The organism is Paucibacter soli (assembly GCF_037482845.1).
Taxonomy (GTDB): domain Bacteria; phylum Pseudomonadota; class Gammaproteobacteria; order Burkholderiales; family Burkholderiaceae_C; genus Paucibacter_B; species Paucibacter_B soli.
The window spans coordinates 54,450-509,610 of record NZ_JBBHJW010000001.1 but is presented as its reverse complement, the minus strand read 5'-3'; the positions used below and the strand labels follow the sequence as shown (position 1 = coordinate 509,610).

Genomic DNA, 455,161 nt, shown 5'->3' with positions numbered 1-455,161 from the left:
CTGCGGTGGCGGCAGCAGCCAGATCGAGCCCTTTCATCCCACACGCATCATGGCCATGGGGGACGAGGCCAGCTACCTGAGCCCCGAGGGCAAAAAGTACGCGGTGAATGCCGTGGACGACACCACCCTGGCAATCAAGTGCCAGAACAACCCGATCTGGGTGCAGGCCCTGGCCACCCAGTTCGGCCTGCTGTTCCCGCAGTGCAACCCCGACAAGGTGGCCGCGCCCGCGGGCCTGATGTACGCGCGGCCGGGCGCCAAGGTCGACGGCGTGAAGGCGCAGATCGATCAGCAGTTCTCGGCCGGCGGCTTCACCAGCAAGGATCTGGTGGCCATGCTGGTGGGCAGCAACGATCTGCTCGATCTGTATCGCCAGTTCCCGGCCCAGAACCGCGACACCCTGCTGGCCAGCGCCGGCGAGCGTGGCCGCGCGCTGGCCGAGCAGGTCAACCGTGTTGCCAATGCCGGCGGGCGCGTGCTGGTCGTGACGCTGCCGGACCTGGGCCTGACGCCCTATGCCGCCAAGGAAAAGGCCACCAAGACCGACACCGATCGAGCCGCGCTGCTGAGCGAGTTGACCCAGGCCTTCAACTCGCAGATGCGGCTCAACATCATTAACGACGGTCGCATGATCGGCCTGGTGCTGGGCGATGAGATGTCGCAGGCGATCGCCAAATTCCCCGAGGGCTTTGGCTACGCCAACATCACCGTCGGTGCCTGCAAGGTGGCGCTGCCCGACTGCACGACCAAGACCCTGCTCGACACCGCCTCGGCCGACACCTGGCTCTGGGCCGACGATTACTGGATGGCCAACGGCGGCCAGAACCGCCTGGGCCTGCTGGCGCAGACAAGGGCACGCAACAATCCGTTCTAGTCCCCAAGCTCTAAACAGCCCTTAAACCCCGACATTGCCGCGCAATGTCGGGGTTTTTACTTGGGGCCGACCTATTTGTCGAGAAATATAGTCATCGCTCCAAAATAGAACGATCGTTCTTTTTTGGCCGGAGACAACACTCGCAACGAGGTAGGAATGAGCAGCATCAAGACACTGAGCCTGGCGGCCATCGCGGCCGCCGCACTGAGCGCCTGCGGCGGCGGCACCGGCGACAGCAGCCGTGACGACCCGCCACCGGCACGCGGCAACATCGCAACCGCCGTGCTGGCCGGCAAGGCCAGCATCGCCGACATCGACGCCGGCACCGCAGCCAAGGGCCTGCAGCCCCTGTCCGGCAAGGCCAAATGCGATGTCGACATCCGCTACATCGTCTACTTCACGCGCGACCCGCTGGGCCAGCCGGCCACCGCCACCGAGGGCGTGCTGGTGCCCAGCGGCAGCGACCCCGCCTGCAGCGGCGAGCGCCCGGTGCTGCTGTATGCGCATGGCACCAGCACCGCCCACGCCACCAATATGGCCGACGTGAAGAACAACAGCGAGGCCTCGCTGACCATGGCCATGTATGCGGCCCAGGGCTTCATCGTGGTGGCGCCCAACTACCTGGGCTACGACAAGTCCAGCCTGAACTGGCATCCCTACCTGAACGCCGAGGCCTCGGGCGTCGACATGGTCGATGGCCTGCGCGCCGCCAAGGCCCACCTGGCCGCCGAAAGCGCCGTCAAGCCCTCGGCCAAGCTGCTGGTGAGCGGCTACTCGCAAGGCGGCCATGTGGCGATGGCGGTGCACAAAATCATCGAGCGCGACTACGCCAGCGAATTCACCGTCACGGCCTCGGCGCCGATGTCCGGCCCCTACAACATCGTCGGCTTCGGCGATGCGGTGGTGAATGTGCAGCCGAATGCCGGCGCGACCATTTTTGCGCCCATGCAGCTGACGAGTTATCAGAAGTCCTACGGCAACATCTACGGCACGCCCTCGGACGCCTACCAGGCGCCGTTCGACGCCAGTGCCGAGACCCTGTTCCCGAGCGACAAGTCGGTCAGCGAGTTGATCGCCGCCGGCAAGCTGCCGGCGGATCCGAGCTTCACCAAGCTGTTCGGCGCCGGCGGCCTGCTCAAGGACAGCTTCCGCGCCGGCTATGCAACGAGCGGCTTCCGCAAGGCGCTGCAGACCAACACCCTGCTGGGCTGGACGCCCAAGCGCCCGATCGCCCTGTGCGGCGGCAAGCAGGATCCGACGGTGTTCTTCGATGTCAACACCAGCGTCTCCGCGGCCGACCTGAAGTCGCGCGGCGCGCCGCTGATGGGCGCCTACGACCTCGAGAACCTCGCCAGCCTGCCTGCGGGCGTGGCCGGCCAGACCGTCTACTTCGGCTTCCAGCAGGCCAAGGCAGCGGCCGGCCCGGCCGCCCAGGCCCAGTACCACGGTGGCCTGGTGCCGCCGTTCTGCAGCGCCCTGGCGCGCGGCTTCTTCCAACAAGTGCTGGCCAGCGGCCTGTGAGTTGCAGCAGCACGGAGACACTGACATGAAACACAAGCTTTCCTGCGGCCTGCTGGGCGCCTTCCTGACCTGCCTGGCCGGCGCCAGCGCGGCCCAGACCCACAGCATCTATCTGGGCGGCGCCCATATCGATGTGCGCGCCATCTCGACGCCGCTGACCCATTCATCGCTGCCCGACGCGCGCCTGAGCGTGGGCGATGTGGACACCCTGGGCTTCGGCTACACCTACCGCTTTGCGCCCAGTTGGAGCGCCGAGCTGGCGCTGGGCCTGCCGCCCACCCACAAGGTCTATGGCGAGGGCTCGCTGAAGCCCTTCGGCCAGATCTCGGCGGTGCAGCAGATGCCGCCCTCGGCGTTTCTGAACTACCACTTCGGCGAACTGCTGCCCAAGCTGCATCCCTTCGTGGGCCTGGGCATCAACTACACGCGCTTTCCCAAGACGCGCAGCACCGCCTCGGGCGACCTGGCCTCGGGCGGCGCCACCGACATCAAGCTCAAGGACTCCTGGGGTGCGGCTGGCCATGTCGGCCTGACGGTGCAGTTCGACAAGAACTGGTCGCTGGTCAGCACGGTGGCAATGGCCAAGGTGAAGAGCGAGGTGACGGCGGTGAGCCAGACGCGCGAGGGCGTGGTGACGCGCAACAGCACCATCGACTTCCGCCCCATCGTCACCACCCTGTCGCTGGGCTACAGCTTCTAGGCTGCGCTACGGCGCGGCGCCCGGCATGTCCTGCGCGGTCCAGCGCAGCAGGGCGTCCAGGGCCGGCCGCGCCGCCAGCGCGCGGCCATGGTTGACGATGGCCACGAAGGCGTAGCGCTGGCCCGAGACCGAGAGCACATAGCCGGCCAGCGCGCTCACGTCGCGCAGCGAGCCGGTCTTCAGGTGCGCGCGGCCCTGCGCGGCGCCAAAGCGCTTGCTATCGCCGCGCGCCAGCGTGCCGTCCTGGCCCGCCAGCGGCAGCGAGGCCAGCATCTCCGGCATGCTGGGGCTGGACCAGATCTGCAGCAGCAGGCCGCCCAGCTGTGCCGCGCTGAGGCGCGAATCGCGCGACAGGCCCGAGCCATTGCTGAGCAGGAAATCGCCATCGCCCAGGCGCTGGGCCAGCCAGTCGCGCAATTGCTGGCGTGCCAGCTCCAGCGTCACCGGCGCGCCGTCCACCGGCCGGGCCAGGCTCAGCAGCAGTTGCTCGGCCATCAGATTGGCGCTGAACTTGTTGATGTCGCGCACCACCTCGGCCAGCGGCGGCGAGGCGAACTCGAAGCTGAGGGGCGTGGCCGGCGCCTTGCCCTCCAGCACCTCGCCGCCGAGCTTGCCGCCAAGCTCGCGCCACAGCGCCGCCAGCAGCCGGGCGTTGAATGTGCGCGGATCGGGGTCGGCCACCGGCCAGCGCTGCTCGCCACAGGCGGCCGGGTAGCTGCCGCCAAAGCGCGGCCGCCTGCCGTCGCTCCACTGCGCCTTCAGGCCGGCGCGCCAGTCCTCGCAAGGGCCGCCGCTGAGCGGCAGCCGGTTCAGCGCCGCGCCGCCGTCAAGCGGCGGCACATCGCTGCTGACCCAGGCAACGCGGCGCTCCGGATCGGGCCGGAAGGTGTAGGTCAGCGCCTTGTAGTTGAGCAGCAGGGCATCCGGCTGGACATTGCCGGGCCGCCAGGGCTCGCCGTCGAAATCCGCCGGGCTGCCCGCATAGGGCGCGAAGGCGCTGCGGTCCAGCACGATGTCGCCGCGGATCTCGCGCACGCCCAGCGCCTGCACCTGGCGCAGCAGCAGCCAGAGGCGTTCGAGCACCAGCTTGGGATCGCCCGTGCCCTTGATCACCAGATCGCCGTCCAGCACGCCGCTGTCCGGCTGCAGCCTGCCGTTCAGCCAGACCGGCGTGCGCCAGGTCCAGGCCGGCCCGAGCTGCTCCAGTGCGGCCCAGGTGGTGGCCAGCTTGGCCAGTGAGGCCGGGTTCATGGCCTGCCTGGCCTGCCACTCGAACTGCGCGCCCGCGGGCTGCATCGCATGGATCCAGATGCCCAGACTCTCGGGCGGCAGCTGCGCCTGCTTGAGGGCCTGCTGCACCGCTGCCAGCTCGGCCGGCCAGGGGGCGGCAGCGAGTGCGGTGGCGCCGGCCAGCAGCCATGCGGCGAGACCCGCGCGGAGGTGATGATGCAAGCTTGTCAAGCGCATGGCGACGATGATCGCACGGCTACACTTGCCCCCATGACCGTGCTGCTGGCCCTCGATAGTTCCACCGAAAGCATGGCGCTGGCCCTGATCACCCCGGCCGAGCGCCTGCTGCATGAGGGCGAGGGCGGTGCCAAGGCCTCGGCCCAGATGGTGCCCGCCGCGCTGGCGCTGCTGGCGCGTGCCGGCCTGCAACTGGCCGATGTCGACGCGATCGCCTATGGCCAGGGCCCCGGCGCCTTCACCGGCCTGCGCACCGCCTGCGCGGTGGCCCAGGGCCTGGCCCTGGGGGCCGGCAAACCGGTGCTGGCGATCGACAGCCTGATGCAGGTGGCCGAGGATGCGCGCCAGCAGGCCGCGTGCGCCGGCACCGTGCTGGGCGATGCGGTGTGGGTGGCGATGGACGCGCGCATGAACGAGATCTATGCCGCCGCCTACCGCTGGCAGGACGGGCGCTGGCTGCCCCTGGTAGCACCCGCGCTCTACGGCGCCGACAGCCTGAACGCCTGCTGGGCCGACACGAACTCCCTGCCGCCGACGGCGGTGGCCGGCTCGGCGCTGGCGGTGTTCGCCGACGCGCTGCAGACGGGCAACGCCAGCCGCTGGCCCGAGACACGCTCGCGCGCCGCGGCGCTGGCCGAGCTGAGCCAGCAGGCCTGGGACGCCGGTGCGCTGCGCGACGCCGCCGAGGCCATGCCGGTCTATGTGCGCGACAAGGTGGCCTTCACCACCGCCGAGCGCCTGGCCGCACGCGCCTCATCATCATCATGAGCGCCCAGCTGTCCGCCGCCTGGGCGCCCGGCCCGCTGGCCCAGTTCGGGCTGCGCGCGATGACGGTGCAGGACCTCGACGCGGTGCTGGCGATCGAGCTGCGTGCCTACCCGTTCCCGTGGACGCGCGGCAATTTCATCGATTCGCTGGCCGCCGGCTATGGCGCCTTCGTCTGGCACGACAGCCAGGGCCAGCTGCAGGGCTATTTCCTCGCCATGAAGGGCGTGGACGAGTTGCACCTGCTCAACATCACGGTGCGCCCCGAGTACCAGGGGCGCGGCCTGGCGCGCCTGCTGCTGGACGGCCTCAGCCATTGGGCACGCGACCAGGCGGCGCAGCAGATCTGGCTGGAGGTGCGCCACAGCAATGCGCGCGCGCGCCAGGTCTATGCCCGCTACGGCTACACCGAAGTGGGCCTGCGGCGTGCCTATTACCCGGCCGAGGGCGGGCAGCGCGAAGACGCCATTGTGATGAACCTGGCGGTGGCCCAATGAGCTATTCGGAACGCCAGCAGGCCATGCTCGAGGCGATGGGCATCAAGGTCTGGACGGCCCCTACCGTCACACCTCGCACCACGCCTCCCACCACGCCTCCCACCACGCCCCCTGCTGCCGCAGTTGCGGCCCCGCCATCAGCTGTTGCCGAGGCAGCGGCGCCCCTCGCAGCCGTATTGCCGCCCGTGCCCGTCATGCCACCGGCGCCGTCGCTTCCCGCCGGTGCGCGCGAGCAGGCGATTGCCGCGCTGGACTGGACGGCGCTGCGCGAGAGCGTGGCCGGCTGCCGGGCCTGCGGCCTGTGCGAGGCGCGCAAGCAGACCGTGTTCGGCGTTGGCAATGAGCAGGCGCATTGGATGGTGGTGGGCGAGGCGCCCGGCGAGCAGGAGGACCTGCAGGGCGAGCCCTTCGTAGGCCAGGCCGGCAAGCTGCTCGACAATATGCTGCGTGCGCTGGGTCTGAGCCGTGCCGAGGGCCCACCGTCCTCCCAGGTCTTCATCGCCAATACCCTGAAGTGCCGGCCGCCGCGCAACCGCAATCCCGAGCCCGCCGAGCTGGCCCAGTGCGAGCCCTATCTGAACCGCCAGATCGCCCTGGTGCAGCCCCGCATCATCCTGGCGATGGGGCGTTTTGCGGTGCAGTCGCTGCTGCGCAGCAACGAGCCGATCGGCAAGCTGCGCGGGCGGGTACACGAATACCAGGGCGTGCCCCTGATCGTGACCTACCATCCGGCCTATCTGCTGCGCAATCTGGTGGACAAGGCGCGCGCCTGGGAGGACTTGTGCCTGGCCATGGACACGCTGCAGCGGCAAGGCGACAAGACCTGACAGCTAGCTGAGGAGGCGAGGGCACATGAAGGGCTGGGAACTGCTGCCAAGTGCCGCGACCCGCGTCGATGCGAGCGGCACCATCCTCGAACGCAATGCACAGTTCGTCCTGCTCAGCCAGGGCCAGACCGATTGGGGCTGGCTGCGCCCCGAGGCCGAGGCGCAGCTGTGCGCGCAATGGGCGCTGCCGCAGGACTTCGAACTCGAACTGCAGACCCGCGCCAGCGCCCCGACCTGGCTGAGCTGCCGCTCGCGCTGGGACGCCGAGGGCGCCAGCCATGTCTGCCTCTGGACCGATATCTCGGCCAGCAAGCGCGCCCAGCTGCGCGCGCAGGAGCAAGCCGCGCAACTGCGCCTGCTGGCCGACAACGTGCCGGTGCTGATCGCGCTCTACGACGCCAAGACCGAGCAATGCCTGTTCGCCAACCGCGGCTACGCGCGCATGTTCGGCCTGGACGAGCAAAGCATCGTCGGCCGCACCTTTGCCGAGGTGATAGGCGAGGCGGCCGCCAGGGAGATCCAGCCGCATGTGGACCGCGTGCTGCAGGAACAGGTGGCGGTGGTGTACGAGCGCAAGCTCGAAAGCCCGAACGCCGCACCGCGCTGGATCGAGGTGAACCTGATCCCGCATCTGGACGCCAAGGGCGAGTCGCGCGCCAGCTTCGTGCTGATCGCCGACATCACGCGCCATCGCGTCGCCGAGATCGCGGTGCGCGAGTCCGAGGAGCGCATGGCGAAGTTCATGCACGCCTCGGTGGAGGGCATCGTGTTCCACCGCGACGGCGTCATCACCGATGCCAACGCACCGCTGTGTCAGCTGGTGGGCTACAGCCTGGCCGAGCTGCTGGGCCGCTCGGCCCTGGCTCTGGTGGCGCCCGACCAGCTGCACAGGGTCAGCCAGGTGATGGGCCGCAGCGAGGAAACGCGCTACGAGACGGCGGTGCTGCACAAGGACGGCAGCCGCATCGACGTTGAATTCATCGTGCGCACGCTCTGGCGCGGCGGCGAGAAGCTGCGCATGACCATCGTGCGCGACATCCGCGAGCGCCTGGCGGCGCAGCAGCGCATGCACCACCTGGCGCATCACGATGCGCTCACCGGCCTGCTGAATCGCGGCGCCTTTCTCGAGCGGCTGCGCGAGCGCCTGCTGGCGGCGCGCCGCGACGCGCGGCAGCTCGCCCTGCTGTTCATCGACCTCGACAATTTCAAGCGCGTCAACGATTCGCTCGGCCATCTGGAGGGCGACCAGGTGCTGCGCACCGTGGCCGAGCGCATCGGCGCCTGCCTGCGCGCCACCGACACGGTGGGCCGCTTTGGCGGCGACGAGTTCGTGGTGCTGCTCGACGAGGTGAGCGGCCGCGACGATGTGCATGTGGTGCTGATGGCGCTGCTGAGCGTGGTGGAGGTGCCGGTGCGCGCCGATGGCCGCGACCTCTCGGTCACGCCCTCGATCGGCGTGGCGATGTTTCCCGAACATGGCGACAGCCCCGAGGAGCTGCTGCAGCATGCCGACACCGCCATGTACCTGGCCAAGTCCAGCGGCCGCGCCACCTACGAATTCTTCGAGCCCTCGATGGCGGCCAACGCCTATGCCGACCTGGTGCTGGAGAGCGAGCTGGCGCATGCGATCGCGCGCGACGAGTTCGCGCTCTACTACCAGCCCCAGGTGGACGCGCGCACCGGCGCGCTCAGCGGCGCCGAGGCCTTGCTGCGCTGGCAGCATCCGCAGCGCGGCCTCTTGAGCCCCGAGGCCTTCATCATGGTGGCCGAGAAGCATCGCCTGATGCTGCCGCTGGGCGAATGGGTGATGCGCGAGGCGGCGCGCCAGGCGCGCATCTGGCACGAGAGCGGCGTGGCCGAGGTGCCGATCGCGGTGAACCTCTCCAGCATGCAGTTCCGCCTCGCCAGCTTTGCGCGCTCGGTGGCCCAGGTGCTGGAGCAGGCCGGCGTGCCGGGCGCCTGGCTGGAGCTGGAGCTCACCGAGCGCATGCTGACCGAAGACCTGAGCGGCGTGCCCGAGACGCTCGCCAGCCTGCGCGCCCTGGGCCTGCATATCTCGGTGGACGACTTCGGCACCGGCTACACCTCGCTCTCGCACCTGACCCTGCTGCCGCTGGACAAGCTCAAGATCGACCAGAGCTTTGTTGCCGGCCTGCCCGACGACGAGGGCGCGGTGGCGATCACGCGCGCCATGCTGCAGATGGCCAAGGGCCTGGGTCTGCGCGTCAGCGCCGAGGGCGTGCGCAGCAGCGCGCAATGGGAAGCGCTGGCGCTATGGGGTTGCGACGAGGTGCAGGGCGAGGCGATCGGCGCGCCGATGTCGGCCGCGGCCTTCGAGGCCTGGCTGCGCGGCCGCGTTTCTACAATCGGGGCATGAGCCATGCCCAGACCGCGCCCGAACTAGCCGCCCTGATCCAGCGCGAGATCGAACAAGCTGGGGGGTGGCTGCCCTTCGATCGCTTCATGGCGCTGGCGCTCTATGCGCCCGGCCTGGGCTACTACGCCAACCAGCGCCAGAAGTTCGGGCTGATGCCGGGCAGCGGCTCGGACTTCGTCACCGCGCCCGAGCTCTCGCCCCTGTTCGGCCGCGCCCTGGCGGCGCAGGTGGCGCAGGCGCTGGAGGCCAGCGGCAGCGACGAGGTCTGGGAGTTCGGCGCCGGCACCGGCGCGCTGGCGGCGCAATTGCTGGAGGCGCTGGGCGAGCGCGTGCGGCGCTACCGCATCGTCGACCTCTCGGGCACGCTGCGCGCGCGCCAGGCCGAGCGCCTGCGGCCCTGGGCGCACAAGCTCGAATGGCTGGACCGCCTGCCCGACACCATGCAGGGCGTGGTGCTTGGCAATGAGGTGCTGGACGCGATGCCGGTGCAGCTGCTGAGTTTTGATGGCTGCGTCTGGTGCGAGCGCGGTGTGGTTACCGATGTGACGGCCGAAGGGTCAGGTCTTGCTTTTGCCGACCGGCCCAGCGCGCTGCGTCCGCCGCTGCACGAGCAGATGCTGCCCGGCAGCGTTACCGAGATCCACCCGCAGGCCGAGGCCTTTGTGCGCACGCTCGCGCAGCGGCTTACCAGCGGCGCGATCTTCCTGCTCGACTACGGCTTCCCCGAGCGCGAGTACTACCACCCGCAGCGCCTGGGCGGCACCCTGATGTGCCACCACGAGCACCGCGCCGACGCCGACCCGCTGGCCCTGGTGGGGCTCAAGGACATCACCGCTCATGTCAACTTCAGCGGCATCGCGCTGGCCGGCCAGGAGGCCGGCCTGACCGTGCTGGGCTACACATCGCAGGCGCATTTCCTCATCAACTGCGGCCTGGTCGAGCTGATGGCCGCGGCCGAGCTGCCGCAGCGCGTGATGGCGCACAAGCTGATCGCCGAGCACGAGATGGGCGAGCTCTTCAAGGTGATCGGCTTTGTGGCCGGCGAACCCTTCGAGGCCATCGGCTTTGCGCGTGGGGATCGCTGCCACACCCTTTAGGGGGAGGCTCGGCCCGGGCCGCCGGCCCTAAACTGCGCCCGCTCGTACATACCCGGCGCAGGCGGCCTGCCATCAAGGCTGCACCCACGCCCAAGCAGAGGGAGTCACTCATATGCATCAACATCTTCAGCGCCACAAGCTGGCGATTCTTGCGGCCACCGGCACGCTCTTCCTGGCGGCCTGCGGTGGCGGCGGCGGTGGCGATGGCGGCAACGGGCCCGGCCCGGCGCCGGCGCCCACGGCCCTGGCCATTACCAGCGGCAATTACCAGAGCGTGGCGCAGCAATCGCTGTCCAGCAGCCAGTACCTGCTCGGCTCCGCCGGACTGGTGACCGGTGCCGACGCCGCCGCGGCGCCCTCGCTGCTGGCGCTCGCGGCCCGGCAGGTGCAGGCGCTGCCGGCCTGGTTCCGCAACAAGGCGGGCCTGCCCCTGGTGCAGGGCGCAACCACCAACCAGTCCACCCCCTGCGCCGGCGGCGGGCGTATCGACGCGGTGCTGACCGATGCCAATGGCAACGGCAAGATCGATGCGGGCGATGGCATGGCCATGACCGCCGTGGCCTGCAAGGAAGACGGCGTGAGCATGGACGGCAAGATGGAAATCACCGTCACCAGCGCCAGCGGCGAGTTTGGTTCCAACAGCTTCAGTGCCGGCCTGGATCTCAAACTCAGCGGCTTCACCGCCACCACCGGCATCAGCAAGGTCAGCGGCGACGGCCTGATCCGCGTCTCGCTGACCGCGTCGGGCGCGAACCGGATGAGCCTGAGCATGGACGTGGCCAGCTTCAGCTCCTCGGGGCGCGTGGGCGGCACGGACTTCTCGCAGAAGCTGGAGAACTTCGCGCTGACGCTTCAGACCGCGCCGCAAGGCCTGGGCTTCCAGACCAGCAGCACCGCGCGCGGCGCGCTCACCAGCTCCAGCCTGGAATCCAAGCGCATCAATCTGGAAACCGCCGTGCCCCTGCTGCAGCTCTCGGGCCGCAGCGATCCCAGCGCGGGCCAACTGCTGGTGCGCGGCGCCGCCGACAGCCTGCTGCGCATGACGGTGCAAAGCGATGGCCGCGTCTTGCTGGAGCTGGACGCCGACGGCAACGGCCAGTTCGAGCTGAGCAGCTTCAAGAGCTGGAGCGAGCTGCATTGAGCCTGTTGGCGCGCGCCCAGCTGTCGCTGCTGATATTGCTGGCGCCGGCGGCAGCGTACGCCTCCTGCGGCCTGCAGCAGCTGGGCCTGGCGCTGCAGCAGGCCGAAAGCCGCTGGGCCGAGTTCGATGATGCCCAGGGTCGGCGGCTCTTGAGCGAGCGGGGGCGTCTGCCCGGCGCAGCGCTGGAGCTGCGCGCCGCCTGCACGGAGGGCTGGCCTGCGCTGGAATTGCGCGCGCAGCGGGGCAAGGGCGAGCGCGCCTACCAGGGCCAGAGCAACCAGGGCCAGGCCCTCGCCACCACGGCCGAGCTGCGCGATACCCGCCTGCAGGCACAGCTGTGGCAGCGCGTCGCGCCGGCGCTGGAGCTCGGGCTGCTGAGCGAGTGGCAGCAGATTCATAGAGAGCTGGCGGATGCCGGCGCGGTGCGCGGCTACCCCGAGCGGCATCGCCGCTATCGGCTGGGCCTGGGGCTGCGCCTGCACGGCGAACTCAGCCCGGCTTGGCAGTACATGCTGCAGGGCGAATGGGCTGTTGGCCCCGCGGGCCGGCTGCACCTCGAACTGCCGATCGCCGACCCCGTGGACCTGCCCAGCGGCCGGCTGCAGCGCCAGCTGGGCCTGCAGCTGCAACTGCAATGGAGCATTCCCGATGCACCCGCCTGGCAGCTGGGCGCCGGCCTGGGTTGGCGGCAGGAGCAGCTGAGCGAAGGTGAATTGGCGACGCTGTGGCGCGCAGGAAATGCGGTAGGCGGTGTGCGGCAGCCAAGCACCCGAACGCAGGAATGGGTGCCGGAGCTGGCGCTGCTCTATGTGTTCTAGGTGGATCCCAGCGCCGCCAGCGCCGCCAGCCGCGCCTTCGCAATCGCCGCGCCGATCTGCGGCCCCTTGAGGCCTTGCGCCAGCGCCGCGGCGCTGAGTTCGGCCTGGTTCAGCCCTTGCAGGCAGCGCAGATCGGCCAAGCGCTCGGGGCGCTGCGGATAGGGCCGCTGTTCCAGCCCGAGGCGGCCGCGCGCATCGCATTCGCAGGCCAATAGCAGCTCGGCAAAGCGCTCGGGGCGGCGCAGCGCGTCGCAGCGCTCCAGCAGGTTCAGGCGCGCCTGCGGCGTGAAATCCAGGCTCTGGTGCACATGGGTGTGCTCGCGCGTCATCAGCTCGGCGAGCTCGCGGCAGTCGCTCGGCACGCGCCAGCGTTCGCTAACTTGCCTGGTGAGTGGCAGGCCGCGGCTCTCGTGGGCGATGTGGCGCGGCAGCGCCTCTGGCGGCGTGAGGCCCTTGCCGAGGTCGTGGCACAGGCAGGCATAGCGCACCGTCAGCGGCGCGGCCAGCGCGGCGCAGGCGTCCAGCACCATCAACATATGCACGCCGGTGTCGATCTCGGGGTGGTGCTGGGCCGGCTGCGGCATGCCGAACAGGCGCTCCAGCTCGGGCAGCAGGCGCGCCAGCGCGCCACACTCGCGCAGCACGGCCAGCATGCGCGAGGGCTGCGCCTCCATCAGGCCGCGCGCGAATTCCTGCCAGACGCGCTCGGCCACCAGCGCGTCGACCTCGCCGGCTACCACCATCTCGCGCATCAGCGTGAGGGTCTCGGGCGCTACCGTGAAGCTGGGCAAGCGCGCCGCAAAGCGCGCCAGCCGCAGGATGCGCACCGGGTCCTCGGCAAAGGCCGGCGAGACATGGCGCAAGACCTTGTCGGCCAGATCGCGCTGGCCGCCATAGGGGTCGATGAGGCGGCCGGACTCATCCTCGGCCATCGCGTTGATCGTCAGATCGCGGCGCGCCAGGTCCTGCTCCAGCGTGACCTCGGGGGCGGCATGGAAGGCAAAGCCGTGGTAGCCCGGCGCGGTCTTGCGCTCGGTGCGCGCGAGCGCGTATTCCTGCTTGCTTTTGGGGTGTAGAAACACCGGGAAGTCGCGGCCCACCGGCTGGTAGCCCAGGGCCAGCAGCTGCTCGGGCCGGGCCCCGACGACGACCCAGTCAATGTCGGCCACCGGGCGGCCCAGCAGGGCGTCGCGCACCGCGCCGCCGACCTTGTAGATCTGCATCAGCGCAACTGGCCCTTGGGCCCGCCGCTGACGCGGTAGGGCTCGTCGTCGGCGATGAAGTCCTGCTCGGCCAGCGCGTCGGCCACCCAGGCGGCCACCGCGGGGTGGGCCTGCATGGCGGCCAGATAACGCTGGCAGGGCTCGGACATGGGCAGGCCGTAACGCGTGACGCGCATCACCACCGGCGCGAAGTAAGCGTCTGCGGCGCTGAAGGCGCCGAACAGGAAGGGCCCGCCGCTGGCCGCCAGCGCCTCTTCCCAGGCTGCCTGCATGCGCGCCAGGTCGGCACGCAGCTTGGGTTCGCTGGCCAGCAGGCGCTCACCCACCGCGCTCAGATCGGCCTCGACATTCATCGGGCAGAGGCTGCGCAGGCCGCCAAAGCCGGCATGCATCTCGGCGCACAGGCTGCGTGCGCGCGCACGCTGGCGTGCATCGCGCGGCCAGATCGCCAGCTCGGGGTGGCGATCAGCAATCGTCTCGGCGATGGCCAGGCTGTCCCAGACGGCGAAGCCGTCGTCTTCCCCGTCCAGCAGCAGCACCGGCACCTTGGCCGCCGGTGTGAGCTCGGCCATGGCCCGGTAGAAGCTGGAGCCGGGCGTGAAGTCGAAGCGCAGCTTGCGCTCGCTGAAGGGGATGTCGAAGGCCTTCAGCAGCACCCAGGGGCGCATCGACCAGGACGAGTAGTTCTTGTTGCCGATCACGAGTTGCATGGGGGATCTTGCTCCGGGTTGTGAGAGGGTATTTCGTTCAGCGGTGCGCGCCGCGGCGCAGCAGGTCCATGCTGCTGGCGCCGCTGCGCAGGTAGTCCGCCGCGATGGCTTCCAGCGCATGGGCCTGGATGCCCAGCTCGGCCAGGCCGGGCAGGCTGCCGCTGGCGATATTCGGGACCTGCATCGAGGCCAGGTTGTCGCGCGACATCATGGGCTCGCCCGGCAGGCATTCCATCAGCAGGGCCTGCGCCTGGGCCAGCAGGGCGGGCAGCGGCAGCACAGGGCGCTCGTGGCCGCTCAGGCGGCCGGCCAGCTGCACCAGCTCGCGCAGGCGCAGCCGCTGCGGGCCGGCCAACTCGTAGGTCTTGCCGATGCTGCTGCGGTCCTGCATGCAGCGCAGGATGGCGGCCGCCACGTCCTCCACCCAGACCGGCTGGAACTGCGCGTCCGCGCCCGCCAGTGGCATCAGGGGGAGCCAGGCCTGCAGGGCCGCGAACAGGTTCAGGAAGCGGTCGTCGGCGCCAAACATCACTGAGGGCCGCAGCAGGGTCAGGTCCAGACCGGCGGCCTGCAGCTCGGCCTCGCCGCGCGCCTTGGAGCGCAGATAGCGCGAAGGGGCGTTCGGCCCGACGCCCAGCGCGCTGACATGGATGAGGCGGCGCACGTCCGCGCTGTGGCAGGCCGCCGCCAGGCTGCGCGGCAGCTGCACATGGGCGCGCTCGAAGGCGGCCTCGTCGCCGTGCAGGATGGCCACCAGATTGACCACCAGATCCTGGCCCCGCAGCAGCCGCGTGAGCTGGGCCGGGTCGTGCACATCGGCCTCGGCCAGCGTCAGCCCGGGCAGGATGCGCAGGCTGCGGTGCGCCGCGGGGCGTCGGCTGGGCACCGTGATGGCCGCCGCGCCGCCATGCTGACGCAGCAATTGCTCGCACAGGGCCCGGCCGACGAATCCCGTGCCGCCGAGTATCAGGATTTTGGTGCGCTCGTTCATGGCAGTTCCTGGTTGCTGCTCGGTGCGCTGGCCTCGCGTGGGCCGATCAGCTTGCCCAGGCGCTCGCGCAAGGCGCTGGGCTCGGCACCGAGCAGGCGCGCGTAGACGGTGGCGTTGGACAGCACCTTCTTCACATAGTCGCGCGTCTCGTTGAAGGGGATGCTCTCGGCCCACAGGGCGGCGTCGATCACCGGCCCCTCGCGCCAGCGGCGCGGCCGGCCGGGGCCGGCGTTGTAGGCGGCCGCGGCCATCGCCATCGAGCCGCCGAAATCGTCCAGCACCAGCTTCAGGTAGTTGGTGCCTATGCGCAGATTGAAGTCGCGGTCGGTGAGGTATTCGGGCTTGTAGTCGAGGCCGGCCTTCTTGGCGGTCCAGCGCGCGGTGGCGGGCATCACCTGCATCAGGCCGGAGGCGCCCACATGCGAGCGCGCGTCCATGATGAAGCGCGACTCCTGGCGTATCAGGCCGTAGACATAGGCGGGGTCGAGGCCGATCTCGCGCGCCTTGGCCAGCACCTCGTTGCGGAAGGGCAGGGGATAGCGCTGGCTCAGGTCGACCTCGGCCTTGGTGCGTTCGCTGGTGTTGATGCAGCGATCCCAGATCTCGCGCTCGCAGGCCAGGGCGGCGGCGGCCAGCAGTTCGCGGTCGCTCATGCCGCGCAGCGAATAGTTCCACTCGCGCACGCCCTCGTTGCGCAGGCCGGCGGCGATCAGCAGCAGGCTGCGGTTCAGGCCGGGGTGCACCGAGGCCAGGCCTTTCTCCATCGGCGTGAGCGCGGCCGGCGCGGGCGGCAGCGGCAGGCGCTGTTCCAGCTCGTCGGCGGCCAGCTTGCCGTAGAAGCTCAGCGGCGAGGCCAGGCCCTGCAGCAGCTGGCGCGCCTGAGCGCGCTGCGGCTCGCCCTTGGGGCCATCGGCCGCGGCGGCCTGCAGGGCGCGGGCGCGCCAGTATTGCCAGGCCGTTTCCTGCTGCTCCTTCGCGCTCATCAGGCCCAGGGCCTGCAGCGCCAGCGCCGGGCGGCCGGCGCCCATGTCGGCGCGCAGCGCGGCGCGCACCGCCCAGCCCAGGGTGTCGTCGCTCCACTCTGCGGCGCCCTGGTGTTTGCTGTCGAGCAGGCGGAAGGCGCGCGCGTAGTAGTCGGCGGCTTCCGGCAGCAGCTTGAAGCCGGCCTGCCGGCCCAGCTGCGCCCAGGCCCAGGCGGCCAGGTCCTGCGGCAGCCTGGCCTCCCACTGGCCCAGCAGTTCGGCGGCCTGGCCGGTGTCGCTGGCGCCGAGGCGCAGCAGCGCCAGGGTGCTGAGTTCGGCATGGCTGCGGCCCAGCACCGAGGCCTTGCGCGCCAGGTAGCGCGCGGTGTGGTCCTGCAGCTCGCCCACCTGCAGGGCCAGGCCCTTGGGCAGGAGGGCGCTGGCCTGCTTGATGGCGCGCGGCCGGTTCAGCTCGAAGCTCAGGCGCAGCTTGAGCCAGACGTCCTCGGGCTTGAGCAGCTTGGCCTCCAGCATTGTGCTGGCGAGCAGCTGGCAGCCGTCGTCGCCATCCTTTTGCGCCAGCCAGGCCGCGCGCGCCGCGGCCCGCACATCGCGGCCGGCCAGGTGCTCGGTGAGCAGGCCGTAGCAGGCCACCTCGCGGTCGTCGGCCATCTTGAAACGCGGCAGCTCGCGCGCGAAATTGCCCCAGTCGCGCCGCCGGCCCAGCTCCAGCAGCCAGTCGTTGCGCAAGCGGTCTTCCACGTAGCTGCCGGGCCAGCGCGCATAAAAGCCCTCCAGATCCGCCTGGCTCAGCTCGGTCAGGCGCAGGCCCAGGTCCCAGTAGTCGATCCAGGCCGCGAGCGGGTATTGCTGCGCTTGCGCAAGGGTGTTCACGCCCGCCAGGCGCTTCTTGTCCTTCAGGCGCAGGGCCTCGCGCGCCTCGCCGATCAGCTCGGGCTTGGGGCTTGGCGCAGCCTCCTGCGCCGCGGCGCCGGAAATACCCAGCGCGCAGGCCAGCGCGAGCGCCAGGCGCTGCAGATTCAGTGCTCCATATACTGCCGACAAAATCTCTTCTCTCTCTCTTCCTGGATCAACCGCCGATGCAGCCAGACCACGCCACCCTGCCGCACGAGCGCGCCGCGCTGCGCCGTCATTTGCTGGCCGCGCGCGCGCAATGGTGGGCGAGCGCGGAGGCACAAAAGGCGCAGGCCGCGCAGGCCGCGGCGCTGCGTGAACTGCTGGCTCAATTAGAGCCCGAATGCCTGGGTCTCTACTGGCCCTTCGAAGGGGAATTTAACGCAGCAGAGTTCGCGCAGTCGCACGGCATGCTCAAACCATGCGGCCTGGCCCTGCCATTCGCCCGCAAGGAGGGCAGGCAGATGGAGTACCGGCGCTGGCAGGGCGAGCCGCCCGCGCTGCAGGACGGGTGCGGCATCCCCAGCAGCGCCGGCGCGGTGCTTGTGCCCGACGTGCTGCTGGTGCCCTGCCTGGGCTTCACCCGCGAGGGCTATCGGCTGGGCTATGGCGGCGGCTATTTCGACCGCTGGCTGGCCAAGCATCCGGGCGTCACCAGCATAGGCCTGGGCTGGAGCGGCGGTGAGGTGGCCTTCGCGATCGAGCCGCATGACCAGCCGCTGACGCTGATCCTGACCGAGCGCGAGCTGGTGGCGCCGTAGCAGGCCAGGGCTGCACTCAAGCCAGGCTTGCCAATTCCCTGACGGCCCGCCAGGCCATGTCGATGGCGGCCTGGGTGTAGGCGCTGCCCGCGGCGTCGGCATTGGCGATGGCGATGCGCCCATGGCGCCGGCGCGCCAGGTGGTGCGCCGGCACGCCGCCCAGCAGCGCCTCGCCGTAGACAAAGCCATGCGGCCAGCGGTGCACCGTGATGGCGGCGATATCGCGCTTGGCGTCGAAGCCATTGGGCCCGTACATGGCGCTCAGCTGGGCGCGGATCTGCAGCTCGAAGTCATCGAACGATTGCCCCAGCAGCTCGGCGCGCCCCTGGCGGAACAGCTCGGAGGGGCTGCCCTCGCCCAGCATGGGGCAGGGGCTGCGTATCATCAGCAGCACCATGGGCGCATCCGGCTCGCGGCGCGGCTGCCAATGCCCCAGCGCAACGGGAAAGTCCATCTGCACGAACTGGAAGAAGGAGCCCGGGCAATAGGCCGCCGCCACGCCGCTCTTCTTCAGCGGCGCCCATTGCCGCAGCGCCACCTGGGCGTAGACCATGGGAATCTTGATATTGGCCCGCATGGCCTCGCGCTGGCGCGCCGGCAGTTCTGGCATTAGGTGGGCGGCCATCATGTGCCAGCCCGCCATCACGGTGTGCCGGGCGCGCACCTCGTACAGGCCCGCGCCGCGCCGATAGCGCACCCTTGTGCCCTGCGCGGTGTTCTGCGCCAGCACTGCCAGGCTGTTCAGGCGCAGGCGCACTGGCTGGCCGGGCCGGTCCAGCGCGCCATAGTCCAGGCGCGCCGCCAGGCATTCCTCCACGCTGCGGCAGCTTGCCGCGCCGGGGATCAGCCGGGCCACCAGCAGGCGCGCGATGCTCGCATTGCCGTCGGGGAAATGGTAGACATAGGCGCTCTCGTCATCGGCCAGCTCGGCGGGCAGCTCCTCCGGCTCGGGCCCGTCCCACCAGTCGCGCACCGCGGCCACGCCCGGCAGGCCCAGCAGGCCGCCCTCGAAGGCATCGGCCAGCCGCACCGCATGCCCGCCCAGCGCCATGTCCTCCACCAGCGGCATGCTCAGCAGCGCGATCAGCGCGGGGTCGGCAATGCCATAGACCGACTTGAGGAAGTCCGCATAGCGGCCTTTCTCGAAACGCGCCCGCCCGCGCGGGCCGGCGAAGTAGGCGCTGGCGGCGGCGGGTGCGCCGGCCAGCACCGCGCGCAGCGCCGCGGCCTGCGCGGCCGTGAGCGGGGCCGCCGCCAGCGTGGCCGCAAACGCGGGCGCGGCGGCCAGCCCGGGCAGGTAATGGTGGCTGTAGTAGCGCGTGCTGCGGCGGGTCGGCAGGCCGCCCTGCAGCAGCGCCGCACGGCCCCAGCTTGGCTGGTCGTAGAAGGTGCCCAGGGTGAGGCCGTGGCGCTTGAAGAAGCCGAGATCGTAGGCCTCGCGCAGCTGCTCCAGGTCTATGCCCAGGGTGCGCAGCAGGGCGCTGGCCTGCGGGCTCCAGCGCTCGGGTGAATCGATCGACTGGGTGCCGCCATAGCTGAGGTAGGTCTGCCCGTCCACGTCCAACTCGCAGCGCCGCGCATGGCCACCGAAGTCGTCGTGGTTGTCGAGTATCAGCACGCGCGCGTCGCGCTTGACGGTCTCGCGGTAGTAATGCGCCGCCGCCAGGCCGCTGATGCCCGCGCCGATCACGATCAGGTCCACCGTCTCGGCCGCCGCGGCCAGCGGGCCGGCGCTGGACTGGCCCGTCCAGGCCAGCGCATGCGCGGCCTCGAAGGAGCCGGCATGGCTGCCGCGCAGGCCGCCCAGCGCGGGCGGGTAGCTGGCGGCCGGTGGCTGCGCCAGCGCCGGGCCACTGGCGCCGGCCAGCAGCATGCCGTTGAGGAAGTCTCGTCTGGACACAGGCCGCATATCCGCTCCAAGCGCCGCGCCGGCGTGCAAGGACTATAGGGGACCCACCCCTATATGGACCAGCTCAGAAGCTCACCACCACCGAGCCGCCCAGCACCTGGTTGCCGCGGTGCCAGCTCATGTCGCGGGTATCGACGAAGCTGGCCACGTCTGCATGGTCGAGGCGGTACTCGAAGCGCAGGCTGGTGTTGAGGTCGAGCTGGTAGCTGGCGCCCAGACTCAGCGCACTGCGGTTCGCGCCGCGGCTGCAGGCAGGCAGCGTGGCGTCGACGAGGCAGCCGGCGCGGCCGTCCACGCCGATGCCGTTGCGGCCGTCGCCAAGCCTGCCATTGGCCGGGTCCCAGTAGCCGGTGAAGCCGAACAGGCCGCCGCCGTTGCTGGCGTTGCGCAGATGGTCGGCGCGTGCCACCAGCTCCAGGCGCGGACTGAGCTTGTAGGCCAGCAGCACCGAGATCCCGGCCCAGCGCGCATCGCGCAGCGCTCCGCTCAGCGGGTCGGGCGCAATCGCGGCGCCGCGCTGTCGCCCCCAGCTGAGCTGGCCCTGCAGCGTCAGGTCACCGCGGATGAAATAGGCATCGGCCTCGAGCAGATCGAAGCGCGTGGGCCGCCCGCTCGGATCGGCCAGATTGCCGTACTTGCCATGGCTGCCGGTGAAGCCGAAGCCCTCGAACTCGCCCTTGGCATAGTCCACCCGGTACGAGAGCGTCGGCGTCTTCTGGCCCGGCGCCTTGCGTGTGGCGTTCACATTGCCCAGCACCGACTTGATGATCCACTTGCCGCGCGTGAGTTCCAGGCCGGCACCGGTATAGGCGGTGGGGATGGTGAAGTCGAACAGCAGGTTGTGCGTGATCAGCTTGTTGACCTGGGGCTGCACATACTCGTAGCCGGTCCAGTCGGGAATCTGGCCTGCAATCAAACGCGTCTGCAGATCGGTGAGCGGCATCGACAAGGATGCCTCATGCACCGGCGAGCGCGCGTCCAGCACCGCGCCCGCACTGCGATTCGGTACCAGGGTGAAGCGCCAGCGGGTGCCGCTCTCGGTCTCCTTCTGGAAGTCGATGGCGGCGCTGCCGAAGTAGGAGTTGTCGTAGTTGTAGCCGTCGTCGCCCACCGGGTTGAGGAACTGCGCGCCCGCGCGGTTCTGGCGCCGGTTGAGCATCAGCACCGGGTCGGCATAGCCGCTGATGCGCAGCTGGCGCAGGCCGCTGGCATCGCGTGCGTCCTCCAGGGCCTCGGCCTTCAGGCTCAGGCGGCTGAACTCGCGCGCCTGCTCGGGCGTCATGCCCCACTGCCCAGGCTGCGGCGTGGCGGCGTGCAGGCGCGCCTCCACCTCGGCCAGGCGCTCGCGCAGGGCCTGCACTTCCTTGACCAGATCGGTCTGTGCCCTGGCCGGCACTGCGGCCATCGCAGCCAGCGCCAGCAGCGACATGCATATGGGTTTCATCATCATCATGCTGCTGGCCTCAGATGCCGGTCTTGAAGGAGGTGAAGCTGCGCGCCATCAGGCGGCGCAGATCGTTGTTGAGCGGCTCGGGCGCGACCATCTTGGCCAGGTCGGCGGGCCCCAGGAACACCGTCGTGTCCTGCGCCACCTCGGGCCTGACAAACTTGCGCGAGGCCAGGTTGGCGTTGGCGTAGTACAGCTTGTTGCTCAGGCCGGCGTGGATCTCGGGGCGCAGGATGAAGTTGATGAATTTGTGCGCGTTGCTGGGGTGCGGTGCGTCGGCCGGTATCACCATGCCGTCGAAGAACAGCAGGCTGCCGCTCTTGGGGATCAGGGTCTGGATGTTGTAGTTGAGGCCGGCCTGCTTGGAGCGCTGGCGGGCATTGCCGAAGTCGCCCGACCAGCCTATCGATGCGCACAGCGCCCCCTTGGCCAGGTCGTTCAGATAACCGCCCGATGAGCTGAACAGCGCGATATGCGGGCGCACCGCCTTGAGCATTTGGGTGGCCTGGGTGTAGTCGGCCGGATTGCGGCTGTCGGGCGGCTTGCCCAGGTATTGCAGCGCCACCGGCATGATCTCGGAGGGCGAGTCCAGGAAGGAGACACCGCAGCTCTTGAGCTTGCTCATGTACTCGGGCTTGAACACCAGGTCCCAGGCGTTCTCGGGCATGGGCAGGCTGCCCAGGGCGGCCTTGACCTTCTCGACATTGATGCCCACGGCGGTATAGCCCCACAGCCAGCTCACCATATGCTGGTTGCCGGGGTCGGCCTTGGCCAGCTCGGCCTGCAACGCCGGATCGAGGTGCTTGAGATTGGGCAGCTGGCTCTTGTCCAGCTTGCGCAGCAGGCCGCCGTCGATCTGCAGCTTGGCCCAGGTCGAGGAGGGAATCACGATGTCGTAACCGCTGCGCCCGGCCACCAGCTTGGCATGCAGGATCTCGTTGCTGTCGAAGGTGTCCAGGCGCACCTTGATGCCGGTCTCCTTCTCGAACAGCGCGATGGTGTCGTCGCCGATGTACTCCGACCAGTTGTAGACGTTCAGCACCGCCTCCTCGGCATCGGCGCGCGCCGCCAGCGGCAGCGCCAGGCAGCAGGCCGCCAGGGTCAGGACAGCAATCTTCTCGGTTTTCATGCAACAGATCTCCATGCAACAAAAAGTGGGGAATGGAATAAAGACGTTATGCAGGCGCTCATGACAGGGCGTCGCGCAGCTGGTACCAGGCCATGCCCAGCAGCAGGGCGGGCCCGCGCAGCCAGCGCCCACCCGGGATGGGCCGGTGCTGGAGGCGGGCGAACACGTCGAAGCGCTTGGCGTCGCCGCCCATGGCTTCGGCCACCATCTGCCCGGCCAGCCCGCTCAGGGCCAGGCCATGGCCGGAAAAGCCCTGCAGGTAATACACATTGCGGTGCAAGCCCAGGCGGCCGAAGTCGGGCGCGCGGTTGAGCGTCACATCCACCAGGCCACCCCAGGCATGCTCGATCGGCAGGCCCGCAAGCGCCGGGAAGCTGCGCCGCATGCGGGCGCTTAGGCAAGCCACCAGCTGGGCCGTCGAGGCCCTGCCGTAGCGCACCCGGCCGCCATACAACATGCGCTGGGATGCGCCATCGGCGGCGAAGCGGAAATAGTCCAGCAGCGCATTGGTGTCGCAGACCGCCGCACCACAGGGGATGAGGCGCAGGGCCAGTGCCGGGCTGAGCGGTGCGCTGGCGATGATGTAGGAGCCCAGCGGCAGCAGGCGCGCCGCCAGCGCGGGCTGCAGGCCGTTGAGCTGGGCGTTGCCCGCCAGCAGCACCTGGCGGCAGCGCAGCAGGCCTTGCGCGGTGCGCAGCTGCGGCTGCACGCCATGCGTCAGCGCCAGCACCTCGCTGCCCTCGTGCAAGTGCACGCCCAGCGAGGCGGCCGCGCGCGCCAGGCCTTGTGCGTACTTCAGGGGATGCAGATGGCCCGAGCGGGCGTCGTAGGCGCCGGCCTTGAAGCGCGCGCTGTCAATCCAGCCTGGCAGCTCACTCTGGGCGATAGGCCGCAGGGCATGGCCATAGCGCGCCTGCAGGCGTTCGGCGTCCTGCAGCAGGGCGCGCGCCTTGCCCGCGCTGGTGGCCACGGCCAGCCAGCCCTCGCACCAGTCGCAGTCGATGGCAAAGCGTGCGCAGCGCGCATGGATCAGCGCGATCGCGTCCAGCGTCATCTGAAACACCTGGCGTGCCGCCGCATCGCCGAGCTGCCGCTCCAGCTCGGCCGTCTCGCAGGCCAGGCCATGGATCACCTGCCCGCCATTGCGCCCGCTCGCGCCGGCCCCGAGGCGCTGCGCCTCCAGCAGGCGCACCGAAAAGCCCTGGCCGGCCAGCTCGATGGCGGCCGACAGGCCCGCCAGCCCGCCGCCGACGATGCCGATATCGCAGCTGGCCTCGCCCTGCAGCGGCGCATGGGCGGGCGCCTCCGGCAGCGAGGCGGCATAGAAGCTGCGGGCCGCCAGCGGCGCGTCGACGCGCGCCTTGGGCATCACGAGCGCACCTCGGCCGGGGCGCTGAAGGCCTCGTCATCCGGGTAGGGGAACCACTCGGGGTCGGGCAGGGCCTGCGGCGCCAGCATCACCATCTTGGCGCGCCGGAACTGCTCCAGGCCCTCGCCGCCCAACTCGCGCCCGCTGCCGGTGAGCTTGCGCCCGCCAAAGGGCACGGCGTCGTTGTCGTTCAGCGGGGTGTTGACCCAGACGATGCCCGACTCGATCTCGTGCACCGCGCGCATCGCCTCGGCCAGGTCCTGGGTGTAGATATGGGCGCCCAGGCCGAACTCGGAATCGTTGGCCAGGGCGATGGCCTCGTCCAGGCTGGCCACCTTGCACACCGGCGCCAGCGGCCCGAAGCTTTCGCCATGCATGATGTCCATGGCATGGCTCACCTCCAGCACGGTGGGTTCGTAGAACCAGCCCCTGGACAGCTGCTCGGGGCGCCGCCCGCCGCAGCGCAGGCGCGCGCCCTGCGCCAGCGCGCGCGCCACGATGGCCTCCACCTGAGCGCGGCCGCGCTCGCTGGCCAGCGGCCCAATGTCCACCGCGCTCAGGCCATGGCCCAGGCGCAGCGCGCGCGCCTCTTGCGTCAGCGCGGCGACAAAGGCCTCGTAGACATCGGCATGCACATAAAAGCGCTCGGCCGAGGTGCAGACCTGGCCGCAGTTGAGAAAGGCCGCAAAGGCCGCCGCGCGCGCCACCACCGCCAGCGGCGCCGAGGGCATGACGATGAAGGGATCGTTGCCCGAGGCCTCGATCAGCGTGGGCTTGAAGCGCCGCGCGGCGCCCTGCGCCACCGCCTGGGCCGCCGCCAGGCTGCCGGTGAAGGCCACCGCGTGGGTGCGCTCCGATTCCACCAGCGCACGCCCCAGCGCCGCGCCGCCGGTGAGCAGCTGCACCAGGCCGGCGGGCAGGTGAGCGAAGGCCGGCATCATCAGCAGCAGCGTCAGCGGCGTGAGTTCCGAGGGCTTGGCTATGAGGGCATTGCCGGCCGCCAGCGCCGCCGCCGCCTGCCAGCCGAACAGCAGGGCGGGGAAGTTGAAGGGCACGATGGCCACCACCGTGCCCAGCGGCTCCTTGAGCGTCATCTGCAGCTGGCCGGCCACGGCATTGCCGGCCACGCGGCCCTGCTCATGCCGGGCCAGCTCGGCGTAGTAGCGAAAGGCCGAGGCCGCGGCACCCGCCTCCCAGCGTGCCTCGCGGTAGGGCTTGCCCATCTCGCGCGTCAGGCATTCGCCCACGCCATCGGCCAGCGCCTCGATGGCATTGGCCACCTGGTGCAGGGCCTCGGCACGCTCCAGCGCGCTGTGCGCCCACCAGGCACGCTGCGCGCCCTGCGCGGCCTGCAGCGCTTGTTCGATCTCGGCCGGGCTGGCCTCGGCATAGTCGCCCACGGGCGACTCCAGCGCCGGGTCCAGCACCGCATGGCGCGGCCCCGTGCCAGCCTGGTAGCGGCCCTCGATGAAGTGATGGCCTGAGCGTTCGCGCATCAGCGCTTGGGTATTCGTCGGCATGCTGGAGGCTGTGGGGAGGGTGTGAAACGCTGCGAAGGCTACGGAGCAAGCCCCCGGGCCACAACATGCAATTCGTGCCGCTGGCTGGTACAAAAACTAATAGCTGAGCGGCAAAACGCTAAGATCGCGCCCCGTGAATGCCAGCACCGCCAACAAGACCCGTCTGCCACCGCTGAACGCGGTGCGCGCCTTTGAAGCCGCCGGGCGGCTGGGCAGCTTTGTGGCCGCCGCCGAGGAGCTGCATGTGACGCAGCCGGCCATAGGCCGCCACATCAAGGCCCTGGAAGACCGGCTGCGGCTGCGGCTGTTCGAGCGCACGCCGCGCGGCGTGGTGCTGACCGACGAGGGCCGCCGCTACCACGAGCAGATCCATGCCGCCCTGGCCAGCATTGCCGAGGCCACGCAGGAGATCACCGCGCGCGGCCAACAGCGCTGGCTGCGCCTGCTGGTGGTGCCAGGTCTTGCCTCGCGCTGGCTGCGCCAACGCCTGCCGGCCTTTTGCGCGGCCCATCCGGGCATACGCGTGGTGATCGAATCCAACCCCAGCTTCGTTGACGTGCCGCCGGAGTCCGCCGACCTCGGCATCGCCTTTGGCGAGCCCGAGGAGTTCCAGGCCAGCGCCGAGATGCTGCTGCGCCCCGCCATCTTTCCGGTCTGCTCGCCCGAGCTGCTGGCGCGTTTTGGCCCGCCGGCCAGCGCGCGCGCGCTGCTGGACTGGCCTCTGCTGCATGAAAACGACGGCGGCTGGTGGGCGCATTGGCTGCACAAATGCTTTGGCCTGCGTGTGCGCCCGAGCGCCGAGCTGGCCTATACCAGCGCCGGCGATGTGCTGGACCTGGCCCTGGCCGGCAAGGGGGTGGCGCTCAGCAACCACCTCTTGGTGGCCGCCGATCTGGCGGCGGGGCGGCTAGTGCGCCCGCTGCCGCAGTCCTGCCAGCTGGAGGGTTATGTGCTGCTCAAGCCGAGCCGGCCGCTGAGCCCGGAAGCGCGCCTGTTCAGGGCCTGGTTTCTGGGTGAACTGGCCGCCGACCCGGCCAGCCAGGCCAGCTGAGATGCCCTAATCAATCCTGCTCGCCCAGGCCGCCCTCGTCGTCGCCATGCTGGGTCTCGCCGATGTCGCGGCGCGTGAGCACGGCCTGGGCCCCGACCCAATGCGCGAACTGCATCACCTCGGGCCGGCTGCGGCCCTGGCCTGACAGCAGCAACCAATAGGCCGAGGGGCTGCTCATGCGCCCGGCCGGGCCGAAGGGCTCGACCAGCTCGCCGCGCTGCAGCGATTCGGACACCAGCGCCAGCCGCGCCAGCGCCACCGCCTGGCCCGAGAGCGCGGCCTGGATCTGCTGGTAGGTGAAGTTCAGATACATCCAGCGCCGCGGCTGCAGCTCGGGCGCGCCATGCTCGGCCAGCCAGCGCCGCCAGCTCAGGTATTGGGCGGTGGGGCGCTGGTCGTCTTCCTCGGCCAGGCTGTGCTGGGCCAGGTCGCCGGGCTGGCGCAGCGGCGGTGCCAGGCCACGGGCCGCCTGCTCGACCAGCCAGGGGCTGGCCACCGGCACCAGGGTCTCGCCAAACAGCCGCAGCGCACCGGGCGGCACCTGGCCGGGCGTGCAATAGCGCAGCGCGAGGTCGATCTCGCTGTCGTCGATGTCGACGATCTGGTCCAGCGCCGAGACGCGGATGTCGATGTCGGCATGCTCGCGTTGGAAGGCCTCCAGGCGCGGCAGCAGCCATAGCGAGGCGAAGGAGGCAAAGGTGGTGACATTGACGACGCGGCGCCCGCGCGCCTGGCGGATCTGGCGCACCGTGGCGTCCAGGCGCTCGATCATGCCCAGCACCTGGGTGCGCAGCAGCGCGCCGTCGCTGCTCAGCTCGACATGGCGGGTGCCGCGCAGGAACAGGGTGCAGCCGATCTCGTCCTCCAGGCTCTTGATCTGGCGGCTGATGGCCGGCTGCGTGAGGTGCAACTCCTCGGCCGCCGCACGGAAGCTGAGCAGCCTGGCCACCGCCTCGAAGGCGCGCAGCGGGCCGATGGCGAGGGGGCGATGGCGTGCGGCATTGCTATTCATGCGCAGATGGTATCAATCCGGGGCGTGCAACTCATTGGACCGAATTCCGGGTAGTTCCTAGTATTGCCCCATGCCTGCCGAGCGCGGCGGGCGGATCAGGAGGACTCCATGTCTTTGGCTCAATATTCATCAATCGACGCATTCCACCCCGCCCATGCCGGCACCGCCTGGGAGCTGGGCCAGGGCCAGGCCCTGAGCCTGCCGATCGGGCCGGGCGCGCGCGAGTTGCGCGTGCTGGAGGGGCGCGTCTGGCTGACCCGCAGCGGCCGTGCCGACCGGCCGGCCCAGGATGTCTGGCTCGCCGCCGGCGAGGCCATCTTGCTCGGCTCGGGCGAGCAGGTGGTGCTGGAATCCTGGCCCAGCGCGCGCTTCCAGCTGCTGGTGCCGCCGCTGGCCTGCCCGGAGGCGTGGCGCCAGCTGAGCAAGGCCAGGCGGGTGGCGCGGCCGGACGGCTCGGCCCTGGCGGCGGCCTGAGAGGCTGTGAAGCAATGGCCAATCCGCTGTTGAAGGCGGCAGAGATTGCCGCCATGGTCGCTCAGTCCAAGACCCATCTGCTGAACGCCAATGCGGTGCGCCTTGCCAAGTCGCTGGGCGGCGCCACCGGCATGACGACGCTGGGCTTTCATCTGATGACGCTGGCGCCCGGCCGCGAGGCCACCGAGTACCACCGCCATCTCTACGAGGAGCAGTGCTTCTACATCCTGTCGGGGCGCGGCACGGCCGTCATCGACGAGCAGGCGCATGCCGTCGAGGCGGGCGACTTTCTTGGCTTCGCCAAGCGTGGCGCGGCCCATACCCTGCTGAACACGGGCGCGGAGCCGCTGGTCTTCATCGCGGCGCGGACCCAGCTGGAGCAGGACGTTTGCGATTACCCGCGCCAGCGCAAGCGGCTCTACATGAATGGGGCCGAAGAGGCGCTGGTGGACTTCGATCAGCTGCGCGTCGAGCGGCCCGCCTGAGGCTTGCGCTTTGGCGCAGCGGGCGGTTTGGCCGCACGGGCGCGCAGCGCCGCCGCCAAGGCCAGGCGTGCCCAGGGCTGCATCAGCGCGGGCGACTCCATCGCCTCCTCGGGCGCGGTGTAATAGGCCATGGTCATGAGCTGGCCCTGCTTGTCATAGCGAAAGGGCGCGCAACCGGCCTGCAAGAACGCCGGGATGGTCTGGGCATCGGCCTTTAGCCAGAGCTGCTCGAAGGCAATGATGGCGATGAAGATCTCGTCCACATAAATGCCCCAGCCGCCGAACATGCGGCGGCTGCGCAGCGCACCCAGGGGTGCCAGCAATTCGAGGCTGTGGTCGAGCAGTTCTCTTGACATGCCGGCACTATAGGCAGGACGGGCAGACCCGCAAGTGGCAAGACCTGGCACGCAGGCACGGTCGCCGCGGTAGCAAGGGTGCGGCGGTTCCTCAGTTCAGATTGATCGCGTACAACTCGGCTTTGAGGTCACCGGCCGCGGCAACGCTGATGTAGAGCACGCCATTGGGCGAGAGCGCCAATCGCCCCGGCTTCGGGAAGCTCCAGACGGTCTGATGGCTGCTCAGGCTCAGCGCGTAGACCTTGCTGGCGGTGCTGACGAACAGCAGGTTGTCGGTGACGACGAGATTGCGCGCTGCCGAGCCGTAATCGGCACGGAAGGGGTCTACCGAGGCCTCATCCGGCGCCCAGGCCCAGAGGCGGCTGCCGTCCGCATCGCTGCGGGCTTCCACCTGTGCGCCGTTGACCGCATAGATCACACCCTTGGCAAAGGCCGGAGCCTGCGTGAACGAGCCGGGGATGGACCATTTCACGCTGCGGGCGGCGATGTCGAAGTTCACCAGGCGGTTGATCGAGCCGCTGCCGCCCGACCCATTGACCACCACGACATTGCCTGGCCCGATCAGCATCGGCGCGCCGTTGACGCTATAGGCCTGCAGGCTGTTGTTCGGGTCCGCAATCACAAAGGCCGAGCTACCGCCGGCGACCTTGATCACGTTCAGGCCATTGGGCATGAAGGCGTAGGCATAGTTGGCGTCAACCGCGGGCGTCCATTGGTCGTACTGGCTGAGGTTGGCGAACCATTCCAGTGTGCCGTCGCCTGCCTTGAAGCTCAGCAGGCCGCCGTAGGAACCGCCATTGGTATAGACCGATCCGTTGGCAATCGCGGGTGCCAGGTAGTGCTCCCACTGCGAACCGAAAGCGGTGCGGAAGTTGATGGCGCCGGTGCTGCCGTCGAAGCTCCACATAAAGGTGTCCTGATGGCCGCTGGAGGCGAGGTACACCTGGCCGCCATCGGTCGAGGGCGGATTGACCGCGAAGACGGTGCCGAATTCCTTCTTCCAGCGCACGGAGCGGTCGTGCTCCGATAGCGCATACAGCGTGGCACTCTGGAAGTAGCCCGAGGTCTGCGCGTAGACGGTGCCATTGGATGTCACTACCGGCTGGATGGCACCCGCGCCGCCGGACGAGCCGGTGGACTCCGATGGCGGTACCGTCCAGCGCCAGCGTCGATTGAACTTGCTGGCGTCCAGAGTGAGCGGCAGGTAGCCGGTATGCGCGGCATTCGCCTGATGCTGCGCCCATTCACCGACACCGGCGGCGCGCGCCAAGGGACTCAGATTGATCGCCGCCTTCAGCGTGATCGAGTAGGGCACGAGCACGGGTGAGCCGGACACCTCCTGGGTACAAGGCAGATCCTTGCAGACATGCAGCTCCAGATTGCCCGCGTAGCTGCCCGGCGCCAGCGTTGAGTTCAGGAACAACGTGGCGCTGAGTGAGGTGCCACTGATGTTCTTGGGCGGATTGGGTTGAAACACGCCGGTCTTGTCGACAATCTGCGGGTAAGTCTGACCACTGGGCAGGTTTGCAGCGATCGTCAGGGCCGGCACCTCATCCTGGTAGGCATCCAGCGCAAGGCGCGCTGGGCTGACCACGGCGGCAGGCGGCGCCGTGACCGTGAATTTGTAGGGCAGGGCGTAGGGCGATCCTGGCAGGGGCGAGTTGCAGCTGGTGGGGCTGTCGAAACACAGCTTGACCTGCAAGGAGCCGCTGTATTCGCCCACGGCCAGCGCGGCCTTTGGCGTCACGGTGGCTTGGTAGCTGTTGCCCGCGCCCGGCGCCAACTGCAGGTTCGGTTCGATCACGCCTGCGCTGTCAATGATGACGGCATTGATGGTCTGGCTGACCGGCCGATCGAGGGTCGCTGTCACGGTCAGCGGCGATGGGGCGCCCTGCAGAAAACTTTCCGTCAAGGTGGCCGGCGAGAAGCTGAGTTGGTAGCGCTGGCTCTGTTCACTGCCGCCGCCACCACCGCCGCAGGCCGTCATGGCGAGGGCCAATGTCGCCACGCACCAGATATGTTGCCGCTTGAGCATGAATCCTCCCTGGATCTAACCGACTGACTATTTTTTCGAAGCCGGAGTCTACGTGCTCCGTGACGCAATGGCGACGCCGGGCAGGCAAACCCGCAAGTCACAAGACCTGACCCTCGCGCACAATCAGGGCAGCCAGCCTTGGGAGACTCTCGCGTGGATGTAGCCAGCAATGACCGTGCCGCCCTGCGCCACAAACTGATTGCCGACCGCCTGGCCCTGCCGGGGCGGCTGGAGTTGGCCGAGGAGTTGCAGCGCGTGCTGCGCGTCTGGCTGGTGCGGCGGCGCGAGCTCACCATAGGCGCCTACTGGCCGATCAAGGGCGAGTTCGACCCGCTGCCGGCGCTGTACCGCTGGGCCGAGGCCAACCCCTTGCGGCGCATCGGCCTGCCGGTGGTGGACAAGGAACATGGCACCTTGCGCTTTCAGGTCTGGTACCCGGGCTGCCCGATGGAGGACGATGCCTACGGCATTCCCAAGCCCAAGGACACCGAGGTCTTCGAGCCGCAGCTGCTGGTGGTGCCCTGCGTGGGTTACGGGCCCTGCGGCCTGCGCCTGGGCTATGGCGGCGGCTTCATGGACCGCACCCTGGCCAGCCTGCAGCCGCGCCCCGCCACCGCCGGCGTGGGCTATGCGCACGGTTTTCTGCCCCTGCTGAAGGCCGAGCCGCACGATGTGCCGCTGGACGCCATGCTTACCGAGGAGGGGGTGGTGTGGGATGTGAATGGTTAACAATGCGGCGATGACGATGCACGCTGCCTATACCCAACACCTTGCCACCCTGCAGCAGCGCGCCGAAGACGCGCTGGCGCGCTGCGGTTTCGATGCCCTGCTGATCGCCTCAGGCATCGAGAAATACGCCTTCCTGGACGACCGGCCCTATCTGTTTGCGCCCAATCCGCATTTCAAGCATTGGCTGCCGCTCACCCAGCACCCCAACAGCTGGCTGCTGATACGCCCGGGCCGCCGGCCCTTGCTGGTCTATTACCAGCCCGACGACTACTGGCATGTGCCGCCCGCGGCGCCCAGCGGCTTCTGGGTCGAGCATTTCGAGATCCAGGTCATCAGCGCGCCCGAGCAGGCGCGCCAGCATCTGCCCTCGACCGGGCGCCTGGCCATCATCGGCGAGGCCGACGCCGCGCTGGAGGGCTTTTTCACGCCCAACAACCCGCACGAGTTGCTGAACCTGCTGCACTACGCGCGCGGCTGCAAGACCGAGTACGAGCTGATGCAGATGCGCGCCGCCTCGGCGCTGGCGGTGCGCGCCCATGTGGCGGCGCGCGGCGCCTTCCTGGCCGGCGCCTCCGAGGCGCAGATCCACGCCGCCTACCTGGCCGCCTGCGGCCACAGTGATCGCGATCTGCCCTACGGCAATATCGTCGCGCTCAACGAGCATGGCGCGGTGCTGCACTACCAGTATCAAGACCTGACCCCGCCGGCTCAGTCGTCACGCTCGCTGCTGATCGACGCCGGCGCCCAGGTGGCCGGTTATGCGGCCGACATCACGCGCAGCTGGAGTGCCGGCGATGATGCGGATTTCGATGCCTTGCTGGCCGCCATGGAAGCCGCCCAGCTGGCTCTGGTGGACGAGGTGCGCGCCGGCGTGGACTACCGCAACATCCACCTCAGCACCCATGCGCGCATCGCCACCATCCTGAAGAGCCTGGGCATCGTGAAAGCGACGATGAGCGAGGAGGCCATGCTGGCCGAGCGCATCACCTCCATCTTCATGCCGCATGGCATCGGCCATCTCCTGGGCTTGCAGGTGCACGATGTGGGCGGCTTCATGGCCGACGAGACGGGCGCCGTGGCCGCCAAGCCCGAGGGCCATCCGTTTCTGCGCCTGACGCGCCAGCTGCAGCCCGGCATGGCGGTGACCATAGAGCCCGGGCTCTACTTCATCCCCACCCTGCTCAAGCAATTGCGCGCCGGTCCGCACGCGGGCGCGGTGAACTGGGGCCTGGTTGAGCACCTGAGCCGTTTTGGCGGCGTGCGCATCGAGGACGATGTGGTGTGCCGCGCCGCGGGGGCTGCGCCGGAGAATCTGACAAGGGATGCGTTCGCGGCGCTGGGCTGAGGCAACTGGACAAGGTCGTCGCCGATTTCCGTGAGCGACCGACTGGGGCCGGCACTGAGCAGCCGTTGGTGTGTTGGGCGGTGATCAGGCCGACCGGGGGCTCTACTCCGTTCATGTCCCCCGCCCCGGGCTGCACCCAGGGCCGGGGGACAGGAGCGAAGTCCCTCACCCGTTGGCCTTGGCACGCAGACCAGACCCAATGGCTGCTCCGTGCCGCCTGCTGTCATCCCTTTACAACTCAGCCGAGACCCAGGCGTTTGCACAACTCCAGCGTGAGCGCCGACTGGTTGAGCGTGTAGAAGTGGATGCCCGGCACGCCGCCTTCGATCAGGCGTTCGCAGACGCGCGTCATCACGTCCAGGCCGAAGGCGCGGATCGAGGCGGCATCGTCCATATAGCCCTCCATCTTCAGCGCCACCCAGCGCGGGATCTCGATGCCGTCGCGCGCCGCGAACTGGGCGATGCGTGCGTAGTTGTGGAAGGGCATGATGCCCGGCACGATGGGGGCATCGACGCCCAGCCTGCGCACCTCGTCCACGAAGTTGAAGTAGGCATCGGGATTGAAGAAGAACTGGGTGATGGCCTCATCGGCGCCGGCGCGCATCTTGTCGGCGAAATGCTGCAGATCCTTGGCGGCATAACGCTGCTGCGGGTGGTACTCGGGATAGGCCGCCACCTCGATCTTCCAGTCCGGCCCCTGGGTTTCGCGGATGAAGCGCACCAGTTCGGCCGCATAGCGGAACTCGCCCGCGGTGGCGGTGCCGCTGGGCAGGTCGCCGCGCAGGGCCACCACGCGGCGGATGTTCTGCGCGCGGTAGGTGGCCAAGATTTCGGCGATGCTCGCGCGCGTCGAGCCCACGCAGGAGAGATGCGGCGCGGCCTCATGGCCCATCGCCGCGATCTCGCTCACGGTGGCAAGAGTCTTGTCGCGCGTGGAGCCGCCGGCGCCGTAGGTGACGCTGAAGTACTGCGGCTTGAGCACGCTCAGCTCCTGCACCACGGTCTTGAGCTTCTCCGCCCCCACGGGGGTGTTGGGCGGGAAGAATTCGAAACTCACCGCTGTCATCTGTGTGTTCCTATGTCTTCGTGACTGCCTGCGGAGCTTGGGCCCACAGGAAGAATTCCTTGTTGCCATCACCACCGGTGATGGGGCTTTCAAAGTAGTCGCATACCCGCCAGTCCAGGGCGGCGGCGGCCTCGCGGGCGCGCGCCTCCAGCAGCGGGTACTGCTTGGCGTCCTTCACCAGGCCGCCGCGCGCCAGGGCCTTGGGGCCCAGCTCGAACTGCGGCTTGATCAGCAGCAAGACCTGACCCTCTGGCCTCAACCACGCGGCCAGCTGGGGCAGGGCGCCCAGCATGGAGATAAAACTCAGGTCGCCGACGATGAGCGCAAAGCCCTCGGCCGGGGCCTGCTCGCGCAGGGCCGAGCCCGCCAGCTCGCGCACATGCAGGCCTTCCAGCGCGCAGATGCGCGGGTCGGCCGCCAGCGCGGCATGCAGCTGGCCATGGCCCACGTCCACACCCACCACGCGCGTGGCGCCGGCCTTGAGCAGGCAGTCGCTGAAGCCGCCGGTGCTCTGACCCATGTCCAGCACCGTCAGCCCGGCAACGCTCAGGCCGGTGTGCGCCAGTGCGCCCTCCAGCTTGAGCCCGCCGCGCGAGACATAGCGCAGCTCAGCGTCATCGCTGATGCGCAGCTCGGCGAACTCCGACAACTCCTCGCCCGCCTTGCGAATCGCCGACCAGCCCTTGGCCGAGTGCCACTCGGCCGCGGCCGCGCTGATCAGCCGCTGTGCGGCAGAGCGCGTGGGTGCCAGGCCCTTGGCGACGAGTAGCTGATCGGCACGCATGGCCGCTTAGTAGCGATAGGTATCGGGCTTGTACGGGCCTTGCTTGGGCACACCGATGTACGCGGCCTGCTCTTCCGTCAGCTCACTCAGCTGGGCGTTCAGCGTGGTCAGCTGCAGGCGCGCGACCTTCTCGTCCAGGTGCTTGGGCAGCACATAGACCTTGCCGATGTCGTAGGCGTCCTTGTGCGCGAACAGCTCGATCTGCGCGATCGTCTGGTTGGCGAAGGAGGACGACATCACATAGCTCGGGTGGCCGGTACCGCAGCCCAGGTTCACCAGGCGGCCCTTGGCCAAGAGGATGATGCGCTTGCCGTCCGGGAAAATGACGTGATCCACCTGCGGCTTGATCTCTTCCCACTCGTACTTCTCGATCGAAGCAATGTCGATCTCGTTGTCGAAGTGGCCGATATTGCAGACGATGGCGTTGTGCTTCATCGCCGCCATATGCTCGTGGCGGATCACGCCCTTGTTGCCGGTGGTGGTGACGAAGATGTCGGCCTTGTCTGCGGCGTATTCCATGGTCACGACGCGGAAGCCTTCCATCGCGGCCTGCAGGGCGCAGATCGGGTCGATCTCGGTGACCCAGACTTGCGCCGAGAGTGCGCGCATCGCCTGCGCCGAGCCCTTGCCCACGTCGCCATAGCCGGCGATCACCGCGATCTTGCCGGCGATCATCACATCGGTGGCGCGCTTGATGCCGTCCACCAGCGATTCGCGGCAGCCGTAGAGGTTGTCGAACTTGCTCTTGGTGACCGAGTCGTTGACGTTGATGGCGCGGAACAGCAGCGTGCCCTTGGCCGACATTTCCTTCAGGCGATGCACGCCAGTGGTGGTCTCCTCGGTCACGCCGATGATCTCGGCGCTCTTGCGCGTGTACCAGCTCGGGTCCTGGGCGATCTTGGCCTTGATGGCGGCGAACAGGATGCGCTCTTCCTCGCTGCCCGGGTTGGCCAGCACGGCGAGGTCCTTCTCAGCCTTCTGGCCCAGGTGCATCAGCAGCGTCGCGTCGCCGCCGTCGTCCAGGATCATGTTCGGACCTTCGCCCGGTGTGCCGGCCGCGCCGAAGTCAAAGATGCGGTGCGTGTAGTCCCAGTAGTCTTCCAGGGTCTCGCCCTTGTAGGCGAACACCGGCGTGCCGCGCGCCACCAGGGCGGCGGCGGCATGGTCTTGCGTGGAGAAGATATTGCACGAGGCCCAGCGCACTTCGGCGCCCAGGGCCTGCAGGGTCTCGACCAGCACGCCGGTCTGTATCGTCATGTGCAGCGAGCCTGTGATGCGCGCGCCCTTGAGCGGTTGCGTGGCGGCGTACTCGCGGCGGATCGCCATCAGCGCGGGCATCTCGCTCTCGGCGATGTTCAATTCCTTGCGACCCCAGTCGGCCAGCGACAGGTCGGCAATCTTGTATTCGGTGTTGGTGGCAGCAGTCATCAGCGGGCTCCTTCAAGGTGAGGTTGAAGCCGCTGGCGCCGCGAGGGAAGGTCTTCTGAAAAGACAACGATCACCCACGCAGGACGTCAGCGGGTGAGCGCGGTTGCAGTTGAGTCTCCGAGCCTGGCCTCTAAGCGAGAAAGAGGTTGCAACGCTCCTCGGAAGCCCTGGATTCTAAACGCATCGCGCCCGCTGTTCACGCGAATAGACCGGTGGAATGGGCACAATCGGCGCCCATGCTGCCTCTATCCGCCTGCCCGCCCGCGGCCCTGCGCCGCCTGCGCGGCCTGCTCACCGACATCGACGACACCCTCACCGCCGAGGGCGCCATCGCGCCGGCGGCCTTGCAGGCCTTGCACGATCTGGCCGCCGCCGGGCTGCCGGTGATCGCCATCACCGGCCGGCCGGCGGGCTGGAGCGAGCTCTTTGCGATGGCCTGGCCGGTGCGCGCCATCGTGGCCGAGAACGGTGCGGTGATGTTGCGCAATGAGGGCGGGCAGCTGCGCCGCGATTTTTTCTGCCAGGACGAGGCCACGCGCGCCGCCAACTTCGCGCGCCTGCAGCACTGTGCCGCCGAGCTGCCGGCGCGCGTGCCCGGCGCCACGCTGGCCCGCGACAGTGCCGGCCGCCTGACCGACATCGCGGTGGACCACAGCGAGTTCGCGCATCTGGACGCGACGCAGATCGAGGCGGTGTGCGCCGTGATGCGTGCACATGGCCTGCATGCCACCGTCAGCTCGATCCACATCAACGGCTGGCTAGGCGCGCACAGCAAGCGCACGGCGGCCGACTGGGCCGTGCAGGCACTGCTGGGCCAGCCCTTCGTGCCGGCCGACTGGCTTTATGTGGGCGACTCCAGCAACGACGAGCAGATGTTCGCGTCCATCCCGCTCAGCGTGGGGGTGGCGAATATCGCGCGCTTTGTGCCGCAGCTGCGCAGCCTGCCGGCCTATGTCACGGCCGCCGAGCGTGGCGCGGGCTTTGCCGAGCTGGCGCAGGCCATGCTGGCGGCGCGTTAGCCTTCGGTCAGGCCGAGGAAGGCACCAACGCGCTGCAGCTCCTCCTCCAGCGCCAGCTTGAAGGCCGCGCCCTTGGGCCTGGCGCCGTTCACGAAGCCCAGCTCATGCTGGAGCCGGCCGTCCTTTTCCACGCGCAGATTGGCCCAGCCCAGCATCGCGTCGCCCCACAGCAGGGGCAGGGCGTAATGGCCCATCTTGCGCTTGGGCGCGGGCGTGTAAGCCTCGAACTTGTATTCCCAGCCCCATAGCAGCTGGAAGCGGCGGCGGTCCCACACCACCGGGTCGAAGGGCGCCAGCATGCGCAGCTGGCCGTCGAGCCGATGGCGCCTGGAGCGCGGGTTCTCGTCGGCGGGCCAGTACCAGCTGCGGCCGTCGATCTGGGCATGGGCATAGCGCGCCTTGGCGCGCTTGAACGCTTCGCGGCATTCGGCGCGCAGCTGCGGCGCGCCATAGCCCAGCAGCGAGCTCAGATAGCCAAGGCTGGGCGCGGGCAGTGGCGCATACAGTGCCACCACCAGGTCCAGCAGGGCCTCGGCGCGGGCCTGACGCGCGGCCGGGCTTTGCTCCTGTTCGGCGTGCTGCACAGCCTCGTAGACGCGCGTGCCGGCGTCGCGCCGCTTGACGCGCAGCTGGCCTCGGTAATGCAGGCCATCGAGCAACTGGGTGCTGACGTTGAGCTCGCCGCCCCAGTAGCCGGGCATTCGGCCGTGGTGGCTGAATTCCTCCAGCAGCTGCTTGGGGTGCGTGGGGCCGCGCTCGCGCACCACCGCCAGCAGTTGCTCGGCCTGGGCGCGGGTCTTGGCGTCCCAGTCGCGCCTGGGCTCGCGCGGATGCAGCAGGGCCAGGTGTTGCCTGGGCAGGAAGCCGTAGTTGACGAAACAGTCTTCCTCGACCGCCAGCCGGGTGTAGCGGCGTTCCAGATCGCCGGCGCGGTAGTCCCTGACGCGATGGCGCAGGATCAGGTCCTGGGCCCGCGCGGGTGCGCGCATCGGGTCGGCCTGCACGAAGCCGAGCTTGCTGATCGCGGCGGGCAGGGTGGTCGGCCTGAAGAGGCTGCGTGCGATCGCATAGCGGCGCAGTTCCTCAAGGCTGGGGGCGGGTGTGCTCATCGGCCGCGAGCATCGCAAACAACTGTTTATTTGTCCAGCCTCAAGTGAATCGTGAAACTGACGATATGGCCTTAGATAAGGCGGCTTGCCGTTCGCCTGTTGGGAAAACCGGTCATGACAGAAACCACACACCTTGAGGCCAAGGTACTGCTGCTCGAGCACGACCCGGCGCAATACCAGCTGCTGTCGGACTTCTGCGCCGAGGTGGGGCTGCTGGCGCTACCGCGCAGCGCCCGCGATGCATTGAGCACCCTGGCCCAGCATAAGGATCTGGCCGGCGTGCTGCTGGCCGAGGACCTGCCCGGGCTCGAGCCCGACGCCTTGGGGCTGGCCCAGGCCATCCACAAGCTGCGACCCGAGCTGCCCACCTTTCTGCGTCGCAGCAGCGCGCGCGAGCTGCTGCCCGAGGAACGGGCGGCGCTGCGCCATGACTGGCAGCCCGGCGGCATCGAAGATCTGCGCGCCGCGGTGCAGCGCGCCATTTTCAGCCTGCGCTACCCCAGGAAGCTGGTGGACGGCATCGTCGAGCTGACCAGCGCCTCGCTGAGTTCGATGTTTCCCTATGCCAAGGTGCAGGCCGAGTCGCCCTATGTGGTGCACGACCGCATCATCTTCGGCGAGGTCTCGACCCTGATTCCGATCGAGAGCACCTGGTGCCGCGGCTATATGATGCTGCAGACCGAGGAGGGCGCTTTGCGCCAGGGTCTGATCCAGGGTTTCAGCTACGAGGGCCTGGGCGGCGACTTCAACTTCCGCGAGCTCAACAACCTGCTGGGCGAGACCACCAACCTGATCTGGGGCGCGTTCAAGAACCGCTACATTCCGCCGCAGGCCTTCACGACCCAACAGATCCAGGTGCCGCTGGTGATCAACCACGAGCACAAATACATGTCATTCGGCTCGCAGGACGCGCAGCTGTGCATACGCTACCAGCTCAGCGATCCGCGCCGCCCGGGCCTGCCACCCTTGATGATCGTGCAGCGTTTCATCTTCAATCTCTACTGGTCGCCCGAGGGCTTTGCCGAGTTCGCGGCCGCACCGCCGCCCGCCGCCACCGGTGAGCTGGATCTCTTCTAAAGGACGCAGCGCATGGCGCAGATACTGGTGGTCGACGATTCCAGCACCATGCGGGGCATCGTGACGGGTTTCCTGAGCAACAACGGCTTCGAGGTGGTGGCGGCGGTGGATGGGCTCGATGGCCTGCATCAGCTGCGCCAGGATCCCGATATCAAGCTGGTGCTCAGCGATGTGAACATGCCCAATATGGACGGCCTCACCATGGCCGAGAAGATCCGCGGCGAGCTTGGCAACCAGGCGGTGCGCATCGTCATGCTGACCACCGAGGACAACCCGACCCTGCGCGCGCGCGGCAAGGCGATCGGCGTGACCGGCTGGATCGTCAAGCCCTTCCGCGGCGAGGCGGTGCTGGGGCCGTTCAGGAAGATGTGCGGCATGGAGTGAGGCGCTGCCGCCTCACCCCATGCCGACCCGGTCTCGTCAGGCTTTCAGGCCGGCCAGATCGCGCAGCACCGCGACCTTGTCGCGCGCTTCCCAGCTGAACTCGGGCTCTTCGCGGCCGAAGTGGCCGTAGGCCGCGGTCTTGCCGTAGATCGGGCGCAGCAGGTCCAGCATCTGGATGATGCCCTTGGGACGCAGGTCGAACACCTCGTTGACGATGGCGGCGATCTTGTCGTCCGAGATCACGCCGGTGCCCTCGGTGTAGACGGTCACGTTCATTGGCCTGGCCACGCCGATCGCATAGGCCACCTGGATCTGGCACTGGCGCGCCAGGCCGGCGGCCACGATGTTCTTGGCCACATAACGCGCGGCATAGGCGGCCGAGCGGTCCACCTTGGTCGGATCCTTGCCCGAGAAGGCGCCACCACCGTGCGGGCAGGCGCCGCCATAGGTGTCGACGATGATCTTGCGGCCGGTCAGGCCGCAGTCGCCCTGGGGCCCGCCGATGACGAAGCGGCCGGTCGGGTTGACCAGGTACTTGGTCTCCTTGAGCCATTCCTTGGGCAGCACCGGCTTGATGATCTCCTCGATCACGGCCTCGTAGAACTCGGGCTTCATCTTGTCGCCCAGGCTCATCTCGGGGGCATGCTGGCTGGACAGCACCACGGTGTCGATCGAGTGTGGCTTGCCGTCCACATAGCGCATCGTCACCTGGCTCTTCGCGTCGGGGCGCAGAAAGGGCAGGCGGCCGTCCTTGCGCAGCTGCGCCTGGCGCTCCACCAGGCGATGCGCGTAATAGATCGGCGCGGGCATCAGCTCGGGCGTCTCGTCGCAGGCATAGCCGAACATCAGGCCCTGGTCGCCGGCGCCGGTGTTGAGGTGGTCGTCGCTGGCGTGGTCCACGCCCTGGGCGATGTCGTTGCTCTGCTTGTCATAGGCCACCAGCACCGCGCAGCCCTTGTAGTCGATGCCGTACTCGGTGTTGTCGTAGCCGATGCGCTTGATGGTGTCGCGCGCCACCTGGATGTAGTCCACATGGGCGTTGGTCGTGATTTCGCCGGCCAGCACCACCAGTCCGGTGTTGGTGAGGGTTTCCGCGGCCACGCGCGAACGCGGGTCCTGGGTGAAGATTGCATCCAGAATCGCGTCCGAGATCTGATCGGCCACCTTGTCGGGGTGACCCTCGGAAACGGATTCAGAAGTAAACAGAAAGTCGTTCGCCACTTTTACACTCCTTGTTGTCAGTCCATCGGCGTTGCCGTGCTGCGGGAGTCGCGGCGAACGCTTTAGCGGCATTTGTTGTCGAGCATCGCAGCCCGGCAAGGTTTCAATCCGCGGATCAAACCCTGCATCGCCCCGCAAGTTGTTCAGTAACTCGGCGATGCGCTCATTATAGAAATATGTGGTTTCTGCGTCTGCTTTCTCGCTCTCCCCTGTGGTTTCAGCAAGGATTGGGCGCCCTCATGGGCCGCCTGACCTGGTGGCTGGCGCCCGTCTATCGCCAGCGTTTCAAGGCCAATGTGGCCCAGGCAGGCCTCAGCATGGCCGAAGCTGCGCCGGCCATAGCCCATATCGGCCGCATGATGGGCGAGCTGCCCTGGATGTGGTTGCGCCCCTTCAGCGAGCCGCTGGGCGCGCGCGTGCAATGGGATGGCGCCGAGCTGATCGCGGCAGCGCTGGACCAGGGCCGCGGCATGATTCTGCTGACGCCGCACCTGGGCTGCTTCGAGGTCACCGCGCAGGCCTATGTGGAACACTTCAGCGCCAGGTACGGCCCGCTCACGGTGCTGTTCCGCCCCGCGCGCAAGGCCTGGATGCGTGAATTGGTGGATGCCTCGCGCGAGCGCCCGGGCCTGCTGCCGGCACCCGCCAGCCTGGCCGGCGTGCGCCAGATGCTGCGCGCACTGCGCCAGGGTCAGGCGGTGGGTCTGCTGCCCGACCAGGTGCCGCCCGATGGCCTGGGCGTGTGGGCGCCCTTCTTCGGCAAGCCGGCCTACACCATGACCCTGGCCGGCCGCCTTGCCCAGCAGACCGGCGCCGTGCCGCTGCTGATCTGGGGCGAGCGCCTGCCCTGGGGGCGTGGATTTGTGGTGCGGGTGCGACCCGGCCCGCTGATTGCGCGCGAAGACACGCCAGAATGCGCGGCCACCGCCGTCAACCAAGCCATGGAATCCATCATCCGCCAGCTGCCCGGGCAGTACCTCTGGAGCTACAACCGCTACAAGGCGCCGCGCCGCGTGGACGTGGCCGCGCTGGGGGACGGCTCGTGATAGCGCGGGCCGGCGCCCATCTGCTGATCGGCCTGGTGTGGTTGCTGCACTGGCTGCCTTTCGGGGCGCTGGTGGCGCTGGGGCGCGGCCTGGGCGGCCTGCTGCATGGGCTGGCGCGCGCGCGGCGGCGCATCGCGCTGCGCAATGTCGAGCTGTGCTTTCCCGACCTGAGCGAGGCCGAGCGCCGCGCCCTGGTGCGCGAACATTTCGCGCTGATCGGCCGCAGCATCCTGGAACGCGGCCTCTTGTGGTTTGCCCCGCCCGAGCGGCTGATGCGCCTGATGCGCGTGCAGGGCGACATCCATTTGGCCGAGCGCGGCGAACGCCCGGTGATGTGGCTGCTGCCGCATTTCGTGGGCCTGGAATGGAGCGCGCCGGCCATGATGCTGAACCAGCGCTGCCCGGGCGTGGACGTCTACCAGCGCCAGAGCAATGCGGTGTTCGATGCGCGCATGCTGGCAGGGCGCGCGCGCTTCGGCACTACCGCCTTCGTGGACCGGCACGAGGGCATACGCCCGGTGCTGCGCCTGATCAAGCAGGGCTATGCCTTCATGAACGCGCCCGATATGGACTTCGGCGCCAAGGACTCGGCCTTCATCCCCTTCTTCGGCGTGCCCGCCTGCACCCTGCTGGCGCCCTCGCGCATTGCCCGCAGCATGGGCATGGCGGTGCAGCCCATCGTGGTGCGCATGCTGCCCGGCAGCCAGGGCTACGAGATCGAGGCCTGCGCGCCGTTGCCCGGCTATCCGAGCGACGACCCCGAGGCCGATGCCCGCCTCCTGCACGCCTGGCTGGAGGCGCGCATCCGCGAGCAGCCGGCGCAATACCTGTGGGTGCACAAGCGCTTCAAGACGCGGCCGCCCGGCGAGCCCAGCCTCTATGGCTGATGCGCGCGCGGATAATCGCGGCATGAATGTGCACTTCACCAAGATGCAGGGGGCCGGCAACGACTTCGCCGTCATCGATGCCACCCGTGCCCCGCTGGCCCTCAACCGCGCCCAGCTGCAGCGCCTGGGCGACCGGCGCTTCGGCGTCGGCTGCGACCAGATCCTGGTGATCGAGGCCAGCCCGGCCGCGGGCATCGACTTCCGCTACCGCATCTTCAACGGCAGCAGCGGCGAAGAGGTGGAACACTGCGGCAATGGCGCGCGCTGCTTCGTGCGCTATGTGGTCGACAAGGGCCTCAGCACCAAGCGCAGCATCCGCGTGCAGACCGTCAACAAGCTGATCGAGCTGCATCTGCGGGACGACGGCCGCGTCACCGTGGACATGGGCGCGCCCGTCTTCACGCTGGGCGATGTGCCCTTCGCGGCCGCGGGCCTGCAACCGCGCCTGCAGCAGGGCTTCGAGCTGTGGCCGCTGGCGCTGCCCTCGGGCCCCTGCGAGGTGGCGGTGCTGTCGATGGGCAACCCGCATGCGGTGCAGTTCGTGGCCGATGTCGATGCAGCGCCGGTGCTGCGCGTCGGGCCCGAGGTCGAGCATGACGCGCATTTCCCGCGCCAGGTGAATGCCGGTTTCGTGCAGATCATCAGCCGCAGCGAGATCAAGCTGCGCGTGTTCGAGCGCAGCGCCGGCGAGACCCTGGCCTGTGGCACCGGCGCCTGCGCCGCGGTGGTGGCGGGCATACGCCTGGGCCTGCTGGACGAGGCCGTCGAGGTACATGCGCGCGGCGGCGATTTGAAGATCGAATGGGCCGGCCGCACGGCGGGCCTGGACGCACCGGTGCTGATGACGGGCCCGGCGCAAACCGTGTTTGAAGGAGAGATCGAGCTGTGACGACGAGCGAACAACAACAGGGTGTGACTGGCATCACCGAGCAGGACATTGCCAACTACCTGGCCAACAACCCGGGCTTCTTCGAGCGCCATGCCGAGCTGCTGGCCGCGGTGCAGCTGAGTCATCCGCATGGCCAGCGCGCGGTGTCGCTGCAGGAGCGTCAGGCCGAGATGCTGCGCGAGAAGATCAAGGGCCTGGAGCACAAGATCGTCGAGATGATCCGCAACGGCCAGGAGAACGTCGCCATCGCCGATCGCCTGCACCGCTGGACCACCGCGCTGATGCTGACCGCCGATGCCGCCGACATCCCCGAGGTGCTGCTGCGCGAGCTGCGCCATCACTTCCTGATCCCGCTGGCCGGCCTGCGCCTGTGGGTGGTGGACGAGGCCCATGCACAGGCGCCGTTTGCCGCTGCCGTCGGCGCTGATGTGAAGAGCTTTGCGGCCAGCCTGACCCAGCCCTATTGCGGCGTGAACTCTGGCTTCGAGGCGGCACGCTGGCTGGGCGAGGACGCCGCGGTGAGCTCGCTGGCGCTGATCCCGCTCAGCTACGGCAGCCCGGCCAAGGCCTTCGGCATGCTGGTGCTGGCATCGCCCGACCCGACCCGCTACACGGCCGAGATGGGCACCGAATTCCTGGCGCGCATCGGCGAGATCGCCAGTGCCGCCTTGGTGCGCCTGCTGCCCGATGCCCAACGCAGCCACGCCTGAGTTTGTCGAGAACTATCTGGAGCATCTGCGGGTGCAACGGCGCCTGGCGCCGCGCACCCTGACGCTCTACCAGGACGCGCTGGGCCGGCTCGCCGCGCTGGCGCAGCGCGATGGCGTGGCGCTGCTGAAGCTGCAGCCCCAACAGGCGCGCCGCTGGCTGGCGCAGCTGCACGGTCAGCAAGACCTGGCCCCACGCAGCCTGGCCCTGCTGCTCTCGGCCTGGCGCGGCTATTACCGCTGGCTGGGGCGCGAGCAACTGGTGAGCCTCAATCCGATCGACGGCCTGCGCCCGCCCAAGGCCGCCAAGCCCCTGCCCAAGGCTCTGGCCGTCGATGACGCGGTGCAGCTGGCGGACTTTCAGGGTGGGCATGCCGATCGGCGGCTGGAGGCGCGCGATGCCTGCATCGTCGAGCTGCTCTACGGCTGCGGCCTGCGTGTGGCCGAGTTGGTGGGGTTGGACCTGCACGCCCATCGCGATGCCCAGGCCTGGGTGGACCTGGATGCGGCCGAGGCCCAGGTGCTGGGCAAGGGCAGCAAACGCCGCTCGGTGCCGCTGGGCCAGGCGGCCCTGCGCGCCCTGCGCGCCTGGCTAAGCTTGCGCGGTGAGCTGGCCGGGCCGCAGGAGCTGGCGCTGTTCGTCGGCCTGCGCGGCGCCCGGCTCGGCGCGGCCCAGGTGCGCGTGCTGCTGAAGGCGCGCGCGCTGCGCGCCGGCCTGCCCACCCATGTGCATCCGCATATGCTGCGCCACTCCTTTGCCTCGCACCTGCTGCAGTCCAGCGGCGATCTGCGTGGCGTGCAGGAGCTGCTGGGGCATGCCAATATCAGCACCACCCAGGTGTATACCAAGCTCGACTTCCAACACCTGGCCAAGGTCTACGACGCGGCCCATCCGCGTGCCAAGAAGCGCTGAGCCCACGCCGATGCTGGTATCGTGCGCGCCCATGTCGTCTCACCACCGTCTCGCCCGCTTGTTGCCGCTCTGCCTGGCTGTGTCCGCTGCGTATGCGGCGGATGCGCCGGCTTCTTTCGTGACCTCGGCCGAAACCCGCCCCGCCGCCTTCGAGATGAGCTGGACGCCGCTGCGCCTGCCCAATGGCGACCGCAGCGCGCTGTTCGGTGGCAGCTATCTGGTGGCGGTGAACGAGGATTGGGGCTTCGGCCCCAGCGTCTACGGCGCGGCGCGCGGCAATTACGGCGGCGTGTTTGCCGCCGGCCTGACCGCGCAGCGCCGCTGGCGCCTGAGCGGCGACAGCCATCTGGCGCTGGGCCTGTACGCGGGCGCGGGCGGCGGCCTGAGTTCCGAGCAGATCCGCTATGGCGGCGGCCTGATGCTGCGCCCCGAGCTCTCGCTGCGCACCCAGGTGGGCAATTGGTATAGCGGCCTGGCCCTGAGCCATGTGCGCTTTCCCAGCGGCAATGTGAAGAGCAGCTCGGTCGCCCTGGTGCTGGGCCGCTCCGACAGCTTTGCCAGTTTCTCCCCCGGCGATGCCGGTCGCCTGGGCCGGTCGTCCACGCGCAGCGGCATGGGCTTTGACGAGATCGCCCTGAGTGCCGGTGTCTACCAGCAGCGCAAGGGCGCCAAGAATCGTTCGGGCCAGGCCAGCGCCGGGCGCATGTACAGCGCCGGTGCCGACCTCAGGCAATACCTGGCCCCGGGATCCTGGTGGGGGCTGGAGGCCTCGGGCGCGGCCAAGGGCGGCGCCGACGGCTATATGGAAATCCTCGGCACCGCCGGGCAGGATTGGGCGCTGGGCACGCCGAACCTGCGTGCCGGCCTGCATCTGGCGGCCGGCCTGGGCGGCGGCGGCAATGTGGCCACCGGCAATGGCTGGCTGATGCGCGCCGGCCCCAGCCTGCGCTGGCTGGCGCCCTGGGGCGGCAGCGTTCGCTTTGAGGGCGGCTGGCTGCGCAGCGCCTCGGGCGGTTTCAGCGCACCCTATGGCCGGCTCTCGCTGGCCCTGCCGCTGGAACGGCGCTCGCGCGCCGATTCCTTCTGGCAGCTGGAGGAGGGCGTGGTGCGCACCCAGAGCTTTTACGCCGCCGTGCAGCAGCTGCCGAGCATGAGCTACAAGAACGGCAGCAGCGCTTCGATCGGCCAGATCGGCCTCCTGATGACGCGCGAGCTCAATCCCTGGTTGTATGGCGCCGCCCAGGCGGGCAGTGCGGCCTTCGGCAAGGCGGGCGCCTATTCCTATGGCCTGTTCGGCCTAGGGCTGCAGTCGCCCAAGCTGGCCGGGCAATGGCGCGTCGGCAGTGAGCTGCTGGTTGGCGCCGCGGGCGGCGGTGGCGTCGCCGTGGGCGGTGGCGCGGTCATGCAGGGCGAGCTCTGGGGCCAGTGGGAGGGCCGCGGCGATTGGGACCGCCTGCGCTTGCGCGCGGGCCTGGGCCAGTGGCGCACCATGAAGGCGGGCACGCAGTCCTCGCCGGTCTACAGCCTGGCTGTGGGCTATGCCTTCGGTACCATGGCACCATGAAATCGATACGCATACGTGCCGGCAAGGAGCGCTCGCTGCAGCGCCGTCATCCCTGGGTGTTCCAGGGATCGGTGGAGAAGGGCAAGGCCGACGCCGGCGAAACCGTGCGCGTGGAATCCGCCGAGGGCCAGTTCCTCTGCTGGGCCGCCTACAGCCCCGATTCGCAGATCCGCCTGCGCGCCTGGAGTTTCGACGAGGCCGAGCGCATCGACGCCGCCTTCTTCCAGCGCCGCATCGCCGCCGCCATCGCGGTGCGCCAGCGCCTGCCGATCGCCTCGGACGCGGTGCGCCTCTTGCATGGCGAGGCCGATGGCCTGCCCGGCCTGGTGGTGGACCGCTATGGCGACACCCTGGTGGCCCAGTTCGGCACCGCCGGCACCGAGCGCTGGAAGCAGCAGATCGCCGATCAGCTGCTGGCCGCCACCGGCCTCACGCGCCTGTACGAACGCTCCGACGCCAGCGTGCGCCAGCTCGAGGGCCTGGAGGCGCAAACCGGTTGGTTGCGCGGCTCGGGCGAGACCGAGCTGGTGATACGCGAACATGCCTGGCAGCTCAGCCTGGACGTGGCCGAGGGCCACAAGACCGGCTACTACCTGGACCAGCGCGACAACCGCAAGCGCTTTGCCGACACGGTGCGCCAGTACGGCTGCCGCGAGGTGCTGAACTGCTTCAGCTACACGGGAGGCTTCTCGGTGGCGGCGCTGGCCGGCGGCGCTGCGAGCGTGATCAGCGTGGACTCCTCGGGCCCGGCGCTGGCGCGTGCCGAGCGGCATGTGGCGCTGAACGGCTTTGACGCCGCGCGCCACCAGGCCTTGGACGCGGACGTGAACCACACCCTGCGCGCCTATCTGGCCGAGGGCCGGCAGTTCGACGCCATCGTGCTGGATCCGCCCAAGTTCGCGCCTACCGCGGCCCATGCCGAGCGCGCCGCGCGCGCCTACAAGGACATCAACCGCCTCGGGCTCAAGCTGCTCAGGCCGGGCGGCATCCTGTTCACCTTCTCCTGCTCGGGCGGCATCCCGCCCGATCTGTTCCACAAGATCGTCGCGGGTGCGGGCCTGGATGCGCAATGCGATGGCTACATCCTCGAGCGCGTGGGCGCGGCGCCCGACCATCCGCAGACCATCTACTTCCCCGAGGGCGAGTACCTCAAGGGCCTGCTGATCCTGAAGCGCTGAGCGCGGCGCCGTTTGTTCAAGCGCGCGGCAGGGCAATCTGCGGCGCGAACTTGGCGCGGTGCACGCTGAAAAAGCTCTTCACATTGCGCACATTGGCGTCCTGGGTGAAGAGGCGCTGCACCAGCGCGTGATAGGCCGCCATATCGGCCACCTGCAGCACCAGCACGAAGTCCGGCCCGGGCGAGACGCGCCAGCATTGCTGCACCTCGGGCGCGGCCACGGCGCGTTGCTCGAAGGCCGCCAGATGCTCGGCGCCCTGGCGATCCAGCGTGATCTCGACGATGGCCGACAGGCCCGCGCCCAGCTTCTCGGGCGAGAGCAGGGCCACGCGCTTTTCGATCACCCCCAGTTCCACCAGACGTTTCACGCGCCGCAAACAGGTGGCAGGCGAGACATGGGCGCGCTGCGCCAGCTCCTGGTTGGACACCGCCGCGTCCTGCTGCAGCAGATCCAGCAGGCGGTAGTCGGTGCTGTCGAGTGCCAGAGGTTCGGTGGAATCTGTCATTTCATGATCGTTCGTGAAATATTGAAGCGTCATTTCCTGTGCTTGATGGATTGTTGCAAGTTCGTTCGAATTTTGAAAGCATCGATCTTCGTCATCTGCCTACCATGCGCGACATTCCAGTTCATTCCTTCACGGAGACACCCCTATGTGCGGCATCGTCGGCGCGGTCAGTCAGCGCAACATCGTTCCCATCCTGATCGAGGGCCTGAAGCGCCTGGAGTACCGCGGCTACGACTCCTGCGGCGTGGCGGTGCACCAGGGCGGCGAGCTCAGGCGTGCGCGCAGCACCTCGCGCGTGGCCGAACTGCACAGCCAGACCGCCGAGGACGGCATCGCCTCGGGCACCGGCATCGCCCACACGCGCTGGGCCACCCATGGCGTGCCGGCGGTGCACAACGCGCATCCGCATTTCTCGCAGGGCCCGAACGCCGCGCCCGAGAGCGTGGGCCGGATTGCTTTGGTGCACAACGGCATCATCGAGAACCACGACGAGCTGCGCCATGAACTCAAGGCCAAGGGCTACCAGTTCAGCAGCCAGACCGACACCGAGGTGATCGCCCACCTGGTGGATCATCTCTACCATGGCGACCTGCTGGAGGCGGTGCAGGCCGCGCTGCCGCGCCTCAAGGGCGCCTATGCGATCGCGGTGTTCTGCCGCGACGAGCCGCACCGCGTGATCGCCGCCCGCGAGGGCTCGCCCCTGGTGCTGGGCGTGGGCGAGGGTGAGGGCGAGAACTTCGTCGCCTCCGACGCGATGGCGCTGGCCGGCGTGACCGACCAGATCGTCTACCTGGAAGAGGGCGATGTGGTGGACCTGCAGCTGGGGCGTTACTGGATCAGCTGCCTCAACAAGGACAGCGGCCGCTACGAGGCCGCGCAGCGCGAGGTGCGCACCGTGCATGCACACAGCGGCGCGGCCGAGCTGGGCCCCTACCGCCATTACATGCAGAAGGAAATCTTCGAGCAGCCGGTGGCGATTGCCAACACCCTGGACGCCGTGGCCGGCATCACCCCCGAGCTGTTTGGCGACGGCGCCTACCGCATCTTCAAGGAGATCGACTCGGTGCTGATCCTGGCCTGCGGCACCAGCTACTACTCGGGCTCCACCGCCAAGTACTGGCTGGAGAGCATTGCCAAGATCCCCACCAGCGTCGAGATCGCGAGCGAATACCGTTACCGCGACAGTGTGCCGAATCCGCGCACCCTGGTCGTTACCATCAGCCAGAGCGGCGAAACCGCCGACACCCTGGCCGCCCTCAAGCATGCGCGCGCGCTGGGCATGAAGCACACGCTGACGGTCTGCAATGTGGCCACCAGCGCGATGGTGCGCGAATGCGAGCTGGCCTATATCACGCGTGCCGGCGCCGAGATCGGCGTGGCCTCCACCAAGGCCTTCACCACCCAGCTGGTGGGCTTGTTCATGCTGACCCTGGCGTTGGCGCAGACGCGCGGCCACCTCAGCGAGGAACAGGAAGCCGAGCACCTCAAGGCCCTGCGCCACCTGCCGGTGGCGGTGCAGGCCGTGCTGGCCCTGGAGCCGCAGGTGATCGCCTGGAGCGAGGAATTCGCGCTCAAGGAAAACGCGCTCTTCCTGGGCCGCGGCCTGCATTACCCGATCGCGCTGGAAGGCGCGCTCAAGCTCAAGGAGATTTCCTACATCCATGCCGAGGCCTACCCGGCTGGTGAGCTCAAGCATGGCCCGCTCGCCCTGGTGACCGCCGAGATGCCGGTGGTGACGGTGGCGCCCAATGACGCGCTGCTGGAAAAGCTCAAGAGCAATATGCAGGAGGTGCGCGCACGCGGCGGCCAGCTCTATGTGTTCGCCGACGGCGACACCCAGATCGAAAGCGAGCAAGGCCTGCACGTGATCCGCATGCCCGAGCATTACGGGAGCTTAAGCCCCATCCTGCATGTGATCCCGCTGCAGCTGCTGGCCTACCACACCGCCTGCGCGAGGGGGACGGATGTGGACAAGCCGCGCAATCTGGCCAAGAGCGTGACGGTGGAGTAACGAATTGGGTGAGCGACCTATTTCGCCTGTCGACCAATGGCGTCAATGCCTGGACGGGCCTGCGGCGGGTTTGCCAGACAGGACTCGCCGACTGCCTCGCCGGTCAAGACCTTGACCTCACCGCTGGTCTGAAGTGGGCGCCTGGGCTCAGCCGCGCTCGTCCTCGTGCAACAAGCTCAGCACCTTGGTGGTGATGATGTCCACCGCAGGACCGTTGGCGCCGTGCGGCAGGATCACGTCGGCGTTGCGCTTGGTCGGCTCAATGAACTGCTTGTGCATGGGGCGCACGGTTTCCAGGTACTGGTTCACCACCGACTCGGTGCTGCGGCCACGCTCCGAGATATCGCGCTGCAGCCGACGGATGAAGCGCACGTCCGAGGCCGTGTCCACATAGATCTTCAGCGACATCATGCTGCGCAGCTTGGTGTCGTACAAGGCGAACAAGCCCTCGACCACGATCACCGGCGCGGGCTTCACGGTAATGGTTTGGCTGGAGCGGTTGTCGGCCGAGAAGTCATACACCGGCATCTCGATCGCCTCACCCTTGCGCAGCGCAGCCAGGTGCTGCGCCATCAGCGGCCAGTCAAAGGCATCGGGATGGTCGTAGTTCTGCTTGCGCCGTTCCTCCGGAGGCATGTGGGACTGGTCCCGGTAGTAGTCATCCTGCATCACCACCGCCACCTTCTCCGGCCCGATGGCGGCCAAGACCTGGCGCGTCACCGTCGATTTGCCGCTGCCGCTGCCCCCAGCGACACCGATGACAAAAGGCTTCTGAGGGGATTTGGACATAAGGCGGTGTTGCAAGCTTGGGCGATGCCTGGGAATGTACAAGCTGGTGAGCAGTTTTGAGCGGCCTCGAGGTCCGCTTCAGGCTGAGAGCCGCTGTTCGGTTCCCTCTTCAAGAATGCCTTCTGCAACTGCATGAAGATGCAGGCGGCAGAAAACCCCAAGTCCAGAGCAAACTTATATGTCCGTCGGCTTGGGTTCCTGGGATTGATCCGCAACGCGCCATTCGAAGAGTAGCGGGTGACCAGCTACGCTGCTTGCCGGCGATCGACCTGAATTCGCTGAGCTACCGAGCGTCAACCATTGGCGGTCATTGAAGAGCCGTGGAACGAACCGTCGACTGTCGTGTCACAGCCCGGTGTGGGATAGACATGGCGGCCGGACAACGTCGGCAGCTTGTTCAGGACTCGAATTGCCGAGAACCCCCGCCCTGGCACCCGGCCAGCATCTGCCGCTTGAGTTCTCGCACCAGCTCGGCCGAGGTGCTGCGGCAGCTTGGCCCCGAGAAACCGAACGCCACCAGCTCGGGTGGCGCCGCCACGGCGGGCGCGCGGCAGGAGGCATGCAGCTCGCGCACGCCCGTGGCCGCGAGCAAGGTGGCGACATTGCCTGCCGTGATGCCGCTGCCGGCCAGCATCTGAATGCGCCCACGGCATTGCTGTACCAGCGCCGCGAGCTGTGCCGCGCCGGCATGCGCCGTCACAGCGCCGCCCGAGCTGAGGATGCGCTGAAAGCCCAGGGCCACGGCTTGCTCCAGTGCGGCGGCCGGGTCGCGCACCAGATCGAAGGCGCGGTGCAGCGTCAGCGCGAGGCCGCCGGCCTGCCTCGCCAGGCGCCGCAACATCGGCAGGTCAAGCCTATCGTCGGGAGTGAGCGCACCAAGCGCCAGCCCGGCCAGCCCCTGCTCGGCCGCCAGCGCGATGTCGCGCAGCATCACCCGCTCCTCGGCCGCCGAATAGACGAAACCGCCATCGCGTGGGCGTATCAGCGCGACCACCGGGACGCCCAAGCTGCCGGCCTCGCGCATCAGGCCGGCCGAGGGCGTGAGGCCGCCCTGCGCCAGGCTGCTGCACAGCTCGATGCGGTCGGCGCCGCCCTGCACGGCGGCGTGCAGGCCCGCAGCGTCATCGACGCAGACTTCCAGCAGCATGCTGCTGCTCATGCCTGCCAGGCTCCCTGGAAGGCGTAGGCGGCGCCGATCAGGCCGGCCTGGTCGTCCAGCGTGCTGGGGCGCAGCAGGGCCTGGTCCGCGTTGCTGTCGCTATAGCTGCTGCTCCTGCGCAGGATCTGACTGCGCACCGCGCGGTCCAGCGCGCCGATGAGCGCGCTGCAGCGGCTCAGCCCTCCGCACACCGGCACCACGCTGGCGCCGGTGAGGTTGACGGCCAGCGCCAGCGGGCCGGAGATGAGCTCGATGTAGGCACGCACCGTGGCCCCGGCCGCAGCCTCACCGGCCATCCAGGCCTCCAGAATCTGCTGGCTGCTCTGTTCGCGTTGAGGCGACAGGAAGGCATGCAGGCGCTCGAGGCCACGCGCGCCACCCACGGTGTCGGCGCAGCCGCTCAGGCCGCAGCCGCAGCGAAATCGCGGCAGGCGTAGCCAGCGGCCGTCGCCGGTTTCGAGCAGGGCCTCGTTCACGATAGGCCCATGCCCCCACTCGCCGCTGAGGCCGCCCGCGCCACGCACCAGCTGTCCGTTGGCCACCAGCCCACCACCCACGCCGGTGCCCAGCACGGCGCAAAACACCACGGCGTGGCCAACGCCCGCGCCCACTCGCGCTTCGGCCAGTGCCGCGCAATCCGCATCGTTGCTGACGACGACGGGCATGCCCAGCAAGGCCTGCAGTTCAACAGCCAGCGGCCGCCCGCTGAGGCAGGGCAGGTTGGCCGCCGCCACCTGGCCGCTCTCGGGCGAGACCACGCCGGCGATGGAGATGGACAGCGCGGCGCCTGGCTTGTTGGCAAAGGGGTGCAGCGCTTCACCGAGGGTGGCGCAAAACTGTGCCCAGTCCTGGCTGGGCGTCGGCAGCCTGGCGAGCGGCTCGCAGCTGGCGCCGCCGCGATGCCGGGCCAGGCGGATGTGCGAGCCGCCGATGTCGGCCAGCAGCAGCTCTTGTGGTCCGGCAGGGGAGGCGTGGGTGGGCTCGGCTGTGCTCATCGGGCTTGAACTCCGCGTGGCTCGCGGCTTGCGAGGCGCGCAGTTTAGGGCCTGCTGCCGGGCGCCGGCGCACTGTCGTAATGCCGCCTCAGGCGGTTTAGTAAACAAAACTAAACTGCGCCGCTATTTTGAAAGTTTGTTGAAGCGCCGTGGCTTCCTTTGTATAAATTTTCCTGGGCGAAATGCGATGCCCAGCGCCATGCAGGCGGCGGTTTTAGTCGTTTAGTAAAGCGTCAGGGTTCTCCCCCAAATCACGCCTTGGGTGCCCCGACAAGCTGAAACGACGCCGGCCTGTGGAACCGCCAAGGGTTCGGCCGCTGGGCCACTCGCATGGAGATGCTTCACCGACATGCAAAGCCCCACCGTGGGCAAGACCAGGAGACAAAGCACATGACGTTCACGACCGCTACTTCTTCCCTTCATGCGCCGCGCCAGCGCCGCTGGGCCGCCACGCCCATCGCCGTGGCCGCCGCGCTGCTGGCGCTGGGTACCGCCCATGCGCAGACCGCGCCGGCGCAAAAGCCAAGCGATGGCAAGCCCGATGCGAGCCAGCTGGATCTGGTGATCGTGACCGGCTACCGCTCCTCGATCGAGAAGAGCCTCGACCAGAAGCGCAATGCCAACGCCATCATCGACGTGGTCTCCGCCGAAGACGTGGGCAAGTTCCCCGACAAGAACGTCGCCGACGCGCTGCAGCGCGTGCCGGGCGTGATCGTCGATCGCAGCGGTGGCGAGGGCAAGAACGTCAGCGTGCGCGGCCTGTCTTCGGAGCTGACCCTGACTCAGCTGAACGGCAACTACATCGCCACGGCCGAGTCCAATGGCGACCCCACGCGTTCCTTCAACTACATGCTGATGCCCTCGAACATGCTCTCGCGTGCCGAGCTGTTCAAGACGCCCGAGGCGCGCATCGACGAAGGCGGCGTGGGCGGCACCGTGATCCTGCACACGCGCCGGCCCCTGGACATGAAGGCCCATAGCGGCTTCGTCAATGCCGAGGGCACCTGGGCCGATACCAGCGGCAAGGCCGACGGCCAGTTCTCCGGCCAGTACGCCTGGCACGACGAGGCCAAGCGTTTCGGCGTGCTGCTGGGCTACACCCAGCAAAAACGTACCACCCGCACGATGGGCGCGAGCACCGAGAACTGGCAGTGGTATGCCGACGACTACAAGGCGCATCCGGCCACCGATGTGAACGGCACCCCCTCGGGCATGACCTCACGCTGGTGGGGCCAGTCGGGCTTCTACGACCAGAGCGGCAAGTACTACAGCAACTTCATGATGCCGACCTCGGTCAACCTCAACGTCAAGAGCGAGGACCGCGAGCGCAAGGGTGGCCAGCTGACCATGCAGTTCAAGCCGACCGAGAACCTGACGCTGACCGGCAACTACTTCCGCTTCGACCTCTCGCAGAACTCGCAGACCAACACGCTGAAGGTGCCGGAATGGAATCTGGCCCGCTACGACGGCGACGGCAACTGGCCCACCGGCCGCCTGCTTGATCAGCTGACGTTTGACAAGAGCGGCACCATCGTCACCGGCGCCAAGTACAGCGCCCATCCCGGCAAGGCCTATTACTGCAGCGAAGAGCAGGCCAAGGCCGGCGGCAAGCAGCCGGGCGGCTGGGGCCCCGACGATTGCACCGTGCCAACGCCGCAGATCACCGGCAGTTTCAACCGCGAAAAAGCCTTGTCGCAGACCGCCGACTTCGAGGCCGAATGGAAGGGCGATGCGCTGGAGGCCAGCTTCAAGGCCGGCCGCACCTGGGCCAAGGGCGGCCCTGAGATGCAGTTCACCATGCCGATCAAGCCGCGCATGCAGGATGCCAGCGGCAAATGGCTGCTGGGCAATACCGCCAGCGCCTGGAGCCTGGAGGGCACGCCCACCATGACCTTCGCGCCCGAGCTGATGGCCAATCTGCAAAAGGGCATCGGCGAGATCGACCTGGGTTCGACCGGCTCCTCCTGGACCAAGAACAGCACCTACCAGAACTATGCCCAGGCCGATTTCAGCTGGAACGCCGACCGCGGCTGGCTCGAGACGCTGCAGTTCGGCTTGAAGCTGCGTGACGGCGGCATCCACCGCAACACCGGCAACAACTACTGGGTCTGCAAGGGCGCCGACCCCAGCAACTACGACAAGCGCTACCAGGCCGGTTGCGACTCGGCGGCCAACAAATTCCAGCCGCAGTTCCTGTATGGCGATTCGCTGGGCAGGCTGGCGGGCGGCATCAGCGCCAGCGCCTTCCCGGCGATCAACTACCCGGCCTATATCGCGCACCTGAACCAGACCTATGGTGCGATGCAGACGCGCGACGAAGACAACTTCGTCTACAACGTCGACGAAAAGATCTACGCCAGCTATCTGCAGGCCAATCTGAAGGCCGATCGGCTGCGCGGCAATGTGGGCCTGCGCCTGGTGCGCACCAAGCAGCATGCCGATTCGACCGACCAGGTCAGCAACTATAAGGACTACTTCTACAACGGCGCCGACGGTAAGCCCGCGCCCTGCGTGCCGAGCCCCACGGGTCCCGTGCCCGCTGCCGGTGCGCCCGCCGGTTCGGGTTGCGTCAGCGGCTTCACCAAGCTGCCCGACAGCCTCTCGCGCAGCGAGTCCTTCCTGGTCAGCTCGCTCGATCGGACCTACAACGATGTGCTGCCCAGCCTGAACCTGGCCTATGAGCTGAGCAAGGACCTGGTGCTGCGTGCGGCCGCATCCAAGGTGATCTCGCGCCCCAGCTATGGCGATATCGCGGCCCCGGGCGGGCTGGAGCTCTACAGCCAGGAGTACGTGAACGACCGTCGCCTCATCGGTGGCGGCGACCAGCAGGGCTGGTTTGGCGGTGGCAGCAACAAGGAGTTGGAGCCCTACAAGGCCAATCAGTTCGACCTGGGCCTGGAGTGGTACCTGCGCCGCGGCTCGGTGCTGGGCGCGAATCTGTTCCGCAAGAACGTCAGCAACTTCTCGGTGCCGGTGGTGCAGAACGTGGACCTCAATGTGGGCGGCCAGGCGGTGACGGTGCAGAACTACCAGACCAGCGCCGGCGGCCGCAACGGCGTCTCGCAGGGCGTGGAGCTGTTCGCCCAGCACACGCTGGACTTCGGCCTGGGCTTCCAGTTCAACTACACCTACAACAAGACCAACCAGGCCGCCATCACGCTGCAGAACGGCAAGACCATAGGCACATCGCCGCTGGTGGGCAGCGCCAAGAACCAGGCCAACTTCACGGTGTTCTACGAGACCGACAGCTATCTGGCGCGCGCCTCCTACAACCGCCGCGGCGAGGTGGTGGGCGGCCTGGTCAACGGCCTGAACGTCTACGCCGAGCCCTACAGCCAGATCGACCTGAACGCGGCCTACAACGTCAACAAGCAGCTGAGCCTGAGCGCCTCGGTGCTGAACCTGACCAAGCAGGAGGCGCGTTCGCACCTGGGCAATGACACCAAGGACCGCTTCTACAGCAATGGCTATGCGGGCCGCATCGCCTACTTGGGGCTGACCTACAAGTACTGATTGATCGCTGCGCCATCCTCGCCCCTTTGCCGCAACCAGTGCACAGGGGTCTTCACGTCGGCTTTGCTCCAGGTGGGCAAAGCCGACCTTTTTACATAGAACCTGGACGTTATCCATGAGCGAATCAGACAGCAAGCGGCTGCGGCGCGTGGTGGTCGTCGGCGGCGGCAGCGCCGGCTGGATGGCGGCGGCGGCCTTGGCCACCTATCTGGGGCGTCAGGCCTCGGTGCGGCTGATCGAGTCCGAGGAGATCGGCATCGTCGGTGTGGGCGAGGCCAGCGTGCCGCATATCCGCCAGTTCAACTCCCAAATGCTGGGCATAGACGAGGCCGAATTCGTCAAACGCACCCAGGGCACCGTCAAGCTGGGCATCCAGTTCAATGACTGGGGCCGCATCGGCGACAGCTATATCCATGGCTTCGGCGTGATCGGTCGCTCGCTCGGGCCGCTGCCCTTTCACCAGTTCTGGTTGAAGCTGCAGCAGCGCGGCCACGCGGCGCCGCTGGGCGAGTATTCGCTGCAGACCCTGATGGCGCCGCAAGGCCGCTTCATCCCCGGCGAGCGCGATGCCGCGCCGGACTCGCCGCTGGCCGACATCGCCTACGCCTACCACTTCGACGCCGCGCTCTACGCGCGCTTCTTGCGCGAACTCTCGGAGCGCCGCGGCGTGCAGCGCATCGAGGGCAGGATAGTCGGCGTGCAGCAGCGTGCCGAAGACGGCTTTGTCGAAGCGCTGACGCTGGCCAGTGGCGAGCGCGTCGAGGGCGAACTCTTCATCGATTGCTCGGGCTTTCGCGGCCTGCTGATCGAGGAGACGCTCAAGACCGGTTACATCGACTGGACCCATTGGCTGCCCTGCGACCGCGCGGTGGCCGTGCCCTGCGAGAGTGTCCTGCCGATCACGCCCTACACCCGCTCCAGCGCGCGCAAGGCGGGCTGGCAGTGGCGCATCCCGCTGCAGCACCGCACCGGCAACGGCTACGTGTATGCCAGCCAATACCTCGGCGATGACGAGGCCGCCGCCACCCTGCTGGCGAATCTGGATGGCAAGCCGCTGGCCGAGCCGCGCCTCTTGCGCTTCACCACGGGCATGCGCAAGCAGGGCTGGAACAAGAACGTGGTGGCCCTGGGCCTGGCCAGCGGCTTCCTGGAGCCGCTGGAGTCCACCAGCATCTACCTGGTGCAGTCGGGCATCAGCCGGCTGCTGAGCCTTTTTCCAGGATCTCTGCCGGGCAGCGATTCCTTCAACCCGCTGCTGGCCGAGCGCTTCAACCGCGAAACCGCGTTTGAGTACGAGCGCGTGCGCGACTTCCTGATCCTGCACTACCACGCCACCGAACGCGACGACTCGCCGTTCTGGAACTACTGCCGCAGCATGTCCATCCCGGACAGTCTGCGCGAAGCCATGGACCTGTTCCGCGCCGATGGTCGCTACTTCCGCCATGGCGAGGACTTCTTCGCCCTGCCCAGCTGGGTGCAGGTGATGCTGGGGCAGCGCATCATGCCCAAGGGCTACCACCCCATCGTGGACGAGATGCCAGAGGACCGGTTGATCGAGTTCGTCGAGGGCACGCGCAAGACGCTGGCACAGGCGGTCAGCGCCATGCCTGCGCACCAGCAGTGGCTGGAGCGGCACTGGAAGGCGGCGGCAGCATGATGATGAGCTGGAGGAGCTTGCTCGTCGGCTGCCTGCTGGCCGGCTTTTTTGCCGCGTCAGCCATGGCGGCCGCCCCGCTGGACATCGTGATCGACAAGGGCTGGCAGTTCCGCCTGCTGCCGCGCAGCACGCAAGCCGGCGCGCATCAGCAGGCCAGCAGCTGGCGCGCGGCCAGCGTGCCCGGCACGGTGCATACCGATTTGCTCGCGGCCAAGCTCATTCCCGACCCATTCGTCGGCGCGCCGGAAGCGCAGCTGCAATGGATAGGCCTGGCGGATTGGGAGTACCGCACGCGCTTCGATGTGCCGCCCCAAATGCTGGACCAGGCGCTGGCGCAGGCGCGCAGCGAGCTGGTGTTCGAGGGCCTGGACACCTTTGCCGAAGTGAGCCTCAACGGCGCGCCGCTGCTGGCCGCCGACAACGCCTTTCGCACTTGGCGCGCGCCGGTGCAGGGCAGGCTGCGCGCCGTCGGCAACGAACTAAGCATCGTGTTCCGTTCCCCGATCGCCAGGCTGCTGCCCCAGGTGCAGGCCATGCCGCTGAAGCTGGCCGGCAACTACCCCTCGCCCTATGGCGACGAGCCGCCGGACGCGATGACCGGCAACTTCGCGCGCAAGCCCGGCTACCACTACGGCTGGGATTGGGGCCCGCGCTATGTGACGGCCGGCATCAGCAAGCCGGTGCGGCTGCAGAGCTGGCACACGCTGCGCATGACCGAGCTGCAGCTGCGCCAGGACCGCGTGGACGCCGCGCGCGCCGAGCTCACGGCCATCGCCTCGGCCGAGGCGCTGCGCGATGGCAACTTCGAGCTGCGCCTGTGGCAGACCGCGCCGGACGGCAGGCGCACGCTGGCGGCGCAGCGCAGCGCCGCCTTGCATGCCGGCGCGAACCGCGTCGAGCTGCCGGTGCAGGTGGATGGCCCCGCACGTTGGTTTCCCAACGGCCATGGTGCGCAGCCGCTGTATCGCTACGAGCTTGAAGTGCTGGATGGCAAGACCAGCCTGGCCAGGCTGAGCAAACGCACCGGCCTGCGCAGCATCGAGCTCAAGCGTGAGCCCGACGAGCAGGGCCGCAGTTTCTACTTCGTGGTCAACGGCATCCCGGTGTTCGCCAAGGGCGCCAACACCATCCCCTTCGACATGTTTCAGCCGCGCGTCACGAAGGCGCAGCTGCGGCGCGTGCTGCAATCGGCGCGCGACGCCCATATGAATATGCTGCGCAGCTGGGGCGGCGGCTATTACGAGAGCGAGGACTTCTACGATCTGGCTGACGAGCTGGGCCTCCTGGTCTGGCAGGACTTCATGTTCGGCGGCGGCATGCAGCCCGCCTACGATCCCGCCTTCCGCGCCAATGTGATGGCCGAGGCGCGCGAGCAAGTGCGCCGCCTGCGCCACCACCCCAGCCTCGCGCTCTGGTGCGGCAACAACGAGCAGGAGGTGGCCTGGAAATACTGGGGCCAGGGCAAGGCGCTGAAGGAGGCCGACCCCGCCTTTGCCGACAAGGTCTGGCAGGGCTATCAGCAACTCTTTGGCAGCGACTTGCGCCAGCTGGTGGCCGAGGAGGGCGGCGGCATCGCCTACTGGGCCAGCTCGCCCGGCGACGACCTGGCCGAGCCGGCCAACACGCCGGCCAGCGGCGATATGCATTACTGGGAGGTCTGGGGCAACCCGGCGCACCCGGTGAGTCACTACCTGAGCATCACACCGCGCTTCATGTCGGAGTACGGCCTGCAGGCCTGGCCGGTGCAGCGCACCGTCGATGCATTCGCGAAGCGCAGCGAGCAGCAGGGCTTGGCCGCGCCGGTGATCCAGGCGCACCAGAAGTTCATGGCCGGCAAGGGCAATGAGCGGCTGCTGAAGTACGTCGATGAGGAGTTCGGCCCGCCGCGCGACTTTGCCGACTTCATCTACCTCAGCCAGCAGATGCAGGCCGAGGGCATCCAGCTGGCCGCGCTGCACCACCGCGCCAGCCGGCCCTTCACCATGGGCTCGCTGTACTGGCAGCTCAACGATGTGTGGCCGGGCGCCTCCTGGTCCAGCATCGACTGGTTCGGGCGCTGGAAGGCGCTGCATTTCCATGCGCGGCGCTTTTACGCGCCGGTGGCGGTGGCGGCGCTGCGCGACGGCCAGGGCAGGACCAGGGTCACCCTGTTGAACGACCGCAGCCACGCCCTGCGCGCCGAGCTGCGCCTGCGGGTGATGGCGCTGGACGGAAAGCTCCTACGTGAAGAGCGCCAGCTGCTGACGCTTGCGCCGTTGTCGGCCAGCAAGCTGGCCGACCATGCGGACGCTGATCTGATCGGCCAGGCCGATCCGGCCTCCACCGTCGCGGTGTTGGAGCTGCGCGCCGAGGGCGAGCCGGCCTCGCGCGCTGTTGTCTACTTCAAGGCCGCCAAGGAGATGGCCTGGCCGGACGCTGGCCTGCAGGCACACCTGAAGCGCGATGGCACCGGCACCGTGCTTGAGCTGCGCTCGGCGAAAGCGCTTGCGCGCGGCGTGTGGATTGATTTTGGCGATCGTCTTGATGCCGAGTTGTCGGACAACGCGCTGACCCTGCTGCCGGGTGAAGCGCTGAGCCTGCGGGTGTCGTCCAAAGCCAGCCTGGCGGCGCTGCGCAAGGCGCTGCGTCTGCGCGCTGTCACCGGCCCCATGCGATGAACTTCTTCAAGTCACTATCCCTTTGCGCATCGCTCTGCGTGGGCCTCCTGCTCAGCCTGCCCGCCAGGGCCGCGCTGCGCAGCGTCGGCGCCGTCGTGCAAGCCACCAAATCCGATGATGGCGTCGACCTGCGCCTGAGCAGCGGCGCGCGCGCCCGTATCGGCTTCATCACGCCCGAGGTGGTGCGCGTGCGCATCATCAGCGCGAAGGGCAGCTTCGAGCCCGACACCGCGTCCTATGCCCTGACCGATGCGCCGCCGCGCGCCAAGGCGATGACGAGCATCAACGCCGCCAGCGTGGAACTGCGCTCCAGCAGCGGCACGCTGGTGCGCATCCAGAGGTCCCCCGAGCTGGCCATCGCCATCTTCGACACCGCGGGCCGCCTGATCAGCGCCGACGACCCCGCCCGCCCCACCTCCTTCGACGCCCGGGAGGGCTCGTTCGAGACCGCCAAGCGGCGCGATGACTACGAGCTCTATTACGGCTTTGGTGAAAAGGCCTTGCCACTCTCGCGCCACCAGCAGCAGCTGGTGATGTGGAACGCCGATGTGCCCGACTACGCGCCGGGCCACGACCCGTCCTACCAGGCCATCCCCTTCTTCATCGCCCTGCATGAAGGGCGCAGCCATGGCCTGTTCTTCAACAACAGCTGGCGCAGCTGGTTCGACATGGGCAAGACCGACCCCAAGCGCTACCGCTTTGGTTCCGCGGGCGGCGAGCTGGACTATTTCGTCTTCACCGGCGGGGCCGAGCGCAGCCCGGCGCGGGTGCTGCAGGACTACACCGCGCTCACCGGCCGCGGCGCCCTGCCGCCGCGCTGGGCGCTGGGCTACCAGCAGTCGCGCTGGTCCTACCAGACGCAGGACGAGGTCTTGCGCATCGCCCGCGAATTCCGCCAACGCCGCATCCCGGCCGATGTGCTCTATCTGGACATCGACCATATGGACGGCTTCCGCGTCTTCAGCTGGAATCCCACGACCTTCCCGCAGCCGCGCGAGATGTTGAACGAGCTGCATGGCCAGGGCTTTCGCGCCGTCACCATCGTGGACCCCGGCATCAAGCGCGACAAGGGATACGCCATCTACCGCGGCGGCCACGCGGCGGGCGTGTTCATGAAGAACGCCGATGGCAGCGAACTGCAGGCCAAGGTCTGGCCCGGCGTCTGTGCCTTCCCGGACTTCACCGCGCCGGCCGCGCGCGACTGGTTCGGCCGCCTCTATCAAGAACCGCTGGACCTCGGTGTGGACGGCTTCTGGAACGATATGAACGAGCCCGGCGTGTTCGCGCCCGACGGCTTTGACAAGCCCGAGATTTCGCTGGGCCCGCAGAAGACCTTCGCGCTCGACGCCCGCCATGCCGGCGACGGCCGCCCCGGCAGCCATGCGCGCTATCACAACGTCTATGGCATGCAGATGGCGCGCGCCAGCTTCGAGGGCCTGCGCCGGCTGCGCCCCGAGCAGCGCCCCATGGTGCTCACGCGCGCGGGCTTTGCCGGCGTGCAACGCTATGCGGCGGTGTGGACCGGCGACAACTCGCCCACGTGGACCCATCTGGCGCTGACCATCCCGATGCTGAGCAATCTGTCGGTCTCGGGCGTGCCCTTTGTCGGCGCCGATGTGGGCGGCTTCATGGGCAGCCCCAGCGCCGAGCTCTACACGCGCTGGCTGCAGGCCGCCGCGCTGACGCCCTTCTTGCGCACCCATTCCAACGATGTCTCGGCGTCGCGCGAGCCCTGGGCCTTCGGGCCCGAGCATGAACGCATCAACCGCGCGGCCATCGAGTTGCGCTACCAGTTGCTGCCCTATCTCTACAGCCTGTTCGAGACCAGCGAACGCACGGGCCTGCCGCCGATGCGCCCGCTCTGGTTCGCCTATCCGGCCGACACCCAGGCCAGCCTGGTGGACGATCAGTTCCTGCTGGGCGGCGATCTCCTGGTGGCGCCGGTGCTGCGCGAGGCCGAGCGCCAGCGCAGCGTCTACTTCCCCAAGGGCGATGCCTGGCTGGACTGGTGGAGCGGCCAGCGCCATGAGGGTGGCACCTACGCCACCATCGCTGCGCCGCTGGAGCGCCTGCCGCTGTTCATCCGCGTGGGCGCGACCGTACCCACGCAGGCGCCGGTGCAGCATACGGGCGAGATGCTGACGCAGGCGGCCGCAGCGCTGACGCTGGTGGCGGCCTGGGGCGGCGCCGGCGATAGCGAGCTGTTTCAGGATGCGGGCGAGGGCTATGGCTACCGGCAGGGCGCTGCGCGCAGGCTGCGGCTGAGCCAGGACGCGCAGGGGCTGCTGCGTTTGGACATTCCGCCTAGCTCGTCGCCTGGGGCTGGCTTTCAGCGCGTCGCGGCGGTCGAATTCATCGGTCTTGAGGGGGCGCCGGGGCGCCGGCTGCGCGTGGAGCTGGCGGACGAGAACGTCACGCAGATTCGACCCGGACCCTGAGGAAGCTGAGCATGATGAGAACCTTCTTTTTCGCCGCCGCGCTGCTCGGCCTCTGCTGCGCCTCGGCCCTGGCCGCGCCCAGCGATGGCTGGACGGTGCGCTACCAGCGCACGTACAACGGCAAGCCGGTGGAGGGCGAGGATGCGGTGCTGCTGTACGCCGCCAAGGCCGAGGCCTTGATCAGCTCGGAGGCAGTTCACAGCGGCAAGGCCGCATTCCCTTTTGAGCAAACGCTGGTCAGGCCGGCCGCGCAGGAACTGCTGCAGCTCGCGCGGCTGAACAGCGAGGCATCGATTGCCACGCTGGACCGCGAGACGCTGGCCAAGCAGGTGTACGAGCTCAGCGAGGGCGAGAGCAAGACGATTCTTGGCTACCGCTGCAAGAAGGCCAGCACGGTGCTGAACTCCAACCGCATCGAGCTCTGGTACACGAACGAGCTGCCGGCCGCCGGCGCGCCCACCCTGCTGGGCCACCAGCTCGGCCTGGTGCTGGAGCTGGTGCGCAATGGCAATTTCGTCATCCGCGCCACCCAGATCGAGCCCTTCCATGGCCTGGACCTGGCTGTGCTGGCGCAGGGCGGCGGCGGGGCGGTCGCGCCCTTGGTCGACGGGCTCAGCTACAAGGACCGCCTCTGGCAAAGCCGCTTCACCACCATTCCGGTGTTCCGCGACCAGCTTGTCAACTTCTCGGGGCAAGACCGCGAGCCGCGTGAGGGCGTGAGCCGTTATGCCAATGGCACCGTCGTGCTCAAGACCGTGCAGCTGCCCGAGATCCCGGCCGGCAGCCAGGTCTTTGTGGACCTGCTGGCCCGCTCCAACGGCGATGCCTATGACCGCACCGGCTCGGTATTCGTGATTCCGCTGCAGTCTGGCGCCAGGCGCACGTTTTTTGACGGCCTACAGCAAGGCGTCGCGGCCTTGCCGGCCTATCAAAACGGCAACGGCCGGACCTACCGCGGCGTGGTGGCCACCAAGGATTACGCGCCGCTGATCGAGCTGATGCGCTTCTTCACCCCCTTTGGCGTCGGGCACTACAACCATCTGCAGTTGAAGGGCAAGACCTGGCACCAGGCCGTGCCCTACCGCATGGACATCACCGACATCGCCACCCGTCTCTCGGGCCAGCAGCTGGCCGTGGGCGTCTTCATCGGCAACTACGACCAGGGCGGCCACAAGCTCGACAGTTTGAATATCACCGTCCATCCCAGCGACTCGGCCGCCGCGATGTTCTCCAAGCCGCAGGAGAGCAAGAGGAAGAACCGGGTGCTCATGCCGCTGTTCAATACCACCAATGTGATGGAAATGGCCGAGCAGGACTACGCCACCATGTTCGATGTGGACAAGGGCTTGGAGGTGAACTTCACGCTGGACCGCCCGCTCAAGAACGCCCGCCTGCGCTACATCGCCACCGGCCATGGCGGCTGGGCCAATGGGGATGAGTTCCTGCCCAAGAAGAACACCATCCTGCTGGACGGCAAGCCGCTCATTTCCTTCGTACCCTGGCGCCAGGACTGCGGTGCCTACCGTCTATTCAACCCGGCCTCTGGCAACTTCAACGATGGTTTGTCTTCATCTGACCTGAGCCGCTCCAACTGGTGCCCGGGCTCGGCGACCAATCCCATCTACGTCGAGCTGGGCGATTTGAAGGCCGGGCGGCACCGCATGGCGGTGCGGATTCCACAAGGGGCGCGGGAGGGAGACAGCTTCAGTACGTGGAATGTGTCGGGGGTGTTGGTGGGGGATTGAGTGAGATGGCCAATGGTGGGCAGGGCGCGTGCTGGTGGAACTGGGTGGCCTTGAAAGTTAAGGCCTGGCCATGTCGGCCTGACTGCAGGCTTCTGGCTTGCGCGAGGCCCAGTGCTACGCGGCCATCACCTCAGCCTCCACCGGCTTCAATCCCCAAGGAAACAGATCTTCGTCTGGTTCCCCGTGGTGTCATCGCACTGCTTGATGAAATGCGGCTCTGGCATCGCGATCCAACCGATGAGACCCCGCTGCGTACGCACTTGCAGCCAAGAGAAGGAGTCCCGCCAGTCGTCGAGTTTCTCTGCTCGACCTGCGGTGACAAAAACGGGCTCGTTCGCCGGCAAGATGGCGAGAGTCTTCAGAAGCAGGCAGGGTCAGGCCTCAAATCTCTAGGCAACGCATGACCCCAGATCCACCAATGTGCGCTCCGCGATGGCCTGGGGCACCCAATCGCTGCGCCCCCCGTTAAGTGGCTAAGAGACGCGCCTGCAGCGCCATAGCGCATTCCCTTCTCTCTCAAGACTGCATTCCCCGTCGTCGAACTCGCACCCCTCCGTTCGGTGCTTGGAATGCGCTCCCCTGCGCGACTTCGGCGCCGTCCGAGCAGTACCTGGCGACATGCCCCCCCAAAGTGACTCCCGCTGGGAGCGCGGCGCTTCGCGGAGCCAGCGAGGAGGATCCCTTGCGCTTGTTTACTAAAACGCCCTAAAAATGCCCCGCCAGCGCTGCTTTGGTTGACGCTAAAAATCGCGCTGGATATAAACATCACCCATGGAACGACGCGATAAAAAAGCACTCGTTCAAGGTCTGCAAGCGCCGCCAGAAGCGTTTAATAAACCGATAAGCAAAGCCGGAGACTCTTTCGTGATCTACCTGATGAACCCGCCGCACGAGCAGCCGGGCCCGCCCTGCCAGCCAAAGGCACGCCCGTGAGCCAGCCGCAGCATCATCATCAGCAGCAGCAAGCCGCCGTCACCATCCGCGACATCGCGGAGGCCACCGGGCTGTCGATCGGCACCGTCTCGCGGGCGCTGAAGAACCAGGCCGGCATGACCGAGGTGACGCGCAACAAGGTGCGCGAGGCCGCGCAGCGCCTGGGTTATGACCTCTCGCAGCTGAAGAAGGGGCGCATCCGGCGCATCGCCTTCCTGCTGCACAGCCAGCACAACACCCTGGCCTCCAGCCCCTTCTTCTCGCCGGTGCTGCATGGCGCCGAAGAGGCCTGCCGGCGTGAGGGCATTGCGCTGTCCTTTGTGGTGGTGGGCCCGGCCCAGCCGGTGCTGGAGCAGGTGCGGGTGCACCAGCCCGACGCGATCCTGTGCGCCGGCTTTTTCGAGCCCGAGGTGCTGAGCGCGCTGCAGCTCACCGGCAAGCCGGTGGTGCTGGTGGACATGCAGCGCCGCGGCTTCAGCTCCGTCAATCCGGACAACGCCCTCGGCGGCTTCCTGGCCACACGGCACCTGCTGCGCAACGGCAAGCGGCGCATCGCGATGCTCTCGGGCTCGCTGGCGCATTACAGCATCCAGCAGCGCAACCGCGGCTTTCGCCGCGCCCTGTTCGAGGCCAAGGTGCATGCCGACCCCGATCTGGAAGTGATCGTGCCCACCATGGGCGAGGGCGACGAGGGCGTGATGGAGGCGATGCGCAGCCTGCTGGCCCTGCCCAAGCGGCCCGACGCGGTGTTTTGCTACAACGACAGCACCGCGCTGGTGGCGATGAAGACCTGCATGAACGCGGGCCTGAAGATTCCCTACGACATCATGGTCGTGGGCTTTGACGACATCAGCAGCGCGGCCGTGGCCGTGCCGCCGCTGAGCACGGTGCGGGTGGACAAGGAGGCGCTGGGCGCGGCCGGCGTAGAGCTGCTGCTGCGCCCAAGCAAGCCCGACGAGCCACCCACCGAGATGATCCTGCCGGTCGAAATGATCGTGCGCGAAAGCAGCTGCGACGACTAGGCCCTAGCGCGCACATAACCCTACATCACCATGTCCAACTTACCCGACTTCCGGTCTCGGGCGGTGCTGCTCGCCCATGCGCAGCACAGCATGAGCTTCTACCACCCGCGCTGCCTCGATGCGAGCGGCGGCATGTACCACTTCTTCAAGGACGACGGCAGCGTCTACGACGCGCAGCAGCGCCACCTGGTGAGCAGCACGCGCTTTGTGTTCACCTACGCGATGGCCTACCGCCACTTCCGCGATGCGCGCTATCTGGACGGCCTCAAGCATGCGCTGCGTTTTCTGCGCGAGGTGCACCGGGACGCGGAGAATGGCGGTTATGCCTGGCTGCTGAACTGGCGTGACGGCAGGCGCGAGGTGCTGGACGGCACCCAGCATGCCTACGGCCAGGCCTTTGTGCTGCTGGCCTATGCGCATGCCGTGATGGCCGGGCTGGAAGAGGCCAGGCCCTGGCTGGCCGAGACCTTCGAGCTGATGGAGCGGCGCTTCTGGGAGCCTCAGGCCGGCCTTTATGCCGACGAGGCCAGCCAGGATTGGAGCCAGCTCGCCAGCTACCGCGGGCAGAACGCCAATATGCATGCCTGCGAGGCCATGCTGGCGGCCTACAGGGCCAGCGGCGAGGCGCGCTATCTGGAGCGCGCCCACACCCTGGCGTTCAACATCACCCAGCGCCAGGCCGAGCGCTGCGGCGGCCTGATCTGGGAGCATTACGACGCCCAGTGGCAGCCCGACTGGCAGTTCAATATCGATGACCCAGCCAATCTGTTCCGCCCCTGGGGCTACCAGCCCGGCCATTTCACCGAATGGGCCAAGCTGCTGCTGCAGCTGGAGTCGCTCGGCGCCAAGCTGCCGGGCAAGGACCTGGGCTGGGCCCTGCCCACGGCCGAACGCCTTTTCAGGGTGGCGGTGGAAAAGGGCTGGGATGCCGAGCATGGCGGCCTGTGCTATTCGATCTCGCCCGAGCTGAACATCTGCGATGCCGACAAGTACTTCTGGGTGCAGGCCGAGAGCGCCGCCGCCGCCGCCATGCTGGCGCAGCGCAGCGGCGAGGCTTCTTCCTACTACTGGGATTGGTACCAGCGCCTCTGGGCCTACAGCTGGACGCATTTCGTCGACCACCAGCATGGCGCCTGGTACCGCATCCTGGACGCCGAGAACCGCAAGTACAGCGACGAGAAGAGCCCGGCCGGCAAGGTGGACTATCACACCATGGGCGCCTGCTACGACATCGCGGCCGTGCTGGATGGAGGCGGCAGCCATGCTGGATGATGACGCGCCGCTGATGCTTTGCGCCGGCGAGGCGCTCACCGACATGATTCACCAGGGCGGCGAGCGCTGGCTGGCGCGCGTGGGCGGCTCGACGTGGAATGTGGCGCGCGCATTGGCCGCATTAGGCGAACGCTGCGCCTTTGCCGGCGCGATCAGCCGGGGCGACCGCTTTGGCGACGAACTCTGGGCCGCCAGCGCCGCGGTGGGGCTGGACCTGCGCCTGCTGCAGCGCGTGGCGCGCCCGCCGCTGCTGGCCATCGTCGAGCAGGCCGAGCCGCCGCGCTACTTCTTCGTGGGCGAGGACAGCGCCGATCTGCACTTCGATGCCGAGGCGCTGCCGGCCGGCTGGTCGGCGCAATTGCGCTGGGCGCATTTCGGTGGCATCAGCCTGGCGCGCGAACCGCTGGCTGCGCGTCTGCTGGCGCTGGCCGAGCGCCTCAAGGCCCAGGGCGTGGCGATCAGCTACGACCCCAACTACCGCAATCTGATGGATGAGCGCTACACGCCGACGCTGCAGCGCATGGCCGCACTGGCCGATGTGATCAAGGTCTCCGACGATGATTTGCGCGGACTGTTCCCCGGCCTGGAGCAGGGCGCGGCGCTGGCCCAGCTGCGCGCGCTCAAGCCCGACGCCTATTGCCTGCTGACGCGCGGCGGGCAGGGCGCCAGCCTGTTCCACGGCGAGCAGCGCTGCGATGCGCAAGCGCCGCAAGTGGCGGTGGTGGACACGGTGGGCGCCGGCGACGCCAGCGTGGCCGGCCTGCTCCACAGCCTGAGCCGCCACGCCGAGCGCCCGCTGCAAGCCCATCTGCATGCCGCGCTGGCGGCGGGCTCGGCGGCCTGCCTCCAATCGGGCGCCACGCCGCCCACGCCGCAGGCCATGGGCCGCTTGTTCGAGATGCTGCAAGAAGAAGGAAAAGAAAGGGTTTATCAGTCATGAGTCAGATCGGCTTCACCACCATCCGTCGCGCCTTGAAGCGGCTGCTATGCCTCACGCTGCTGGCCGGCCTGCCCATGCTGGCGCAGGCGGCCAACCCTGCTGCGCTCATCAAGCCCGTCAGTGAGGCCGAGTCCGCCCAGCTGGCCCAGCGCGTGAAGGAGGAGACGCGCCACGCCTGGCAGGGCTACAAGCAATACGCCTGGGGTCACGATGCGCTCAAGCCCCTGAGCAGGAAGCCGCACGACTGGTATGCCCAATCGCTGCTGATGACGCCGGTGGACGCGCTGGACACGCTGATCCTGATGGGGCTGAAGGACGAAGCCGACGAGGCGCGCGAGCTGATCGTGGCCAAGCTGTCCTTTGATCACGACATGCCGGTGCAGAACTTCGAGATCACCATCCGCCTGCTGGGCGGCCTGCTCTCGGCCTACGAGCTCAGCGGCGATGCCCGCCTGCTGGCCAAGGCCGAGGATCTGGGCCGGCGCCTGCTGCCGGTGTTCGATTCGCCCACCGGCCTGCCCTACACGCATGTCAACCTGCGCACCGGCCAAGTGAGCGGCAAGGTCAGCAACCCGGCCGAGACCGGCACCCTGGTGCTGGAGTTCGGCCTTCTGAGCAAGCTCAGCGGCGACCCGGTCTTCTTCGAGAAGTCCAAGCGCGCGCTGGTGGAAACCTACCGGCGGGCCTCGCCGGACGGCCTGGTGGGCTCGGCGATCAATGTGGAGACCGGGGGCTGGGAGCGCAGCGACGCGCATATCGGCGGCGGTATCGATTCCTACTACGAGTACCTCTACAAATGCTGGCGCCTGTTCGGCGATGCCGAGTGCAAGAGCATGTGGGAGCACAGCATTGCCGGCGTGAACAAGCTGCTGGGCGAGGACACGAAGAGCGGCTTCTGGTACGGCCATGCCGATATGCACAGCGGCAAGCGCATCAAGAGCCAGTACGGCGCGCTGGACGCCTTCATGCCCGCGCTGCTGGCCCTGGGTGGCGATCTGCCGCGCGCCCGCAAGCTGCAGGAATCGGGCCTGCGCATGTGGCGCCTGCATGGCGTCGAGCCCGAGGCGCTGGACTATCGGACCATGAAGGTGCTGTCGCCCGAGTACGCGCTGCGGCCCGAGATCATCGAGTCGGCCTATTACCTGCACCATTACACCGGCGACGCGCGCTACCGTGCCATGGGGCGCGAGTTCTTCGAGGCCTTTGTGCGCCACTGCCGCAGCGCGGCCGGCTACGCGGCGCTGAAGGATGTGCGCACCAAGGTGCAGGAAGACTCGATGGAGAGCTTTGTGTTTGCCGAGACCTTCAAGTACTTCTACCTGCTGTTCGCGTCGAAGAGCGCGCTGGACTTCGATGCGGTGACCTTCAACACCGAAGCCCATCCCTTGCGCCTGCCGGCGCGCTGAGCCACGGAGAAGCCCCAGATGCAACACACCCGCTCCTCAGCCCCGCGCTGGCTCGCCTTGCTGGCGCTGCTGGCGGCGGCCACGCTGCCCGCCCGTGCCGCCGAACCGATGCCGGTCAACACCTTCATCGGCACGCAGGACGAAGGCAATACCTTCCCCGGTGCCGCGGCGCCCTTCGGCATGATCCAGGTGAGCCCCAGCGGCGAGCATTACGCCGGCTGGCGCTACAGCGACACGCGCATCCGCGGCTTCGGGCATTTCTATCTCTCCGGCGCCGGTTGCTGGGAGCAGGGCGGCCAGCTGCCGGTGTTGCCGGTGACCGGCCGCATCGGCCCGGGTGGCGATTTCGACACCGCCAAGGCCGAGAGCTTCGACTACAAGCGCTATGCCGCCGAATACACGCACCAGGGCGAAGTCGGCCAGGCCGGCTACTACAAGGTGCAGCTCACCAGCTACGGCGGCATCAGCGCCGAGGCCACGGCGCTGACGCGCGCGGCCGCCGAGCGCTACACCTTTGCGCCCGGCACAAGCACCGGACACCTGCTGCTCAACCTCGGCCAGGCGAACGAAAAGCACGCGGTGGTCGGCAGCGAGTTGCGTGTGGTGGACGAGCGCAGCGTCGAGGGCAAGATCACCACCAAGAGCTTTTGCGGCGGTGCCCAGTACAGCACCTGGTTCCGCATGGTGTTTGACCGCCCCTTCGTGGCCCATGGCATCTGGGACGAGCGCGGCGGCAAGCCCGGCGCCATGGGTCCCAGCCAGCAGGGCGAGGCGCGCCCGCATGGCGCCTGGCTGAGCTTTGATCTGAGCAAGGGCCAGGTGGTGACGGCGGTGAGCGCGATCTCGCATGTGGATGCTGAGGGCGCGCGCGTCAACCTGCGCGCCGAGGGCATGGCCGGCGGCCAGCCGCTTGGCTTCGACGCGATGCGCGAGCTGGCGCAGGCGATGTGGCAGCGCGAGCTGGGCAGCGTGCGCATCGAGGGCGGCAGCAGCCACGATCGCACCGTTTTCTACACCGCGCTCTATCACGCGCTGCTGCAGCCGCTCACCGGCAGCGACGCCGACGGCCGCTACCGCGGCTACGACGATGCCATCCATACCGCCAAGGGCTGGACCTATTACGAGTTCTTCTCGCTCTGGGATACCTACCGCACGCAGAACCAGCTGCTGGCGCTGCTGCGCCCCGCACGCGCCCGCGACATCGCCAACTCGGTGCTGAAGATTCGCGCGCAGGGCGGCTGGCTGCCGCGCTGGGGTTATGCCAACTTCGACACCAACATCATGACCGGCGACCCGGTCACGCCCTTCCTGGTGGACCTGTGGCGCTATGGCGCGCTCAAGGGCCGCGAACAGGAGGCCTATGCCGCGCTGCGCGAGAACGCCTTTGGCCGGCCGAGCAAGCTGCTGCGCCCCGAGGGCCGGGCCGGCAATCCCAGCTACCTGAGCCGGGGCTATGTGCCCTACGACCGCGCCTACCCCGCCAAGGGCATGGACGTGGATCCGCACCATGGCGCCTCGGCCACGCTGGAGTACGCGCTGGGCGATGCCGCGCTGGCGACCATGGCCAAGGCCTTGGGTCACACGAAGGACGCGCAAGGTCTCAGCCAGCGCGCCCAGAACTGGCGCCAGGTCTGGGACGCGACGGTGGTCGACGAGCAGACCGGCCAGCGCGGCTTTCCACGCCCGCGGCTTCAGGACGGCAGCTGGTTCAAGGATGTGGACGGGCGCTACGACCCGCGCTCGGAGCGCGGCTTCCACGAGGGCACGGCCTGGCAGTATCAGTGGCTGCCGCGCCAGGACATCCCGGGCCTGGTGGCGGCCATGGGCGGCGCGGCGCAGGCCGGCCGGCGCCTGGACCAGTTCTTCGACCACCAGGCCCTGCTGGCCGACCCGGCCGCGGCGGTGCGCAAGTCCTGGGTGGTGGGGCCTTACAGCTATTACAGCCAGTACCGCTACAACCCCAATAACGAGCCCGACCTGCATGCGCCCTGGATCTACACCCTGATCGGCCAGCCCTGGAAGACCACCACCGTGCTGCGCGCGGCCGAGACGCTGTTTACCAATGCGCCCAACGGTGTCACCGGCAACGACGACCTGGGCACCATGTCGGCCTGGTATTTGTTCAGCGCGCTGGGCCTTTACCCCGATATGCCGGGCAGCGGCCGCTTTCTTTTGCATGTGCCGCGCTTTGCCAGCGCCGAGATCGATCTGGCCCCCGGCCGCACGCTGCGCATAGAGGCGCCCGAGGCCCGGGCCGGCGAGCGCCGCTATGTGCAGTCGGTGAACTGGGCCGGCCGCGCGCACAACAAGGTGTGGCTGGATTGGGAGCAAATGCAGGCCGGCGGCAACTTGGCGTTTAAGCTCGCGGCGCAGCCCGACCCACAAGGCTGGGGCAGCAGCGCCGCCGATCTGCCCCATCCACCCGCCGGGATCGCCCCCTGAGGGCATCCAGCGACTCAAGCGAACAAGTAGAGCCACAGCAGGAGACAAGCAAATGGCAAACATGGCAAACCCCGCGGCCGCCGCCGCGCCACAGCAGGGCGCAGGCGCCGCACAGAGCGAGGGCAATAGCGCGCCGCTCGTCATCGTCACCCTGCTGTTCTTCATGTGGGGCCTGATCACCTCGCTCAACGATGTGCTGATCCCGCACCTCAAGGCCATCTACACCTTGAGTTATGTGCAGGCCATGATGGTGCAGTTCTGCTTCTTCGGCGCCTACTTCATCGTCTCGCTGCCGGCCGGCGCGCTGATACGCCGCATCGGCTACCAGAAGGGCGCGGTGGCCGGGCTGCTGATCGCGGCCGCCGGTTGCGCGCTGTTCTATCCCGCCTCGTCCAGCGGCTATGGCCTGTTCCTGTTCGCCTTCTTCGTGCTGGCCTCGGGCATCACCGTGTTGCAGGTGGCGGCCAACCCCTATGTGACGGTGCTCGGGCCCGCGCGCACCGCCTCCAGCCGCCTGAACCTGACCCAGGCCTTCAATTCGCTGGGCACGACGATAGGCCCGGCGGTGGGCGGCCTGCTGATCTTGGCGGCGGTGGGCACGGCGGCCGATGCCGCCACGGTGCGCGGCCCCTATCTGGCGCTGGCCGGCGCGCTGGCGCTGCTGGCCCTGCTGTTCTGGGCCGCCAGGCTGCCGCAGATCGCCGACAGCGAGGACGCGCCGCTGGCCGGCGAGGGCCATGGCTCGGCCTGGGCGCACCGCCATCTGGTGCTGGGCGCGATCGGCATCTTTCTGTACGTGGGCGCCGAGGTCAGCATCGGCAGCTTTCTGGTCAACTTCCTGGGCGAGTCGCAGATCACGGGCCTGGCGCATGCCGATGCGGCGCACTATGTCAGCATCTACTGGGCGGGCGCTATGGTGGGCCGCTTCATCGGCTTTGCGGTGATGCGCGCAGTCAGCCCGGGCAAGGCGCTGGCCTTCAATGCGCTGGCGGCGATCGCGCTGGTGCTGATGGCGACGTTCGGCCAGGGCAGCCTGGCGATGTGGGCCATTCTGTCGGTGGGCCTGTGCAACTCCATCATGTTCCCCACCATCTTCAGCATGGCGCTGCATGGCCTGGGCCGGTACACGGGGCAGGGCTCGGGCATTCTGTGCATGGCCATCGTCGGCGGGGCGGTGGTGCCGTTTGCGCAAGGTGCGCTGGCCGACGCCCTGGGCGTGCAGGCCTCCTTCCTGCTGCCGGCGGCCTGCTATGCCTTCATCCTGTGGTTCGGCGCCAAGTACGCGTCCATGTATGCGGGCAAGTGAGCCATGGTGAGCGAGTCGGCAGGCCAACGGCGCGACTTTCTGCGGCGCCTGGCGCGCGGCGCCGGGCTGGCGGCCTGGAGCGGCGGCTTTCCGCCGGTGATCCGGGCCGCGCTCGAAATCCCGGCGCAGCGCCGCAGCGGCACCCTGCAGGATGTTGAGCACATCGTCGTCCTGACGCAGGAAAACCGCAGCTTCGATCATTACTTCGGCAGCCTGGCCGGCGTGCGCGGCTTTGGCGATCCGCACCCCGTGCCGCTGGCCGGAGGCCATACCGTCTTTGCCCAGCCGCGCCAGGATGGCGGCGGCCTGCGTCTGCCGCCCTTCCACCTCGACACGGCGCAGGACTTTGCGCTGATGCGCGCAGCAGGCACGCCGCATAACTGGCAGGATGCGCAGGCCGCCTGGGATCAGGGGCGGCTGGGTGACTGGCCGGCGGCCAAGGGCGAGGCGGCGATGGGGCATTACCGCGAGGGCGACATTCCCTTCCAGTTCGCCCTGGCCCGGGCCTTCACGCTGTGCGATCACTATCACTGCGCGGTGCACAGCGGCACCAATACCAATCGCCTGTTTCTGTGGAGCGGCCACAACGACCCCGAAGGTCTGGCTGGCGGTCCCTGCATCGACAACAGCCGCGAGCAGTTCCATCCGGAGCGCCGCAGCGACTACCGCTGGACCACCTATGCCGAGCGCTTGCAGGCGGCCGGCATCCGCTGGCAGGTCTACCAGGACATGGAAGACAACTTCCACGACAACCCGCTGGCCGGCTTCGCGCCCTTTCGCGACGCTTGGTATCGGCGCCGCGGCCACAGCCAGGCCTTGCGCGAGCGCGGCATCAGCAGCCGCAGCCTGGCCCAGCTCAAGGCCGATGTGCTGGCCGACGAGCTGCCGCAGGTGAGCTGGATCATTGCCACGGCAGAGGGCTCGGAGCATCCCGATCCGTCCAGCCCGGCCTCCGGTGCCGACTACACGGCCCGGGTGCTGGAGGCGCTGATCGCGCGCCCGGAGGTCTGGGCGCGCACCGTGCTGCTGCTCAACTTCGACGAGAACGACGGCTACTTCGACCATATGCCGCCGCCCGCGCCACCCTCGCGGGACGGCAAGGCCTGGGCCGGCGCTTCGACCGTTGACACCCGCGGTGAATACCATCTGCGCTTGCAGCCGGGCGAAGACGCGCATTGGCTGGGCAGGCCCTACGGCCTGGGGCCGCGCGTGCCGCTGTATGTGATCTCGCCCTGGAGCCGCGGTGGCTGGGTCAACTCCCAGGTGGCCGACCACAGTTCGGTGATCCGTTTCATCGAGGCGCGTTTCGGCGTGCATGAGCCCTTGATCAGCCCCTGGCGGCGCGCGGTGTGCGGGGACCTGAGCAGCTGCTTCGACTTCAGCCTGCAGCCGCGCGCCGAGCTCCCGCCGCTGCCGAATACCGCTGCGCCACATGCGCGCGCCTGCGCCTACGAAAAGACCCAGCCGGTCAGCGTGCACCGTGAGTTGCCGGTGCCCGAACAGGCGGCGGGCACGCGCCCTGCACGGGCGCTACCTTATGCGCTGCAGGTGCAGCTGCAGTTGCAGCGCGCGAGCCTGCGCCTGCGCTTCGAGAATCTTGGCGAGGCCGGCGCCGTGTTCCATGTCTATGACCGCCTGCGGCCGCAGGCGCTGCCGCGCCGCTACACCGTCGAGGTCGGCCTGAGCCTGCAGGACGACTGGCTGCTCGACGCCGCGGACCCGCGCTACGACCTCTGGGTGCTGGGCCCCAATGGTTTTCATCGCCATTACATCGGCCGCGCGGACGGCCGCCCGGAACCGCTGCTGCGCCAGCTCGCCGCCCCGGCGCAAGCGGGCGAGCTGCATCTGCGCCTGAGCAACCCCGGCGAGCAGCCCTTGCAGCTGCAGCTGCGGGCGTTGCGCCATGCCGAGCCCGCGCCACGCAGCCTCACGCTGGCCGCGGGTGCCGAGGCCGAGTTGCGCCTGCCGCTGGCCGCCAACGGGTATTGGTACGACCTGGGCCTGCGCTGCAGCGCCTGGCCCGACTTCGCCTACCGCCTGGCCGGCCATCTCGAGACCGGGGCCGATTCCATCAGCGACCCCGCGATGGGGGGACGCAGTCTGTTGCGGACCGACTGGCCTTAGCTCGTACACGGCGCCTCTTCGGTGTCGATGCAGAAACGGTCGCGTCCGGCGGCCTTGGCGGCATACAGCAGGTCGTCGGCGCGCTTGCCGATGTCGCGAGGCGTTAGCTCAGGCTCGCCGCGATACAGCGCCACGCCGATGCTGGTACTGATGTGGACGGAGCGGTTTTCCAGCACGAAGGGCGCACGCATCGCCTGCACGATGTTGCCGGCAATGGTGGCGGCATCAAGCGGCGTGGACAGCTGCTCGACGATCACGGCGAACTCGTCACCGCCGGGGCGGGCCACGATGTCGGCGGCGCGCAGGCTGCGCACCAGCCGGCCGGCGAAGCCGCGCAGCAGCAGGTCGCCGGCGAGGTGGCCCAGGCTGTCGTTGACCTGCTTGAAGCCGTCCAGGTCCAGCAGCAGCAGGGCCATCGTGCCGCCCGAGCTGCGGCTGCGCTGTACGGCCTCATGCACGCGCTGCTCGAAGCCGGCGCGATTCAAGAGACCGGTGAGGCTGTCGGACTGGCTCAGCTCGATCAGGCGGCGCTCCTCCTGCTTCTGCGCCGTGGTGTCCAGAATCATCGCCACGAAGCCGAGCACCTCGCGGCCATCATCGGCAAACTGGGGCAGGTAGCTGGCGCGGTAGCTGCGATAGCCTTCACGCGTGGTGATCTCGCTGTCGAAGCTCACGGTCTCGCCGGCCAGGGCGCGCTGGATATGCGCTGCGGACGCTTCATAAGCGCCATCGCCGATCACCTCGCGCACGGTGCAGCCCAGCAATTCCTGGCGCGGCCGGCCAAAGGCACGCTCGTAGGCCAGGTTGATGAAGCGGTAGCGCTCGTCAGGGCCGACATAGGAAATGCGCATCGGCAATTGATCGGTGATGCTGCGCAGGCGTTGCTCGCTCTGGCGCAAGGCCTGCTCGGCGCGCAGGCGCGGCGTGATGTCGCTGGCCAGAGCGTAGAAGCCGTCCACCGCGCCGGCGGCGTCGCGCCTGGGCACCAGCGCCACATGGATCCAGCGCTCCTGCGCCCGGCCTTGAATGTGGCGCTCATAGCTCGTGGTTTCGCCGCGCAACGCCGCCTCCATGGCGGGCCTGACCTCGGCCCAGACCGCCTCGCCCAGCACCGTGGCCACGGTCTGCCCAAGCACGGCCTCGGGCGCAATGCCCAGCCATTCCTGGTAGGTGCGGTTGGCGAAGCGATAGCGGAACTCACGGTCGTGGTCGGCGATCAGGGCGGGCGCGTTGTCGGTGATGGCACGCAGGCGCTCCTCGCTGGCTGCCAACCTGGCCTGGGCCTCGCGGCTCTCGGTCACGTCGCGCAGCAGCAGCTGTGTCAACTGGCGGCCGCGCGCATCGCGGTAGCGTGCGGTCTGGACCTCCACGTCGAGGCGCCGACCGTCGCTGCGGCGCAGGCTCATGAGGCGTGGCTGGCCCGCCGCCTGCTGCAGGCATTCGGCAAGGCGCATGCCGTTGCCCTCGGGCAATTGGGTGAGCGCCAGGTCCGGCGCGCCGGCCGGCTCAAGCGGCGCCAGGCCCAGCATCAGACGCGCCATCGGATTGAGCGCAGCCAGCTGACCTTGCGGATCGACCACCAGGATGCCTTCGCTGGCATGCTGGAACTGCGCCTGCTGCTGGCGCTGGCTGGCCAGCAGCTCGGCGGCCAGGCCACAGATCAGCACGCCGGTGCAGACCTGGGCGGTGACGTAGCTCCACAACGCCAGCAGCCCGGCGTGGGCGTCGTGTCCGGCGAAGGGGCCAATGCCGCTGGCAGTGCCCCAGGCGGCGCTGCCCGACAGCAGCAACACCGCCAGCGAGGCGGCCAGCACGCCGGCACGCAGCGCCAGCACGGCCATCAGGAACAGGGGCAGGGCCAGCAGGGGGAAGGTCCATGCCGTCGAGGGCGCCGTCCAGGGCGAGAAGGTCAGCAGGCCGCAGACCAGCACCAGGCCAAGCAAACCCATGTTGTAGCGGCCACGTCGACCGGCAAAGCTGCTGCGCATGCTGGCGCTTGACATGGCGAGCAGGGGAATGCCACCCAGCAGCGCCCCGACCGCGTCGCCGGTCCACCAGGTGATCCAGGCCGGCGCCCATTGGTCGGCCGTCAGAATGCCCGCCATGCGCAACCAGGCGCTGCCGTTGCTGGCGGTGACCAGCATGCCGAGCGCCACGGCCAGCAGGTACTGGCCGAGGTCGGCGCGGCGCGTGAGTGCCGCATCGAAGCCAAGACGGACGAGCAGTTGGGCGCTTAGCCACGGGCCCAGCGCATTTCCTGCCGCCATGCCGGCAGCCGCCCAGGTGGGCGTGCCGACCTGGTAATTGACCAGAAACGCGGCCAGCAGCACGCCCGGCGCCATGGTCGTGCCCCAGCGCAGGTAGGCGGCGAGTGCGATGCCGGTGGGCAGCCAGATCAGCGAGACGTGCGAGCCGATATAGGGCATCAGCAGGCCCAGGCGCGCCGCCAGGTAATAGCCGAGCGCGACGACGGCCATGCGCAGGACCTGCGTTGAAACCGGCGCTTGCGCTGGCTGGTATTGGCTGCTCGAATGCACGGCCATATTCCGGCGACGGTGCTGCGTTGGCACCAAACATGCTCCCATGTGGCGATCTTGGCCGGGCGCTTGTCCGGCCGCAAGAGGCATCATCGCCGCCCGGCCTGTCTACGGCCTGACGCGAAGCGGCAGCTCAGGGGCCACTCAGCTGTTTTCGATGGCTTCGGCCCAGTCGAGCACCAAGGCCTCGATTTGGGCGCGGTCCAAACCCGGCTCCAGTTCTTCGGCCTCGGCCTGCACGCCTGTTTGCATGGCCTTCAACTCGCCATTCACCGTCTCCCAGCGGAACTGCGCCGAGCAGGCGGGGCAGCCGATGTGCTCGCCCGCGGCGCTGCTGCGCGTGCGCACCAGCGTCGGCCCGCAGGCCGGGCAATGCTGCAAGGGGATGCCGTCGTCGCTGTGGCCCACCACCGCGTCGAAGTCGCCCGCCCTGCCCATGCGCACAAACGCCGCGCCGAGCCGCTGATCGAATTGCTGACCCAGCTCGGATTCGATGATGGCGAGCGCCTTGGCGATCGGCATGCCGGTGCGATAGGGGCGGGTGCTGGTCATGGCGTCAAAGGCGTCGCAGATGCCTACCAGCCGAGCGTCATGCGGGATCGCGGTATCCACCAGACCCATCGGGTAGCCGCGCCCGTTCGGCATTTCGTGATGATGGTGGATCACCTCGACCACCAGCGCCGCCAGCGGGTGACCGGCAAGCATGCGCGCGCCGATGCGCGGATGCGTCCTGATGTGGGCGAACTCTTCGTCGCTGAGCCGCCCCGGCTTGCGCAGCACCGCGTCGGAGATGCCCACCTTGCCCAGGTCGTGCAGAAAGCCCGCCATCGCAATGCGGCTGGCCTCACGCGGCGTCGACCCGGTGCCCAGGGCCAGCAGATGGGCCAGGCGTGCGACGCGCCAGAGATGCCCGCCGGTGTAGGGGTCGCGCGCCTCCACCATCCATGCGGAAATCAACAGGCTGGCGAGCAGCGCCTTGCGCTGCGCCTGCAGCTGCTGTTGCATCTGTTCAAGGCTGCTCAGTTCGGATGCCAAGGTCTTCATGGTGCTTGATCGGGCGGTATGGGTATGCGACGACGACTTCAGAGATCCCTGGGCGCCTTGCCCTTGATTTGCGGCCAGTTGCCCTTGGCCTTCACCAGGTTGCCTGGCAGGTCTTCCAGCCACTTCTTCTGCACGTCCTTATTGACGTTCAGATAGAGCTTGTTGTCAACGATGCGCCAGGCCGTCGGGTCCCCGTCGAGCTTCTTGTCCAAGGCCACGCCCATGGCACAGAAGCCACCGAACTGGGGTGCGTACCTGGCCGGGTCGGCCATGAAGGCGTCACGATTGGCGGCACTGGCGAAGTGGTAGATCGCGCCTTCGTGCCTGGCTGAAAACTCGGCAAGACCCGCCGTGGGGGTGCCGGCGCTGAAATAGGCCACCACGTCGTGACCCTTGATGGCGACGCCCTTGGCATCGAGGTTCAAGGCGCTGGTGGAGTTCTCGTCATAGGCCTGCGCCTGCATGGGCAGTACGGCGAAGGCGCTGGCGGTGCCGATCAGTGCGGCCAGCAGGACGCGGCGGGCAAGGGTGTTGTTCATTTCGTGCCTGTGTAGTTTGTGCGATGTGGGTCTGTGGTCATCCGCCCTGTGTGTGGCGAATGGCTGAACTGTCCTTGATTCATCCCTTGCTTAGAATCGCTGGCGGATCCAAGACACCGTTACGTGGAGTGAAACAGTGGACCGATTGCACCTGATCAATGTGTTCACGGCGGTGGTGGACGCGAACGGCTTTGCCGGCGCCGCACGCAAGCTCAACATTTCGCCGCCCGCGGTCACGCGCGCCATCGGCGAGCTGGAAGCCCATCTGGGCGTGCGCCTGCTGACCCGTACCACGCGGGTGGTGCGCGTGACGGACGCGGGGGCGCGCTATGTGGAAGACTGCCGGCGCATCCTGGCCGAGCTGGCCGAGGCCGACGAATCGGCGCGCGGGCTGCACGGCGCGCCGCGCGGGCGCTTGACCCTCACCGCGCCGGTGCTATTCGGCGCGGCCTATGTCACCCCCATCGTGACCGAGTATCTGCAGCGTTATCCAGAGGTGACGGCCGCTTGCTGGTTTCTCGACCGCGTCGTCAACATGATGGACGAGGGCGTGGACATCGCCGTGCGCATCGGCGAGCTGCCGGACTCGTCGATGCAGGCGATCCGCGTCGGCCAGGTGCGGCGCGTGATCTGCGCGGCGCCCAGCTATCTGGCGCGGCATGGCGTGCCGCAAAGTCCGGACGAGCTGGCGGCCCACACGATTGTTTCCGCCAGCGGCGTCACCCCCGCGCCCGAATGGCGCCTGCTGGAGAACGGCGCTACCAGGATCGTGAAGCTGCAGCCGCGCATGATCACCACCACCAATGACTCGGCGGTGGCTGCCGCGGTGAGCGGCTTTGGCCTGTCGCGGCTGATGTCCTACCAGGTCGCCGAGCATGTGCGAGAGGGGCGACTCAAGATCGTCTTGAGCGAGTTCGAGACGGCGCCCTTGCCTGTGCAGCTGCTGCACCGAGAGGGCCGCCATGCCTCGCAGAAGGCGCGCGCATTCCTGGATTTGGCGATCGAGAGGCTGCGCGCCAGCACGGCGCTCAGCTGAATGCAAGCCTGCCCTTGAGCGGGGAGGGCCGCGCTCACAGCTCTAGCGTCAGCTCCGCGCTGCTGGCCCAGCCCACGCAGATGCACAGGCCCTGTTCGCGCTGTGCCGCGCTCAGGCAGAGGTCGCGATGCAGCGGGCTGCCGTTCAGCACGCGGCTGTGGCATTGCCCGCATTCGCCGCGTTTGCAGTCGTAGGGCACAAAGGCATCGGCGGCGATCAAGGCATCCAGGATGGTGCTGCCGGGCTGCACCTCCACGCTGCCGCCACTGAGTGCCAGATGCACGCGAATCGGCCGGTCGCCGCTGGCGGCGCGCGCACCAAAGCTCTCGAAATGCAGCGCCTGCTCGGGCCAGCCCAGTGCGGCTCCCCGCTCACGCAGCGCATTCAGCAGCGGCAGCGGGCCGCAGGCATGCAGGCTGGCCTCGGCGCTGTGCGCGCCCAGCAGGGCCGCAAGATCCGGGGGCGTAGCGCCCAGGTGCAGATGCAGCCGGGCATGGGGCAGGGCGCGCAGCTCATCGAGCAGCACCAGGCGCTCGGCGCTGCGCGCCAGGTAATGCAGTTCGAAGTCCTGGCCGCGCGCGTTCAGCGCATGCGCCATGGCATGCATGGGCGTGATGCCGATGCCGCCGGCCACCAACACCGTGCGGCCTTGGCCGGCCTGCAGGGGGAAGCTGCCGAACGGCCCCTGCACATCCAGCAGCGCGCCTGCGCGCAGCTCGGTGTGAATCCAGCGCGATCCGCCGCGCGTGTTCGGGTCGTGCAGCACGGCAATGCGGTACTCCTGCGCCGCGCCCTCCGCGCCCAGCAGCGAGTAATGCCGCGGCAGCGGATCGCCTTGCTCCACCGGCAGCTGCAGGCGCAGATGTGCGCCGGCGTGCCAGGCCGGCAAGACCTGACCCAGCGGATCGCGCAGGCGGATCTCGCGCACATCGGCGCCATGCTGCAGGATTTGATGGACGATGAGTTTCATGGCCTGGTGGTGGGAAGGAAGGGCGAGGCGTCCAGGAATTCCCAGCTCAGGCCGCTCGCCGCGGGGCGCAGCAGCCAGTCGCTCAGCTCGAACTCCCAGAAGCGCTGGGTGCCGCCGGTCAGCCCCTGCGGATCCGGCTGGTCCCAATGCAGGCTGGCGCGGCCGCTCAGATGCAGCAGCCGGCCGTTCTCGAAGTCCGGTACCAGCAGGCCGCAGGCCGGGTCGAGTGCCAGATTGCCCAGGGTGTTGAACATGCTGTTGCCGGCGTAGTCGGGCACACGCAGGCGCCTTGCATCCAGCAGCTGGATGAAGCCGGGCGGGCCGCCGCGGTGCGAGGCGTCGAGCTCGCCATCGGGCGCGCCGCTGGCGATGAACAAGGTGTCGGCCGCGGTCAGCAGGGCCATGGCCGTGTCGTCCAGCGCCTGGCCGCGGCGTGTTGTCGACGCCGACGCCGGCTCGGCCGCCAGCGCCGCGGCGTCGGCGCGCGGGTGGCGGCGCTGGATGTATTTGGGGCAATTGGGGTAGGCCTCGGCGATGCCCAGGCGCAGCACTCCGCCATCGAGCCGTTCGACATGGCCGTTGACGCGGTAGCGCCGCCGGGTCGACGGCTCGATGAACAGCAGGCCGGCGTGCGATCCCGCTGCCAGGCCTTGCCAGAAGGGGTCGTCGGCCGCGCGGCGCTCGGCGCCGACGTGAATCTCGATTGCGCGCCCCTCCGGGCTGCGCGCAAAACCCGGCGGCCCGAAGAGCAGCGAGGCCCAGAGCTGGCCCTCGGCGTTGCGGGTCGCCGTGGCGACCATGGGCTGCTTCTCGATGAAGGCGCGGGCGCCGGCGATCACCGTGTCGGTGATCACGCCGGCATTGCGCAGCGCGATCGCCGCCTCGCCGGCGCGCGCCTGCACGGCGCGCTCGCCCGCATGGAATGCGTGAGCCATGGTCGCTACTCCTCAGCGCTGCTTCAGAAGGTGAAGACGGTGAAGCCGTCGGCCACCAGCTTGCCCAGGCTGGGCAGGCCGGAGGTGCCGGGCACGCTGTTGTCGGTGATGAGGTCGAAGCCGCTCTGCACCGCGTCCTCGCGCGAACCGAACACATCGGCGCAGCCGCAGGAGACGCCGGCAATCTCACCCTCGACGGCCTTGAACAGCGCATGCACCGGATGCCCGGCCTGGCTGATCACGCCGGGCCAGCGCGTGCCGGCGCCCTGGAAGTAGATCGACACGGCTGTGCCGCGCTGCTTGAAGTCGTAGGCGGCGGCCAGGCCGTTGAACATGCGGCCCAGGGCGTCTTCGCCGCCGTGCTTGGGGTCCGACAGGATGATGATGGCTGCTTTCATGGGGGTTCCTTGGTGGATGCGATGTGGAGTGTTTGCAGGTCCTGCGCAATGCCGCAGGCCTGGGTCGGCACTCTAGGGAGCGGCCCGCATATGAGAAATCACCCCTGGGGGAATTGGCTGTTCCGGCGCGCGGAAGAATCCTCGGCAGCACCGAGCGCCGGCTCACGCTACAGCACCCGGTACCGCCGCCGTGAGCGACTTCGGGCTGGGCTCGAATAGCGATGTCCCGGCTGCGCTTGCTTCCCGATCAGCCGGTGCATTGGCGCTATGGAGCCGCCACCGCGACGCGATTGCGGCCGGCTGCCTTTGCCTCGTACATCGCCTTGTCGGCGCGGTCTATGGCATCTTCAACCGATAGCGGCGGATCCAGGGAAGCGACACCGAAGGATGCGGTCACATGGATCGAATGCCCCGCGTGGTCGACGCGAACATCCTGAGCCGCGATGGCGGCACACATCCGATGCGCCACTCCGCCCGCCTGTTCCAGCGATGTATTGGGCAGGCTGAGCAGGAATTCTTCTCCGCCGTATCGGTAGATCCGGTCGTAGGGCCGTAGCAGCGCCTGCAAGCACTGCACCGACGCGACAAGGACGGCGTCCCCCGCAGCATGACCGTACTCGTCGTTGACGAGCTTGAAATGGTCGAGGTCGAGCATGATCAGCGCGCATGGCTGCACACCGCGGCGTGCCAGCGCCTGCTGTTCTCTAAGGTCCACCAGCAGCCCGGCTCTCGTTCTGGCTCCGGTAAGTGGATCTCGATTGGAGGCCAGTTCGCCGAGCTCATGTCGTAGCGCCTGGGCCTCCAGCCGCATCCGATCCAGGACATTGGTGAATTGATCCAGGTCGCTGGACGAAATGGGCAGCTCATCGACCACACGCTGTAGCAATCCCTGCGCCTTGGCATGCATCTTCTCGTGCGCCTGCCCCAGCGAAGCAAAGGTCTGGTGATCGTTCAGGAATGCCGCTGGCAGGCTCTCGTACCACTGGCCGAAGCGGCAGCGACGATGCGCGTCAGGCAACATATCGGGCGCATCCGGCGGGACATGGGCTATCAGCACCCGCAGCAGGTTTTTGTACCACTGCTCGTGGTTGTAGATCGCCTGGTCAAGCTGGGCAATGGCCGATTGCAGCTGCTGGTTGCTGAAGTACGCCATGGTGTGGGACTCCCTCGATGTGGCCAGCTCGGATGCTAGCCATGAAAGTGCGCGGCAACAAGCGATGCATGCAAACATGCATGGCGGATTCTCGGCGTGGTGCCGACATGCTTTTCGTCCCCGCCGGACGATCATGCTGCTGGCACATCGGGGCTGGGCTGCAGGCCGAAGCTCGCGCGCGCCCTAAACGCGCACAAGGTCCGTGTGTGCAAAGCCCTTGGTGTAGTCGAGCACGGAAATGATTTCCGGCACGATGCGGAAGATCGCAACCTCCTCGGGTCTGGGCATCGTCATCTGCGCGGTCGCGGGCGGCGCGTCAGCGTACTTCAGCGGCAGCATGGCGATGACCTTCTCGGCCTCGGCGCGGTCGCTCACGCGCTGGGCTCGCGCCGCCATCGACAGGCCGGTGATCGACATGATGTCGGGCGTGTCATGGTCAACCGTGAGCGATACGCGGTCATCGTGGGCGAGGTTCCTGGCCTTCTGGCTTTCTAGGCCGCAGAGAAACCAAAGCGTAAGGCCCTCGTTGACATAGCCAACCGTCGTTGCCTGCGGCCAACCGTCCGGCCGCAGCGTCGCAATCGTCATGATCCTGTGGCCATCAAGCAGGGCCAGGATTTTCTGCTTCATCAGATCGTCCATGGAGGTCTCCAAAGCTGCCATTCGGCGGGATGCCAATGCCAGCCTGCCATGGCGGGGCTCACCCCTGTTTGACTGCGGTCAACGCGGCCCGGGGCAGAAGCATCGTTGCGCTCTTCTGGCCGATCGGCAAAGAACCGGGGCCCGTCCGCCCGCATGGCTGCAGCTTGCTCGCTCTTGTCTAGGCAGTGGTCGGACCCTGGATGGGAATCCAGACATGGAAGCAGCTGCCTTGCCCTTGCGTCGATTCGACTTCGATGCGCCCGCCGTGCTTCTGCACGATTGAGAATGAGAGCGACAGCCCTAGCCCCGTGCCCTGGCCGACGGGCTTGGTGGTGTAGAAGGGCTCGAAGATGCGGCGTCGCGTTTCCTCGCTCATGCCGCAACCGGTGTCGCACACCGAGATGCACACCGATTCACCGTCCACACGCGTCGTTAGCGTGATGACGCCGCGCTCGGCAATGGCATGCGCGGCATTCACGATCAGGTTCATGAAAACCTGGTTGAGCTGGGCCGCCAGGCATCGCACCGCCGGCAGCTCGCCATAGTGCTTGCGCACCTCGGCCTTGTACTTGACCTCGTTCATCACCACGTTGAGCGTGGATTCCAGGCCGGCGTTGATGTCTGCCTCCTGCCAGTCGGACTGGTCCACACGCGAGAAGTCCTTCAGGTCCTGCACGATCTTTTTCACGCGCACCAGGCCGTCGTCGCTCTCGCTCAGCAGCTGGGGCAGGTCTTCGGCAATGAAGTCCATGTCGACCTGCTGCCGCAGGGCCGCGAGTTCCTTGCTTACGGTCGGCGGTTGCTGGCTCAGGTCGAGCTTGGCGTAGTAGTCCAGCAGGCTGAACATCGATTCCACATAGCGCCTGAGCGTGCTCAGGTTGGAGCTGACAAAACCGATCGGGTTGTTGATCTCATGCGCCACGCCGGCGGCCAGTTGGCCGATCGACGCCATCTTCTCGGATTGCAGCAGCTGGTTCTGCGCCTCCTCTAGGCGCGCATTGGTTTCCTTGATGCGCTCGAAGTTGCGCTGCAGCTCGCCCTGCACCCGCTTGACGTCGGTGCGATCCTGCATCAGCCACCAGGTGCCCGCAGTGGGTGCATTCGGGTCGGCCACATAGGCAATCAGCTGGACCCAGATCTTGTTGCCCTTGGCGGTGCACATCTCCATCTCGTGCAGCAGCGACTCGCCCCTGGACAGCACCGGACCGGCGACGCGCCCCAGCTCCTCGTAGGCCGCGTCGCTGTCAAAAAAGCTGCGGCTGCTCATGCCTACCGGCGAGGTCTCCTCTAGCTCGAAGATGTCGCTGAACTTCTTGTTGGCGCGCGTGATGCGCTGCCGCGAGGTGGCGATGATGCCCACCGAGGCGTTCTCCAGAAACGCCTCCAGCTCCTGGTGCATGCCTATCACTTCGGCGGTGCGGTCGGCCACCATGGTCTCAAGCTCGTCGCGATGCTTGCGCATGGCCTCGTCGGCGAGGTGGCGCGGCGTCACGTCCTGCAGGGTCTCGATCGCGCCGGCCAGCTTGCCATGGGCGTCGGTCAGCGGTGCCGCGGTGAAGTAGAGCCAACGTCCGTTCTCGCCGAAGTTGGGGAAAAACATCTCGGCCTCGAACGCGCCGGCGATCAACGCCGAGGGCCAGCATTTGTTGCCGTAATACTGCTCGCGTAGTCCGTCCACGCTGGCGTCGACGATCAGGTCGGCCAGCACCGGCCGCTGCTCCGCGTAGAAGGCCTGCCAGGCCTTGTTCGTGCCCAGCAGTTGGCTGGCCTCGATGCCGGTGAGGGTGGCGCAGGCCGCGTTCCATTGCGTGACCCGATGCCCGGCGTCGATCACAAAGGTGGCGACCGGGTTGTTCTCGATGATTTGGTGCAGCACCCGTCCCACGTCCAGCAGGCTGCCCTGCACATGGCGGATGTCGCTGAGATCCTGGCAGGTGACCACGGCGAACACCTGCTCGCCCATCTGCACCCGGCGCGCGCTCAGTTCCAGATAGCGCAGGGCACAGCTGGCGGTGAGCGCCTCCACCTCGAACACCGGCAGTTCGCCGGCTTCGCTGAGGCAGCGCTCGCCGTAGTAACGCAGCGCGGCCTGGCCGGCCGGCGTGGCCCAGGCGTAGAACTCCATTTCCTGCAAGGCCGTCTGCGTGAATCCCAGCAGGCGGCGCATCGCCGCATTGGCGAACAGCACGCGTTTGCCGGCATGCACAAAGCAGGGGGCACTCACCGCCTCCAGCGCGGCCATGAACTCCTCGCCCAATGGCAGCACGTCGGTGCTCGGTGTCTGCAGCGCCGTCACAGCCGCACGTCTCCCGGGTCTTCGAGGATGAAGGAACCGTCGGGGCCCCAGTTCACATGGGTGATGCCGGGTTCCAGCCGCTCCAGCCGGCGCAGCTCGGCCTCCTGGGCGCTGAGCTGGCCACGTTGCAGGCGCACCTGGTCGGCCAGGCGCTGATTCTCCAGCTGCAGTTCGCGGATCTCCAGGATCTGGCGCATGCTGCACAGCAGTTCGTGGTCGTTCCAGGGCTTGGAGACAAAACGGGTGATGCCGGCTTCGTTGATGGCCGCCACCAGGCCGTTCAGATCGGCATAGCCCGACAGGATGATGCGCGGGCAATCGGGCTGCAGCTGGCGCAGCGCCTGCAGGAACTCGACGCCGTTCATGCCGGGCATCCGATAGTCGGACACCACCAGCGCGAACGCGCATTCGCGTGCACGCTCCAGCGCCTGGCGCGCGTCGGTGAAGGTCTCCACCGCATAGCTGCGCAGCTGCGCGTCACGCAAGCCCAGCCGCAGGAGCCGGCTCAGCGCATTCAGCACACCGGGCTCGTCGTCGACCAGCAGGATTCTGTCCGTCATCGTCATCGCCCCTTGCCCGCTTGCCCAGTTAGCACGGTTTGCGCCAGCGCTTGCGGAGCCTGCTGGGCGTCGGGCAGCTTGACGTAAAGGCACATCCTGAGCCCCTCGCGTTGCGCAAACTCGCGGATCTGGCGCACCACGCGGCTGTCGAACACAAAGCCTGCGGCCAGCAGCAGGGTGCCCTGCGGGCCTAGCAGGTCGCGCGCCAGCACCATGCCGGGTTCGATCTCGGCGGCACTCACCATGCGGTCGGTGGCCTGCACGGCCGGCAGCTCGCGCAGCACCGCCTCGAAGGCATCCACCACCACCTGTTCATAGCGCAGACCGGCGCCGCCGCGAATCGACGCGGCCGCGGCCTCGGGTGTGTAGCGCTTTTCGGCCAGGCGGCCGGCCTGCAGGCCGTAGTAGTCGACCACCAGGGCCAACACCTGGGAGGGCAGCGGCAGCTCCTTGCCCGCCAGCCCATCCGGGAAGCCCTTGCCGTCGATGCGCTCGTGCTGCTGCCGCACATACTTGGCGACGCGCTGCAATTCGGCCAGCGGCAGCAGCGCGGCCTCGGCGTTCAGGGTATGGCGTTTGTAGCGCGCCAGCTCCTCGCCGTTCATGGCCGAGACCGGCTTGCGCAGCAGCGCGTCCGGGAAACCTATCTTGCCCACCTCGTGCAGGAGGCCGGCCACAAACACATCCTCCTCGGCCTGCGCGCCCAGCTGCAGCTGCTGTGCCAGACGCCGCGCCATCAGGCCGACCTGGCGCGAGTAGCCCGCCAGGCTGCCGTCGCGCAGCTCCAGCAGGCCGGCAAACACATTGATCGAGAGCAGGAAGTTCTCGTGCAGCTGGCCGTAGGCCTTGTTGAGCATGTCGTTGACCTGCTCAAGCTCCTGCGTGCGTGCCTTCACGCGCCCTTCCAGCGAGCTGTTGAGCGCCAGCAGCTCGGCGTTCTGAGCCTGCGTCAGTTGCAGCAGGGCGCGGTTCTCCTGCTCCAGGCGGCGGTGCTTGAGGCCGTCGCGCACCGCCAGCAGGATGTCCTGGTCGTCCCAGGGCTTGGAGATGTAGCGATGAATCTCACCGCGGTTGATGGCCGCGATGGTGGAGGTGATGTCGGCATAGCCGGTGAGCAGGATGCGCACCACATCGGGCCAACGGTTGCGCACCCGCTCAAGGAACTGCGCACCATCCATCTCGGGCATGCGCATATCGGACACCACCAGGTCCACAGGCTCCAGCTCCAGCAGGGCCAGCGCGGCCGGCCCGCTCTCGGCCAGCAGCACCCGGTAGCCATTGGGCCGGAACAGGCGTCGCAGCGCGCTCAGGATGGATGGTTCGTCATCCACAAAAAGCACCACGGCCTGGGTGCTGGCTTCCTCAACCATGCCTATTCCCCGCGTGTACTCTGGGCCTGCCGCAGCGGCAGGGTGATGCGAAAGCAGGTACCCACGCCTAATTCGCTACGTACCTGGATCTGGCCGGCGTGTTTCTTGATGATGCCATAGGAGAGCGATAGTCCGAGCCCCGTACCCTTGCCGATCGGCTTGGTCGTGAAAAATGGATCGAAGATGCGGCTGAGGTTATCGGGCGCGATGCCGGCACCGTCGTCGGCGACCTCCACCCACACCAGATCGGCGTCGGCCCCGGAGCGTATCGTGATGTTGCCACGGTCTGCGGTGATGGCGTGAGCGGCGTTCACCAGCAGGTTCATGAATACCTGGTTGAGCTCGGAGGGCAGGCATTCGATCTCGGGAATCTCGCCATATTGCTTGTGCACCTGGGCCTTGTACTTGATCTCGTTGTTGACGATGTTGAGCGTGGAGTCGATGCCCTGGTGCAGGTCGGCCAGCACCCATTCCTGGCTGTTGTCGACGCGCGAGAAGTCCTTCAGGTCCTGCACGATCTTGCGCACGCGGCTGATGCCCTCCTTGGACTCGGCCATCAGGGTCGGGATGTCTTCCTTGAGGAAGTCCAGCTCAACCTTTGCGCGCTTGGCCTTCAGCGCCGCGCGCGTTTCGCCATCGGGCAGGGCGGCCTCGGCGGCCTCGTAGGCGGCCAACATCTCGAACAGGTCGGCGAGATAGCGTTCCAGCGTGCCGAAGTTGGAGAAGATGTAGCCGATCGGATTGTTGATCTCATGCGCCACGCCGGCGGCTAGTTGGCCGATGGATGCCAATTTTTCCGACTGCACCAGCTTTTCCTGGGCCTCGGAGAGCCGGGCATTGAGCTGCTTGAGTTCGCTGTTGGTGCGCAGCAGCTCCTGCACCTGGGAGGGGCTTAACAGCGAGTCCATGCTCAGGTCTCCTTCACCAAGAGTGCATGACAGAGCGCCGTGTGGCGCGATTCGGTTTGTTCGAAGACGCGATGCAGTTCGGCTTCGCTCAGCGCCAGGCGGCCCCAGGCGGCCATCGACAGGGGCGGCACCATCTCGGCCTCCTGGTGGCTGAGGTCGAGCGCGTGGGCGATGTTGTCGGCCACATGCAGCAGGTCCAGCAAGCCGGGCTCGCCTTCCTCGGGCGGCGTGTGGTGCCTGGCGATGGCAGCCACCATCGGTGGCGCCAATTGCCAGCGCTCGGCCAGCGCGGCACCCACCTCGGCATGCGTGATGCCAAGGACCTCGCGCTCGGCGTCGATCAGCAACGCGTCCGAGTCGCGGCGCAGGCGCAACGCCCGACCGTAGTCGCTCGGCATGGTCATGGCCATGGCCATGGCGCCGATGTCGTGCAGGAGCCCGAAACCGAAGGCAACCCCGGCATCGAATTGCCGCAGTCCGGCCAGGGCTTCCGCGCACAAGGCGGTGGCGATGGCGTGTCGCCAGAATGCATCGACATCGAACTCCGCGCACAGCCGGCCGTCCAGCGTGGTGGTCAGACCGGCAACCATGGCGATATTGCGCACGCTGCGCAAGCCGATGATGGCGGTGGCATCGGCAATCGAGCTGACCTGGCGTGCCAGCCCAAAGAACGATGAGTTCGCCAGCCGCAGCGCCTTCACCGCCATGGCCTGGTCGCTGGCGACCTTGGACGCCAGGGTCTCGACGTCGACCAGCGGATCGTCGAGCGAGCGCAGCAGATCCAGCACCGCGCCGCGCAAGGCTGGCAGTTCCTCGATACGGCCCAGGCAGGCCAGCGCGGTGCTGCTATTGCTGCTCATGCTGGCCGCCCGGTGCTGCGGTAATGCTGCACGGCGTACAGCAATGGGTTGATCTGGCCATGGCGCAGCGCATAGCGGAACAGCTGCTCCAGCCGCTGCTGGCCTGACGACGTGGCAGGCGCCGGCCCATCGGCCGCGCGCTCGGGCTGGGGGCTGGCATCTGGATGCGCTGGATTCGGACACATGGTTCAGCATTCCTCGGCAAAGTGGGGCACAGGCATCAACACGATCAGCTTGCCGCGCGCGCTGGCCTGGTCCCGGCCCGGGCCAATGGTGCAACAACGTGCCAGGAAGTCGTTGCCGCCCAGGCTGAACTTGGTGGGCTGGGCCTCCCCGGCATGCCATAGCGCCGAGAGATCGGGCGGCAGCATGAGGTCGATGGCATGGCCCAGCGGCAGCCCTCCGAACAGGGCGTCTGCTTCCGCATTGACGTAGGTGATCATGCCGCCCGGGTCGGCTCCGACGATGGGAACAGGGATGCTCTCAAGCAGTTCGCGCATGGTCTGCAGGCTGACCTCCTCGCGCGTGATGCGCTCGCGCTGCACCTGCAGCAGTGCTTGCAGGCGCTCGTTCACCTGCGCCAGTTCATCGTTGGCCTTGGCCACGGCACCGCCCAATCGGATGTTCTCGTCGGCCATCTCCTTGTTGCGGAAGGCCTCGCTGATGTGGCCGCGCAAGCGCTCGTCGTCCCAGGGCTTGGTGAGAAATTTGTAGATGGCGCCCTCGTTGACGGCATCGGTGATCGACTGCAGTTCGGTGTAGCCCGACAGCACCATGCGCACCGTGTCGGGATAGAGCTCCTTGGCGCGGCGCAGGAATTCAACGCCGGTCATGCCCGGCATGCGCTGGTCCGACAGGATCACATCGACGCTGTGTTCGGTGAGCCGCTGCAGGCCCTGGGCGCCGCTGGTGGCGGTGACGATCTGGTAACCGTCGCGACGCAGCAGGCGCTTCAGCGCCGCCAGAATATTTTCCTCGTCATCCACCAGCAGCAGGGTGCGGGCGCGCTCCCGCTCGAACAGGTGCGCGGGAAGCCGGCGCTCGGCGCGCAGCAATTGCTCGAAAGCGTCCGCTTCCACCGGGGGGCTGAAATAGAAACCCTGCATCTCGTCACAGCGATTCGCCATCAGCAGGGCCAGTTGACCCTCGGTCTCGACCCCCTCGGCAAGCACCTTCATCTGCAGGCTGTGCGCCATATTGATGACGGCGCGCGTCATCGAGACATCGTGGGCTGCTGCTGCCACGTCATGCACCACCGAGCGATCGATCTTCACGATGTCGATGGGGAGCTTGCGCAGATAGCCGAGATTCGAATAGCCGGTGCCGAAGTCGTCCAGCGAGATCGTCACGCCGATTGCCTTGAGCGCAGTCAAGGCGCGTGTGGCATGCGCACTCTCGTCGACGAAGATGCTCTCGGTGATCTCAAGCCCGAGGTACTTGGGGTCCATGCCGGTCTCGCGCAGCACCTCCTGCACGCGCCAGGCGATGTCGGGCTCCTGCAACTGACGCATCGAGAGATTGACCGCCAGGCGTATGGGCCGCAGACCCTCGCGCTGCCAGGCGAGGTTCTGCAGGCAGGCCTGGCGCAGCACCCAGGCGCCGATCTCGACGATCTGGCCGGTCGCTTCGGCGATCGGGATGAACTCAAGCGGCGACACCTCGCCACGCACGGCGTCGTGCCAGCGCAGCAGCACCTCGGCACCACACACCAGGCCGGTGGCGAGATCCAGCTGGGGCTGGAAACGCAGACTGAAGGCCTGCCGCTCCAGGGCACGGCGCAGGCCGGCTTCGATGGACAGGCGCGACGCGGCGCGGGCGTGGCTGGCGGCATCGAAGGCGCGGATCTGCTGCTCTCCGGCCTGCTGGGCGCGCTTCAACGCCGCCTGGGCCTGGTGCAGCAATTTGGGGGCGTTGTCACCGTCGGTCGGACACATTGTCAGGCCGACGCAGCAACTCGGCTTCACCTCGATGTCGCCCAACAGCATCGGCGTTGCGACGGCCTCGCACAAGCACTGCGCGAAGGCGCTGGCGGCCTCGATATCGATGGGGCCGGGCTGCTCGGTCGCAGCCCCCAGGATGAAGGCAAATTCGCCGTTGCCCAAATGGGCCAGCCAGGCGCGCGCCTGCGCCGCACGGCTGAGTCGCGCGGCCACCTCGGTGAGCAGGCGGTCGGCACCGGCGTAGCCCATGGAGTCCATCACGATGCCAAGCTGCTCGATCTGCAGCATCAACAGGGCCAGACTGCCTTGCTCGCGCAGGCAGCGCCGCGTTGCGCTCTCCAGTCGATGCAGCAGGGCGTTGCGGTTTGGCAGGCCGGTAATGGTGCAGGAGTTGGCCAGCTTGTCGATGCGCTGGGCCGCCTCGCGCTGGCGGCTGATGTCCTGGAGAATGGTGAGCTCACGCTTGGGCCAGCCCTTGGAATCCAGCTCGACCAGGCGCTGGTGCAGGACCGTGCGCAGGCTGCCGTCGGCGCGCAGGATCTGGTGTTCGAATTCGCATGGCGCCCCCGGGTCCTGGCCCTGCGTCGATTGACGCACGAAGTCGCGTTCATGCTTGGGCAGGCGCAGGTAGAGCCAGTCGTGGTCGATGGGCGCGTTACCGACCGGTTCACCGAACAGCTTGTACATGCCCGTGGTCCAGGTGACCGTATCGCTCATCAAATCCGTCTCGGCACAACCCAGCTCGGCCAAGTCCTCGGCGTGGCTCAGCAGCTTGGCTCGATGCTCCAGCGCCAAGGTGCGCTGACCATATTCCATCGCGATCGGTCGGATCAGGGCGGCCAGCCAGGCGAGCAGGACTGCCAGCGAGGCGAACTCCACGTAGCGGCTGTTGCGCAATACCTGAGCGCGAGCCTCCAGCCGCTGATCGAGCCAGCGCAGCGCCTGGACCGCCAAGTCATGCAGCGCCGAGCCGGCCATGTTCAGCGCGTCTGCGTGGCGCTGTGGCTCCGGGTCGAGAGCGACGGCCAGCAACTTGCCCAGCTCACGGAGGCCAGGTTCCAGGGCTTCCCGCAGCGCCTGGTTCGCCGCAAACACCTTGCCATAGCTCTTGCGCAACTCGTCCTGCAGCAGCCGCGCCTCGGCCAGGGCGCGCGCGCGCCGCTCTTGAGGCTCCGCCGCGTCGGCAAGGACACCAAGCGCCGCCATCAACCGGGCGCTTGTAGGCAGGGCGGCAGTCATGAGGAAATAGGTGTCAGCCTGCGGATCAAGGATCAGGCCTGAACCTTCGACGACCTGGTCCAGCATCTCCAATGCGCGCTGGTCCAGGGCGGTCAATGGCTGCCGGTCCGCCAGGCTTGTTTGCTGCAGTGCCACCGCATACTGTGTTGCGCCCGCATGCAGCTGGGCTTGCCAACCCAGCGCATGCTGGTATTGATTGCTCAGCAGCTGCGCGGCCTGCCGCAATTCCGCCCACGCGCGCTGCGGCGCTGGCGGCGGCTGCCGACTGTCGTCGCTGCGCGCCTTTGCGAGGCGTATTTGCTGCGTCAGCCGCAATAGCTCAAGCAACTGACGGCCGTCTCTTGCGCCGACGCGCTCTTGCTGCGTGTCCGCCAGCAGCGTTTGCGACAGCCGCAACTGGAACCAGAGCGGCACGGCGATGGCGCTCAGCACCAGCATCAGGCCCAGCAGCAGCTTGCGGCCAACGCCCTGAGGCAATAGCCAACCCAGGGTTGACAGGAGGCCGACATCGGCCCGCTGCCGCCGGCGCTCGCCCTGCGTGGTGGTGAAGGTGTCCATGGACACCGCTCAATCGCCCGTGACGGCACCTTGTGGACGCGGCCCCGTCAGCGCGCGACGACACCGCGCAGCCGCTGGGGCACCCACCCTATCCCGGACCTCTCGGCCACGATGTGCCGAGTACATATTCTTTTTCATACTCTCCCTTCGGGCAAAAACGGTCCCGCCTGGCAGCCTTGCGGGCCTCGGGCGGTCGTTTGCGCAAACGCCTTGAGTGAACGCCACGCGCCGGGGAAAGTCAATACTCCACTGGCAGGGGAATGCACTTAATCGACAAGCTGCCGTAGCCGGTGTTGGCCATGCGCGACTGCCGCGCGGTCCTCGCCCGCCTACATCGGGCGGAACAGATGGCTGAACGCACGGCTGACCTTCAATGGCCGCTGCAGGCCGCGCACGCTCAGGCTGTAGTGCCCGTTCTCGTCGCGCGTCGCGCTCACGATGCAGCTTGAGTTCACCAGCACGCTACGATGTACCTGGATGAAGTCTTCCGAGTCGATCGAGGCCATCAGCTCGCGCAAGCTCATGCGCACCAGGGCCTCGCCCGCGGGGGTCACCACGTTGACGTATTTTTCGGTCGCCTCGAAGCACAGCACCTCGGCGAGCGGGATCATCCGCACCGTGTTGCCGACACCGGCGCGTATCACCTTGATGCGCTCGCGCGGCGCGGCCCCCTGCGTCGCCACCGACTGCATGCGCTGCATCAGGGCGGCCATGTCCCCGGCATGCGGTGATGCGGCGCGCTCGGCCAGCCTGGCCTGGAGCCGCTCGACGCTTTGTTGCAGGCGCTCCTTGGTGATGGGCTTGAGCAGGTAGTCGACCGCGGCGCGCTCGAACGCAGACACGGCAAAGCCGTCATAGGCGGTGATGAAGACGAACAGCGGTTCGGGCTTGCCCTCGGGCCAATCGTCGGCGACGCTCTCGGCCACCTCGATGCCGGTGCGGCCCGGCATCTTGATGTCAAGAAACATCACGTCGGGCAGCTGGTCCAGCGCCAGCACGGTGGCCTGCAGGCCGTCTTCGGCCACGCCGGCGATGCGCAGCGCCGGCCACACCTCGGCCAGCAGGCGGCACATGGTGCGTGCGAGCACGGGTTCGTCTTCGGCAATCACGGCGCAGGGTGGGGCGGGCAGGGGCATATCAGGTTGCTCTCAGATCGGGATTCTCACCACGGCGCAGACCCCGGTGGGCGCGCGCCGCTCGAGGGTGAGCCGGGCCGCCGGGCCATAGACGGTGCGCAGTCGATCGCGCACATGCTGCAGGCCGTAGCTGGCGTTGGCGGGGCGTGCGGACGGGCCGGCGTCTTCGTCGGCCGGCAGGCCCAGGCCGTTGTCGCTGACGCGGATCTCGATGCCCGCCGCGGTGGCGCGCGCCACCACCTCGATGCTGCCCGCGCCGACCTTGGGCTCCAGGCCATGCTTGATGGCGTTCTCCACCAGCGGCTGCAGCAGCATCGGCGGCACCAGGGTGGCTTCGAGCGCGCCCGGCAATTCGAGCCGGTAGCTCAGCCGCGGCCCCATGCGCAGCGACATGATGTCCAGATAGGCGCGCAGCTGCGCGAACTCGCGGCTCAGCGTCACCGCCTCGGTCTGCGAGGCCGCCAGCGCGCTGCGCAGATAGACGATCAACTGGTCAATCATCGACTCGGCCCGCTCCACGTCTTCCCTGAGCAGCGAGCGGACATTGGCCAGGGTGTTGAAGAGCATGTGCGGCTCAAGCTGCGCGCGCAGCAGGCGCAGCTGCGATTCGACCGCCAGGCGCTGCGCTTCCGAACGCGTGGTGGCCTCGTTGGCGAGTTGCTCGCGCGTGGCGTAGTAATGCAGCGCCAGCCCGCCGACCAGCACGGTGAAGATGATGGGAACCACGCTGACCTGCTCGGGCCCGACCATGCGCGCCGGCTCGCCCAGCAGCAGGAAGGCGATCTGGTGGCCCACGAAGTAGCCGGTCGGGATCGCGATCGCGCCGGTGAACAGCCAGCGCGTGCCGGTCTGCAACTGCGCGAAATGGCGCGTGCGTCTGAGCCGCAGGGTGCAGACGAGCATCGCCAGGCCGACGCATTCCGAGAACATCAGCAGCCGGGGGAAGGTCTCCAGCCCCGGGGCGAGGAAGAACAGCAGGGTCGCCGCCAGGGACCAGACCGGCGCGGCGACGAGGGCGATGCGCAGCGCAGCGCCGAACGTGTCGGGCCAGAGCTGGGCGCTTCGAAACTTGAAAGACGACATGATGGGCTTGGGCCGGGTCTGGATCGCCGAGCGGACAAGAGCGCCACTCTAGGGCCACCCTTGCCGCCCGCCAAGCGTATGAGACGAGCTGTGGATGGGCATGCCTCAGCGGTGCCAGCCGGCTACCGATCGGCACTGCCGGGCCGCCCGGCGGGCCTGGCTGCGCCTGAGCGGCCGGATCGACCGTTCGATCGCCGCGCCCAACCCTTGCCGGATGGAATCCGACAGCCGATCGCAAGCCGCTGTCGCGCGGCGGCGCCGCCAACGAAAGTTCGCACCGCCAATCCATTCACCTTCAGCAAGGAGTCCCCACCATGTCTCGTTCTTCGATCCTGTTGGCGCTGGCCGCCTCGCTCGCCGCCTGCGGCACCCCGCCGGCCGACCTCGACCTGAGTCTGCAGCATGCCAGCGCGCAGCGCCGCTTTGTGGTGGCGATGGAGCCGCCCGCGCAGGGCCCGGCCGTCGGCCAGATGCATGCCTGGCGGCTCAAGCTCGCCACCGCCGAGGGGCAGCCGGTGAGTCAGGCGCGCGTCAGCATCGCCGGCGGCATGCCGCAGCATGGCCACGGCCTGCCGACCCAACCGCGCGTCACCAGGGAACCCATCCCCGGCACCTATGTGATCGAGGGCATGAAGTTCAGCATGACCGGCTGGTGGGATCTGCGCCTGGACATCGATGCGGCCGGCGCGCGCGACCAGGCCGTGTTCAACCTCGTCATGACCGATGCCGGTCTGCAGCGCTGATAGCCGCAATTGCTCATGGGAATGATCATGAAACACCAAGCCCTGCTGATCGCCACCATGCTGCTCGCGCTGCCCGCCTGCGGCGCCGGGCGTGAGGCCGCTGGCAGCGGCGAGCGCTGGTCGCAGGCCGAGCGTGAGCAGCTCGCCTCGATGAGCCTGGCGCGCCTGCCCGCGCCGCCTCCGGACCCCTCGAACGCCGTGGCCGACCGGCCCGGGGCAGCGGCGCTGGGCCGGCAGCTGTTCGCCGATGCGCGCCTGTCGCGCGACGGCAAGGTCTCCTGCGCCAGCTGCCACGACCCGCAGCGCCAGTTCCAGGATGACCGGGCGCTGGGGCGCGGTGTCGGCACGGGCCAGCGCCGCACCATGAGCGTGCCCGCGGCGGCGCACAGCCCCTGGCTGTTCTGGGACGGCCGCAAGGACAGCCTGTGGTCGCAGGCGCTCGGGCCGCTGGAGGATGGCCTCGAGCATGGCAGCAACCGCACACGCCTGGTGCAGCAACTGCGCAGCCACCATCTGCCCGGCTACGAGGCCGTGTTCGGGCCATTCCCGCTGCTCAGCGGACTGCCCGCCGATGCCGGCCCGGCCGGCACGCCCGAAGAGCGCCAGGCCTGGTCGCGCATGAGCGAGGCGCAGCGCGACAGCGTCAACCGCGTGTTTGCCAACCTGGGCAAGGCCCTGGCCGCCTACGAGCGCACGCTGTCCTATGGCTTCTCGCGCTTCGACCGCTATGTGCAAGCCCTGCAGGCCGGCGATGCGGCCGGGCAGCAGCAGCTGTCGCGCGACGAGGTGCAGGGCCTGCGCCTCTTCATCGGCAAGGCGCAATGCGCCACCTGCCACAACGGCCCGCTGTTCAGCGACCAGCATTTCCACAACACCGGCGTGCCGCCACGCGACCCCGCCCGCCCCGACCGCGGCCGCGCGTCGGCCATCGCCAAGGTGCAGGCCGACGAGTTCAACTGCCTGGGCCGCTACAGCGATGCGCCGGCCGAGGCCTGCGCCGAGCTGCGCTTCATGGCCGACCAGGACCCCGCCATGGAGGGCGCGTTCAAGACCCCGGGGCTGCGCAATATCGCACTGCGTCCGCCCTATATGCATGCCGGCCAGCTGGCGACGCTGGACGAGGTGCTGGCGCATTACCGGCGCGCACCGGCTGCCGCCACCGGACGGACCGAACTGGCCCGCCCCGGCGCCGCCGTGGCGGGGCGGCAGCCGATCCGGCTCTCGGACGACGAGGCGCGGCAGCTGATCGCCTTTCTGCACAGCCTGTCGGGGCCGGTCGAGGAAGGCTCAGGCAGGGGGGGCACACGCTGAGCGGCGTGTCGGCAAGTGCCATGCCGGACTGCGCCTACAGTCGACGCATCACAGTGACTGCGGCAACAGCGATTTCATGGCACAAGAGATTCTGGTTCTGGGCGCGGGCATGGTGGGCACCTGCACCGCGCTGGAGTTGCGGCTGCGCGGCCATAGCGTCACGCTGCTGGACCGCCGGGCGCCGGGGCAGGAGACCTCCTACGGCAATGCCGGCGTGATCCAGCGCGAGGCGGTGGAGCCCTATGCGATGCCGCGCGACTGGGCGGCGCTGCTGGCGGTGGCGCTGAAGCGCGGGCTGGACGTGAACTACCACCTCAGCGGCCTGCTCGCCGCCTGGCCCCAGCTGCTGCGCTACTGGCGGGCCTCGGCGCCGGCCAGGCATCGCCTGATCGGCCGGCAATACGCGGGCCTGATCGCGCATTGCACCAGCGAGCATGAGCGCCTGATGGAGCTGGCCGGCGCACAGGATCTGCTGCGGCGCGACGGCCTGCGGCTGATCTATCGCAGCGAGCGCGCACTCGACGCCGCGCTCGCGCATGCCGGGCGCCTGACGCAGGAGCATGGCATCCGCTTTGCGGCGCTGGATGGGCGCGCGCTCGCCGCGGCCGAACCGGCGTTCCGCCTGCCGCTGGCGGGCGCCGTGCATTGGCTGGAGTCGTGCAACGTCAGCGATCCGGGCGAGCTGGTGGAGCGTTATGCCGCGCTGTTCCGGCAGCGCGGCGGGCGGCTGCTGCTGGGCGATGCCAACAGCCTGCGGCCCGCGGGCGCGGGCTGGCAGGCCGAGAGCCGCGAGGGCCCGGTGCAGGCACAGCAGGTGGTGCTGGCGCTTGGCCCCTGGGCGGGCGACTTCGCGCGCCGCCTGGGCTATCGCTGGCCGCTCTTCGTCAAACGCGGCTACCACCGCCATTACCGCGGCGGTGCGACGCTGAACACCACCACCCTGGATGCCGAGCGCGGCTATGTGCTGGCGCCGCAGCGCCGCGGCCTGCGCATCACCAGCGGCGCCGAGATCGCGCGCCTGGACGCGCCGCCCACGCCGCGCCAGCTGCTCGGCGCCGAGACCGAGGCGCGCCAGCTGCTGGAGCTGGGTGAAGCGGTCGAGGCCCAGCCCTGGCTGGGCAGCCGGCCCTGCAGCGCCGATATGAAGCCGCTGATCGGTGCGGCGCCGCGCCACCCCGGGCTGTGGATCAACTGCGGCCATGGCCATCAGGGCTTCACCCTGGGGCCGGCCAGCGCCAGGCTGCTGGCCGACCTGATCGAGGGCGGCACGCCCTATACCGAGGCCGAGGCCTTTGCGCCGCTGCGCTTCGGACGCTGAGCGCGAGCCTGGTGTTGCGGATGCCCGGCAAGCGTCGGTGGACTTGCCAGCTTCGGCGTGGAAACAGGTCGAATTCAGCTGCACGCGCAAAAGCGCTCGATGTCCAGTGCCCGCGAGGCGCCGATCAGCGCCGGTGAAACCTCGGCATTGATCAGCCAGCAGGGTATGGTCGCCAGATAGGCCTGGAAGCGGCCCTTGCCCTCGAAGCGCTGGCGCAAGCGCGAGGCGCGCAGCTCGGGCAGCAGGCGCGGTGCGATGCCACCGCCGATATAGACGCCGCCACGCGCACCCAGCGTCAAAGCCACATTGCCGGCAAAGCTGCCGAGGAAACCGCAGAACAGCTCGATGGCGTGCTGGCACAGCGGGTCGCCGCTGTGGCGTGCGCCGTTCACGATCTCGGCCGGCGTGAGGGTGAGCGCGGCCCGGCCTGCCAGGCCGGCCGCCGCCTCGTAGAGATTCACCAGGCCCGGGCCGGACAGCACGCGCTCGGCCGAGACATGGCCGAAGCGCCCGCGCAGCCATTCGATCACCGCGGCCTCCTGGGCGTCGTTGGCCGCCAGCGTGCTGTGCCCGCCCTCGCCCGCCACCGGCAGGTAGCCGCCACCGGGCGCGGGCAGCAGCCCCGACACGCCCAGGCCGGTGCCCGGCCCCAGCACGGCCATGGCCTCGCCGGCAATCGCCGTGCCCGGGCCCAGGGGCAGCAGCTCGTCGGGGCCCAGGGCCGGCAGCGACAGGGCCAGGGCGGTGAAGTCGTTCACCACCGCCAGGCGCTGCACCGCCAGCTCCTTCTTCAGCGCGGCGATCGAGAAGGACCAATGGTGGTTGGTCATTCTGACCTCGTCGCCGGTGACCGGATTGGCGATGCCGATGGCGCAGGCGCGCGGGCCCTGCTGCTTGCCATGGTCCGACAGATAGCGCTGGATGGCCGCCGCCAGCGAGCCATGCTCGGCGCAGCGGTAGCTGGCGACGTCGGACAGCGGCGCGCCCGCTTCGTGCGCCCAGGCCAGGCGGGCATTGGTGCCGCCGATATCGCCGAGCAGCCGCGGGTAGGTGAGGGTGGAGACATTGTGTGCCATGCGCTGGATGTTAATGAAAGCGCTTTCAAGGATCAAGCAATGGTTTACCCGGCGCCCTGCCGGGCGCGTCGCGCCGGCCGCGCTTTGCTCATTGACCGCCGGCCGACAAGGCCCTATCCTGAAAAAAAGAAAGCGCTTTCATGAATTGAAAATGGGAGCGCTCGGTCACCACCCATGCCGCGGCAGTGCGGCCAACTTTCATGAGCCTGATGTCATCCCCGCGCAAGCGCACCGAACTGCGTTGGGTGCTGAGCGCCCAGGGCCTGGACGGCGCACCGGCGCTGCAATTGGCGCCGCAGAGGGCGCTGGCGCTGCTGCCGGCGGCCGATCTGGCCGAGGCGGGCCGCGGCCTGCCGCAGCTGATGCTGAACAGCCACAAGCGCTTCCAGCGCATCGAGGGCTTTGGCGGCGCCTTCACCGAGGCCGCCGCCGTGACCTGGCAACAGCTGCCGTCGACCGAGGCAGAGCGCCTGCTGCGCGCCTACTTCGATGCGGTGCAAGGCCATGGCTACACGCTCTGCCGCGTGCACATGAACAGCTGTGACTTCGCGCTCGGCAACTATGCGCATGCCGAGCTGCCCGGCGATGCGGCCTTGCAACATTTCTCGATCGAGCGCGATCGGCGCGCCCTGCTGCCCATGATCAAGGCGGCGCAGGCGCTGGCGGCGCAGCCCATCAAGCTGCTGGTCTCGCCCTGGAGCCCGCCGGCCTGGATGAAGAGCAATGGCCGGATGAACCAGGGCGGCAAGCTGCTGCCGCAGTGCGCGGCGGCCTGGGCGCAATGCTATGTGCGCTTCATCCAGGCCTATGCGGCCGAGGGCGTGCCGGTCTGGGGCGTGACGGTGCAGAACGAGCCCGACGCCACGCAGCGCTGGGACTCCTGCATCTACAGCGCCGCCGAGGAGCGCGACTTCGTGCGCGACCATCTCGGCCCGGCGCTGCATGCCGCCGGCCTTGCCGAGGTGAGGATCGTCATCTGGGACCACAACCGCGACCAGATGGTGCAGCGTGCCGACACCGTCTATGCAGACGCGCAGGCGGCGCGCTATGTCTGGGGCTGCGGTTTCCATTGGTATGGCGAGGACGCATTCGATCATGTGCGGCTGGTGCACGACGCCTGGCCCGACAAGCAGCTGCTCTTCACCGAGGGCTGCCAGGAGGGCGGCCCGCACCTGGGCTCCTGGGCGCTGGGCGAGCGCTACGCGCGCAACATCATCAATGACCTGAACCGCTGGACGGTGGGCTGGATCGACTGGAACCTGCTGCTGGACGAAACCGGCGGCCCCAACCATGTTGGCAATCTCTGCAGCGCGCCGATGCTGGCCGACCGCAGTCGCGGGCTGCTGATGCCGCAGAGTTCCTACCACTACCTGGGCCATTTCGCGCGCTACATCAGGCCCGGCGCGCAGCGCGTGCTGTGCGCGGCCAGCAAGCAGGACCTGGAGTGCACCGCGGCACTCAACGCGGATGGCGAGCTCGCCCTGGTGGTGCTGAACCGCACCGAGGCGGCGCTGCGCTTTGTGCTGTGCATCGACGCGCTGGCCTGCGTGGCGGAACTGCCGCCGCGCGCCATCGCCAGCTATGGGCTGGCACGATGACCAGGCGCCGCGCCTTGCTGGGGGCCGGGTTCGCCGCGGCCCTGCCGGTGCGTGCCGGCGCGCGCGCCGTGCTCACGGTGGCCGCCTTTCCGCTGGTGGACGAAATCGCCCGCGCCGCCCTGCCGGCCTGGCAGCGCCTGCATCCCGAGGTGGAGCTGCGCGTGCTGAGCCGCCAGTACGGCGACCACCACACCGCCATGACCACGGCGCTTTCCACCGCGGTGGCCCTGCCCGACGTGATGGCGCTGGAGTCCAGCTTCGTCGGCCGCTTTGCCCAGGGCGGCGGGCTGGAAGATTTGCGCCAGCCGCCCTACGAGGTCGAGCGCTTGCGTGCGCGCCTGGTGCCCTATGCCTACGAACAGGCGGTCGCGCGCAGCGGCGCGGTGGTGGCCATGCCGGCCGACATCGGGCCCGGCACCCTGCTGTACCGGCAGGACATCCTGGGCCGCGCGGCGCTCGCCGAAGACGACCTCACGCGCAGCTGGGAGCATTACGTGGCCGCCGGTGCACGCATCAAGGCGCGCACCGGCGCCTACCTGATCGCCCATGTACAGGGAATCAAGGACATCCTGATCCGCAGCGGCCTGCGGCCGGGCGAGGGCCTGTACTTCGATACCGAGTCGCGCGTGCTGGTGAATTCGCCGCGCTTCGAGCGTGCCTTCGAAGTGGCCCTCGAGGCACGCCGGCAGGGGCTGGATGCGCGCGTGCCCGCCTGGTCCAACGACTGGGCCGAGGGCTTCAAGCGCGGCCGCCTCGCCACCGAGCTCTCGGGCGCCTGGCTGGCCGGCCAGCTCAACAGCTTCATCGCCCCGGGCACGCGCGGCCTGTGGCGTGCCGCGCCGCTGCCCGAGGGCGCCAGTGCCGCCTATGGCGGCGCCTTCTACGCGATGCCGCGCCACGCCGCACCGGAGCGCAAGGCGCTGGCCTGGGATTTCATACGGCTGCTGACACTGGATGTGCAACTGCAGCTGCAGGCCTTCAAGCACTACGACGCCTTTCCCGCGCTGCTGGCCACGCACGAAGATGCCTTCTTCAGCGAGCCGCTGCCGTTCCTCGGCGGGCAGCCGGCGCGCCTGCTCTGGCGCGAGGCGGCGCGCCGCATTCGCGCCGCGCCGGTGCACAAGCAGAACCAGTTTGCCGAGGAAGTGGTGCAGACCGAACTCGACAAGGTGCTGAACCGCGCCAAGCCGATACGCCAGGCCCTGGCCGACGCGGAGCAGCTGCTGCAGCGGCGCGCGCGCCGTTGACGACACGACACTAGCCACAGGAGAGCTTACGCATGAACCGACGATTTGCCCGCGCCTGGACCCCGCTGCTGGCGGCGCTGAACCTGACCGGCTGCGGCGGTGCCGGCGGCGCCACCGCGCCCCAGCCAGCACCCGCACCGGCAATGGAGACCCTGGCCGTGCCGGCCGGCTACCGGCTGGTCTGGGCCGACGAGTTCGACGGCGCCGGCCTGCCCGACCCCGCCAAATGGTCTTACGACACCGGCATGAACAAGCAGGGCTGGCACAACCACGAGCAGCAGTACTACAGCGCCGCGCGCACCGACAACGCCGAGCAGCGCGAGGGCAAGCTGGTCATCACCGCGCGCAAGGAGCAGCTCTCCGCTGCGGCCGACTGGGGCGGCCAGCCCTATACCTCGGCGCGCCTGATCACCGCCGGCAAGGCCGAGTGGACCTATGGCTTCTTCGAGATCCGCGCCAAGCTGCCCTGCGGCAAGGGCACCTGGCCGGCGATCTGGATGCTCGGCAGCCAGGGTGAATGGCCCGCCGCCGGCGAGCTGGACATCATGGAGCAGGTAGGCAAGGAGCCCAGCAAGGTCTTCAGCACCACCCACACCAGCGCGGGCAGCGGCGGCAATGGCGCGGGCGCGGCCACCCAGGTTGGCGATGCCTGCAGCGCCTTCCATACCTACCAGATGGACTGGACGCCCCAGCAGGTACGCTTCGGCATCGACGGCAAGAGCCACTTCAGCTACAAGAACGGCGGCACCGGCAAGGCCCAATGGCCCTTCGACGCGCCGCAGTTCCTGATCCTCAACATCGCCATCGGCGGCGACCTGGGCGGCCCCGTCGACGACGCGATCTTCCCGGTGACGATGGAGATTGACTACGTGCGGGTCTACCAGGCCGCCAAGTAGCGCGGCGCGCTACCAGCGCCCCGCATGGCGCAGCACCCGGCCCGCCATGGTTTCGGCCACGTAGAGCCGGCCCTGGCGGTCGAACACCGGGTCGCGCGGCTCCCTGAGACCCTCGGCAAGCAGCTGCTGCCTGCCGTCGGGGCCGATGCGGGTGATGCGCCGCGCCTGCGGCTGGGCCACGATCAGCTCGCCCGCCGGGCTGAACGACAGGCCCACCGGGCCGGCGAGATCGGCAAACGGATGCAGCTGCCCCTTGGCGTCGAGCCGCACGACCTGGTTGCCACGCCAGTCGTTGATGAAGGTGTCGCCGTTGCGCGCAAATGCCAGGCCATGCGGCCCCTTCAGGGCGACGACGGTGCGCGAGCGCGTGGCCGAGGCGAAGGCGCGCACCTTGCCAGTCAGCTCGCAGACCCAGAGCTCGCCGTTGGGCGCAAACGCCAGGTCGACAGGCGACTCGAGCTCATCGACAAAGGTCGAGACCGCGCCAGCGCGATCGATCTTGGCGATACGACCGGCGCCGGTATCGGCCACATAGAGATGGCCCGCGGCGTCGAGTTCGAGGTCGTGCGGGCTTTCAAAGCCGCGCGCGATGCGCGTGAGCCGCCCGTCGACACCGATGCGCGCGATCTCGCCGCTGAGCTGCTCGGCCACAAAGAGGCTGCCGTCGGGTGCGAACAGCAGGCCGCGTGGCTGCGCCAGCCCGCCAACATGCTCGGTGAAATCGGTCGGCAAGGTGCCAGTGTCGGCTGCCATCGCCGCGCGCCACGGACCTTGAGCCATCAACATGCAGCCGATGAAGTGACGTCTGGTGTTGTGCATCATCACGAATCCCCCGTCAACCGTCGTCAAGGCCCTGTGCGCGGCGGCGGTGTCGGCGATATTGCTACGGTCCACGCCCGCATGCAAGCGCGGCGCATGGCGGCGGATGCGTTTCTCAGTCCCGCCCTGCGGCGCAATGCTTGGCGATGAAGTCGGCGTGCGTGGGCATGGCCTGGGCGCAATTGCCCACCACGCGTTGGACCTTGTCCAGGTAGGCCTGCACCTCGGCCTCGGGCAGCAGGTCGGCGAAGGGGTGGTAGCCGCGCGGGTGCAGGCGCTGGCCCAGCATCACCTGCAGCCAGCTGACCTCGGTGAACAGCTCCACGCCATCGCGGTAGACGCGGCCGTTGCTGGCGAACAGCTCCAGCTTGCGCAGCAGGCCCTCGGGGATGGGCATGTTGCGGCAGTAGTTCCAGAACTCGGAATCGTCGCGCTGGGTCAGCTTGTAGTGCAGGATCAGGAAGTCGCGGATGCGCTCGTACTCCACGCGGGTGATGGCGTTGTACTCGGCGATGTCGGCGGCGTCGAAACCCGTGCGCGGGAAGTAGTCGAGGATGCGCGCCACCGCCATGTGGATGAGGTGGATGCTGGTGGATTCCAGCGGTTCCAGAAAGCCGCTGGCGAGCCCCACCGCCACGCAGTTGCGCACCCAGAAGGTCTTGGCGCGGCCGGTGCGGAAGGCCAGGTGGCGCGGCGCGGCGGTGGCCGCGCCATCGAGGTTGCGCAGCAGGATGGCCTCGGCCTCCTCCTTGTCCATGAAGCGGCTGCTGTAGACATGGCCGTTGCCGATGCGGTGCTGCAGCGGGATGCGCCATTGCCAGCCCGCGGCATGCGCGGTGGAGCGCGTCATCGGCAGCAGCGGGCTGACCGACTCGCAGGGCACGGCGATGGCGCGGTCGCAGGGCAGCCAATGCGACCAGTCCTCGTAGCCTGCATGCAGGGTCTGCTCGATCAGCAGCGCGCGCATGCCCGAGCAATCGATGAAGAAATCGCCGGCCACGCGTTCGCCGCTCTCCATCACGACGGCGGCAATGCCGCCATCGCTCGCGCGCTGCTCGACCCGCGTGACCTTGCCCTCCAGGCGCTGCACGCCGCGCTGCTCGGCAAAGCCGCGCAGAAAGCGTGCATAGAGGCCAGCATCGAAGTGGTAGGCATGGGCGATCTCGGCCAGCGGCGAGCCTGCCATGTCGTGGCGCGCGCGCATGAACTTGGCCTGGCGCGGCGCCACCGTGTTGATCGAGTACTCGCCCAGCGGCGCGGCCTTGCCCTGCGCCGCCATGCGCAGCCAGAAGTGATGGAAGGGCACGGTATCGGCCATCTGACCGACCTTGCCGAAGCCGTGGATGTAGCGGTCGCCCAGCGCACCCCAGTTGACGAACTCGATGCCCAGCTTGAAGCTGCCGCGCGTGGCGCGCAGGAACTCGTCCTCGTCTATGCCCAGCGCGCGGTTGAACTCGGTGAGGTTGGGAATGGAGGCCTCACCGACGCCGATGATGCCGATCTCGTCGGACTCGATCAGCCGGATCGAATAGGCCCGCCCCAGCGCCTTGGCGAATGCCGCGGCCGTCATCCATCCGGCGGTGCCTCCACCGACGATGACGATGTTGCGCAGGGGCGGGTTGCTGTCCATGGCGGCGATGGTGTTGCGATCAGAACTTGTAGTTCACGCCCAGCAGGGTGGCGCGGCCGAAGTAGCGGATGTAGTTGGGCGTGAGCGCCTTGGCATCCGGGGCATTCGGGCCGACCGTCTTGCGGTTCATGGTGGGCTTGTCGAACAGATTGCTGACCTGCAGCAGCACCGACAGCCCCTTGTAGCTGCCATCCTCGAAGGCGTAGCCCAGCTGCAGGTCGGCCACCTTGTCGGCCGCCTGCTGCAAGGTGGTCGAGTTCAGGAAGATGTCGCGCGTGGTGGCCGTGAAGGGCGAGCGGTAGCGCTGGCTGATGCGGGCCGAGATGCCATGGTTCTCGTAGTACAGCGTCAGGCTGTTGGAGAGGCCCGAGAGGCCGTTCAGCGGCACATTGCGCTCGGTGCTGACGCTCGGGTCGGGGTTCTGGTCGCGGATCGAGCTGCTCAGCTTGGAGGCGCTGAGCACCACGCCGAAGCCTTCCAGCGCCGGGTGCAGCAGGGCGCCTTCCAGCGAGGCGGCGAACTCATAACCCTCCACCTTGCCGCCCGAGCCGTTGGCCGGGCGGATCAGCGGTGCGATCGGCTTGGGCGTCACGCCGGGAGGCGCCACCTGCGGGAAGCCGCTGGCATCCACCGCCGTCAGCTGGTTGTAGATATAGCTCAACAGGTTCTTGCGGAAGGCCGCCAGCGAAACATAGCTGCGCTTGCCGAAGTAGCGTTCCACCGAGAGGTCGAAGCCGGTGGCGCGCCAGGGCTTGAGTTCGGGGTTGCCGGCGTAGGCGGTGGTCCATTCGCCGGCATGCGGGGTGCCGGCCAGGTCGCCGATCACCGCGGGCGTGCTGGTGCCGGCGCGCATGTCGACGATATTGGGCCGCACGATGGTGGTGGCGGCGCCGAAGCGGGCGATCCAGTTGTTCCTGAAGTCGGCCACCAAGTTCAGGCTGGGCAGCACGTCGGTGTAGCTGGTGCCGCCGCTGCGCTTGTACAGCAGGGTGGGATCCGGCGCCTCGTCATTGCCGCGGTATTCCCAGCCGTCGGAGTTCTGCTTCGCATGCGCCACCTGCACGCCCACGTTGCCGCGCAGCGAGACGCCGAAGAACTCGCTGTCGATGTCGAGCTTGCCGAAGGCGGTGGTGACTTTCTCGCGCACATTCGAGTTGTTGGCCACCCATTTGCTGAACTGCCCCTCCTCCAGCGAGACCGTGCCGCCCTGCACCAGCGCCGGCACATCCACGCGCAGCAGCTCGGGGATGCCGGCCCAGCTCATGTCGAAGGGCGCGCCCACCACCGCGCTGGGGATGCTGCGCACGTAGTTGCCCGCGGCGTCCTTGGACATCAGGATGCGGTCCTCGTTCTTGGCCACATCCTTGCTGCGCTCGGTGTAGTTGAGGCCGCCGACGAAGCCGCTGAAGAAACCATCCAGGTCGCGCTTCAACGAGAGGCGCAGCGACTTGATCTCGTCCTTGATTTCGGGGTGACGCACTGCGCCAATCCAGGCCTCGTTGGGCACCCAGTCCATGCCCTGCACGTCGCCGAAGGCCATCCTGGACGGATTCGACAGATAGCCGGGCTGCACCGGCGTGAAGGTCTGCGGGCTGCCGTCGATGGGCACGTTCCACTGGTAGGCGCCATAGGTCCATTGCTTGGCGGCATGGTCGTAGGGGCCGCCGTAGGCCTCGGTGTAGCGCTCGTTGCGCTTGTCGCGCGAATAGCTCAGGTCGGCCACGCCCTTCCAGTGGTCGGAGAGCTTGAGTTCGGTGTTCCAGCCCAGCGCCGCGATATTGTCGCTGCGCTTGGTGTCGAAATTGCCCACATTGGCCACCAGCTGCGAGGTGGTGGCGCTGGTGGCATAGGTGTTCTGGCCGATCTGGGTGCTGCCCACATTGGAGAGCGCGGGCGCGATGCCGGCCGACCAGTTGCCGAACAGGCTCTGCGCGAACTTGCCGCCCACCTCATGGGTGTCGAACTTGGAGTAGTACAGGTCCAGCTGGCTGTGCAGGCTGTCGTTGGGCTTGTATTCCAGCACCACCATCAGGCCGTCGCGCACGTTCTTCTTGGTGGACGAGGTGGCGGTCCAGAACATCGGCAGCAGCGCCTGGTTGCCACCCACCTGGGCGGGCTTGTTGCCGCTCAGCGGCAGGCCGAAGGGTGTGTAGTCGCCGTATTCCACCAGCTCGGTCTGCTTGGTCTGGCTGGAGGAATCCAGGCGCGCGAAGCCCGCCGCCACGCCGATGGTGTTGTTGGCGAACTGGTCCACATAGGAGAGGCTGAAGCGCGTGCCGGTGGGGCTGGCCACGCCGGGCACCAGGGTGCCGTTGGAGTTGCGCTCGCCGCGCAGGTTGACGGCGATCTGGCGGCCGCGCGAGTCCAGCGGCCGCACCGTGCGGATGTCCACCGTGCCCGAGAGGCCCTGGCCGATCAGCGTGCCGTCGGGCGTCTTGTAGACCGAGGCGCCGCTCACCAACTCGGCCGGGAACTGGTCGAACTCGACCGCACGGCTGTCGTTGCTCGAGACCATCTCGCGGCCGTTCAGCAGCACGCCGGAGAACTCGGGCGAGAGGCCGCGGATCGAGATCACGTTGACGCGCCCATCAGGGCCGCGCTGGCCGGTCAGGCCGGGCAGGCGTGCCAGCGATTCGGCGATGCTGGCATCGGGCAGCTTGCCCAGGTCTTCGGCCGAGATCACCTCGATGATGGAGTCCGAGCCGCGCTTGAGCGCCACCGAGGACTCGATGCTGCGACGGATACCCGTGACCACCACGGTTTCGAGCTGCTCGGGCGGCTGGGTCTGCTGCGCCTGCGCGGCGCCGGCGGCGATGAACAGCAGCGCGCAGGCGGCGGCCACCGGTTGGACGTGATGGAGGCCGCGGCTGGGCCTCTGGCGATGCTGCTGGGCGGTTTTCATATGTCTCCTTACGGGGTTTCCGGTCAGTTTGTGAATTGCTGAAAGCGCTTTCACGTTTTCTCAAATTTAGCTGGTTCGGCGGCGTGCCTTCTCCAGACTTACCCTAGCGAGTGATTCGCGCCACAGTGGGCGGCGCGGTGCATTTCAATCCAGGCCGCGGCCGTCGGCGTCAAAGCCCAGCGCTCGATCGGCGCCGGCCACCAGGCCGACCGCAGCGCCGCTGTGCAAGCCCGGCGCGCCGGCCGCCAGCTTGGCGGTGAGCAGTTCGGCGATGCCATCCACGCGCAGATGCACGATGGAAACATCGCCCAGATGCTCGGCCAGCACCACGCTGGCGGGCACGCCGCCTTCGGCGAGCTGCAGATGCTCGGGGCGCAGGCCCAGGCGCTGTGCGGCGGGCCGGGCGTCGCCGCCGAGCAAGGTCCAGAGCTGCCGGTGCGCCGCACTGGCAGCGGCCCCGGGGCGGTCCACGAAATTGATGCGCGGCGCGCCGATGAAGCCTGCCACGAACTCGTTGGCCGGGCGCTGGTAGAGCGTGAGCGGTTCGCCCAGTTGTTCGATGCGACCCTGGTTGAACACGGCGATGCGGTCGCCCATGGTCATGGCCTCCACCTGGTCGTGGGTCACGTAGATCATGGTGCTGCCCAGTTCCTGGTGCAAGCGGGTGAGCTCGATGCGCATGTCCACGCGCAGCGCGGCGTCGAGGTTGGAGAGCGGCTCGTCGAACAGGAAGACCTTGGGCTTGCGCACGATGGCGCGGCCGATCGCCACGCGCTGGCGCTGGCCCCCCGAGAGCTGCTTGGGGTAGCGATCCAGCAGATTGCTGATGCGCAGGATGTCGGCGCTGCGGCGCACCTGCGTCTCGCGCTCGGCCCGGCCCACGCCGGCCATCTTGAGGGCGAAGCCCATGTTCTCGGCCACGGTCATGTGCGGGTAGAGCGCGTAGCTCTGGAACACCATGGCGGCGCCGCGCTCGGCCGGGCGCAACTCGTTGGCGCGCTGGCCGTCGATCAGCAGCTCGCCGGCGCTGATCTCCTCCAGGCCGGCGATCATGCGCAGCGTGGTGCTCTTGCCGCAGCCCGAGGGGCCGACGAAGACCATGAACTCGCCGTCGCGCACCACCAGGTCCAGCCCGCGGATGACTTCGTTGTGCTCGTAGCGCTTGCTGATGCCGCGCAGGGTGACTTGTCCCATCTGCTTGTCCCTTGATCAGCGCGCCGCACGCTGTTGTTGCAGGAAATCGCGGTACCAGCGCGCGCTGTCCTTGAGCGTGCGCTGCTGCGTCGCGTAGTCGACGTGCACGATGCCGAAGCGCTTTTCGTAGCCCGAGGCCCACTCGAAGTTGTCCATCAGGCTCCAGACCATATAGCCGCGCATGCGCACGCCCTGGCGCATGGCCTCGGCCATGGCGGTGATGTGGGCGGCGATATAGCGGCTGCGGCCCTCGTCGTGCACGCGGCCGTCGCTGCTCAGCACGTCCTTGAAGGCACCGCCGTTCTCGGTCACGTACAGCGGCGGCACCGGGTAGTCGCGGTGCAGGCGCAGCAGCAGTTCGGTCAGGCCTTCGGGGTAGACCTCCCAGCCCATGTCCGTGACCTCGCGGCCGCTGCTGTGCACGTCCCAGGGGCCGGCGGCGCTGATCACCGCGCGCGAGTAGTAGTTGATGCCCAGGAAGTCCATCGCGGTGTTGATGGCCTGCATGTCGCCGGCCAGCACCACCGGTGCATCCGCGCCCAGGTCATCCAGCACATCCTGGGGGTAACGGGCCTTGAACAGCGGGTCCATGTACCAGCGCAGCAGGCGGCCGTCTTCGAGGCGTGCCTTGGCGCGATCGGCCTCGGCGTCGCTGGCGGCATGCATGGGCGAGAGATTGAGCACCAGGCCCAGCTCGGCCTTGCAGCCCTGCGCGCGCAGGGCCTGCAAGGCCATGCCGTGGCTCAGCAGCAGATGGTGCGAGACCTGGGCCGCCAGCTTGCGGCTCTTCAGGCCGGGCGCAAAGATGCCGCTTTCGTGGCCCAGCTGTGCCACCACCCAGGGCTCGTTGTGGGTGGCGATAGACACCACCCGGTCGCCCAGGCGCGCGGCCATGCCGCAGGCGTATTCGACAAAGCGCTGCACCGTCTCGCGGCTGCCCCAGCCGCCTTTGTCCTGCAGGGCCTGCGGCAGATCCCAGTGGTTGAGCGTGAGATAGGGCTTGATGCCGCGCGCCAGCAGGCCGTCCACCAGGCGCTCATAGAAGGCCAGGCCGGCCTCGTTCCAGGCGCCGCTGCCGCTGGGGCGTACGCGCGGCCAGGAGACGGAGAAGCGGTAGGCGTCCACGCCCAGGCCGGCGATCAGGTCGAGGTCCTGCTCCCAGCGCTGGTAATGCTCGCAGGCGACGTCGCCGTTGCTGGCGTCGGCGATCGCACCGCTCTGGCGGCAGAAGCTGTCCCAGATGGAGGGGCCCTTGCCATCGGCGCTGGCGGCGCCCTCGATCTGGAAGGCGCTGGTGGCCACGCCCCAGACGAAGCCGGGCGGGAAGGATGAAGAAGTTGAATCTGGCAGGTGTTGCATTACTTGACGGCGCCCAGGGTGAGGCCCGAGATGAGTTGTTTGGAGCACAGCGCGAACAGCACGATGAGTGGCAGCGTGGCGATCGCCGAGCCCGCCATCAGCGCGCCCCATTCGGTATCCACCGGGCTCTGCAGGCTGCGCAGGGCCAGCGGCAGGGTGTACATATCGGGCGAGCGCATCACCACCAGGGGGCCGATGAAGTTGTTCCAGGAAGCGATGAAGGTGATCAGACCTAGCGTGCCCAGCGCCGGCTTGAGCAGGGGCAGCACGATGCGCACATAGATGCCCAGCTCGCTGCAGCCGTCCATGCGCGCCGCCTCCACCAGCTCGCGCGGGATCGCGCTGCCGACGAACTGGCGCATCAGGAAGATGCCAAAGGCGCTGGCGGCGCCGGGGATGTAGAGCGCACGCGGCTGATCGATCCAGCCCAGCAGGTCCATGATCATGAAGCTGGGGATCATGTTCATGAAGCTGGGTAGCAGCATGGTGCCCATCACCAGGGCGAACAAGGCCTTCTTGAAGCGGAACTCGAACATCGCGAAGGCGTAGCCGCCCATCGAGCAGAACAGCAGGGTCAGCAGGGTGGAGGCGATGCCTACATAAAGGCTCCAGCCCAGATTGCGCCAGAACGGCAGGCGCTTGGTGAGGATGGCCAGGTTGTTCGCCAGGTCGTCGCCGAACCACATCGGTGGGGGCAGGCTGAAGATCTCGCTGCGCGAATGCGTGGCGAACACGAACATGAAGTAGAAGGGCGCCAGCATGATGAGCGTGCCGAGGCCGACCAGACAGTAGGCGGCCCAGGGGGCCATGTGTTGGGCTTGTTGTCGCATCTCGTGCTTAGCTGGCGCGCGGGCGGAAGGCGCGGTTGGTCAACCAGGTGAGCAGGGCCACCACCAGGAACAGCAACCAGGACATCGCGCTGGCGGCGCCGAAGTCGTTGAAGTCGAAGGCGTTGCGGTAGAGATAGACCGCGGCCGTCATGCCGGCCTGGTCGGAGCCGCCCTTGCCGCCGGTGAGGATGAAGGGCTCCTCGAACAGCTGCAGGCCGCCGATCACGCTCAGCGTGACGCCGAAGAAGATCATCGGCCGGATGCTGGGTAGGGTGATGTGGAAGAACTGCTGCAGGCGGCCGGCGCCGTCCATGGTGGCGGCCTCGTAGAGGTCGGGCGGTATGGTCTGCAGGGCGGCGAGATAGAGCACCACGTTGAAGCCCACATAGCGCCAGAACACGATCATCGAGATGGCGGGCTTGAGAGCGTCGGGGTCGTTGAGCCAGTCCACCGCCTGTGCCGGCAGCAGGGCACCCAGCAGCGGCACTTCGCGCAGCAGCGCCAACAGCAGATTGATGAGGCCGTAGTCGGTCGAGAACAGCGAGCTGAACAGGATGGCGATGGCCACCGAGGAGGTGATGTAGGGCAGGAAGTAGGCGCCCACCACGGCATTGCGCCAGCGCTTGAAACCCAGGTGCAGAAAGCTCGCCAGCGGGATCGCCAGCAGATGCTGGGGCAGGCCGGAGGCCAGCGCCAGCCAGCCGGTGTTGGCGAGCGACTTCCAGAACCATTCGTCCCGCAGCGCGAAGGCGAAGTTGTCCAGGCCGACGTAGTGCATCGCTGCCAGGCCGCTGGTGGGCTCCCAGCTCTGGAACGAGAGGTAGAGCGAGAAGGCCAACGGGAACAGGCCGAACACCAGGAACAGCAGCAGAAAGGGTGCCAGCAGGGCATAGGGCGCCCAGCGCGGGGAGAGGCGGAGTGGCTTCATGGTCTTGTTGTCTCAGCGCAGCGCGCGTTGCTGCAGCAGGCGTTGGGCGTCGGCCAGGGCGCGATCGATGGCCTTGCCGCGCTCCAGCACCTTGTCGAGCTCGGTATCGATCACCTCGCGCGCAAATGCGTCCTGCTTGTGCACCTGCACCGCGCGGATTTGCGCCGCCGCGCTGCGCCAGTCGCGCCGTGCGCGCTGGCCGCCCAGGAAGGCCAGGGGCTCGTCGAAGAAGGCGTCGTCATAGCTCTCCAGCAGGGCCGGAAAGGCGTCCTGCGACTTGAAGGCCGCCAGCTGGCGCGCGCGGTCCAACGTCATCAGCTGGATGAACTGCCAGGCCAGCGGTTTGTTGGCCGCATCGGCCAGGCGCGGGATCGCGAAGAAGGTGCCGCCATAGGCCGCGAAGGCGCCCTCGGGCAGTTGCGCGGCGCGCCACAGGCCGCGCGTGCTGGGCGCCAGCCAGTTGTTCAGATGCCCTGCCAGCCAGGCCCCCGACATCTGCGTGGCGATGCCGCCGCGTTTGAAGCCCTCGCTCCAGTCGGAGGACCAGGCGGTCACGCGCGCGTCGAGCTTTTGCTGGCGCACCGCACGCGCCAGCTCGAAGGCGCGCACGAAGCGCGGCGTGGTCACCAGCGGGCGCGAGTCCTTGTCGAAATACATGCCCTCGCCGGGCCGGATGCCGGTGCGTATCAGGATGTCCTTCATGTCGCGCGCATGGGCCAGCAGGTAGGCGCCGGTGGCGGCCTTGATCTTCACGCCGGCGGCCACATAGCCATCCCAGCTGCCGGTCAGGTCGGCCTCGCCGAGGCCGGCCTTGGCGAGCAGGTCGTGGCGGTAGAGCAGGGTGCCGGGGCCGATGTCGGTGGGCACGGCCAGCACCGCGCCGGCGGGCGTGCTGGCCTGCTCGAAGGCATAGGCCACGAAGCGCGACTGGTAGCGGCGCAGCTCATAAGACGGGCGCGCCAGGTCTTCCAGCCCGGCGCCCTGGGCAAAGCGGCCCAGATAGCCCACCTCCAGCGCCATCACATCGGGCAGGTAGACCGCGGTGGAGAGCGCCGTGGTCATGGCGGTGTGGTGGTCGTTGAGTTCGCGGCTCACCACCTTCACCGCCACCGTCGGATGCAGCTGCTGCCAGGCCGGCAGGGCGGCGCGCACGATCTCGTCCACGGCCGGGAAGGCGGCCACGGTGATGCTCTGCTGGGCCGCGGCCGGCGCGGCCAGCAGCCCCACGCTCGTACAGATGCCAACCAAGGTCCGGGCCGCAAGCCGCATGCCGATGTCTCCGCCGCGCCTGCCGGCGCCATGTGATGTATATGAAAGCGCTTTCATGATACGCGGCACGCGGCCGCGATGTCAATCGCGGGTAATTGCCGGGGCCCTAAGCCAAGGGCCTTGTGGACGAGCGCACGATCAGGCGCGGTTCGGGCAGCTTGCCGGTGGGCTTCTGGCCTGCCAGCAACTGCAGCAGCGATTGCGCCGCCAGCCGGCCCAGCTCATGGGCGGCCTGGTGGATGGTGGTGAGCGGCGGCAGCGAATGGGCGGCGCCGGCCAGGTCGTCGAAGCCCACCAGCGACACATCCTCCGGCACGCGCAGGCCGCGCCGGTGCAGGGCCAGGGCAGCGCCGAAGGCCATCTGGTCGTTGGCGGCGAAGATGGCCGTGAAGGGTTCGCGGCTGTCGATCAGCCGCTCCACCGCCAGCAGGCCGCTTTCCTCGTGGAACTTGCCGGGCAGCACCAGGCCGGGCTTGTAGGGCACGCCGGCGGCCTCCAGCGCGGCGCGGTAGCCGCGCAGGCGCTCCTGGGCGTCCGGATGCACGGGGTCGCCGGCGATGAAGGCGATCCGGCGATGGCCCTGGCCGAGCAGATGTTGGGTGGCCAGGCGCGCGCCCTCGAAGTCGTTGAAGCTCAGCGCATAGAGGCCGCTGGCCTTGAGGCTGCGGCCGCTCACCACCACCGGCAGCTCCTTGGCGAGCTTGCGCAGCGCCTCGTCGCTGAGGCGGCCGGTCAGCACGATGATGCCGTCCACGCGGCGCGAACGCAGCACATCGATGCAGCGCTGCTCCTCCTGCGCGCTCCAGTGGCCGCTGACGAACAGCGGGCTGTAGCCGGCCGGGCTGAGCTCCTCCTCGATGCCGCGCAGGGCCACGCCGTAGAAGGGGCTGTCAATCGCCTGCGTCACCACGCCCACGCTCAGGGTGCGTCCACCGGCCAGACCACGCGCGATCGGATTGGGGATGAAGCCCAGCTCGGCAATCGCTCGATCGACGGCCTCGCGTTTTTCCTGGCTCACTACCGCCGTGCCGTTGAGGATGCGTGACACCGTGCTGGGTGAGACGCCGCAGGCCTCGGCCACCATGCCCAGGGTTACCTTGCCGCCCGGCTTGCCCGTGCTGCTTGTTGCATTCTTGCGTGCGCTGCTTTTCATGGCCTGTGTGCGGTTGGGGCGGGCTAGTTTAAGCGGCAGGATTGCGACAGCCTCCGATCGCCTCAATACAGCCGGATCGCCATGTCGAAGTGCCAGCTGCGACGGATCTCGACGACGTCGTATTCGCGCGCCAGCGCGGGCTGGAATGCCGGGTAGTTGGCCTGGCTCTGCACCACGCGGCGGATCGCATCGTCGATGGCCGGCACGCCGCTGGAGCGCACGAAGCTCACCGATTCGACCGAGCCGTCGCAGCGTATCGCCACCGTCACCAGCGGGTCGCCGTGGGCTTGCTTCACCGCTTCGCGCACCAGTTCGAAGGTCTGGTTGAGCTGGATCTTGCGCGCCCAGGCCTCGGCGTACAGCAGCATCTCGGCGTTCGCGTCGCTGCGCCCGAACAGGCGGCCGCGGCGTGCGCTGCTGTGCTGTGCCGCATCGCGCCGCTCCGCCTCCTCGTTGAGCTGGCGACCGATGGCCCGCAGCCTGGCCTCGCGCTTGTCGATTTCGGCCTGTGCCGCGGCCAGCTTGGCGGCCTCGGCGCTGGCCGCCTCCTGGCGTGCCGCTTCCAGCCGCGCCGCCTCTTGGCGTGCCGCGGCTTGCCGCGCAGCCTCCAGGCGCTCGGCTTCCTGGCGCGCCGCATCGGCCCGCGCCGCCTCCTGCCGGGCCGCTTCCTGCCTTGCGGCCGCTTCCTCGCGCGCCGCCGCCTGCCTGCTGGCCTCCTGACGTTGCGCTTCCAGGCGCGCGGCCTCGGCGCGGGCGGCCTCTTGCCGCTGAGCCTCCTGGCGCTGCGCCTCCAGCCTGGCGGCGACCTGCTTCAAGGCCTCCTGGCGTTCGGCCTCCAGGCGCGCGGCTTCGACGCGGGCCGCCTCCTGCCGCGCCAACTGCTCCTGTAGCTGCTGCTCGGCCTGCCGGCGCGCCTCCTGCCTGGCGCGGTCGAGCTCCGCGCGCTCCAGCGCGCGTTCCCAGGCGCGCAGGTCCATGCGCGCCTGCATGGTCTCGGCCGCCTCGCGTGGCGGCAGCGTCGGCGGCGCGGGCCTGACCGGTGGGCTCGCTGCACTGGCCGCCGCAGCCGGCGCCGGTACGGATGCCGCCAGCGGCGCAAGCGCGACGTTCCACCTGGCGGCGTCAGCACGCGGCATCGCGATCAGCGCCGGACCCGGCGCGATCGCGGGGTCGAGTTCGACGGACGGATCGGCGCTCAGGGTTGGTGCGCTGAGCTCCGCCGTGGCCGGCGGCGGCGCCTCGGTCGCTGCCTGTGCCAGCCCGGGCGCGGCGGCAATCGCGGCCGGCGGCAACATGGGCGACTCGGGTAGCGCAGGTGGCGGCGGCGCTTCGATCGCAGCTGCAGGTGCTGGGGCGGGGGCCAGCCGCACGCTCAGCTCGGGCACCTCGGCGCGCCTCTCCTGCCAGGGCAGGCCCAGGCCCGGCAGCCCCAGGCCCTGGCCGCCCAGGGTCAGGCTCAGCAGCAGGCCATGCACCAGCAGCGAGACGAGCAGGGCGCGCTGCGCGCGCCAGCGCGCCGCGGCCATGCTGCCGCCGCGCGCATGAGCTGGCGCAAGCACCTGGAAGAACTCTGTGAACCGCATCGGGGCGCATTGTCGTCTGCCTGATCCAATACCATCACGTCCCTCACTGACCAGCCCAAGCCAGCCCATGCCCATCGCAAAAATCGAGGTCTGCCGTCCGCGTACGAGCGAGCAAGTTGCGGCACTCATCGAGGCCGTCCACCAGGCGCAGCAGCTGGCGCTGAAGGTGCCCGAAGACGACAAGCAGATTCGCTATATCGAGCACAAGCCCGAGCATTTCCCGGTGCCGCCCAGCAAGACCGCGAACTACACGCTGGTGGAAATCCAGATCTTCCCCGGGCGCTCGCTGGACGCCAAGCGCCGGCTCTATGCCGAGATCGCGCAGCGCTTCGGCGCCCTGGGCATTCAGCCCAGCGACATCACCATCGTGCTGCACGAACCGCCGCTCGACAACTGGGGCGTGGGCGGCAAGCCCGCATCCGAGATCGAGCTGGGTTTCAGGCTCGACGTTTGAGGGCGGCGCTAGGATGCTTCGCATGCCCAACAAGAAGCCCGGTGCCTCCAGGCGCTCCCTCGACATCGAGGACCTCTGGTCCTTGCAGCGCATCGGCCAGCTGGCCCTGGCCCCCGACGGGCGGCGCGCCGTGTGCACGCTTACCAGCAGCATGGCCGAGAACCGCTCCAGCAGCAGCCTCTGGCTCTTGCCTACCGAGCGCGCCGCGCCGCAGCGGCTCACCCATTGCGGCGACAAGGACGGCCAGCCCGCCTGGTCGCCGCGGGGCGACCAGATCGCCTTCCTGGCCCGGCGCGAGCAGGATGGCGTGAAGGACGAGACGCCCCAGCTCTACCTGATCTCGCCCGACGGCGGCGAGGCGCGGCGCGCGAGCCGCTTTGCGCCCGGCATCGAATCCTTCAAATGGCTGGTCGACGGCAAGCGCATCCTGTTCGCCGCCTGGGTCTGGCCCGGGCTCAAGGGCGCGGCCGCGCAGGCGCGCCGTTACCGCGAATTCAGCCAACGCAAGGAAAGCGGCTACGCCACCAGCGAGGCCTTCTACCGCCACTGGGATCACCACATTCCGCAGGGCCGCGTGCTGCATCTGCTGCTGCTGGAGCTGGCCACCGGTCGGGTGCGCGATCTGTTCGAGGGCACGGCCTACGAGCTGCCGCGCGACGCCGCCGGCAACGAGGTCTACGACCCCTGCCCGGATGGCCGCCGCGTGGCCTTCCAGCATGACCCGGCACGCCCGCCCCTGCCGGGCAACCGCCTGGCGCTGGCCGAGATCGACCTAGGCACCCGCCGCATCAAGCCGCTGGCCGACGATGCGCAATGGGATTTCGGCGCGCCGCGCTACCGGCCCGACGGCCGTGCCCTGGCCTGCACCGCCGCACATATCGGCCATCGCCACACAGCCCTCCAGCAGCTCGCCCTGGTGGGCCCGGGCCGCGGCTGGCGCTTGGCTGACGAGCATGCCGATCTGCATGTGCAGGCACCGCTGTGCTGGGCCAGCGATGGCGCGGCGCTGTTCTTCAAGGCCGAGCAGCGCGGCCGCTGCCATCTATGGCGGCATGGCCTGGCCGGGCAGGCCCTGGCCATCGTGCACCAGGGCGGCTGGGTGCAGGGCTTCGACATCGCTGGCGACATGCTCGTCACCGCCAGCGACAGCGCCATGCATCCGGTGCGCGTGCAGGCACGCCATGGCGCTGGCGCCGCGCCGCTGCGGCTGGAAAGCTTCAACGACGCCCTGCTGGCGCAGCGCCGGCTCGGCGAGCTGCGCGAGCTAAGTGTCAGCGGCGCCCTCGGCGAGCCGGTGCAGCTGTGGCTGACCCTGCCGCCGGGCTTCGATGCCAGAAAAAAACACCCCGTGATGCATGTCATCCACGGCGGCCCTTTCACCGCCGCCGGCGACAGCTTCAGCTACCGCTGGAACCCGCATGTGCTGGCCGGCCGCGGCCATGTGATCGCACAAGTGAACTACCACGGCTCCAGCGGCTTCGGTTTTGCCTTCCGCGACAGCATCATGGGCCGCCAGGGCCAGCTGGAGCTGGAAGACATCGAGGCCGCGAGCGACTGGCTGCTCAAGCAGCCCTGGGTCGACCGGCGGCGCCTCAGCGCCACCGGCGGCAGCTATGGCGGCTTTCTGGTCGCCTGGATGAATGGCCATGTCAAGCCTGGCCGCTACCGCAGCTATGTCTGCCATGCCGGTGTGTTCGACCGCATCGCCAGCTTCAGCGCCGACTCCTATATGGAGCGGCCGCGCGACCTTGGCGCGCGCTACTGGGACGATGCGCCCAAGGTGCTGGCCCAGAGCCCGCACAGCGCCGCCGCGCAGATGCACACGCCCACCCTGGTGATACACGGCGCGCTCGACTACCGCGTGCCCGACTGCAACGGCCTGGCCTACTACAACACCCTCAAGGCGCGCGGCGTCGATGCGCGGCTGCTGTGGTTCCCCGACGAGAACCACTGGGTGCTCAAGCCGCAGAACTCCCGGCTCTGGTACCGCGAATTCCTGGACTGGATCGTGGCGCATGAGGGCAGGCCCTGATTCGTTAAGGACCCTCTGCATAACTCCCATGGGAGTTATGCAGAGGGTCCTAAATGCAGCTTTGGAATACTTTCGAGCCGAAACATCAATTGTCTTGTTGAGCCGCGCTCCCTAGACTTCGGCCCTTCAAACGATGCCGGAGCGCTGCCCCATGCCTAGCGATGCGATCAGCAAACGAGCCTGTCTGAAGCTGGCGCTGGCAGCCGGCCTGGGGACCGTGCTAGGCCGCGCGCATGCCGCCCAGGCCCTGGGCTTCAAGCTGATCAAGATCGCGGCGCCCGATGGCGACCGCCTGCTCGCCGCCGTGGACAGCCTGGCGGCGCAGCGCGCGTAAGGCCTGGCGGCCTGCGTGCCCGATGTGAAGCTGGGCCCGGCCCTGGTGGCGCGCACCCGCCAGGCCGGGCTGAAGCTGCTCACCGTGGACGACCGCCCAGGTGAACGGCGCGGGCCAGCCCATCGAGGCCGTGCCCCATGTGGGCATCTCGGTCACGGCCATCGGTGAACAGGTGGGTGAGGCCCAGCTGACCCAGCGCCCGCTGCAGCGCCAGTGGATCGCCTTGGGCCCCAACGACGAATCGGTGCTGGGGGCGGTGCGCGCCGCCGAGGGCAAGGGTCTGAAGGCCGAGCGCTTCATGGGCGTTGGCATAGGCGGCAGCGGTGCCGCGCTGAGCGAGTTTGCCAAGGCCGAGGCGAGCGCCTTCCAGGCCACCGTGATGATCAGCCCGCGCCGCTGATCCTCACCGCCGGCGAGTTGGCGGACCGCGGCAACGTCGCCCAGGTGCGCGCCCGCCTGGGCCTGTGAGGATGCCGGTCCAGCCCGACCTGGCGCCGGACGCCGGCGAGCTCTGCGGCTCGGGGGGCAGGTCTTGCGGCTGGCGAGCGCGGCCGAGGGCCTGCGCAGCGGCATCGCGGTGATCCACCAGGAGCTGCAGATCGTGCCCGAGCTGACGGTGCAGAAAGACCTGCTCCTGGGCCGGCTGCCGCAGCGCTGGGGCTTGGTGCGCCCGGCCCTGGCCACGCGCCAGCTGAGCGAGCGGCTGCAGCAGATGGGCATGCAGCTGGAGCTGGGCGCGCGCCTGCGCGATCTCTCCACCGGCCAGCGCCAGATGGTGGAGATCTGCAAGGCCTTGCTGCGCGACGCCCAGGTGATCGCGCTGGACGAGCCCACCAGCTCGCTCTCGCACCGCGAGGCCGAGCAGCTGTTTCGCCTGGTGCGCGCGCTGCGTGCGGCCGGCAAGGTGCTGACCTATGTCTCGCACCGCATGGACGAGGTGTTCGAACTGGCCGATGCCGCCACCGTGCTGCGCGACGGCCGCGTGGTGGCCGAGTTCGCCAGCCTGCAGGTCCTGCAGCGCGGCGCCCTGGTGCAGACCATGGTGGGGCGCGAGATCGAGGATGTCTACCGCTGGCGGCCGCGCGCGCTGGGCCCCGAGCGCCTCAGCCGCCAGCGCCTGCCGCTGCCGGCCAGCCTCGCGCCGCGGCGCGGCGAGATGCTGGGCCTCTTTGGCCTGGTGGGCGCGGGGCGCAGCGAGCTGTTGCGCGCCATCGACGGCGCCGACCCGACGCTGGCCGGGCGCGTGCTGCTGGATGGCCAGGCGCTGCCGCCACAACGCTCCGGCGCAATGGCCGCCGCGATTGCCGCCGGCCTGGTGTTCTGCCCCGAGGACCGCAAGCAGGATGCCCTGCTGCACGGCCGCTCGGTGGCCGAGAACATCAACATCAGCTGCCGCCGCCATGGCGGCTGGCTGGGTGGTTTTGTCACCGCGCCCAAGGCCGAGCGGCAGCTGGCCCAGCAGTTCATCGAGCGCCTGCGCATACGCTGCAGCGGCCCCGCGCAGGAGGTGCAGCGCCTCTCAGGCGGCAAGCAGCAGAAGGTGGTGCTGGCGCGCTGGCTGGCCGAGCGCGGCGTCAGCATCCTGATGGTGTCCAGCGAACTCAGCGAGGTGCTGGGCCTGGCCTTCATCGTCTCGGGCGGCCAGGCGGTGGGCATCGTGCGCGACGACTTCTTTGCCCTGGGCTCGGAATTCTGGCCGGGCCTGCCGGTGCCGGTCTGGATCATGCTGGCCTTTGTGGGCCTGTTCGCGCTGCTGCTGAACCGCCGCGTCTATGGCCGCAACACCTTGGCGATAGGCGGCAACCCCGAGGCCGCGCGCCTGGCCGGCATCCCGGTGGCGCGCGTGCGCCTCACCATCTTCACGGTGCAGGGCCTGGTGGCGGCGGCGGCGGGGCTGATCCTGGCCTCGCGCATCAGCAGCGGCAAGCCCAATGCGGCCCATGGCTTCGAGCTCAACGTGATCTCGGCCTGCGTGCTGGGCGGGGTCTCGCTGATGGGCGGGCGCGCCTCGATCAGCTCAAGCAGCGCGGCCAGGCGCGCCACTGAGGTGCTGCTGGCGACGACCACCTTGCCCGGCACGCCGGACGAGGCGCGGGCCGGGCTGAAGCAGCGCATCGGCCAGCGTGCCGCGGCCCTGGTCGAGCCCGGCGACAAGCTGCTCGTCGACGCTGGCACCACCACCCTGCAGCTGGCGCGCCAGCTGCGCGGTGCGCAGGCGCTCACGGTGATGAGCAACGGCCTCGACATCCTGTCCGCCTACAACTTCGACAAGCTCTTCCTGGACGTCGGCGGCCTGGACCTGGGCTTTGGCATCAGCACTCACAGGGAGCAGGAGGCGCGCCTGAACCGCGCCATGATGGCGCGCGCGCACCGCACCATCGTGCTCACCGACTCCAGCAAGTTCGGACGCATCGGCCTGCACCGCATCGGCGGCCTGGCCCAGGTACACACGCTGGTCACCGACGCCGGCATCGCCGCACATGATCGCGAGGCGCTGCTGCGGCTGGGGGTGGAGTTGCTGGTGGAGGAGGGAGAAGCGGCCGCTTGATACGTGCTGCGCGCCGCATCTCCTTGGATCAAGCAAGGCAGCCCTATGATCTGTTAGGCTTCAGATTCATCAGCAATGGCTCAATAGCTGAATAGCTCTCTTTCTTTATGGCGCTGGTTCGATTGATTGAAGGCCCGGTCGGGGCAGGGAAGTCCACCTACGCGATGGCGCTGGCGGCGCGCACCGGCGGCGTGCACATCGCCCTCGATGCCTGGTTTGCCGGGCTTTACAGCCCGGATCGTCCGGCCGGGGATTTCATCGCCTGGTACATCGCCCGCAAGGAGCGCCTACTGGAACTCATCTGGCTGCACAGCCGTGCGCTGCTCGCCGCGGGGGTGGATGTCATCCTGGAGTTGGGCTTGATCCAGCGCCAGGCGCGCCTGGCGTTCTGCCGCCGGGTCAGGGACGAAGGCTTCGATGTGCTGGTGGTGGAACTCGATGCGCCCAGGGAGCTGCGGCGCGCACGCGTGCAGCAGCGCAACCAGCAGCAGGGCGAAACCTTCGCCATGCCGGTGCCGGATCACATCTTCGAACTCGCCAGCGATCTGTGGGAACCCTCGGACGAGGCCGATCGGGAAGAGTTCGAGATCGAGTACCGGGGCTGAGCAAGCGCTGCAGCCATGCTTTGCCCGATGTGGTGGGGCAAGTGGCCGACCGGTTCTTGCTCAGGGGTGATGCGTTCCCGAGATCGCCCGCCCACTTGATTGGCATGCATCGAGGATCTCGTGAGAACTGCGCAACAACGCAGCAACGCGCGGAGGATAACGGCAAGCGGGGAGATGGTCACGCTTGCATTAATGCCAGGGGCATTGGCTCTAGTGGAGCGGACCGATTGCCTTGGACTCCAAGTTGATCAGCTTGAGCTGTAGTCCTGCCGTTGCCTCGCGAAACACCACTGCTGACTCGTCGAAAAAATGCGGCAACGATAGCCTGTAGACCAGGCTCCCCGGCCAAGAGTTGCATCAGCGCATGCTGGCTAGACGCGGCCAGCTCGCGCCACTGCGCGAAGCGCATCCCGGTTTCCTTGCTGAACAGGCGGTGCAGCGTCGCCTCGGCAAGGCGTTCTCCATCCCAGCAGTGTTTCTACGGGCCGACGCGGGCCTTGTGTGCGAAGCAGGCCAGCTCGCTCATATGGCATTCCACCGCGCCAACCACGTACGCCAAAGGCAAGCCACGCCTTGCGTGGTGTGGGAACTCCCTTGCACGGCGTGCAACGCTGCATCGGTGCGTTTTCGAACAGACGCCTAACGCCACTGGCTCGCAACATGCTCTGCCAAGCCTTGTGGCTCGGCGTGGACGTCCGTCCGCTCTATCCCAACCGGAATGAATCTCATGACCATGACTACCGAACACCTTCCCTTTGCCAACAGCGACAAGGCACTGCATGGTCAGCTTGCGGATGTCCCCAACACCTCGCTCCTGCCCGAAGGTGAGAAGAAGCCGGCCATCGAACTGATGAACCGCGTGGTGCGCGGCGCGCATGACACGATTGATCGCCTGGCGGAGAACGCAGCGCCCCAGGTGCAACGTCTGGGTGACGGTGTTGCCGGCGCAAGCGAAACCCTGCATGCAAACGCCGACCGCCTGCGCGAGACCCGCGACGAGTGGACCGCCAGTCTGCGCAACACGGTGCGTGAGAACCCGCTGGCCACGGTGCTCGCCGCCTTGGCCCTGGGCGCATTGATTGCGCGCGTCAGCCGCTAACGCGCGCACCATGTCTGCGTCACCTGAACCGTCATGGCTGGCCTCCTTGCAAGCTCTGGCGGGAGACTTGCCAGGGCTGTTCAGTGACCGCATTGAACTGCTGTCACTCGAGCTACGTCGCTTCGGTCTGGTGCTGGCGCAGATGCTGGTGCTGCTTGTCGCCGCAGCGATTCTGGCCGTGACGGGATGGTTGGCGCTGTGCGGTGCAGCCACCGGCGCGCTGATGCTGCTGCTGGGCCTGCACTGGGCCAGCGCCTTGATGCTGGTGCTGCTGTTGAACTTGCTCGCCTGCTGGCTGCTGCTCGCGCGGCTGCAGGTATTGGCGCCACGCCTGAACCTGGCGGCAACACGCCGCCATCTCACCGTGCAGCCGCCGCAGGCAGCGGCACCAGCCACGCCAACACCAGAGGTGCCTGCCAATGTCGCGACTTGAGAACCGGCCCACGCTTGCCGTGCTGGAGCAACGCATCCAACTCGCCGAGCAGCGCCTGATCGCGCGTGAGGAGCGGCTGCGTCTTCGCTGGCACTCAATCGTTGCGCGTACCCAGCGCGCCACCGAGCCGCGACGCTGGGTTCTGCCCATGCTGGGCGCAGGCCTGGCCTTGCTGACGGGCTGGCGGCATGCGCGAAGTGAACGCCGTTCCGCTTCGCATCGCCCGCCCGGCCGAAGGCCCATTTCGCCAGTCCGGCGTGCGCCGCCCTGGCTGCGCAAGGCCTTCTTCATGCTGTGGCCCATGCTCCCTTCGACCTGGCGGGCGCGATGGGGTCCGGATGCCCGTTCCATGCTCGCCGCTGCCGCCATGCCACTGTTCGAACTGCTGATCCGGCCGCGGGCGTACCTGCCATTGGGCACGGTCGAGTCGGTGGACCTGGCGCGATTCGTGGGCAGCTGGTACGAGCTGGCGAGCCTGCCACAGGCGGCAGATGGCGCGTGCCTGGGCCCGCGCAGCTTCAGCTATGCCCTTCGTGGTGATGCGATGGACGTGACCCAGCGTTGCCGTGGCGCTGGCGACGGGCAGGACCCGCGCGTGCAGCATGGCCTGGCATGCCAGAGCGACGGCGGCGCGCCTGGTGCGCGTTGGAAGCTGAGTTGGCTGCCTGCATGGTTGCGCGGCTTGCCGTTTGCTTGGGCGGACAGCTGGATCGTCTACCTGGACGCCGACTATGCCGTGGCGATGCTGGGCAATCCTGCGCGCGACCATCTTTGCATCCTTGCGCGAAAAGCCGAAATTCCCGGCGAGCAGCTGCAAGCGCTGGTGACGCTTGCGCGCGAGGCGGGCTTCCCGGTCGAGCGGCTCCGCTACTTCGGGCCTGGCTGAGTCCGGGGCTTTCGCTTCGCGCTGCCGGCCTTGGTCGGCGTGACGGGCCTGCGCATGCTCTCGGTCACGGCCTGCTGCAGCGCTACTTCAGCCTGGCCTTTGAGTTGCGCCGCTGCCTGGCCACGCAGAGTCGCTGCCGCGCGGTGGGCTGCGCTCAGCCACATGCTCATGTAAGGGTTCTTCTTCAACCAGGGAATGTTCGCCATGGCGCCCTCCCTGTACCTGCGGCCCTTGGGGTATCACGCATCTTCAAGATGCAGCCCCTCGAAGCCGGTGAAAGAAAACAGCGCGTGCTCAACGCTGCGCAAGGAGAGCCACAGCCAGAGCCATGCGCCAAAACCAGTCACCGACAGCGCCGCGATCGCGGCAAACAGCGTTGCGGTGATGGAGAGGCCGCTCATGCCAGCGCTGCCAGCAACTCGGCCTTGCGGGTGGCCATGCGGGTGCCGAGTTCGGCCAGGTCCAGCTTGGCAGCCGCGGCCTTGGCGAACATCTCGCTCTGCTCCTCCTTGATATGGTGCTTCACGTACTCCGACAGCACCTTCACCTTCGCGTCGTAGAGCTCGCCGTTCGGTGTCTGGCCTTGCAGCTGGGCCAGCAGGTTTTCGACCCCGGCGTGCTCCACGGTCGCCTCGGGGACCAGCAGCTTGTCCTTTAGTGCCGCCTTGACGGCGGGGTAGAAGATCTCTTCTTCGAGCTGCGCATGCACGCTCAGTGCCTTGCACAGCGCAGCCACCAGGGCCTGCTTGCTGCTGACGGTGCTTGCCTTTCCGTAGTCGGCAAAGAGCCGCTCGACGGCGGCGTGATCGGCCTTCAGCATGGCGATCGCGTCATGCCCGGATGCAGACGCTTTCGTCGCAGGTTTGTGTTTGATGATGGTCATGGAGAGTCCTAGGTAAAGGGTAAGAAGAGCGCACTCAGTGCACGCACAGGGAGATACCGATGGCAGCTCTAGGCAAAAAGACAGCAGGATCAGCGAGAGCGAGGCCGCAGCGGCAGGCGAGATCCCGAGTCGAAGGTGGCGGGTGTTGCTGGCGCCGCACATCCACTGAAACTCCCCTGTCTGAGACCACTCGGGTCTGCCGTATGGCCACCTTAGACCGGCAGGGCGTTCCGGTCTGTGCGAGGGCGTACCAAGCGCCGCCGGCTACTCGCGCGCGCTGTGGCGATGTGAGGCGACGGCGGCGATGAAAGCGGCCAGCGCCAGCTCCAGCGAGCTGCCGACCGTGGTGACGATGCCCGGGTCGGCCGCGCCTGATGCCAGCTTCAGCGGGGCGCCGGCCGCGGCCAGCAGGGCGAGCGAGTCCGGCAGCACCAGCATGGCCTTGCCGTGTCGGTACTGATCGGCAATGAACTCCAGCGCCTTTGGCTGTTTGGCCAGGTGCGCCGCGGCGAGTTCGCCGTCCGGCAGGGCGAGGGCGTCGAACAGTACCGATGCCGCGTTCTCGAACGAGGCGTCCACCGCGAGTGGCGTGCCCTCGGACGTTGTGACCGTGCCGATACGGGCCGCGATCAGGCATGGGCGTGCGCCCGCCGCCGCCAAGGCTTTCTGCAACTGTGCAAGGGCCTTGCCGTCCAGGCCGTCCGCCACCAGCATGGCGACCTTGCGCGTGCGGATGCCCCGCTCGCCGGGCAGGGCGAGCAAGGACAGCGCGGGCGAGCGTGTGACTTCGGCCGCGGCCGGCTGTTCCATCGCCATCGGCAGAGGCGCCGGCAGCTCCATTCCGAGGCCGCTGGCCACGGCCTGGGCCAGTTCCTGCGACACGTTGCGCAGCGAGGCCAGCATGCGCGTGCGAATTGCCGGCACCCCGACCTTGCTCAACTCGAAGCGGAATCCGCCGACCAGGTGCGCCTTTTCGCTGCTGCTCTGGCTTTCGTAGAACAAGCTGGCCTGGGTGTAATGGTCGGCGAACTTCTCCGGCTTGCCGCGCAGCTTGCTCTCGGCCACCGGCTGCGGGAACGATACGAAGCCAGCCGGGCCGGCCTGGAAGGGGCAGCCGCCGCCCAGCGAGTTGGGTTCGTAGGCCACGCGCCCGCGCGGCACGCCCTGTTGGTGCTGACCATCGCGCTGGTTGTTGTGCACACCCGCCAGCGAGGCATTGATGGGCAGGGCATGGAAGTTCGCCCCACCGAGGCGCGAGATCTGCGTGTCGATATAGGAATGGATGCGCCCGGCCAGCAGCGGGTCGTTGCTGAAGTCGATGCCGGGCACCACATGGGCCGCGCAGAAGGCCACTTGCTCGGTCTCGGCAAAGAAGTTGTCGGGGTTGCGATTCAGCACCATGCGCCCCACCGGCGTGACCGGCACCAGTTCCTCGGGGATCAGCTTGGTGGCATCCAGCACATCGAAGCTGAAGGCCTCGGCCTGCGCCTCGGTGAAGATCTGCAGCCCGAGCTCCCACTCGGGGTAGTCGCCGCTCTCGATCGCGTCCCAGAGGTCGCGGCGGTGGAAGTCGGCGTCGGCACCGGCGATCTTCACCGCCTCGTCCCAGACCAGCGAGTGCGTGCCCTGCAGCGGCTTCCAATGGAACTTGACGAACTGGGCTGCGCCCGCGGCATTGACGAGCCTGAAGGTGTGCACGCCAAAGCCCTGCATCATGCGCAGGCTGCGCGGAATGCCACGGTCGGACATCACCCACATCAATGTGTGCGTGGTCTCGGGCATCAGCGAGGCGAAATCCCAGAAGGTGTCGTGCGCCGAGGCTGCCTGCGGCATGCCGTTGTGTGGCTCGGGCTTGACAGCATGGATCAGGTCCGGAAACTTCATCGCGTCCTGGATGAAGAACACCGGGATGTTGTTGCCCACGAGATCCCAGATGCCCTCGTCGGTGTAGAACTTGACCGCGAAGCCGCGCACATCGCGCGCCGTGTCCGCCGAGCCGCGCTCGCCCGCCACCGTCGAGAAGCGCGCAAACACCGGCGTGACCTTTCCGGCCTGCTGGAAGGGGGCGGCGCGGGTCAGCGCGGGCAGCGCCGCGTAGGCCTCGAAGTAGCCGTGCGCGCCCGAGCCCCGCGCATGCACGATGCGCTCGGGAATGCGCTCATGATCGAAGTGGGTGAGCTTCTCGCGCAGGATGAAGTCTTCCAGCAAGCCAGGGCCGCGCAATCCGGCCTTCAGCGAGTTCTGGTTGTCTGCGATCTGCACCCCCTGGTTCGTCGTCAGCGCCTGGCCAGCGCCGTCGCGGCGCGATGGGGTCATCGCCGCGATGGCCTGGGTGTGCGCCAGTGGCTGCTTGGTCGTGGCATCGACGGCACTTGAGCGTTTGCGCATGGGTGCCGTGGCGCCCGCAGACTTGACTTGTTTCATCCAGGATCCTTTGCAGCTGCCCGGCATGCGCCCCGCATGCACCTAACGCCGTCTTGTAGTTCCCGTATGACGCTGTGTCTGTGCGCTCCCGTACAAGCTATTTCTCCGGTATCCGGCCGCTGCGCCTGGGCAAGAAAAAAGACCCGCGCATGCGGGTCTGGATCCAGCTGCCTAGGCTTAGGCGTTATTGCGGCGCCGCGCGAACAGGCGAAGTCCGGCTAGACCAGCCAGCATCAGCGCGTAGGTTTGGGGCTCGGGCACGACCTGCACATTCATCGTCGTGCTGTTGACCAGGGAGGCGCCGTTCCAGGCTTCGAGCGTGACGCTGTAGAGGCCCGGCATGTTGACGTTGAAGATCCCGCCCGGGGTGTCGGCAAAGCGCACGTTTTCGGAATTCTGGAAACCGATGAAGGCCCCGGGAGCGATGGCATTGTCCGCCCAATAGGTTTCCGGATTCACAAAGGCGTAGTTGGTGGCAGCACTGGGGTCGTGATCGATGCCAAGCCGGTAGGTCAGGCCCGACAGGTTGCCTGAGTTGACCGAAAACTCATAGTTCCACATCGCTTTCGGGGCGCCGGTGCAGCTGGCACAAAGGCCGGGGTCGGCCAGGTAGGTGCCGCTCGAGCCGTCGATGGTCGCGAGCGTCTCGCGATTCTTGGCACGCAATGCAAGCTCGATGCCGCTGTCGGTGGAGATCGTCCAGTTGCCGTTGGAATTGCCGCTGCCGAAGTAGACGCCGGGTGACACGACGTCACCGTAGGTCGTGACGGCCAGGGCGCCCGATGATGCCAGGGTCATGGCGCCCATGGTCGCGGCGAGAGCAAAGTTTGGATGGATTCGCATGGCGGAGCTTTCGTTGTTGAATGCCGGGTCCGAGGAATTCGGCTTGCCGACACAAGAGGCATCAGGTGCGCGTACCCGCCTGCCATTGGTGCGTACATTCGTGCGATGGACCGACATGCACGCGTACCTGATCTTCAAACGATAGGTTGTGCCCAACAGCTGGTCGGTGCGGCAACGTACCCAGCGGCGCGCTGCTGCGCGGCGCGTGCCCGCACCACGGCCATTGCGCTCAGCGTGTGCCGGTGACCTCGATCTCGACACGCCGATCCGGCTGCAGACAGGCGATCAACTTGCTGTTGGGCTGGCTGCCCCTGCAGTCTTCGGGTTTGGTGATGGGCACGGACTCGCTCCTGCCCGCCGCATTGATCCGGCCACTCTCGATGCCGCCGGCGCTGACGAGATAGTCCTTCACCGCCTCGGCGCGCCGCTGCGACAGGCGCTGGTTGTAGGCCGTGCTGCCCAGGCGATCGGTGTGCCCTTCGACCGTGATGACCTCAAACTGCGTGCGCTTGGCCTCGGTGGCAAAACGGTCCAGCGACGCCATGCCTTCGGGCTTGATGGCGAACTGGTCGAAGCCGAACAGCGACTCGGCCGAGAAGCTGGCACGCTGGCGGGGTGCCGGTGGCGGCGCCTGCACCACGGGCGGCGCGGCCGGCGCCATCACTGGCGGGGGCAGGGGCGCCGGCGCGGGTGCCGGGGCGGGCGCCATGTACACGGGGGCGGCCGCCATGCGCGGCGCCGGCGCCGCGGTGCGGCCGAAGGGAAATACCAGGCTCACCGACACCAGGTTGACCCCGCCGCGGTTGCCAACCGCGTCGTTGACGCGGAAGCGCTCCGCCTCGGCTCGCAGCAGGAAAGAGGGGCTGAATTCATACTGCACACCGGCGCCGAACTTCGCCTGCGTACTGCGCGCGCTGGGGTCGGGGTTGGTCACCGTCACCGCACCGCCGCCGGCGAAGTGATCGCGTGCCCGCGTGCTCTGCACGCCCAGCCGGCCCAAGAGCGAAAAGCGATCGGTGAGGGGCAGGGTGCCCACCAGGTCGAGATGCAGGCCCTGCAGCCTGATCTGGCCGGCCAGGCTGCCGGCCGGCGTCGTGGTGGCGGCGAAGCCAAACTTGCCCAGGTCCACAAAGCCGGCCTCGACGCCAAAGTTGCGGCTGAGCTGGTAGCCGCCGAAGACACTGTAGGCCCGGCCACGCTCATCGCGGCTGAAGTCCGTGGTGACCAGGCCGGCGCTGGCCAGGCCGGCAGTGATGCGGTCCTGGTCAATGCGCGCGCGGCTGGCCCCCACACCCAGGCCGCCGTAAAGATAGCCACTGTCCTGGCCCAGGGCGAGTGCGGGCGCCGCCAGTACCGGGCTCAGTCCGGCCAGGAGGCACAGTCGCAAGGCGGCATGCTTGTTCATGTTGGGCTTTCGGTTCGCAGCGAGGCGCAATGTTGCATGGAGAGCGCTTGTCATGATCAAGGCGCCACGATGGTGGTATTGACCAGCGTCACACTGGCGTTCAGGCCGATGGCGCGACCCACCAGGGTGGTCTGCTGGGTCTGGCCGGCGGTGGAAATCGTCACGCCGGCGGGCGCGATGATGGTGCCCACCATGCTGCTGCCGGCTTCGATGCGCGCCGCGCTGCCCACCTGCCAATACACATTCCTGGCCTGCGCGCCGTTCAGCAGCAGCACCTGGCGTGGTGTGGCGGGAAGGCCAACGGTCAGGGCTGCGGCACTCTGGAATACCCACACCGCATTGACGTCGCCCTGGGCGTCCAGGTTCAGTGCACCGCTGGTGACTTCGAAAGTGCCGCCTGCCGCGGTGTACACGCCTGGGGCCAGCACCAGGCCACCGAGTTGGCCGGCGCCAGGGTCGCTGCCAGGCGGCATTGCTGCCAGGGTGTTGTAGGCGGCTTGCGCATCATTGCGCGCCTGTGTCGCAACGGCCAGGGTGGCGTTGGTGCCGGGTGCGGGTGGGCCGCAGTTGATGCTGCCGTTCACGGCGCCGCTGTTCAAGGTTGTCTCGGTGTAGACGTTCGCGGCGTCGTGGAAGCCGGTGATGAGACTGCAGGCTGCCGTTGTGCCGAGGTTGCCGGCCACCACGGTGTTGATGCCTTGGTTGGTGACGCCGGCGCCGCCGCCGAATGCGCCGAACGAGGCCGCGGTGCCCAGCGCCACGGAGCCCTGGCAGGCCTGTGTGCCGGACCCAAAGGTCCAGGTGCGGCTGCTGGCCATCGGGTTGCCGGCCAGGTCCTTCACGCCGGCGCTGCCACCCAGGACGGTCACGAGGTAGTTGTGGCTGGGGGTGAATCCGGCCGCAGCGCTTGGCGCAAAACTCGCTACGCCATTGGCCGCGTCGTAGCTGACGAGGCCTGCCACGGCCACGCCACCGTCGCTCACGCCGAAGGTGCTGGCGGAGATGGTGCTGGCATCCATCGGCTCGCTGAAGGTGGCGCTGACCGTCTTGCTGAGGCACGCCAGTGTGCTGCCGTCAGCCGGGCCGACGGTGGTGATGGTGGGTGGCGTGGCGTCCGCTGCGGCGCCGGTGCTGAAGGTCCAGACATGGTTGCCCGCGTTGGGCAGCAGCGCCGTGTTGCCGGCCAGACCGTTGCCGGCCAGGTCGGTCGCGGCGCTGGTGATGCTGACCGTGAACAGGCTGTCACTCGCCAGGTTGCCCGGTGCAGCCGGCGTGAATACCGCCGTGCGCGAGGCCGCGTTGTAGCTCACGCTGCCCGCCACGGCCGTGCCAGCGGTGGTGTTGCGCAGCGTGAAGCTGGTCGCGTTCAAGCTGTTTGCCAGCATCGCCTCGCTGAAGGTGGCACTGACCTGGCTATTGGTGGCCACCGCTGCGGCGCCGCTTGCCGGTACGGTGAAGACCACGGTCGGGCGCGTCACGTCCAAGGCAGCCGCCGTACCGGTGACAAAACTCCAGATGTAGGCATTGGCCAGGGCGATGCCAGCGCTGTCGCGGATCGCCGCGTTCAGCGTGGCCACGCAGGTGGTGCTGGGCGGCAGCGCAGCGGCCGGCGTCAAGGTGGCCGTCCGCGTGGCGTCGTCATAGGCCACGGTGGCCGTCAGCGGCGTGGCACTAGGGCAGGCCAGTGTGAAGCTGGTGGCCGTGATAGAGGTTCCCTGCATGGGCTTGTTGAAGGTGGCCCGCACCAGGATGTGGGTGTCCACGCCCGTCACGATGGGCGTGAGGTTCTGCGGCATCGTGGCGCTCACCGCCGGTGTCAGTGCCGCGCCGGGGCTGCCCAGGATCGGGTCAAGCCCGCCGCCGCATCCCGCGAGTGCAAGCACGGAGGCAAGCAGCCATTCGGCGCCAAACTGCTTGCTGGTGCTGCCGTGGTGTTTCTGAATCGGGCTCATACAAATGTCCTTGTGGCACCAAGAGATGCGGAAGATCCCTGGTGAGTTGCATTTGTAGAGCGGGGCCGATTGGGCGTCTGTGCTGCAGCGTACACAGGGCATGGCGTGGATACTGATCTCCATCCAGTGGTGCTGGCTGTCCAGCGCGCTGGCCGCCGATCTGCAGCGACCAGCGCTCGCCGAGCGCGTCTGCGCGCCGCCAGGACAATGCCCGGAATCTGCTCGCCGGCGGGTTGCTGGCGCTGCAATGGTTCAAGCCGCTGGCCTGGTGGGCGCATGGCCGGCTGCGCACCGACCAGGAACTGGCCTGCGACGCGGCGGTGTTGCCAGATTCGGAAGACGCCGACCTGCCGCGCTATGCGCAGGCCCTGCTGAAATCGCATGGCGCGCTGGCGGCGCCTGCCCTGGCCAGCGGCTGGGCGCTGCGCCATCCCTTGCCGGAGCGGGTGCGCCTGCTGCTGGATGTGTCTTGCCAGCAAGCCCAGTCGAGCTGGGTGCATCAGCAGCTGCGCGTGGAGATCGCGCCTTGGCAACGCGGCCAATACAGCGAGACCATGTAGGCCTGCCCATGGGCGATGGGTGCATGGGCGTGATGCTCTGCCATTTCTCAGACAACACGCTGCGCCCCCTGGCGCAGCTTCTCAAGGCCGACTGCAGCACCCCGCTGACCGAGCCGGCTCGGCGGTGAGGGCGTGAGGGGAAAGGCCGCTTGCGGGCGGGTGCTGGATCTTGCAGTAGAACTCGGGCGCGTCGCGGCCTATGCTGACTTTGGCGCATCGCTCGATGCTGCCCCGTCGCAGGCCGGCGCGCCGGATCGACGGTTCATCGCGCCCCTGCTGCGGCCGGAGAAGCGTTCAGACCGGGGTGTTCGGATTTCTCAGCAAGGAGACCTCATGACCGCATATAACGTCGTTCGCTTCAAGGTGAAGCCCGGGCTCGAGGAAGCGTTCGTGAACGAGCACCGGCAGGCAAACTTTGAGTTTGCGGGCATGCGCAAGCTCGCCCTGGTCAAGACCGGCGAGCGTGCCTATTGCGTGATAGGGGAGTGGGACGGCATGGACAGCATCGTCAACGCGCGGCCCGGCATGGTGGCGGTGCTGGACCGCCTGCGCGGCATGCTGGAGGACCTCGGCAACGGGCTCGGTGTCACCGACCCGGTGTCGGGCGAGGCCGTCGTCGAGTTGAGCGGCGCTTGATTGATGGCGGGCGCGCCGCAGAGGGGGGCGGCCCTGAGCGAGGCGGCATCCGGTCGCATGCGGCCGCGGCGAGCAGCCCTGGGGCGCAAGCGTGGCGGGTGGCTGCTGCGGCCCGGCTGCGCAGGCCCTCGCTGCGCTCATTGCGCTCAGACAGGCAGCGCCAATCCAGTGCTTGAGGCGCGCGAGTACGCGCGCGGCCACAAGGCGCTGTGCTGCACGGCAGCGCAAAGGGCCTTCGCAACCTTCCGCCCAGGGCTTTGCCAGCACCGCTGCTCGCGCGCGCTCCTCGCGGCGCGGGGGGTGCTTCGAGTACCTGCCGGCCTGGGCCGCGGCGCGACCGCACTTTCTTGGCAACGCCTCTGATGTTTCCCCGCCTATTGGCGAAGAACCACAACCTTGCGTTGCGCCGCCGCGCTGGGCGCGCCTCAGAGTGAGGGCTGGATGCGTTGCCAACTGAAGGGGCCGAAGCGGGTGGCCGTATCGGCCGCCTTGGTGTCGTAGCCGGGATCGATGCTGAGCTTCAACCACTCCAGCGGGCTGGTGCTGCCATGCACTACCAGGCGGTGAAAGTTGCTCACGCGGTAGCCATGCGGCTGGTTGGCATAGGCGTCGTCGCTGCAGGCCGAGGCGGCCGCACCGGGGCTGGGCTCGGTCAGGCAGGGGGCGGCGGGCATCAGGGGGTTGTCGGAGCGGAAGACATGCGAGTCGCCGTTGAGCAGCAGCACGGGCTTGCCAAAGGCCTTGGCACCGGCGGCGATCAGGTCGATGAACTGGCGGTACTCGGCCACATGGCTGGGGGCGTTGCCGTCCAGATCCCACATATCCGCCTGCAACTGGATCACCATCGCGTAGCTGTTGTCGCTGGTGGCGCGCTTGAAGGCGGCATCCAGCCAGCGTTTGTTGGCCGCGCTGCGTGCGGCCACTTCCTGGGCTTGCGCGCTGCTCATTGCCGGCGCGCCGTACCAGGGGTCGGTGTCGTTGTTGGAACCACCGGGCACGTTCACCGCGACGAACATCACGCCCTCCTTCTCGAACCAGACGTTTTCGGCGTAGGCCGTGTCGCTCGGGAAGGCGGCGTCGGCCTCCTTGGCCTGGCTGTGCAGGGGCATGGCGGCGCCCTGCGAGCTGCCGGGCGAGGCGAAGAAGATGCTGCGCACCAGTTGCAGATTGGCAATCGGGTCGCCGCCGGCCCAACTCAGCAGCTGGCCATTGGCATCGCGCTTGTGGTCGATCTGGCCGGTGGCGGCGTTGTAGCTGCCGCCGCCTTGCTTGACCTTGTGGCAGTCGGCCCATTCGTTGTCACCGGGGGTGTAGACCATGGGCTTGCCGAGGGTCTTCCAGTCGTTGGCGATGGCCTGGTCGTAGGCCTCGGTGCAGTATTGCTTGCCGGAATGGATGTCGCCCACATGCAGCACCAGCGAGATGTCGGCATCGCTGCTCAGGGCCTTCAGAAAGGGCAGGTGCAGCGCGCTCTGGCTGGTGTCGCTGGGGCCGCTGCCATAGGGCACGTCGCCGATCACGGCCAGAGCCTGCTTGGTGGGTAGCGCATCGCCGCCGCCGCAGGCGGTGGTGAGCAGGGCAAGGGTGGACACGAGCAAGAGGCCGAGTGGGCCGACGGGCTGTTTCATCAATGGGGTCCTGGGCGGTGAGGGTGGCGTGCCGCGCCAAGGGGCGCAGGCCGGGGCGAGACTAGGCTCGCACCGTGACACTGGCGTGAAGCCGACCCGCCCCGTGGCGGGGCCGCCGCAGACTCGGCGCGGCCATCCGCCTCCCCTCAGCCGCTCAGTTCGCCAGCATGGCCCGCTCCACCGCCGGCAACTCATGCACCGAGACCCACTCGGACTTGTCGGCGCGGAACAGGTAGCTCGGTCCGTCGCGCTTGATCGACGCGAGCGTTGCCTTGGCCGCGTCGCCCTGGCCCAGGGCCTGCTGGGCACGGGCCTGCACGATCAAGGCCAGGTCGCACCAGGGGTACGGCTTGAGCACGGCCTGGGTCTTGCGCAGCGCGCCTTCGGCATCCTGGGCCTGCAGGCTGATCCAGGCGTCCAGCGCCCGCAGCGTGGGGTCGGTGGCATCCAGCAGCAGGGCTTCCTTGAGCTGAGCGGCGGCGGCGTCGGCGCGGCCGGCGCGCAGCAGGTCGCGCACATAGTCGGCGCGCAGCGCCACCAGGCCGGTGCGCAGGCGCAGCACCCGCTCGTACTGGGCAAAGGCCTCGTCCCAGCGCTGCGCCAGCGCCAGCGTGGCGGCGCGGCCCCACAGGCCCTCGGGGCTGTCGGCCTGGTAGGACAGTACTTTGGCATAACTCGCCAGGGCCGCGTCCACGTCGCCCTGCTTGCGCTGGTAATCGGCCAGTGCCAGGTCGACGCGGACCTGGTCCTCGCCCTTGAGTTCGTCGCGCCGCCTGCCCAGCTCGGCGATCACCTCGGCGAGCGGCTGGCCGGTGTGCCACAAGGCCTCGGCGGCGGCGGTCTTGATGCCGCCGCTCAAGGGGTGGCGTTGCAGTGCGCGCTGGGCCAGCGCTGCGACCGGCGCGCGTTCGCCTTTCAGCGAAATGCCGTAGAGCGCGGCGCCCAGCACCACCTCGTCCTCGGGGGCCACCTGCAGCGCGCGCTCGAAGCGGGCCAGCGCGGGGGCGAGTTCGCCGTCTTCGAGCTGCTGGCGCGCGCCGTTCACCAGCGCGATCGGCAGGCTGGCCTGCACGTCCTGCTTGGCCATCAGCCGGCGCTCCAGCGCCTGCAGCTCGGGGTCGATGCTGGCGAGGCGCTCGCGCACGATCTCGCGCGGGTCGTAGGCATCGCGGCGCGGCGAATGCAGCGCATTGGCGCCCTCGGCGAAGTATTCCCAGACCGAGCCGCCGGCATAGCGTGAAAGGAAGCCATTGCCGCTGGCGGCGTCGCGCTCCTTGGCGCGGCGGTACAGCTCCTGGATCTCGCGCCATTGGTCGGCGGTCAGCACGCCGTGCACCTGGTGGCTGAGCTCGTGCAGCACGGTGTTGTAGCGCTCGAAGATGGAGCGCTCCACATCCTCGATGCCGGTGACGGTGTGGTGGCCGCCCATGCCGCGCACATCGTCCCAGAGGCGCGAGTCGTACTCGATGCGCGCGTCCTTCAGGGCCTTGGCCCCCGGGGTGTCCGAGAGCTTCATGTAGAGCGGCTTGATGTAATGGCTGGCGCCGCCCTCCACCAGCAGGGGGATGAAGGCCTGCCAGGGCGCGATCGAGAGCGCCACGCGCTTTTGATGGCGCGGCGAAAGCTCGGCCCAGTTCAGCACATAGCGCTCGATGGCCGGCACCGTTGGCATGGCGGTGGCGGCAAAGCGGCGCTCGTCGGCGGCGCGGTGCACGCTCTGCAGCATGCGCTGCGACTCCAGCGCCTTGGCCAGTACCGCATGCGCGCGGCCCAGGCCGGGGCTGCGGCGCAGCGCGGCAAAGGCGTGGTCGCGCGCGGCCTCGAAGCGGGCGGCGGCGAAGGCGTCGGAGGCCCGGCGCACCAGGGCCGTCGCGTCCTGGAAGGCGCCGGCGTCGGCGGCGGCAAGTTGCGTGTAGTTCTGGCGCGCATAGCCATTGCCCAGCAGGTAATGCGCGGCCTCGTGATAGGGGTTGAGCTTGACCGCCTGCTCGGCTGCGGCGATGGCATCGTCGGTGCGGCCCAGGCGTATCAGGGTGTCGGCCAGGGCCTGGTAACCGTCGGCCGTGGGCGCGGCGGCGAGGCTGGCGCGCAGCTGCTGGTGCGAGGTATCGAAGTCGCGTTGCTGGTAGGCCAACTGACCCAGACCCTTGAGCGCGGCGGCCCTGTCATCCGCGGAGCTGGCATGCTGCAGCGCGCCGTCGAAGCATTGCTTGGCGCGCTCGAAGTCGCGCGTCTCCAACGCCAGCCGGCCGGCCTGCTGCAGGTCCACCGCGGCGCGGTTGGCGGCCAGGCGGGTGCGGCGGTCCAGCTCGGCCATGTCTTCGCGCACCCACAGCCATTGGTAGATCAGCGCGCGCTCGGCCCGGCTGGGCGCTGCCTTGGCCAAGAGGGGCTTGATGAGGGGCGCGGCGCTGCGGTAGTCCTGCTGCTGCAGCAGGGTGGCGAGGCGCGCGCTGGCCTGCGCGGCGGGCACGCTGGCGGCCATGGCGGCCCGGGCCGGCAGGCCGAGCAGGGCGGCTGCCAGGGCGCAGCTGATGACGAGGGCGGTGTTGCGGTGATGAGGATGCGGCATGGGCACTCCGGGGTCGGGTGCGGCATGCTAGCCGGAGGCGCAGCCTCAATCGGAAGTCAGCGCCACTGTCGGCGTGTCCATCCCCCTCCAGGGTGCTGCCGCGCAGCGGCGACGGCAGGCAGAATCCGCCCGCTCGACATTCCTAACAGCAACTGCCGCCGCCATGCGCCCCACTTTTCTTAAACTTGCGTTCGCCCTGTTGGTCGGCATGGTCGCCTCGCATGCCCAGGCTGAAGGCGAATTGCCGGAGGCGGCGCCCGCGGCGGCGTCAGCGCCCGCCGGCGAGGCCGGCAAGCCCGGCAAGGCCGCCAGCTACTGCAGCAAGATGGCCAATCCGGAAGTGCCGGTGATCCGCTGGGTGGGTGATGCCCGCTTCACCCTGCTCGCCGAGGTGAAGGATGGCAAGGTGCGTGACATCCAGTACACCGAGATCAAGACGAGCCGGGCGATCCAGGCGACCGCCCTGCTGGGTTTGATGGGCAGCATCGAGGTCGCGCTGCGCCAGGGCTATGAATGCCCCGGCGATCATGTTTTCAAGCAGGAGTTCCTGTTCCGCATCAGCTGAGCAAGCTCGGCCCTAGTCCATTGCCTTGCAGCGGGGCTTGCAGTTTGCGTGCATGGCCGCAACTTCACGCACCATGATGCTTCAGAGTCGAATCAGGAATAGCGAGCGGATCGACGCAGCCTTGGCGCGCCTCGGCGACGCGCAGTTGCTGCAGCAATTGCGGCAGTCGAAGCCGCTGGGCGATGGCATTGGCGGCAGCGGCCGACTCCTTGTGATCGATGGCTACCCGGTGTTTGCCAAGCTGGTGCCACTGTCCGAGCTGGAAACGGTGCCGAGCCACTTCCGCGCCACGAGCAATCTCTTTGAGCTGCCGCCGCATCTGCATTACGGTGTGGGCTCGCCGGGCTTTGGCGCCTGGCGCGAGTTGGCGGCGAACGAGCAGGCGAGCGCCTGGGTGCGCGGCGGGCGCTGTGCCAGCTTTGCATTGCTGCACCACTGGCGCGTGCTGCCCATGCGCGACGCGGCGCGGGCGCAGGCTGATGAGATTGAATCTGCCGTGGCCTACTGGCATGGTGACGCGGCCCTGCGTGCCCGCCTGCAGGCCCTGGCCACGGCGCGCGCGAGCCTGGTGCTGTTCCTGGAATATGTGCCACAGACCCTGGCCGAGTGGCTGCCGCAGCAAGCGGCCGCGGGCCGGCTTGATGATGCCTGCGCGATGGTGGAGGGCGAGCTGCTGGCGGCGGTGCGCTGCATGGGTGAGCACGAGATGCTGCATTTCGACGCGCATTTCCGCAACATCTTGACCGACGGGCGGCAGCTCTATCTGGCCGATTTGGGTCTGGCCAGCTCGCAGCAGTTCGAGCTGTCAGCCGCCGAGCGTGCCTTCCTGCAGCGACACCGGCAGCACGACCGCGCCTATGTCGCCACGCAGCTGGTGAATGCGCTGATCAGGCTGCTGGCCTCGCCCCAATCGGTGCAACAGCGTGCGCAGCTGCTGGGCCGCTGTGCAGAGGGCGTGCTGCCGGCAGACATGCCACCCGTCGCCGCGGCCCTGCTGCAGCGGCATGCCGCGACGGCGCTGGAGATGAACGCCTTTTACGGCGCCCTCTACGGGCAGAGTCGCCTCAGCCCTTATCCGGCCGAAGCGCTCAGGCGCTGCCTACAGGACCTCAGCGACTAGGCTCACCCCACGTTAGCCTATTGAACGACGAAGTAGCCGCTCAGGTGGGCGTGACACAGCTGCAGGCCAGCGGCGGCCATGTCGAAGCTCATGGTCACGGTGCTGCCCGGGTCAAAGTAAAGGCGTGCAACTTGGGCGAAGGCCTGGGCGGAGTTGACGTTGACGCCGCCGGCAAACTGCGCCACCGACATCGGAAAGTCTGCCGTCACGAAGTTGTCGCCGGTATTCGGATTGCTCAATGCCGCTGCCGGCAGAGCTCGGATCTGCACAAACGTGGCACGGCCAGTGCCGGCGCAGCCACCTGACACGTATTCGATCACCAGGCGTTTGACGACCTCGCCGCCGGCGGTCTGAGCAGGGACGACGAATGCGCCCGCCTTTGCGGGCAGCTCCGACGCGCACAGCGGGTCGAACGAATTCGTCACACACAGGGTCTTGGCAAAGGGGCGGTTGGCCGCCTGATCCACGTCGCGCACCGGCGTCGAACCCAATGCCCACGCGACGTGTGGCAGCAAGGCGAGGGCGAGCGGGGTGGCGCTGACGGCCAACGCAAGCGATGCCTGCCCAAACGATTGGAAGAAGCGATCCATGGCTTGACTCCTGGGGTTGAAACTGGGTTGGCGTGCGGCCTGGAGCTAGCGCATATCAACTCGCGGCGTTATGCCGGTTGCGCCGACACGTTCGGCACAGCCACGCGCACAGCAGGGTCAACAACACCGTTGCCAGGCTGGCCGGTTCTGGTATAGAGGCGTAGACAAGGCTGTCCACTTGGTAGGCGGGTAGCAGGATTTGCGGGTCCGTCTGGACGGAGAACAGACTGAGCGAGGAAAAGCTGGAACCAGCGTCTTCGATCAGTCCTAGGAAAAACGAACCACCGCCCGGGTCCAACCCCGCCTCGTTGCCTGCCACCAGCCCGGCATGCGGCCCGTCCTCCAGCAAGATGCCGTAGCTCAGCGCGTCGATGGGAGCGAACGATGGCGCGTAGATGAATTCGGCCCCAAAGGCCCTCAATCGAGCAGCAGCCAGCGGCGGCTGGAACCACAGCCTGACCGAGTCGCCGCCGACGAAGACATCCTCGGGGGCTCCTCCCAAGGCCTGGCCGCCGGTGCCGTCGCTCGCAACCGCAGCTTGTACGGAGTTGGCATCGAATTCGTAGACAAAGTCGCCCCGGCGGGTGCCCGCAGCGATGTTGCCTGCGGCGTAGCCTTCGAAATCGTCGGTGGCGAGGGATTGACCAGCCAGCGCCAGCATGAACGAGGGGCGATCATGAAAAACAAGCGCGCCGCTGTAGGCAGGCGAAACCGCCATCAGCGCGGCCCAGATCGACAACAGGCAAGCGAACACAGCGCGCCCGCCGGTACGCCCGCAAACCACGCGAACGCCCTCCCTATATGCCCTGGGCGCCCGGTTTGCGATCTCGCAGCTTCGATGTGACATGCCAACGCCCCTGTTCCAGACCCGCAGTCGCGCGGATGAATCCGCACGCAAGCTTGCCGCCTTCGCACCCAAGGGGTGCGCATGGCAAGGCAGCGCTATGGTCGCCGCGGGGCGCCAGGCTGTCTTGAAAGAGGTCTGAAAAACTTCTGAAAGTTCAGCGAGTCGATTCGAACGACGCTGCTCAGTCAGTTACGGCCGCAGTTGATCGGCGGCGAGCGCCGCGCGCAAGGTCAAATCACGCCGCCGTCAGCGTCGGCTCCGGCAGCGCCACCTGGTCGTCCACGCTGAACTGGTAGTCGCGGAACACATGCTCGGCGCTGAGCAGCTGGTAGCTGCCGTCGGGCAGGCGGTGGGTGGTGTCCTTGAGGCGCCAGGCGGTCTGGCCGCAGGTCCAGATCTCGAAGTTGCGCATATGGGTGCACAAGCAGGTCTTGTCCATCACATGGACGCGGCGCTCGCCCGGGTGCGCGGCCACCTCGCGGTTGTAGGAGGTGACGTAGGCGCATTTGCCGTTGGCGTCGAGCAGATAGCCGTAGGCCTCGCAGTTCGGGCGGATGCCGTCGCCGATGCCGGGGCTGGCCTTGATCATGCGCATCGGGTAGCCGGTGGGCGAGATCTGGTTGACCTCGATATCGTCCTCGCCGGCCTTGAAGTACTCCTGCTTCACCTCGTCGGGCAGGCCGCATTCCTTGGTGACGGTGAAGCGCGTGGCCACCTGCACGGCGGACGCGCCCAGCTGCAGCATGCGCACCGCATCGCTGCCGGTGAAGATGCCGCCGGCGGCGATCACCGGTATCTCGAGCTTCTCGTCGCGCAGGTACTGGACGATTTCCTTGACGATGGTGGCCAGGTCGTACTCGGCCCAGTCCATGCCGAAGCCCAGGTGGCCGCCGGCCAGCGGGCCTTCCACCACCACATAGTCGGGCAGGCGGTTGAGGCGGCTGTTCTTCTTCAGGAACAGCTGCAGCGCGCGCAGCGAGGAAACGATGATGCCCAGCTTGGCCTCGCGAAAGCGCGGGTGCTGCTCGATGAGCGCAAACGAGCCCAGGTGCAGGCCGGCCGCCAGGGTGATGCCGTCGATGCCCGCGTCCAGCGCGGCGTTCATGCGCACCGCCAGGGTCTCCTTGGGCGCATTCATCGTCAGCTTTTCCATGCAGTTGATGAAGATAAGGCCCTTGCCCTGCTTGCGGGCCATGGTGCCCTCCACATGCAGGCGGGTGGCCTCGGCCAACTGCTCCAGGCTGAACTTGACCGGAGACTTGTCCTCCGAGTCCATGTTGTACTTGTACAGGGCCTGCTTGGCCTTGACGAACTTGGTCTGGTAGCGCCGGTCGGTCACCGTCGGCACCATGGCGTCGGAGATATGGCCCACGCCACCGAGGCGGGCGGCTTCCAGTGCCAGATCGGCAGAGGAAATGTCCACCCCCATGCCGCCGATCATGATGGGCACCAGTTCGTGGCGGCCCAACTTGAGGCGGAAATCGTCCAGGCGTTGCATCATCGGCTTTCTTCAACAATCAGGAAGGGGCGTGAGTGCCCCGGAGCCGGTCGGCTCCATAAATTGGGTTGCCGAGTCTAATTCATCGGCACCCAGAATCCCTGAAAACCCACCCTGACGCTATTGAGCTTGGTCAAGCGCGCGGCACATGCCCAGCTCGCAGCGTACCCGCAGCTGGCCTGCGGCGCATTGCACGCCGAAGTCTTCCACCGCGCCGTCGCGCCAGGCCAGGCGGGCCTCCGGGCGCTGGCCGTCGCGGCCCAGGCAGCCGCTTTCCTTGGTGGCACGTTCGGCCTCGTACTCGTACTGGCTGGCAGCAATGGCCGCGGCCGGCATGGCCTGTGCCGCAGCCAACTGCTTGCTGGGCAGGGCGGCAACAGTGGTGGCCTGCTGCAGCGCCGCCACCGCTTGCGCCGCTGGCTTGGCGGGCGTTGCCACCGTAGCTGCGGCAGGCGCTGCCGTCGCGGGCGCCATGGCGGTCATCAGCGGGCTGCCCACCAACTGGGTTTGCAGCACGCCGGCGCGGCCGGTGGCGGGATCCACGCTGTGGAGTTTGCTGCCGGCGCTGAGCATGCCCATCTTGACCTCCTGCCAGACATAGCTCGGCTCGCCCAGATAGGTGTTGATGCGCATGGCTTGGTCTCGCCTTGATCGGATGAGCTGCCTGCAGCCTAGCCGCTACCGGTGCCCGCCGGTCGGCCGGCTTGTATCCAGATGCAGGCCGGCGAGAATGCAGCCCCGATCCATCAGCCTCCCGCCAGCCCGCACCATGCCCGCCGATCTCCCCCTCATCCAGGCCGAAAACCTTGGCTTCATGCTCGGCGACCGGCCCTTGCTGGAGGGTCTGTGCTTCGCGCTGCGCCCCGGCCTGAGCCTGGTGCGCGGCGGCGATGGGCGCGGCAAGACCACGCTGCTGCGCCTGCTGGCGGGCCAGCTGGCGCCCACCAGCGGCCGGCTGGCGCGCCAGGGTGGCGCGAGCGGCTCTTTTTACGACGACATCACCGACCCACGGCATGACGCCGAGATTGCGCGCGCCTGGCTGGCAGCGCGGCGCGATGCCTTTGCCGCCAGCTGGCAGGCCGGCACCGAGGCTGCCCTGGTGGCGGCCTTGCAACTCGCCGAGCACCTGGACAAGCCGCTCTACATGCTGTCCACCGGTAGCCGGCGCAAGCTGAACCTGTTGGCCGCGGCGGCCAGCGGCGCGGCGCTGACCCTGCTGGACACACCGTATGCGGCGCTGGACGGACGCTCGATCCGGGTGCTCAACGAGCTCCTGAGCGAAGCGGCGGTGGATGGCGTGCGCGCCTGGGTGCTGGCGGACTATGCGCTGCCGGCGGGCCTGGCCGGCGTCGCTTTGGCGGCGCAGATCGATTTGGGCGCTTAACTCGCCCCGCCCTCCACGGGCAGCGCCTCGGCGCGCCAGCGCAGCATGCCGCCGGCCAGGTTGGCGACCTGCTTGAACCCCTGCTTTTGCAGCAGCACCGTGGCCTGGGCCGAGCGCGCGCCCGAGCGGCAGACGGCGACGACGGGCCGGTCGGCGGCCAGCTCGCTGGCCTGCTGCGCCAGCTGCGACAGCGGCAGCAGGCGCGCGCCCCGGATATGGCCCAGCGCATCGTTGAACTCGGCGGCTTCGCGCACATCGACGATCTGGATCGCGCCGCTGCCCATGCCGCCAGCGACGCAGTCGTACAGGGCGTTGGGCTGGATCTCCCAGATGCCGCTGAAGGTGCAGGTGAGCGGCGCCCAGTCGGGCTCGCTGGCGCCGGCAGCCGGGTCGGCCGGTTCACCGCAGCGCAGATTGGCGGGCACGGCGATGTCCATCAGCTTGGGATGGGGCAGGCCCAGGTTCTTCATATAGCCGCTGAAGTCGCCCTCGTTGACATCGCCGCCCAGGCGCGGGTTGTAGCGCCGCTCCTCGGCCACGCTGGTGACGGTGAGGCCGCGATAGTCATGGCCGGGATAGAGCAGGCAGGCCGCGGGCAGGCTGAGGAGCTGCTCGCGCACCGAGTGGTAGAGCCGGCTCGGGCTGCCCTGCTGGAAATCGGTGCGGCCGCAGCCGCGTATCAGCAGAGCGTCGCCGGTGAAGGCCATGGACTGGTCGTCCAGCACATAGCTGAGGCAGCCATTGGTATGGCCCGGGGTGGCGCGCACCTCCAGGTAGCGGGCGCCGAAGGCGATGCGGTCGCCATGCTGCAGCGCGCGATCGGCGCCGCTGGCACCGGCGGCGGCGGCGAGCATGATCTGGCTGCCGCAGTGCCGCTTGAGCAGCCAGGCCCCGGTGACATGGTCGGCATGCACATGGGTGTCCAGCGTGGCCACCAGCCGCAGGCCCAGCTCGCGCAGCAGGGCCAGATCGCGGCGCTCATGTTCGAACACCGGGTCGATCAAGAGGGCCTCGCCGGAGGCCGAGTCACCCAGCAGATAGGTGTAGGTGGACGACGTCGGGTCGAAGAGTTGGCGAAATACCAGCATGGTGGCCTCCTCAGCGGGGTTTGGCGAACTGGTCGTGCAGCAGCATGCCGGCCAGCATGGCGGGCACGAAGACGATGGCGGCGTCCATGCCGGCGCCCAGCGCCACCAGGGCCGGGCCAGGGCAGAAGCCGGCGATGCCCCAGCCGATGCCGAACAGCAGGCCGCCGCCTATCAGGCGCGCGTCGATCGCGCGGATGTTGGGGATCTCCATGCGCTCGCCGCTCCAGGCGCGCTCGCGCTTCTTGCCGGCGGCGAAGGCGAACACGCCCACCGCGATGGCGCCGCCCATCACCAGGGCCAGGCTGGGGTCCCAGGCACCGGCGAGGTCGAGAAAACCCTTCACCTTGGCCGGATTGCTCATGCCGCTGGCGATCAGACCGAGGCCGAAGACCAGGCCGCTGAGGCCTGCAATGAGGAGTCGCAGCATATTCTTCCGTTCAGCCCAGGTGACGCAGCAGATAGACGGTGGCAAAGCCCGCGCCCATGAAGGCCAGCACGTTCACCAGCGAGCGCAGAGAAAAACGGCTCAGGCCGCACACGCCATGGCCGCTGGTGCAGCCATTGGCCATGCGCGTGCCCACGCCCACCAGCAGGCCGGCGCCCAGCAGGGCCAGCGGGCCCACGTCCACCGTGGCCGCCGGCAGCGGTGCAAACAGGCGCCACAACCAGGGCGCCAGCAACAGGCCGGCGATGAAGGCCAGACGCGGGGTTTCGGGTGCCATGCGGGCGCTGCGGAGCAGCAGCGCCCGCATGGGGCTGGCAACGATGCCGGTGATGCCCGCCACGCGGCCATTGCCCAGCAGATAGAGGGCCGTGGCCAGGCCGATCAGCAGGCCGCCGCCGAGGGCACTCCAGGGCGTGAAAAGATTCCAGGCAATGGTCATGAGGACTTGGGCGGAGCGGTGCGCGCTATGGCGGAGCCGAGAAGTCTAAATCCACTGCCGCTATGCAAGGTTCGTCGTCTCCGGTATGTCCGGGTCGGAGACATAGTGCCCGGACTGGTCGGGACCACGCGTGCCGACGATGAGATAGGAGCAGGGAGCATCCGAGCGGTTGGACACGGTGTGCCCGTTGGCGACGCCGGCCGGCCAGCAGGCGGCGTCGCCGGCGACCAGGACGTGATGCCCGTCGTCCTCGGTCACCGTCACTTCCCCGCTGACCACGAACAGGAATTCGTCCACATGTTCGTGCCAATGCCTGACCGAGGCCTTCGCGCCGGGCAATAGCACCTGGAGCGCGGCGCCGAACTGGGTGAGCGCGCCGGCGTCCGAGAGGCGAAAGGTGTCGACCCGGCCCCAGCCGGGCTGGGCGTTGATGTGAGGGGGGACTTGGTCTTGCTTGATGATCATTTCATTGCGGGTGTTTGGCCGGGGGCAGGTCTTGCGTATCTTCCATGCAGCCGGGGCTCGAGGCTTCTTCATCTGGCGCCCATCATCCACCCCAGCCCCGCCGTCGTGCCACCCGGCACCGCGCCGCGCCGCGGCCGGTACTCGCAGCCAATCCAGCCCTGCCAGCCCAGCTGGGCGATCAGCTCGAACAGCCAGGGGTAATTCAGCTCGCCCTGGTCGGGCTCGTGGCGGTCGGGCACGCCGGCGATCTGCAGATGGCCGACCTGGCCGGTCGGAAGATAACGGCGCAGCTTGGTGGTCAGGTCGCCCTCGACGATCTGGCAGTGGTAGAGGTCCATCTGCACGCGCAGCGCCGGCTCGGCCAGCGCGTTCACGATGCGGTGCGCCTCGTCCTGCCGGTTCAGGAAGTAGCCGGGCATGTCGCGCTGGTTGATGGGCTCGATCAGGATCTGGCGGCCGGCCCGCGTGGCCTGCGCGGCCGCCCAGGCCAGGTTGGCTTCGTAGCAGGCCTGCAGGCGCGCGCGCTCGACGCCAGCGGGCGCAAGACCTGCCATCACATGAATGCGCGGGCAGGCCAGCGCCTCGGCGTAGGCGAGCGCCCGCTCGACGCCGGCGCGGAACTCGGCCTCGCGTCCGGGCAGGCAGGCCAGGCCGCGCTCGCCGGCCGCCCAGTCGCCCGGCGGCGCGTTGAAGAGCACCTGCGCGAGGCCGGCATCGCCCAGCCGCGCTGCCAGCGCCTCGGCCGGGTAGTCGTAGGGGAAGAGGTACTCGACGCCCTTGAAGCCGTCGCGCGCGGCGGCGGCAAAACGATCGAGAAACCCATGCTCGGGATAGAGCATGCTGAGGTTGGCGGCGAACTTGCTCATGGGCGTAGTTTCAAATGCTGGGGCCCCGGCTGGCGCCAGAACTGCGGCAGGCGCGCCTGCGGCAAGAGCTCTGCCACGGCGCGTGTGGCCTGGTCGATGGCGCCCTGGGCATAGGCGTAGGCGCCGGCATCGCTGTTGGCGATGGCGATGCGGCCCCAGCCGCGCCGCGCGCGCTGCATGGGCAGGGGGCCGGCGGGCCAAAAGGTGTCCCAGGGTCGCATGTATTCGTAGGCATAGCCATGCGCCCAGCGGTTGATGGTGATGGCCTCGATGTCGGCGGCGGCGTCGAAGCCGAAGGGGCCCAGCGCGCCCTGCAGGATGCTGCGGATCTCGCGCTCCAGCTCGGCAAAGCCCAGGCCCAGCAGCTTGCGCCGCCCGGCCGCGGCCTGCTCGCGCTCGGGCGCGCCGGCCGGGCCGTCGAGCACCACGCCGCCGAAGTGCAGCAGGATGGGCTCATCGGGCGAATCGGGAAAGCGGTAGCGGCCGATGCTGACCGGGAAGTCGATGCGCAGGCTGTCGAACAGATGGCCAGGCAGGCCGAGGCCGGCGATGCCGGCGCGCTGGAAGGGCCGCCAATGGCTCAGCAGCACATTGCCGTAGATGAGCGGTATCCTGACCTGGTCGTTCAGCGCCTCTCGCTGCTGGGCCGGCAACTCGGGGCAGAGCAGGGGGATGACGCGGTGGAAACAGGCCAGCACGAGCTGACCGGCGCGCAAGCGACGCAGGCTGCCATCGCCAGCGCGGTAGCCGATGTCCACCGCGCCGCCGCCGGGCGCGTGCTGCACGCGCAGCACCGGGCTGTCGAGGCGGATGCGCAGCGGCGCTTGCGGGCGGTCCAGCTGGGTGTCGTCGCGCTCGGCCAGCACCAGCGATTCCATGCCGCTGCCGGGCAGGGCGGCCGGGATCAGGCTGCGCAGCAGCGCGCGCACCAGGCCGGCGTTGCCATCGGGGAAATGGTAGATGTAGTCGTCCTGCCCGCCCTTGGCCTGGCGGCCGCTGGGGCTCATCAGCGCGTCCACCGCATCGCCCAGCTGCAGGCCGGCAAAACCGGGCAGGCCCAGGGCAAAGGCATCGAGCGCGCTGCAGGCATCGCTGCCCACGCCGATATAGCCGCTGGTACGGTTGCGGTAGAGCAGGGTCAGCTGCGGATGCAGGCCCAGCACCTCGGTGAGAAAGCGGTCGTAGCTGATGCCGGCCAGGCGGGCGCGCTTCTGGGCGCGCGTGAGTTGCGGCCAGGGGTCATGTCTTGCCTCCTGCTGCAGCAGGCGCAGCAGGTCGCGCTGCGCCGCCGGCAGCAGCGGCGTGCGTGCCACCCAGTCGGCGGCCGGCTCGCCCGCGGCGCGGCGCAGCAGCCGGCCCTCGCCCCAGAGTTCGGGCGCGTACCAGGCGGCGCTTTGCGTGAGGCCATGCCGGGCCTGCCAGCCGCTGTCGAAATAGTCCTTGAACTGTTCCAGCTCGATGCCCACCGAGCGCACCAGCGCATGCACGGCGGGCGACCACAGGCCGGGCGAGTCGAGCGATTCCGAGCCGCCATAGCCGATCAGGCGCCGGCCGTTGCGGGCGGTGAACTCGTTGCGCTGCGCATGGCCGCCGAGTTCCGGCGCGGCGTCCAGGATCAGCATGGACACCGGCCGCCCGGCATGCTGGCGGTACAGCTGCGCGGCCGCCAGACCGCTGATGCCGGCACCCACCACGACCAGGTCGTATTGCTCGCGCGTGTCTGCAAACTCGGCCCAGTCGGGCAGGGGCGCACCGTCGCGGCGCGCATGCAGGGGCGCGGCGGCGGCGAGCGACTGGCCGCCGAAATCTCCCTCAGCGCCCGCAGCACCCACCCCGGCCGCTTGGGCATGCAGGCAGGCCGGGGCCGCCAGGCCAGCCGTGGCCATGCCGTTGATGAAGTCGCGCCGCGTGATGACGGCATGCATACCCAACTGAGTGTCTTGATTCGTCGTCAGCACGCTGGCGCGCTCCTGAGGGGCGTCAGCCCCTCGGCTTGCAGGATGTCCATCAGCGAGCGCGCGTTGCGCTGGCCCTGGTCTTCCATATTGTTGTTGAAGATCACATGGGCCTCGGCCACATGCTCGATGAGTGCGCGCAACTGGACGGCCAGCTCGCGCAGCTCGTCGGCGCCATAGTCGTAGTTGAAGCGCTCCGAGGCCGCCGTGCTGCCCTTGATGTTCCAGGTAGCGGTATTGCGGCCATGCAGGCGCAGCAGCAGGTAGCGTGGGTGGGTGATGGCCCAGACCGCGGGGATGCTGTTGGCGAACGAGCCTTGCGGCTCGTCGACGATGGTGTGCACCACGCCCAGCTCGCGCAGCAGGGCCAGGGTGGGCTCGATCTGCGCGGCCTCGGCAAACCAGCTGCGGTGGCGGAACTCGACGCTGAGTGTGTGCTCGCCGCCCATGCGGGCCACGCATTCGCGCAGCTGCGCCAGCCCCGCGGTGTTGTGCAGCGTCCAGGGCGAGAACTGGAAATGCACCAGGCCCAGCTTGCCGGCCGCGCGCAGCGGCAGCAGGGCCTCTCGGAAGCGGCGCCAGAGTTCGTCCAGCAGCTCGGCGGGCATGTCCTTGTAGTAGAGGTTCGCCTTCGCAGCCAGCGCAGCGGGCAGCGCGTCGCGGATGTCCTTGTGCAGCACCGTGGGCGAGGTCTGGTGGCCGGTGAAGAGCCTGAAGGCCTTCACGTTCATCACAAAGCCCGGCGGCGTGCGTTCGGCCCAGAGCTGGCTGGTGCTGGGCGCGGGCATGGCGTAGTAGCTGGAGTCCAGCTCCACCAGCGGGAACTGGCTGGCGTAATAGCGCAGCCGCGCCTCGGCGCTCTTGCATTGTGCGGGGTAGAAGCGCCCGCAAGCGAGCAGGCTCTTGTCGGTCCAGGAGGCGGTGCCAACGCGGATCGGGTGTTGCCCTGCTTGGTTCATGGGTTGTGCCATTGGTAGCCGGCGGCCGGCCGCAGCTGCCAGGCGCCCTGGCCCTGCAGCTCCAGCACTTGGCTGTGGTATTTGAGCAGCGCCGCATGGTGGCTGACGCTGATGGGGGTGATGGCCAGACCTTGCAGCTGGGCGTAGAGGCGCTCCTCGTTGTCGGCATCGAGCGCGCTGGTGGCTTCGTCCAGCAGCAGATAGCGCGGCTTGGCGAGCAGGGCGCGCGCAAAGGCCAGGCGCTGTAGCTCGCCCACCGAGAGCAGCTTGGCCCAGTCCTGCACCGCGTCCAGGCCACCGAAGCGCTGCGCCAGGTCGCCCAGATTGACGCGCTCCAGCCATTGCTGCAGCTCGGCGTCCGAACTGTCCTGCGCGAGCTGCGGGTAGAGCAGCTGCGCGCGCAGATCGCCCAGCGGCAGATAGGGATGCTGGGGCAGGAACAGCATGTCGTGGCCGGAGGGGCGCAGCACCAGGCCCGAGCCGCTGGTCCAGAGCCCGGCAATGGCGCGCAGCAGCGAGCTCTTGCCTGCGCCGCTGGCGCCCACGATCAGGAGGCCCGCGCCCGGCGCCACGCCGAGGCTGAGCTCGCGCAGCAGCTGATGCTCGCGCCCCGGCGTGTAGAGGTCGAGCCGCTGCAGCTCTAGCGTGAAGCCGTCCTGGCTGCGTATGCGCGCCTCGCCGGGCGCGGGCGCCGGCGGCACGAGCGCCTTGGCAAAGCCGTGCAGGCGGTCGATGCCGGCAGAGAAGCGGCTCAGGCTTTCGAAATGCTCGACCACCACGGTGAGCGCGCTGAGGATGGCGGCAAAGGCACCGGCGGCCTGGATCGCGCGGCCCACCTCCAGTTCGCCATCGAGCACCTGCTGCGCCACGATCACGCTGGGCAGCACGGTGGTGAGAAAGCTGTGCGCATACTGGAACAGATTGAGCTTGAACTGCCAGCGCAGCACCCGCTGGTAGTTGCCATAGAGGGCGGCAAAGACGCGCTGCAGCGTCGACATCTCGCGCGCCTCGCCGCCGTGGAAGGCAATCGGCTCGGCATGCTCGCGCACCCGCACCAGGTTGAAGCGGAAGTCGGCCTCGCGCTGCAGCTGGCGGAAGTTCAGGCCTATCAGCTGGCGGCCGAACACGCCGGCGGTGAACAGGGTGCTGAATACCGCATAGCCCAGCAGAAAGTAGACCAGGGTGCTCGAGATCGACCACAGCACGCCGGCAAAGGCGCTCAGCTGCAGCAGCGCGCCGAGCAGGATCATCGAGAAATAGAGCGACTGCTGGGTGAAGGCATTGATGTCCTCGGCAATGCGCTGGTCGGGGTTGTCGATGCCGGTGATGGTGTTGAGGCGGTAATAGGCATGCTGGCCGAAGTAGCGCCGCAGAAAATCCTCGGTGAGCCAGCGCCGCCAGCGCAGGCCCAGGGTATCGCGCACGAAGTAGTAGAGGCCGTAGATGGGCACGGCCGCCGAGAGCAGGGCCAGGCAGCGCCAGATCGAGGCCCAGAAGCGTTCGGCGTCGCGTGCTGCCAGCGCCGAGGTGAACTCGCCGGTCTCGTGGTTGAACAGCACATTGAAGCCGGTCTGACCCAGCAGCAGCAGGATCAGCAGGGTCAGCATGCCGCGCGCGCGCCAGCGTTCCTCCGAGCGCCAATAGGGCGCCGCCATGGCGAGAAAGCGGCGCCATAGCCGGGTGTTGAAGCCGGGTTGCTCAATGCCGTTCATCTTGGCGCCTATCTTGCCTTGTTCGCGCAGCGGCTACGATGCGCGCCTGCCCGCAGGGCGCAATTTGTTCCTTCATCGCATCGTGGACGTTCGAACCCTGTTCATGGCTCAGACCCTGGCGCTCGTCACGAGTGCTGCGATGCTGTGGGCGGCACGCGCACAGGCGGATCGCAGCAACGGCCTGCACACCTGGACGCTGGCGCTCAGCTGCCAGGGCCTGGCCTATCTGCTGCTGGCCAATGCCGGCAGACTGCCGGCCCTGGTCTCGGGCGGTCTGGGCAATGCGCTGGGCGCGCTCAGCGTGGCCGGCTTCTATGTGGCGATCCGCCAGTTCCTGGGCCTGCGCTATGGCCGCGCCTGGCTGGCAGCCATGTGCTTGGCTGTCACGCTGATCGGCTTCATCGCCGGCGCCAACTATGTCGGCGCCACCATCTTCAACGGCTTTGTCTATGGCCTGCTGGAGCTGCTGAATGCACGCGTGCTGTGGCGCAGCGCCCGACCGAGCCTGGCGCGCATCCAACGCGTGGTGGCGCTGTTCTACCTGCTGATGGGGCTGGTGCTGCCCTTGCGCGCCGCCGCGCTGCTGCTGGCCGGTGCGCAGCTGCGCTACCTGGACATGCCGCTGAGCTGGCAGGAGCCGATCTATGTGTTCGGCTTCGTCTACATCATCGTCACCAATCTGGGTTTTCTGCAGCTCTGCAAGATGCGCGCGGAGGCCGAGGTGCGCGAGCAGGCCTTGACCGACGGCCTCACCGGCCTGGGCAACCGGCGCGCGCTGGACGAGGCGATGGTGCGCATGCTGGCGGCGCGCGTGCAGGACCAGCAGCAGCCGAGCTTCGCGGTGATGATGGCCGACCTCGACCACTTCAAGTCCATCAACGATCGCTTCGGCCATCGTGAGGGCGACCTGGCGCTGGCCGCCTTTGCCGCGCGCTTGAAAACCGGGCTGCGCGCGCAGGACCGGGCCTTTCGCTATGGCGGCGAAGAGTTCTCGGTGCTGCTGCCCGATAGCGATGCGGCCGGCGTGCTGCGCCTGGCGGAGCGCCTGCGCACCCTGGTGGCACGACCCGGCTCGGCCAGCGAGCCGGCCATCACGGCCAGCTTCGGCATCGCGCTGTGGCAGGCCGGCGACAGCGCGGACAGCCTGTTTGGCCGCGCCGACCGGGCTCTCTATCGCGCCAAGCAGGCGGGGCGCGACCGCGTCGAACTGGGGTGAACCCTCAGTAGTGCGGCGGCAATTCGTCGCGTAGGCTGCGAAACGGGGTCGAGCCGGGTTCGGGCGCCTGTTGACGCAGGTGTAGCAACTCGCGCAGCAGCAGGTCGATCTGTTGCTGCTGGCGCACGATCACCGCATTGAGTTGCTCCACCGCGTCTTCGGTGTAGCTGGCCTTGATTTCCAGCTCGGTAAGCCGGGCTTCGATCTGCTGCTGCTGCTGAATGTCCATGGCCGTATTGGACGTCAGATTTGGTGCGCTGGCGGCCGGACTGATCTGCATCAAGCTTGCCCTCCAGTCAGCGACCTAGGCTGGTGGCGCCGACATCGGAAACAAGAGAACAAGGAATCGCCGCATGACGCCGCCCACCCCCCGCGCTGCCGACCTGACCCTCGATGCCTTCAGTCCGCCGCCAGCGCCGATGGTGCCGCGCTATCTGGAACAGGTGTACTGGTGGGCCTATGTGCATCCCAAGGCGGTGCAAACCTTCGAGCGCGAGTGGCTGGTGAATGCCATCCTGTTTGGCAATTACGCCCGCCTGCGCGAGCTGGCCCTGGCCGAGCTGGGCAGTCCCGCGATCCATGGCCGCAATCTGCAGGTGGCCTGTGTCTACGGCAACCTGACCCCGCGCCTGAGGCAAAACCTGGCCCCCGATGCCAGCCTGGACGTGCTGGACATCCTGCCTGTGCAACTGGCCAACCTGGCGCAGAAACTGCCGGCCGACGAGCGCGTCAGGCTGATCCAGGGCGACTCCAGCGCACTGGCCGCGGCCGACGCCAGCTACGAGCAGGTGCTGATGTTCTTTCTGCTGCACGAGCAGCCCGAGGCCGTGCGCCGCGCCACCCTGGCCGAGGCGCTGCGCGTGCTCAAGCCGGGCGGCAAGCTGGTGATCGTGGACTACCACCGCCCGATGCGCTGGCATCCGCTGCGCCCGCTGATGCGCCAGGTGTTCCGCAGGCTCGAGCCCTTCGCGATGGACCTGTGGCAGCACCCGCTGCAGGAATTCCTGCCGGCCGACGTGCAGCTCGCGTCGGTCGATCATCAAAGCTATTTTGGCGGCCTGTACCAGAAGCTGGTGTTGAGGCGCTGACATGGACAGCTACAAGACGGATGTGCTCATCATCGGTGCCGGTGGCGCCGGGCTGAGGGCGGCGATCGCGGTGGCGCAGGCCGACCCGGGCGCGCGGGTGGCGCTGCTCTCCAAGGTCTACCCGATGCGCAGCCACACGGTGGCGGCCGAGGGCGGCGCCGCCGCGGTGACGCAGGCGCATGACAGCCTGGACGCCCATTTCCACGACACCGTGGCCGGCGGCGACTGGCTGTGCGAGCAGGACGTGGTGGAGTACTTCGTCGGCCAGGCGCGTGAGGAGCTGGTGCAGATGGAGCATTGGGGCTGCCCCTGGAGCCGCAAGCCCGACGGCCATGTGAACGTGCGCGCCTTTGGCGGCATGAAGATCGAGCGCACCTGGTTTGCCGCCGACAAGACCGGCTTCCACATGCTGCACACGCTGTTCCAGACCTCGATCCAGTTCCCGCAGATCCAGCGCCTGGACGAGTATTTCTGCGTCGACCTGATCGTGCATGAGGGCCGCGTGCAGGGCGCGGTGGCGATAGCGATCGCCAGTGGCGAGTTCAAGCTGATCCAGGCCAAGGCGGTGGTCATCGCCACCGGCGGTGCCGGCCGGGTGTTCCGCGAGAACACCAACGGCGGCATCGTCACCGGCGATGGCATGGCCCTGGCCTACCGCCATGGCGTGCCGCTGCGCGACATGGAGTTCGTGCAATACCACCCCACCTGCATGCCCGGCACCGGCCTGCTGTTCACCGAGGCCTGCCGCGGCGAGGGCGGCTTCCTGCTCAACAAGGACGGCTACCGCTATCTGCAGGACTACGGCCTCGGCCCCGCCACGCCCGAGCCGCGCAACAAGGCCATGGAGCTGGGCCCGCGCGACCGCCTCAGCCAGGCCTTTTGGCATGAGAAGCGCAAGGGCCGCACCGTGCAGGGCCCGCATGGCCATGTGGTGCATCTGGACCTGCGCCATCTGGGCGAGAAGAAGCTGCGCGAGCGCCTGCCGCAGATCTACGAACTCGCCGTCCAATACCTGGGCGTCGATCCGGCCAAGCAGCCGATCCCCGTGCTGCCGGCGGTGCACTACACCATGGGCGGCATCCTGGCCGACGCCAGGACCGCGGCGCCGCTGCCGGGCCTGTACTCGGCCGGCGAATGCTCCAGCGTGGGCATCCATGGCGCCAACCGCCTGGGTTCCAACTCGCTCACCGAGCTGCTGGTGTTCGGCAAGCTGGCCGGCACCGAGGCCGCGGCATTCGCACGCCAGCATGGCCATGGCGACGGCGCGGCGATTGCCGCCCTGGCCGAGGAGGTGCGCGGCCATGCGCTCTCGCTCGTCACCAAGCCCAGCGGCGGCGAGCGCATCGCCACCCTGCGCAAGGAGATGGCGCAATGCATGGAAGACGGCTGCGGCATCTACCGCAGCGCAGACACCATGCGCGCCGCCTGCGCCAAGCTGGCCGAGCTGAAGGCTCGCTACCAGCATCTGCATCTGGACGATCATTCGCGCGCCTGGAACACCGAGTGGCTGCTGGCCATCGAGCTGGGCTATCTGCTCGACGTGGCCCAGGCGATCGCCCACTCGGCCCTGCAGCGCGAGGAATCGCGCGGTTCGCACCAGCGCCTGGATGAGGGGCTTGGCGAGCGCGACGATGTGCGCTTCCTCAAGCACAGCCTGGCTTACTACGCCGGCGCCGAGGCACCGCGCATTGCCTACGGCGACGTGAAGATCACCAGCTCGCCGCCGGGCACGCGCGCCTATGGTGCGGCGGGCGAAAAAGCGGATGCACAGGCCGAGGCGGAGGCGCGCCATGTCTGACAGCAAAACCATCGTCATCGAAGTGCTGCGCTACCGGCCCGAGCAGGAAAGCGAGCCGGTCTGGCAACGCTTCACTGTGCCCTATAGCGACGATATGTCGGTGCTGCAGTGCCTGCAGCAGATCAAGGATGAGCAGGACGGCTCCTTGAGCTTCCGCTGGTCCTGCCGCATGGCGATCTGCGGCAGCTGCGGCATGATGATCAACGGCAAGCCCATGCTGAGCTGCCAGAGCTTTATGCGCGACTTCGCCCCCGGGCCGATCCGGGTGGAGGCGCTGGCGCATCTGCCGATCGAGCGCGATCTGGTGGTGAGCGTGGCGCCCTTCGTGCAAAAGCTCGAGAGCGTCAAACCCTACATCATTCCCAAGCAGCCGCGCACGCTGGCGCAGGGCGAGTATCTGCAGACGCCCGAGGAGCTGGAACGCATCGAGCAGTACAGCTCCTGCATCAACTGCATGCTTTGCTACGCGGCCTGCCCGCAGTTCGGCCTGGACCCCGAGTTCACCGGCCCCGGCGCGCTGGCCCTCTTGCACCGCTACAACGCCGACTCGCGCGACGGCGGCCAAGCCCAGCGCATGGAGGTGCTGAACGCGCAGGACGGCGTGTGGAGCTGTACCGCGGTGGGCTATTGCTCCGAGGTCTGCCCCAAGGGCGTGGACCCGGCGCGTGCGGTGAATCAAAACAAGATGACCAGCGCCACCGACTACTTTTTCAAACGCTTTCTGCTGCCAGGCTCCAAGCGTGGAGGCAAGACATGACCCCGTCCACATCCACCAAGGTCAAGCGCCACCCGCCCTACCGCCGCCCCATGACGGGCTGGTGGAAGCGCGATCCCTTCTTCATGCGCTACATGCTGCGCGAGACCACCGCCTTCGCGGTGGCCGCCTATGCGATCGTGCTGTGCGTGGGCGTGCTGCGGCTGGCGCAGGGCGAGGCGGCCTGGAACGGCTGGCTGCAAGGTTTGCGCTCGCCGCTCTCGCTGTTGTTGCATCTGGTGCTGCTGGCGGCCTTTGTGATCCATGCCTACAGCTGGTTCCAGATCATGCCCAAGACCCTGCCCATGATCAAAGTGGGTGGTGAGCAAGTGAGTGCCGGCGCGATCCAGCGCACCGGCTGGACGGCGGCCGCGCTGGCTACCGTGGTGGTGCTTCTTCTGGCCGCATGGTGGCAGTCATGAGCAAGCCGCGCTCCAACGCCCCCATCTTCTGGCTGATGTTCGGCGCCGGCGGCATGCTGTCGGCGCTGCTGGGCACGGCCCTGGTCTTCATCACCGGGTTGGCGGTGCCGCTGGGCTGGTTCTACTCGCCCGAGCTGCTGAGCTACCCCCGCGTGCTGGCGCTGGCGCAGAGCGGCCTGGGCAAGCTGTTCCTGCTGGCGGTGATCGCGCTGTTCGCCTGGCATGCGGCGCACCGCATCCTGTGCAGCCTGCACGACGTGGGCATCCACAAGGGCCTGGTGGCCAAGCTGTGCTGCTACGGCAGCGCTTTTGCGATCAGCATGGTGGCGGCGGTGAATCTGCTGCGGGTCGGCTTCTGAACCGCCTGTTTGTCGCGGCGCTGCTGGCGCTGGCCCTGCCGGCCCATGCCGGCGCCCAGACCAGCTTATGCGAGAGCGGCCGGCAGCAATCGCCGGTGGACATCGCCGCAAGCCAGCGCCAGGCCCTGCCGGCCCTGCGCTTTGATTACCGCGCCGGCACGGCCCGCGTGCAGCATGACGGCCATACGGTGCGGCTGCGCGTGGCCGCGGGCAGCCGGCTGCTGATCGGCGGCCAGCCCTTTACTCTGCAGCAGCTGCATTTCCACCTGCCCGGTGGCGACCGCCTGCGCGGCGAAGACTTCCCCATGGCCATGCACCTGCTGCACAAGAGCCGCAGCGGCCAGCTGCTGGCCCTGGTGCTGTGGTTCCGCCTGGGTGCCGAGCACCCGGCCCTGGCCGGCCTGCTGCCCGATCTGCCGGCGCAGGGCGAGGCCGAGCGCCGGCTGGCGCTGGACCCGGCGGCGCTGCTGCCCGCCGAACGCGGCTACTTTGCCTACCAGGGCTCGCTCACCGCGCCGCCCTGTACCGAGGGCGTGCAATGGCTGATTGCGAAACAGCCGCAGACGCTCTCGGCCGCGCAACTGCAGCGGCTGGCCGGCTTGATCGCGCCCAATGCGCGCGAGGTGCAGCCGCTGAACGGCCGGGTGGTACGCGAGAGTCTGTAGGCCTGTTGCCCCGGGTCAAACTCTGGCTCGCGCGCTTGCGGCATGGTGACGCCATGAAGCTGCCCAACACCCGCCATGGCCTTTCTTTTCTCACCCTCGCGGCGCTGATGCTGCTGTGCGAGCCGGCCGCTGCCAAGGCGCCCAAGCCAGCTCAGCGAGCCGACGCGCCGGGCACCGCGGTCGAGGTCACGCGCGAGATGCTGGGTGCCGGCATGGTGTCCAGCGGCGCGGTGCTGCCGCCGATTCCGCCCGTCACCGGCAGCCGCAGCAAGCCGGTGGCCTCCTGGGGCAAGCCGCTGCCCTATCCGATCGTGATCGCCGACCGTCGCAACAACCGGCTCATCGAGGTGGCGCCCGACAAGCGCATCGTCTGGGAGTTCCCCTCGCCCAATCTCAAGCTCTACCGCGGCAACGAGGATGTGAACTTCTCGGCCGATGGCCGCCTGCTCGCGGTCAGTGAGGAAGACAACTTCGACGTGCACCTGGTGGACTACGAGCAGCGCGCCATCACCTGGACCTATGGCGTGCCCGACACGCGCGGCAGCAAGGGCAATCTGCTCAACTACCCGGACGATGCGCATCTGCTGGCCGATGGCATGTTTCTCACCGCCGACATCCGCAACTGCCGCGTGCTGATCATTGATCCCAAGGACAGCAGCATCCAGACCCAATGGGGCCAGCCCGGCCATTGCAAGCACCAGCCGCCGCAATACCTGGGCCATCCGAACGGCGCCACGCCGATGGACAACGGCGACATCCTGGTGACCGAGATCAGCGATTCCTGGGTCTCGCGCATCACGCGCGCTGGCAAGGTGCTGTGGAGCGTGCGCGCCCCGCATGTGCGCTACCCCTCCGACACCTTTCCCACCGTGGACGGCAAGCAGCTGATCGTGGCCGACTTCAGCAAACCCGGCCGCGTGGTGATCTTCGACCCCGCCAGCGGCAAGCCGAGCTGGGAATACTTCGTGCGCGAGGGCGAGGGCATGCTGGACCATCCCTCCATCGCCCGCGAACTGCCCGACACTGGCGACGTGCTGGTGGTGGACGATCTGCACGACCGCGTCATCGTGCTGGACCGCCAGACCAAGGCCATCATCTGGCAGTACGGGGTGAAGGGGGTGAAGGGCCACCTGCCCGGTTACCTGAACTACCCCGACGGCGTGGACCTGGATCTGTTCCGCGACTGGCGCGTCGCCAAGCCTTAGCGCGCTACTTCAAGCTCCGGGAGAGCGCGCCGCTGACGCGCCGCAGCAGCCACTTGGGCGTGGCGCGGCCGGCCAGCATGGTGGCGAGGTTGAGCACGCCCGGCACGCAGATCACCTCGCCCTGCATGCAGGCCTCGAAGCCCGCGTCGGCCACCGCCTCGGCGCTGCCGATCACAAGGCCGGGCAGCCTGGCAAGTTCGGCATGCTCGGCGCGTGCCTGCTCCAGCATGCCGGTCGCGGTGATGCCGGGGCATAGCGCCGTGATGCTCACGCCGGTGCCCTTCAACTCTTCCGACAGCGACTCGGTGAGCGAGAGCACATAGGCCTTGCTGGCGGCATAGCTGGCCAGGCTGGGCACCGGCTGGAAGGCCGCGATCGAGGCCACGTTGAGCACCCGGCCGCGGCCGCGCGCCACCATGGGCGGCACAAAGGCGGCCAGCATGGCAGTGAGGCCGCTGATGTTCAGGTCTATGAGCTGCTGGTGGCGCTGCGCCGGCATCTCCACAAAACTGCCATGGGCCAGCACGCCGGCGTTGTTCACCAGCAGGTCGATGGGCCGGCGCGCTCGCTTCATCGCGCTGGCCAGGTCGGCGGCAGCATCGGGTCGGGCCAGATCGGCCACCACCGCCCAGGCCTTCACGCCATGCTCGGCCGTCAACGCCTTGGCCAGGGCCGCGAGCTTGTCGGCGCTGCGCGCCACCAGCACCACATTGAAACCGGCACGCGCAAAGCGCCGAGCCAACGCCGCGCCTATGCCCGAGGAGGCGCCGGTGATGAGGGCGGTCTCGGAGGGCTTGTTCATGCCGCCATCCTGGCTAAACCTGCTCCGGCCGCATCTCGATCGCGCCGCAGGGGCATTCGGCCGCGCAGATGCCGCAGCCCTTGCAGTAGTCGTAGTTGAACTCGAAGCGCTGGCCGGGGCCGAGCTTGATGACGGCGTTGTCGGGGCAGACGCCGTAGCAGTTGTCGCATTCAAAGCAGTTGCCGCAGCTCAGGCAGCGGCGTGCCTCGAACAAGGCGTTCTCGGCGCTGAGCCCGCCCTGCACCTCATCGAAGCTGCTGCTGCGGCGCGCCAGGTCCAGCTGCGGACGCAGGGTCTTGGGCGCGTCGCTGTAGTACCAGGGGTTGAGGCGCTCGAAGCTGGCGGGCGCGTGCTTGGGAAGTGGGCGGTCCAGCACCTGGCCGCGCAGCCAGGCATCGATGCTGCGCGCGGCCTTCTTGCCATGGCCCACCGCCACCGTGACGTTGCGCTCGGCCGGCACCATGTCGCCGCCGGCGAAGATGCCGGGGTGTCCGGTCATCAGGGTGGCCGGGTCCACCTGCACCACGCCGTCCTTCATGGCAAGACCTGGCACCCGGTCCAGCAGCGAGAGGTCCACGTCTTGCCCCAGCGCCAGCACCAGCGAGTCGGCCTCCAGCAGCTCGAACTCGCCGGTGGGCTGGGGGCGGCCCTCGGCGTCCAGCGTCATCTTCTCGATCATCAGCGCGCCACCATTGGCATCCATATCGGCATGCTTGATGGTCGAGAGCCACTTCACCATCACACCCTCCTCCAGCGCCTCCTCGAGCTCGGAGTCGTGCGCTGGCATCTGCGCGCGCGTGCGGCGGTAGACGATGATGGCCTCGGTGGCGCCCAGCCGGCGGGCGGTGCGCGCCATATCGATGGCGGTGTTGCCGCCGCCATAGACCACCACGCGGCGGCCCAGCATGGGCCTCTCGGCGCCTTCCATCGAGCGCAGCACGGCGACGGCGTCGAGGATGTGGGCGCCATCCTTGGCCGGGATGAAGGCGCGCTTGGCGATATGCGCGCCCACCGCCAGGAAGGCCGCGTCATAGCCTCCCACGCGCATGGCCTCGTCCAGGTCGCTGACCTTGCAGTTGAGCTTGACCTCCACCCCCAGCGCGACGATGCGCTGCAGCTCGGCCTCCAGCACCGCGCGCGGCAGGCGGTACTTGGGGATGCCGAAGCGCATCATGCCGCCCAGCATGGGGCCGGCCTCCAGCACGGTGACGCGGTGGCCCAGGCGGCGCAGCTGGTAGGCGGCCGACATGCCCGAGGGCCCGGCACCCACGACCAGCACATGCTTGCCCGACTCGTGCGCCGGTGGCGTGAACTGCCAGCCCTGCTTGATGGCCTCGTCGCCCAGAAAGCGCTCCACCGAGTTGATGCCCACCGCCTCGTCCAGTCGGCCGCGGTTGCATACCGCCTCGCAGCGGTGATAGCAGACCCGGCCCATGATGGCGGGGAAGGGGTTGTCGCGCGTCAGATGGCGCCAGGCCGCCTCGTAGGCGCCGCTCTCGGCATGGAAGAGCCAGCCCTGGATGTCCTCGCCGGCCGGGCATTCGGCATTGCAGGGCGGCAGGCGGTCCACATAGACCGGGCGCTCGGTGCGCCAGGAGCCGGTCTTGTTGGCCAGCGAGGAGCCGGGATCGAGCGTGATCGCGAACGGTTTTTGCATGCTCATGCCGGCACCTCGGAATCCAGCAATTGAAAGCGGCGGATGTTCTTGTCGGCATCGGCCTGGATGCGCGCGAGCATCTCGGGCTGACCCGGGGTGCCGAACAGATGCGCAAAGCGCTTCTGCGGCTTCAGGTATTCGTCCACCGGCACGCGGTGGCGGATCTTGGTGACGCGGGTGATCTCGCCATGCTCGGCCTCGAAGACCGGGAAGATGCCGGTCTCGCGCGCCAGCCGGGCGAGCCTGATGGTCTCCGAGCTGGCGGCGCCCCAGCCGAGCGGGCAGGGCACGAGGATGTGCAGGTAGCGCGCGCCGCGCATGCTCATGGCGCGCTCGACCTTGGCCTCCAGGTCGCGCAGATCGGCCACGGTGGCGGTGGCCACATAGGGGATCTCGTGCGCCATCGCGATCAGCGGCAGGTTCTTGCCCTGGCCGAAGGACGCGCCGGGCTCGGCGCCCACCGCCATGGTGGTGGCGGTGCGCGCGGCCGGCGGCGTGGCCGAGCTGCGCTGCACGCCGGTGTTCATATAGGCCTCGTTGTCGTAGCAGATGTAGAGCACATCGTCGTTGCGCTCGAACATGCCCGAGAGGCAGCCGAAGCCGATGTCGGTCGTGCCGCCATCGCCGCCCTGAGCGATCACGCGCGTGGCGCTTTCACTCATGCCGGCCTTCAGGGCCTTGACCTTGAGCGCCGCGGCGATGCCGGTGCCCACCGCCGCGGCATTGCCGAACAGCGAATGGATCCAGGGCAGCTGCCAGGAGCTCTCGGGGTAGGGCGTGGAGAACACCTCCAGGCAGCCGGTGGCGTTGGCGGCGATCAGCTGGCCCTGGGTGGCGCGCATCGCGGCGTCCACCGCATAGCGCGCGCCCAGCGCCTCGCCGCAGCCCTGGCAGGCGCGGTGGCCCGAGTTGATCGAGTTGCTGCGCTCGCTGGACGCCTGCACGCTGCGCTGCTCGGGCGCCAGCAGGCGGTTGCCCACCGTGAAGGTGCCTGTTTGATAGAACCTAATAGGCTGAGTACTCATTCAGGCCACCTTGGAAGCAACTGTGCCGAGATCGCGCAGCAGGTTCTCGGCAATCGGGCCGCTGCGCCGCATCTGCGCCTCGCGCTGCAGCTGGCGCTGCACGATGCCTTCGTCCAGGTCCAGGAAGCTCAGCGGCGGCAGCGAATCGGCCACCGCCTGCAGCAGCATGCGCTGCAGCGAGGCCTGGGTGATGGCGCGCCCGCCCAGGCCGGCCACCACGGTATAACCGTGCAGTTGCAGGCCCGAGAGCGCCAGGCGCACGTCGGTGGAGACCACGCCGCCCAGGCCCACCGAGAAGCTCTTCTCCAGCACCACCACGCGCTGCGCGCCCTGCAGCGCGGCGCGCACCGCGGCGAGCGGGAAGGGGCGGAAGGAATGGATGCCCAGCACGCCGATGCGCTGGCCATCGCGTTCGCGCAGCTCGTCCACCGTGTCCTTGAGCGTGCCCAGCACCGAGCCCAGCGCCACCACGATGGTGTCCGCGTCCTCGCAGCGGTAGCCGCGCAGCAGGCCGCCCGAGGCGCGGCCGAAGCGCGCCGCGAATTCCTCGGCGATGCGCGGGATCAGCTCCAGCGCCATCAGCTGCTTGGCATGCGCCAGATAGCGCACCTCCATGAAGGCCTCGGGCCCGACCATCGCGCCGATCGACACCGGTTCGGCCGGGTCCAGCAGCTGGCGCGGCTCGTAGGGAGGCAGGAAGGCGTCGACCTCCTGCTGCGCCGGCATGTCCACGCGCTCGTAGGCATGGGTGAGGATGAAGCCGTCCATGCACACCATCACCGGCATCGAGAGTTCCTCGGCCAGCTTGAAGGCCTGGATATGCAGGTCCAGCGCCTCCTGGTTGGTTTCGGCGAAGAGCTGGATCCAGCCGCAGTCGCGCTGGCTCATGGCGTCGCTGTGGTCGTTCCAGATATTGATGGGCGCGCCGATGGCGCGGTTGGCCACCGTCATCACGATCGGCAGGCCCAGGCCCGAGGCGTTGTAGACCGCCTCGGCCATGAAGAGCAGGCCCTGGCTGGCGGTGGCGGTGTAGCTGCGCGCGCCCGCCGCCGAGGCGCCGATGGCCACGCTCATGGCCGCGAACTCGCTCTCCACATTGATGAATTCACAAGGGCTGAGCCTGCCGTCCTTCACCAGCTCGCCGAGGCCCTCGACGATATGCGTCTGCGGCGAGATCGGGTAGGCGCAGATCACCTCGGGGCGGCACAGCGCCACCGCTTCCGCCACGGCCTGCGAGCCTTCACATTGCTTCAACATGGCGCGCAAGCTCCTGCATTTCCTGGCGGACGAACTCGAAGGCCTCGGCGGCCGCGGCGATGTTTGCGTCGGCCAGCTTGCCGCTGAACTTGTCACGGATGGCATGCGACACCGCCGCCAGCGACACCAGGCCCGAGAGCGCCGCAAAGCCGCCCAGCAGCACCGCGTTGGGCAGGGGCCGGCCCAGGTGCTTGAGCGCGATCTCGGTGGCCGGCACGGTGGTGAGGCGCTCGTGGAAAAGGAAGCGCGCCGCCACCTCGGCCAGGCCCAGTTCGTCGAAGCTGCGCCGGCTGTTGATCAACACATAGCCATCGGGCTTGAGACCCTGGAACACGTCCACCTGGTGCAAGAGCGTCGGGTCCTGCACGATCAGCACGTCGGGCGCCAGGATGGGCTCACGCAGGCGGATCTCGCGCTCGGCGATGCGGCAAAAGGCCACCACCGGCGCGCCGGTGCGCTCCGAGCCGAAGCTGGGAAAGGCCTGGGCATGGCGGCCCTGCTCGAAGGCGGCGAGCGACAGCAGCTCGGCCGCCGTCACCACGCCCTGGCCACCACGGCCGTGAATACGGATCTGCAACATGATGGGCTGCACTCCCCCTGAATGGGTGCTGCCGATTCTTCGCCCGCGCCAGACCTTGTGACATGACGAACATCAATGTCGACGCTTGTCTATAGTCGCGCCTACGCGCCCGCTCCGGGCCGCCCGCAGAAAGCGCCTTCTTCCATGCCTCATCGCACCCTTCACGCGGCCAGCCTGCACCATCTTCACCATCACACCGGCCTTGGCGGGCCGGCGCCGCGCAGCCTGGCGATGCGCCGCCGTCTCCAGGTCTTTGCGCTGGTGTTCGGCCTCGGCCTGCTGCTGGGCCTGGGGCTGGATTTCATGCGCAGCGCCGTCTACACGGCCAGTGCCAAGCTGCAGATCATCCCGGCGCCGGGCCTGGTGGCGGGCGCGGCCTCGGCCGCGGCGACGCTGACGCCGGTGGCGCCGGCGCTGCAGCTGGAGGGCGAGATCCTGCGCAGCCGCGCCCTGGTGCAGCAGGCGGTGGAGCAGCTCAGCGCCCAGGGGCTGATCAAGCCGGGGGCGGATGACCCGGTGCTGGCGGTGCAGCAGCTGCTCTCGGTGCGGCCGGTGGCCGACAGCCAGCTGCTGCAGCTGCAGGCGCAGAGCCCGGATGCCGCGCTGGTGGCGCCCCTGGTCAACACCCTGGTGGAGGTGTACCGGCGCGCTCAGAGCGAGAGCGGCAGCCTGGCCTCGAACGAGAAGCTGGATGCGGCGCGCGAGGAGATCCGCGTGATCGAGGCCAGGCTGGCCCAGCAGCGCCAGGCCGCCGAGGGCTACCGGCAGCGCAATCGCATCGTCTCCAGCGAGCGCGACGAAAACCAGGCACTCGCACGCCTCAAGGGCCTGAACCTCTCGCTGCAGCAGGCCAACGACCGCCAGGCGGTGAGCGAGGGCAAGGTGGCGGCGCTGGAGCAGGCCGTGGCCCAGGGCAAGCGCCTGCCCCAGGCGCGCGACAATCCCACGGTGGCCGGCCTGGAGGCGCGGCTCTCGCAGGCGCGCGAGGATTGGCGCGGCATGGAGCGCCAGTACACGCCGCAATACCTGGACATGGACCCCAGCGCGCGCGCGCTGAAGGCGCGCATCGCCAATCTCGAGCAGCAGCTCGAGAGCGAGCGCGGCAGGTCGCAGCAGATGGCGCTGGCCGAGGCGCGCGAGGAGCTGGCCTCCACCCGGGCCACGGTGCAGCGCCTGCAGCAGCAGCTGGGCGGCGATCGCCAGGAGCTGCAGTCCGCCAGCCAGCAGCTGGGCGCCTACCAGGTCATGCAGGCCGAGGTCCATGGCCTGGAGCAATTGCTGCAGGCAGCGCGCCAGAAACTGCTGGCGCTGGAGTCCAGCGAGCGCGCGCGGCGCCCGCAACTCTTGGTGCTGGAGCCGGCGGTCACGCCCGCGGCGCCCAGCAGCCCGGCCTATTGGCGCGATGCCGGCCTGGTGCTGGCGGGCGCGCTGCTGCTGGGATTTCTGGCGGTTTGGTTCTTCGAGTTCTTCAACCGCAGCGAGGCGCCCGCGCCGCTGGCCACCACGGTGGTGATCCCCCAGCCCATGATGGGCCTGCCGGTGGTGCATGCGCCGGCGCCGCTGGCGGCCGCGCCCGAGCGCGCGCTGCTGGCGCAGGCGCTGCCGCGCGAGCTGCGCGCCGAGGAGATCGCCCAACTGCTGGCAGCCGCCACGCCCGAGCACCGGCCGGTGCTGGCGGCGCTCTTGTGCGGCCTGACGGTGGAGGAGTCGCTGGCCCTGCAGCTGCAGCATGTGGATGCCAAGCGCGGCCAGCTGCAGGTGCCGGGCGCCGACGCGCGCCGCCTGCCGCTGGCGGCGCCCCTGCGCGCGGCCTGGGCGCTGAATGCCGCTGGCGCGCCCGAGCTTCCGCTGCTACAGAACGCGGCGGGCCGGGCCCTGCAGGCCGACGAGCTGCGCATGATCGTCGCCGCCACCGCGCACGATGCCCAGCTGGATGGCGCGGGCGCCCTCACGCCCGAGGCGCTGCGCCACAGCTATATCGCCTTCCTGGTGCGCCAGGGCCTGCGCTTCAGCGAGCTGGGCCAGTTGGTGGGCCGGCTCAGCAGCGAGGCACTGAACGCCCTGGCTCCGCTGGCGCCCGCCAGCGAGCGGCGTGGCGTCGAGGACATCGAAGCCTTGCTGCCGGCCCTGCGCGACTGAGGCGCGGGGCTCAGACTCGGCGCTGGCAGGCGCCGGGTCCTTCGGCCGGCGTCGCCTGAGCCGCAGGGCTCAAGCTCGGTCCCGCCTCAGCCCCGGCGCGGGCAGGCGCCGAGTCCTTCGGCGGGCGTCGCTTGAGCCGCAGGGCTCAAGCTCGGTCCCGCCTCAGCCCCGGCGCGGGCAGGCGCCGAGTCCTTCGGCGGGCGTCGCTTGAGCCGCAGGGCTCAAGCTCGGTCCCGCCTCAGCGACCGAACAAACCCTTCAGCACATCGGCGACACCCGGTTTTTTGGCCGGCGGCTGCTTGGCCGCTTCATCGGCATCCTCGCCCTTGGCCGGCTGCCCGCGCTGCTCCTGCTCCATCATCATCATCTCGCCCATGTCCATGCCCAGCATGGCCGAGGCCACCGACTTGAGGCGCAGCTTCAGCGCCCATTGCGGTTCCCAGGGCAGCTTCACATCGCTGGGGCGCGGCGGATGCGCAAGGTTCAGCTCGCTGCCATAGGCAATCATGCGCAGCATCGCGCCACCGCCGCCACCAAACACGCCCTTGGGCACGCTGCAGCGCGTGGTCTGCGGGGCCAGCAGCACCTGCTCCTTGAGCCAGCGGTCCACCGCGGCATTGGTCTGGTAATCCTGCAGGCCGAAGCCCATATCGGGCTGCTCGCTGCTGGTCCAGATCACCATCTCGTCCTGGTCGCGCGCGCCCATCGCCGAGATGAAGTAGGCGCGCGCCGTCGGCAGGGCCTGCCACTCCAGATGCGTGGCACCCTGCCGTTCCTGCTGCTTGAGCGCGATGGCGGGCATCAGGTCCTGCGTGGCCGGGATCTGGAAGCGGAACATGCCCTCGGGCAAAAAGCCGGCGGCGCTGAAGCCATGCTCGCCCACCAGCGAGGCCGCGGCGGGGATCATGCGGGTGTCGTCGCGGCTGGGCCAGAGCGGGCGGCCGCTGGCGGCATGGCTGCCGCGCTGGGTGGCGCGGCGCGACTGAAACAGCCTGGCCAGCTCGGCCGGGCTGGCCGTGGCGAAATCGATCACGCGCGGCTGGCCCGCGCGCACCGTCTCGCCGCAGCCCCAGTAGAGCAGCATCCTGCCCTTGGGCCGCTGCTGTTCCTGCTCGGGCTCGACGACGCGCTCGTCACCCGGATCGGGCGGCGCGGCGCGTACCTCAGGCGGGCTTTGCAGCCTGAGCGCCGGGCTCATCAGCATGCCGGCCGGCACGCTGAGCTGGGCCTCGGCCAGCCTGGGGTTGGCGCGGCTGTAGAGCGTCACGTCCATCCAGCGGCCTGCGGCCATGGCCTGGGTCTGGCCGAAGCGGTTGGCCTCGTCCTTCTTGGCGCTGCCGCCGCCGCCGAACATCCCACCCAGCACCGCCATCGGATGGCCGCCGCCCGCGCCCATGCCCATGCCGCTGAAGGTGGCCAGGTCTATCCAGGCCTGGACCTGCGGCGGCTTGACGACTTGCGCGCTTTGGCCCTGCGCCGCGGCGGCAAGGGGCAGGGCGCCCAGCAGGGCGATGATGACGATGTGCGGATGTGACATGGCGACTCCCGGCGAGCTTGCTTGCTTGATCAAGCTTGGCCGTTGGGCCTTGCTCGCGTCAATCCCCATTGCTTCACCAGCGCATACAGCGCCGGTATCACCGCCAGCGTCAGCACGGTGGAGGAGATCATGCCGCCCACCATGGGCGCGGCGATGCGGCTCATCACCTCGGAGCCGGCGCCGCTGCCCCACATGATGGGCAGCAGGCCGGCCATGATGGCCACCACCGTCATCATCTTGGGCCGCACCCGCTCCACCGCGCCCTCCATCACCGCGGCATAAAGCTCGGCCGCACCGGCTGCGCGCCCCGCGGCCGCGCAGCGCGCCTGGGCATCGCGCCAGGCATGGTCCAGGTAGATCAGCATCACCACCCCGGTCTCGGCGGCCACGCCGGCCAGGGCGATGAAGCCCACCGCCACCGCCACCGAGAGGTTGTAACCCAGCCACCACATCAGCCAGACCCCGCCCACCAGGGCGAAGGGCACCGAGAGCATCACGATCAGGGTCTCGGTGAGGCGCCGGAAGTTCAGGTGGAGCAGCAGGAAGATGGTCAGCAGCGTCACCGGGATGACGAGCTTCATCTTCTGGATGGCGCGCTCCATGTACTCGAACTGGCCGCTCCAGGAGATGTAATAGCCGGGCGGGAACTTCACTTGCTCGGCCACCGCCTTGCGGGCGTCGGCCACGTAGGAGCCGATGTCGCGCCCGCGGATGTCGACGAAGACATAGGCCGACAGCAGGGCGTTCTCGGTGCGTATGCCCGGCGCGCCGCGCGCCACGCTCACCCGGGCCAGTTGACCCAGCGGCAGCATGGCGCCGCCCATGACGGGCACCAGCACCTCGCGCGCGATCTGTTCGGGGTGGCTGCGCAGCTCGCGCGGATAACGCACCGTCACGCCGAAGCGTTCGCGCCCCTCGACCGTGGTGGTGACCAGCTCGCCGCCGAGCGCGCTGCCGATCACGTCCAGCAGTTCACCTACCGACAGGCCGTAGCGTGCCAGGGCCTCGCGATCCGGCTCGATGTCCAGATAGCTGCCGCCGGTGAGCCGCTCCGCGAAGGCGGAGGTCGTGCCGGGCACGCGCTTGACCACGGCCTCGATCTGCTGCGCGAGCTTTTCCATCTCGCCCAGGTCCTTGCCGAACACCTTGATGCCTATGGGCGTGCGTATGCCGGTGGAGAGCATGTCGATGCGCGCCTTGATCGGCATGGTCCAGGCATTCGACACGCCCGGGAATTGCAGCGCCTGGTCCAGCTCGGCGATCAGCTTGTCGGTCGTCATGCCGGGCCGCCAATCCTGCTGCGGCTTGAGGTTGATGACGGTCTCGAACATCTCGATCGGCGCGGGGTCGGTGGCGGTGTTGGCACGCCCCGCCTTGCCATAGACCGAGGCCACCTCGGGGAAGCTCTTGATGATCTTGTCCTGGGTCTGCATCAGCTCGGCCGCCTTGGTGATGGACATGCCCGGCAGCGAGGCCGGCATATAGAGCAGCGTGCCCTCGTCGAGCGTGGGCATGAACTCGCTGCCCAGCCGCGCGGCGGGGAAATAGCTGGCGGCCAGCGCGAGCAGCGCCAGCGCAATCGTCAGCTTCTTCCAGCGCATAACGCCGGCGATGATTGGGCGGTAGATCCAGATCAGCAGGCGGTTCAGCGGGTTCTTTGCTTCCGGCATGACGCTGCCGCGGATGAACAGCAGCATCAGCACCGGCACCAGGGTCACCGACAGCAGGGCCGCGCCGGCCATCGCGAAGGTCTTGGTATAGGCCAGCGGCGCAAACAGCCGCCCCTCCTGCGATTCGAGCGTGAACACCGGCAGGAAGGACACGGTGATGATCAGCAGCGAGAAGAACAGCGCCGGCCCGACCTCCTGGCAGGCCGCCAGCATCGCGTCGGCACGCTGCCGGGCGGTGTGCGCGGCCGGCAGCCGCTCCAGGTGCTTGTGCGCGTTTTCGATCATCACGATGGCGGCGTCCACCATCGCGCCGATGGCGATGGCGATGCCGCCCAGGCTCATGAGGTTGGAGTTCATGCCCAGCAGCTGCATCGCGATGAAGGCGATCAGCACCCCCACCGGCAGCATCAGGATGGCGACCAGCGCCGAGCGCAGATGCATCAGGAACACGATGCAGACCGCGGCGACGATCAGGCTCTCCTCTGCCAGGGTGCGCGTGAGCGTGGCGATGGCCCGATGGATCAGCTCCGAGCGGTCGTAGACGGCCTGTATGGACACGCCCTCCGGCAGGCCCGCCGAGACCTCGGCCACCTTGGCCTTGATGTTGTGTATCACCTCCAGCGCGTTCTGGCCGAAGCGCGACATCGCGATGCCCGAGACCACCTCGCCCTCGCCGTTCAGCTCGGACAGGCCGCGCCGCTCATCGGGCGCCAGCTCGACGTGCGCCACATCGCGTATCAGCACCGGCGTGCCGCCCTCGCTCTTCAGCACCAGGGCCTCGATGTCGCCCTTGCCGCGCAGATAGCCGCGGCCGCGCACCATGAATTCGGTCTCGGCCATCTCCAGCACGCGGCCGCCCACGTCGCGGTTGGAGTCGCGGATGATTTGCGCGACCTTCATCAGCGGGATGCCGTAGCTGCGCAGCTTCATCGGATCGACCGTGACCTGGTAGGTCTGCACAAAGCCGCCCAGCGAGGCCACCTCGGCCACGCCGGGCGCCTTGGTGAGCTGGTAGCGCAGATACCAGTCCTGGATGGTGCGCAGCTCGGCGAGCGTGCGGTCCTTGGCCAACAGCACGTATTGGTAGACCCAGCCGACGCCGGTGGCATCGGGCCCGAGCGCGGGCGAGACGCCCTTGGGCAGCCGGCTCGCGGCGAAGTTCAGATACTCCAGCACGCGGCTGCGCGCCCAGTAGATGTCGGTGCCGTCCTCGAAGATCACATAGACGAAGGAGGCACCGAAGAAGGAGAAGCCGCGCACCACCTTGGACCTCGGCACCGCCAGCATCGCGGTGGTGAGCGGGTAGCTCACTTGGTCCTCCACCACCTGCGGCGCCTGGCCGGGAAACTCGGTGTAGACGATGACCTGCACGTCGGACAGATCCGGCAGGGCGTCCAGCGGCGTCTTCAGCAGCGCCACCACGCCGCCGATGACGATGAAGAGGCTGGCGAGCAGGACCAGGAAGCGATTGTTTCCGGACCATTGGATGAGCTTGGACAGCATGGCGTGCTCCTGCTCTCAATGGCCGGCGTGGCTGGCCGGCGGGGCGCTGGCGGCCTGTGCGGCGATGGCCGTCACCACGTAGTCGCCCGGCTGGCGTTCGACGAATTCGAAGCGCAACGCCTGACCCGGCTTGAGGCCGGCCAGCAGGGCCGCGTTGGCGGCCTTGAACTCCATCGTCATGGCCGGCCACTTCAGGCTCGCCACCGGCCCATGCGTGATGCTCAGCGTGCCCTGGCCGGCGTCGATGCCGTCCAGCGTGCCTTCGGCGCGATGACTCACCGGACCCCCCTGGCCCCCCTGGCCCCCCTGGCCCACCTGGCCCACCTGGCCCAGCGGACCGACCGGACCGACCGGACCCACGGCGGCCTTGAGCTGGCTCTCGGCATCGATCAGGAAGTTCGCCGCCACCACCACCCGCTCGCCCTCGCGCAAGCCCTTGCGCACCTCCACGTAATGCTCGGTGCGTGCGCCGAGCTCAAGCTCGCGCGGCTCGAAGCGCCCCTCGCCCAACTGCACCAGGGCAATGCGCCGCGTGCCGGAATCGATCACGGCGGATTCCGGCACCGCCAGCACCGGCGTGCTGCCGCCGACCGCCAGCTCAAGCTGGGCAAACATGGCCGGCTTGAGGCGCAGGCCGGGGTTGGCCAGTTCCACCCGCACCGGCACGCTGCGCGTCTCGGCCTTCAGCGTGGGATAGATGTAGGCGATGCGCCCCTCGAAGACTTCGCCCGGATAGGCGCTGGTGCTGACGCGCGCCCTGGCGCCGACTTTGACCATTGCGATGTCCTGCTCGGCCACATCGGCGATCACCCAGACGCTGGACAGGTCGGTGATTTGAAACAGCAGCTCGCCCGGCATGAAGCGCATGCCCTGCAGCGCCTTCTTCTCGGTGACGATGCCCGCCACCGGCGACGCGAAGCTCATGCTGCGCTGCGCCTGGCCCGACTGCACCAGGGCCGCCAGCTGCGCCGACGGAACATCCCAATTGCGCAGGCGCGCAAGGCTGGCATCGGCCAGCTGGCGCATGCTGGCCTGCGCCTCCACGCCGGCCTCGCGCATCGCCTCGACGCCCTGCCTGGCCAGCAGGTACTCGCGCTGCGCGGCCAGCAGTTCGGGGCTGTAAGCCTCGAACAGCGGCTGGCCCTTGGCGACGGCCTGGCCGGTGGTGTTGACATGCAGGCGCTCGACATAGGCCTCGAACCTGGCGCTCACCGCATAACTGCGGCGTTCGTCGGCCTCGATGCGGCCCGCCGCGCGCAGCGTCTTGCCAAGCAGGCGCATGCTGGCCGGCTCGGTGCGCACGCCCAGCTTCTGGATTTTTTCGGTGCTGATGCGCAGCGTGCCGGCGGCGCCGGGCTCGTCCTCGCCCGCGTAGACGGGGATGTAGTCCATGCCCATCGCGTCCTTCTTGGGCAGCGGCGAGGTATCGGCCAGGCCCATGGGGTTGCGGTAGTAGAGCGGCTTGCGCTCGGGCGCGGCTGGGGCGGCGGTGTTGCTGCTGCCCGGCTGCGACTGGCTGCCGAGCCAGTAGCCGCCGGCGCCTATGGCCGCGGCGGCCAGCGCCAGCAGCAGGAAATGGACAGTCTTGTTGTTCATGTTCACAGCTCTTCTCCCAGCAGGCGTTCGATCTCGGCCAGGGCCATGCGGGCCTCGACCTGGGTTTTCAGCAGCGCCAGCCGGCCGCGCCGGATCTGGCCCAGGGCCTCCAGCAGCATGGCGAATTCGGCCTTGCCGCTCTCGTAGCCGGCGAGCGCCGACTGCAGGGCCAGGTCTGCCTGCGGCAGCATCTGCCGGGCGATCAGCTGTTCGCTCTGGCGCGCCGCCTCCAGCGCCGCCAGCCGGCCGGCCAGCTCGCCCAGCAGCTGGTTGGCGAGCGCCTCGCTGCGCGCGCGCGCCGCCTCGGCCATCGCCGCGGCCTCGCGCTCTTGGCTGCGCCGCGCGCCCTGTTGCAGCGGCAGGTTCAACTCCACCATCAGACCCCAGGTGCTCAGCCGCGAGCCCATTTGCGAGGGCGAGATGCCCACGCTGACATCGGGATAGCGGTTGCTGTTGTGCACCAGCGCCTCGCCCTTGCGCGCGGCGGCCAGGCGGGCCTGCTCGGCGCGCAGCAGCGGGTTGCCGGCGCGGGCGCGCTCGGCCAGCGCGGCGGCATCGCTGGGGCCCAGCGCCGGCAGCGGCGGCAGCGTGGGTGTGTCGGTCAGCGGTGTATCGGCGGGGCGGGCCAGCAGGCTGTTCAGGCGCGCCAGCAGTTGGCGCTGCTCGGCCTGAAACATCAGCAGCTCGCCGCGCATCGCAGTCTGCTCCAGCTGGGCGCGCAAGGCGTCCTGCTGGCCGGCGAGGCCGCTGGCATAGCGCAGCTGCGCGGCCTGCTCCAGCCGCGCTGACAGGGCCAGCAATTCACGCGTCAGGCCGGCGCTGCCGGCGGCACGGGCCAGCTCCGCATAGCTGCTCTTGATGCGCATCGCCAGCTCGGCCCAAGTGGCCGCGGCGCGCGCCTCGGCCTCGCGCGCCTGGGCATCGGCCTGCTCGCGCCGCAGCTCGCGCTTGCCCCAGCCGGGCAGGGTCTGCATCAGGGTGTACTTGGTCTCGCCCACCTTCCAGGGCAGGAGGCTGGGGCTGCGATCCGTGCCGTAGTTGTTGACGTCCATCAGCTCGACGCGCAGCACCGGGTCGGGCAGGGCGCCGGCCGGCTGCACGCGCTGCGCCGCGGCATCGGCCTCCAGCCGCATGGCGGCAAGTTCGGGGCTTTGCGCGCGCGCCAGCGCCAGCAGGGCGGGCAGGTCCTGCGCGCCGGTGGCCTGCGCGCAGGCCAGCAGGGCGGCGGCCAGGCAAGCGCGCCGCGCCCTTGCGAAGGGAAAGATAGGTCCAGACATGGTGATCCTCGGTTGATGCGTAAGGGCAGACGAAGCTGCCGCCGATCAATTCCGCAGGATCAGGAGAGCAAGGTAGAGAGGCGGGTCGCCGGGGTGAGTAGGGGCGCTCGCGCTGACGGGTCGCAACAGCGTGCCCACATCCACAGGGGCGGGCAGCGGCTGTACCAGACACAGGCTGTCGCTGTTCACCTGAAGCACGGGCAGGGCTTGGGCCGCACTGGCCTGGGCGTCCTGGGTGCAATGGGCCTTGCAGAGCTGGGGCTGCTCGGGATCGCTGGTGCCGCCCATCGCGTGGCAGTCCGGCATGCTCGGCTCAAGCTGCGGGCAGGCATAGGCGGCGGTGGCCAGCTGCATGAACAGCAGCGCCACCGTCAGGGCGCCGCTGAGCCAGCGGCGCATGCCTTTGCAGATTGCCATGGGCGAAGCTTAGCGCCGGTGGGGCGGTGGACGTTGAGGTGAGTCAAGTGGTGTGGCAGGGACAAGGAGAAGGCTGCTTCGCAGCACTGCGGGTCCGCAACTCTCTTGAGGCTGGTCGGGCGGCAAAGCCCTGGGCGGGTGGCCGCTGCGGCCTGGCTGCGCAGGCCCTCGCGGTGCTCGGGCTCCCCTGCGCTGCTCGGCAGCGCAAAGGGCCTCCGCAACCACCCGCCCAGGCCTTTGCCAACACCGCCGCTCGTGCGCGCGCCTTGTGCCACGGGCGTGCTTCGAGCGGCACGGGCCGCGGCGCCAGCGCACCTTCTTGGAAACGCCTCTGGTGGTTTCCCCGCAATTTCGCAAACAACCGAAAAGAAGGCTCTGCTGGCGGCGGGCGTTTTTTCCCGTCTTCCGCTGCTTAGCCAACCGCCCCGGTTCATCTGTGCCTCATGGCGTCCGTCGTCAATCCCCGTTCTTCGCCAGCCGAGCCACGAGCTTCATGAGCGTGGGCACACGCTTTCTGCCGTGCATCGCACGCAGTCTTGCCTTGGCCGCGCCGATGTCGATGCCCGCGCAGGTGACATACAGAGGCGGCGCTTCCTCTTCGCGCATGACTTCGAACTGCGCCGGCAGGCCCGGCAGGCTTTTCTTTTTTGAAACGCCGACGATGGGCACCCGGCCGCCCAGTGCCTGATAAAGGTGCTGGCCCAGGCCCGGCGTTTCGTCGGCATCCAGATGGACGGCAAAACCGTCGATCAGGATGAGCTCGGGCTCCAGGCCGTGCTCGCGCAGCAGTTGCATCACGCAGGGCAGTGCTCGCAGGTCAAGGTCACCGCGCACGACCGCCGTCTCGACATGGCTGATGCGCGAGAGGTAAGTCTTGGTCGCTTCCGCAGCATCCCAGGCGTCGAAAGCGACCGCGGCAGCATTTGCCTGCGCGCCTTCAAAAAAATGAACAGCCACGACGAGTTTCATGCGGGATTATGAGGCGCAGCAACAACGCCGACGTTGGGCTTCGGCCCATCCCTCATTGCACATCTCGGCAGCTCACCCTGCTTGCCTCGATATCGCAGCGCTTGAGCGCCTGGCCGTCCACGCTCCACGCGGTCAGCAGCCAGCCTTGCTCGCCCTGACGGTCCAGGGTGGCGAAGCCATAGCCGCCATGGCTGGCAAAGCTCTGCACAACGGCACCCGGCGCGGGCTGCGCTTGGCGGGCCTTGGCCTCGTCCAGCGCGTGGCCATTGGCCGAGCCGGAGTTGCCCAGCACCAGGGTGCCGGGATGGTCGCTGGCAAATCCGATGGCCTCGAACAGGTGCTCGTGCCCGTTCATCACCAGGTTCACGCCGGGCGGGTAGTAGCGCTGCGGCTGCAATGCTGCCAGCGCCGAGCGCATGCCGGCCGAACCGGGCTTGGGAGTGCCATCGTTGCCGACGCTGAAGGCCAGCACCGGGTGGTGGTTGAGGAAGAAGCTCTGGGCGCGCGCCTTGGCCAGCTGCTCCACCTCGCGCAGCTGCGCGGTGTAACGCTGCAAAGCCGCGTCACCGGCCTGATAGGCGCGGTTCAGTACCGCCGAGGAGTCGAACACAATCAGCTGCGTCCTGGCGTCCAGGGGCAGGGCAAAGGGCGGTGTGAAGTCGGACTCAGCGTCCTGCCCCGGGTCCTCGCAATTGATGGCCGGGTTCCAGGCGCGGGCGTCCAGATAGCGGAACCAACCCAGGCCGGCACGCGCGCAGCCCTCATGGTTGCCGCGCACCATCACCCAGGGTGCGGCGGCCAGCAGCGGCGCCGAGGGTGCAAAGAAATCGGCCTGCCAGCTGTCCTCGCCGTAGCCCCAGGGGCTGCCGGCACAGCCCTGCTTGCCGGCCGGGCAGGGACTTTCGCGGTAATGCATATCGCCCACATGGATCACCAGATCGGGCTGGCTTGCCACCGCCTGCCTGATCACCGCCGCATAGGGCCAGGCCTGCGGGTCATGGCAGTCCTGGAAGGCCTGGTCGGCGGCCTTGAGCCGGCAGCCGGTGTCGCCCAGCAGCACGATGCGGCGGGGCTCGGCCAGCGGGGCGCGCAAGGCCTGGCTGCCCACCCGCAGGGCTCGCGCGCCCGCCGGCACTTCGAGCTCGCAGCTGCGCCGGCTGAAGACGGCAGGCTTGCCGTCCCTTTGCTTGCGCGCCGGCAGCGTGGCCGGCGCGGCGCGCAGGCGCATCGGCAGCGCGCCGCCTTCCCAGCTGAGGGTGGGGCAGTTGGCGGCGGCGGTGTTGGCGCGCACCATCCAGCCACCGGCCACGGCCTGCACCCAGGCCTGGTCGTCGATGCCTTGCAGCGGGGTCTGGGCACAGCCGGCCAGTACGGCAAGCAGCGCGGCGGCCAGCACTGCGGTGATGCGGGCCGGCAGGATGTTGAGAGCTTTCATGGGTTCCATGCGGTTCAGGGGAGCTCGCGCCCACGGGCGCTTTCGTAGAGCCGGTACCAATGTTCGCGGCTCAGGGTCAGGTCTTGCGCCTGGGCGCAGGCGCGGATGCGCGCCGGCTCGCTCGTGCCTATCACGGCGCTGATGCGCGCCGGGTGGCGCAGCAGCCAGGCCAGCACCACCGCCTCGGGGCTGGTGGCCAGCTCGGCGGCCAGCTCGCGCACCAGGCCGGCCGTGGCATGCACGGCGGCCGGCGCATCTGCCGGCGCGGCGCCGCTGTAGCAGCCGCGCGCCAGCGAGCCCCAGGCCTGCAGCTCCACGCCCTGCTGCTGGCAATGCGCCAGCGTGTCGCCCCAGGCCGCGGCCGCCGGAGCCAGCAACGGCGCCTGGGCGTCGTTGAAGCAGGTGCTGCTCTCCAGCCAGTCGCGCTTGAGCAGGCTCATCTCCAGCTGGTTGGCCGCCAGCGGCGCTCCGATGGCGCGCTCGATCGCGCGCATCTGTGCGGCGTGCATGTTCGAGACGCCGAGCCGCCCCACCTTGCCGCTGGCCTTGAGCCGACGCCAGGCCTCGGCCACCTCATCCGCTTCCAACAAGGGATCGGGGCGGTGCAGTATCAGCAGATCGAGGTGATCGGTGTGCAGGCGCGCCAGGCTGGCGTCCACGCTGGCCAGGATATGGGTCGCGCTCAGGTCGTAGCGCTTGGGCGCGCCGGCATCGGCAAGCCGGATGCCGCATTTGCTCTGCAACAGCATGCGCCCGCGCAGCGAGGGCTGGCGGCGCAGCAGCTCGCCAAAGCATTGCTCGGCCTTGCCCAGGGTGTAGATGTCGGCATGGTCGAAGCGGCGGATGCCGGCGTCCAGCGCCGCTTCCACGGCGGCCTGGGCGCGGCCGATATCGGCTTCGCGCAAGGGCTCGGTGTTCCAGCCCCCGCCCAGGCCCATGCAGCCGAGGATGAGGCGGTCGGTGGTGTTGGTATCTGCCATGGCGCACATGCTATCTCGCAAGCTCAGCGGTCGATGTCCCGGACCGCCGGCTGCTGTTAAACCTCGGGCGTGTCTGGCATGATCCGGCCCTGCGGAGGTCAGCCTTGCGATTGTTCCGTCTTGTTACCTACCCTCGAGAGTGCCTTGCGCATCCTTGGCGCATGGTGGCACTGGCGCTTGCGGCGATTTGCTCAACGACAGTCCGCGCAGATGCGGAGCTGACCTGGGCAGTGGTGGATTGGCCGCCCGCCTTCCTGCTGCCCAAGGGCCAGGTGCCGGCGAGCGTCGCAGAACTGGGCGAGGGCCAGTTCGATGCCTTGTTCAAGGAACTGGCCAAGCGTATGCCGGGCTATCTGCACCGACCTGAACTGGTGAACTCCGCCCGTCTTTGGCGGAAGCTGGGCAGTGGGCATGCGATTTGCGCAGGCGCGTTGCGCAAGAGCGCTGAACGCTTGGAGTCGGCGTACTTCACACCCGCGGTGTTGCTGGCGCCTGTCAGCCTGGTGGTGCGGACGAGCGAGGCCGGCGCCTATCTGGGGGCAGACGGTCGCGCATCGATGGCCGAGCTGAACAGCAAGTCGGGCTTGCGTGGCGGCCTTGAGGCCGCACGCAGCTATGGCGCGGCCCTGGACGCCCTGCTGGCAGGGCCGCAGGCATTGCCGCGGGACACCACCTCTCGGGTGGGGCAATTGACCGAGCTGGTGGCGATCGGGCGCTACGACTTCACCCTGGAGTACGCCCATGTGGTGGAGTACCTGCAGCGGACCGGGCGGACCAAGGTCGAGTTGAGCAGCTTGCCACTCAAGGAGGCGGATGAGTGGGAAACCGGCTATATGGTGTGCCCGCGCACCCCCTGGGGGCTGGCCGCGGTCACGGCCATCGACAAGGCGATCCGTCAGGCCTGCGCGGCTGCAAGCTTCCGTGAAGCCTATCTACGCTGGTTGCCGCCCTCCATGCGCCAGCCCAGGCAGGCGGCGATGGACGCCTTTTGCGACGCCCGTGCGCAGGGCGGGGTGCAGATCGAGTGAGTGCAGTAAGCGGCCCTGGCGGGCGCTAGCCCAAGCGCTGCTCCGTGCGCTGCCGCACAGACCGCGGCTGTGTGAGCCAGCGAACATAGCTTGCCTCGGCTCGTGTCGCGGCTCGGTCATGCCGGGCGCCGCGCAGCCGAAACCCGCAGTCCGCGGTTCGGATCCGACCGGCCCATGCGAAGGTCCGCACATGCACAAGCTCCAGCCTCAGCTCTTGAACGCGGGGCGCGCTCGCAGCACGCGCGAAGCGCGCCGCCGCAAGGCCTTGCTGAAGACCGGCGCCTTGCAGGATGCGATCCTGAGCAGCGCCAAGTTCTCCAGCATCGCCACCGACGAGCAGGGGGTGATCCAGGTCTTCAATGTCGGCGCCCAGCATATGCTGGGTTATGCGCCGGCTGATGTGCTGAACCGTGTTACGCCGGCCGACATTTCCGATCCCCAGGAAATCGTCGAGCGCGCCCGCGCCCTGAGCGCGGAGTTCGCCACCGCCATCGCCCCGGGCTTCGAGGCCCTGGTGTTCAAGGCCCGGCGCGGCATCGAGGACATCTACGAGCTCACCTATCTGTGCAAGGACGGCAGCCGCCTGCCGGCGGTGGTGTCGGTCACGGCGCTGCGCAACCTGCAGCACGACATCATCGGCTACCTGCTGATCGGCACGGACAACCGCGCGCGCAAGCGCGTCGAGGCCGAGCAGGAACGCCTGGATCAGTCGCTGCGCGACACCAACCTGGCGCTGCAGGAGGCCAAGATCGCGGCGGACCGCGCCAACCAGGCCAAGTCGGAGTTCCTCTCCAATATGAGCCATGAGCTGCGCTCGCCCCTCAATGCCATCCTGGGTTTCGCGCAGCTGATCGATTCCGGCAGCCCTGCGCCCACGCCCGCGCAGCAGGACAGCCTGGAACAGATTCTCCAGGCCGGCTGGTACCTGCTGGAGCTGATCAACGAGATCCTGGATCTCGCGCTGATCGAGTCCGGCAAGCTCTCGCTGTCGCCGGAGCCGATGTTGCTGGACGAGGTGCTTGCCGACTGCCAGGCCATGATCGAGCCGCAGGCGCGCCAGAGCGGCATCCGCCTGAGCTTCATCGCCCCCGATGCGCCGATTTTCGTCAGGGCCGACCGCACCCGCGTCAAGCAGGTGTTCGTGAACCTGCTGTCCAATGCCATCAAGTACAACCGCGTCGGCGGCAGCGTGGAGGTGCGTTGCGGCGCCCGCGCCGGCGGCCAGGTGCGCATCGCGTTCCAGGACACCGGCGGCGGACTTTCCGCCGACAAGCTTGCGCAGCTGTTCCAGCCCTTCAACCGGCTCGGCCAGGAGGGCGGGGTCGAGCAGGGCACCGGCATCGGCCTGGCGGTGAGCAAGCAGCTGGTTGAATTGATGGGCGGGGTCATCGGCGTCGAAAGCACCGAGGGCGCGGGAAGCCTGTTCTGGGTGGAGCTGCAGGCCTCCGCTGCGCCGCAGTTGATCGAGGTCCTGCCGATGCCGGCGCCCCATGCCAGCGCCGAGGCGCCACCGGCCGTGCCGCTGCGCAGCGTGCTGTGCGTGGAGGACAACCCGGCCAATCTGACGCTGGTGGCACGCCTGCTGGCGCGCCGAGCGGACCTGCGCCTGCTCAGTGCCAATGACGGCCGGCGCGGGGTCGAACTGGCGCATTCGGCGCAGCCCGCCGTCATTCTGATGGACATCAACCTGCCCGGCATCAGCGGGCTTACCGCGCTGAAGATCCTGCTGGACAACCCCGCCACTGCGCATATCCCGGTCATTGCGATGAGCGCCAATGCCATGCCGCGCGATATTGCCAAGGGCCTGGAGGCCGGCTTCTTCCGCTACCTCACCAAGCCGATCAAGGTGAAGGAATTCATGGATACGCTGGACCTGGCGCTGGCGTGCGCGCGCGACGGGGCCGGCGAAGCCCTGCTGCAGGAGATCGTGTGATGCTCGACAAGCGCGGCATTCTTCAAGCCAGCATCCTGATCGTGGACGACCAGCTCGCCAATGTGCGCCTGCTCGGCCGCCTGCTCGCTGATGCGGGCTACACCCGGGTTGCGTCCACCATGAACCCGGCCGAGGTGTGCGCCCTCCATCGCGAACAGGCCTTCGACCTGATCCTGCTGGACCTGCAGATGCCGCTGATGGACGGCTTTGCGGTGATGGAGGGGCTCAAGACCAATGACAAGGACGGCTACCTGCCCGTCATCGTGCTGACCGCTCAGCCGGGGCACAAGCTGCGCGCCCTGCAGGCCGGCGCCAAGGACTTCATCAGCAAACCCTTCGACCTGGTGGAGGTGAAGACGCGCATCCACAACATGCTGGAGGTGCGCCTGCTTTACCGCAAGCTGGAGGGCTACAACCAGGCCCTGGAGCAGGCGGTGCGCGAGCGCACGGCCGAGCTGCGCGAGAGCGAGGCGCGCTACCGCAGCCTCACCGAGCTGGCCTCGGACTGGTACTGGGAACAGGACGAGATGGGCGAGTTCACCAAGGTCTGCGGCCCGGTGCTGGAGATGCTGGGGCTGCGTGTCGCCGGACTGGACGGCCAGGGCGGGCAGACGCTCGCGGAGGGCTGGGACGAGGGCGAGCGCCAGGCCCTGCAGGCCAATATCGCGGCACGCCGGCCCTTCATCGACATGCTGTTTCACCATGTCGACGTGGCGACCGGCACGCGGCGCCAGTTCCGCGTCAGTGGCGAGCCGATGTTCGACCAGGGCTGCCGGCTGATCGGCTACCGCGGCGTCGGCGTCGAAGTGACGGCCGGCAAGTAGGCGCGGGCAAGGCATCCCGGTAGCTGCCCATGATCGCCACCCACAGCCTCCTGCAGAACCAGTTGCTGGCCGCACTGCCCGAGCCCGAGCGTCAAGCGCTGGGTGTGCAGCTGCGGCTGGTACCCATGCAGGTCGGCGAGCCCATCTACGAGGCGGGCCAGCCGCTGCGCCACGTCTACTTTCCGACCACCGCGGTGGTGTCGCTCTATGGCGCGCTCGCCTCGGGCGACTGCGCCGAGACCTGCGGTGTGGGCAACGAGGGCATGGTCGGCGTGTCCGCGTTCATGGGCGGGAACAGCATGCCCAGCTCGGCCATCGTGCAGTCCGCCGGCCACGGCTACCGCCTGGAGCCGCGGCTGCTGTTGCAGGCCTTCGAACGCGACCGCCACCTGCGGCAGCTGCTGCTTCGATACACGCAGGCCCTCATCACGCAGACCTGTCAGACCGCCGTCTGCTACCGCCACCACACGGTGGAGCAACAGCTCAGCCGCTGGCTGCTGGCCACCTTCGACCGCGTGCCCGCGGGCGATATGGTGATGACCCAGTCACTGGTAGCCGGCCTGCTGGGCGTGCGCCGCGAGAGCATCAGCGAAGCGGCCTGCCGGTTGCAGGAGCTGGGCTATATCCGCTACCGGCGCGGGCACCTCTGCGTGCTCGACCGCATCGGCCTTGAGTCCCGGGCCTGCGAGTGCTTTGGGGCCGTGACGGCCGAACTGCTGCGGCTGCGCGCGGGACAGCCACGCTTGCCGTCGAGCTGATGGCCAGCATGGCTGCGCGTCAGTCGGTCCTGTACGGTGTGCCGTAGAACTTGTGGATGCCGCTGGCCCAGGTGTGGTCGGACATGGTCGGCCAGCGGTTCTTGTCGAAGCCGGGCGCATCCTGCAGTACCGCCTTGGGCACGTTGAGCGTGAAACGCTTGTTGATGGTGTCCAGAGCCAGCGCTGCCCAGGGCACCGCGAACAGCTTGTCGCCCATGCCAAGCAGGCCGCCGAAGGACAGTACTGCGTAGGCCACCTTGCCGCTGCGCATGTCGATCATGAACTCCTTGATGTCGCCCAGGTCCTCGTCGTCCTTGTTGTAGACGTCGTTGCCCAGCAAGGTGTTGGCGCCCATCAGCTGCGGACCGGGGCCGTCGCTGCTGTTGGCATACATGCCGAAGTTGTCGCGTGTGACGTAGTTGGTTTCCATGATGTTTCCTTGTGTGAGTCAGGTGGCCACCATAGTCACGGGCAGGCGGCGGGTCTGTGCGTCAGCGCACGCCGTCGCAGGGGGCATCGTCACGGGCCCGGCCGCTGTGTTCGATAGCGCACGGAAAAGCGCGCACCGCACGCGTAGATTCGGCTTGCTTACCTGCCACACCCGGGTGGTGGGGCTGGGTCCAAATTTGAGGAGAACGAGATGCTCGAATCACTGATCGTCATTCTGGTGCTGCTGTGGCTGCTGGGTCTGGTGACCTCCTACACGATGGGGGGGTTGATCCATGTGTTGCTGGTGGTGGCGGTGGTGGTGCTGCTCGTGCGCGTGCTGCAGGGCCGACGCATCTGAAACCTTTGTGGGAGCTGTCATGAACACCTGGAAGATCGCTGGTATTGCCCTGTTGATTGCGGGCGTGCTGGGGCTGCTGTATGGCGGCTTCAGCTACACCAAAGAGACCCATGATCTGAAGCTGGGGCCGATTGAGTTGTCCGTGAAGGAAAAGCAGAGCGTCAACGTGCCGGTGTGGCTGGGCGTGGTGGCCATCGCGGCCGGCGCCAGCTTGCTGCTGCTGGGCGGCAGGCGTGGCTAGCAAGGCTGATCCAGCGCAAATACCTGCGCCCGAGCCGCGCCATGGGCCTTGACGCAGCGCCCGGAAAGGCGCTTACTAGCGCTGCAGCGGGGGGCCGTATGGTGGCTCGCCACTGCGACAGACGCGTCGTTTCAAGCACGCTGGAAGGAGGGTAGACCGATCGAGAAGCCGTTCCTAAAGACCTCCCCCACCATCGGCACGCAGTTGCCGACCGACATCACCCCCATGTGATGTGATGATGCAAAACGAATAGCATCACGGCATGCCCGGCTTCAGACGGCCGGGCATTGCCGTTTCTTGGGCGGCTTGTCTGCCCCCCCCCCCATCCCGACTTGCTATGCCCATGACAAGACTTCAGGCCGAACTGCAGCGTCTTTATGGTTCGCTGCCGGCCCCGCCCAGCGATGCCGACGCGAATGGGAACAAGGGCCTGCGCGCTGCGGTACTGGAACTCTCGGACCCGGCCGACTGGCAGGCCATGGGCCAGCTGTGGCGCGGCGTGCAGGCCGATCTGGGGCTGCCGGCGCCCGCCATCGCGGTGAATGGGCGCAATGGCTACCAGCTCTGGTTCTCGTTTGCGCATCCGCTGCCGGCCTCCCGGGCGGCGGCGTTTCTCGAGGGCTTGCGCCGGCGCTATCTGGGGGATCTGCCCGCAGCGCGGCTGACCTGCCTGCCGGCGCGTGCCGGTGCCGACGCGGCGGCGCTGAGCCTGCCACCGCAACAGCTGACGCCCGAGCGCTGGTCGGCCTTTGTGGCCCCGGACCTGGCGCCGGTGTTTGCCGAGGAACCCTGGCTGGACACCGCGCCCGGCATGGACGGCCAGGCGGATCTGCTGGCGCGCCTGCAAAGCATCACCGGTGCCGAGCTCGGCGCGGCGCTGCAAGGCCTGGGCGGCGTGCCGGCCGCGGCGCTGCCGGTTGAAGGCGCTGCCGGCGCGGCCGACTCGGCCACCGACACGCCGATGCAGCAGGCCAGTGGCTTTCTGCTCGCGGTCATGAAGGACGAGAGCGTGGCCCTGGCGCTGCGCATCGAGGCGGCGAAGGCGCTTTTGCTTACTTGTTGCTGCTGCCGTTCACCGCGTCCTTGAGCGCCTTGCCGGGCGTGAACTTGGGGACATTCGAGGCCGGGATCTCCAGCGCCTCGCCGGTGGCGGGGTTCTTGCCGGTGCGGGCGGCGCGCGCGCTGACCTTGAAATTGCCGAAACCGAGGATGGCGACGGTATCGCCAGCGGCCAGCGCTTCGGTGATCGTGCCCAGGGCGGCGTCCAGCATGCTGGCGGCGGCCGCGCGGGTGACGCCACTCTTGGTGGCGATGCTTTCGATCAGTTCACTTTTGTTCATCAGAGTTCCATTGGCTACATCAGGGAAGAAATTCCCCTGAGGGGGCGGCGATTATCAGCGCAGCGGAGAGGCCGTAGAGCGCCAGCATTCCCATCACATGGCCGATCGCGACTCCGGGTTCGCCGGACTCGATGCGCGCGATGGTCTGCACATGCACGCCCAGCCGCGCCGCCGCCACGGCCTGGCCCTCGCCGGCGCGCAGGCGCGCCTGCTTGGCGGCCGCCCCGATGTTCTTGATGGTCTGGAGCGCGTCGCCGTCGATCTCCGCCGAAATTCGCTTGCCTTGTGCCATCGGCGCATTGTCGCCGCTGAGCGGCGCCGGCCGCAGCGCAGAGAGGTGGCCTAATGCTGGGTGAACCTGGACGATTTGGTTTGTTTTGTGGACGTTAGGGCGCGTATCGTATTGGTCGGCGCTGGACACTGGGTGGACCCAAACCACTATCGCAAGGAGTGCTTACATGACACGCGCCTTTCTTCCCACCCTCGCCATGGCCCTCTGCCTTGGCAGCACGCTGGCCCCGGCGCTGGCGCATGAGCAGGCTCAGCCCGAGCTGATCAGCAGCCCGCGCAAGCCCGGCGTCAGGCCCAGCTTCGACATCGTGCATACCCGCATCCGCACCGAGGGTCAGCTGGCCGTGTTCGAGATGGCGGTGTCCGGCCGGGCCGGCGCGAGCAAGCCCAGCGCCAGCGGCAAGCTGGCCGGCAGCACGGTGTTCTCCTATGTCTGGCCCACCAGCCTGGACCCGGCGACGGTGGGCTTCGAGTCCAAGGCCGGCATCCTGGCGTTGGCGGTGACCGCGCACCCCGATTTCGACGACACGCCGCTGTTCGATGAGGATGGCGACGGCAATACCGGCAATGACGGCCGGCTCTGGCACTCGCACTGGGTGGTGCTGCAGCCCGACGCAGCCTGCGGCAAGGAGGGCGCACTCAAGGTGGTGGACATCCCGGAGGGCGCCAAGCCGCGCCTGCCAAAGACCTGGCCGGGCCTGCCCATGCTGATCGACAGCCCGGGCTGGAGCCCGGTGTTCAAGGGCCGCAGCCTGACGGTGCGCGTGCCCTTCGACGATATCGGCGTGCTGGAGTCCGCCGGCTTCGACGGCGTGACGGCGGCCTTGCGCGTCAACGCCAGCGTGCACAGCCCGCTGCTGTGCGTGGTGGATGTGTTCAAGCTGGCGTCGGGCAATCTGAGCCTGCCCGGGCGGGTCGGGCGCCGCTGAGGGTCAGGTCTTGCCAGGCCGGTCGGTGCGCGTGCGCTGCCCCTCCACCTTCCAGCGCTCGCGCCGCGCGCGCAGTGCGTGCTGGGCGCGGTACTGCGCCGGCGGCAGCGCCTCGTGGCGGGCAAAGATGCGGCGGAACGCCGCCTGGTCGGCATAGCCGCAGGCGCGCGCGATGGTGGGGATGCTGTCCAGCGTGGTCTCCAGCAGGATGCGCGCGCGTTTGCAGCGCTGCTGCTGCACATAGTCCAGCGGCGTCATGCCCAGCACCTGCTGGAAATGCCGCAGCAGCGTGCGCGCGCTCACGGCCGCCGCCTGTGCCACCTCGTCCAGGCGGTAGGGCCGCTCCAGATGGGCGTCCAGCCAGGCCAGCGCGCGTGCCATCACGCTGTCGCGGGTGGTCGAGAAATGGCCTTGCTGGCGCGTCAGCAGCGCCGCGGCATGGCGGGTCGCGTCGTGCTGGAACAGATTGGCACACACCTGCGTCAGCGCCGGCGGCAGGCAGCGCCCGAACCAGGCCAGCATCACGGGCGTGAGCGCCTCGTTCAGGCCTCCCGTGATGAGCGGCCCATCCTCGCAATGCCCGTGCTCCGAGCTCAGCGCGAGTTGCGGGAAGTCGCTCACAAAGCCTGAGATCAGGTACCAGGGAACGGCCACCTGGCGCCCCTGCAGCGCCGCGCCGTCGGGCAGCAGCCAGGCGCCGTTGCCCAGGGTCAGCAGGGTCTCGCCGCGCTCCAGGCATTGTCGGGCATGCGCGCGCACCCGCGGCAGCGCTCGCGCCGCGGCGCGCAGGGCCGGCACGTTGTGGGTGTAGAAGCCGGGCATGAAGCAGGCGCGCCGCGCCGCCGGCAATACAGCGTCCGCCAGCGCCGGCCCCTGGCAATAGGGGCCCAGCAGCGGATCGGTGCTGGACACCGGTTGCGCCTCGGCGTCCAGCAACTGCCAGCTCGCCACCATGGCGCCACTGCCCTGCTGCAGCAGGACCACGGTGTTGAGCATGCGCAGCATGTCCACCGCGGCCAGCGAGAGGCCCAGCATGGCGCCGGGAAAGGCGAACACATCCAGATGAATGGGGCGATCGGGCATGGCGATATTGGCTCATAGCTTGGCCATATTCGCAATTGGCGGAGTGCCGGGGGCGCCCTAGCATCGCTCGTGCCTTCCATCCATCCGCCATGAACCGCCCGATGCAAAACCACATGCTCAAGAACTGCCCCGCTGGCCTGCCGCTGACGCTGGGCCTGGCCGCCACGCTGGTGCTGGCCGGCTGCGGCGGTGGCGACACCGGGGGCGCGCCGCCAGCCGAAACCGAGACCATCAAGGTGGAAATCCGCCGCACCGGTTTCGGCGTGCCGCATATCGTTGGCAAGGACCTGCGCAGCGCCGCCTACGGCCTGGCCTATGCCTATGCGCAGGACAATATCTGCATCGCCGCGGACCGGCTGCTCACGGTGGCGGGCGAGCGCTCCAAATACCTGGGCGGCAGCGCCATGGTGGCCGCGGGCTCCAGCCTGAGCAATCTGCGATCCGACTTCTACTACCGCAACATCCTCGATCAGGCGGCCGTGGACAAGGCGTTTGCGGCTGCGGGCCAGCCCGCCAAGGACGCGATAGCGGGTTATGTGGCCGGCTACAACCGCTTTCTGCTCGACGCCAAGCCGACCGACTTCGGCGACTGCGCCGGCGCCGCCTGGGCCAAGCGTCCAGTCAGCGAGATGGATCTGAAGCGGCATCTGCTGGCGCTGGCCACCAACTCGGGTGCGGGCGCCTTCATCGCGGCGATCGCCGATGCCCAGCCGCCGGCACCCGCCCTGGCCAGTGCCGGCACGCTGCGACCGCCGCAGCTGGCCCGTATCGGCCGCTCGGCGCAGCAGCTGGCGCGCCTGATGGACGCGAACCCGCTGGGTAGCAACGGCCAGGCCTTTGGCAGCGAGGCCAGCGAGGGCGGGCGCGGCGTTCTGTTCGGCAATCCGCACTTCCCCTGGAGCGGCACGCTGCGCTTCTACCAAAGCCATGTGAAAGTGCCGGGCCAGTACGACGTGATGGGCGCCGGCCTGGGCCTGGTGCCGCTGCCCCAGATCGGTTTCAACGCGGATCTGGCCTGGACCCACACCGTCTCCACGGGGCGCCGCTTCACCCTGTTCGAGCTCACGCTCAAGGATGGCGCCTACCTTGTCGATGGCGTGGCCAGACCCTTGAGCAAGAAGGAGGTCACGGTGGAGGTGCTGGAGAACGGCGTGCTCACGCCGCAGACGCGCAGCTTCTACGCCAGCCACCATGGCCCGCTGCTGGTCTCCAGCGCCCTGGGCGCCAGCTGGACGCCCACCAAGGCCTACGCCCTGCGCGATGCCAATCTGGACAACGGGCGCGTCGTCGATCAGGTCTGGGACTTGGGCCGGGCCAGCACGGTCGAGCAGCTGCGCGACATCAGCGCCAGGCGCATGGGGGCGCCCTGGGTCAATACCATCGCGGCCGACCGCGCCGGCAAGGCCTTTTACGGGGATCTTTCGGTGGTGCCGAATGTGAATGCGGCGCTGTCGGCCAAATGCGCCAACTCGCCCCAGGCGCAGGCGCTGGCCGCCGCGCGCACCTATCTGCTCGACGGCAGCCGCGCCGAATGCGATTGGCCGGTCGATGCCGCTGCGGCCTCGCCCGGCATCATGGCCGCGGCCGCACTGCCGACCCTGCTGCGCACGGACTATGTGAGCAATAGCAACGAGAGTGCCTGGCTCGCCAATCCGGCCCAGCTCAGCACCGGCTTCTCGCCCCTGGTAGGCGATCAGGCGCGCACGCAGTCGCTGCGCACCCGCATGGCCTTCACCCAGATCCTGGAGCGGCTTGCCGGCAGCGACGGGCAGGCGGGCAACAAGGTCTCGCCCGACAAGCTGGAGTTCAGCTTCTTCCAGAACCGCATGATGAGCGCGGAGTTGCTGATGCCAGGCCTGCTGACGCTGTGCAACACGCCCGCGGCCGCCGCCGCGGTGGCCAGCAATGGCAGCACCATCAACCTGGGCCCGGCCTGCGCGGTGCTGGCCGGCTGGGATAGACGCGCCAAACGCAGCAGCGTGGGCACGCCCTTGTTCCGCGAGTTCTGGCGCCGTGCGCAGGCGATACCGAATCTCTACGAGACGCCCTTCGACGCTGCCAAGCCCATCACCACGCCAAGCAATCCGGCCATCAGCAAGCCGGCGGTGGCCACCGCGATGCTGAAGGCCCTGGCCGATGGCGTGCTCGCCTTGAATGCCGCCGGCGTGCCGCTGAGCGAGCCGCTGGGCTCGGTGCAGTATGTGACGCGTGGCGGCCAGCGCATCCCGATCGAGGGCGGGGACGAGTTCGAGGGCGTGTTCAACAAGATGACGCCGCCGGGGCTGGGTGCCGGTGGCTATACCAGCATGCTGAGCGGCTCCAGCTATATCCAGATCGTCGGCTTCGATGCCGACGGGCCGCAGGCCCGTGGCCTGCTCACCTACAGCCAGTCCACCAATCCGGCCTCGCCCTACTATGCCGACCAGACGCAGCAATTCAGCAACGCGGCGCTGGTGAAACTGCCATACCGCGAGAGCGAGATTGCCGCCGACCCCAAGCTCACGGCCCCGCTGCTGCTGATCGAGAAATAGGCGCCGCGATTGCATGCCCAAGCCAGTAGATCCGACCCGGCGCGGCGCACTGGCCCTCGGCCTTGGCCATGCCCTCGGGCTGGGCGCGGCATGGCCCGCGGGCGCGGACGCGGCACGAGGCATCACGCTGCTGGTGCCCTATCCCGCCGGCGGTGCCTCGGATGCGCTGGCACGGCAGCTGGCACCCGAGCTGGCGGCCGCATTGGGCCGGCCGGTGCAGGTGGTGAATGTGAGCGGTGCGAGTGGCGCGCTGGCGGCGCAGAAGCTGCTGGCGGCGCCGGCCGATGGCAGCACCCTGATGTTGCTGTCGTCCAGCGAGACCATCCTGCCGCCGCTGCTGATGCCCGGCGTGAAGTACCGCGCCGAGGACTTCACCCTGCTGGTGGGGCCGCTCTCGGTGCCCCTGGCCTTGCTGGCGCGGCCGGGCCTGCCGGCCCAGCATGTCGACGCCTTGCTGGCCCATGCGCGCCAGCCGGGCCAGCCCTCCTTGCGTTATGGCAGCCTGGGTCACGGCTCGGTGTCGCACCTGGCGGCACTCGACTTCGAACGCCTGACCGGTCTCGAGATGGTGCATGTGCCCTACCGTGGCGGTGCGCCCTTGAGCATGGCCCTGGCCGGCGAGCAACTGGACATCTGCTTCATGCCGTTTGCCGCGGGCAGCGCCAGGCTGGCCGAGCAGGGCCGGATCAAGGTGCTGGGCCTGAGCGGCCCGAGCAGCGCGGCGCAGCAGGCCGCGTATGCGCGGCTGGCCGACCACCCGCAGTTGCGCGGCTTTGCCCATGCGGCCTGGACCTCATTCGCCGTTGCGGCCGCAACGCCGGCCGCGCTGGCGCAGACACTCAACCAGAGCCTGAACCGCATCCTGCAGCTGCCGGCGATGCAGCAGGCCGCCATCAGCATGGGCGCGCCGCTGCCGGCCCCGGCCAGCCTGGCCGAGGCCGCGGCCTTCTACCGCAGCGAAGTCGCGCGGGTGCGCGCGCTGGCACGGGCGTTGCCCGTCAGGCTCGACTAAACCTGACCGGCCGAGACGATGGGCCCGCTGGGCGAGCCATCGCCGGGTTCCGGGTTCAGGGCAAAGGCGGCGGTGTCCTGCTGATGGCACGGGCTACGCAGGCCGGCGCGGCTTGGATGCAAGTCCGACCAAGGCGCAGGGTGGGCTGCGTCCGCTTGCGCCATGCCGGCGTACAGGACTGCAGTGGGCGCAGGAGTTGCCCACCCCATCAAGGAGACCCAGATGCGAACTGCACTTCCCACCCTGCGATTGCTGAGCTTCAGCGCAGCCGCCATGCTGGCCGCCACCGTGGCCCTGGCCTCCAGCCACCGCGAGGCGCCCTTCATCACCACCGCGCCCAAGGTCGATGCCAGCGACTTCTATATGTTCATGAGCTACGAACAGGGCCGTGGCGACTACGTCACCCTGATCGCCAACTACCTGCCGCTGCAGGATGCCTATGGCGGCCCCAACTTTTTCGCGCTGGACCCGAATGCGCTCTACGAGATCCATCTCGACACCAATGGCGATGCCAAGGAAGACATCAGCTTCCAGTTCCGCTTCAAGAACAAGCTCAACAGCGTCGCCCTCACCATCGGCGACAAGAGCGTGCCCATCCCGCTGATACAGGCGGGCACCATCAGCGAGCCGCGTGCCGCGGCGCTGAACGTGAACGAGAGCTACACCCTGGACATCGTGCGCGGCGACCGCCGCAGCGGCCAGCGCCAGGCAGTCACCAATGCCAGCAATGGCGCGGCCAGCTTCGACAAGCCGGTGGACAACATCGGCAAGAAGACCATCGCCAACTACGAGGCCTATGCGGCCAAGCACATTTACACCGTCAACATCCCCGGCTGCGTCATGCCCGGCCGGGTCTTCGTGGGCCAGCGCAAGGACCCCTTCGCCGTCAATCTGGGCACCATCTTCGATCTGGTGAACGCCCCGGTGTCGGTGATCACCGACCCGACCCTGATCGGTGCCGTGCCCAACCAGTTGGACGACAAGAACGTCAGCACCCTGGCCCTGGAGGTGCACAAGAGCTGCCTGGCCAGCGCCAGCGAGCCGGTGATCGGCGGCTGGACCACCGCCAGCCTGCGCCAGGCGCGCGTGCTCGACCCGTCACCCAAGCCCGGCCTGCAGAACACCGACAAGGCCGGCGGCGCCTGGGTGCAGGTCTCGCGCCTGGGCATGCCGCTCGTCAACGAGGTGGTGATAGGCCTGCCCGACAAGGATCGCTTCAACAGCTCCAAGCCCAAGGATGACGCGCAATTCGCAAATTACGTCACCAACCCGACCCTGCCGGCCCTGATCGAGACGGTGCTGTCCATTCCCGGCACGGCGCCCAAGAACCTGCCGCGTACCGATCTGGTGACGGCCTTCCTCACCGGCATCAAGGGCGTCAACCAGCCCGCCAATGTGGTGGCCTCGGAGATGCTGCGCCTCAACACCAATATCGCGCCGGTGCCCTTCGCGCAGCAGAACCGGCTGGGCATCGTCGGCAACATCCTGGCCGGTGGCAATGACAACGCCGGTTTCCCGAACGGCCGCCGCCCCAAGGACGATGTGGTGGACGTGGCCCTGGTGGCGGTGATGGGCGGGCTGTGCATGGCCAATGGCGACAACAATGCGCTCGGCTTCGGTGCCAACTGCAAGCCCGCCAATGTGCCGCTGGGCGCCACCTCGCTGAAGCTGCACGACGCGGTGGACCAGGCCACGGTGCCGCTGCTGAGCAGCTTCCCCTATCTCTACACGCCCATCGCCGGCACCAACTGAGGAGGGCGCCATGAAGCTAAGCACGCACATCCTTGCCCTGCTCGCCAGCGGCCTGCTGGCCGCCTGCGGCGGCAGCGACTACGAGGCCCCGCCGCCACCGCCACCACCACCGCCGCCGCCGCCGGTGGTGATGATCACCGAGGTGCCGGACTCGGCACTGGCCTCCTCCGGCGCCTATACCCAGTTCACGCTGGAGCGCAGCCAGGCGGCCGGCGAGAGCGACGAGCCCCTGGGTGCCGACAAGGTCGCGATGCCGCCGGCCAGCGAAAGCGACGAACCCGTGGCGCTGGGCTGAGGCTTCGATGCGCAGACGGTTGAGCCTCATCGTCATCATGCTGCTGCTCAGCCTGCGCGGGCTGGCCAGCCCCTACACGCCGCAGGCGGACGAGGAGGTGCTGGAGCAGCTGCCGCGGCGCCTGGCGGCCGTGCCACGCCAGGGCCTGGAGCTGCCGCAGGCGCTGGGCCTGGCGCAGGTGGCCCTGCAGCGTGCGCGTCAGGAGGGCGACCCGCGCGAGCTCGGCCGGGCCCAGGCGCTGCTGGCGCCCTGGTGGCGGCTGGCCGCGCCGCCTCCCGCGGTGCGCCTGCTGCGCGCCAGCATGCTGCAGACCCAGCATCAGTTCGATGCCGCCCTGCAGGATCTGGACGCGCTGCTGGCAAGTGCCGCCACCCCCCTGGCCCTGCGCGCCCAGGCCGAGCTGACGCGGGCCGCCGTGCTGCAGCTGCGCGGCCGTTGGCCCGAGGCGCGCGCCGCCTGCGGCCGCCTGGCCGGTCTCGGCTACGCCAGCCTGGGTGCCGGGGTACAGCTGCATGGCCGTGTCTGCCTGGCCGAGCTGGACAGTCTGCAAGGCCGCGGCGAGGCCGATATGGACGATGCGGCCGCCGCGCTGGCGCAGCTGGCCCGCTATCCGCAGGCGCCCGCGGCCTGGATCCTCTTGCTGCGCGCCGAGCTGGCCGAGCGCCGCGGCCTGGCCGAGGCCGCGGCGCTGTACGCCCAGGCGCTGCAGGCCGAGCCGTCCATCTACACGCGGGCGGCCTTGGCCGACTGGCTGCTGGGCCAGCGCCGCTGGGCCGACGCCGCCGCGCTGGTGCTGGCCCATGGCGCCGAGCCGACGCGCCTGCCAGATCTGCCAGACGCGCTGCTGCTGCGCCTGGCGATTGCCTGGCGTGCCGGCGGCGATGCCCGCGCCGCCGTGGCTGCCGCGCAGCTGCAAGAGCGCTTCGATGCCGCCGCCCTGCGCGGCGACGGCATCGCGCATGCGCGCGAACATGCCCGCTACGCCCTCGATGTGCGCCCCGACGCTGCCGAGGCCCTGCGGCAGGCGCTGGCGAACTGGAGCCTGCAACGCGAGCCGGCCGACGCCTGGCTGCTGTGGCGCGCGGCGCAGCTGCCGGCGGCGCCCAAGCCACTGGCGGCGCAGGCACGCCAGGCCTTCGAGCAGTTCCGGCGCGAGACCGGGCTGCAGGATGCGCGCTGGAGCGCTGCCTCATGAAGCGGGCCTTGATGCTGTCGTTGTTGCTGCAGCTGCTTTGCGCCGGGGCCGCCCAGGCCCACAAGGCCAGCGATGCCTATCTGATTCTTGAGGCCGATGCCATGGGGCTCAGCCAGCGCGTCGACATCGCGCTGCGCGATCTGGACCGCGAGTTGCAGCTGGACGCGGATGAAAACGGCCAGCTCAGCTGGGGCGAGCTGAGGGCGCGCGCCGCCGAGATCGACCAGCTGGCCCGGCAAGGCCTGGGGCTGACGCTGACCGATGCCGATGGCGGCCGCTGCACGCCCGAGGCCCTGGCCCCGCTGCAGATCGAAACCCGCAGCGACGGCCGCTACGCCGTGCTGCAGCGGCGCTGGCAATGCCGCGCCCCCGCGCAAGACCTGACCCTCAGCTACCGGCTGTTTGCCGACAGCGACCCCACACATCGTGGCGTGCTCAGCCTGCGTGGGCCGGCCGGCGCCGCGCAGACCCTGGTGCTCGCCCCCGACGGCCAGGCCACGCAGCTGCGTCTGGGCGCGCCACTGGGCTTGCTGAGCCTGCTGCGCGATGGCGTGCACCATATCTGGATCGGCCTGGACCACATCCTCTTCCTGCTCGCGCTGCTGCTGCCGGCGGTGCTGGTGCGGGAAAAGAACGGCAGCTGGCGGCCCGCCACGCATTTGAAGCCGGTGCTGCTGGACGTGCTGGGCCTGGTGAGCGCCTTCACGCTGGCGCACAGCATCACGCTGGCGCTGGCGGCCTTCGAGATCGTGAACCCGCCCGCGCGCTGGGTCGAGTCGCTGATTGCCGCCTCGGTGCTGGTGGCGGCGCTGAACAATCTCTGGCCGGTGCTGCTGCACGGCCGCTGGCGCCTCACCCTGGTGTTCGGCCTGGTGCATGGCTTCGGCTTTGCCAGCGCGCTCAAGGAGCTGGGCCTGCGGCGCGAGGCGCTGGCCGCGCCGCTCGTGATGTTCAACCTGGGCGTGGAGCTTGGCCAGCTGGCCGTGGTGGCGGCCTTCTTCGCGCTCGCCTGGGGCCTGCGGCATCGCCGTGTGTTCTACCCGCGCTGGGTGCTGGGCAGCGGCTCGGCCATGATCGCGCTGCTGGCGCTGGCCTGGTTGGCGGAGCGCAGCCTGGACCTGCAGTTGCTGGGCGTTTGAGCGCTGGCCGGGCTGGCGTCCGCAGCATGGAGGATGAGCGCGCGGCACAAGCCGGCTATAAAGGGCTCCCTCCCATGCTCGATGAGGAACATTGCCATGCGTGCTATTTTCCATGTGCTGTTTTGCGGCGCCTGCCTGGCCGGTTTTGATGCTTCGGCCCAGGAGTTCCCTGAGCAGGCGCAAGCGCCCAGCGCCGCGGAGTTGCAGCGGCACATGGCGGGCAAGACCTTCGAGGTCAAGCTGGCCGATGGCGGAAGCTGGCGTGTGCAGTACAAGGCGAACGGCTATTTCTACCTGAACACCAGCCAGGGCATGAACGATTCCGGGGACTGGCGCGCCGAGGATGGCCGGCTGTGCAGCAAGGGCATGAAGATAGGCAGTTCCTGCAACGAGGTGCGCATGGCAGGCGAGGTGCTGCTGCTGAAACGCGACAGCGGCGAGATCGTGCAATTCCTGGCGCGTTAGCAAGAAGGCCTCGCCATGCCACGCGTTTGCTGCGCATGCTTGCTGGCGCTGTGTTGCCTGGCGGCGCAGGCCCGCCCACCGACGCTGCAGGACGAGCAACTGGTGGAGACGGGCTGGCTCACCAGCAACCGGGCCTTGCTGATGGTGCCCGATCGGCCGCGCGCCCTGGCCCTGCTGTTTCCAGGCGGCGGCGGTGATCTGGGCCTGAGTGGCGGCCGCGGCATGGTCAACTTTGGCAGCCAGCTGTATATGAACTTCCTGGTCGCGGCGCGCGGCTTGTTCTTCGAGCGCGACCTTGCCGTGCTGATCATCGATGCGCCCGGCGGGCGCGCGATGTCGGCGCAGCAGCGCCTGGGCGCGCTGGGCCAGCTGCCAGGGCTGCTGGCCCAGGCGCGCAAGCTGGCGCCGCTGCTGCAGGACCTGCCGGTCTGGGCGCTGGGCACCAGTGCCGGCACCATCAGCGTGGCCGGGCTGATCGAGCAGGCGCCCGATTACCTGGCCGGGGTGGTGCTGAGTTCGTCGATCACGCAGGGTGCGGGCGAGGGCGGACAGTGGAACAGTGCGAACCCGCAGGGTATTGCCAGCATGAGGCTGGACCGCTTCGAGCGGCCGGTGCTGGTGCTGGCGCATCGGGATGACCAATGCCGGTACACGCCGCCGGCCGATGCCGCGCTGCTGGACGCCCGGTTTGTGCGCAGCGTGCGGCACCGGGCGCTGGTGCTGGAGACGCCGTCCCGGACCTTTGGCGATCCCTGCGGCCCCAACTCGCCACATGGTTTTGCCGAGCTGGAGAGCGAGGCGGTCGAGTCGATGGTTCGCTTCATGCTCGACTGAAGCCCGGGTGCCCGGGTCATGCGGGGCTGGATGCTTGCCAGCCGCCCAGCAGCTGCTGCGCCAGCTCGCCCAGCAAGCGCAACGCTTGCGCGCGCTGTGCGTCCAGCGGGTGTGCGGCACTCAGGCGCAGGCAATGGTCGAACTGGGTGCCCATGCTGAACACGGCGCCGGGCATGAAGTTGATGCCCTGCGCGCGCGCCAGCTCCAGCAGGACGCAGGTGTCCAGCGGGGCCGGCAGCTCGACCCACAGCACATAGCCGCCCGCACCGGTGCTGACGCGCGTGCCCGCCGGGAAATGCGCCAGCGCGGCCCGCTCGTAGGCCTGCACCTGCGCCGTCAGGCAGCGGCGCAGGCGGCGCAGATGGGTGTCGAAACCACCGCTGGCCATGAAGGCGGCCAGCACCTCGTCCATGCTGCTAGGCAGCAGCTCGCCGTGCACCGCACGTGCCGCGCGCAGCTGCAGATGGTGGCGTGCGCTGGCGATATAGCCCAGGCTGTAGCCGGGGCCGGTGATGCAGGCGAGGCTGCCGCAATAGAGCACGCGCTCGTCGCTGTCGAAGGCCTTCACCGGCGCGGGCCGCTGTGTGCCGCGGTAGAGCTCGCCCATCATGTCGCACTCGATCAGCGGCAATTCATGCCGGCTCAGCAGCGCCGCCAGGCCCTGCTTGGCGGCGTCGCCGAGCAGGCCGGCGTTGGCGCGGTGAAAGCTGGGCTCGGCCACCAGCACGGCGATGCGCTCCCTGGCCAGGGCCGCGTCCAGCGCCGGCAGGTCCAGGCCGCCCTGGCTGTCGGCGGACAGCTCCAGCACGTGCAGGCCCAGGCTGGCGATCAGCTCCAGGGCGCGCAAGGGCGCCGGCGTGCTCAGGGCCACCAGATCGCCAGGCTGGGTGAGCAGGCGCAGGCAGAGCTGCAGCGATTCGCCCTCGCCCTGGGTGAGCACAATGTCCTCGGCGCCGAACCGGCAGCCCATGCGCGGCGCGCGCAGCGCCAGTTGCTCGCGCAAGGCCGCGCTGCCATAGACCGAGCCGGTGGCCAGCAGGCCGCGCTGACTGCGCAATTGCTGGCCAGCCAGGCGTGCCAGAGCCGGCAGTGGCAGCAGTGATGCGGGCAGGCCCAGGTGGCCCAGCGAGAGCAGCCCGGGCTGCGAGGCGGCGAGCTCCATCAGGCGTTTGCGGCGGCCCGCCAGCGCGATGACCTCGGCCGCCGGCGCACAGCCGGGCACAGGCATTGCCGCACAGGCGAAAAAGCCGCGCCGCGGCCGCGCTTCGATCAGGCCGGCGTCTTCCAGCTCATGCAGGGCATGGGTGACGGTGGCCAGGCTGGCCGCATGCGCGCTGCAAAGCTGCCGCACCGAGGGCAGTTGGCTGCCCGGAGGGTAGCGGCCTGAGCGCAGATCCTGGGCGAGCGCTTGAGCCAAGCTGCGGTAGCGATGGGGACGGGTGCTCACGGGATGGGGCTTGCTGGGGGAGCGACACGATAGCGCCTTTCGGCAATGAACAGCCATTGCTGTGTTGGGCGGTGATCAGGCCGTGCCACCTCCATGCAGTGCAAGGCGGTGGCCTTGGCAAGCAGAGCAGACCCAATGGCTGCTCCGTGCCGGCTTCGGTCGCTTCGGCGTCTGTATCGATCACGGCATGTGGTGCCTGACTCTGTTCCGCGCCGCCCGCGCTTCCTAGACTGCGCCGCTTCCAACTACACGAAGGAGTGAACACCGATGCTGCAGTTCTGGGGGCGTGTGCAGGCCTGCGCCATGCCGGTGCGCTTGTTGATGTTGAGCGAGATGTTTCACCTGCTGGCCAACGCGGTGGGGCAGCTGGCGCTGAGCTGGTGGATTGCGCAGCGCGGCGGTGCGGCGGATCTGAGCCGTTATGGCGCCTTGATGGCGGCTTGCAGCCTGCTGGCCATGCCCCTGCTTTCGCCCCTGGGCGACCGCTGGCCCAAGCGCCGGCTGATACGCCTGGGCAAGCTCTTGCTGCTGCTGGATGCGCTGGCGCTGTGGCTGCTGGCCTGCAGCGCTGTCTACAGCCTGGCCCTGCTGTGCGCCTGCAGCCTGCTCTCCATCGTGGCCAATGCCGCGCTGCTGCCGGCCCAGGCCAGCATCCTGGCGGAGCTGGTGCCGGCCGCCGAGCTGCCCGCGGCGATACGCCTGCGCCGTGGCGCGCAGGCCCTGGGTGGCCTGCTGGGCCCAAGCCTGGCCGGCGCCGCCCTGGCCTTGGGGGATATGCGCCTGGCCCTGGGCCTGAACCTGGCGATGTTCGCCATCGCGGCCCTGGCCGGCTGGTGCCTGGCAGAGCCCAGCCATGCGTCGGCGCCCGCGCCGCATGCTGCCTGGCTGGCTGATCTGCGCGCCGGCCTGCGTGCCAAATGGGGCGTGCCGCTGGACCGCTGGTGGACGCTCACCGGGGCGCTGATGATGGTGTTTCTGCTGCCCGCCATTGGCATGCTGCTGCCGCTGCGGGTGCAGGCATTGGGTCTCTCGGCGCTCTGGTTCGGCGCCTGCACGGCGGCGCTGTCGCTTGGGCTGTTGCTGGGCGTGGCGGGCCTGGCTGACCTGCTGATGGCGCGGCTCGATCGGGTGCGTGCGATGGCCGCCGCGCTGGCCCTGTGCGGCTTGGCCGTGGCGGGCATAGGCCTGGTCGACTGGGCGCCGGGCCTGCTGCTCTTGTTTGCGGCGATCGGCCTGGGCATGTCGGTCACCCAGCTGGTGGGCCAGACGCACCGCACGCTGGCCATACCCGAGGCGTTTCGCGCGCGCATGGCGGCCGGGCAGCTGGCCCTGGCCCAGGTGGCCGCGGCCCTGGCACCGCTGCTGGCCGGCCTGCTGCTGCAGCATTGGGCGGTGGCCAGCGTCTATCTGCTGCTGGCCCTGGGCTTTGGCTTCAGCGGCTTGTTGCTGCTGCTGGTGCCGGGCCTGGCGCCCTTCCTGCGCATGGACCATGCGGACGCGCAGGGCTGGTACGGGCGGCGCTACCCGGAGGCGTTTGCGCCGCCGCGAGCCTAGCCCGCGCTGATGCGCTGCGCCAGATGCGCCAGCGCCTCTTCCACCTGATCCACCAGCACCAGACAGAGGTCGCCGGGCTGCAGGCGCTCCAGCGCGGTGTCGATGGCGAGGAACTCGCCGCGGATCTCGTCGATGCGGCTGGTGCGCTTGGCGCCCTCCAGGCCCTGGCGCAAGAGCGCCAGCACCTCGCCGTCCTCGCGGCCGCGCTGGCAGGCGTCCTGGAACAGCAGCACCTCGTCGAAGGCCTCGCCGAGGATCTGGGTCTGGATGCGGATGTCCTCGTCGCGGCGATCGCCGGCGCCCGAGATCACCACCGAGCGCTTGCTGGCCGGCATGGCCTGCACCGCGGCCACCAGGGCGCGCATGGCGTCGCCGTTGTGACCGTAGTCGGCGATCACGGTGGCGCCGCGGTAGTCCATCACATTGAAGCGGCCGGGCGCGTTGTCGGCATCGTTGGCAAAGCTGCCGACGCCGCGGCGTATGGTGTCCCAGTCCAGGCCCACGCCCCAGGCCGCCGCCACCGAGGCCATCGCGTTCTCGACCTGGAAGCCTATGGTGCCGTGGCGGGTGATGGGAATGTCGCGCAGCGGGATGCTTTCGCGCCAGGAGCCCTGCGCGGCCACCAACTGGTCGCCGTCCACATAGACGCAGCGCTTGCCCTGGGCGCGGTGCGTGGCCATCAGCGGGTGGTGGCGGTCGGCGGCGAAATAGATGATCTGGCCCGGGCAGACGCTGGCCATATTGGCCACCACCGGGTCAGCGGCATTCAGCACCGCATAGCCGCTGGGCGCCACGTTCTGCACGATCACGCGCTTCACCAGGGCCAGCTCTTCCACGGTGTTGAGGAAGTTCATGCCCAGGTGGTCGCCCTCGCCGAGGTTGGTGACCACCGCCACCTGGCAGCGATCAAAACCCAGGCCCTCACGCAGCACACCGCCGCGCGCGGTCTCGAACACGGCCGCTTCCACGTCCGGGTGCATCAGCACATTGCGCGCGCTCTTGGGGCCCGAGCAATCGCCGCTGTCGATCTGGCGGCCGTCCACATAGACGCCGTCGGTATTCGTCATGCCCACGCGCAGGCCCATGGTGGCGAACAGATGGGCGATCAGGCGCGAGGTGGTGGTCTTGCCATTCGTGCCGGTGACGGCCACCACTGGGATGCGGCCGTCCTCGCTCTTCTGGCCATGGCCGTAGAGGTGGCTGATGATGGCCTCGCCGACATTGCGGCCCTTGCCATAGCTGGGCGAGAGATGCATGCGCAGGCCCGGCGCGGCGTTCACCTCGACGATGCCGCCGCTCTGTTCTTCGAGCGGGCGCAGCACGCTCTCGGCCACCACGTCCACGCCGCAGACATGCAGGCCCACCACCTGGGCGGCGGCCACGGCGCGCGCCGCCACATCCGGGTGCACATCGTCCGTCACATCGGTGGCGGTGCCGCCGGTGGAGAGGTTGGCGTTGTTGCGCAGCACCACGCGCCGGCCCTTCTCGGGCACCGACTCGGGGCTCAGGTCTTGCTGGGTGAGGCGCGCCACGGCGATGTCGTCGAAGCGGATCTTGGTGAGCGAGGTGGCATGGCCGTCGCCGCGCTTGGGGTCGGCATTGACCTTGTCGACCAGCTGCTTGACGGTGTGCACACCATCGCCGATCACATGCGGGGGGTCGCGGCGCGCGGCGGCGATGAGCTTGTCGCCGATCACCAAGAGGCGGTAGTCGCTGCCGGGCAGGAATTTCTCCACCATCACCTGGCCGATCTCGTCGGCGGCCTTGTAGGCCTCGTCCAGTTGCTGGCGCGTCGTCACGTTGACGGTCACGCCCTTGCCCTGGTTGCCGTCCACCGGCTTCACCACCACCGGCAGGCCGATGTCCTGGGCCACCGCCCAGGCCTCGTCGGGCGAATCCACCGGCGCACCGATGGGCACCGGCACGCCGGCCGATTGCAGCAGGCGCTTGGAGAGGTCCTTGTCTTGCGCAATCGATTCGCTCACCGCGCTGGTGGCGTCGACCTCGGCGGCCCAGATGCGGCGCTGCTTGGCGCCCCAGCCGAACTGCACCAGGCTGCCCTGGGTGAGGCGGCGGAAGGGCACGCCGCGCTTCACCGCGGCATCGACGATGGAGCCGGTGGAGGGGCCCAGGCGCACGTCCTCGTCCAGCTCGCGCAGCTTGGTCAGCACGGCCTCGCTGTCAAACGTGCCGCCATCCATGGCGGCGCTGACCAGGCGCACCGCCTCTTCAAAGGCCAGGCGGCCCACGTCCTCTTCGCTGTACTCGACCACCACCTGGTAGCTGCCCTCTTCGGAGGTCACATGGGTGTGGCTGAAGGTCACCGGGCAGCCGGCCTGGGCCTGCAGGGCCAGGGTGGCCTGCTCCAGCACATGGGCCAGGGAGATGGCTGTCTTTTGCGCGCTGGCGGGGCGCAAGGCACCGATGCTGGGGAAGAGGGCGCGCAGACGGGCTTCGAAGCCCGCCATGTCGGCGATGGAGCGTTCGGCGGGCGTGCACATCACCACCGCCTCGATGGCGGTGTGACGGCTCCACATATTGGGGCCACGCAGGGCTCGGGTGCGAGTGACTTCCATGGTGCTCGGTCTTGGATGTGGGTTGCTTATTGGGCGAGTTCGGGCACGAAGGTGTCCAGGCCGGCCGAGATCAGTTCGGGGGAAATGTTGAGGGCCCAGGCGGTGGCCACCGCGGCCAGCAGGGTGGCCGCATCGGTGGTCTGGCCGGCGGCGGCGAAGCGCTTCATCAGGGCCTCGATATTGGCGCCCGAGGTTTCGGAGGCACCCTGCGCCAGCACCGCGGCGCCGCCCTGCAGGAATACCGCACGGCCGCCCTTGTCGCGGTGCGCGGCCAGGGCTGCGCTGTCGAGCGCGTAGAACAGCACCTCGCCGTCGCACAGCTCGGCCATCTCGACCAGCTGCGGGTCGGCGGCATTCAGCACCGCGGCGCCGTCGGACAGCACCACGTCGACCTGGGTGCGCAGCACCTTGAAGAGCTGGTCGTGGGTGCGGATGTCATGCTCGTCCAGCTGGCCCAGCGCGGCGGTGTCGGTCACCACGCCGACCTGGCAGCGGTCATAGGCCAGGCCGTCGGTGAGGATGGTGGCGGCGCTGTTCTGCACCACCACGGCATCGACGCCGCGGTTCATCAGCAGGCGGTGTGCGGCATCCCAGCGCGCGCTGGGCTTTTTCTCGACCCGGCGCGTGCCGAGGAAGAGGCCGTCGTTGCAGGCCAGGCCCACATGGCGGCCATTCAGGTGCAAGAGCCAGGCCACCAGACGGCTGATGTGCTGGCCGCCCGCGGAGGCGGTCACGCCGACGATGGGGATGCGGCCGTTCTCGTCCTCGGCGAAGAGATGGTCGATGATGGCCTGGCCGACCGGCTGGGGCATGCCCTCGGCGGGCTTCAGGTGCATCAAGAGGCCGGGGCCGGCGTTCACCTCGACGATGGCGCCGCCGGTTTCCGACAGCGGCTTGGCAATGTCTTCGCTCACCAGGTCGATGCCGGCGATGTCCAGGCCTATGGTGCGCGCCGCCAGCGAGACCACATGCGCCACCTCGGGATGAACCTGGTGCGTGCAGTCGATCGCCACGTTGCCGTTGCGCTGGATCAGCACGCGCTGGCCGGCCGCGGGCACGGCCTCGGGGGTCAGGTCTTGCCGCTGCAGGTCGAGCAGGATGACGGCATCCTCGGGCACGTCGATGCGGTTCAGCGGGAAGTCTTCGGTGAGGCCACGGCGCGGGTCGGTGTTGATCTGCTGATCCACCAGTTGCACAACATTGTGCTTGCCGTCGCCGGTGATCCAGGCCTCGTCGCCGCGTGCGGCGGCCACCACTTGGCCGCCCACCACCAGCAGGCGGTGCTCGTTGCCGGGGATGTTGCGCTCCACCAGCACCTCGGAGCCGTTGCGCTCGGCCAGCTCGAAGGCGGCGCGCACATCGGCCTCGCGCTTCAGGTCCAGCGTGACGCCGCGGCCATGGTTGCCGTCGGAGGGCTTCACCACCACCGGCAGGCCCAGGTCCTGCGCCACTTCCCAGGCCTCGTCGGCATTCTTCACCGCCTGGCCCTCGGGCACCGGCACGCCCACCGACTTGAGCAGGCTCTTGGTGAGGTCCTTGTCACGCGCAATGCCTTCGGCGATCGCGCTGGTCATGTCGGTCTCGGCCGTCCAGATGCGGCGCTGGCGCGCGCCATGGCCCAGCTGCACCAGATTGCCGTCGTTCAGGCGGATATGCGGGATGCGGCGATCGGTGGCCGCGGCGACGATGGCCGCGGTGCTGGGGCCGAGGTAGCAGTCGTCGACCTTGTCGCGCACCCGGGCGACGGCGGCGCTGACGTCAAAGGCCTCGGCGTTGATGGCGGCCATCAGCAGCGCATGGCCCTCGGCCAGGGCGGCGCGCGCCACCTGCTCGTCGCGGGCGCGGAACACCATGCGGTAGACGCCGGTGGTGGAGGTGCTGCGGGTCTGGCCGAAGCCGGTGGGCATGCCCGAGAGGTTGAGCAACTCGATCACCACATGCTCCAGCACATGGCCCATCCAGGTGCCCTCGCTGAGGCGCTGCATGAAGCCGCCGCGCTCGCCCACGCCGCAATGGTGTTCGATCAGGGCCGGCAGCTGGTGCGTGAGGCGATCGTTGAAACCCGGCAGCAGATTGGACGGGAAGTCCTCCAGCCGGCCCAGATCCAGCCAGACTTCGAGGACCGGGCGGTAGGTCCACATATTGGGACCGCGCAAATAGTTGACGCGCAAAAGCTTGATGTCGTCGTGTCTGCTCATGGGGGAGGGGCCTGGTACAAGCGTGGGCTGGGGGAAAAATTCAAGGCGCAATTGTGCGCTCAACCGGGGGTGAGTTCCCGCATGGGTGCCTGCTGCGGTGGCAAGACCCGCTTCTGGGCGAAAATCGCCGATCTCACGCAGCGAACCGGCCCTCTTGGGGCGATTTGGCACAACACAAAATGCAGCATCACCATCCCGACGGCGCGCCGGACCAGCATCCGGAATTGGCTACCTTGCAGGCGCGTCTCACGAGAGACGAGAACGTTGTAGCCCCGCTGGAGGTTGACCTGGACGCGCAGCTGCGCTTTGCGCGCAGCTTGTTGGTACTCACCAACAAACGCCTGCTGGCCTGGGATGCTGGCACGCGGCGATGGTCCGAATGGGCGCTGCACGCCGGCCTGGCGATGAAGATTTCGGACCATGCCGGGGTCGGTTGCCTGGAACTTGTGGATCAAACGCAACGCCTGGCCCAGTGGCGCTTCACCTTGCAGATCAATTTGCAGGCGCAGCGCTGGCAGGAGGCTTTCGAGCGGCGAGATGAGCCGCAGCGCGCCCAGACCGAGGAGCCGGAGCTCTGCCCCAGCTGCCATGCCCCCTTGCCGCCGCCGCCCGACAACGAGGAATGCCCCACCTGCGCGCGCGAGCTGCACACGCCGCCCTCGACCTGGGTGCTGCTGCGCCTGTGGCGCTTCGCCCGGCCCTACCAGGGTCAGCTCTTGCTGGGCTTTTTACTGATGCTGGGCGCCACCGGCGCCACCCTGGTCGGCCCCTATCTGTACCGGCCGCTGATGGACGAGGTGCTGATCCCCTTCCAGCAGGGCCACAAGATCGAGCCCTGGCTGGTGGCCTTCTACCTCAGCGGCCTGCTGGGCGCGGGCCTGGTGTCCTGGCTGCTGGGCTGGGCCAAGACCTATATCCTGGCCCTGGTGTCCGAGCGCATCGCCGCCGACCTGCGCACCAACACCTTCGAGCATCTGCTGAGCCTCTCGCTGGAGTACTTCAGCAACAAGCGCACCGGCGACCTGATGTCGCGCATCGGCTCCGAGACCGACCGCATCAGCGTGTTCCTCTCGCTGCATGCGTTGGACTTCATCACCGATGTGCTGATGCTGGCGATGACGGCCATCATTCTGTTCTCGATCAACCACTGGCTGGCGCTCGCCACCCTGGTGCCGCTGCCCTTCATCGCCTGGATGATCCACCTGGTGCGCGACCGCCTGCGCACCGGTTTCGAGAAGATCGACCGGGTCTGGGGCGAGGTCACCAGCGTGCTGGCCGACACCATTCCCGGCATCCGCGTGGTCAAGGCCTTTGCCCAGGAACGGCGCGAGGCCAAGCGCTTCAAGGACGCCAACCAGAACAATCTGCAGGTCAACGACCGGCTCAACAAGACCTGGAGCCTGTTCGGTCCCACCGTCTCGCTGCTCACCGAAATGGGCCTGCTGGTGGTCTGGGCCTTCGGCATCTATCTGGTCTCCAAGCAGGACATCACGGTCGGCGTGCTGACCTCCTTCCTGGCCTATATCGGCCGCTTCTACGGCCGCATGGATTCGATGAGCCGCATCGTCTCGGTGACGCAAAAGGCCGCCGCCGGTGCCAAGCGCATCTTCGACATCCTGGACCATCAATCGAATGTGCCCGAGCCGGTCAACCCCACCAAGCTGGACAAGGTGAAGGGCGGCATCCAGATGCAGGACATCGGCTTCCGCTACGGCAACCGCGCCGTCATCCGCGGCCTCAGCCTGGACATCCAGCCCGGCGAGATGATTGGCCTGGTGGGCCACAGCGGCTCGGGCAAGAGCACGCTGGTGAACCTGATCTGCCGCTTCTACGACGTCACCGAGGGTTCCATCAAGGTCGACGGCGTGGACCTGCGCCGCATCGGCGTGGCCGACTACCGCCAGCACATCGGTCTGGTGCTGCAGGAGCCCTTCCTGTTCTTCGGCACGATTGCCGAGAACATCGCCTACGGCAAGCCCGAGGCCACGCGCGAGGAGATCGTGGCCGCGGCGCGCGCCGCCCATGCGCATGAGTTCATCCTGCGCCTGCCGCAGGGTTACGACTCGCTGGTGGGCGAGCGCGGCCAGGGCCTCTCGGGCGGTGAGCGCCAGCGCATCTCGATCGCGCGCGCGCTGCTGATCAACCCGCGCCTGCTGATCCTCGACGAGGCCACCTCCTCGGTGGACACCGAGACCGAGAAGGAGATCCAGAAGGCGCTGGACAATCTGGTGCAGGGCCGCACCACCATCGCCATCGCGCACCGCCTCTCGACGCTGCGCAAGGCCGATCGCCTGGTGGTGATGGACCGCGGCCAGGTGGTGGAAGTGGGCCCGCACGACGAGCTGATGGAGAAAAAGGGTGCCTATTGGCGCCTCTACGAGGCCCAGGCGCGCCGCATGGACGAGGGCGAGCCCGAGGCCATCAAGCTGCCCAACCCGAGCGCCCATACCGCGGAGGCCGCATGAGCATGACGACCCCTTACCGACAGCTTGCCCGCAACAGCTTTGGGCGCCTGGTGCTCACCGACGCCGAGGGCATCGAGCACGTGGGCGTGAACCCGGTGCGTGCGCACCCGATCTCGGCACCCGACGAGGGCGTCTCCCTGGTCGGGCCGGACGGCCATGAGCTGGCCTGGATAGACCGCCTCTCGGCCCTGCCCGCGGCCGAGCGCGAACTGCTGGAGAGCGAATTCGCCGCGCGCGAATTCACCCCCATGGTGACGCGGCTGAAAAAGGTCTCGACCTTCTCCACCCCCAGCCTCTGGACGGTGGAAACCGACCGCGGCGAGGCCAGCTTCATCCTCAAGACCGAGGAAGACATCCGCCGCCTCGGCGAGGGCCGGCTCCTGATCACCACCAGCCACGGCCTGCAATTCATGGTGCAGGACCGCTTTGCGCTGGACCGCCACTCCAAGAAGCTGCTCGAACGCTTTCTCTGACGCTCACCAGTGGCGCAGCTGCAGCGTCCAGGCCGCCAGCACCGGCGCCAGCCCCAGCGCCACCAGGGCGAGGGCGCCGGCAAGGCGCCAGCCGCGCTGGCCGGCCAACGTAAGCTGCCGGCCCAGCAGGCGTAGCGACCACAGCGCCGCCGCGCCCAGCGCCAGCAGGCGCAGCGAGTCGGCGAGCGGGAACAGCAGGCCTTCCGCGCGCAGCTGGGTCTGCGTCAGCATGCTCAGGCCGGCCAGCAGGCAGGCGGCGCCCAGCGGCACCAGGGCCAGCGCCAGCACCGGCCAGGCCTGGCGCGTCAGACGTGCCGCCGCCCACAGTGCGGCCTGCAGGCAGCCACCCAGCAGCAGCGTGACGGCCGCGATATAGGCCGGGATCAGCAGCCCGTCCAGCCAGATGAAGCTGTCGCCCGCCTCGGGGTAATGGGTCAGCAGCCACCAGGGGGCGTTGTTGTCCAGCAGGGCCCAGAGCTCGCGCTCGGCGGCCCAGCCGGCCAGGGCCTGACGCCATGCCACGAACCAGGGGCTGGCCGACCATTGGAAGGCCGCCACCGCCACGCCCAGCAGGCCCCATACCAGCAGCAGGGCCTCGGAGCGGCCGGCCTCGCGCGGCGTGCTGTGCACGATCTCGGCCTCGGGCGAGCGCGCGCTGAGGGTCACGGCGTCGCGATGCCCGCTGCAGCGCCCGCAGGCATGGCATTGCGAGGCGCTATTGAGCTGCTTGACGCTCAGCAGCGGCGCGCAGTCCACCGCGCTGGCGCGCTGCGGATAGGCGTCCCAGGCCTGGCGGTCCACACGGTAATGCAGCGGGCTCAGGCGCGCCAGCAGCGCAAACACGCCAGACACGGGGCAGAGGTAGCGGCACCAGACCCGCTTGCCGCGCCCCCATAGCAGGCCCACCGCCACGGCGGCGACGGTGGAGCCACCCAGCACCAGCAGGGCCGCCTTCGGATACTCGTAGACGCTGATCAGCTGCCCGTAGACGGTGGTGGCGACGAAGGCCAGCACCGGCCAACCGCGCCAGCGCAGCCAGCGCGGGATCGCAGCGCCGCGGCCATGGCGGCTGGCCAGCTCCGACAGCATGCCCTCGGGGCAGAGCAGGCCGCACCAGACGCGGCCGAACAGCAGGGTGGCGAGGATCACCCCCGGCCACCACATACCCCAGAACACGAATTGCGCGGCCAGCGTGAGGTTGTTGAACAGGGTCTGGCCGGTCTGCGGCAGCGGCAGACAGGCCGGCAGCACCAACAGCAGCGCATAGACGGCCACCACGCCCCATTGCAGGGCCTGCAGCCGGCCGCGGTGGCGCGCCAGGGCATCTCCCAGGCGCGCCAGGCGGGCACGCCAGCCTTGCGCCGGGCGGTGCAAGATGATGGGGGCGATGTGCATCAGCGCACCAGCACTTCTAGTACCCCGCTCACCGGGTTGAACTCGTCGACGAATTCATAGCGCCCCGGCGCCAGCGCCGGCAGCACCAGGAAGGAGCGCGCGCCCGCGGCCAGCACCTTCTCGATGTGCATCTCGTCGTTCTCGAACTCGAGCGGGCCAGGGCCGTGGTTGATGAGCTCGATCTTGACGCGCCGCCCGGCCGGGATCTCCAGGCGCTTGGGGCTGAACACGCCGTCGCGCACCTCGACGCTGAAGCTGGGCAGGGGCTCGGCGGCGGCCAGGGCGGCAGTGGCGGTGCCGGCCAGCAGGCCGAGCAGCAGGGCACGGCGGGCAATCACAGCGACAACCTGGCGCGCAGGCCCAGCACCCAGCCGCCGCGTACCGCGGCATCGCCGCCCAGGCGGCGCAGCCATTGCAGGTCGGGCGTCAGCTCCAGCTTCGGGCCGATCTGCCAGCGGTAGTAGAGCTCGGCGAGCTGCTCGCTGCCGCTGGCGGCGTAGCCCCAGTCGGGTCGGCCATCGCCGTCGGCGTCCAGCGTGGCCGAGGCAGCGGCAAAGCCGGGGGCGGTGCGCAGGCGGCCCAGTGCCAGCCCGACCGCGTCGGCGCCGCGGCGCCAGGCGTTGCCGCGCCACTCCAGGCCGGCCACCAGCGCGCGGTCGAAACGCTGCTGCCCGGCGCTCTGGTGGCCCCAGCGCGCAAACAGGCTGAGGTCGTCGCCCACCTGCTGGTCCAGGGACAGGCCCAGGCCGCGATGGCGCTGCATCTGGCCGTCAAAGCCCTGGCCCTGGCCTTGCGTCCAGGCGTAGACCCGGTAGCTGCCCGGCAGGTAGTTGAAGCGTCGGCGGGTCTCGAGCTGGGCGATCGCCAGCGGCTTGCTTGGCTTGGCGCTGAAGTTGGCGCCGCTGCCGCTGGCGAACAGGCCCAGCGAGGCGGTCCAGCCGGCGGCCTTGTCGCTGTCGTCCAGCCATTGCAGCACCGCGCCCGGCGCAAAGCCGAAGCGGTCGGCGCGCACATCGCCGCCCGAATCCAGCAGCGGGTTGTGCACGAAGGCGTTGTTGAGGAATTTGGCGGACTCGTCGTCGGCCAGGCCGTTGGCATCGAAATAGACGAAGGGGTCGAGCTTGCCCAGCGTCAGGCGCAGGCGGCTCGTTGCCGTCTGGGTGGCGCGCTCGCGCGGCAAAGGCAGCTCAAGCTGGAAGCCGGCCTGGGCCAGGATGGCAAAGGAGGCGTCGGCGTCCTCACCGGTCTGGAAGGCCAGCGTGTTGGGCGTGCTCGTGTAGCTGGGGCGCAGGCCGACACCGCTGCCCTGGCCGAAGCGCAGATGGGCGAAGGCCTTGCCGCTGATGTCGGCCCATTCGCCCGCGGGCACGCTCACTTGCACGTCGCCGCGGTAGTTGAGGCGGGTCTCGTGCGCCTCGCTGGCGCTAAAGCGCGCCGGCAGCGTCTGCATCACCGCGCTCAGGCTGGCGCTGACGCTGACGCCCGCCAGCGCCTCCATGCGGGCGGCCGGCTTTTGCAAGGCCTGCGCCTGGGCTTCCAGGGCCTTGACCCGGGTGGCCATCTCGGGTTCGCGCTCGCTCAGGCGCTCGCTGTCCAGCGCCTGCTCCAGTTCGGTATTGCGCTTTTCCAGCGCCTCGACGCGCGCCGTCAGCCGCGCCAGCGCGTCCAGCAGCTGGCGCTCATCGAGCGCGGCATGGGCCGGCAGTGCGGCCGCCAGGGCCGCCGCGGCGGCCAGCACAGAGCTGCGCACACGCATCAGTAGCCGCCTTTCTTGCCGATGCCGGCGTAGGTGAACTCCCACTCCAGCTCGAAGGGCTTGAACCAGGGGCGCACGCCGGTGGCGCGGTCGGTGTGGCGACCGAAATGCTGGCCCATGGGATTTTCCTTGGCGGCCGGCGGGTAGACCGTGTACTTGACCCGGTAGCGGCCGGGGCCCTGCAGCTTGACGTTGTCGCCATAGTGCGGGCCGTCGCTGGCCACCATGGGCATCATGTGGCCGCGTATCGGTTCGTCCTTGCCGCCCACCTTCACCAGCTCGAAGGTGATGTGCAGAAAGGGAATCCAGCTGCCCTCCGGGAAACCGTTCACATTGCCGGACAGGGCATGGATGTCGGCTTCGAGATGGATGTCCGAGTCGGCCGCGCGACGCATATGGCCCTCGGGCTCCATGTCCACCGCCTGCAGGTAGACCGCGCCGATCTCCATGCCGTGCCGGTTCTGTGGTGCGCCGATGGGGAATTCAAGGGCGCTGGCGGGCAGGGCGCCGAAGGTGAGGGCGGCGGCCAGGCCAAGGGCGGCGCTGGCGCGGATGAAACGGGACATGGGGAGCTCCGGGCTGTGAACAGGAATGCCCGGAGTCTACCTAAATGCGAAGCGTTCTCATTTGAGAAAAATCAATACGAGGGTTTCGCTGCCGCTCAGCCCCGCTCCAAGCCTGCCAGCGGGGGCTGCCGGGTCTTCCAGAGCGAGACCAGCACGCCCCCCGCGATCAGGAGGGCCGTGATGCAAAGGCTCAGCAGCGGGGGGAACTTGCCCACGATGCCCACCAGGAAGATCTTGGAGCCTATGAAGACCAGCACCAGTGCGAGCGCATATTTGAGGTACTTGAAGCGGTGGATCATGGCCGAAAGCGCGAAGTACAGGGCGCGCAGGCCCAGGATGGCGAAGATATTGCTGGTGTAGACGATGAAGGGGTCGGTGGTGATGGCGAAGATCGCCGGCACCGAGTCCACCGCAAACACCAGGTCGGCAAACTCCACCATGCACAGGGCCAGGAACAGCGGGGTCGCCCAGAGCAGCTTGGGCCCGCCCGGGGTGGCCGGGCGGCGCACGAAGAAGGCATGGCCGTGCAGCTCGGGCGTGACGCGCATGACCCGCCGCAGCAGGCGCAGCAGGGGGTTGTTGGCGAGGTCGGTGTGGCTGCCGTCGGCGCTCATCCAGAGCATCTTCAGGCCGGTGAGCACCAGGAAGGCGCCAAACAGGTAGAGCAGCCAGCTGAACTCGGACACCAGGGCCGAGCCCAGCCCAATCATGATGGCGCGCAGCACGATCACGCCCAGGATGCCCCAGAACAGCACGCGGTGCTGGTACTGCCTGGGCACGGCAAAGTAGCCGAAGATCAGCGCGATCACGAACACATTGTCGATGGACAGCGACTTCTCGATCACGAAGCCGGTGAAGTACTCGACGCCGCTTTGTGGGCCCAGCTGCCACCACAGCCAGGCGCCGAACAGCAGGGCCACGCTGATATAGCCGCCGGACAGCCAGAGGCTTTCGCGGATGCCGATTTCGCGGTCGGACCGGTGCAGCACGCCCAGGTCCAGCGCCAGCAGGGTCGCCACGGTGCCGGCAAACACCAGCCAGAGCCAGAGGGCCTGGCCCAGCAGCGGGCTGGCCATGAGGTCGGCAAGAGCGGGCATGAACTCAGACATGGCGGCTCAACTCGCGGGCACGCTGATTGGGCACGCCGACGCGCCATTGTGCGAGGGCTTGTGCCAGCACCAGGCATTCGCCATCGGCCAGCAGTTCGTCGGCCTGGGCCACCGCCACGCAGGCCTGTAGCACCTGGGCGCGCAGGCCGGGGTCGGTGATCTCGGCCAGCAGGGCGCTGACCAGCGCGGCATCCACCGCGGGGCGGTCCCAATGGCCCTGGGCGCAGCTGAGCAGGTCTTCGCACAGGCCCTGCAGTACCTCGCTGAGCGCGCCGACGCTCAGGCCCAGGGCCTGCGGCAGGCCCAGGCGCTCCAGCGTCTGGGCCTCCACCCGGCTGACATGGCCATCGGCCAGCATGGTCAGGGCCACCAGGCGGGCGGCGGCTTGGGGGCTGTTGGTCGGGTAGCTGCGCATGGTGTGGCTCCGGTGAGGGGGGAGGAATGAAGGGACAGGGCGAAGCGTAGGTGCGCTGATTCGCTTGAAAAAGCAGAGAATTGATTAACGTTACTTCTGCAAAACAGAAATGAGCCTGCATTTCAGCTACCGCCACCTCTACTACTTCTGGGTGGTGGCCAAGGAGGGCGGGGTGAGCAAGGCCGCCGAACGGCTGGGCATGGCGGTGCAAACCGTCAGCACCCAGGTGCGTGAACTCGAAAAAGCCCTGGGCGCCAGCCTGCTCAAGCCCGCCGGGCGCGGGCTCGCGCTCACCGAAGCCGGCCAGGCCGCCTTGCAGCAGGCCGAGCTGATCTTCCAGCTCGGCGAGCAACTGCCCATGGTGGTGCGCGATGCGGTGAGCGTGCCGCGCATGCGGCTGGCGGTGGGCATTTCCAACGGCCTGCCCAAGCTGGCGGTGCGTCGCCTGCTCTTGCCCGTGAGCAGCGAGCCGCAGCTGCGCCTGCTGTGCCTGGAAGACCGTTTCGAGAACCTGCTGGCCGAACTGGCCCTGCACCGCCTGGATGTTGTGCTGGCGGACAGACCGGCGCCGCCGCACAAGAGCCTGAAGGTCTACAGCCATGCCATGGGCCATTCGCCGGTGGCCTGGTATGCGCCGCGGGAGCTGGCCGAGGCCGCCAGGCTGGACTTTCCGGCCTCGCTGGCGCGCCTGCCGGTGCTGTTGCCCACCGCCCACGCGGCGCTGCGCGCGCGGCTGGACGCCTGGTTTGATCGCCTGGGGCTGCAGCCCCAGGTCGCGGGCGAATTCGAGGACAGCGCCCTGTTGGCCACCTTCGGCGCCGGCGGCATGGGGGTGTTTCCGGCCGCCGAGCTGGTGCATGACAAGCTCACCGCGCGCTACGCGCTGGAGCGGGTGGGACCTTGCGAGGGAGTGCAGGAGCAGTTCTACGCCATAGATACCGAGAAAAAAGTGGCCCACCCCCTGGTAAAACGCCTCTTGCCTGCGGCTGCGGGGGCGTGATTACAATTGACGTTTACGTAAACGTAAGTCAACGCAAGGCGGGCCGCGCCATCCCGCGACGACGGTGCTGGGCCGCGATGGCCCCTACCATTGATTTCTGCAAGATCCTAGGAGACAAGCAATGAACCTGCCCGGCCTGAACTTCCAACTCGGTGAAGACATCGACGCCCTGCGCGATGCCGTGTATGCCTTCGCGCAAGCCGAGATCGCACCGCGCGCCGCCGAGATCGACCACAGCGACCAATTCCCCATGGACCTGTGGCGCAAGATGGGCGAGCTGGGCATTCTGGGCGTGACCGTGCCCGAGGAGTATGGCGGCGCGAACATGGGCTATCTGGCGCATATGGTGGCGATGGAGGAGATCAGCCGCGCCTCGGCCTCGGTGGGCCTGAGCTATGGCGCGCACAGCAACCTCTGCGTCAACCAGATCAATCGCAACGGCAATGCGGCGCAGAAGGCCAAGTACCTGCCCAAGCTGATCAGCGGCGAGCATGTGGGCGCGCTGGCGATGAGCGAGCCGGGCGCCGGCTCCGACGTCATCAGCATGAAGCTCAAGGCCGAAGACAAGGGCGGCTACTACCTGCTCAACGGCAACAAGATGTGGATCACCAACGGCCCCGACGCCGACACCCTGGTGGTCTATGCCAAGACCGAGCCTGAGCTGGGCGCGCGCGGTGTCACGGCCTTCCTGATCGAGAAGGGTATGAAGGGGTTCTCGATCGCACAGAAGCTCGACAAGCTGGGCATGCGCGGCTCGCACACCGGCGAGCTGGTGTTCCAGAACGTCGAGGTGCCGGCCGAGAACGTGCTGGGCACGCTGAACGGCGGCGCCAAGGTGCTGATGTCGGGCCTGGACTATGAGCGTGCCGTGCTCACCGGCGGCCCGCTGGGCATCATGCAAAGCGTGATGGACAACGTCGTTCCCTATATCCACGACCGCAAGCAGTTTGGCCAGAGCATCGGCGAGTTCCAGCTCATCCAGGGCAAGGTGGCGGATATGTACACCGTGCTGCAGGCCGGCCGCAGCTTTGCCTACACGGTGGCCAAGAACCTCGACCTGCTGGGCAGCGAGCATGTGCGCCAGGTGCGCAAGGACTGCGCCTCGGTGATTCTCTGGACCGCCGAAAAAGCCACCTGGATGGCCGGCGAGGGCGTGCAGATTTTTGGCGGCAACGGCTATATCAACGAGTACCCGCTGGGCCGCCTCTGGCGCGACGCCAAGCTGTATGAAATCGGGGCGGGCACCAGCGAAATTCGCCGCATGCTGATTGGCCGTGAACTCTTTGCCGAGACGATGTAAGTCGTGAAAGCGCTGCACCTCAACACGCCCTTGCTGCGCGCCGCGCCAGGCCTGTTTCCGCAGGCCGAGGTGTGGCTGAAGATGGACGCCCTGCAACCCAGCGGCAGTTTCAAGCTACGCGGCGTGGGGCGGCTGGTGCAACAGGCGGCGGCGGACGGCGCGCGCGAAATCGTCTGCGCCTCAGGCGGCAATGCCGGTTTTGCCGCCGCCCATGCGGCTGTGGCATTAGGTCTGGACGTCACCATCGTGCTGCCGGAAACCAGCAGCGCCGCAGTGGCCGAGAAGATTGCCGCGCGCGGCGCCACGGTGCTGCGCCATGGTGCGGTGTTTGACGAGGCCAATGCCTTTGCCCAGGCGCTGGCGGCCGAGCGCGGTGCGCGTTATGTGCACCCCTTCGACCACCCCTTGTTGTGGGAGGGACATGCCAGCCTGATCGACGAGGTGCTGGCCGAGGGGCTGGAGTTCGACGCCGTCATCACCGCGGTGGGCGGCGGCGGCCTGTTCTGCGGCATCGTGCAGGGCCTGCAGCGCCACGGCCTGCATGGCGTGCCGGTCATCGCGGTGGAGACCCTGGGGGCCGACAGCCTCAGTCAAAGCCTGCAGGCCGGCCATGCCGTCACCTTGCCGGCCATCACTTCGATCGCTACCTCGCTGGGGGCGCGCCGCGTGGCCGACCAGGCCCTGTATCTGGCGCAAAGCCACCCCACCCTAAGCCTCACCGTCAGCGATGCCCAGGCCACGCAAGCCTGCGCGCGCTTTGCCGATGCGATGCGCGTGATGGTGGAGCCCGCCTGCGGTGCGGCCCTGGCGGCGCTGAGCGTGCATGAGGCGGCGCTGGCAGGCTTCAAGAGACCCTTGGTCGAGGTCTGCGGTGGCATCGCTGTTTCGCTGCCGCAGTTGCAGGCCTGGAGCGCTGCATGACGGATGCCTTGCTGCAGCCGCCAAGACTGGAGGGTGAGCGCTGTGTGCTGCGCGCACTGCAGGCGAGTGACGCGCCCGCACTGCAGCGCCATGCCGACGATCTGGCCGTCTGGCGCAATCTCTTTGACGGCTTCCCGTATCCCTACACACTTGCCGATGCCCAGGCCTGGTGCTCGGAAGGCTGGCGCGCCGGCGGCTGGGTCTGGGGCATAGAGCATGAGGGCGCCGTGATTGGCTGCGTGGGTATCAGGCCAGAGGCAGGCTGGCTACGCTGCAATGCCGAGATCGGCTACTGGATCGGGCAGGCGTTCTGGCGCCGCGGCATCACGGGCGAGGCCTTGCGCATGGCCACGAGCTGGGCCTGGGCCGAGCGGACCGAGCTGAGCCGCATCTACGCACCCATCTTTGCCTGGAACGAGACTTCGCAGGCGGTAGCGCGCAGCGCCGGCTATGCGCTCGAGGCGCACTGGCCGCAGAGCGCCTTCAAGGCCGGCCGGCTGATTGACCGGGTGGTGTGGGCGGCCTATCGCGATGGCGCAAGCACGGCGTCATTCGATCCCATGACAATCAAGCCATGAGCACCGAACTTCAAGAACTGCTGGACAGCAACAAGCAATGGGCCGCCGAGACCGAGGCGCGCGAGCCCGGGTTCTTCTCGCGCCTGCTCAAGCAGCAGACGCCGCAATACCTGTGGATAGGCTGCGCCGACAGCCGCGTGCCGGCGAATGAGCTGGTGAACCTGCTGCCGGGCGAGCTGTTCGTGCATCGCAATGTCGCCAACGTGGTGGTTCATTCGGACCTCAACTGCCTCTCGGTGATGCAGTTCGCGGTGGACGCGCTCAAGGTCAAGCACATCATTGTCGTCGGCCATTCCAATTGCGGCGGCGTAAAGGCGGCGCTGCTGGACATGCGCACCGGCCTGGTGGACAACTGGCTGCGCCATGTGCAGGACGTGCGCAATCACCATCACGAGTGGCTGGACAGCCTAGACGCCGATCAGCGCGTCAACGCCTTGTGCGAGCTCAATGTGCTGGAGCAGGCGCGCAACGCCTGCCAGACCACGGTGGTGCAGGACGCCTGGGCGCGCGGCCAGGAGGTCGTCGTCCATGGCTGGGTCTATGGCCTGCACAACGGCCTGCTGGAGGACTTGGCGCTCACGGTGGGCGCCGCCGACCAGTTGGCCGCGGCCTTCCAGAAAGCCTTGAGCGCCGTCAAGGCCCGCTACGAAGGCGCCAGGCTAAGCTCGGCAGCCTGATCCAGCCGCTACGGAGCCCTGCGCGATGTTCCCCCAGAAGCTCACCGACGCGCGCGCCTTCGAGATCGCCGAGGCCATGCTCGGTGGTTTCAATCGCCATTACCGCCTGTTCCGCGCCACCACGGCCGAGGCCAAACAGCGCTTCGAGCGCGGCGACTGGCAAGGCCAGCAACGCGCGCAGGCCTTGCGTATCGAGTTCTACGACAAGCGCGTGGACGAGGGCATCGCGCTGCTGGAGCAGCGCTTCCAGGCCAGCGAGTTGCCGATGGAGGTCTGGCAGCAGGTCAAGCTGCACTACATCGGCCTCTTGACCAACCACCACCAGCCCGAGCTGGCCGAGACCTTTTTCAACTCGGTGTGCACGCGCATCCTGCACCACAGCTACTTCCACAACGATTTCATCTTTGTGCGGCCGGCCGTCTCGACCGAATACATCGAGAACGACGAGCCCGCCGCCAAGCCCACCTACCGCTGCTACTACCCGACGCGCGAGACCCTGCACGAGACCATGGTGCGCATCGTCAACAACTTCCAGCTCGAACGCGAGTTCGAGGACCTGGACCGCGATGTCGAGCATGTGCTGAGCGCGATGCAGCGCGAACTGGGCCTGTTCCGCTGGCGCACCAATTTCCAGATCCAGGTGCTTTCGTCCCTGTTCTATCGCAACAAGGGTGCCTACCTCGTGGGCAAGATCATCAACGGCTTCAGCGAGACGCCGTTTGCCTTGCCCATCCTGCACAACGAGCGTGGCTATCTCGGTATTGACGCGGCGCTGTTCGGCGAGGACGAGTTGCTGATGGTGTTCAGCTTTGCGCGTGCCTACTTTATGGTGGACATGGAGGTGCCCAGTGCCTACGTGCAGTTCCTGCGCTCGATGATGCCCAGGAAGCCGCGCGCCGAGCTCTACAGCGCCATTGGCCTGCAAAAGCACGGCAAGAACCTGTTCTACCGGGACTTCCTCTACCACCTGCGCCATTCATCCGACAAGTTCCGCATCGCGCCCGGCATCAAGGGCATGGTGATGCTGGTGTTCGACCTGCCCAGCTACCCCTTCGTCTTCAAGCTCATCAAGGACTTCTTCCCGGCGCAAAAGGACAACACCACGCGGGAGCTGATCCAGAGCAAGTACCTCTTGGTGAAGCAGCACGACCGCGTGGGCCGCATGGCCGACACGCTGGAGTACAGCAACGTCGCCTTCCCGCGCTACCGCTTCGAGGAAGAGCTGATCAAGGAGTTGAAGACCTTCTGCCCCAGCCTGCTGGAGGAGCAGGGCGACGATCTGATCATCAAGCATGTCTACATCGAGCGCCGCATGGTGCCGCTCAATATCTACATCCAGGAAGCCACACCGCAGCAGCTCGAGCACGCGGTGATCGAATACGGCAATGCGATCAAGGACCTGGTGGCGGCCAACATCTTCCCCGGCGACATGCTGTGGAAGAACTTCGGCGTGACGCGCCACGGCAAGGTCGTGTTCTACGACTACGACGAGATCGAATACCTCACCGACTGCAACTTCCGCAAGGTGCCCGCCGCGCGCAACGAGGAGGACGAGATGTCGGGCGAGGTCTGGTACGCGGTCGGGCCGCGCGACGTCTTCCCTGAAACCTTCGGCCCCTTTCTCTTGGGCCATCCGGGCGTGCGCGAGGTGTTTCTGCGCCATCACGCCGATCTTCTCGACGCCGAGTTCTGGCAGGGCCACAAGCAGCGCATCCTGGCCGGCCATGTGCACGACGTCTTCCCCTATGAGGCGCACAAGCGCTTCTATGCCAGGCATGGCAAGGCAGCAGCACCGGTGCTGGCCGAGCCCGAGCATCGCGAACTGCCGATCCAGTAAGTAGCAAGTCTTTTTTGTAGGAGAACTTCCATGTCAGACTCCATCGTCATCGTCTCCGCCGCCCGCACGCCCATCGGTGGCCTGCTGGGTGATTTCTCCGGCCTGCAGGCCTGGGAGCTCGCCGCCGTGGCCATCAAGGCCGCGGTCGAACGCGCCGGCGTGCCCGGCGACGCCATCCAGGAGGCCTTCATCGGCAACTGCCTGATGGCCGGCCAGGGCCAGGCCCCGGCACGCCAGGCCGTGCTCAAGGCCGGCCTGCCGCAATCGGTGGGCGCGGTGACGCTCTCGAAGATGTGCGGCGCCGGCATGCGCGCCACCATGTTTGCCCACGACACGCTGAAGGCCGAGAGCGCCGACATCTTGATCGCCGGCGGCATGGAATCCATGACCAATGCGCCGCACCTGATGTTCGCGCGCAAGGGCATCAAGTACGGTGCCGCTCAGATGTACGACCATATGGCGCTGGACGGCCTGGAAGACGCTTACGAGCGCGGCAAGGCCATGGGCGTGTTCGCCGAGCAATGCGTGGCCAAGTATTCCTTCACCCGTGAAGCGCAGGACGCCTTCGCGATCGCCTCCACCGAGCGTGCCAAGCGCGCCAACACCGACGGCAGCTTCACTTGGGAAATCGCCCCGGTGACGGTGGCTGGCCGTGCCGGTGACACCGTGTTCGACAAGGACGAGCAGCCCTTCAAGGCCAAGCTCGACAAGATCGCCGGCCTCAAGCCCGCGTTCAAGAAGGACGGCACCATCACCGCCGCCACATCCTCCAGCATCTCCGACGGCGCCGCCGCCATGGTGCTGATGCGCGCGAGCACCGCCGCCAAGCTGGGCCTGGCGCCGGTGGCACGCATCGTCGGCACGGCCGTGCATGCGAATGCGCCGGAATGGTTCACCACCGCCCCGGTGGGCGCGATCCAGAAGCTGCTGGCCAAGAACGGTTGGGACGCCAAGAGCGTGGATCTGTGGGAAGTCAACGAGGCCTTTGCCGCCGTCACCATGGCGGCGATGGCCGAGTTCAAGCTGCCGCACGAGATCGTCAACGTCAACGGCGGCGCATGCGCCCTGGGCCACCCGATCGGCGCCTCGGGCGCGCGCATCATCGTCACCCTGCTGGGCGCACTCAAACACCGCGGCCTCAAGCGCGGCGTGGCAGCACTGTGCATAGGCGGCGGCGAGGCGACGGCCGTGGGCGTGGAACTGATCTGAGCCTGCTGCCCTTGCCGCAGCGCCTGGCGGCCTGGGCCGCCGGGCCGCGCGTGCTGGGCGCGCTGCTGGCCGGCATCTTGCTGGTCTACGCGCTCTTCAACCTGCCCGGCACACCGGGCAGCCAGCTGCCTCTGCAGGCCCTGGGCGCGGCGCGTTTCACATAAGCGTTATGTCCCGGAGAAAATGAAAAACCTTGGTGGGCATGGAGATCGAGAGTCAGGGTTGACGCTGGCCCGAAACGCCGCGGTCGTGTTGCTTGCGGGCTTAGTAGGCACAATCCTGCTTGTGGTTGCCGCGGTGTTGTTCATCTGGTTCTGGCCCTAGAAGCAAGGCCCCTGTGACATGACACGAATAGTCGACTTGTGGCTTCACCTATGTGCCAGCCTGTGGCCATTGCCCGCGACGCAACTCAGGCAACGGAACTCACATGAAACTTTGGCGCGGACAACCCGATCATGATCATTGGCGGAAGCCGTTCATGGCACGAGAGCGCGGCTCGGTGTGGCTGGCAATTGGCGTCGCTTCCTTGATCTCGGCCTGGTTCAAGTGGACAAAGCCCGCAGAGCCGCCATTTACCGGCAAGTGGGGGTGGCTGATGGAGGGCTTGCACACAAGCCTTGGAGTCAAAGGACCTGCAATCTTGTTCATGCTTGTTGGCAGCATGTTCATGCTCTGCGGCGTGATGGCTTGGAGGCGAAAGTGACTTCCAGCCAGTTGCCTAAGCGGATTTGCGGGGACATGTCGGCCGCAAGATTCATGTCATCCTGGCCCTTCGGCGTTCCGCCGTTGCAGGCCGTTCATCCCTAACATTCGCAAACCTCAAATGTCCTCATCCCTCCTGATCATCGGCGCCTCGCGCGGCATAGGCCTTGAATGGGTGCGCCAGGCGCGCGCCGCCGGTGCGCAGGTGGTGGCCACGGCGCGCAGCGACGAAGGCCTGGCGGCCATCACGGCGCTGGGCGCCCAGGCCTTGCGCCTGGACGTGGCCGACACCGCCAGCGCCTCCGGCCTGGCCTGGCAGATCGACGGCCAGGCCTTTGATCAGGTGCTGATCTGCGCCGGCATCTTCGGGCCCAGCAGTGCCGGCCTGCAGACGCCCACGGTGAGCGATTTCGATGCGGTGATGCACACCAATGTGCTGGGCCCCATGCGTGTGCTGCCGCAGCTGGTGGACGCGCTCGCGCCCGATGCACGCCTGGCCATCATCTCCTCGCGCATGGGCTCCATGGGCCTGCGCCAGAACTCCAGCGGCTGGTTGTACCGGGCCTCCAAGGCGGCGGTGAACTCGGTGCTCAAGGATGCCTCGCTGATCCTGCAGGGCCGCGCGATCTGCGTCAGCCTGCACCCGGGCTGGGTGCGCACCGACATGGGCGGCGCCGACGCCGACATCGATGTGGCCACCAGCGTGGCCGGCATGCGCACCGTGCTGGCCACCCTCAAGCCCGCCCACAACGGCGGCTTCTTCAACTACGACGGCAGCCCGCTGGCCTGGTAGCGCCGCTATGCTTCCTTCCCGTAGCGCCGGGAGGTGCAGGGGAGGAATGCAAGAAAACGATGCCGATGATCGGCACCAAACCCGGTATCAAGGCCATGGCCTCGGCCCCACAAGCTATGCTTTTTCCCATCCCTTCTCTGCAGGACAGCTGACCATGCTTCTCTCCGACGACCATCGTGCCGTGCAGGACGCCGTGCGCGCCTTTGTACAAGACCAGATCGCCCCCAAGGCGGCCGAATGGGACAAGAGCCACCATTTCCCCGCCGCCGAGCTGCGCGGCCTGGCCGAGCTGGGCTGTTATGGCGTGGCCGTGCCGCATGAGTACGACGGCGCGGGCCTGGACTATCTGGCACTGGCCATCATCCTGGAGGAGATCGGCGCGGGCGACGGCGCCACCTCCACGGTGGTGAGCGTCAACAACTGCCCGGTCTGCTCGATCCTGATGGCCTTTGGCAATGAGGAGCAGAAGCAGCAGTTCCTGCGCCCATTGGCGCGCGGCGACATGCTGGGCGCCTTCTGCCTGACCGAGCCGCATGTGGGCTCGGAGGCCGGCGGACTGCGCACGACGGCGGTGCGCGATGGCGACGAATATGTGCTCAACGGCGTCAAGCAATTCATCACCAGCGGCAAGAACGGCGACGTCGCCATCGTGATGGCGGTCACCGACAAGGCCGCCGGCAAGAAGGGCATCAGCGCCTTCCTGGTGCCCACCAACACGCCCGGTTATGTGGTGGCGCGCATCGAGGACAAGCTGGGCCAGCATGCCAGCGACACCGCCCAGATCCTGTTCGACAACTGCCGCATCCCGGTGGCGAACCGCATCGGTGCCAAGGGCCAGGGCCTGAAGATCGCGCTCGCTGGCCTGGAGGGCGGCCGCATCGGCATCGCCTCGCAATCGGTGGGCATGGCGCGCGCGGCCTTCGAGGCGGCGCTCAAGTACAGCAAGGAACGCAGCTCCTTCGGCCAGCCCATCTTCAACCACCAGGCGATCCAGTTCAAGCTGGCCGAAATGGCCACCCAGATCGAGGCCGCACGCCAGCTGATCTGGCATGCCGCGAGCATGAAGGATGCGGGCCTGCCCTGCGTCAAGGAGGCGGCGATGGCCAAGCTGTTCGCCTCCGAGATGGCCGAGCGCGTCTGCTCGGCCGCCATCCAGGTGCATGGCGGCTATGGCTATGTGAGCGACTTCCCGGTCGAGCGCATCTACCGCGATGTGCGCGTGACGCAGATCTACGAGGGCTCGTCCGAGGTGCAGAAGATCCTCATCGGCCGCGCCCTCGGCTGACCCTGTGCAGGAGGCCGCCATGAGCAGCGCCGCAATCCAGTTCTACTTCGATTTCTCCTCACCCTATTCCTATATCGCTTCGGAGTGGATCGATGCGGTGGCGGCGCGCCATGGCCGGCGCGTGCAATGGCATGCCGTGCTGCTGGGCGTGCTGTTCCAGGCGGCCGAGCTGAAGCCGCCGGTGGCGCATCCACTCAAGCGCGAGTACGCGCTGCGCGATTTCGAGCGCTCGGCGCATTTCGCCGGCCTGCCCTATCGCCAGCCCGGCGCCTTTCCCATCCCCACGCAGAACGCGGCGCGGGTGTTCTGGTGGCTGCACGAAACCCAGGGCCACGATGCCGCGGTGGCCTGGGCCCATGCCGGGCTGCGCGCCTATTTCACCCGCGGCGTGGCGCTCAACGACGCTGGCGCGCTCAAGGCCCTGGCAGGCGAGAGCGGGCTGGATGCCGCCGCCGCCGAGGCGGCCTGGGGCGATGAGCGCTGGAAGCAGCGGCTCAAGGCCGAGAACGAGGCCGCGCTGGCGGCCGGGGTGTTTGGCGCACCCTTCTTCATCATCGACGGTGAGCCCTTCTGGGGCCAGGACCGCCAGGCGCAGATTGAGCGCTGGCTGGCGAGCGGGCCGTTCACGCGCGCCTGAGACGCGTCCTCGTCTGATTCAGGCTCAGGTCTTGCCGCCGCTGCAGCCACAGCGCGCTGCCCGCGGCCAGGGCCAGCAGGGGCCCGATCAGGCCGTTGACATGGCCCCAGCCCCAGCCGTCGAAGACCCAGCCCGAGGCCATCGCGGCGATGGCGACGATGGCGGCGACCAGGAACTCGTTGGCGGCCTGGGCGCGCGCGCGGTCGGCGGTGCTGTCGTGCGCAAAGGCCTCGGCCAGCAGCGCGCTGCCACCCACGAACATGAAGTTCCAGCCGGCGCCGTTGAGCATCAGGGCCAGGCCGAACTGCCAGGCGCTCTGGCCGCTCAACGCCGCCAGGCTGCCGCTGGCCATGGCCGCGCTGCCCAGCCACAGCACCCGCGTCACACCCCAGCGGGCGATCAATCGGCCGCTGAAGAAGCCGGGCGCGTACATGCTCATCAAATGCCACTGGATCACGCCAGCGGCCACCGTCACCGGCAGCCCACAGCCCACCACCGCCAGCGGCGTGGCCGTCATCACGAACATCATGCTGGCGGCGCCGACGGCGCAGCTGCCGGCCGCCACTACAAAGGCCGGGCGGCGCAGCAGTTGCAGCAGTGGCGTGCGCGCGCCAGCTGCGGCCATGGGGGCCGCCGTGCCGCCGCGCAGCCGGTTCAGCACCAGCATGGAGAGCAGGGCCAGCGCCAACACCGCGAGATACGAGCCGGCAAAGCTATGGCCCGGCACCGCCTCGCGTGCCAGCGCCGCCAGGGTAGGGCCCAGCACGGCCGCCAGCACGCCGCCGCCGGTCACCCAGCCGATGGCCTGGGCCTTGAAAGTGGCGCTTGCCGCCTCGGTGGCCGCGAAGCGGTAGAACTGCGCGCTGGCCGCAAAAGCGCCGAGTGCCAGATTCGCGGCGCAGAACAGCAGGAAATCGTTGCGCACGATGGCCCAACTGGCCAGGGCACCGCCGCAGGCGCCGGCCATGGCCCCCAGCTGGAACACGCGCGGCCGGCCCCAGCGCCGTGCCAGCAGCGAGACCGGCACGGTGCTCAGCGCCGTGGCCACCGTCACCAGCGCATAGGGCAGGGTGGCCAGCGCGCGGCTCGGTGCCAGCATGCTGCCCACCAGGCCGGTGAGCGTGAGGCCGATGGCCGAGGCGCACACGAACAGGGCCTGGCACAGCACCAGCAGGGCGACACGGCGTTCGCTGGCGTGCAACAGGGCGAAGCGGGAGGAACTGAAGGTTTTCATGCGCCCAGCTTAGTTGGGGCTATGCTGGCAGTACTGACGCAATGACCGCAAAAACTGCCATGCCAGAGAAAACCAAGACGGTGCTGCTGGTGGCCTACGAGGGTTGCCAGTCGCTAGACGTGACCGGACCCTGGGAGGTCTTCAGCAAGGCCAATCAGTTCGCCCAGGCGGCCGGGCAGGCGCTGCCGCCCTATCGTGTCGTGCTGGCCTCGCCCGAGGGCGGCATGGTGCGCTGCAATTCGGCCCTGCAACTTGGCCCCAGCACCGCGCTGGCCGCGCTGCGCGGCCCGCTCGACACGGTGTTGGTGGTGGGCGGCAACGATGGCGATCTGGAGGGCCGCGCATGGGCCGGCAGCCTGCTGCCCTGGCTGCGCAAAAAGGCGCCGCAGGTACGGCGCATGGGCAGCGTCTGCACGGGGGCGTTTGCGCTCGCGGCGGCGGGGCTTTTCGACGAGCGCCGCGTCACCACCCATTGGCGCTTCTGCGAGCAGCTGGCGCGCATGTACCCGCGTCTGCGCCTGGAGCCCGACGCCATCTTCGTGGCCGACCCGCCCTTCTACAGCTCGGCCGGCATCTCGGCCGGCATCGACCTGGCTCTGGCCCTGGTGGAGGACGATCTGGGCCAGCCGATTGCGCTCGCGGTGGCGCGCCATCTGGTGCTTTATCTGCGCCGCCCGGGCGGCCAGTCCCAGTACTCGGCCGGTCTGCAGGCGCAGGCGCAGGCCGGCGGCGACCGCCTGGCCGACTTGCTGCTGTGGATGGTGGAGCACCCCGAGCGCGACCTCAGCGTCGCGGCCCTGGCCGAACGCGCCAGCATGAGCGAGCGCCATTTCGCCCGCCTGTTCCTGGCCGAGACCGGCCAGACCCCGGCGCGCTTTGTCGAGGCCCTGCGGCTGGAGCGCGCCAAGACCCATCTGGAACGCAGCGCCTGGCCGCTCGAGCGCGTGGCGCAGAAGTCCGGCTTCGGCTCGGTGGACAGCCTGCAGCGCAGCCTGCGCCGGCATGCGGGCATCACGCCGCAGCAGTATCGGCAACGGTTTTCCAGGTAGAGGCGCTAGCCAGGGTGCGCCAATCGATCGGGCAAGCAACCAATTAGTCAGTCAGTCGGCCTGGCTGATGCTGGCTCTGGCGAGCAGCCGGGCATAGCTGCCGTCGGCCTTCATCGCGGCCAGGCCTAGATCGAAAGCATCCAGCCATGCGCGTGCCTGGGGATGGTTCTTGGACATCGCCAGGTGGGCGTTCTTGAACTCCAGCCGTGGCGCCCTCCATTCGATCTGGCGCCCCAGCTCGGGCTCGGCGGCCAGCAGGAACTGGCCGGTTGCGCGTTCTGAAAAGACCAGGTCAACACGGCCCAGCGCCAGTTTCCGGAAGTTGCCTTTCTGATCGCTGGCCAAATCAATCTGCAGGCCGGGTTCCTGCAGCTCGGCTGAGACATAGCTGCCACGCTCGACACCCAACCGCAGGTCTTGCAGGCGGCGCAGGTCGGGCGCCGAGCCCATACGCGCAAAAAAGCCCAGCTCCTGCCGCAGCATGGGGCGCGAATAGCTGTAGAGCTGATCGCGCTGCTCGTTGCGCCAAATGCCCACGATGATGCATGCCCCCTGCTCGCCAAGCTTGATGACACGCGCCCAGGGCATGAAGCTCGCGCTGGCTTGCAGGCCCTGGCGCTTGAAGGCCTGCGCCGCGAGCTCGATCATCACGCCCTGGCCTGGCAGCTGTGCGCCGCTGTAGGGCGGGAACTCACTGGCGCACAGCGGCACCGCGGGAGCAGCCCATGCGCAGGACGAGACGCCTAACAGCAGCGCTGCAGTCCATCTCGAAATGCAGGATGGCGGGATTGGGGACATGGCGGGGCGAGGCAGCCGAGGCAGGAAGGGCTTGTGCAGCGCGCATGATAGACAGTTAGGCGCGGGCTGGCGGTGCGGCAGCTGCCGTGGCAGGAAACGGCGACAAGCAGGCCTTAATCGGCGTCGGTCTTGCCCAATGGCCCGGGCTGCGCCTGCGGCGCCTGCCATTCGGCCCAGTCCTCGCCAAACAGTTCCACCGGATGCTGAGTGCGGTCCGAGCCATTGCCGCAGGCCATGCTGTCGCTGGGGCAATAGCGGTCACAGCCCCAGCACAGGCGGTGTGGGTTGCTTGGGTTGATTGGGAACTTCTTGGCCATGAGTGCGCAGGGTAATGCGCGCGGCGGGGTGCTGCATTGATGCGCATCAGCCCGGGCTGATGCTGGCCGCTCACAACTCCGCCACCCCCTTCACCCGCTGCGGCATCGTCATCACCACCTGCGCCACCGGCTCCACTGCACGGCCATGGAAGCGATCCAGCAGGTCCTTCCACTGGGCGCGCACCGTTGCCACATTGGCCAGCTTGACATGGCCGTAGCCGCGTATGGTTTCGGGCAGGCGGGCGAGCTTGACGGCCAGATCGAGCTTGTCGGCGCTGAGTTGCTTCAGCAGTTCGTCGACCAGGGCTTCGTAGTCGGCGATCAGCTGACGCTCCATGCGGCGCTCCTCGGTCTTGCCGAAGAGGTCCAGCGCGCCACCGCGCAGACCCTTCAGCTTGGCCAGGGCCTGGAAGGCCTTGAAGGTCCAGCCGCCCAGTTCCAGCTTCTTGGCGCGGCCGTCGGGGCCAGGTTTTGACAGCAGGGGCGGGGCCATGTGGAAGGATAAAGAGTCCCAGTTCTCGAACTGTTCCTTCATGGCCTTTTCAAACTTGCCATCGGTGTAGAGGCGCGCCACCTCGTACTCGTCCTTGATCGCCAGCAACTTGGCGTAGTAGCGTGCCACCGCCTTGGTCAGGCGCTCGGCCTTGCCTGGTTCGCCCAGCTGCGCCTCGGCCTTGCGCACGCGTTCCACCAGGGCCAGATAGCGGCTGGCATAGGCGCTGTCCTGGTAGTCGGTCAGGAAGGCCACGCGGCGTGCGATCAGGCCATCCTCGCCATCGAGCTTGTCGAAGTTCAGCACCTGCACCAAGCCTTGCGGCGTGCCGGCCAGGCGGCGCAGCGCGTCGGGCGCTGCGATGGCCAGGCGGCCCAGCGCAAAGGCAGTCTTGTTGCCCTCCACCGCCACGCCGTTGAGTTCGATGGCGCGCATCAGCGCCGCCTCGCTCAAGGGGATCAGGCCGCGCTGCCAGCAAGCGCCCAGCATGATGATGTTGCTGGGCATGGTGTCGCCCATCAGCTGCTGGGCGATGGCCTGTGCATCCACCGTGCTCAGCAAGTCGGCCTGCCCGCCCACCGCATGCTGCATCTTGGCCAAGAGGCCCGGCGCATGCAGGCTGGCATCGGGGTTGCGAACGAAACCGGCGGTGGGCAGCTCATGGGTGTTGGCCAGGATCACGGTGCGGCCGGGCTTGACGGTGCCCAGCGCATCGGGGCTGGCGCCCACCACCATATCGCAGGCCAAGAGCACATCGGCCTGCTGGGTGTCGATGCGCACCTGGTTCAGCAGGTCCTGGGTCGGCGCCACGCGCACAAAGGACAGCACCGAGCCGCCCTTTTGCGCAAAGCCCATGAAGTCCAGCACCGAGGCCTGCTTGCCTTCCAGATGCGCGGCCATCGAGACGAGTGCACCCACCGTCACCACACCGGTGCCGCCCACGCCGGTCACCAGCAGGTCGAAGGGGCCGGTCCAGTCCCAGGGAGCGGGCGCGCTGATGGCGGCGAGTTCGCGTGCCAGGTCTTGCGGGCTGTAGCTGGCGCCAGCGCGCTTCTTCAGCTGGGCGCCATGCACCGAGACAAAGCTGGGGCAGAAGCCGTTGACGCAGGAGAAATCCTTGTTGCAGGAGCTTTGCTCGATGGCGCGCTTGCGGCCCCAATCGGTTTCCACCGGCACCACCGAGAGGCAGTTGCTGGCCTGGCCGCAATCGCCGCAGCCCTCGCACACCGCCTCGTTGATGAAGATGCGCTTGGGTGGGTCGTAGAACTCTTTTTTCTTGCGACGGCGGCGCTTTTCGGCGGCGCAGGTCTGGTCGTAGATGAGGACGGTGACGCCCTCGATCTCACGCAACTCGCGCTGCACCTTGTCGAGCTCGCTGCGGTCGTGAAACGTGGTGCCGGCGGGGAAGAGGCCGTGGTGTCCGTCGTACTTGCCGATCTCGTCGGAGAGCACCACCAGGCGCTTGACGCCCTCGGCCTCGACCTGGCGCGCGATCTGCGGCACGCTGGTCGATCCGTCCACCGGCTGGCCGCCAGTCATCGCCACGGCGTCGTTGTAGAGGATTTTGTAGGTGATATTGGTCTTGGCGGCGATGGCCTGGCGTATCGCCAGATAACCGCTGTGGTAGTAGGTGCCGTCGCCGAGGTTCTGGAACACATGCTTCTCGGTGGTGAAGCGGCTGTGCGCGGCCCAGTCCACGCCCTCGGCGCCCATCTGGATCAGGCCCGAGGTGCCGCGCTCCATCCAGCTGGCCATGAAGTGGCAGCCGATGCCGGCGAGCGCCCGCGAGCCCTCGGGCAGCTTGGTGGAGGTGTTGTGCGGGCAGCCCGAGCAGAAGTAGGGCTGGCGGCGCACGCCGTCGGCCTCGTTGGACAGCAGGCAGGGGGTGAGGAAGTCCACCACCAGATGGCGGAGATCCAGCGCCGGGTTCAGGCGGGCCAGCCAGTCGGCCACCGTGCCCATGATGCGCGAGGGGCGCAGCTCGCCCAAGGCCGAGAGCACCGGCGCGCCATGTTCATCGGTCTTGCCGACCACACGCGGGCGCTGGGCGTCGGGCAGGTGGTAGAGCAGCTCCTTGATCTGGCGCTCCACCACCGGGCCTTTTTCCTCGATCACCAGCATGTCGGTCAGGCCCTGGGCGAATTCGGCCATGCGGGTGGCTTCGAGCGGATAGACCAGGCCCACCTTGTAGACACGCACGCCGGCCGCGGCCAGGGCGTTGGGGTCCAGGTCGAGGCGGCGCAACACCTCCATGAAGTCGTAATGCGCCTTGCCGACGGTGACGATGCCCAGCGTGGCGCGCGGGCTCACGACGATGTGTTTGTCGATGCTGTTGAGCTTGGCAAAGGCGCGCACCGCGTCGAGCTTGTGCGCCAGTCGGGTTTCCAGCTCCAGCGAGGGCAGGTCCACGGCGCGGATGTGCAGATTGGTCGGAGGAACATGGTCCACCGGCAGCTCGAAGTCCAGCGGCACGCTGTCCAGGTCCACCGTCATGCCCGACTCCACCACTTCGGAGATCGCCTTGAAGCCCACCCAGGCGCCCGAGAAGCGGCTCAGTGCCCAGCCGTAGAGCCCGAACTCCAGGTACTCGGCCACGTTGGCCGGATGCACGATGGGCATGCTCCAGGCCTGCAGCGCCTGGTCGCTCTGGTGCGGCGTGCTGCTGGAGACGCAGCCATGGTCGTCGCCGCACACCACCAGCACACCACCCTGGGTGGATGTGCCATAGACATTGCCATGCTTGAGCGCGTCGCCCGAGCGGTCCACGCCGGGGCCCTTGCCGTACCACATGGCGAACACGCCATCCACCGTACGCTTGGGGTCCAGCGCCACCCGCTGCACGCCCAGGCAGGCGGTGGCGGCCAGGTCTTCGTTGATGGCGGGCAGGAAGTTGATCTGCGCCGCGTCCAGGAACTTCTTGGCCTTCCAGAGCTGCTGGTCCACCATGCCCAGCGGAGAGCCGCGGTAACCCGAGACGAAACCGGCCGTCTTCAGCCCGGCGCGCTCGTCCAGCGCCTTCTGTGCCAGCAGCAGGCGCACCAGGGCCTGCGTGCCGGTGAGAAAGACCTGGCCCGAGCGTGCGCCCAGGTTGTCCGAAAGCTTGTAGTCGCGCAGTGCGGGGGTGGACATGGGCCGGTCTCCTGAGGTGTTCTATGCAGGGAGCAGATTCTTGGCCAGGCAGCCGAGAGTTTGTTACTTGCATCGCTTGTGTCAACCGGGTCAATGAGAGAATTCCTCTCAAAGGTGGTTGATATGGGAAATGAACGTTTTGATCGCGCCACGCGCCAGATTCTTGAGGCCCTGCAGGCCGACGGGCGCCAGAGCACCCAGCAGCTGGCCGACAAGGTGGGGCTCTCGGCCACGCCGGTGTGGCGGCGCATCAAGGAGCTGGAAGAGAGCGGCGTGATACGCCGCCATGTGGCCCTGGTGGACCGCGAGAAGCTGGGCCTGTCGATCTGCGTGCTGGCCAATGTGAGCCTGGTGCGACACAGCGAGGGTGCGGTGGAGCAGTTCGAGCAGTTGGTGCAGGCCAGCCGCGAGATCATCGAATGCCATGGCATCACCGGCGAGGCCGACTATGTGATCAAGGTGGTGGTGCCCGACATGAAGGCCTACGACCAGTTCCTGCAGAGCCGCGTCTTCAAGGTGCCGGGTGTGGCCAGCGTGCGCAGCAATGTGGTGCTGCGCGAGGTCAAGTACGAGACCGCGCTGCCCGTGCCGGGTTAAAGTCTGGCCCGGCCTTGCCGAAAACCTGCGTATGGGCGGGGCCTCAGTGCCCCTGGTGCCTGTATCGCACCCCGGACTTCCCGCCCCGCAGCCTCCTGTTTGAGGAGCTCATCATGGTCACTTCAATACCGAGTACCAGCGTCGCCACGGTCAGCACGGCAAGCAGCGCCCTGACCCAGCGCCCACATACCGACGAGGCCCTGAAGCGTCAGGAAGCCGCGATCACCAACAAGCCCGCCACCGACGAAGACACCACGGTGGTGCAGATTTCCCAGCAGGGCGCCAAGCTGGCCGAGCAGGCCGTGGCCAGCCAGCCGGCCAAGACCGCGCCGGCCCAGCCCAGCGCCGAAGCCGGCGCAAGCGCGCAGGCCAGCAGCAACAGCAAGCCCGAGGCGGCCTTTGAGCCCGCCGATGGCAACAAGGACGGCAGCGTCACCGAGTTCGAGCAGCAGGCCTACGACTTCAAGCATCCGAAATCCCTGGCCGAGTTGATCGCCGAGGAAAAGGCCGCCGCCGCGAATGGCCTCAACGTCGGACTCAAGGCCTACGAGGAAGTGGCACGTTCGGGCCGCAGCGCCTGAGGGGCGTGTAGACGCTGGCGCGCCCATGCGCCGGCATGGGCCGCCACTGCCGGGTGCATAGAATGGGCCATGCCCTTGGACATGCCGACCCTCTTCCTGGTGGTGACCGTCGTGGCCTTCGTGATGGCGGGTTGGGTGGGCGTGATGGCCTGGGGGCAGCGCCGCAGCGAGGCGCTGTGGTCCTGGGCCGCCACCATGTGTGCCTTGGCGCTCAGCAATGTGCTGTATGGCTTTCGTGGCGCGATCGGCGAATATTGGTCGGTGGTGCTGGGCAACGGGGTACTCGCGCTGGCCTTTGCACTCATGCTGTTGTCGCTGTGGCGCTTCCAGGGCATCCGGCCCAGGCCCTTGCTGATGGTGCTGCCGGTGCTGTTGTCCCTGGGCCTGTATGCCTTGTTCATCGACGCCTACCGAGCCCGCGTGATCGTTGGCGGCACGCTGTTCCCGGCGCAGCTGGCGCTGGTGCTGCAGGTGCTGCTGAGTCGGCGCCGGCCGGTGCTGGGGCGCGGGCGCTGGATGCTGGTGACGGGTGCGGCGGTGTTGGGCAGCATGCTGCTGTTGCGCCTCCTGGCCATGCTGCTGGGCTTGCTGGATGCCGGCGATGCGCTCGCCAATCAGCGCTGGCAGACCGCGCTGGCGCTGGTCGCGATGGTGGCGGTGCTGAGCTTCGGCCTGGGCTTTGTCTACATGAATCTTGAGCGCGCCGAGCGGCGCAGCTTCGAGCTCGCGATGCGCGATGTGCTCACCGGGCTGGCGAACCGGCGTGCCATCCTGGATCTGCTGCACAGCAGCGTGGCGCGGGCAAGGCGCCAGGAGCAATGGCTGTCGGTGCTGATGTTGGACATAGATCACTTCAAGTCCGTCAATGACAACCATGGCCACCAGGCCGGTGACGCCGTGCTGCGCCAGGTGGCGCAGACACTGGCCAGCCGGCTGCGCGCGCAGGATCAGATCGGTCGCTTCGGAGGCGAGGAATTCCTCGTGCTGCTGCCCGACACGCAGGCCGAGGGCGCCCGCGTGCTGGCCGATGCGCTGCGTCTGGCGGTGCAGCAGACTTCCACCCCCTGGGGCGGCCAGCAGATCGCCGTCACCATCAGCATTGGCGTGTGCGGCCATCGGTTGGGCGAGGCGGACAGCCCCGAGTCGCTCATTGCGGCGGCCGACCGCGCCATGTACCAGGCCAAACGGCTGGGCCGCAACCGCGTGGAGTTGGTAGGCGAAGAAGAAAGCGAGCCGGGCTGATGTTCACGGTCTACGGCCTTAACGGACGCGTCTACAGCGGCAGCCTGGACGGCGTGCGCGAACTGGCGCCGGTGCAGGCGGTGGCGCGGGTGCGCGCCGCGGCGGCGATCGGGCGCAACGAGCAGGCCTTGCTGCCTTCCATCGTGCGCGGCCTTCCGGTGCCCGGCGGTGACTACGGCCGGCTCGGCCGTGGCGGCGAGCGCGCACCACGCCAGGCCCTGGCAGCCTATGCCCAGACCCAGCAGGGGCAGGCCGAGCGTCAGGCGCTGAGCCTGGTGCAGCAACTGATGAGCCGCGAGGTGCTGTCGGTGCCGGTGGGGGCGAGCGTGGCCGAGGCCTGGCGCCTGCTGGCGCAGCGCGGCCATGGGCAGGCGCCGGTGCTGGACGCGCGCCAGCGCCTGGTGGGGCTGATTTCACGCGCCGATCTGTTGCCGCTGCGTGCCTTCGATACCCCCGAGGTGTTCGATCCGCAGCTGTGGAAGGATCGCCTCGCGCTGCCGGTGGCGGCGCTGATGTGGACGCCCATCCCCAGCGCGCATCTGGACACGCCCTTGCGCGAGGTGGCGCAGCTGCTGCTGGACCTGCGCCTGCCGGGCCTGCCGGTGGTGGGCGAGGGTGGGGCGGTGGAGGGCTTTCTATCGCGCAGCGATCTGCTGCGCGCCATCACCCGCCAGCCGCCGCTGGATCTGTGGAGCTGAGCCAGCGCAGATACTCGTCGGCGGGCATGGCTGCTGCGTAGAGCCAGCCCTGCGCGGCATGCGCACCCATCTCGCGCAGCAGCGCCTCCTGTTCGCGCGTTTCCACGCCCTCGGCAATCACCTGCAGGTGCAGCTCGCGCGCCACGCCCACCATCGAACGCATCAGGGCCTGGCTGCGCTCCTGCGCGCTGGCCACCACAAAGCTGCGGTCCAGCTTGACCACGTCGATGGGCAGGCGCGCCAGCTGGGCCAGCGAGGAAAAGCCGGTGCCGAAATCGTCCAGATAGATCTGAAAGCCCAGCTCGCGGCATTCCTGCATGAAGGCGTGGGTGGCGGCTTCGTCGCCGATCACGCAGCTCTCGGTCAGCTCCACGTCCAGCAGCCCATGGGCGACACGCTGGCATTCGGACAGCCAGCGCAGCAGGTCGGGGTCGCCGAGCTGGCGCGCACTGATGTTGACGGCAATGCGCACCGCGTGGCCCAAGGCCCGCCACTGCGCCGCCTGCGCTGCCGCGGTGACGATCACCCAGCGGCCCATCGCGATGATCTGGCCGTTGCCCTCGGCACGCGCAACAAAGAGATCGGGGCGTATCAGGCCGCGCTTGGGGTGGCGCCAGCGCAGCAGCGCCTCCACCGACGGCGCGGCCGGCCCCTGCAGACTGACCTTGGGCTGGTAATGCAGTTCGAGCTGCTGCAGCTCCAGCGCCTTGCGCAGATGGTGGTCGAGCCAGAGCCGCTCGCGCGCGCGCTGCTGCATCTTGGGCTCGAACACCCGCTGCACCCGGCCACCCTCCTCGGCCGCGCTGTGCAAGGCGGTACCGACATTGCGTTGCAGCTCTTCCAGGTCCTGGCCATGTTGGGGGTAGCAGGCGATGCCGATGGCGATGCTGACCGTCAGATCGGTCCTGGCCAGCTGCAGCGGCTGCCTGAAACGATGCAGGATGCTGCGGCCCAGGCGTTGCAGCTCGGTGGGCTGGGCCCGGCCCGGTACGAGCAGATGAAACTCCACGCCGCTGGCACGCGTCAGCAGCAGCGGCGGCGGCGCCAGCTCTTTGAGTGCCCGTGCGGCTGCGCAGATCACCTCGTCGGCACCTTCGGGGCCGAAGTTGTCGAGCAGCAGGCTGAAATCGCGCAGCTTCACCGCCATCAGGCCAAAGGGCTGCTGCTGCTCGATCAGCCCGAGGATGCATTCGCGCTCGCTGTAGCGGCTTGCCAGGCCCGTCAGCTCGTCTTCATAGACCATGGTGTGCAGGGCCTCGCGCTGCAAGGCGTCGCGCGCGCGCGCCTCGCTCTCGGCGGTGATGTCCATGGCGCTGGCGGCCAGATGCCAGGGCTCGCCGCGCTGCGCGCCGGCGATCACCTGCAGGTGCCAGCGCAGCAGCTGGTGGCCATGCGGCTCCGGCTGCTCGAGTTCCGCGCTCCAGCACGGGTATTGATCAGGGGCAGCGAGGCTCAATGCGATCTGCGCGCGCAGTTCCTCGGGCAATTGCGTCAGCTGCGCCGCGGGCTGCCCCAGCAGGGCGTCGCCCGAGCCGGCCAGCCAGCGCTGTGCGCTGTCGTTGAGCTGGCAAAGCATGCCGCGCTGGTCGAACACCAGCATGCTCAGGCATTGCAACTGCTGCAGCACCCGGGTTGCCAGTTGAGCCGCAGCGGCGGACGCCGGATCAGGAACTTGCGATGACGGCATCGATGGAGCGTCCTTCAGTACGCCGGAAGTAGCAGCTCCGAGTGTGCAGGAAAGCGTGCTCGCGCAGGCCCCAATCAGGCCCCGCTTCGCCGCGCTGTTGGTTCGACCTGGCAGCGCTACGCGAGGCACAAACCTTGCTTTCAAGCGCGATTTCCCTTACATTAGGGCGCTGCCGCTGCGGACATTCTGTGTTGCAGCGGTTTTGTTTTGCGCGCTTCACTCTGGTTGTGCCCGGATGGACAGCGTCACTATCACCCAGCCCAGCCTGCGCGATTGCGGGTACAGGGCAACACCGGAGTTACACCATGGCCAAGGAAGAACTGATCGAAATGCAAGGCATGGTGGACGAGGTCCTGCCGGACACGCGTTTCCGCGTCACCCTGGACAACGGCCACCAACTGGTTGCCTACACCGCCGGCAAGATGAAGAAGCACCACATCCGCATCCTCGCCGGTGACAAGGTGTCGCTGGAACTCTCGCCCTACGACCTCAGCAAGGGCCGCATCACCTTCCGCCACATCGAGCGTTCGGGTGGCGGCGGTGCGCCGCGTCCGCAGCGTCGCTGACTGATCATTCCCAAGTGAGTGGATTGAGCCGGTAGTAACGGCTCAGCTCCGCATACAGCGCGGGATGGATGCTGGCCAGCTCGACCGGCCGCTCGAAGAAAACCTCGCTGGCTACCGCGAAGAACTCGGCCGGATCGGTGGCGCCATAGTCGCTCATCAGGCTGGGGATGCCGGCCTCGGCGCGAGCGCGCAAGGCATCAAACTCCCCCTGCATCACCGCCGACCAGCGCGCATAGGCGGCGCCGCTGCCCAGCAGGGGAGCGCCATTGGCGTAACCCTTTTCCTGGTCCAGCTGGTGGGCGAATTCGTGGATCACCACGTTCTGCCCGTCGCCCGGCTCGGCCGCGCCGGCCACCACATCCTGCCAGGACAGCACCACCTGCCCCTGGCTCCATGACTCCCCCGACAAGACCTGGCGCTGCTCCATCTGCACGCCCGCCGCGCCGGTGTGTACACGCTGCACAGCAAAGGCGCCCGGATAGACCAGGATCTGCGAGAGGCGCGGATAGAAGCCGCGCTCGGCCCCCAGCAGCGGCAGGCAGGCCTGGGCCGCGATGGTGACGCGCACCTCGTCGCTGATGATGAAGCCGGCGCAGCCGATGAACTGCTTCTCGGCCAGGAAGACCTGCATCAGCCCCTTGAGCCTGAGTTGGAGATCGGCGGGCAGGCGCTGCACATAGGGCACGCGTCGGCGCAGCATGCGCCGCCACGCCGCCGGAAAGCTCTGCCGTGCCAGGCGGGCGCGGCGGCGGGCCTGCCAGCGCGGCGCCAGCACGATGCCGGCGATCAGCAGCATGGCCAGCACGAATACCAGGAACAGGGCCATGCACTTGCCTTTCGTTGAACTCAGGCTGGGCAGATGTGCGCACAGCGCCGTAATTCAAGCCCAGCCCCCTCGCACAAGGGATGCCTTTGTGCGGCCGGCAAACGCACAATCCTCGCACGGGCCATACAGACCGCGTCGGCGTCAGCGCCGACACGCACCCGATGCCGGAACGTGGTGCGTCAGCGGCTCAAGACTTGCGTCGGAATCATTCGTTTGAATATCGTTCTCGTTGATGACAATCCGGTCAATCTGGCCCTGCTGGGCGAGTTGGTCAAGCAGCTCGATGCGGGCCAGGCGCATGCCTTCAGCGATGCCAACGCCGCCCTGCAGTGGTGCCTGCAGCAGGACCCTGATCTCGTCATCGTCGACTACATGATGCCCGGCCTGAATGGCCTGGAATTCATCAAGCGGCTGCGCGCCGAACCCGCGCGTGCCGACGTGCCGCTGCTGATGGTGACCGCCAATGCCGAGGTGCAGGTGCGCTACGACGCCCTGCAGTCGGGCGCCAACGACTTCCTCACCAAGCCGCTGGACCCGGTCGAGTTCCTGGCCCGCTCGCGCAATATGTTGGCGCTGCGGCGCGGCCAGCTCGCCTTGGCGATGCGCGCGAGCTGGTTGGCCGAGGAGGTGCGGCGTGCCACGCAGGAGATCGTCGAGCGCGAGCGCGACACCATCTTCCGCCTCTCGCGCGCCGCCGAATACCGCGACCCCGACACCGGCAGCCATGTGATGCGCATGGCGCATTACTCCAAGCTGATCGCGCGCCGCCTGGGCCTCACCAGCGACGACCAGGACATCCTGTTCCGCGCCGCGCCCATGCACGACATCGGCAAGGTGGGCATCCCCGACCAGGTGCTGCTCAAGCCGGGCCGGCTCGACCAGCCCGAGCTCGAGGTGATGCGCGACCATGCCCGCATCGGCCACGAAATCCTGCAGGGCAGTCCCTCGCCGGTGCTGCAGCAGGCCGCGGTGGTGGCACTGAGCCATCACGAGAAATTCGACGGCAGCGGCTACCCCCATGGCCTGGTAGGCAAGAAGATCCCGCTGCAGGGCCGCATCGTCGCGGTGGCGGATGTGTTCGACGCGCTCACCACCGAGCGACCCTACAAGCGCCCCTGGAGCCTGGAGAAGGCGCGCGGCTATCTCGAAGAATCCTCCGGCTCGCATTTCGATCCGGACTGCGTGGATGCCTTCCTGGGTGCCTGGGACGAGGTGCTGGCCATTCACGAGCGCTTCCAGCCCGTAGCCCAGGCGTAAGCCGGCACGCTTAGGCTGGAGGTCATGCGCCCACTCCAGCCCTGGCAGGTTTCCGTCGCCGGCATTTGCTCACTGGTGCTCTGCATCGGCCTGGCGCGCTTTGCCTATACCCCCTTGCTGCCCCTGATGCAGGCCCAGGCCGGCCTCAGCGACGCCGCCGCCGGCGGCCTGGCCGCCTGCAACTACATGGGCTATATGGCCGGCGCGCTGCTGGCCTCCTGGATGGACGATGCGCGCTGGCGCCACCGCCTCTTCAGCGCCGGCCTGCCGCTGGCCATGCTCAGCGCCGTGGCGATGGCCTGGACGCAGCAATGGTGGGCCTGGGCCCTGTTGCGCTTTCTGGGCGGCCTGAGCGGCGCGGCCGGCATGTTGCTGGGCACCGGCCTGGTGCTGAACTGGCTGATGCGTGCCGGCCGCCGGCCCGAGCTGGGCGTGCATTTCATTGGCCTGGGCCTGGGCATCGTGGTGTCGGCCCTGGGCGCCATGCTGCTGGCGGCCCTGCGGCTCGATTGGGCGCAGCAATGGTGGGGCATGAGCCTGCTGTGCCTGCCTTTTCTATGGCCGGCCTGGCGCTGGCGGCCGCCGGTGCCGCCCGTCATGTCCGTGAGCCAAGCCAAGTCGGACGCGCCACCAAGGCGTTGGGCCCTGCTGATGATGGCCATGTACTTCTGTGCCGGCTGGGGCTTTGTGATCAGCGCCACCTTCACCGTCGCCATCGTCGAGCGCCAGCCGCTCCTGGCCGGGCGCGGGCCTTTGGCTTGGCTGCTGGTGGGCCTGGCGGCGGTGCCCGCGGTGTTTCTGTGGGACCGCATCGCGCGGCGCATCTCCGAGCTGCCAGCCCTGCTGCTGGCGCTGGGCCTGCAGGTGCTCTCGGTGCTGTTGCCCGCACTCTCCGACAGCCTGCCCGCCGCCCTGGCCGGCGCCTTGCTCTATGGCGCCACCTTCATCGGCATCGTCAGCCTGACGCTCGCGGTGGTGGGGCGCCGGGCCCCTGCCAACCCCGGCAAGGCGATGGCGCGCTTGACGCTCAGCTACGGGGTGGCGCAGATCAGCGCGCCGGCGCTCAGCGGCCTGATGGTGCAGGCCACGGGCAGCTTCAAGACGCCCCTGCTCCTAACGGCCGCGGTGCTGCTGCTGGGCATGGCGCTGCTGGGGGCCTTGTTGCGCGACTGAGCCTTTCGGTCTTCTTCACTGCTCAGCGAAGCGCTCCCCGCGCTCGGCCATCTCGACCAGGATCCGCGCCGGTGCAAAGCGCTCGCCATGGGCTGCGGCCAGTTCGCGCGCCCGCGCCACGAAGGCGGGCAGCCCATAGGCGTTGATGAACTGCAGCGCGCCGCCCTGGAAGGGCGCAAAGCCCCAGCCGAAAATGGAGCCGATATTGGCATCGGCTACCGAGCGCAGCACGCCTTCCTGCAGGCAGCGTGCGGCCTCGTTGGCCTGGGCGAACATCATCCGGTCGATCAACTCGCGCTGGGTGGGTTGCTCAGCGGCCACCGGGTAGAGCTGGGCCAGTTCGGGCCAGAGTTGCTTGTCGCCGCCTGACCAGTCATAGAAGCCCTTGCCCGCCTTCTTGCCCACGCGCCCCAGCTCGCAGAGCTGGCGCAGCACCGACTCGCCCGGGTGCTCGTGGTAAGGCTTGCCCTCGGCCGCCAGGTCCTTGCGGGTCTGGTCGGCCACATGCACGCCCAGGCTCAGGCTGACCTCGTCCTGCAGCGCCAGCGGCGGCATCGGCATGCCCGCCTGCAGACCCGCCACCTCGATGGAGCGCGGATGCACGCCCTCCTTGAGCAGGGCGATGCCTTCCATCACATAGGTGGCGAACACGCGGCTGGTGTAGAAGCCGCGCGAGTCGTTCACCACGATGGGCGTCTTGCCGATCTGCTGCACATAGTCGAAGCCGCGCGCCAGCGTCTCCGGCGAGGTCTCTTGGCCGACGATGATTTCCACCAGCGGCATCTTGTCCACCGGCGAGAAGAAATGCAGGCCCAGGAACTGCGCCGGTCGCACGCTGGCCTGCGCCAGACCGGTGATGGGCAGGGTGGAGGTGTTGGACGCGAACACGGCGCCGGTGCTGATCACGGCCTCGGCCTTGCGCGTGACATCGGCCTTGATGGCGCGGTCCTCGAACACCGCCTCGATCACCAGATCGCAGCCCGCCAGGTCTTCATACGCGGTGGTCGGCTGGATGAGCGCCAGCAGGGCGTCGCGCTTGTCTGCCGTGCTGCGGCCCTTCTTCACGGCCTTGTCCAGCAGATCCTGCGAGTAGCGCTTGCCCTTGTCGGCGGCTTCCTGCGTGCTGTCCAGGAGCACCACCTGCATGCCGGCCTTGGCCGACACATAGGCAATGCCCGAGCCCATCATGCCCGCGCCCAGGATGCCCAGTTTCTGCACCTTGGCAGGTGGCACGCTGGCAGGCCGGGAGGCGCCTTTCTTGATGGCGTTGAGCTGGTACCAGAGCGTGCCGATCATGTTCTTCGACGCCGGGCTCATCGCGCAAGCGGCAAAGTAGCGCGACTCGATTTCCAGCGCGCGGTCGATGTCAGTGAGCCCGCCCTCGAACACGCTGGACATGATGTGGGTCAGCGCCGGGTAGTTGCCAAAGCTCTTGGCCGAGGCCATGGAGGGGGCAATGGAGAACAGCTGGGCGGTGGCGGGCGAACGCGAGTCGCCGCCGGGATAACGGAACTTGGGCGCGTCCCAGGGTTGGACCGGCTTCTTGTTGGCCGCGATCCAGGCGCGCGCCTTGGCCAGGGCCTCGTCGCGGCTGGCGGCCAGCTCGTTCACCAAGCCGCTGGAGAGGGCCTGCGCCGCGCGCACCTCGGTGCCTTCGCCCATCCACTGCAGGGCTTGCTGCATGCCCACCAGGCGCGGCAGGCGCTGCGTGCCGCCGCCGCCGGGCAAGAGGCCCAGCTTCACCTCGGGCAGGCCCAGCTTGGCACGGCCGTCATCGATGACGACGCGCCAGTGGCAGCCCATCGCGATCTCCAGCCCGCCGCCCAGGCACATGCCGTTGATGACGGCCACCACCGGCTTGCCGCAGCGCTCCAGCCGGCGGATGAAGCCCTTGAGCTTCATGGATTCATCAAAGGCCTCCTGCGCGCTCGTCAACGCGCGCAGCCGGTCCACATCGGCGCCGGCCAGGAAGTCGCGCTTGCCCGAGGCCAGGATCAGGCCGGTGACACTCGCGTCGGTTTCCAGCAGATCGGCCAGGCCCGCCAGCGGCTGGGCCAGGGTCTCGTTCAGCACGTTCATCGAATGGCCGGGCAGGTCCATGGTGGCCAGCACCACGCCGTCGTCGCCGCGCTCAATCGTCAATGCAGTGGTCATGTTCACACCCGTTCGATGATGGTGGCGATGCCCATGCCGCCGCCGACGCAGAGCGTGGCGCAGCCGGTGCTGAGGTTGCGGCGCTCCAACTCGTCCAGCAGGGTGCCGAGGATGATGCAACCGGTAGCCCCCAGGGGATGGCCCATGGCAATCGAGCCGCCGTTCACGTTCACGCGGTCCAGCGAAACGCCCAGGTCGCGCGCCGTCTTCAACGGCACCACCGCAAAGGCTTCGTTGATTTCCCAGAGGTCGATGTCCGAGGCCTGCATGCCGGCCTGCTTGAGCGCCTTGCGGCAGGCCGGCGTGGGGCCGGTGAGCATGATGGTGGGCTCGGAGCCGATCACCGCAGCGGCACGTATGCGTGCACGCGGCCTCAGCCCGGCGGCCGCACCACCGGCCTGGCTGCCTACCAACATCAGGGCCGCGCCATCGACGATGCCCGAGGAATTGCCGGCATGGTGGATGTGCGGGATGCGCTCCACCGTGGTGTATTTGCGCAGCGCGGTGGCGTCAAAACCCATCGATCCCATCATGGCAAACGATGGATCGAGCTTGGCCAGGGTCTCCAGCGTGGTGGTGGGGCGGATGGTCTCGTCCTGGTCCAGCACGGTGAGGCCGGCGATGTCCTGCACCGGCACGATCGAGCGGGCGAAGTGACCGGCCGCGCGTGCGGCGGCGGCGCGCTGGTGCGATTGCACCGCGAAGGCGTCCACGTCGCCGCGGCCAAAGCCCTCCAGCGCCGCGATCAGGTCGGCGCTGATGCCTTGCGGGATGAAGCCCAGGGCCTGGTTGACGCGCGGGTCCATGAACCAGGCACCGCCGTCGCTGCCCATGGTCCAGCGGCTCATGGATTCCACGCCGCCCGCCACCACCAGTTGCTCGAAGCCGCTCGCCACCTTGGCGGCGGCCAGGTTGATGCTTTCCAGGCCGGAGGCGCAAAAGCGCGACTGCGTCACGCCGCCCACGCTCTCGGCCCAGCCGGCGTCCAGCGCCGCGGTGCGCGCGATGTCGGCGCCTTGCTCGCCCACCGGGGTCACGCAGCCCAGCACCACATCGTCTACCAGCGCGGTGTCGAGGCCCTGGCGCTGCTGCAGGGCCTGCAGCAGGCCGCGCAGCAGCCACACCGGGCTCACCTGGTGCAGGCGGCCGTCCTTTTTTCCCTTGCCGCGCGGGGTGCGGACGTGGTCGTAGAGATAGGCATCGAACATCGTGGTCTCCTACATGAAACGAGCGGCCAGCTCTTTCATGATCTCGTTGGTGCCGCCATAGATGCGCGCCACGCGCGCATCGGCATACAGCTCGGCGATCGGGTACTCCATCATGTAGCCATAGCCGCCGAAGAGCTGCAGGCATTCGTCCATCACCTTGCAGGCGAGGTCGGTGCTCCAGGCCTTGGCCAATGCGGCGCGGGCGGCGTCGAGCTCGCCCTTCAGATGCGCCTCCATGCAGGCGTCCACAAAGGCACGCGCCGCCAGCACCTGGCTCTGCACCTCGGCCAGCTTGAAGCGGGTGTTCTGGAACTCCCAGATCGCCTTGCCGAAGGCCTTGCGCTCCTTGGTGTAGGCCAGGGTCTCGCTGAGCGCACGCTCCATCGCGCCCACCGCCGTCACCGCGATGATGAGGCGCTCCTGCGGCAGTTCCTGCATCAGCTGGATGAAGCCCTGGCCTTCGCCCTCGCCGGGCGCCGCGTTCGCGCCACCCAGTAGATTGGCCACCGGCACGCGCACCTCGTCGAAGAACAGCTCCGAGGTGTCCTGCGCCTTCATGCCGATCTTGTCGAGGTTGCGGCCGCGCCGGTAGCCACTCACCAGGCTGCCGTCTTCGTTTTCCACCTCCACCACCAGCAGCGAGATGCCTTTGGCGGCGGCGGTCTTGTCGGTCTTGCAGACCACCACCACCAGGTTGGCGTTCTGGCCGTTGGTGATGAAGACCTTCTGGCCCGAGAGTACGTACTCGTCGCCCTCTCGGCGGGCGTGGGTGCGCACGTTCTGCAGGTCGGACCCGGTGCCGGGCTCGGTCATCGCGATCGCGCCGATCAGCTCGCCACGGGCCATGCGCGGCAGCCAGCGCTGCTTTTGCGCCTCGGTGCCGTAGTGCAGGATGTAGGGGCCGACGATGGCCGAGTGCAGGCCGCCGCCGAAGCCGCTCAGGTTGGCCTTGGCCTGTTCCAGCAGGATCACGGCCTCATGGCCGAAGTCGCCACCGCCGCCGCCATAGGCCTCGGGGATGCCGGCGCACAGCAGGCCGTTGGCGCCGGCTTCCAGCCAGGTGTCGCGACCCATCATGCCGCCCTCGCGCCATTCGCCGGCGCGCGGCACCCAGCGCTCCTTGAAGAAACGCGCCACGCTGTCCTGCAGCATGCGGTGCTCGTCGTTCATCCAGTTGGATGGGAAGAGGGGAAGTGACATGGCTATTTCTCCGTGCTCAATTGCGCACGCACCGTCTCGTTGATCAGGCGCAGCTCGGCCAGGGTGGCATCGATGTGCGCGCGCTTTTGCTCCAGCTCGGCAATCGCCGCATTGGTGCGGTCCAGCGTCCACTGCAATTGCTTGGCGCGGCCCTCGCCGTGCGAGCCGTAGAGATCCAGGTAATGCTTGATCTCCTCCAGCGAGGAGCCGATGGCCTTGGCGCGCAGGATGATCTTCAGCCGCGCACGGTCGCGCTGGGTGTAGACCCGCGCGCCGTTGACGCGACGTGGCGCGAGCAGCCCCTTGTCTTCGTAGAAGCGGATCGCCCGCGGCGTCAGCTCGAACTCCTCGCAGAGCTGGGTGATGCCGTAGAGCTGCTCCTGCGGCGCGCTGTTGCTGCTCTCCAGCATCTCCAGCGCGGCGGCCTTCACCCGGGCATTCATCCCACCACGCGCTGCAGCTTCATCGCCACGCCCATGTCGCCGCTGACCTTGATCTTGCCCATCATGAAGGCGTTCATGGGGTTGAGTTCGCCACTCAGCAGCGCGATCAGGTTCTCGCGCGTGATGGCCACGGTGCAGTCGGCCTCGCGGTCTTTATCGTTGCTGACGCTGTTGGGGATGCTCTTGCCGTCGATCACGGCCACGCCGTCGGCGCCCATGTCGAACTTGAGGATGGCGTTGAGGCCGCTCTCGGTGCCGACTTTGCCGCGCAGGGCTTCGGTAATCGCTTGCAGATCCATGACTCGGGACTCCATGTCAGATTGAGATGACTTGCATGCTAGAGCCATTGCCTGCCGTATGTCTGATGGTAATCACCAATATGAAAGCATGGTGACGTTAACGGAAGCTGTCGGTCATTCGCGTGATGACTGGATGCGAGGAACTGGCATGACTCAGGCTGAAGCGGGGGCGGGGCACTACGACAGCGTGTTCCGTCCGGGTTTGTTCAAGGGGCAGCGCATCTGGGTGACCGGGGCGGGCTCCGGCATCGGCCGTTGCACCGCACACGAGCTGGCGGCGCTGGGCGCCATGGTGATCCTGTCAGGCCGCGGCGCCGACAAGCTCGAGCGCGTCGCCGCCGAGATCCGCGAGGATGGTGGCACCTGCGACTGGCGCGCCTTCGATATCCGCGAGGAAGAAGCCGTCAAGGCGAACATCGCCGCGGTGCTGGCGCAGCATGGCCCCGTCACCGGCCTGGTGAACAACGCCGGCGGTCAGTTCCCATCGCCCTTGATGGCGATCTCCAAGCGTGGCTTCGAGGCGGTGGTGGCAAACAACCTCACCGGCGGCTTTCTGATGATGCGCGAACTTTTCACGCAGAGCCTTCAGCAGCATGGCGGCGCGGTCGTCAATATGACGGCGGACTTCCGCAACGGCATGCCCGGCATGGCGCACAGCGGCGCGGCGCGGGCGGGCATGAGCAACCTCACCATGAGCGCGGCCTTCGAGTGGGCCCATGCGGGCGTGCGCGTGAACGCGGTGGCACCCGGCTGGGTGGCCTCCAGCGGCATGGACAGCTATGGGCCCGCCATCCAGCCGCTGATCCGGCAACTCAGGAACCATGTGCCGTTGCGCCGCCTGGCCAGCGAGGCCGAAATCTCGGCGGCCATCGTCTTCCTGCTCTCTCCCGCCGCCGCCTTCATCACCGGCGTGACGCTGCAGATCGATGGCGCGGCCTCGCTGGGCAATCCGATGTTCCCAAATCTCGATCACGCGGGCACACAACCCTTCAACGGCTTCCACCGCGCTGCCGTGCCCGAGGTGCTGAAGTGAGCGTGATCCTCAGCCGCCTCAACCCCAAGTCCAAGGCCTTCGCCGCCAACGCCGAGGCGATGCAGGCCAAGCTGGCCGAGGTGCGTGCGCTGGAGGCCAAGGTGATGGCCGAGTCGGAGTCCAAGCGCGACAAGTTCGAAGCGCGGGGTCAGCTCTTGCCGCGCGAGCGCGTGGCGCGGCTGCTGGACCGGGACTCGGGCTTTCTGGAGCTCTCGTCGCTGGCGGGTCTGGGCATGCACGACGACGACGGCAAGAAGAGCGTGCTGGGCGGCGGATCCATCGTCGGCATCGGCGTGGTGGCCGGCAAGCGCGTGCTGATCTCGGCCAGCGACAGCGCCATCAAGGGCGGCACCGTGCCGCCCATGGGCCTGAAGAAGGCCTTGCGCGCGCAGGAGATTGCACGCGAGAACAAGCTGCCGCTGATCTACCTGGTGGAAAGCGGCGGCGCCAACCTGATGTACCAGAGCGAGATGTTCGTGGAAGGCGGGCGCAGTTTTGCCAACCAGGCGCGCCTCTCGGCCGCCGGCATTCCGCAGATCGCGGTGGTGCATGGCGCGTCCACCGCGGGTGGCGCCTATTTGCCGGGCCTCTCGGACTATGTGGTGCTGGTGCGCGGGCGCTCCAGCATCTATCTGGCCGGCCCGCCGCTGGTGAAGGCCGCCATCGGCGAAGACGCCAGCGAAGAGGAGCTGGGCGGCAGCGAACTGCATGCCAGTGTCACCGGTCTGGGCGAGTACCTGAGCGAGAACGACGCCCATGCGCTGGCGCTCACGCGCGAGCTATTGGACAAGTTGAACTGGCCCAGCGTGCCGGTGGAGGCGCCCGGCCCCGCGCCCCTGTATGACGCCGAGGAGCTGCTGGGCGTGGTGCCGGTTGACGAGCGCGAGCCCTACGACGCACGCGAGGTGATCGCGCGCATCGTTGACGGCTCTGACTTCCTCGAATTCAAGGCCGGGTACGGCAGCGAGACCCTGTGCGGCCATGCCCGCATCGAAGGCCAGCTGGTGGGCATGCTGGCCAACAACGGGGCCATCCAGCCGCAGGGCTCGAGCAAGGCGGCGCAGTTCATCCAGCTCTGCGACCAGAGCGGCACGCCGCTGGTGTTTTTGCAGAACACCACCGGCTATATGGTGGGCCGCGAGGCCGAGAGCCAGGGCGCCATCAAGCATGGTTCCAAGATGATCCAGGCGGTGGCGAATGCGCGCTGCCCGAAGTTCACCATTCTGTTGGGCGGCTCTTTCGGCGCCGGCAACTACGGCATGTGCGGGCGCGGCTTCGACCCGCGCTTCATCTTCAGCTGGCCCAGTGCGCGCACCGCGGTGATGGGCGGTGCCCAGGCGGCCAAGGTGATGGACATCATCAACCGCGCCAAGCTCGAGCGCATGGGCGCGCCGGTCAACGACGAGGCCCTGGCCGCGATGAGCGATCAGCTGCGCCTGCGCATCGAGCGCGAATCCAGCGTGCTGTTCGGTACCGCCCGCCTGTGGGACGACGGCGTGATCGACCCGCGCGACACGCGCCGCGTGCTGGCCCTGGGCCTGGCGCTGGCGCGCGAGGCTGAGGCCCATGCGCTGCGCCCGAATGCTTTTGGCGTGGCCCGATTCTGAAAAGGAGGCAGACATGCAATTCAGTGCAGAACACCGCGCCCTCTCCGACACGGTCAGCCGCTTCGTCGAGAAGGAGCTCAACCCCCATGTGCCCGAGTGGGAGAAGGCCGAACAGTTTCCGGCCCACGAGGTCTTCAAGAAGCTCGGCAAGCTGGGCCTCCTGGGCCTGAAGTACCCCGAGGAATACGGCGGCGCGGGCCTGGACTTCAGTTACTCCATGGTGATGGCCGAGGCCCTGGGTACCTGCGCCTGCGCCGGCGTGCCCATGGGCATAGGCGTGCATACCGATATGTGCACGCCGGCGCTGGCGCGCTTTGGTTCGGACGCGTTGCGGCGCGAATTCCTGGCGCCCTCGATCGCCGGCGATCTGGTCGGTTGCCTGGGCGTCTCAGAGGCCGGTGGCGGCTCGGACGTGGCCGCCATCAAGACCAGCGCCCGCAAGGACGGCGACGACTATGTGATCAACGGCAGCAAGATGTGGATCACCAACGGCATGCAGGCCGACTGGTGCTGCCTCTTGGCCAATACCAGCGACGGCCCGGTGCACAAGAACAAGAGCCTGATCGTCGTGCCCATGGATACGCCCGGCATCACGCGGCAGAAGATCCACAAGATCGGCATGGACGCCTCCGACACCGCCCAGCTCTTCTTCGACGAGGTGCGCGTGCCGCAGCGCCACTTGATCGGCCAGGAGGGCATGGGCTTCGTGTTCCAGATGATGCAGTTCCAGGAGGAACGGCTCTGGGGCGCGGCCAGCTCGCTGAAGAACCTGGACCGGCTGATCGACCTGACCATAGCCTACACGCGCGAGCGCAAGGCCTTCGGCAAGTCCATCCTCGACAACCAGGTGGTGCATTTCCGCCTGGCCGAGCTGCGCACCGAGGTGGAGGCGCTGCGTGCGCTCACCTACGCGGCGGTGGACCAATATGTGGCGGGCAAGGACGTCACCAAGCTGGCCTCGATGGCCAAGCTCAAATGCGGCCGCCTGATCCGCGAGGTGTCCGACTCCTGCCTGCAGTACTGGGGCGGCATGGGCTTCACCTGGGACAACCCGATCAGCCAGTCCTACCGCGATGGCCGCCTGGTCTCGATCGGCGGCGGCGCCGACGAGGTGATGCTGTCCATCATCTGCAAGCTGGAGGGAACCCTTCCCAAGGGTTGAGCAAGCATCATGAGCAATTACCAAACCCTGCTGCTGCGCCAAGAGAAGAATGGCGTGCTGCACCTCACGCTGAATCGCCCGGAGCTGCGCAATGCGCTCTCGATGGCCATGGTGGCCGAGCTGCGCGCCGCGCTGGCGGCAGCCGAGGCCGATGCTTTGGCGCGCGTGATCGTGCTGCGTGGCGCCGGCGGCCATTTCTGTGCCGGCGGCGACCTCAAGGACATGGCCGCCGCGCGCATGCGCCTGGCCGAGGAGGGCCCGTCGGTGCTGGCCGAGATGAACGCCGCCTTCGGTCATCTGTGCGCTGCCTTCGCTGCCAGCAAGCTGGCCATCGTGGCGCTGCTGGAGGGCGTGGTGATGGGCGGCGGCCTGGGCCTGGCCTGCGTGGCCGATGTGGTCCTCGCGGGCGAGACGGCGAGCCTGCGCCTGCCCGAAACCTCGCTGGGCGTGGTGCCGGCACAGATCGCGCCCTTTCTGGTGGAGCGGCTGGGCTATTCGCAGGCCCGGCGCCTCGCCGTCACCGGCGGCAGGCTCGATGCTCGCCAGGCCTTGGCCCTGGGCCTGGTGCACGAGCTGCACGGCGCTGGCGCCGAACTCGACGCCGCGCTGCAGCGCGTGCTGGGCGAGATCCTGCAATGCGCACCAGGCGCGCTGGCCGCCACCAAGCACTTGATGGCGCGCGCGCGTCTGCATGCGCCGGCCAGCCTGGTCGACGAGGCGGCCGAAGCGTTTACGAGCGCGGCGCTGGGGCCCGAGGGCATGGAGGGCGTGAGCGCCTTTCTTGAAAAACGCAAGCCGGCGTGGGTTCCGACATGAGCGGCGGCAACTTCAGCAAGATCCTGGTGGCCAACCGCGGTGAAATCGCCTGCCGCGTGATGCGCACGGCACGCAGCCTGGGTTATCGCAGCGTGGCCGTCTATACCGAGCCCGATGCGCAGTCGCCGCATGTGGCGCAGGCCGACGAGGCGCTGCAGATCGGCTCCTACCTGGACATCGCGGCCATCCTGGACGCCGCAGCCCGCACCGGCGCAGATGCGTTGCATCCGGGCTACGGATTTCTCTCCGAGCGCGCCGACTTTGCCCAGGCCTGCGCGGACGCGGGCCTGCGCTTCATCGGCCCGCCGGCGGCCAGCATCGCGGCCATGGGCAGCAAGGCGGCGGCCAAGCGCCGCATGCTGGCGGCTGGGGTGCCCTGCGTGCCCGGTTACCTGGGCGAGCAGCAGGACGATGTGACGCTCACGTTCGAGGCCATGCAGCTGGGCTATCCGCTGCTGGTGAAGGCGGTGGCCGGCGGCGGCGGGCGCGGCATGCGGGTGGTGCAGCGGGCTGCCGAACTGGCGGGCGCCATCGCGAGCGCGCGCCGCGAGGCCGAGAGCGCCTTCGGCGACGGCACGCTGATGCTGGAGCGCCTCATCGCCCAGGGGCGGCACATCGAGATCCAGGTGTTTGCCGACGCGCATGGGCATTGCATCCACCTGGGCGAGCGCGATTGCACGGCGCAGCGCCGCCGCCAGAAGGTCGTCGAGGAATCGCCCTCGCCGCTGGTGAGCCCGGCGCTGCGCGCCGCCATGGGGGCCGATGCGGTGGCGGCCGCGCAGGCGGTGGGCTATGTGGGCGCGGGCACGGTGGAGTTCATCGTCGACGCGGAGCTGAAACAACATTACTTCCTGGAGATGAACACGCGGCTGCAGGTCGAGCATCCGGTGACCGAGTGCGTGACCGGCCTGGACCTGGTGGAATGGCAGCTGCGCATCGCCGCTGGCGAGCCCTTGCCGCTGGTGCAGCAGGACGTGCAGTTTCGGGGGCATGCGATCGAGGCGCGGCTCTATGTGGAGGACCCCTATGAAGGCTTTCGGCCGCAGACCGGGCGCATCGCCTGGTGGCGGCCCGAGCTGGCGCTGCGGCCTGGGGTTCGCATCGATGCCGGCGTGGCCGAGGGCGGCGAGCTGGGCCCGCATTACGACGCCATGGTGGCCAAGTTCATCGCCCATGGGCGCGACCGCGACGACGCGATACGCCGCCTGCGCGCGGCGCTGGCCGATGCGCCGCTGCTGGGCATCGCCAACAACGGCCGCTTCCTGGCCGAGCTGCTGGACCATGCCGACTTTCGCGCCGCGCGTCTGCACACCGCGTCGCTGGACGAGTGGGCGCTGCCGCGGCCCCAGCCCAGCGAGGCCGACTGGCTGATCGCCGCGGCCCTGCTGCTGTTGCTGGGCGAGGGGCCAGCCGCCGCGCGGCCCGCCAGTGTGGCAAGTTTCGATGTCAGCCTGCAGCATGGCGAGCAGCGCCGGCACTGGCGCGCCAAGGTTGGCGGCCGCCAGCTGCGCCTGCAAGCCGGTGAACAAGTGCATGAACTCAGCCTGCTGGGCCAGGACGGCGCAGGGCGCTGGCGCGTGGCGCTGGACGGTGTGCAGCGCAGCGTCATCGCGGTACGCGACGCGCCGGCGGGCCGCATCGAGCTGGCCAGAGGCGCCGCCAGCTTCACCTTTCACGAGCCCTCGGCCGTCCCCGTGCCCAAGGACTTGTTGGCCAACCCCGCCCATGCCCGTGCCCCGGTGGCCGGCCTGGTGGCGCAGCTGCTGGTGGCCGAAGGCGACAGCGTCGCCGAGGGTCAGGCCTTGCTCAGCGTCGAGGCCATGAAGATGGAGATGTGGCTCACCGCCGGGCGCGCCGGGCGCGTGAAGGTGCTGCATGTGGGCCTGCGCGAATCGGTTGCGGCGGGCGCCCTGCTTGTTGAACTCGAGGACCCAGCATGAACAGCGACAACAAGGCCATCCTGAGCTGCGCGCTCACCGGCGTGCTCACCAACCCGAAGCAGCATCCGGTGCCGGTGACGCCGGCGCAGATGGCGCAGGAGGCACGCGACGCCTTCAATGCCGGCGCCTCGGTGATGCATGTGCATCTGCGCCGGCAGGAGGAGGGCTTGAGCCATCTGCCCAGCTGGGACCCGGAGCTGGCCGACAGCGTCGTCTCGGCCATCCGCGCCGCCTGCCCCGGCGTCATCATCAACCTCAGCACCGGCGTGATCGGCCCTGACATCGCCGGCCCGGCCGCCTGCCTGCGCCGCGTGCGGCCCGAGATCGCCGCCTGCAATGCCGGCAGCCTCAACTACCTCAAGCTCAAGGACGATGGCACTTGGGCCTGGCCGCCGATGGTGTTCGACAACCCGGTGGCCAAGGTGCAGGCCTTTCTGGACGTGATGGCCGGATGCGGTGCGCATCCCGAGTTCGAATGCTTCGATGTCGGCATCGTGCGCGCGGTGGGCATGTACCTGAAGGCCGGCATGTACGGTGGTAAGCCCGACCTCAACTTCGTCATGGGCGTGGCCTCGGGCATGCCCTGCGATGCCGATCTCTTATCCCTGCTGCCACGCTGGCTGCCGCCCGGCGCGCTCTGGCAGACCACCCTGATCGGCCGCAGCGAGATCTGGCCGCTGCATCAGAAGACCGCCGAGCTGGGCGGCATGCTGCGCAGCGGACTGGAAGACACGTTCTACCTGCCGAACGGCGAGCGCGCCAGCGGCAATGGCGTGCTGATCGAGGCGCTGGCCGACTGCGCACGCCGCGCGGGCCGCGAGCCGGCCTCGCCGGCACAGGCGCGTGCCTTGCTCGGCCTGGTTTGACGGCGCACATAGCCGCGGCCGCACGCGCCGGCAAGGACTTATCGCACGATCTGCGATTTCGCCCCCCGCAGCTGTGGCATGGAGCGCAAACCTGTGCTCGCCAGTCAATCTCTTGTCGCTTCGGCCGCTCTTTTGTCGGACAGTGAGAGGCCGTCCAGGGCTGCTCAGCCAGAGGGCCCGGTGGCGGGACGGCGCGCAGCATCGGTTGTGTTGATCTGTGGTTGATGGTCAGCCACGCACCCAGCCGGCTGTGCATCGGAACCGAAAGGGCGATGATGCAAGAAGACAAACTGTTCAAGCGCATGCCGGCCGCCATGGCCTGGCTGTTCGGTCTGGGCCTGCTGGCGGGCCTGCCTGTTGCGCAGGCCCAGGACTTCGACTTCAAGGGCTTCGGCACCCTGGCCCTGGGCGCGGTGCAGAGTGGCAGCCGCAATACGCCGCTGCTGGACCGCTATGACTGCCCTTGCACGATTGCGGACTACAGCCATGCCGGCCTCTACAGCAAGAGCTGGAGCGCTCAGCCCGAATCCAAGCTGGGCCTGCAGGGGACGCTCAAACTGAATCCACAGTGGTCCGGCACGGCCCAGGTGGTGGTACGGGATGTGGACAAGCTCAAGGCCGCGCTCGAATGGGCCTATGTGAGCTTCGCGCCCAGCAGTCAGTGGACACTGCAAGTGGGCCGCAAACGCCTGCCACTGTTCTACTACTCCGACTTCCAGGACGTGGGCTATGCCTACAACTGGATACGCCCGCCGCAGGACGTGTATGGCTGGGAGGTGGTGAACTTCAACGGCGCCACCGTGGCCTACAGCAGCCAGCTGGGCGATTGGTCGGTGCGCAGCAGCGCGTTCACGGGCACGGAGTCCACCAAGGACAACGCGCTCGCCAAGATCTACTACCAGGCCCGCCAGGACATCACCTGGAAGCGCATCCTGGGCGCCGACGTCGAGCTGGCGAACGACTGGCTGACGCTGCGGCTCAATCTGATCCGCAACAACGTGGACCAATGGGATCACGATGGAGGCGTGCGCACCCAGACCGTGTTCAAGCAGTCGCAGCTGATCTATGGCCTGGCGGCCAACGTCGATTGGGAAGACTGGCTGCTGCGCTCGGAATTCAGCGTGTTCGACCGCAGTGATTACTCCTACAAGGCCAAGAGCATGATGGTGTCAGCCGGCCGGCGCTTCGGCAAGTTCACGCCCATGCTGACCGTCAGCCGCTACCGTGAAACCAACCAATACGCGCCCAGCACCGTGCAGCGCGATGACATCCTGAGCCTGTCGCTGCGCTACGAGCTGGGCAAGTCCACGGCGCTCAAGTTGCAGTGGGACCGCTTCACCGACAAGTCGGGCCCCGACCTCGACTTCGTGGGCAATTCCAAGCTCCTGTCGATCTCGCTCGACACCGTCTTCTAAGCTTTCAGGAGCCGACCATGTCCAAACGCGTCAAGACCCTTGGCCTGTTGCTTGCGGGGCTGCTCAGCGCCGGCGCGGCCTGGGCCGATGTGGTGATCATCGTGAACCCGAAGAATCCGGTGGCTTCGCTCACCCCTGAGCAGGTGAGCGCCCTGTTCCTGGGCAAGACCAGCACCCTGCCATCCGGCGCTGCCGCGGCCTTGGCCGATCAGCTCGAGACGGCGCCGCTCTACGAGGAGTTCTACGCCAAGGTGGCCGGCAAGTCGGGCTCGCAGGTAAAGGCGGCCTGGTCACGCCTGACCTTCTCCGGCAAGGGCACGCCGCCGCGGCCCATGGCCAATTCCGCTGAGGTCCGCAAGTTCGTGGCGGGCAATCAGGACGCGGTTGGCTATATCGAAAAGTCAGCGGTCGATGGCAGCGTCAAGGTGGTGCTGACGGTCAACTAAGCCGCTAGCAGCGGAACCCCGCCACCAGCCCCTGCAGGCGCTCGGCGCGCTCCTTCAGCCCCTCGGCCGCCGCCGCCGACTGCTCCACCAGCGCGGCATTGCGCTGGGTCAACTCGTCCAGCTGCGCCACCGCGCTGCTGACCTCGCCGAGCTCCTGGCTTTGCTGCTGGGCCGAGGCGCTGATGCCGGCGATGGTGGCGCTGACGCTGCGCACCGATTGCACGATGTCCTGCATGGTGCGGCCCGCGTCCATCACCAGGGCGGTGCCGCTGCCCACCTTGTGCACCGAGGCGCCGATCAGCTGCTTGATCTCCTTGGCGGCCTCGGCCGAACGCGTCGCCAGGCTGCGCACCTCGGCCGCCACCACCGCAAAGCCGCGGCCCTGCGCGCCGGCGCGCGCCGCCTCCACGGCGGCGTTCAGGGCGAGGATATTGGTTTGAAAGGCCAGGCCGTCGATCACGCCGACGATGTCGCCGATGCGGCGTGAGCTGGCCTGGATCTCGTCCATGGTCTGCACCACCTGGGCCACCACCTCGCCGCCGCGCGTGGCCACCAGGCTGGCATTGCTGGCCAGCGCGCGCGCCGCCTGGGCGTCGGCGGCGCTGCGCTGCACCTTGTCGCTCAGCAGCGACATGCTGGCGCTGGTCTGCTGCAGGCTGGAGGCGCTGTGCTCGCTGCGCTCGCTCAGGTCCTGGTTGCCGCTGGCAATGTCGGCCGATGCGGCATGCAGGCCGGCGGTGGTGTCGCGCACCTCACCCACCAGGCCGGCCAGGCTTTGCTGCATGCGCGCCAGCGCCTGCAGCATCTGCGCGGCCTCGTCGTCGCCCTGCGGCACGATGGCGACGCTGAGGTCGCCGGCGGCAATGCGTTCGGCGGCGGCGCGCGCGGCGCCGATGGCGCGCACCACCGAGCGGGTGGTGAGCAGCAGCACCGCCAGGCACAGCGCCAGGCAGACGCTCAATCCCAGCGTCAGCACCCAGCGCGTGTGACGGGCGCGCGCCTCCAGCGCGGCGCGCGCCTCGTCGGCCTGGGCCGCACTGACGCTCACCAGGGTCTGCAGCGCCGCCTGGGCGCGCTGCACCGCGGGCAGCACCGGCTGCATCGCGCGGTTGCCCTCGGCCGGGGTGAGCAGGCGCTCTTCCAGCACCTCCTTCATCACCGGTTCGAAGCCGCTGCGGTAGCCGCTCAGGCCGGCCTCCAGCTCGCTCAGCGCGGCGCTGCTTTGCGCATCGGGCCGCAGCGCGCGCAGGCTGGCGAGCAGGCCCTCGGCATCGCGCCAGCTGGCCTGCCACAGCTGCTCATGGCGCTGCGCCTCGCTGAGCAGCTCGTAGCTGATCAGCATGTTCTTCTCGTGCATGAAGAGCATGCCCAGCGCGGCCTTGAGTTCACCGGCCTGGCGCGCCTGCACCTGGGGGCGGGTGAAGAAGGCCTCGGTGGCCTGTTCGCTGGCGCGCAGGCTCAGCTGCGCATAGAGCGCCAGGCCGGCCATGCACAGGCCCACGAAGGCGGCGGCCAGGATGAGGCGCTTGCGGATGCTGAGGCTGGGCATGGTGCTGAGGTCGGCAAAGTGGGTGAACATGCCGCCACCATGCCGCGCCACTGTGTGAGCCTCATGACAAACCCGAGGTGCAAGCCGGGGATGTGACTTATTGCGCGTCTTCTTCCGCCACCGGCCCGCCGCGCTGCGGTGTCTTGGTCTTGCGCTTGCGCGCGGCGATCTTTTCCAGGCGCTGCTGATCGGCCAGCGCCGCGGCGGCCGCCCAGGTGGCGAACTGCTCCGGCGTTTCCAGCGTGATGCGGCCCAGGAGCCCCTGGCGGAATTCGTAGATCAGCACCTCGGCGGCCTTTTGCAGGCTGACGCGCCCGCCGCCCAGCATGGCGCCGCGCTTGCGGCCGATGGCGGTGAGCAGACCCTCGTCGTCGAGCTCGGCAGAGTCGGCGAGCTTGTAGCGCTCCTCTACGCGGCCGGCGTATTCGGCGCGCAGATAGTGCAGCAGCTCCAGCGCCACCTCGGCCTCGTCGAAGGCATTGCGGCCCACCGCGCCGCTGGCGGCAAGGTTGTAGCCGGCCTGTTCAATGCTGATGCGAGGCCACAGCATGCCGGGGGTGTCGAACAGGTAGACATCCTGGTCCAGCACGATCTTCTGCTCCACCTTGGTGATGCCGGGCTCATCGCCGGTCTTGGCCGAGCGCTTGCCCACCAGGGTGTTGATGAGGGTGGACTTGCCGACGTTGGGGATGCCGCAGATCAGCACGCGTAGCGGCTTGGCCATGCCGCCGCGGTTCGGTGCCAGCTCGCGGCAGGCCGCCACCAAGGCCTTGGCGGGCGCCACCATGGCGGTGTCCAGCGCGATCGCGCGGGTGGCAGGCAGGGCGTTGTAATGGGCCAGCCACAAGGCGGTGCGCGCCGGGTCGGCCAGGTCCTGCTTGTTGAGCAGCTTGAGGGTGGGCTTGCTGTCGGTCAGCTCGGCCAGCAGCGGGTTGGCGCTTGCACCCGGGCAGCGCGCGTCGAGCAGCTCGATCACCACGTCGATGCCGCCCTTCATGCGCTCCTTGATCGCATTCCGGGTCGTGTTCATATGCCCGGGGAACCATTGAATCGCCATCTCTTGTGCTCGCTATGCCGCCGCTGTCAAAGCCGCCATTGTCCCAGCTGCTTGCGGCCGCGCACAAAAAAAGGGCCGGGAGTTCCCTCCCGGCCCTGAGTCAGCAGCATGTGCCGAAGGGATTCATTACCAGAACTTGTACTCCGCGGCGACGCGGTACATGCGGCCCTGCACGTCTTCGCGGTTCTGCGGAATGATGTTGCCGCCGCTGACGTTGAAGTCACGGTAGTCGATAGCCGGGCGCTCATCCAGCAAGTTGCGGATATTCAGCGACAAGGTCAGGTTCTTGAAACCGGTGTAGCTGATGTTGTAGTCCAGGCGCTGGTAGGCAGCCAGGCGGCACTCCGTGATCGCTGGCCTCTTCTTGGCGCAATCTGCGGCGGTCCAGCCGCTGTCGTTCACGTCGCGCCGGTAGTCCTGCGGGCTGTTGTAGGTAAGGCGCAGGGCGTGACCGAAGTCGCCGGACTTCAGGCTGAAGGTGTTGCCGACGATGACCCGCGAGTAGCCATAGCGGCCGGCCAGGTTGTTGCCCCAGGCATTGATCTCGGTGCGGAACTCCTGGTAGTTGAGCAGGTAGGTGGCGTCAAAGGCCCAGCCAATGCGGCCCAGTTCGGTGCTGACCTGCGAATTCAGGCCGAAGTCGATGCCCGAGGTGCGCGTTTTGAGCAGGTTCTCGAACTTGCCCTGGCTGCTCAGCAGCGGGCCAGCGTCGGCGCCGATGCCGTATTTCGCGCGTTCGGCAGCGGTGCGGAAGCTGGGGTCCTTGGAGGCGTCCTTGTCGCGCACGATGGTGCCGGCCGGCAGCGAGGCCTCGCTGGCCAGCAGGTCATCCAGCGAACGCAGGCCGATCTCGTTCTTGCGCGAGATGTTGAAGTAGTCGGCCGACAGGTTCCAGCCCTTGGCCGGCGCAAACACCACACCCAGGCTGAACGACTTCGAAGTCTCTGGTTTCAGATTGGGGTTGTTGCGGGTCAGATTGGCAACACCGGCGGCGCATTCATTGGTTTCAACGCTGTCCGCGCGGGCCAGCAGCAGGGCCTTGTTCGGGTCGTTGTCGTTCAGCGAATCGGCCTGCGTGCGCAGGTCGCCGGCCAGTGCCTGTGCCGGGTCGCAGCGCTTCGGGTCCACCGTGCCGTTGTTGAACGAGAACTTCAGCGATTCGGCGCTCTCGGTCAGGTTGGGGGCGCGGAAGCCGCCCTCTGCCGTGGCACGCAGCAGCAATTCCTTGCTGGCTTCGTAACGCAAGGCCAGCTTGGGCGAGAAGTGGGCGTTGAAGCCCTTGTACTTGTCCACCCGGCCGGCCGTTTCCAATGTCAGGGCCTTGGTCAGCGGCATGCTCAATTCCGCGAACACCGCGCCTTGCGAGCGCTTGCCGTCCGACTTGGAGGTGCCCAGGCCGACGATGTCACCCACTTGCAGGTTCTGCGTCGGGGTGATGGTCATCTTTTCATGCCGCAGGTCGAAGCCGGTGGCCAGGCCGACCGGGCCAGCGTCCCAGCTGGCGATCTCGCCGGTCAGCTTGCCATCGACAAAGGTCTGGGTGGTCTTGGCATCCCAGCCGTAGGTGGGGAAGAGCTTGGACAGCACCTCGGCGCTGTTGGGCTGGCCGATCTTGTAGCCATTGGCCTTGTTGAAGAAGTCAGCGGCCAGCACCTCGGCGTTGTAGTCGCCCACCAGTTCCTTGAAGGCGCTGTTGCTGAGTCGGCCACGCATGTCCATGTTGGTCTTGCCGCCCATCACGCCGGTGGCCAAGTCCCAGTCCATGTTCTTCCAGGTGCCCTGCAGGCCCGTCAGGACGCGGTATTGGTCGGTCTTGAGCTTCTGGCCGGCGCCATCGTCCACGAAGCGGTAGCGGAACTCCACTTCCTCCCCGGTGGGGTTGAAGGGATGCTCAGCGGGCAGGCCACGGTGCACAAAGGTGATGCCCTGGCCCGTGACGGGGTTGCCCCAGGTCGAGTCCTGGCCGATGCCGTACAGCGCGTGCGTGCTGGAGTAATCGTTCTTGGTGCGGCTGAACAGCAGCTCCGAATAGCCCTGGGTATCGCCAGCGACTTTGTAGCGGGCCGACACCAGCATATTGGTGCGATCTGCACCCGGCTGCACTTCGAAGGCGCTGTAGCGGTCGTAGCGGCACAGATTGCTGGTCACAACCGCGCAGCCCTTGACCGGGCCGACGCCGATGATGTTGCCGGGATAGGAGTAGGTGGACAGCGAGCCGAAGGTGGCGAACTTCTCGAAGTAGATCGGGTTCGAGTCGGCAAGCACCTCACGCCAGGAGGGCATGGCCTCGCGGTGGTACATCTCCAGATTCGCCAGCACATTGAAGCCGTGCTTGTTGATGTCGCCAAAGCCGCCCGTCAGGCTGGCGCGCGAGTTGGCGAACTTGCCCAGATTCACACCTTGCTGGTGCGAGGCCGAGGCCTGCAGACCTTCGTAGTTGCTGCGCGTGATGATGTTGATCACGCCGGCCACGGCGTCGGAGCCATAGACGGAGGAGCCGCCGCTCTTGAGCACCTCGATGCGTTCCACGGCCTCGGCGGGCAGGGCGTCAAGATTGGTGAAGACTTCGTTGAAGTCGGCCAGGGGATAGGGCGCGACGCGGCGGAAGTTCAACAGCACCAGGGTGCTTTGCTTGCCCATATTGCGCAGCGAGGCCGAGCTGGCGCCAGAGGCAAAGGAGTTGCTACCCCCGATATCGGAGAGCGAGCTGCTGTTGCTGCCGGACAGGCTGTCAAGCATTTCGCGCACCGTGGTCACGCCCAGGCGCTGCAGGTCTTCGCGGCGCAACACCTGCACAGGGGCAGAGCCTTCGTCGGTGGCGCGTTTGATGTGGCTGCCCGTAACTTCCACGCGCTGCAGCACTTCAGAGGCTTGCGCCTGAGCTTGCGCGCAGAAGGCTGCGCATGCCAGTGCTGCAGCGGTGAGGGTCGCCGCGCGATGGCGGGGGAGCGCTACTTTCTTCATCATTTTGTGAATCTCCATTGGTCTTCAGCAGATGCTGTCTGGCAAGGGCCTGTGTGGCCCGCCCTGCGGCGGCGCCACCCGGGTATGGGTTGCGCCAAGATCGGCAGCCTGCATGGGTTGCGAATGCTAGTGAACGGCGCAGCTTGCGACGGCGTCTTGCTGCACAAATACAACAGGCTTCATCTGTATTGCAGGCCTTGTTGATTTGTGTAAATGCCGGCCAGCTAGGCGAAGCGCTCGGGGCTGCCGGAGCCAGCGCCCGCTGGCGCACACAAAGGCACGCAGATGGTGACCAGGGTGCCTTGGCCTAACTCGCTGCCAACCCGGATCTCGCCGCCAAACAGGTTCTTGATGATGTTGTAGCTGATCGACAGCCCCAGGCCGCTGCCGCCCTGACCCAGCTTGGTGGTGAAGAAGGGTTCAAAGATGCGGTGCAGATGCTCGGCGCTGATGCCGCGGCCGTTGTCGCTGAAGCGCAGCTCCACCCAGCCGGGCTTGCTCATCGGCTCGGCCGTCAGCAGCATGCGGCCGCGGCTGCGGCCCTCGAAGGCGTGCAGCAGGGCGTTGTTGATTAGGTTGGTGAGCACCTGGCCGAAGGGGCCGGGGTAGGCGTCCAGGCGTATGCCCTCGGGGATCTCTAATGCGATCGCATGGCCGCTCTTGCGAATCGCGCCCATCATGGTGGCGACGACATCTTGACTGGTGTGGGCGAGGTCGAACACGCGGCGCTGCTCGGTGGTGCGGTCGGCTGCCACCTGCTTGAAGCTGGCGACCAGGGCCGCGGCGGTGCCAAGGCCGCGTGCGATCAGCTGCGCGGCCGAGGTGGCGTCGGCCAGATAGCTCATCAGGGCCGAGCGCCGCAGGCTGTTGTCCTGCGCGGCCTGGGTGATCTCTTCGCTGCGCTGCTGCAAGGTGGACGCCATCAGCAGGCCGTTGCCGATCGGCGTGTTGAGCTCATGCGCCACGCCGGCCACCAGTGCGCCCAGCGCCGCCAGCTTCTCCTGCGCCACCAGCTGGGCCTGGGCATCCTTCAGGTGCCGGTAGGCGCTGGCATTGTCCAGCGCGATCGCGGTATAGGCGCACAAGCTGCGGAAAATCAGCCACTCATGTTCGGCGTAAGCATTGGCATGCGGGGACTGCAGCGTCATCACGCCCAGCACGCGCTCACCCACCGTCAGCGGCGCGAACAGGGCGCTGAGGGTGTGCATGGTGCCGGGCACCTGGCTGGGGTCGCTGCCGTCGGCGGCCAGCTGCACCGAAAGCTCGCGTCGCTCGCGCACGCAACGTGCCGAGTTGGAGTGCGGGTCGTTCAGGTCGATGCGCTCGCTGGGCAGGCGCTGTCCGTTCTCAATGTCGAACACGGAGTTCAGGGCCTGGCCGTCGGCATCCATCAGGTAGATGCCGAAGCCCGCTGCGTCGAGCAGGGCGTGCACATGGCGGTGCAGGGTCAGGAACACCGATTCGGCATCCAGGTGGGCGGTGATCTCCTGGCCGATGGCGCCGAGCCGCTCCAGCGTGGCGCTGGTGTGCTGCAGCAGGGCTGCGCGCTTGGCCTCGGCCTCGGCCATCTGCTTGTGGTGGGCGGCCTCGGCGCGCGCGCTTTCGGTCATGTGGCGCAGTTGCAGGGCCATCAGACGCTGGTGAGCCATCTGGCCATGCAGGCGCTCGCGCGTGGCCACCGATTGCTCGGAGGCCGCGTAGGCTTCGGCATGGCGGCCGGCCTGCGCATAGGCCTGGCCCAGGTCGCTGAGCAGATCCGCGGATGCCTGGTAGCCGGCGATGCGGCCAGCCACCTGCAGGGCCTGTTCCAGATGTTCGAGCGCGCTGGTCTCGGGCCGCCGGCCCTGCCGGGTTTGCTGGCCGCTGATCGCCGCCAGCACCTGGCGGGCCTCCACCTGCTGGTCGTCCAGGCCGGCGTCCACCGCCTGCTGCAAGGCCGCCTGCGCGACCTGCACCGCGGCGTCGAGCTGGCCCAGGTGCAGCAGGGCCTTGGCCTTGCCGCACTGCATTTCGAGCTGCAGGTCGCTACCCTGCGGTCCGCTGGAGCGCTGCTCAAGCATCAGGTAGCAGTCCAGCGCCTGCCGGTAGGCGCCGCGGTCCAGCGCCAGATCGGCGCGGTACTTCAGTGCCACGGCGTAGTTGCGCGAGGCCTGCAGCGGCCTGAGTGTCTGCAACGCTTCTTCCAGCATGGCCTCGGCCAGATCCAGGCGCCGCAGGCGGCGCAGCGTTTCGCCCATCTGGCTCAAGCAGGCGCCGACGCTGGCGGGCCAACCGGTGGGGCGCGCCAGCTCGAGGGCGCGCTGCACCCATTCGAGCGCGGTGTCGTGATCGTTCAGGCTGGTGAAGGCATTGCCGATATTGCCGGCCGCGGTGATGGCGTTGTGCAGCTGGCCACTCTTGAGGCTGGCCTCGAAACCGCGGTTGAAATGCTGGATCGCGCCGGCATAGTCGCTGGCGCGGTAGGCGCAGCTGCCGAAGAACAGGTGCACGCCGGCGGCGGCCGGTGCGCGCAGCGCGGGCAGCAGGGCGCCAAAGCGCTGGGCCCAGCGCTGCTCGGCGGCGCGCAGCTCGCGAAAGGACTGGTAGCGCGCCAGCGTGGCTTCCAGGATGAGTTGTCGTTCCTTGTCGCCGTCGGCCCGGGCCAGCACGATGCCCTGCTCGAGCGCGGCATCGCGCGCCTGCGTCTGGCCCTGGTTGGCCAGCACCAGGGCCTGCACCCAGCAGCCGTCCACCATGCCGCAGCGATTGCTCAGTTGACCGAATTCGCGCGTCGCGGTTTGCGCCTCGTGCAAGGCGGCCGGCAGCTCGGCCCGCAGGCGCAGGCATTCCGCCCGCAGCAGGCGCAGCCGGGGCTGCAGGCCGGCATGCTCGGCCGAGGCTGCGAGCCGAGGGCCGATGTTGTCGGCCAACTGCCATGCGCGCATGGTGTCGCGCTCGCGCAGTTGCCAGGCCAGGGCCAACTCGGTGCGCAAGGCCGCGCCCTTGGGCGCCTGGTCCAGCATGGCCTGGAGGCGGGCGACTTCTTCGTCCGGCTCGAACAGACGCACGCGGCTGGGGTCCATGGCGAATACGCAGGAGTGGAGCACGCATGATGCGGCCAAAGCACTGCGCTGCGTCGATCGGCTCGCCCGGCCGCCGCTGGCGGCGGGCGCGTTTGTGGCTTATTTCATGATTGCGCGCGGCGTCGACTGGGAGTCACTCAGGCAGCGCGCTGCAACCCCGCCTTGGCGGCACGCCGCAGAGCCACCGCGTCAGGTGCGACGCGCTGCTCATGGCCGCGCAGCCTGAACACGCTGACCGAGTCCTCCACCGCCTGGGCCTGTTCGTTCAGCCCCATGGCCGAGGCCGACACCTGCTCCACCAGCGCGGCGTTCTGCTGCGTCAGCGTATCGAGCTGGGCCACTGCGCTGTTGATCTGCTCCACGCCCTGCATCTGTTCGCCCATGCCATGGCTGATGCGGCTGATCAGCTGGTGCATATCGTCCACCGCATGCTGCATCTCGCCCATCGCCTGCTGGGCCTGCTGGACCTGCTGGCCACCTTCCGCGACGCGCTCGCTGGACTCGGCGATCAGGCCGCGTACCTCGCGGGCGGCGCTGCTGGTGCGTTGGGCCAGCGCACGCACTTCAGCCGCCACCACCGCAAAGCCGCGCCCCTGCTCGCCCGCGCGCGCTGCCTCCACTGCGGCGTTGAGCGCCAGGATATTGGTCTGGAAAGCAATGCTGTCCACCACCTGGATGATGTCGGCGATGCGCGCTGCGGCCGCGCTGATGCTCTGCATGCTGTGCGCGACCGCGGCCACCGCTTGGTTGCTGTTGCTGCTGACCGCCAGCGCGGCGGCGGCATGCTTGGCCGCGCTCTGCGCCATCTCGGTGGCGGCGCGTATGGTGCTGGTGATTTGCTCCATCGACGAGGCGGTCTGCTGCAGGTTGCTGGCCTGTGTCTCGGTACGCGCCGACAAATCGGCATTGCCCTCGGAGATCGCCTGCGTGCCTTGGTGCAGCTCGCTCACGCCGATGCGCGCGTCGCGCACGATGGACATCAGGTTGACGTTCAGTTGGGCCAGCGCGCGCGCGATCTGGCCCACCTCGTCGCGGCGCTGCTCGCTGAGGTTCTGGGTCAGGTCGCCCGCGGCCATGCGGTTGGCAAAGCTCACCAGCTTGCGCAGCGGTGCGATCGCCAGACCAGCCAGATAGCTGCCGCCCAGCCAGGCGCACAGCGCCGCGATGGCGAGGCCCCAGAGCCAGCGTGGCGCGCCGGGCAGCGGCAAGCTGGCCAGGCCGAAGCCCAGCAGGGCCGGCAGCGCCAGCAGCAGGCGCATGCGGCCGGCCAGTCCCGGTTGCAGGCGGCGGCGCAGCTGCCCCAGCGGCGTCATGTCCACCAGCAGGCCTTCGTGCAGGCCCTGCTTGAGCCGGCCCTGGGCAGCCTGCTCGCGCATGCGGGCGTAGGTCAACTCGGCCGCGGCGGCGGCCGCGCTGCTGGCTTCGGTGCGCACCGACATATAGCCGTTGGGACGGCCGCGTTCATCCAGCAGCGGCGTCACGTTGGCCTGCACCCAGTAGTGGTCGCCATTCTTGCGGCGGTTCTTCACCACCGCCGACCAGGGCTGGCCGCCCTGTATCGTGGCCCACATGTCGCGGAAGGCCTCGGCGGGCATGTCCGGGTGACGTATCAGGTTGTGGGGCTGGCCCAGCAGTTCCTCGCGCGCGTAGCCGCTGACCTCGATGAAGGCTTCGTTGCAGTACAGGATGCGGCCCTGCAGATCCGTGGTCGAGACCAGGGTCTCGCCCTTGGGGAACGGGTATTCCCGCTGGCTTACCGGCGTGTTGACTCTCATGACACCTCCGCTTGTGCCGCGCCGACCCGTCCCTGCGGGGCTCGGCGGCTGTCCTTGCGATGGCGGGGCGCTCTGCTGGCACCATGTCCGCTAGGCCTACTCTAGCAAGCGAGGCGCAGAGTGTCAGCGCATTCCTTGATTTAGGTCATGCAGATGGATGAAATGAAGAAGGCCCTGCGGTGCAGGGCCTTCCTGGCAGAGGATGTGGCCTGACGCTGTCAATCGTCGTTCTTGAACACCAGCTTGACCTCGTGGCTCTGCTTCTCGCCCGAGGCTTCGAAGCGCCAGTCCATCAGTGCGGCGGTGACGGCCTTGTCGAACACCTTGCGGGGTTCGGCTTCGATGATGTCCACGGCCGAGACCTTGCCGTCCGGCTCGATCGCCATCTTGGCCTTCACGGTGCCGCTGTTGATCGACTTGCGCGAGGCCTCGGCGGGGAATTCGGGCGGCACCTTCTTGACGATCTTCGGCACCGCGGCATGGGCGCTGATGGCCAGGGCCAGCAGGGCGCAGCAGGCGGCGGCGGAACGGGTCAGGTTGTGGAAGGCTTTCATATCGGTTCTTCTCTTCGTTACGGCAGGGAAAGGGTTGGGCCTGTCTTCAGGCGGTGGTGGCGCGGAAGAAACCCACCGCCTCAAGCAGGCGCGAGGAGCTGTTCTTGAGCGCGTCGGTGGAGCGCGAGAGGTCGTCCACCAGGGTGGTGTTCTGTTGCGTGGTGCGGTCCAGCTCGTTCATGGCCTGGTTCACCACGCCCACGCCGCTGGCCTGCTCCTGGGCCGAATGCGAGATTTCCTCGATCAGCTGGCCCATGTTGTTGACCTCGTCGACCACGCTGCGGATGGTGATGCCGGCGTTGTTGACCAGCGCCGTGCCGTTCTCCACCTTCACCGAGGATTCCTGGATCAGCACCTTGATCTCCTTGGCGGCGGCGGCCGAGCGCGAAGCCAGCGCGCGCACCTCGGAGGCCACCACGGCGAAGCCGCGGCCATGCTCGCCGGCACGCGCGGCTTCCACCGCGGCGTTCAGCGCCAGGATATTGGTCTGGAAGGCAATGCCGTCGATCACGCCGATGATGTCGCCGATCTTGCGCGAGCTGCTGCTGATCTCTTCCATCGTTGCGACCACCTGCGAGACCACCTGGCCACCCGCCGAGGCCGACTGGCGTGCCTTGGTGGCGATGCCGGCGGCCTTGCGGGTGAGCTCGCTGGCGCCATGCAGATTCGCGGCAATCTGCTCCACCGACGCGGCAGTGTTCTGCAGGCTGGCGGCCGAGCGCGAGGTGCGGTCGGAGAGGTCGATATTGCTGCCGGCAATCTCGCTGGAGTTCTGTGCCACCTCACCGGCGGCTGAGCTGACGCTGCTGACCACGCCCGAGAGCGCCAACTGCATATCGCGCATGGCGTGCAGCATCTGGCTGAGCTCGTCCGAGCCTTCGGCCTCGATGTGCTGCGATAGATCGCCCGCGCTGATGGCCTGGGCCACGTCCTTGGCCTGGCGCGCCGGCACGACGATGGAGCGTGCGATGGTGATGCCGCCGCCGCCGCCGATCAGCACCGCCAGCACCACCAGCACGGCGGTCACGATGACGGAGTTGCTGGCAATTTCGGCGCCCGACTTGGCCAGATCGCTGGCGCTTTCGAACTGCAGGTCCACCAGGCCCTTGAGGCCGTCCTGATAGGCCTGCTGGGCCGGGCGCACATCGGTGATCAGGCTTTCGCGCGCCTCGTCGGGGCTACCATCCTGCTGCACCTTCTGGAACTTGGCCACCGAGGCGAAGAACTTGGACTGGCGCTCGCGCACCTGGCCCATCAGTTCCTTTTCCTTGGCGCCGTCGAGCGTGGCCTCGAGGCTGGCAAGCTGCTTCTCGCTGTCTTGCAGCGCGGCCTCGATGGCCGCCTTCTGCTTCTTGATCTGGCGTGCTTCATCCAGCAGCAGCAGGTCGCGGGCGGCGCGCGCCACCACGTTGACATTGCCTTCCAAGGCGTTGGCGTTGGCGATCTTCACCAGGCTGGAATTGGCGGTGCGGTCGAGGTCCTTGGACAGGCGATTGGCACTGTAGGCGCCGTAGCTGCCGATCACGATCAGCAGCAGGATCAGCAGGGTGTAGCTCAGCGCCAGGCGTTGCCCGATGCGCAGTTGGGACAGAAGCTTCATCAGAAGTTCCCTCAGGTCGGAGTGATGCGGTCCAGGCGGTCAGCCTGCAGCCGGTTGTCGGAGCCGTCTTGCGGCCGCTTGATACGGGTAAACACGGGAGGGAATCTGGCGCTGTGACATCGGTCGCGAAATCTTCGTCCGCGTGTGAAACGGGTTGCATGGGGCCTGTTGTGAGCGCCCTTGCGGTCGCCTCAACAGCAGGCGGAAGTGTGCCGGCGCACGCGGCGCCGTGACACATTGCAACAATTCGATGCCGTGACGTTTTCCGCGTTCGCGCCGGGCTTGATCCCCCGTTCGGGGGCTTGTTTGCGCCGACCTAGGGTTTACGCGTGGCCCTGTGTTGCGGCCAGCGCGGCGCGGCTGCCGAAGATGGCCGAGCCCACGCGCACGATGGTGGCGCCCTCGGCGATGGCGGCTTCGAGGTCGGCGCTCATGCCCATACTCAGCGTGTCGAGGCTCAGGCCTTGCCGATTCAACTCGGCCAAGGCCTGAGCCAGCGCGCGATGCGGCCGGCGCTGGGTCTCGGAGTCGCCTGCGGGTTCGGGAATGGCCATCAGGCCGCGCAGCCGCAGGCGCGGCAGTGCCGCCACCTGCGCGGCCAGCGCCGGCAGCTCGGCCAGGCTGACGCCACTCTTGCTCGCTTCACCGCTGATGTTCACCTGCAGGCAGACCTGCAGCGGCGCCAGCCCGGCCGGGCGCTGCTCGGACAGGCGCTGTGCGATCTTGAGCCGATCGACGCTGTGCACCCAGTCGAAGGCCTCGGCCACCACGCGCGTCTTGTTGCTCTGCAGCGGGCCGATCAGATGCCACTCCAGCGCCGCGCGCAGGTCGGCGAGTTCGGCGATCTTGTCCAGCCCCTCCTGCACATAGTTCTCACCGAAGCAGCGCGCGCCGGCCGCGTAGGCGGTGCGCACGGCGTCGCCCGAAAACGTCTTGCTGACCGTGAGCAATGTGACGCTTTGCACGGGCCGATGGGCGGTCTCGCAGGCCCTGGCAATGCGCTGGCGCAGTTCTTGTATGTTCCCGGAGATCGTCGCCATAATGGCCCACGCTTTCTGCCCCAATCATGGACATTACCCAACTGCTGGCATTCTCGGTCAAGAACAAGGCCTCCGACCTGCACCTCTCGGCCGGCCTGCCGCCGATGATCCGCGTGCACGGTGATGTGCGCCGCATCAATGTCGAGCCGCTCGAGCACCGCCAGGTGCACGACATGGTCTACGACATCATGAATGACTCGCAGCGCAAGGCCTATGAGGAAACGCTGGAGGTCGATTTCTCCTTCGAGATTCAGGGCCTGGCGCGTTTTCGCGTCAATGCCTTCAACCAGAACCGCGGCGCCGGCGCGGTGTTCCGCACCATCCCGTCGAAGATCCTCACGCTGGAGCAGCTCAACTGCCCCAAGGTGTTTGCCGAGCTGGCGCTCAAGCCGCGCGGCCTGGTGCTGGTGACCGGGCCCACCGGCTCTGGCAAGTCCACCACGCTGGCGGCGATGGTGAACCACTTGAACGAGAGCGAGTACGGCCATGTGCTGACGATCGAGGATCCGATCGAGTTCGTGCACGAGTCCAAGAAATGCCTGATCAACCAGCGCGAGGTCGGCCCGCACACATTGAGCTTCGCGAACGCGCTGCGTTCGGCGCTACGCGAGGATCCTGACGCGGTTCTGGTGGGCGAAATGCGCGACCTGGAAACCATCCGCCTGGCGCTCACCGCGGCCGAGACCGGCCACCTGGTGTTCGGCACCCTGCACACCAGCTCGGCCGCCAAGACGGTGGACCGTATCGTCGACGTGTTCCCCGCGGCCGAAAAGGAAATGGTGCGCGCGATGGTGTCGGAGTCGCTGGTGGCGGTGATCTCGCAAAGCCTGTGCAAGCTCAAGGACGGCAGCGGCCGCGTGGCGGCGCACGAGATCATGCTGGGCACCTCGGCGATCCGCAACCTGATCCGCGAGAACAAGGTGGCGCAGATGTACTCGTCCATCCAGACCGGCAACCAGCAGGGCATGCAGACGCTGGACCAGAACCTCACCGATCTGGTACGGCGCAATGTGATCGCGCCTGCCGAGGCGAGGGCGAAGGCAAAGTTTCCAGAGAATTTCCCTGGCTGAGCACGCGTTTCGGAATTTTAAGGAGTTCGTATGGAACGCGACCAGGCGTCAAAGTTCATCAATGATCTGCTGCGCCTGATGGTGTCGCGTAAGGGCTCGGATCTCTTCCTCACTGCCGACTTCCCGCCCGCCATCAAGGTCGACGGCAAGGTCACCAAGGTTTCGCCGCAGCCGCTCACCGGCCAGCACACCCTGCAGCTGGCGCGTTCCATCATGAACGACAAGCAGGCGGCCGAGTTCGAGCGCACCAAGGAATGCAATTTCGCCATCTCGCCGCAGGGCATAGGGCGCTTCCGCTGCAATGCTTTCATGCAGCAGGGCCATGTGGGCCTGGTGCTGCGCACCATCCCGGCCTCGCTGCCGACGATTGCCTCGCTGGAGCTGCCGCCCATCCTCAACGAGGTGGTGCAGACCAAGCGCGGCCTGGTGATCGTGGTGGGTGCCACCGGCTCGGGCAAGAGCACCACGCTGGCGGCGATGATCGACCATCGCAACGAGAGCACCTACGGCCACATCATCACGATCGAGGACCCGGTCGAGTTCGTGCATCCGCACAAGAACTGCATCGTCACCCAGCGCGAGGTCGGCATCGACACCGACAACTGGGAGATGGCGCTGAAGAACACGCTGCGCCAGGCGCCCGACGTGATCCTGATGGGCGAGATCCGCGACCGCGAGACCATGGAGCATGCGGTGGCCTTTGCCGAGACCGGCCACCTCTGCATGGCCACCCTGCACGCCAACAGCGCCAACCAGGCGCTCGACCGCATCATCAACTTTTTCCCCGAGGAGCGGCGCGCCCAGCTGCTGATGGACCTGTCGCTGAACCTGCGCTCCATCATCTCGCAGCGCCTGCTGCCGCGCCGCGAGGGCAAGGGCCGCGTCGCCGCGGTCGAGATCCTGCTCAACACGCCGCTGATCTCCGACCTGATCTTCAAGGGCGAGGTGGGCGAGATCAAGGAGATCATGAAGCGCTCGCGCGAGCAGGGCATGCAGACCTTCGATCAGGCCCTGTTCGACCTCTACGAGTTCGGCCGCGTCAACTACGAAGACGCGCTGCGCAACGCCGACTCGGTGAACGATCTGCGCCTGCAGATCAAGCTGAACAGCGAACGCGCGCGCAGCGGCGACCTCTCCTCCGGGACCGAGCATCTGAGCATCGTTTAGAGTTGGGTGCATGAACGCACCCGCTCGCAATTACGACCCCATCGCGCCACGCCAGCTGGCGTTTCTCGGCCTCGGCGTGATGGGTTATCCCATGGCCGGCCATCTGGCGCGCGCCGGCCATCGCGTCACGGTCTACAACCGCACGCCGGCCAAGGCCCAGGCCTGGGTGAGCGAGTACGGTGGCGCGAGCGCGCCCACGCCCGCGGCGGCGGCGGCCGGCGCCGAGTTCGTGTTTGCCTGCGTCGGCAACGACGACGATCTGCGCTCGGTGGTGCTGGGCGAGCAGGGCGCCTTCGCCGGCATGGCGGCCGGCGCGGTGTTTGTCGATCACACTACCGCCTCGGCCGAGGTGGCGCGTGAGCTGCACGCAGCCGCGCGCGAACGCGGCCTGCAATTCATCGATGCGCCCGTGTCGGGTGGCCAGGCGGGGGCGGTGAACGGCGCCCTCACGGTGATGTGCGGCGGCGACGCCGAAGCCTTCGCGGCGGCCCAGCCGGTGGCGCTGGCCTTTGCCCGCGCGGTCACCCTGGTGGGTGCGCCCGGCGCCGGCCAGCTCGCCAAGATGGTGAACCAGATCTGTATTGCCGGCCTGGTGCAAGGTCTCGCGGAAGCGATCGCCTTCGGTCAGCAGGCGGGCCTGGACATGAAGCTGGTGCTGGACGTGATCGGCAAGGGCGCGGCGCAGAGCTGGCAGATGGACAACCGCGGCAAGACCATGGTGGACGATCAGTTCAACTTCGGCTTCGCGGTGGACTGGATGCGCAAGGACCTGGGCCTGGTGCTGGACGAGGCGCGCCGCAACGGTGCGCGCCTGCCGGTCACCGCGGTGGTGGACCAGTTCTACGCCGATGTGCAGGCCCTGGGTGGCGGGCGCTGGGATACCTCCAGCCTCATCAAACGGCTGACATAGGGCCCACCCCCTGCGCGCTGCGCTCGCCCCCTCAAGGGGGCGAGCCCGCAGGACCGGCGGAGCCGGATCCTCGGGCTCCGCTGGGTAGACCTTCGCCTACTTCGTCGGTGCGGGTTTCGGTGTAATACGAGCCAGCTCTTCCTCGCTGATGATCTCGAAGGCGCGCACTACCTTCAGCACGCCGCTGACGCCGCGCGCCACTTCGGTGGCGCGATGCGCCTCGCGTTCGGTGACGCGCCCCAACAGGTAGACGTTGCCGCGCTCTACCACCGTGTAGAAGGCGTTGGACATCAGGTCGCGTGCATCGACCAAGCTGGCCTTGACCTTGCCGGCGATGAAGACATCGTTGGAGCGGCTGGAGATCGAACTCAGCATGCCCACGCCCACCTCATTGAGCACGCGGTTGACGTTCTCCACCTGGGCGGCGATCTGCTCGGCGCGCGTGCGGTCTTCGTCGTTGCGGGTCTCACCCGTCAACAGCACCATGCGGTTGTAGCTGTTGACATTGATGTGCACGCGATCGCCCAGCTGCTCGCGCAGGCGGGCGCCGACCTTGAACTCGATGCCCTCGTCTTCCACCTGCGTACCCGAGGTGCGGCGGTCGGTGGCCATCAGCGCGCCGCCCACCATCGCACCGCCCACCACCAGGGGCGCGCAGGCACTGCTCAGCACGGCAGCGGCGAGGGCGCCCAACAAGGCCATGCGGCGAGGGTTCTGGTGCATCGAAGCGATCATGATTGGAGTTTGGTTGGCTTGAGGGGGCGCTATTCGCCAGCGCCCAGCAGTTGCAGATCGACGGCGTCGCAAAGGCAGTGCGCCAGCAGTCGGTGCGCCTCGGCCACGCGGGCCTGGCGGCTGTGCGGCACCTTCAGCTGCACATCGGTGTCGAGCAGCAGGCCGCGGATTTCCTCGTCCTGGCTGCCGGTGAGGGCGATCACGCTCATGTCCTGTGCATGCGCCGCGTCCAGCAAGGGCTTGAGCGCATGGGCGTTGGCGGCCTGGGCCTCGAACAGCAGCAGCAGGTCGCCGGGATGACCAAGGGTCTGGATCTGGCGCGTCAGCGCGGCGGCGCTGTCGGGGGTGCTGGTGCCCAGCTGGGCCTGGGCATCGAGGTTCCAGGCGGCCAGGCCGGGCCGGTCCTGTTCGAAGCGGCCCACCAGCAGGGCCGCCATATAGCTGGCATCCAGCGCCGAGGCGCCGAGGCCGCAGCACAGCACGCGACCCCCGCCGGTGATGCCGTCCACCAGCATTTGCGCCGCGGTGGCGACGGGGCGGGACAGCGCCTCGGCCACTTGGTAGAGCAGGTCGGCGCTTTCGAAGAATTGTTGCTGTATGCGTTGTTCAAGCATGTGGCGGCATCATAAGCGAGCGCAGGGTCTACCCTTGGTCGGCGTCGAAGGCGGCGGGCAACCAGGTGATGGTCTCGCCGTCCAGCGCCAGCACATCGAAACGGCAGGGTGGCGGCGTGGCCTGGCGCAGCAGGTAATGACGGGCCGCGTACACGATGCGACGCTGCTTGGCGCCGCTGACGCTGGCCGCCGCACCGCCATGGCTGGCGCTGGCGCGTGCCCGCACCTCGACGAACACCAGCGTGCCGTCGCGATCCAGCATGATCAGGTCGACCTCGCCGCCGCGTGCATGCGGCCCGCGCGCCACCCGATAATTGCGCCTCACCAGCCTCAAGCCCTGTTGCTGGAGGTAATGCAGGGCGCGGTCTTCGGCCGCATCGCCCTGCGCTTTCGTGGAGCTCCACTTGAACATAGACGCCTCCCTGCTGATGCAGGCCGCCGCTGCGGCGGCTGGCATGCAGCAGTATCCCGCCGCCACGCTGTATGTGGTGGCCACGCCCATCGGCAATCTGGCGGATATGTCCTTCCGTGCCGCCCATGTGCTGGGGCTGGTGGATGCGGTGGCCTGCGAGGACACGCGCGTCAGCGCCGGCCTGATGCGGCATCTGGGCCTGCACAAGCCCTTGATCGCGCTGCACCAGCACAACGAGCATGAGGGCGCGGCCCAGGTGGTGGCGCGCCTGCAGCGCGGCGAGCGGCTGGCCTATATCAGCGATGCTGGCACGCCGGCGGTTTCGGACCCCGGCGCGGTGCTGGTGGCGGCGGTGGCCGCCGCCGGCCTGCGCGTGCTGCCCATTCCGGGCGCCAGCAGCGTGGTGACGGCCTTGAGCGCCAGCGGCGACACCGCCAGCGCCGGATTCCGCTTTGTCGGCTTCCTGCCCACCAAGGCGCAGGAGCGCCGCAACGCGGCCCAGGCCCTGGTGGGGCAGCCCTACAGCCAGGTGCTGTTCGAGGCGCCGCACCGCATCGCGGCGCTGGTCGATTTGCTGGCCGAACTCTGCCCCGGGCAAGACCTGACCCTGTGCCGCGAGCTCACCAAGCAGTTCGAGACGGTCTACACGGCCAAGGCCGCTGCCATGCCCGCCTGGCTGGCGGCGGATGCGCAGCGCGAGCGCGGCGAATTCGTGTTGGTGCTGCATGCGGCGGCGGCGGTGGTGGCCGGCGATACCGAGCTGCCCGAGCCGGCCTTGCGCGCGCTGGAGCTGCTGCTGAACGCCGAGTTGCCGCTCAAGCAGGCCGTGGGCCTGGCGGCGGAACTCAGCGGCGCCTCGCGCAACCGGCTCTACGAGCGGGCTCTCGACATGAAGAAAGCCCGTGATGATTGAGCCTTAGTTCGGCGCGCTGGCGGCCTTGGCGTTGTGCTTGGCATGGTGGATGTCGTGGCCGGCACGGTCCTGCATGCGATGCAGCTTGCGGCGCTCATGCTTGGTCACCACGCCGTCTGCCTTGGCATTGGCCTCGGTCTTGTTGATGGCGGCCTGCTCGCGTTCCAGGCGCAGGGTTTCCCGGCCGGTGAGCGAACCCGAGGCGGCGCCCTGGGCAATGCGGGCCTGCTGCTGGGCCTCACGCTGGTCCACGCGCGGCGTGTTCTGGGCCTGGCTGAGGCCGGCCAGTGCGGACAGCGCAAGCAGGGTGGCGATGCGGATGTTGGTGTTCATCTGAGTGCTCCTGTTGAAGGGTGCACAGACAACGCCAGGCGCCAGTGCTGCGCCGACCTGCGCTCTGTAAAGAAGCGTGAAACTCAGGCCGGCGCCAGGTCGGCATCGCGCAGCAGTTCGCCCAGGCCCAGCTCGCGCAGGCTCTGGCGCAACGCCAGAGCGAGCTCGGTGCGCGGCGGCGTGCCGATGAGCCGGCGCAGCTCGCCGTCATCCAGCGCGTGCGGGCGCTGCCAGAGGTAGCGCATTTCCAGCAGCGCGCGCCAACTCGGCAGCAGCGGCGCGGCCAGGCGGATCAGGCCCCAGGGTAGGCTGCCAGCCTTGATGGGGCGGGCGCAGATGCTTTGCATTGCCTCCAGCAAGACCTGACCCTCGATCGCATGGCCGGCGAAGTGCAGGCGGCGATGGCCTCTGAATTGCTCGCGCTGCGCGGCCAGGCGTACGAAGCAGCGCGCCAGATCGGGCAGATAGGCCCAGGCGTGTTGCACATCCAGCGGCCCAGGGTAGATGAGCTTGCCGCGTCTGAGCCGGCTGGCAATGGCCAGGTCGAACCAGGAGCCGCCCTGCGCGCCGCCGAAGAAATCGCCGGCGCGCAGCACCACCGAGTCCAGCCCCTGGGACGTCGCCATGCTGGCCTCGATGGCGATGCGGATGCGCGCCTTGCCGGTGTTGCCGACCTCGGGCGTGTCGGGCCGCAGCAGGGCGGGCAGCTCGTTGCCAAAGTTGTAGACATTGCCCGGCAGCATCAGCAGCGCGCCCAGACGCAGGGCCAGGTCTTGCGCGGCCTGGGCCAATGGCAGGGCCAGGCGCTCCCATTCGGTGTAGGGCGGGTTCAGTGCATTGATCACCACGCTGGCGCCTTGCGCCGCGTGCAGCAGCTGTGCCGATGCCAGCGCGTCGCCCTTGAGCCACGCCACGCCGCTGGTGGCCGCCAGGGCGGCCGGCAGCGGTTTGCGGCTTAGCGCCAGGGTGCGCCAGCCGGCGTTGGCAAAGGCATGGGTGAGCTGCTGGCCGAGCCGGCCGGCGGCGCCAAGGATCAGAACGGTCTGCTGCATCGGGCCTCGCTGCGATGGATGTTGATGAGCCGAAGTCTGCGGCGGCGCTAGGCTATCCGGAAGTGCTGTAATTGCATGGCCGTCATGCGTCAATGAATAGCCAAGCCATGCCCGTCCCGATCGATTGGTCGCTGCTGCAGTCCTTCCTGGTGCTCGCCGAGGTGGGCTCGTTGAGCCGCGCTGCGCCGCTGCTGGGCTTGAGCCAGCCCAGCCTGAGCCGCCAGCTCGCGGCCTTGGAGCTGCAGCTCGGCCAGAGCCTGTTCGAGCGCCACAGCCGCGGCCTGAGCCTGACCCGCGCTGGGCGGGCCCTGCTGCCAGCCGCAAGACGCATGCGCGAGGGCGCGCAAGACCTGGCCCTCGCGCTGGCCGCGCAGGAGCAGCAACTGGCCGGCACGGTGCGCCTGACCGCCAGCGAGATCGTCAGCGCCCACTTTCTGCCCGAACTGCTGCTGCAGCTGCGCCGGCAGCACCCTGAGATCCAGATCGAGCTGGTGGCCAGCAACGAGGTGGAGAACCTGCTGGAGCGCAGCGCCGATATTGCGCTGCGCATGTTGCGGCCGGCGCAGAGCACCCTGGTGGCACGCAAGCTGGCCGACTGGCCGCTGGGCCTGTATGCGCACCGCCGCTACATCGAGCGTATGGGACTGCCCACGCGCGCGACCATGGCCGAGCACGACTGGCTCGGTTTCGATCAATCCGATCAGCTTTTGCGCGGCTTCACCGCCGCCGGCTTCCAGGTGGGGCGCGAGTTCTTCTGCCTGCGCTGTGACCAGCAGCTCGTGCTGTGGGAGGCGCTGCGTGCCGGTCTGGGCATAGGCGTGGGCATGCAGGCGCTGGCGGCGCGCGACCCCGATCTGCTGCGGGTGCTGCCCGAGGTGGAGGTGCCGCCCCTGCCGCTGTGGCTGACGGCGCACCGCGAGTTGCGCGACACGCCGCGCCTGCGCCTGGTCTTCGATGCCATTGCGAATGCCTGGGGTAGGGCTTGACTCCTACAATCGCCCCATGATTTCGCGCGAACCCACCCTGGCCCGTCTGATCACGGCACGCACCCAACTGCTGGAGCCCTTCGGTCTTACCGAGGCCAGCCTGAGCCAGGCGCTGCGGCTGATCACCGAGCACCGTGTCGACGATGCCGACCTCTATTTCCAGACCACCCGCGCCGAGGGCTGGAGCCTGGAGGAGGGCATCGTCAAGAGCGGCAGCTTCAGCATCGACCAGGGCGTGGGCGTGCGCGCGGTGGCGGGCGAGAAGACCGCCTTTGCCTATTCCGACGACATCTCCGAGGCGGCGCTGCTGGATGCGGCACGCACCGTGCGCACCATCGCTGCGGCCGGGCAGAGCAAGCGCGTCAAGGTGCCCAGCACCTCGACCGTGGCCGGCAGCCGCTCGCTGTACGGCGAGGCCGACCCGATCGCCAGCCTGGACAGCACCGAGAAGGTGGCCCTGCTGGAGCGCGCCGAGCGCATGGCGCGCGCCAAGGACCCGCGCATCGCCCAGGTGATGGCCGGCCTGGCGGCCGAACATGAGGTGGTGCTGATCGCGCGAGCCGATGGCACGCTGGCCGCCGATGTGCGGCCGCTGGTGCGCCTCTCGATCACCGTGATCGCCGAGCAGAACGGCCGCCGCGAGGTGGGCAGCGGCGGCGGTGGTGGCCGCTTCGGCCTGGCCTATTTCACCGACGCCATGATCGCCAGCTATGTGGAGCAGGCGGTCAGCGCCGCGCTCACCAATCTGGAATCACGCCCGGCCCCGGCCGGCGAGATGACCGTGGTGCTGGGCCCGGGCTGGCCCGGCGTGCTGCTGCACGAGGCGGTGGGCCATGGCCTGGAGGGCGACTTCAACCGCAAGGGTTCCAGCGCCTTTGCCGGCCGCATCGGCCAGCGCGTCGCGGCCAAGGGCGTCACGGTGCTGGACGACGGCACGCTGCCGGATCGCCGCGGCTCGCTCAATGTGGACGACGAGGGCTGCGCCTCGCAGCGCAATGTGCTGATCGAGGACGGCATCCTGAAGGGCTATATCCAGGATGCGATGAATGCCCGCCTGATGCGTGTGGCGCCCACCGGCAACGGCCGGCGCGAGAGCTATGCCCATGTGCCGATGCCGCGCATGACCAACACCTATATGCTGGGCGGCGACAAGGACCCGCAGGAGATCATCGCCAGCATGGCCAAGGGCCTGTACGCCACCAACTTCGGTGGTGGCCAGGTGGATATCACATCCGGCAAGTTCGTCTTCTCGGCCAGCGAAGCCTACTGGGTGGAGAACGGCAAGATCCAGTACCCGGTGAAGGGCGCCACCATCATTGGCAACGGCCCCGACGCGCTCACCCGCGTCAGCATGATTGGCAATGACATGGCCCTGGATACGGGCGTGGGCGTGTGCGGCAAGGAGGGCCAGAGCGTGCCGGTGGGCGTGGGTCAGCCGACGCTGCGCATCGACGGCCTGACCGTCGGCGGCACCGCCTGAGTACGCGCGCGGCGCTGATGTCGCGTTGCAACATCGCCCAAACGCCTGCTTGACCGCGCGCCGAGCCAGCTTCTACATTCGAGCCATGCTTTCGCAGAAGTCCTATTTTTTTGGCTTTTTTTGGTTCTCGCACCGCACCGGCGGAGGAGAGGCAAACGCGTAAGCGCCTTGACCGAATCCTACAAAACCGCCGGGTCCCCACCCGGCGGTTTTTTTTCGTCTCTTCTTCATCTCACCACAGGGTCAGCCCATGAACGCCAAGACCGCCACGCCGACGAACCAGGCCGAACGCTGGTACTCGCCGCAGGACAAGACCAGCCAGACCGACGATGAGCGCATCCGCGACATCACGCCGCTGCCGCCGCCGGAACATCTGATCCGCTTCTTCCCGATCCGCGGCACGCCGATGGAGCAGCTGGTGGTGGGCACGCGCCAGAACATCCGCAGAATCATGCAGCGCAAGGATGACCGCTTGCTGGTCATCATCGGCCCCTGCTCGATCCACGACCCGGCCGCGGCGCTGGAGTACGCGCGCCGCCTGCTGGGGCAGCGCGAGAAATACGCCGACACCCTGGAGATCGTGATGCGCGTCTACTTCGAGAAGCCGCGCACCACGGTAGGCTGGAAGGGCCTGATCAACGACCCCTATCTGGACGAGAGCTACCGCATTGACGAGGGCCTGCGCATCGCGCGCCAGCTGCTCCTGGAGATCAACCGCGCCGGCATGCCGGCGGGCTCGGAGTTCCTGGACGTGATTTCGCCGCAGTACATCGGCGACCTGATCTCCTGGGGCGCGATCGGCGCGCGCACCACCGAGAGCCAGGTGCATCGCGAGCTGGCCTCGGGACTCTCGGCGCCGATCGGCTTCAAGAACGGCACCGACGGCAATATCAAGATCGCCACCGACGCGATCCAGGCCGCGGCGCGCCCGCATCACTTCCTCTCGGTGCACAAGAACGGCCAGGTGGCCATCGTCGAGACCAAGGGCAACAGGGACTGCCATGTGATCCTGCGCGGCGGCAAGGCGCCCAACTACGACGCCGAGAGCGTGGCCGCCGCGGCCAAGGACCTGGCCGCCGCCAAGCTCGACGCCGCGCTGATGATCGACTGCTCGCATGCCAACAGCAGCAAGCAGCACCAGCGCCAACTGGAGGTGGCGCGCGATATCGCGGCCCAGCTCAAGGCCGGCAGCAAGAACATTTTCGGCGTGATGGTGGAGAGCCATCTGCACGATGGCGCACAGAAGTTCACCCCGGGCAAGGACGATCCGTCCAAGCTGGAGTATGGCAAGAGCATCACCGACGCCTGCCTGGGCTGGGATGATTCGCTGGAAGTTCTCGAAGTCTTGAGCGAAGCGGTAAAGGCGGCGCGCGGCTGAGCCACAATGGCCCGAACCGTAGCAAGGAGTTGTTCATGCGCAGTGAGGTCAAGGTCGTGTTCGATGCCAACGAGCAGGTCGATCTGGTGGTCGACGCCAGCGAGGTGCTCTCATACGATGCCGCGCGCCAGTGGCTGGACGAGCAGTTCGTCAAGCATGCTTGCGAGCCGATGCGCGGCTCGGGCAAGGTCTTGATCGCCGACAAGATCCTGGCGGTGGCCAATGCCGTGGGGCCGCAGGCCCTGCGCGATCCGGCCTTCGGCCTGGACTATGCGCGCGCCGCCAGCGGTGCCTTGAGCAAGGCCTTGCTGAAGGTGGACATCCCCAAGCTCAGCGTTTCCTACTGACATCCCGCTCTTGAAAGCGCCGCGGGCGTCCCCAGATGCGGGGCGCTGGCGGCGCTTCGCGCTTTCAAATCTCTAGAACCATCGACAAGCACAAGCTATGGAAAAGCAAACTCACTCCTTCCAGGCCGAGGTCAAGCAGATCCTGCACCTGGTCACCCATTCGCTCTATTCCAACAAGGAAATCTTCCTGCGCGAGCTGGTCTCCAACGCGTCGGACGCCTGCGACAAGCTGCGCTTCGAGGCCCTGGACCACGCCCAGTTGTTCGAGGACCAACCGAATCTGGAAGTGCGGGTCTCCTTCGACACCGAGAAACGCACCGTCACCATCAGCGACAACGGCATCGGCATGAGCGCCGAGGAAGCGATTGCCCATCTGGGTACCATCGCCAAGAGCGGCACGCGCGAATTCATGGCCAAGCTGGAGGGCGACCAGAAGAAGGACGCCAACCTGATCGGTCAGTTTGGCGTGGGCTTTTACTCGGGCTTCATCGTGGCCGACCGCATCACGGTGGAAACCCGCCGCGCCGGCCTGAAGGCCGAGGACGGCGTGCGTTGGAGCTCCGAGGGCACCGGCGACTACGAGGTCGAGAGCATCGCCAAGCCCGGCCGCGGCACCGATGTGATCCTGCATCTGCGCGAGGGCGAGGAGGAATTCCTCAAGACCTGGCGCCTCAAATCCATCATCAGCAAGTACTCCGACCATATCTCGCTGCCCATCCTGATGCGCAAGGAAACATGGGATGCGGAGAAGAGCGAGCAGCAGCTGACCGATGAGTGGGAGAGCGTCAACAAGGCCTCGGCCCTGTGGGCCCGCAGCAAGAGCGAGGTGACGCCCGAGCAGTACGAGGAGTTCTACAAGCAGCTCAGCTACGACAGCGAGGCGCCGCTGGCCTATACGCACAACCGCGTGGAGGGCCGCAGCGAATACACCCAGCTGCTCTACATCCCGGCCAAGGCACCCTTCGATCTGTGGAACCGCGACAAGCGCGGCGGCGTCAAGCTCTATGTGAAGCGCGTCTTCATCATGGACGATGCCGAGGCGCTGATGCCCGTGTATCTGCGCTTTGTGAAGGGCGTGATCGATTCGGCCGACCTGCCGCTCAATGTCTCGCGCGAGCTGCTGCAGGAAAGCCGCGATGTGAAGGCGATCCGCGAGGGCTCGACCAAGCGCGTGCTCTCGATGCTGGAATCGCTGGCCGACAGCGAGGACGCCGCCGAACGCACCAAGTACGCGGCCTTCTGGAAGGACTTCGGTGCCGTGCTCAAGGAAGGCATCGGCGAGGACCATCAGAACCAGGAGCGCCTGGCCAAGCTGTTCCGCTTTGCCTCCACCCAGGCCGACGAGGGCGTGAGCTTTGCCGACTATGTCTCGCGCATGAAGGAAGGCCAGGACGTCATCTACTACATCACCGCCGACAGCCTGGCGGCCGCCAAGAACAGCCCGCAGCTGGAGATCTTCCGCAAGAAGGGCATCGAGGTGCTGCTGCTGGTGGACCGTGTCGACGAGTGGATGCTCTCGCACCTCTACGAGTTCGAGGGCAAGAGTCTGCAGTCGGTGGCCAAGGGCGCGGTGGATCTGGGCAAGCTGCAGGACGAGGCCGAGAAGAAGGCCGCCGAGGAAGCCGCCGAGCATTTCAAACCGGTGCTGGAGCGCCTGAAGGAAGCGCTGAAGGACCGCGCCAAGGATGTGCGCGTGACCACCCGCCTGGTCGACTCACCCGCCTGCATCGTGGTGGAAGAGGGCGATATGAGCGCCCACCTGGCGCGCATGCTCAAGCAGGCCGGCCAGAACGCGCCGGCAAGCAAGCCCACGCTGGAGGTGAATGCCGAGCATGCGCTGGTGAAGAAGCTCGATGGCAGCGCGCATTTCGACGCGCTGGCCCAGGTGCTGTTCGACCAGGCCTTGCTGGCCGAGGGTGGACAGCTGGAAGACCCGGCCGCCTATGTGCGGCGTGTCAACGCGCTCTTGCTGGCCTAAGCAGGCGTTTCAGCGGAAACCGGCGTCGAACTCGAAGTCATCGTCGTCGCCGGCAGCGTCCGGCGGCGGTTCGTCCGCCGGCCGCATCGCCTCCAGCTGCTCGCGCAGCTTGGCCACCTGGTCGTGCCAGTAGTTGGGTGTGCCGAACCAGGGGAAGGCGATCGGGAAGGCCGGGTCGCCCCAGCGCTTGGCCAGCCAGGCGCTGTGGTGAATCATGCGCAGGGTGCGTAGCGCCTCGACCAGGCCGAGCTCGCGGTGGTCGAACTCGGCCACCGATTCATAGCCTTCCAGCACGCAGGCAAGCTGCTGGCGCGCGGCCATCTCGTCGCCCGAGAGCAGCATCCACAGATCCTGTACCGCCGGGCCGGTGGCGGCATCGTCCAGGTCGACGAAATGCGGGCCCTTGTCCGGTGTCCAGAGGATGTTGCCGGGATGGCAGTCGCCATGCAGGCGTAGCAGGCGCAGGTCGGGGATGGCGTCGAAGGCCTGCTGGATACGCTCCAGGCAGGCATCGACCACGGCCTGCCAGGCCGGCGCGATTTCCAGCGGCACGCTCTGGTGCTGCAGCAGCCAGTCGCGCGCCAGCACGCCCGGCTCGGCACCCGCCCAGCGCAGCCGGTGCGCGAAGGGTTGGCGACGCCCCACGCCATGCAAACGCGCCAGCAGCCGGCCTATCCAGGTCAGCACCTCGGGGTCTTCGAGTTCGGGCGCCCGCCCGCCCTGGCGCGGCGTGACGGCAAAGCGCTGGCCCTGGTAATGCGCCAGCGTGGACTGCCCGGCCAGCAGCCAGGGTGCCGCCACCGGCACCTCGGCGTACTCCAGTTCGTGCGCAAAGCCATGCTCCTCAAGGATTTGCGCATCGCTCCAGCGGCCCGGCCGGTAGAACTTGGCCACCGCAATGCGGCCATCCTCCAGATGCACTTGCAGCACCCGGTTCTCATAGGAGTTGAGCTGCAGCATGCGGCCGTCGGCGCGCAGGCCCACCGAGTCCAGCGCGTCGAGCATGAACTCCGGGGTCAGGGTGGCAAAGCTGGTGTCTGGTGTCATGAGCGAGAAAACAAAAACGGCGCCGACCTGGGGTCTGGCGCCGCTCTGTGAAGCCGGTGCGTAGCCTAGCGTCTGCCGTATCGGGGCGAGTCTATGACAACGCCGACGATGTCGTTGGGCGCTTCGTCGGGATATTGCGAATCGCCGGCCATGGTGTCGGGCAGGGTGGAGCGCTGTGAGCGGACCTCCTGCAGTGCGGCGAGTTCGCGGCGGCTGCGCTGCAGGCCGTCCTGGCCGGTCAGCGAGTCGTAGCGGCTGTCGGGCGCGAAGAAGGAATCGTTGAACACGGCAGAGTCCTGCCACAGTCCATTGCGGCTGGAGCGGCGCGGTGTGCTGCTGCTGATGCCGGTACTGCGGCCCACGCTACGGCCACCATGCGGCGACTGCGAGGGCGTGGCCGGCGCAGGCTGCGGGCCGCGCGAGCTGTTGTTGCTGAAGGGCACCAGCAGTTGCAGTTCGGCGGCGCTGGGCAGGTTGTCGATCGGGCAGCGCAGATAGCGCACCCGGCAGGCGGCCAGCACCGATTGCTTGATCTGCAGGCTGCGGCCCGAGCCGTTGCGTTCGTTGTCCAGGTCCACCGCGGCGAGTACGCGGCCGTTCGGGCTGCAGATCGCGAAACTGACATGGGTGGCGCCCAGCAGGTCGTACCAGTAGCGCACTTCCTTGGCCTCGGTGGGCTGGCAGAAGCGCACCAGCGGCAGCTTGGACAGCACCACATGGTGCGGCAGGGCTTCCTTGAGCAGGCGGAACACGCGGCGTTCATCGGCGCTGAAGACCGGCCGGGCCGTGAGGGACCATTCCGTGGGCAGTGGCTTGGCAGATGCCTTCGGGCGGCGCAGCACCCAGAGCAATGCCATCGCCAGCATGCCCAGGCCTGAAACCAGCGCGATGATCCACGGAACGGTGGCTTGCATGTCCCTCGTGAACTCGTTGGGTGAAGCAGGCGCCCGGGGTCAAGCGCCCGCCGTGTTGACCGAATGTAACGGATCCACGTGACACCGGCCTCCGGTGCTACCCCCGTAAGGAGGGGGAGGTTGAACCCGGATTTGTGCTTGCAATGGGCGTATTGCGCCCGGCGGCCGCTATTGCTTGGCGGCCTTGCCGGCGCTGTCGTAATTGGACTTGACCTCGGCAACGCCGTCGATCAGCTCCCCGAGCACGCGCGCATGGCGCTTGAACTGGAAGTCCAGTTCGGCCAGGTGGCGCTCGATCGCCTCGCCCACATGCGAGGAGACCGAATCGGGCGGCAGGCGCAGCCAGGCCTCCGACTCGCCGCCGTCGCGCTCCACCGTGGCGCCGGCATTGCGCGCGATCTTGAGCATGGGCGCGTTCTCGCTCAGTGCGTGGATGAACATGGTCTCGATGCCGCGGTTGCGGGCGTGCAGGGCGGCATGCTCGAACAGGCGAGCGCCGAAGCCGCGGCCGCGCGCGCTTGGCAGCACCGATACGCCGAACTCGGCCATCGCCGGCTTGCCCTGACGCTGGGGCGCCGGCTCGTAGGCCAGGTGGGCCATGGCCACCAGTTGGAGCCGCCGATTGAAGATGCCGAACACCTCGTCGCGCTCGAAATCCAGCGAGTTGGCATAGCGCGAGATCTGCTCGTCGGAGGCCGGGTAGCCGAAGCGCAGATAGCGATCGCGCTCGGTGAGTGCCAGCAGGTGGTCGTTGATGCGATGACGATGCCGGCGCGCCAGCGAGCGTATCGGCACCCAGGAGGCAAAGCGCTGCAGGGCGGCAACTGGCCCCCAGGCGGCGGGCGCGGGCTCGCTGATGGCGGGATCGGCAAGAGCCGAGGGTTCGCGCGAACTCATGGACTTGCTCCAGGGGCTACGTAGAAACCCGCATGGTACCGGAGACCGCGGAACTGGCCTCGAGCGCGAACTCTAGGGCGGGCTTGGCCATGCCCGGATTCGCTGGTACACTTGCGGGCTTTCCCGTATTTGGCTGCGGGGAAGAAGTCCTTGTTGCTGGAGTGAGAGGCTGCATGCGCGGGTCAAACCGCACGAACAAGCAGCACCGAACCAGGCGCAGGGGCTGAATCAGCCAATAGACCGCCGGCTTCAGTTTGTGGCCGGCAAATCGAAAGAAACTCATGAAGACCTTCAGCGCCAAGCCGGCCGAGGTGACGCACGAGTGGTTTGTGATTGACGCCACCGACAAGGTGCTCGGACGTGTTGCCAGCGAAGTGGCACTCCGTTTGCGCGGCAAGCACAAGGCCATTTACACGCCTCACGTGGATACCGGCGATTTCATCGTCATCATCAACGCAGACAAGCTGCGCGTGACCGGCAACAAGGCCACCGACAAGGTGTACTACCGTCACAGCGGCTTCCCTGGTGGCATCTACGCCACCAAGTTCAAGGACATGCAAGCCAAGCATCCGGGCCGTGCCCTGGAGAAGGCTGTCAAGGGCATGCTGCCCAAGGGTCCGTTGGGCTATGCCATGGTGAAGAAGCTGAAGGTGTACGCAGGTGGTTCGCACCCGCACGCCGCCCAGCAGCCCAAGGCTCTGGAAATCTAAGGAGCGGTGATGATCGGAAACTGGAACTATGGTACCGGCCGCCGCAAGTCGTCGGTCGCACGTGTCTTCATCAAGAAGGGCACGGGCCAAATCACCATCAATGGCAAGGCCATCGTTGATTATTTCGGCCGTCAAACGTCCATCATGATCGCCAAGCAGCCCCTGCTGCTGACGAACAATGGCGAAGCCTTCGACATCAAGGTGAACGTTCACGGTGGTGGCGAGTCGGGTCAGGCCGGTGCCGTGCGCCACGGCATCACCCGCGCGCTGATCGACTACGACGCAGCCCTGAAGCCCGAACTGAGCCGCGCCGGCTTCGTCACGCGTGATGCGCGTGAAGTCGAGCGTAAGAAGGTCGGTCTGCACGGTGCACGTCGCCGGAAGCAGTTCAGCAAGCGCTGATCGACACTTCTGCTTGGCCTCTGGTGGCCAAGCACGCAACAAGGCCGCGCAAGCGGCCTTGTTTCATTTCCGCCGCCAATAACCGTGGCGAGCCAAGGGCAAGCCCTTGGTGCGCGATAATCCGATCAATTCATTTCGCAGGAAGCACAGCATGAGCGCAGTTCTCGAATCCACGATGGCCGGCCCCAGCGATATCCCGGCGCCGCTGATCTTCACCGACAGCGCGGCCGAGAAGGTGCGCGATCTGGTGGCCGAGGAAGGCAATCCGGAGCTGAAGCTGCGCGTGTTCGTGCAGGGTGGCGGATGTTCGGGCTTCCAGTACGGCTTCACCTTCGACGAGGCCGTCAACGAGGACGACACCGCGATGAACAAGAACGGCGTGACGCTCTTGATCGACGCGATGAGCCTGCAGTACCTGATGGGTGCCGAGATCGACTACAAGGAAGACCTGCAGGGTGCGCAGTTCGTGATCAAGAATCCGAACGCGACCACCACCTGTGGCTGCGGTTCGAGTTTCTCGGCCTGAGGCTCGGCCCTGCGTCAGCAAGCCGCCTGCGGGCGGCTCTTGCGTTTCTAGGCCGGGTAGAGCGCACCCAGCACGCGCGCGCCGCGCGCGCCGGTGACGCTGGCGAGATTGCCCGGCTGATGCTGCATGAAGCGATGCGCCAGCCAGGCGAAGGCGGCGGCCTCCACCTGCATCGCCGGCAGGCCGCGCGCATCGGTGGCCAGCACTGCCCGGCCGGGCAGCAGGGCCTGCAGGGCGGCCATCAGGCGCGTGTTGAGCGCACCACCGCCACAGACCAACAACTCCGCCGCCGCAGCGCCGCCGTATTGCAGCAGGCTGCTGGCACAGCATTGCGCGCTCAGTTGCAGCAGGGTGGCTTGCACGTCGACGGCGGCGGCATCGGACGCATGCTGCGCCAGCAGCGCGTCCAGCCAGCGCTCGTTGAACAGATCGCGTCCGGTGCTACGCGGAGGCGCCTGGCGAAAATAGGGTTCGGCCAGCATCGCGGCCAGCAGCGCAGGCAAGACCTGGCCCTGGGCGGCCCAGGCGCCCGCGGCGTCATAGGCCAGGCCCTGGTGGCGCGCGATCCATAAATCCATCAGGCAGTTGCCCGGCCCGCAATCGAAGCCGCCGATGCGACCATCGCCATGCAAGAGGCTGAGATTGCTGATGCCGCCGATGTTCAGTACCGCCACGTCGGCATCGCTGCGGCCAAACAAGGCCTGGTGGAAGGCGGGGACCAAGGGGGCGCCTTGCCCACCGGCGGCCAGGTCGCGGCTGCGGAAATCGCACACCACGGCTATGCCGCTCAGCTCGGCCAGCAGGGCGCCGTTGAGCAATTGGCTGGTATAGCCGCAGCCATCGAATTCGCCGGGCCGGTGGCGCACCGTCTGCCCATGGGCGCCCAGCGCGCTGATGTCGGCAGCATGGTGGCCACTCTGGCTCAGCAGTTCGCCAACCAGGGAAGCGTAGCTGCGCGCCACGCCGTTGGCCGCCAGCGCGGCACGATGCAGCTCATTGCTGCCAGGGCTGTTGAGCGCCAGCAGTTCGCTGCGCAAGGTGTCGGGAAAGGGCTGGTGGCGATGCGCCAGCACCTGCATGCTTCCATCGGCGCCGAAGCGTCCGAGCGCCGCGTCCACCCCGTCCAGCGAGGTGCCGGACATCAGTCCGATATAGAGCACGGCGCGCCTCGGCGGTTCGTCTTGCTCAGTCGGCGCCGCTGACGCCTTCGCCGATGGATTCGGCCACTGCCAGCTGCGTCCTCGCCCCCGCCACGGTCTGCATGAAATTGGCACGTGCGGTGGCCGGCAGGGTGATGGCCTCGGAGGCGCGCGCAATCGCGCGCGGGTCCTGGTGCTGGCCACGCACACGGAACTCGAAATGCAGATGCGGGCCGGTGGCCCAGCCGGTGGCGCCCACGGCACCGATCTTCTGGCCCTGCTCGACGCGCTGGCCCTTCTTTACGTCGATGCGGCTCAGGTGTGCGTAGACGGTGGTGCGGTCGCCGCTATGGCGCAGATGGATGACGTTGCCGAAGCCGTTCTGCCAGCCGGCGAAGTCCACCGTGCCGTCGCCGACGCTGCGCACCGCGGTGCCGCTGGGGGCGCCGTAATCGGTGCCCAGATGCTGGCGCCAGGTCTGCAGAATCGGGTGGAAGCGCATCGCAAACCCGGAGGTCACGCGCGAAAACTCCATCGGGCTGGCCAGGAAGGCGCGGCGCTTGCTCTGGCCGTCGAAGGCGTAATAGCTGCCCTTGCCGCTGGCCGGGTCCTTGAACCACAGGGCCGAGTAGGTCTTGCCGTTGTTGACGAATTCGCCTGCCACTACGCGTCCGGCCGCGCTGTCCCAGTTGATCGGCTCGCCATCTGCGGTGAGGGTCTCGTAGACGATGGAGAAACGATCGCCCTTGCGCAGTTCGCGATGGAAATCGATGTCGCCCGAGAACATGTCGGCCATCTGCGACGCCACGCCATCGGGGATGTTGGCCTCGTCGGTGGCGGCGAACAGCGAGCTGCGGATGGTGCCGCTGCCCAGCCGGATTTGGGTTTCCAGCGCCGCGCTCTCCAGCTTGGCGGCAAAGCCGCCAGCGGCCACGCGGCCGATGCTCAGGCGGCTGAAATGGGTGGATTGCTGCTCGGCCTTCTCGGCCGGGAAGCGCGCCACCAGGCTTTCGACCACACCAGCGGCGTTGGCGGTCAGCTGCACCATCTTGCCGGCGCGGCCCTGCAGCAGGCGCTTGGCGGTGGGGTCGCTGCGCAGGAACTGCGCAAAGGCCGGGTCGTAGGCGCCCAGGCGCTTGAGCAGGCTGTCGGCGGTGTCGCTGGCGCGGGTGAATTCGTTGCGGGTCAGGCCGATCTGGTGGCTGGCCAAGGCGGTCAGCTGCTCCTCCAGGTCCGGCACCTGCACGGCCTGGCTGATCTGGCGCTGGGGCAGGTCTTGCGCATCGGGCGCCAGCGGTGCAATACCGAAGGCGGTGACGGCAAAGCCGCTCAGCAGCGTCACCACCGTGCCGGTGAGCGCGCGCGGATGCCGAGCGGCAAAGGCTTCGGCTCGCGCCAGAGCCTTTTTGATCTCGAATATCCAGTCGGTCACGCTCAAAGAACCCAAGGTCTTGTTGTTGTACGGGCCCCTACAAACCGGCCCTGCAGATCGGACGCCGCGGGGCGTCCACTAGAATCGCATCGCTGCTGCGGCGCCCCTCACCGGTCCGTCCGCCTACAAATGGAGCCGCGAGTATACCCAGGCGATCGCGGCGTCAACGCCTAGAAAACCCGACAAATCAAGGCTTTACCTCTGCCAAGAGGGGGCCAGAGCATGCCCTATGTCCGCATCCCGAACTACCCCGACCGCCGTCCCCGCCGCCACCGCCCATGAGGCCAAGGCCGCGCCGCGCTACCCGGTGACGGACAAGGTCGAGGAGGCCTTGCGCATCTCCCTGCGTGGTTGCGAGGAGTTGCTGCCCCAGGCGGACTGGCTGCAGAAGCTGGCCCGCTCGGAAGCCACCGGCCAGCCGTTGCGTATCAAGCTGGGCCTGGACCCGACCGCGCCCGACATCCATATCGGCCACACGGTGGTGCTCAACAAGATGCGCCAGCTGCAGGACCTGGGGCATCAGGTGATCTTCCTGATCGGCGACTTCACCTCCATGATCGGCGACCCCTCGGGCCGCAACAGCACGCGCCCGCCGCTCACCAAGGAGCAGATCAAGGCGAATGCCGAGACCTATTACGCCCAGGCCAAGTTGGTGCTGGACCCGGCCCGCACCGAGATCCGCTACAACAGCGAATGGAGCGAGCCGCTGGGCGCCAGCGGCATGATCCAGCTGGCCGCCAAGTACACGGTGGCGCGCATGATGGAGCGCGATGACTTCGCCAAGCGCTTCGCCAGCCAGACCCCGATTTCGGTGCACGAGTTCCTCTACCCGCTGATGCAGGGCTATGACTCGGTGGCGCTGCAGAGCGATCTGGAGTTGGGCGGCACCGACCAGAAGTTCAACCTGCTGATGGGCCGCCATCTGCAGCAGGAGTACGGCCAGGAGCCGCAGTGCATTCTGACCATGCCGCTGCTGGAGGGCCTGGACGGCATCGAGAAGATGTCCAAGTCCAAGAACAACTACATCGGCATCACCGAGCCGGCCAACAGCATGTTTGCCAAGGTGCTCTCGATCAGCGATGTGCAGATGTGGAAGTGGTTCGATCTGCTGTCCTTCCGCTCGATCGAGGAGATCTCCGCGCTGAAGGCCGAGGTGCTGGCGGGGCGCAACCCCAAGGATGCCAAGGTGCTGCTGGCCAAGGAGATCACTGCGCGCTTCCACAGCGCCGCGGCGGCCGATGCCGCCGAGCAGGACTTCAACAACCGCGCCAAGGGCGGCATCCCCGACGACATCCCCGAGCTGGCGCTGGCCGGCGCGCCGCTGGGCATTGCCGCGGTGCTCAAGGCCGCGGGCCTGGTGGCCTCGGGCAGCGAGGCCGCGCGCATGGTGGAGCAGGGCGGCGTGCGCGTGGACGGCACGGTGATCAGCGACAAGGGGCTGAAGCTTGAGGCCGGTACGGTGGTGGTGCAGGTGGGCAAGCGCAAGTTTGCGCGCGTGACGCTCAGCTAGGCTGGTTTTTCACCCCACCGGCCACGTGCCCTGACGGCACATGGGCGCTGGCGCTGCGGATGTGGCCGGCCTGGTCGTCGAAGAAGAAGTCGGGCTCGAACTCGCGCAGGAATTCACCCTTGTCCAGACCGCCCAGGAACATCGCCTCGTCGACCTCGATCTGCCAGTCCATCAGGGTGCGGATGGCGCGCTCATGCGCCGGTGCGCTGCGCGCCGTCACCAGGGCGGTGCGCACCTTCATGCCGCCGCGGGGATCGCGCTGCAGCCCATGCAGGGCCTCCAGCACCGGCTTGAAGGGGCCGGCCGGCAGCGGGCGCAGCACATGCTCGCGTTCATGCTGCTGGAAGGCGTCCAGCCCCTCGCGCTGGAACACCAGCTCGGCCTCGTCGGAGAACAGCACCGCATCGCCGTCGAAGGCGATGCGCAGCTCCTTGGGGTGGGCCTCCGAGGCATGGGCCGCATAGGGCACCACGCGCGCCGCCGCCACGCCCGCCGCCAGGGCCGAACGCACATCGTCTTCGTTGGCCGAGAGGAAGAGCTGCGCATTCAGCGGCCGCAGATAGCGCCAGGGGCTCTGCCCGCGCGTGAACACGCCGCGCTGGATGTCCAGGCCATGGGCCTTGGCCGAGCGGAACACGCGCATGCCGGAGATCGGGTCATTGCGCGAGAGCACCACCACCTCCACGCGCGGTGTGGCCTCGCCTTCATTGAAGGCCATCAGCTTGTGCACCAGTGAAAAGGCCACGCCGGGCTTGGCGGGCAGATCCAGGCGCAGTTGCTGCAAGGCCATATAGGCGCGGTCGTCGCCGTCCTCGAAGAGCTGGTTCTCTTCTTCGAAGTCGAACAGGGCGCGCGAGGAGATGGCGACGACGAGTTGTCCGGCAAGGCTCTTAGGCATGCCGGGATCATAGGGGGGCGGCCGCCGCGCCGGCGGGCGCTATTGCATGAAGCCGATCGTGCCGCGCTTCTTGCCCGGGTCGGGCAGGTCCTCGCACAGCAGGGTGCCGCGTGCGGCAAGCTTGGCGTTGCCGAAGGCCGTCATCCAGGCGCGCCGCATCTCGCGCGGCGCCAGCTCGGCCATGCGGTCCAACACCGCGTCGGCGGGCTGCTCGTCAAAGCGCTTGCCCCAGTCATGCTGCTGGCGGATGGCTTGGTAGAGGGTCAGCGCGATATGGCGGGCGGCCTCGAAGTCGGGTGCCTCCACCTCGTAGATGTTGACGCGGTTCAGGATGGGCTCGGGAATGCCGCGCGCATCGTTGGCGGTGGCCACCCAGATCACCTGGCTGGCGTCCACCGCCACCTCGGCGAATTCGTCCATGAAGCTGCCCGCGGTGTCGTGCTCCAAGAGGCTGTAGAGCGAACCCAGCGGATCGTAGGCGGCCTCGCCGCCGGCCTTGTCGATCTCGTCCACCACCATCACCGGGTTGGCGTAGTCGCCGTCCACCAGGGCCTCGAAGACCTTGCCGGGGCGCGCGCCCTTCCATTGGCTGGAGGCGCCCGAGAGCACCCAGCCGGCGGTCAGCGAACTCATCGAGATGAAACCCATGCCGGTGCCCAGCAATGCTGCGAGCTGGCGCGCGAAATGGGTCTTGCCGATGCCGGGTGGGCCCAGCAGCAGCAGTGGGGTGATCTCCAGCGGGTCACCGCTGTCCTCGCACAGCGCGATCTGGCGCCGCACATCGTCCAGCACGCTCTGAAAGTTGGGCAGTTCCTCGTAGAGGTGCTGCATCGCCGGCAGGCCGGAGGGCTTGACCTGGAAGCGCTGCGGGCCCTTGTCCAGCATGCGCTGGTAGGTGGAGCGCAAGGGCTCGTGCTCCTGCTTGGGGAGCTTGCCGAGCTTCTTCTCGACCTCCTGCACGCTGTAGACGCTGCGCATCTGCGCGATCGGGATGCGCGGACCCAGACAAGCGATGGCGTTTGTGCTCATGACCCAACTCCTGAAGCGCGGCATGCATGTGCCCACTTCCATTCAAGCAAACCCGCTGCCACCCTGCCTGCGGAACAGGGGCGCAAATGCCGAATAGTTACGCTTATTTCACCCAGGTGTTGAGCTGGATGATGGGCTGCAGCACCGCTAGCACGATGGTCATCACCACCCCGCCCATGGCCACGATCAGGAGGGGTTCCAGCAGCGAGGCGGCGGCCATGGCGCGGCGCTTCACCTCGGTGCCCAGCTGGCGGGCGGCGCGATCCAGCATCGCCGGCAACTGGCCGGTCTGTTCGCCCAGGCGCGCAAACATCGCGAGGATGCCGGGAAAGCGCTTCTTGCCCGCCAGCGCCGCACCCAGCGGCGCACCCTCGCGCACCTGCACCAGCGCGTCCAGCGCATCCGCGCGCATGGCGCGGTTGGAGAGCGTCTCGGCCGCCGCCTGCAAGGCCTTCAGGATGGGCACGCCGGCGCCCGCCAGCATCGCCAGCGTGCCGGCAAAGCGCGCCGCGTTGTAGCCGCGCGCCAGCCGCCCGATCACCGGCAGGCCCAGCGTGGCGGCGTCGAAACGCTCGCGGAAGGCCTCGCGCCGCAGCGCCAGCTTGAGCGCCACGCCGGCACCGACCAGCCCGGCCAGCATGGCCCAGCCCCAGCTGCGCACGAACTCGGAGATCGCCAGCATCGCCACCGTCAGAAAGGGCAGGCTGCGCTTGGAACTGGTGAATACGCTGGCCACCTGCGGCACCACATAGGTGACCAGGAAGATCACGATGATGACGGCCACCAGCGAGACGATGGCCGGGTAGGCCATCGCGCCGATGAGCTCGCCGCGCAGGGCCTGGCGCTCCTCCAGATCGTCGGCCAGCCGCTCCAGCACCGGACCCAGGGCGCCGCTCTGCTCGCCCGCCGCGACCACGGCTCGGTAGACATCGTCGAACTCGCGCGGTGCGCTGGCGAGCGCGCGCGCGAACGGCGAACCAGCATTCACCTCGGACTTCAGCTGCGCCAGCAACTCGCGTTGGCGCTGGTCTTCGCTTTCATCGGCTAGCGCCGTGAGTGCGCGTTCCAGCGGCAGGCCGGCGGCCACAAGGCCGGCCAGCTGGCGCGTCCAGACCGCCAGCGCGGTGGCACCGAAGACGCGGCTGCTGAAGCGATGGCTGCCGCCCTCGGCGCCATGCTGCTGCACCTGCTGCACGCTCATGGGTGTGAGCGACATGCCGCGCAGCTGCGCGCGCGCGCTGCGCGGGCTGTCGGCCTCGATGATGCCCTGGGTGCTGCGCCCGGCGGCGTTCAGGGCCTCGTATTTATAGGCTGCCATCGCGCCGGGCCTATTCGCGCGTCACGCGCAGTACTTCTTCGGCCGAGGTGATGCCGGCGGCCACCAGGCGCTCGCCGTCCTCACGCATCGAGCGCAAGCCGGCGGCCTGCGCCGCCTTGAACAGCTCGCGTTCCTCGGCGCGGCTGTGCACCAGATGCCGTATCTCGTCATTGGCCACCATCAGCTCGTAGACGCCGGTGCGGCCCTTGTAGCCGCTGTGGCTGCAGACCTCGCAGCCAACGGGATGGTAGCGCCCGGCGTCGTCGCGGCGCTTGCACACGGGGCACAGCTTGCGCACCAGGCGCTGGGCCAGCACGCCCAAGAGGCTGGAGCTGAGCAGGAAGGGCTCCACGCCCATGTCGATCAGACGCGTGACGGCGCTGGGCGCGTCATTGGTGTGCAAGGTGGCCAGCACCAGGTGGCCGGTCAGCGAGGCCTGGATGGCGATCTGCGCGGTCTCGAAATCGCGGATCTCACCGATCATGATGACGTCCGGGTCCTGGCGCAGGATGGCGCGCAGGGCCTTGGCAAAAGTGAGGTCGATCTTGGCGTTGACCTGGGTCTGGCCGATGCCGGGCAGCTCGTACTCGATCGGGTCTTCCACCGTCAGCACATTGGTGGTGCTGGTGTCGACGGTCTGCAGCGACGCGTACAGCGTGGTGGTCTTGCCCGATCCCGTGGGGCCGGTCACCAGCACGATGCCATGCGGCTGCTGCACCTGGCGCTTGAAGGCGGCGAGCACATCGCCGTCCATGCCCAGGCCTTCCAGCGTGAACTTGGATTCGCTTTTGTCCAGCAGGCGCAGCACCGCGCGCTCGCCATGCGCCGAGGGCAGGGTGGAGACGCGTACGTCGATGGCGCGGCCGCCGATGCGCAGCGAGATGCGGCCGTCCTGCGGCAGGCGCTTCTCGGCGATGTCCAGCTCGGCCATGATCTTCAGGCGCGAGATCAGCGCGGCATGCAGGCCGCGATTGGGCTGCACCACCTCGCGCAGCGTGCCGTCGACGCGAAAGCGCACCGAGCTGGCGCGCTCGTAGGGTTCGATGTGGATGTCGCTCGCACCATCCTTGGCGGCCTGCGTCAGCAGCGCGTTGAGCATGCGGATGATGGGTGCGTCGTTGGCGGCCTCCAGCAGGTCTTCCACCGCGGGCAGGTCCTGCATCATGCGCGAGAGGTCCACCGCGCTCTCCACCTCGCCCACCACCATGGCGGCGCTGGACTCGCTGCCGGCATAGGCGGCGTTGATGCGTTCGGTGAGCGCCGCGGCGGCCATGCCTTCGAAGCGGTCCACCGCGTAGACGCGCTGCACCTCGGAGAGCGTGGCCAGGCTCACCTCGGGCGCGGCCCACAGCACGAGTTGGTTGCCGTCGTCCTCCAGCAGCACGTTGGCGGCCTTGGCATAGGCGTAGGGCAGGGGGTGGCGGCTGGCCATGCTGGTTCTCGGCCGCACTCAGGGTTGTTCGGGTGCGCCGCGACGCACCGGCGTGGTGATCACGCTGGTCTTGGGCGACTCGGGCAGCACCGGCGCGCCGGTGTTTGGCAGCAGCATGCTCTCCTTGGGCTGGGCCTGCTGCTGGCTGGCGCGTATGGCCTCGTAGCGGTCCAGCGTGAGCCGGTCGGCCGCATCCTGCGAGCGCATCACGATGGGCCGCAGGAACACCATCAGGTTGGTCTTCACGCGTTTGCGGTTCTCGCTCTTGAACAGATTGCCGATGATGGGGATGCTGCCCAGGCCCGGCACCTTGTCCTCGCCGTCGGTGTACTCGTCCTTCAAGAGGCCGCCCAGCACCATGATGGCGCCGTCATCCACCACCACGGTGGTCTCGATCGAGCTCTTGTCGGTGGTGGGGCCGGAGGAGGTGGTGGAGCTGGGCACCACCGAGGAATTTTCCTGGTAGACCGTCATGCGCACCGCGCCGCCCTCGCCGATCTGGCTGCGTATGCGCAGCGTCAGGCCGACGTCCTTGCGGTCTATGGTCTGAAAGGGGTTGACCGTGCCGCCGGTGCCGGCGCCGGTGTTGGTGAAGGAGCCGGTCACAAAGGGTACGTTCTGGCCGATCACGATCTTGGCTTCCTCGTTGTCCAGCGCCACCAGATTCGGTGTCGAGAGGATGTTGGCGCCGGTCTGCTGTTCCAGGAAGTTGGCGATCGCGCCGAGGGTATAGAAGCTGCCGATCTTCTTCAACACGCCGACGTTCAAGCCGCTGGGCACGCCGCCAGCGGCGAGTGCAGTGCCGGCGCTGGTGTGGCCACCCGCGGTGGCGGCACTGAGATTCAGGATATTGGAATTGCCGCTGCCAAAATTGGTGCCCAGACCGGAGATCGTGCTGTCGCCCTTGTTGCCGAACAGGTTCTGCCACTGCACGCCGAAGTCGGCCACCTTGCTGGCGTCGACCTTGACGATCATCGATTCCACATAGACCTGGGCGCGGCGCCCGTCGAGCTGGTCGATGACGGCGCGGATCTGGCGGTACAGCGGCTCGGCCGCTGTGATGATGAGCGAGTTGGTTGAGGGGTCGGCCTGGATGAAACCGCCGGTGGAGGGCGCGGGCGAGGCGCCCACCGGGGTGGTGGCCGCGGTGCTGGCACCGATGTTGGTGCCAGCAGCGGTGTTGCTGGCGGTATTGCTCTGCTGTTGCGTGCCGCTGAGCGGGCTGCTGCCTAGCCCCGGGGTGCTGCTGCTACCGCCGCTGGCGCCGCCGGCACCACTGCTGAAGGCGGCGCGCAGCACGGTGGCGAGCTTCGCCGCGTCGGCGTTCTTCAGATAGACCACGCGGATATTGCCCGCCGCGTTGCCGGCCGCGCTGGGCTGGTCCAGCTTGTCGATGATGGCGCGCATGCCGGCCAGTCGTGCCGGGTTGGGCGCGCGCAGGATCAGCGCATTGCTGCGCGGATCGGCCAGTACCGTCAGCCCGCCCGCGCCCTGGCCGGGCACCACGACCGCACCACCGCCGCCGCCGTCGGCGAGTTTTTGCACCAGCGCGGCGATGTCCGAGGCCACCGCATGCTTGAGCGTGACGATCTCGATATCGGTGCTGGCCGAGGTATCCATGGCGCCGATGATCTTGCCCAGGCGCTGCAGATTTTCCGCGTAGTCGGTGATCACCAGGCTGTTGTTGCCCGGATTGGCATTGATCGTGTTGTTGGGGCTGATCAGCGGCCGCAGCACCGCCACCAGGTTGTTGGCGTTCTCATGCTGGAGCATGAAAATTTGCGTGATGATCTGGTCGCCGCGCTGCTTGCCTTCTCCCACCGTGACGGTGCCGGTCTGCAGCTTGGCGTCGGCCTCGGGCACCACCTTCAGCAGGCCGGTGTTCTCCACCACCGTGAAGCCCAGGCCGCGCAGCGCGGCCAGGTAGTTCAGATAGGCCTCGTGCACCGACAGGGCCTGCTCGCTGTAGAGCGTGATCGTGCCCTTGACGCGCGGGTCGACGATGATTTGCTTGTCCAGCATCACCGCGATGGCGCGCGTCACCGCCTCGATGTCGGCGTTGACGAAGTTCAGCGTCACCGGCGTGCTGGCCTTGAGCGCCGGGCTTTGCGGGCGGGCCTGGGCATGCAGGCCGAGGGACGGCGTGCCCAGCAGCACGGCGATGGCCAGCGTCAGCGCCATGGGTCTTGCGTGCGTGCGTTTGCGCTCATGCTGCTTGTTCATGCTCATCCGATCGAGATGACCGAGCGCGCACCGTTGCGCCGCCCGATGATGTTCAGTAGGTTGTTGAGTGCCGCCTCGCGTCCTGGCGCGGCACTGGCCTCGCCGAGAAAGCGCGCCTTGGCGGTACCGCCCAGCGTGCCCGAGCCGTTCAGCAGCAGTGCGCCCTCCATGGTGCTGAGCTGCAGCTGGGACGCGCCACTGGTGGGGTCGCCGCTGATGTTGAGGCGGTAGCTGCCCAGCGGCGCGAGCGTGGCGACGCGCGAGGCGAGGTTGATGAAGTCGAGCTCGATAGCACCACTCTGGCGCCAGCGTCCCTGCACCCAATCCAGGCGCAGCTCCCGCGTGGTGAGGCGCACCGAGCCGCTCAGCTGCAGGGTGTTCCAGGGCGTGCCCAGTCCGCTCAGCCAGGCGGCCGGCCAGCGCGCCTGCCAGTCGCCCTGCGCCGGCACGCTGATGGCCAGGCGCCCGAAGCCAGGCTGCAGCAGTAGCTGCATTTCGCCATTGATGCAGCAGGTCTGGCGCAGCTTCAGGAGCAGGCCCAGCTGCTGCAAGCCCACCGACCAGTCGAGTCGTCCGGGCAGGGCGCTGAAGTCGCGGCTGCCCGCGCCGCCCGATAGCACCAGCACACCGCTGCCCCGCCAGACGGTGCCGCGCGTGTCGGTCAGCAGCAACTGCTGCTGCGTGGCGCTGGCCAGCCCATGCGCCAACCAGCTGGCGGGGGCGAAGGCGATCAGCGCCACCAGCGTGCCGAGGAGGGCGCCTATCAGCGGCCAGCGCAGGACGCTGCCGTGGCGTGCACGCGTGCCCGGCTCGGCAGGCTGACTGAGCGCCATCATGCCGGAGCTCCCAGGCTCAGCACGATGTTGCCGCTGAAGCCGGCCGGGCCGCGCTGCAGCTGCGCCTCCACCGGGCGGGCGCGCGCGGCGCTGCGCACCTCGGTAAGCCAGGCCTGCAGGGCCTCGCTGCTGACGCCCTTGAGCGTCAGCACGGCCCGGTCTGCGGTGATGTTCAGCGAAGCGGCCGCGCCCAGATAGTCGCTCGCGGCCTTGAGCGCCTCGGTGGCCTGGCTCAGCGGCACGGCCGGCAGCGCGCGCAGTTCGCGGGTCTCTTGCGCCAGGCGTTGCATGTCCTGCAACTGGGCCTCCACCGCATCGAGCTGGGCCGGTGCGCTGCGCAGGGTACGCAGCGCGGGTGCCACCGCGATGAGCCAGAACAGCAGCAGCGCCAGCGTCAGCCCGGCGGCTTGGGCGCCCAGGCGCCCGCGCGGCCCGAGCCCCTGCCAGGCGCTGACCAGCGGCGCCAGCTGTTGGCGCAAATTGGCGCGCAATGGGGCCAGCGGCCCGTCGCTGGAACGGCTGCGTTGCAAACCTGGTGTCATGACGGGCGGCCTCCCTGACTGGCGCGACTCAGGCTCATGCGGCCGTCGTTGAGCTCGAGCTGCCAGCCCTCGCTCTGCAGTTGCTTCTTGAAGGTCTGGATCTGCGCCTCGCTCCAGCCATTGGCCGGAATCATCAACCGACCGGTTTCGAAGGAGAGTGCTTCCAGCGGCCCGCGGTCGCCCGGCCAGGCGGTGGCGGCGGCGGCCAGCAGGGTTTCCAGATCCTGGTCGCCGGGGCGACCGGCGCTGGCGCGCAGCAGATCGGTCTCGCGCTGCATCTGGATCGGCGCGTCCAGCACCGCGCGCACCTGCGGGTGGCTGCGCGTGAGGATGTGGCTGAGTTCGGCACGCCGCGCCTCCAGCAGGCCGCGCTGCTGCCAGGCCCACAGGTTCAGGCCCAGCAAATGCACCAGCAGCAGTCCCGCCAGGGCCCAGCGTACCGGGCGCCACTGGCGATGCAAAAAGGTGCGCACCAGTTGGCGTAGCGCGCGCAGACCGCGCGTGCGCGGCGCCAGCTCGAACTGGCGCAGATTCCACGGGCCTTGCAGGGCGGCCAGCGCTCGCTGGGCCGCGGTCAGCGGGCTCACGGTGCTGCCCAGCCAGCGTTCGGCGGCGGCGGCCAACTCGGGTTCGGCGCTCCAGCGCGCCGTCTGCACCACGCCGGGCGCAAACAGCTTGCGGGCAAAACTGCCTTCCAGCCGCAGCGTGCTGACGCCGTCGGCGGCGCTCCAGCGTAGCGCGAGTGCGTCGCCGTCGGGTGCTTCGGCGACGCTAAAGAAATGGCCCTGTGCGCTGGCATTGGGCCAGGACAGAGGCAGCACGCGTTCCACCGCGACATGCGCCTGGTCCAGCGCGGCCAGGTGCTCGCTCAACCAGGCGCGCGCCAGCACCGCCACCCAGGCATGGTCGCCGCCCATGGTTTCGGGTTCGATGGCGAAATGCAGGCCCTCGGGGTCGTCCAGCAGCAGGTCCTCCATCTGCCCGGCCAGGGCGGCGCGCAGGCGCTTGCCCTTGGCTTTGGGCAGTTGCAGTTGATGCCAGCTGAGCTCGGCGTCGCCGACCAGGGCCACCACGTTGTCGGCCTTGGGTAGTTGGCCGGCGGCACATCGGCCTGTTACGGCCGGACTAAGGCCGTCGTCGCTGTAGAGGTAGTCGTATTCCGGGCCCTGCTCGCCACGCGGCTGCCCCTCGCCCGGGCTCGGCGGACGCGCCTGTGTGCGCAGGCGGCTGCGCGTGGGCAAATAGATGAGGAGGGTGCTCATGGACGATGGTCTCGGTGCGGCATTCTAGGAGGCTATCGGTGGGCTCATGGCGAGGTCTCCAGCACCAGATTGACACGTTCGCGGTTCACGACCTGGATCTCGCGGCCGACGCGCCGTACCAGCGAGCGCTCTTCCAGCACACGCTCGTCCAGGCGCAGGCGGCCCATCACGATGAAGTATTCGGTCCGTACCGCGGCGCGCTCGTTGCCCAACTGCACATCAGGCGGCAGGAACACGCGCAACTCGTCGGGGCTGCGCAAGGGCGCGGCCTGGCGCGCCTGCACGATCTTTTCGGCGATTGCCAGATTGGTGTTGAATAGCGCCGCGATCACCTCACGCGGCGCCGTGTTCAGGTTCACCGGGGTGGCGGTGGGCAGCAGGGTGACCCAGGGGCGCAGGCGTTGGATGCTCTCGGGCTGCAGGCCCAGCCAGCTCAGCTGGGCAAGGCTCTTGGGTTGCAGCAAGCCGTCGCGCTTGTCCTCGTTCTTGGCAAAGGCCAGCCGCAGCTTCTGCGCCAGCTGCGTGGCCACGTCGCTGCTGAGGCCGGCGCTCTCGCACAGCCGCACCAGGGTGGCCAGTTCCTGGGTCGCCGCGGGCGAGTTTGGCTCGCTGACGGCCAGGTTGCGCAGGTTGTACTGGGCCTGGGCGTCTTGGATGCTGCCGGACAGAAATGCCTCCGGGCCGTCGTCGGTATTGCCCTTGTCGGCCGCCAGAAAGGTGCTCAGGCGGGCCTCTGCCAGGGGCACGGCCCAGGGCTCGCCAAGATGGTCCGTCGGGGGCTCGCTGCCGCTGGGGCGTGCATCCTCGGCGAGGATCAGGCGCGCCCAGTCGAGCGCGCCGCGCAGCATCCAGCTGGCCTGGGCACGCGCACGCTCGGCCGCCTCGATCTGCACCGCACGGTACTGGCGCCACACCATGCCGGCCGCCAGGCTGCTCACCATCGCCACGATCAGCATCGCGGTGAGCAGGGCCGCCCCGCCTTGCCGGTGCATCCGGCGCATTCGGTGCAAGGGCCTCATGTGCCGGGCTCCAGCAGCACCTGGCGCGTCAACGGTCCGCCAAAGCCGCTGCCGGGCGCGAATTGCAGCAGCACGCGTACGCCGCTGGGCAGGGGCTGGCTGCCGCCGGCGCCTGAGGCAGCCGGGCCGGGCGCCTGCACATCGCCGCTGGATTGCGCATTGCTCCAGGCATTGACGCGGTAGTAGTAGAGCTGCCAGCCGCTCAAGCCCTCCAGCGCGCGCAACTGGCCCGTGTCCTGGGCCCAGGCCTGCAGGCTGCGCTGGTAGCTCTCGTTGAGCCCCGACAGCGTGGTGGCGGGTGTGCCGGCCCAGCGGTAGAGCTGGCCGTTACGCAGGCTCCAGGCCACCACCTGCAGACCTTGGGCATGGGTGCGGGTGACGCGCAGCGTCGAGCCGTCGAAAGCCAGGGGCGGGACGCCGCCGCTGTCCTGCACCGCATGCAGGTCCTGCTCCCATTGCGCCAGCACGGTCTGCAGGCGCGCGCTGCGCTCCAGGCTGGCCTGGCTGAGCTCGCGGGTGCGCATGATGGCATCGATGCCGCGCCAGGACATTACCGCCATGGTGGCCATGATGAGCAGGGCCACCAGCACTTCGATGAGGGTAAAGCCGCGCGTGTGCCGCATCAGTTGCGCCCCACGATGGTGGAGATGCTCAGCAAGACCTGACCCTCGGCGTCGCGCATCACAGTCTCGACACGTCGGAAGCTGGGGTTGGGCGTGGGCCGCACGACGAGGCGGCCGAGATACTGCTGGCCCAGCTGCTCGCAGGCGAATTCGCTGTCGCCCACGCCGGGGAACTGCCTGCCCAGGCGCATCTCGGTGAGCTGGTTCTCGGCACACCACTGGGCCGAGACGATCTTGGCCAGGCGCTCGGCATTGCCGGTCAGGGCGCCCGCCGCCTTGATGCCGGCGCCCAGGGTGATGGCCACGATGGTGAGCGAGACCAGTACCTCGATGAGGGTAAAGCCGCACGCGGCATGGCGCGCGCTCATGGCGCAGCGGCGCCGTCATGGCGCGCCTCGAAGGGGCCCAGGCCGTCGGTGGCCACCCAGATGCGTTCCTGCCCCAGGCGCAGCAGCACGCTTTGCGCGCCGATCAGCGGCTCGGGGCCCAGCACCAGCGCGGTGGCGCGTTGGACCTCCACCCCGACCGGCGCGCCCAGCCAGCGGCTGGGCAAGGCGATGCGGGCCGGCAGGCCCTGGAAGCGGAAGTCGTCGCCCGAGGCATCGCGCACCGGCCGCCAGCTCACGCTCAGGCCGGCCGCGCGCGCCTCGGCACGCGCGCTCTCGAGCAGAGCGGCGAGGCGCTCGGCCTCGCGCTGCAGCTGTGCCTCGGCGGGGTCGCGCATGGCCATGGTGACGGTGGCGGCGGCGATCGCGATCAACGCGACCACCACCAGCAACTCGATCAGGCTGAAGCCGCGCGCGCCGCCTGGCCAGGGCTTATTGCCAGGAGCCAATGTCCGCGTCGTTGCCTTCGCCGCCGGCACGTCCGTCAGCGCCGAAGCTGTAGACATCGATGTCACCTTTCACGCCCGGGTTGGCGTACTGGTAGGGACGACCCCAGGGATCATTGGGGAGCTTTTCCACATAGGGCTTCCAGTTCGGCGGCGTGGGCCCGCTGGTCGGCTTGCGCACCAGCGATTCCAGGCCCTGCTCGGCGCTGGGGTAGCGCTGGTTGTCGAGCTTGTAGAGCTTGAGCGCCTGCATCAGGTTGTTGACGTCGGTGCGTGCGGCTGTTACGCGGGCGTCGTCAGCGCGGCTCAGCACATTGGGCACGATCAGCGCGGCCAGCACGCCGATGATGACCAGCACCACCAGCAGTTCAATCAAGGTGAAGCCGTGCTGGCGCAGGCCGAGAGGTTGTGGTCTATGCATGGTGATAGGCCGTAAGCCTTGGGGTGGGGTCAGGTGTTGTCCGGCATGAGAGCAGTGGCCGGTACCGAATGTCGCTTGAATCATAATCGGCTCATGCTTGCGCGAACGATGGCTTTACTCATGTGGGGGCTGCTGGCCTGCAGCGGCGGCTACTGGCTGCTCAAACTGGCCCCAAGCGCCATACCGACACCGGTCGGCGCACTCAGTGCCGGCGACCGCGGCGTGGTGCAAGCCGACCTGAGTCGCTTGTTCGGCGTCAGCGCCAGTGAGCCCGCCGAAACGCCGGCCCAGCCGGCGGCCGAAAACCGCTTCAAGCTGCTGGGCGTGGTGGCGCCCAAGCGCGCGGGCGCCTGGCATGCCGGCGAGGGCGTGGCCCTGCTGACCGTGGACGGCGGCCCGCCGCGCACGGTGCGGGTGGGCGCGATGCTGGACGGCGAGTACAGCCTGCTTGCAGTTGAGGCCCGCAGCGTGACCCTGGGCCGCGCCGGCGTATCGGCGTTCTCGCTGCAGCTTGCACCGCCCACCGAAGCGGCCGCGGGCACGCTGCCGGTGGCGACGCCATCGCCGGTGATCCTGGGAGGAAATCCTGGTGGCAATGCCACGCCACCCTTGGTCGTGGGCAATATGCCGCTGCCGCCCATGCAGTCCATGCCGCCGTCGAATGTGCCGGAGCCGAACGCGGTGCCGCTGCGTCAACCCATGCAGCAAGGCCTAGAAACGCGATGACGCGACGGCCAGCTGGTTGGGGCGGGTGGTGGGCGGGCCCTCTCCGAAGTCCCGCACCTCAGTGAGCAGGGCCGCAGCGCTGCGTATCAGCGGCCAGGCCAGCGCCGAGCCGGTGCCGTCGGCCGCCTCCATGCCCAGCTCCAGCAGGGCCGAGGCGTGGAAGAGGGCGAAGGCCTCGTCGAGGCCGCGATGCGTCTTGCTGCGGCAGAACACCGCGTAGTCCGTCACCGGCGGCGCGATCATGGCCGCGACCTTGAGCGCGGCACAGGCGGCGATGCCGTCCACCAGGATCAGATGGCGCTTGCTGGCACCCACCAGCATGGCACCCACCATCACGGCGGTCTCGAAACCACCGAAGGCGGCCAGCACTTCCATCGGATCGCTGATGTCGCGATGCCGGCCCTGGGCGCTGTGCAGCACCACCAGCAGATGGGCCAGATCGTCTTGGCGCATGTCGGGCCCGGACACCACCAGCTCACGCACCGGCATGTCCACCAGGCGGGAGAGGATCAGGGCGCCGGCCTCGTCGGCGCCCTGGCCGAGGGCGGCGCAGGCCAGTACATTGCCGCTGAGGTTGTCGGAGATCTCCATGCCCACGCGTACGCCTGCATGTGCCTGTTCCATGCTCATCGCCTGGCCCACGCGCGAGTTGCGCGTGCCATGTGCGATCTTGCGTGCCAGCAGGCGCGGGTGCGGCGGCAGCGATTCGGCAATGCCGCAGTCCACCACACTCAGCTGCATGCCCTGCAGGCGCGCGAACACCGCGCAGGGCAGGCGGTTCTGCAGCGCCAGCAAGGCCTGCTCGCGCGTGGTGCGGCCCTGCAGCTTGCCGATGCCGTCCACGGCCAGGCCATGGTCGGCGGCGAACAGCGCCAGCGTCGGGTCGCGGAAGCGCGGCGTCAGGGTGCTCTGGATCAGACCCAGGCGCACGGCCAGGGGCTCCAGCTCGCCCAGCCCGCCGCTCAACGCGGCCGAGCGCTCGATGCGCTCGCGCAGCGAACGCTCGAGGTCGGGATTGGCGGTGGGTGAAATCAGCGATTGGTGGATGGACATGGAAGGCCGGTGCGGCGGCTGGCGCTCGCCAGGCTGCCTATTCTGTGCGATCTCGCACGCAAACGTATCGGCAAATGCCCTTCTCGTGCAGCGCCTCAGCGCAGGAAGAGGCGGTACACCGGGTTGTTGCTCTCGTCCACGAAGGGGTAGTTGAGCGTCTCCAGGAATTCGCGCAGCGCCGCGTTGTCACCGCGCGGTACCTGGATGCCCACCAGGATGCGGCCGTAGTCGGCGCCCTGGTTGCGGTAGTGGAACAGGCTGATGTTCCAGTTCGGATGCATGCTGGAAAGGAAGCGCATCAGAGCGCCCGGGCGCTCGGGGAAGATGAAGCGGTACAGGCGCTCGTTGCGTGCCAGCTCGGTGCGGCCGCCCACCATATGGCGGATGTGCAGCTTGGCGAGTTCGTTGTCGGTGAGGTTTTCGGTGGCGAAACCCTGTTTCTCCAGCGAGCGCGCCAGCTTGTCGGCCTCGTCGCGCTTGTGCACCGCCAGGCCCACGAACACATGGGCACGTTCGGCGTCCGAGATGCGGTAGTTGAACTCGGTCACGCTGCGCGGCCCGATCAGCTCGCAGAAACGCTTGAAGCTGCCGCGCTCTTCCGGGATGGTGACAGCGAACAGCGCCTCGCGCTGCTCACCCACCTCGGCGCGCTCGGCCACGAAGCGCAGGCGGTCGAAGTTCATATTGGCGCCGCAGGTGATGGCGATGAAGGTCTGACCCTTGCAGCCCTTGTCCTTCACATACTGCTTCACCGCGGCCACGCCCAGCGCGCCGGCCGGCTCCAGGATGCTGCGGGTGTCTTCGAACACATCCTTGATGGCGGCGCACACCGCATCGGTATCGACGAGCACAAAGTCGTCCACCAGGGCGCGCGTGATGCGGAAGGTCTCCTCGCCCACCAGCTTGACGGCCGTGCCATCCGAGAACAGGCCCACATCGGCCAGCTGCACGCGCTTGCCGGCCTTCACCGAGCGTGCCATCGCGTCAGAGTCCTTGGTCTGCACGCCGATCACCTTGATCTCAGGCCGCACCGCCTTGATGTAGGCGGCCACACCCGAGATCAGGCCGCCGCCGCCGATGGCGACGAAGATGGCGTCGATCGGCCCCTGGTGCTGGCGCAGCAGCTCCATGGCGACGGTGCCCTGGCCGGCGATCACATCGGGATCGTCAAAGGGGTGGACAAAGGTGAGGCCCTGGGCCTTTTCGAGCTCAAGCGCGTGGCCGTAGGCGTCGCTATAGGAATCGCCAAACAGCACCGCCTCGCCACCATGGCTTTGCACCGCGTCGATCTTGACCTTGGGCGTGGTCACCGGCATCACGATGACGGCGCGGCACCCCAGCTTCTTGGCCGACAGCGCCACGCCTTGGGCGTGGTTGCCCGCGGAGGCGCAGATCACGCCCTTGTCGAGCTGCTCACGGCTCAGGTGCGCCATCTTGTTGTAAGCGCCGCGCAGCTTGAAGGAGAACACGGGCTGCTGGTCCTCGCGCTTCAGCAGCACCTTGTTGCCCAGGCGCTTGGAGAGGTTCTTGGCCGGATCCAGTGAGCTCTCGATCGCGACGTCGTACACCTTGGCATTCAGAATGCGCTGCAGATAGCTGTTGTCCGCCGGAGTCAGCGCGGGCATGGTTGGCTGCTTGGGGGTGCGCGACTTGGCGGGGCCTGGCATGAATGCTCTCCAATGCATGAAGCTGTTGCAGCGCACCATCATAACCAGGGGGCTGGCCCGGCCATGCCTGCCTCAGCGGGACGAAAAAAAGCCCGGGGCCGTGAGGCCTCGGGCTGAATCCACCATGGAGGCGGTGGAGGAGACAAAGGGTGCCGGTCAACACAGGGCCGCATACGTTTGCGCATGTGTCGGCTGGCGTGCTTAGAATTCTACGACCAGGCCATGTTGCATCGCAATAAATTTGCGTGCTGGCATTGGAGGAAGTTCTCTAGATTGACGATCCCGACGACCGGAGCGCAGGATGGAATGCACGATCAATTGGATGGGCCAGCAAGGCATGGCCTTCGTGGCCGAGACCGGCAGCGGTCACCTGCTGACCATGGACGGCGCGCCCGACGGCGGCGGACACAATCTGGCCCCGCGCCCGATGGAGACGGTGCTGGCCGGCACCGGCGGCTGCACCGCCTATGACGTGGTGCTGATTCTCAAGCGCGGGCGGCATGACGTGCGCGGCTGCCAGGTCAAGCTCAGCGCCGAGCGTGCGGCCATCGAGCCCAAGGTCTTCACCAAGATACATATGCATTTCGTGGTGCAGGGCCGCGGCCTCAATCAGGCGGTGGTGGAGCGCGCCGTGGCGTTGTCGCACGAGAAATACTGCTCGGCCAGCATCATGCTGGGCAAGACGGCCGAGATGACGACCTCGGTGGAACTCGTCGAGGTCTAGATATGGTGTGCGGTGCGCGTCATGACGCGTGCCGCCAGACGCATCAGGCCGCGCAGCGATGCCGGCAATTCGCGCGCGCCAGCCTGTATGGCCTGCTCTGCATGGGCGGCTTCTTCCTGCTGCATCGTGGCCACAATCGCCCGGGAGGGCTGGTCAGCGGCAGGCAAGCGATCCAGATGGCTGGCAAGGTGGGCCTCTACCTGTCGTTCCGTCTCAACCACAAAGCCCAGGCTAAGCCGGTCGCCCAGCATTCCGGCCGCCACGCCGATACCGAAGGCGCCGGCATACCAGAGCGGAGTCAGGTAGCTGCTATGACTGTTCAGTTCGACCAGGCGCTGACGTGTCCACACCAGATGGTCTACTTCTTCCTCGGCCGCGCGCTCGAAGTGCTGGCGTAGGGCCTCATCGCTTGTTACGAGCGCTTGTGAACGGTAGAGCGCCTGCGCACAGACCTCGCCGACATGGTTGACGCGCATCAATGCGCCCGCCAGTCGACCATCTTCGTCTGACAGTTCGGCCTCAAGCCCCGCGGCAGGCGAGGGCCGTCGGCCGGCATGCGCCCCGGTCATGGTGCGCAAGGCGTGGTCGGCCGAGGAGATCAGGCGGTCAGCGAAATTGAGGCGGGCAGAGGGGTTCATGCTGAGGTGGGGCATGGTGTCGAGCATGGACTCATGGCTGGCAGTGTACGAGCCAGGCAGTCCGCGCTATCCCTTTTGAGGGTTTTCCTTTGCGGGATTTGCCTGAGTTTTGTGACAGGTTTTTTATGCTTGCAAGACGTTGCCCGCCGGCAACGGAAGGCCCCAATTTGCATGCCTGTTGTCGCCAGGGCCGCCGGGCAATGGTGCAATAGGCGCAACTTCCGCTGCGGAGGTTGGCTCGGTCGGCCAGAAGGTTGGCTTTGCAGGCCGAGACCTCTTGATTCAGTTTATTTTTGGAGATTCCAATGAAGAGTAAGTCCCTGATCGCCCTGGCTGTGCTGGGCTCGCTGGCCGGTGTCGCCTCGGCGCAATCGTCGGTGACCCTGTTCGGCCTGGTTGACGTTGGCGTGCGCCAAGTCAAGGGCGCAGCCGGCACCGTCAACACGCTGTCGTCGGATGGCCGTTCCAGCAGCCGTCTGGGTGTGCGTGGCGTGGAAGACCTGGGCGGCGGCCTGAAAGCCAGCTTCTGGATTGAAGCACCGCTGAGCGCCGACACCGGCACCTCGGATGCCACCCGTTTCTGGAATCGTCGTGCGACAGTCAGCCTGTCGGGCGCCTTTGGTGAAGTGCGCCTGGGTCGCCACAAGGTGGCAGCGCGCCTGACGGTTGATGACTTCGACCCCTATTCGACCACCGGCACCGGTGCCGTGAACGCGATCTTCTCGGGTCTGGGTTCCAAGGCTGGCTTCCCGCAACGCGTGGATAACCAGGTCGGCTATGTGCTGCCTGGCGATCTGGGTGGCGTGTATGGCGGTGCTGACGTTGCCGCCGGTGAGGGTGCTGCCACTGACGGCAACAAGTCGATGTCCGCTCGCCTGGGCTACAAGGCCGGCCCCTTGCATGTGGCTGGTGCTTTCAGTGTTGGCGGCGTGAGCAACAACAAGTACAAGTTCAGCGTGATCGCCGGTTCCTACGACTTCGGTGTGGCCAAGGCCTCGCTGATGATGGGCCAGAACAAGTTCGACGCCCTGAAGCAAGGTTGGTGGCAGGTCGGTGCCGTGGTTCCTGTGGGCTCGGGCGAAGTGCTGCTCTCGTACGCAGACGCGAACGCCAATGCTGCCGCAGAGGTCAAGACGGCTGGCGATGCCAAGCTGTTCGCGCTGGGCTACAACCACATCCTGTCGAAGCGCACGACCATTTACGCAACCTTGTCGCAGATCAAGAACGAAGGCTTGGCCAAGTTCGTGGTCGCGGGCGGCAATGCAGTCAATGCCGGCGGCACCTCGCGTGGCGCCGACGTGGGCATTCGCCACAGCTTCTGATCGACAGATCCGGCGCTTCGGCGCGAAGTTGCAAGGCCACCGCGAGGTGGCCTTTTTCGTTTGCGATGGCGCAACTGTCGCCACCGAGACAGGGTTATTTCCCGTTGGATCGGTGCAACAAGGCGGGGTCGAGTCACCGAGGTCACACCACAATAGCGCCAGGTATTTTTCCAACCAGGAGAGACGAGATGAGGAAGACGGTATTGGTTTTGGGACTTCTCGCCGGCAGCGTGGGCGCGGCCTATGCGCAGTCGAGCGTCACCCTGTATGGCATCGTTGACGCGGCAGCCCGCTATTCGACCAACTCGGGCTCGGCCGCGAACAAGAGTGCCTCGCTGTCGACGCTGGCTCCTGGTGGCATGTCGCAAAGCCGTCTGGGCATCAACATCACCGAGGACATGGGTGGTGGCCTGAAGGCGATCGCCAACATGGAACACCGTCTGCTGTCCGATACCGGTGGCGTGGCCGCTGCCGAGTTCTGGCGTCAGTCTTGGGTGGGCATCCAGTCCAGCGACTTCGGTCGCATCACCCTGGGTCGGCAGTACAACATCCTGTTCGACGCAGTGACGTCGACCTATGCTTCGTTCAAATACTCGCCCTACATCGAAGCGTTCAAGCCCGAAATCGGCCTGTCCATGGGTGCCCGCCAGGACAATATGGTCAAGTACCTGGTCGAGTCGGGCGGTCTGCGCGGCGAGGTCCAGGTGAGTGCCGGCGAAGGCAATAGCCAGAGCAAGTCGATGGGTGGTTTGCTGCGCTATGCCGCTGGCGAGTTTGCTTTTGCCGGCGCCTATTTGCAGGTTACCGACACCGGTGGCAAGAAGGTCAAGGGTGCGACCTTTGGTGGTTCTTACGCCTCTGGCCCCTGGTCGCTGAACGCATCGTGGGCACAGAACAAGTTTGATGCTGGCAGTCTGCTGGGTGGTGCCTACACTTCCGGCATGCTGGGTGCGGGCGTTCTCAACGCTGCCGCCAATGACGTCAAGAAGCGCGACATGGTGATGATGGGCGTGGGCTACCAAGTTACGGCCCAGTTGAACCTGGGCGGTCAGTACTGGCATTCCAGCCAGACGCATTTCAGTCCGCTGCTGACGGGCACCAGCAAGGCTGACTTCTTTGCCTTTGTCGCTGACTATGCCTTCTCCAAGCGCACGGATGTCTATGCCGAGCTTGATCACACCAAGTTCAAGGGTGCCGTGATGTTCGGCAATACCGCAGACAAGCGTGACGGCATGATGGTTGGTGTGCGCCACCGCTTCTAAGCGTCGGAGTGACTGGGGCATGCTGCCCCAGGGCTGTTTGTCGGGCCGCCTTGTGCGGCCCGCGTTCTTTTCGTCCTCGCCCGTGCGGGACGCTAGGGCTTCCCCCTTTGTCTGCGCTTGGAACCTCCGGGATGATGTCGCCTGATGCGAGCCTGAGGTTTCAGATTCAATGTTGGTATTCATACTCAGGCGTTTGGCCCAGGCCCTGGTAGTCATGCTCAGCGTGGCCTTCATCGCCTTCATGCTGTTCCAGTATGTGGGCGATCCGGTGACGAATCTGCTGGGGCAGGATGCCACGCCGGAACAGCGCGAGCAGCTGCGCCACGACCTGGGCCTGGATGCCTCGTTCCCGGTGCAATTCGCGCGCTTTGTGGGCAATGCCGTTCAGGGCGAGTTCGGCCTCAGTCTGAGGCAGGGGCGCAAGGTCTCCACCCTCATCGTCGAGCGCTTCCCCGCCACGCTGGAACTCTCGATGGCGGCGGCGCTGATTGCCCTGGGTCTGGGTATTCCATTGGGTGTGATCGCGGCATTGCGGCGCGGGCGGGCCTCGTCGCAGCTGCTCATGACGCTGTCGCTGCTGGGCGTGTCGCTGCCCACCTTTCTGATCGGCATCCTGTTGATCCTGATCTTCGCGGTGAACCTGAAGTGGCTGCCCAGCTTTGGCCGGGGCGAGGTGTTGGCCATCGGCAACTGGACGACCGGACTGCTTAGCCTGGATGGGCTCAAGCACCTGCTGCTGCCCGCAGTCACGCTGTCGGTGTTCCAGCTCACGCTCATCATGCGCTTGGTGCGTGCCGAGATGCTGGAGGTGCTGCGCACCGACTACATCAAGTTCGCGCGCGCGCGCGGCTTGAGCAACCGGGCCGTCTACTTCGGGCACGCGCTGCGCAATACCTTGGTGCCGGTGATCACCATCACCGGCCTGCAGCTCGGCTCGCTGATCGCCTTCGCCATCATCACCGAGACCGTGTTTCAGTGGCCGGGCATGGGCCTGCTGTTCATCCAGGCAGTGCAGTTCGCCGACATCCCGGTGATGGCGGCCTATCTATGCCTGATTTCCTTCATCTTCGTCAGCATCAACCTGCTGGTGGACCTGCTGTACTTCGCCGTCGATCCGCGCCTGCGCGTCGAGCGCAAGGCCGGCGGGCATTGACATGAGCCGCATGCAAAATCCGCAAGCCCAAGCCGCGGCGCCGAGCGCATGGCGGCGTTTCTTCGACGGCGACCTCTGGCATTCCTACCGCAGCTCGCCGATGGCGATTCTGGCCAGCGTGATTGCGCTGGTCTGCGTGGTCTGCGCGGTTTTCGCCGAGTTCGTGGCGCCCCACAACCCCTTCGACCTGTCTACGCTGGAGCTGATGGATTCGCGCCTGCCGCCGGCCTGGATCGATGGGGGATCGGTCAAATACCTGCTCGGCACCGACGACCAGGGGCGCGACATTCTCTCGGCCCTGATGTATGGCGCGCGCATCTCGCTGCTGGTGGGGTTGGCGTCGGTGCTGCTGTCGATGCTGATCGGCGTTGGTCTGGGCTTGCTGGCCGGTTTTGCGGGTGGGCGCGTGGATGGCTTCATCATGCGCGTCTGCGATGTGATGCTGTCCTTCCCGTCCATCCTGGTGGCCTTGCTGATCGACGGCGTGGGGCGGGCGCTGTTCCCGCAAGCGCATGAGGCGCTGGCCTTCCTGGTGCTGATCTTTGCCATCGCACTCACCGGCTGGGTGCAATACGCACGCACGGTGCGCGGCTCCACCATGGTGGAGCGCAACAAGGAATACGTGCAGGCGGCGCGCGTCATCGGTGTTGGTCCATTGCGCATCATGTTCAGGCATGTGCTGCCTAACGTGTTGGGTCCGGTGCTGGTGCTGGCCACCATCCAGGTGGCCTCGGCCATCATCACCGAAGCCACGCTGTCGTTCCTGGGCGTGGGGGTGCCGCCCACAAGCCCCTCGCTGGGCACGCTGATACGGGTGGGCAACGATTTTCTGTTCTCGGGCGAATGGTGGATCACGATTTGGCCTGGCGCGATGCTGGTGCTGATCGCCCTGAGTGTGAACCTGCTGGGCGACTGGTTGCGCGATGCGCTCAACCCGCGCCTGCGTTGAGACCGAGGATGCTGCCGGCATGAGCGCCACCCCTTTGCTTGAAGTTCGTGCGCTGCGCGTCGAGTTCCCATCGCGCCATGCCAGGCTGCTGGCGCTGGACGACATTTCCTTCGACATTGCCGCCGGCGAGATCCTCGGCGTGGTGGGTGAATCAGGGGCCGGCAAGTCGCTCACCGGCGCCTCCATCATCGGCCTGCTGGATCCGCCCGGCCGCATCGCCGGCGGCGAGATCCGCCTGGACGGGCAGCGCATCGACAATCTGCCCTACGAGCAGATGCGGCGCATCCGCGGACGCCGCATCGGCGCGATCTTCCAGGACCCGCTCACCTCGCTGAATCCGCTCTACACGGTTGGCCAGCAGCTCATCGAGACCATCACCACCCATCTCGGGCTGAACCCTCAACAGGCGCGCCGGCGTGCCATCGAACTGCTGCAGCAGACCGGCATCCCCGCGCCCGAGGCACGCATAGATCAGTATCCGCACCAGTTCTCGGGCGGCATGCGGCAGCGTGTGGTGATTGCGCTGGCGCTGGCGGGCGAGCCCAAGCTGATCGTGGCGGACGAGCCGACCACCGCGCTGGACGTGTCGATACAGGCGCAGATCATTGCCCTGCTCAGGCGCGTGTGCAAGGAGCAGGGCGCGGCCGTGATGCTGGTGACGCACGATATGGGCGTGATCGCCGAGACCTGTGATCGCGTGGCGGTGATGTATGCCGGCCGCATCGTCGAGATCGGGCCAGTTCGCGATGTCATCCACCAACCCGCCCATCCCTATACCGTCGGCCTGATGGGCTCGATTCCGGCGATGGACGAGGATAGAGAGCGTCTGCTGCAGATCGACGGGGCGATGCCGCGACTGAACGCGATTCCGGCCGGTTGCGCGTTCAATCCGCGCTGCCCTCGTGCTGTTGAGCGCTGCTTGCGCGAGCGCCCCGAACTGATGCCTGCCGGCGCTACGCGCGCGGCCTGCTGGCTGCACGCGGCGAATGAGGGGCGGGCCGCATGAGCACCAAGCCGCTGCTGGAGGTGAAGGACCTCGCCAAGACCTTCGATGTTTCTGCACCCTGGCTGAATCGGGTCGTCGAGCGCAAGGGGCGGCAGTTCGTGCATGCGGTGGACGGGCTCAGCTTCAGCATCGCCAAGGGCAAGACGCTGGCCCTGGTGGGCGAATCCGGCTGCGGCAAGAGCACCGTGGCGCGCCTGCTGGTGGGGCTATACGAGCCCACGCGTGGGAGCGTCAGCTTCGACGGCGTAGATACTGCCGCCAAGATGGATGCGACCCAGCGTCTGGTCCTGCGCAGGCGCATGCAGATGATTTTCCAGGATCCCTATGCAAGCCTGAATCCGCGCTGGAAGGTGCAGGACATCGTGGCCGAGCCCTTGCGCGAGCATGGTCTGGTGCGCGATACCGTGGAATTGCGCGAGCGCGTCGCCGAGCTGCTGCGCTCGGTGGGTCTGGCCGCGGTGGATAGCGAAAAGTTCCCGCACCAATTCTCAGGTGGGCAGCGCCAGCGCATCTCGATCGCGCGTGCGCTGGCCACCCAGCCGGAGTTCCTGGTTTGTGACGAACCCACCTCGGCCCTCGACGTGTCGGTGCAGGCGCAGGTTCTCAACATCATGAAGGACCTGCAGCGCCAACGCGGGCTGACCTACCTCTTCATCTCGCACAACCTTGCGGTGGTGCGGCATGTGAGCGACCAGGTGGGCGTGATGTACCTAGGGCGCCTGGTCGAGCTGGCGGACAAGGCCGAGCTGTTTGCCAGGCCGCGCCATCCCTACACGCGCATGTTGCTCGATGCGATTCCTGATATTCATATGTCAGGGAGGGCGCGCACGCCGGTGCGTGGCGAGGTGCCTAACCCGCTCAGTCCGCCCAGCGGCTGCAGCTTCCATCCGCGCTGCCCCCTGGCCAATCAGCGCTGCCGGCAGGAGCGACCGGCACTGACCTTGTTCGAGGGCGTGCAGGTGGCCTGCCATGCGGTGCTGGAAGGGCGCGCTTAGGTCACGCTGGGTCGTGCTTATGGCGTGCTGCTGGCGGCGCTGGCTTGCTTGGCGGGCGGCGGCAGGCTCAGCGGGCCTTTCTGTCCGCAGGCGTTCAGCGTGAGCGCGGCAGATGCGAGCAGCATGGCGGCGCCGCGGCGCTGAAACCCTGAGGCCGGGGCGGCCTTGCCGGAGCGGCCTACACTGTGGCTTTGATCGATCAACATTCGGGAAGTTTAGCCGCCATGACAGCCAGCCCCCTCAGCGATGCCGACTACCAGGCGAAGACGCGTGCGGTGCTTGATCACATCGAGGTCCAGGTGGATGCCTGGCTGGACTGCGATGTGATCGACATCGACAGTCATCGCACCGGCGGGCTGCTGGAACTCAGCTTTCCCAATGGCAGCAAAATCGTCATCAATACCCAGCCGCCGTTGCAAGAGCTGTGGCTGGCGACACGCGCCGGCGGCTACCACTTCAAATATGTGGCCGGGCAGTGGCTGGACACCCGCGAGTCGCAGGAGTTCCATGTGCTGTTGTCCGGGCAGGCCAGCGCGCAGGCCGGCAAGACTCTGTTGTTCACGCCACCGGCCTGAACGGCGCTTTCAGCGCTTGAAGAGATCGAGGACGCTTTTCTTCTCTTCTTCGCTGGCGTTGCCCGGCAGTTTGGCGTCGTCATTGCTGAGTGCACGCACGCCCGCCGGGCCCTGGTATTCGTCGTAGAACCACTCGCCGTTCACCTGCATCACGCCTTCCGGCGCCGTGGGCTCCGAGACCGCCACGCCCTTCAAGGTCTGGCTCATGTATTCGATCCAGACCGGCAGGGACAGCCCGCCGCCGGTTTCGCGATCTCCTAGTTTGCGCGGCTGGTCGTAGCCGATCCAGACCACCGCCACCACCTGCTGCTGGTAACCGGCGAACCAGGCGTCCATCGAGTCATTGGTGGTGCCGGTCTTGCCATAGATGTCCGGCCGCTTGAGCTGAGCCTGGGCCTTGGCGGCCGTGCCGCTACGGGTGACTTCCTGCAGCAGGCTGGTCATCACAAAGGCATTGCGCGCATCGATGACGCGGTGGCTCTCGTCCAATTGGCTCGGCAGGCTGGCCTCGTACAGCAGCTTGCCCTTGTGGTCGGTGAGCTTGGCGACGAGCTGCGGGCTGACGCGATAGCCACCGTTGGCAAACACGGCATAGCCCTGCGCCATCTGCATCGGCGTGACCGAACCGGCGCCCAGCGCCATGGTCAGGTAGGCGGGATGCTTCTCGGTCTCGAAGCCGAAGCGGGTGATCCAGTCCTGCGCGTAGTGGACGCCGATCGACTGCAGCACCCGGATCGACACCATGTTCTTGGATTTGGCGAGTGCGCGGCGCAGCGGCAGCGGCCCGTCGAAGGTGCCGTCGTAATTCTTCGGTTCCCAGGGCTGGCTGCCCGTGGTGCTGGCGTCGAAGAATAGCGGCGCGTCGTTCACCACCGTGGCGGGGGTGAAGCCTTTCTCCAAGGCGGCCGAGTAGATAAAGGGCTTGAAGCTGGAACCGGGCTGGCGCCAGGCTTGGGTGGCATGGTTGAACTTGTTCTTGGCATAGTCGAAGCCGCCCACCATGGCGCGCACCCTGCCGTCGCGCGGATCCAGGGCAATGAAGGCGCCTTCGACCTCGGGCAACTGCGTGATGGTCCAGTCGTTCTTGCTGCCCTTGACGACGCGGATGACCGCGCCGCGGCGGATGCGCGTCTTGGGGTTGCCACGCTCGGACAGTCCCGAGGTGGCGGGCTTCAGCCCCTCGCCGCCGATGTTGATGGTCTCCCCACTCTGCAGTGCCGCCACCACCTTCTTCGGATCGGCTTCCAGCACGACGGCTGCCAGCAATTCGTCGTTGGCGGGGTGCTCGGACAGCGCCTCCGCAACACGGACGTCGACATCCTTGGGGTTGGTCGGCAGGTCAATATAGGCCTCCGGGCCGCGGTAGACCTGCCGTCGCTCGAAGTCCATGATGCCGCGCCGCAGCGCCCGATACGCGGCGTTCTGCTCGTCGGCATTCAGGGTCAGGTAGACGTTCAGCCCGCGCGTGTAGGCCTCATCGCCGTACTGGGTGTAGATCAGTTGCCGCGCCACCTCGGCCACGTACTCCGCATGCGAGGAGGCCTCGGCCAACTGGCGATAGCGTAGCGTCTGCGCCTTCGCCTCCTTGTGCTGCTCCTCGGTGATGTAACCGTTGTCCAGCATGCGATCGATGATGTATTGCTGGCGCTGATTGGCCCGACGCGGGTTGTTGATCGGGTTGTAGGCGGACGGCGCCTTGGGCAGGCCTGCCAGCATGGCGGCCTCGGCGATCGAGATGTCCTTGAGCGGCTTGCCGAAGTAGACCTCGCTGGCGGCGGCGAAGCCATATGCCCGGTGGCCCAGGAAGATCTGGTTCATGTAGATCTCGAGGATCTGCTCCTTGCTGAGTGCGTTCTCGATCTTCAAGGCCAGCAAGATCTCGTAGATCTTGCGCGTCATGGTCTTCTCGGTGGAGAGATAGAAATTGCGTGCCACCTGCATCGTGATTGTTGACGCCCCCTGGCTGCGCGATTCACCCACATTGGCCAGGCCGGCGCGGATCACGCCGAGGTAGTCCACCCCGCCATGCTGATAAAAGCGCGCATCCTCGATGGCGAGGATGGCATCCTGCATGACCTTGGGGATGCTCTTGATCGGCAGGTAGTTGCGGCGCTCTTCGCCGAACTCGCCCAGCACTACGCCATCGCTGGAGAGTACCCGCATGGGCAGCTTGGGGCGATAGTCGGTCAGGCCGCTGATGTCCGGCAGATTGGGGTAGGCCATCGCCAAGGCCATGGCCAGCAGCAGCAAGACACTGCCGGCGCCCGCCGCCAGGAGCGCCAAAGCCCAGCCGGCCGCGCGCCACAGCGTGGATCCAGGGCTAAGTGCCTGCGGCCTGTCGGCCGTGCTTGATGGGGACTTCTTCTTGGCTTCGCTCATGGGGCTCCGTCGCGGTCGGGGGATTATAGAAACGCCCCGTACATGCGCGCCTTGTCACCTCTGCTTACCAATACCTGTGGGGCCAATGCCGAAATGGCGGTGTTATTCCGACCTTTGCATGCCGCTGCAGTCGTGTATGTTTCGCAACGTGGTGTTACTTGCTTGGGACGGAAAGCCTTGGGGCGTCATAGGCTTTGCTGCTAGCATTCAAGTAACTTATTAATAGTCCGGCGCACTCGCGGCGCGTTGGGGGATAAGCGTCATGGGAATACTTGACGTACTGCTGGGTCGCAAGCATCCGCCCATGATTGGCTTGGATATCAGCTCGTCCAGTGTGAAACTGGTCGAATTGGGTCAGAGCGCCAATGGCGAGATGGTCTTGGAGCGCTTCGCGACCGAGCCGTTCGAAAAAGGTTGGATCACCGATGGCCAAATCGAGAAATTCGATGAGGTGGCGGATGCCGTGCGCCGGGTGGTCGCGCGCAGTGGCAGCAAAACGCGCGATGCGGTGCTGGCCATGCCGCAGTCAGCCGTGATCACCAAGAAGATCATGCTGCCCGCGGGCTTGCGCGACGAAGAGCTTGAAATCCAGGTTGAGGCGGAGGCGAATCAATACATTCCGTTCTCGCTGGACGAGGTCAGCCTGGACTTCTGCGTGATTGGACCCAGCCCAACGTCCGTCGGCGATGTCGAGGTGCTGATTGCTGCCTCGCGCAAGGACCGTGTGCAAGACAGGCAGGGTCTGGCCGAGGCGGCGGGTTTGCGACCGGTCATTCTGGACATTGAGTCGCATGCATCCCGGATGGCGATGGGCCGGCTGATCGCGAATTTGCCCGGCGAGGGCAAGGATGCCTTGGTTGCGTTGTTCGAGATCGGTGCCGACACCACCAGTCTGAAGGTGTTGCGGGATGATGAGATGCTTTACGACCGCGACCAGGCGTTTGGTGGCTCGGCCTTGACTCAGTTGATTTCGCGGCAATACGGTTTCTCGTTTGAAGAGGCTGAGCAGAAGAAACTGGCCAACGAACTTCCAGAGGACTATGAGTCGGCGGTGCTCAATCCCTTCGTGGACAGCCTGTCCCAGGAAATTGGCCGTGCGCTGCAGTATTTCTTCACCAGCACGCCGCATCACAAGGTGCATTACGTGATGCTGGCGGGCGGCACGGCCACGCTGCCTGGCTTGAAGGAACGAGTCACCGAGTTGACCGGATTTGCCTGCATGGTGGTGAATCCGTTCGAGAACATGGCCCTGGGCTCGGCGGTTCGCGAGGCCAAGTTGCGGCGCGAGGCGCCTGCCTATCTGACCGCCTGCGGTCTGGCGATGCGGAGGTTTTTTCAGTGATTCTGATCAACCTGCTGCCCTATCGGGAAGAGAAGCGCAAGCGTCGCAAGACGGCATTTTTTGTAGGCTTGGGTGTTTCGGCCGTGTTGGGCGCCGTGGTGGTGGGGGGCGGCATGCTGCTGCTGCAGCAGATGACGGCCGCGCAAGCATCGCGCAACCAGTTCCTGACCACCGAAATAGACAAGCTCGACAGCCAGATCAAGGACATTGCCAACCTCAAGGCCGAGATCGAATCCTTGAAGTCCCGCCAACGCGCGGTGGAGGACCTGCAGGCTGACCGCAATACGCCGGTGCACCTGCTCAATGAATTGGCCAGGCATACGCCGGAGGGCGTCTATCTGACGGCAATCCGGCAGGCCGACAAGGTGGTCACCATCAACGGCATTGCCCAGACGAACGAGCGCGTCTCGGAGTTGTTGCGCAACACGGCGCGCAACTCCGAATGGCTGGAGAAACCCGAGTTGGTGGAGATCAAGATTGCCAACCTCAGCGCCAATTCGCGCGATCAGAAACGCTTGTATGAGTTTTCGATGAAGGTGTCGATCAAGGCGCCGGTGAACGAATCGCCTGCGGCACCAAGTTCTGGTGTGCCGGCCAAGAAGTCTTGAGGGCGCTCATGCTGAAGAAGACGAAGACGGGCAATCTGAACCTCAATACCTGGTTTGAAGGCATTGCGGAGCAATTTCGCGGCCTCAATCCTAACGAGCCCGGGCAGTGGCCCCTGGCGCCCAAGCTGGCATCGTTTCTGGCGGTGGGTGTGCTGGCCCTGGTGATTGGCTGGGTGTTTGTGCTTGCCGACGTGCAGGCTGGACTGAACGCCGAGCGTGAGCGCGAACCCAAGCTCAAGGAAGACTACACGGCCAAGCTCGCTCAGGCGGTCAACCTGCCCGAGCTGCGCAAGCAAAAAAGCCAGGTCGAAGAGTATGTGACGCAGCTTGAAAAGCAGCTGCCGGGCAAGGCCGAGATGGATGCGCTGTTGTCTGACATCAACCAGGCGGGGCTGGGACGTGGCTTGCAGTTTGAGTTGTTCCGTCCTGGGCAGATGGTCGTCAAGGACTACTACGCAGAATTGCCCATCGCCTTGCGGGTTACCGGCCGCTACCACGATGTGGGTGCATTCACCGCCGATGTTTCCAATCTCTCGCGCATCGTGACCCTGCATAACCTGAATGTGGTCATGCCGACCGGCAAGGATGCATCTGGCAACCTGGCGATGGAAGCCACGGCACGCACCTATCGCTACCTCGACGCCAATGAGGTGAACGAGCAGAAGCGCAGTGCTGCGAAGGCGGCGGGAGCGAAGAAATGACGGCCTACCGGACCTGCATGCGGCGCGCGGCCGCGGTTGCGATGCTGCTGGGGCTGGCAGCCTGTTCGTCAGACGTGGATGAGTTGCAGCAATGGATGGAAGAGCAGCGGCGCGCGTCGCGTCCGACGGTGCGGCAATTGGTTCCACCCAAGAAGTTTCTGCCGCAGGCCTATGAGGCTCAGGGCGGCGTTGATCCTTTCAGCACGCAGAAGCTGAGTGTGGCCATCAAGCAGGAGTCGGCGCAGCCCAATTCGCTGCTGGCGGCCGAAATGAATCGGCGCCGCGAACCCCTGGAATCCTTTCCCCTGGACAGCATGTCGATGGTGGGCAGCCTGACTCGCAGCAGCGAGCGTCTTGCGATGTTGAAGGTGGACAACCTGTATTACCTGATCAAGGGTGGCGACTACCTGGGGCTCAACTTCGGGCGCGTCACCAAGATCACCGAAACCGATATCACCTTGCGAGAAGTCGTCCAGGACGCTGCGGGCGAATGGGTTGAACGCACCAGTACCCTCCAGCTACAGGAGAAGGGACGATGAGCATACTTCCGGAGACTCTTCGAATGAGCCAGTGGCGAGCTTTGGCATGTGCGGTGGCGGTGGCTTGTTTGGCACCCCTGCCAGCGTGGGCGCAGAACGCGATCCGCTCCATCAATAGCATGCAGCAGGCGGGTGCCGAGGTGGTGCGCATCGAGTTGAGCCAAGCGCTGACGGAGCTCCCGCGCGGCTTCACGATACAGACGCCGCCCCGTATTGCGATCGACTTGCCGGGTGTATCCAACGAGTTGGGCCGCTCGGCGGTCGAGATCAACCAGGGCAATCTGCGTTCTGCCAATGTGGCCCAGGCCGGTGAGCGCACGCGCGTGGTGTTGAACTTGCGCCAGGCAGCGACCTACCGGGCTCAGCTGCAAGAGAACGCGCTCCTGATCTTCCTGGAGCAAGTGCCGGTGGCGAGCGGCACCGGGCAGCCGGGTGGCGAGCCGGTGCATTTCGCGGCCAGCCAGAATGCCGCGCCGCAGGCCTTGCGTGACATCGACTTCCGCCGCGGTCAAGATGGCGCGGGGCGCGTGATCGTCAATCTGCCGAGTACTCAGGTCGGTGTGGACATCCAGCAGCAAGGCCAGAATCTGGTGGTTGAGTTCCTCAAGTCCAGCTTGCCGGAGAACCTGCGGCGGCGCCTCGATGTGTCTGACTTCGGCAGCCCCGTGCAAGTGGTATCCAGCTCGCAAGTGGGTGACCGGGTGCGCATGATCGTGGAGCCCAGGGGTGCCTGGGAGCACAGCGCCTACCAGAGCGACAACCAGTTTGTGCTTGAGGTCAGGCCGCAGAAGATCGATCCCAACAAGCTGACCCAGGGCCCCGGCTACGCGGGCGACAAGCTCTCGCTGAACTTCCAGAACATCGAGGTTCGCGCCTTGCTGCAGGTGATTGCAGACTTCACCAATTTCAATGTGGTGACCAGCGATACCGTTACCGGCAATGTGACGCTGCGCCTCAAGGACGTTCCCTGGGATCAGGCGCTGGACATCATCATGCAGGCGAAGGGCCTGGGCTTGCGTAAGTCCGGCAATGTGCTCTGGATCGCGCCGAAGGACGAACTGGCCACCAAGGAAAAGATGGACCTGGAGGCAAAGGCGCAGATCTCGCAGCTTGAGCCGCTTCGAACTCAGGCGATACAGCTGAACTACACCAAGGCCGAGGAAGTTGCCAAGGGATTGACGGGTTCGGGCCAAGGTACCGGACAGGGGAGTGGCGCGACCACACGGCTGCTGTCGGCGCGAGGTAGCGCCATGTTTGAAAGCCGCACCAACCAACTCTTTGTGACCGACATTCCCTCCAAGCTGGAGGAGGTGTTGGCGATGATTGCCAAGATCGACATTCCGGTGCGTCAGGTGTTGATCGAGGCGCGCATCGTGGAAGCAGACGACAAGTTCGGGCGATCACTGGGGGTGAAGTTGGGTGCGTCCGACCTGCGCGGCCTGTCGGGTGGCGTGCCGGGCTACAACCTGTCTGGGAACAACTACGTCACGGTGGGCGGCAACTACAACGCGGTGGGCGGCCAAACCCTGCAGATGAAGAAGGACGACTTCAAGTTCAACGATACCCAGTTCATCAATCTGCCCGCTCCCAAGATCGGTGACTTGTCCCCCGCTAGTTTTGCGCTGTCATTGTTCAGTGCAACCGCCAACCGCTTCCTGAACCTCGAGTTGTCGGCGTTGGAGGCGGATGGACGCGGCAAGATCGTCTCGAGCCCGCGCGTAGTGACGGCGGACCAGGTCAAGGCCTTGATCGAGCAAGGCGAGGAACTGCCCTACCAGGTGGCGACGTCCAGCGGTGCGACGTCGATTGCCTTCCGCAAGGCTAACCTCAAGCTCGAAGTGACGCCCCAAATCACCCCCGAAGGCAATGTGATTCTGGACGTCGACGTGAACAAGGACAGTGTGGGCCGCCAAACTGCGGCCGGCTTCGCTATCGACACCAAGCATGTGAAGACCCAGGTCTTGGTGGAGAACGGCGGCACGGTCGTGATTGGCGGTATCTTCACCCAGGTGGAGCGGGAGGACGTGAGCAAGGTGCCCCTGCTTGGCGATGTACCCATCATGGGCAATCTGTTCAAGAGCAAGGCGCGTACGTCGAACAAGACGGAACTGCTGGTATTCATCACGCCCAAGGTCGTCAATGACCGCGTGACGGTGCGCTAATAGAGGGAGTTGCTCTGCTGCGACTGCGGTGAGGGCGAAAAGGAGTCAGAGTGATGAGCGGAAAGATTTGGCCGGCTGGCGGCAGGCTTGGTGTCTTGCTTGGCCTTGGTTTGGCGTGCTTGTTGGTGGCGTGTGGCGGTGGCGGCGGCAACGCCGGTGACTCCGTCTTCGGCGGGCCACCGGCATCCACCAACTTGGTGGATCTGGCGATAGTGGCCGACAAGGCCAGCGTGTCGAACTCGGGCGCCGAAGAGGTGACCCTGACGGTGACGGCACTCACCACCGGTAACGCGGCCTTGACCGGCGTCGCCGTGCCGGTGACTCTGGAGGTTGATGGCGGCGCCATCGTTACCGCTGCGTCCAAGTCCACCGACTCGGCGTCAGGCAAGTTGCTGGCCAAGGTGTCTCTGACCGATCGCACCAGCCGCACGGTGACGGTTACCGCCAGGAGCGGCAGTCTGAGCAAGAAGATCAGCTTTGACGTGGTGGACAGCGTGACGGGCAGCAAGGTGGCCGACCTGGCCATCGTGTTGGAGAAAACCACGCTTGCCAACAGCGGCAAAGAGCAGTTGTCGTTGACGGTGACGTCTCTAGATGCATCGCGCAGCGCCATCGGTGGTTCTGCAGTTGATCTGCGCATCACCGATGTGGGCGATGCCTTTGTGACGGCCAGTTCCAAGACCACGGATCCGACCAGCGGCCAGCTGACGGCCAAGGTCTCCTTGGCCAACAACCATACCAATCGCAGCATTTCCGTAACCGCAACCAGCGGTACCGTCTCGCGCACGGTTTCCTTCGACGTGGTCGACACGCCGATTGGCGCAGACCCGGTCGCAAGCGACATGAATCTGATTCTTAGTAAGAACAGCGTGGGAAATTCCGGCAGTGAGTCGGTCGCAGTGACGGTCACTGCAGTCGACGCAAATCGCAATGCGATTCCCGGCATCGAGGTCGTGTTCGCGGTGGATAGCAACGCCGTCCTGACCACCGGCAACAAGATTACCGATGCCGCGGGCAAGGCCGTCGCCACAGTCGATATCGGCGCTGACCGCTCGAACCGCCTTGTCACGGTCACCGCGAAGAGCAAGACGATCACGCGTTCTGCGGCCTTCAATGTTGTGGGAGCCAAGCTGCAGGCTTCGCTTGCGCCCGCAACGCTCAATGCTGGAGCGGCGGGCAAGGTGGAGTACACGCTGACCGACGTGAACTCGAATGCCATGCCTGGCGTGACGGTGGACATCAGCGGCCCAGGAGCGGCGACCGGCAGGGGCACGACGGACGCTGCTGGCAAATTCACCTACAGCTACGTGGCTGCGGGCAACGGCCCGACGGCCATCAACGCGCTGGCCGGCGGCGCAACCGTGCTCAGCACGGTGCAGATCAATGCCAACGTACCCGTGGTTCCGGCGGCCACCAATATTCTCTCGGCCACTTTCACCGCCTCGCCCAATGTTGTGAAGGTGAATCAGGTCGGGAAGTCGGACAACCGCTCGGAATTGCGCCTGCTCTTCCTGGGCGACAAGAACCAGCCCATACCCAATGTGCGTGCCCGCATCGGCTTTGGCGCGAACGCGTCCTCGACCGATGGCGACATCAGCTCTGGCAAGGATCAGGTGGTGTATTCCGATGTCAATGGGGCGGCCGTGGCCAGCTTTATTGCCGGGCAGCGCGCCAGTTCCACCGAGCAGATCAAGGTGTATGCCTGCTTTGCTAAGGATGACACGATAGAGCAAATCAGCCTCTGCCCTGCCAGCCGTCTGCGGCAGGTGTCGATCACTGTGGTGGAGCCGCCGGTATCCATCAGCATCGGCACGAACAATCTGATCGGTGAGGGCTCCACTAAGCTGACCTATTTCCAGGACTTCACCGTGCTGGTGGTCGACTCTGCTGGCAATCCAAAGTCGGACGTGCAGGTCAACCCCGTCATCGACCTGTTGCAGTACCGCAAGGGCTTCTGGACCTGGGATGCAGTTGCGAAGGTGTGGGTGCAGACCCAGAACACACCGGAATGCGCCAACGAGGACAGCGACGCCAATGGTTATCGCAACGGCACGATCGAGACCGGGGAAGACTTCAATGGCAACGGTCAGCTCGACCCGCGCAAGTCGGACGTTTCGGTCTATATGGTTGGCTCGACCAAGACCGATGTAAACGGTCTCGCGACACTGCGTATCGAGTATCCGCAAAACGTCGGTAGCTGGGTCGAGTTCACGATACGGGTCGCTGCGTCGGGTGTGGTCAGTCCTCCCGCATGGTTTGGTCGCAGCGGAGGCATAGGTACGAAGCGCTGGCTCGGGGTTCCAATCACGGTCGTGAAGTCCGAGGGCGAACCACCGTTCGCGTTCAGCCCCTACGGGCAGGCCAATGTCTGCAGCAACCCCAACTAATGCTGGTGCTGCAATTGACCCGATGAAGCTCGCGCTGGTCGGCATGCCCGGCGGTGGCAAGTCCACCGTGGGCAAGCAACTGGCGCGGCAGTTGCGTGTCCCGTTCGTCGATTCGGATGCCGAGATTGAGCGGCAGATCGGCATGCCGATCAAAGCCTTTTTTGAGCGCGAAGGCGAAGCCAGCTTTCGCGACATCGAGGTGCGCGTGATTGCCGAGTTGCTCACCGGCAGTACCGAGCTGGTTCTGGCGACGGGCGGTGGCGCGGTGCTCCGGGACGAGAACCGCGCTGCGCTGCAGCGGTGCGCCACCGTGATCTATCTGCGCTCGTCGCCGGAGGAGTTGTTTAGGCGGCTGCGTCACGACACGCAGCGGCCACTGCTGCAGGTACGCGACCCGTTGCAGAAGCTGCGCGAGCTGTACCATCTGCGCGACCCGCTTTACCGCCGTGTGGCTCACTATGTGATGGAGACGGGCCGCCCCTCGGTGCATGCGCTGGCCAATATGATCCTGATGCAGCTCGAACTTGCCGGCGTGGTCAGCCCCGAGCGTGTGGCGGCCACGGTGGGCGCCGAGCGCAGCTGAGGGCCTGGCGCCACGGCTGCGGCCCGTACACTTCAGCGCATGAGCACGACCGATTCCTCCCTGCAGACCGTCCGCATCGCCCTCGCTGAACGCAGCTACGACATTCGCATCGGCTCCGGCCAACTCAGCGATCCGCTCGCCTGGCAGGGTTTGCCCAAGGCCTCGGCCGCCCTGATCGTGAGCAACGAGACGGTCGCACCGCTCTATCTCGAGCGCTGCCGCCAGCAATTGCAGGGGCACTATGCCCGCGTCGATGCCGTGCTGCTGCGCGATGGCGAGCAGTACAAGGATTGGGACTCGCTCAACCTGATCTTCGACACGCTGCTGCGCACGGCCTCCGATCGCAAGACCTTGCTGGTGGCCCTGGGTGGCGGCGTGATTGGTGACATGACCGGTTTTGCCGCTGCGGTCTATATGCGCGGCGTGCCCTTCGTGCAGGTGCCGACCACGCTGCTTTCGCAGGTCGACTCCTCCGTGGGTGGCAAGACCGCCATCAATCACCCCTTGGGCAAGAACATGCTGGGCGCCTTCTACCAGCCCGAGCGGGTGATCGCCGATCTGGACACGCTCGATACCTTGCCGGACCGTGAGCTCTCGGCCGGACTGGCCGAGGTCATCAAGTACGGCCCCATCGCCGATGCGAACTTCCTGGCCTGGATCGAGACCCATATCGACGCGCTGCGCGCGCGTGACAAGCGTGCGCTGGCCCACGCCGTTAGGCGCAGCTGCGAGATCAAGGCCTGGGTGGTCGGGCAGGACGAACGCGAGCAGGGCTTGCGCGCCATCCTCAATTTCGGCCATACCTTCGGCCACGCCATCGAGACCGGGCTGGGCTATGGTAACTGGCTGCACGGCGAGGCGGTGGGTTGCGGCATGGTGCTGGCCAGTGACCTTTCGGTGCGCAAGGGGCTGATGCCGGCCGGGTTCCTTGATCGCATGCGGCGCGTGATTGAGCGCGCGGGCCTGCCCGTGACCGCCCCCAAGCTCGGGCTGCAGCGCTATCTCGAACTGATGCGCGTCGACAAAAAGGCCGAGGGCGGCGAGATCCGCTTCGTGCTGATCGAAGCGCTGGGCAAGGCCGGCATGCATGGTGCCGACGAGGCGCTGGTGGATGCCGTGCTGCAAGCGCATTGCGCATAGCGGCAGGCGCAACCGGCCATGATGCGCGCCCGCTATGCTGCTGACCCGGCGCGCAGCCGCGGCCGCCGTTTTCCAGAGCCTCCGGCGCCGACGCGAAGCGAGTTCCAGCGCGACCGCGACCGCATCGTCCACAGCACCGCATTCCGGCGCCTGGTCTACAAGACCCAGGTGTTCCTGAATCACGAGGGCGATCTGTTCCGGACGCGCCTGACGCATTCGCTGGAGGTGGCGCAGCTGGGGCGATCAATCGGCCGCAGCCTCCAACTGGACGAGGATCTGATCGAAACCATCGCGCTGGCGCACGACCTCGGCCACACGCCCTTCGGCCACGCGGGCCAGGATGTGCTGGACGACTGCATGCGCTCGCATGGCGGCTTCGAGCACAACCTGCAGTCGCTGCGCGTGGTGGACAGGCTGGAGCAGCGCTACCCCAGCTTTGACGGGCTGAATCTGACGTTCGAAAGCCGCGAAGGCATCCTCAAGCATTGCTCCAGGCGCAACGCCAGTCTGCTGGAGGCGCAGGAGCCCGACGGTGTGGCGGCGCGCTTTCTGCGCGGCGGCCAGCCCAGCTTGGAGGCACAGCTCTGCAATCTGGCCGATGAGGTGGCCTACAACGCGCACGATGTGGACGATGGCGTGCGCTCGGGTCTGGTGAGCCTGGAACAGTTGGAGCAGGTGCCCTTGGTGGCCGAGCATTTGCGCAGCAGCCTGCATGACCATCCGGACCTGAACGGCAAGCGCCTGCTGGCCGAAACCATACGTCGCATGTTGTCGGAGCAAGTCTACGACATCATCCGTGCGACCCGGCAGAGCCTGGCCGAGCTGGATCCGGAAGACATCGCCGCGGTGCGCGAAGCCGCACCCATGGTGCGATTCAGCGCCGGGATGAGGGTGGCCAGCAGCGAGCTCAAGCGCTTTCTATTCGCCAATCTCTATCGCCATGAGCAGGTGCAGGCGACGCGTGGCCGGGCGGAACAGGTGCTGCGGGACCTGTTTCAGACCTACTTCGCCAATGCGGCGCAGTTGCCGGCCGACTTCGCCGACAGTGAGGACCATGCCCGGGCCTGCGCCGACTACATCGCCGGCATGACCGACCGCTTCGCCGTCCGCGAGCACGAACGCCTGACCGGCCAGCGCTTGTTCGGCTGATTCTCATCTCGTCGGATAATGGGGTCAGACTCAATGCTGAACCCATGGCAAGACTTGCTCGACTGCCGCTCGCCGGCCATACCTACCACCTGATCCAGCGCGGCAACAACCGCCAGGCCATCGTGCTGGACGACGAAGATCGCCGGCAATACCTGGCAGCCCTGCACGAATGTGCCGCCACCCAGAAGGTGGCCATCCATGCCTACGCCCTGATGGACAACCATGTGCATCTGCTGCTGACCCCCAGCACTGCAGAGGGCATGGGCCGCATGATGCAGTCACTGGGGCGGCGCTATGTGGCCTGGTTCAATCGGAAGCATGGCCGCATCGGCACGCTCTGGGAGGGGCGCTACCGCGCGGCGGTGCTGGAGCCCGCCGCCTACCTGTTGCGGGCAATGCGCAGCATCGAACTCAATCCGGTGCGTGCTGGACTGGCGCTGAACCCCCAAGACTACCCCTGGTCCAGTTGTCAGCACCACCTTGGCATGAGGCGTGATCCGCTGGTGACCGACCATGCCCAGTTCTGGGCGCTGGGCAACACACCATTTGAGCGCGACATGCTCTATCGGAGCTTGCTGGAGGAGGGCGACAGTGAGGCAGAGCGACGGCAATTGGTGGACTCGGCGTTGAAGGGCTGGCCGCTGGGTTCCGCCGAGTTCCTCCAGAAACTGAGCGAGCAGACGCAACGGCCGGTGGTGCCTAGACCACGCGGCCGGCCGGCAAAGCTCAAGGTGACATGACTATGTCCCTAATTAATTGTGCACCATAAATTCCTGCTCTTATAAACACACTCTGACCCCGTTTAATCAGGCTTGTTGATTTTGCTGCAGCGCATTAATCTTGCGGCCATTCCCGATTTGTCAGATGTGGAGGCCAGCCATGGCAGCAGTAAACGGTGAGCAACTGAGCGCAGGCGCGCAGGAAATCCAGGCCCTGGCCGAGCAGGGGCTGTATCGCCCTGCCAACGAGAAAGACGCCTGCGGCCTTGGCTTCGTGGCCCATATCAAGGGCCAGAAGGCGCACATGATCGTGCAGCAGGGCCTGAAGATTCTGGAGAACCTGGATCACCGCGGCGCCGTGGGCGCCGACAAACTGATGGGCGATGGGGCAGGCATCCTGATCCAGATTCCGCATGAGTTCTACCGCGAGGAAATGGCCAATCAGGGCGTCAACCTGCCTCCGCCCGGGGAATATGGCGTGGGCATGATCTTCCTGCCCAAGGAACATGCCTCGCGCCTGGCCTGCGAGCAGGAGCTGGCGCGCGCCATCAAGGCCGAGGGTCAGGTCTTGCTGGGCTGGCGCGATGTGCCGGTGGATGCCGAACTGCCGATGTCGCCGACGGTGCGCGAGAAGGAGCCCATCATCCGCCAGGTCTTCATCGGCAGGGGTCCGGACATCATCGTGCCCGATGCGCTGGAACGTAAGCTCTACGTCATCCGCAAGACCGCCTCCAGCGCCATCCAGGCGCTGAAGCTGACGCACAGCCGCGAGTACTACGTGCCCAGCATGAGCTGCCGCACCGTGATCTACAAGGGCCTGCTGCTGGCCGACCAGGTGGGCAAGTATTACAAGGACCTGAGCGACCCGCGCACGGTGTCGGCGATCGCCCTGGTGCACCAGCGCTTCTCCACCAACACCTTCCCCGAATGGCCGCTGGCCCACCCCTACCGCATGGTGGCGCACAACGGCGAGATCAACACCGTCAAGGGCAACTTCAACTGGATGCGCGCCCGCGAGGGCGTGATGAAGTCGCCGGTGCTGGGCGAGGACCTGAAGAAGCTCTATCCGATCAGCTTCGAGCATCAGAGCGACACCGCCACCTTCGACAACGCCATCGAGCTGCTGACCATGTCGGGCTACCCGCTGGCCCATGCCGCCATGATGATGATCCCGGAAGCCTGGGAGCAGCATGAGCTGATGGACGAGCGCCGCCGCGCCTTCTACGAGTACCACGCCGCCATGATGGAACCCTGGGACGGCCCGGCCGCCATGGTGTTCACCGATGGCCGCCAGGTGTGCGCCGCGCTGGACAGAAATGGCTTGCGGCCCGCGCGCTATGTGGTCACCGACGACGACCTGGTGGTGCTGGCCTCCGAATCCGGCGTGCTGCCCATTCCCGAAAGCAAGATCGTCAAGAAGTGGCGCCTGCAGCCCGGCAAGATGTTCCTGATCGATCTGGAGCAGGGCCGCATCGTCGACGACGAGGAACTGAAAAACCAGTTCGCCAATGCGCGCCCCTATCGCCAGTGGATCGAGAACGTGCGCGTTCGCCTCGACGACATCGAGGTGGACGAGCTCAAGCCGGCCAGCTTCGAGACCTCGCTGCTGGACCGCCAGCAGGCCTTTGGCTACACCCAGGAGGACATCAAGTTCCTGATGGCGCCGATGGCCACGAATGGCGAAGAGGGCACCGGCTCGATGGGCAATGACTCGCCCCTGGCCGTGCTCTCCAGCAAGGACAAGCCGCTCTACAACTACTTCAAGCAGTTGTTCGCCCAGGTGACGAATCCGCCGATCGACCCTATCCGCGAAAACATCGTGATGTCGTTGAACAGCTTTGTGGGCCCCAAGCCCAATCTGCTGGACATCAACGCGGTGAACCCGCCGATGCGCCTGGAGGTCTCGCAGCCCGTCCTGGACTTCAAGGACATGGCGCGGCTGCGCGGCATCGAAGCGCGTACCAATGGCAAGTTCAAGCCCTATGAGCTGGACATCACCTACCCGCTGGCCTGGGGCCACGAGGGCGTGGAAGCGCAACTGGCCTCGCTGTGCGCGGAAACCGTGGATGCCATCAAGAGCGGCCACAACATCCTCATCATCACCGACCGGCACCTGAGCGCGTCACGCGTGGCCATTCCCGCGCTCTTGGCGCTCTCCGCCGTGCACCACCATCTGGTGCGCGAGGGCCTGCGTACCACCGCCGGCCTGGTGGTTGAGACGGCAAGTGCCCGCGAGGTGCATCACTTTGCGGTGCTGGCGGGCTTTGGCGCCGAGGCCGTGCACCCCTATCTGGCGCTGGAAACCCTGGTGGCCATGCATGCCGAGCTGCCGGGCAATCTCTCGGCCGAGAAGGCCATCTACAACTACATCAAGGCGCTGGGCAAGGGTCTCTCCAAGATCATGTCCAAGATGGGCATCTCGACCTATATGTCCTACTGCGGCGCGCAGATCTTCGAGGCCATTGGCCTGAAGGCGGACTTCGTCGAGAAGTACTTCCGCGGCACGCCTACCCAGGTGGGCGGCATCGGCGTGTTCGAGGTGGCGGAGGAAGCCATCCGCCTGCATCGCGCCGCCTTTGGGGATGACCCGGTGCTGGAGAATATGCTGGAAGCCGGTGGCGAGTATGCCTGGCGCGCGCGCGGCGAAGAGCATATGTGGACGCCGGACGTGATCGCCAAGCTGCAGCACAGCACGCGCTCGGGCAAGTTCGAGACCTACAAGGAATACGCCCAGCTGGTGAACGACCAGAGCAAGCGCCATATGACGCTGCGCGGCCTGTTCGAGTTCAAGATCGACCCCAGCAAGGCGATTCCGCTCGAAGAGGTGGAGCCGGCGGCCGAGATCGTCAAGCGCTTCGCCACCGGCGCGATGTCGCTGGGCTCGATCAGCACCGAGGCTCATGCCACGCTGGCCGTGGCGATGAACCGCATCGGCGGCAAGAGCAACACCGGCGAAGGTGGCGAGGACCCGGCGCGTTATCGCAATGAGCTCAAGGGTATCCCCATCAACGCCGGCACCAAGATCAGCGATGTGGTCGGTTCCAAGGTGATTGCGGTCGACTACGAGTTGAAGCAAGGCGACTCGCTGCGCTCCAAGATCAAGCAGGTGGCCTCGGGCCGCTTTGGCGTGACCACCGAGTACCTGGTGTCGGCCGATCAGATCCAGATCAAGATGGCGCAGGGCGCCAAGCCTGGCGAGGGCGGCCAGCTGCCGGGCGGCAAGGTGTCCGACTACATCGGCTTCCTGCGCTACTCGGTGCCGGGTGTGGGCCTGATCTCGCCGCCGCCGCACCACGACATCTATTCGATCGAGGATCTGGCACAGCTGATCCACGACCTGAAGAACGTCAATCCGCGCGCCGATGTGTCGGTCAAGCTGGTCTCCGAAGTGGGCGTGGGCACCATCGCCGCCGGCGTGGCCAAGGCCAAGGCCGACCATCTGGTGATCGCCGGCCACGATGGCGGCACGGGCGCCTCGCCCTGGTCCTCCATCAAGCACGCCGGTACGCCCTGGGAGCTCGGCCTGGCTGAGGCCCAGCAGACCTTGGTGCTGAACCGCCTGCGCGGCCGCGTGCGCGTGCAGGCCGACGGCCAGATGAAGACCGGCCGCGACGTCGTGATCGGCGCCTTGCTCGGTGCCGATGAATTCGGCTTCGCCACCGCGCCGCTGGTGGTGGAGGGCTGCATCATGATGCGCAAGTGCCATCTCAACACCTGCCCGGTGGGGGTGGCCACGCAAGACCCGCTTCTCCGTGCCAAGTTCTCCGGCAAGCCCGAGCATGTGGTGAACTACTTCTTCTTCGTTGCCGAGGAAGCGCGCCAGATCATGGCTCAGCTGGGCATGCGCAAGTTCGAGGAGCTGGTGGGCCGCAGCGATCTGCTGGATACCAAGAAGGGCATCAGCCATTGGAAGGCCAAGGGCCTGGACTTCAGCCGCGTGTTCCATCGCCCGGCGGTGCCGGCCGAGGTGGCGCGCACCCATGTGGATGTGCAGGACCATGGCCTGGACCGCGCGCTGGACGTCAAGCTGATCGAGAAATGCCTGCCCGCCTTCGAGCGTGGCGAGAAGGTGCAGTTCATGCAGCAGGTCAGCAATGTGCGCCGCACGGTGGGCGCCATGCTGTCGGGCGAGCTGATCCGCCGCCTGCCCGAGGGCCTGCCCGACCAAAGCGTGTTCATCCAGATGGAGGGCACCGGCGGGCAGAGCTTCGGCGCCTTCTTGGCTCAGGGCATCACGCTTTACTTGATCGGCGATGCCAACGACTACACCGGCAAGGGCCTCTCCGGCGGCCGCGTGGTGGTGCGTCCCTCGATCGACTTCCGTGGCGACGCCACCAAGAACATCATTGTCGGCAACACCGTGCTCTACGGCGCGACGCGCGGCGAGGCCTTCTTCCGCGGCGTGGCGGGCGAGCGCTTTGCGGTGCGCCTGTCGGGCGCCTCGGCGGTTGTGGAGGGCACCGGTGACCACGGTTGCGAATACATGACCGGTGGCACCGTGGTGGTGCTGGGCAAGACCGGCCGCAACTTCGCCGCCGGCATGAGCGGTGGCATCGCCTACGTGTACGACGAGGACGGCCAGTTTGCCAAGCGCTGCAACACCAGCATGGTGGCGCTGGACAAGCTGCTGCCATCCGATGAGCAGGAGCGCAGCGTGGATCCGGCGCTGTGGCACCAGCTGGCCGGCGCAGAGGCGCAGACTGATGAGGCCATCCTGAAGAAGCTGATCGAGGACCACCACCGCTGGACCGGCAGCCAGCGCGCCCGCGACATCCTCGACCACTGGGCCGATTCGCGCAGCAAGTTCGTCAAGGTCTTCCCGCATGAGTACCGGCGCGCGCTGGGCGAGCAGCACGCCGCCAAGGAAGCCGCCGACACCATCGCTCAGGCCAAGGCCACCGCACCCGCTGCCAGCCCCGTCAAGGCCTAAGAGAACTCAGGAATCATCATCATGGGAAAAGTCACCGGTTTCATGGAGTACGAGCGCCTGGAAGAGGGCTACGAGCCCGTCGCCACGCGTCTGAAGAACTACAAGGAATTTGTCATCGGCCTGAATGCCGACCAGGCCAAGATACAGAGCGCACGCTGCATGGATTGCGGCACGCCCTTCTGCAACAACGGCTGCCCGGTCAACAACATCATTCCGGACTTCAACGACCTGGTTTACCGAGGCGACTGGAAGAATGCGGTGGCCGTGCTGCATTCGACCAACAACTTTCCCGAGTTCACGGGCCGCATCTGCCCCGCGCCCTGTGAGGCTGCCTGCACCTTGAACGTGAATGACGACGCGGTGGGCATCAAGTCCATCGAGCACGCCATCATCGACCGCGCCTGGGCCGAGGGCTGGGTCAAGCCCCAGCTGCCCAGGCGCAAGACCGGCAAGACCGTGGCGGTGGTAGGCGCTGGCCCGGCCGGCCTGGCGGCGGCGCAGCAGCTGGCACGCGCCGGCCACAGCGTCACCGTGTTCGAGAAAAACGATCGCGTGGGCGGACTGCTGCGCTACGGCATCCCCGACTTCAAGATGGAGAAGTCGCACATCGACCGCCGCGTCGAGCAGATGCAGGCCGAGGGCGTGGAGTTTCGCACCGGCGTGCTGGTCGGCCAGTTGCCCGAGGACAGCAAGGTCACCAACTGGGCCAAGCAAAGCATTTCGCCCGAAGAGCTCAAGACCCAATTCGACGCCGTGCTGCTGAGCGGCGGTGCCGAGCAGTCGCGCGACCTGCCAGTGCCCGGCCGCGATCTGTCCGGCATCCATTTCGCGATGGAGTTCCTGCCGCAGCAGAACAAGATCAACGCGGGCGACAAGCTCAAAGGTCAGCTGCGCGCCGATGGCAAGCATGTGATCGTGATCGGCGGCGGCGACACCGGCAGCGATTGCGTCGGCACCAGCAACCGCCATGGCGCCAAGAGCGTGACCCAGTTTGAGCTGCTGCCGCAGCCACCCGAGGTCGAGGACCGGCCGCTGACCTGGCCCTACTGGCCGATCAAGCTGCGCACCTCCAGCAGCCATGAGGAGGGTTGCGAGCGCGAATTCGCCATCGCCACCAAGGAGTTCCTTGGCGAGAAGGGCAAGGTCACCGGCGTGAAGACGGTGCGGGTCGAATGGCAGGGCAGCAAGATGATCGAAGTGCCCGGCTCCGAACAGGTTCTGAAGGCCGACCTCGTGCTGCTGGCGATGGGCTTTGTGGCCCCGGTGGCGACGGTATTGGACGGCTTCGGTGTGGGCAAGGATGCGCGCGGCAATGCCAAGGCAACGGTCGACTTCGCCGGTGGCTACCAGACCAATGTGCCCAAGGTGTTCGCCGCCGGTGACATGCGCCGCGGCCAATCGCTGGTGGTCTGGGCGATCCGCGAAGGCCGCCAGGCGGCGCGCGCGGTGGATGAGTTCCTGATGGGTGCCAGCGACTTGCCGCGCTGAGCACTAGGGGCAAGCACCATCAAAGAAGCCACCTTCGGGTGGCTTTTTCATTGCTTCAGCGCCGGGCGGCGGGCGCGAAGATGCGCGGTCACCCTTGACTTGTTAGCAGTCTGTTACGCCTGGCCGCCACTCGTCGCAGGGGCCGTCCCGCTTGTCTCGACTGCTAGACGAAGTGTGAACTTTGGCACGACCCTGAGATCGCATGCTGCCCACAATGGCCTCCATAGCAACATGCCATGCAAGCAAGGCAAGCGGCAAAGCCTGTACCCACGCACGGAACCAACACCATGACGATCAAGCCTTCACTTTGCATCCAGCAACGCTGCCTTCGGCTTCCGGCGCGCGGCTTCACGCTCATCGAGGTGATGATCGTGGTGGCCATCGTCGCCATTCTGGCTGCGGTTGCCTTGCCAAGCTATCGAAGCTACGTGCGCCGTGGACAGTTGCCGGAGTCCATGACCGGCCTATCGGACTTCAGAATCAAGATGGAGCAGTTCTATCAGGACAACCGGAATTACGGCACCGCAGCCTGCGCGGATGGTGCGAACTCGCCACCCTGGGCTAGTTTCACACCTATCGGTGCTCAGCACTTCGGTTTCAAATGCGTACTGACCGACAACGGGCAGGGCTATTTGATCACGGCCACCGGCAACGCAGGCCAGACAGTGGGCTATAGCTACAGCCTGGACCAGAACAACAACAGGGTCACCATTACCTTTGAAGGCAACAAGGTGGACAAGGCCTGCTGGGTGATGCGCGGGGACGAGTGCTGATGGCTACGCCCAAACGCCGTGATGCTTGCGCGCTTCGCAGGCGCGGTGTGACTCTGATTGAATTGATGGTGGCGCTCAGCATACTTGGCATAACGCTATACATGATGCTGCCGGAGGTGACGAATTGGGTGCGCGGCATATCGGTGCGTAACTCTGGCGAGTCCATCAAGGCCGGCATTGAGCGTGCGCGCATGGAGGCGCTGCGCCGCAATACCAGCATGAGCCTCTGGCTGGTCACGGACCCGACCGGAAAGAACCTGACGAACGCCTGTGCGCTCGACAGTAACGGCACCTCCTGGGTGGTGAGTGGCATGGATCCGGGTGGCAAATGTGCGGCATCGCCCTCGGCGACCGCACTGCCGCTTCTGGTAGAGCGCTGGGCATCTTCCGACGGGGCGAACGCGGTCAAGGTGTCCGCCACTGATGCAAACGGCGATGCCGCCGACCACGTCAGCTTCACCAGCCTGGGACAGGTTTCACCCGCACCGGGTTCGGCTACTCGCATCGATATCGAGCATGCGAAGGGTGGGCGCTCTTTGCGCGTCACCATTGATGTAGGCGGCGCGGTGCGCTTGTGTGATCCGGGTGTGGGCGCTGACGACCCGCGCCGGTGCTGAAGGAGTGTCTATGAGATGCCTAGATCGACACCCTTGCTGGCCCAAGCCGCGCAACCAGGTTCGCGGCATTGCGATCCTGGAGGCCATGGTCGGCATCCTTATCTTCGCGTTTGGCGTGCTCGGCATCGTTGGATTGCAGGCCAATATGACCAAGGCGCAGGCCAATACCAAGTACCGTGCAGAGGCGGCAAATCTCGCTTACGAGTTGGTGGGCCGCATGTGGGCTGATGCGCCAGCCAACCTCTCCTCCTACACGACGGCGAAATGCGCAGACAACGTGAGCTGCGCTGACTGGGATGCGAAGCTCAAGGGGTTCCTACCCAGCGCGGAAAAGACCTTGGAGTGGGATGGCGTAAACAGCGAGATCCGGATCCTGATCACGTGGACTCGCCCAGGCGAAGGTAGTAGTCGATTTGAGATGCGGGCCACGGTGGCACCGGACGGAGGGGCGTGATGAGCTGCAGGCATGGACTCATTCGGGCTTCCGCACAGCGTTGCCAACAAGGTTTCACCCTGCTGGAGTTGATGGTTGGTGTGCTGATCGGCTTGCTCTGCACGCTGGTGATCGCCACTGTGCTGAGTGCTGCCGAAGGGCAGCGACGTGGCACGACCGAGGGGGGGGATGCCCTTGTCAGCGGGCAACTGGCGCTTTACGCCCTGCAGCGCGACGTTGCGATTGCCGGGTACGGCTATGCCAGCGAGGCCTCCGCTGTGGGTTGCACGCTGGATGCGCGCTTCAACGGCGCAGTGACTGCTGCGTTGCCGCCGGTGTTGGCACCAGTCATCATTACGGCAGGCGGGCCAGGCGTGAGCGATCAAATTCGGGTGGTGGCAAGCTCCAAACTTGTCCAGGCAAACGGCGGCGCCAACCAGATCGGCTATTCGGTCCCGATGCGCACCATCGCGCCTCAGTACGCGGCGGGAGCCGTGGCCTACCCCGTCAAGTCGTCGATGGGAACGCTGGCGGGCGACTTGATTGTGGCCGTTGCCAATGCGGGCCTGAATTGCCAACTGTTCCAGGCCACCGGCGTGACTGCGCAAACTGTGCAGCGCGCCAATGGCGCGCCCTGGAACTCGGCTGGCTTCCCAACTCTAACGACCCAGGAGCCCTGCATACCGCCGGTGCCCGTTACTCCCGGCTCCTGCGCGCCCGCCAATGCGACCGGCAGCTTCTTGGTCAATATGGGGCAATTCATCGATCGCATTTACACGGCCGATGCCAACCAACGCCTGACCTTGAGCCAACTGAACGCGCAAAACATGACACGCACGGTGACCGAATTGCAGGGCGGTATCGTGATGCTGAAGGCCTTCTATGGCAAGGACACCGATGCTGATGGTGCGGTGGACACCTATGACACCGTGTTGCCCACCAACCAGGCCGAATGGCTGCAGGTCATTTCTATCCGCATGGCCGTGGTGGCGCGCAGTGCCCAGTATGAACGCGAAGAGGTTAGCAAGACCGATCCCAGCTGGGACGTCGGAGCCTCGGGTGCCGTGGTTGGCGCAAAGCCTTGCGGCACTAGCCGGTGCATCGTGCTAAGCGTGGATGCGGACCCGGATTGGAAACATTACCGCTATCGCGTGTTCGATACCTTGGTGCCACTGCGCAATCAGCGCTGGAAATCGCGACTCCCGGTAGCCAGTTGATGTAGCGCCACAGAACAGATGAACAAGGACTCAAACATGTCGAAGCGGCTGCTTCTACACGCGCAACGCGGCGTGACGCTTGTTTTCGCGATGCTTGCACTGGTGGCGCTGACGCTTGGGGCCGTGGCCCTGATACGTTCAGTCGATACAAGTGTGTTGGCCCTGGGCAACCTGGCCTTCAAACAATCGGGCTTGACCTCGGGCGGGCGGGTTGCGCAGACGGCGCTGAATTGGGTCAGGGATCAACTGGCCGTTAATGACGGCGCTACTCTGCAAGCGGATATCCCTGCTTCGGGCTATTACGCGACCAGCCTGGATACCTTGGATCCGACCGCGGCCGCGGCTAGCAGCGCGAATGTGCAGGCTCTGGTGGACTGGGACGGCAATGGCTGCCTGGTGGCGGGGCAAAACGTCAATCCGCCTGCTTGCATTCAGCCCTCTGCCGCCACCAAGGTGGGCGAGGACTCGGTTCGCTATGTGATTACACGCCTGTGCCGAGCCGCCGGGCCGGTGGACGACAACGGCGGATGCGCGAGGCCGCCGCTGCCTGACAGTGTGGAAGGTGCCAACAAGGGCATCAATAACTGCCTTGAAGATTGCCTGGACGCAGACCTGGCGCCTGCCACCATGTATAGGGTGATCACGCGAACCTTGGGCCCCAAAGGCACCACGACGTTTACCGAGACCCTTGCGCATTTTTGAGCCTGGGCCTCACGGCGATAGATAGCTCGGACGAACGGTTCTGAAGATTGGAGTCACCATGATTGCCGACCCAAAGACGATGACACGCTGGATGGCGCAGGCAGGTCTTGCATTGCTCGCGAGCACGGGCCTGCACGCCGCAACCACGAACATTTCACAGACGCCTCTCGTGACAGCCTCTGGAGCGCCTGTTAAGCCCAATCTCATGTTTAACCTGGACGATTCGGGCAGCATGAGTGATACCTACCTGCCCGAAGCAGCGAATGGTTCTGGCTACTCGCTTCCGGCCGCGCAATGCAATGGTCTGGCATTTGATCCGGCGTCGAGTTATCCGCCGGCTCTTCAGGCCGATGGTGTAACGACCGACGGCAACGCCGCGCCTTCGACGGCATACACCAAGGTGAGCGGACTAAGTGGCACGGAACGAAGCTTGAGTCCCAGCAGCTTTGCCATCATCAGCTCAGGCGCGTTGCCCACTGTCAAACCGCAGGGCGGTACACCCTCTAGCAGCTGGTACACAGTTGGGAAGTCAGTAACTGTGTACGACTCGGGCGATGCAAATCGGTGGATGACCGGCACCGTAACTAGTTGGGACAAGAATACGCGGGAGCTTGTCATCAACATCACGTTCGCGTCCGTAACTGGCACTCTCAGCAATGCGGTGGTGCGCAGTGGCGCACCGACGCCAGCGTATTACACCTATGGCGGCACGCAACCCAAACTTGGCTATGCCTACGACGGCTCAGGGGGTGTCGTGAGCAACACGTTTTACAACGAATGCTTCAGTGCCGTCGGCAGCAGCCCCGGATCAACGGTTTTCACGCCGGTCTACCTTGCTGCCAGCAGCAACGCCAGCTTGCTGCAATCGTATGCAAACTGGCTGAAGTACTACCGCACCCGCATGGACATGATGAAGACTGTAGTGAGCTACGCGTTCAAGGATATTGACGACAAGTTTCGCGTGGGCTTCACCCTTATCAACAACAAGAAGGCTGACGAAACACTGGATGCCGGTGGCAACATCACCGACATGGGTTTCTTGCATGTGAGGGATTTTGACGGCAATCAAAAGGTAAAGTTTTATGCAGCCTTGAAGGCGACCACCCCGGGGCCGTCTACGCCTTTGCGTGGTGCGATTGCCAAAGTAGGGCAGTACTTCGCGCGTAAGGCTCCAGGGCAGAGTTCCAGCGCAGCGAAGGATCCGATCCAGTATTCCTGCCAGAAGAACTTCACCATTCTCGCCACCGATGGTGCATGGAACACAGGCAGCGAGTCGACTAACGCGCCGAAGTACGGCCCCTATAAGCTGGACAACAGCACCTCGGTGGGGCAGCAAGATGGCACAGCTGCCCGTCCGATGACGGACGCCAATGGTTCCTCTGATTCGCTGGCCGATGTGGCTATGTATTACTACAACACCGACTTGCGCGACAAAGATTCGCTGGACAATTGTGCCGGTGCGATCGCAGGTGTGGACGTGTGCGAGAACAATGTGGTGGGTCTTGGTGACGACACCGCCACCTGGCAACATCTGAGTACCTACACGATGAGCCTGGGTCAGAGCGGCACGCTCAAGTACGCACAGAACTACAAGACACAGACCTCCGGCGACTTCTACGACATCAAGCAGGGCACCAAGAACTGGCCCGCTGCGTCTAGCGGCAGTGGCAGCGCCATCAAGATGGACGACCTCTGGCATGCGGCGGTCAATGGGCGCGGCACTTTCTTCAATGTTTCGGATCCCACGGCCGTTGCCTTGGGTCTTAAAACGGCGTTGTCCGCGATCCAGCAGATCACCGCGTCCGGCTCCGCGGCCGCGACCAGCACGCTCAAGCCCGTACCCGGTGACAATCAAGTATTTGTTGCCAAGTACACCTCGTCGGCATGGACTGGCGATCTGTGTGCCTACCGCCTCGACACGGAAACCGGCAATCCGCTCATGACCACCGGCGACTGCGTCAAGGACAATCCGGACTGGAGTGCTGCCAGTCGTTTGAAAGTCAATGCGAACCGCAAAATCTACTACGCAGGGGCCGGCAAGACGCTGCGAGAGTTCACCTATGCCAACCTGACAGCGGACGGATTGAGCGCCCTCGTAGACAACAAGTGTGGGCAGCTGTCGCAGTGCGCAATCCTGTCCGGCGCTGACAAGACGAGTGCTAACAGTGGCAGCAATCTGGTCAGTTACCTGCGCGGCGCCGAGCTGAGCTACTTCCGGTCACGAGCGGCCATGCTCGGCGACATCGTTGGCTCCGCTCCCTTCTTCGTTGGCGCGTCCAAGAGTTCGATGACCGATGATGGCTATCTGAACTACAAGAATACCCAGGTCAATCGCAAGGGAGTGGTGTATGTCGGCTCGAACGACGGCATGCTCCATGCTTTCGACGCGTCCACAGGCGACGAACTCTGGGCCTTTATCCCAACCGCGGTGCGCAGCGACATCTACAAGCTGGCCGACATGAGCTTTACTACGGACCATCGCTACTTTGTGGATGGCTCCCCGGTGGTGGCTGACGTCAGTGCGGCCGGAAGCTGGCGCACCATCATGGTGTTCGGTTTGGGGGCCGGTGGCAAGAGCTACATCGCCATGGATGTGACTAGTCCCAGCAGTCCGCAGCTGTTGTGGGAATTCACTGACGCCAATCTGGGCTACACCGTCGCCAAGCCCTTGATCGTGAAGCGTAAGACGGGCGAGTGGGTGGTGGTGGTCCCGTCTGGATACAACAACATTGGAGATGGCAAGGGTCACATGTTTGTGCTGAGTGCAGTGAGCGGCCAATTGCTTGCGGACCTCTCCACATCTGCAGGCGACACCGACACGCCGAGCGGACTTGGGCCTATTCGCGCATGGGGTGACAAGAACAATGACTACACGGCGTCTCGCTACTACGCGGGCGACCTGCTCGGCAATGTCTGGCGTTTTGATCTGGACGGACTGGTGGACCCAAAGCACAGTGCCATGTTGCTGGCTCAGCTGAAGGTGGGCTCGACGCCGCAGCCGATCACTACCGCCCCTGAGCTGGCCCTGGTGGATCAAAAGGGCTTCACTACGCCGGCTGTATTCGTCGGCACGGGCATGATGCTCGGACTTCCCGATCTGAGCAGCACGGCTCAGCAAACAATCTACGGCATTAAGGACACCCTGGCCGCTACAGGTTTAGGCGATGTGCGCGGATCAGGGAAATTGGTGAAGCAGGCGCTGAGTACCAGCGGCACGGTACGGAAAGCAGAGAGCAATCCGGTGGATTGGAGCGCCAAGAACGGCTGGTACGTGGACCTCCCAGATGCGGGCGAACGCATCAATGTGGGCATGCAGATGAGTGGGAGCACCTTGCTGGCGGCATCCAATGTGCCGCAAAGTGTTGCTTCCTGTTCCGCGGGGGGCGGCTATTCGTGGCTGTATTACTTGAATATCGCCACTGGTTCGAACACGGGAACCGACGTAGCCACCAAGGTGGCTGACTCGATGATCGTGGGTTTCACGAAGACATCTAAGGGAGTACTTGTGCAGAGGTCAACCAAGCCCCTGGAGAACAAGAAGGTCCCACAGAACAAGATCTATCTGAAGAAGGCCAACAAGACCAGCTGGCGCGAGCTGGCCGGCTGATCGGCGGCGGTTCGTCGGGGCGGCAGCCGCGGCGAACCGCCAAGGGGTGCCTCAAGCCAGGGATGAGTGTTTCCCCTATGATGTGCCCTTTTGCAAGCGGGGCAGGCCCGCGCCAAGAGGCTCATGCCCCCTTTCCCCTCCCAGACGCCAGGCCCGGAAGAATCGCTGATCGAGTTGCGCGACGTCAGCTTCGGCTATGACGCCAGCCGGTTGATCCTCTCCAATCTGTCGCTCAAGTTCCCGCGCGGCAAGGTCACGGCCATCCTGGGCGGGTCGGGTTGCGGCAAGACGACCTTGATGCGCTTGATCGGCGGCGTGCATGCCGCCAACAGCGGCAGCGTGCTGTTTGACGGCGAACTGATCAATGTGCGCGACAAGGCGCAGCTGTTTCGCTTGCGCCGTCGGCTGGGCATGCTGTTCCAGTTCGGCGCCCTGTTCACCGACCTGTCGGTGTTCGAGAACGTCGCCTTTCCCTTGCGCGAGCACACGCGCCTGGCCGAGCCCATGATCCGCGATCTGGTGCTGATGAAGCTCAACGCGGTGGGCCTGCGCGGCGCCGCCGGGCTGAAGATCTCGGAGGTGTCCGGCGGCATGGCGCGGCGCGTGGCGCTGGCGCGCGCCATCGTGCTGGACCCCGATCTCATCATGTATGACGAGCCCTTCGCCGGGCTGGACCTGATCAGCATGGGCGTGACCGCCAAGCTGATTCGCACCCTCAACGACGTGACCGGCTGCACCTCGCTGGTGGTCAGCCACGACGTGCCGGAGTGCATGGCCATCAGCGACTATGTGGTGCTGCTGGCCACCGGCGGGCGCATCGTCGCCCACGGCACGCCGGCTGAACTGATGGCCTCCACCGACCCGGAGACGCGCCAGTTCGTGCGCGGCGAGCCCGATGGCCCGGTGAAGTTCCACTATCCGGCGCCGGACATCGCCGTCGATTTCGGGAGCGCCGCATGATGGCAGCGAACTGGCTGGCCCGACTGGGTGCGATCGCGCTGGAGCAGTTCCGCGGCTGGGGCCACGCGGCCTTTTTCCTGGCCGAATTGTTGACCTCGCTGCCCGCCGCGCTGCGGCGCCTGTGGCTGGTGGTGGCACAGGTGCATGCGATCGGCAACCGCTCCCTCGTCATCATCATGGCATCCGGCCTGGCCGTGGGCTTTGTGCTGGCGCTGCAGATGTATTACGCGCTGGTGACCTATGGAGCGGCCGAGAGCCTGGGCCTGATCGTCAACCTGGCCCTGGTGCGCGAGCTGGGGCCGGTTGTGACGGGGCTGCTGTTCGCTGGCCGGGCGGGCACCTCGCTCACCGCCGAGATCGGCCTGATGAAGGCGGGCGAGCAACTTGCCGCCATGGAGCTGATGGCCATCGACACCAAGGAGCGCGTGCTGGCGCCGCGCTTGATCGGCGGCATCCTGTCCATGCCCATACTCGCCATCCTGTTTTCGGCCATCGGCATCCTGGGTGCCTATGTGGTGGCGGTGCTGCTGATAGGGGTGGACGCAGGCAACTTCTGGTCCATCATGCAGACGCAGGTGGATGTCTGGCGTGATGTGGGCAATGGCTTGGTGAAGGCCAGCGTGTTCGGGGCGATCTGCACCTATGTGGCGCTCTACCAGGGCCATGAAACTGAGGCCACCCCCGAGGGGGTCGCCTATGCCACCACACGCACGGTGGTGATCTCCTCGCTCTGGATTCTGGGCATGGATTTCATCCTCACCGCATTGATGTTTTCGACGCCGTGAGCACGGCGTCGCGCAAGGGAGTATTTGGGAATGGGTAAAAAAGGTATCGAGACCATGGTCGGTCTGTTCGTGCTGCTGGGCATGCTGGGGCTGGTGTTCCTGGCCCTGAAGGCGGCCAACCTGGGCAGCGTGAGCGGTGGTGACACCTATACGGTGCAGGCCCGTTTCGACAATATCGGCGGCCTGAAGGTGCGCGCACCGGTACGCTCGGCGGGCGTGACGGTGGGGCGCGTGACCGCCATCGAACTCGACGCCAAGACCTATCTGGGCGTGGTGCGCATGGAGGTGCAGCGCGCCTACCAGTTCCCCAAGGATTCATCGGCCAAGATCCTGACCGCCGGCCTGCTGGGCGACCAATACGTGGGCCTGGAGCCGGGCGCGGACGAGAAGGTGCTGGCCGCCGGCGACGTCATCAAGCAGACCCAGTCCGCCGTGGTGCTGGAGAACCTGATTGGCCAGTTCCTCTACAACAAGGCCGCCGACAGCGGCACGGCCGGAGCCAAGCCATGAGCGCTTCAGCATCCGGCTCGGGCGGCGCCTGGCGCCGCGTGCTGGGCATGGCCCTGCTGCTGCTCGCGGTGAGCCTGTCGGGCTGCGCCACGCTGCGCGGCAAGGGGCCTCAGGGTCAGCGCCTGGACCCCTGGGAGAGCTGGAACCGCAAGGTCTTCAGCTTCAACGAGAGCCTGGATGCCCATGTGCTCAAGCCGGTGGCCACCGCCTATAGCGAACTGGTGCCTGCGCCAGCGCGCCTGGCCGTGGACAACTTCTTCGGCAATATCTCCGACGCTTGGTCGGCGGTGAACCTGATGCTGCAGGGGCGCTTCAAGGCCGGCGTGCAGCAGACCATGCGCGTGGCGGTCAATACGACCCTGGGTATCGGGGGCCTGATCGACATTGCCGGCGAGACCGGCCTGGAACGCAATACCGAAGACCTGGGCAAGACCTTCGGGCGCTGGGGTTTTGGCACCGGCGCCTATATTGTGTGGCCCTTGCTGGGGCCTTCATCGGTGCGCGACTCTCTCGCATTCCCGCTCGACAAGGTGGCCTCGCCGGCCTACCTGTTCCACGAGGGGCGCAGCAAGGTGGCGATTTACAGCATCCAGACCATCAATGCACGCGCCAACTTCCTGCGTGCGGGAGAAATGCTGGATGGCATCGCGCTCGACAAATACACCTTCATCCGCGACGCCTACCTGCAGCGCCGCGGCAGTATCGAGGACGACGACGCCTACGAGGTGCTGGCGCCCGAACCCGCGCCCGTCGTCAACCCGCAGGCCGACAAGTGAACCAAACAGGCCGCCGCTGCGTTGAGCAGGGCGTCGCCTGCTGAACCGCAAAGGGAACAAGAAATGACCATCACGAAACGACTGCTGCTGCGTGCCCTGCTGAGCCTGGGCATGGCCGCGCCGCTGCTGGCACAGGCCGTCGACAACAGTGCGCCCGATCTGCTGATCCGCCAGCTCTCGCTGGAAACCATCGAGACCGTCAAGGCCGACAAGGCCATCCAGGGCGGCGATGTGCAGAAGGTGATCAGCCTGGTGGACAGCAAGGTGATGCCGCATGTGAACTTCCAGCGCATGACCGCCTCGGCGGTGGGACGCTTCTGGCGCCAGGCCACGCCCGACCAGCAGAAACGCCTGCAGGACGAGTTCAAGACCCTGCTGGTCCGCACCTATGCCGGTGCGCTGACGCAGGTGAAGGACCAATCGGTGGCGCTCAAGCCGCTGCGCGCCAGCGCGGACGACGCCGAGGTGGTGGTGCGCACCGAGATCCGCGGCAAGGGCGACCCGATCCAACTGGACTACCGCCTGGAAAAGACGCCCAAGGGCTGGCAGATCTATGACGTGAATGTGCTGGGCATCTGGCTGGCCGACCAATACCGCAACAGCTTCGCGCAGGAGATCGGTGCCAACGGCATCGACGGCCTGATCAAGGCCCTGGCCGATCGCAATGCCAAGGCGGCGGCCCCCGCCACGGCCAAGACCTGACGCATGCCGGACACCATGCTGAAACTGCCGGCGCGCGTGCGCCTGCAAGAGTTGCCCGATGTCTGGCGTGAACTGGAGGCTGCGCTGCGTGCCGAACAGGCCCAGGTGCGCCAGGCGGCGGGCAATTCGGTGCGCCTGAACCTGGCCGCCTTGCATGACTTCGACTCGGCCGCGCTAACCCTGCTGCTGAGCGCCATGCGCCTGCTGAAGCAGCAGGGCCTGAGCCTGGAACTGAGCGCGGCGCCGAACAAGCTGCGCGAGCTGGCGCGCGTCTATGGCGTGGCCAGCCTGCTGTGGGCCGACGAGCCCCCGGCGGCTGCCTAGGCAGGCCGCTATGCGGCGTAGCGCTTGCTGCGCAGATTGCGCTTGATCTCCTGCAGCATGGGTCGCAGGTTCTGGCCCAGGCGCAGGGCCACGCCGGTGGTGAGGATATCCACCGCGATCAGGTGCAGCAGACGCGACACCATGGGGCTGTAGCGGTCGTAGTCTTCGGGGTGATCCACCGCCAGCAAGACCTGACCCGGCGCCTGCCCGATCTGCGCCAGCGGTGAACCGCTGGCCGTGATGATGATGGTGGTGGCGCCCTTCTTGCGTGCGATTTCGGCCGCGTCCAGCAGATCGCGGCTGCGCCCCGAGTTGCTGATCACCACGGCGCAATCGCCCGGCCCCAGCATGGTGGCGCTCATCAGCTGCACATGGCCATCGCTGCAGGCGATGGTATGCACACCCAGGCGGAAGAATTTGTGCTGGGCATCCTGGGCCACGATGCCCGAGTTGCCAACGCCATAGAACTCGATGCGCTTGCCATGGCGGCCGGCCTCGGAGAGCGCCGCAATGGCGCGCTCGAAGGCATGGCTGGCGGCGTCGTTGCGGTAGTGCAGCAGCGCCGCGACGGCGTTGTCGACCACCTTGACGATCAGGTCGCCGGGCTTGTCGTCCTCATCCACCGCGCGGTGCACAAAGGGCACGCCCTCGTTGACGCTGCCGGCCAGCTTGAGCTTGAAGTCCGCCAGGCCGTCATAGCCGACGCTGCGGCAGAAACGCACCACGGTGGGCTTGCTGACATGCGAGCGATCCGCCAGCTCGCTGACCGGCAGATTCGCAAAGGCGCGCGGATCGCTCAGCAACAGCTTGGCCACGCGCTGCTCGGCGGGGGGGAGGGCGGGCAGGGCCGCCTTGACGCGTTCCAGCATGCTCATTGCTCTTCGGCCCAGGCAAAGCCGTCGCGTGCCACCAGGGCACTGGCGGCGGGCGGCCCCCAGCTGCCGGCACCATAGTTGCGCAGGCTGGAGGGATCTTGCTTCCAGGCGTCCAGGATGGGCTCGACCCAGCGCCAGGCCTGCTCCTGCTCGTCGCTGCGCACAAACAGGTTCAGGCGGCCGGCGATGGCATCGAGCAGCAGGCGCTCGTAGGCGCCGACGCGGTTGGCGGCGAAGGCCTTGTCGAAGTCCAGGTCCAGCGAGACCGGCGACAGCGCCTCGCCATGCGCGCCACCCTTGGCCGCCAGCAACTGCAGCTCCAGCCCGTCTTCGGGTTGCAGCTTGATCACCAGGCGGTTGGCGCGGTTCGAGCCCGGGAAGATCGGATGCGGCACCGGTCGGAAATTGACGACGATCTGCGCGTCGCGCGCCGCCAGGCGCTTGCCGGTGCGCAGGTAAAAGGGCACGCCGGCCCAGCGCCAGTTCTGCACCTCGGTGCGCAGGGCCACAAAGGTCTCGCAGTCGCTGTCGGCCGGTATCTTGCCCTCGTCCAGATAGCCTGGCACAGCCTTGCCGTCCACCGTGCCGGCGCGGTACTGGCCGCGCACCACGTCGCGTGCCACCGTCTCGGGGGTGAAGGGCTTGAGCGAGCGCAGCACCTTGAGCTTCTCGTCGCGGATCGCGTCGGCGTCGGCGGTGGAGGGGGGTTCCATCGCGATCATGGTGAGCAGCTGCAGCGCATGGTTCTGGATCATGTCGCGCAGCGCGCCGGTGCCGTCGTAGAAGGGGCCACGCGTGCCCACTCCCAGCGACTCGGCCAGCGTGATCTGGATGTTGGCAATGCTCTCGCGGTGCCAGAGCGGCTCGAACAAGGCATTGCCAAAGCGCAGCGCCATCAGGTTCTGCACCGAGGGCTTGCCGAGGTAATGGTCGATGCGGAAGGCCTGGCTTTCGGCAAACACCGAACGCACCACGCGGTTGATCTGCTGCGCACTTGCGAGGTCATGCCCCAGCGGTTTTTCAAGCACCACGCGCACGCGCGGCTCGTTGAGGCCGGCGGCACCGAGCTGCTCGCATATCTGCGTGAACAGATGCGGGCTGGTGGCCAGGTACATCACCACGGTGTCGGCCTGGCGTTCGGCCAGCCAATCCTTCAGGTGCTGGTAATGCGCCGGCTGCGAGAGATCCATGCGTCGGTAATGCACCAGGGCGGCGAACTTCTCGAACTCCTCGTCGCTGGGGCGTTTGGGCCCCTCGACCTCGCGGAAGCGCTCCTTCAGCCATTCGCGGTAACGCGCGTCGGGCATCTCGTCGCGTGCCACCGCCAGGATGCGGCCGCCCTCGGGCAGCTTGCCATGGCGGAAGGCCTGGAACAGCGCCGGCATCAGCTTGCGCCAGGTGAGATCGCCGGTACCGCCAAAGAAAACGAGATCGAAGGACATGCGTGCTGCCTGTGTTGCTGCCCGGGGCTCAATCCCGCGGGCTTGATGTAACAAAGTTTCTGGATTTATGATGCACGAGTTTCTTGTTAAGGTCAATCCGGTGCGGTATGCAAGGCATTGTTCCCATGAGCGCAGGGCTTGGTGCCGATGGCGGGCGCTGTAACCTCGCTCCCAGTGGGAGCGGTTCTAATACGGGCCTGGACAAACCAAGGGCTTTCCCCATGACGAATCAGCTGGAACAACTCAAGCGCTTTACGACGGTGGTGGCCGACACCGGCAACTTCCTGCAGCTGGCGCAGTTCACGCCGCGCGACGCGACCACCAATCCCTCGCTCATCCTCAAGGCCGTGCTCTCGCCCGACTACGCGCCGCTGCTGAAGGACACCGTGGCGGCACATCGCGGCGAGCCGCTGGACGCCATCGTGGATCAGGTGCTGGTGCGCTTTGGCCTCGAGATCCTGAAGGTCGTGCCGGGCCGCGTGTCGACCGAGGTCGATGCCCGCCTGAGCTTCGACACCGCGGCCACGATCGCGCGCGCGCACCGCCTCATCAAGCTCTACGAGGCCGCCGGCATCGGCCGCGAGCGGGTGCTCATCAAGATCGCTTCCACCTGGGAGGGCATTCAGGCGGCGCGCGTGTTGGAGCGGGAAGGCATCCATTGCAACCTGACCTTGCTGTTCGCCTTCTGCCAGGCGGTGGCCTGTGGTGAGGCCGGCGTGCAGCTGATCTCGCCCTTTGTCGGCCGCATCTACGACTGGTACAAGAAGAGCGCCGGCAGCGCCTGGGACGAGGCCGCCAAGGCTGGCGCGAACGATCCCGGCGTGCAATCGGTGGCGCAGATCTACGCCTACTACAAGAAGCATGGCGTCGCCACCGAGGTGATGGGCGCCAGCTTCCGCAATATCGGCCAGATCCAGGCCTTGGCGGGTTGCGATCTGCTCACCATCAGCCCCGACCTGCTGGCCCAGTTGCAGGCCAGCGAGGCGCCGCTGACGCGCGCGCTCGATGCCGAAGCCGCGCGCCGCGCCGAGCTGCCCAAAGTCTCCTACGACGAAGCGGGATTCCGCTACGCCCTCAACCAGGATGCCATGGCCACCGAGAAGCTGGCCGAGGGCATCCGCCTGTTTGCCGTGGATGCCGGCAAGTTGGATCAGCTCATAGAAAGCCTCTGATGTCCTATCCGCGTTGTGACCAGAGCCCGGCCTGGGCCGCTCTGCAAGACCACTACCGACGCAGCGGCGCGCAGTTCGATCTGCGCGCGGCCTTTGCCGCTGACCCGGAGCGTTTTGCGCAGTGGTCCGTACAGGCGCCCGAGGTGTTTGCCGACCTGTCCAAGAACCGCATCGAGGCGGCCACCCTGGACCTGCTGGTGCAACTGGCCGAGGGCTGCCAGCTGGGCGCACAACGCGAGGCGATGTTCAAGGGCGAGCCCATCAACCACACCGAGGGGCGCGCCGTGCTGCACACGGCGCTGCGCGCACCCGCCGGCGCGGCGCCCTTCAGCGACGAGGTGCAGGCCTCGCTCGCGCGCATGCTGGCCTTCGCGGAGTGCGTGCGCGCCGCGGACAGCGGCATCCGCGACGTGGTGCACATCGGCATCGGCGGCAGCGACCTCGGCCCCGCCATGGTGGTGCAGGCCCTGCAGGCCTTTGCCAAGCCGGGCCTGCGCCTGCACTTCGTTTCCAATGTGGACGGGCATGACCTGGCCCCGGTGCTGCGCGAGCTGGATCCCGCGCGCACCCTGTTCGTGATCGCCTCCAAGACCTTCACGACCCAGGAGACGCTGGCGAATGCGCTGGCGGCCAAGGCCTGGTTCCTGGCCGCGGGCGGCAGCGACGTCGGCCGCCATTTCGTGGCCACCAGCAGCAATACCGCGGCTGCGGCCGAGTTTGGCATCCATACCACCTTCGGTTTCTGGGACTGGGTGGGCGGGCGCTACTCGCTCTGGTCGGTGATCGGTCTGCCGATCGCGATTGCCATCGGGGGCGAGAACTTCCGCGCCCTGCTGGCCGGCGCCTGGGCCATGGATGAGCATTTCCGTGCCGTGCCGCTGCGCCAGAACCTGCCGGTGCTGCTGGGTCTGCTCGACATCTGGTATCGCAACTTCCACGGTTTCACGAGCCGCAGCGTGGCGCCTTATCACCAGGGTCTGAGGCGCCTGCCTGCCTATCTGCAGCAGCTTGAGATGGAGAGCAACGGCAAGGGCGTGGACCGCGAGGGTCAGGCCTTGCCCTATGGCACCAGCCCGGTGGTCTGGGGCGAGGCCGGCACCAATGGCCAGCATGCCTACTTTCAGATGCTGCACCAGGGCACGGACGTCATCCCGGTCGAGTTCATCGCGGTGAAGGCGCCTACGCACGGGCCCCATGTGACGGGCGAGCTGGCCGAGCGCCTGGCCGACCAGCATGTGAAACTGCTGGCCAACTGCCTGGCGCAGTCGCAGGCGCTGATGCAGGGCAAGTCGGTCGAGGAGGCGCTGCACGAGCGTGCGCCCACGGCGTCCAAGTCACTCGGCGTGCTGACGGTGGCGCGCCATCGCAGCTTCCCGGGTAACCGACCCAGCACCACCTTGCTGCTGGAGACACTCGAGCCGCGTTCGCTGGGCGCGCTGATCGCGCTCTACGAGCACCGCGTGTTCGTGAGCGGCGCGCTGTGGGGCATCAACAGCTTCGACCAATGGGGCGTCGAGTTGGGCAAGGCCCTGTGCAGCAGCCTGTTGCCGCGCCTGGGCAGCGGTGATGTGACAGGGCTTGATGCTTCGACCGCGGGGCTGCTGCAGAAGTTGCGCGCATGAACATCGTGTTCGACTTTGGCGGCGTGGTGTTCCGCTGGCACCCGCCCAGTTTCCTGGCGCGCGTCTGGCCGCATCGCGTGCCCGACCTGGCCGCTGGCGAGGCCGCTGCAGCGGCCTTCTTCGAGAACTACGGCGGCGACTGGGGCGCCTTCGACCAGGGGCTGATCGATGCGCCGACGGTGGTGCAGCGCATCGCCGCGCGCACCGGCTGGCCCGAGGCCGAGGTGGCGGCGGTGGTGGCGGCGGTGCCCGACGAACTGCAGGCCTTGCCCGGCACGGTGGCGCTGATCCAGGAGCTCAAGGCCGCCGGTCATCGGCTCTTCTATCTCTCCAATATGCCCGAGCCCTATGCAGAGCATCTGGAGCGGGCGCATCCGCTGTGGCAGTGGTTCGAAGCCGGCGTGTTCTCGGGGCGGGTGAAGCATTCCAAGCCGCGCGAGGAAATTTACCGCATCGCCGAGCGACGCTTCGGCGTGGCACCGCAGAGCCTGCTGTTCCTGGACGATCACCCCGCCAACATCACGGCTGCGAAGGCGTGCGGCTGGCAGGCCCTGCTTTTCACCAGTGCGGCGGCGCTGCGGCCCGAGTTGCTCAGCCTGGGGCTGCTTCCCGCAGCCTAGTGAGGTAGATCCTGGTCCTCGGTGGGCGGTGCCGCCTGCACGCGGAAGGATTCGCTGGCCCAGGCACCCAGGTCATGTTCGCGGCAGCGCTCGCTGCAGAAGGGGCGCCAGCGGTTGCTGGGCGCAAAGACGCTGTCGCCGCCGCAGCTGGGGCAGGGCACGATGCGCGGCTTGTTGTCGCTTTTTGATTCCATCACGCTGCTCCTCAGGCGCACAGGGTCAGCTCGAAGCTGGCATCCTGCTGGGCGAGCTTGAGGCGGCCCTCCTCGTCCTGGCGCATCAGCCGGATCGAGATCATCAGGCGGTGGCCGCTGATCTCTGGGATCAGGCCCAGGCTGGGGTCGATGCGCATCCGCAGCAGGTGGTAGCTGCGCCCCTGGGGCAGGCTTTGCTGGAACTGGCCGGCCTGCGCCGCCACTTTGTGCGGAGCGCCGGAGTCGCGCAGCAGGCCCAGCAGCACCTGCAGGGCTTCGGCCAGCGGCATCAGGGACTGCGTCCATTGAATCAGGTCGTTGCGGCGGCGCGCCGGCAGGAACTGCTGCCAGGTGTAGTAGGCCGGCAGGTCGAACTCGCAGGTGCCGCCGGGGATGCTGATGCGGCTGCGTATGCTCATCAGCCACTCGTTGGTGGTGAGGGCATGGCCGGCCTTGCCGGAGAGCTGGTTCAGATTGGCAAAGGCGCGGTCGATGCGGGCGATCACCTCGTCGAGCACGCTCTCAGCGATTGCCGGGTTGCCGCGGTAGCCATTGAGCTGGGCCTTGTGCCGCTCCAACTCCTTGAGCAGATCGGACTTCAGGTCGGCGCGCGAGGCCACATCCATGATCTCGAAGATCGTGACGAGTGCGAAGTGATGGTCCAGTGCCGTCTCGCGCGCGATCAACTGCCCCAGGCGATCGAAGAGATGTTCCAGCCGCAGCATCGTGCGGATGCTTTCGTTGAACGGGTATTCGTATAGGACCAAGGCGGCCATTCCTCGTCGATCTGCGTTGTGGCTAGAGGCGCCCATTGCGCCTCTTGGCCCGATGGGGCGATTGTTTCACAGCCGCGCGCGCGAGCCCCAAGAAAACGCTAGGGGCTAGCCCCTGCGCCAATGCGCGGCCAGGCTCAGCACCTGCATGCGCAGCGCGTCCGCGTTGATGCCGTCGTTGTAGAGCACTGCATCGGCAACGGCGCGGCGGGCGGCGCGGCTGGCCTGTTGCGCGATCACCGCCAACACCGCCTCGCGCTGCCAGCCCGAGCGCTGCATGACGCGCTCGACCTGCGTTTGTTCCTCGCAATCCACCACCAGCACGCGTTGAACGCGCGAGCGCCAGCGGCCCGACTCGACCAGCAGCGGCACGTCAAAGACCAGCAAATCGGCCGTGCTGGCTTCCGCCCGTCGGCTGGTCTCGACGCTGATCATGGGGTGAAGGATGGCTTCGAGCCGGCGCCTGGCTGGCTCGTCGCGGAAGGCGAGGGCGCGCATATTGGCTCGGTCCAACGCGCCATCCGGGCCGGCCGCCTGGGCGCCGAAGGCCTGCACGATGGCCGGCATGGCGGCACCGCCCACTGCCGTCAAGGCGCGCGAGATGGCATCGGTGTCGATGACGTCGGCGCCTGCCTCGATCCAGGCAAGTGCCACGGTGCTCTTGCCGCTGCCGATGCCACCGGTCAGGCCGATGCGCAATGCGCGCCCGCGCATCAGACCCAGCCCAGCCACCCCAGCACGCGCGCCTGGCCGGCGAACAGCACCACCAGGCCGGCGCCCGCGAGGAAGGGGCCGAAGGGCACATAGCGGCCCTCGCGCAGCTTGGCATTCAACTTCATGGCGACGCCGATCACCGCGCCGATTACCGATGCGCCCAGCACGATGGGCAGAATCATCTGCCAACCCAGCCAGGCGCCCAGCGCGGCCAGCAGCTTGAAGTCCCCGTAGCCCATGCCCTCCTTGCCGGTGGTGAGCTTGAACAGCCAGTAGACCGACCAGAGCGATAGATAACCCACCAGCACGCCGGTCAGCGCGGCCTGCAGGGGAATCGTCCAGCCCAGCAAGGCGACCAGCAGACCGGCCCACAGCAAGGGTTGGTTGATGGCGTCGGGCAGCAGGGTGGTGTCCCAGTCGATCGCCGCCAATGCCAGCAGGGCCGCGGCGAAGGCGCACCAGAGCAGGGTGCTGGGCTGGGGGCCGAAATGCCATGACAGCCCGGCAAACATCAGCCCGGTGAGCAACTCGACCAAGGGGTAGCGCGCCGAGATCGGTGCCGCGCAGGCCGAGCATCTGCCGCGCAGCATGGCATAGCCCAGCAACGGGACGTTCTCGTGCCATTTCAGCTGATGGCCGCAGTGAGGGCAGCGCGAGCGCGGCATCGCGATGCCAAGGGCGGGGAGCTCATCAAGCTTGGCGGCCAGCGCGGCACTCGCCTTGGCCAGCGCGCCGGCTTCGGCCTTGCCCAGTTGCGCGCCCTGCAGCAGCGCCTCCTCATCGCTCAATTGAGCGGCCGCGTCGGTGAGCCATTGGCGCTCCATCATGCGAGGCAGGCGGTGCACCACGACGTTGAGAAAGCTGCCAATGCACAGGCCCAGCACGCCCAGCACCCAGGGGGACAGCAGCCATTGGAGTTCGGTGGTCGTCGTTGTCATCCCTCAGACCACCTGACCCAGCTTGAAGATGGGCAGGTACATCGCGACCACGATGCCGCCGATGACCGTGCCGAGAAACACGATGATGAAGGGCTCCATCAGGCTGGAGAGCGCCTTCACCGCCTCGTCCACCTCGTCCTCGTAGAACTCTGCCGCCTTGCTCAGCATATGGTCCAGTGAGCCGGACTCCTCGCCGATGGCAGCCATTTGCAGCACCATGCTCGGGAAGATGCCAGTGGTCTGCATCGAGGTGGTGAGTGCCGAACCGGTGGACACGTCGCGCTGGATCTTCTCGGTGGCCTCGGAAAAGACGGCATTGCCCGAGGCTCCGCCCACCGAATCGAGCGCCTCGACCAGCGGAACGCCGGCGGCAAACATGGTGGCCAATGTGCGCGTCCAGCGCGCCACGGCAGACTTGTACAACAGATCGCCAAACACGGGGATCTTGAGCAGCAGCCGATCCATGGTCTTCTGCATCTTCTCGGAGCGTTTCCACGACTGTATGAAGAAGTAGCTGCCACCACCAAGACCACCGAATATGGCCCACCAATAGGCCACAAAGAACTCTGACATGGCGATCACCACCAGGGTCGGTCCGGGTAGGTCGGCGCCGAAGGACTTGAACACGTCCTTGAACGCCGGCACCACAAAGATCATGATCACGGCGGTGACCACAAAGGCCACCACCATCACCGCGATCGGGTAGGTCAGCGCCGACTTGATCTTGTTCTTCAGTGCGACCGTCTTTTCCTGGTAGATCGCGAGGCGGTCGAGCAGGGCTTCCAGGATGCCGCCGGTTTCGCCGGCCTCGACCAGATTGCAGTACAGCGCGTCGAAGTACATCGGGTGCTTGCGGAAGGAGGCGGACAGGCTGGTGCCGGTCTCCACGTCCTGCTTGATTTCGGTGAGCAGGCGCGTCAGTTTGGGATTAGGGCTGCCGCGCGCCACGATCTCGAAAGACTGCAGCAGTGGCACGCCGGCACGCATCATGGTGGCAAGCTGGCGCGTGAACACGGCAATGTCCTTTTGCTTGATCTTGGTGCCGCCAGAGCTACGGCGCTTCCTGACCTTGCTGACGAGGATGCCCTGGCGACGCAGGGTGGCGCTGACCATGGCTTCGCCGCCGGCGCGCAACTCGCCGCGCACGATCTTGCCGTTCCTGTCCTTGCCTTCCCACTCGTAGATGGCCTCATTGGCCGGCTTGGCGCTGGAAATGGTCGCCATAACACCTCCTGGGATTGCACCCACAGTTTTTGTCGGGGCCCGATGGACCCTTATTCATTGGTCGCTGCCAACACCTCTTCCAGCGTTGTGACGCCGGCACGCACTTTCACAAGACCGGATTGACGCAGGTCTCGCACGCCCTCGGACTGCGCCTGCGCAGCGATGTCCATGGCCGTGCCTTCCGAGAGGATGATGCGCTGGATGGCCTCGGTAATGGGCATCACCTGGTAGAGCCCAACGCGGCCGCGGTAGCCGTTGTTGCAGCTCGAGCAGCCCACCGCGCGATAAGGCTTCCAGCTGCCATCCAGATCGGTCTCGGCGAAGCCAGCACGCAGCAGCGCCTCGCGCGGAAACTCCGCCAAGGTCTTGCAGTTCTCGCACAGTCGCCGGGCCAGGCGCTGTGCGGTGATGAGCAGAACGCTAGAGGCGATGTTGAACGGCGCCACACCCATATTGAGCAGGCGGGTGAGCGTGGTCGGCGCATCGTTGGTGTGCAGGGTGGACATCACCATATGGCCTGTTTGCGCCGCCTTGATGGCAATGTCGGCGGTCTCGAGATCGCGGATTTCGCCCACCATGATGATGTCGGGATCCTGACGCAAAAAGGACTTCAGCGCCGCAGCAAAGGTCAGGCCGGCCTTGTCGTTCACGTTCACCTGGTTGATGCCGGGCAGGTTGATTTCCGCAGGGTCTTCGACCGTCGAGATGTTCACGCCCGGTTGGTTCAGGATGTTCAGGCAGGTGTAGAGCGAGACGGTTTTGCCCGAACCAGTCGGGCCGGTGACCAGCACCATACCGTAGGGGCGTGAGATGCAGGCCAGCAGCCGGTCCTTCTCGATCTTTTCGTAGCCCAGCGCCTCGATGCCCAATTTGGCCGAGGACGGATCCAGAATCCGGATCACGATTTTTTCGCCGAACAGTGTAGGCAAGGTACTGATGCGGAAGTCGATCGCCTTGGCGCCGAACTTCAGCTTCATACGTCCGTCTTGCGGCACGCGGCGTTCGGCAATGTCCAGCCTCGACAGCACCTTGATGCGCGAGGCCAGCTTGTCCTTGATGGCAATCGGGGGCTGCGTGATCTCGCGCAACTCACCGTCCACGCGGAAACGTACCCGGTAGTGATACTCGTAGGGCTCGAAGTGCAAGTCCGAGGCGCGCAGATTGATGGCGTCCACCAGCATCTTCTGCAGGAAGCGCACCACCGGGGCGTCCTCCACGTCGGCCATGTCCTGCGCTTCTTGCTGCGTCGGACCTTCCTCTTCGGCGATGTCGAAGTCGAAGTCGCCGCCGGCCATGCTTTCCAATGTCTCGGCGGCGCTGGTCGCCGAGCCTTGGAGAATCTTGGTGATCTTGTCGTACTCGACGATCACCCATTCGGGCGACAACTGGGTGGCGAACTTGATGCGTTCGACGACCTCTGGTTCGGTCGGGTCGGCGCCACCGATGAAGAGGCGGTTGCCGCGGCGGCCGAGCACCAGAACCTGATATTGCTGAGCGAGCTTGTTGTCGATGATGTTCTGCGGCAGGCGCTGGGCATCTACCGCATTCAAGTCCATCAGCGGCACAGCCAGCGCTGTCGCCAGCGTATGCGCCAAGTCGGCCGAGGAAATTGCGCCGGAAGCAATCACGGCGCTCACGAAGCTGGTCTTTTTCTCCTTGGACTGCCGTACCAGATCCTCTGCGGCCTTGGCCTGCAGCTTGCCTGCGTGCACCAACACGCGAGCCACGCCCGAAAGGGCGGAATGGGGCGGGTCAGCCAGGGTTGTATCCACGTGCCGTGATTCGCTGTGCTAGGTAGTCGAAGGCAAGAGGCGCATCGGGTGCGCACTTACTCAGCAATGACCACACTGTATACCCAGCATGCATGGGGGCAATCGGTGGAAATGTGTGTAAGCGCACGGAACGCGCGCACGGCCTCTGCCGGTGATGCCGATTTGCATCACGGCGCCTAGGCTGGGTATGGAAGTTAAGAAGATCTGGTCGGGGTGAGAGGATTCGAACCTCCGGCCTCTACGTCCCGAACGTAGCGCTCTACCAGGCTAAGCTACACCCCGATTTGCTCCGACTGCTTCGCTGCTGCAAAGAGTCGTTACTGTCTTCTTGATCGCTCAGAACGAGCGGTCGATTGACTGAACGGCGAATTCTAGCAGAGCTTCTCGCCATTTGTTAAGAGGTAATGCATTTAAGCATTGTTGTGCGAGTGCAGCCTCGGCGCGGGCAGCGTCGCGCGTGGCTTCAAGGGCGCCGGTGCGCCGCACGATGGCCACGATGTCGGCCAGGCGTGCCACCTCGCCTTGCTCGATGGCATGGCGTATCAGCTCGCGCTCCTCGACGCTGCCGCGGTTCATGGCAATCAGCAGCGGCAGTGTTGGTTTGCCTTCGCGCAGGTCGTCGCCAATATTCTTGCCAAGGGCTTGGGTGTCGCCTTCGTAGTCGAGTACGTCATCGATGAGCTGGAACGCGGTGCCGAGTGCGCGGCCATAACCAGCACACGCGTCTTCGATCTCGGGCGTGCTGTTGGCCAGCACAGCGCCCAGGCGCGCGCTTGCTTCGAACAGCTTGGCGGTCTTGAAGCGGATGACGCGCAGATAACTCTCGACGCTGATGTCCGGGTCGTGCATGTTCATCAGCTGCAAGACCTCGCCCTCGGCAATCACATTGGTGGCGTCTGCGAGCACCTCCAGCACGCGCAGGCTGTTGGCCGAGACCATCATCTGGAAGGCGCGCGAATACAGGAAGTCACCCACGAGCACGCTGGCGGCATTGCCGAACAGGGCGTTGGCAGTCTGCTTGCCGCGTCGCAGCGACGATTCGTCGACGACGTCGTCGTGCAGCAGCGTCGCGGTATGGATGAACTCCACCACGGCGGCAAGTTCAAAGCGCTCGTGCTGGGTATAGCCAAGCGCGTTGGCGAATAGCAGTACCAGCTTTGGCCGCATGCGCTTGCCGCCGGCGTGCACGATGTAGCCTGCAATCTGATTGATCAGGGCGACATCGGAGGTAAGGCGGTGCGCGATTACGGCATCCACCTCGCGCATTTCCGCGTTCAACGCGGCCAAAACCTCAGCAACAGGGGACGAGGCAGACAGGTCTTGCACTCTCAGCTCACTTTGGGGCGAAGCTGGCATTATAGGAAGCTCGTGAGTGGCCCAAGTTCGCTGCGGACGCGCGGCGCGGCGCGCCTCAGACAGGCGGGCAATGCTGCTTGATTCAGGGTTAACGATTGTGCTACACTCGCGGGCTCTGCGCTCAGGTCATGGGCGTAGTCAAGGCTTGCCGTCAATTACTGGCGGCAAGTGGTTTCACTGAAAGGGCTGATATGTACGCGGTCATAAAAACCGGCGGCAAGCAATACAAAGTTGCTGCTGGCGAAAAGATCAAGGTAGAACAGATTGCTGCGGATGTTGGCCAAGAGATTGTGATTGACCAGGTTCTGGCTGTCGGCAACGGCGCTGAACTCAAGGTTGGCACTCCCTTGGTTGCTGGCGCAAGCGTCAAAGCCACTGTTGTGGCACAGGGCAAGCACGACAAGGTGCGCATCTTCAAGCTGCGTCGTCGCAAGCACTACAAGAAGAGCCAGGGCCATCGCCAAACGTATACCGAGCTGGAAATCAGCGCGGTGAATGGCTAATCCGGCTTTCGCCAACAGTTCAAGGAGTTAATCCATGGCACAGAAAAAGGGCGGCGGTTCCACACGAAACGGCCGCGATTCCAAACCGAAGATGCTGGGTGTGAAGGTCTATGGCGGCCAGACCATCTCTGCAGGTTCCATCATCGTGCGTCAGCGCGGTACCAAGTTCCACGCCGGCACGAACGTCGGCATGGGCAAGGACCATACGCTGTTCGCGCTGATCGACGGCCAGGTCTCGTTCGCCGTCAAGGGCGAAAAGAGCCGTTCGACGGTCATCGTCACGCCGGTCTAAGTTTTTCGGACCAGCGGTCGCGGTGCGGTGGCAGCAGCCGGCCACACCGTGCAGCAACAGCCCCGGCTCAGTCCGGGGCTTTTGTTTTTCTACGGCTGCATCGAGTCGGGTTCCTTGAGGGGCCTGGCTTACCATAGCCCCGCCCGGGCTCAAGGGATCTGACATGAAGTTCGTAGACGAAGCCACTATCGATGTTGTGGCCGGCAATGGTGGTGCCGGCTGTGCGAGCTTTCGCCGCGAGAAGTTCATTCCCTTCGGCGGGCCGGACGGTGGCGATGGTGGGCGCGGTGGCAGCGTGTTTGCCGTGGGCGACCTGAACCTCAACACCCTGATCGATTACCGCTATGCGCGTCGCCACGAGGCGCGCAATGGCGAGGCGGGGCGAGGCTCCGATCAGTATGGCGCCGCGGCCGACGACATCGTGCTGCGCATGCCGGTGGGCACCATCATCAAGGATCTAGAGACCGATACGGTGATTGCCGAATTGCTGGAGCCGGGCGAGAAGATTCTCATCGCCAAGGGCGGTGACGGCGGCTTTGGCAATCTGCACTTCAAGAGCAGCACGAACCGCGCGCCGCGCCAGAAGACGCCCGGCTGGCCCGGCGAGGCCAAGAAGCTCAAGCTTGAGCTGCGCGTGCTGGCCGATGTGGGCTTGCTGGGCCAGCCCAATGCCGGCAAGTCGACGCTGATCTCGGCGGTCTCCAACGCCCGCCCCAAGATTGCCGACTACCCGTTCACGACCCTGCACCCCAACCTCGGCGTCGTGCGTGTCGCGCCCGAGAAGAGCTTTGTGGTGGCCGACATTCCCGGTCTGATCGAGGGCGCCGCCGAAGGTGCCGGCCTGGGTCACCAATTCCTGCGCCACCTGCAGCGCACGCGACTGCTGCTGCATGTGGTCGACCTGGCTCCCTTCGATCCGGCCGTGGATCCGGTGGCGGAAGCCAAGGCCATCGTGGGCGAGTTGAAGAAGTACGACCAGGCCCTGTACGACAAGCCGCGCTGGCTGGTGCTTAACAAGCTGGACATGGTGCCGGCGGAGGAACGTGCCGCGCGCGTCAAGGACTTCGTCAAGCGTTACAAGTGGAAGGGCCCGGTGTTCGAAATTTCCGCCCTCACGCGCGAAGGTTGCCAGCCCTTGATCCACGCGATATATGAGCATGTGGCCGAGGCCCAGCGCGTGCATGTGGAAGTCGACCCGCGCTTCACGCCTGTGGAGGGTGGCGAGCAGGAGCAGGCATGAGCAGCCATGGGCCGCTGAAGGATGCGCGGCGCATCGTCGTCAAGGTAGGTTCCAGCCTGGTAACGAACGAGGGGCGCGGCGTCGATGCCGAGGCGATCGGCAACTGGTGCCGGCAACTCGCTGCCTTGGCGGCGCAGGGGCGCGAGCTGGTGATGGTGTCCAGCGGGGCGATTGCCGAAGGCATGAAGCGCCTGGGCTGGGTGACGCGCCCCAAGGAAGTCCATGAACTGCAGGCGGCTGCGGCCGTCGGGCAGATGGGCCTGGCACAGATGTACGAGAGCAAGCTGCGCGAGCAGGGCATGGGCAGCGCTCAGGTGCTGCTCACGCATGCCGACCTGGCCGATCGCGAGCGCTATCTGAATGCGCGCTCCACCTTGCTGACGCTGCTGCAGCATCGCGTGCTGCCGGTCATCAACGAGAACGACACCGTCGTCAACGACGAGATCAAGTTCGGCGACAACGACACCCTGGGTGCGCTGGTCGCCAACCTGGTTGAGGCCGATGCCCTCGTGATCCTGACCGATCAGCGCGGCCTGTACTCTGCCGATCCACGCAAGGACCCGAGCGCGCGCTTCATCGACGAAGCGATTGCCGGCACGCTCGAACTGGAGCAGATGGCCGGCGGTGCTGGCTCCAGCATTGGTCGCGGCGGCATGATCACCAAGATCCTGGCCGCCAAACGCGCCGCCGGCAGCGGTGCCAACACCGTGATCGCCTGGGGGCGCGAGCCGGATGTGTTGTTGCGGCTGGCCGCCGGCGAAGCCATCGGCACGGCGCTGCTGGCCAGCACGCAAAAGCTCGCCGCGCGCAAGCAATGGATGGTTGACCATCTGCAGCTGCGCGGCGCCGTACTGGTCGATGCCGGAGCTGCCGCCAAGCTGCGCGACGAGGGCAAGAGCCTTTTGCCAATCGGCGTCTACGAGGTGCAGGGCGAATTCCATCGCGGCGATGTGATCGCCGTGAGGGACGCCGGCGGTGCCGAGCTGGCGCGCGGGCTCACCAACTACTCAAGCGCCGAGGCGCGCCTGATTGCGCGCAAGCCTTCGTTCGAGATCGAGGGCGTGCTCGGCTATGCGGCCGAGCCCGAACTCATCCACCGCGACAACCTGGTGCTGCGCTAAGCCGGGTCCTTGGGCGCCTCGCTGGCGTCCTCGGGGGCATGTTGCTCATGTTCGCCGGCAGCGTCATGCGGCCCGCGCCCGCCTTCGGCGCGATGCTGGGGCCGCATACCGGCGCGCAGATAGCGGTTGTGGTGGTTCATGCGTGGCAGAAAACGCGCCAGCTCGGTCAGCGCCATCTGGTAGACGCCGCGCTTGAACTCGATCACCGCCTCCAGCGGCACCCAGTACTCGTTCCAGCGCCAGGCATCGAACTCGGGATGGTCGGTGGCGCGCAGATTCATGTCGCTGTCGCGGCCCATCAATTGCAGCAGAAACCAGATCTGCTTTTGCCCGCGGTAATGTCCGCGCGCGTCGCGTCGTATGAAGTGCTCGGGCACTTCGTAGCGCAGCCAGTCGCGTGTGCGCGCAATGATGCGCACATGCTCGGACCTCAGCCCCACTTCTTCATGGAGCTCTCTGAACATCGCCTGCTCGGGCGTTTCGCCATGCTTGATGCCCCCTTGCGGGAACTGCCAGGAATGGGTACGGATGCGCTTACCCCAGAACACTTCGTTCCTGTGGTTGAGCAGGATGATGCCGACGTTGGGCCGGAAGCCTTCACGGTCGAGCATAATCAACCTCAAATCTATAGTTGGTTTGATTATTGCATTGGGCCCATGGTCCTGCATGATCCTCGCTTACCCTCAGACCCCCGCGCGTTCAGACCTGACCCTGGACGCGCCCACACCTCAGCCCCCTCCGATGAAAGCCTCCCAGTTCTTCATTTCCACGCTCAAAGAAGCGCCCGCCGATGCCGAGGTGGTGAGCCACAAGCTGATGATGCGCGCCGGCATGATCAAGCGCCTGGGGGCCGGCATCTACAACTACATGCCGATGGGGCTGCGCGTGATCCGCAAGGTCGAGGCCATCATTCGCGAGGAGATGAACCGCGCCGGCGCGGTGGAACTGCTGATGCCGGTGGTGCAGCCGGCCGAGCTCTGGCAGGAGACCGGGCGTTTCGACAAGATGGGCCCCGAGCTGCTGCGCGTGAAGGACCGGCATGACCGGGACTTCATCATCCAGCCGACCTCCGAAGAAGTGATCACCGATATCGCCCGGCAGGAACTGCGCAGCTACAAGCAACTGCCCAAGAATTTCTATCACATCCAGACCAAGTTCCGTGACGAGCGCCGGCCGCGCTTCGGCATCATGCGCGGCCGCGAGTTCACCATGAAGGACGCCTACTCCTTCGATCGCGATGTCGCTTCCGCCGGGCGCAGCTACGAGAATATGTACGGCGCCTACTGCAAGATCTTCGACCGCCTCGGCCTGCAGTACCGCGCCGTTGCCGCCGATACCGGCGCGATTGGCGGCGATCGTTCGCACGAGTTCCAGGTGATCGCCGATACCGGCGAAGACGCCATCGTCTACTGCCCGAGCAGCGATTTCGCCGCCAACATCGAGCTGGCCGAGGCCGTGGCCCTGCTGGGTGCGCGCGGCGCGGCCGGCCAGGCGCTGGCGAAGACGCCGACCCCGGGCAAGGCCACTTGCGAGGATGTGGCCGCGCTGCTGGGCCTGCCGCTGGCGCAGACGGTCAAGTCCCTGGTGCTCGCCACCGACGAACTCGATGAGCAGGGCGTCATCGTCAAGTCCACCGTCTGGCTGCTGCTGGTGCGTGGCGATCACGAGCTCAACGAGATCAAGGCGGGCAAGGTCGAAGGGCTGAAGGGGGGCTTCCGCTTCGCCAGCGTGGCCGAGATCGACGAACACTTCGGCTGCAAGCCAGGCTATCTGGGACCGATCGGCCTGAAGAAGCCGGTCAAGATCGTGGCCGACCGCACCGTGGCCCAGATGTCGGACTTCGTCTGCGGCGCCAATGAGGCTGACTTCCACTACACCGGTGCCAACTGGGGGCGCGACCTGCCCGAGCCCGATCTGGTGGCCGACATCCGCAACGTCGTGGTGGGCGATCCCTCGCCGGACGGCAAGGGCGTGCTGGCGATCCAGCGCGGCATCGAGGTGGGCCATGTGTTCTACCTGGGCACCAAGTACTCGGCCGCGATGAACGCCAATTTCCTGGACGAGAACGGCAAGCCCCAGCCGATGGAGATGGGCTGCTACGGCATCGGCGTGACCCGCATCCTGGGCGCCGCCATCGAGCAGAACCACGACGCGCGCGGCATCATCTGGCCGGATGCGATTGCGCCCTTCACCGTGGTGCTGTGCCCGATAGGCATGGACCGCAGCGAGGAAGTGAAGCTGGCGGCCGAGCGCCTGCACGACGAGTTGCAAGCCCTGGGCGTCGATGTGCTGCTGGATGATCGCGGCGAGCGCCCCGGTGCCATGTTTGCCGACTGGGAGCTGGTGGGCGTGCCGCATCGCGTAGTGCTGTCCGATCGTGGCCTCAAGGAAGGCCAGGTCGAGTACCAGGGCCGCCGTGACGCCGAGGCCACCAAGCTGGCGCTGGCCGAGGTGCTGGCCCATCTGAAGGGCAAGCTCAAGCTTTGAAGCGTCGCGGACTGTTCTTCGCAGCGCTGGCGGGGCTGGCGCTGCCCGGTCGTAGCTGGGCCGGCGCACAGATCGAGGAGCCGCTGCAGGACCAGGTGCGCTCGGCGCTCTCCTCGGCGATCGCCAACAGCGCACCGCCCAAGCCTCGCTTCGATTCCACCGACACGCGCCTTGCCTATCTGCGTTGGCTGGGCGTGATGAGCGAGCGACTGAAGAGCCGCAAGAGCGAGGCGTTGACCCGCATCGAGTTTCTCGAGACCGTCTGGTACGAGGCCAAGCGTGCCGGGCTGGAGCCCGCCCTGGTGCTGGGTCTGGTGGAAGTGGAAAGCGGTTTCCGCAAATACGCCATCAGCGTGGCCGGCGCGCGCGGCTATATGCAGGTGATGCCCTTCTGGGCCAAATCCATCGGCGATGGCCAGGCCTCCAGGCTGTTTCATATGCAGACCAATCTGCGCTTTGGCTGCGTGATCCTGCGCCACTACCTGGACCGCGAACAGGGCGATATGTTCCTCGCCCTGGGGCGCTACAACGGCAGCCGTGGCCGGCCCGAATATCCGAATGCGGTGTTCGCCAACCGGCGCAAATGGCTGCTGCCTGAGGAGCGCTAAGCGATCAGCGCAGGCCCTGCCAGCTCTTGGGCGTGGCGCCCGCCAAGCCGGCCAGTTCCAGCACCCGCTCGGCACTCTCGTTGACCATGTCGGCGATGCTTTGCGGGTGGTGATAGAAGGCCGGCAGCGGCGGAAAGATGATGCCGCCCATCTCGGTAACCGCCGTCATATTGCGCAGATGCGCCAGGTTGAGGGGTGTCTCGCGCACCATCAGGATGAGGCGGCGGCGTTCCTTCAAGGTAACGTCGGCCGCGCGCGTCAGCAGGTTGTCGCCAAAGCCATGCGCGATGGCGGCCAGGCTCTTCATCGAGCAGGGCGCCACCACCATGGCGGTGCTGGCAAAACTGCCGCTGGCTACACAGGCGCCCACATCGCCAGGCGCATAAGCCGCATCCGCTTCGCGCTCCAGCGCGTCGCGGCTCAGCCCCAGCTCATGATGGGCATTCAGCACCCCGGCCGGCGTGAGTATCAGATGCGTCTCGGCGCCCAGTTCGCGCGCGCGCCGCAGCAGTCGCAAGCCATAGGCCGCACCGGTGGCGCCCGTGATGCCGACAACGAGGCGTTGCTGCATGCCTCAGGCCTGCTGGCCCAGCATCTGCTGCAGCTCGCCGGCCTCGTACATCTCCATCATGATGTCAGATCCGCCCACGAACTCGCCGTTCACGTACAGCTGCGGAATGGTGGGCCAGCTGGCGTAGTCCTTGATGCCCTGGCGCACTTCCTCGTCTTCCAGCACATTGAAGGTCTTCAGGTCATTGACGCCGCAGGCCTTGAGGATCTGGATGGCGCGGCCGGAGAAACCGCACATCGGAAACTGGGCCGTGCCCTTCATGAACAGCACCACGCGGTTGCTCTTCACCAGGCTGTCAATGCGTTGTTGAACGTCGCTCATATCGTCTAGTCCTTGCAGGGTTAGGGGGCGCTGCGGCCGCGGATGAAAAAGCAATGGCCGCGCATGGCGGCCATTATCGGCGAGGGGCAATGCCCGGACGCGCGGCGTGGGCGGATGCAAGCTCAATAGCTGTACGACAGGCCCAGCTGCAGCACCGGCTTGTAGCGCATATCGCGCAGCAGGTCTTCCACCGCCTGGGCGCTGCTCTGGCCCAGACGGAAGCCGCCATAGCCGCCCACCAGCCCAAGGTCGGCGCTGAAGCCCCAACCGCCGCGCAAGGAGTGCCCGGTATAGCCAATGCCCAGATAGGACAGTGAGGTGCTCGGATCGCCGCGCTCGGCGCTCGACTGCACGCTGACGCTGCGCTGTCCCAGCGCGAAATTCTGGCTTTGCAGCGTGGCGCCCCGGCCCAATGCCAGGCCCGAACTGCTTTGCGCGAGCGACAGCGGCCCCAGCAGCAGGCCGCCGGTGGCGCGCAGGCCGCCCTGGACGCCCTGGCCTAGGCCCGAGCCGGTGAGGTAGTAGTCGCCCAGCAGATTGGCGCTCAGCAGGCGCGATCCGCCGCTGCGCAGAGGATCGGCCTGCAGGCCGGCGTTGACATCCAGGCTGTTCAACTGGATGCGGGCCTGCCAGCGTCCCAGCCCCTGGGGCTCCAGCTTGAGCCCGTTGTCGGCCCAGGCGGCTTGGGCTGCACCTAGTCCCGCTACAGCCATCAAGAGCCCTGCCAGATGGCGGCGTGAAACTCGAGCTATGACGCGCATGACGATCTCCCGGTGCGTGGAGGAGGGCGCGCATTGCGTGACCCTCGGAGCTTGATGCTACGCCCCGGTCCGGCCCTTGTGCAGCGCAAATTGCACGTTGTTGGGCTTTCTGTTGCGGGCTTGCCCAGCGGCAGCCTCAGCCTGGCCAGCGGCCCCCGCTGGCACGTTGCTGATCGCCCAGGTCGCGCCGGGAAGCGACGTCCGCAAACCCGGTCGCCTGTAGCGCGGCGGCGACGGCCGGGGCCTGATCGTAGCCATGCTCCAGCAGCAGATGGCCGCCGGGCCGTAGATGCGCCGGTGCGCCCTGGGCCAGCCGGGCCAGGTCGGCCAGGCCATCGCCGCCAGGTGTCAGTGCCGAGAGCGGTTCATGCCGCAGCGCACGCAGATGCGGGTCATCGCCGGCGATATAGGGCGGGTTGCTGACGATCAGGTCGAAGCACTGCCCGGCGAAGGGTTCCCACCAACTGCCCAGATGGAACTGCACGGCCAGGCCCAGACGCTGCGCATTCGCCGCCGCGACGGCCAGGGCGGCAGCGCTGCGGTCCGAGGCGTGCAGCTCGGCGTGGGGGCAGCGATGCTTGATGGCCAGCGCGATCGCGCCGCTGCCGGTGCCCAGGTCCAGCACCCGCGGCGCGGCCAGGCGGCTGGCTTGCAGCAGCTCCAATGCCCAGTCCACCAGCAGTTCGGTGTCCGGGCGCGGTACCAGCGTGGCGGGGCTGACCTGCAGGCGCAGGCCATGGAATTCCTTTTCGCCCGCCAGATAGGCCAGCGGCACGTCGTCGAGGCGCTGCGCCAGCCAATCCGCAAAGCGCGCGCTCAAGGCTGGCGGCACGGTCGCGTCGTCATGGGCGATCAGCCAGGAGCGATCGCATTGCAGCAGCTGCGCCAGCAGCAGCTGGGCTTCCAGGCGCGCCAGGCCGGCCGCGCGGGCCTGCGCCAGGGCCTCGGCGACGGTCATGCCCGGCCTTCTTCCAAGCTGGCCAACTGCTCTGCGGCCTGGGCCTGCTGCAGGCCCTGCACCACGTCGCCCAGGTCGCCATCCATGATGGCGCCCAGCTTGTAGAGCGTCAGGTTGATGCGGTGGTCGGTGAGCCGGCCCTGCGGGAAGTTGTAGGTGCGGATGCGGTCGCTGCGGTCGCCACTGCCGATCAGGCTTTTGCGCGTGGCGGCCTCCTTGGCGGCGCGCTCGTTCTTGTCCTTGTCGCGCAGGCGGGCGGCCAGCACGGCCATGGCCTTGGCCTTGTTACGGTGTTGGCTGCGGTCGTCCTGGCATTCGGCCACCAGGCCGGTGGGCAGGTGGGTGATGCGGATCGCGCTGTCGGTCTTGTTGACGTGCTGGCCACCGGCACCGCTGGCGCGGAAGGTGTCGATGCGCAGCTCGGACGGGTTGAGCTGGATCTCCTCGGCTTCGTCGGGTTCCGGCATCACCGCCACGGTGCAGGCGCTGGTGTGGATACGCCCCTGCGACTCGGTGGCCGGCACGCGTTGCACGCGATGCCCGCCCGATTCGAACTTGAGCCGGCCGTACACCGAGGGGCCTTCGATGCGCAGCACCAGTTCCTTGTAGCCGCCCAGATCGGATTCATTGGCCGAGAGGATTTCGCTGCGCCAGCCCTGGCTCTCGGCGAAGCGCATATACATGCGCGCGAGATCGCCCGCGAACAGCGCCGACTCATCGCCACCGGCACCGGCGCGGATTTCCAGAAAGGCCGGGCGCTCGTCATCCGGGTCGCGCGGCAGCAGGGCCAGCTGCAGTTCCTCGTGCAGACGCGCCAGATCGGCCTCGGCGCTGCCAATTTCCTCGCGCGCCATCTCGGCCATCTCGGGGTCGGACAGCAGTTCGCGTGCGGCGATCAGGTCGCGCTCGCGCTGCAGATAGGTCTGGTAGCGCGTCACCAGGTCCGAGACCTCGGACTGTTCCTTGGTGAGGGCGCGATAGCGCTTCATGTCGGCAGCAATGGAGCCGTCGGCCAGGGTGGAATCAAGTTCGTGCAGTCGGAAGCCAAGGCGTTCGAACTGCTGGCGCAGGGAGTCTTTCATGGGAGCGTCATGGGGCTGGAGCACGAAGGCCGCGCCCAGCATGCGGGCACGGGGTTGCGGGCTGGTGCAGCGCCGCTAATGCTCGGCCGGGTCGCGGGTGCTCTTGCGCAGGAACAGGCGCGAGACGGTATGCGCCAGGGCCACGCGCTGTTCGCCGTCGGCGGCGTGCAACTCGGCCAAGGTGCCATGCAGCATCTTCTGGGTGAGGCCGCGCGAGAGTGCTTCCAGCACCGCCTCGACGTCCTCGCCGCGCGCCAACAGCTTGCGGGCGCGCTGGATCTCCAGCGCCCGCCAATCATCGGCCTGGGCATTCAGGGCCTGGATCAGCGGCACGGTGTGGCGCTGGCCCAGCCAGTGCACAAAGCTCTGCACGCCGTTCTCGATGATGGCCTCGGCCTGTTCGACGGCGGCTTGGCGCTTTTCGCCGGCAGATTGCACCAGCTGCGCCAGATCGTCGACCGTGTAGAGGTAAACGTCGTCGAGCTGGGCCACTTCCTGCTCGATGTCGCGCGGCACGGCCAGATCGACCATGAACATGGGCTTGCGCTTGCGCTTCTTCAGTGCCCGCTCCACCGCGCCCAGGCCAATCAGCGGCAGGCTGCTGGCGGTGCAGGAAATCACCGCATCGAATTCGTGCAAGCGGTCGGGCAGGTCCGACAGGCGCATCGCCTCGGCACCCAGATGGCCGGCCAGCTTCTCGCCGCGCTCCAGCGTGCGGTTCGCCACCGCCATGGCCTTGGGGTTCTTGGCCGCGAAATGGGTGGCCACCAGTTCGATCATTTCGCCGGCGCCCACGTAGAGCACCTTGATCGCGCTGAGGTCCTCGAACAGCTGGGCTGCCAGGCGCACCGAGGCGGCGGCCATGCTGATGGAGTGGGCGCCGATCTCGGTGGAGCTGCGCACCTCCTTGGCCACCGAGAAGCTGCGCTGGAACAGCTGATGCAAGGTGGTGCCCAGGGTACCGGCCTGGTCGGCCTCGCGCACCGCCTGCTTCATCTGGCCCAGGATCTGAGGCTCGCCCAGCACCATCGAATCCAGGCCGCTGGCGACACGGAAGGCGTGGCGCGCCGCGGCGCTGCCCTCCATCACATAGGCATGGTCCAGCAGCGCCGCGCTGCCCACGCCGCCCACCTCGGCCAGCCAGGCCACCGTGGGTTGCACCAGTGCCGGGCTGCCGGCCACATAGAGCTCGGTGCGGTTGCAGGTCGAGAGCATGGCCGCCTCGGGCGTGGCCTTGCGGGGGGCATGGGCCTGCACCTGGTCGCGGAAACCGAGCAGGGTGGGCGCCAATTGCTCCAGCGAGAACGCGAAACGTCCGCGCAGGTCCAGGGGCGCGGAGTTGTGGTTCAGGCCGAGAGCGAAGACCGTCATGGGGCGATTATAAAATTTGCGCCGCATAGTTGCGGACGGCCGAGCCAGGCTTTCCGCCGTCAAGCTTGATGCGCATCAAGCTCGTCTGTTTTTCAGAACCGTTGGGCATACCGTGAACCTCGTCGACGCCCTCGGGCACCTGCTAAATCTGTTCTCGCCGGCCTGGGGCGTGGCCGCCCTGATGGCGCTGGCGATCAAGCTCGTCTGGCGGCGTGAACATCATGCGCTGGCCTGGCGCCGCCTTGTGCTGTGGGGTGGCATGGGCGGCAGCCTGGCGGTGCTGGTGGCGCTGGCCTGGCTGGCCCGCGACGGCACGATGCTGGGCTACGGCCTGATGCTGCTGGGCGTGGTGTTGCCGCAATGGTGGCTGATGCTCAAGCGCTGAGCACGGTGTCTGCTTCGGCGCGCAGCGAATGTGCGAAGGCCTGGCTGATCTGCACATCGATCAGCTGGTTCATCAGCCGCGGGTGCCCCTTGAAGTTGACGATGCGGTTGCACTCGGTACGCCCCATCAGTTCGCTCGCGTCCTTGCGGGCATGGCCCGAAACCAGGATGCGTTGCGTCGTGCCCACCATGCGCTGGCTGATCGCGAGGGTGTTGGCCTCGATCACGGCCTGCAGTTCCTGCAGGCGCCTGACCTTGGTCTCGTAAGGCGTGCCGTCTTCCAGATTCGCCGCCGGCGTGCCGGGGCGGGGGCTGAAGATGAAGCTGAAGGAGGCGTCGAAGCCCACATCGTCGACCAGCTTCATCAGCTTCGCATGGTCGTCCTCGGTCTCGCCCGGGAAGCCGACGATGAAGTCGCTGGCGATGCGGATGTCGGGCCGGATGGCGCGCAGCTTGCGGATCGTGCTCTTGAACTCCAGCGCCGTGTAGCCACGCTTCATCGCCATCAGGATGCGGTCACTGCCATGCTGCACCGGCAGGTGCAGATGGTTCACCAGTTGCGGCACCTTGCCATAGGCCTCGATGAGGCGCTGACTGAATTCGTTAGGGTGACTGGTCGTGAAACGCAGGCGCTCGATGCCGGGGATCTCGGCACAGTACTCGAGCAGCAGGGCCAGGTCGGCGTACTCGCCCGTGTCGCCCATCTTGCCGCGGTAGGCGTTGACGTTCTGCCCCAGCAGATTGAATTCCTTCACGCCCTGGTCGGCGAGGCCGGCGATCTCGGTCAGCACGTCCTCGAAGGGGCGCGACATCTCCTCGCCGCGCGTGTAAGGCACCACGCAATACGAGCAGTACTTGGAGCAACCCTCCATGATGGAGACGAAGGCGCTGCCACCGTCCACCTTGGCGGGCGGCAGATTGTCGAACTTCTCTATCTCGGGGAAGCTGATGTCCACCTGTGGGCGCGCCTGCTCGCGGCGCGCGGCCAGCATGGCGGGCAGACGGTGCAGGGTCTGCGGGCCGAACACCACGTCGACATAGGGCGCGCGCTCGATGATGGCAGCGCCTTCTTGGCTGGCCACGCAACCGCCCACGCCAATCATCACGCCCTTGGCCTTCAGATGCTTGACGCGTCCCAGGTCGGAGAACACTTTTTCCTGCGCCTTCTCGCGCACCGAGCAGGTGTTGAAGAGAATCAGGTCGGCCTGCTCGACATCGCTGGTGGGCTCGTAGCCTTCGGCCGCGCCCATCACATCGGCCATCTTGTCCGAGTCGTACTCGTTCATCTGGCAGCCAAAGGTCTTGATGAATACTTTCTTCTTCGTGCTCATGGCTGCGGTGATCAGGGCTTGGACCAGACCTGAGCGGCCGGATCAAACTGCCAGTTGGCGGCTTCCAGCGGGCTGTGGGGCCAGGTCTTGTTGGCGAGTTCGGCATCGTTGAGGATCCAGAGATCCTTCAGCAGGCCGGAAGTGTCGATGGTGTAGTGCACGGTGTTCTTCTGCCCGGTGAGGGAGGCAGACAGCAGCAGCAGGTTGTCGCTGCCACGGATGCGGCTGCCAGGCGCCAGCCTGGCTGGCTGGCCATTGAGCAAGACCTCGGGTGTCTGCACCACCATCAACTCGCCGCGCAGCGCATGGGCGGGAAATTGGCGATGGACTTGTGCCTGGGCCGAAAGACTCAGGCTGGTGGCCGCAAGCGCGGCAAGTGCACAGCGATACATGGTATTTTTCCAGTGGCTGCGATGGGCGGCGGGGCCGCGACGACAAGGTCGAGCATTGTAAGCCAAGGTCGCAGGCATAGCTGGGGATGCCTAGTTCACAGGGTTGACTCCGCGCCTCGCGGCGGCTCAACTGAGCGCGCAATTGGTGGTGGAGGCAATCAATGATCCACAAGCTGCGGCGGGCCTTGATTCTGGCGAGCCTGTTCTTGCTCTTTGCCTGCGGGGGCGGGAGCGGCCCTGGCACCAGCGAGCCCGCGGCAGGCGCAAGCGACCCGACTGTCGATGTGCTCAGCAGCGGCAGCTTTCGCGGCAAGTACAGCTACCAGCGCCTGCGCCTCACCCTGCCGGGCCGCATGCCGGCCTATGCGATCTGGTTTCCGGCCCCGGGCGCCAGTGTCGCCACAAGGTCAGCCGCGGTCCTGCTGGCGGACGCCTATGGCGGCATCGATTGGACCGGCGAGCGCGTGGACCTGGGGGCCTTGCAGCGCGCCGGCAGTGAACTTTTCGTCATGCTCGAGGATATCTACGGCCCGGGTGCCGGCAGCCCGCCGACGCTCTACGCACCTTACGACTATTCGCGCCTGGACGATGCGGCAGGCGCTGCCCTGCCATACCTGATCAATGGCGTTGCCGTGATCGTGGTCTACCAGCGCTTTTATGCTGGCGGCTCATTGCAAAACGATATAGACGACACCTTGGCGGGGCTGGCTTTCTTGCAAGCCCAGCCGAGTGTGGACGGCCAGCGCATCGCGGTCTGGGGTTCATCCTATGGCGGCTCGCTGGCGCTCCATGCGGCGGCCGCCGCGCCGGTCGGAGCGGCACCAGCCTTTGGCGCTTTGAGCACCCCGCTGGTGGACTATGCGCAGTTTGAACCCTATGCGCGCTGGCAGGAAGCCGCACACAGCGACCCGGGCAAGGCGATCCTGCGGCTGGAGCCCTTCAGGCGTCGCGTGGAGGCCGCTGCCACGCCCGCCTCGGGCCCGGCCGACTATGCGCCCTATGGCAGCGGCTTCCTGGTGCAACGCCTGAAGACCAAGTTCCTTTTCATTCACGACAGCTTCGACACCATTTCGCCATTGCTGCAGGCCAATGCGCTGTACTTCGGAACGCCCGGTCGCCATCAGGTATTCATCTACCCGCACCAAGGGCAAAGCCTTGACTGGAGCCATTTCGACATTACCCACGCACCAGTGCAGCCGGGCTTCGACGAAGCATCTGCGATCCTGTTTTCCCAGGCCTATTTGCTGACGCGTCTGGTGAGCGGCAGCGTGACCGAGATTCTGCTGCCGCGATTGCCGACCCTGGATGTTTCGTTGTTTGCCTATTTGCGGGCGCAGCAAGAGCAGGGCTATGACGCCACGAGCTTTCTGCTGCCGCGCCTGCTGGAGCTTTGCGATGCGCGCATCCGGCTGGTGGACTATCAAGACGATTTTGCGGCGCGCGAAAGCGGCGCACATTTCGTCGCCGGCCTGCTGCAGACCTACTGGAAGCTGGATGTCAGCGAGGCCACTGTGCTTGCGCATCTGCGCAGCAAGGGCCTCGCGAACTGAGGCGGCCGGTGCCGCTAGCCGAAACCCTGCTCAGCGGCGCTGCCTTAGCTTGGCTGAAATGGCCAACAGCCCCAGCAACATCAGCGCATAGCTGCCAGGCTCGGGTACGGCGTTCACGACGGTACCTACGGCGCCCAGGTAGAAGGCGTTCGAGATGCCGGGATCAGCCGCTGGATCAATGCCGCCGCCAAGGATGACGTGGTAATTCCCCGCGCCTGTCAGTGCTGCCGAGACGCTCCACCCATCGGCGCCATTGACATCAATCGCGCCTGGCAGCGGATTGTTCGCAGCATCGGCGAGCAGCAAGGTATTGAAGTGGAATACCGCACCCTGGGAACTCGCGTCGGCCTCGGTGAAGGTGGCCAATGCTTGCCCGGGGCCGGTGACGCTGAACTCGAAGATGTCCATGAAGCCGACCAGCGCCTCGTTCGTGCCATGAACGCCGCCCAGGAAGGCCGAGCTGTTGTCGATCACTCCTGTTGAGCCTCCTTGCAGCGTCACGGCGCCAGCCGAAGCCGTGACCGCCAAAGCAACAGATCCAGCCAGGTGCTTGAGCTTCATTGCAGTCTCCAGAAGTGCCGGGCGATGCCCAACATGCGCCGAGTCTAGTGGTCGCACCGGCGCTGCCAACCCCTAGAGCGTGGGCTGCGGCCCACCCCCCAAGTCTGAGACGCCCGAACGCGCTGCAACGGTAGCGTCACATGCCAGAATGATTCGCATCGGCCGACCTCGCCTTGCGCGCAAACACAAGTGCAGCACCTTCGCAGCATGCTTGAGGATGTCTCGCCGCTGGACCGCGGCCTGCGCTGGATCGGGCATCAGCGCTGGCTACGCTACGGCGTGCGCAATCGGCTGTTGTACTGGTTGCGACATCCCGAGCGGGTGCGCGCCGAACGCTTTGAGGTTCCTTTTGCCGGCTATGTCTATCCCGGGCGCCTGAACCGCTGGATTGACTGGATCGTTTTCTATTACGGCGCCTACGAGCTCGATGAACTCGAGTTGATGCGCGGCATGTTGAGCGAGCGCGAGCAACCCACGGCGCTGGACATCGGCGCCAACGTCGGTCATCACACCCTCTATCTGGCTTCTTGCTGTGCCGAGGTGCATGCCTTCGAGCCGTATGCGGCGGTGGCGCAATGCCTGGACGAGAAGATTCAGCGCAACCGCCTCGCGCATGTACGGGTTCATCGCGTGGGGCTGGGCGAGTTTGACCAGGAACTCGATTTCTATGCACCGCAGGGCGTCAATACCGGTACGGGCAGCTTCGTGGCCGACCATGAGGCGCACAACAACCGCTCCATCGGTCGCTTGCGGGTGGCGCGCGCCGACGCTTACATCGAAGGCTTGAAGCTCGCACACATCGATCTGATCAAGCTCGATGTCGAGGGCTTTGAGCTGGCGGTGCTGCGTGGCCTGCGTGGCACGTTGGCGCGCTACCGGCCGATCGTGATGATGGAGCTGTCCGACCAGGTGCGCTTTGGGCTTGCCGACGCGCAGGCCCTGATGGCGCATTTCCCGCCCGGCTACGAGGCCCTGGAGGTGCATAGCCGACGCAGCCGCTTTGGCCTGCTGGGGCAGCGGGGTTGTGGCCTGAGGCCGCTGCAATGGCATCACGCCCCCTTGCCCGGCGGCTATATGAATCTGCTGGTGCGTCCATGCACAGCCTGATGCGGCTCGCGCTGGCCGGTGTCTTGGCTCTCCTGTCCGGGCTCGGCCATGGTCAGGAGCTGCGCCTCGCGCCGGCCGACTGGACCTTGCTGGGCTCCAATGCCAGCGTCTCCGAGAGCCGCGAGGCGGGATGGTCGCGCGCCGGCCGGCCGGCGCTGGACTACCGTTACGAAGTGGGCCAGGGGCAACTCAGCCTGCTGGTGCTGCCGCTGCGCAGCGCGCAGCTGGCCGGCGCGGGCAGCATCAGCTTTGCTGCCAAGTCCAGCCATATGAGCAATCTGGTGCTGGCGCTGGAGGAGCAGGGCGGAGGCCGATGGAGTCTGCCGGTGACGCTCAATGCGGGAGTTTGGCAGGAGGTGCGCATTGCGCTCGACGATCTGGTGCTCGCCGTGGGCGGCGATGCCCCGCCCGATGCGAACGGGCGTCTTGACCTGGAGCGCGTGCAGCGCATGTCCATCGTCGATGCCGGCGCCATGCTGGCGTCCAAATCGGCCGATGTCATGCGCCTGTTTGGCATTCCGGCCGGGCAGCGCCGCATCGTCATCGACGAGCTGCGTTTCAGCGGTGCGGCGCCGCGCGACACGGGCGCCGGCAGCCTGGATGGCTTGACGCGTGAAACACCGCCATGGTCGGTCTTCGGTGCCAGCCGTGCCGAACTCGGCCGCGAAGCGCCATTGAATCAAACCGGCTGGGTGGTGGACTACCGCAAGCAAAGCGGCGCGGTGATGAGTTTGATGCGACCCCTGCCGGTCGCGGCACTCGCGGGCGCCGATCAACTCGAGTTGACGCTTGCCTCGCGGCTCAAGGCCAACTTGGTGCTCAAGCTTGAGCAGTCGGATGGCGACAAGTTTGAACTCGGTTTCGAGCTGCCGGGCAATAGCAGCTTGCAGAAGGTGCGCCTGAAGCTGGCGGACTTCAAACGCGCGGACGACAGCGCTTCCTCGGCCACCCGCATCAAGCCCGAGCGCCTCAGCAATCTGCTGTTGATGGATATCGGCGGCTGGTTCGCCAGCAAGGGTGAGAACCGGCTCTGGCTGCAGCGTGTGGCTGGCAATGGCACCCCCGGCGTGCCCCCGGCCGGCGTGGCCGCAGCGGTGGCGAGCACGGTGGCCGAGGTGCCGGGCTGGTCGCGCTGGACCAAACGCGTGTCGCCCATCCATTCCGGGCCCTATTCGCTGGTGGGCGACCCCAGTGTGCTGCACGATGGCCCGATCTACCGGATGTTCTACACCTGCTTCGACCCCAAGCGCAAAGGGCCGGCGATTTGCCAGGCCAGCTCGCCGGATGGGCTGGCCTGGGCCGACGTGGCGGTGCCGGGGCCGGTGGCGGGGCGCATGATCGAGACGCGACCGGGCCGCTGGGACGATACCCACGAGACCCCCTTTGTGCTCAAGTTCCGCGGCGAATACCTGCTCTATTTCGCCGGCTACCGCGACCGCGGCGGGCACTTCAAGTCCTTTCCGCTGCAGGTGGGCCTGGCCAGCTCGCGCGACGGCGTCCATTTCGAACGCGTGGGCGAGGAGCCCATATTGAAGGTCTCGCCGGGTGGCTACGACAGCGACGCGGTCTTCAGCCCCACCATCGTCGAATACCAGAACCAGCTGGTGATGATCTACACCGCGTATTGCTTCGACAGCTGCAAGCGCGAACGTGGCGTCTATCTGATGGCCGCGACTTCCAGCAACGGGCGCGATTGGGTCAAGCGGCCCCAGCCTGTGCTCAGCAAGGCCGATCTGCCCAAGACCAAGGATGGAGCCGCGGAAGCAGAGCTGGTGCAGGGGCCTGATGGCAGCTACTACCTGTTCATGAGCCTGCTGTATGGCGAGCATGGGCACGAGATCGGCGTGGCGCGTGCCCCCACGCCCTTCGGTCCCTGGGAGTTGGCGCCCGAGCCGATTGTGCGGCGTTCCAGCGGGCAGTTCGATGACATCGGACCGATCGCGCCCTCGGTCTTGATCGAGGGCGACAGGGTGCGCCTCTGGTACCACGGCTTCAGCAAGCGCAAGACCATTCAGATCGGCTACGCCGAGGCGCCGTGGCCGCTCAAGCTCAAGTAGCGAGCGCCGCCTGCAGCCGCCCAAGCACGGCGTCGCGTGTCAGCTCGGCGCGCATATAGGCCTGGGCCGCTGCACCCAGGGCACAGGCGCGCTGCGGGTCGTCACACAGGCCGCAGATGGCCTCGGCAAAGGCCTGCGCGTCTTCGGGTGTCACCACCACACCGCGGCCCTGCAGAATGCTGGCCAGGCCACTGCCCGGCCGGGCGCCGGCAACCGTCGGGCGCCCGCTCGCGAACATGCCGCCCAGCTTGGAGGGCAGCACCAGATCGGCCGCGGCGGCACGTTGCGGCAGCAGGTGCACCTCGGCGGCACGCAGCATCGCGCCCAGCTGGGTCAACGGCTGCAGCGGCAGGAACAGCACGCGCGCCAGTCCCTGGGCCTGCGCCTGCAGGCCGGCACGAGCCGGCCCGTCGCCCACCAGCACGAACCAGATATCGCTGCGATGCTGCAGCAGACGCGCGGCCTCCAGCACCGTCTCCAGCCCTTGCTTGCCCGCCATATTGCCGGCGTAGAGGGCCAGCTTGGCTTGCTCCGGAATGCCATGGGCGGCCCGAAACGGTGGCCCGGGCGGGTCCGCCGGCAGGGCGTCGGCCCAGTTCGGCAGCAACATCAACCGGGTCTGCGCCATGCCCTTGGCCAGCAAGCGCTCCGCCATGCGCGGCGAGATGGTCGAGACCTGATCGGCACGCCGCAGCAAGGCGGATTCAAGGCCGAGTGCCAGCCGGCGCGCGCCGGCGCCGCTGAGAACGCCCAGTTCAAACGCGGCGTCGACCTCCAGGTCCTGCACATGCAGCCAGCAGCGTGCGCCACAGCTGCGCGCGGCCAGCCATGCGGGCACAAAGGACAGCAGGGGCGGTTCCACCGCCATCACCCAGTCGGGGCGCCAGCGCGCCTGCCAGAGCAGCACCGGCAGACTGCTGATCAGGTGGCTCAGGCTGTAGAGCACCCGCGCCATGCCGCCCGGGCGCCGCGGTATCCAGGCCGGGCAGCGCCAGATCGTCACGCCGTCGATCTGCTCGCGCGTGTAGCGCCAGGCCGAGTAGCCGCTGCCGACACGCCAGGCCGGGTAATGCGGCGGCGCCGTGACCACGCGCACCTCATGGCCCTGCTGCACCAGCCAGGCGGCCATCTCGGCGTTGTATTTGCCGATCGAGATCAGCTCGGGCGCGTAGTAGGGCGAATGCAGCAGGATGCGCATGCGCCGCTGGGCCGTCAGGCCGATTGGGTCGGTTGCACCGTCGCCGTCCGCACCGGCCGTGCTGCTGTGTCGCGCATCCAGTTGACGGTCTGCACCACGCCCTCGTCGAGGCCATGCGGAAGGTCGGGACACAGGGCCTGCAGATTGCTGGTGTCGTGCAACATTTCGGTCAGCAGATTGTCGAGCCGGAAGCTCGTCAGCGGTACCGACTTCCAACCCGCCCAGGCCAGCGCGTCGCCCGCTCGCGCCATTGTGCGCAGGGCCGGCAAGGGCAGCTCGCGCAGCGGTGGCGCAGCGAATGCGGCCTGTATCCGCCGGCCCCAGTCCAGCACCTCGATCGGCTCGTAGTCGGCCAGATAAAAGAGCTGGCCGTGCAGCGCCTCGCGAGGGGCCTGCAGCAGCGCGGCGATCTGATGCACGCTGTTGCCGACAAAGCCAAACGACTTGCGCACGCGCACGCCGCGTGGATGCAGGTAGCGGCCGCGCCGCACCGCATCGAAGAAGTTGCGATAGGGCACATGGAACCAGGGCCCCCAGATCGAGGTGGGGCGGACGATGGCCCAGTCGAAGCCGGTGGCGCCGGCCTGGCGTACCAGTTGCTCGCCCAGCACCTTGCTCTCGCCATAGGGCGTGGTGGGCAGGTAATCGGTCGGCGAGCTGGGCTGGTAGCCGATGCGGCAGACCAGGCGCGAGGAGGCGAACAGCACGCGCCGCACGCCCGTCGCGGCGGCGGCGTCGATGAGGTTTTGCAACCCGCTGGTGTTGGCCGGGTAGTCGGCCACGCTGGCACCGTTGAGGTCGGTGCGCGCGGCCAGATGCACCACCGCCTCGGGCGCGGCCTCCTGCAAGGCCAGCTTGAGGCTGCCGGCCTCGCAGATGTCGACATGCCGCCAATGGGCGCGCTGCGCCGCATCGGCCGGCGGCTTGATGTCGAAGTTCAAGACCTGCATGCCCTTGCCGAGCAAATGCGCGACCAGATTGGTGCCGATGAAGCCGGATCCCCCGGTCACGAGCACGCGTTGCGGCTTCATCAGTACACCGCCTCTTCGGCGCGTGGACCGGCATGGCGTCGCGCCGCGGCGCGTGCAAGTACGCCCGCATAGGCTTGCAGCAGCTCGCGCGCGTGGTTGGCGGGTGTGGGCGGATCGCGCCAGAAACGCTCGAAGGCCTGCCGTCCCAGGGCCTGCGCATAGCTGCCGTCCTCATGCAGGCGTTGCAAGGCATTGGCGAGCGCGTCGGCGTCGCCGCTGCGAAACACCAGACCGTTGCGGCCATGCTGTACCGCGTCGGTGGCGGCACAGGCGTCCGAGACAATGGCCGGCAGCCCCAGCGCGGCCGCCTCGTCCACCACCAGCCCCTGGGTCTCGTACCAGAGCGAAGGCAGCACCAGGGCACGCGCGCGCAGCATCTCGGCCTGCACCTGCTCGCGCGCGAGCTGGCCGGTGAAGCGCGCGCGCGGGAAGCGCTGCTGCAGTTCGGCCTGATCGGGGCCTTCGCCGATGCAGACCGCCGGCACGCCGGCCTGCTCGCAGGCGCGCAGGAACAGTTCCTGGCCCTTGTGTCGCACCAGCCTGGCCACCATCACAAAGCCTTGCTGGGAGGCCACGTCGGCCTGCGGCCCGGGGGTGATGTTGATCGGGTTGCGGACATGGCAGACCTGTGCATCGGGCGGCAGATAGGGGCGCAGAATGACTTCGCTGAAGCGTGATACCACGATGAACTCGCGCAGCCCGCCGGGCATGCCGCCCCAACCCAGCTGCACCGCCTGACGGGCCACACGGTACAGCTTGTGGCCGTAGCTGCGCACATCGCAATGGCAGGTGATGCAGTCCAGCGACATGGGCTTGCGTTGGCAGATCTGGGAACTCTGGAAGTTGAACAGACCGCCGGTCGGACACACCGGGAAATAGTCGTGCAAGGTGCACACCATAGGAAACCCGGCCATGAGCGTGGTGCGTATCACACTGCTTGAGAGCGATTTGGTCCAGCTGTGCAGATGCACCACCGTGTCGGTCGGCGCGTGCTCGGCCAGCAAGGCACGCAGCGCCCTGGCAGCGCCCGCGTTCCACAGCCCCTGCAGGGCGGCGCGGCCGCGCTGCGGGTCGCGCAGCAGATCATGCTGGCCGGTCGCCACCAGGCGGGCGCGGCGCGGCAGGCGGTCTTCCGGTCGCAAGGCATCCGCCACAAGCAGGGTAACGTGCGCGCCTGCGGCGGCCAACTGTTCGGCCGAGCTCAATGCCACCACGTCGGCGCCGCCGTCGGCGTAGAGGTGATCGTTCAACACAATCACGTTCACGATCGGCTCCTGGCTGACTCTCAGTTCAGGCTTGCCGCTGCCAGGGCGTAGGCCGGGGGCTTGGCCAGCAGCGGCTCGGCGCCGTACTCGGGCGCGTCTATGCATTGACGCAGGCCTTGCTCCAGACTGAACTTGGGTTGCCAGCCAAGCGCGCGCAGCTTGGAGCTGTCGATCGACTGCTCGCGGATCTCCTGGAAGTTGCTGGGCTTGTCGACGATGGAGATGCCGCCGTGATAGCCCATCAACCGGCAGATGCGCTGCACCAGGGCCTCGATCGAGACGGTCTCGGTGCCGCCGATGCAGAACACCTCGCCGGGCGCCGCCTTGCTGTCGATCAGCAGCATGGCGTCGACCACGTCGTCAACGTAGACGAACTCGCGCACATAGTCCTTCACGCCGGTGAAGATGATGGGTTGCTCGCCGCGGTTGATCGAGCGTATGCAGTTGGGAATGATGCGGGTGAGATTGGGATCGCCCGGGCCGTACACATTCGATGAACGCACGATGTTGATCGGCAGGCGGTAGTTGTGCAGATAGTTCTGCGCCACGATGTCCTGGCAGGCCTTGGTGGATTCGTAGGTGTACTTCGGCACGAAGGCGGTGCTTTCGTTGTACGGCGGCACGGCGTGGCCATAGACCTTGTCGGAGGTGAAGATGGCAATGCGTTCGACCGTGTTGACGCCCGCGTTGCGCACGGCTTCCAGCAGCGTCACCGTGCCCATCACATTGGTGAAGTAGGCGTTCATCGGGTCGTTGGCGCATTTGCGCACGATCGAGTTGGACGCGAAGTGGTAGATGGTGTTGACCTCGTAACGGCTGATCAGGTCCGAGACGAAGGTGTAGTCGTTGAGGCTGCCGCGTACCGCGATGGCATTACGGTGGCCGGGATGCCTCAGGGGGTTGGACTGGTGATAGAGCAGGATGACGCGGGTATTGCCATCGCTGCTGTTGTCCAGCAGGCGCCTTGCGACCGCGGAGCCCACAAAACCTGCCGCCCCGGTGACCAGAATGGTGTTGCTCTTCATAGATCCTCGCTTGGTAATGCCGCTGAGAACTCAATGCCCGGGGTCGACCTCACGCCGCACGCGCGGGTCGACCGAAGAAAAGCAAACCTCGTACCTCGGGGTGCAACCGCCACAGCAGGGCCAGAAACAGCAACTCCACTGCGGCCACCACCAGCCATTGCAACCATCCCGCCAGCCAATGCGGAGCAGCCATGCCCAGCAGGCCTGCCAGCACGCCCGCCAGCAAGGCGCCGGCGCTGCGCAGGGGCCGCAAGGTCTGCCACGGCATTCGCTCGTCGTGATGAATGCCCACCAAGGTCAAGACACACCCGGCGATTATTGCGATGGCCACCAGGCCATACCATCCTGAGAACGAGGCAAGCGGCACTGCAAACGTGGGGGTGGCCGCCAGCACCAGGGTGAGCAGATGCGCGCGCAGCGGCCAGCGCATGCGCCCGCTGGCCAGCGCCAGGTTGAGCGCCGGGTCGGTGAGGCTGTAGATCAGCCAGGGCAGCAGGGCAGCGGCCAAGGCGCTGACGAACATCGGCTCGCCGTGCCCCAGCACCAGCCAGGCAATGCCATGGGCGCTGGCCAGCAGGGTCGAGAACACCGCCAGCGCCGCCACCAGCATCAGCTCGAAGGAGAGCGCGTAGGCGTGCTGGCGCCCCGCGGTGTCGCCGCTGCTGCGCGCCAGCCGTGGCACCAACACCCGCGCCGCCGCAGCCAGCAAGCCGCGCACGCCCTTGCCGATGCGAAAAGCCAGGTCGAAGTAGGACACCGCGGCGAGGCTGCCGCTGCGCGCCAGCGCCAGCTTGATGCAGGCCTCCAGCACCAGATAGCTCAGTACCAGGGCCTGCACCGACAGGCCGTAGCGCAAGGCCTCCCGCAGGATGCGCAGGCTCGGGCGCGGCCGCCACCAGCGCAGGCCCGGCGTGCCGCTTGCCACCAGGGCCAGATTGACGCACAGGAGCAGGGCGTTCTGGAACACGAATGCGGCGGCAGCACCCGCCATGCCCCAAGGCGGCACGGCGGCGATGGTGAGTGCCAGGCCGACGGTGAGCGCCAGCAGGGTGGCGCCGGCACGCGCCACAAAGCGCTGCTGGCCGTCCAGCGCTCCGGCCAGCGCGTCGGCGATGCGGTTCAGCCACAGGCCCGTCAGCACATAGGGCAGCCAATGCTGAGCCTGCGACTGCCGCAGCGTCGTCAGTGCCAGCCAGCGCGACCAGAGCGGGAAGCCGACCCAGGCCAGCAGCAGCGCGAGCCCGGTGAACAAGGTGACCGCAGCGAGCAGGGTTTCCAGGATGCGGGCAGCCTCGCCATCCGTATGGGTCAAGGCCAACCGACGCACCAGCACCTGGTTGAGCCCCAGGTCGGCCATGCAGGCCAGCAGACCCGCTGCCATCAGCGCCAGCCACACGCCCACCGTCTCGGCCCCAAGGCTGCGAATCAGGAAGCTGTAGAGCGCCAGCCCGATCAGGGTCTGCGCCGCGGTGGCCGCCACGGCGGCGCTGGCACTCGCCCACAAGCGCTGGCCCGGGGCGGTGCGCGGGCTCACTGCATGGCCGCCAATTCGCCGTCGAGCAGGGCGTTGGCGATCTCGTCGGCGACCCAGACGCAATGATCGATCTTGCCGGTGAAGACGGTCATGTAGCCGGGTTCCAGCTGGCGAATGATGGATGGGCGCGCATCGGTGTCGTGGCGATGCGCCAGCACCATGCGCGGCCCTTCCAGAAAGCCGGCGAGGCGGGCCTCGGCCAGGGCCGGCACGAAGCGGCAGCAGGCCTGGCGGATGCGCTCGAACAGGGCCGCGCCGTCGACGCCGCGTGCCGGCGAGGTGGCGGTATCGGCCCAAGTCGCGGGCATGTGGCGGCCCACATGTTCGGCCACCACCGAATGGGCGACGTGGTAGAGCAGATAGCGCCCGGTCAGGCCAAACGGCAGCACCGTCATGAAGGGGCCGTCCATGATGGACACGCCCACCGGCGGCTGCGCCCACTCGATCACCGGCACCATGGTGTACTCGTATTGGTACTCGGCCACCGCATGGCCCAGCTGCTCGGTGAGCGAGTTCACATTCGCATAGGTGCAGTTGATGACGGCGTCGAAATCGGCGCTGCGGCGATCGGCCAGCTGCAGGCGGAAACGGCCGCCATGACGCGCAATGCCCAGCACCGCGGCATTGAAGCGCGGTTGTATGCCGGCCTTGTCCAGCTTCTGCATCACCAGGCCGCCCAGTACGGCGCTGTCGTACACCACCTCGTCGCACAGCACACCCAGGTCCACGCCCTGCACCCTGGGCTCGAAGCGGGCCAGGTCGATCAGCTCGTGGCGCAGGCCCATGCGCTGGCAGAAGGCCAGGTACTGCTCGCCGTTCACCAGCGAACCCTCGCTGGCAACGAAGTAGGCGTTCGGAAAGCCGTCCAGGATGCAGGGGGCGAAAGCGTCGCGAAAGCGCTGGAAGCCGCGGATGCTCTGGCGCGCGGTCTCGTCGTCGCGCGGGTAATGGAAGCCCAGGTGCAGGCGGTTCTGGTTGTTGTAGGAGGCACCGCGCAGGGGCTTGGCCTGTTGCTCGTAGATCGTCACCCTGGCGCCTCCGGCCGCCAGCCGCAGCGCCGCCATGGCGCCAAAAATGCCGCAACCGATCACCGCCACCTGCTTAGACATGTGCGCCTCCGTTCAAACGTATGACCTGGCCGTTCAGGTTGGCCCAGGCGGGTTCGCAAAGATTGAGCAGTACGCCGGCCACTTCGGCCGGCGTGGTGAGATGCTGGGTCGGCGTGTTGCGCAAATGGTGGGCACGGCGCTCGGGCGCCATGGCCTCGTACATGGGGCTGTGCTCGATCAGGGCCGGCGCGATCGCGTTGCAGCGGATCTGCGGCGCCAGCCAGGTGGCGAGCGACTTGACGAAGGCGATCAGCGCCGCCTTGGAGGCGGCATAGACCGGGTCGAAACTGCCGCGCTCGCCCGAGATCGAGGCGGTCATCCAGATCTGCGCGCCGGCATTGAAATGCGGCAGCAGGCGCCGCAGCAGCGCCGCCTGGGCCGTGAAGTTGCAGTGCATCACCTCGGCCATCAGGCCATCGTCGTAGGCCTCAAGTGCTTTGCCGGGCAGCATGCCGGCCATGAAGATGGCCACGTCGAGCCGGCCGAAGCCCGGCAGCACGCGGGCCGCGAAGTCGTCCAGCGCCGCTGCGTCCAGCAGATCCAGCGCCGCCAGTTGCGCCCCCTCCGGCGCTTCCGGGAGTGCCTGCAATAGGCCGCTGCGGCTGGTGGCCAGCACCTGCGCGCCCTGGGCCGCGAAGCCGCGCAGCAGGGCCGGGCCGAAGGAGGCCGAGGCGCCGATCAGCAGCACCCGGCGGGTCGGGGTGGGGGCATGGCTCATTCAGTAGGCGTTCTCGTGGGTGAAGCCCCGCACGATGGTGAGGGCGATGATCTTGAGGTCGAACCAGAGCGACCAATGCTCGATGTAGTAGAGGTCGTGCTGCACCCGGCGTTCCATCTTTTCCGGCGTGTCGAGCGCGCCGCGCAGGCCGTTCACCTGGGCCCAGCCGGTGATGCCGGGCTTGACCTTGTGACGCAGCATGTAGCGATCCACCACATCCTTGTACTCGTCGTTGATCTCCACCGGATAGGGGCGCGGGCCGACGATGGACATCTGGCCCTGCAGCACATTGATGAACTGCGGCAGCTCGTCCAGGCTGGTGCGGCGCAGAAAGGCTCCTACCGTGGTGACGCGTGCGTCCTTGCGCGTGGCCAGGGTGTAGGTGCCGGGTGCCTGGTAATGCGGCCGCATGGTGCGGAACTTCCAGACCTCGATGATTTCGTGATGCAGGCCGCGGCGCTGCTGGCGGAACAGCACCGGGCCGGGCGAATCGAGCCGCACCGCCAGCGCCACCATCAGCATCAGCGGGCTGATGAGCAGCAGGATCAGCAGCGCCAGCAGGCGGTCTTCCAGCAGCTTCACGAAGCGGCTGCTGCCCTGCATGGGCGAGGCATTCAGCGCCAGCAGCGGCAGGCCACCCACGTCCTCCAAGGCCTGGTTGAGCATGTAGAACTGGAACACATCCGGCACCAGGCAAACATCCGTGGTGCTGTGGCGCAGCGCGTGCAGGATCTCGCGGATGCGCGCCTCGGCGCGGAAGGGCAGGGCGATCCAGACCTGGTCGATGTGCTGTTCGGCGACGAAGCGCTGCATTTCCTCCACATGGCCAAGAATGGGCAGGCCGTCGTCGGCGTGCAGGCGTTCGAGGCCGCGGTCGTCGAAGTAGCCGACCACGCGTATGCCCAACTCCGGTTTGGCGCGCAGATGCTCGGCAACATAACGGCCAGGTTCGCTGGCGACCGCGATCACCACGGTGCGCTGGTTGTAGCCGCGCCGGCGCAGGCTCGCCAGCACCAGGCGCACCAGCAGGCGCAGGGCCAGGGTGGCGAGCCAGCCCGCCGCCAGCCACAGGGCCAGCCATTTCAGCACCGGCCCATCGAGCTGGTTGCGCATCCAGAAGCTGCCGCCCAGCAGGGCGAGGCTCAGCAGCCAGCCGCCCGAGAGCATCTCGGCCTCGGTGCTCAGGCGCGTGCTGCGGCTGCTACGGTACAAGCCCATCTGCTCGGTGCTGAACAGCAGCAGCAGCATCACCAGCAGCACCGCATCGAGCAGTTCCGGTGCCTGGGCGCGCCCCAGATACGTGAGGTGATGCGCCAGCATGCCGCTGGCGAACACCAGCACCAGATCGCCCAGGCGCTTGAGCAGCGCGACCAGGCCGGCATGATCGTGGAGCAGGCCGCGGGTCTGCATGGTGGCCTCAGCTGCGTGCCCGTGCGATCAGCACGAGGTTGTCGCCGCGGCAGGCGGCGCCGCGTGCCGACCGTGCGTCAGCGCTGGCCGCATAGCTGTGCAGGGCGGGCAGCTGGCCGCTCGCAAGCTCGGCCTGCAGGCCTTGCAGCGAGACCGGGCTGTCGGCCAGCGCCAGCATGCCCGCGCGTGCGCGCCGCAGCACCGGCAACAGGCCGCTGGCGCGCAGCGTCTCGCGCAATCGGTCGCGCAGACGGTCGCGTATCGCGTCGCGCCAGCGCGTCGTCGCCGGCTGCGGCGGATCGTCGTTGGCATAGGTGTAGGCGCGCACCAGCTCGAAGCCGGCTTGTTCGAGCAGGCGGCCGAGATTGGCGCGGTTGAACAAAAAGATGTGAAAGGGGTTGAAGCCCAGCCAGCGCGGCCCCAGCGCGCGGCGCTGATCGGCGTCGGCGTTGGGCGTACCCAGCACCAGCCAGCCGCGCGGCTTGAGCGCCCGACGCATGTCCTGCAGCAGCGCCAGCGGCGCGGGCACATGCTCGATCACATCGGTACAAAGCAGCACCGAGGCGGGCTGGAAGCCTGGCTGCGCCAAGGCCTGGGCCAGCGTGCCGGCATAGACATCCAGGCCGAAACGCTGGCGCGCGAAGTCGGCCGCCGCGGCCGCCAGCTCCACGCCGCGCACCTGCCAACCCTGGGCGCGCAGCTGGGCCAGCAGATAGCCCTTGGCACAGCCGAGCTCCAGCACATCGCGTGCCTCGCAGTAATGGGCCGCCACACCCAGGGTCTGGCTGGCCAGCAGGGCGACGCGGCGCGCCGCATCACGCTCGCGCTCCTGGAACACGTAGTAGTCGGCGTCGTAGAGCCGGGCAATCTCGGCATCGCTGAGCCGCGGCGAGTTGAACAGCAGCCCGCAGCCCGCGCATTCGCGCATCTCGAACAGACCCGGGTAATGCTGGTCGGGGTAGCTGAGGGCATGCAGGAGCCGGCTGTCGCCGCTACCGCAGACCAGGCAAGGCATGTTGACGGCCTGCTTCATGACGCCACCCGGCCTGCCTTGCGCGGCAGCAGCGCTTCGGCTGCGTCCAGCACCTCGTCGACGCCGATCAGGCGCAGGCACAAGCGGTCCTGTGCCTCGCAGCGCACCAGCATGCAGCCGGCGCAGGGCACCTGCTTGCGCAGGATGCGGTGGGGGCTGCCGACCGGATTGGCCATCGGCTCCCATTTGCCGGGCTCGTCGCGCGCCGAGAACAGCGCCACGCAGGGCAGGCCCACGGCCGCTGCCAGATGCATGGTGCCGGTGTCGTTGCCGATGAAGAGCCGGCAGCGCTCCAGCAGGGCGGCCGATTGCCTGACCGACAGGCCACCCGCGGCCTGGGTGCCACGACCCCAGCGCTGTACCAGCCGCGCGGCCAGTTCGACATCCTCGGGGCCGCCGACCAGCACCGGCCAGATGTCGTGGCGCTCGATCAGCGCATGGCCCACCGCCTCGAAGCGCTCGGCCGGCCATTGCTTGGACTGCAGATTGGAGCCCGGCGCAAAGGCGACCCAGGGCCGGCCATCGGCCAGCGGTGCGGCCCGGGCCCGCAGCCATTGCTCGCTGGCGAGCCGATCGGCCGCCTGCAGGGCCAGGTCGCGGCGTGCCAGCGGCAGCGGTGGCGGGCGCACCGGCGTGTCGTGCAGGCGTGCCAGCAGGCGCTCGGCCTCCAGCAGCGGGCGTGCGCTGCCGGCATCGGGCGCGGCGCCCAGCACCCGGCTTATGCCGGCCAGCCGGAAGAACAGCAGATCGCGTCGCACCTGGCCGGGTTCGCGCGCCGAGGGGGGCAGATAGACGGCCAGGTCGAAGCGGCCCGCACGCAGCCGCGCGATCAGCCTGATGGCGCCCCACCATTTGCGCCAGCGCGGCAGGTTGCTGCCGTAGGCATGGTGGTCGCCATCGAACAGCAGGTAGTCGTCGAACAGGCCGCTGCCTTCGAGAATGTCGCGCCCCACCGGGATGCCGCCGCGCGCCGGTCGCTTGGTGAGCATCACGCGGCGCGCCTGCGGAAAGGCATCACGCACCGCCCAGAAGGCCGGCAGTGCCACCAGGGTATCGCCCAGGCTGCCGACATGGAATACGAGCAGCCGCCGTACCGCGCCGGCCTCACCGGCATGCAAACGGCTGCTCTGCGGCAGGGCGGTGGGCGCGTCCATCAGGACACCTGCGGTTTGGCCGCGGGCCGCAGCCGCGTCGGGTCGATGCGCCGGCACCATTTCAGCATCGGCTGTTCGGCATAGCTGAAGCTGCACCAGCCCACCCCCAGGGCCGCAGCCACCGAGCCGGCCAGAAAGAGCAGATGCGCCGGCCAGCCCGCCGCGCCAAACTCGCCCCACAGTCGCCCCAGCACCACCAGCACCATCAGATGGGTGAGGTAGATCGAATAGGCGGCGTCGCCGATCCAGGCCAGGCCCGGTAGCAAGACCTGACCCTGCTGCTGTTCGCGCATCACGATGCCGTAGATGAACAGGGCCGCGGGCAGTCCGAACACCCAGACGCGCCAGAAGTCGCCCACCCAGTATTCGCCGGTCAGGCGGAACCAGGCCGCATAGCCCGCCGCCAGGCCCGCGAGCGCAATGGCGATGCAGGCCGTGGCGCCGCGCTGCGGCCCATGCACCACCGCCCAGGCCACCACCATGCCGAGGATGAACTCCAGGTTGATGGGATTGAACAGCACCCGCTCGAAGGCGCCCTGCAGCGGCCGCGGCGTCTGCAAGCCATAGGCGATCAGGGCCACCGTGACGAACAACCAGGCGCCAATGGCCTTGGGCAGCTGGCGCTCGGGCAGCATCAGCATGGCGCCCAGCACGAGGTAGAAATACAACTCGTGATGCAGGGTCCATGCCACCGGAATCAGGGGCAGGCGAACATCGGGAATCAGCAGCAGCGAGCGCAGCAGATTGACCTCATGGCCTTCCGCCGCGTTGAACAGCGCCGGCACGCTCAGGTACAGCGGCAGCAGCAGCGCGGTGAGCAGCATATAGACCGGATAGACCCTGGAGACACGCGCATAGGCATAGGCGGCGGCGTAGTGGCGCTGGCCGAAATGCCCGAAGGCCAGATAGGTCAGCACGAAGCCGCTCACCACCAGGAAGATATCGACGCCGGCGATGCCGATCGAATTCCAGTCGCCCAGCAACTGCGGGCCATGCGAGTACTTCAGCTCGGTGTGGTGCAGATGCACCATGATGACCAGCAGCACCGCAAAGCCGCGCAGGCTCTGAATGCCGATCAGGCGGGCGGGCGAGGAGGCGGAGCTGCTGGTGGCCACGACACGATCCCTGTACCTTTCACGCATTGCGCCGCCCATCGGGCCGCGGTACGCTGATCAACAAGGGCCGCCGGTGCTGGGCACGGGCGGGCTCGGAGAGGTCGAATTCAGCTTAGCATGGGTGCCCGGAAACACGCCGCGCCGCCGCCTTGCGTTCTTGGGATTGCTGCCATGGCAAAACCTGATCTGCTGGCGGGGCGCGCCGGGCCAGGCGCTTGATTCACTGCTTGTTCAGCGAGGACGCGATTTGCAGGATCCGACAGCTACGCCTCCAGCCCACGCCGTGGCGATGCCACGCGTGACCTTCAGCTCACCGGGCCTGGATTGGCTGATGGTGATACTGCTGCGGCGCTGGCGCTGGATCCTGGCCAGCACGCTGCTGGCGGCCGCGGGGGTGCTGCTGGCCCTGCCCTTTCTGACCAAGCAGTACGAGATCAGCGCGGCACTGCTGTTCAAGCTGGGGCGCGAGCAGGCGCCGCCCTCGGTGTCGGGCACCTCATCGGTGTCGGCGCCCTTCAAGCGCACCGAGGACATCACCTCCGAGGCCGAGATCATCACCAGCCAGGCGCTGGTGGAAAACCTGGTGAATGCGTTCGGCACCGACTACTTCCTGGCGCGCAAGCCGCCCGAGACCATCTGGGAGCACATCAAGTACGCGGCGCGCGCGGTGGTGCGCGGCATCCGCGAGGCCATCGGCGAGTTGATGATTCTGGTCGGGCTGGAGAAGCGGCTCACGCCCTTCGAGAACGTCGTCTCCATGCTGCAGGGCGTGCTCAAGGCCGAGGCGGTGAAGCGTGCGGACGTCATCGAGATCAAGCTCCTGATGGCCGACCAGCAGGCCGGCGTGGATGTCATGAACAAGCTCATCGAGCTCTACCTGGCCGAGCATATACGCGCCTTCCAGACCCCCGGCGCGACGCGCTTCCTGCAGGAGCGCGTGAGCGTGTTGAAGGACGAGCTGGCGAGCCTGGAGGCGCAGCGGCGCGAGTTCAGCCACCAGGCCTCGCTATGGGATCTGGACGAGCAGCGCAAGTCGCTGCTGCTGCAGCAGCGCGAGCTGCGCCAGGCGCTGGCGCGCAGCACCGAGGACATGAGCCGGGTGGCGGCCGAGATCCAGCAGGCCCAGCAGGCCCTCAGCGGCGGGCCCGCCGAGCAGCGCGTCGCGCGCGTCGAGCAATCGAACCCGGTGGCGCAGTCGCTGCAGCAGCGTATCGTCGAGCAGCGCGCCCGGCTGGAGCGCCTACGCCTGGTGTTCGGCGCCGACAGCCGGCGCATCGTCGATGAGGAGGCCGAACTGGCGCAGCTGGAAAAACTGCTGGCGAGCCAGGCCAAGTCGGTCACGCAGAACGAGACCTTTCAAACCAGCGCCGGCTGGCATGAGGCCGAGCGCTCGCTGGTCGAGCGCCGCACCCGCCTGGCCGGCCTGCAGGCCCAGGAGCAGCGCCAGCGCGAGCAGGACCAGCGCCTGGTGGCCGAGCTGGTACGGCTGGACAAATCGGCCGAGCAGTCGCGCCGCATTGCGCGCGAGATTGCGCTGGCCGAGCAGAACTACCAGCTCTACGCACGCAGGCTCGAAGAGGCGCGCATTTCCGATGCGCTCGACAAGGCCGAGATCTCCAATGTCTCGGTCATCGGCAGGCCCACCGCCAGCATCTCGCCGACCCGGCCGCGCGCCAAGCTGCTGTTCTTCGGGGCGCTTGGCGCGGGGCTGCTGGGCAGTTTCGGCTTCTTCGTGCTGGGCCATGCGCTGCGCCCCACCGTACACAGCCGCGAAAAGGCGGCCGCCATCCTGGGCGCGCCGGTGCTCGCACGTCTGCCCGAGGTGCGTACATGAAGTTGCTTGAGTTGCTGCGCACGCCCGCCCTGACCGAGGAATTCGAGCGCTTGCGCCGCGACCTGGCGGCCCGCCACATCGCGGTGGCCGGCGCCAGCGGCGGCGAGGGTGTCAGCAGCGTGGCCGCGCGCCTGGCCTGCAGCCTGGCCGACCAGGGTCAGGTCTTGCTGGCCGAGGGCAATGTGCGCCGCCCCTGCCTGGCGCGTGAGCTGGGGCTACCCGGGCCTGGGCTGCTGGAATGGGATCAACAAGGGCCGCTGCCGGTACAGAGCCTGCCGGGCTTTCCGGGCGTGGCGGTGCTGACGGCCGGCCGCCCGGGTGCGGCCATCGATGCGGCTACGCTGCCGGCGCGGCTGACGGCGGCGGCGCAGCGCGCGCGCCAGGACTATGGCTGGGTGGTGTGGGACACCCCGCCCGCGGCGCGCTACCCCGACCTGCTGGCGCTGGCCGCGCATTGCGAGGGCGTGCTGGTGGTGGTGGAGATGGATCGCAGCCGCATCGACAGCCTGCAGTACCTGCGCGACACGCTGGACCGCGCGCAGCTGCGCGTGCTGGGCAGTCTGCTCAACCGCAGCGGCCGCTACTGGCCACGCGCGCCCAGGGCGCCGCGCGGGCCGGCCACCTTGCCGGGCTGAGGCGGGGCGGCCCATGGATCCCGGCCTGGACGCAAGAGCGCGCTGGCGCATCCTGCTATGGGCGGGCCTGGGCCTGAGCCTGGCCATGCTGCTGACGGTCTTGTCCGGCGGAAGGCCGGTGTTGCTGGCGCTGCCGGCCCTGGTCTTCACCGGGGCGGTGCTGCTGGCACCGCTGCTGGGGCTGGCGCTGACCATCATCACCCACATCATCTGGCTGCTGGGTGCTTACGCGCCGGGCGGCATCAGCCTGCTAGCGCTCTCCAAGCTGTTCACCGGCCTGACCCTGCTGGCCTGGCTGCAGCGCGCCCTGCGCGACCATGTGGCCCTGACCTACGCGCCGCATATGCTGGCCCTGGCGGCATTTGTGTTGGTGGTGCTGCTGGCGCCGGTGCTGACGCCGGCCTTTGCGGATGGCCTGATCGGCATCGGCAAGTACCTGATGATGGTCTTGCCCTATTTCCTGGTTGCCAATCTGGCGCTGACGCGGCGCGCGCTCAGGGTGGTGGCCATCGCGATCTCCGCGGCGGCCACGCTGGCGGCCCTGCTGGCCCTGGTGGAGCGTTTTCTGCCGGGCGTCAGCCTGAACTTCGGTGAGGGCATCAATCTGGGCGCGCATACCGACGCGGCCTCGCTGGACGGCGGCCTGGCGATCAAGCGCGTCACCGGTGGCATTGGCGATGCCAATTGGTTCAGCTACACCATGGTCACGGCGCTGCCGCTGTGCCTGTACTGGTTCATCGCCTTCCGCGCCTGGTGGGTGCGCCTGGCCGCGGTGGCGATGGCGCTGCTGCAGGCGGTGGGGGTGCTGCTGTCCTACACCCGCACGCCCTTGATAGGCCTGGCCGGTGCCCTGCTGTTCCTGCTCTGGAAGCGGCGCCTGCCCTTGCTGCCGGTGCTGGTACTGGGCACGGTGCTGGGCTTGTCGGCGCCGCTATGGCTGCCCGATGGCCTGCTGGACCGCTTCTTCTCCGAGAAATACCTGCGCGAGGGCAGCACGCCGATGCGGCGCGAGATCTTCGGCATGGCGGTGCAGCTGATCGAGATGCGGCCCCTGCTGGGCCATGGCTACCAGCAGTTCGGCCCGCAGTTCATCCAGCATTCCAAGACCGAGATGGGGCTGGAATGGGAGCGCCGCGACGAGGAAGGCTCCGAGCCCGCCCACCTGCTGCGCGCCCACAACCTCTATCTGGACGTGTGGGTGATGCATGGGCTGATCGGGCTGTTGCCGCTGCTGATCTTCTACGCCCTGCTGCTGCGCGAGCTGGGCCAGGTGGTGGCCAGCGGCCCGCCGCCCGAGGCCGAACTGGCGCTGGCCCTGATGGCCTGCCTGATTTCCTTCTACCTTTGCGGGCTGGGCGGGCATTCGCAGGAACTGAAGATCTTCTGGGTCATGGCCGGCCTCGCCGCGGCGCTGCGCCGTGTGGCCTACGGCGGTGCGGTCGAAAGCCAATCCACATAACTAGACACGCCAGCGTCCACATCCATGAAGGGCAGCTGGCAGCCGGCGCCGCGCAGCGCGCCCAGATCGGCCTGGGTATGGCATTGGTACTTGCCCGCCAGCGCGGCCGGGAAGGGCTGGTAGCGCAGCAGGCCCTGGGCCACCAGCTCGGCCAGCGGCAGGGGGGGCAGGCCGGCGGCGCGGCGGCAGCCGTTCAGCACCGCGCGCGCCACGTCGTTGAAGGGCTGGGCCCGGCCGCTGCCGACATTGAAGATGCCACTGCACTGCGCATGCGCCAGAAACCAGAGGTTGACCGCGACCACGTCGTCGACGTGCACAAAATCGCGCTGTTGCTGGCCGGGCGCATAGCCACCGTAGTCGCCGAACAGCTGGACCCAGCCCTGGCTGCGGTATTGCTGGAACTGGTGAAATGCCACCGAGGCCATGCGGCCCTTGTGCTGCTCATGCGGGCCGTAGACATTGAAGTAGCGCAGCCCCACCAGCTGCGCCGAGCTGGCGGACAGACGGCGCCGCACCACCTCGTCGAACAGCAGTTTGGAATAGCCGTAGACGTTCAGCGGCGCTTCATGCGCCGGCGCCTCCACAAACACCGCGCCGCCGCCGTAGACCGCCGCCGAGGAAGCGTAGATCAGGCGCGTGTCCTGGCGCGCGCAGGCATCCAGCAGATCCTTGGAGCAGCGGTAGTTGCTGGCCATCATCAGGCGGCCGTCGTGCTGCATGGTGTCTGAGCAGGCGCCCTGGTGGAACACCACATCGAAGTGGCCCAGCTCGCCGCGCGCAAAGCGGGGGTAGAACTCGTCGCGGTCGAAATAGTCCTCCAGCTGGCAGCCGCGCAGATTGATGAATTTGCTGCCGTCGCTGAGCTCGTCCACCGCCACCACATCGACGATACCCAGCCGATTCAGTCCGCGCACCAGGCTGCTGCCGATGAAGCCGGCCGCGCCGGTGACCGCCACGCGCATGCCGCGCGGCCTCATCCGAACAGCTCCGCATAACTGACCCCGGCGGTGCCGAACTTGCCCACCACCAGGCCGCCGGCGCGGTTGGCGATTGGCAGCGCCTGGCGCAGGCTCAGGCCCGCCGCCAGCATGCAGGCCAGGACGGCGATCACGGTGTCGCCGGCGCCGGTCACGTCGTAGACCTCGCGTGCCACCGCTGGCACGTCGAGGCGACCCTCGGCGTCGAACAAGCTCATGCCCTCCTCGGCGCGCGTCATCACCAGGGCTTCTAGCCCCAAGCGCTCGCGCAGGGCCTGGGCGCGTTCGGCCAGCGCGGCCTCGTCCTTCCATGCGCCCACCACCTGGGCCAGCTCGGCCTTGTTGGGGGTCAGTACGCTGGCCCCCGCGTAGGGCGTGTAGTCGCTGCCCTTGGGGTCGACCAGCACCGCCTTGCCGGCCGCGCGCGCCAGCTCGATCATGCGCGGCAGATGGGTCAGACCGCCCTTGCCATAGTCGGAGCACAGCACCGCGTCGTGCTCGGCCAGGGCCTGGGTGTAGCGATCGAGCAGACGCAGCAGCAGCTCGCCGGGCGGCTGGTTCTCGAAGTCCAGCCTGATCAATTGCTGGGCGCGTCCGATGATGCGCAGCTTGACGGTGGAATGCAGCAGCGGGTCGAGTTCCAGCTCGGCCTGGATGCCGGCCTTGGCCAAGAGTTCGCGCAGGTGCTGGCCCGGCTCGTCGCTGCCCAGCACCGTCAGCAGGGTGGCCTGGGCGCCCAGGGTCACCACATTGAGCGCGGCGTTGGCCGCGCCGCCCAGGCGCTCCTCGTCGCGCGTGATGCGCACCACCGGCACCGGCGCCTCGGGCGAGATGCGGTCCACCGCACCAAACCAGTAGCGGTCCAGCATGGCATCGCCCACCACCATGACCCTGGCGGCCTGGACCACGGACTGGCTCGGATCGAGGTTCTCCATCACGGCACACCTTCCCTTGGTGACGGGCGCAGCGTTTCAGGGCGCGATGATTCTGGCGTTGTTGGTGTAGTAAATCATGCTGAAGCCCAGATTGCGCCACAGCGGCACGATGTTGCCGACATAGCGCCCGAAGAAATCTGCCAGACCGGCGATGCGGGTCTGCGGCACGAACACCACATCCATCGGCTGCAGCTGCACATCACCCAGCGCAGCGGGCTGACCGTCCATCAAGGCCTTCATGTCCAGCATGATGAACTCCGGGCCGTTCTCGCCCTTGTAGCGCAGCACCACGACGTTGCGGGTCTCGGCGTCCCGGGTGAAGAAACCGGCGCGCGCCACGGCCTGCAGCGCCGTCAGGTCGCCCTGCATGATGAGTTCGCCGGGTTGGCGCACCTCGCCGGCGACGAACACGCGCTGCGGGCCGAACTGGCGCACGATCACCGTGACCAGGGGCTCGCGCAGCAGCTTGCCGTAGCGCTCGCGCAGCAATTGCTCAAGCTCCCCCGGGCTGCTGCCAGTGACTTGCAGTTCGCCCACCAGTTGCAGCGAGATCTTGCCGTCCGGGCGTACCACCACGGTTTCGTTCAACTCGGGGCTGTAGAAGAGTTTGACTTCGAAACTGTCGCCGGGCTGCAGCAGGTAGCGGCGCGCCGTGCCGGACTCGACCCCCGAGGCGGCCGGCGCCGGCGCCGCCAGGGACGCCGTGGCCGATGCCGGGCCCACCGGGTAGGAGGTGTTGACGCAGCCGCTGCCGGCGCAGGCCAGCAGGCAGATGATCAAGGCGCGCAGCAACAGGGCGGTCAGGTTTGGGGTCATGCGGCTCACCAATGCACTTGGGGGTCAGACCTTGCCGATGGCTAGATGATGCCTGATAGCGCGGCGGCGCAGGCCGCCAGATCCGGGTACACGGCATCGGCCTGGGCGATGTCGGTCTCGCTGAGCGCATGGCCGCTGCGAACCAGGAAGCAGCGACCCACGCCGGCGGCGCGGCCGGCCTGGATGTCCGAGGCCTTGTCGCCCACCAGGATGGAGGCCGGCAGATCCAGCCGCAGCTGTTCGGCCAGACGCAGCAGCATGCCGGGCGCGGGCTTGCGGCAGTCGCATTGGCTGCGCCACTGCGGCACCGGTGCGTCGGGCAGGTGCGGGCAATGCGCGCTGCCCGCCAGCGCGATGCCGTGCCGCGCTAGTTCGTCCTGCAGGTGCTTGGCCAGACGCAGGTAGTCGGCCTCGCTGTAGAGGCCGCGCGCGATGCCCGACTGGTTGGTGATCACGGCGAGCGCATAGCCCTGATCCTGCAGCGCCCGCAGGCCTTGCAGCGCGCCGGGCAGGAACTCGAAGTCCTGCACCCGGTAGACATAGCCGCTGTCGCGGTTGATGACGCCGTCGCGATCCAGCAAGGCCGCCTTGCGCAAGCCCGTCATGGCGCCTCGGCTCGGATGCGCTCCACCAGGGCGCTGGTGGAATAGCCCTCCACGAAGTTCAGCGCCAAGGCGTGCCCGCCCCAGCTGCGCACCAGGCGGGTCTCCTCCAGGGCCTCGATGTCGTAGTCACCGCCCTTGACGTAGATGTCGGGGTGCACCACTTGCAGCAGCGCGAAGGGGGTGTCCTCGTCGAACAGCATCACCGCATCCACGCAGGCCAGCGCCGCCAGCACCAGGGCGCGATCGATGTCGCGATTGAGCGGGCGGCCAGGGCCCTTGTGCAGACGGCGCGCGGACGCATCGCTGTTGACGGCCACCAGCAGGCTCTGGCCCAGCGCGCGCGCGGCGGCCAGGTAGCTCACATGGCCACGATGCAGGATGTCGAACACGCCATTGCTGAACACCAGCGGCCGCGGCAGCTCACGCAGACGCTCGGCGCTCAAGGCCCCGCGGATGAGTTTGTGGTCCATCGCGCCAAAGTGTAGTGCGGGGGGCGTTGGCACAGGCCTGCGTTGCTAGGGGCTTGTATGCCCCTGGGGCGCTGGGCAAGATGGACCGCTAGGCTCGCTACCGGTGCTGCCATGACCACGCTGTTTCTCGACAACCTGGACGAACACCGCGCCCTGTTTGCCTCGCTGCACAGCCTGGAGCCAGCGGTGAGCGCGGCGGCCGAGATGCTGGCGGCCTGCCTGCGCGACGGTGGCAAGCTGATGTTCTGCGGCAATGGCGGATCGGCCGCCGACAGCCAGCACCTCGCGGCCGAGCTGACCGGTCGCTTCATGCGTGAGCGCCGGCCGCTGGCCGCCTTGGCGCTCTCCACCGATACCTCGGCCCTGACCTGCATCGCCAACGACTACGCCTTCGATCAGGTGTTCGCGCGCCAGTTGCAGGCGCTGGGCCGGCCGGGCGATTGTCTGGTGGCCATCTCCACCTCGGGCAACTCGGCCAATGTGATCGCCGCGGTGCAAGCGGCGCACGGCCTGGGCATCCGCGCGGTGGGGCTGCTGGGTCGCGATGGCGGCAGGCTGCGCGCGCTCTGCAGCGTTTCCGTGGTGGTGCCCAGCCCCACGACGGCGCGCATCCAGGAGGCGCATATCCTGATCGGCCACAGCTGGTGCGGGATGATCGAGCAGGCCTTGGGCCTGGCCGGGGCCGGCTGACCCCGTCGCGGGCGCAGCTGCCCGATTTCCGCCCCGTGCAGCAATTCACGCCAGGCGCCGCAGCGTAAGGCCGGGACCCCTCCTGGTTAACAGCTGCTTGCAAATGGCGCCCATGCGGGCGGCCTGCGCCCGAATAATTGCACCCATGCCCTGCGGCGCGAGCCGGCCTGGAACGGATCCCCAGCCGAATCGACCTAGCCCCAGCCGGCGTTCCCCACCTCGATGATTTTTTGTTCCGGTCTTGCACCGGTTTGGCCTGGCTTTGTCTTGCGAGTAGTACCCATGCATTCGACGCCCCTTCGTTCCGCCCCCTTTCTTGTTCCCGCAGCCATGGTGCTGTCGGCCGTGTTGAGCGCCTGCGGTGGCGGCGGTGGTGCTGATGATCAGCCACAGACCCTGAAGGTGGAGGCCGCGGCCGAGCTGCCGGCAGCCGCAGCAACGACCGTGGACACTGGCCCGACCATGCAGGCTCAGGCCTGGCGCCCGAAGGCACCGGTGGCGCCCAGCACGGTCAAGTTCGCCAGCCCGGGCTGGTCCACCTGGAGCAAGAACCTCAAGCCGGTGTTTTCCGGCCCCTACAACCTGATCGGCGATCCCAGCGTGGTGCGCGACGGTAGCCAGCTGCGCATGGCCTACAACTGCTACGACCCGATGCGCCACCAGGGTGCCGTGTGCGAGGCCCTGTCCAGCGACGGCCTGAACTGGAGCGATGCGCCGCTCAACGACGGCATTGCCGGCCGCCTGATCCAGAGCCGGCCGGGCGCATGGGACGATACCCACGAGACCCCGCTGATCATCAAGCGCGGCACCGAGACACTGCTGTACTTCTCGGGCTATGTGAACAAGGGCGGTTTCGTCAACTCCTTCCCCGCCTATGTGGGCCTGGCCACCTCTACCGATGGCCTGAACTTCACGCGCTATGGCAGCGAACCCGTCATCAAGACCACGCCCGGTGGCTATGACAACGACGCTGTCTTCAGCCCCAGCATCGTCGAGCACGAGGGCCAACTGGTGATGATCTACACCGGCCACTGCTGGACCAACTGCCCGAACGGCGCCGGCGTGTTCCTGCTCGCCGCCACCTCCATCGACGGCCGCACATGGACCAAGCTGCCCAAGCCGATCATGAGCAAGGCCGATGTGTCCATCGCCAAGGACGGCGTGGCCGAGGCCGACATCGTCAAGGGCCCGGACGGCTTCTTCTACCTCTTCATGACCCTGCTGCAGGGCGACGCACCGCACCAGATCGGCGTGGCGCGCTCAGCCACCCCCTACGGCCCCTGGGACATCAACCCCACGCCCATCCTGAGCGGCACGGCCGGCGAGTTCGATGCCAAGGGCGTGGTGGCGCCGACGGTGCTGATCGAGGGCGGCAAGGTACGCATGTGGTTCCACGGCTTTGGCGATAGCACCATCCGCATCGGCTACGCCGAGGCTGCCTGGCCGTTGCGCCAGCCCTGAGCGCCAGAACAATAGAAAAAGCCCCGCGGGTCTGAGACCTGCGGGGCTTTCGTATTTGGTGGCGCTTCAGGGATTCGAACCCCGGACCTGCGGATTATGATTCCGTCGCTCTAACCGGCTGAGCTAAAGCGCCTCAAGCCCGCCATTGTAGCCACGTTTTCGAGGACAATGCAAGCAGCTCGAAAAATTTCTGTTCGAGGCAGGTTTCAGCTCGTGCGTGCGCGCACCGAAAGCGGCATCAATCAATGTTCAGTTTCTTCAAGAAGAAGTTTGGCTCTGCGTCCGCGCAGGAGCCGGTCCCGGCGCCAGTGACGCCCGCCCAGGCCCTGCCGGCCGTGGTGGAGCCCATGGTCGAGGCCGTGCCTATCACTGCACCGGAGGCTGCACCGGAGGCGGCGCCGCGCAAGAGCTGGCTGGAGAAGCTGAAGCAGGGCCTGCGCAAGACCGGCTCCAGCATCGCCCAGGTCTTTACCGGCACGCAGATCGACGATGCCTTGTACGAGGAGCTGGAGGCGGCGCTGCTGATGGCGGACGCCGGTGTGAAGGCCACCGAGTTCCTGCTTGAGGACCTGAAGCGCCGCGTCAAGGAAGCCAAGGCGACCGAACCGTCGGCGGTGCGCGGCTTGCTGATCGAATCGCTGACCGAGCTGCTCAAGCCGCTGGAAAAGGCGCTCTGCGTGGGCGAGCATCAGCCCACCGTGGTGATGGTGGTGGGCGTGAACGGCGCCGGCAAAACCACCAGCATCGGCAAGCTGACGCGCCATCTGGCCGACGCCGAGCAAAAGGTGTTGCTGGCCGCGGCCGACACCTTCCGCGCCGCGGCGCGCGAGCAACTCTCGGTGTGGGCCGATCGCACGCGGGTGGAGATCGTCAGCCAGGAGGGCGGCGACCCCTCGGCCGTGACCTTCGATGCGGTGGTGGCCGGCCGTGCGCGCGGCTGCGACGTGGTGATCGCCGACACTGCCGGCCGCCTGCCGACCCAGCTGCATCTGATGGAAGAGCTGAAGAAGATCAAGCGCGTGATCGGCAAGGCCCAGGCCGAGGCGCCGCACGAGGTGCTGCTGGTGGTGGATGGCAATACCGGCCAGAACGCGCTGACCCAGGTGAAGGCCTTCGACGACGCGCTGGGCCTCACCGGCCTGGTGGTCACCAAGCTCGACGGCACGGCCAAGGGCGGGGTGCTGGCGGCGATTGCGCGCGAGCGGCCCATCCCCGTCTACTTCATCGGCGTGGGCGAGAAGCTCGAAGACCTGCAGACCTTCAGCGCGCGCGAGTTCGCGCAGGCTTTGCTGGAGTAGCCGGCGCGGCGCCTAGGCTGGCGCGCAGCTGCGCGAACTCGCCCGCCAGCCAGTCGGCAAAGGCCTGCAGGGGCGCCGCATCCAGGCGCGCTGCGCTCCACAGCAGCCGGTAGCCATGGCCCGAGGGCAGGGCGGGCGCGGCAGCCCGCAGCAAACGCCCGCGCCGCAGGTCCTCGTGCGCCAGCGCATAGGGCGCCAGCGCAATCCCCTGGCCGGCCACGGCCGCCTGCACCAGCAGGCCGCTGTGGCTGAAGACGCGCGAGAAGTCCGCATGCCTGGCGCTCAGGCCCTGGGCGTCGATCAAGCGCTGCCAGGCCTGCGTGTCGCCCTCGTGCAGCAGGGCATGGCGCAGCAGCGCGGGCAGCGGCGTCCGCGCCGCCGCCAGGGCCGGGCTGTGCACCAGCACCAGTTGCTCCGCATAGATGAAGTCATCGGCCGTATCCAGGGCCTGGTAGCGCAGCGCCAGATCGCAGCCGCCACCGTCCAGGTCGGCCAGGCCATCGTCGGCATCCACGCGTATGTCAAGGGCCGGGTGCCGCTCACTGAAGACATGTAGGCGCGGCACCAGCCATTTGATGGCCAGGGAATGCGTGGTCGAGATGTGCAGGCGATGCGGATCCTGGGCCAGGCGCAGGGCCGCCACCTTGGCGCGCAGCTGCGCAAGCGAGGCCGCCACGGTCTGCGCCAGCTCGCGCCCGGCGGGCGTGATGGCCACATGGCGCGGGTGACGCACGAACAAGGCCAGCCCCAGGGCCTGCTCCAGCTGCCTGATCTGCTGGCTCAGTGCCGCCGGCGTCTTGTGCAGCTCGGCGGCCGCGGCGCGAAAACCGCCATGGCGGGCGGCGGCCTCGAAATCGATCAGGCCGGCGAGGCTGGACAGTTCGGCAGCGGGCATGGCTCAGGCTTGCTCAAGGCTAGGAAGTGCTTGCTCTCAGAGTCAGTCATTCTCGCTTTCGTTCGAGGTGCCAGCAAGGAAAACTGCCGGCATCCCGACTCCAAATGCATTTGCAATGACTCAATATGTCTTGGTCATAGGCGGCACGCGCTACTTCGGCATCCGCCTTGTCGAAGCGCTGCTGGCCGCGGGCCACCGCGTCACCCTGGCCAATCGCGGGCAGACACCCGACACCTTTGGCAGCCGCGTGCAGCGCCTGCGCGTCGATAGGCGCGATGCGGCGGCCATGGCGGCCTGCTTTGCCGAGCGGCCCGGCTTTGACCTGGTGTATGACCAGATGTGCTACAGCGCGGCGGATGCGGCCATCGCCGCACAGGTGTTTGGCGGCAGGGTGGGGCGCTATTTGATGACTTCGACCATCGAGGTCTACGGCGGCCTGCATGGACGAGATCCGGCCCCCTATGCCGAAGACGCGCTGGACCTGACGGACGAGCTGGGCAGCGCGGCCGCTGAATACGGCCAGGCCAAGCTGCAGGCCGAGGCGCAGCTCTACCGTGCCGGCAGTCTGCCCGCCGCCAGCCTGCGCCTGGCCCATGTGCTGGGCGGGCCGGAGGACTTCACCCAGCGCCTGGCCAGCCATGTGCGCGCCGTGCTGGCCGCCGAGCCCCTGCGGCATGCGGCAGCGGCGGGCCAGAGCAGCTTCATCGATGTGGCCGGGGTGGGGGACTTCATGCTGTGGGCCGGCCAGCAGTCCTTCCTGGGGCCGGTCAATGTCGCCAGCGAGGGCGGGCTGTCGGCGCCCGAGCTGCGCGCGCGCATCGGTCTGCGCCTGGGCCTGCCGGCACCCTGCCAGGCGCAGGCGCAGCCGGGTGCGGCCAGCTTTGACTACGCGGCTCCGCATCGCATGAGCCTGGCGCGGGCGCGCCGCCTGGGCTGGGAATTCCGGCCGCTGCATGCCTGGCTGGACGGCTTGATAGCTCTGCATGCCCAGGACTTGCGCCATGCAGCTGCCTGATCAATTGCCGGCCTTTGTGACCGCGGCTCTGCTGGTGATCATGGTGCCGGGGCCGGCCACCCTGTTTGTGCTCGGCCAGGCGCGGCATGGCGCACGGCGTGCATGGGCCGCGGTGGCCGGGCTGGTGCTGGGCGATGCGCTGCTGATCAGCGCGGCGGCCCTGGGCCTGGCGGCCCTGCTGCAGCGCTGGCCGGCCTTGCTGGCGCTTTTGCGCTGGGGCGGCGCGGCCTATATCGCCTGGCTGGGCCTGGCCTTGCTGCGCGCCCGGGCCGGTACGGCCGCCGCCGCGGCCCCGGCGGGCGGCTTTGCCAGGGCGTTGCTGATCACCCTGGGCAATCCCAAGCCGCTGCTGTTTTTCGGCGCCTTCTTCCCGCTCTTCATGCGGCGGGATGGCGAGGCGGGCTGGCTGGCGCAGTTCTATCTGCTGGGCGGGCTGTTCGAGCTGCTCAATATCGGCTATTTCGCGCTCTTGCTGGCCGCGCTGCGGTGGCTGCCGGCGGGCACCGGGCCCTGGCCGGCCCGGCTGGCGGGCGCCGGCCTGCTGCTGTGCGCGCTGCTGGCGGCGCTGTCAGCCTCCTAGACCGCCCATGCCCCCCATCCCTTTAAGCCCCTTCATGCCCCCCATCTTCTTCATCATCTTCATCAGGCCGCCGCCGCTCATCTTCTTCATCATGCCCTGCATCTGGTCGAACTGATTCAGCAGGCGGTTCACGTCCTGGATCTGCACGCCGGCGCCGGCGGCGATGCGGCGCTTGCGGCTGGCCTTGCTCTTGCCGTCCATCAGCAGGGCGGGTTGGCGGCGCTCCTTGGCCGTCATGGCATTCAGGATGCCCTCCATGCGTTTCATATCGCGCTCGGCGCGGTCCATGTCGGCCTGGCCCGCCTTGGCAGCCATTTGCGTGGGTAGCTTGTCCATCAGGCTGGAGAGCCCGCCCATCTTCTTCATCGACGAGATCTGCGCGAGGAAGTCGTTCAGGTCGAAGCCGCTGCCGCTCTTGAGCTTGCCGGCCAGCTTTTCGGCCGCCGCCAGGTCCACGCCCTTGCTGACCTCTTCCACCAGGGCCACGATGTCGCCCATGCCCAGCACGCGGCCGGCATGGCGCTCGCCGTCAAACACCTCCAGGCCATCGATCTTCTCGGACACGCCGGCAAACTTGATCGGCGCACCGGTGACCTGACGCACCGAGAGCGCGGCACCGCCGCGCGAGTCGCCATCCAGCTTGGTGAGGATCACGCCGGTGAGCGGCAGCGCCTCCTTGAAGGCGCGGGCGGTGTTGATCGCATCCTGGCCCTGCATGGCGTCCACCACGAACAGAGTCTCGACCGGGTTGAGCGTGGCGTGCAGCTCCTTGATTTCGGCCATCAAGGCCTCGTCGATGGCAAGGCGGCCGGCGGTATCGACCAGCAGCACGTCGAAGTAATGCTTCTTGGCGTAGTCCAAAGCGGCCAGGGCAATATCGCGCGGCTTCTGCTCGGGTGAGGAGGCAAACCACTCACCGCCGGCCTGGGCGGTGACGGTCTTGAGCTGCTCGATGGCGGCCGGGCGGTAGACGTCGGCCGAGACCGTCAGCACCTTTTTCTTGCGCTTCTCGATCAGGTGCTTGGTGAGCTTGGCGGTGGTGGTGGTCTTGCCCGCGCCCTGCAGGCCGGCCATCAGGATCACCGCCGGCGGCTGGGCCGCGAGGTTGATGTCGCTGACGCCCTCGCCCATGGTGGCGGCAAGTTCCTTGTGCACGATGCCCACCAGGGCCTGGCCGGGCGAGAGCGAGCCCACCACCTCGGCGCCCAGCGCCTTTTCCTTCACCCGCGCGATGAAGTCGCGCACCACCGGCAGGGCCACGTCGGCCTCCAGCAGGGCCATGCGCACTTCGCGCAGCATGTCCTGCACATTGCTCTCGGTGATGCGGGCCTGGCCGCGCATCGTTTTCACGAGCAGGCTCAGGCGGTCGGTCAGGGTGGATGCCATGGGGGGAGGCGCCACCGGGAAGGTGGTCGCGCATAAGTACACTGTGGCGATGATTTTATCGTTCGCCACTCCGGAGTCCGTGAGCGCCTGGCTTGCGGGGCTCAGTTTGCTCTGCGCGGCCGGCTATATGGCCGCGGCTTTCACCGCCGAAACGCGCCAGCAGGGCCTGCGCGGCATGCTGGTGGCGGTGTGGGCGGTGCAGCTGCTGGCGCTGCTGCTGGACATCGCCGGCATCGGCCTGCCGCAGCCCGGCGCGCGCTTTGGCTTTGCGCCGGCGCTGTCGATGACGCTGTGGCTGGTGCTGGGCGTCTATCTGGTGGAAAGCCGCTTCGTGCCGCTACCCGGCGCGCGCCGCGTGCTGTCGGCGCTCGGGGCGGCGGTGGTGCTGCTGGCCTGGGCGTTTCCGGGCGAGAGCCGGCCGCTGGCCGCCTCGCCCTGGGCGCCGCTGCACTGGGTGCTGGGGCTGGCCTCGTACGGCTTGTTCGGCGTGGCCGTGCTGCATGCCGCGATGCTCAATCGCGCCGAGCGCGAGATGCGTTCGCGCAAGGGCCAGGGCGTGGTGGCGCTGGGCATGCCCTTGCTCAGGCTTGAGCGCCTGACCTTCCAGTTCGTTGGCGCGGGCGTGACCGTGCTGTCGCTGGCCCTGCTGCTGGGCTGGTGGTTCACGCCGCAATGGCGCTGGGACCATAAAAACCTGCTTTCGGTGCTGGGCTGGCTGGTGCTGACCGGCCTGCTCACCGGCCGCCATGTGTTCGGCTGGCGCGGCCGGCGTGCCACGCGCTGGCTGTATTTCGGCGCCGCGCTGCTGTTGCTGTCCTATGCCGGCTCGCGCTTTGTGCTCGAGGTGGTGCTGCAGCGGGGAGTGGCCTGAATGTTGAAGTTCCTCGTCCTGATCGCCTTGCTGGCGCTGCTGTTCTACATGCTGGGCCTGAAGCGTGCGCGGCCGCCCCAAGGCGGGCGGCGCGATGCATCGCCTGCGCCGCCTCCGGGCGCTCCCCATGCGATGGTGAGCTGCGCCGAGTGCGGCCTGCATCTGCCGCAGCAGGAGGCCTTGCCGGGCCGCGGCGGGCAGTTCTGCAGCGCCGCGCACCGGGCGGCCTACGAGGCGCGCAAGCCGCCTCCCGCATGAGGCAAGACCTGCCCCCGGCCGATCGGCGCGGCACCGAGCGCCGCCGTACCGAGCGCCGCCGCAGCCAGCGTCGCGGCCCCGATGCCGCGGCAGACGCACAGGCCTCGTGGTTCGGCCCCAGCCAGGGCGATACCGATTGGGGCGGGCTGGCCCATGAGGCGCCGGACAGCGCGGCCGCCGGCGATTCGCAGCTCTTCTTTCAGCCGCCGGCGCGCCAGCCGCATGCCGATGCCAGCGGCGATGCCTTCCAGCGCCTGTACCGCGCCTTCCTCGGCGCGCGCGCGGCGCTCGGGCTGGCGCTTGCCGCGACCCAGTTGATGGCGCGTGCCTTTGGCACGCTGGCGCCCGATTGGCTGCTGGCCCTGTCGATGGGCTATGCGCTGCAGGCCCTGGGCTTCTGGCTGTGGTCGAACTTCGTGCAGGCCGGCGCAACGCGCCAGCTGGCGCGGCTGACGAGCTGGCAATGGCTGCTCAGCATCGGTTTTGACCTGGCCCTGTTCGGCGCCTTGCACATGCTGGACGCCGGCAGCAGCCTGAGCTTTGCCGCGCTCTTCATCATGCCGGTGCTGATGGCCGGCGTGCTGACGCCGCGGCTGTTTGCGCTTGCCACCGCGGCGCTGGCGACCCTGCTGCTGCTGGGGGCGGCGCTGTGGTCGTTGGCGCATGGCGTGGATGCCGGCCTGCGCCTGACCCAGGCCGGCCTGGTGGGCAGCGGCTTCTTCGTCGTCAGCCTGCTCGCCAGCGAGTTGGCCAGCCGGCTGGCGCGCGAGGAACAGTCGGCGCGCGGCAGCATGGAGCTGGCGCGCCAGCAGGCCGAGCTGAACCGGCTGGTGATCGACGAGATGCAGGAGGGCGTGCTGGTGGTGGACCGGCGCGGCCGCGTGCGTGCCGCCAACCCGGCCGCGCGCGCCCTGCTGTCGGACGGTGGCATGGTGCGCACCGCGCCCTTCCAGCTGCGCGGCGTGCTCGCCTGGGCGCCGCTGGTGGCGGCGGTGGAGCAGGCCTTTGCGGAGGGTGTCTGGCCGGAGGCCGGGCGGGACGTGCAGCTGGAATTCCATGCTGCGCTGCAGCGCAGCCTGCGCGTGCGTATGCGCTTCACGCGCCGGCGCGAGTCCGATGCCAGCGAGGACCTGTGCGTGCTCTTCGTCGAGGACAACCGCAATGTGCAGGCGCGCAGCCGCCAGGAGAAGCTGGCGGCGATGGGGCGGGTGTCGGCGGGCATCGCGCATGAGATCCGCAACCCGCTGGCGGCGATCGCCCAGGCCAATGCCCTGCTGGCCGAGGACGGCCTGGATGCGCGCAGCGCCCAGCTCACCGGCATGGTGGCTTCCAATGTGCAGCGCCTCAAACGCATCGTCGACGACGTCATGGAGGTGGCCCCCGGCGTGGTGCCCGAGCCGGTGCCGGTGAATGCCAGCGAGCTGGTGGCGCAGGCCTGCCAGGACTGGGCGCGCACCAACGGGCTCGACGTGCCGCCGCGCAGCGCATGGCTGCACGTGGAACTGGCCGAGCATGCCATCCAGGTCAGCTTCGAGCCCGAGCATCTGCGCCGCATCCTCGTCAATCTGCTGGACAACGGCCTGCGCCATGCGCATGAGCTGCCGGGGGCGGTGCAGGTGAGCCTGCGCGCGCAGTCCGAGCATTGGGCGGTGCTGTCGGTGCTGAGCCTGGGCGACGCCATCCCGCCCGATGTGGAGCGGCATCTGTTCGAACCCTTCTTCTCGACCCGCAGCCGCGGCTCCGGGCTGGGCCTCTACATCTGCCGCGAGCTGTGCGAGCGCTATGGCGGGCGCATCGAGTACGCCCGGCGGGCCGAGCTGGAGCCGCCCGGCAATGAGTTCTCCGTCATACTCAAGCGCGTGGCCGCCCACGCCGTCCCGACATGAGCACAGCAGCACCCGCATTCAGCCTTCTGGTCGTCGACGATGAGCCCGACCTGCGCACCCTGTACGAGCTGACCCTGCTGCGCGAGGGCTATGAGCTGGACACCGCGGGCAGCGTCGAAGACGCGCTGGCGCGGCTGAAGGCCAGGCGCTACAGCGCCGTCATCACCGATATGCGCCTGCCCGATGGCAGCGGCCTGGACATCCTGCGCTGGCTGGAGCAGCAGGCCCGCCAGGAAAAGACCCTGGTGATCACCGCCTATGGCTCGGCCGAGAACGCGGTGGAGGCGCTCAAGGCCGGCGCCTACGACTACCTCACCAAACCGGTGGACCTGCGCCAGTTCCGCATGGTGGTGGCCTCGGCGCTGGGGCGCATGCCGGCCAGCCTGCCCTCGGTGGTGCCCTCGCAGCTGCCCTCCGAGGCGGCCAGCCAGGAAGCGACCCTTCCGACGCCCCGGGCCCCCGCACCTGCGCCCCGCAAGGCCGTGCCCAGCGCCCAGGCGCTGGCCGACACGCGCGCGGCCACCGCCCTGGACCGTCTGGTGGGCGACTCGCTGGCGATGCAGCAGGTGCGTGCCTTGATCGAGAAGGTGGCGCGCAGCATGGCGCCAGTGCTGCTGCATGGCGAGTCGGGCACCGGCAAGGAGCTGGTGGCGCGCGCCATCCATGATGTCAGCGCACGCTCGGCCCAGCCCTTCATCGCGGTGAACTGCGGCGCCATCCCCGAGCAATTGCTGGAGGCCGAGTTCTTCGGCTATCGCAAGGGTGCCTTCACCGGCGCCAGCGAAGACCGCGAGGGCTTCTTCCAGGCGGCCAATGGCGGCACCCTGTTCCTGGACGAAATCGGCGACCTGCCGCTGGCCATGCAGTCCAAGCTGTTGCGCGCGCTGCAGGAGCGCTCGGTGCGACCGGTGGGTGCGGTGGTGGAGGCGCCGGTGAATGTGCGCCTGCTCAGCGCCACCCACAAGGATCTGGCCCTGGAGGTGGGGGCGGGGCGCTTCCGCCAGGACTTGTATTACCGGCTGAACGTGATCCAGATCCGCGTGCCGCCGCTGCGCGAGCGCATCGAGGATCTGCGCCCCATCAGCGAGCGCGTGCTGACGCGCATTGCCCAGGACGCCGGCGTGACGCCGGTGCCGGTGCTCACCGCGGCGGCACTGGCGCAACTGGCGCGTTATGCCTTCCCGGGCAATGTGCGCGAACTGGAGAACCTGCTGCACCGCGCGCTGGCGCTCTCGGGCGGTGAGCGCATCGACGCCGACGACCTGGGCCTGCCCGAGTCGCTGCTGGACGAGGCCGAGTTCACGCCAAGCGAACCGGGCGAGCTGGCCGGCGAGGCGAGCGCCGAGGCGACGCCCGGCGCCGCCGAGCAGCCCCTGCCCAGCGATCTGGCGGCCTATCTGGACGAAGTCGAGCGCGGCATCCTGGTGCGTGCGCTGGAGCAGCACCGCAACAACCGCACCGCCGCCGGCGCCAGCATGGGCTTGTCGCTGCGGCAGATGCGCTACCGCATGGCGCGCCTGCATATCACCGTGGGTGACAGCGATGGCGAGGGGCTCTGAGTCCGGCGTGCCGGGCTGGCGCGATGGCTGGTGCGAGGGCTGGTGGCAGGCGGCCAAGCGTCTGGACTCGCCCAACTTCGGCGCGCGCCCCGCGGGCATGGCCATCGATCTGCTGGTCTTGCACAGCATCAGCCTGCCGCCTGGCGAGTATGGCGGCGATGCGATCGAGCGCCTGTTCACCAACCGGCTCGATTTCGATGCCCACCCCTATTACCAGACCATCCGCGGCCTGCAGGTCTCGGCGCATTTCCTGATACGCCGCGACGGCGCCCTGCTGCAGTTCGTCTCCTGCGAGCAGCGCGCCTGGCATGCCGGCGCGTCCAGCTATTGCGGGCGCGAGAACTGCAACGACTATTCCATTGGCGTCGAGCTCGAGGGTCTGGAGGGCGAGCGCTTCGAAGTGGCCCAGTACCAGGCCCTGGAGGCGCTGCTCGCGGGCTTGCGCCGCGCCTACCCGATTCGCGGCGTGGCCGGGCATGAGCATGTGGCGCCCGGCCGCAAGCAGGACCCCGGCCCGGGCTTCGACTGGGCGCGGCTGCGCAGCAGTGCGGCCTGCGCCGGTCTTGAACTGCCGATTTGACGCGGCCTGGCGGCCGATTTGGCGCTGCGGGCCTTGCAAACAAAGGCCTGGCCGCAGCCAAGCCCGATGCCATCGGGCCTGACGCGCATCGCGCGCTTTTGACGGGCCCGCCAAATGCCTGCAAAGAGGCGCTTGCTAGCGTGTCAGGTCTTGCGCGTCAACGGGGTTCGCACGCTATTGGTAGTGCTTGAAGAGGGCTGGACCCCCAGATATAGTGTGTCTTCATGCTATCCTTCTGACTTGGGAAATCACTGACATGCCCGTCGCAGCCGCTGCCGTCAGCCCTCGAACCTTGGTGTCTGCCAAGCGTTCAGGCGCTCAGGCGATGCATGGATGGGCCCGGAATGGCGCCGCTCACTGCGGCGCTTTTTTGTCGGTGGTCACCCGGTCAGCACCATCGCATGCGCCGGAACGCGCAGACCTCGTCTTGCGTTCCGTGGAGTGCCGCTTTGACCGGGCGCCTCCCAAACCATTTGAAGCCTGAAGCCCGACCGCCCATTGGCGCGTCGTGGTCCGGCCTATTTCAGATTCGAACGAGACCAGACGAGGAATGAACAGCATGCAAACCGTTGTCGCCAGCACGCCTGCCGAGCACGCGCACACCGCCTCCGCGGGCGGCGCCACCGCGCCCAAGCAATCGGCCTATGCGGCCTACCAGATCATCCGCCGCAATGGCGCCGTGGTCTCGTTCGAGCCCAGCAAGATCGCCATTGCGCTGATGAAGGCCTTTCTGGCCGTGCATGGCACCACGGGTGCGGCCTCGGCGAGCGTGCGCGAGACGGTGGATGGCCTGACCGAGGCGGTGGTGCGCGCACTGCTGCGCTCGCGCCCCAGCGGCGGCACCTTCCATATCGAGGACGTGCAGGACCATGTGGAACTGGGCCTGATGCGCGGCGGCCACCATGAGGTGGCGCGCGCCTATGTGCTGTACCGCGAGCGCCGTTCGCAGGAGCGCGCGCGCCAGGGCGAGGTGGCGGCGCCGGTGGCCGAGGCCCAGTTGACCGTGATCGACGGCGGCGTGCGCGTGCCGCTGGACCTGGCGCGCCTGCAGGGCCTGATCGTGTCGGCCTGCGCCAATCTGGGCGCCGACGTGAAGCCCGATCCCATCCTGGCCGAGACCAAGCGCAACCTCTACGACGGCGTGCCCATCGACGAGGTCTACAAGGCCGCCATCCTGGCCGCCCGCACCCTGATCGAGAAGGACCCCGGCTACACGCGCGCCACCGCGCGCCTGCTGATGCACACCATCCGCCGCGAGATCCTCGGCGAAGAGGTCACGCATGAGCAGATGCAGGCCCGCTACGCCGACTACTTCCCCGGCTATATCAAGAAGGGCGTGCAGGCCGAGCTGCTGGACGAGCGCCTGCAGCAATACGACCTGGTCAAGCTGGGCGCGGCCCTGAAGGCCGAGCGCGACCTGCAGTTCGACTACCTGGGCCTGCAGACCCTGTTCGATCGCTACTTCCTGCACAGCGATGGCAAGCGCATCGAGATGCCGCAGGCCTTCTTCATGCGCGTGGCGATGGGCCTGGCGCTCAACGAGATAGACCGCGAGGCACGCGCCATCGAGTTCTACGAGGTGCTCTCGACCTTCGACTTCATGAGTTCGACGCCCACGCTGTTCAACTCCGGCACGCGGCGCTCGCAGCTCTCCAGCTGCTACCTGACCACCGTGGCCGACGATCTGGACGGCATCTACGAGGCGCTGAAGGAAAACGCGCTGCTCTCCAAGTTCGCCGGCGGCCTGGGCAATGACTGGACCCCGGTGCGCGCGCTGGGCTCGCACATCAAGGGCACCAACGGCAAGAGCCAGGGCGTGGTGCCCTTCCTCAAGGTGGTGAACGACACCGCCGTGGCGGTGAACCAGGGCGGCAAGCGCAAGGGCGCGGTGTGCGCCTATCTGGAAAGCTGGCACCTGGACATCGAGGAGTTCCTGGAGCTGCGCAAGAACACCGGCGACGATCGCCGCCGCACCCACGACATGAACACCGCGAACTGGATCCCCGATCTGTTCATGCGCCGTGTCATGGACGGTGGTGACTGGACGCTGTTCAGCCCCTCGACCTGCCCGGACCTGCACGACCTGTTCGGCAAGGCCTTCGAAGAGGCCTATGTGGCCTACGAGGCCAAGGCCGACCGCGGCGAGATCAAGCTCTTCAAGCGCATGCCCGCCAAGGACCTGTGGCGCAAGATGCTGTCGATGCTGTTCGAGACCGGCCATCCCTGGATCACCTTCAAGGACGCCTGCAATGTGCGCTCGCCGCAGCAGCATGTGGGCGTGGTGCATTCGTCCAACCTCTGCACCGAGATCACGCTCAACACCAACGAGAGCGAGATCGCGGTCTGCAACCTGGGTTCGGTGAACCTGGTGCAGCATCTGAAGGACGGCCAGATTGATCATGAAAAGCTGAAGAAGACGATTGCCACGGCCATGCGCATGCTGGACAACGTCATCGACATCAACTACTACGCCGTCAAGAAGGCGCGCGACTCCAACCTGCGCCACCGCCCGGTGGGTCTGGGCATCATGGGCTTCCAGGATGCGCTCTATGCGCTGCGCACGCCCTATGCCTCGGACGCCGCGGTGGAGTTCGCCGACCGCTCGATGGAAGCCGTCTGCTACTACGCCTACTGGGCCTCGACCCAGCTGGCCGAGGAGCGCGGCCGCTACTCCTCCTACCGCGGCTCGCTGTGGGATCGCGGCATCCTGCCGATCGACTCGCTGAACCTGCTGGCCGAAGCGCGCGGCGGCTATGTGGACGTGGACCGCAGCAGCAGCATGGACTGGGACGCGCTGCGTGCACGCATCGCCGCGCACGGCATGCGCAACAGCAACTGCGTGGCGATCGCGCCCACCGCCACCATCTCCAACATCATCGGCGTGGATGCCTCGATCGAGCCCTGCTTCGGCAACCTCTCGGTCAAGTCCAACCTCAGCGGCGAGTTCACCGTGATCAACGAATCGCTGGTGCGCGACCTCAAGAAGCTGGGTCTGTGGGACGACGTGATGGTGATGGACCTGAAGCATTTCGACGGCTCGCTGCGCCGCATCGACCGCGTGCCCGAGGAGTTGAAGGCGCTCTACGCCACCGCGTTCGAAGTCGAGACGCAGTGGCTGGTTGAGGCCGCTGCACGCCGCCAGAAGTGGATCGATCAGGCGCAGTCGCTCAACATCTATATGGCCGGTGCCTCGGGCAAGAAGCTCGATGAGACCTACAAGCTGGCCTGGTTGCGCGGTCTGAAGACGACCTACTACCTGCGCACCATGAGCGCCTCGTCGGCCGAGAAGAGCACGGTCACGAAGTCGGGTCAGCTCAACTCGGTGTCGAACTCGGGTGGCATGAGCGCGGCTCCCGCAGCGGCTGCACCAGCAGCACAAGCGGCCCCTGTTGTGAGCGCCGATGCAACGCCTGCGACCGACATCAAGTTCTGCTCGATCGACGATCCGGGCTGCGAGGCTTGCCAGTGATTTGAACGCGTTCCGCGATCGCGAGTGAGCGATCGCGGCACACACCGAACGCCCGCGATGCGCGTGTTCATCGATGCAAACGGCGATCGCCTGTTTTTTCAATGCATCGATGAGCGCTTGAACAGCAGGCCCGTGCAGCGCGCTCAAGCCGCGCAATTGCGATGCAGGCCAGCAACAGCGAAGACGTTGCGCTGTCAAGAAGTCCTTGGTGTTTGAACACAACACTCTGATAATTCACGACGATAGGAAGGCCACCATGTTGGTTTGGGAAGAAGAACTGAAGCCCACGCAAAGCGCGACCCTTAGCGCCCACACAAACGCAGCGACGAGCACAACGCCGGCCGCGCGTGCCGAAGCCTCCGCGCCGCATTCTTCCGCCCCTGCTTCCAGCTCCATCGAGGCCGCCAGCACGCGCCGCGTCAACGCCGCCGACAAGCGCATCATCAACGGCCAGACCGATGTGAATCAGCTGGTGCCGTTCAAGTACAAGTGGGCCTGGGAGAAGTACCTCGCCACCTGCGCGAACCACTGGATGCCGCAGGAAGTGAACATGTCGCGCGACATCGCGCTGTGGAAGGACCCGGCCGGCCTGAGCGACGACGAGCGTCGCATCATCAAGCGCAATCTGGGCTTCTTCGTCACCGCCGATTCGCTGGCCGCCAACAACATCGTGTTGGGCACCTACCGCCACATCACCGCGCCCGAGGCACGCCAGTTCCTGCTGCGCCAGGCCTTTGAAGAGGCCATCCACACGCACGCCTACCAGTACATCGTCGAGTCGCTGGGCCTGGACGAGAGCGAGATCTTCAACGCCTACCACGAGGTGCAGTCGATCCGGGACAAGGACGAGTTCCTGATCCCCTTCATCGACGCGATCATGGATCCGCACTTCGTCACCGGCACGCCGGCCAACGACCAGACGCTCTTGAAGAGCCTGATCGTGTTTGCCTGCCTGATGGAAGGCCTGTTCTTCTACGTCGGCTTCACGCAAATCCTCGCGATGGGCCGCCAGAACAAGATGACCGGTGCGGCCGAGCAGTACCAGTACATCCTGCGCGACGAGTCCATGCACTGCAACTTCGGCATCGACCTGATCAACCAGATCAAGCTCGAGAACCCGCATCTGTGGACGGCGGAGTTCAAGGCCGAGATCAAGGCCTTGTTCCTGAAGGCGGTGGAGCTGGAGTACCGCTATGCCGAGGACACCATGCCGCGCGGCGTGCTTGGCCTGAATGCTTCGATGTTCAAGGGCTATCTGCGTTACATCGCGAATCGTCGCGCCACGCAGATCGGCCTCGAGGAGCTCTTCCCGAACGAGGAAAACCCGTTCCCCTGGATGAGCGAAATGATTGACCTGAAGAAGGAACGCAACTTCTTCGAAACCCGCGTCATCGAATACCAGTCCGGTGGCGCGCTGAGTTGGGACTGACAGGGCACCCCTGGGTACGGCGCCGAACAGTCCTTTGTTGAAAGCTCATCATCAATGAGATCAAGCTTTGCAATCCCTCAACCGACCGACATAGAAGCGGCGGTGTGGGCTTGCGCCCCCATTCATCGTACTGAGGCGCTCCTCCTGGGCGACTCTCAGGCGGTGAATAGCTGCACTGCGGCGGACCGGTCCGCGGCGGGCAGTGACTTTTCCACTTGATCAAGGAGAAACGAAATGGCAACTGCAAAGAAGGCGCCGGCCAAGAAGGCCGCTCCCGCGAAGAAGGCTGCTCCGGCAAAGAAGGCCGCAGCTCCGGCAAAGAAGGCTGCTGCACCGAAGAAGGCTGCTGCTCCTGCGAAGAAGGCTGCTGCACCGAAGAAGGCTGCCGCTCCTGCGAAGAAGGCTGCTGCACCGAAGAAGGCTGCCGCTCCTGCCAAGAAGGCCGCTGCACCGAAGAAGGCTGCCGCTCCTGCCAAGAAGGCAGCTGCACCGAAGAAGGCTGCTGCTCCTGCGAAGAAGGCTGCTGCACCGAAGAAGGCTGCCGCTCCTGCCAAGAAGGCCGCTGCACCCAAGAAGGCTGCCGCTCCTGCCAAGAAGGCCGCTGCACCGAAGAAGGCTGCCGCTCCTGCCAAGAAGGCCGCCGCGCCCAAGAAGCCGCCCGTCAAGGCTGCTGCAAAGGCCAAGCCGGCTGCCAAGGCTGCTGCAAAGCCCGCCGCCAAGCCGGCTGCCAAGAAGCCTGCCGCCAAGAAGGCTGCTGCCGCCCCTGCTCCTGCTGCCAAGCCTGCCGCTGCTCCCGCAGCCAAGACGGCACTGAGCCCGCAAGCTGCCTGGCCCTTCCCGACCGGCAACAAGCCCTGAGCTTGAACGCATGGGCCCCACGGGGCCTTGTGCATGAACCCGGCTCCGGCCGGGTTTTTTTATGGGTGGAAGATCTCCACCGTGTAGCCGGTGACGCGCTGCTTGCCGGTGCTGAGTACCAGTTGCAGCCCCTGTTCGGCACCGGCCGCCAGGCTATTCTTGCCGAGGTTGAAGTCTGCCGGCGAGAGTGCGCGGCGCGCCACGATGGCGCCATTGGCGTCGGTGAGGGTCAGGTCCACCCAGGGCAGGGCGAGCTCCCAGCCGCTCTTGTTGCGCAGGGCGAGGCTCAGCTTGTAGTGATTGCCCGAGGCGGCGAGCGTCAGCGCGCTGCTTTCCACGCTGATGGCGTCGATGCGCTGCCAGGGTTTGATCTCGCAGCCGAGCTGGGCGCAGGCGGCCCGCAGCTGGGGCAGAGCCTGCGGATAGATGGCGGCCGCGGCATCGCGGAAATGCCAGAGCACTTGCGCCGTCAGGCCCAGCGCCAGCAAGCCGCTGCCCAGGGCCAGCGCCAGGCGCACCGGACGACGCTGCCAGCGGGCCCGTCCTTCGGCGTGCTTGAGAAAGCTCGGCAGCGGCGCCGCGCCCGGCGGCGCAGCAGTGGCGGCATTGCTGGGCGCCAGGCTGGGCGCCAGCACCACGTCTTGGTCGTCGGCCGGTGGCTGCAAGGGCGCCTCCGGCTCGGGCTCCGCTGGCGGCTCGGGTTCCCAGTAGGGTTCGCGTCGATCCTCTGCTGCGGCCGGCTCGTCCCGGATCAGTTGGGGGTCAGGGCTTGCCTCGGCGGGCGCATCGACGGCGCTAGGTTCGGCAGCGGGCCTGCGCGTGTCGCTCGGCATGACCCAGGTGGCCTGCTCATCCGGCGCAGGGCGTGCGGGCGGGGCTTGCTCCGTGGGCGGCTGCTCCAACACCTGCGGCGGCCAGGGCGGCGGCGCCTCGCGGTCCATGTCGAAAAGCTGTTCGCGTGCGTCGAACACCTCGGCGCAGCGGCCGCAGCGCACCCAGCCGTCGGAGACGCGCAACTGATCCTGCACCACCCGGAAGATGGTGCCGCAAGCGGTACAACGGGTGGCCAGGCTCATGCGCGGATCATGCCATTACTTCACTGAACCTCTCAGGCCTGGCGTTGCGCCGTCATCAGGATCCAGCCCTCTTCGCTGTCGCTGACTTCGAGCTTGGCCCAGGGCGCATAGGCGGCCTTGAGCTCATCGGCCTGACGCTCCAGGATGCCGGCCAGCACCAGGTGCGCGCCAGGGGCCAGGTGCGCGCACAGCAGGGGTGCGAGCAGCTTCAGCGGCGAGGCCAGGATATTCGCCAGCACCAGCGGGTACTCGCCCTTGGCAGCGTCGGGCAGGGCGGCATGCAGCTGCACCCGGTTGGCCTGGGCATTGGCCAGCGATGCGGTGATGGCCGCAGGGTCGATGTCCACCGCGTCGATCTGCTTGGCGCCATGCAGGGCCGCGCCGATGGCGAGAATGCCCGAACCGCAGCCGTAGTCCAGCACGCGGTCCCAGGCGGGTGCCTGCGCGGCATGCTGCGCGATCCAGCGCAAGCACATGCGCGTGGTCGGGTGCGTGCCGGTGCCGAAGGCCAGGCCCGGATCCAGGCGCATCACCGTGGTGGCCTGGGCCGGTGCCTCATGCCAGGAAGGCACGATCCAGAACTCGGGTGTGATCTCCACCGGCGCGAACTGAGACTGCGTCAGGCGCACCCAGTCCTGCTCGGCCACCGCCTGGATGGTCTGCACATGCACGTCGGCGGCCCAGTCCTGCGCCAGCACCAGGGTGGCGGCTTCGGTGGCCTCGGCCTCGGTGGCGAACAGGGCCTTCACCACCGAGCGCTCCCAGCCACCCTTGGGCGCGGGCATGCCGGGCTCGCCGAACAGGGCCTGTTCGGCGGGCGTGTCGGCATCGGCGTCTTCCACCGAGACGGCCAGCGAGTCGATCTCCATCAGCGCGTCGCTGACGAACTCGACATCGTCCTCGCGGCAGATCAGGATCAGTTCGTGCAGCGTTTGCGACATCAGCGCTTGTGCTGGGACATCCAGCCTTCCAGGTAATGGATGGAGGTGCCGCCCTCGATGAACTTGGCGTCCACCATCAGCTCACGGTGCAGCGGGATATTGGTCTGAATGCCTTCCACCACCGTCTCCGACAGGGCGATGCGCATGCGTGCCAGGGCCTGCTCGCGCGTGTCGCCATGGGCAATGATCTTGCCGATCATGGAGTCGTAGTTGGGCGGCACGAAGTAGTTGGTATAGGCATGCGAATCCACCCGGATGCCGGGGCCGCCGGGCGGGTGCCACATGGTGATGCGGCCGGGCGAGGGCACGAACTTGACCGGGTCCTCCGCATTGATGCGGCACTCGATCGCGTGGCCGCGCATCTCGATATTGCGCTGCGTGAAGGGCAGCTTCTCGCCAGCGGCGATGCGGATCTGCATCTGCACGATGTCGATGCCGGTGACCATCTCGGTGACCGGATGCTCCACCTGCACGCGCGTGTTCATCTCGATGAAGTAGAACTCGCCGTTCTCATAGAGGAACTCGAAAGTGCCGGCACCGCGGTAGCCCATCTTGCGGCAGGCGGCTGAGCAGCGGTCGCCGATCTTCTCGATGACGCGGCGCGGGATGCCCGGTGCCGGTGCTTCCTCGATGATCTTCTGGTGGCGGCGCTGCATCGAGCAGTCGCGCTCGCCCAGCCAGACCGCGCTCTTGTGGCTGTCGGCGAGGATCTGAATTTCCACATGGCGCGGGTTCTCCAGGAACTTCTCCATATAGACCTCGGGATTGCCGAAGGCCGCGCCCGCCTCGCTGCGCGTCATCTGCACCGCGTTCACCAGCGCCGCCTCGGTATGCACCACGCGCATGCCGCGTCCGCCGCCGCCGCCGGCCGCCTTGATGATGACCGGATAGCCCACCGAGCGGGCAATGCGGATGATTTCCTTGGGGTCGTCGGGCAGGGCGCCTTCCGAGCCCGGCACGCAGGGCACGCCGGCGCGGATCATGGCCTGCTTGGCCGAGACCTTGTCGCCCATCATGCGGATGTTTTCCGAAGTCGGGCCGATGAAGGTGAAGCCGCTGCGCTCCACGCGCTCGGCGAAGTCGGCATTCTCGGAAAGGAAGCCGTAGCCGGGGTGGATGGCCTCGGCATCGGTGACCTCGGCGGTGGCGATGATGGCCGGCATGCTCAGATAACTCTGGGCTGAAGCGGCAGGGCCTATGCACACGGCCTCGTCGGCCAGCTTCACATACTTGGCGTCGCGGTCGGCCTCGGAATACACCACCACCGACTTCACGCCCAGCTCACGGCAGGCGCGCTGGATCCGGAGCGCAATCTCGCCCCGGTTCGCAATCAATATCTTCTTGAACATGGCCAGGCCTTACTCGATCACGAACAGGGCTTGACCGAATTCCACGGGTTGGCCGTTCTCGACCAGGATCTTGGTGATGGTGCCGGTCTTGTCGGCGTCGATCTCGTTCATGATCTTCATCGCCTCGATGATGCAGATCGGCTCGCCTTCCTTGATCTGCTGGCCCAGCTCGGCAAAGGCCTTGGCGTTCGGGCTGGAGGCGCGGTAGAAGGTGCCCACCATCGGCGACTTCACGATATGGCCGGTCTCGGCCGCGGGTGCTGGCGCAGCCACAGGCGCTGCGGCGGCCACCGGTACGGCGGCAGCCACCGGCGCGGCAGCAACAGGCATGGCCTGGGCCATCGGCACCATCACCGTGCCGTCGGACTTGACGATGCGCACCTTGCCGTCGGCTTCGGTGATTTCAAGTTCAGAAATGTTCGACTCGGACACCAGGTCGATCAGGGTCTTGAGCTTGCGCAGATCCATAAGGCTTACCTCCAACGGGAAGATTGATTGTTGTGCTTCTAATGCCGGCCGGAGCTGGCGGCAGGCTCGGGGCTCAGCCGCCGAGCCTGGCAAGCGCGACCTGCAAGGCCAGTTGGTAACCCTGGGCGCCCAGTCCGCAGATCACGCCTTCGGCCAGATCCGAGAAATAACTGTGCTGCCTGAAGGGCTCGCGCTTGTGGATATTGGACAGGTGCACTTCGACAAAGGGCAGTGCCACCGCCGCCAGGGCGTCGCGCATGGCGACACTGGTGTGGGTGTAGGCCGCCGGATTGATGATGATGAAGCGGCATCCGTCCCGAGCCGCCGCCTGGATGCGGTCCACCAAGGCGCCCTCATGGTTGCTTTGGAAGGATTCCAGCGTGATTCCGGCTTCTGCGGCCGTCTTGGCGAGATCGGCATCGATCTGCGCCAAAGTTTTCGCGCCATAGATCCCAGGCTCCCGCGTTCCGAGGAGATTGAGATTGGGGCCGTGAATCACAAGAATCTGCATCAGCGACGTGCGTAGCGGTTTAGAGCCTGGACACTAGAAGCTTGAAAGGCTGAACTTTAAGCGTTTTAGGCCCAGATCCCGCCAACTAGCCAAAAATAATCTGCTTGACCCGTTTCACGCTTTGCGGCTGACTTTCAGCCGGCCGGCTGGGCTCGCGCTAGCTCAGGCCGCGCGCCATCTGGCGTAATTCGTCCAGCTGGGTGGCGCCCAGCTTGCGCCAGACCGGCTCGCCCTGGACATTGAAGGCCACCGAAAAGGGCAGGCCGCCCTGCGTGTTACCAAGTGTGCGTGCCAGATCGGTGCCGGTCAATCCGGCCAAACCGGTAGGGAAACTGAGTGGCTGTTTGGCGAGGAACTCGCGCACCGGGGTGGGCGAGTCCACGGCCAGCCCCAGCACCTGCCAGTCGGCGCGCTCGGCGGCGAAGCGATTGAGCTCGGGCAGTTCCTTGACGCAGGGTGCACACCAGGTAGCCCAAAAGTTCAGCAGCAGGGGTTTGCCGCGCAGGCTGGCGCTGGCCAGGCCCTGGCCGTCCAGGGTTTCGAAGCGGGCGGTCCAGAAGGCGGCTGCGGCGTCCGAGAGCGCCGGCTCGCTAGCGCGCCGGCGCAGCGCCACGATGGCGCCCAGCAAGGCCGCACCGGCGCCAGCGGCACCCAGCAACAGGGTCTGGCGGCGCTTGATGTTCATGCGGCTTGCTCCAGCATCAGTTTGCGCAAGGCGGCCAGATCGCCGCGTTCGCTGCGGCCACGCGCGTCGCGCTTGAGGGCGCCGCGCTGGTCGTCGTAGTCCAGGATGGTCATGGCAATGGTCACGCTTTCCTGCAGGGCGCGGCAGGGTGCGGCAAAGCTCAGCACCTGCACCGCCTCGCCGCGCGGGCCGCTGGTCTCGCCTGCCTCGTAGTCCACGCTCATATTGATGAGCGCAATCTCGGCGGCCTTGCTGTCGTCACAGTAGAGCTGCAGGTGGATGTTGTTGAGCCGGGTGGCGGTGCCGCGCCAGACCGCGCCGCACAGATGCGGGCGGAACTCGGCCAGGCGTTCCATCCATTGCGCGGCCAGCTCGCGCAGCGCCGACAACTCCTGTGGCTGGGTGTCGGCGCAGAACAGCGCCAGGTAGTCGCGCACCTCGTCTTCCAGCTCATCGTTGCTGGGCAGGGGCGCATGCTTGCCCAGGCCCAGCTGTTTGACCGCGCGACGCTTGGCGGGGCCGTACTCCAGCCCTTCCTCCACCACCAGGCGGGCGGCGGTGGCAGCGATCTCGGCGCTGATGCTGTCTTTTTCCATCATTCTCATTCGGGCAGGGCCACGGCCGGCATGCGGGCCTCGATGGTCGCCGATCGGGCGATCACATAGGGGCTGGAGGGGCGTTTCTCGAAGCGCTTGGGCGCCGGCAGCATCACGGCCAGGCGCGCCGCCTGCCAGGATGCCAGCTGCACAGCATCGACGCGGAAATAGTGGCGCGCCGCCGCCTGGGCACCGAACACGCCCTCGCCCCACTCGACGTTGTTAAGGTAGATCTCCAGGATGCGCTGCTTGCTGAGCAGCCCTTCCAGCATCAGGGTCAGCACGAACTCCTGGCCCTTGCGGACAAGGTTGCGCTCGCCGCTGAGGAAGAGGTTCTTGGCCAGCTGCTGGGTGATGGTGGAGCCGCCCACCACCTTGGGCGCCGGCCTGGCCACGGCGCGCGCCGGCGCCTGCTTGCCCAGCCTGGCGAGGCGCGCTTCCTCGCGCTGGTTCTTCTCCCAGGCCTTCTCCAGCGCATCCCAGTCGACACCGCCATGCTCGCTGAAGCCGGCATCCTCGCTGGCGATCACGGCACGCTTGAGCTGTTTGGAGATGCGGGCATCGTCCACCCATTGCTGGCTCCACAGGATCTGGTGCTTCTCCACCGCCAGCCGCCAGGCTTCGGAGCGCTGGAAGCTGGTGGATTCCGGCGCCAGCACGCTCATCAAGGCGATGCGGGCGCCGAAGTAGAGCTGCAGGGCCAGCGCCGCCATGAGCAGCAGCGCAAGCAGTCGTGCGAGCGACCTCATGCGCGGCTCACTTGCTGCTTGCCAGCTGCGCGCGCAGTGCAGCCAGCACCGGCGCGGTGTCGGGCGTGACGCCGCGCCATTGCGCAAACGCCTCGGCGGCCTGCTCGACCAGCATGCCCAGGCCGTCGCGCGTGGCGGCGCCCTGCGCGCCGGCCCAATCCAGGAAGGGTTGGGCCGCCGGGCCATACATCATGTCGACGGCCAGCGCGCCGGCACGCAAGACCTGACCCTGCACCGGCACGCCCGCGCCGGCCAGGCTGGCGCTGGTGCCGTTGATGAGGAGGTCGAAGCCGCCGCCGCAGGCATGCAGTGCCGCGGCGCCGAGTTGCACGCCGTGCTGGGCGGCCCAGCCCCGATGCGAGGCCACCAGGGCTTCGGCCTTGTCCGGGCTGCGATTGGCCAGCACCAGCTCGGCCGGCCGGCCGGCGATCAGGCTGCCCAGCACGCCGGCCGATGCACCGCCCGCACCCAGCAAGAGCACGCGCTGGCCCGCCAGAAGCCTGCCGGCATTGCGTTCGATGTCGCGCAGCAGGCCGATGCCATCGGTGTTGTCGCCCCACCAGCCCTGGGCATCAAAACGCAGGGTGTTGACGGCGCCCGCCAGCTCGGCACGCGGGCTGCGCCGCTGCGCCAGCGCGAAGGCCTCGAATTTGAAGGGCACGGTGACATTGCAGCCGCGCCCGCCGGCGGCGGCGAAGGCCTGCACCGTGGGTGCGAAGGCGTCCAGCGGGCACAGCAGGCGCTCATAGACCAGCGTCTGCCCGGTCTGGGCCGCGAAGGCGGCGTGGATGAAGGGCGATTGGCTGTGGGCGACCGGGTTGCCGGCCACCGCATAACGGTCAGGGCTGCTCATGGTTGTGCACTCAGGCTGGTTTCCAGCCCGTCTTCGCGGGTGAACTTGAAGCGTGAGGTGATCACCAGCACCTCGGCGCCCTGGCGCATCGCGGCGCTGAAGGGGCCGAAGGGCCCGGCGGCGCGGGCGATGGCGATGGCGCGCCGATCCAGCACCGCGTTGCCCGAGCCCTGCACGATGTCGGTCTCGATCACCTTGCCCTTGAAGTCCACATGGATGTTCATGGTCAGCTCGCCATACAGCTTGCGGCCCTTGTACTGCGGGAAGTCGCGCGTGCCGCGCTCCTCGATGCGGCGGCGCAGCGCGTCGTAATACTGGGCATAGACCACCTCGCGCGTGGCCGGACTGATGTAGCGCTTGCGCGGGCGCGCGTTCTCCTCGTTCACGCGCTTCTCGATCTCGGCCAGCAACTGCACCAGCTGGCGGCGCTTCTCGGCCTGCTCGCGTGCCTCGGGCGTGCCCTTGTCGCGTTGCGGGTCGGGCGGCGGCAGCAGGGCCAGCTCGCGCCGCACCTGGGCCAGCAACTGCTGCTGCACCTCCTGCAGCTTGGCGATCTGGGTGTGCGAGAGCTCGGTGCTCTCGCCCTGCTCGGCACGCGGCGATGGCGCCAGCGGCGAGGTGGCGCGGCCCACCGTGCCTTCGCCGCCGCCGGTCAGGCTGGCCTGGGCCAGCGCCTGCGCCTTGGCGGGCGTTTCCTTGCTCCTGGCATTGACCAGCACCACCTCGAGCGGCGTGTCCTCGAACAGGCGGTTGAAGCGCTCCGGGTCGACGATGCGCAGCATCAGCAGGCCCGCATGCAGGCCCACGGAGATCAGCAGCGCAAGGTGCAGGGTGGAGAGCTTGCGCACGGCTCAGCTGGGTGCGGCCTCGGCCTTGGGTTCCGTTGCCTCGTCGGCGGTCATGTCGATCGCCAGCGTCAGCGGGCCACTGGCCTCGGCCTCGTCGTCCTCGGGCAGTTCGACATCCTCGTCCGGCGCCTGTGCCTCGTCCAGGCGCTCGACCAGGTTGGCATGCACATCCAGCGTCATCTCGTCGCAAGCGCTGATGCGCACGCGCACATGGCTGCCGCGCGCCAGGCCTTCGCAACCCAGCGCCTTGAATACCAGCGGCAGGGCGTCGGCGCGCACCAGGCCATCCTTCATCACCGAGGCGGTGAGTTCGGTGATGTTGTTCTGCTGCAGATAGCGCAGCGTCCAGTAGCGTTCGATGCCCGACTGGAAGCCGTTGTAGGCGCTGTAGGCGGCGTCGAAGCCCGAGATGATGGAGAACAGCTGCGCGTCCTTGGGCTTGAAGGGCGCGGCCAGCGCGGCGGTGCGGCCATGGCGGGCGCAGGCAATGATCTGCCACTGGTTCACCAGGTCCACATAGCGGCGCAGCGGCGAGGTGGCCCAGGTGTATTGCGCCACGCCCATGCCGGCATGCGGCAGGGCCTTGGTGCCCATGCGCACCTTCACGCCGGGCGCCAGGCTGGCCTGGCTGCGGTAGATGCCGGGCAGGCCCAGCTCGTTGAGCCAGCCGCCCCAGCGGCTGTTGGCCAGAATCATCGCCTCGGCCACGATCAGGTCCAGCGGCGCACCGCGCACCCGCGTGCCTATGCTGACCAGCTCATCGCCCGCGGGCTCCTGGGCGCCGCCGCTGTCGAGGCGGAAGTTGTAGTCGGGGCGGTTGAAGTTCTCGGGCTTGCCGCGCACCAGCTCGCGCTGCGCCTTTAGCGCCTGCGCCAGGCGGAAGGCAAAGGCCAGCTCGGCGGCATGCTCGTAGTCGGCCGGCGCGGCGCCGGTCAGCGTGGCCTCGGTGATCACCGCGTCGAGCTTGTCGTGGCGCAGATTGGAGACGATGGCCACGCGCTCCAGCCTGGTCTCGCTGCCCTTGATCGCCAGCGTGGCCTCGTCCAGCGTCACATACAGCGACACGGCCGGGCAGTCGCGCCCCGCGATCAGCGTGTAGGCCTGCACCACCTCGTCGGGCAGCATGGTGAGCTTCCAGCCCGGCATGTAGACGGTGGAGAGGCGCTCGCGCGCCACCTTGTCGACGGCCGAGTCGGGCTGTATCGCCAGGCCCGGCGCGGCGATGTGGATGCCGAACACGACCTCGCCGCTGCCCAGGCCCTGCACCGAGAGCGCATCGTCGATCTCGGTGGTGGCCGAGTCGTCGATCGAGAAGGCGCGCGCGCTGGAAAGCGGCAGCTCGTCCCGGATCTCGGGCGCGCTGAGGGCCGGGAAGCCGGTGCCCTTGGGGAAGTTCTCGAACAGGAAGCGCTTCCAGTGGAACTGGTAGGCGCTCGTGATCGCGCCGGCGCCCTTGAGCAGGTCCAGCGGCGCCTTCTGTGCGCGCTTGGTGGCCTCGACCACGGCCTTGTACTCGGGGCCGTTCTTGTCGGGCTTGAAGAGGATTTTGTAGATCTGGTCCTTGATCGCGTCGGGGCAGCGGCCGGCGGCCAGCTCCTCGGCCCAGGCCTCGATTTGCTGGGCCTGCTGGCGCTTGCGCTCCAGGCCCAGCAGGGCCGCCTTGACGATCTCTTCCGGCGCCTTCTTGAATTGGCCTTTACCCATGCGGCGGAAGTAATGCGGCGCTTCGAACAGGCGGAACAGCGCGGCTGCCTGGTGCGTGACCCCGGCCTTGGCATCGAAATAATCGCGCGCCAGGTCGGCAAACGCGAACTCGCCCTCGGGGGCGAATTCCCAGGCCAGGTCCAGGTCGATCTCCTGAGCCAGGCGCTGGCCCTCGGCGAGCAGCTCGGCGGGCGCGGGTTTGTCGAACTTGAGCAGCACATTGGCCGCCTTCACTTTGACGCGCTTGCCCGAATCGAGCTCGATCTGCATCGAGGACTCGGCTTCGGACATCACGCGGCCGGCGAGGAATTTTCCGGCTTCATCGAACAGGGCAAACATATGGGCGGCATTGTCGCCGATCGGCCGGGACGACCTGAGCGCTTCAGTAAGATGCGCGGCTCGGCTGTTACCGCAGCTACCGCAAAGGCAAACCATGAAACTTGCACTCACTGCCCTGGCCCTGGCGGCCTGCACCCATGTCGTGGCGCAAACGCCCTATCCGAGCACGCCGCAAAAACCGGTGAGCGACAACTACCACGGCACCGTGGTGGTGGATCCCTACCGCTGGATGGAGGACATGAAGTCCGCCGAGTTCCAGAGCTGGCTGCACAGCCAGGCCGACTACGCCAAGGCCAGCCTGGCGCAGATCCCCGGCCGCGCCGCCCTGCGCGAGCGCCTGGGCCAGCTGGCCGATGCGGGCGAGAGCACCGGCGGCTACGAGTTTGTCGCCGGCAAGCTGTTCTATATGAAGCGCGCCCCGGGTCAGAACCAGTCGCGCCTGTGGATGCGTGCCGGCGTTGATGGCGCCCAGGGCGCCGACCGCGAGCTGCTGGACCCCAACAACATCCCCGGCGAGCCCGGCAAGCATGCGATCGACTGGTACACGCCGTCGCCCGATGGCCGCCTGCTGGCGCTGGGCCTGTCCAGCGGCGGCTCGGAGAACAGCGTGCTGCGCGTGTTGGACGTGGCGAGCGGCAAGTTCCTCGGCGAGGCGATCACCTACACCGGCCTGAACCAGTACGGCGTGGCCTGGTTCAAGGACGCGAGCGGCTTCGCCTACAACCGTCATCCGGCCGACGAGCGCTACAACAAGAGCGCCGTGTTCATGCACAAGCTGGGCCAGGACCCGAGCCAGGACCGGCCGCTGTTTGGCTGGGAGGTGAATGCCAAGGAAAAGCATGCCTTGGCCGATCTGCCCTATGTCTACCTCAGCAAGGGCTCGCGCTGGGCGCTGGCCGAGGTGCTGCATGGCGACGCGGTGGAGCGCTCCTACTGGGTGGCGCCGGCCGACCAGCTGCACCTGGGTGCCGCGACGCCCTGGCGCCGCATCGTGAGCCCGGCCGACAAGATCACCCAGGCGGTGATCTCGGGCGACCAGGTCTACGCCCTGAGCCAAAAGAAGGCCTCGCGCCGCGAGCTGCTGAGCCTGGACCTGCGCGCCAAGAGCCCTGCCTTCCGCGGCGTGCTGCCCCCCGGCGAGAGTGTGCTGCAGCACATCAGCGCGGCCGACGACGCCGTCTACGTGAAGGCGCTGGATGCGGGCGTCAGCAAGCTCTGGCGCGTGGAAAAAAAGAAGGCCAAGGGCGCGATCTCGTCGGTGGCCTTGCCCTTCGAGGGCACGCTGCGCGAGATCAGCCCGCTGGCCGGTGGCGAACTGCTGGTCCTGCATGAGGGCTGGACCCAGGCGCCGCAAAGCCTGGTGCTGAACCCCGGCAAGGCGGGCAGCCCGGCGCGCCGCGTCGATGTGCAAAAGCCCAACAGCCTCGACACCTCGGGCGTGCAGGCGCAGCGTGTGATGGCCAAGAGCCATGACGGCGTGATGGTGCCGCTGTCCATCCTTTCGTCCAAGAGCGCGCCACTGGACGGCAAGCGTCCCACCGTGCTGAGCGGTTATGGCGCCTATGGCATCACCCAGGAGCCACGCTTCGGCGCCACCCGCCTGGCCTGGCTGGAGCGCGGCGGCGTGCTGGCGATCTGCCATGTGCGCGGCGGCGGCGAGCTGGGCGAAGACTGGCACCAGGGCGGCTACATCCTCACCAAGCAGAACACGGTGTCGGACTTCATCGCCTGCGCCGAGTACCTGATCGCCCACAAATACACCTCGCCCGCCACCCTGGCCGGCACTGGCGGCAGTGCCGGTGGCATCACCATCGGTGGCGCCATCACGCAGCGCCCCGAGCTGTTCGCGGCGGCGCAGAGCGCGGTGAGCCTGTCGGACATGCTGCGCATGGAGTTCACGCCCAATGGCGCGCCGAACATTGCCGAGTTCGGCACGGTCAGCAACCCGGCGCACTTCAAGGCCATGTACGCGATCAGCCCCTATCACCGCGTGCAGGACGGCCGCGCCTACCCGGCCGTGATCGCCACCACCGGCGCCAACGACCCGCGCGTGGAAGCCTGGGAGCCGGGCAAGCTGGCGGCACGCCTGCAGGCGGCCAACCCCGAGAGCTACAAGAGCAAGCCTGTGCTGCTGCGTGTGGACTTCGAGGGCGGCCATGGCATGGGCTCGGGCGTTTCGCAGCGCCTGGACGAAACCGCCGACGTGTGGAGCTTCTTCCTCTGGCAGTTTGGCGACGCGGGCTTTGCGCCCAAGCGCTGAACCCAGGCGCCGAGCAGCAGAAGGCAGGTCGTCATGCAGCCGCAGTCCTACTTCATCCTCTACGTGGGCGATCAGGAACGCAGCCATGGCTTTTATGCCGCGGCCCTGGGGCGCGACGCGCGCCTGCATGTGCCCGGCATGAGCGAGTTCGAGCTGCCCGGCGGCGCCGTGCTGGGCCTGATGCCCGAGCAGGGCATACGGCGCCTGCTGGGCGCGGCGTTGCCCGATCCGGCGCGCGGCGCCGGCATCCCGCGCTGCGAGCTCTACCTGCTGGTGCCCGAGCCGGCGCAGTGGCATGCCAGGGCGCTCAGTGCCGGCGCGCGCGAACTCAGCCCCTTATCGCCGCGCGACTGGGGGCATCAGGCGGCCTACTCGCTGGACCCGGACGGGCATGTGCTGGCCTTTGCGGCGCCAGTATCGCCCTGAGCCTGGCGGCAACTCTGGCGCAGAAACTGGCCGGCGATGAAGAGATCGCGCTCGAGCGCATGACGCGCGGCCGCCGGGTCGCGCCGCCGCAGCGCCAGCAGCATGTCGTCGTGGGCCTGATTCAGCACCCCCAGCGCGGCCTCGTGCTCGAACAGCCGGTTGGACAGCGGCCCGACCTTGAGCCACACGGTCTCGATCAGGGCCAGCAGGCTGGGTGAGCCGGCGGCGCGGTAGAGCCGCAGGTGAAACAGCTCGTTGGCATCCAGATAGGCCTTGGCATCGGCATCCGCCAGCGCCTGCGCCATCTGCCGGCCGAGCGCCCGCAACTCAGCGAGCTCCGCGGCGCTCAGGCGCAGGCAGGCGCGCTCGGTGGCCTCGCCCTCCAGCAGCATGCGCACCCCCAGCACATCGTCGAACTCGGGCACCGAGAGCTGTGGCACCATCACGCCGGCGTTAGGCACGTTGACCAGCGCGCCCTCGGCGGCCAGGCGCTGCAGCGCGGCGCGCACCGGCATCTGGCCCAGGCCCAGCTCCTCGGCCAGCTGGCGGATCTTGAGCCGCTCGCCGGGCAGGAAGCGGCCCAGCGAGAGCTGGGCGCGCAGCTGCTGGTAGCAGGCGTCCTGCTGGGTGCTGGCTTCGGGCATGTCCATCATGGCGTCGCGCAGATCAAGCCCAGCACCTCATCAAAGGCGCCCAGCAGCTGCGCGAGATGCGCATCGCTGGTGGCGGGGCTGACCAGCATCATGTTGTGAAAGGGCGTGATCATGATGCCGCGGTTCAGCAGCGCCAGATGGATCAGCTGTTCCAGCTCGGCGTCCAGCGCGGCGCCTGCCTCGCTGCCATTGCGTGGCGGATCGGCGCGGAACTGGAACTCGGTGCGCGCGCCTAGCTGGGTCACGCACCAGGGCAGGCGGTGCCGCGCGATGCAGGCGCGCAAGCCCTCGCTGAGCCGCGTGGCGCCGGCCAGCATGGGCGCGTATTGCGCGGGGGTGAAGAGGGTTTCCAGCGCGGCCTGCATCGCCGCCATCGCCAGCAGATTGGCGGTGAGCGTGGTGCCTATGCCCGAATGCCCGGGCGGCGCGGCGTGCTTGGCGGCCTCGGCGCGCGCCGCCCACTCGGCGCTGAAGCCATAGGCCGCGCAAGGCATGCCGCCGCCCAGCGGCTTGCCCAGCACCAGCGCGTCGGGCTTGAGGCCGTGGGCGCGCGCATAGCCGCCGGGGCCGACGCTGATGGTATGGGTCTCGTCCAGCACCAGGGCCGCGCCGTGCCGGCGTATCAGGGCCTGCGCGGCCTCCCAGAAGCCGGGGTCCGGCAGCACCATGCCGATATTGGTCATGGCCGGTTCGGCCAGCACGCAGGCCACGTCGCCGGGCGCCAAGGCGGCTTCCAGCGCCGCCAGGTCATTGAACTCCACCACTCTGGTATGGGCGGTCAGGTCATGCACCTGGCCCAGCAGGCTGTCGCGCTGCAGCGCCCGGCCATCCACCAGATCGACGAACACGTCCGAGACGGTGCCGTGGTAGCAGCCGTTGAAGACGATCAGCTGGCTGCGCCCGCTGGCGGCGCGCAGCCAGCGCAGCACATAACGGTTTGCATCGGTGGCACTCATCGCGAACTGCCAGCGCGGCAGGCCGAAGCGCTCGGCCAGCAGGCGGCCCACGGCGCCGGCATGCTCGCTCGCGAGCATGGCCGTCATGCCCTGCGCCGCCTGTCGGTTCAAGGCGGATACCACCGCTGGCGGCGCGTGGCCGAACATCGCGCCGGTGTCGCCCAGGCAGAAGTCGACCAGGCGGTGACCGTCCACGTCCAGCAGCTCGGCGCCCTGGGCGCTTTGCAGATGCAGGGCAAAGGGCGTGCCCCAGTCCTGCATCCAGTGCAGGGGCACGCCGAACATCAGGTGCTCGGCCGCAGCCTGCGCCAGGGCGCGCGAGCGTGGCCGCTGGGCGGCGAAGCGGGCGCGTTCTTCTTGCAGCAGAGCCTGGGCGCGCGGCCAGTCCAGGCCTTGGCGGGTGTGGGACATGTCAGCCTCCTTCATACCAAGAGCAGCAGGTGCTCGCGCTCCCAGGAGCTGATGACGCGGTTGTAGGTGCTGTACTCCAGCTCCTTGACGGCGCAGAAGGCGTCGACGAAGGCGCCGCCCAGCAACTCGCGCAGCGGCGCGCAGGCGCGCAGCGCGGCGATCGCGTCCTCCAGATGGCGCGGCAGCTCGCTCTGCAGGGCCCAGGCGCTGCCGCTCACCGGCTCGCTGGGCGCTTCCTGCTCCAGCAGGCCCAGGTAGCCGCAGGCCAGGGTGGCGGCAATCGCCAGATAGGGGTTCACATCCACGCCGGGCACGCGGTTCTCGACGCGCCGGCCGGCCGCGTCCGACTTGGGCACGCGGAAGCCACAGGTGCGGTTGTCATAGCCCCAGCGCACATTGGTGGGCGCCGAGAGGTAGGGCGCCAGGCGCCGGTAGGAGTTCACATAGGGCGCCAGCATGGGCATCAGCTGGGGCACATAGCGCTGCAGGCCGGCGATGTAGTGGAAGAAGGCCGGGCTGGCGCTGCCATCGGGCAGGCTGAAGAGGTTGCGACCCTCGGCGTCGAGGATGCTTTGATGGATGTGCATCGCGCTGCCGGGCTCGGTCTCCATGGGCTTGGCCATGAAGGTGGCGAAGATGCCGTGGCGCAGCGCCGTCTCGCGCACCGTGCGCTTGAAGAGGAAGACCCGATCCGCCAGCTCGAGCGGATCGCCATGGCTGAAGTTGATCTCCATCTGGCCGGCACCGGCCTCGTGGATCAGCGTCTCGACGCCCAGGCGGTGCACCTCGCAGAAGCTGGAAAGCTCCATGAAGAAGGGGTCGAAGTCGTTCACCGCGTCGATCGAATAGCTCTGGCGCCCGGCCTCGGGCTTGCCGGTGCGGCCCACCGGCGGCTGCAGTGGCTCATGCGGGTTCTGCTGGCGCGCCACCAGGTAGAACTCCATTTCCGGCGCCACCACCGGCTGCCAGCCGCGCTCGCGGTACAGGCCCAGCACGCGCCGCAGCACGCTGCGCGGCGAGAGCGCCACCGGCGTGCCGTCCCACTCCAGGCAGTCGTGTATCACCACCGCCACCGGCTCGGCCGCCCAGGGCACCACGCGGAAGGTGGCGGCATCGGGCTTGCACAGCATGTCGGGGTCGGTGTCGCCCACATGCGGCCCGTTGTCGGGTTGCTGGCCGTTCACGGTATTGAGCAGCACGCTCTTGGGCAGGCGCATTTCGCCGGCACCGAGGAACAGATCCTTGGGCAGGATCTTGCCGCGCGCGATGCCGGTGATGTCCGGGATCACGCACTCGACCTCGTGGATGTGGTGCTCGGCCAGCAGCCGGCGCAGGGCGGTGGGGTCGGCGGGCTCGGACATGAATCACCTCTGGTATCGCTTGGATGCCATATGTGATCACAAATAACGGACAAATTCGACAATCACCCACTAGGATCGTGGGTGATGTGGAATGGTTTGATCACAAACTAGACCGTCATGCCCCCCGACACCTCCAGCACCGCGCCATTCACATAGCTGGCCTCGTCGCTCGCCAGAAAGGCGTAGACATTGGCGATCTCCTCGGGCCTACCCAGACGCCTGAGCGGCACATGGGCGCGCATCTCGTCCATCACCTTGTCGGGGATGGTGCCGAGGATGGGGGTCTCGATGAAACCCGGCGCCACCGCGTTGACGCGCACGCCCTTGGGGCCCAGCTCGCGGCTCCAGGTCTTGGTGAAGCCGATCACGCCGAATTTGCTGGCGGCGTAGTTGGTCTGGCCGAAGTTGCCGTAGATGCCCACCACCGAGGAGGCGTTGAGGATCACGCCGCCGCCCTGCGCCACCATGGTGTCGGCGACCGCCTGGGCGCAGTGAAACACGCCGCGCAGATTGACGTCGATGACGGCGTCGAACTGTTCCAGCGTCATCTTCTGCAGGCGCGCGTCCTTGGTGATGCCGGCGTTGTTCACCAGCACGTCGATGCGGCCGTACTGTTCCAGCACCGCGGCCACCATCAGGTCGACCGAGACGCGGTCGGTCACGTCCAGCACCCGGCCCATGGCGCTGGCGCCGGCCGCCTCGCAGGCTTCGACGGCCGCTTCCACGCCCTCGGCTCGCCGGTCGCACACCACCACGGTGGCGCCTTCCTGGGCAAACTTGATGGCCGTGGCCAGGCCTATGCCCTGGGCGGCGCCGGTGATGATGCAGACCTTGTTCGTCAAACGCATAGCTGTAGAAACTCCGTCAGTTCGGGGAGGTAGTCGTCGAAATCCGAGAGGCCGTGGTCGCTGCCTTCCAGCAGCTTGATGCGGCAGCCGGCGTAGCGGGCCTGCATCTCGCGCCAATCCAACAGCTCGTCGCCCTTGGCGATCACCGCCAGCACCCGCTCGGGATGGGCCAGTTCGCCGAGGTACTGCGCGCGCAGCTCGTCGATGTACTCGGCGCGGAAGAAGAATTGCTCGTCCGGGTTCTGCCAGCAGCGTTGTGCGCCGATATGGCGCGCCAGGTCGCGCGCCGGATCCACCGCGGGGTTCAGAAGCACGGCGCGGCAGCCGCTGGCCTGCGCCACCTGGGTGGCATAGAAGCCGCCCAGCGAGCTGCCCATCACCGCCATGCGCTCGCGCGGCCAGGCCTGGATCAGCGCCATGACTTCCCGCATGGCCGCGGCCGGCGAGGGCGGCAGCTGCGGGCAGGCCCACACCAGGTCCGGGCGCTGCTCGCCCACCCAGGCCGCCATGCGCTGCGCCTTGGCCGAACGTGGCGAGGAGCGAAAGCCATGCAGGTAGAGCAGGTGGGTGGTGCAAGAAGAGGCGGGCATGGGGCCGCAGTCTAGCGTGCGATGAAGCACGGTTTTCTGGGTGCGATCGGAGTTTGGCCGCATTGACGGGCGGGGCCGGCGGGGCGACAGTCGCGCCTTTGCATCTGCAAGCCAGAGTTATCCATGCGCCCTAGCCAAAACCTCACCGCCGTCGCTGCCGCCCTGCTGTTGCTGGGCGCCACGGCACACGCGCAGACCGCCCCCGCCGCCCCCGCGAACGGCGCCTCGGCTCCCGCCGCCACGACTAATGCGGCGCCGCGTCCGGCCGCCGATCCCGCCGCGCCCAAGCCCTTCGCCGAGGTCAGCAAGGATGCCAAGCAGCAGGACGGCCTGTTCCCGATCTGGCGCAAGGACGAGAAGGTCTGGCTGGAGATCCCCAAGGCGCAGTTCAACAAGCCCTTCATGTTCACCGTCAACTACGCCAATGCGGTGGGCGAGCGCGGCCTCTATGCCAGCCAGATGGGCCGCGCCCTGATGGCCGAGTGGCGCCGCGTCGGCAACCAGGTGCAGCTGATCGCGCTCAACACAAAATTCCGCGCCGAGGGCGGCGGCAAGCTGGCCGGTGAACAGGCCTTCTCGCCCAGCCTGCTGGCCTCCGGCACGCTGGCCAGCGCCGAGCATCCGGAGCGCAAGTCGGTGTTGGTGGATGCGGCCTTGCTGCTGACCGACATCCCCGGCATGTCCACGCGCCTGGAGATGGCCTACCGCCTGCCCTTCGCGGCCGACCGCGCCAACTCCTATTTCGAGGCCGCGCGCACCGACGCCAAGCTCAGCACGCTGACCGCGCGCATGCACTTCGCCACGCCGCGCATCCCGGCGCCGCCGCTGACCCCCGCGCCCGTGCCCACGCCGACGCCGCCGCAGGCCACGCCGGACCCGCGCAGCATGTTCCTGAGCTTCGTCTACAACTTCCAGGCCCTGCCCGAGACCGTGATGGCGCCGCGCCGGACCGATCCGCGCCTGGGCCATTTCGCCGAGTCCTTCAGCGACCTCAGCAATGACAGCAAGCCGAACCCGCGCGTCCACTACCTGAAGCGCTGGCGCCTGGAGAAGCAGGACGCCAGCGCCGCGCTGAGCGAGCCGGTGCAGCCCATCACCTACTGGATGGACAAGAACATCCCGGCCAAGTACCGCGGCGCGGTGGAGGCCGGCATCCTGGAGTGGAACAAGGCCTTCGAGAAGATCGGCTTCAAGAACGCCGTGGTCGCCAAGCAGCAGCCCGACGATGCCGATTGGGACAATATGGACGCCGGCCATGCCTCGATCCGCTGGTTCGTCGGCGCCGACGTCGGCTTCGCCATCGGCCCCAGCCACGCCGATCCGCGCAGCGGCGAGATCCTGGACGCTGACATCGGCATGAGCGATGTGTTCGCCCGCGGCGGCCGCGCCTTCATTGCCGAGGACGTGGGCCCGGGCAAGCATGCGGCGCGTGCAGATGAGGACTTCTGCAACTACGCCCACGAAGCCGCCGCCGAGATGGGCTTCGCGATGGACGTGCTGGAAGCGCGCGGCGAGATCGCGCCCGACAGCCCCGAGGCCGAGGCCTTTGTGCAGGCGCGCATCAAGGACGTGATCATGCACGAGGTGGGTCACACCCTGGGCCTGAAGCACAACTTCAAGGCCTCCACCACCGTCACGCAGGCGCAGCTGAGCGACAAGGCCTACACCGAAGCCAAGGGCATCTCCGGCTCGGTGATGGACTACAACGCCTACAACCTCGCGCTGCAGGGCGAGACCCAGGGCAGTTACAACAACACCACCCTGGGTGCCTACGACTATTGGGCGATCGAATACGCCTACAAGCCCCTGGCCCCCGAGGCGGAGGCGGCCGAGCTGGCCAAGATCGCCGCGCGCAGCACCGAGCCGCAGCTGGCCTATGCCGACGACGCCGACGCCGACCTGTTCGACGGCATCGACCCGCTGGCGAACCGCTTTGACCTCGGCGCCGACCCGATGGCCTATTTCAAACGCCGCCTCAAGCTCTCGCAGGAGCTGTGGAGCCGGGTGCAGGACCGCAAGCCGCAGGCCGGCGACGACCCGCTGCGCCAGCGCCGCTCGCTGGTGAACGGTTTCAACCAGCTCTACCGCGCGGCCGAGCTGGTGGGCAAGTATGTCGGCGGCATGCATATGCAGCGCGACCTGCCTGGCTCCACCGGCCGCAGCGCCTTCAGCCCGGTCGAGCCGGCGCAGCAGCGCGAGGCTCTGAAGTTCCTGGCCAGCGGCCTGTTCAGCGCCGATTCCTTCCGCTTCCGCCCCGAGTTCCTCAGCACCCTGCAGGTGGACTACAACGAGTGGGAGCGCGTCGGCCCGATGAACATCCCGGCCGCGGTGGCGCGCGTGCAGCTGGTGGTGCTGGACCGCCTGCTCAACGCCAACACCGCGCAGCGCCTGATGGACCTGCCGGCCTATGTGCCCGAGAAGCAGCGCAAGGGCATCATCTCGCTCAGCGAGGTCTACGGCACCCTGCAGTCCAGCATCTGGAGCGAGCTCAAGACCGGCGCCGAGATCGACCGCCTGCGCCGTAATCTGCAGCGCGAGCACCTCAAGCGCCTGCAGTCCGTGCTCACCAAGGGCGGTGCCCCCGGCGTGATGGCCGATGCCTACGCGCTGGCGCGCCTGCATGCGGTGCAGTTGCAGAGCGATCTGCGCGCGGCACTGGGCAAGGGCGGCCAGTCGGTGGAGACGCGCGCGCATCTGGCCGAGAGCCTGGACCTGCTGGGCAGCGTGCTGCGCGCCAATATGCAGCGCAGCTGACCGTCAGCCTGAGCGGGCGCCCCGCCCGCAATGCCAAAGCCGGCCTCAGGGCCGGCTCTTTTTTCATTTCGGCGCGCTGCGCCGCCCTTCCTGGGCCACGATGTCCCACACCGCGATGAAGATGGCGGCGATCAAGGGCCCGATCACGAAGCCGTTCAGGCCCATCACCGCCATGCCGCCCAGGGTGGAGGTCAGCACCAGATAGTCGGGCATCTGGCTGTCCTTGCCCACCAGCAAGGGGCGCAAGAGGTTGTCCACCATGCCTATCACCAGCACGCCATAGGCGATCAGGCCCAGGCCCGGGCCGATGGAGCCGGTGGCCAGCAGATAGATCGCCAGCGGCAGCCACACCAGGCCGGCCCCCACTGCCGGCAGCAGCGACAGAAAGGCCATCAGCACCGCCCACAACATGGGCGCATGCACGTCCAGCACCCAGAAGGCCAGGCCGCCGAGCGCGCCCTGCAGCGCGGCCACGGCGATATTGCCCTTCACGGTGGCGCCGATCACGGCGCGGAACTTCTCCATCAGCTGGCGCTTGTGGGCGGTGCGCAAGGGCAGCGCATCGCGCAGCTGCGCGGCCAGCCGCTCACCGTCGCGCAGCAGGAAGAACAGCAGATAGAGCATCACAAAGAAGCTCATCGCCACGTCGAAGGTGTCCTGGCCAAAGCCGAAGGCCTTGGTGGCGATGGCCTGGCTGAGCTGCTTGAGCGCGTCGGTCAGCTTCTGCTGCAGCGCCAGCGAATCGCTCACGCCGAGTTTTTCGAGGCCGCTCTGCAGGCTTGCGGGCAGGGCTGCATAGACCTGTTGCGCGTAGGCGCTGAAGCTGAACTCACCCGACTTGAGCTTGGCATACAGGGTTGCGGCCTCCTGCGCCAGCGCGACGCTGACGAAGCTCAGCGGCAGTATCACCAGCAGCAGCACCAGACTCAGCGTCAGCAGTGCCGCCAGGGTGGCGCGGCCGCCGCAGCGCCGCAGCATCCAGCGGTGCAGCGGCGCGAACACGATGGCCGCGGCCGTGCCCCACAGCAGCGCCCCATACAGCGGCCAGAGTATCCAGGCGAAGGCCAGCGTCACCAGCAGCAGCAGGACGACGAAGCTCTTGTCCTGCAGGGCGAGCGATGGGTGGGGCGGGGGAGTCGGCATGGGCGCTCTCGGCTGACGCATCAAGAGCGGCCATGGTAGCGGGCCGGCGCCCGGTTCAGCCGCCCTTCAAGGCCAGCGCCGCCAGCAGCTTCTCGTGGATGCCGCCGAAGCCGCCGTTGCTCATGCATAGCACATGGTCGCCGGGCCTGGCGGCCTTCGCCACCGCGGCCACCAGGGCCTCGACGTCGCTGCCGATCACGGCTTGCGCGCCCATCGGCGCGAGCGCCTCCCTGGCGTCCCAGCTCAGGCCGGCCTGGTTGCAGAAGCTCAGATCGGCCTCTTCCAGGGCCCAGGGCAGCTGCGCCTTCATGGTGCCCAGCTTCATGGTGTTGGAGCGCGGCTCGAACACCGCCAGGATGCGCTCGCTCGGCGCGATCTTGCGGCGCAGGCCGTTCACCGTGGTGCGGATCGCGGTGGGGTGGTGGGCGAAGTCGTCATAAACCCTCACGCCCATGGCTTCACCGCGCAGCTCGAGGCGCCGGCGCACGTTCTGAAAACTCGCCAGCGCGGCGGCCGATTGCTCGGGCGTCACGCCCACATGCTCGGCCGCGGCCATCGCCGCCAGCGCGTTGAGCTGGTTGTGCTCGCCCAGCAGCGCCCATTCCACACGCGCCACCTTGAGGCTGCCGCGCAGCACGTCGAAGGCCTGCGGCTCGCCGCGCGCGCGCAGCGCACCGGGCTCTTCCTTGCGCGCGCCGAAACGCTGCAGCTCGCTCCAGCAGCCGCGTGCCAGCACGCGCTGCAAGGCCTCCTCGCGCGCGTTCACGATCACGCGGCCACTCGCCGGCACGGTGCGCACCAGGTGGTGGAACTGCGTCTCGATGGAGGCCAGGTCGGCAAAGATGTCGGCGTGGTCGAACTCAAGGTTGTTGAGGATGGCAGTGCGCGGCCGGTAATGCACGAACTTGCTGCGCTTGTCGAAGAAGGCGGTGTCGTATTCGTCCGCCTCGATAACGAAACAAGTACCCGCACCCAGGCGCGCCGAGACGCCGAAGTTCTGCGGCACCCCGCCCACCAGAAAGCCCGGCTGCAGGCCGGCATGCTCCAGTATCCATGCCAGCATCGAGGTGGTCGTGGTCTTGCCATGCGTGCCCGCCACCGCCAGCACATGGCGGCCCTGCAGCACATGGCTGGCCAGCCATTCGGGGCCGCTGGTATAGGGCAGGCCCCGGTCCATGATGGCTTCCATGAGCGGGAAGCGGCCCTCGCTGGAGCGTGTCACCACATTGCCGATCACATAAAGATCGGGCTTGAGCTCCAGCTGTTCGGCGCCGAAGCCCTGGATCAATTCGATGCCCAGGGCCTGCAACTGCTCCGACATGGGCGGGTAGACATTGACGTCGCAGCCGGTGACGCGGTGGCCGGCCTCGCGGGCGAGGGCGGCCAGGCCGCCCATGAAAGTGCCGCAGATGCCCAGGATGTGGATATGCATGGCGGCGGCTCAGCGCAGCGCGGCGCGCGCGGCCTGCAAGGTCGCCTGGATGTCGGCCTCGCTGTGCGCCGCGCTCACGAAGCCGGCTTCGTAGAGCGCCGGCGCCAGGTAGACGCCGCCGTCCAGCATGCCGTGGAAGAAGGCGTTGAAGCGTGCGTTGTCGGTGCTCATCACGGTCTGGTAGTTCTGCGGCAGTTCGGGCATCAGGAAGAAGCCGAACATGCCGCCCTCGCAATCGACGCTGAAGGGCACGCCGTTGTCCCTGGCCACGGCCGCCAGGCCGTCCACCAGGCTGCGCGTCTTGGTGCTCAGCGCTTCGAAGAAACCGGGCTTCTGGATCTCGCGCAGGGTCGCCAGGCCGCAGGCGGTAGCTACCGGATTGCCCGACAGCGTGCCGGCCTGGTAGACCGGGCCCAGCGGCGCGAGCTGCTTCATGATCTCGCGGCTGGCGCCGAAGGCGGCCAGCGGCATGCCGCCACCGATGACCTTGCCGAACACGCTGACGTCGGGCTTGAAGCCGGGCAGCAGGCGGGCGTAATGGCCCTGGGCGCTGTGCAAGCCAACGCGGAAGCCCGTCATCACCTCGTCGAACACCAGCAGCGCGCCATGCTCGCTGCAGAGCTCGCGCAGGCGCTTCACGAAGGGCAGCGCTGCGCGCACGAAATTCATATTGCCGGCGATCGGCTCGATGATCACGCAGGCCAGCTCCTTGCCATGCAGGGCGAAGGCCTCTTCGAGTTGGGCGACGTTGTTGTACTCGAGCACCAGGGTGTGCTGCGCCACCGCCTCGGGCACGCCGGCGCTGGTGGGGTGGCCGAAGGTGGCAAGACCCGACCCCGCCTTGACCAGCAGGGCGTCGGTGTGGCCGTGGTAGCAGCCCTCGAACTTGATGAACTTGCTGCGGCCGGTGGCGCCGCGCGCCAGGCGGATCGCGCTCATCGTCGCTTCGGTGCCCGAGCTCACCAGGCGCACCTGCTCGATGCTGGGCACCAGCTTGATGATTTCCTCGGCCAGTTCGATCTCGCGCTCGGTGGGCGCGCCGAAGGAGAAGCCGTCCAGCGCCGCCTTCTGCACCGCTTCCAGCACCGCCGGGTGGCCATGGCCGAGGATCATCGGGCCCCAGGAGCCGATGTAGTCGATGTAGCGCTTGCCCTCGGCGTCGATGATGTAGGCACCTTCGCCGCGCTGGATGAATCTGGGCGTGCCACCTACCGCGCGAAATGCGCGCACGGGCGAATTCACGCCGCCGGGGATGGAGCGCTGCGCGCGCTCGAACAGAGCTTGGTTCTGACTCATGGCAGGAAGGAAGGAAAGAATAGGTTCAGTGGATGCGGCGCGGGCCGCGCGCGGGCGGCTCGTCGGCCATCAGCTCGCCGGGCTCGGTGTCGGGCAGCAGCGGCTGGCTGCCCTCCATGCCCTCTTCGCCCTCCTCGGCGGGCGGCATGGCCCAGAAGAAGCGGTCGGGCACGGCATTGCCCATGCCGGGGCGGAAGCCCGCGTCCAGCGCCTGGTCCAGGAAGGACAGGGCCTCGCCCACCGCGGTGTGGACCTCGGAGCCCACCGACAGCAGCGCCGCCAGCGAGGCCGAGAGCGTGTCGCCCGCGCCCACGAAGCCGACCTCGAAGCGCTCGAATTTCTCGCCGGTGATCGGGCCTTGCGGATTCGCCAGCACGTTGTCGACGAACTGGTTGGGCAGGCTGATGCCGGTTACCAGCACATGGCCCGCGCCATGCTCGCCGGCGGCCACCGCCAGCTCGCGCGGCGAGGCCGGGCGGTCGGCGTCCCAGTCGGGCAAGAGGAAATCGCTGAGGGTCTTGTGGTTTCCCACCAGCACCAGGGCCTGCGGCAGCACCAGCTCGCGGAAGGCGTCCAGATAGCTCTGCTGCTGCTCTTCGTCGAGCCAGGTGATGGCAGGCAGATAGGCCACCAGCGGTACATCGGGGTAATCACTGAGCACCTCGGCGACGGCGCTCACGCCCTCGGCGCTGCCCAGGAAACCGACCTTCCAGGCCGCCACCGGCACGTCTTCCAGAATGCTGCGCGCCTGCTCGACGATCACGTCGGCATCGAGCTCATGCTGCTCGAACACCTCGGCGGTGTCGCGCAGCAGGATGGCCGTGACCACCGGCAGTGCATGCGCGCCCATCGCCGCGATGGTGGCCACGTCGCCGGCGATGCCGCCCGCGCCGCTGGGGTCGCTGGCGTTGAAGCTCATCACGCACGCGGGCGCGGGCTGCTCCTGCTCGTCTTGGCCGGTCTCGGCGGGGGAATGGTCAGGGCTGCTCATGAAGTGGGATTGGGGTTTCACCCGAGGGCGAGGACGTCAGCACGTCGCGGTCTTGGAGGGCTTGCAGCCAGGCGTGACGTAGCACCGAAAAGCCTGTTGCATCTGTGCCTATTCGCTCAATGGGACGGAAAGATCGAGAAGGGGTGCATGGCTACAATCTTCGCATTGTAGTGAGCAAACCATATTCGCCGTGACCGACGCTAGTACCTGGATGTGCCTGATCTGTGGCTGGATTTATGACGAAGCCGCAGGCGACCCAGAGCATGGCATCGCACCGGGTACCGCATGGGCGGATGTGGACATGAACTGGACCTGCCCCGAATGCGGGGCACGCAAGGAAGACTTCGAGATGGTCCGCATCTGACGCGGCCGGTTTGAAACTTCTTTCTGCCCTTTCCATACGCTGAGGAGAACAAGGGTTGGACACAATGGCTCCCCAAGCACCTGGCGCAGCGACCAAGGTGCTCGTCATCGACGACAGCAACACCATACGCCGCAGCGCCGAGATCTTTCTCAAGCAGGGCGGCCACGAGGTGGTGCTGGCCGAGGATGGCTTCGACGCGCTTTCCAAGCTGAGCGACTACAAGCCCGATCTGGTGTTCTGCGACATCCTGATGCCGCGCCTGGACGGTTACCAGACCTGCGCCATCATCAAGCGCAATCCGCAGTTCGCCGGCGTGCCGGTGATCATGCTGTCCAGCAAGGACGGCCTGTTCGACAAGGCACGTGGCCGCATGGTGGGCTCGCAGGACTACCTGACCAAGCCCTTCACCAAAGACCAATTGCTGCAGGCGGTGCAGATGCATCGACGCGGCGCTTGATTCGCCAGACCTGAAGGCGACAACGTGAGATGCCCGACAGAGGCGACGTGATGAGGAGTCCACATGACGATACACAAGATTCTGCTGGTCGATGATTCCAAGACCGAGCTGCATGCGCTCAGCGAGATGCTGAGCAAGCGCGGCTTTGTGGTTCGCACCGCCGAGAACGGTGAGGAAGCCTTCAGGCGCCTCGAAGAGGAAGTGCCCGACCTGATCCTGATGGACGTGGTGATGCCGGGCCAGAACGGCTTTCAGCTCACCCGCGCGATCACGCGCGACGAGCGCTATGCCAACGTGCCGGTGATCATGTGCACCAGCAAGAACCAGGAGACCGACAAGGTCTGGGGCATGCGCCAGGGCGCGCGTGACTACGTCGTCAAGCCGGTGAAGTCCGAGGAGCTGCTGGCCAAGATCAAGGCGCTAGGCTGAGCATGGCCAACAAGCAAGCACTGCGCGAACTCCAGCAACGCCTCGCGCAGCGCATGCAGGCCGCGCGCGAAACGCCGCAGGCGGCCTCCTGGCTGGCGGTGGAATGTGCCGGCGTGGCGCTGCTGTTCTCGCTCAAGCAGGCGGCCGAGATATTCACGCCCGTGAGCATCAAGCCCGTGCCCTACACCGAGCCCTGGGCCCTGGGGGTGGCGAACCTGCGCGGCGGCCTGCACACGGTGGTGGATTTCGCCGCCTTTCTGGGTCTGCGCGAACCCGGCGTGCGCGGCGATGTGGCGCAGCAGCGCCTGGTCTCGATCAACCCCGAACTCAATATCAACTGCGCGCTGCTGGTCGACAAGCTGCTGGGCTTGCGCGGCGACGAGCAGTTGCAGCCGGTGGCGGATGAGCCGTCGGCGACGCCTAGGCCGGCCTTTGCGGGTGCGCTCAGGCGCGACGCCGAGGGCCGGCATTGGCAGGTGATAGACCTGGAGGCCTTGTCCAGGTTCGAACCGTTCTTGCGTATTGTGGTGTGATGCCTGGCGCCAGCCGGTGTGGGCATTGCGTCATTCAACCGACAACATGAGGGTGAGATGAGCTTCCTCGACAAGATCAAGAAATTGGGCGCGACCTCGGAAGGCCAGGAGGCCGGCGAGACCACCGCCCTGGATGCTCAGGCAGGCACGGGCGAGGCGGGGCCGCGCAGCGAGTCCAGCTCGATCATTTCCGAAGCACTGCCGACCGACAACGTGGCGGCCGACTTCGTCGATACCAATGCGGGCTTCCAGTCCACCGCCTCGGCGCCTGACACCATCAGCGCTGCGCCCGGGCTGATGCCGGCCAAGGCCGAGGAACGCGGCCGCCGCCAGAAGCTGTTCACCGCTCTGGTGGTGGTGGGCGTGATTGGCACCGCCACCACGGTGGCGCTGAGCCTGGTGAATGCGAACCGCAGCGCGGCCCAGGTGCGCGCCACCGGCCAGGCCATGATGCAGTCGCAGCGCCTGGCCAAGTCGGTGTCCACCGCCCTGGTGGGTAATGTGGGCGCCTTTGCCGAGCTGAAGGAAAGCATCGGCGTGCTGGGCAGCGTGGTGCGCAATCTGCGCAACGGCGAAGGCGAGCTGGCGATCGCGCCCGGCAGCGTGCAGCCGGCGCTTGAGAGCGTCGCGCCCATGGTCGAGCGCGCCGAGAAGAACGGCAAGACCGTGATCGCGCAGGAGAAGGTGCTGACCCAGGTGGGCAAGGCGCTGCGCACCATCAACCGCCAATCGTCCGACCTGCTGGAAAGCGCCGAGGCGGTGGCCTCGCTGTCGCTGCAGCAGGGCGGCTCGCCGGCCGAACTCTCGGCCGCGGGCCAGTTGGTGATGCTGACCCAGCGCATCGGCAAGAGCGCCAACGAATTCCTGACCCAGGAGGGCGTGAGCCCGGAGGCCGTGTTCCTGCTCGGCAAGGACCTGAACTCCTTCCGCGAAATCACCGAGGCCCTCATCAATGGCAACCCCGAGCTGCGCCTGAAGGGCGCGCGTGACCCGCAGCTGAAGGAGCGCCTCAAGACCCTGCTGTCGCAGTACGAGCAGACGCGCAAGGAAGCCTCGGCGATTCTGGGCAATCTGCAGGGCCTGGTGGCGGCGCGCGAGGCGCAGTCAGCGATCCTCACCGACAGCGAGGCGCTGCGCAAGGGCCTGGACGAGATCGCCCAGCAGCTCGAATCGGCCGGCGGCCTGGGCTTTGCGCTGCTGGTGGCGATGCTGGCCTCGCTGGCGGCCCTGGTGGTGGGCGCTTTGGGCTTTCTGCGCCTGTATGTGGCGGGTCAGGCGCAGCGCGCCGAACTGGCCGAGGCGCAAAAACGCGAGGCCGAGGCGCAGGAGCAGGAGGCTAAGCGCGTCAACGACGCCAACCAGGCCGCGATTTTGCGTCTCATGAACGAGCTGCAGTCGGTCGCCGAGGGCGACCTGACGCAGCAGGCCACGGTGACCGAGGACATCACCGGCGCGATCGCCGACTCGGTGAACTACACGGTGGAAGAGCTGCGCCTCTTGGTGACGCAGGTGCAGTCCACCGCCGGCCGCGTGACCGAGACCACCGGCCTGGTGGACCAGACCTCCACCGAGCTGCTGGCCGCCTCGACCGAACAGCTGCACGAGATCCGCGCCACCGGCGAGGCGGTGCTGCAGATGGCCGAGCGCATCAACCAGGTGTCGGCGCAGGCGCAGGAAACCGCCGAGGTGGCGCGCCAGTCGCGTGCCGTGGCCGAGACCGGCAAGCAGGCCATGGCCAACACCATAGGCGGCATGAACTCGATCCGTGAGCAGATCCAGGAGACCTCCAAGCGCATCAAGCGCCTTGGCGAGAGCTCGCAGGAAATCGGTGAGATCACCGAGCTGATCTCGGACATTACCGAGCAGACCAATGTGCTGGCGCTGAACGCGGCCATCCAGGCGGCTTCGGCCGGCGAGGCGGGACGCGGTTTCTCGGTGGTGGCCGAAGAAGTGCAGCGCCTGGCGGAACGCTCGGGCGACGCGACACGCCGCATTGCCGCGCTGGTGAAGACGATTCAGACCGACACCCACGACGCGGTGGCCGCCATGGAGCGTTCCACGCTGGGGGTGGTGCAGGGTACCAAGCTGTCCGATGCGGCCGGCAAGGCGCTGGACGAGATCGACGAGGTGTCGCGCCGGCTGGACGAGTTGATCGCCCGCATTTCGAACCAGGCGCTCAGCGAGGCGCATTCGGCCAACGAGGTGGCCTCGAACATCCAGCATATTTTTGCGGTGACCGAACAGACCGGTGAGGGCACGCGCTCCACCGCCCAGATGGTGCACGAGCTGTCGCGCTCGGCCGATGCCTTGAAGCAGTCGGTGGCGCGGTTCAAGGTCGGCTGAGCGCCCGCGCTGAGCATCGAACGATAGACAGAGAAAAGTCAAAGGCAGACCCGGCATGGACTTCTCGCGAGATTCCGAGTTTCCGCCCGACCTCAGCCCGCTGGCCTGGGTGCAGGAGGAGTTGCGCCGCTCGCTGGAGTCCGTGCACAAGACGCTGCGGCGCGCGCTGCGCGAGGCCGATGCGCGTGTCACGGCGCTGGGCCTGGAGACGCAACCCAGCCAACCCCTGCAGGCCGCCGCGGCGCAGTTGCACCAGCTCGCGGGCGTGCTCTCGCTGGTGGGCCTGCCCGCCGGCGCGCTGGTCTTGCGGGCCGCCGAGCAGGCGGTGGAGCGCCTGGCACTCGACCCGGTGAATGTGGATCCGCCCAGCGTGCAGGCGGTGGAGCGCGCCGACTTTGCGCTGCTCTCGCTGATCGCCAAGCTGCTGGCCGGCAACAAGACCAGCACGCTGGCGCTGTTCCCCAGCTACCGCGCGCTGCAGCAGCTCAACGGCGTGGAGCGCATCCACCCGGCCGATCTGGCGCAGCAGGAATGGAGCTGGCGCGAGCTGCCGGCCGATGCCCAGGCTCCGGCCCTGAGTTCCGAGCAGGCGCGCGCCGGCTTCGAAGCGACCCTGCTCAAGCAGATGCGCGCTCCGTCGCCCCAGCATGCTCAGCATCTGAGCGATCTATGTGCCGGCCTGGCGCAGACCCAGCCGGGTGCCCATGGTCGCAGCCTGTGGGCGCTGGCGGCCGCTCATTTCGAGGCCCAGGCCCTGGGTCTGCTGAAGATCGATGCGCTGGTGAAGCGCCTGGGCTCGCGCCTGCTGGCGCAGCTGCGCGCGGGCGCGCAGGGCGATGCGGCGGTGTCCGAGCGCCTGGCGCAGGACCTGCTGTTCTTCTGCAGCCAGGCCGAGGCGCCGGCCGCGAGCCAGCATGCGCCGCGCCTGCTGGCGGTGCGCCGGGCCTATGCGCTGAACGAGGGCGAAGGCCCGACCGATTACGAAGACGACAGCCTCGGCCATATCGATCCCAGCTGGGTGTCGCAGGCGCGCAAGCGCGTGGCGCAGGCCAAGGAGTCCTGGTCCTCGGCGGCGGAGGGCGAGAGCCACCGCCTGGCAGGGCTGGACGAGCAGTTTGCTGCGGTGGGCGACTCGATCGAGCGCCTCTTCCCCAGCGGCGAGGTGCTGGGCCAGACCCTGCGCCGCGCCGTGGTGGCCACGCTGCGCTCGGGCAAGCCGCCCGAGCCTACGCTGGCGATGGAGATCGCCACCAGCCTGCTCTATGTAGAAGCGGCGTTGGACGACGAGGCCTTCGACCACCCCGATCAGGCCGAGCGCGTGATCCGGCTGGCAAGGCGCGTCGAGGCGGCCTCGCGCGGCGAGCCCGCGGCGCCGCTGGAAGCCTGGATGGAGGACCTGTACCGCCGCGTCTCGGACCGCCAGACCCTGGGCAGCGTGGTGCACGAGCTGCGCAGCAGCCTCTCCGAGGTCGAGCGCCAGGTGGACGAGTATTTCCGCGACCCTTCGCAGCGCCAACTGCTGATCCCGGTGCCCAACCAGCTCGGCGCGATGCGCGGCGTGTTCTCGGTGCTGGGCGTGGACCAGGGCGCGCTGACCTGCGTGCGCATGCGCGACCAGATCGACGAGCTGGCCAATACCGAGGTCGACCCGAGCCGCTCGGGCCCGCGCGAGCAGTTCGAGCGCCTGGCCAGCAATCTCGGCGCGCTGGGCTTTCTGATCGACATGCTGAGCGTGCAGCCGCAGCTGGCCAAGCGCATGTTCCGCTTCGACGAAGCCAGCGGCAGCCTGATCTCCGCGGTGGGACGCGAGCGTCTCAGCAAGCCGGTGGCCAGCGAGCCCAGCCTGCTGGCCCAGGTGCAGGCGGCGGCACAAGCCGTGGCCGAGGGCGAGCGCCCGCAGGCCGAGCTGGCACGCGACCTCGAACGCCTGACCCTGCAGGCGCGTGCGGCGGACGAAACCGCGCTGGCGAACGCCGCGCAGTCGGCGCAGCGCCTGCTCGAGGAGCCGGGCGATACCTCGGCCCTGCCGCTGACGGTGGAACTTACCGAGCCGGCCGAGCCCACCGTGTCCGCTGAACCCGCTGGACCCAGTGAGAGCGAGGAAGCGCGTGCCCAGGCGGCGCAATCGCTCAACGACTTCCTTGCCGTGCATGTGCCTGCAGCGGTGGCGCCGGTCGCGGCCGGCGCGCCGGCGCCGGAGATCGTCGACGAGGAAATGCTGGAGATCTTCCTCGAGGAGGCCACCGAGGTGCTGGCGAATGCGCGCGTGGCGCTGGCCGAGCTGGAGCTCGACGCCGCCAACCGCGAGCAGCTGACCAATGTGCGCCGCGCCTTCCATACCCTGAAGGGCAGCTCGCGCATGGTCGGGCTGAAGGAGTTTGGCGAGGGCGCATGGGCCTTCGAGCAGCTCTACAACGCGCGCCTGGGCGAACAGGGCGTGGCGGACGCCGCGCTGCTGAGCCTGAGCCGGCAGGCCCTGGACTATCTGGCCGCCTGGAGCGCCGAGATCGCCGCCAAGGCGCCCGTCAGCCACCACGCCGAGGTCTTGCGCACCAGCGCCGACGCGATGCGACTGGAGCAGCGCCTGCTGCCCCTGGGCGCGGCGGCCGCCGAGCCTGCCGTGGAAGCTGCGCTGGAGCCGGTGCTGGAGCTGCCGATCGAGCTGCCCGAGGTGCCCGCCAGCGTGCCGCCGGCGGAAGCGGAGCCCGATCAGCATGTGGATACCGAGCTGCTGCCCATCGTCGAGGTGGCCGAGCTCTCGCATGCCGAGACCGAAATGCTGGGCCTGGAGCTGAATCTGGACCTGCCGGCCGCGGCGGCCTCGGTGAGCGCCGATTTCGAGCTGCCCGAGTTCGAGCTCAAGCTGGATCTGGGCGAGGAGCCCGCGGCGCCGGCGCCGGCGCTGCCGCCGCCGGACGAGGAGCTAACGCTGGACCTGGGCGCACTGGAGCTGCCGGCCGTGACCGAGCCGGAGCCCGAGCCGGCAGCTGCTCCCGAGCCCGAGCCCGAGCCCGAGCCCGAGCCGGCCGATGAACCCCTGCCCGAGTCCGAGCTGCTGGCACCCAGCCTCGAACTGGTGGGCGGCACCGATGTGGAGGCCGCCGCCGAGCCGATCGCATTGGACGAGGCCGAGCCCGCGTCCGACGAGGGCGTCAAGCTGATCGGCCCGCTGCGCATCAGCATTACCCTGTTCAACATCTTCCTCAACGAGGCGGATGAGCTCTCGCGCCGGCTTTGCACCGAGCTGTCGGAATGGGCCCTGGACCTGGGCGCAGGCCTGCCCGCCAGCTGCGAACCGCTGGCCCATGCGCTGGCCGGCAATGCCGGCACGGTGGGCTTCGACGAGCTCTCGGCGCTGGCGCGTGCGCTGGAACATGCGCTGGAACGCGCCGCCCAGGTGCGCCGCTTGGGCGCCGACGAGGCACGCTTGTTCAACGATGCGGCGGAAGAGATCCGCCGCCTGCTGCACCAGTTCGCGGCCGGTTTCCTGAAGAACGTCGAGGGCGACCTGACGGCGCGCCTGCAGGCTTACCAGCCGCCGCCCGAGGACATGGTGGAGTCGCTGCCCTCCGAACTGCCGGAAGACGAGCTCAGCGAGCCGCCGGCCCTGCCGATCCCGCGCGCAGCGGACGACTTCGAGGTGGGCCTGCCCGACCAGATCGACGACGAGCTGTTCCCGATCTTCGAGGAAGAAGCGCCCGACCTGCTGCGCGATCTGCAGGCCGGCCTGCGCGACTGGATGGCGCACCCTGGCGATGTCGGCCGTGCCGGTGCCTGCATGCGCGCCCTGCATACCTTCAAGGGCGGTGCGCGCCTGACCGGCGCAATGCGTCTGGGCGAGGCGGCGCATTTGCTCGAGTCCGCCATCGAGGCCTTGCTGCACCAGGGCCAGGCCGAGGCCGCGGAGGTGCGTGCCCTGCAGGAGCAGGGCGATGCGCTCGAGCATGCCTTCGATACCCTTAAGCAGGCGCGGCTCGCGCCCAAGCCGGTGGCGCAGCCCGAGCCGGAGCTGCCGCCAGCCGATGCACCGCACGCGGAAGTCGTGCCGCTCGCTGAAACCGCCGAAGTCGCCGAAGTCGTCGACAGCGGCCCGGCCGCGGCGCAGATCGACTGGTCGCGCTTCAGCCAACTGCAGCCCAGCGACAGCGGGCTGGGCGGCGACGGCGGACTGGGCGGCGCCCAGGCGCTGGTGCGGGTGCGCGGCGCACTGCTGGAGCGTATGGCCGCACAGGCCGGCGAGGTCAGCATCCGGCGCGCGCGCCTGGAGTCCGAGCTGGGGCAGATGAAGGGCGCCCTGCTCGATCTGGACGACAACCTGGACCGCCTGCGCAGCCAGCTGCGCGAGCTGGAGCTGCAGGCCGAGGCCCAGATGGGCGCGCAGGAAGAGGCCGCCAAGCATGCGGCCAAGGATTTCGACCCGCTCGAGTTCGATCGCTACACGCGCTTCCAGGAACTCACGCGCATGCTGGCCGAGTCGGTCAACGACGTGGCCACGGTGCAGCGCAGCCTGCAGCGCAATGTGCAGACCGGCGAAGACGAGCTGGCGGCGCAGTCGCGCCTGACGCGCGAACTGCAGGACGACCTGCTGCGCACCCGCATGGTCGAGTTCGACAGCCTCAGCGAGCGCATGCACCGGGTGGTGCGCCTGGCCGCGCGCGAGACCGGCAAGCAGGTGCAGCTGCTGGTGAACGGCGCCCAGGTCGAGCTGGACCGCAGCGTGCTGGAGCGCTTGGTGGGTTCCTTCGAGCATCTCTTGCGCAACAGCGTGATGCACGGCATAGAGCCGCCGGTGGAGCGCGTTGCCAAGGGCAAGCCCGAGCTGGGCACCATCCAGGTCCAGCTCGCCCAGGAGGGCAACGAGGTCGTTATCACGGTGCGTGACGATGGACGCGGCCTGGACCTGGCGCGCATCCGCGAGCGCGGGCTCAAGCAGGGCCTGATCCAGCCCGATGCCACGCCCAGTGACGAGGCGCTGATGCAGCTGATCTTCGCGCCCGGCTTCTCCACCGCCACCGAGATCACCGAGCTGGCCGGCCGCGGCGTTGGCATGGACGTGGTGCGCGCCGAGGTCAACACCCTGGGCGGCTATATCGATCTGCATTCCACGCCGGGGCAGGGTGCGGCCTTCGAGCTGCGCGTGCCGCTCACCACCGCGCTCACCCAGGTGGTGGTGCTGCGCTATGGCGAGCAATCGGTGGCGGTGCCCGCCAGCCTGATGGAATCGGTGCAGCGCATCAGCCCGGCCCAGGTCGAGCAGGCCTACGAGACCGGCGAGCTGGTGCTGGGCGGCGAGCGCTTCCCCTTCTACTGGCTGGGCGGCCTGATGAAGCAGAGCGAGCGCGGCATGCCGCATGGCAAGACCCTGCCGGTTGCGTTTGTGCGCAGCGCTCACCAGCGTCTGGCCGTGCATGTGGACGAGGTCTTGGGCAACCAGGAAGTCGTGGTCAAGAACCTTGGGCCGCAGCTGGTGCATGTGCCGGGCCTGGCGGGCATCAGCCTGTTGGCCTCGGGCGAAGTCGCGCTGATCTACAACCCGGTGGCGCTGGCGAATCGCTACGGTGCCCAGGCCCAGGCCGCGGCGCGCCATGCGCTTGATCAGGCAGCGGCAGGCACGCCGGCGGCCAGCATGGCGGCCGCCGAGGCACTCGCACCGCTGGTGCTGGTGGTGGATGACTCGCTCACGGTGCGCCGCGTCACCCAGCGCCTGCTGGAGCGCGAGGGCTACCGCGTGCACCTGGCCAAGGACGGGCTGGAAGCGATGGAGCGCCTGGCCGAGGAGGAATTGCCCGCGGTGGTGCTTACCGACATCGAGATGCCGCGCATGGACGGTTTCGATCTGGTGCGCAATCTGCGCGCCGACAGCCGTCTGGCCGAGCTGCCTGTCATCATGATCACCTCGCGCATTGCGCAGAAGCATCGCGACTATGCACACCAGCTTGGCGTCGATGACTACCTGGGCAAGCCCTATGACGAAGAGCTGCTGCTGAGCCTGATCGCCCGCTACACTGCCCGGTTGCTTACCGTATAAAGCGATGGGAGGCTGGGCGCTATGTCGGAAGTCGTTGATCACCTTGCGGAACTGACCGGATTCCGGGACCGTGACGTCATGGACGTCACCCTGGTGTCGGCCCTGCGCGACATGCTGGAGCCTTGCTCGGTGGCGATCTTCCGCTGCGTGGGCGACGTGGGGCAGCAACGCTGGGTCACGCGGGCCCGGCTGGCCGCCGGCGATGCGGTGGCCAGCGCCGATTCGCTCTGGGCCGATCCGGACAAGTTGCCGCGCGCCGAGGACCATCCCAAACGCCTGGATTGCATGCACCAACGCGGCGTGATGCAGTTCCATGAGGGCGGTCGGTGGACCACGCTGTTTCCACTCGCAACCGACCGCGAGGTGGTCGGTGTGCTTGAGATCAGCACCGCCGAGAAGCTCAAGACGGCCGATCAGCGCATGGTGGGTGGCATCCTGCGCATCTATCACAACTTCCAGGGCCTGCTGGACTACAGCGAGCGCGACACGCTGACCGGCCTGCTGAATCGCAAGACCTTCGACGAGAGCTTTCTCAAGGCCGTGGGGGAGCTACCGCGCGCGCATGAGGAAGGACAGGTCCATGCCGAGGGCGAACGGCGTCACGAGGACGGCCAACCGCGCTACTGGATCGGTGTGGTCGACATCGACCATTTCAAGTCGGTGAATGACCGCTTCGGCCACCTGATTGGCGACGAGGTGCTGCTGCTGCTGTCGCGCCTGATGCGCAACAGTTTCCGCTTCCACGACTTGCTCTACCGCTTCGGTGGCGAGGAGTTTGTGGTGCTGATGCGCTGCGAGGATGAGACCGACGCGGCCCATGCCTTCGAACGCCTGCGCCACAACACCGAGAGCTACCAGTTTCCGCAGGTGGGCCAGATCACCGTCAGCGTGGGCTTTACCCAGGTGCGCTTGGGCGATTCGCCGGCGATGGCCTTCGAGCGTGCCGACAAGGCCGTCTATCACGCCAAGGCGAACGGCCGCAATCAGGTGCAAAGCCATGCGGTGCTGGTGCAGAGCGGCCAGATGACCGAGGTCGAACAGCTCAGCGACATGGAGTTGTTCTGAGGCTGTGGCGATGACGCCGCTTCAAGCCGCCCTCATGGCCGCGACTTGACCACCGCGTAGCGCAGCAGGGTGCGTGTGCGGGCCTCGTTGTGGTGCACGATGGGCGTCGGGTAGTCGCGCCCCAGGTGCAGGCCGCAGGCCTGCAATTCCGCCGGGCTGGCCCGCCAGGGCGCATGGATCAGCTTGGGTGGCAGCTTGGCCAGCTGCGGCAGGTAGCGCTTGATGAAGCGCCCCTCGGCATCGAATTTCTCGCTCTG

Annotated in this window: 404 protein-coding genes, 2 tRNA genes, 3 pseudogenes and 1 riboswitch (2 of these 410 only partly in view); of the genes and pseudogenes, 202 read left to right on the top strand and 207 right to left on the bottom strand. The window is 67.6% G+C overall.

All coding sequences use genetic code 11. From position 1 onward, the window contains the following. The 3 genes from WG898_RS02315 to WG898_RS02305 form a co-directional block, all read left to right on the top strand. Positions 1-874 carry the 3' portion of an SGNH/GDSL hydrolase family protein gene (locus tag WG898_RS02315; RefSeq protein ID WP_339601170.1) on the top strand. 77 nt of this gene lie to the left of the window's left edge, so only the last 874 of its 951 coding nucleotides appear in the window; its start codon lies beyond the left edge, outside the window; it ends in the stop codon at positions 872-874. 156 nt (positions 875-1,030) lie between these two features. Then, the gene (locus tag WG898_RS02310) at positions 1,031-2,395 is read left to right on the top strand and encodes an alpha/beta hydrolase (protein ID WP_339601169.1); all 1,365 of its coding nucleotides are present in this window, start codon (positions 1,031-1,033) and stop codon (positions 2,393-2,395) included. 25 nt (positions 2,396-2,420) lie between these two features. After that, positions 2,421-3,095: an OmpW/AlkL family protein gene (locus tag WG898_RS02305; protein WP_339601168.1), complete on the top strand. Its 675-nt coding sequence runs from the start codon at positions 2,421-2,423 to the stop codon at positions 3,093-3,095. Positions 3,096-3,101: 6 nt separating this feature from the next. Here the strand turns inward: WG898_RS02305 and dacB are convergent, their stop codons facing one another. Continuing rightward, entirely contained in the window at positions 3,102-4,547 is a 1,446-nt protein-coding gene (dacB, locus tag WG898_RS02300; RefSeq protein WP_339601167.1) for a D-alanyl-D-alanine carboxypeptidase/D-alanyl-D-alanine endopeptidase, read from the bottom strand. Positions 4,548-4,595: 48 nt separating this feature from the next. Here dacB and tsaB point away from each other — a divergent pair, with 48 nt between their 5' ends. From tsaB to WG898_RS02265, 7 genes are all read left to right on the top strand, one after another. Then, the gene (gene tsaB / locus WG898_RS02295) at positions 4,596-5,330 is read left to right on the top strand and encodes a tRNA (adenosine(37)-N6)-threonylcarbamoyltransferase complex dimerization subunit type 1 TsaB (RefSeq protein ID WP_339601166.1); all 735 of its coding nucleotides are present in this window, start codon (positions 4,596-4,598) and stop codon (positions 5,328-5,330) included. Further along, positions 5,327-5,824, top strand: a complete 498-nt coding sequence (gene rimI, locus WG898_RS02290) for a ribosomal protein S18-alanine N-acetyltransferase (RefSeq protein WP_339601165.1) — start codon at positions 5,327-5,329, stop codon at positions 5,822-5,824. The genes tsaB and rimI overlap by 4 nt, the downstream gene beginning before the upstream one ends. Further along, positions 5,821-6,651, top strand: a complete 831-nt coding sequence (locus WG898_RS02285; RefSeq protein WP_339601164.1) for a uracil-DNA glycosylase — start codon at positions 5,821-5,823, stop codon at positions 6,649-6,651. The genes rimI and WG898_RS02285 overlap by 4 nt, the downstream gene beginning before the upstream one ends. Positions 6,652-6,676: 25 nt before the next feature. Beyond that, positions 6,677-9,028 (top strand): putative bifunctional diguanylate cyclase/phosphodiesterase, encoded by a 2,352-nt coding sequence (locus WG898_RS02280; protein ID WP_339601163.1) that lies wholly within the window; start codon positions 6,677-6,679, stop codon positions 9,026-9,028. Continuing rightward, the gene (locus tag WG898_RS02275) at positions 9,025-10,125 is read left to right on the top strand and encodes a class I SAM-dependent methyltransferase (RefSeq protein ID WP_339601162.1); all 1,101 of its coding nucleotides are present in this window, start codon (positions 9,025-9,027) and stop codon (positions 10,123-10,125) included. The genes WG898_RS02280 and WG898_RS02275 overlap by 4 nt, the downstream gene beginning before the upstream one ends. A gap of 112 nt (positions 10,126-10,237) precedes the next feature. Next, entirely contained in the window at positions 10,238-11,266 is a 1,029-nt protein-coding gene (locus tag WG898_RS02270; RefSeq protein WP_339601161.1) for a hypothetical protein, read from the top strand. Beyond that, positions 11,263-12,084, top strand: a complete 822-nt coding sequence (locus tag WG898_RS02265) for a hypothetical protein (RefSeq protein ID WP_339601160.1) — start codon at positions 11,263-11,265, stop codon at positions 12,082-12,084. Before WG898_RS02270 ends, WG898_RS02265 begins: the two co-directional genes overlap by 4 nt. Here the strand turns inward: WG898_RS02265 and WG898_RS02260 are convergent. Genes WG898_RS02260 through WG898_RS02245 form a run of 4 tightly spaced genes read right to left on the bottom strand, consistent with a single transcriptional unit; the run spans position 12,081 to position 17,035 of the window. Next, entirely contained in the window at positions 12,081-13,307 is a 1,227-nt protein-coding gene (locus tag WG898_RS02260) for a multifunctional CCA addition/repair protein (RefSeq protein ID WP_339601159.1), read from the bottom strand. The two genes, WG898_RS02265 and WG898_RS02260, sit on opposite strands and share 4 nt — an antisense overlap. Beyond that, a complete protein-coding gene (locus WG898_RS02255; protein WP_339601158.1) occupies positions 13,307-14,017 on the bottom strand; it encodes a glutathione S-transferase family protein in 711 nt (236 codons plus the stop codon). The genes WG898_RS02260 and WG898_RS02255 overlap by 1 nt, the downstream gene beginning before the upstream one ends. Positions 14,018-14,054: 37 nt before the next feature. Beyond that, a complete protein-coding gene (locus WG898_RS02250; RefSeq protein ID WP_339601157.1) occupies positions 14,055-15,008 on the bottom strand; it encodes a complex I NDUFA9 subunit family protein in 954 nt (317 codons plus the stop codon). Continuing rightward, positions 15,005-17,035 (bottom strand): lytic transglycosylase domain-containing protein, encoded by a 2,031-nt coding sequence (locus WG898_RS02245; protein WP_339601156.1) that lies wholly within the window; start codon positions 17,033-17,035, stop codon positions 15,005-15,007. Before WG898_RS02245 ends, WG898_RS02250 begins: the two co-directional genes overlap by 4 nt. Positions 17,036-17,070: 35 nt before the next feature. Between WG898_RS02245 and WG898_RS02240 the strand changes: the two genes are divergently transcribed. After that, the gene (locus WG898_RS02240) at positions 17,071-17,646 is read left to right on the top strand and encodes a 5-formyltetrahydrofolate cyclo-ligase (RefSeq protein ID WP_339601155.1); all 576 of its coding nucleotides are present in this window, start codon (positions 17,071-17,073) and stop codon (positions 17,644-17,646) included. Positions 17,647-17,662: 16 nt separating this feature from the next. Here the strand turns inward: WG898_RS02240 and WG898_RS02235 are convergent, their stop codons facing one another. The 5 genes from WG898_RS02235 to WG898_RS02215 form a co-directional block, all read right to left on the bottom strand. Next, entirely contained in the window at positions 17,663-19,546 is a 1,884-nt protein-coding gene (locus tag WG898_RS02235; protein WP_339601154.1) for an NAD(P)-binding protein, read from the bottom strand. Between the two features lie 73 nt (positions 19,547-19,619). Next, complete coding sequence (locus WG898_RS02230) at positions 19,620-20,999, bottom strand: DUF3138 family protein (protein WP_339601153.1); 1,380 nt, start codon at positions 20,997-20,999, stop codon at positions 19,620-19,622. A gap of 19 nt (positions 21,000-21,018) precedes the next feature. Beyond that, positions 21,019-22,131 (bottom strand): polyamine ABC transporter substrate-binding protein, encoded by a 1,113-nt coding sequence (locus WG898_RS02225; protein WP_339601152.1) that lies wholly within the window; start codon positions 22,129-22,131, stop codon positions 21,019-21,021. 58 nt (positions 22,132-22,189) lie between these two features. After that, the gene (locus WG898_RS02220; RefSeq protein WP_339601151.1) at positions 22,190-23,500 is read right to left on the bottom strand and encodes an NAD(P)/FAD-dependent oxidoreductase; all 1,311 of its coding nucleotides are present in this window, start codon (positions 23,498-23,500) and stop codon (positions 22,190-22,192) included. Continuing rightward, positions 23,500-24,996: an aldehyde dehydrogenase family protein gene (locus tag WG898_RS02215; protein WP_339601150.1), complete on the bottom strand. Its 1,497-nt coding sequence runs from the start codon at positions 24,994-24,996 to the stop codon at positions 23,500-23,502. Before WG898_RS02215 ends, WG898_RS02220 begins: the two co-directional genes overlap by 1 nt. Before the next feature lie 157 nt (positions 24,997-25,153). Here WG898_RS02215 and WG898_RS02210 point away from each other — a divergent pair, with 157 nt between their 5' ends. Further along, positions 25,154-26,071 carry a LysR substrate-binding domain-containing protein gene (locus WG898_RS02210; protein ID WP_339601149.1) on the top strand — a complete coding sequence of 306 codons (918 nt, stop codon included), beginning with the start codon at positions 25,154-25,156 and terminating at the stop codon, positions 26,069-26,071. Positions 26,072-26,081: 10 nt separating this feature from the next. Here the strand turns inward: WG898_RS02210 and WG898_RS02205 are convergent, their stop codons facing one another. Then, the gene (locus WG898_RS02205; protein ID WP_339601148.1) at positions 26,082-27,083 is read right to left on the bottom strand and encodes a LysR family transcriptional regulator; all 1,002 of its coding nucleotides are present in this window, start codon (positions 27,081-27,083) and stop codon (positions 26,082-26,084) included. Between the two features lie 108 nt (positions 27,084-27,191). Between WG898_RS02205 and WG898_RS02200 the strand changes: the two genes are divergently transcribed. After that, positions 27,192-27,557 carry a DUF2917 domain-containing protein gene (locus tag WG898_RS02200; RefSeq protein WP_339601147.1) on the top strand — a complete coding sequence of 122 codons (366 nt, stop codon included), beginning with the start codon at positions 27,192-27,194 and terminating at the stop codon, positions 27,555-27,557. Positions 27,558-27,571: 14 nt separating this feature from the next. Next, positions 27,572-28,042 (top strand): cupin domain-containing protein, encoded by a 471-nt coding sequence (locus tag WG898_RS02195; RefSeq protein WP_339601146.1) that lies wholly within the window; start codon positions 27,572-27,574, stop codon positions 28,040-28,042. Here the strand turns inward: WG898_RS02195 and WG898_RS02190 are convergent. Then, positions 28,015-28,398, bottom strand: a complete 384-nt coding sequence (locus tag WG898_RS02190; protein ID WP_339601145.1) for a TfoX/Sxy family protein — start codon at positions 28,396-28,398, stop codon at positions 28,015-28,017. The two genes, WG898_RS02195 and WG898_RS02190, sit on opposite strands and share 28 nt — an antisense overlap. A gap of 91 nt (positions 28,399-28,489) precedes the next feature. Next, a complete protein-coding gene (locus tag WG898_RS02185; RefSeq protein ID WP_339601144.1) occupies positions 28,490-30,433 on the bottom strand; it encodes an outer membrane protein assembly factor BamB family protein in 1,944 nt (647 codons plus the stop codon). Positions 30,434-30,586: 153 nt separating this feature from the next. Here WG898_RS02185 and WG898_RS02180 point away from each other — a divergent pair, with 153 nt between their 5' ends. Both WG898_RS02180 and pepQ read left to right on the top strand, forming a co-directional pair. Continuing rightward, a complete protein-coding gene (locus WG898_RS02180) occupies positions 30,587-31,162 on the top strand; it encodes a 5-formyltetrahydrofolate cyclo-ligase (protein WP_339601143.1) in 576 nt (191 codons plus the stop codon). Positions 31,163-31,172: 10 nt separating this feature from the next. Then, positions 31,173-32,507 carry a Xaa-Pro dipeptidase gene (gene pepQ, locus WG898_RS02175; RefSeq protein WP_339601142.1) on the top strand — a complete coding sequence of 445 codons (1,335 nt, stop codon included), beginning with the start codon at positions 31,173-31,175 and terminating at the stop codon, positions 32,505-32,507. A gap of 238 nt (positions 32,508-32,745) precedes the next feature. Here pepQ and metF read toward each other — a convergent pair whose 3' ends face one another. The 3 genes from metF to ahcY are packed head-to-tail and all read right to left on the bottom strand — an operon-like array spanning position 32,746 to position 35,785. Further along, positions 32,746-33,573 (bottom strand): methylenetetrahydrofolate reductase [NAD(P)H], encoded by an 828-nt coding sequence (metF, locus tag WG898_RS02170; RefSeq protein WP_339601141.1) that lies wholly within the window; start codon positions 33,571-33,573, stop codon positions 32,746-32,748. A 10-nt stretch (positions 33,574-33,583) separates the two neighbouring features. Further along, on the bottom strand, positions 33,584-34,357 hold the full coding sequence (locus WG898_RS02165; protein WP_339601140.1) for a TlyA family RNA methyltransferase: 774 nt from the start codon (positions 34,355-34,357) through the stop codon (positions 33,584-33,586). Positions 34,358-34,363: 6 nt separating this feature from the next. Further along, positions 34,364-35,785, bottom strand: a complete 1,422-nt coding sequence (gene ahcY / locus WG898_RS02160) for an adenosylhomocysteinase (protein WP_339601139.1) — start codon at positions 35,783-35,785, stop codon at positions 34,364-34,366. Between the two features lie 88 nt (positions 35,786-35,873). Then, a riboswitch (S-adenosyl-L-homocysteine riboswitch) is annotated at positions 35,874-35,949 on the bottom strand. Between the two features lie 72 nt (positions 35,950-36,021). Between ahcY and WG898_RS02155 the strand changes: the two genes are divergently transcribed. Continuing rightward, positions 36,022-36,804, top strand: a complete 783-nt coding sequence (locus WG898_RS02155) for an HAD-IIB family hydrolase (protein ID WP_339601138.1) — start codon at positions 36,022-36,024, stop codon at positions 36,802-36,804. Here WG898_RS02155 and WG898_RS02150 read toward each other — a convergent pair. Then, positions 36,801-37,913 carry a DNA glycosylase AlkZ-like family protein gene (locus WG898_RS02150; protein ID WP_339601137.1) on the bottom strand — a complete coding sequence of 371 codons (1,113 nt, stop codon included), beginning with the start codon at positions 37,911-37,913 and terminating at the stop codon, positions 36,801-36,803. The genes WG898_RS02155 and WG898_RS02150 overlap by 4 nt on opposite strands. A gap of 114 nt (positions 37,914-38,027) precedes the next feature. Between WG898_RS02150 and WG898_RS02145 the strand changes: the two genes are divergently transcribed. Continuing rightward, positions 38,028-38,990, top strand: a complete 963-nt coding sequence (locus tag WG898_RS02145) for a chemotaxis protein CheX (protein WP_339601136.1) — start codon at positions 38,028-38,030, stop codon at positions 38,988-38,990. 12 nt (positions 38,991-39,002) lie between these two features. Further along, positions 39,003-39,374, top strand: a complete 372-nt coding sequence (locus WG898_RS02140) for a response regulator (protein ID WP_339601135.1) — start codon at positions 39,003-39,005, stop codon at positions 39,372-39,374. A 36-nt stretch (positions 39,375-39,410) separates the two neighbouring features. Here WG898_RS02140 and metK read toward each other — a convergent pair whose 3' ends face one another. Beyond that, positions 39,411-40,595, bottom strand: coding sequence for a methionine adenosyltransferase (gene metK, locus WG898_RS02135; RefSeq protein WP_339601134.1), 1,185 nt, complete (start codon positions 40,593-40,595; stop codon positions 39,411-39,413). 176 nt (positions 40,596-40,771) lie between these two features. Here metK and WG898_RS02130 point away from each other — a divergent pair, with 176 nt between their 5' ends. The 7 genes from WG898_RS02130 (at position 40,772) to WG898_RS02100 (ending at position 47,779) form a co-directional block, all read left to right on the top strand. After that, positions 40,772-41,641: a lysophospholipid acyltransferase family protein gene (locus WG898_RS02130; RefSeq protein ID WP_339601133.1), complete on the top strand. Its 870-nt coding sequence runs from the start codon at positions 40,772-40,774 to the stop codon at positions 41,639-41,641. Continuing rightward, a complete protein-coding gene (locus WG898_RS02125; RefSeq protein ID WP_339601132.1) occupies positions 41,638-42,528 on the top strand; it encodes an LpxL/LpxP family acyltransferase in 891 nt (296 codons plus the stop codon). The genes WG898_RS02130 and WG898_RS02125 overlap by 4 nt, the downstream gene beginning before the upstream one ends. Before the next feature lie 22 nt (positions 42,529-42,550). After that, positions 42,551-43,417 (top strand): diaminopimelate epimerase, encoded by an 867-nt coding sequence (gene dapF, locus WG898_RS02120; RefSeq protein ID WP_339601131.1) that lies wholly within the window; start codon positions 42,551-42,553, stop codon positions 43,415-43,417. Further along, entirely contained in the window at positions 43,414-44,127 is a 714-nt protein-coding gene (locus WG898_RS02115; RefSeq protein WP_339601130.1) for a DUF484 family protein, read from the top strand. The genes dapF and WG898_RS02115 overlap by 4 nt, the downstream gene beginning before the upstream one ends. After that, complete coding sequence (locus WG898_RS02110; protein WP_339601129.1) at positions 44,105-45,037, top strand: tyrosine recombinase XerC; 933 nt, start codon at positions 44,105-44,107, stop codon at positions 45,035-45,037. The genes WG898_RS02115 and WG898_RS02110 overlap by 23 nt, the downstream gene beginning before the upstream one ends. A gap of 118 nt (positions 45,038-45,155) precedes the next feature. Continuing rightward, a complete protein-coding gene (locus tag WG898_RS02105) occupies positions 45,156-46,601 on the top strand; it encodes a hypothetical protein (protein WP_339601128.1) in 1,446 nt (481 codons plus the stop codon). Next, on the top strand, positions 46,598-47,779 hold the full coding sequence (locus WG898_RS02100; RefSeq protein WP_339601127.1) for a class I SAM-dependent rRNA methyltransferase: 1,182 nt from the start codon (positions 46,598-46,600) through the stop codon (positions 47,777-47,779). The genes WG898_RS02105 and WG898_RS02100 overlap by 4 nt, the downstream gene beginning before the upstream one ends. 16 nt (positions 47,780-47,795) lie before the next feature. On the opposite strand, the gene WG898_RS02095 is transcribed toward WG898_RS02100, so the two are convergent. Beyond that, positions 47,796-48,284, bottom strand: coding sequence for an Lrp/AsnC family transcriptional regulator (locus WG898_RS02095; protein WP_339601126.1), 489 nt, complete (start codon positions 48,282-48,284; stop codon positions 47,796-47,798). A 145-nt stretch (positions 48,285-48,429) separates the two neighbouring features. Between WG898_RS02095 and glmS the strand changes: the two genes are divergently transcribed. Then, positions 48,430-50,295: a glutamine--fructose-6-phosphate transaminase (isomerizing) gene (gene glmS / locus WG898_RS02090; protein ID WP_339601125.1), complete on the top strand. Its 1,866-nt coding sequence runs from the start codon at positions 48,430-48,432 to the stop codon at positions 50,293-50,295. 147 nt (positions 50,296-50,442) lie between these two features. Here glmS and udk read toward each other — a convergent pair whose 3' ends face one another. From udk to WG898_RS02075, 3 genes are all read right to left on the bottom strand, one after another. Next, positions 50,443-51,084 (bottom strand): uridine kinase, encoded by a 642-nt coding sequence (gene udk, locus WG898_RS02085; protein ID WP_339601124.1) that lies wholly within the window; start codon positions 51,082-51,084, stop codon positions 50,443-50,445. Between the two features lie 397 nt (positions 51,085-51,481). Further along, complete coding sequence (locus WG898_RS02080; RefSeq protein ID WP_339601123.1) at positions 51,482-52,243, bottom strand: copper homeostasis protein CutC; 762 nt, start codon at positions 52,241-52,243, stop codon at positions 51,482-51,484. After that, on the bottom strand, positions 52,240-53,238 hold the full coding sequence (locus WG898_RS02075) for an ROK family protein (protein WP_339601122.1): 999 nt from the start codon (positions 53,236-53,238) through the stop codon (positions 52,240-52,242). Before WG898_RS02075 ends, WG898_RS02080 begins: the two co-directional genes overlap by 4 nt. A gap of 390 nt (positions 53,239-53,628) precedes the next feature. On the opposite strand from WG898_RS02075, the gene WG898_RS02070 reads away from it, so the two are divergent. The 13 genes from WG898_RS02070 (at position 53,629) to WG898_RS02010 (ending at position 76,693) form a co-directional block, all read left to right on the top strand. After that, positions 53,629-56,751 carry a TonB-dependent receptor gene (locus WG898_RS02070; protein WP_339601121.1) on the top strand — a complete coding sequence of 1,041 codons (3,123 nt, stop codon included), beginning with the start codon at positions 53,629-53,631 and terminating at the stop codon, positions 56,749-56,751. A gap of 115 nt (positions 56,752-56,866) precedes the next feature. Beyond that, the gene (locus WG898_RS02065; RefSeq protein WP_339601120.1) at positions 56,867-58,408 is read left to right on the top strand and encodes a tryptophan halogenase family protein; all 1,542 of its coding nucleotides are present in this window, start codon (positions 56,867-56,869) and stop codon (positions 58,406-58,408) included. Further along, positions 58,405-61,065 carry a beta-mannosidase gene (locus tag WG898_RS02060; RefSeq protein WP_339601119.1) on the top strand — a complete coding sequence of 887 codons (2,661 nt, stop codon included), beginning with the start codon at positions 58,405-58,407 and terminating at the stop codon, positions 61,063-61,065. Before WG898_RS02065 ends, WG898_RS02060 begins: the two co-directional genes overlap by 4 nt. Positions 61,066-61,103: 38 nt before the next feature. Next, positions 61,104-63,503 carry a glycoside hydrolase family 31 protein gene (locus WG898_RS02055; protein ID WP_339601118.1) on the top strand — a complete coding sequence of 800 codons (2,400 nt, stop codon included), beginning with the start codon at positions 61,104-61,106 and terminating at the stop codon, positions 63,501-63,503. An 11-nt stretch (positions 63,504-63,514) separates the two neighbouring features. Then, complete coding sequence (locus tag WG898_RS02050) at positions 63,515-65,248, top strand: PNGase F N-terminal domain-containing protein (protein WP_339601117.1); 1,734 nt, start codon at positions 63,515-63,517, stop codon at positions 65,246-65,248. Between the two features lie 771 nt (positions 65,249-66,019). Further along, complete coding sequence (locus tag WG898_RS02045; RefSeq protein ID WP_339601116.1) at positions 66,020-66,181, top strand: hypothetical protein; 162 nt, start codon at positions 66,020-66,022, stop codon at positions 66,179-66,181. Beyond that, complete coding sequence (locus WG898_RS02040; protein WP_339601115.1) at positions 66,178-67,203, top strand: LacI family DNA-binding transcriptional regulator; 1,026 nt, start codon at positions 66,178-66,180, stop codon at positions 67,201-67,203. The genes WG898_RS02045 and WG898_RS02040 overlap by 4 nt, the downstream gene beginning before the upstream one ends. Positions 67,204-67,233: 30 nt before the next feature. Further along, on the top strand, positions 67,234-68,475 hold the full coding sequence (locus WG898_RS02035; RefSeq protein WP_339601114.1) for an AGE family epimerase/isomerase: 1,242 nt from the start codon (positions 67,234-67,236) through the stop codon (positions 68,473-68,475). After that, the gene (locus WG898_RS02030; RefSeq protein ID WP_339601113.1) at positions 68,465-69,415 is read left to right on the top strand and encodes a carbohydrate kinase family protein; all 951 of its coding nucleotides are present in this window, start codon (positions 68,465-68,467) and stop codon (positions 69,413-69,415) included. Before WG898_RS02035 ends, WG898_RS02030 begins: the two co-directional genes overlap by 11 nt. After that, on the top strand, positions 69,412-70,821 hold the full coding sequence (locus WG898_RS02025) for a glycoside hydrolase family 47 protein (protein WP_339601112.1): 1,410 nt from the start codon (positions 69,412-69,414) through the stop codon (positions 70,819-70,821). Before WG898_RS02030 ends, WG898_RS02025 begins: the two co-directional genes overlap by 4 nt. Positions 70,822-70,839: 18 nt before the next feature. Next, positions 70,840-73,263, top strand: coding sequence for a GH92 family glycosyl hydrolase (locus tag WG898_RS02020; RefSeq protein ID WP_339601111.1), 2,424 nt, complete (start codon positions 70,840-70,842; stop codon positions 73,261-73,263). A gap of 52 nt (positions 73,264-73,315) precedes the next feature. After that, positions 73,316-74,569, top strand: a complete 1,254-nt coding sequence (locus tag WG898_RS02015; RefSeq protein WP_339601110.1) for a sugar MFS transporter — start codon at positions 73,316-73,318, stop codon at positions 74,567-74,569. Between the two features lie 3 nt (positions 74,570-74,572). Then, complete coding sequence (locus WG898_RS02010; RefSeq protein WP_339601109.1) at positions 74,573-76,693, top strand: phosphocholine-specific phospholipase C; 2,121 nt, start codon at positions 74,573-74,575, stop codon at positions 76,691-76,693. On the opposite strand, the gene WG898_RS02005 is transcribed toward WG898_RS02010, so the two are convergent. The 3 genes from WG898_RS02005 to WG898_RS01995 all read right to left on the bottom strand — a co-directional run bounded on the left by WG898_RS02005 (position 76,690) and on the right by WG898_RS01995 (position 80,813). Then, complete coding sequence (locus WG898_RS02005; protein WP_339601108.1) at positions 76,690-79,170, bottom strand: sensor domain-containing diguanylate cyclase; 2,481 nt, start codon at positions 79,168-79,170, stop codon at positions 76,690-76,692. The two genes, WG898_RS02010 and WG898_RS02005, sit on opposite strands and share 4 nt — an antisense overlap. Positions 79,171-79,374: 204 nt before the next feature. Further along, a complete protein-coding gene (locus WG898_RS02000) occupies positions 79,375-80,274 on the bottom strand; it encodes an HD-GYP domain-containing protein (RefSeq protein WP_339601107.1) in 900 nt (299 codons plus the stop codon). 38 nt (positions 80,275-80,312) lie between these two features. Beyond that, on the bottom strand, positions 80,313-80,813 hold the full coding sequence (locus tag WG898_RS01995; protein WP_339601106.1) for a YHS domain-containing (seleno)protein: 501 nt from the start codon (positions 80,811-80,813) through the stop codon (positions 80,313-80,315). Between the two features lie 136 nt (positions 80,814-80,949). Here WG898_RS01995 and WG898_RS01990 point away from each other — a divergent pair, with 136 nt between their 5' ends. Further along, entirely contained in the window at positions 80,950-81,849 is a 900-nt protein-coding gene (locus WG898_RS01990; protein ID WP_339601105.1) for a LysR family transcriptional regulator, read from the top strand. Positions 81,850-81,883: 34 nt separating this feature from the next. Here WG898_RS01990 and WG898_RS01985 read toward each other — a convergent pair whose 3' ends face one another. The 14 genes from WG898_RS01985 to WG898_RS01920 form a co-directional block, all read right to left on the bottom strand. Then, entirely contained in the window at positions 81,884-82,819 is a 936-nt protein-coding gene (locus WG898_RS01985; RefSeq protein WP_339601104.1) for a PDR/VanB family oxidoreductase, read from the bottom strand. Continuing rightward, positions 82,816-83,754 carry a pyridoxamine 5'-phosphate oxidase family protein gene (locus WG898_RS01980; RefSeq protein WP_339601103.1) on the bottom strand — a complete coding sequence of 313 codons (939 nt, stop codon included), beginning with the start codon at positions 83,752-83,754 and terminating at the stop codon, positions 82,816-82,818. Before WG898_RS01980 ends, WG898_RS01985 begins: the two co-directional genes overlap by 4 nt. Positions 83,755-83,777: 23 nt before the next feature. Beyond that, entirely contained in the window at positions 83,778-84,152 is a 375-nt protein-coding gene (locus WG898_RS01975) for a DsrE family protein (RefSeq protein ID WP_339601102.1), read from the bottom strand. A 265-nt stretch (positions 84,153-84,417) separates the two neighbouring features. Beyond that, positions 84,418-85,305: a diguanylate cyclase gene (locus WG898_RS01970; RefSeq protein WP_339601101.1), complete on the bottom strand. Its 888-nt coding sequence runs from the start codon at positions 85,303-85,305 to the stop codon at positions 84,418-84,420. A 183-nt stretch (positions 85,306-85,488) separates the two neighbouring features. Further along, complete coding sequence (locus WG898_RS01965; RefSeq protein ID WP_339601100.1) at positions 85,489-85,947, bottom strand: pyridoxamine 5'-phosphate oxidase family protein; 459 nt, start codon at positions 85,945-85,947, stop codon at positions 85,489-85,491. A gap of 178 nt (positions 85,948-86,125) precedes the next feature. Continuing rightward, positions 86,126-88,243, bottom strand: coding sequence for an ATP-binding protein (locus tag WG898_RS01960; protein ID WP_339601099.1), 2,118 nt, complete (start codon positions 88,241-88,243; stop codon positions 86,126-86,128). Beyond that, positions 88,240-88,803 carry a response regulator gene (locus WG898_RS01955; RefSeq protein WP_339601098.1) on the bottom strand — a complete coding sequence of 188 codons (564 nt, stop codon included), beginning with the start codon at positions 88,801-88,803 and terminating at the stop codon, positions 88,240-88,242. Before WG898_RS01955 ends, WG898_RS01960 begins: the two co-directional genes overlap by 4 nt. A 2-nt stretch (positions 88,804-88,805) precedes the next feature. Beyond that, positions 88,806-90,173 carry a response regulator c-di-GMP phosphodiesterase, NosR family gene (gene nosR, locus WG898_RS01950; RefSeq protein ID WP_339601097.1) on the bottom strand — a complete coding sequence of 456 codons (1,368 nt, stop codon included), beginning with the start codon at positions 90,171-90,173 and terminating at the stop codon, positions 88,806-88,808. Between the two features lie 2 nt (positions 90,174-90,175). After that, positions 90,176-91,081, bottom strand: a complete 906-nt coding sequence (locus tag WG898_RS01945) for an ATP-binding protein (protein ID WP_339601096.1) — start codon at positions 91,079-91,081, stop codon at positions 90,176-90,178. A gap of 2 nt (positions 91,082-91,083) precedes the next feature. Continuing rightward, positions 91,084-91,941: an HDOD domain-containing protein gene (locus tag WG898_RS01940; protein ID WP_339601095.1), complete on the bottom strand. Its 858-nt coding sequence runs from the start codon at positions 91,939-91,941 to the stop codon at positions 91,084-91,086. Beyond that, complete coding sequence (locus tag WG898_RS01935; protein WP_339601094.1) at positions 91,938-92,126, bottom strand: hypothetical protein; 189 nt, start codon at positions 92,124-92,126, stop codon at positions 91,938-91,940. The genes WG898_RS01940 and WG898_RS01935 overlap by 4 nt, the downstream gene beginning before the upstream one ends. A 3-nt stretch (positions 92,127-92,129) precedes the next feature. After that, positions 92,130-95,678, bottom strand: coding sequence for an EAL domain-containing protein (locus WG898_RS01930; protein WP_339601093.1), 3,549 nt, complete (start codon positions 95,676-95,678; stop codon positions 92,130-92,132). A gap of 329 nt (positions 95,679-96,007) precedes the next feature. Next, positions 96,008-96,814, bottom strand: coding sequence for a LytR/AlgR family response regulator transcription factor (locus WG898_RS01925; protein ID WP_339601092.1), 807 nt, complete (start codon positions 96,812-96,814; stop codon positions 96,008-96,010). Positions 96,815-96,826: 12 nt separating this feature from the next. After that, positions 96,827-97,897, bottom strand: a complete 1,071-nt coding sequence (locus WG898_RS01920; protein ID WP_339601091.1) for a sensor histidine kinase — start codon at positions 97,895-97,897, stop codon at positions 96,827-96,829. Positions 97,898-98,211: 314 nt separating this feature from the next. Between WG898_RS01920 and WG898_RS01915 the strand changes: the two genes are divergently transcribed. The 3 genes from WG898_RS01915 (at position 98,212) to WG898_RS01905 (ending at position 101,269) form a co-directional block, all read left to right on the top strand. Then, positions 98,212-98,640 (top strand): FixH family protein, encoded by a 429-nt coding sequence (locus tag WG898_RS01915; protein WP_339601090.1) that lies wholly within the window; start codon positions 98,212-98,214, stop codon positions 98,638-98,640. A 27-nt stretch (positions 98,641-98,667) separates the two neighbouring features. Continuing rightward, positions 98,668-99,951 carry a cytochrome-c peroxidase gene (locus WG898_RS01910; protein ID WP_339601089.1) on the top strand — a complete coding sequence of 428 codons (1,284 nt, stop codon included), beginning with the start codon at positions 98,668-98,670 and terminating at the stop codon, positions 99,949-99,951. A 76-nt stretch (positions 99,952-100,027) separates the two neighbouring features. Continuing rightward, positions 100,028-101,269 carry an NAD(P)/FAD-dependent oxidoreductase gene (locus tag WG898_RS01905; protein ID WP_339601088.1) on the top strand — a complete coding sequence of 414 codons (1,242 nt, stop codon included), beginning with the start codon at positions 100,028-100,030 and terminating at the stop codon, positions 101,267-101,269. Between the two features lie 74 nt (positions 101,270-101,343). On the opposite strand, the gene glk is transcribed toward WG898_RS01905, so the two are convergent. Then, complete coding sequence (gene glk, locus WG898_RS01900) at positions 101,344-102,345, bottom strand: glucokinase (protein ID WP_339601087.1); 1,002 nt, start codon at positions 102,343-102,345, stop codon at positions 101,344-101,346. 209 nt (positions 102,346-102,554) lie between these two features. Between glk and WG898_RS01895 the strand changes: the two genes are divergently transcribed. The 3 genes from WG898_RS01895 to WG898_RS01885 are packed head-to-tail and all read left to right on the top strand — an operon-like array spanning position 102,555 to position 106,086. Next, a complete protein-coding gene (locus tag WG898_RS01895) occupies positions 102,555-103,943 on the top strand; it encodes a glycoside hydrolase family 30 protein (RefSeq protein WP_339601086.1) in 1,389 nt (462 codons plus the stop codon). Beyond that, positions 103,940-105,190, top strand: coding sequence for an ABC transporter substrate-binding protein (locus WG898_RS01890; protein WP_339601085.1), 1,251 nt, complete (start codon positions 103,940-103,942; stop codon positions 105,188-105,190). Before WG898_RS01895 ends, WG898_RS01890 begins: the two co-directional genes overlap by 4 nt. Before the next feature lie 32 nt (positions 105,191-105,222). Then, positions 105,223-106,086 (top strand): glycoside hydrolase family 16 protein, encoded by an 864-nt coding sequence (locus WG898_RS01885; RefSeq protein ID WP_339601084.1) that lies wholly within the window; start codon positions 105,223-105,225, stop codon positions 106,084-106,086. Positions 106,087-106,095: 9 nt separating this feature from the next. Here the strand turns inward: WG898_RS01885 and WG898_RS01880 are convergent, their stop codons facing one another. The 10 genes from WG898_RS01880 to WG898_RS01835 all read right to left on the bottom strand — a co-directional run bounded on the left by WG898_RS01880 (position 106,096) and on the right by WG898_RS01835 (position 119,753). Beyond that, a complete protein-coding gene (locus tag WG898_RS01880; protein WP_339601083.1) occupies positions 106,096-106,839 on the bottom strand; it encodes a Vgb family protein in 744 nt (247 codons plus the stop codon). Positions 106,840-107,020: 181 nt separating this feature from the next. After that, positions 107,021-108,535, bottom strand: a complete 1,515-nt coding sequence (locus WG898_RS01875; protein WP_339601082.1) for a tryptophan halogenase family protein — start codon at positions 108,533-108,535, stop codon at positions 107,021-107,023. 19 nt (positions 108,536-108,554) lie between these two features. Beyond that, complete coding sequence (locus tag WG898_RS01870) at positions 108,555-111,437, bottom strand: TonB-dependent receptor (protein WP_339601081.1); 2,883 nt, start codon at positions 111,435-111,437, stop codon at positions 108,555-108,557. A 144-nt stretch (positions 111,438-111,581) separates the two neighbouring features. After that, positions 111,582-112,631 (bottom strand): ABC transporter ATP-binding protein, encoded by a 1,050-nt coding sequence (locus WG898_RS01865; protein WP_339601080.1) that lies wholly within the window; start codon positions 112,629-112,631, stop codon positions 111,582-111,584. Positions 112,632-112,646: 15 nt separating this feature from the next. Further along, positions 112,647-113,990 carry a GH1 family beta-glucosidase gene (locus tag WG898_RS01860; protein ID WP_339601079.1) on the bottom strand — a complete coding sequence of 448 codons (1,344 nt, stop codon included), beginning with the start codon at positions 113,988-113,990 and terminating at the stop codon, positions 112,647-112,649. After that, positions 113,990-114,799: a carbohydrate ABC transporter permease gene (locus WG898_RS01855; protein ID WP_339601078.1), complete on the bottom strand. Its 810-nt coding sequence runs from the start codon at positions 114,797-114,799 to the stop codon at positions 113,990-113,992. Before WG898_RS01855 ends, WG898_RS01860 begins: the two co-directional genes overlap by 1 nt. A gap of 28 nt (positions 114,800-114,827) precedes the next feature. Further along, the gene (locus WG898_RS01850) at positions 114,828-115,748 is read right to left on the bottom strand and encodes a carbohydrate ABC transporter permease (protein WP_339601077.1); all 921 of its coding nucleotides are present in this window, start codon (positions 115,746-115,748) and stop codon (positions 114,828-114,830) included. Positions 115,749-115,760: 12 nt separating this feature from the next. Then, the gene (locus WG898_RS01845; protein ID WP_339601076.1) at positions 115,761-117,017 is read right to left on the bottom strand and encodes an ABC transporter substrate-binding protein; all 1,257 of its coding nucleotides are present in this window, start codon (positions 117,015-117,017) and stop codon (positions 115,761-115,763) included. Positions 117,018-117,123: 106 nt separating this feature from the next. Further along, on the bottom strand, positions 117,124-118,170 hold the full coding sequence (locus tag WG898_RS01840; RefSeq protein ID WP_339601075.1) for a LacI family DNA-binding transcriptional regulator: 1,047 nt from the start codon (positions 118,168-118,170) through the stop codon (positions 117,124-117,126). Between the two features lie 62 nt (positions 118,171-118,232). Continuing rightward, a complete protein-coding gene (locus tag WG898_RS01835; protein WP_339601074.1) occupies positions 118,233-119,753 on the bottom strand; it encodes a TonB C-terminal domain-containing protein in 1,521 nt (506 codons plus the stop codon). A 67-nt stretch (positions 119,754-119,820) separates the two neighbouring features. Between WG898_RS01835 and WG898_RS01830 the strand changes: the two genes are divergently transcribed. From WG898_RS01830 to WG898_RS01795, 9 genes and pseudogenes are all read left to right on the top strand, one after another. Then, positions 119,821-120,207, top strand: coding sequence for a tautomerase family protein (locus tag WG898_RS01830; RefSeq protein WP_339601073.1), 387 nt, complete (start codon positions 119,821-119,823; stop codon positions 120,205-120,207). A gap of 22 nt (positions 120,208-120,229) precedes the next feature. Continuing rightward, positions 120,230-122,239, top strand: coding sequence for a dipeptidyl-peptidase 5 (locus WG898_RS01825; protein ID WP_339601072.1), 2,010 nt, complete (start codon positions 120,230-120,232; stop codon positions 122,237-122,239). A 151-nt stretch (positions 122,240-122,390) separates the two neighbouring features. Further along, positions 122,391-122,573: a hypothetical protein gene (locus WG898_RS25275; protein ID WP_444718895.1), complete on the top strand. Its 183-nt coding sequence runs from the start codon at positions 122,391-122,393 to the stop codon at positions 122,571-122,573. Beyond that, positions 122,574-123,041: pseudogene (locus WG898_RS01820) on the top strand (type 1 periplasmic-binding domain-containing protein); the annotation flags it as partial. A gap of 64 nt (positions 123,042-123,105) precedes the next feature. Then, the gene (locus WG898_RS01815) at positions 123,106-125,121 is read left to right on the top strand and encodes an ATP-binding cassette domain-containing protein (protein ID WP_339601071.1); all 2,016 of its coding nucleotides are present in this window, start codon (positions 123,106-123,108) and stop codon (positions 125,119-125,121) included. Between the two features lie 122 nt (positions 125,122-125,243). Continuing rightward, positions 125,244-125,726 carry a P-loop nucleotide/nucleoside kinase family protein gene (locus WG898_RS01810; protein ID WP_339601070.1) on the top strand — a complete coding sequence of 161 codons (483 nt, stop codon included), beginning with the start codon at positions 125,244-125,246 and terminating at the stop codon, positions 125,724-125,726. Between the two features lie 733 nt (positions 125,727-126,459). Further along, a complete protein-coding gene (locus tag WG898_RS01805) occupies positions 126,460-126,825 on the top strand; it encodes a hypothetical protein (protein ID WP_339601069.1) in 366 nt (121 codons plus the stop codon). Continuing rightward, complete coding sequence (locus WG898_RS01800) at positions 126,806-127,258, top strand: phage holin family protein (RefSeq protein WP_339601068.1); 453 nt, start codon at positions 126,806-126,808, stop codon at positions 127,256-127,258. The genes WG898_RS01805 and WG898_RS01800 overlap by 20 nt, the downstream gene beginning before the upstream one ends. 19 nt (positions 127,259-127,277) lie before the next feature. After that, positions 127,278-128,144, top strand: coding sequence for a lipocalin family protein (locus WG898_RS01795; protein ID WP_339601067.1), 867 nt, complete (start codon positions 127,278-127,280; stop codon positions 128,142-128,144). Here WG898_RS01795 and WG898_RS01790 read toward each other — a convergent pair. The 7 genes from WG898_RS01790 to WG898_RS01760 all read right to left on the bottom strand — a co-directional run bounded on the left by WG898_RS01790 (position 128,126) and on the right by WG898_RS01760 (position 135,651). Further along, the gene (locus WG898_RS01790; RefSeq protein ID WP_339601066.1) at positions 128,126-128,350 is read right to left on the bottom strand and encodes a hypothetical protein; all 225 of its coding nucleotides are present in this window, start codon (positions 128,348-128,350) and stop codon (positions 128,126-128,128) included. The two genes, WG898_RS01795 and WG898_RS01790, sit on opposite strands and share 19 nt — an antisense overlap. A gap of 33 nt (positions 128,351-128,383) precedes the next feature. Further along, entirely contained in the window at positions 128,384-128,545 is a 162-nt protein-coding gene (locus WG898_RS01785; RefSeq protein ID WP_339601065.1) for a hypothetical protein, read from the bottom strand. After that, the gene (locus WG898_RS01780; RefSeq protein ID WP_339601064.1) at positions 128,542-129,027 is read right to left on the bottom strand and encodes a hemerythrin domain-containing protein; all 486 of its coding nucleotides are present in this window, start codon (positions 129,025-129,027) and stop codon (positions 128,542-128,544) included. The genes WG898_RS01785 and WG898_RS01780 overlap by 4 nt, the downstream gene beginning before the upstream one ends. 264 nt (positions 129,028-129,291) lie before the next feature. Next, on the bottom strand, positions 129,292-131,451 hold the full coding sequence (locus WG898_RS01775) for a catalase (protein WP_339601063.1): 2,160 nt from the start codon (positions 131,449-131,451) through the stop codon (positions 129,292-129,294). A gap of 177 nt (positions 131,452-131,628) precedes the next feature. Continuing rightward, a complete protein-coding gene (locus WG898_RS01770; RefSeq protein WP_339601062.1) occupies positions 131,629-132,411 on the bottom strand; it encodes a PEP-CTERM sorting domain-containing protein in 783 nt (260 codons plus the stop codon). Positions 132,412-132,523: 112 nt separating this feature from the next. Beyond that, positions 132,524-133,699, bottom strand: a complete 1,176-nt coding sequence (locus WG898_RS01765; RefSeq protein ID WP_339601061.1) for an OmpA family protein — start codon at positions 133,697-133,699, stop codon at positions 132,524-132,526. A 56-nt stretch (positions 133,700-133,755) separates the two neighbouring features. Then, the gene (locus WG898_RS01760) at positions 133,756-135,651 is read right to left on the bottom strand and encodes an Ig-like domain-containing protein (protein WP_339601060.1); all 1,896 of its coding nucleotides are present in this window, start codon (positions 135,649-135,651) and stop codon (positions 133,756-133,758) included. A gap of 158 nt (positions 135,652-135,809) precedes the next feature. Here WG898_RS01760 and WG898_RS01755 point away from each other — a divergent pair, with 158 nt between their 5' ends. Both WG898_RS01755 and WG898_RS01750 read left to right on the top strand, forming a co-directional pair. Then, a complete protein-coding gene (locus tag WG898_RS01755) occupies positions 135,810-136,211 on the top strand; it encodes a M56 family metallopeptidase (RefSeq protein WP_339601606.1) in 402 nt (133 codons plus the stop codon). A gap of 333 nt (positions 136,212-136,544) precedes the next feature. Continuing rightward, a complete protein-coding gene (locus WG898_RS01750; protein ID WP_339601059.1) occupies positions 136,545-136,847 on the top strand; it encodes a hypothetical protein in 303 nt (100 codons plus the stop codon). Positions 136,848-137,272: 425 nt separating this feature from the next. On the opposite strand, the gene WG898_RS01745 is transcribed toward WG898_RS01750, so the two are convergent. Next, a complete protein-coding gene (locus tag WG898_RS01745) occupies positions 137,273-138,475 on the bottom strand; it encodes a metallophosphoesterase family protein (protein ID WP_339601058.1) in 1,203 nt (400 codons plus the stop codon). Between the two features lie 154 nt (positions 138,476-138,629). After that, positions 138,630-141,047, bottom strand: a complete 2,418-nt coding sequence (locus WG898_RS01740; protein ID WP_339601057.1) for a tetratricopeptide repeat protein — start codon at positions 141,045-141,047, stop codon at positions 138,630-138,632. A gap of 73 nt (positions 141,048-141,120) precedes the next feature. Between WG898_RS01740 and WG898_RS01735 the strand changes: the two genes are divergently transcribed. Both WG898_RS01735 and WG898_RS01730 read left to right on the top strand, forming a co-directional pair. Continuing rightward, on the top strand, positions 141,121-141,612 hold the full coding sequence (locus tag WG898_RS01735) for a hypothetical protein (protein WP_339601056.1): 492 nt from the start codon (positions 141,121-141,123) through the stop codon (positions 141,610-141,612). 121 nt (positions 141,613-141,733) lie between these two features. Continuing rightward, positions 141,734-142,732 carry a protein kinase family protein gene (locus tag WG898_RS01730; protein ID WP_339601055.1) on the top strand — a complete coding sequence of 333 codons (999 nt, stop codon included), beginning with the start codon at positions 141,734-141,736 and terminating at the stop codon, positions 142,730-142,732. A gap of 17 nt (positions 142,733-142,749) precedes the next feature. Here WG898_RS01730 and WG898_RS01725 read toward each other — a convergent pair whose 3' ends face one another. The 4 genes from WG898_RS01725 to WG898_RS01710 form a co-directional block, all read right to left on the bottom strand. Next, positions 142,750-143,322, bottom strand: a complete 573-nt coding sequence (locus WG898_RS01725; protein WP_339601054.1) for a hypothetical protein — start codon at positions 143,320-143,322, stop codon at positions 142,750-142,752. A gap of 55 nt (positions 143,323-143,377) precedes the next feature. Continuing rightward, positions 143,378-144,061, bottom strand: a complete 684-nt coding sequence (locus WG898_RS01720; protein WP_339601053.1) for a hypothetical protein — start codon at positions 144,059-144,061, stop codon at positions 143,378-143,380. 343 nt (positions 144,062-144,404) lie between these two features. Beyond that, positions 144,405-145,667: a nitronate monooxygenase gene (locus WG898_RS01715; RefSeq protein WP_339601605.1), complete on the bottom strand. Its 1,263-nt coding sequence runs from the start codon at positions 145,665-145,667 to the stop codon at positions 144,405-144,407. 120 nt (positions 145,668-145,787) lie between these two features. Further along, positions 145,788-146,300 (bottom strand): hypothetical protein, encoded by a 513-nt coding sequence (locus WG898_RS01710; RefSeq protein ID WP_339601052.1) that lies wholly within the window; start codon positions 146,298-146,300, stop codon positions 145,788-145,790. 136 nt (positions 146,301-146,436) lie between these two features. Here WG898_RS01710 and WG898_RS01705 point away from each other — a divergent pair, with 136 nt between their 5' ends. Continuing rightward, the gene (locus tag WG898_RS01705) at positions 146,437-147,051 is read left to right on the top strand and encodes an ABC transporter ATP-binding protein (protein ID WP_339601051.1); all 615 of its coding nucleotides are present in this window, start codon (positions 146,437-146,439) and stop codon (positions 147,049-147,051) included. Here the strand turns inward: WG898_RS01705 and WG898_RS01700 are convergent. The 8 genes from WG898_RS01700 to WG898_RS01665 form a co-directional block, all read right to left on the bottom strand. Further along, complete coding sequence (locus tag WG898_RS01700) at positions 147,048-148,136, bottom strand: MBL fold metallo-hydrolase (protein WP_339601604.1); 1,089 nt, start codon at positions 148,134-148,136, stop codon at positions 147,048-147,050. The genes WG898_RS01705 and WG898_RS01700 overlap by 4 nt on opposite strands. Positions 148,137-148,149: 13 nt before the next feature. Further along, positions 148,150-148,566 carry a DUF6691 family protein gene (locus tag WG898_RS01695; RefSeq protein WP_339601050.1) on the bottom strand — a complete coding sequence of 139 codons (417 nt, stop codon included), beginning with the start codon at positions 148,564-148,566 and terminating at the stop codon, positions 148,150-148,152. 10 nt (positions 148,567-148,576) lie between these two features. After that, positions 148,577-149,023 (bottom strand): YeeE/YedE family protein, encoded by a 447-nt coding sequence (locus tag WG898_RS01690; RefSeq protein WP_339601049.1) that lies wholly within the window; start codon positions 149,021-149,023, stop codon positions 148,577-148,579. 60 nt (positions 149,024-149,083) lie between these two features. Then, positions 149,084-149,488 carry a cupin domain-containing protein gene (locus WG898_RS01685; RefSeq protein ID WP_339601048.1) on the bottom strand — a complete coding sequence of 135 codons (405 nt, stop codon included), beginning with the start codon at positions 149,486-149,488 and terminating at the stop codon, positions 149,084-149,086. Between the two features lie 68 nt (positions 149,489-149,556). Next, positions 149,557-150,354 carry a 2-oxo-tetronate isomerase gene (otnI, locus tag WG898_RS01680; protein ID WP_339601047.1) on the bottom strand — a complete coding sequence of 266 codons (798 nt, stop codon included), beginning with the start codon at positions 150,352-150,354 and terminating at the stop codon, positions 149,557-149,559. Next, positions 150,351-152,279: an NAD(P)-binding protein gene (locus WG898_RS01675; RefSeq protein WP_339601046.1), complete on the bottom strand. Its 1,929-nt coding sequence runs from the start codon at positions 152,277-152,279 to the stop codon at positions 150,351-150,353. The genes otnI and WG898_RS01675 overlap by 4 nt, the downstream gene beginning before the upstream one ends. 26 nt (positions 152,280-152,305) lie before the next feature. Further along, positions 152,306-153,268, bottom strand: coding sequence for a DUF72 domain-containing protein (locus WG898_RS01670; protein ID WP_339601045.1), 963 nt, complete (start codon positions 153,266-153,268; stop codon positions 152,306-152,308). Then, a complete protein-coding gene (locus tag WG898_RS01665) occupies positions 153,265-154,980 on the bottom strand; it encodes an ABC transporter ATP-binding protein/permease (protein ID WP_339601044.1) in 1,716 nt (571 codons plus the stop codon). The genes WG898_RS01670 and WG898_RS01665 overlap by 4 nt, the downstream gene beginning before the upstream one ends. Positions 154,981-155,062: 82 nt before the next feature. On the opposite strand from WG898_RS01665, the gene WG898_RS01660 reads away from it, so the two are divergent. Further along, entirely contained in the window at positions 155,063-156,196 is a 1,134-nt protein-coding gene (locus tag WG898_RS01660) for a GGDEF domain-containing protein (RefSeq protein ID WP_339601043.1), read from the top strand. A gap of 4 nt (positions 156,197-156,200) precedes the next feature. Here WG898_RS01660 and WG898_RS01655 read toward each other — a convergent pair whose 3' ends face one another. After that, positions 156,201-156,425, bottom strand: coding sequence for a SlyX family protein (locus WG898_RS01655; protein WP_339601603.1), 225 nt, complete (start codon positions 156,423-156,425; stop codon positions 156,201-156,203). Positions 156,426-156,549: 124 nt separating this feature from the next. Here WG898_RS01655 and rquA point away from each other — a divergent pair, with 124 nt between their 5' ends. From rquA to WG898_RS01620, 7 genes are read left to right on the top strand one after another with little or no spacing between them, the layout of a single operon-like run. Beyond that, positions 156,550-157,284 (top strand): rhodoquinone biosynthesis methyltransferase RquA, encoded by a 735-nt coding sequence (gene rquA / locus WG898_RS01650; RefSeq protein WP_339601042.1) that lies wholly within the window; start codon positions 156,550-156,552, stop codon positions 157,282-157,284. Between the two features lies 1 nt (position 157,285). Further along, entirely contained in the window at positions 157,286-159,082 is a 1,797-nt protein-coding gene (gene frdA, locus WG898_RS01645; protein ID WP_339601041.1) for a fumarate reductase (quinol) flavoprotein subunit, read from the top strand. Next, complete coding sequence (locus tag WG898_RS01640; protein ID WP_339601040.1) at positions 159,075-159,839, top strand: succinate dehydrogenase/fumarate reductase iron-sulfur subunit; 765 nt, start codon at positions 159,075-159,077, stop codon at positions 159,837-159,839. The genes frdA and WG898_RS01640 overlap by 8 nt, the downstream gene beginning before the upstream one ends. Beyond that, a complete protein-coding gene (locus tag WG898_RS01635; RefSeq protein ID WP_339601039.1) occupies positions 159,836-160,258 on the top strand; it encodes a fumarate reductase subunit C in 423 nt (140 codons plus the stop codon). Before WG898_RS01640 ends, WG898_RS01635 begins: the two co-directional genes overlap by 4 nt. Next, the gene (gene frdD, locus WG898_RS01630) at positions 160,255-160,617 is read left to right on the top strand and encodes a fumarate reductase subunit FrdD (protein WP_339601038.1); all 363 of its coding nucleotides are present in this window, start codon (positions 160,255-160,257) and stop codon (positions 160,615-160,617) included. Before WG898_RS01635 ends, frdD begins: the two co-directional genes overlap by 4 nt. Next, complete coding sequence (locus WG898_RS01625) at positions 160,548-161,282, top strand: carbonic anhydrase (protein WP_339601037.1); 735 nt, start codon at positions 160,548-160,550, stop codon at positions 161,280-161,282. Before frdD ends, WG898_RS01625 begins: the two co-directional genes overlap by 70 nt. Positions 161,283-161,335: 53 nt before the next feature. After that, entirely contained in the window at positions 161,336-162,487 is a 1,152-nt protein-coding gene (locus tag WG898_RS01620; RefSeq protein WP_339601036.1) for an outer membrane protein assembly factor BamB family protein, read from the top strand. A gap of 4 nt (positions 162,488-162,491) precedes the next feature. Here the strand turns inward: WG898_RS01620 and WG898_RS01615 are convergent, their stop codons facing one another. The 5 genes from WG898_RS01615 to WG898_RS01595 are packed head-to-tail and all read right to left on the bottom strand — an operon-like array spanning position 162,492 to position 167,808. Then, the gene (locus WG898_RS01615; protein WP_339601035.1) at positions 162,492-163,289 is read right to left on the bottom strand and encodes an SDR family NAD(P)-dependent oxidoreductase; all 798 of its coding nucleotides are present in this window, start codon (positions 163,287-163,289) and stop codon (positions 162,492-162,494) included. Positions 163,290-163,302: 13 nt separating this feature from the next. Next, positions 163,303-164,946: an NAD(P)-binding protein gene (locus WG898_RS01610; protein ID WP_339601602.1), complete on the bottom strand. Its 1,644-nt coding sequence runs from the start codon at positions 164,944-164,946 to the stop codon at positions 163,303-163,305. Between the two features lie 2 nt (positions 164,947-164,948). After that, the gene (locus WG898_RS01605) at positions 164,949-165,971 is read right to left on the bottom strand and encodes a thiamine pyrophosphate-dependent enzyme (RefSeq protein WP_339601034.1); all 1,023 of its coding nucleotides are present in this window, start codon (positions 165,969-165,971) and stop codon (positions 164,949-164,951) included. After that, positions 165,972-167,228 carry a pyruvate ferredoxin oxidoreductase gene (gene porA / locus WG898_RS01600; protein WP_339601033.1) on the bottom strand — a complete coding sequence of 419 codons (1,257 nt, stop codon included), beginning with the start codon at positions 167,226-167,228 and terminating at the stop codon, positions 165,972-165,974. It lies immediately after the preceding gene. Then, positions 167,212-167,808, bottom strand: coding sequence for a 2-oxoacid:acceptor oxidoreductase family protein (locus WG898_RS01595; protein ID WP_339601032.1), 597 nt, complete (start codon positions 167,806-167,808; stop codon positions 167,212-167,214). The genes porA and WG898_RS01595 overlap by 17 nt, the downstream gene beginning before the upstream one ends. A 144-nt stretch (positions 167,809-167,952) precedes the next feature. On the opposite strand from WG898_RS01595, the gene WG898_RS01590 reads away from it, so the two are divergent. Further along, positions 167,953-169,947, top strand: coding sequence for a GumC family protein (locus WG898_RS01590; protein WP_339601031.1), 1,995 nt, complete (start codon positions 167,953-167,955; stop codon positions 169,945-169,947). Between the two features lie 238 nt (positions 169,948-170,185). Here the strand turns inward: WG898_RS01590 and WG898_RS01585 are convergent, their stop codons facing one another. From WG898_RS01585 to WG898_RS01550, 8 genes are all read right to left on the bottom strand, one after another. Next, complete coding sequence (locus tag WG898_RS01585; RefSeq protein ID WP_339601030.1) at positions 170,186-171,484, bottom strand: hypothetical protein; 1,299 nt, start codon at positions 171,482-171,484, stop codon at positions 170,186-170,188. A 29-nt stretch (positions 171,485-171,513) separates the two neighbouring features. Further along, positions 171,514-174,657 (bottom strand): efflux RND transporter permease subunit, encoded by a 3,144-nt coding sequence (locus tag WG898_RS01580; RefSeq protein WP_339601029.1) that lies wholly within the window; start codon positions 174,655-174,657, stop codon positions 171,514-171,516. A gap of 15 nt (positions 174,658-174,672) precedes the next feature. After that, on the bottom strand, positions 174,673-176,253 hold the full coding sequence (locus tag WG898_RS01575) for an efflux RND transporter periplasmic adaptor subunit (protein WP_339601028.1): 1,581 nt from the start codon (positions 176,251-176,253) through the stop codon (positions 174,673-174,675). Between the two features lie 2 nt (positions 176,254-176,255). After that, positions 176,256-177,530: a TolC family protein gene (locus WG898_RS01570; protein WP_339601027.1), complete on the bottom strand. Its 1,275-nt coding sequence runs from the start codon at positions 177,528-177,530 to the stop codon at positions 176,256-176,258. Positions 177,531-177,575: 45 nt separating this feature from the next. Further along, positions 177,576-177,947 carry a hypothetical protein gene (locus WG898_RS01565; protein WP_339601026.1) on the bottom strand — a complete coding sequence of 124 codons (372 nt, stop codon included), beginning with the start codon at positions 177,945-177,947 and terminating at the stop codon, positions 177,576-177,578. A 456-nt stretch (positions 177,948-178,403) separates the two neighbouring features. After that, complete coding sequence (locus WG898_RS01560) at positions 178,404-178,916, bottom strand: endonuclease V (protein WP_339601025.1); 513 nt, start codon at positions 178,914-178,916, stop codon at positions 178,404-178,406. Positions 178,917-178,968: 52 nt separating this feature from the next. Continuing rightward, positions 178,969-180,351, bottom strand: coding sequence for a metallophosphoesterase family protein (locus WG898_RS01555; protein WP_339601024.1), 1,383 nt, complete (start codon positions 180,349-180,351; stop codon positions 178,969-178,971). A gap of 14 nt (positions 180,352-180,365) precedes the next feature. Continuing rightward, on the bottom strand, positions 180,366-181,331 hold the full coding sequence (locus WG898_RS01550; protein WP_339601023.1) for an aldo/keto reductase: 966 nt from the start codon (positions 181,329-181,331) through the stop codon (positions 180,366-180,368). 161 nt (positions 181,332-181,492) lie between these two features. Here WG898_RS01550 and WG898_RS01545 point away from each other — a divergent pair, with 161 nt between their 5' ends. The 4 genes from WG898_RS01545 to WG898_RS01530 all read left to right on the top strand — a co-directional run bounded on the left by WG898_RS01545 (position 181,493) and on the right by WG898_RS01530 (position 185,874). Further along, positions 181,493-182,359 (top strand): hypothetical protein, encoded by an 867-nt coding sequence (locus WG898_RS01545; protein ID WP_339601022.1) that lies wholly within the window; start codon positions 181,493-181,495, stop codon positions 182,357-182,359. Positions 182,360-182,549: 190 nt separating this feature from the next. After that, positions 182,550-184,292 carry a PAS domain-containing hybrid sensor histidine kinase/response regulator gene (locus WG898_RS01540; RefSeq protein WP_339601021.1) on the top strand — a complete coding sequence of 581 codons (1,743 nt, stop codon included), beginning with the start codon at positions 182,550-182,552 and terminating at the stop codon, positions 184,290-184,292. Beyond that, positions 184,292-185,116: a response regulator gene (locus WG898_RS01535; RefSeq protein WP_339601020.1), complete on the top strand. Its 825-nt coding sequence runs from the start codon at positions 184,292-184,294 to the stop codon at positions 185,114-185,116. Before WG898_RS01540 ends, WG898_RS01535 begins: the two co-directional genes overlap by 1 nt. 29 nt (positions 185,117-185,145) lie before the next feature. Continuing rightward, positions 185,146-185,874: a Crp/Fnr family transcriptional regulator gene (locus WG898_RS01530; RefSeq protein WP_339601019.1), complete on the top strand. Its 729-nt coding sequence runs from the start codon at positions 185,146-185,148 to the stop codon at positions 185,872-185,874. Positions 185,875-185,893: 19 nt separating this feature from the next. Here the strand turns inward: WG898_RS01530 and WG898_RS01525 are convergent, their stop codons facing one another. Further along, entirely contained in the window at positions 185,894-186,304 is a 411-nt protein-coding gene (locus tag WG898_RS01525) for a PRC-barrel domain-containing protein (protein ID WP_339601018.1), read from the bottom strand. Positions 186,305-186,514: 210 nt separating this feature from the next. Between WG898_RS01525 and WG898_RS01520 the strand changes: the two genes are divergently transcribed. The 3 genes from WG898_RS01520 to WG898_RS01510 all read left to right on the top strand — a co-directional run bounded on the left by WG898_RS01520 (position 186,515) and on the right by WG898_RS01510 (position 187,989). Next, on the top strand, positions 186,515-186,661 hold the full coding sequence (locus WG898_RS01520) for a lmo0937 family membrane protein (RefSeq protein ID WP_339601017.1): 147 nt from the start codon (positions 186,515-186,517) through the stop codon (positions 186,659-186,661). A 19-nt stretch (positions 186,662-186,680) separates the two neighbouring features. Then, a complete protein-coding gene (locus WG898_RS01515) occupies positions 186,681-186,902 on the top strand; it encodes a hypothetical protein (protein ID WP_339601016.1) in 222 nt (73 codons plus the stop codon). Between the two features lie 343 nt (positions 186,903-187,245). Continuing rightward, positions 187,246-187,989, top strand: a complete 744-nt coding sequence (locus WG898_RS01510; RefSeq protein ID WP_339601015.1) for a hypothetical protein — start codon at positions 187,246-187,248, stop codon at positions 187,987-187,989. Here WG898_RS01510 and WG898_RS01505 read toward each other — a convergent pair. After that, entirely contained in the window at positions 187,955-188,242 is a 288-nt protein-coding gene (locus tag WG898_RS01505) for an HU family DNA-binding protein (protein WP_339601014.1), read from the bottom strand. The genes WG898_RS01510 and WG898_RS01505 overlap by 35 nt on opposite strands. Positions 188,243-188,261: 19 nt before the next feature. Continuing rightward, positions 188,262-188,534 (bottom strand): helix-turn-helix domain-containing protein, encoded by a 273-nt coding sequence (locus WG898_RS01500; protein ID WP_339601013.1) that lies wholly within the window; start codon positions 188,532-188,534, stop codon positions 188,262-188,264. A 166-nt stretch (positions 188,535-188,700) separates the two neighbouring features. On the opposite strand from WG898_RS01500, the gene WG898_RS01495 reads away from it, so the two are divergent. Next, a complete protein-coding gene (locus WG898_RS01495; protein WP_339601012.1) occupies positions 188,701-189,462 on the top strand; it encodes a hypothetical protein in 762 nt (253 codons plus the stop codon). A gap of 3 nt (positions 189,463-189,465) precedes the next feature. Here the strand turns inward: WG898_RS01495 and WG898_RS01490 are convergent, their stop codons facing one another. After that, on the bottom strand, positions 189,466-190,545 hold the full coding sequence (locus WG898_RS01490; protein ID WP_339601011.1) for a GlxA family transcriptional regulator: 1,080 nt from the start codon (positions 190,543-190,545) through the stop codon (positions 189,466-189,468). Positions 190,546-190,646: 101 nt separating this feature from the next. Between WG898_RS01490 and WG898_RS01485 the strand changes: the two genes are divergently transcribed. The 8 genes from WG898_RS01485 (at position 190,647) to WG898_RS01450 (ending at position 199,768) form a co-directional block, all read left to right on the top strand. Beyond that, positions 190,647-193,076, top strand: coding sequence for a penicillin acylase family protein (locus WG898_RS01485; protein ID WP_339601010.1), 2,430 nt, complete (start codon positions 190,647-190,649; stop codon positions 193,074-193,076). Positions 193,077-193,089: 13 nt separating this feature from the next. After that, on the top strand, positions 193,090-194,088 hold the full coding sequence (locus WG898_RS01480) for a tripartite tricarboxylate transporter substrate binding protein (RefSeq protein WP_339601009.1): 999 nt from the start codon (positions 193,090-193,092) through the stop codon (positions 194,086-194,088). Positions 194,089-194,310: 222 nt separating this feature from the next. Beyond that, positions 194,311-195,840 carry a DUF4331 domain-containing protein gene (locus tag WG898_RS01475; RefSeq protein WP_339601008.1) on the top strand — a complete coding sequence of 510 codons (1,530 nt, stop codon included), beginning with the start codon at positions 194,311-194,313 and terminating at the stop codon, positions 195,838-195,840. Positions 195,841-195,850: 10 nt separating this feature from the next. Next, complete coding sequence (locus tag WG898_RS01470; protein WP_339601007.1) at positions 195,851-196,135, top strand: hypothetical protein; 285 nt, start codon at positions 195,851-195,853, stop codon at positions 196,133-196,135. A 7-nt stretch (positions 196,136-196,142) separates the two neighbouring features. Continuing rightward, positions 196,143-197,330 (top strand): hypothetical protein, encoded by a 1,188-nt coding sequence (locus tag WG898_RS01465; protein ID WP_339601006.1) that lies wholly within the window; start codon positions 196,143-196,145, stop codon positions 197,328-197,330. Next, positions 197,327-198,469, top strand: a complete 1,143-nt coding sequence (locus WG898_RS01460; protein WP_339601005.1) for a HupE/UreJ family protein — start codon at positions 197,327-197,329, stop codon at positions 198,467-198,469. Before WG898_RS01465 ends, WG898_RS01460 begins: the two co-directional genes overlap by 4 nt. A gap of 96 nt (positions 198,470-198,565) precedes the next feature. Next, on the top strand, positions 198,566-198,934 hold the full coding sequence (locus tag WG898_RS01455) for a hypothetical protein (RefSeq protein WP_339601004.1): 369 nt from the start codon (positions 198,566-198,568) through the stop codon (positions 198,932-198,934). Between the two features lie 15 nt (positions 198,935-198,949). Then, on the top strand, positions 198,950-199,768 hold the full coding sequence (locus WG898_RS01450; RefSeq protein WP_339601003.1) for an alpha/beta fold hydrolase: 819 nt from the start codon (positions 198,950-198,952) through the stop codon (positions 199,766-199,768). A 16-nt stretch (positions 199,769-199,784) separates the two neighbouring features. On the opposite strand, the gene WG898_RS01445 is transcribed toward WG898_RS01450, so the two are convergent. After that, entirely contained in the window at positions 199,785-201,215 is a 1,431-nt protein-coding gene (locus tag WG898_RS01445) for an aminotransferase-like domain-containing protein (RefSeq protein ID WP_339601002.1), read from the bottom strand. 267 nt (positions 201,216-201,482) lie between these two features. Between WG898_RS01445 and WG898_RS01440 the strand changes: the two genes are divergently transcribed. Continuing rightward, on the top strand, positions 201,483-202,769 hold the full coding sequence (locus tag WG898_RS01440; protein ID WP_339601001.1) for an MFS transporter: 1,287 nt from the start codon (positions 201,483-201,485) through the stop codon (positions 202,767-202,769). On the opposite strand, the gene cphA is transcribed toward WG898_RS01440, so the two are convergent. Both cphA and WG898_RS01430 read right to left on the bottom strand, forming a co-directional pair. Further along, entirely contained in the window at positions 202,766-205,345 is a 2,580-nt protein-coding gene (gene cphA / locus WG898_RS01435; protein WP_339601000.1) for a cyanophycin synthetase, read from the bottom strand. The genes WG898_RS01440 and cphA overlap by 4 nt on opposite strands. A gap of 26 nt (positions 205,346-205,371) precedes the next feature. Beyond that, positions 205,372-207,543, bottom strand: coding sequence for a cyanophycin synthetase (locus WG898_RS01430; RefSeq protein ID WP_339600999.1), 2,172 nt, complete (start codon positions 207,541-207,543; stop codon positions 205,372-205,374). Between the two features lie 179 nt (positions 207,544-207,722). Here WG898_RS01430 and WG898_RS01425 point away from each other — a divergent pair, with 179 nt between their 5' ends. Then, complete coding sequence (locus WG898_RS01425) at positions 207,723-210,008, top strand: cyanophycin metabolism-associated ABC transporter (protein ID WP_339600998.1); 2,286 nt, start codon at positions 207,723-207,725, stop codon at positions 210,006-210,008. Beyond that, positions 210,005-210,481: a cyanophycin metabolism-associated DUF1854 family protein gene (locus tag WG898_RS01420; protein ID WP_339600997.1), complete on the top strand. Its 477-nt coding sequence runs from the start codon at positions 210,005-210,007 to the stop codon at positions 210,479-210,481. Before WG898_RS01425 ends, WG898_RS01420 begins: the two co-directional genes overlap by 4 nt. Positions 210,482-210,484: 3 nt before the next feature. Here WG898_RS01420 and WG898_RS01415 read toward each other — a convergent pair whose 3' ends face one another. The 6 genes from WG898_RS01415 to WG898_RS01390 all read right to left on the bottom strand — a co-directional run bounded on the left by WG898_RS01415 (position 210,485) and on the right by WG898_RS01390 (position 215,722). Then, entirely contained in the window at positions 210,485-211,876 is a 1,392-nt protein-coding gene (locus WG898_RS01415; protein ID WP_339600996.1) for a 4Fe-4S binding protein, read from the bottom strand. Further along, complete coding sequence (locus WG898_RS01410; RefSeq protein ID WP_339600995.1) at positions 211,876-212,214, bottom strand: cupredoxin domain-containing protein; 339 nt, start codon at positions 212,212-212,214, stop codon at positions 211,876-211,878. The genes WG898_RS01415 and WG898_RS01410 overlap by 1 nt, the downstream gene beginning before the upstream one ends. After that, positions 212,211-213,632 (bottom strand): carbohydrate porin, encoded by a 1,422-nt coding sequence (locus WG898_RS01405; protein WP_339600994.1) that lies wholly within the window; start codon positions 213,630-213,632, stop codon positions 212,211-212,213. Before WG898_RS01405 ends, WG898_RS01410 begins: the two co-directional genes overlap by 4 nt. After that, positions 213,632-214,198 (bottom strand): iron transporter, encoded by a 567-nt coding sequence (locus WG898_RS01400; RefSeq protein ID WP_339600993.1) that lies wholly within the window; start codon positions 214,196-214,198, stop codon positions 213,632-213,634. Before WG898_RS01400 ends, WG898_RS01405 begins: the two co-directional genes overlap by 1 nt. Before the next feature lie 95 nt (positions 214,199-214,293). After that, the gene (locus WG898_RS01395; RefSeq protein ID WP_339601601.1) at positions 214,294-215,295 is read right to left on the bottom strand and encodes a TerC family protein; all 1,002 of its coding nucleotides are present in this window, start codon (positions 215,293-215,295) and stop codon (positions 214,294-214,296) included. A gap of 4 nt (positions 215,296-215,299) precedes the next feature. After that, positions 215,300-215,722 (bottom strand): TerB family tellurite resistance protein, encoded by a 423-nt coding sequence (locus WG898_RS01390; protein ID WP_339600992.1) that lies wholly within the window; start codon positions 215,720-215,722, stop codon positions 215,300-215,302. Between the two features lie 109 nt (positions 215,723-215,831). Between WG898_RS01390 and WG898_RS01385 the strand changes: the two genes are divergently transcribed. From WG898_RS01385 to WG898_RS01350, 8 genes are all read left to right on the top strand, one after another. Beyond that, positions 215,832-216,722, top strand: coding sequence for a LysR family transcriptional regulator (locus tag WG898_RS01385; RefSeq protein WP_339600991.1), 891 nt, complete (start codon positions 215,832-215,834; stop codon positions 216,720-216,722). Between the two features lie 121 nt (positions 216,723-216,843). Further along, the gene (locus tag WG898_RS01380; RefSeq protein WP_339600990.1) at positions 216,844-218,022 is read left to right on the top strand and encodes an isovaleryl-CoA dehydrogenase; all 1,179 of its coding nucleotides are present in this window, start codon (positions 216,844-216,846) and stop codon (positions 218,020-218,022) included. A gap of 3 nt (positions 218,023-218,025) precedes the next feature. Then, positions 218,026-218,943, top strand: a complete 918-nt coding sequence (locus tag WG898_RS01375; protein WP_339600989.1) for a pyridoxal-phosphate dependent enzyme — start codon at positions 218,026-218,028, stop codon at positions 218,941-218,943. Further along, on the top strand, positions 218,940-219,521 hold the full coding sequence (locus tag WG898_RS01370) for a GNAT family N-acetyltransferase (RefSeq protein WP_339600988.1): 582 nt from the start codon (positions 218,940-218,942) through the stop codon (positions 219,519-219,521). Before WG898_RS01375 ends, WG898_RS01370 begins: the two co-directional genes overlap by 4 nt. Then, positions 219,518-220,198: a carbonate dehydratase gene (gene can / locus WG898_RS01365; protein ID WP_339600987.1), complete on the top strand. Its 681-nt coding sequence runs from the start codon at positions 219,518-219,520 to the stop codon at positions 220,196-220,198. Before WG898_RS01370 ends, can begins: the two co-directional genes overlap by 4 nt. A gap of 25 nt (positions 220,199-220,223) precedes the next feature. Beyond that, positions 220,224-222,035, top strand: coding sequence for a bifunctional isocitrate dehydrogenase kinase/phosphatase (gene aceK / locus WG898_RS01360; protein WP_339600986.1), 1,812 nt, complete (start codon positions 220,224-220,226; stop codon positions 222,033-222,035). A 30-nt stretch (positions 222,036-222,065) separates the two neighbouring features. Next, positions 222,066-223,244, top strand: a complete 1,179-nt coding sequence (locus WG898_RS01355) for an acetyl-CoA C-acyltransferase (protein ID WP_339600985.1) — start codon at positions 222,066-222,068, stop codon at positions 223,242-223,244. 11 nt (positions 223,245-223,255) lie between these two features. Then, positions 223,256-223,408: a hypothetical protein gene (locus WG898_RS01350; protein WP_339600984.1), complete on the top strand. Its 153-nt coding sequence runs from the start codon at positions 223,256-223,258 to the stop codon at positions 223,406-223,408. A 295-nt stretch (positions 223,409-223,703) separates the two neighbouring features. On the opposite strand, the gene WG898_RS01345 is transcribed toward WG898_RS01350, so the two are convergent. After that, positions 223,704-223,892: a hypothetical protein gene (locus WG898_RS01345; RefSeq protein WP_339600983.1), complete on the bottom strand. Its 189-nt coding sequence runs from the start codon at positions 223,890-223,892 to the stop codon at positions 223,704-223,706. Positions 223,893-224,067: 175 nt separating this feature from the next. Here WG898_RS01345 and WG898_RS01340 point away from each other — a divergent pair, with 175 nt between their 5' ends. From WG898_RS01340 to WG898_RS01330, 3 genes are all read left to right on the top strand, one after another. Next, complete coding sequence (locus WG898_RS01340) at positions 224,068-224,739, top strand: SDR family oxidoreductase (protein WP_339600982.1); 672 nt, start codon at positions 224,068-224,070, stop codon at positions 224,737-224,739. 154 nt (positions 224,740-224,893) lie between these two features. Further along, positions 224,894-226,024, top strand: a complete 1,131-nt coding sequence (locus WG898_RS01335; RefSeq protein WP_339600981.1) for an acyl-CoA dehydrogenase family protein — start codon at positions 224,894-224,896, stop codon at positions 226,022-226,024. Between the two features lie 19 nt (positions 226,025-226,043). After that, positions 226,044-226,661 carry a 2-hydroxychromene-2-carboxylate isomerase gene (locus WG898_RS01330; RefSeq protein WP_339600980.1) on the top strand — a complete coding sequence of 206 codons (618 nt, stop codon included), beginning with the start codon at positions 226,044-226,046 and terminating at the stop codon, positions 226,659-226,661. Here WG898_RS01330 and WG898_RS01325 read toward each other — a convergent pair. Beyond that, a complete protein-coding gene (locus tag WG898_RS01325) occupies positions 226,648-227,895 on the bottom strand; it encodes an MFS transporter (RefSeq protein WP_339600979.1) in 1,248 nt (415 codons plus the stop codon). The genes WG898_RS01330 and WG898_RS01325 overlap by 14 nt on opposite strands. Positions 227,896-227,954: 59 nt before the next feature. Between WG898_RS01325 and WG898_RS01320 the strand changes: the two genes are divergently transcribed. Next, positions 227,955-228,944 carry a GlxA family transcriptional regulator gene (locus WG898_RS01320; RefSeq protein WP_339600978.1) on the top strand — a complete coding sequence of 330 codons (990 nt, stop codon included), beginning with the start codon at positions 227,955-227,957 and terminating at the stop codon, positions 228,942-228,944. Between the two features lie 51 nt (positions 228,945-228,995). Here the strand turns inward: WG898_RS01320 and WG898_RS01315 are convergent, their stop codons facing one another. From WG898_RS01315 to WG898_RS01305, 3 genes are all read right to left on the bottom strand, one after another. Then, a complete protein-coding gene (locus WG898_RS01315) occupies positions 228,996-229,742 on the bottom strand; it encodes a substrate-binding periplasmic protein (protein ID WP_339600977.1) in 747 nt (248 codons plus the stop codon). A 113-nt stretch (positions 229,743-229,855) separates the two neighbouring features. Next, entirely contained in the window at positions 229,856-230,059 is a 204-nt protein-coding gene (locus tag WG898_RS01310; RefSeq protein ID WP_339600976.1) for a DUF3079 domain-containing protein, read from the bottom strand. A gap of 70 nt (positions 230,060-230,129) precedes the next feature. After that, on the bottom strand, positions 230,130-233,681 hold the full coding sequence (locus tag WG898_RS01305) for an indolepyruvate ferredoxin oxidoreductase family protein (protein ID WP_339600975.1): 3,552 nt from the start codon (positions 233,679-233,681) through the stop codon (positions 230,130-230,132). Between the two features lie 123 nt (positions 233,682-233,804). On the opposite strand from WG898_RS01305, the gene WG898_RS01300 reads away from it, so the two are divergent. The 4 genes from WG898_RS01300 to WG898_RS01285 all read left to right on the top strand — a co-directional run bounded on the left by WG898_RS01300 (position 233,805) and on the right by WG898_RS01285 (position 236,799). After that, positions 233,805-234,278 carry an Lrp/AsnC family transcriptional regulator gene (locus WG898_RS01300; RefSeq protein WP_339600974.1) on the top strand — a complete coding sequence of 158 codons (474 nt, stop codon included), beginning with the start codon at positions 233,805-233,807 and terminating at the stop codon, positions 234,276-234,278. A gap of 113 nt (positions 234,279-234,391) precedes the next feature. Next, the gene (locus WG898_RS01295) at positions 234,392-234,859 is read left to right on the top strand and encodes a hypothetical protein (RefSeq protein WP_339600973.1); all 468 of its coding nucleotides are present in this window, start codon (positions 234,392-234,394) and stop codon (positions 234,857-234,859) included. 69 nt (positions 234,860-234,928) lie between these two features. Next, positions 234,929-236,101 carry a GGDEF domain-containing protein gene (locus tag WG898_RS01290; RefSeq protein WP_339600972.1) on the top strand — a complete coding sequence of 391 codons (1,173 nt, stop codon included), beginning with the start codon at positions 234,929-234,931 and terminating at the stop codon, positions 236,099-236,101. Further along, a complete protein-coding gene (locus WG898_RS01285; protein ID WP_339600971.1) occupies positions 236,101-236,799 on the top strand; it encodes a CBS domain-containing protein in 699 nt (232 codons plus the stop codon). Before WG898_RS01290 ends, WG898_RS01285 begins: the two co-directional genes overlap by 1 nt. Here WG898_RS01285 and WG898_RS01280 read toward each other — a convergent pair. After that, positions 236,765-238,486 (bottom strand): EAL domain-containing protein, encoded by a 1,722-nt coding sequence (locus WG898_RS01280; RefSeq protein WP_339600970.1) that lies wholly within the window; start codon positions 238,484-238,486, stop codon positions 236,765-236,767. The genes WG898_RS01285 and WG898_RS01280 overlap by 35 nt on opposite strands. Before the next feature lie 305 nt (positions 238,487-238,791). Between WG898_RS01280 and infA the strand changes: the two genes are divergently transcribed. Further along, the gene (infA, locus tag WG898_RS01275) at positions 238,792-239,052 is read left to right on the top strand and encodes a translation initiation factor IF-1 (protein WP_285230816.1); all 261 of its coding nucleotides are present in this window, start codon (positions 238,792-238,794) and stop codon (positions 239,050-239,052) included. 4 nt (positions 239,053-239,056) lie between these two features. Here infA and WG898_RS01270 read toward each other — a convergent pair whose 3' ends face one another. Beyond that, positions 239,057-239,878, bottom strand: coding sequence for a M90 family metallopeptidase (locus tag WG898_RS01270; protein WP_339600969.1), 822 nt, complete (start codon positions 239,876-239,878; stop codon positions 239,057-239,059). Positions 239,879-240,091: 213 nt separating this feature from the next. Here WG898_RS01270 and WG898_RS01265 point away from each other — a divergent pair, with 213 nt between their 5' ends. Both WG898_RS01265 and WG898_RS01260 read left to right on the top strand, forming a co-directional pair. Next, the gene (locus tag WG898_RS01265) at positions 240,092-241,135 is read left to right on the top strand and encodes an HD domain-containing phosphohydrolase (protein WP_339600968.1); all 1,044 of its coding nucleotides are present in this window, start codon (positions 240,092-240,094) and stop codon (positions 241,133-241,135) included. A 24-nt stretch (positions 241,136-241,159) separates the two neighbouring features. Then, entirely contained in the window at positions 241,160-242,308 is a 1,149-nt protein-coding gene (locus WG898_RS01260; protein ID WP_339600967.1) for a YbfB/YjiJ family MFS transporter, read from the top strand. A 15-nt stretch (positions 242,309-242,323) separates the two neighbouring features. Here the strand turns inward: WG898_RS01260 and WG898_RS01255 are convergent, their stop codons facing one another. Genes WG898_RS01255 through WG898_RS01235 form a run of 5 tightly spaced genes read right to left on the bottom strand, consistent with a single transcriptional unit; the run spans position 242,324 to position 247,612 of the window. Beyond that, complete coding sequence (locus WG898_RS01255; protein WP_339600966.1) at positions 242,324-244,462, bottom strand: 3-hydroxyacyl-CoA dehydrogenase NAD-binding domain-containing protein; 2,139 nt, start codon at positions 244,460-244,462, stop codon at positions 242,324-242,326. 2 nt (positions 244,463-244,464) lie between these two features. Next, positions 244,465-245,670 carry an acetyl-CoA C-acetyltransferase gene (locus WG898_RS01250; RefSeq protein WP_339600965.1) on the bottom strand — a complete coding sequence of 402 codons (1,206 nt, stop codon included), beginning with the start codon at positions 245,668-245,670 and terminating at the stop codon, positions 244,465-244,467. Positions 245,671-245,679: 9 nt separating this feature from the next. Continuing rightward, positions 245,680-246,870, bottom strand: a complete 1,191-nt coding sequence (locus tag WG898_RS01245; RefSeq protein ID WP_339600964.1) for an acyl-CoA dehydrogenase family protein — start codon at positions 246,868-246,870, stop codon at positions 245,680-245,682. Between the two features lie 2 nt (positions 246,871-246,872). Further along, positions 246,873-247,313 (bottom strand): MerR family transcriptional regulator, encoded by a 441-nt coding sequence (locus WG898_RS01240; RefSeq protein ID WP_339600963.1) that lies wholly within the window; start codon positions 247,311-247,313, stop codon positions 246,873-246,875. Continuing rightward, complete coding sequence (locus WG898_RS01235) at positions 247,310-247,612, bottom strand: SCP2 sterol-binding domain-containing protein (protein ID WP_339600962.1); 303 nt, start codon at positions 247,610-247,612, stop codon at positions 247,310-247,312. The genes WG898_RS01240 and WG898_RS01235 overlap by 4 nt, the downstream gene beginning before the upstream one ends. Before the next feature lie 148 nt (positions 247,613-247,760). Here WG898_RS01235 and WG898_RS01230 point away from each other — a divergent pair, with 148 nt between their 5' ends. The 8 genes from WG898_RS01230 (at position 247,761) to WG898_RS01195 (ending at position 256,897) form a co-directional block, all read left to right on the top strand. Continuing rightward, positions 247,761-248,645 (top strand): SDR family oxidoreductase, encoded by an 885-nt coding sequence (locus WG898_RS01230; protein WP_339600961.1) that lies wholly within the window; start codon positions 247,761-247,763, stop codon positions 248,643-248,645. Then, positions 248,642-250,252 (top strand): acyl-CoA carboxylase subunit beta, encoded by a 1,611-nt coding sequence (locus WG898_RS01225; protein WP_339600960.1) that lies wholly within the window; start codon positions 248,642-248,644, stop codon positions 250,250-250,252. Before WG898_RS01230 ends, WG898_RS01225 begins: the two co-directional genes overlap by 4 nt. 13 nt (positions 250,253-250,265) lie before the next feature. Then, entirely contained in the window at positions 250,266-251,414 is a 1,149-nt protein-coding gene (locus tag WG898_RS01220) for an acyl-CoA dehydrogenase family protein (RefSeq protein WP_339600959.1), read from the top strand. A 9-nt stretch (positions 251,415-251,423) separates the two neighbouring features. Next, positions 251,424-252,230 carry an enoyl-CoA hydratase/isomerase family protein gene (locus WG898_RS01215; protein WP_339600958.1) on the top strand — a complete coding sequence of 269 codons (807 nt, stop codon included), beginning with the start codon at positions 251,424-251,426 and terminating at the stop codon, positions 252,228-252,230. Continuing rightward, entirely contained in the window at positions 252,215-254,170 is a 1,956-nt protein-coding gene (locus tag WG898_RS01210) for an acetyl/propionyl/methylcrotonyl-CoA carboxylase subunit alpha (protein ID WP_339600957.1), read from the top strand. Before WG898_RS01215 ends, WG898_RS01210 begins: the two co-directional genes overlap by 16 nt. Beyond that, positions 254,167-255,036, top strand: coding sequence for a beta-keto acid cleavage family enzyme (locus WG898_RS01205; RefSeq protein WP_339600956.1), 870 nt, complete (start codon positions 254,167-254,169; stop codon positions 255,034-255,036). Before WG898_RS01210 ends, WG898_RS01205 begins: the two co-directional genes overlap by 4 nt. A gap of 275 nt (positions 255,037-255,311) precedes the next feature. Next, complete coding sequence (locus tag WG898_RS01200; RefSeq protein ID WP_339600955.1) at positions 255,312-256,451, top strand: hypothetical protein; 1,140 nt, start codon at positions 255,312-255,314, stop codon at positions 256,449-256,451. Between the two features lie 17 nt (positions 256,452-256,468). Beyond that, complete coding sequence (locus tag WG898_RS01195) at positions 256,469-256,897, top strand: type 2 periplasmic-binding domain-containing protein (protein ID WP_339600954.1); 429 nt, start codon at positions 256,469-256,471, stop codon at positions 256,895-256,897. 4 nt (positions 256,898-256,901) lie between these two features. On the opposite strand, the gene WG898_RS01190 is transcribed toward WG898_RS01195, so the two are convergent. From WG898_RS01190 to WG898_RS01155, 8 genes are all read right to left on the bottom strand, one after another. Continuing rightward, complete coding sequence (locus WG898_RS01190; protein ID WP_339600953.1) at positions 256,902-258,476, bottom strand: methyl-accepting chemotaxis protein; 1,575 nt, start codon at positions 258,474-258,476, stop codon at positions 256,902-256,904. 67 nt (positions 258,477-258,543) lie between these two features. Continuing rightward, complete coding sequence (ylqF, locus tag WG898_RS01185; RefSeq protein ID WP_339600952.1) at positions 258,544-259,503, bottom strand: ribosome biogenesis GTPase YlqF; 960 nt, start codon at positions 259,501-259,503, stop codon at positions 258,544-258,546. Positions 259,504-259,629: 126 nt separating this feature from the next. Then, positions 259,630-262,470 carry a TonB-dependent receptor domain-containing protein gene (locus WG898_RS01180; protein ID WP_339600951.1) on the bottom strand — a complete coding sequence of 947 codons (2,841 nt, stop codon included), beginning with the start codon at positions 262,468-262,470 and terminating at the stop codon, positions 259,630-259,632. A gap of 221 nt (positions 262,471-262,691) precedes the next feature. Beyond that, positions 262,692-265,529, bottom strand: a complete 2,838-nt coding sequence (locus WG898_RS01175; RefSeq protein WP_339600950.1) for an ATP-binding protein — start codon at positions 265,527-265,529, stop codon at positions 262,692-262,694. Between the two features lie 137 nt (positions 265,530-265,666). Then, positions 265,667-267,304, bottom strand: a complete 1,638-nt coding sequence (locus WG898_RS01170; protein ID WP_339600949.1) for a methyl-accepting chemotaxis protein — start codon at positions 267,302-267,304, stop codon at positions 265,667-265,669. A 218-nt stretch (positions 267,305-267,522) separates the two neighbouring features. Then, complete coding sequence (locus WG898_RS01165; RefSeq protein WP_339600948.1) at positions 267,523-267,858, bottom strand: TonB family protein; 336 nt, start codon at positions 267,856-267,858, stop codon at positions 267,523-267,525. 46 nt (positions 267,859-267,904) lie between these two features. Beyond that, the gene (locus tag WG898_RS01160) at positions 267,905-269,458 is read right to left on the bottom strand and encodes a methyl-accepting chemotaxis protein (RefSeq protein WP_339600947.1); all 1,554 of its coding nucleotides are present in this window, start codon (positions 269,456-269,458) and stop codon (positions 267,905-267,907) included. 323 nt (positions 269,459-269,781) lie between these two features. Next, entirely contained in the window at positions 269,782-270,498 is a 717-nt protein-coding gene (locus WG898_RS01155; protein ID WP_339600946.1) for a YggS family pyridoxal phosphate-dependent enzyme, read from the bottom strand. Between the two features lie 26 nt (positions 270,499-270,524). Here WG898_RS01155 and WG898_RS01150 point away from each other — a divergent pair, with 26 nt between their 5' ends. From WG898_RS01150 to WG898_RS01140, 3 genes are read left to right on the top strand one after another with little or no spacing between them, the layout of a single operon-like run. Then, on the top strand, positions 270,525-271,568 hold the full coding sequence (locus WG898_RS01150) for a type IV pilus twitching motility protein PilT (protein WP_339600945.1): 1,044 nt from the start codon (positions 270,525-270,527) through the stop codon (positions 271,566-271,568). Between the two features lie 30 nt (positions 271,569-271,598). Next, positions 271,599-272,735 carry a PilT/PilU family type 4a pilus ATPase gene (locus tag WG898_RS01145; RefSeq protein WP_339600944.1) on the top strand — a complete coding sequence of 379 codons (1,137 nt, stop codon included), beginning with the start codon at positions 271,599-271,601 and terminating at the stop codon, positions 272,733-272,735. A 10-nt stretch (positions 272,736-272,745) separates the two neighbouring features. Beyond that, the gene (locus WG898_RS01140; RefSeq protein WP_339600943.1) at positions 272,746-273,645 is read left to right on the top strand and encodes an NAD(P)-dependent oxidoreductase; all 900 of its coding nucleotides are present in this window, start codon (positions 272,746-272,748) and stop codon (positions 273,643-273,645) included. Positions 273,646-273,741: 96 nt separating this feature from the next. Here the strand turns inward: WG898_RS01140 and WG898_RS01135 are convergent, their stop codons facing one another. The 3 genes from WG898_RS01135 to WG898_RS01125 are packed head-to-tail and all read right to left on the bottom strand — an operon-like array spanning position 273,742 to position 275,406. Next, positions 273,742-274,368, bottom strand: coding sequence for a BON domain-containing protein (locus WG898_RS01135; protein WP_339600942.1), 627 nt, complete (start codon positions 274,366-274,368; stop codon positions 273,742-273,744). Between the two features lie 41 nt (positions 274,369-274,409). Next, positions 274,410-274,994, bottom strand: coding sequence for an SIS domain-containing protein (locus WG898_RS01130; protein ID WP_339600941.1), 585 nt, complete (start codon positions 274,992-274,994; stop codon positions 274,410-274,412). 28 nt (positions 274,995-275,022) lie between these two features. Beyond that, positions 275,023-275,406 (bottom strand): YraN family protein, encoded by a 384-nt coding sequence (locus WG898_RS01125; RefSeq protein WP_339600940.1) that lies wholly within the window; start codon positions 275,404-275,406, stop codon positions 275,023-275,025. Here WG898_RS01125 and rsmI point away from each other — a divergent pair. Further along, positions 275,399-276,319, top strand: coding sequence for a 16S rRNA (cytidine(1402)-2'-O)-methyltransferase (gene rsmI, locus WG898_RS01120; protein ID WP_339600939.1), 921 nt, complete (start codon positions 275,399-275,401; stop codon positions 276,317-276,319). The genes WG898_RS01125 and rsmI overlap by 8 nt on opposite strands. Before the next feature lie 3 nt (positions 276,320-276,322). On the opposite strand, the gene WG898_RS01115 is transcribed toward rsmI, so the two are convergent. Beyond that, positions 276,323-276,652, bottom strand: coding sequence for a hypothetical protein (locus tag WG898_RS01115; RefSeq protein WP_339600938.1), 330 nt, complete (start codon positions 276,650-276,652; stop codon positions 276,323-276,325). 83 nt (positions 276,653-276,735) lie between these two features. Then, complete coding sequence (locus WG898_RS01110; protein ID WP_339600937.1) at positions 276,736-277,704, bottom strand: NAD-dependent epimerase/dehydratase family protein; 969 nt, start codon at positions 277,702-277,704, stop codon at positions 276,736-276,738. 107 nt (positions 277,705-277,811) lie between these two features. Between WG898_RS01110 and WG898_RS01105 the strand changes: the two genes are divergently transcribed. From WG898_RS01105 to htpG, 5 genes are all read left to right on the top strand, one after another. Beyond that, complete coding sequence (locus tag WG898_RS01105) at positions 277,812-278,690, top strand: LysR family transcriptional regulator (RefSeq protein ID WP_339600936.1); 879 nt, start codon at positions 277,812-277,814, stop codon at positions 278,688-278,690. A gap of 16 nt (positions 278,691-278,706) precedes the next feature. Continuing rightward, positions 278,707-280,170, top strand: coding sequence for a metalloprotease TldD (gene tldD, locus WG898_RS01100; protein ID WP_339600935.1), 1,464 nt, complete (start codon positions 278,707-278,709; stop codon positions 280,168-280,170). A 250-nt stretch (positions 280,171-280,420) separates the two neighbouring features. Beyond that, on the top strand, positions 280,421-281,548 hold the full coding sequence (locus WG898_RS01095; protein WP_339600934.1) for a 3-deoxy-7-phosphoheptulonate synthase: 1,128 nt from the start codon (positions 280,421-280,423) through the stop codon (positions 281,546-281,548). Positions 281,549-281,583: 35 nt separating this feature from the next. Continuing rightward, positions 281,584-281,895, top strand: a complete 312-nt coding sequence (locus tag WG898_RS01090; RefSeq protein ID WP_339600933.1) for a hypothetical protein — start codon at positions 281,584-281,586, stop codon at positions 281,893-281,895. 97 nt (positions 281,896-281,992) lie between these two features. Continuing rightward, entirely contained in the window at positions 281,993-283,873 is a 1,881-nt protein-coding gene (htpG, locus tag WG898_RS01085) for a molecular chaperone HtpG (protein ID WP_339600932.1), read from the top strand. 9 nt (positions 283,874-283,882) lie between these two features. Here htpG and WG898_RS01080 read toward each other — a convergent pair whose 3' ends face one another. The 3 genes from WG898_RS01080 to WG898_RS01070 all read right to left on the bottom strand — a co-directional run bounded on the left by WG898_RS01080 (position 283,883) and on the right by WG898_RS01070 (position 286,731). Beyond that, positions 283,883-284,920, bottom strand: coding sequence for a serine/threonine protein kinase (locus WG898_RS01080; RefSeq protein WP_339600931.1), 1,038 nt, complete (start codon positions 284,918-284,920; stop codon positions 283,883-283,885). A gap of 65 nt (positions 284,921-284,985) precedes the next feature. Beyond that, on the bottom strand, positions 284,986-285,834 hold the full coding sequence (locus tag WG898_RS01075) for a DUF2726 domain-containing protein (RefSeq protein ID WP_339600930.1): 849 nt from the start codon (positions 285,832-285,834) through the stop codon (positions 284,986-284,988). A 168-nt stretch (positions 285,835-286,002) separates the two neighbouring features. Further along, the gene (locus WG898_RS01070) at positions 286,003-286,731 is read right to left on the bottom strand and encodes a GNAT family N-acetyltransferase (protein ID WP_339600929.1); all 729 of its coding nucleotides are present in this window, start codon (positions 286,729-286,731) and stop codon (positions 286,003-286,005) included. A 281-nt stretch (positions 286,732-287,012) separates the two neighbouring features. Between WG898_RS01070 and rplM the strand changes: the two genes are divergently transcribed. From rplM to erpA, 3 genes are all read left to right on the top strand, one after another. After that, the gene (rplM, locus tag WG898_RS01065) at positions 287,013-287,441 is read left to right on the top strand and encodes a 50S ribosomal protein L13 (RefSeq protein WP_285230858.1); all 429 of its coding nucleotides are present in this window, start codon (positions 287,013-287,015) and stop codon (positions 287,439-287,441) included. Between the two features lie 9 nt (positions 287,442-287,450). Further along, positions 287,451-287,843, top strand: a complete 393-nt coding sequence (gene rpsI / locus WG898_RS01060; protein WP_339600928.1) for a 30S ribosomal protein S9 — start codon at positions 287,451-287,453, stop codon at positions 287,841-287,843. Between the two features lie 151 nt (positions 287,844-287,994). After that, positions 287,995-288,369, top strand: a complete 375-nt coding sequence (gene erpA / locus WG898_RS01055) for an iron-sulfur cluster insertion protein ErpA (protein WP_339600927.1) — start codon at positions 287,995-287,997, stop codon at positions 288,367-288,369. 47 nt (positions 288,370-288,416) lie between these two features. On the opposite strand, the gene WG898_RS01050 is transcribed toward erpA, so the two are convergent. Beyond that, a complete protein-coding gene (locus WG898_RS01050; protein WP_339600926.1) occupies positions 288,417-289,529 on the bottom strand; it encodes an anhydro-N-acetylmuramic acid kinase in 1,113 nt (370 codons plus the stop codon). A 25-nt stretch (positions 289,530-289,554) separates the two neighbouring features. Next, entirely contained in the window at positions 289,555-290,940 is a 1,386-nt protein-coding gene (locus WG898_RS01045) for a peptidoglycan DD-metalloendopeptidase family protein (RefSeq protein ID WP_339600925.1), read from the bottom strand. A gap of 229 nt (positions 290,941-291,169) precedes the next feature. Between WG898_RS01045 and tyrS the strand changes: the two genes are divergently transcribed. Then, positions 291,170-292,450 carry a tyrosine--tRNA ligase gene (gene tyrS / locus WG898_RS01040; RefSeq protein ID WP_339600924.1) on the top strand — a complete coding sequence of 427 codons (1,281 nt, stop codon included), beginning with the start codon at positions 291,170-291,172 and terminating at the stop codon, positions 292,448-292,450. Here tyrS and WG898_RS01035 read toward each other — a convergent pair. The 13 genes from WG898_RS01035 to gspG form a co-directional block, all read right to left on the bottom strand. Next, positions 292,443-293,348, bottom strand: coding sequence for a 5'-nucleotidase (locus WG898_RS01035; protein ID WP_339600923.1), 906 nt, complete (start codon positions 293,346-293,348; stop codon positions 292,443-292,445). The two genes, tyrS and WG898_RS01035, sit on opposite strands and share 8 nt — an antisense overlap. Positions 293,349-293,387: 39 nt before the next feature. After that, positions 293,388-294,377 (bottom strand): AAA family ATPase, encoded by a 990-nt coding sequence (locus WG898_RS01030; protein WP_339600922.1) that lies wholly within the window; start codon positions 294,375-294,377, stop codon positions 293,388-293,390. A 103-nt stretch (positions 294,378-294,480) separates the two neighbouring features. Beyond that, on the bottom strand, positions 294,481-295,695 hold the full coding sequence (gene gspF, locus WG898_RS01025) for a type II secretion system inner membrane protein GspF (RefSeq protein WP_339600921.1): 1,215 nt from the start codon (positions 295,693-295,695) through the stop codon (positions 294,481-294,483). 10 nt (positions 295,696-295,705) lie between these two features. After that, complete coding sequence (gspE, locus tag WG898_RS01020; protein ID WP_339600920.1) at positions 295,706-297,127, bottom strand: type II secretion system ATPase GspE; 1,422 nt, start codon at positions 297,125-297,127, stop codon at positions 295,706-295,708. Positions 297,128-297,145: 18 nt separating this feature from the next. Next, positions 297,146-299,350, bottom strand: a complete 2,205-nt coding sequence (gene gspD / locus WG898_RS01015) for a type II secretion system secretin GspD (protein ID WP_339600919.1) — start codon at positions 299,348-299,350, stop codon at positions 297,146-297,148. Between the two features lie 2 nt (positions 299,351-299,352). After that, the gene (gspN, locus tag WG898_RS01010; protein WP_339600918.1) at positions 299,353-300,186 is read right to left on the bottom strand and encodes a type II secretion system protein N; all 834 of its coding nucleotides are present in this window, start codon (positions 300,184-300,186) and stop codon (positions 299,353-299,355) included. Next, a complete protein-coding gene (locus WG898_RS01005; RefSeq protein WP_339600917.1) occupies positions 300,183-300,728 on the bottom strand; it encodes a type II secretion system protein M in 546 nt (181 codons plus the stop codon). The genes gspN and WG898_RS01005 overlap by 4 nt, the downstream gene beginning before the upstream one ends. Further along, entirely contained in the window at positions 300,725-301,990 is a 1,266-nt protein-coding gene (gene gspL / locus WG898_RS01000) for a type II secretion system protein GspL (RefSeq protein ID WP_339600916.1), read from the bottom strand. Before gspL ends, WG898_RS01005 begins: the two co-directional genes overlap by 4 nt. 44 nt (positions 301,991-302,034) lie before the next feature. Next, positions 302,035-302,982 carry a type II secretion system minor pseudopilin GspK gene (gspK, locus tag WG898_RS00995; protein WP_339600915.1) on the bottom strand — a complete coding sequence of 316 codons (948 nt, stop codon included), beginning with the start codon at positions 302,980-302,982 and terminating at the stop codon, positions 302,035-302,037. Between the two features lie 23 nt (positions 302,983-303,005). After that, complete coding sequence (locus WG898_RS00990) at positions 303,006-303,632, bottom strand: PulJ/GspJ family protein (RefSeq protein WP_339600914.1); 627 nt, start codon at positions 303,630-303,632, stop codon at positions 303,006-303,008. Further along, positions 303,632-304,000, bottom strand: coding sequence for a type II secretion system minor pseudopilin GspI (gene gspI / locus WG898_RS00985; RefSeq protein WP_339600913.1), 369 nt, complete (start codon positions 303,998-304,000; stop codon positions 303,632-303,634). Before gspI ends, WG898_RS00990 begins: the two co-directional genes overlap by 1 nt. Beyond that, the gene (locus WG898_RS00980) at positions 303,997-304,524 is read right to left on the bottom strand and encodes a prepilin-type N-terminal cleavage/methylation domain-containing protein (RefSeq protein ID WP_339600912.1); all 528 of its coding nucleotides are present in this window, start codon (positions 304,522-304,524) and stop codon (positions 303,997-303,999) included. Before WG898_RS00980 ends, gspI begins: the two co-directional genes overlap by 4 nt. Then, on the bottom strand, positions 304,451-304,885 hold the full coding sequence (gene gspG, locus WG898_RS00975) for a type II secretion system major pseudopilin GspG (RefSeq protein ID WP_339600911.1): 435 nt from the start codon (positions 304,883-304,885) through the stop codon (positions 304,451-304,453). The genes WG898_RS00980 and gspG overlap by 74 nt, the downstream gene beginning before the upstream one ends. A gap of 93 nt (positions 304,886-304,978) precedes the next feature. Here gspG and WG898_RS00970 point away from each other — a divergent pair, with 93 nt between their 5' ends. Continuing rightward, positions 304,979-305,611 (top strand): type II secretion system protein N, encoded by a 633-nt coding sequence (locus WG898_RS00970; RefSeq protein ID WP_339600910.1) that lies wholly within the window; start codon positions 304,979-304,981, stop codon positions 305,609-305,611. Here the strand turns inward: WG898_RS00970 and WG898_RS00965 are convergent. Then, positions 305,597-306,664: a nicotinate-nucleotide--dimethylbenzimidazole phosphoribosyltransferase gene (locus tag WG898_RS00965; protein ID WP_339600909.1), complete on the bottom strand. Its 1,068-nt coding sequence runs from the start codon at positions 306,662-306,664 to the stop codon at positions 305,597-305,599. The two genes, WG898_RS00970 and WG898_RS00965, sit on opposite strands and share 15 nt — an antisense overlap. 95 nt (positions 306,665-306,759) lie before the next feature. Continuing rightward, positions 306,760-308,289 carry a threonine ammonia-lyase, biosynthetic gene (gene ilvA / locus WG898_RS00960; RefSeq protein ID WP_339600908.1) on the bottom strand — a complete coding sequence of 510 codons (1,530 nt, stop codon included), beginning with the start codon at positions 308,287-308,289 and terminating at the stop codon, positions 306,760-306,762. A gap of 343 nt (positions 308,290-308,632) precedes the next feature. Here ilvA and WG898_RS00955 point away from each other — a divergent pair, with 343 nt between their 5' ends. Further along, positions 308,633-309,055 (top strand): OsmC family protein, encoded by a 423-nt coding sequence (locus WG898_RS00955; protein WP_339600907.1) that lies wholly within the window; start codon positions 308,633-308,635, stop codon positions 309,053-309,055. Here the strand turns inward: WG898_RS00955 and coq7 are convergent. Continuing rightward, entirely contained in the window at positions 309,052-309,720 is a 669-nt protein-coding gene (gene coq7 / locus WG898_RS00950) for a 2-polyprenyl-3-methyl-6-methoxy-1,4-benzoquinone monooxygenase (RefSeq protein ID WP_339600906.1), read from the bottom strand. The two genes, WG898_RS00955 and coq7, sit on opposite strands and share 4 nt — an antisense overlap. Positions 309,721-310,028: 308 nt before the next feature. On the opposite strand from coq7, the gene WG898_RS00945 reads away from it, so the two are divergent. The 6 genes from WG898_RS00945 to WG898_RS00920 all read left to right on the top strand — a co-directional run bounded on the left by WG898_RS00945 (position 310,029) and on the right by WG898_RS00920 (position 316,380). After that, positions 310,029-311,015 carry a porin gene (locus WG898_RS00945; RefSeq protein ID WP_339600905.1) on the top strand — a complete coding sequence of 329 codons (987 nt, stop codon included), beginning with the start codon at positions 310,029-310,031 and terminating at the stop codon, positions 311,013-311,015. A 188-nt stretch (positions 311,016-311,203) separates the two neighbouring features. After that, positions 311,204-312,277 (top strand): porin, encoded by a 1,074-nt coding sequence (locus WG898_RS00940; RefSeq protein ID WP_339600904.1) that lies wholly within the window; start codon positions 311,204-311,206, stop codon positions 312,275-312,277. 169 nt (positions 312,278-312,446) lie between these two features. Continuing rightward, positions 312,447-313,430 carry an ABC transporter permease gene (locus WG898_RS00935; protein WP_339600903.1) on the top strand — a complete coding sequence of 328 codons (984 nt, stop codon included), beginning with the start codon at positions 312,447-312,449 and terminating at the stop codon, positions 313,428-313,430. A 10-nt stretch (positions 313,431-313,440) separates the two neighbouring features. After that, complete coding sequence (locus WG898_RS00930; protein ID WP_339600902.1) at positions 313,441-314,379, top strand: ABC transporter permease; 939 nt, start codon at positions 313,441-313,443, stop codon at positions 314,377-314,379. 19 nt (positions 314,380-314,398) lie between these two features. Next, a complete protein-coding gene (locus WG898_RS00925) occupies positions 314,399-315,385 on the top strand; it encodes an ABC transporter ATP-binding protein (RefSeq protein ID WP_339600901.1) in 987 nt (328 codons plus the stop codon). Beyond that, positions 315,382-316,380: an ABC transporter ATP-binding protein gene (locus WG898_RS00920; RefSeq protein WP_339600900.1), complete on the top strand. Its 999-nt coding sequence runs from the start codon at positions 315,382-315,384 to the stop codon at positions 316,378-316,380. Before WG898_RS00925 ends, WG898_RS00920 begins: the two co-directional genes overlap by 4 nt. A gap of 17 nt (positions 316,381-316,397) precedes the next feature. Here the strand turns inward: WG898_RS00920 and lptM are convergent, their stop codons facing one another. Then, positions 316,398-316,505 (bottom strand): LPS translocon maturation chaperone LptM, encoded by a 108-nt coding sequence (lptM, locus tag WG898_RS00915; RefSeq protein WP_339600899.1) that lies wholly within the window; start codon positions 316,503-316,505, stop codon positions 316,398-316,400. Positions 316,506-316,604: 99 nt separating this feature from the next. Here lptM and cyaY point away from each other — a divergent pair, with 99 nt between their 5' ends. Continuing rightward, on the top strand, positions 316,605-316,955 hold the full coding sequence (cyaY, locus tag WG898_RS00910; RefSeq protein WP_339600898.1) for an iron donor protein CyaY: 351 nt from the start codon (positions 316,605-316,607) through the stop codon (positions 316,953-316,955). A 9-nt stretch (positions 316,956-316,964) separates the two neighbouring features. Here the strand turns inward: cyaY and WG898_RS00905 are convergent, their stop codons facing one another. Continuing rightward, positions 316,965-319,334 carry a penicillin-binding protein 1A gene (locus WG898_RS00905; RefSeq protein ID WP_339600897.1) on the bottom strand — a complete coding sequence of 790 codons (2,370 nt, stop codon included), beginning with the start codon at positions 319,332-319,334 and terminating at the stop codon, positions 316,965-316,967. Between the two features lie 262 nt (positions 319,335-319,596). Here WG898_RS00905 and WG898_RS00900 point away from each other — a divergent pair, with 262 nt between their 5' ends. From WG898_RS00900 to WG898_RS00785, 25 genes and pseudogenes are all read left to right on the top strand, one after another. Continuing rightward, positions 319,597-320,676 carry a pilus assembly protein PilM gene (locus tag WG898_RS00900; protein ID WP_339600896.1) on the top strand — a complete coding sequence of 360 codons (1,080 nt, stop codon included), beginning with the start codon at positions 319,597-319,599 and terminating at the stop codon, positions 320,674-320,676. Next, a complete protein-coding gene (locus tag WG898_RS00895) occupies positions 320,673-321,284 on the top strand; it encodes a PilN domain-containing protein (RefSeq protein ID WP_339600895.1) in 612 nt (203 codons plus the stop codon). The genes WG898_RS00900 and WG898_RS00895 overlap by 4 nt, the downstream gene beginning before the upstream one ends. Positions 321,285-321,292: 8 nt before the next feature. Beyond that, complete coding sequence (locus WG898_RS00890; RefSeq protein WP_339600894.1) at positions 321,293-321,985, top strand: type IV pilus inner membrane component PilO; 693 nt, start codon at positions 321,293-321,295, stop codon at positions 321,983-321,985. Next, on the top strand, positions 321,982-322,524 hold the full coding sequence (locus WG898_RS00885) for a pilus assembly protein PilP (RefSeq protein ID WP_339600893.1): 543 nt from the start codon (positions 321,982-321,984) through the stop codon (positions 322,522-322,524). The genes WG898_RS00890 and WG898_RS00885 overlap by 4 nt, the downstream gene beginning before the upstream one ends. Beyond that, a complete protein-coding gene (locus tag WG898_RS00880; protein WP_444718894.1) occupies positions 322,521-324,686 on the top strand; it encodes a type IV pilus secretin PilQ in 2,166 nt (721 codons plus the stop codon). The genes WG898_RS00885 and WG898_RS00880 overlap by 4 nt, the downstream gene beginning before the upstream one ends. A 53-nt stretch (positions 324,687-324,739) precedes the next feature. Continuing rightward, a complete protein-coding gene (locus WG898_RS00875) occupies positions 324,740-327,073 on the top strand; it encodes an Ig-like domain-containing protein (RefSeq protein WP_339600891.1) in 2,334 nt (777 codons plus the stop codon). 22 nt (positions 327,074-327,095) lie between these two features. Beyond that, a complete protein-coding gene (locus tag WG898_RS00870; RefSeq protein WP_339600890.1) occupies positions 327,096-327,656 on the top strand; it encodes a shikimate kinase in 561 nt (186 codons plus the stop codon). A 39-nt stretch (positions 327,657-327,695) separates the two neighbouring features. Further along, complete coding sequence (aroB, locus tag WG898_RS00865) at positions 327,696-328,796, top strand: 3-dehydroquinate synthase (RefSeq protein ID WP_339600889.1); 1,101 nt, start codon at positions 327,696-327,698, stop codon at positions 328,794-328,796. Positions 328,797-328,814: 18 nt separating this feature from the next. After that, entirely contained in the window at positions 328,815-329,945 is a 1,131-nt protein-coding gene (locus tag WG898_RS00860; protein WP_444718893.1) for a deoxyguanosinetriphosphate triphosphohydrolase, read from the top strand. A gap of 44 nt (positions 329,946-329,989) precedes the next feature. Continuing rightward, the gene (locus WG898_RS00855) at positions 329,990-330,685 is read left to right on the top strand and encodes a transposase (RefSeq protein ID WP_339600888.1); all 696 of its coding nucleotides are present in this window, start codon (positions 329,990-329,992) and stop codon (positions 330,683-330,685) included. Positions 330,686-330,824: 139 nt separating this feature from the next. Further along, complete coding sequence (locus WG898_RS00850) at positions 330,825-335,594, top strand: glutamate synthase-related protein (protein ID WP_339600887.1); 4,770 nt, start codon at positions 330,825-330,827, stop codon at positions 335,592-335,594. 21 nt (positions 335,595-335,615) lie between these two features. Next, on the top strand, positions 335,616-337,082 hold the full coding sequence (locus WG898_RS00845; RefSeq protein WP_339600886.1) for a glutamate synthase subunit beta: 1,467 nt from the start codon (positions 335,616-335,618) through the stop codon (positions 337,080-337,082). Between the two features lie 287 nt (positions 337,083-337,369). Continuing rightward, on the top strand, positions 337,370-337,855 hold the full coding sequence (locus tag WG898_RS00840; RefSeq protein ID WP_339600885.1) for a type IV pilin protein: 486 nt from the start codon (positions 337,370-337,372) through the stop codon (positions 337,853-337,855). Next, positions 337,855-337,950 (top strand): annotated as a pseudogene (locus tag WG898_RS25270) (prepilin-type N-terminal cleavage/methylation domain-containing protein); the annotation flags it as partial. The gene WG898_RS00840 and the pseudogene WG898_RS25270, both read left to right, overlap by 1 nt. A gap of 6 nt (positions 337,951-337,956) precedes the next feature. After that, positions 337,957-338,472 carry a GspH/FimT family protein gene (locus WG898_RS00835; protein WP_339600884.1) on the top strand — a complete coding sequence of 172 codons (516 nt, stop codon included), beginning with the start codon at positions 337,957-337,959 and terminating at the stop codon, positions 338,470-338,472. An 85-nt stretch (positions 338,473-338,557) separates the two neighbouring features. Beyond that, a complete protein-coding gene (locus WG898_RS00830; protein ID WP_339600883.1) occupies positions 338,558-338,926 on the top strand; it encodes a type IV pilus modification PilV family protein in 369 nt (122 codons plus the stop codon). Beyond that, positions 338,926-340,122, top strand: coding sequence for a PilW family protein (locus WG898_RS00825; protein WP_339600882.1), 1,197 nt, complete (start codon positions 338,926-338,928; stop codon positions 340,120-340,122). Before WG898_RS00830 ends, WG898_RS00825 begins: the two co-directional genes overlap by 1 nt. 36 nt (positions 340,123-340,158) lie before the next feature. Beyond that, the gene (locus tag WG898_RS00820; protein WP_339600881.1) at positions 340,159-340,824 is read left to right on the top strand and encodes a pilus assembly PilX family protein; all 666 of its coding nucleotides are present in this window, start codon (positions 340,159-340,161) and stop codon (positions 340,822-340,824) included. Positions 340,825-340,882: 58 nt separating this feature from the next. Beyond that, positions 340,883-344,431 carry a pilus assembly protein gene (locus WG898_RS00815; protein WP_339600880.1) on the top strand — a complete coding sequence of 1,183 codons (3,549 nt, stop codon included), beginning with the start codon at positions 340,883-340,885 and terminating at the stop codon, positions 344,429-344,431. Between the two features lie 123 nt (positions 344,432-344,554). Further along, on the top strand, positions 344,555-345,391 hold the full coding sequence (locus WG898_RS00810) for an ABC transporter ATP-binding protein (RefSeq protein WP_339600879.1): 837 nt from the start codon (positions 344,555-344,557) through the stop codon (positions 345,389-345,391). Further along, the gene (gene mlaE / locus WG898_RS00805) at positions 345,388-346,176 is read left to right on the top strand and encodes a lipid asymmetry maintenance ABC transporter permease subunit MlaE (protein ID WP_339600878.1); all 789 of its coding nucleotides are present in this window, start codon (positions 345,388-345,390) and stop codon (positions 346,174-346,176) included. The genes WG898_RS00810 and mlaE overlap by 4 nt, the downstream gene beginning before the upstream one ends. 30 nt (positions 346,177-346,206) lie before the next feature. Next, on the top strand, positions 346,207-346,686 hold the full coding sequence (gene mlaD, locus WG898_RS00800; protein ID WP_339600877.1) for an outer membrane lipid asymmetry maintenance protein MlaD: 480 nt from the start codon (positions 346,207-346,209) through the stop codon (positions 346,684-346,686). After that, a complete protein-coding gene (locus tag WG898_RS00795) occupies positions 346,683-347,462 on the top strand; it encodes an MlaA family lipoprotein (protein WP_339600876.1) in 780 nt (259 codons plus the stop codon). The genes mlaD and WG898_RS00795 overlap by 4 nt, the downstream gene beginning before the upstream one ends. A 63-nt stretch (positions 347,463-347,525) precedes the next feature. Beyond that, entirely contained in the window at positions 347,526-348,164 is a 639-nt protein-coding gene (locus WG898_RS00790; protein WP_444718892.1) for an MlaC/ttg2D family ABC transporter substrate-binding protein, read from the top strand. Positions 348,165-348,179: 15 nt separating this feature from the next. Further along, the gene (locus tag WG898_RS00785; protein ID WP_339600875.1) at positions 348,180-348,488 is read left to right on the top strand and encodes an STAS domain-containing protein; all 309 of its coding nucleotides are present in this window, start codon (positions 348,180-348,182) and stop codon (positions 348,486-348,488) included. Positions 348,489-348,496: 8 nt separating this feature from the next. Here the strand turns inward: WG898_RS00785 and WG898_RS00780 are convergent, their stop codons facing one another. Both WG898_RS00780 and zwf read right to left on the bottom strand, forming a co-directional pair. After that, on the bottom strand, positions 348,497-349,357 hold the full coding sequence (locus WG898_RS00780) for a MurR/RpiR family transcriptional regulator (RefSeq protein ID WP_285230913.1): 861 nt from the start codon (positions 349,355-349,357) through the stop codon (positions 348,497-348,499). A 2-nt stretch (positions 349,358-349,359) separates the two neighbouring features. Beyond that, positions 349,360-350,805 (bottom strand): glucose-6-phosphate dehydrogenase, encoded by a 1,446-nt coding sequence (gene zwf, locus WG898_RS00775; RefSeq protein WP_339600874.1) that lies wholly within the window; start codon positions 350,803-350,805, stop codon positions 349,360-349,362. Between the two features lie 221 nt (positions 350,806-351,026). On the opposite strand from zwf, the gene tal reads away from it, so the two are divergent. From tal to WG898_RS00760, 3 genes are read left to right on the top strand one after another with little or no spacing between them, the layout of a single operon-like run. After that, a complete protein-coding gene (gene tal / locus WG898_RS00770) occupies positions 351,027-351,977 on the top strand; it encodes a transaldolase (protein ID WP_339600873.1) in 951 nt (316 codons plus the stop codon). Further along, the gene (pgi, locus tag WG898_RS00765; protein WP_339600872.1) at positions 351,977-353,599 is read left to right on the top strand and encodes a glucose-6-phosphate isomerase; all 1,623 of its coding nucleotides are present in this window, start codon (positions 351,977-351,979) and stop codon (positions 353,597-353,599) included. The genes tal and pgi overlap by 1 nt, the downstream gene beginning before the upstream one ends. Continuing rightward, complete coding sequence (locus WG898_RS00760) at positions 353,596-354,219, top strand: HAD family hydrolase (protein WP_339600871.1); 624 nt, start codon at positions 353,596-353,598, stop codon at positions 354,217-354,219. Before pgi ends, WG898_RS00760 begins: the two co-directional genes overlap by 4 nt. Here the strand turns inward: WG898_RS00760 and WG898_RS00755 are convergent. From WG898_RS00755 to WG898_RS00720, 8 genes are all read right to left on the bottom strand, one after another. Further along, a complete protein-coding gene (locus WG898_RS00755) occupies positions 354,216-354,413 on the bottom strand; it encodes a DNA gyrase inhibitor YacG (protein ID WP_339600870.1) in 198 nt (65 codons plus the stop codon). The two genes, WG898_RS00760 and WG898_RS00755, sit on opposite strands and share 4 nt — an antisense overlap. An 11-nt stretch (positions 354,414-354,424) precedes the next feature. Further along, on the bottom strand, positions 354,425-355,180 hold the full coding sequence (gene zapD, locus WG898_RS00750) for a cell division protein ZapD (RefSeq protein WP_339601598.1): 756 nt from the start codon (positions 355,178-355,180) through the stop codon (positions 354,425-354,427). A gap of 114 nt (positions 355,181-355,294) precedes the next feature. Beyond that, positions 355,295-355,900 carry a dephospho-CoA kinase gene (gene coaE, locus WG898_RS00745; RefSeq protein ID WP_339600869.1) on the bottom strand — a complete coding sequence of 202 codons (606 nt, stop codon included), beginning with the start codon at positions 355,898-355,900 and terminating at the stop codon, positions 355,295-355,297. Beyond that, the gene (locus WG898_RS00740) at positions 355,900-356,838 is read right to left on the bottom strand and encodes a prepilin peptidase (protein ID WP_339600868.1); all 939 of its coding nucleotides are present in this window, start codon (positions 356,836-356,838) and stop codon (positions 355,900-355,902) included. Before WG898_RS00740 ends, coaE begins: the two co-directional genes overlap by 1 nt. 3 nt (positions 356,839-356,841) lie before the next feature. Continuing rightward, on the bottom strand, positions 356,842-358,062 hold the full coding sequence (locus tag WG898_RS00735) for a type II secretion system F family protein (RefSeq protein ID WP_339600867.1): 1,221 nt from the start codon (positions 358,060-358,062) through the stop codon (positions 356,842-356,844). A gap of 50 nt (positions 358,063-358,112) precedes the next feature. Further along, positions 358,113-359,834, bottom strand: a complete 1,722-nt coding sequence (gene pilB, locus WG898_RS00730) for a type IV-A pilus assembly ATPase PilB (RefSeq protein WP_339600866.1) — start codon at positions 359,832-359,834, stop codon at positions 358,113-358,115. 205 nt (positions 359,835-360,039) lie between these two features. Beyond that, positions 360,040-360,116, bottom strand: a tRNA-Pro gene (locus WG898_RS00725). Between the two features lie 54 nt (positions 360,117-360,170). Beyond that, positions 360,171-361,100 carry a polyprenyl synthetase family protein gene (locus tag WG898_RS00720; protein ID WP_339601597.1) on the bottom strand — a complete coding sequence of 310 codons (930 nt, stop codon included), beginning with the start codon at positions 361,098-361,100 and terminating at the stop codon, positions 360,171-360,173. Between the two features lie 281 nt (positions 361,101-361,381). Between WG898_RS00720 and rplU the strand changes: the two genes are divergently transcribed. The 4 genes from rplU to proB all read left to right on the top strand — a co-directional run bounded on the left by rplU (position 361,382) and on the right by proB (position 364,346). Continuing rightward, entirely contained in the window at positions 361,382-361,693 is a 312-nt protein-coding gene (rplU, locus tag WG898_RS00715) for a 50S ribosomal protein L21 (protein WP_195797624.1), read from the top strand. Between the two features lie 34 nt (positions 361,694-361,727). Next, positions 361,728-361,985: a 50S ribosomal protein L27 gene (gene rpmA / locus WG898_RS00710; protein WP_339600865.1), complete on the top strand. Its 258-nt coding sequence runs from the start codon at positions 361,728-361,730 to the stop codon at positions 361,983-361,985. Between the two features lie 163 nt (positions 361,986-362,148). Further along, positions 362,149-363,225 (top strand): GTPase ObgE, encoded by a 1,077-nt coding sequence (gene obgE, locus WG898_RS00705; protein ID WP_339600864.1) that lies wholly within the window; start codon positions 362,149-362,151, stop codon positions 363,223-363,225. Continuing rightward, positions 363,222-364,346 (top strand): glutamate 5-kinase, encoded by a 1,125-nt coding sequence (proB, locus tag WG898_RS00700; protein WP_339600863.1) that lies wholly within the window; start codon positions 363,222-363,224, stop codon positions 364,344-364,346. The genes obgE and proB overlap by 4 nt, the downstream gene beginning before the upstream one ends. On the opposite strand, the gene WG898_RS00695 is transcribed toward proB, so the two are convergent. Beyond that, positions 364,343-364,957, bottom strand: a complete 615-nt coding sequence (locus WG898_RS00695; RefSeq protein ID WP_339600862.1) for an RNA pyrophosphohydrolase — start codon at positions 364,955-364,957, stop codon at positions 364,343-364,345. The genes proB and WG898_RS00695 overlap by 4 nt on opposite strands. 130 nt (positions 364,958-365,087) lie before the next feature. Between WG898_RS00695 and WG898_RS00690 the strand changes: the two genes are divergently transcribed. Beyond that, positions 365,088-366,833 (top strand): proline--tRNA ligase, encoded by a 1,746-nt coding sequence (locus WG898_RS00690; protein WP_339600861.1) that lies wholly within the window; start codon positions 365,088-365,090, stop codon positions 366,831-366,833. Further along, positions 366,830-367,441, top strand: coding sequence for a lytic transglycosylase domain-containing protein (locus tag WG898_RS00685; RefSeq protein ID WP_339600860.1), 612 nt, complete (start codon positions 366,830-366,832; stop codon positions 367,439-367,441). The genes WG898_RS00690 and WG898_RS00685 overlap by 4 nt, the downstream gene beginning before the upstream one ends. A 4-nt stretch (positions 367,442-367,445) precedes the next feature. Here WG898_RS00685 and WG898_RS00680 read toward each other — a convergent pair whose 3' ends face one another. The 6 genes from WG898_RS00680 to hemA form a co-directional block, all read right to left on the bottom strand. Continuing rightward, the gene (locus tag WG898_RS00680) at positions 367,446-368,012 is read right to left on the bottom strand and encodes a UbiX family flavin prenyltransferase (RefSeq protein ID WP_339600859.1); all 567 of its coding nucleotides are present in this window, start codon (positions 368,010-368,012) and stop codon (positions 367,446-367,448) included. 3 nt (positions 368,013-368,015) lie between these two features. Beyond that, positions 368,016-368,333, bottom strand: coding sequence for a Grx4 family monothiol glutaredoxin (gene grxD, locus WG898_RS00675; protein WP_285230930.1), 318 nt, complete (start codon positions 368,331-368,333; stop codon positions 368,016-368,018). 122 nt (positions 368,334-368,455) lie between these two features. Next, positions 368,456-369,094, bottom strand: a complete 639-nt coding sequence (locus tag WG898_RS00670; RefSeq protein ID WP_339600858.1) for a hypothetical protein — start codon at positions 369,092-369,094, stop codon at positions 368,456-368,458. Positions 369,095-369,230: 136 nt separating this feature from the next. Then, on the bottom strand, positions 369,231-370,052 hold the full coding sequence (gene prmC, locus WG898_RS00665) for a peptide chain release factor N(5)-glutamine methyltransferase (RefSeq protein WP_339600857.1): 822 nt from the start codon (positions 370,050-370,052) through the stop codon (positions 369,231-369,233). Next, entirely contained in the window at positions 370,049-371,134 is a 1,086-nt protein-coding gene (gene prfA, locus WG898_RS00660; RefSeq protein WP_339600856.1) for a peptide chain release factor 1, read from the bottom strand. The genes prmC and prfA overlap by 4 nt, the downstream gene beginning before the upstream one ends. 75 nt (positions 371,135-371,209) lie before the next feature. Further along, the gene (hemA, locus tag WG898_RS00655; RefSeq protein ID WP_339600855.1) at positions 371,210-372,505 is read right to left on the bottom strand and encodes a glutamyl-tRNA reductase; all 1,296 of its coding nucleotides are present in this window, start codon (positions 372,503-372,505) and stop codon (positions 371,210-371,212) included. A 112-nt stretch (positions 372,506-372,617) separates the two neighbouring features. On the opposite strand from hemA, the gene WG898_RS00650 reads away from it, so the two are divergent. Beyond that, positions 372,618-372,890, top strand: coding sequence for a hypothetical protein (locus tag WG898_RS00650; protein WP_339600854.1), 273 nt, complete (start codon positions 372,618-372,620; stop codon positions 372,888-372,890). Here WG898_RS00650 and miaB read toward each other — a convergent pair. Together miaB and WG898_RS00640 are read right to left on the bottom strand one after the other, a co-directional pair. Continuing rightward, a complete protein-coding gene (miaB, locus tag WG898_RS00645; protein ID WP_339600853.1) occupies positions 372,880-374,220 on the bottom strand; it encodes a tRNA (N6-isopentenyl adenosine(37)-C2)-methylthiotransferase MiaB in 1,341 nt (446 codons plus the stop codon). The genes WG898_RS00650 and miaB overlap by 11 nt on opposite strands. An 11-nt stretch (positions 374,221-374,231) precedes the next feature. Next, entirely contained in the window at positions 374,232-374,612 is a 381-nt protein-coding gene (locus WG898_RS00640) for a hypothetical protein (RefSeq protein WP_339600852.1), read from the bottom strand. Between the two features lie 161 nt (positions 374,613-374,773). Between WG898_RS00640 and WG898_RS00635 the strand changes: the two genes are divergently transcribed. Further along, complete coding sequence (locus WG898_RS00635) at positions 374,774-376,162, top strand: alpha/beta hydrolase family protein (RefSeq protein WP_339600851.1); 1,389 nt, start codon at positions 374,774-374,776, stop codon at positions 376,160-376,162. A gap of 30 nt (positions 376,163-376,192) precedes the next feature. Here the strand turns inward: WG898_RS00635 and WG898_RS00630 are convergent, their stop codons facing one another. Beyond that, positions 376,193-376,723 carry an FxDxF family PEP-CTERM protein gene (locus tag WG898_RS00630; protein ID WP_339600850.1) on the bottom strand — a complete coding sequence of 177 codons (531 nt, stop codon included), beginning with the start codon at positions 376,721-376,723 and terminating at the stop codon, positions 376,193-376,195. Positions 376,724-376,930: 207 nt separating this feature from the next. Here WG898_RS00630 and WG898_RS00625 point away from each other — a divergent pair, with 207 nt between their 5' ends. Further along, positions 376,931-377,830 carry an FkbM family methyltransferase gene (locus WG898_RS00625; RefSeq protein ID WP_339600849.1) on the top strand — a complete coding sequence of 300 codons (900 nt, stop codon included), beginning with the start codon at positions 376,931-376,933 and terminating at the stop codon, positions 377,828-377,830. After that, positions 377,818-379,887: a glycoside hydrolase family protein gene (locus tag WG898_RS00620; protein ID WP_339600848.1), complete on the top strand. Its 2,070-nt coding sequence runs from the start codon at positions 377,818-377,820 to the stop codon at positions 379,885-379,887. Before WG898_RS00625 ends, WG898_RS00620 begins: the two co-directional genes overlap by 13 nt. Here the strand turns inward: WG898_RS00620 and WG898_RS00615 are convergent. The 12 genes and pseudogenes from WG898_RS00615 to WG898_RS00565 all read right to left on the bottom strand — a co-directional run bounded on the left by WG898_RS00615 (position 379,880) and on the right by WG898_RS00565 (position 392,479). Next, positions 379,880-381,085 carry a WcaI family glycosyltransferase gene (locus WG898_RS00615; protein WP_339600847.1) on the bottom strand — a complete coding sequence of 402 codons (1,206 nt, stop codon included), beginning with the start codon at positions 381,083-381,085 and terminating at the stop codon, positions 379,880-379,882. The genes WG898_RS00620 and WG898_RS00615 overlap by 8 nt on opposite strands. Positions 381,086-381,099: 14 nt before the next feature. Continuing rightward, a complete protein-coding gene (locus tag WG898_RS00610) occupies positions 381,100-382,116 on the bottom strand; it encodes an NAD-dependent epimerase/dehydratase family protein (protein ID WP_339600846.1) in 1,017 nt (338 codons plus the stop codon). Next, the gene (locus WG898_RS25265; protein ID WP_444718906.1) at positions 382,116-382,667 is read right to left on the bottom strand and encodes a glycosyltransferase family 4 protein; all 552 of its coding nucleotides are present in this window, start codon (positions 382,665-382,667) and stop codon (positions 382,116-382,118) included. The genes WG898_RS00610 and WG898_RS25265 overlap by 1 nt, the downstream gene beginning before the upstream one ends. A gap of 228 nt (positions 382,668-382,895) precedes the next feature. Then, positions 382,896-383,486: pseudogene (locus WG898_RS25260) on the bottom strand (glycosyltransferase); the annotation flags it as partial. After that, the gene (locus WG898_RS00600) at positions 383,402-384,406 is read right to left on the bottom strand and encodes an NAD-dependent epimerase/dehydratase family protein (protein WP_339600844.1); all 1,005 of its coding nucleotides are present in this window, start codon (positions 384,404-384,406) and stop codon (positions 383,402-383,404) included. The gene WG898_RS00600 and the pseudogene WG898_RS25260, both read right to left, overlap by 85 nt. 49 nt (positions 384,407-384,455) lie before the next feature. Then, a complete protein-coding gene (locus tag WG898_RS00595; protein WP_339600843.1) occupies positions 384,456-385,940 on the bottom strand; it encodes a lipopolysaccharide biosynthesis protein in 1,485 nt (494 codons plus the stop codon). Next, a complete protein-coding gene (locus WG898_RS00590) occupies positions 385,937-387,049 on the bottom strand; it encodes an FAD-dependent oxidoreductase (RefSeq protein ID WP_339600842.1) in 1,113 nt (370 codons plus the stop codon). Before WG898_RS00590 ends, WG898_RS00595 begins: the two co-directional genes overlap by 4 nt. Then, positions 387,042-387,767 (bottom strand): SDR family NAD(P)-dependent oxidoreductase, encoded by a 726-nt coding sequence (locus WG898_RS00585; RefSeq protein WP_339600841.1) that lies wholly within the window; start codon positions 387,765-387,767, stop codon positions 387,042-387,044. Before WG898_RS00585 ends, WG898_RS00590 begins: the two co-directional genes overlap by 8 nt. Then, the gene (locus tag WG898_RS00580; protein ID WP_339600840.1) at positions 387,768-389,177 is read right to left on the bottom strand and encodes an undecaprenyl-phosphate glucose phosphotransferase; all 1,410 of its coding nucleotides are present in this window, start codon (positions 389,175-389,177) and stop codon (positions 387,768-387,770) included. Positions 389,178-389,184: 7 nt separating this feature from the next. Then, positions 389,185-390,210 (bottom strand): class I SAM-dependent methyltransferase, encoded by a 1,026-nt coding sequence (locus WG898_RS00575; protein ID WP_339600839.1) that lies wholly within the window; start codon positions 390,208-390,210, stop codon positions 389,185-389,187. Then, positions 390,207-391,364, bottom strand: a complete 1,158-nt coding sequence (locus tag WG898_RS00570) for a glycosyltransferase family 9 protein (RefSeq protein WP_339600838.1) — start codon at positions 391,362-391,364, stop codon at positions 390,207-390,209. The genes WG898_RS00575 and WG898_RS00570 overlap by 4 nt, the downstream gene beginning before the upstream one ends. After that, entirely contained in the window at positions 391,364-392,479 is a 1,116-nt protein-coding gene (locus WG898_RS00565; protein ID WP_339600837.1) for an acyltransferase family protein, read from the bottom strand. The genes WG898_RS00570 and WG898_RS00565 overlap by 1 nt, the downstream gene beginning before the upstream one ends. A gap of 289 nt (positions 392,480-392,768) precedes the next feature. On the opposite strand from WG898_RS00565, the gene WG898_RS00560 reads away from it, so the two are divergent. From WG898_RS00560 to WG898_RS00550, 3 genes are read left to right on the top strand one after another with little or no spacing between them, the layout of a single operon-like run. Further along, the gene (locus tag WG898_RS00560) at positions 392,769-394,313 is read left to right on the top strand and encodes a GumC family protein (protein WP_339600836.1); all 1,545 of its coding nucleotides are present in this window, start codon (positions 392,769-392,771) and stop codon (positions 394,311-394,313) included. Next, positions 394,310-394,948, top strand: a complete 639-nt coding sequence (locus WG898_RS00555) for a tyrosine-protein kinase family protein (RefSeq protein WP_339600835.1) — start codon at positions 394,310-394,312, stop codon at positions 394,946-394,948. The genes WG898_RS00560 and WG898_RS00555 overlap by 4 nt, the downstream gene beginning before the upstream one ends. Positions 394,949-394,961: 13 nt before the next feature. After that, complete coding sequence (locus tag WG898_RS00550) at positions 394,962-396,407, top strand: O-antigen ligase family protein (RefSeq protein ID WP_339600834.1); 1,446 nt, start codon at positions 394,962-394,964, stop codon at positions 396,405-396,407. On the opposite strand, the gene rfaD is transcribed toward WG898_RS00550, so the two are convergent. Genes rfaD through rfaE2 form a run of 5 tightly spaced genes read right to left on the bottom strand, consistent with a single transcriptional unit; the run spans position 396,374 to position 400,210 of the window. Then, positions 396,374-397,369, bottom strand: a complete 996-nt coding sequence (gene rfaD, locus WG898_RS00545; RefSeq protein WP_339601596.1) for an ADP-glyceromanno-heptose 6-epimerase — start codon at positions 397,367-397,369, stop codon at positions 396,374-396,376. The two genes, WG898_RS00550 and rfaD, sit on opposite strands and share 34 nt — an antisense overlap. 11 nt (positions 397,370-397,380) lie before the next feature. Next, positions 397,381-398,319 (bottom strand): D-glycero-beta-D-manno-heptose-7-phosphate kinase, encoded by a 939-nt coding sequence (gene rfaE1 / locus WG898_RS00540; RefSeq protein WP_339600833.1) that lies wholly within the window; start codon positions 398,317-398,319, stop codon positions 397,381-397,383. Positions 398,320-398,355: 36 nt separating this feature from the next. Beyond that, entirely contained in the window at positions 398,356-399,135 is a 780-nt protein-coding gene (locus tag WG898_RS00535; protein WP_339600832.1) for a polysaccharide biosynthesis/export family protein, read from the bottom strand. 41 nt (positions 399,136-399,176) lie between these two features. Next, positions 399,177-399,740, bottom strand: coding sequence for a D-glycero-beta-D-manno-heptose 1,7-bisphosphate 7-phosphatase (gene gmhB, locus WG898_RS00530; protein WP_339600831.1), 564 nt, complete (start codon positions 399,738-399,740; stop codon positions 399,177-399,179). Next, a complete protein-coding gene (gene rfaE2, locus WG898_RS00525; RefSeq protein WP_339600830.1) occupies positions 399,737-400,210 on the bottom strand; it encodes a D-glycero-beta-D-manno-heptose 1-phosphate adenylyltransferase in 474 nt (157 codons plus the stop codon). The genes gmhB and rfaE2 overlap by 4 nt, the downstream gene beginning before the upstream one ends. A 111-nt stretch (positions 400,211-400,321) precedes the next feature. Here rfaE2 and WG898_RS00520 point away from each other — a divergent pair, with 111 nt between their 5' ends. Together WG898_RS00520 and WG898_RS00515 are read left to right on the top strand one after the other, a co-directional pair. Next, complete coding sequence (locus WG898_RS00520; RefSeq protein ID WP_339600829.1) at positions 400,322-400,900, top strand: D-sedoheptulose-7-phosphate isomerase; 579 nt, start codon at positions 400,322-400,324, stop codon at positions 400,898-400,900. A gap of 330 nt (positions 400,901-401,230) precedes the next feature. After that, positions 401,231-402,361 (top strand): glycoside hydrolase family protein, encoded by a 1,131-nt coding sequence (locus tag WG898_RS00515; protein ID WP_339600828.1) that lies wholly within the window; start codon positions 401,231-401,233, stop codon positions 402,359-402,361. Between the two features lie 56 nt (positions 402,362-402,417). Here the strand turns inward: WG898_RS00515 and WG898_RS00510 are convergent. After that, a tRNA-Met gene (locus tag WG898_RS00510) sits at positions 402,418-402,494 on the bottom strand. 112 nt (positions 402,495-402,606) lie between these two features. Here WG898_RS00510 and ftsY point away from each other — a divergent pair. Next, complete coding sequence (gene ftsY, locus WG898_RS00505) at positions 402,607-403,659, top strand: signal recognition particle-docking protein FtsY (protein WP_339600827.1); 1,053 nt, start codon at positions 402,607-402,609, stop codon at positions 403,657-403,659. On the opposite strand, the gene WG898_RS00500 is transcribed toward ftsY, so the two are convergent. After that, a complete protein-coding gene (locus tag WG898_RS00500; RefSeq protein WP_339600826.1) occupies positions 403,622-404,554 on the bottom strand; it encodes a LysR substrate-binding domain-containing protein in 933 nt (310 codons plus the stop codon). The genes ftsY and WG898_RS00500 overlap by 38 nt on opposite strands. A gap of 115 nt (positions 404,555-404,669) precedes the next feature. Between WG898_RS00500 and WG898_RS00495 the strand changes: the two genes are divergently transcribed. Then, positions 404,670-405,569 (top strand): NAD-dependent epimerase/dehydratase family protein, encoded by a 900-nt coding sequence (locus WG898_RS00495; protein ID WP_339600825.1) that lies wholly within the window; start codon positions 404,670-404,672, stop codon positions 405,567-405,569. Further along, positions 405,556-406,149 (top strand): LysE family translocator, encoded by a 594-nt coding sequence (locus WG898_RS00490; protein WP_339600824.1) that lies wholly within the window; start codon positions 405,556-405,558, stop codon positions 406,147-406,149. Before WG898_RS00495 ends, WG898_RS00490 begins: the two co-directional genes overlap by 14 nt. Here WG898_RS00490 and ffh read toward each other — a convergent pair. Further along, positions 406,138-407,535, bottom strand: coding sequence for a signal recognition particle protein (gene ffh / locus WG898_RS00485; protein ID WP_339600823.1), 1,398 nt, complete (start codon positions 407,533-407,535; stop codon positions 406,138-406,140). The genes WG898_RS00490 and ffh overlap by 12 nt on opposite strands. A 49-nt stretch (positions 407,536-407,584) precedes the next feature. Between ffh and WG898_RS00480 the strand changes: the two genes are divergently transcribed. From WG898_RS00480 to WG898_RS00445, 8 genes are all read left to right on the top strand, one after another. Continuing rightward, positions 407,585-408,406: a cytochrome C assembly family protein gene (locus tag WG898_RS00480; RefSeq protein WP_444718891.1), complete on the top strand. Its 822-nt coding sequence runs from the start codon at positions 407,585-407,587 to the stop codon at positions 408,404-408,406. Next, entirely contained in the window at positions 408,407-408,664 is a 258-nt protein-coding gene (locus tag WG898_RS00475) for a PP0621 family protein (RefSeq protein ID WP_339600821.1), read from the top strand. After that, positions 408,661-410,550: a sensor histidine kinase gene (locus tag WG898_RS00470; protein ID WP_339600820.1), complete on the top strand. Its 1,890-nt coding sequence runs from the start codon at positions 408,661-408,663 to the stop codon at positions 410,548-410,550. Before WG898_RS00475 ends, WG898_RS00470 begins: the two co-directional genes overlap by 4 nt. Continuing rightward, positions 410,547-412,109, top strand: a complete 1,563-nt coding sequence (locus WG898_RS00465) for a sigma-54-dependent transcriptional regulator (protein ID WP_339600819.1) — start codon at positions 410,547-410,549, stop codon at positions 412,107-412,109. The genes WG898_RS00470 and WG898_RS00465 overlap by 4 nt, the downstream gene beginning before the upstream one ends. Then, the gene (ampD, locus tag WG898_RS00460; RefSeq protein WP_339600818.1) at positions 412,093-412,689 is read left to right on the top strand and encodes a 1,6-anhydro-N-acetylmuramyl-L-alanine amidase AmpD; all 597 of its coding nucleotides are present in this window, start codon (positions 412,093-412,095) and stop codon (positions 412,687-412,689) included. The genes WG898_RS00465 and ampD overlap by 17 nt, the downstream gene beginning before the upstream one ends. Before the next feature lie 559 nt (positions 412,690-413,248). Beyond that, positions 413,249-416,158, top strand: a complete 2,910-nt coding sequence (locus WG898_RS00455; RefSeq protein ID WP_339600817.1) for a ribonucleoside-diphosphate reductase subunit alpha — start codon at positions 413,249-413,251, stop codon at positions 416,156-416,158. A gap of 256 nt (positions 416,159-416,414) precedes the next feature. Next, positions 416,415-417,587 carry a ribonucleotide-diphosphate reductase subunit beta gene (locus WG898_RS00450; protein WP_339600816.1) on the top strand — a complete coding sequence of 391 codons (1,173 nt, stop codon included), beginning with the start codon at positions 416,415-416,417 and terminating at the stop codon, positions 417,585-417,587. Between the two features lie 234 nt (positions 417,588-417,821). Beyond that, complete coding sequence (locus tag WG898_RS00445; RefSeq protein WP_339600815.1) at positions 417,822-418,445, top strand: histone; 624 nt, start codon at positions 417,822-417,824, stop codon at positions 418,443-418,445. A 59-nt stretch (positions 418,446-418,504) separates the two neighbouring features. Here the strand turns inward: WG898_RS00445 and WG898_RS00440 are convergent, their stop codons facing one another. The 11 genes from WG898_RS00440 to WG898_RS00390 all read right to left on the bottom strand — a co-directional run bounded on the left by WG898_RS00440 (position 418,505) and on the right by WG898_RS00390 (position 428,564). Then, positions 418,505-419,521 carry a zinc-ribbon and DUF3426 domain-containing protein gene (locus WG898_RS00440; RefSeq protein ID WP_339600814.1) on the bottom strand — a complete coding sequence of 339 codons (1,017 nt, stop codon included), beginning with the start codon at positions 419,519-419,521 and terminating at the stop codon, positions 418,505-418,507. A 32-nt stretch (positions 419,522-419,553) separates the two neighbouring features. Continuing rightward, the gene (gene prmA / locus WG898_RS00435) at positions 419,554-420,462 is read right to left on the bottom strand and encodes a 50S ribosomal protein L11 methyltransferase (RefSeq protein WP_339600813.1); all 909 of its coding nucleotides are present in this window, start codon (positions 420,460-420,462) and stop codon (positions 419,554-419,556) included. Next, positions 420,462-421,811 carry an acetyl-CoA carboxylase biotin carboxylase subunit gene (accC, locus tag WG898_RS00430; protein WP_339600812.1) on the bottom strand — a complete coding sequence of 450 codons (1,350 nt, stop codon included), beginning with the start codon at positions 421,809-421,811 and terminating at the stop codon, positions 420,462-420,464. Before accC ends, prmA begins: the two co-directional genes overlap by 1 nt. 9 nt (positions 421,812-421,820) lie before the next feature. Continuing rightward, positions 421,821-422,279, bottom strand: coding sequence for an acetyl-CoA carboxylase biotin carboxyl carrier protein (gene accB, locus WG898_RS00425; protein WP_339600811.1), 459 nt, complete (start codon positions 422,277-422,279; stop codon positions 421,821-421,823). 73 nt (positions 422,280-422,352) lie between these two features. Further along, entirely contained in the window at positions 422,353-422,790 is a 438-nt protein-coding gene (gene aroQ, locus WG898_RS00420) for a type II 3-dehydroquinate dehydratase (protein ID WP_444718890.1), read from the bottom strand. A 157-nt stretch (positions 422,791-422,947) separates the two neighbouring features. Then, entirely contained in the window at positions 422,948-423,475 is a 528-nt protein-coding gene (locus WG898_RS00415; RefSeq protein WP_339600810.1) for a TlpA family protein disulfide reductase, read from the bottom strand. Beyond that, entirely contained in the window at positions 423,472-424,071 is a 600-nt protein-coding gene (locus tag WG898_RS00410; RefSeq protein WP_339600809.1) for a hypothetical protein, read from the bottom strand. The genes WG898_RS00415 and WG898_RS00410 overlap by 4 nt, the downstream gene beginning before the upstream one ends. A gap of 5 nt (positions 424,072-424,076) precedes the next feature. Continuing rightward, positions 424,077-424,820, bottom strand: a complete 744-nt coding sequence (gene mtgA, locus WG898_RS00405) for a monofunctional biosynthetic peptidoglycan transglycosylase (protein WP_339600808.1) — start codon at positions 424,818-424,820, stop codon at positions 424,077-424,079. Between the two features lie 7 nt (positions 424,821-424,827). Continuing rightward, positions 424,828-425,673 carry a shikimate dehydrogenase gene (gene aroE, locus WG898_RS00400; protein ID WP_339600807.1) on the bottom strand — a complete coding sequence of 282 codons (846 nt, stop codon included), beginning with the start codon at positions 425,671-425,673 and terminating at the stop codon, positions 424,828-424,830. After that, complete coding sequence (locus WG898_RS00395) at positions 425,670-426,521, bottom strand: TonB family protein (RefSeq protein WP_339600806.1); 852 nt, start codon at positions 426,519-426,521, stop codon at positions 425,670-425,672. The genes aroE and WG898_RS00395 overlap by 4 nt, the downstream gene beginning before the upstream one ends. A 3-nt stretch (positions 426,522-426,524) precedes the next feature. Next, the gene (locus WG898_RS00390) at positions 426,525-428,564 is read right to left on the bottom strand and encodes a ribonuclease catalytic domain-containing protein (RefSeq protein ID WP_339600805.1); all 2,040 of its coding nucleotides are present in this window, start codon (positions 428,562-428,564) and stop codon (positions 426,525-426,527) included. A 94-nt stretch (positions 428,565-428,658) separates the two neighbouring features. On the opposite strand from WG898_RS00390, the gene WG898_RS00385 reads away from it, so the two are divergent. Both WG898_RS00385 and WG898_RS00380 read left to right on the top strand, forming a co-directional pair. Then, positions 428,659-430,824, top strand: coding sequence for a prolyl oligopeptidase family serine peptidase (locus tag WG898_RS00385; RefSeq protein ID WP_339600804.1), 2,166 nt, complete (start codon positions 428,659-428,661; stop codon positions 430,822-430,824). A gap of 33 nt (positions 430,825-430,857) precedes the next feature. Beyond that, positions 430,858-431,250, top strand: coding sequence for a VOC family protein (locus tag WG898_RS00380; protein ID WP_339600803.1), 393 nt, complete (start codon positions 430,858-430,860; stop codon positions 431,248-431,250). Here the strand turns inward: WG898_RS00380 and WG898_RS00375 are convergent. The 5 genes from WG898_RS00375 to WG898_RS00355 all read right to left on the bottom strand — a co-directional run bounded on the left by WG898_RS00375 (position 431,193) and on the right by WG898_RS00355 (position 436,069). Beyond that, positions 431,193-431,894, bottom strand: a complete 702-nt coding sequence (locus WG898_RS00375) for a GntR family transcriptional regulator (protein WP_339600802.1) — start codon at positions 431,892-431,894, stop codon at positions 431,193-431,195. The two genes, WG898_RS00380 and WG898_RS00375, sit on opposite strands and share 58 nt — an antisense overlap. A gap of 5 nt (positions 431,895-431,899) precedes the next feature. Next, positions 431,900-433,270, bottom strand: a complete 1,371-nt coding sequence (locus WG898_RS00370; protein ID WP_339600801.1) for an aspartate aminotransferase family protein — start codon at positions 433,268-433,270, stop codon at positions 431,900-431,902. Between the two features lie 11 nt (positions 433,271-433,281). Continuing rightward, entirely contained in the window at positions 433,282-434,631 is a 1,350-nt protein-coding gene (locus tag WG898_RS00365) for a glutamine synthetase family protein (protein ID WP_339600800.1), read from the bottom strand. Positions 434,632-434,738: 107 nt separating this feature from the next. Beyond that, the gene (gene fabG / locus WG898_RS00360) at positions 434,739-435,479 is read right to left on the bottom strand and encodes a 3-oxoacyl-ACP reductase FabG (protein ID WP_339600799.1); all 741 of its coding nucleotides are present in this window, start codon (positions 435,477-435,479) and stop codon (positions 434,739-434,741) included. Beyond that, positions 435,470-436,069: a YqiA/YcfP family alpha/beta fold hydrolase gene (locus tag WG898_RS00355; RefSeq protein ID WP_339600798.1), complete on the bottom strand. Its 600-nt coding sequence runs from the start codon at positions 436,067-436,069 to the stop codon at positions 435,470-435,472. The genes fabG and WG898_RS00355 overlap by 10 nt, the downstream gene beginning before the upstream one ends. A 123-nt stretch (positions 436,070-436,192) precedes the next feature. Here WG898_RS00355 and WG898_RS00350 point away from each other — a divergent pair, with 123 nt between their 5' ends. Next, positions 436,193-438,823, top strand: a complete 2,631-nt coding sequence (locus WG898_RS00350; protein WP_339600797.1) for a zinc-dependent metalloprotease — start codon at positions 436,193-436,195, stop codon at positions 438,821-438,823. A 63-nt stretch (positions 438,824-438,886) separates the two neighbouring features. Here WG898_RS00350 and WG898_RS00345 read toward each other — a convergent pair whose 3' ends face one another. From WG898_RS00345 to thiD, 4 genes are read right to left on the bottom strand one after another with little or no spacing between them, the layout of a single operon-like run. Next, positions 438,887-439,966 (bottom strand): AI-2E family transporter, encoded by a 1,080-nt coding sequence (locus tag WG898_RS00345; RefSeq protein ID WP_339600796.1) that lies wholly within the window; start codon positions 439,964-439,966, stop codon positions 438,887-438,889. Positions 439,967-440,021: 55 nt separating this feature from the next. Beyond that, a complete protein-coding gene (mpl, locus tag WG898_RS00340) occupies positions 440,022-441,398 on the bottom strand; it encodes a UDP-N-acetylmuramate:L-alanyl-gamma-D-glutamyl-meso-diaminopimelate ligase (protein ID WP_339600795.1) in 1,377 nt (458 codons plus the stop codon). Between the two features lie 9 nt (positions 441,399-441,407). Further along, positions 441,408-442,694, bottom strand: a complete 1,287-nt coding sequence (gene hemL / locus WG898_RS00335; RefSeq protein WP_339600794.1) for a glutamate-1-semialdehyde 2,1-aminomutase — start codon at positions 442,692-442,694, stop codon at positions 441,408-441,410. A gap of 25 nt (positions 442,695-442,719) precedes the next feature. Continuing rightward, positions 442,720-443,685 carry a bifunctional hydroxymethylpyrimidine kinase/phosphomethylpyrimidine kinase gene (gene thiD, locus WG898_RS00330; RefSeq protein WP_339600793.1) on the bottom strand — a complete coding sequence of 322 codons (966 nt, stop codon included), beginning with the start codon at positions 443,683-443,685 and terminating at the stop codon, positions 442,720-442,722. A 211-nt stretch (positions 443,686-443,896) separates the two neighbouring features. Here thiD and WG898_RS00325 point away from each other — a divergent pair, with 211 nt between their 5' ends. The 7 genes from WG898_RS00325 to WG898_RS00295 all read left to right on the top strand — a co-directional run bounded on the left by WG898_RS00325 (position 443,897) and on the right by WG898_RS00295 (position 454,904). Next, positions 443,897-444,049 carry a rubredoxin gene (locus tag WG898_RS00325; RefSeq protein ID WP_133604594.1) on the top strand — a complete coding sequence of 51 codons (153 nt, stop codon included), beginning with the start codon at positions 443,897-443,899 and terminating at the stop codon, positions 444,047-444,049. A gap of 64 nt (positions 444,050-444,113) precedes the next feature. Then, positions 444,114-444,506, top strand: coding sequence for a response regulator (locus tag WG898_RS00320; RefSeq protein WP_339600792.1), 393 nt, complete (start codon positions 444,114-444,116; stop codon positions 444,504-444,506). Positions 444,507-444,569: 63 nt separating this feature from the next. Next, positions 444,570-444,935 carry a response regulator gene (locus WG898_RS00315; RefSeq protein WP_339600791.1) on the top strand — a complete coding sequence of 122 codons (366 nt, stop codon included), beginning with the start codon at positions 444,570-444,572 and terminating at the stop codon, positions 444,933-444,935. Between the two features lie 2 nt (positions 444,936-444,937). After that, entirely contained in the window at positions 444,938-445,468 is a 531-nt protein-coding gene (locus WG898_RS00310) for a chemotaxis protein CheW (protein WP_339600790.1), read from the top strand. 57 nt (positions 445,469-445,525) lie between these two features. Further along, entirely contained in the window at positions 445,526-447,811 is a 2,286-nt protein-coding gene (locus WG898_RS00305; RefSeq protein ID WP_339600789.1) for a methyl-accepting chemotaxis protein, read from the top strand. A 55-nt stretch (positions 447,812-447,866) separates the two neighbouring features. After that, on the top strand, positions 447,867-453,839 hold the full coding sequence (locus WG898_RS00300; protein WP_339600788.1) for a hybrid sensor histidine kinase/response regulator: 5,973 nt from the start codon (positions 447,867-447,869) through the stop codon (positions 453,837-453,839). Positions 453,840-453,917: 78 nt separating this feature from the next. Then, the gene (locus WG898_RS00295; RefSeq protein ID WP_339600787.1) at positions 453,918-454,904 is read left to right on the top strand and encodes a GGDEF domain-containing protein; all 987 of its coding nucleotides are present in this window, start codon (positions 453,918-453,920) and stop codon (positions 454,902-454,904) included. Between the two features lie 32 nt (positions 454,905-454,936). On the opposite strand, the gene WG898_RS00290 is transcribed toward WG898_RS00295, so the two are convergent. Beyond that, a protein-coding gene (locus WG898_RS00290; RefSeq protein WP_339600786.1) for a cryptochrome/photolyase family protein crosses the window boundary here: on the bottom strand, positions 454,937-455,161 show its end. Its footprint extends 1,224 nt past the window's final position; 225 of the gene's 1,449 nt are visible here — the last part of the coding sequence; the start codon falls outside the window, past its right edge — the gene reads right to left on this strand; its stop codon occupies positions 454,937-454,939.

Coding starts and splice junctions, on each gene's coding strand:
- WG898_RS00625 (WP_339600849.1), top strand. CDS start 376,931: ATGCTTGAGGATGTCTCGCCGCTGGACCGCGGCCTGCGCTGGATCGGG.
- WG898_RS01330 (WP_339600980.1), top strand. CDS start 226,044: ATGAGCAGCGCCGCAATCCAGTTCTACTTCGATTTCTCCTCACCCTAT.
- WG898_RS02140 (WP_339601135.1), top strand. CDS start 39,003: ATGGCGCAGATACTGGTGGTCGACGATTCCAGCACCATGCGGGGCATC.
- WG898_RS01380 (WP_339600990.1), top strand. CDS start 216,844: ATGAACCTGCCCGGCCTGAACTTCCAACTCGGTGAAGACATCGACGCC.
- WG898_RS01565 (WP_339601026.1), bottom strand. CDS start 177,947: ATGGCAATCTGCAAAGGCATGCGCCGCTGGCTCAGCGGCGCCCTGACG.
- WG898_RS00475 (WP_339600821.1), top strand. CDS start 408,407: ATGTTGAAGTTCCTCGTCCTGATCGCCTTGCTGGCGCTGCTGTTCTAC.
- WG898_RS00905 (WP_339600897.1), bottom strand. CDS start 319,334: ATGAGCGAAGCCAAGAAGAAGTCCCCATCAAGCACGGCCGACAGGCCG.
- WG898_RS01300 (WP_339600974.1), top strand. CDS start 233,805: ATGGGAAATGAACGTTTTGATCGCGCCACGCGCCAGATTCTTGAGGCC.
- WG898_RS01685 (WP_339601048.1), bottom strand. CDS start 149,488: ATGATCATCAAGCAAGACCAAGTCCCCCCTCACATCAACGCCCAGCCC.
- WG898_RS01145 (WP_339600944.1), top strand. CDS start 271,599: ATGGAACGCGACCAGGCGTCAAAGTTCATCAATGATCTGCTGCGCCTG.
- WG898_RS01180 (WP_339600951.1), bottom strand. CDS start 262,470: ATGATGAAGAAAGTAGCGCTCCCCCGCCATCGCGCGGCGACCCTCACC.
- WG898_RS01780 (WP_339601064.1), bottom strand. CDS start 129,027: ATGACCATCATCAAACACAAACCTGCGACGAAAGCGTCTGCATCCGGG.
- ahcY (WP_339601139.1), bottom strand. CDS start 35,785: ATGACTGCTGCCACCAACACCGAATACAAGATTGCCGACCTGTCGCTG.
- rimI (WP_339601165.1), top strand. CDS start 5,327: ATGAGCGCCCAGCTGTCCGCCGCCTGGGCGCCCGGCCCGCTGGCCCAG.
- WG898_RS01615 (WP_339601035.1), bottom strand. CDS start 163,289: ATGAACAAGCCCTCCGAGACCGCCCTCATCACCGGCGCCTCCTCGGGC.
- WG898_RS01035 (WP_339600923.1), bottom strand. CDS start 293,348: ATGCCTAAGAGCCTTGCCGGACAACTCGTCGTCGCCATCTCCTCGCGC.
- WG898_RS01965 (WP_339601100.1), bottom strand. CDS start 85,947: ATGGACGATCTGATGAAGCAGAAAATCCTGGCCCTGCTTGATGGCCAC.
- WG898_RS02130 (WP_339601133.1), top strand. CDS start 40,772: ATGTGGTTTCTGCGTCTGCTTTCTCGCTCTCCCCTGTGGTTTCAGCAA.
- WG898_RS00755 (WP_339600870.1), bottom strand. CDS start 354,413: ATGGAATCAAAAAGCGACAACAAGCCGCGCATCGTGCCCTGCCCCAGC.
- WG898_RS00860 (WP_444718893.1), top strand. CDS start 328,815: ATGATGCGCGCCCGCTATGCTGCTGACCCGGCGCGCAGCCGCGGCCGC.
- WG898_RS01465 (WP_339601006.1), top strand. CDS start 196,143: ATGCGCAGACGGTTGAGCCTCATCGTCATCATGCTGCTGCTCAGCCTG.
- WG898_RS01470 (WP_339601007.1), top strand. CDS start 195,851: ATGAAGCTAAGCACGCACATCCTTGCCCTGCTCGCCAGCGGCCTGCTG.
- WG898_RS00470 (WP_339600820.1), top strand. CDS start 408,661: ATGAGGCAAGACCTGCCCCCGGCCGATCGGCGCGGCACCGAGCGCCGC.
- WG898_RS00450 (WP_339600816.1), top strand. CDS start 416,415: ATGTTGGTTTGGGAAGAAGAACTGAAGCCCACGCAAAGCGCGACCCTT.
- WG898_RS01550 (WP_339601023.1), bottom strand. CDS start 181,331: ATGGCAGATACCAACACCACCGACCGCCTCATCCTCGGCTGCATGGGC.
- WG898_RS01430 (WP_339600999.1), bottom strand. CDS start 207,543: ATGAGCAGACACGACGACATCAAGCTTTTGCGCGTCAACTATTTGCGC.
- WG898_RS00955 (WP_339600907.1), top strand. CDS start 308,633: ATGGAATGCACGATCAATTGGATGGGCCAGCAAGGCATGGCCTTCGTG.
- WG898_RS00390 (WP_339600805.1), bottom strand. CDS start 428,564: ATGTTTGCCCTGTTCGATGAAGCCGGAAAATTCCTCGCCGGCCGCGTG.
- WG898_RS00855 (WP_339600888.1), top strand. CDS start 329,990: ATGGCAAGACTTGCTCGACTGCCGCTCGCCGGCCATACCTACCACCTG.
- WG898_RS01500 (WP_339601013.1), bottom strand. CDS start 188,534: ATGGCACAAGGCAAGCGAATTTCGGCGGAGATCGACGGCGACGCGCTC.
- WG898_RS01305 (WP_339600975.1), bottom strand. CDS start 233,681: ATGTCCACCCCCGCACTGCGCGACTACAAGCTTTCGGACAACCTGGGC.
- coq7 (WP_339600906.1), bottom strand. CDS start 309,720: ATGCTCGACACCATGCCCCACCTCAGCATGAACCCCTCTGCCCGCCTC.
- WG898_RS01030 (WP_339600922.1), bottom strand. CDS start 294,377: ATGAGCACAAACGCCATCGCTTGTCTGGGTCCGCGCATCCCGATCGCG.
- rpmA (WP_339600865.1), top strand. CDS start 361,728: ATGGCACAGAAAAAGGGCGGCGGTTCCACACGAAACGGCCGCGATTCC.
- WG898_RS01920 (WP_339601091.1), bottom strand. CDS start 97,897: ATGTCGTCTTTCAAGTTTCGAAGCGCCCAGCTCTGGCCCGACACGTTC.
- ilvA (WP_339600908.1), bottom strand. CDS start 308,289: ATGCCCGCGCTGACTCCGGCGGACAACAGCTATCTGCAGCGCATTCTG.
- WG898_RS00820 (WP_339600881.1), top strand. CDS start 340,159: ATGTCGAAGCGGCTGCTTCTACACGCGCAACGCGGCGTGACGCTTGTT.
- WG898_RS01270 (WP_339600969.1), bottom strand. CDS start 239,878: ATGGCCCTGTTCCTGGTATTCGTGCTGGCCATGCTGCTGATCGCCGGC.
- WG898_RS01355 (WP_339600985.1), top strand. CDS start 222,066: ATGTCAGACTCCATCGTCATCGTCTCCGCCGCCCGCACGCCCATCGGT.
- WG898_RS00825 (WP_339600882.1), top strand. CDS start 338,926: ATGAGCTGCAGGCATGGACTCATTCGGGCTTCCGCACAGCGTTGCCAA.
- frdD (WP_339601038.1), top strand. CDS start 160,255: ATGAGCAAGCCGCGCTCCAACGCCCCCATCTTCTGGCTGATGTTCGGC.
- WG898_RS00375 (WP_339600802.1), bottom strand. CDS start 431,894: ATGCCCGAAGCCAGCACCCAGCAGGACGCCTGCTACCAGCAGCTGCGC.
- WG898_RS02050 (WP_339601117.1), top strand. CDS start 63,515: ATGATGAGAACCTTCTTTTTCGCCGCCGCGCTGCTCGGCCTCTGCTGC.
- infA (WP_285230816.1), top strand. CDS start 238,792: ATGGCCAAGGAAGAACTGATCGAAATGCAAGGCATGGTGGACGAGGTC.
- WG898_RS01895 (WP_339601086.1), top strand. CDS start 102,555: ATGTCATCCCCGCGCAAGCGCACCGAACTGCGTTGGGTGCTGAGCGCC.
- WG898_RS01910 (WP_339601089.1), top strand. CDS start 98,668: ATGAAACACCAAGCCCTGCTGATCGCCACCATGCTGCTCGCGCTGCCC.
- gspL (WP_339600916.1), bottom strand. CDS start 301,990: ATGAGCACCCTCCTCATCTATTTGCCCACGCGCAGCCGCCTGCGCACA.
- WG898_RS00520 (WP_339600829.1), top strand. CDS start 400,322: ATGACCACGCTGTTTCTCGACAACCTGGACGAACACCGCGCCCTGTTT.
- WG898_RS01175 (WP_339600950.1), bottom strand. CDS start 265,529: ATGGACCCCAGCCGCGTGCGTCTGTTCGAGCCGGACGAAGAAGTCGCC.
- WG898_RS00970 (WP_339600910.1), top strand. CDS start 304,979: ATGCTTGCGCGAACGATGGCTTTACTCATGTGGGGGCTGCTGGCCTGC.
- WG898_RS02100 (WP_339601127.1), top strand. CDS start 46,598: ATGAAATCGATACGCATACGTGCCGGCAAGGAGCGCTCGCTGCAGCGC.
- lptM (WP_339600899.1), bottom strand. CDS start 316,505: ATGCTGCTCGCATCTGCCGCGCTCACGCTGAACGCCTGCGGACAGAAA.
- WG898_RS00535 (WP_339600832.1), bottom strand. CDS start 399,135: ATGACCCCAAACCTGACCGCCCTGTTGCTGCGCGCCTTGATCATCTGC.
- rplU (WP_195797624.1), top strand. CDS start 361,382: ATGTACGCGGTCATAAAAACCGGCGGCAAGCAATACAAAGTTGCTGCT.
- WG898_RS02200 (WP_339601147.1), top strand. CDS start 27,192: ATGTCTTTGGCTCAATATTCATCAATCGACGCATTCCACCCCGCCCAT.
- WG898_RS00315 (WP_339600791.1), top strand. CDS start 444,570: ATGACGATACACAAGATTCTGCTGGTCGATGATTCCAAGACCGAGCTG.
- WG898_RS02275 (WP_339601162.1), top strand. CDS start 9,025: ATGAGCCATGCCCAGACCGCGCCCGAACTAGCCGCCCTGATCCAGCGC.
- WG898_RS00835 (WP_339600884.1), top strand. CDS start 337,957: ATGATGCTGCCGGAGGTGACGAATTGGGTGCGCGGCATATCGGTGCGT.
- WG898_RS02260 (WP_339601159.1), bottom strand. CDS start 13,307: ATGCAGATCTACAAGGTCGGCGGCGCGGTGCGCGACGCCCTGCTGGGC.
- miaB (WP_339600853.1), bottom strand. CDS start 374,220: ATGAGCACGAAGAAGAAAGTATTCATCAAGACCTTTGGCTGCCAGATG.
- WG898_RS01320 (WP_339600978.1), top strand. CDS start 227,955: ATGCCAGAGAAAACCAAGACGGTGCTGCTGGTGGCCTACGAGGGTTGC.
- WG898_RS01635 (WP_339601039.1), top strand. CDS start 159,836: ATGACCCCGTCCACATCCACCAAGGTCAAGCGCCACCCGCCCTACCGC.
- WG898_RS01515 (WP_339601016.1), top strand. CDS start 186,681: ATGAACACCTGGAAGATCGCTGGTATTGCCCTGTTGATTGCGGGCGTG.
- WG898_RS01845 (WP_339601076.1), bottom strand. CDS start 117,017: ATGCGGCTTGCGGCCCGGACCTTGGTTGGCATCTGTACGAGCGTGGGG.
- gspE (WP_339600920.1), bottom strand. CDS start 297,127: ATGGCCAGCCGCCACCCCCTGCCCTACGCCTATGCCAAGGCCGCCAAC.
- WG898_RS01885 (WP_339601084.1), top strand. CDS start 105,223: ATGAACCGACGATTTGCCCGCGCCTGGACCCCGCTGCTGGCGGCGCTG.
- WG898_RS01715 (WP_339601605.1), bottom strand. CDS start 145,667: ATGCAACGCCTGGACGATTTCCGCCTCAAGTTGGGCCGCCACGAACTG.
- WG898_RS00925 (WP_339600901.1), top strand. CDS start 314,399: ATGAGCGCCACCCCTTTGCTTGAAGTTCGTGCGCTGCGCGTCGAGTTC.
- WG898_RS01425 (WP_339600998.1), top strand. CDS start 207,723: ATGCAGCATCACCATCCCGACGGCGCGCCGGACCAGCATCCGGAATTG.
- accB (WP_339600811.1), bottom strand. CDS start 422,279: ATGGATCTGCGCAAGCTCAAGACCCTGATCGACCTGGTGTCCGAGTCG.
- WG898_RS01935 (WP_339601094.1), bottom strand. CDS start 92,126: ATGTGTCCGAATCCAGCGCATCCAGATGCCAGCCCCCAGCCCGAGCGC.
- WG898_RS00635 (WP_339600851.1), top strand. CDS start 374,774: ATGATCCACAAGCTGCGGCGGGCCTTGATTCTGGCGAGCCTGTTCTTG.
- WG898_RS01115 (WP_339600938.1), bottom strand. CDS start 276,652: ATGAACACCAACATCCGCATCGCCACCCTGCTTGCGCTGTCCGCACTG.
- WG898_RS01750 (WP_339601059.1), top strand. CDS start 136,545: ATGACCGCATATAACGTCGTTCGCTTCAAGGTGAAGCCCGGGCTCGAG.
- WG898_RS01155 (WP_339600946.1), bottom strand. CDS start 270,498: ATGGCGACGATCTCCGGGAACATACAAGAACTGCGCCAGCGCATTGCC.
- WG898_RS01280 (WP_339600970.1), bottom strand. CDS start 238,486: ATGCCGTCATCGCAAGTTCCTGATCCGGCGTCCGCCGCTGCGGCTCAA.
- WG898_RS01005 (WP_339600917.1), bottom strand. CDS start 300,728: ATGACACCAGGTTTGCAACGCAGCCGTTCCAGCGACGGGCCGCTGGCC.
- WG898_RS01905 (WP_339601088.1), top strand. CDS start 100,028: ATGGCACAAGAGATTCTGGTTCTGGGCGCGGGCATGGTGGGCACCTGC.
- WG898_RS02190 (WP_339601145.1), bottom strand. CDS start 28,398: ATGTCAAGAGAACTGCTCGACCACAGCCTCGAATTGCTGGCACCCCTG.
- WG898_RS02270 (WP_339601161.1), top strand. CDS start 10,238: ATGCATCAACATCTTCAGCGCCACAAGCTGGCGATTCTTGCGGCCACC.
- WG898_RS01985 (WP_339601104.1), bottom strand. CDS start 82,819: ATGAAACTCATCGTCCATCAAATCCTGCAGCATGGCGCCGATGTGCGC.
- rfaD (WP_339601596.1), bottom strand. CDS start 397,369: ATGCGCGTGGCGGTCACCGGCGCGGCCGGCTTCATCGGCAGCAGCCTG.
- rplM (WP_285230858.1), top strand. CDS start 287,013: ATGAAGACCTTCAGCGCCAAGCCGGCCGAGGTGACGCACGAGTGGTTT.
- WG898_RS00760 (WP_339600871.1), top strand. CDS start 353,596: ATGAACATCGTGTTCGACTTTGGCGGCGTGGTGTTCCGCTGGCACCCG.
- WG898_RS00845 (WP_339600886.1), top strand. CDS start 335,616: ATGGGAAAAGTCACCGGTTTCATGGAGTACGAGCGCCTGGAAGAGGGC.
- porA (WP_339601033.1), bottom strand. CDS start 167,228: ATGTTGAAGCAATGTGAAGGCTCGCAGGCCGTGGCGGAAGCGGTGGCG.
- WG898_RS01690 (WP_339601049.1), bottom strand. CDS start 149,023: ATGACCATTGCCTGGAATCTTTTCACGCCCTGGAGTGCCCTCGGCGGC.
- aceK (WP_339600986.1), top strand. CDS start 220,224: ATGTTCCCCCAGAAGCTCACCGACGCGCGCGCCTTCGAGATCGCCGAG.
- pgi (WP_339600872.1), top strand. CDS start 351,977: ATGTCCTATCCGCGTTGTGACCAGAGCCCGGCCTGGGCCGCTCTGCAA.
- WG898_RS00690 (WP_339600861.1), top strand. CDS start 365,088: ATGAAAGCCTCCCAGTTCTTCATTTCCACGCTCAAAGAAGCGCCCGCC.
- WG898_RS00670 (WP_339600858.1), bottom strand. CDS start 369,094: ATGCGCGTCATAGCTCGAGTTTCACGCCGCCATCTGGCAGGGCTCTTG.
- WG898_RS00930 (WP_339600902.1), top strand. CDS start 313,441: ATGCAAAATCCGCAAGCCCAAGCCGCGGCGCCGAGCGCATGGCGGCGT.
- gspI (WP_339600913.1), bottom strand. CDS start 304,000: ATGAGCGCGCGCCATGCCGCGTGCGGCTTTACCCTCATCGAGGTACTG.
- cyaY (WP_339600898.1), top strand. CDS start 316,605: ATGACAGCCAGCCCCCTCAGCGATGCCGACTACCAGGCGAAGACGCGT.
- WG898_RS01970 (WP_339601101.1), bottom strand. CDS start 85,305: ATGGCGTACTTCAGCAACCAGCAGCTGCAATCGGCCATTGCCCAGCTT.
- WG898_RS02280 (WP_339601163.1), top strand. CDS start 6,677: ATGAAGGGCTGGGAACTGCTGCCAAGTGCCGCGACCCGCGTCGATGCG.
- WG898_RS01310 (WP_339600976.1), bottom strand. CDS start 230,059: ATGGCCAAGAAGTTCCCAATCAACCCAAGCAACCCACACCGCCTGTGC.
- WG898_RS02110 (WP_339601129.1), top strand. CDS start 44,105: ATGCCCAACGCAGCCACGCCTGAGTTTGTCGAGAACTATCTGGAGCAT.
- WG898_RS01490 (WP_339601011.1), bottom strand. CDS start 190,545: ATGCCCGATCGCCCCATTCATCTGGATGTGTTCGCCTTTCCCGGCGCC.
- WG898_RS02060 (WP_339601119.1), top strand. CDS start 58,405: ATGATGATGAGCTGGAGGAGCTTGCTCGTCGGCTGCCTGCTGGCCGGC.
- WG898_RS01090 (WP_339600933.1), top strand. CDS start 281,584: ATGCGCAGTGAGGTCAAGGTCGTGTTCGATGCCAACGAGCAGGTCGAT.
- WG898_RS00480 (WP_444718891.1), top strand. CDS start 407,585: ATGATTTTATCGTTCGCCACTCCGGAGTCCGTGAGCGCCTGGCTTGCG.
- WG898_RS00640 (WP_339600852.1), bottom strand. CDS start 374,612: ATGTATCGCTGTGCACTTGCCGCGCTTGCGGCCACCAGCCTGAGTCTT.
- WG898_RS01370 (WP_339600988.1), top strand. CDS start 218,940: ATGACGGATGCCTTGCTGCAGCCGCCAAGACTGGAGGGTGAGCGCTGT.
- WG898_RS01480 (WP_339601009.1), top strand. CDS start 193,090: ATGCCCAAGCCAGTAGATCCGACCCGGCGCGGCGCACTGGCCCTCGGC.
- WG898_RS02005 (WP_339601108.1), bottom strand. CDS start 79,170: ATGGCCGTCGTCGCGCTCGGCTATTACCTGGCGGCGCGCCTGGGCCTG.
- dapF (WP_339601131.1), top strand. CDS start 42,551: ATGAATGTGCACTTCACCAAGATGCAGGGGGCCGGCAACGACTTCGCC.
- WG898_RS00875 (WP_339600891.1), top strand. CDS start 324,740: ATGAGCGGAAAGATTTGGCCGGCTGGCGGCAGGCTTGGTGTCTTGCTT.
- WG898_RS01110 (WP_339600937.1), bottom strand. CDS start 277,704: ATGCAGCAGACCGTTCTGATCCTTGGCGCCGCCGGCCGGCTCGGCCAG.
- WG898_RS00620 (WP_339600848.1), top strand. CDS start 377,818: ATGCACAGCCTGATGCGGCTCGCGCTGGCCGGTGTCTTGGCTCTCCTG.
- WG898_RS01620 (WP_339601036.1), top strand. CDS start 161,336: ATGAAGCTGCCCAACACCCGCCATGGCCTTTCTTTTCTCACCCTCGCG.
- nosR (WP_339601097.1), bottom strand. CDS start 90,173: ATGGTTGAGGAAGCCAGCACCCAGGCCGTGGTGCTTTTTGTGGATGAC.
- WG898_RS01160 (WP_339600947.1), bottom strand. CDS start 269,458: ATGAAGCTTCTGTCCCAACTGCGCATCGGGCAACGCCTGGCGCTGAGC.
- WG898_RS01945 (WP_339601096.1), bottom strand. CDS start 91,081: ATGGACTCGCTGTTAAGCCCCTCCCAGGTGCAGGAGCTGCTGCGCACC.
- tldD (WP_339600935.1), top strand. CDS start 278,707: ATGATTTCGCGCGAACCCACCCTGGCCCGTCTGATCACGGCACGCACC.
- WG898_RS00870 (WP_339600890.1), top strand. CDS start 327,096: ATGAAGCTCGCGCTGGTCGGCATGCCCGGCGGTGGCAAGTCCACCGTG.
- WG898_RS01875 (WP_339601082.1), bottom strand. CDS start 108,535: ATGGACAGCAACCCGCCCCTGCGCAACATCGTCATCGTCGGTGGAGGC.
- WG898_RS01590 (WP_339601031.1), top strand. CDS start 167,953: ATGCCTCATCGCACCCTTCACGCGGCCAGCCTGCACCATCTTCACCAT.
- WG898_RS02310 (WP_339601169.1), top strand. CDS start 1,031: ATGAGCAGCATCAAGACACTGAGCCTGGCGGCCATCGCGGCCGCCGCA.
- WG898_RS01405 (WP_339600994.1), bottom strand. CDS start 213,632: ATGCGTGTGCGCAGCTCTGTGCTGGCCGCCGCGGCGGCCCTGGCGGCC.
- WG898_RS01125 (WP_339600940.1), bottom strand. CDS start 275,406: ATGTTCAAGTGGAGCTCCACGAAAGCGCAGGGCGATGCGGCCGAAGAC.
- WG898_RS01640 (WP_339601040.1), top strand. CDS start 159,075: ATGTCTGACAGCAAAACCATCGTCATCGAAGTGCTGCGCTACCGGCCC.
- WG898_RS00880 (WP_444718894.1), top strand. CDS start 322,521: ATGAGCATACTTCCGGAGACTCTTCGAATGAGCCAGTGGCGAGCTTTG.
- WG898_RS00560 (WP_339600836.1), top strand. CDS start 392,769: ATGCCACGCGTGACCTTCAGCTCACCGGGCCTGGATTGGCTGATGGTG.
- hemL (WP_339600794.1), bottom strand. CDS start 442,694: ATGAGTCAGAACCAAGCTCTGTTCGAGCGCGCGCAGCGCTCCATCCCC.
- WG898_RS01420 (WP_339600997.1), top strand. CDS start 210,005: ATGAGCATGACGACCCCTTACCGACAGCTTGCCCGCAACAGCTTTGGG.
- WG898_RS01140 (WP_339600943.1), top strand. CDS start 272,746: ATGAACGCACCCGCTCGCAATTACGACCCCATCGCGCCACGCCAGCTG.
- WG898_RS00900 (WP_339600896.1), top strand. CDS start 319,597: ATGGGAATACTTGACGTACTGCTGGGTCGCAAGCATCCGCCCATGATT.
- WG898_RS00575 (WP_339600839.1), bottom strand. CDS start 390,210: ATGAAGCAGGCCGTCAACATGCCTTGCCTGGTCTGCGGTAGCGGCGAC.
- WG898_RS01765 (WP_339601061.1), bottom strand. CDS start 133,699: ATGAACAAGCATGCCGCCTTGCGACTGTGCCTCCTGGCCGGACTGAGC.
- WG898_RS00720 (WP_339601597.1), bottom strand. CDS start 361,100: ATGCGCGAGGTGGATGCCGTAATCGCGCACCGCCTTACCTCCGATGTC.
- WG898_RS01745 (WP_339601058.1), bottom strand. CDS start 138,475: ATGAAACAGCCCGTCGGCCCACTCGGCCTCTTGCTCGTGTCCACCCTT.
- WG898_RS00585 (WP_339600841.1), bottom strand. CDS start 387,767: ATGAGCCATGCCCCCACCCCGACCCGCCGGGTGCTGCTGATCGGCGCC.
- erpA (WP_339600927.1), top strand. CDS start 287,995: ATGAGCGCAGTTCTCGAATCCACGATGGCCGGCCCCAGCGATATCCCG.
- WG898_RS01570 (WP_339601027.1), bottom strand. CDS start 177,530: ATGTCTGGACCTATCTTTCCCTTCGCAAGGGCGCGGCGCGCTTGCCTG.
- tyrS (WP_339600924.1), top strand. CDS start 291,170: ATGTCCGCATCCCGAACTACCCCGACCGCCGTCCCCGCCGCCACCGCC.
- WG898_RS01130 (WP_339600941.1), bottom strand. CDS start 274,994: ATGCTTGAACAACGCATACAGCAACAATTCTTCGAAAGCGCCGACCTG.
- WG898_RS01255 (WP_339600966.1), bottom strand. CDS start 244,462: ATGACCACTGCATTGACGATTGAGCGCGGCGACGACGGCGTGGTGCTG.
- WG898_RS01315 (WP_339600977.1), bottom strand. CDS start 229,742: ATGTCCCCAATCCCGCCATCCTGCATTTCGAGATGGACTGCAGCGCTG.
- obgE (WP_339600864.1), top strand. CDS start 362,149: ATGAAGTTCGTAGACGAAGCCACTATCGATGTTGTGGCCGGCAATGGT.
- WG898_RS01830 (WP_339601073.1), top strand. CDS start 119,821: ATGCCCATCGCAAAAATCGAGGTCTGCCGTCCGCGTACGAGCGAGCAA.
- WG898_RS01415 (WP_339600996.1), bottom strand. CDS start 211,876: ATGCACATCGCCCCCATCATCTTGCACCGCCCGGCGCAAGGCTGGCGT.
- WG898_RS01285 (WP_339600971.1), top strand. CDS start 236,101: ATGTTCACGGTCTACGGCCTTAACGGACGCGTCTACAGCGGCAGCCTG.
- WG898_RS01510 (WP_339601015.1), top strand. CDS start 187,246: ATGACAAGACTTCAGGCCGAACTGCAGCGTCTTTATGGTTCGCTGCCG.
- WG898_RS01805 (WP_339601069.1), top strand. CDS start 126,460: ATGACTACCGAACACCTTCCCTTTGCCAACAGCGACAAGGCACTGCAT.
- aroQ (WP_444718890.1), bottom strand. CDS start 422,790: ATGCAGATTCTTGTGATTCACGGCCCCAATCTCAATCTCCTCGGAACG.
- otnI (WP_339601047.1), bottom strand. CDS start 150,354: ATGAGCAAGTTCGCCGCCAACCTCAGCATGCTCTATCCCGAGCATGGG.
- glk (WP_339601087.1), bottom strand. CDS start 102,345: ATGGCACACAATGTCTCCACCCTCACCTACCCGCGGCTGCTCGGCGAT.
- WG898_RS00920 (WP_339600900.1), top strand. CDS start 315,382: ATGAGCACCAAGCCGCTGCTGGAGGTGAAGGACCTCGCCAAGACCTTC.
- WG898_RS01975 (WP_339601102.1), bottom strand. CDS start 84,152: ATGAAAGCAGCCATCATCATCCTGTCGGACCCCAAGCACGGCGGCGAA.
- WG898_RS00695 (WP_339600862.1), bottom strand. CDS start 364,957: ATGCTCGACCGTGAAGGCTTCCGGCCCAACGTCGGCATCATCCTGCTC.
- WG898_RS01995 (WP_339601106.1), bottom strand. CDS start 80,813: ATGAACAACACCCTTGCCCGCCGCGTCCTGCTGGCCGCACTGATCGGC.
- gspN (WP_339600918.1), bottom strand. CDS start 300,186: ATGATGGCGCTCAGTCAGCCTGCCGAGCCGGGCACGCGTGCACGCCAC.
- WG898_RS01105 (WP_339600936.1), top strand. CDS start 277,812: ATGCCCGTCCCGATCGATTGGTCGCTGCTGCAGTCCTTCCTGGTGCTC.
- WG898_RS00570 (WP_339600838.1), bottom strand. CDS start 391,364: ATGGACGCGCCCACCGCCCTGCCGCAGAGCAGCCGTTTGCATGCCGGT.
- WG898_RS00550 (WP_339600834.1), top strand. CDS start 394,962: ATGGATCCCGGCCTGGACGCAAGAGCGCGCTGGCGCATCCTGCTATGG.
- ylqF (WP_339600952.1), bottom strand. CDS start 259,503: ATGGCGATTCAATGGTTCCCCGGGCATATGAACACGACCCGGAATGCG.
- WG898_RS01095 (WP_339600934.1), top strand. CDS start 280,421: ATGAACGCCAAGACCGCCACGCCGACGAACCAGGCCGAACGCTGGTAC.
- rfaE1 (WP_339600833.1), bottom strand. CDS start 398,319: ATGGAGAACCTCGATCCGAGCCAGTCCGTGGTCCAGGCCGCCAGGGTC.
- htpG (WP_339600932.1), top strand. CDS start 281,993: ATGGAAAAGCAAACTCACTCCTTCCAGGCCGAGGTCAAGCAGATCCTG.
- WG898_RS02185 (WP_339601144.1), bottom strand. CDS start 30,433: ATGCTCAAGCGGCAACATATCTGGTGCGTGGCGACATTGGCCCTCGCC.
- WG898_RS00490 (WP_339600824.1), top strand. CDS start 405,556: ATGCAGCTGCCTGATCAATTGCCGGCCTTTGTGACCGCGGCTCTGCTG.
- WG898_RS00465 (WP_339600819.1), top strand. CDS start 410,547: ATGAGCACAGCAGCACCCGCATTCAGCCTTCTGGTCGTCGACGATGAG.
- metF (WP_339601141.1), bottom strand. CDS start 33,573: ATGACAGCGGTGAGTTTCGAATTCTTCCCGCCCAACACCCCCGTGGGG.
- WG898_RS01290 (WP_339600972.1), top strand. CDS start 234,929: ATGCCCTTGGACATGCCGACCCTCTTCCTGGTGGTGACCGTCGTGGCC.
- WG898_RS02045 (WP_339601116.1), top strand. CDS start 66,020: ATGGAACGACGCGATAAAAAAGCACTCGTTCAAGGTCTGCAAGCGCCG.
- WG898_RS02015 (WP_339601110.1), top strand. CDS start 73,316: ATGGCAAACATGGCAAACCCCGCGGCCGCCGCCGCGCCACAGCAGGGC.
- coaE (WP_339600869.1), bottom strand. CDS start 355,900: ATGCGCGGGCGCGCATTGCGCATCGGCCTGACCGGTGGCATCGGCAGC.
- WG898_RS01860 (WP_339601079.1), bottom strand. CDS start 113,990: ATGCAACACCTGCCAGATTCAACTTCTTCATCCTTCCCGCCCGGCTTC.
- WG898_RS02010 (WP_339601109.1), top strand. CDS start 74,573: ATGGTGAGCGAGTCGGCAGGCCAACGGCGCGACTTTCTGCGGCGCCTG.
- WG898_RS02285 (WP_339601164.1), top strand. CDS start 5,821: ATGAGCTATTCGGAACGCCAGCAGGCCATGCTCGAGGCGATGGGCATC.
- WG898_RS00590 (WP_339600842.1), bottom strand. CDS start 387,049: ATGTCTAAGCAGGTGGCGGTGATCGGTTGCGGCATTTTTGGCGCCATG.
- WG898_RS01915 (WP_339601090.1), top strand. CDS start 98,212: ATGTCTCGTTCTTCGATCCTGTTGGCGCTGGCCGCCTCGCTCGCCGCC.
- WG898_RS02305 (WP_339601168.1), top strand. CDS start 2,421: ATGAAACACAAGCTTTCCTGCGGCCTGCTGGGCGCCTTCCTGACCTGC.
- WG898_RS02195 (WP_339601146.1), top strand. CDS start 27,572: ATGGCCAATCCGCTGTTGAAGGCGGCAGAGATTGCCGCCATGGTCGCT.
- glmS (WP_339601125.1), top strand. CDS start 48,430: ATGTGCGGCATCGTCGGCGCGGTCAGTCAGCGCAACATCGTTCCCATC.
- WG898_RS00440 (WP_339600814.1), bottom strand. CDS start 419,521: ATGAGCCTGGCCACCCGTTGTACCGCTTGCGGCACCATCTTCCGGGTG.
- WG898_RS00990 (WP_339600914.1), bottom strand. CDS start 303,632: ATGCGGCACACGCGCGGCTTTACCCTCATCGAAGTGCTGGTGGCCCTG.
- WG898_RS02250 (WP_339601157.1), bottom strand. CDS start 15,008: ATGAACGAGCGCACCAAAATCCTGATACTCGGCGGCACGGGATTCGTC.
- WG898_RS01505 (WP_339601014.1), bottom strand. CDS start 188,242: ATGAACAAAAGTGAACTGATCGAAAGCATCGCCACCAAGAGTGGCGTC.
- WG898_RS00300 (WP_339600788.1), top strand. CDS start 447,867: ATGGACTTCTCGCGAGATTCCGAGTTTCCGCCCGACCTCAGCCCGCTG.
- WG898_RS01485 (WP_339601010.1), top strand. CDS start 190,647: ATGCAAAACCACATGCTCAAGAACTGCCCCGCTGGCCTGCCGCTGACG.
- WG898_RS00345 (WP_339600796.1), bottom strand. CDS start 439,966: ATGCCGACTCCCCCGCCCCACCCATCGCTCGCCCTGCAGGACAAGAGC.
- pepQ (WP_339601142.1), top strand. CDS start 31,173: ATGACGATGCACGCTGCCTATACCCAACACCTTGCCACCCTGCAGCAG.
- WG898_RS01695 (WP_339601050.1), bottom strand. CDS start 148,566: ATGCTGCGACTCCTCATTGCAGGCCTCAGCGGCCTGGTCTTCGGCCTC.
- WG898_RS00500 (WP_339600826.1), bottom strand. CDS start 404,554: ATGCCCGCTGCCGAACTGTCCAGCCTCGCCGGCCTGATCGATTTCGAG.
- WG898_RS01825 (WP_339601072.1), top strand. CDS start 120,230: ATGCCCAACAAGAAGCCCGGTGCCTCCAGGCGCTCCCTCGACATCGAG.
- WG898_RS01385 (WP_339600991.1), top strand. CDS start 215,832: ATGAGCCTGCATTTCAGCTACCGCCACCTCTACTACTTCTGGGTGGTG.
- WG898_RS00890 (WP_339600894.1), top strand. CDS start 321,293: ATGCTGAAGAAGACGAAGACGGGCAATCTGAACCTCAATACCTGGTTT.
- WG898_RS00840 (WP_339600885.1), top strand. CDS start 337,370: ATGACGATCAAGCCTTCACTTTGCATCCAGCAACGCTGCCTTCGGCTT.
- gmhB (WP_339600831.1), bottom strand. CDS start 399,740: ATGACGGGCTTGCGCAAGGCGGCCTTGCTGGATCGCGACGGCGTCATC.
- WG898_RS01535 (WP_339601020.1), top strand. CDS start 184,292: ATGCTCGACAAGCGCGGCATTCTTCAAGCCAGCATCCTGATCGTGGAC.
- WG898_RS02205 (WP_339601148.1), bottom strand. CDS start 27,083: ATGAATAGCAATGCCGCACGCCATCGCCCCCTCGCCATCGGCCCGCTG.
- gspD (WP_339600919.1), bottom strand. CDS start 299,350: ATGAACAAGCAGCATGAGCGCAAACGCACGCACGCAAGACCCATGGCG.
- mlaD (WP_339600877.1), top strand. CDS start 346,207: ATGGGTAAAAAAGGTATCGAGACCATGGTCGGTCTGTTCGTGCTGCTG.
- WG898_RS02000 (WP_339601107.1), bottom strand. CDS start 80,274: ATGAAGACCTTGGCATCCGAACTGAGCAGCCTTGAACAGATGCAACAG.
- WG898_RS00365 (WP_339600800.1), bottom strand. CDS start 434,631: ATGTCCGAGCCCGCCGACCCCACCGCCCTGCGCCGGCTGCTGGCCGAG.
- WG898_RS02030 (WP_339601113.1), top strand. CDS start 68,465: ATGCTGGATGATGACGCGCCGCTGATGCTTTGCGCCGGCGAGGCGCTC.
- WG898_RS01925 (WP_339601092.1), bottom strand. CDS start 96,814: ATGCCCCTGCCCGCCCCACCCTGCGCCGTGATTGCCGAAGACGAACCC.
- WG898_RS02150 (WP_339601137.1), bottom strand. CDS start 37,913: ATGAGCACACCCGCCCCCAGCCTTGAGGAACTGCGCCGCTATGCGATC.
- WG898_RS01070 (WP_339600929.1), bottom strand. CDS start 286,731: ATGAGTTCGCGCGAACCCTCGGCTCTTGCCGATCCCGCCATCAGCGAG.
- can (WP_339600987.1), top strand. CDS start 219,518: ATGAGCACCGAACTTCAAGAACTGCTGGACAGCAACAAGCAATGGGCC.
- WG898_RS00305 (WP_339600789.1), top strand. CDS start 445,526: ATGAGCTTCCTCGACAAGATCAAGAAATTGGGCGCGACCTCGGAAGGC.
- WG898_RS01260 (WP_339600967.1), top strand. CDS start 241,160: ATGCGCCCACTCCAGCCCTGGCAGGTTTCCGTCGCCGGCATTTGCTCA.
- WG898_RS00680 (WP_339600859.1), bottom strand. CDS start 368,012: ATGCAGCAACGCCTCGTTGTCGGCATCACGGGCGCCACCGGTGCGGCC.
- WG898_RS01475 (WP_339601008.1), top strand. CDS start 194,311: ATGCGAACTGCACTTCCCACCCTGCGATTGCTGAGCTTCAGCGCAGCC.
- WG898_RS01235 (WP_339600962.1), bottom strand. CDS start 247,612: ATGGATCTGCAAGCGATTACCGAAGCCCTGCGCGGCAAAGTCGGCACC.
- WG898_RS01675 (WP_339601046.1), bottom strand. CDS start 152,279: ATGCATGCCGTCATCACGCGGCGCGACTTCATCAACGGCATGGCCACG.
- WG898_RS02155 (WP_339601138.1), top strand. CDS start 36,022: ATGCTGCCTCTATCCGCCTGCCCGCCCGCGGCCCTGCGCCGCCTGCGC.
- WG898_RS01135 (WP_339600942.1), bottom strand. CDS start 274,368: ATGCACCAGAACCCTCGCCGCATGGCCTTGTTGGGCGCCCTCGCCGCT.
- WG898_RS01295 (WP_339600973.1), top strand. CDS start 234,392: ATGGTCACTTCAATACCGAGTACCAGCGTCGCCACGGTCAGCACGGCA.
- WG898_RS01460 (WP_339601005.1), top strand. CDS start 197,327: ATGAAGCGGGCCTTGATGCTGTCGTTGTTGCTGCAGCTGCTTTGCGCC.
- WG898_RS01240 (WP_339600963.1), bottom strand. CDS start 247,313: ATGAATGCCCGGGTGAAGGCCGCCGCGCTGGAGATGCTGGAGAGCAGC.
- prmC (WP_339600857.1), bottom strand. CDS start 370,052: ATGACCGTCGCCGAGGCCCTGGCGCAGGCCCGCGCGGCCGGCCTGGCG.
- WG898_RS00940 (WP_339600904.1), top strand. CDS start 311,204: ATGAGGAAGACGGTATTGGTTTTGGGACTTCTCGCCGGCAGCGTGGGC.
- WG898_RS25275 (WP_444718895.1), top strand. CDS start 122,391: ATGCCTAGCGATGCGATCAGCAAACGAGCCTGTCTGAAGCTGGCGCTG.
- mlaE (WP_339600878.1), top strand. CDS start 345,388: ATGATGGCAGCGAACTGGCTGGCCCGACTGGGTGCGATCGCGCTGGAG.
- gspG (WP_339600911.1), bottom strand. CDS start 304,885: ATGCATAGACCACAACCTCTCGGCCTGCGCCAGCACGGCTTCACCTTG.
- WG898_RS01080 (WP_339600931.1), bottom strand. CDS start 284,920: ATGACACCAGACACCAGCTTTGCCACCCTGACCCCGGAGTTCATGCTC.
- WG898_RS01560 (WP_339601025.1), bottom strand. CDS start 178,916: ATGAAACTCGTCGTGGCTGTTCATTTTTTTGAAGGCGCGCAGGCAAAT.
- WG898_RS00815 (WP_339600880.1), top strand. CDS start 340,883: ATGATTGCCGACCCAAAGACGATGACACGCTGGATGGCGCAGGCAGGT.
- ftsY (WP_339600827.1), top strand. CDS start 402,607: ATGTTCAGTTTCTTCAAGAAGAAGTTTGGCTCTGCGTCCGCGCAGGAG.
- rpsI (WP_339600928.1), top strand. CDS start 287,451: ATGATCGGAAACTGGAACTATGGTACCGGCCGCCGCAAGTCGTCGGTC.
- accC (WP_339600812.1), bottom strand. CDS start 421,811: ATGTTCAAGAAGATATTGATTGCGAACCGGGGCGAGATTGCGCTCCGG.
- WG898_RS00385 (WP_339600804.1), top strand. CDS start 428,659: ATGAAACTTGCACTCACTGCCCTGGCCCTGGCGGCCTGCACCCATGTC.
- WG898_RS01605 (WP_339601034.1), bottom strand. CDS start 165,971: ATGAGTACTCAGCCTATTAGGTTCTATCAAACAGGCACCTTCACGGTG.
- prmA (WP_339600813.1), bottom strand. CDS start 420,462: ATGTCGCAAACGCTGCACGAACTGATCCTGATCTGCCGCGAGGACGAT.
- WG898_RS00410 (WP_339600809.1), bottom strand. CDS start 424,071: ATGGAAAAAGACAGCATCAGCGCCGAGATCGCTGCCACCGCCGCCCGC.
- WG898_RS01955 (WP_339601098.1), bottom strand. CDS start 88,803: ATGACGGACAGAATCCTGCTGGTCGACGACGAGCCCGGTGTGCTGAAT.
- WG898_RS01865 (WP_339601080.1), bottom strand. CDS start 112,631: ATGGGACAAGTCACCCTGCGCGGCATCAGCAAGCGCTACGAGCACAAC.
- WG898_RS00515 (WP_339600828.1), top strand. CDS start 401,231: ATGGTGCTGTCGGCCGTGTTGAGCGCCTGCGGTGGCGGCGGTGGTGCT.
- WG898_RS01760 (WP_339601060.1), bottom strand. CDS start 135,651: ATGAGCCCGATTCAGAAACACCACGGCAGCACCAGCAAGCAGTTTGGC.
- WG898_RS00555 (WP_339600835.1), top strand. CDS start 394,310: ATGAAGTTGCTTGAGTTGCTGCGCACGCCCGCCCTGACCGAGGAATTC.
- WG898_RS01150 (WP_339600945.1), top strand. CDS start 270,525: ATGGACATTACCCAACTGCTGGCATTCTCGGTCAAGAACAAGGCCTCC.
- WG898_RS01525 (WP_339601018.1), bottom strand. CDS start 186,304: ATGGAAACCAACTACGTCACACGCGACAACTTCGGCATGTATGCCAAC.
- WG898_RS01840 (WP_339601075.1), bottom strand. CDS start 118,170: ATGAAAAGCAGCGCACGCAAGAATGCAACAAGCAGCACGGGCAAGCCG.
- WG898_RS00295 (WP_339600787.1), top strand. CDS start 453,918: ATGGACGTCACCCTGGTGTCGGCCCTGCGCGACATGCTGGAGCCTTGC.
- mpl (WP_339600795.1), bottom strand. CDS start 441,398: ATGCATATCCACATCCTGGGCATCTGCGGCACTTTCATGGGCGGCCTG.
- WG898_RS01940 (WP_339601095.1), bottom strand. CDS start 91,941: ATGAGCAGCAATAGCAGCACCGCGCTGGCCTGCCTGGGCCGTATCGAG.
- WG898_RS01390 (WP_339600992.1), bottom strand. CDS start 215,722: ATGCGCAGCTACCCGACCAACAGCCCCCAAGCCGCCGCCCGCCTGGTG.
- WG898_RS00885 (WP_339600893.1), top strand. CDS start 321,982: ATGACGGCCTACCGGACCTGCATGCGGCGCGCGGCCGCGGTTGCGATG.
- WG898_RS01770 (WP_339601062.1), bottom strand. CDS start 132,411: ATGTCGGTCCATCGCACGAATGTACGCACCAATGGCAGGCGGGTACGC.
- WG898_RS01400 (WP_339600993.1), bottom strand. CDS start 214,198: ATGTCCCGTTTCATCCGCGCCAGCGCCGCCCTTGGCCTGGCCGCCGCC.
- WG898_RS01880 (WP_339601083.1), bottom strand. CDS start 106,839: ATGGCAGCCGACACTGGCACCTTGCCGACCGATTTCACCGAGCATGTT.
- cphA (WP_339601000.1), bottom strand. CDS start 205,345: ATGGAAGTCACTCGCACCCGAGCCCTGCGTGGCCCCAATATGTGGAGC.
- tsaB (WP_339601166.1), top strand. CDS start 4,596: ATGACCGTGCTGCTGGCCCTCGATAGTTCCACCGAAAGCATGGCGCTG.
- WG898_RS02255 (WP_339601158.1), bottom strand. CDS start 14,017: ATGCAACTCGTGATCGGCAACAAGAACTACTCGTCCTGGTCGATGCGC.
- rfaE2 (WP_339600830.1), bottom strand. CDS start 400,210: ATGGACCACAAACTCATCCGCGGGGCCTTGAGCGCCGAGCGTCTGCGT.
- WG898_RS01165 (WP_339600948.1), bottom strand. CDS start 267,858: ATGAAAGCCTTCCACAACCTGACCCGTTCCGCCGCCGCCTGCTGCGCC.
- WG898_RS01930 (WP_339601093.1), bottom strand. CDS start 95,678: ATGGACACCTTCACCACCACGCAGGGCGAGCGCCGGCGGCAGCGGGCC.
- zwf (WP_339600874.1), bottom strand. CDS start 350,805: ATGTCCTTCGATCTCGTTTTCTTTGGCGGTACCGGCGATCTCACCTGG.
- WG898_RS01340 (WP_339600982.1), top strand. CDS start 224,068: ATGTCCTCATCCCTCCTGATCATCGGCGCCTCGCGCGGCATAGGCCTT.
- WG898_RS01670 (WP_339601045.1), bottom strand. CDS start 153,268: ATGAACCAAGCAGGGCAACACCCGATCCGCGTTGGCACCGCCTCCTGG.
- WG898_RS00810 (WP_339600879.1), top strand. CDS start 344,555: ATGCCCCCTTTCCCCTCCCAGACGCCAGGCCCGGAAGAATCGCTGATC.
- WG898_RS00310 (WP_339600790.1), top strand. CDS start 444,938: ATGGCCAACAAGCAAGCACTGCGCGAACTCCAGCAACGCCTCGCGCAG.
- WG898_RS01710 (WP_339601052.1), bottom strand. CDS start 146,300: ATGCGCATCAACACCTATCTGGGCGAGCCGAGCTATGTCTGGCAGGAG.
- WG898_RS01530 (WP_339601019.1), top strand. CDS start 185,146: ATGATCGCCACCCACAGCCTCCTGCAGAACCAGTTGCTGGCCGCACTG.
- WG898_RS01580 (WP_339601029.1), bottom strand. CDS start 174,657: ATGCTGTCCAAGCTCATCCAATGGTCCGGAAACAATCGCTTCCTGGTC.
- WG898_RS01740 (WP_339601057.1), bottom strand. CDS start 141,047: ATGCCGCATCCTCATCACCGCAACACCGCCCTCGTCATCAGCTGCGCC.
- WG898_RS01980 (WP_339601103.1), bottom strand. CDS start 83,754: ATGGCTCACGCATTCCATGCGGGCGAGCGCGCCGTGCAGGCGCGCGCC.
- WG898_RS02225 (WP_339601152.1), bottom strand. CDS start 22,131: ATGAAAACCGAGAAGATTGCTGTCCTGACCCTGGCGGCCTGCTGCCTG.
- WG898_RS01450 (WP_339601003.1), top strand. CDS start 198,950: ATGCCACGCGTTTGCTGCGCATGCTTGCTGGCGCTGTGTTGCCTGGCG.
- gspF (WP_339600921.1), bottom strand. CDS start 295,695: ATGGCAGCCTATAAATACGAGGCCCTGAACGCCGCCGGGCGCAGCACC.
- WG898_RS01195 (WP_339600954.1), top strand. CDS start 256,469: ATGTCCAAACGCGTCAAGACCCTTGGCCTGTTGCTTGCGGGGCTGCTC.
- gspK (WP_339600915.1), bottom strand. CDS start 302,982: ATGCACCGGCAAGGCGGGGCGGCCCTGCTCACCGCGATGCTGATCGTG.
- WG898_RS02220 (WP_339601151.1), bottom strand. CDS start 23,500: ATGCCCAAGGCGCGCGTCGACGCGCCGCTGGCGGCCCGCAGCTTCTAT.
- WG898_RS01075 (WP_339600930.1), bottom strand. CDS start 285,834: ATGCAAGCCACCGTTCCGTGGATCATCGCGCTGGTTTCAGGCCTGGGC.
- WG898_RS01220 (WP_339600959.1), top strand. CDS start 250,266: ATGCAATTCAGTGCAGAACACCGCGCCCTCTCCGACACGGTCAGCCGC.
- WG898_RS01190 (WP_339600953.1), bottom strand. CDS start 258,476: ATGTTCACCCACTTTGCCGACCTCAGCACCATGCCCAGCCTCAGCATC.
- ampD (WP_339600818.1), top strand. CDS start 412,093: ATGGCGAGGGGCTCTGAGTCCGGCGTGCCGGGCTGGCGCGATGGCTGG.
- WG898_RS00980 (WP_339600912.1), bottom strand. CDS start 304,524: ATGTCTACAGCTTCGGCGCTGACGGACGTGCCGGCGGCGAAGGCAACG.
- rquA (WP_339601042.1), top strand. CDS start 156,550: ATGACGCCGCCCACCCCCCGCGCTGCCGACCTGACCCTCGATGCCTTC.
- WG898_RS00580 (WP_339600840.1), bottom strand. CDS start 389,177: ATGCAGACCCGCGGCCTGCTCCACGATCATGCCGGCCTGGTCGCGCTG.
- WG898_RS00325 (WP_133604594.1), top strand. CDS start 443,897: ATGTGCCTGATCTGTGGCTGGATTTATGACGAAGCCGCAGGCGACCCA.
- proB (WP_339600863.1), top strand. CDS start 363,222: ATGAGCAGCCATGGGCCGCTGAAGGATGCGCGGCGCATCGTCGTCAAG.
- WG898_RS00445 (WP_339600815.1), top strand. CDS start 417,822: ATGGCAACTGCAAAGAAGGCGCCGGCCAAGAAGGCCGCTCCCGCGAAG.
- WG898_RS02240 (WP_339601155.1), top strand. CDS start 17,071: ATGCAGCCAGACCACGCCACCCTGCCGCACGAGCGCGCCGCGCTGCGC.
- WG898_RS00600 (WP_339600844.1), bottom strand. CDS start 384,406: ATGAAGAGCAACACCATTCTGGTCACCGGGGCGGCAGGTTTTGTGGGC.
- WG898_RS01395 (WP_339601601.1), bottom strand. CDS start 215,295: ATGCCCGCTCTTGCCGACCTCATGGCCAGCCCGCTGCTGGGCCAGGCC.
- WG898_RS01245 (WP_339600964.1), bottom strand. CDS start 246,870: ATGTCACTTCCCCTCTTCCCATCCAACTGGATGAACGACGAGCACCGC.
- WG898_RS02035 (WP_339601114.1), top strand. CDS start 67,234: ATGTCCAACTTACCCGACTTCCGGTCTCGGGCGGTGCTGCTCGCCCAT.
- WG898_RS01540 (WP_339601021.1), top strand. CDS start 182,550: ATGCACAAGCTCCAGCCTCAGCTCTTGAACGCGGGGCGCGCTCGCAGC.
- WG898_RS00935 (WP_339600903.1), top strand. CDS start 312,447: ATGTTGGTATTCATACTCAGGCGTTTGGCCCAGGCCCTGGTAGTCATG.
- WG898_RS00615 (WP_339600847.1), bottom strand. CDS start 381,085: ATGCGCATCCTGCTGCATTCGCCCTACTACGCGCCCGAGCTGATCTCG.
- WG898_RS01585 (WP_339601030.1), bottom strand. CDS start 171,484: ATGTCACATCCGCACATCGTCATCATCGCCCTGCTGGGCGCCCTGCCC.
- WG898_RS01705 (WP_339601051.1), top strand. CDS start 146,437: ATGCCCGCCGATCTCCCCCTCATCCAGGCCGAAAACCTTGGCTTCATG.
- WG898_RS01790 (WP_339601066.1), bottom strand. CDS start 128,350: ATGGCGAACATTCCCTGGTTGAAGAAGAACCCTTACATGAGCATGTGG.
- WG898_RS00780 (WP_285230913.1), bottom strand. CDS start 349,357: ATGCTGGAACGCGTCAAGGCGGCCCTGCCCGCCCTCCCCCCCGCCGAG.
- WG898_RS01345 (WP_339600983.1), bottom strand. CDS start 223,892: ATGAACAAGATTGCAGGTCCTTTGACTCCAAGGCTTGTGTGCAAGCCC.
- WG898_RS02070 (WP_339601121.1), top strand. CDS start 53,629: ATGACGTTCACGACCGCTACTTCTTCCCTTCATGCGCCGCGCCAGCGC.
- WG898_RS02065 (WP_339601120.1), top strand. CDS start 56,867: ATGAGCGAATCAGACAGCAAGCGGCTGCGGCGCGTGGTGGTCGTCGGC.
- mtgA (WP_339600808.1), bottom strand. CDS start 424,820: ATGAGGTCGCTCGCACGACTGCTTGCGCTGCTGCTCATGGCGGCGCTG.
- WG898_RS02145 (WP_339601136.1), top strand. CDS start 38,028: ATGACAGAAACCACACACCTTGAGGCCAAGGTACTGCTGCTCGAGCAC.
- WG898_RS02025 (WP_339601112.1), top strand. CDS start 69,412: ATGAGTCAGATCGGCTTCACCACCATCCGTCGCGCCTTGAAGCGGCTG.
- WG898_RS01215 (WP_339600958.1), top strand. CDS start 251,424: ATGAGCAATTACCAAACCCTGCTGCTGCGCCAAGAGAAGAATGGCGTG.
- WG898_RS01665 (WP_339601044.1), bottom strand. CDS start 154,980: ATGAACGGCATTGAGCAACCCGGCTTCAACACCCGGCTATGGCGCCGC.
- ffh (WP_339600823.1), bottom strand. CDS start 407,535: ATGGCATCCACCCTGACCGACCGCCTGAGCCTGCTCGTGAAAACGATG.
- hemA (WP_339600855.1), bottom strand. CDS start 372,505: ATGACGGTCTTCGCTCTCGGCCTGAACCACAACTCCGCGCCCCTGGAC.
- fabG (WP_339600799.1), bottom strand. CDS start 435,479: ATGCGTTTGACGAACAAGGTCTGCATCATCACCGGCGCCGCCCAGGGC.
- WG898_RS01595 (WP_339601032.1), bottom strand. CDS start 167,808: ATGTTGCAGATCCGTATTCACGGCCGTGGTGGCCAGGGCGTGGTGACG.
- WG898_RS00785 (WP_339600875.1), top strand. CDS start 348,180: ATGCTGAAACTGCCGGCGCGCGTGCGCCTGCAAGAGTTGCCCGATGTC.
- WG898_RS01440 (WP_339601001.1), top strand. CDS start 201,483: ATGCTGCAGTTCTGGGGGCGTGTGCAGGCCTGCGCCATGCCGGTGCGC.
- WG898_RS01855 (WP_339601078.1), bottom strand. CDS start 114,799: ATGGCCCCCTGGGCCGCCTACTGTCTGGTCGGCCTCGGCACGCTCATC.
- WG898_RS00355 (WP_339600798.1), bottom strand. CDS start 436,069: ATGCCCGCCTCTTCTTGCACCACCCACCTGCTCTACCTGCATGGCTTT.
- aroB (WP_339600889.1), top strand. CDS start 327,696: ATGAGCACGACCGATTCCTCCCTGCAGACCGTCCGCATCGCCCTCGCT.
- WG898_RS01725 (WP_339601054.1), bottom strand. CDS start 143,322: ATGGATCGCTTCTTCCAATCGTTTGGGCAGGCATCGCTTGCGTTGGCC.
- WG898_RS01610 (WP_339601602.1), bottom strand. CDS start 164,946: ATGCAAAAACCGTTCGCGATCACGCTCGATCCCGGCTCCTCGCTGGCC.
- WG898_RS01655 (WP_339601603.1), bottom strand. CDS start 156,425: ATGGACATTCAGCAGCAGCAGCAGATCGAAGCCCGGCTTACCGAGCTG.
- WG898_RS01890 (WP_339601085.1), top strand. CDS start 103,940: ATGACCAGGCGCCGCGCCTTGCTGGGGGCCGGGTTCGCCGCGGCCCTG.
- WG898_RS01205 (WP_339600956.1), top strand. CDS start 254,167: ATGAACAGCGACAACAAGGCCATCCTGAGCTGCGCGCTCACCGGCGTG.
- WG898_RS01835 (WP_339601074.1), bottom strand. CDS start 119,753: ATGCGGTTCACAGAGTTCTTCCAGGTGCTTGCGCCAGCTCATGCGCGC.
- WG898_RS01775 (WP_339601063.1), bottom strand. CDS start 131,451: ATGAAACAAGTCAAGTCTGCGGGCGCCACGGCACCCATGCGCAAACGC.
- WG898_RS02075 (WP_339601122.1), bottom strand. CDS start 53,238: ATGAGCACAGCCGAGCCCACCCACGCCTCCCCTGCCGGACCACAAGAG.
- WG898_RS00495 (WP_339600825.1), top strand. CDS start 404,670: ATGACTCAATATGTCTTGGTCATAGGCGGCACGCGCTACTTCGGCATC.
- WG898_RS02020 (WP_339601111.1), top strand. CDS start 70,840: ATGCAACACACCCGCTCCTCAGCCCCGCGCTGGCTCGCCTTGCTGGCG.
- WG898_RS00610 (WP_339600846.1), bottom strand. CDS start 382,116: ATGAAGCCGCAACGCGTGCTCGTGACCGGGGGATCCGGCTTCATCGGC.
- WG898_RS01325 (WP_339600979.1), bottom strand. CDS start 227,895: ATGAAAACCTTCAGTTCCTCCCGCTTCGCCCTGTTGCACGCCAGCGAA.
- WG898_RS00735 (WP_339600867.1), bottom strand. CDS start 358,062: ATGGCGACCATTTCCAGCGCCAAGCCGGCCAATGAGGCCATCTACGAG.
- WG898_RS01495 (WP_339601012.1), top strand. CDS start 188,701: ATGACACGCGCCTTTCTTCCCACCCTCGCCATGGCCCTCTGCCTTGGC.
- WG898_RS00320 (WP_339600792.1), top strand. CDS start 444,114: ATGGCTCCCCAAGCACCTGGCGCAGCGACCAAGGTGCTCGTCATCGAC.
- WG898_RS01785 (WP_339601065.1), bottom strand. CDS start 128,545: ATGAGCGGCCTCTCCATCACCGCAACGCTGTTTGCCGCGATCGCGGCG.
- WG898_RS01555 (WP_339601024.1), bottom strand. CDS start 180,351: ATGAAAGCTCTCAACATCCTGCCGGCCCGCATCACCGCAGTGCTGGCC.
- aroE (WP_339600807.1), bottom strand. CDS start 425,673: ATGAGCAGCCCTGACCGTTATGCGGTGGCCGGCAACCCGGTCGCCCAC.
- WG898_RS01545 (WP_339601022.1), top strand. CDS start 181,493: ATGGTGGCACTGGCGCTTGCGGCGATTTGCTCAACGACAGTCCGCGCA.
- WG898_RS01335 (WP_339600981.1), top strand. CDS start 224,894: ATGCTTCTCTCCGACGACCATCGTGCCGTGCAGGACGCCGTGCGCGCC.
- WG898_RS00415 (WP_339600810.1), bottom strand. CDS start 423,475: ATGAACATCAAGCGCCGCCAGACCCTGTTGCTGGGTGCCGCTGGCGCC.
- WG898_RS00370 (WP_339600801.1), bottom strand. CDS start 433,270: ATGTCCCACACCCGCCAAGGCCTGGACTGGCCGCGCGCCCAGGCTCTG.
- WG898_RS02080 (WP_339601123.1), bottom strand. CDS start 52,243: ATGAGCAGCAGCATGCTGCTGGAAGTCTGCGTCGATGACGCTGCGGGC.
- frdA (WP_339601041.1), top strand. CDS start 157,286: ATGGACAGCTACAAGACGGATGTGCTCATCATCGGTGCCGGTGGCGCC.
- WG898_RS00350 (WP_339600797.1), top strand. CDS start 436,193: ATGCGCCCTAGCCAAAACCTCACCGCCGTCGCTGCCGCCCTGCTGTTG.
- WG898_RS01575 (WP_339601028.1), bottom strand. CDS start 176,253: ATGAACAACAAGACTGTCCATTTCCTGCTGCTGGCGCTGGCCGCCGCG.
- WG898_RS02095 (WP_339601126.1), bottom strand. CDS start 48,284: ATGACAGATTCCACCGAACCTCTGGCACTCGACAGCACCGACTACCGC.
- WG898_RS01520 (WP_339601017.1), top strand. CDS start 186,515: ATGCTCGAATCACTGATCGTCATTCTGGTGCTGCTGTGGCTGCTGGGT.
- WG898_RS00790 (WP_444718892.1), top strand. CDS start 347,526: ATGACCATCACGAAACGACTGCTGCTGCGTGCCCTGCTGAGCCTGGGC.
- WG898_RS00630 (WP_339600850.1), bottom strand. CDS start 376,723: ATGAAGCTCAAGCACCTGGCTGGATCTGTTGCTTTGGCGGTCACGGCT.
- WG898_RS25265 (WP_444718906.1), bottom strand. CDS start 382,667: ATGGTGGCCAGGCTGGTGCGACACAAGGGCCAGGAACTGTTCCTGCGC.
- WG898_RS01230 (WP_339600961.1), top strand. CDS start 247,761: ATGACTCAGGCTGAAGCGGGGGCGGGGCACTACGACAGCGTGTTCCGT.
- WG898_RS00965 (WP_339600909.1), bottom strand. CDS start 306,664: ATGTCCATCCACCAATCGCTGATTTCACCCACCGCCAATCCCGACCTC.
- udk (WP_339601124.1), bottom strand. CDS start 51,084: ATGTCCAAATCCCCTCAGAAGCCTTTTGTCATCGGTGTCGCTGGGGGC.
- WG898_RS01250 (WP_339600965.1), bottom strand. CDS start 245,670: ATGTTCGATGCCTATCTCTACGACCACGTCCGCACCCCGCGCGGCAAG.
- WG898_RS01170 (WP_339600949.1), bottom strand. CDS start 267,304: ATGAGAGTCAACACGCCGGTAAGCCAGCGGGAATACCCGTTCCCCAAG.
- WG898_RS00455 (WP_339600817.1), top strand. CDS start 413,249: ATGCAAACCGTTGTCGCCAGCACGCCTGCCGAGCACGCGCACACCGCC.
- WG898_RS01850 (WP_339601077.1), bottom strand. CDS start 115,748: ATGAAGCCACTCCGCCTCTCCCCGCGCTGGGCGCCCTATGCCCTGCTG.
- WG898_RS00850 (WP_339600887.1), top strand. CDS start 330,825: ATGGCAGCAGTAAACGGTGAGCAACTGAGCGCAGGCGCGCAGGAAATC.
- thiD (WP_339600793.1), bottom strand. CDS start 443,685: ATGAGCAGCCCTGACCATTCCCCCGCCGAGACCGGCCAAGACGAGCAG.
- prfA (WP_339600856.1), bottom strand. CDS start 371,134: ATGAAAGACTCCCTGCGCCAGCAGTTCGAACGCCTTGGCTTCCGACTG.
- WG898_RS02230 (WP_339601153.1), bottom strand. CDS start 20,999: ATGAAACCCATATGCATGTCGCTGCTGGCGCTGGCTGCGATGGCCGCA.
- WG898_RS02215 (WP_339601150.1), bottom strand. CDS start 24,996: ATGCGCGAACGCTCAGGCCATCACTTCATCGAGGGCCGCTACCAGGCT.
- WG898_RS00740 (WP_339600868.1), bottom strand. CDS start 356,838: ATGACAACGACGACCACCGAACTCCAATGGCTGCTGTCCCCCTGGGTG.
- WG898_RS01870 (WP_339601081.1), bottom strand. CDS start 111,437: ATGAAAACCGCCCAGCAGCATCGCCAGAGGCCCAGCCGCGGCCTCCAT.
- WG898_RS02165 (WP_339601140.1), bottom strand. CDS start 34,357: ATGCGTGCCGATCAGCTACTCGTCGCCAAGGGCCTGGCACCCACGCGC.
- WG898_RS00380 (WP_339600803.1), top strand. CDS start 430,858: ATGCAGCCGCAGTCCTACTTCATCCTCTACGTGGGCGATCAGGAACGC.
- WG898_RS00830 (WP_339600883.1), top strand. CDS start 338,558: ATGGTCGGCATCCTTATCTTCGCGTTTGGCGTGCTCGGCATCGTTGGA.
- tal (WP_339600873.1), top strand. CDS start 351,027: ATGACGAATCAGCTGGAACAACTCAAGCGCTTTACGACGGTGGTGGCC.
- grxD (WP_285230930.1), bottom strand. CDS start 368,333: ATGAGCGACGTTCAACAACGCATTGACAGCCTGGTGAAGAGCAACCGC.
- WG898_RS01455 (WP_339601004.1), top strand. CDS start 198,566: ATGCGTGCTATTTTCCATGTGCTGTTTTGCGGCGCCTGCCTGGCCGGT.
- WG898_RS00795 (WP_339600876.1), top strand. CDS start 346,683: ATGAGCGCTTCAGCATCCGGCTCGGGCGGCGCCTGGCGCCGCGTGCTG.
- WG898_RS01200 (WP_339600955.1), top strand. CDS start 255,312: ATGCAAGAAGACAAACTGTTCAAGCGCATGCCGGCCGCCATGGCCTGG.